This window comes from Sulfitobacter aquimarinus (genome assembly GCF_040149565.1).
Lineage (GTDB): Bacteria > Pseudomonadota > Alphaproteobacteria > Rhodobacterales > Rhodobacteraceae > Sulfitobacter > Sulfitobacter aquimarinus.
Genome location: NZ_JBEFLO010000003.1, coordinates 1 through 447196, shown reverse-complemented (window position 1 = coordinate 447196; position 447196 = coordinate 1). Strand labels below are relative to the sequence as shown.

Genomic DNA, 447196 nt, shown 5'->3' with positions numbered 1-447196 from the left:
ACACGCCCGAATACCACGCCGCCGTATAAGTCGCGGTTTGCGTGTCGAATTGCAGCTTCTCGGCCAGATAGGACGTTGTCCCCCCGCCCAGAATCTCGGCCAGAATGGTCAGGGCGGCGGCAGTTTCCTGCGCGCCGCTGTCGCGTTCAGGCACCAGATAGCTGCGCGACACATAAGGCTGTGCCACCCGCGCATCGCGGAAAATCACGCGGCGTTCGGCGTTGTGGCGCGGCTCTTCTGTGCGCAAACGCTCGGGCAGGTCGGGGTTGCGCGGGATCGGGCCATAGTGTTTCTCGGCCAGAGTGCGCACCTCGTCGGGCGTCACATCACCCGACACAACAAGGATCGCATTGTTGGGCGAATAATATAGCTCGTAAAAGCTCAGCGCGTCCTCAAGGTCCAGCTCCTCCATCTCGTGCATCCAGCCAATGATGGGCACACCGTAGCGATGGTTGAGGTATTGGGCCGCGTTGATCTGCTCGCCAAACAAAGCCTGGGGGTTGTTCTCGGTGCGCTGGTTGCGTTCTTCGATGATGACGTCACGCTCGGTCGCGATGTTTTCGGGGGTCAGGCGGATGTTCTTCATCCTGTCCGCCTCCATCGTCATCATCAGCTCCAGACGGTCCGCGGCGATGCGCTGAAAATAGGCGGTGTAGTCATAGCTGGTAAAGGCATTGTCGCGCCCGCCGTTGGCTGCAACCGTGGCCGACAGCTCACCCGCCTCCAGCTTGTCGGTCGCTTTGAACAACAGATGCTCAAGGAAGTGCGCCACGCCGGACGATCCCTTCGGTTCATCCGCTGACCCTGCGCGGTACCACAGCATATGTTGCACGACGGGGGCGCGGTGGTCTTCGACGACGACAACCTGCATGCCATTATCAAGCATGAAGTCGGTCACTTTTCCGCTTGTTTCGGCCGTGGCGATGGCGGGCATCAGCACGGCGGCCGCAATCAGGGATTTGGCGTATCGCAGCATAAGGCGGGTCCTTTTCATTGGATCAACAGCGGGACGTTCCCCACAATAGGTACGCCACCCGCGCAAAGGTTCAACCCACGCGGCGCTTTATCACAGACTTGTAATATCGGTTCAGTTCGAAGGCGGCGCGGAGGGCGTGCGCGCACCTGCACGGCGCCAACGGGCTTGCTCTGCGTCGGCATCCAGCGCCTGTCGGCGGTAGGCCTGATTGTAGCGATCCACAGGCACAATCCGGTACTGGGTGAACCGCGCCTTGCGGCGGCGGAAGTCGGCATCGGTCTGCGCCAAATCATCACGGATGCCCGCGACCACGCCCAATCGGCTTGTGTGACGCACCAACGCCCCGTCGCGTGCAGGCACGGCGGCGTTTGGATCACCCTTGCGTCCCCCGAATGCTTGCACCCCTTCGGCCAAGGCCGAGCGATCAGCGCGGTTTACGCCATTCGGTGTCGGGGCAGGCAAATCGGTGAAATTGGCAGGCTCTGCCAAGGCCTCAACAGGTTTGATGCTAAAGTCATCGGGCCCGGCCGAGTCGCTTTGTAGATCGCGCAGCCCCACGTTCGCACAACCTGCCATCAGCAGGGGCAAAACAATCATCAAAGCAAGTTTACGCATCAAGGCCTCCAGACCAGTCCTAGCCCTCAATATCGCAGGCTGGGGCGCATTGTCACCCAGCTTTTTCAGGCACGCCCGCTACGTGAGCCACTGCGGCCGCGCTTCGGCGGCTTTGCTCCTGAATCATCTGTGAAGATAACCAGACCAATCGCGCCTGCAAAGATAAAGACATCGGCAATATTGAACACAAACGGATTATTGATCCCGCAACAAGACATGTTCAGGAAATCAAGCACATAGCCATAGATCAGGCGATCCACCACATTGGCCAGCGCGCCCCCGACCAACAGGCCCGTGCTGATCTGCGCCCAGACCGAATGCACGTTTTTGCGCGCCCACCAAAGCACCGCGATACAGATCACGGCTGCCAGCCCGATTAGAATCCAACGGCTTGCCTCGGACCCGTCACCAAACAGGCCAAAGTTGATGCCGCGGTTTTCGCCATAGCGAAAGTTGATCAGGGGCGGCAGCACGTCGATGCTGCGGATGCGGGCAAGCTCCATCATGTGGATCACCACATATTTGCTGATCTGGTCGATCGCAAAAGCCACAAAGCCTGCCCAAAAGATCATCCGCATCGAGGCTGGCTCCTATTAGTGCCGGAAGTGGCGCATGCCGGTAAAGACCATCGCCAGACCGGCCTCGTCTGCTGCCGCGATCACTTCGTCGTCGCGCATCGAGCCGCCGGGCTGGATCAGCGCGGTGGCCCCCGCCTCGGCAGCAGTGACCAGACCGTCGGCAAAGGGGAAAAACGCATCGGACGCCACAACCGACCCTTGGGTCAGCGGCGCGGGCAGGCCCATTGCCTCGGCCATATCCACCGCTTTGCGGGCCGCGATGCGTGTGCTGTCAACGCGGCTCATTTGACCTGCGCCCACGCCGACGGTTGCACCGTCTTTGACGTAGATGATCGCGTTGGATTTAACGTGTTTCGCCACGGTCCATGCAAACAGCATATCGCTCAGCTCTTGATCGGTTGGCTGGCGTTTGGTCACGACCTTCAGGTCGTCCATGCTGATCCGCCCTACATCGCGGTCCTGTACCAGCCAGCCGCCAGACACCTGACGCGGGGCAAGCCGTGCGGCAGTCGGGTCAGCCAAGCCGCCCGTGGTGAGCAAGCGCAGGTTTTTCTTTTTCTCGAAGATCGCAATCGCATCGGCATCCGCGTTGGGCGCAATCACAACTTCGGTGAAGATGCCCGTGATCGCCTCGGCAGTCGCAGCGTCCAGCGTCTGGTTCAGCGCGATGATCCCGCCGAATGCTGATGTGCGGTCACAGTCAAACGCGCGAGCGTAGGCCTCGGCCATGGTCGCCCCTGTGGCCACACCACACGGGTTGGCGTGTTTGATGATCGCGACGGCGGGGCCGTTTGCGGGGTCGAACTCGGACACCAGCTCAAACGCGGCATCGGTGTCGTTGATGTTGTTATAGGACAGCTCTTTGCCCTGATGCTGTTTGGCCGTGGCCACACCTGCGCGGCTGCTGCCATCGGTGTAGAAGGCCGCGTTCTGGTGCGGGTTCTCACCATAGCGCAGCGTCTGCGTCAGCGTACCGCCAAAGGTGCGGCGGCGCGGTGTGCCGCCCACAGCATCGGCCATCCACGTGCTAACAGCCGTGTCATAGGCCGCCGTGCGGGCATAGGCCGTCTGGGCCAGACGCTGACGCATTGCATATGTCGTCTGGCCCTCGTTGGCCTGCAACTCTGCGATATAGGGCGCGTAGTCTTCCACATCGACGATCACGCTGACAAAACCGTGGTTCTTCGCGGCAGAGCGGATCATGGCAGGGCCGCCAATGTCGATATTCTCGATCACCTCGGCGTATTCCGCGCCTTTGGCCACGGTTTCTTCAAACGGATAGAGGTTCACAACCACCAGATCGATACCACCGATCCCGTGTTCTTCCATCGAGGCGACGTGGCCTTCGTTATCGCGCAGCGCCAGCAGGCCGCCATGCACCACAGGGTGCAGCGTCTTGACGCGGCCATCCATCATCTCGGGAAAGCCCGTCACCTCGGCCACGTCTTTCACATCCAACCCCGCCTCGCGCAGCGCCTTTGCGGTCCCACCGGTCGAGAGTAGCTCAACACCCGCAGCGGCGAGAGCTTGGCCAAATTCAACAAGTCCGGTTTTGTCGGACACAGAAAGTAGGGCGCGTTTAACGGGGGCGAGATCAGCCATGGCAGGGCTCCTTGTGCTTAGTCATCCTCAAGGAACGGATCATCCCGTTCCAGATCACGCACGCCAATCGCAGTTTCCTGCGCTTTGGACAAGGACCAGCGTACCCGACTGGCGGGATTTATCGCACGTCCGGTCAAAACAATCTGCTGTGATGCACGCGGTTTCAGCCGTGTCGTCTCAAGATAGGCGCCGGCCTCCAGGGTCAGTTCGGTGGTGCCGTCATGGCGAAACACCCAGATTTCGCCGGATTTGAGCGCCATTGAAACGGCCGCGCCCCCCAGATCGAGTGTCGCGTCGACCTCGGGGTGCAGGTGAAAGCGGATTTCAAAGCGGATGCCCTTCAGCTTGGTGCGGTCCAATGCGCGGTCAAAGCGGCGCTTTTCAGCGTCCTCCATCGCCAGCAGCATGTCTTCGCCCGCGACAGCGCGGCCGTCGTGGGTCAGCTCAAGCGTGCGGGCATGGGTCAGGCCGTGGGTCAGGACATAGCCGTCGTGCCCGCCCTGAAACTTCATACCGTCACTGACGGGCGCAATCTCGACCGGCACATGGGTCGGGCCGTCAATCAGCGCCTCGATGCCTGTGCGGCGGTCTGCCCCGTCCAGACGCGCACTGGAGTATCCCCCAAGGCTTAGCGCGGAATGCGACGGCGTGGCACGCCCCGCGCGCCGCCAGTCCAGCCCGAAAGACGCGCCGGAGCCGCAGTTCACGATCAGCGGACGCCGCCCCGAGGTCAGCTCGAACGCGAGGGTCGAGGCATGGGCATTGGCCGACGCCGCCCCGCCCGGAGGAGGACTTGCGTCAATAATTACACTGGTGCGCCCCGCCGACAAACGGGCATAGCCCATCGACAACCCGTCAGGCTGCATACTGCGCACTCCCGAGGAGGCAAGTGCATGGTCCAGCCAACCTTCGGCCCCGCGCCCGCCGCCATGGAACCGCGCAAGCCCACCATCGGAATGGCGCAGGGTGCGCAAGGTGGGGGCGATCCGCTCAATCGCGGCCAGATGCGGTTGCGGCGTGCCGCGCCCTGCGTCCGACAGGGCCGCGGCGGCCCAAGTGAGCAAGGTGAAGACGTCCAGTAGTTCTTCGGGGTTGCGGGTGGGCAGCCCGCCTTGATCATCAATTTGTGCTTCGCATTCACGGGCCAGCGCCTTGATCGCGGGATCGGCCAGCGCCTCCAACCCTTCCAACGACAGCCCTGCATAGATCAGGCCCGTCAGCGCCTCGAACCGCGCCAATCCCGGTGCGGCAGCGTGCCAGCGTTTAGACAGGAAATTCGTCTGCTGCATGAGCGAGCGGTAGAAGACCTCGCTGTCGGGGGCGTTGTCGCCGCCCGCTTGCAACATAAATAGCGCGTGGTTGATCCAGCGGATCAGCCGCCGACCCGTCAGGTCAGGCGTCCACCCGGGGCCGCGCCCCGCGCCATAGGCATCGATCCAGTCCCACAGCCACCGCTGCGCCGCCTTGCGCGAGGCCATATCGCCCACCGCCGCCAGATCGTCGAGCCACGCAAACCCGTGCAAGCTTTCTGCAAAGGCGCTGTCGGGGGCTTCAATCTGCCACGGCGTTTGGTCGGGGGCGGTGATCAGGCTGCCCGCAAACAGAAAGTTCCCCGCCGCCAGTTGGCGACCGCGGGCAAAGGACCCGATCGTGCGCGGCTCGGGCGAGGAGACAAATCCACGCGCCTGTCCGCGCCCGCGTGTCGCAAGACGGGCGTGCATACGGTTTAAAAAGCGCGTACTTTGCGCGCGCAACTGTGGAAACTTATTCATGTGCTCTGCCTTACACGCTCTGCTGGCGTTTCGGATATGTTAACGCAGCAGGCAGGCGAAGTCACCGACTTTTGAAGCCAGCCTAGCGCAAAGCGCATCACTGCTGACAGGTTTTGCGCGATTTGGGGGGGGCTTGCCCCGTGATCCGGCGCGGTGCAGATTTGCGAGATGACCGCATCGATGATCATGTACGCCCGCCCCGAGCTGGATTCCGCGCACGCGCAGCTATGGTCGTGCTTGCACGCAAGGCTGACCGCCCAAGGCATAAAAGCACCCAAAAATCTGCGCCAGGCGGGATCAGAGGTTGAACTATGGGAAGATCCCGAGCTAGTGTTCAGCCAGACCTGCGGGATGCCCTACCGCACGCGGCTGCACGGCAAGGTGCGCCTGATCGCAACGCCTGACTACGGGCTGGAGGGATGCCCGAACGGCTATTACCGCTCTGCCATTATTATACACGCCGATGACGCCCGTAGGACACTGGACCAGTTCGCCTTGGCGCGGTTGGCTTATAATATGGCGCATTCACAATCAGGTTTCGCGTCGATCTATGCCCATGTTGCGCCTTTCGGCTTTTGGTTTCCCACCCGCGTTGAAAGCGGCGGGCATTTGAATTCGGCCCGTATGGTGGCGGACGGGCTGGCCGACATTGCCGCCATTGATGCACAGACCTGGCGGCTGATCCAAAGGTTCGAGGCCTTTACCGATCAACTGCGCGTGCTGGCGTGGACAGAGCCAACGCCCGCTTTGCCTTTCATCACAGGGGCGGCACAGGACGCCGCAACCGTGCGGGCCTGTTTGCGGCTGGCGCTGGACGATATGCCATCGGCCGACTTGGCCACGCTCGACATCAAGGGGGTCGTCGAGATACCGCACCGCGATTACATGGCAGTGCCGACCCCGCCGCCCGAGGCGTGGGGCTAGCTTCGCTTAGGCGGATTTGCGCAGGCACACGATATAGAACCCGTCCATGCCGCCCTGCTCGGCCCAGAAATCGGGGCGCAGACGCAGGCCGCCTTCGGAGGATATCCATTCGGGATCAATGCCGTCACGGGCAAGCGCGTCGCGGTCCACGACCATATCGCTATGCCGCTCCAGCGCTTCGTCGATTTGCACTTCGCCCTCGTCGGGCAGCAGGCTACAGGTGCAGAACACCATCCGCCCGCCGGGTTTCAGCAAGGACCACGCATGGTCGAGCAATTCTTCCTGCAACGCGATCAACGCGCCAAAGTCAGAGCCGTCTTTGGCGTGGGGCAGATCGGGGTGGCGGCGGATTGTGCCCGTGGCCGAGCAAGGCGCGTCGAGCAGGATGGCGTCGAACTCGCCCTTGAACTGGCGGGCGTCCTTGATGAAGGTACGGGCGGTCAGCCCCGTGCGGGCAAGGTTCTCTTTGACGCGCTGCATCCGCGAATGGTTGTCGTCCACGGCGCGGACCTCGGCCCCTGTTGTGGCCAATTGCATGGTCTTGCCGCCCGGTGCAGCGCAAAGATCCAGCACGACCTCGCCTTCTTGGGCGTCCAGTATGATCGCGGGCAAAGCGGCGGCGGCGTCCTGCACCCACCAGTCGCCCTCGGCAAAGCCTTCCATTGCGGAAACCTGACCACCGCCGTAATGGCGCACGGAGCCTGTTGGCAGCAGCGTCGCCTCAAGACGGGTGGCCAGTTCGGCGGCATCGCCTTTGGCGCTCAGGTCCAGCGGTGCGCCTTTGAAATGGGCAGTCTCGATCGCGGCGATGGCTTCGGCGCCCCATGCCTCGACCAGCGGACCGCGCAGCCATTTGGGCAGGCGCGGGGCGCGGCGGGCGGTCCATGCGTCGGGGCCTTCGGCGGCGACTTTGCGCAAGACAGCGTTGACCAGACCTTTGAGGTGGCTCAGGTGTTTGTGGCCTGAAACCAGCGTGACCATTGCGTTCACGACACCGTGCGCGGCCCCGCCTGTACACAGCTCGACCGTGCCCACACGGAGCGCATTGCGCACGGTGAGGGGGGGGTATTTGTTCAAATGCTTTTGCAAGATACGGTCGGCGCGCTCCAGCCCGCGCAATGTATCCTGCGCCAGCCGTTGCGCGCGGGCACGGTCATCGGCGGGCAGCTTGTCCAGCACGCCTGCGCCCAGAAGTTCGGACATAAGCTTCCCCTCACCGAGGATCTCATCCAGAAGATAAACCGCAGACTTACGCGCCGCTACGCCGGTGTCGGACATGATGTCGCTTTCTTTATTGGCTGTCTGGCGGTTGTCTGGGACATAGCGCGCCGTATATCAAGGGGCAGTTACCAAAGGAGCCAGCATGTCCGATACCCCAGAAATGGCTACAAATGCCGAAGCTGAGCAAATCACTGATGAGAAAAAGGAGCTGCCAGCGGCTGCAATCAGGGCCCTGGCAGAGGCCGAAGAACGCAGAGCAGCGGAGAAATTGCTGAACCTGCCGCCAGAGTTGGGCGGAAGAGAAGGCCCCGAGCCTGTGCGCTTTGGCGACTGGGAAAAGAAGGGGATCGCGGTCGACTTCTAACCGCACCGCTTGCATTGGAGGGGCAGAGTTTCGTCGAAACTCTGTGCACAAAATTTCTGCGAAATTTTGCCCCCGCCCGCGCCTAAGGTATCACCGCAAAGAAAAGTCGGCGCTTTCGCCCTGACCCTGATCAGATGTGAAGCGGATTTTATTGCCCTGCGTGGTGACTTCCTGACAATTATAGCCCAGATCGTCGCCGCCCCATTCAAGGCTTCGGCAAAAATAGCCGTTTTTCCACGTCCAGTTGCCCGACACATCCCATGTAGCACCACGGCCAGAGATGCTACCATTCGGGCTCACCTTCAGGCGGACCAGTGGGCGCGACAGGGTCTTGCCCGCCACCAGCGTCTTGAACGCAGCTGCACTGTCCACCTTGGTAAACTCCGCGGCGGCGGGGGATGCTGTTACAATCGCCAATACGGCGACGAGCGGGGCAAAACGTTTCATGGCAATTTTCTCCAGACTATAGAACCAATACGCGTGAGGAAGCGTTTTGGTTCCCATTCCGAAAACCCCGCCAGCCGTCAGTCCGCCAAGCCCAGCACATCCAGCATGTCATATTCGCCAGCGTCACGCCCCTGCCCCCACAGCGCCGCCTTCAGCGCACCGCGTGCAAACAGCCCACGGTCTGACGCGATGTGACGCAGGATGATACGCTCTCCCGCTCCGGCAAACATCACATCGTGTTCGCCCACAATGTCCCCACCCCGAATCGCAGAAAAACCAATGTCGCCGCGTTTGCGCACACCTGTGATGCCGTCACGGCCCGAATCGCTTACGTCGTTCAACGCCACACCGCGCCCTTCGGCAGCCGCCTCGCCCAGCATCAGAGCCGTTCCGGAAGGCGCGTCCACTTTTTGATTGTGATGCGATTCGATGATCTCAATGTCGAAATCCTCATCCAGCGCGGCCGCCACCTTGCGGGTCAGCAGGGTCAGCAGATTGACGCCGAGGCTCATGTTGCCGGCCCGCACGATCACCGCACTCTCGGCAGGGGTGCGCAGTTGCGCAATCTCGGCCTCGGTCATGCCGGTGGTGCCGATGACATGCACAATGCCCGCCTTTGCCGCGGCTTGCGCAAAGCCGATCGTTGCAAGGGGCGCGGTGAAATCGATCACCGCATCGGCCTGCGCCAACGCCTGCGCCGCATCCGATGTCACCACGACACCATTTGCAGCCCCGCCCATTGCCTCGCCCAGATCGCGACCGATCCAGTCGTGGCCGGCCCGTTCCAACGCCCCAACGAGATGTGTATCGGGGTGGGCCGCGACCTGTTGCACCAGCATTTGGCCCATTCGTCCCGAAACCCCTGTCACCGTGATCCGCGTTGATTGTGGCATGGCGCTGTCTCCTGTTTTACCGTTGCCAGCGGTGTAGCCTGCGCGCAGGCGGTTGGCAAAGAAGTTCAGACCGCTTAGATGGGGCATATGGCAAAGAACAAATCCCATGGCGGCGCTGGCCCCACCCAAAGACAACTGCGCGTCGGCGAGACGATTCGCCGTGCGCTGAGCGAAGTTCTGGCGCGGGGCGATGTGCACGACCCTGATCTGGGGCGCATGTCCATCACCGTAGGTGAGGTGGTCACCTCCAATGACCTAAAGGTGGCGACTGCTTATGTGCTGCCACTGGGCGGGATCGGGCAGGACGATGTGCTCAAGATCCTTGGCCGCAACAAACACGAAATCCGCAAGCTGGTCGCGAAAAAGCTGACGCTCAAATTCTCGCCCGAGCTGCGGTTCCAGCTGGACCGCACCTTTGACCAGATGGACGAGACACGGCGCATGTTGGCGCAAGACGTGGTGCGCCGCGATGCGGATGCCCCGGATGACGCGGCCGAGCCGCCGGATACCACTGCGTGATGTACCGTGCGGCCCTTGCCTGTCTGGCCGCTGTGCTGGCGCAGCCTGCTGCCGCAGCCGAGTGCCGCGAAGAGGTTTACAAAGATGTCGAATACGCGATCTGCGATGTCGACCTGTCCCGCGATGCCCTGCAATTGTTTTTGTACGATGAGGAAGGCACGCGGCCTTATGGCTACTTCGGCACGCTGAACACGGCACTGAAGAACAAAGGTTTGTCGCTTGGCTTTGCCACCAATGCAGGCATGTACCACGACGACCGCGCGCCCGTTGGTCTGTATATCGAAGACGGAGAAACCGTTCAAAGCGTGATCACCCGCGCAGGTCCGGGTAATTTCGGGCTGCTGCCCAATGGTGTTTTCTGCCTGCGCGAGGACCGCGTCGATGTGATCGAAACACTGCGCTATGTCGAAGACAAAATCGATTGCCCCAACGCTACGCAATCCGGCCCCATGCTGGTCATCGACGGAGAGCTGCACCCCCGCTTCCTGCCCAACTCGACGTCGCGGTTTGTGCGCAACGGCGTCGGCACCAGTGATGACGGGCAGATCGCCAGCTTTGTGATCTCGAACAGTCCTGTCACCTTCCACGCATTCGCCAGTGTCTTCCGCGATCATCTGGGCCTGCGCAATGCGCTTTACTTTGATGGCAATGTATCGCGGCTGCGCGCCCCTGCGCTGGGGCGCAACGACATCGGCTTTGGCGCGCTGGGGCCGATCCTTGGGGTGGTCGAAGGATTGCCACCGAAAGAACCCGCAGCCACGGAAGCCGAACAAGACGGCATTGAAGACAAAGAAGAGTAAAACGCCCCGTTGCGCCCGCCCGCGCAATCTGCAAAACGGCGCCCACCATACCCCGACACACAATATTTCAGAAGGCAGCACATGGCACGCAGACGCAAAGGGCGCGATATTTCCGGCTGGGTCGTGATCGACAAACCCGCAGGGCCGACCTCGACCGCGGTGGTCAACAAAGTCCGCTGGGCCTTTGACGCCCGCAAAGCGGGCCACGCCGGCACGCTGGACCCCGAAGCCACGGGCGTTCTGGCCATCGCATTGGGCGAGGCCACCAAAACCGTGCCCTTCATCACCGACGCCCTCAAAGCCTATGAATTCACCGTCCGTCTGGGCGCTGCCACCAACACCGATGATGCCGAGGGCGAGGTCATCGCCACCTCTGACCTGCGCCCCGACGAGGCGACGATCAAGGAAGCCCTCAATGGTTTTGTCGGCGACATCGAACAGGTGCCACCGCAGTTCTCGGCCGTGAAAATCGACGGGGAACGCGCCTACAAACGCGCCCGCGACGGGGAAGAGATGGAAATTGCCGCCCGCCCCCTGTTTGTGCAAAGCCTGATCCTGCTGGACCGTCCCGATGCCGACCATGTCACGCTTGAGATGGTTTGCGGCAAGGGCGGGTATGTCCGCTCGATCGCGCGGGATCTGGGCGATGTTCTGGGCTGCAAGGGTCACGTGCGTGAATTGCGCCGCACATGGTCCGGCCCCTTTGACGCCGCCGATGCGGTCACGCTGGCGCAGGTGGAGGAGATGGCGAAATCCCCCGAGCTTGACGCGCATCTTGGCCCGCTAGAGCTGGGCCTTGCCGATCTGCCGCAGGTCACCGCCAGCACGGAAGGAGCGCAAAAGCTGCGCAACGGCAACCCTGGCATGGTTTTTGCCACGGACGTGGAATATGGTGACGAATGTTGGGCCGCACATGATGGTCAGGCCGTCGCCGTGGGCACCTACAAGGCAGGTGAATTGCACCCCTCACGCGTGTTCAACACCGCCAGCTGACGACGTGATCACGCGGACCCATACCAAAGGGGATGCGCCCTCGGTCGCCGTGTATTCGGATTGTGAGGTTTACCGCTATAGCCTCACGCGGGTATGGAATGAGGCCGCGCCGCGGCTTGCGTTCATCATGCTCAACCCGTCCACGGCGACCGAAATGCATAACGACCCGACAATCGAACGGTGCGAGCAACGCGCCCGCCGCTTGGGCTTTGGCGGGTTTTGCGCGGCCAATATTTTTGCCATTCGCGCCACAGACCCCCGTGTGATGCGCACTGCCGCCGATCCCGCAGGGCCCGACAACGAAAAGGCGCTGAAAGATGCGGCCGCTTGGGCGGATACCGTCATTGCCGCGTGGGGCGTGCATGGCGCGCACCGTGACCAAGGACCAATCACCGCTGCCCGCTTGCGACAGGCAGGCCACGCGCTCCATCACCTTGGCCTGACCAAAGAAGGCCACCCGCGCCATCCGCTGTATCTTCCTTACAGCGCACAACCGCAAGTATGGGCAAATGACACGGGCCATTAACCTTTTTGGCAGTAGTGTTTTGACGACTCAGGACAAATCTGTGCTTAATCTGTAGGATCAAATAGAATTTTACGAATGGATTCCCTCTTATGTTATGGTTAGCGGGCTTAATGGGGCTGATGGCTGTCGGCACAGTCTCCTTTATGGAGCCGCAGTCCTCTGACGATGAAGATGACTCTGTCGATAATGTCCCGCTCAATCCGGATTTTGCGTCGAACTTTCAGGGTTTGGACGAAGACGAGGCAGGGTTTGACCTTGATTATGATCCGCGCGGTGGCGACGATGCGATCTCGCTTTCCCCGCTTAGCGTGGATGAGGCAGATGCCGTCACCCTGACCGACGGCAGCGATGATGATGATTTTCTGGCAGGCGATGACAGCAACGACAGGATCAGGGGGCTGGATGGCGCTGACCGTTTGGACGGTGGCGATGGCAACGACGAGCTGCGCGGCGATGCGGGTAATGACACCCTGAACGGCGCTGCGGGCAATGACACGCTGCACGGTCAGGATGGTGCAGATATTTTGCGCGGCGGTGCTGCCAATGACGAACTGTTTGGCCACAACGCCAATGACCGTATGTTTGGTGGATCGGGCGACGATGTCATGCAAGGCTCTGCCGGTGATGACCTTGTCGAAGGGGGCATCGGGGCCGATACGCTGCATGGCGGGTTGGACCATGACACGCTGGTCGGCGGCTTGGGGGCCGACATCCTATTTGGCGGCTGGGGCGATGATGTTGTCAGCGGCCTGATGCGCAACGCCAATGGCGGCGACGACGACGAGGCCGATTTTTTGAACGGCGGCGGCGGTGATGACAGCATCCTTGTCGGCAGTGGCGACATTGTCACCGCAGGTGACGGCGCGGATGAGATTGTTCTGGGCGACTGGCTTGCCACAGGCGAGACTGCCGAAATCATGGATTACACCCCCAGCGACGACAGCCTTGTGCTGGTCTGGGATGACAGTGCCCCCGACAGCGACGAGCCGCAGGTCGCGCTTTCCGATGATCCTGAAAGCGACGGGAACACGCTTGTATTCCTCAACGGGCAAGTCGTAGCATCGGTCAACGGCACGGACATCCTGCCTGGCGATATCGCCCTGATCCCGCTGAGCACGGCAACCCAGTTCGGCCTGTCCGACGTCTAGAGCGAAACGCGCCTGCCCGCCCGAGCGCAGTATTCCTTTGCCATCTTTGAAAGATCTGCCTATACGCCCCCATCGCTGGTGCAACGCTGGCGATTCCTCCATGGGCCTGTGCTGGACGACATCCCGGCCTGCGCCATCACACTAACCTTTTGAAAAGGAGACCCCGATGTCGATTACAAAAGAAGAAAAAACCCGCATCATGAAAGAATTCGGCGCCAAAGACGGCGATACCGGTTCCCCAGAAGTGCAGGTTGCTGTGCTCAGCTCGCGGATCGCGACCCTGACAGAGCACTTCAAGACCCACAAAAAAGACAACCACGGCCGCCGTGGTCTGCTGAAAATGGTCGCAACGCGCCGCAAGCTTCTGGACTATGTTAAGTCCAAAGATGTTGCCCGTTACCAAGACCTGATCAAACGTTTGGGCCTGCGCCGCTAAGCGCTGGCTGCCCTGCGACCCAGTCGCAAGGTCTTACAGATAAACCGCGTTCTTTCCCGAAAGAGCGCGGTTTTTTGCATTTCACAACCCAAGCGTGCAAAAATGTTCATTTACAACTCTAAACTGATACCTCTTGTCGCTTTTTCTCCTTTGTTAATCAATCCGGATCAACAACAGTGATCCCCATAAAAAAGGGAGAGATCCATGAGATCACTATTAATCGCGGGCGTGCTGTTGTTCACGCTACTGACATTCTATTCCGCGCTTTGGTTCAAATCAGAGACCATCCAGGCGGATATTACAAAGCGGGTCACAGAAGACCTGACCGAAGCAAACGCCAAAGACATCGAGATTGATGTCGACGGCCGCCATGTCACCCTCAGCGGTGTTGTCTATGACGCCGCCACCGAGGATGCCTATCTGGACACCGCCAATGACACCTACGGCGCATTGGGCCCCATCGACGGGCTGACCCTGCGCGATGGCGGCGGCTTCCTGAAGGCCGTGAAATCGGCGGACGGTATCACGCTGACCGGTGCAGTTCCCTCCGAGGAAGCCCGCACTGCCCTTCTTGAAGCGGCGACGAAAGGCACCGATGGAAGCGTTACCGACGCGATGACAGTCGGCGCAGCCGAAGGTGCGTGGACAGAAGAGGCTGGCCTTGGTCTGGCGCAGATGGCCGCGCTGTCGTCTGGTGCATTGTCCGTGACGCCCGACAACTACACATTGTCCGGCACAACAAATGGCGATGTCGCCGCAGTGAACGCGCCTTTGGCGGACCGCGCTGGCTGGCAATCGTTTGTATCTGCTCCGACCGTGCAATCGGATTTGACGGCACAGCTGGGAACGCTCAACGCTGACGTCTCGGACCTGAAGGGTCAGGTTGAAACGCTGACGGGCGACGTGGCCGCACGTGATGAAACCATCGCGGGCCTCACTTCCGAGCGGGACACCCTGTCCACGTCCTTGACGGCAATGACCCTGTCACGCGACGCGGCACTGGACCAGGGCGACGCAACCACCGCTGATGTAATTGCGGAACGCGACGCGCTGGCCGCACAACTGGAAAGCGTGAATGCAACGCGTGGCGTCCTATCCGAGACCGTAACAGGTCTGACCGGGGAACGTGACACGCTCAAGCAATCCGTCGCGGCGGTCACCGCCGAGCGGGACACCGCATTGACCGATCTGGACAACCTGCGGGCAAGTTTGAACGATACGCAATCCAGCACATCAACGCTGCGCGGAGAACTGTCGGACGCACAGGCACAAGTGGCCGAACGCGATGCAACAATCGAAGGTCTGAACGGCGAAGTCGCCGATCTGACGGACCAGCTTGCAACGCAAACCACGTCGATGAATGCAGGCCAGCAGGAAGACGCCGCCTTGCGCGCGCAGATTGCCGAGCAGACAGGCACGATCGACACGTTGACGGCAGATGTCGCAGCACGCGACACCACCATCGCAGGGCTTCAGGGCGATCTGGCCACAGCCAATGGCGCGCTGGAAACAGCAAACGCGCAGGTCGATACGCTGACGGCGGATATCGCAGCACGCGATACCGCCATCGCCGGGCTTGAGGGTGATCTTGCCGAAGCCACCGAAGCAAAGACAGCTGCAATGGCGCAGGTTGAGGGCCTTACCGCCCAAGCCGGTGCTGCCGCAGAAACCACAGCCCAAATCGCGACTTTGACGGATCAGGTCGCAACCCTGCAAGCCAAAGGCGACGAGATGGCCGCCGAGGTTGGCACGCTGACCGCGATGGTCGAAGAACGGGACGCGACAATTGCCGACCTTCAGGCCGCTGCTTCTGCTGCGACCACCACAGCGGACAACACAGGCAACGCATCGCAGATCGCTGCACAATGTGGCGCCCGCGCCGGCGAGATTTTGCAAAACGCACAGATCAACTTCTCCAGTGGGACGGCCAACATCCGCAGCACATCTGTGGAAACGCTAGAGCGGTTGACCGGTATTGCGCTGGCCTGTGCCGACAGTGGGCTGGCCGTGGAAATTGGCGGTCACACCGACAGCCAAGGCTCGGATACCAGCAACCAGTCGCTGAGCGAACTTCGCGCCCAAGCGGTTGCCCGGTTCATGACGGATCGCGGTGTGCCTGCGGATACACTCAACCCCATCGGGTTCGGCGAAGCGCAGCCCATCGGCGACAATGAGACCCGTGAGGGCCGTCAGGCAAACCGCCGCATCTCGTTTGAATGGCAGGCGCGCTGATCCGCGCCCGCTCCACATACTCCTAAAAATATAAAAGTTCAGGGAAACCACTATGACTTATCTTTTGACACAAATGTTCCTCTACCTGCTTGTTGCCTTCCTTCTGGGTCTGCTGTTGGGCTGGCTGCTGTGGCGCTATGGCAAACCCACAGGCGACGAGATTGACGCAATGCGTGCCGAAAACAGCCGCCTGCGCAGCGATCTTGAGACCTGCAACATGAAGACCGCCCGCCTTGAGGCCGCCGCTGATGCACCGCGTGCCGCATCTGTTGCCGCCGCACCTGTCGTGGCCCCAGCCCCCGCAGTAGAAGCGGCACCTGTCGCCGAAGCAGCCCCTGTGGAAGTCAAAGAAGCCAGCAAGCCCGAAGGCCTGTCCGCCCCCCGTGGCGGCACCGCAGACGAGCTTCAGCTGATCCACGGTGTTGGTCCGAAAATGGAAGGCATGTTGCACAATCTGGGCTACTACCACTTTGACCAGATCGCCAACTGGACCGCGGCCGAGGTCGCGTGGGTTGACGACAACCTTGAAGGGTTCAAAGGCCGCGTCACACGCGACAAATGGCAGCCGCAGGCCAAAGTGCTGGCACGCGGCTAAACCACCCCACATACGACAGATCAGAGCGGGCCTTGGGGTCCGCTCTTTTTCTTTGCGCAGCGTGCATTTTGCGCCTAAGCCTTGGCCGATCTTATTTTGCGGAAAGGGTGCGCGCCATGTCCAAGACGATTGTAAACAGCTGGAACGAGTGGGACCCGCTGAAACATGTGATCGTTGGCCGCGCCGATGATTGCCACATCCCGCCGGAAGAACCCGCGCTGGACGCAAAAGTCCCCGAGGACAGCGATATGCGCGGCCAGTGGGGCCGCCGCCCACAAGAAACCATCGACCGCGCCAACGAGCTGCTGGATAACTTTGCCGCGATGCTGGAAAAGCGCGGCGTGCGCGTGGACCGTCCGACCCCCATCGACCACTCTGTGCCCGCCACCACGCCTGACTTTCACACCGAGAGCCAGTTCGGCTGTATGCCGCCGCGTGACGTGCTGCTGACGGTCGGCAGTGAGATGTTGGAGGCGACGATGTCCTATCGCTGCCGTTGGTTCGAATACCTGAACTATCGCCCCCTCATGCAGCAGTATTTCGACGAAGACCCCAACTTTCGCCACGAAAGCGCGCCCAAGCCGCGCCTGACGGATGCGGATTACCACCCCGATTACCTCAGCGATAAAATCGGCGACACAAAACGTCTTGAATGGGCGGCCAAGAAATTCTTTGTCACCACCGAAGAAGAGCCACTGTTTGACGCCGCCGATGTGCTGCGTTTTGGCCGCGATCTGGTTGTGCAGCACGGGTTCACGACGAACCTCAAGGGTATCGAATGGCTGCGCCGCCACTTCCCCGATCACCGTGTGCACACGGTCAACTTCCCCGGTGATCCCTACCCCATTCACATCGACGCGACGTTCACGCCCCTGCGCCCGGGGTTGATCCTGAACAACCCGCACCGTCGCCTGCCCGAAGAGCAGCGCAAGATGTACAACGACAATGGCTGGGAAATCGTAGACGCCGCAACACCTGCACATAACACACCCCCGCCGCTGTGCTATAGCTCCACTTGGCTCAGCATGAACGTGCTGGTGCTGGACCCCAAAACCGTCTGCGTCGAGAAATCCGAGGTCTATCAGGCCGAGCAGATGGACAAACTTGGCATGGAAGTGGTCGAGGTCGAACTGCGCGATGCTTACGCGTTCGGCGGCGGCCTGCACTGCTGCACGGCAGACGTCTACCGCGAAGGCGTGTGCGAAGATTACTTCCCGAGCCTCTCTAAATAAACCGCGCCAGTCATGGCGTGAACTCTGACCCTGAAGGACCACGCCATGACCGATACGCCCAACGTCGACCAACTTCTCGCCAACGCCCAAGCGCTTGCGAATGACCCGACCGCCACCCCCGACCAGATCGAAGCGATGGTGGTCGAGACCGTCTCGGCCTTTGAAGCGCGCCTGCAACACAACTTCGCCCGCGGCCCGTTCTTTGTGAAACTGCGCAGTAAGCTGGCGGCGGAGGGTCACGCGGAGTTGGCCCAAACCGTCTACACCTACTACCTCGCCGCCAATGTGCTTAAACACGGCGGCGGTAAAAGCCTGCGCGAGCTGGAAAAGATCGAACCTGCGCCGTTTATATTGCAAGACATTGAAGGCAAGGCGCTGATTGATGTGACGGCGGACGGATTTTTGCGTGGGTTGGTTGAAGTGTTAGCTAAATCTAGACAAGCCTTTCCCGCGAAATAGCTGCCTCGCAGCAAACGGCAGCTTCGAGCTTGAAGTGACCGATGCTGCAATGAGTACGAATGGCTGCACTGGGTGAACAAGTGTATCAAATTTGTGGTCCTTTACTTGATACACTTGACAGTCAAAACGGAAGAAGAGCCCAATGCAAAATCGTAACTTTACTAGGCTACAGACGCCATATAAGGTTTTCTTATCATGGCTGGCAGGATGAAAAGATGGATATTAAAGTGGCCCTCCGCGTCGTCCAGGTCATATCATTGCTGATCGGCGTTACTGTATTCGTGACAGGGAAAGACTTTATTGGCGATATAAATTTTGATGACATTGAAGACGTTTTTTTGTTTTTAGCAGAAGTCTTTTTCGCGCTTTTCAAGCTGTTAGTAACCTACGTTGCAGTTGTGCTATCGATAGCGCTTACAATTCCTGTAGTAGCCATGGATCTAATCTATAATTTCTTCATTTCCTCTGGATCATGGGACACCATTTTTTTACTAGGTGATATGTGGAACCTCTCGTGGAACGTTATTGTCGTCGATTGGTTTTGGGAAAAAACGCAGGGATTGCATTTGCTTGGAGCGTTTCTATTAACCACTCCAATTGGTTTCTTTATCGATACTGCTGCCCACGAAACATAACCATTTTGTGCTAGTCGTGAATATAGAATTTTCGACGTTGAGAAAGTGTGGCCAATTAAACTGCATACATGATAGCCAAACAAGCTGGAACGTCAGATTGCTGCCCTGTTCGGATCGTAACTGTCATGGGCCCATTTGTAGCGTTCAAGCGATGTGACGTTACCTTTTCATTGTGACTACTACCGAGAATGGCAGCTTCGTCCGCAAAGAAGAAATGGCTACTCACGCTAAACGTGATCACACTTCCCCCTCCCTTCCCATCCTCCCCAATCTCATGTACAGCCCCACACATCGACGCGCTTGTGCCAAGTCCCCAGCATAGGCGTGCAAAACAGGGGTCAGAGGGAATACGCCCTCTATGCAAAGGGCCGCCCAAAGATGTTGGGGGCCAACAAGGAAACGATGATGTTTAACGAAGTTAAAAAATGCATGCAGTGGGGCGAAGAGACGCTCACACTGGAAACAGGGAAAGTTGCGCGCCAAGCCGACGGTTCCGTCATCGCCACATATGGCGAGACATCCGTGATGGCGAACGTGACATTCGCGCGCAAGCAAAAGCCGGGTCAGGACTTTTTCCCACTGACCGTGCACTACAACGAGAAATATTACGCTGCGGGTAAAATCCCCGGTGGCTTTTTCAAACGCGAAGCGCGTCCTACTGAAAAAGAAACGCTGACAAGCCGTCTGATCGACCGTCCGATCCGCCCGCTGTTCGTCCCCGGCTTCAAAAACGAAGTACTGGTGATGTGTACCGTTCTGTCACACGATCTGGTTAACGATCCCGATATGGTTGCGATGATCGCCGCCTCTGCCGCGCTAACCATTTCCGGCGCGCCGTTCATGGGTCCAATTGCCGCGTGCCGCGTGGGCTATGAGGGTGGCGATTACATCCTGAACCCTGAAATCGACGACATGCAGGACCTCAAGAACAACCCTGACCAGCGTCTGGACCTTGTCGTTGCAGGCACCAAAGACGCCGTGATGATGGTTGAATCCGAAGCATACGAGCTGTCGGAAGAAGAAATGCTGGGTGCGGTGAAGTTCGCGCATGAGCAGATCCAGCCGGTTATCGACCTGATCATCGATCTGGCCGAAACAGCCGCGAAAGAGCCGTTTGACTTCCAGCCTGTTGACTACTCCGACCTCTCTGCTGCTGTGAAAAAAGCGGGCGAGAAAGAAATGCGTGCCGCTTTCGCAATCGGTGACAAGCAAGAGCGCACCGCCGCTGTTGCCGCCGCACGTGAGACGATCATGGCAGCCCTGTCCGAAGAGCAGCAGGCCGATGCAAACCTCGGTTCCGCGATGAAGGGTCTTGAAGCCTCCATCCTGCGCGGTGACGTTGTGAAAACCGGCGTGCGTATCGACGGTCGCAAGACGGACGAGATCCGCGACATCGTATCCCAAACCGGCATCCTGCCCCGCACACACGGCTCTGCCCTGTTTACACGCGGCGAGACGCAAGGCTTGGTCGTGACCACACTGGGCACAGGCGACGACGAGCAGTTCATCGACGCGCTGCACGGCAACTTCAAATCCAACTTCCTGCTGCACTATAACTTCCCACCCTACTCGGTTGGTGAAGTTGGTCGCGTTGGTCCTCCGGGTCGCCGCGAAATCGGTCACGGTAAACTTGCATGGCGCGCCCTTCAGGCCGTTCTGCCCGCCGCGACAGACTTCCCCTACACCATTCGTCTGGTCTCCGAGATCACCGAATCCAACGGCTCGTCCTCCATGGCGTCCGTTTGTGGTGGCTCCCTGTCGATGATGGATGCGGGCGTGCCGCTCAAATCCGCTGTTGCCGGTGTTGCCATGGGTCTGATCCTCGAAGAAGACGGCTCCTACGCGATCCTGTCGGACATCCTGGGTGACGAAGACCACCTTGGCGACATGGACTTTAAAGTGGCCGGTACAGAGGCGGGCATCACGTCCCTGCAAATGGACATCAAGATCGCAGGCATCACGCCCGAGATCATGGAAAAAGCCTTGGCCCAAGCCAAAGCAGGCCGTTTGCACATTCTGGGCGAGATGAACAAATCCATCTCGGGCGCTCAGGAATTCAGTGTCCACGCACCACGCATCGAGACCATGCAGATCCCCACGGATAAAATCCGCGAAGTGATCGGTTCCGGCGGTAAAGTCATCCGCGAGATCGTCGAAGTGTCGGGCGCAAAGGTCGACATCAACGACGAAGGCATCATCAAAATCGCGTCGCCCAACGGCGAAGCGATCAAGAAAGCCTATGACATGATCCACTCCATCGTGGCCGAGCCTGAAGAGGGCAAGGTCTATACCGGTACGGTCGTGAAAATCGTCGACTTCGGCGCATTCGTGAACTTCTTCGGCAAGCGCGACGGTCTGGTGCACGTGTCCCAGATCGAAAACCGCCGCCTGAACCACCCTTCAGACGTTCTGAAGGAAGGTCAGGAAGTGAAAGTGAAGCTCTTGGGCTTTGACGATCGCGGCAAGGTACGCCTGTCCATGAAAGTGGTCGATCAGGAAACCGGCGAAGAAGTGACAGAAGAGAAGAAAGAAGACTAAGTCTTTTTTCCTTTCAAAAGACATTGGCCCCTGTGGAAACGCGGGGGCCTTTTTCGCGTCTTATGCAGAGAATCAGTGGGCATATTTTCGGCCTGTTGATCCCGCTTTAGAAACGTAGCGAAGGATGACTGCGGGACTTTAGCAGGAATTCGAAACAGTGCGACGGCGGTTTACGTGCTAGATTTGCAGTTAGTTCCGCAGATAAGTTGAAAATTTAATACAGTTATTTCATATACTTGCACGCCCCGCGCGGACTTGCGCCGTATCATGCCCCCTGCATAGTGTGGAAATCCAGACTCACGATCATGCAACTTTTCGGCTAATCTGCTTGTTGTATTTGAGAAACATTTAAATCTGGAGACACTGCCATGTCATTTATTGACCGTCGTACCTTGTTGCTTTCGGGCGCTGCTGCGCTTGCCGCAGGCCCCGCCCTCGCCGCATATCAGGTGCCGAACCACCTGCGCCCACGCATCGTCGATATCAAGGACCGCTTTCGTCCCAACGAGATTCACGTCGACCCCGGCAATTTTGCCCTTTACTGGACCATGCCCGGTGGCAAGGCCATCCGCTACTCTGTCGGGATCGGCACACGCGGTCGTTATAAATCCGGCACCTTCCGCATTCGCCGCAAGGCCGAATGGCCCAGCTGGACGCCGACCAAAGCGATGATCCGCCGTGAGCCGCATATCTATGCAAAACACGCAGGCGGCATGAAGGGCGGCGGCATGAACCCGCTGGGCGCGCGTGCGCTCTATCTCTATAGCGGGGACCGCGACACATATCTGCGCATCCACGGCACGCCAAAACCGCAGACCGTCGCGGCACGTGTTTCGAACGGCTGTGTGCGGATGATCAACGCCCATGTGATTGATCTGTATGACCGTGTGCCCAACGGCACCCGCGTTGTGCTGCACTAGCCACCCTTGGCCTAAGGCCGAGTATCGCATTGACTTGACACGCCAAAACTGGAACTTTCCCGTGAATTCACGGGTGAGTTCATGATGACCAAGGCACAAAAATATCCTGCGGGGCTGGCGCAATTGCGATGCGACACGGCCTCTGACGGGACGCAGTTCTATTGGGCAAAGCAAGAGTTTCATGACCCTGCTTTGCTTGACTCCCAGACCGATTTTGCGGCGCCCGAACTTATCGCGCCACAAACGCTGCTGAAACAAGCCCGTCAGCGCTTCATTTACCGCACCCCTGACGCGCGCGAGACTGTGGTGGTTAAACTCTTCCCGCTAAGCTTTATCGGATCGAAACTGCGGCACCCGAAATATGCCTACCGCGAATTCTGGAACACAGTGCGCGCAAAGGAACTCGGCGTTGCTGTGCCAGAGCCGCTGTGTTTCATCGAGAAGCGGCATGTAGGTCTGGTTTGCTGTTCCGGCATCGTGCAGCAGTACCTTGGCAGCTATACCGACCTGCGCAGCCTCTACCTCGCGGGTCAGCTCAGCTACCGCGAGGTTGCCCGCCACGCGACCCCTGTTCTGGTCGAAATGTTCGAGAAGGGCGCAAACCATATTGACCTGCGGGACGAGAATATCATGTTGGACACCACCACAGGTGCGCTCAAGGTGATCGACTGGCAATATGCCAGCTTTACCGCGCCCCGTGCGCCGTGGCTTCTTGAATATCTCACGGCCTACTTTATTCGTCTCGCACCCGAGGAATACCGCGCAGAACTCAGCGCTGACTGGCTGCCCGAGGTGGCCCAACATGCAGGCCTGAGCCACCCCGATACAGCGCAATACCTCGCCCGCGCACGCGCATTGCTGCCCAACCGCGCCAAGGTGAAACAACGGCTTGCCCTCAGCGAGGTTGCGGTCTGATGGTGAACACCCTTGCCGCCAGAATAGTAAACCGCCTGCGCCTGTTCAGGGCGCGCCGTATGCATAAAACGGTACGGTTCAAAGTCGGCGATGTGCATGGCTTTTACGCAGCGATGAACGCCGCCGACATTCCTTATTGCGTGCTCAGATGGGCCGATGATGTCCCCTTTGCGGGCGCAAGCGATGCGGCGTATGCCCATGATGTTGACCACCTGATCGGGCGGCATGTGATCGCTGACATTTACCGCATAGCCTCGGCCCGGCCCGGTCGTGCGAAATGTGATTTCTATTCAATCAACGGAGAACGCGGCAGCGCCTACGCACGCATGCCCTACCTCACCCCTGCCCTTGCTGCGGGCATACTTGAGGGCCGTGTGCGCGACGGCTACCCTTTCTATGTCCCAAACGTGAAGGACGCATTTTTCTCCTTCGCCTACCATCTGGTTTATCACAAAGGGACCGCGTGCGGCGTCGCCACAGGGATAGACGGGATCACCCCTAACCCCTCGCCGGCGCGTGACTATCTGGCAGAGCTTTTGCGCCTTGCAGCCCGTGCGGACATAAAGCTCGGCGCGGACACGACGTTGCTAGCCGTGCATGAGCTGTTGCGCACCCATCGCTGGAACATGCCCCTCGATCTGATGGTGCGCTGGCCCCGCAAGCACGCCGTCCTGCGCGCATTGATGGCGCATGATCAGGCGTTGCTTCAGCCGCTGGTGGATCAAGTCGCGGGGATCTACGTTTTTGTCCTGCGCTCGCAATCCCGCGTCCCGCAAAATCAGGCCCTCGCCGTCGAGATGATCTCGACCCGTTTTGACGTGCTCGATACCCGCGTGCTGAGCAGTGCAGAGGTCGCATCGCTGTCGCGCCTTACCCGTGGCGGAAACTGGTATGAAAAAAGCCACGTTGATCCGATCCTGCCGACCGATATTATCGTGTGCCGCGAACGCAGCCAACGCGGCCCATTGCCGGATGGCATGTCCGCCGAAAAGATCGCAAAGCGCTATCCCCATATCCACAACACCGACGTCTTGATCAAACGCGAAGTCAGATCGGCTCTGCGCAAAGCTCAAAGCGACCCTGAAACACAAACGTCAGTCCATGCCACGGACAACCCCACCGAAACCGCCGAGACGCTGCATGCCGTGATGGGCGACGACATCGGGCGCTACCTCCTCAACTTGCGTCACCACCCCTAAAACCTCAAACGCGTCATCAATCTTTGGGTCATGGTCCGAAAATCCGACCCTCCGTCAAACGGCATCCAACTGCCATACCCGCCTTGCAGGTCGCAGGGCGCAGTGACACAGTGGCGCAAACGGAAACAAAAAGGAGCGTCCCATGTTGGAGCATCGCAATTTCTACATCAACGGTCAGTGGACCGCCCCCGCTGCCGCCAATGATTTCGCTGTCATTGACCCCTCCACAGAAGAACAGTGCGCCGTTATCTCGCTTGGCGACGCAGCCGACACCAACGCAGCCGTGGCTGCCGCACGCGGCGCATTTGACAGCTGGTCACAGACCTCCAAAGAGGAGCGTACCGCGCTGATCAAAAAGCTGGCCGAGATATATGACCGCCGTCAGGAAGAAATGGCGCAAGCCATGTCGATGGAAATGGGCGCGCCCATCAATCTCAGCCGCGCACAGCAAGTGGGCGCAGGCACATGGCACATCGGCGGGTTCCTTAACGCGTTTGAAGATTTCTCGTTCGAGCGTGACTTTACCGCGACCGAAAAGACCCTGCTGGAGCCCATCGGCGTCTGCGCGCTGATCACACCTTGGAACTGGCCGATGAACCAGATCATCCTCAAGGTGATCCCCGCACTGGCCACAGGCAACACCGTTGTGCTGAAACCCTCCGAAATCGCACCCCTGTCGGGCGTGCTGTTCGCCGAGTTTGTGGACGAGGCAGGCTTCCCCGCAGGTGTGTTCAACCTTGTGAACGGCGACGGTGTAGGCGTCGGCAGCCAGCTGAGCGCGCACCCCGATGTTGACATGGTCAGCTTCACAGGTTCGACCCGCGCGGGCATCGCGATCTCCAAAGCCGCGGCAGACACGCTCAAGCGCGTCAGCCTTGAGTTGGGCGGCAAAGGCGCCAACATCATCTTTGAAGACGCCGACCCCAAAGCGGCCAAGCAGGGTGCGATCCGCTGCTTCCGCAACTCGGGCCAGTCGTGCAACGCGCCGACCCGTATGCTGGTGCATAAATCGCGCTACGATGAAGCCGTGGCATCTGCCTCCGAGGTTGCGACCAACACCCATGTTGGCCCCGCGTCGGAAGAAGGCAAACAGATCGGCCCCGTCGTGTCCGAGGCGCAATACAACAAGATCCAGGGCCTGATCGAAAAAGGCATGGCCGAGGCCCGCCTCACCGCAGGTGGCTTGGGCCGCCCCGACGGCCTCAACCGTGGCTACTATGTCAAACCGACCGTCTTTGCCGATGTAACAAACGACATGACGATCGCCCGCGAAGAAGTCTTTGGCCCGGTTCTGTCGATCATCCCCTTCGAGACAGAGGAAGAGGCCATCGCCATCGCCAACGACACCCCCTACGGCCTGACCAACTACGTCCAGACCAGCGACGACGAGAAACGCCGCCGCGTCGCCCGCCGCCTGCGCTCTGGCATGGTCGAGACAAACGGCCAAGGCTTCGCCCAAGGCTCGCCCTTTGGCGGCTACAAACAATCCGGCAATGGCCGCGAAGGCGGCGTCTTTGGTCTCGAAGAATTCCTCGAGGTAAAGGCCGTCTCGGGTTGGGCCGCCGAATAATCCCCAATAATTAAGACGACGAAAGGGCTGCCTTCGGGTGGCCCTTTCTCTATCCACCCGCCCATTGGTTGAGAGTGCGGGATTGAGTTTAAAGGCAAAATAAAGAACGCGGCCTTCGCTCCTTAAACTCTCGTTAACCTTGATTGGCTACCGTTGAAGAGCGCGGACCGCTGGAGAGCTACCCCGCGTGCAAAGTGAAGAAGCACCACCTCACCCCGGACGGGCGGGGTGGTGTTCTTTCACCACGGTTCATCGCTTCTTTATTTTGCCTTTAAACTCAATCCCGAATTAACGGCGGGCGCTGTGGTCGCGTTAGAATGGCGCCTTGCTGCGCACGCGTGTGGACTGTCCTCCGTCGGGGTGGTGAAACCGCAACTCCTCTGAATGCAGCATCATGCGCGGAAATTCCAACGCGGGCCCCGTGGCGTAAAACGGATCACCCAGGATCGGGTGGCCGAGGCTGAGCATATGAACCCGAAGCTGGTGGCTTCGCCCTGTGAGGGGGGTCAGGCGCACTCGGGCAGTGTCGCCCTCGTCTTTGACCACACGCCAATCGGTTTGGGCGCTTTTGCCCGTCTCGTGGCATACCATTTGTCGCGGGCGGTTGGGCCAATCGACGATAAGCGGCAGATCAACTGTGCCTGCCTTCTCAGACGGGACACCCCAGACCCGCGCGACATAGGTCTTTTTCGTCATCCGCTTTTCAAACTGTAGCCCCAGATGGCGCTGCGCGTGCCGCGTCAGGCCAAAAATCATCACTCCGGATGTGTCACGGTCCAAACGGTGGATCAGTAGCGCATCGGGGAACGCCGTTTGCACCCGCGCAAGCAGGCAATCGGCCAGATGCGGCCCTTTGCCCGGAACAGACAACAAGCCTGCCGGTTTGTTCACAAGGATCACTTCATGGTCGAGGTGAAGCACCTCCAGCGGATCGTCGGGTGGGGAATACGTTGCGTCCATAGGGCTCTCAGTCCCACGTGCAGGGTAGGTTTTCAACCCGGCTCATGGCAGGCTTGCATGAAACAGGAGACTTACACATGCATCCCACGATCCAGAAATTCCACGACTACGTCCTTGCCAATGACCATTCCAAGGTTCCTTCTCTCATGGCCGAAGACGTCACATTCCAGCCGCCGACCTATTGGGCGACATGGAACGGGCGCGATGCAGTTGCCGCCGTTTTGGGGCACGTGAACGAGGTGTTTCACGATTTCGAATACCGCCGCGTCATGGGGTCAGGCAATGATTGGGCGTTGGAGTTTCAATGCAAGGTCGAGGGGCTGGATTGTGTCGGGGTCGATCTGATCACGCTGAATGATGACGGGTTGATGCAAACCTTTGAGGTTGTGATGCGCCCGCATAAAACCATCGGCGCACTGCGGGCTGCGATGAACGAAAGGGTTTCCAAGGACCCTGCGTTCCTGAAACACAAATCCGCGCTGACCTAGGTCGCCTTTTGGGACCGCATCTGGCGCACCATCGAAACGGTATAGATCACCAGCGCCAACCAGATGAGCGGTAGTGCGATGGCGCGGGCGCGGCCAAACGGCTCGCCGAATATAAACACAGCGTTGAGCATAATCATGGTCGGCGCGATGTACTGCATGATGCTGATGGTCGACAGGCGCAGCCGTTTGGCGCCATTGGCATAACACATCAGCGGCAGCGCCGTGACCAACCCGCAGCCCAGCAACAGCCACGTGTCGCGTGCGTCTCCCGCAAGGAAATGCACGCCGCCGGTCGTTACCAGATAGACCGCATAGCCAAGCGCAGGCGGCAGCAGGATCAACACCTCCATCAGGAAGCCCTGGTTCGGACCAATGGGCAGGCTGCGCTTTGCCAATGCGTAAAAACCCCATGTCAGCATCATTCCAAAGGCAAGCCACGGGGTTTCCTCTGCGTCGAAAACCAATACCAGAACCGCGATGCCCGCAATCGCGACAGCAACCAGTTGCGCGACATTCAGACGCTCACGCAGGATCACAGCGGCCAGAAAAATGCTGAACAACGGGTTAATGTAATAGCCAATCGCCGCATCCAGCGCACGGTCCGTCACCACCGCATAGACGTAAAAACCCCAGTTCAACGATACCAGCGCAGCCGTCACACAGCCCATCGCAACCATGCGCGGATTGCGAAATGCATCTCGCAAATCTTGGGTCCGGCGCAGCACAATCAGCACCAGTGCAGCAATCGGCACCGACCAGATGATCCTGTGAGCAATCACCTCGCCCACGGGCATATGGCTCAGTAGTTTCATATACAGCGGCAAGAAGCCCCAGAACACATAGGCACCGCCCGCAAACAACAACCCTTGCGGTGTATCTTGGGCTTGGCTGGCTGGCGTGTTCATGGCGGTCTCCCTTATCCCTCAGAGAGGTAGGGGAAACCGCCCGCCTGTGAAAGCGCTAGATTGTACCCGCTACACCTTCACCCGTTCGGATTTGGGATCATATATCGGTTTGAGCGAGGCTTCGGCCCGCACCCGCGTCCCCATGACGTCAATCTCGAAATCTGACGCGAGCAGTTCTGCGACGCTTTCGCCTTTGCACGGCACATAGCCCATGCCGACTGCCGCGCCGACGTGGTGGCCATACCCGCCCGAGCTGAGGTAGCCAACGATCTGACCGTTCCGCACGATCGGCTCGTTGTGATACAGCAGCGGCTCGGGATCGGTGAGTTTGAACTGTACCATCCGCATGTCCAGCCCCGCCTCTTTCTTCGCCAGCACGGCGTCGCGCCCGATGAAATCAGGCTTGGTCGTTTTGACGGCAAAGCCCAGCCCCGCTTCCAGCACATGATCCTCGGACGTGATGTCGTGCCCGAAGTGGCGAAAACCTTTCTCAAGGCGGCAGGTATCCATCATGTGCATCCCGCACAGCTTCACGCCTATATCCTGACCCGCTGCATGCAGCGTCTCGAACACGTGGCCCGCCTGATCGGTGCTCATGTAGACTTCCCAGCCCAGCTCGCCCACGTAGGTCACGCGGTGCACACGGGCGAGGCCCATCCCGATCTCGATCTCTTGGGCGGTGCCAAAGGGGTTCACATCATTGCTGAAATCATTGGGCGAGACGGCTTGCAGCAGCTTGCGCGCGTTTGGCCCCATGATGGCCAGCACCCCTTCGCCCGCCGTCACATCCGTGATCACCACGTTGAAGTCACCCTGTTGGCGGCGCATCCATGTCTCGTCGGCCAGCCGTGTGGCGGCGGGGGTGACAACCAGATAGGCGGTCTCGGACAGGCGTGTCACGGTAACATCCGCCTCGATCCCTCCCGTCCGGTTGAGGAATTGGGTATAGACGATCTTGCCCACTGGCACGGCATAATCGCCGCCGCCGATGTAGTTGAGGAAGGCTTCCGCATCGCGCCCCTCGACCCGTAGTTTGCCGAAGGACGACATGTCGTACATGCCGACATTGGTGCGCACGGCGTTGTGTTCCTCTGCGACGTTGTCGAAAAAGTTCTGCCGCTTCCACGAGTATTCGTATTCAGGCGCTTGCCCCTCGCGGGCGAACCAGTTTGCACGCTCCCAGCCTGCGATCTCGCCCATGACGCCGCCATGTTCTAGCAGATGCGCATGGAATGGCGTGCGGCGGATGCCACGGGCCGTGGCCTTCTGGCGGTAGGGGAAGTGATCGGCATAAAGCAGGCCGAGCGTTTCTTTCGACCGCTCGAACAGGTAGGTTTTGTTGCCTTGGAAGGGCTGCATGCGGCTGATGTCCACATCACCCAGATCGAATGGCTTTTCGCCCGTATCCATCCACTGCGCCAGCGCCATCCCTGCGCCACCCGCCGACTGGATCCCGATAGAGTTAAAGCCCGCCGCGACCCAGACATTGTCCATCTCGGGGGCCAGCCCAAGGTGGTAGGCATCGTCGGGGGTAAAGCTTTCGGGGCCGTTAAAGAACGTGTGGATGCCCGCTTCGGCCAGCATGGGCATCCGCTCCACGGCGGCCTCGAGGATCGGCTCGAAGTGGTCGAAGTCTTCGGGCAATTGGTCGAACTCGAAATCGGCGGGAATGCCGTCCATCGCCCAAGGTTTTGCGTTAGGCTCAAACGCGCCCAGCAGCATCTTGCCCGCGTCTTCTTTGTAATAGGCGCATTCGTCTGGCACGCGCAGGACGGGCAGTTGCGAGAGGCCCTTGATCGCCTCGGTCACGATGTAGAAGTGTTCGCACGCGTGCAGCGGCACATTCGTGCCTGTCATTTTGCCCACTGCATGGCCCCACATGCCGCCACAGTTCACGACCATGTCGGCGGTAATGTGGCCGCTCTCTTCGCCGTTTTGCCAATCGACGCCGGTGATGCGGCGGCCTTCTTTGGTCACGCCTGTCACGGCCGTGCGCTCGATCACTTTTGCCCCGCCCTGACGCGCGCCTTTGGCCATGGCCAGCGCGATGTTGGCGGGATCACCCTGCCCGTCTTTGTCGAGGTACACAGCGCCCGTGACCCCTTCGATGTTCAGGTGCTCATAGCGTTCCAGCACTTCCTTGGCGGTGATTTCTTCCACATCCACACCAAAGGCGCGGGCCATGGCCGCTTGGCGGAAAATCTCTTCGCGGCGCTCGTCCGTCAGCGCCACCGTGATCGACCCGCAGCGTTTAAAGCCGGTGGCCACGCCCGTCTCGGCCTCAAGGTTGCCGTAAAGCTCTTGCGAGTATTTCGCGAGCTTGGTCATGTTCGCCGTCGCCCGCAGCTGCGCAATCAGGCCCGCCGCGTGCCATGTGGTGCCCGAGGTCAGCTGCTTGCGCTCCAGCAACACCACGTCTTTCCACCCCAGTTTGGTCAGGTGATACGCAACCGAGCAGCCAATGACGCCGCCCCCGATGATAACGACACGCGCATGCGCAGGAACAGCAGCCATTGAGTGACCTTTCTAGACGATTGTGTGGCCCGCGTCCCGAAGACGACGAGCGATTTCAGCGATGTGATCGGGGCCGACTTCGCAGCAGCCCCCGACGATAGTGGCACCCGCGCCAACCCAGTTCATGACGTGATCGGCATAGGCTTCGGGCGTCAGATCGGTACGCGCCGTCAGCGCGTCAACCGTGGGCGCGTCTTCCTTGAAGCCGTCGCTGATCATGGTGAACCCATTGGCATAAGCCCCAAACGGCAGACCGCAATCCGTCAGGATCGGCAGCCCTTGGGTAATCGCCTCGGGCAGCGAGCAGTTGATCAGCACAGCGGCGGGTTTGTAGTGGTTGATCATCTCCGTCACCACAAACAATGGCTCGCCCGAGCGCAGCTTGGTCCCGTCAACATCATCAACCGAAAACGCCATCCACAGCGGCTTGTCCGAGCCTGAGGCCGCATAGCCCTGAAAGATTCCCTCGGCCTCTTGCAAGGAACTGACGGTTTCGGCCAGCAGCACGTCCACGCGGTCGCCCAGCATGGCGATCTTTTCGGCAAAACGTTCGGTTGCGAGGGCCACATCAGGCGTCAGGTCAGGACGGTAGCTGGCCAGCAACGGCCCAAGCGCGCCCGCGACCTGCCCGCCACCCTGCGCATCCCGCGCCGCCACGGCCTGATCCACCGAGGTTTTGATCAGATCGCCCTGACGGTCTGCCAAATCCACACGCTCCAGACGGCTGCGGTGGACGGCATAGCTGTTGGTCGTGGCCACTGTGGCTCCAGCCGCGAAATAGTCATCGTGCACGGCCCGCACCAGATGTGGCTCTTCCATCATCACATTCGTGGACCAAAGAGGTGTCGGTGCGCTCGCGCTGCGCTTGACCAATTCTTGTCCGATAGAGCCGTCCAGCAGGGTAATATTTGTCATGCACGTAGTCTTTCATTTTGCGGATCCCACAGCGGGGCATCAGGTTGCACTGTTGCCCTGCACATACGACCAAAAATGTTAATTTCCAACTCCGTTCCCGCCACAGCCAGATCAGCGCGGATGGTGCCCAGCGCCACGGACTTGCCAATGCGGTAACCCCAATCGCCCGAGGTCGTCTCGCCCACCACTTCGCCGTTGTGGTAGACTGTGGACATATAGGGCGCGTCCTGGTCGCCCGCCTCGACGGTCATAGTGACGAACCGCTTCTTGATGCCTTCTTTGGCTTGGGCCGCGAGGGCAGCTTTGCCGATAAAGTCTTGAGGCTTGTCGAGCTTGACCCAACGGTCCAGACCCGCCTCCAGCATGGTGTAATCGGTGGACAGGTCGCCCTTCCACGTCCGGTAGCCTTTTTCGATCCGCATGGAGTTCAGGGCGTACATGCCGAACGGCTTGGCCCCTGCGGCGATGATCGCGTCATAGACGGCAGGGCTTTCGTCGAACTTGGTATGGACCTCCCAGCCCAGCTCACCTGCGAAGGACACGCGGAACAGCTTGGCCGCTTTGCCTGCGACCGTGGCGTCCTGGATCGACATCCATGTGGCGGCCAGATCGCCGTCGGTCATGCCTGCCAGAATATCGCGGGCGGCGGGGCCGGTGACGATATGGGTCGACCAGTCGTTGGTGATGTCGGTTAGGCTCAGCGAGCTATCGGCAGGCATACGCCCTTTCAACAGCTCAAAGTCATGCCACAAGGCGACAGCAGCCGTCATCAACCAAAAGTCATCCTCGCCCCAGCGGATCACGGTCATCTCGGTCAGGATACGGCCACGGCTGTCGGTGAAATAGGCAAGATTCATACGGCCCACTTTGGGCAGCGCGCCAGACGTCTGCCCGCGCAGCCATTCGGCGGCACCTTCACCACTCAGCGCATAGCGCGAAAAGCCCGGCATATCGAGAACACCTGCATGGTCGCGCACGGCCTCGACTTCCTCTTTGATACGCACGGACCACGGGCCGTTGCGGTCCCATGTCTGTGTGCTCTCTTCCGAGGTGTCATCGCCGTCTTTGGCAAACCAATTGGCCCGCTCCCATCCGTTATAGGCGCCGAACTGCGCACCCGATGATTGCAGCGCCGCGTGGTTGGGGGACAGCTTCTTGTCGCGCCCCGCGGGCCATTCGTGGTGCGGGAAGTGCATGGCGTATTCGTGGCCGTAGGTCTCAAGCGCCTTTGACAGACAGTGATCGTGATCGGTGTAATCGGTATAGCGGCGCGGATCGACGGCCCACATGTCCAGCTCTGTTTCGCCGTGCATGATCCATTCGGCCAGCACTTTGCCAGCCCCGCCGCCCTGCGCGATGCCAAAGGTGAACGAATGACCTTCAAAGGCGTTCTTCACACCCGGCATCGGGCCGATCATTGGCAGGCCATCGGGCGCATAGGGGATCGGACCGTTGATATTCCGCTCAACCCCGCCTTGGCCCAACAGGGGCACCCGCTCCATCGCGTCTTCGATGTAGAACTCAAGCCGCTCCAGATCGTCGGGGTAGAGCTGGAAGGAGAAGTCCTCGGGCATCGGGTCTTCGGGCGTGACCCAGTGGGCCTTGCAGTTACGCTCGTACGGGCCGAGGTTCAGCCCGCTTTTGTCCTGACGCAGGTAATAGCTGATGTCCACGTCGCGGATCATCGGCATCTTGTGGCCCTTCTCCTTGGTCCACGCCTCAAGCTCGGGCAGTTGCCCCGTCAGGAAATACTGGTGCGACATGACGACCATGGGGACGGTACGCCCGCCGAAGGGTTTGAACATCTCGCCCACGCGCTGCGCATAATAGCCCGCGCAGTTGACGACGTATTGCGCGCGGATTTCGCCTTTGGGCGTTTTCACGATCCATTCGTCGCCGTCACGGTCAAGCCCCTCAACAGGGCAGAACCGCTCAATCCGACCACCGTTATCACGCGCCCCTTTGGCCAGCGCCTGGGTCAGCTGTGCGGGGTCGATGTCGCCATCCAGCGGGTCCCACAGTGCACCCTCAAGGTCGTGGACCTCCATGAACGGATTATAGTCTTTGCATTCTTCAGGGGTCAGCATACCCATATCCAGACCCTGATACGCGCCCATGCTCATCACCCGCTCGAACTCCATCATGCGCTCTTTGCTATGGGCCAGCCGCAGGGCGCCTGTGACGTGGTAGTTCATCGGGTAATCGACGTCCTTGCCCAGCGTGCGGTACATCTCTAGCCCGTAGCGCTGCATGTTCATCACGGCCCAGCTGCTGGAGAAGTTGGGGCAGTTGCCCGCCGCGTGCCACGTCGAGCCCGCCGTCAGTTCGTTCTTTTCCAGCAGAACGCAGTCCTTCCAGCCCTCTTTCGCGAGGTGATACAGCGTCGAGGTGCCGACAACGCCGCCACCGATGATAACGACGCGGGCTGTAGTTGGGAAATCAGACATGAGGATACTCCGTTATTGTGCGTGTTGCGGAAGATCATCCGCGATGTCGTAATAATCGCCTTTGTCGGCGACATAGATGTGCTTGGCAGTAATGATCCCTGTGGCCCCGTCCAGCGTGCCCGACATCACAGAAACCGCGCCGCCGTCGTCGGCATGGCGCCAGAACAGCGATGATCCGCAGCGGTTGCAAAAGCCCCGCTCGGCCTTGGGGGAGGATTGGTACCACTGCAATGTCGTGCTGTGGGTAATTTTCAGTTGTGCCGCCGCTACCTGTGTGGCCGACACATAATGGCCCGAGGTCTTGCGACACTGCACGCAGTGGCACGCCACAGACGGGCGCAGGTCGCCGTCCAGCGTATAGCGGACGTCGCCGCACAGGCATGATCCGTTGTGCATGTGTTACCCCCTGACCGGCGTAGATGCAGCGCCCAGCAAGACGCCGTATATAATGAAACACGTGCCCATAATGCGGCGCACCCAGACGTTGAACACATCCCCCAGTGCCGCACGGCCAATGCCTGCACCCAAGGCGGTAAACCCCGTATAGCTGAGCGCGGTGAGGATGAGCGCGGTAGGGAAGATCACCAGCATCTGCTCCCGAATCGGGACATCTGGCTGCACGAACTGGCTGAACGCCGCGAGGTAGCCTGCGACGCTTTTGGGATTGATCGTCGCGATGGCCAGCGCCCGCAGATAGACGGATTTCGCGGGCCGTTCCTCGATCCTGACAGCTTTGCGGGCCTGAATAATACCGCGCAGGCCGAGGTAAATGAGGAAGGCCGCGCCCAGCAGTTTGGCCGCGGTGAAGGCCGTTGATGATGCGGCAATCAATGCCGTGACGCCCAGCGCCGAGAGCGTGAGGAAAAGTGCCGCTTGGGTCAGGATGCCCGCGACACCGACCCATGCGCGGCGCATCCCTAATTGCATCCCGTTGTTGATGCAATTCACCGCATTGGGGCCGGGCGTGGTTACGAAGATCACCCAGAAGACTGCGAAGATGGTCCATGCCTCAAAGCTCATGCGGGACTGCCATCCTAATACACCGGCGGGGCGATGACCCAGATCGCCACAGCGGGATCTGGGGTGCGATTGGCCCAGCGAAACGGCTCGCCGCGCACGCGGAAACTATCGCCTGCGGTCAGGGTATGGGCCGTGCCTGCGATCTCGATCTCGAGCGTGCCTGAAATCACATAGCCAACCTCTTGGGTCGGGCGGGTCACGGCGTCTTTGATGCGGCTGTGCGGCAGGAAGGTCGAATGCACCATCTCGAAGTCATCGGTGAGGTCGGGCGACAACAGTTCCTCGACCAGCCCTTCGGTAGACGAGCCCATGGGCCGCCGCGCCCCTGCCCGCACAATGAACCCCGCCTCGGAGGCGGGGGCCGCTTCGTGACGGAAGAGGATCGAGACGGGGACATCAAACACCGCCGCGATTTGGCGCAGGTCGGCGATGGAGGGATCGGATTTGTCCCGCTCAACTTGACTGAGCCACCCGACAGAGCGCCCCAGTGCCAGCGCCGTATCGCTGAGTGTCATACCCCGCGCGCGGCGCAGGGCGCGCAAGTCAGCGCCAAGCGTGTGGGAGATATGCGGCAGGTCGTGGTGCATGGTACCTCTGACAAAAACGGCGGGGTGCCGAATCCTGTTGATCGGCGCCGTGCTCTAGCTTTGTCAGGAGTTCGTGAAAAAATCTAATATTATTTCACGTGCTTGAAAATTTGCTGTAAAATTTCCTGCAAAGCATCCGCGTCGGTTTGGGTAAAAGCATCCGGCTGGTCGCTATCGAGGTCAAAGACACCCAGCAGTTTGTCGTTTCCATCAAAGACCGGCAGGACCAGTTCTGACCTTGTGGAACTGGCACAGGCGATGTGGCCGTCGAACGCCTCGACATCCGGTACGAGCTGCACCTTGCCGCTGCGCGCCGCCGCGCCGCAGACACCACGGGCGAAAGGAATAACCAGACATCCGTGGCCGCCCTGATAGGGACCGATCTTGAGCAGCTCTGGCGCGGTTACACGGTAAAACCCCGTCCAGTCGAAGCGATCGTCGCTGTGATGCACCTCGCAGGCGACTGTCGCCATCAGGGCAACGGCATCGGTTTCGCCCTCGGTGAGGGAGGTGAGGGTTTGGGACAGCTCTGCATAGTTTACGGGCATTTTGGTGTCTTGTCTGTTGAAGGCGGCCCCAAGGGGCCGCGATGAGTTTAAGGGCAAAATAAAGAAAAGTTGGTGTTGGGGGGTCAGCTACGCTCTATCGCGATGGCGGTGCCTTCGCCGCCGCCGATGCAGATCGCGGCGATGCCGCGTTTAAGGCCGCGTTTTTCGAGGGCGTTGAGGAGGGTCACCATGATGCGTGCGCCCGAGGCGCCGATGGGGTGGCCCAGCGCGCAAGCGCCGCCGTTTACGTTGACGCGGTCATGGGGCAGGCCCATTTCCTGCATAAAAGCGAGCGGGACAACGGCGAAGGCTTCGTTCACCTCCCACAGGTCGACGTCTTCTTTTTGCCAGCCGAGTTTTGCCAGCAGCTTTTGAGCCGCAGGCACGGGGGCGGTGGTGAAGCGGCCGGGGGCCTGCGCATGGCTGGCGTGGCCGAGGATGTGGGCGCGGATGGTAAGGCCCTGATCCTTGGCCGCGGCTTCGGAGGCGAGAACGAGGGCCGCTGCGCCGTCGGAGATGGAGGAGGAGTTGGCAGCGGTAACCGTGCCACCCTCGCGGAAGGCGGGCTTGAGCTGGGGGATTTTATCGGGTCGGGCGGTTTTGGGCTGCTCATCCGCATCAAGTGTTACAGCGCCCTTGCGGGAGGGCACATCGACGGCCGCGATTTCATCGGCAAAAGCCCCGTTTTCCTGCGCCTCCAGCGCACGGGCGAGGGATGCGAGCGCGTAGTCGTCCTGAACCTCGCGGGTGAACTGGAACTCCTCTGCGCAGTCTTCGGCGAAGGTGCCCATCAGGCGACCTTTGTCATACGCATCTTCGAGCCCGTCGAGGAACATATGATCCACCACCGCGCCATGGCCCAACCGCGCACCGCCGCGCATTTTGGGCAGCACGTAGGGCGCGTTTGTCATGCTTTCCATGCCGCCTGCGACCATCACATCGGTATGGCCAAGGGCGATCTGGTCATAGCCGATCATCGCGGCCTTCATGCCGGAGCCGCACATTTTATTCAGCGTCGTTGCAGGCACTTCTTCGCCCAAGCCCGCAGCAAAGCCCGCCTGACGGGCGGGGGCCTGTCCCTGCCCTGCTGGAAGAACACACCCCATCAGGACCTCGTCCACCTGTGCGGGGCCTGCGCCGTGCAATGCGGCCCGAATGGCAGCCCCGCCCAAATCGGCGGCGGTCATCGTGCTGAATGCCCCCTGAAACCCGCCCATTGGCGTGCGTGACGCCCCTGCGATCACTACTTTTTGCATATTCGATCTCCCGTTATGTGCTGGCGCTTACCGGTTGTTAGCCAATTCGTTTTAGCAATGGTCGCACGCAATCTTTGCAGGAATATAACATGGAACTTAGCAGCTCAATAGAAGCGAGCCTTCAGATCGTCACCGTGCAGGAACAGCGTATCGATGCGGCTGTGGCCTTGTCGTTCAAGGACCGGATGCGAGAATTGACGTCAGGTGGCCCTGACACCGTTTTGCTGGATCTGAACCATGTCCAGTTTATCGACTCCAGCGGGCTGGGCGCAATTGTTGCTGTGATGAAAAACCTACATGACGGCCGCAAGCTGGTGCTGGCGGGGCTGTCGCCAACGGTCGACAAAGTGTTCCGCCTGACGCGGATGGATTCCGTATTCAGCGTATTCCCCACGGTTGATGCCGCACTGGCAGCGCTGCAAGGGTGAGTCGGCACATCAAGAGTGACGCCTATGGGTGAACCACCACGCATAGCGCCCTTCAGTATCTCTTTACGCGGAGAGGAGCAGGCAGTGCGGGGCGGGCTGGCCCGCATCATGGACGCCCTTGACCCTTTGTCACTTACTCCCGATGACGCTGGCACGGTCGAATTGGCGCTGGCAGAAGCGCTCAATAATGTTGTGGAACACGCTTTGGCGACATCCACAGGCGAGACGATCATCGAGGTGCAGGGGCAGTATCGCGACAGCGGGCTGCACCTGACCATCATCGACCAAGGGCAGGAAATGCCGCAAGGGGTCGCACCAACCGCACGAGAGCCTGACCTGGATGTACCCTATGCCGACATGCCTGAGGGCGGGTTTGGCTGGTTTATGATCCACAGTCTGGCATCGCGGGTCCGATATGCCCGCATCGGGGACAGGAACCACCTGAGCCTGCTGCTGCCTGTGCGCCTTTCGTCAAATTGACGCGGACCCGAATAAGGTCATCGCAATACCTTAAACCCGCCCCAGACGCATCACAAATTTGCCATGCTTACCCGTCATACCCTTTCTTGTAGCTGCATAAAGCTTCCTTCGGCGTCGCGTTTAATTGCCCCCACCCAGTACGCGACGCCGGAGCACTTCCCCCCAAACAGCATCATTCGCATTGGCACCCCCGCCAGATCGCACTAGGTTCCGCGTGACGAGAATTTTATGCGAGGCTTTCCTGATGCGCGATTTCCATTTCCCGGGCCGTTCCCCTGTACTTGCCACAGGCGGCATGTGCGCCACATCTCACCCATTGGGGGCAAAAGCCGCGATTGATGTGCTGGAGCGGGGCGGCAACGCCATGGATGCCGCGATTGCGGGGGCTGTTTTGCTGGGGATTTGTGAGCCGCAGATGACCGGCATCGGCGGGGATTGTTTTGTCCTTTGGTCTGAAGGCGGCAGCGACAAGGTACATGCGCTCAACGGATCGGGGCGCGCGCCTGCGGCGCTGGACGCTAGCCTGCTGCGCGATGCGGGTGAGACGGCCGTGCCGCTCGGATCAGCACATGCCGTCACTATTCCGGGTGCGGTGGATGCGTTTTGTCATTTGTCCGACACCGTGGGCAAGCTGGGGCTGGATGCCGTTCTGGCCTCCGCGATCCGCTATGCCGAAGACGGCGTGGTCGTCGCACCCCGTGTTGCATTTGACTGGGCCAATGATGCGGATACGCTGCAAGGCGTGGCGCGGGACAAGTTCCTGATGAATGGCAAAGCGCCCAAAGCGGGCGACATTTTCCGCGCCCCCGGGCAGGCTGAAGTGCTGCGGCGGATTGCCCGTGAAGGGCGCGATGCCTTCTATACCGGCGAGGTTGCCGAAGATATGCTTGCCGCGCTGAATGCGGCTGGCGGGGTGCACACGGCGGATGACTTTGCCGCGGTTGCGTGTACGTCGACCGCGCCGATCAGCGGTACCTATAAAGACATCGAAGTGGTCGAGCATCCGCCAAACGGCCAAGGCGCGACCGCGATCCTGCTGCTCAACATCCTGTCACAGTTCGACATGGCGGGCATGGATCCGCTCGGCGCGCAGCGCGTGCATATCGAGGCAGAGGCGACCAAGCTGGCCTATGACGCCCGCAACCGTTTCCTCGCCGACGCCGACTATGCCACCCGCGCAGATTACATGCTTGAGATGGATACGGCCAAGCGCCTCGCCGCGTTGATTGATCCCGCAAAGGCGATGCAAAGCCCTGCGGCGCTGACAGAATCAGTACATAAGGACACGATCTATATCACGGTTGTGGACGGCGACGGCATGTCGGTCTCGCTCATCTATTCTATCTTCCACGGCTTCGGCTCTGGCATCGGGACGGATAAGTTCGGGCTGCTGATGCAGAACCGTGGTGCGGGCTTTACTCTCGAGGAAGGGCACCCGAACGAGATGAAGGGCGGCAAGCGCCCGATGCATACGATCATCCCGGGTATGGTGCGCCAGAACGGGCGCGTCATCATGCCCTTTGGCGTGATGGGCGGGGCGTATCAGTCAACGGGCCATGCGCGGTTTGCCAGCAACATCACAGATTTCGGGATGGACCCGCAGGCCGCTATCGACGCACCACGTGCGTTCACGGACAACGGTACACTGAACGTCGAACGTGGCTATTCCGATGCCGTCCGTACCGAGCTTTCGGACAAGGGCCACACGGTCGCGATCCCGAAGACCGCCATTGGCGGCGCGCAGGCGGTCAAAATCCACGAAAGTGGCGTGCTGGAGGGGGCCTCGGACCCGCGCAAAGACGGCTGTGCGCTGGGCTACTAAGGCTCAGTTCAGTTGGAAATGCAGCGGGTAGGCACCGTTTTCAAACGGGCCGAACAAATCGGAGATATCGGGGTGGTCGACAGGCTCCCCCGAATAATCCGCAACAAGGTTCTGCTCGGACACATAAGCGACGTAATAGCTTTGATCGTTTTCGGCCAGCAGGTGATAATACGGCTGGTCCTTCACGGGACGGCTGTCTTCGGGAATCGATTCGTACCATTCTTCGGTATTCGCGAATTCGGGATCGACGTCAAAAATCACCCCTCTAAAAGGGTGTTTCTTATGACGGACAATCTGGCCCAGATGATATTTTGCGCGCGTTCTAATCATTGCAAGGCGCTCCCTACCTTCGGACACGTACCGAAACAAGCTTATTTTGTCCAACAATTGCCGCTTCCTTAAAGGAAACAGTCTGTGAACTTGACACTAACCGTCCTAGAGATCGTGGCCCCTGTGTTTTTACTGGCGGGGGTCGGGTTTGGCTGGATCAAGCTGGGGTTTGAATACCGGATCAACTTTGTCACGCAACTGGCGACAACGCTGGCGGTGCCCTGCCTGATTTTCACCGCGCTGATGCAGACGCAGATTGACCCCGCCGCCCTTACCGCGCTGTCGCTGGCGACGCTGGTGGCGTATGGCGTGGTAACGGTGGTGGCGCTGTTTCTGGTGAAGGTCACAGGGTTGAGCACGCGAACCTACGCCGCGCCGATGATCTTTGGGAATACAGGCAACATCGGTCTGCCCTTGGCGCTTTTTGCCTTCGGGCCAGAGGGGCTTGGCTATGCTGTGGTTGTGTTTGCCATTATGGCGGTCTGGACGTTTACCTTTGGCATCTGGCTGGTTGCGGGGTCGGGCAGTTTTGGCAAAGTCCTCCGCGAGCCGCTGGTTTGGGCCACGCTTTTGGGCGGGCTGTTTTTGTGGCAGGACTGGCAGACGCCCAAGTTCATGACCAACACACTTGAACTGATCGGGCAGATGGCGATCCCGCTGATGTTGATCACTTTGGGCGTGGCCGTGGCGCGGCTGACACCCAAAGGCGTGGGCCGTGCGGTAGTCCTGTCAATCATTAAGCTGGTGCTGTGTACGGCCATTGCGTGGGGGGCGGGCCTTGCCTTTGATCTGGATCCCGTGGCCTTTGGGGTGTTGGTGCTGCAGGTCGCGACACCCGTTGCTGTTACCTCTTATCTGCTGGCCGAGAAATACGGCGCTGACGCGCAATCTGTGGCGGGGCTGGTTGTTGTCTCGACGCTGATCTCGGTCGGCGCATTACCGCTTCTTTTGGCGCTGGTATTATAGGATTTTACTGTAAATCGCCGCGTGGCTGCGGTATGATCGGGCAAAATATATAATAAACGACTTGAGGCGTAGGCAGATGAAAAACCCCCTTCGCGCTATGATTATCGTCCTGTTGCTGTCCAGTTGCGGCGGCTCGTCCACGACTCCGCCACGGAATCTGGACAACGCGTGTTCGATTCTCAAACAGCGCCCCGACTATCACAAAGCGTTCAAAGCCACCCAGCGCAAATGGGGCATTCCCGTTCACGTGCAGATGGCCACCATCCATCAGGAAAGCAAATTCGTCGGCGATGCGCGCACGCCCTTCCGCTATGTGCTGGGGGTGATCCCCATGGGCCGCCAGTCCAGCGCGTTCGGTTACGGTCAGGCGCTGGACGCCACATGGGACGAATACCGCAAGGCTGAAAACCGCTTCGGTGCGCGGCGCAACAAGATCAAAGACGCGACCGATTTCATGGGCTGGTATATGAACATCAGTCGCGAGCGGAACGGCATCGCGCTGTCCGATGCGCGCAACCAGTATCTGGCCTATCACGAGGGCCACACCGGCTTCCGCAAAGCCAGCTATAACCGCAAACCGTGGCTTGTGGCCGTTGCAGGTAAGGTCGAAAACAGATCGGCCATGTACCGCGACCAAATCGCGGGCTGCCGTTTGCGGTGATCGTCAAACGGATCGTCGCCAACATCGCGAGCCCCAACCCCGAGCAGACAATCGCATTCTACCGCGACCTGCTGGGGCTTGATCTGGTGATGGACCTCGGCTGGATCGCGACCCTTGCGGGGCCTGCGCCCAACGCCACCCAGATCAACATTGCCTCGGAAGGGGGATCGGGCGCGGCAGTGCCTGATCTGTCGATTGAGGTGGATGACGTGGACGCCATCTATGCCCGTGCAACCGCGATGGGTCTGAAGGTCTACTATCCGCTCACGGATGAGCCGTGGGGTATTCGACGATTTTTCGTAACTGACCCTGCAGGCAAACTGATCAATATATCAGCGCATATGGGTTAGGGGCGGCGCGTCACACCACCCCCTTTGTTCAAACGTGCGCGTCAGCGGTCGGAGCTGCCTGCACTGGTGTCGAACAATCTGTTGGACAGATTGCCGCCCTTTTTCAACTCTCCCAGAATAACCGTCGTCTGGCTGCCATTGCCGTCATTGATGATCCATTGACGCAGCTCGGGGTTGGGGCCCGTAAACTTCATCTGGATGTTGCCGTATTGCGGGTTCTCGGGGTCTTGTGCGGTGACTGTGGTGGCGGTTCCGTCATAGGCGTGGCCTGTGACCATCTTGGCCTGATTGAGGTTCACGTTCCGCGCCAGAATGATCGACAGCGGCGTGCGCGATAGCGGATAGCTTTCGGGCGGTTGGTTCGACTTGGTGTCATAGATCACAACCGTGTTGGACCCTGCCACCACCAGCCCCGTGTCGGGTGCGTTATACTCAAAACGCACACGGCCCGGGCGTTTGATATAGATCGTCCCCGTCGAGATGGTGCCATCACTGTTGATCTGCGTAAAATCCCCTTTGGCCGTGCTCATCGCGTTGAGGTATTTACTAATGCTGCCCAACGGCAGTTTGTCAGCCATGGCACCGCTTGCTGCGATGGCAATCGCCGCGCCCAGCGCAAGTGTTTTCAAAATTCGCATATCATTGTCCTGTAGCTTATTCTTCTTTGCTCAACTCAATATAGAGTGTCTTGGGTGGTTATACGATATCAACGGGAAAATGAGCATGTAGTTGCCACCATGGAACCAATGCCCTGTGCGGGTTGTTATTCTTGCGAAGCTAACAAAAACACAGGAGTTCCCCATGAACGAAGTATTTGCATCAGGTATCGACGATCAGGCCCGGCACAAGGTCGTGGGACTGCTGAACGCACGCTTGGCGGATATGATTTCGCTCACGCTTGCGGTGAAACAGGCGCATTGGACCCTCAAAGGCCCAGGATTCATCGGCGTACACGAGTTGCTGGATGATGTGGCCGAGCGGCTGCGCGAAGGTGCCGATCTTATGGCAGAGCGGACTGTCGTTCTGGGCGGTCAGGCCAAAGGCACTGTTGAAGAGGTCAGCGGCAAGACATCTGTCGCGCCCTATCCCACTGATCTGGTCGATATTGAAGGTCACGTTGCGGCACTCACCGAACGGTACAAGTCTGTAGGTGCCGCGCTGCGGGAGGCGATCGCCACAACCGCAGATGCAGGCGATGCCGTGACAGAGGACCTGTTCACCGAAGTCAGCTCGATCATCGACAAGGACGCGTGGTTCATCGGGGCCAACGCAAAGGTCTAGCACAAAAAAATGGCCCCCTTCTGAGCAAGGAGGCCATTCTCACGAGGGTGCCGGAGCGGGAGGAGGTTATCCCTGCTCTGGCACAAGTATCTCACGTTTACCCACGTGGTTGGCAGGAGAGACAAGACCCTCGTCCTCCATCTGCTCAACCAGACGGGCAGCCTTGTTATAGCCGATCGCGAGTTTGCGTTGGATATAGGAGGTGGAGCATTTGCGGTCTTTCACCACAATCTGCACGGCGGTGTCATACAGCGCGTCCTCCCCGTCGGTGTTGCCGCCAGTGTTCAGGCCCAGCACCGCGTCGATGTCGCTTTCTTTGTCATCGGACGGACCTTCTACCACACCCGAGACATAGTCAGGCTCGCCGAATTGCTTGAGGTGGTTAACGATTTCCTCAACCTCTTCGTCGCTGACAAACGGGCCGTGACAGCGCACAATTTTGGAACCACCCGCCATGTACAGCATGTCACCCATGCCCAGAAGTTGCTCGGCGCCCATTTCACCAAGGATGGTGCGGCTGTCGATCTTGGACGTAACCTGAAACGAGATCCGCGTGGGGAAGTTCGCCTTGATCGTGCCGGTGATCACGTCCACCGACGGGCGCTGCGTCGCCATGATCAGGTGGATACCCGATGCACGCGCCATCTGCGCCAGACGCTGGATGCAGGCCTCGATCTCTTTGCCCGCGACCATCATCAGGTCGGCCATCTCGTCCACGATGACGACAATATAGGGCAGCTTTTCGGGTGTGTTCTCTTCCGTCTCGAAGATTGGCTCGCCAGTATCGTCGTCAAATCCGGTCTGAACCGTACGGCTGAACATCTCGCCCTTGGCCAGCGCTTCTTTCACGCGGCCGTTGTAGCCTTCGATGTTGCGCACGCCCATTTTGGACATCTTGCGATAGCGGTCTTCCATCTCGCCCACGGTCCATTTCAGCGCGACCAGCGCCTTTTTCGGGTCCGTCACAACCGGCGAAAGCAGATGCGGAATGCCGTCGTAGACCGACAGTTCCAGCATCTTGGGGTCGATCATGATCATGCGGCATTCTTCGGGGCTTAGCTTGTATAGCAGCGACAGGATCATCGTGTTGATCGCCACGGATTTACCCGAGCCCGTCGTACCCGCGATCAAAAGGTGAGGCATCTTGGCAAGGTTCGCCACCACAGGCTCGCCGCCGATGTCCTTGCCCAAGGCAAGCGGAAGGTTCTGGTTGCCATCGCCAAAGTCACGCGACGACAGGATTTCGCGCAGGACAACCTTTTCGCGGTTCTCGTTCGGCAGTTCGATCCCGATCACGCTGCGGCCCGGCACGGTAGAGACACGCGCAGACAGCGCCGCCATGGAACGTGCGATGTCGTCGGCCAAACCGATCACGCGGCTTGCTTTCAAACCGGGCGCGGGCTCAAGCTCGTACATAGTGACAACAGGGCCGGGGCGCACTGCGACGATTTCGCCTTTGACGCCGTAATCATCCAGTACCGTCTCCAGCATACGGGCGTTTTCTTCCAACGCCTCATCGCTCAGATGCAGGCGGGGGACACTATCGACGGATTCAAGCAGGCTCAGCGGTGGCAGTTCGAACCCGGGGTGGCTGTCGTCGAACGATAGCGCGGGCTGTGCTTCGGCCTTGGCCTGTTTGCTTTGCGGCACGGGCTTGCGGGTCATTGGCATGACGACGCGCTTTGGCTCGGCCACAGGGATTTGCGGCGCGGCGGCAACGGGTGCAGCAGCTGGCATGGGTGCGGGTGCTGGTGTCGGTTCAGGCGGCGCAACGGGCAGGTCTTCGGCGACGACCTGCGGCTCGATAAAAATATTCGTCTCGTCCAGCGCGTAGTCGTCATAGGCTTCGGTCACCGCGTCATAGCTCTCGGACGGAGTGGGATCGTCGTATACGGGGGCGGGCGGTGCAGTCGGGATAACCCGCGCGGTCAGCTTTGGTTGCGGTGCGGTCGGCGCCACAGCCGCGGCGGCGGTCAAAGGCGGCTCTGCCCGCGCGGTATTGAGCAACAGCGGGTCAGGACCACGGCCCCGCCCCCGCGTCAAAGGCGCAGTCGCAGGCACATGCACGGCATTGGTGGTGCGCACGCGGTTTTTGATTACATCCGAAATCTTGGTCTTGATGCGGTCGGTATCCGGGGCTTGCACAGGCTCTGGCGCAAGCGCTGTCTCGACCAACTCAGGCTCTGGCATGACATCGGGGCGTTTGATCAGGCCGGGCATACGGGCCAACAGGCTTTTCTTGGCTTCCAGATCGGCGGCGGGGTCGGTTTCCACTTCCAACTCTGGCGCATATTCGGGCTCCGCCGCGACGACACGGCTGGAGATAATTTTGGGCATACGGGCGGCGGCAGGGGCGACCTGGGCCTCTGCGCGGGCCTCGGCCTCGGCGTATTCCGACAGTTGCTGTGCTTCGGCTTGACGCTGCGCGCGGCGCTCTGCCTGTTTGGCTTGCAACCCCTGGGCAGCACCCATCGCACCGGACGCACCACGCCCCAGAAGGTTCATCAGCATCGCATAGGCCATGATCGTGCCGACCAGCAGGAAACGACCAAAGTTCGACAATTCAGCGCGGGTAAAGCCCAGCACAAAGGCGCCAAGTGCTATGATGCCAAGGCCCATGACAAACGACATCAGCTTGACCGTGAAGGTCGACCCGATCGGCAGGATGGTCAGGATCATGCCCATCACAGTATCACCAAACAAGCCGCCCAAGCCAAAGCTGTGGGTTTGCAGCCATTCGGCATTGGGCGTCAGTGTCGCGGCATAAATCGCACCCAAAGCCATCGCAATCGGGGCAAAGATCAGACGGCCCATCGCACGTTCCTGCCCGCGGTGCAGCGCAAAGCGCAGCCCCCAGACCAGCAGCACAACGGCCAAGCCCCAAGCGCCCCAGCCCACAATCATAAACAGCGGAGCGGCAAGAGAGGCACCCATGCGCCCCAGCCAGTTTTGCGCAGGCGCGTCGGTGGCCAACATCCAGTTGGGATCATCGGGCGTGTAACTGCCGATCATCATCGCCGCCATGACACCCAGCACCACCAGCAAAACGCCCAGCAATTCCTTGCCGCGTTTCTCCAGTGCTTCCGATGTTGTGCTGTCCAGCAGCGGCTCGCGGCCGCGTGTTTGATATGCCATTACTCGTCCCTCTTAAACCGCATAAAGACAGTCGCGGATGGCCTGAAGGCCCCGCTCTGTCTCTTCTTTCGGGGCCACAAGGGCCGCTCTTATATATTTCTTGCCCGGATTTTCGACGCCGGGAACGTCTTGGGCCAGATAGCCGCCGGGCAGTACCTTGACCCCTGTTTCACGCCACAGCTTTACGGCTGCGGCCTCGTCGTCTTCCACAGGCAACCACAGGAAGAACCCCGCCTCGGGGCTGCTGTATCCCGCCACGTTGCCAAAGATACGGTCGGCGATGTCGAACTTTTCGGCATAAAGCGCACGACTTTCTTCCACGTGGGCCTCGTCTGCCCAAACGGCGGCAGCGGCTTCTTGTAGCGGCAAAGGCAAAGGCGCGCCTGCGTAGTTGCGCAACTGCTTTATCTCGCGCATGGCGTCCGCGCCCGATGCGCAAAAGCCCGACCGCAGGCCCGGCAGGTTCGAGCGTTTGCTGAGGCTGTGGAAAATTACAACGCGGTTCAGGTCCGCGCCCATCCGGTGCGCCACTTGCAACGCACCCGCAGGGGGCGTGTCGCGGTAAATCTCTGAATAACACTCATCTGCAAAAATGCGGAAATCGTGTTTTTCGGCCAGACGGATCAGGTCTTCCCAATACTGTGCGCTGGCCACAGCCCCCTGCGGGTTGGCGGGTGAGCAGATGTAGACTGCGGCGGTGCGGTCCAGCGTGGCGGTGTCCACGGCATTAAAATCCGGCAAGTGGCCCGTGGCCTCGGTCGCGTTGACCATGACGGGGTCACAATTGCCCGAGATCGCAGCAATCATATAGACCTGATAAAACGGGTTCGGCATCAGGATTGCGGGCTTCTGCCCGTTCTTTGTCTCGGGGCACAGCGCGATGACGGCATTATACAAGCCCTCGCGCGTGCCGTTCAAAGCCATGACCTGAGTGTCCGCATCCACCGGCACGCCGTAGCGGCGGTTGATCCATGCGGCGATGGCACCACGCAACGCGGGCGAGCCATCGTTGGGCGGATAGCTGTTAAAACCAGCGGCATTTTCGGCGATCACGTCAGTGACCCAAGCCGGAAACACATGTTTCGGCTCGCCAATGGTCATCTGGATCAGCGGGCCGCCCCCCTCGTGCACATCAAGAAGTGCACGCAAACGTGGCCACGCATGAGCAGGAAGGTTCGAAAACCGCTCAGGAAAATTCATCAAAACTGCCTCGGATCGGGATCGTTATCGCCCCGTTTCGTCCAAGGTAGCTTAAACGCACGGCCCCCGTCTAGGAAAATTCCGCCAGTTGTCCGCCGCTTGTGGCATTTTGGCCCGCTATGCCAGCGCCGCCTCTGCTGCAGCGCCGATCCGCAGCAATGCTGTGTCAAAATCGGGGGCGGCCAGTAGCATCAAACCACAGCTTGGCGTGGCCGTGGGCAGGGTCAGCCCGCACAGCCCCATCAGGTTGCCGATCCGCGTGTTACGCAAAGCCAGCAGGTTTTCGGTGACATAGTAATCTTCCTCGGCGTTCAACCGCTCCAGATTAGGCGGCAGGATCGGTGCAGTCGGCGCAAGGACCGCGTCATAGCCGGAGGTTGCCTGATCATAGGCCACCCGCGCCGCCTCGAGCTTGGCCCAAGCAGACACATAATCTGCCGCGCTCACATCACGGCCAAGGCGGAAACGGTTCAGGATTTCCTCATACATCTTGTCGGGCGCGGCTTCGATCACATCGCCCCAAAGGCCATAAGCTTCGGCGGTGAAAAGCTGGCCTGACAGCGCCAGCGCATCCGCGACGCATGGCACCTCGATACGGTCAATCTGCGCGCCTGCGGCCTCCAGCTTGGCCACGGCGGCCTCAAACGCGGCCTTCGGCGCATCGCGCAGATTGTCCTGCGCCACCGTATCCAGAATGGCAAAGCGCCGCCCCTTGAGCGTGGCCCCGCGCAGGTCCGGCGCCTTTGTGCCCTCCATCGCGGCTGTCAGCAGCGCCGCATCCTCGACCGAGCGGCACAGCGGGCCGATGGTGTCGAACTTCAGGCACAGAGGCACAACGCCTTCAAGGCTCAGCTTGCCGTGGGTGGTTTTCAGGCCGACCAGATCGTTCCACGCGGCAGGAATGCGGACAGAACCGCCCGTGTCCGACCCGATGCTGGCCGCCGCCAGACCAAAGGCCACAGACGCAGCAGAGCCTGAGGACGAGCCACCCGGCACGGCCCCTTCGTCATTCACGCAAGGCGGCGTGTTGGTCGAGGGGTTATAGCCAAGGCCGGAAAAAGCCAGCTCGCTCATGTGGACTTTGCCCAGACAGATAAGGCCCGCGGCGCTTGCATTCTCCAGCACAACGGCGTCGCGGTCGGGTATGCGACCTTCCAGCAGCTTGGTGCCTGCCTCGGTCACGATGCCTGCGGTGTCGCACAGGTCTTTCCAGCTGATCGGCACACCGTCGAGCAGAGACAGGCGTTGGCCAGATTGCGCACGCGTTGCCGCGGCCTGCGCTTCGGCGCGGGCACGGTCATGGGTGACGCGGGCATAGATGCGGTCGCGCAGCGGGTGCGCGTCGATTGCTTTCAAATAGGTCTCGGTCAGAGCCACCGGATCAATCTTGCCCGCCGCAATGCCGCGCCCTAAATCCGCCGCTGTCATCGTCAACCAGTCTTGCATCGCCTGTCCTTCCCCTGTGGTTCGGCAAAAGGGTAGCGACGCATCGGCACATGGACAATCCCCCGCACGAGGCGATATTGAAAGGCCATGAGTTTTGATACGGATATCGCCATCGTTGGCGGCGGTCTGAATGGCCCCGCGCTTGCCCTTGCCCTTGCGGGTGCGGGGCTGGACGTCACCCTGATTGATGCGCAGGCGGCCGCCCCGCGCAAGGAAGACGGGTTTGACGGCCGCTCCTATGCGCTGGCGCTGACGTCGGTGCGGATGCTGGAGGGGATCGGCGTTTGGGGCGCTGTGGCCGAACATGCGCAGCCGATGCTGGAGATCAAGGTCACGGACGGGCGCGCAGGCGAAGGGCCATCGCCCTTTTTCATGCATTTCGACCACGCCGAGATCGAGGAAGGCCCGATGGGCCATATGGTCGAGGACCGCCACCTGCGCCGTGCGCTGATGGATGCTGTTGCAGGAACAAGCGGCATTACCGTGATGAACGGCACAAAGGTGACGGCCCAAGCCCCCGATGGTGCGGGGATCACGCTGTCGCTGGCGGGTGGCACATCCTTGCGGGCGCGGTTGTGTGTCGGCGCGGATGGTCGCGGCTCTGGCACGGCTGTGCGGGCGGGGATCAAGCGGACGGGCTGGGCCTACGGGCAGACGGCGCTGGTCTGTGCCGTCTCGCACGCCCTGCCCCACCACGGCATCGCGCACCAGTTCTTTATGCCCCCCGGCCCGCTGGCCATTCTGCCATTAACAGATAACCGCAGCTCAATCGTCTGGTCCGAAATGGCGAGCAATGCGGCGCGCATCCATGCGCTGCCTGATGACGAATACCTTGACGTGCTACGCCCCCGCTTTGGCGATTTTCTGGGCGAGATTGCGCTGGCCGGTGCGCGTTATACCTACCCGCTCAGCCTGTCACTGGCGCATGGGATGGTGGCCGAGCGGGTGGCACTGGCAGGCGACAGCGCCCATGGCGTGCACCCGATTGCGGGCCAAGGGCTAAACGCGGGCTTTCGCGATATTGCAGCCCTCAGCGAGGTCTTGATTGACGCGCAGCGGCGGGGCGAGGATTTTGGCGCGAGCGTTGCCTTGCAGCGCTATCAGACGTGGCGCAGGTTCGACAACGCGACGCTGGCGCTGGCAACGGACAGCTTCAACAGGCTCTTCTCGAATGACAATGCGCTGATCCGTATGGCACGCGATATCGGCATGGGGGTGGTCTCTTCCCTGCCCGGCTTGCGCCGAAGCTTCATCCGCGAAGCGGCGGGCCTGAACGGCGACCTGCCCCGCCTGATGCGCGGCCTGCCCCTGTAACCCCCCAAAGCGAGGAGCGTCTTGCAAAGGGGCCGAAGACCCCTTTGAGCGAAGAGCGCCGCCTCAGTTAATTGTCCGCGCCTCATCTATCAACATGACAGGAATGCCATTGCGGATCGGGTAAGCCAGACCCGCCGAGGGCGAGACAAGTTCCTGCCGCTCGGCATCGTATTTCAACGGCTGCTGGCTACGTGGACAAACCAAAGCCTCCAACATTCTGCGATCGAATTTTACGGTTGTGTCACTCATTGCATTACCTCGCCTTCGCTGCCGCCGCGCAGGGCATATTCAATCAAGGTCATCAACGTCTCGCGCCGCGTGGTCAGGGACGGCGCCTCCAGCAACGCCTGCTTATCCTCTGCGTCGAAATCGAGCATCATCGACAAAGAGTTTATCAACAGCTCGTCATCCGCATCCTTCAGCGCCTCCCAATCCGCAGACAGGCCACGCACCTCGAAATAGCGGCCTAACGCGTCCAAAAACGGTTTGCGTTTAAATCCTGCGTCGGTCTCTTCCTCTTCGAGGTCCAGATCGAACCCCTCCCACGACACATCGCATTTGCGGTAGGGGGAAAAGCCTTCAACCTCGCGGGTCACGCGGAAACGCGACATGCCCGCCAAAGTGATCATATAGCGGCCGTCTTCTGTCTCGGAAAACTGGGTGATGCGGCCCGCGCAGCCGATGGTGTGCAGGCCGTGTCCTTCACGCCCCGGCACCACATTGGGTTGCACCATCCCGATCAAACGAGTGGAGGTTTTCAGCGCATCGTCGATCATCTGCAAATAGCGCGGCTCGAATATATGCAGCGGCAAGCGGGCGCGCGGCAGCAATAGCGCGCCGCCCAGCGGGAAGATCGGGATCGTGTCGGGCAGGTCTGCGTGTTTAATCATCTACAGCAGGTAGTGCGCGGACCCGATCAGGCAAATATCAAAGAGCTCAATTTACGGCGGCCGTTCAACACCACGGGATCATTGGCTTTTAAAGCATCAAAAATCGTGAACAGCTGCGTCTTTGCGGCGCTGTCGTTCCAGTCGCGGTCCCGTTTGAACAGATCCAGCAGATGATCCACCGCCGCCTCTGCATCGCCATTGGCATATAGCGCTTGGGCCAGATCAAACCGCGCCTGATGGTCGTCTGCGTTTGCCTCGACTGCGGCGGTCAATTCGGCAACGGGACCGGCATCCGCAGCTTGGCGGGCAAGAGCCAATTGCGCGTGGGCGGCCTCCAACTCGGGCGCTGTCGAAATTTCGATCGGGGCACCGTTCAGCAAGCCTTCGGCGTGGTCCAAAGCGCCCATCGTGATATGCGCCCGCACCATGCCGCCATAGGCAGCCGCGTGCATCGGGTCTTCGCCAAGGATGGCCTCAAACGTCTGCGCCGCGTCCTCTGCCGCGCCTTCGGCCAGCATCTCCTCTGCCGCGTCCACCGCATCGTTGAGCGTATCCGCAGGCCCTACGCCGCCCGATGCCTTCACCACGCGGTTGATAAACTCGGTCATCTCGGAGGGGGGGACAGCGCCCTGAAACCCGTCAATCGGTTGGCCCTTCCAGAAGGCATAGACCGTGGGAATAGACTGTATTTGCAGCTGGCCCGCGATGTTCTGGGCCTCGTCCACGTTGACCTTGACCATCTTCACCGCACCTTTGGCTGCGGTCACTGCTGCCTCCAGCTGCGGCCCCAGCGTTTTGCACGGGCCACACCAAGGTGCCCAGAAATCCACGATGATCGGCACCGTCTGCGATGCCTCGACCACATCGGCCATAAAGGTCGCTTCGGTCGTGTCTTTGATCAGGTCACCGGCGGGGGCTGCGGCGGAAAGGTTCAGGTCCATCATGTCTACGTCCTAGGTCTGCTAAGGGGGCGGTCTGCATCCCATATGTGGTGCGGATGCAGGTTTTCAAAGAGCCTTACGCTTAAACATCGAAAGTTGCAAAAACCGGCGCGTGATCGGATGGCTTCTCCCACCCACGCGCATCGCGCAACACGCGGCTGCCATGCGCGGCATTCGAAATGTCGGGCGTGGCCCACACGTGATCAAGCCTGCGGCCCTTGTCTGCTGTGTCCCACTCTTTGGCGCGGTAGCTCCACCAGCTGTAGAGCCGCCCGTCGGGGATGTCCTGACGGGTGACATCGACCCATTTGCCCGCATCCTGGGTCTGGGCCAATGCCTCGACCTCGACTGGCGTGTGGCTGACAACCTTGAGCAGCTTTTTGTGGTCCCACACATCATCCTCACGCGGGGCGATGTTCAGATCGCCGACGAGGATCGACTTTTGCGGTGCCTCCGCATGGAAAAAGTCCCGCATTTCAGCAAGGTAATCCATTTTCTGGCCGAATTTTTCGTTTACCTCACGGTCGGCCACATCGCCCCCTGCGGGGACGTAGAAGTTATGCACCGTCACGCCGTTGGGCAGCCTTGCCGCCACATGCCGCGCATGACCAAGCTGCGCAAAATCATGCGCGCCCGCAGGCTCCAGCGGCAGCTTCGACAGGATCGCCACACCGTTATATCCCTTTTGCCCTTCGGCAACGATGTGGCTGTAGCCAAGGGCGGTGAACGCCTCCATCGGGATTTTATCAACGGGGCTTTTGCATTCTTGCAGGCAAAGCACATCGGGTGCTTCCTCGGACAGCAGTTTGCACACAATCGGCTCACGCAGGCGGACCGAGTTGATGTTCCATGTAGCGAGGGTGAAGGACATAGGCGCGCTCCTGCGTAAAAGTCGCCGCACCATACCGCGCCGTCGCAGGGGCAACCACCGCAATCTGGACAAAAAAAGACCGGGCACAAAGGCCCGGCCAAGTCCAACAGGGAGGAAGAGTGGAACGCGCCCCCGCCACTCAAATTCGGGGAGAACAAGACAGGGAACTCATGAAAAAAACCTGCCGAGTGCTTGGTGTTACATCCCGTTAACGCACGGACGTCGGAAAAGGTTCCCGCGATCAGATCATTAATCGGTAGCCACCTGATTCCGTTACCAGCAAACGGGCGTTGGAGGGGTCGGGTTCGATCTTTTGGCGCAAGCGGTAGATGTGCGTCTCGAGCGTGTGCGTGGTCACACCGGCGTTATAGCCCCAGACCTCGTGCAGCAGCACGTCGCGTGCGACGACCCCGTCCGAGCTGCGGTGCAGGAACTTGAGAATATTTGTTTCTTTCTCCGTCAGACGCACCTTTTTGTCGTCTTCCGTAATGAGCACCTTCATCGACGGTTTGAACGTATATGGCCCCAACTGGAAGATGGCATCTTCCGATTGCTCATGCGTGCGCAGCTGGCTGCGGATACGCGCCAGAAGGACGGGAAATTTGAACGGCTTAGAGACGTAATCATTTGCGCCGGCATCAAGGCCAAGGATGGTATCGGCATCACCGTCTTGCGCGGTCAGCATCATAATCGGGCTCTTGATGCCCTGCTTGCGCATCAAGCGGCACAGTTCGCGGCCATCGGTGTCGGGCAGGCCCACATCAAGGATCAGCAGATCATAGATCATCTCTTTGGCGCGATTCATGGCGCTTGCGCCGTCGTCGGCTTCGAACACGTCAAAGTCCTCGGTCATCAGCAACTGTTCGCTCAGCGCCTCACGCAGGTCGTCGTCGTCATCTACCAACAGAATTTTCTTGAGTTGCGCCATATTGCTTCTCCAATTTCTATCTCAAAGATATGCGTCCCACAGCGCAGAGCAAGGGCATAGCTTGCCTTCTCACGGGGGCGTGTCAGATTACCGTGAAATGTTTCAATTTGCTTCGGCTTGGCCTAGGTATCATCTGAAACGAAATGATAGATTGTAACATTTGCTATGTCCTTTGCTCCTGACATCTCCGAAGTTCTTGCCCGCGCCCGCGCTGATCTGCGCATGGGCGTTCCGATTGTATTGGGTGATCTGCTGGTTCTCGCTGCAGAAACGCTCAGTGCGGCGCGTCTAAAGGATGTTATGGCGCTGGACGGTGCGGCGATGTTGGCGATCACGGCGCGGCGGGCGCAGACACTCAAGGCGCGGGCCTATGACGGCTATCTGGCGCGAATCGTCCTGCCCCGCGATGCGACGCTGGCATGGGTGCAAAGCATCGCTGACCCCGCTGACGATCTGCGTGCACCGATGAAAGGGCCGCTGGACACGGCACGCGACGGGGATGCGGTGGGCTATGATACCGCGCTGAGCCTGACCAAAGCGGCGCGTCTTTTGCCTGCCGTTCTAACCAGTCGGCTTTCGGATGGGACGGCCTTTGCGCAGGCTCACGGGCTGACCCATATCGACGATACCGCCGCCGCCGCGCATCTGCGCAACCGCAGCCCGCTACACTCTGTCATTCATGCACGCCTGCCGATGGAGGTGTCCGAGGCAGGGCGGCTGCATATCTTTCGCCCCGAAGACGGCGGCGAAGAGCATTACGCAATCGAGATCGGCCGCCCCGATCGCAGCGCGCCCGTGCTGTGCCGTCTTCATTCCGCGTGCTTCACAGGTGATCTGATGGGCAGCCTGAAATGCGATTGCGGGCCGCAACTGCGGGCTGCTTTGGCGCAGATGGGGACAGAGGGGCATGGTGTGTTGCTGTATCTCAATCAAGAAGGTCGCGGGATTGGGCTTGCCAACAAAATGCGCGCTTATTCCCTTCAGGATCAGGGGTTTGACACCGTCGAAGCCAACCACCGCTTGGGATTCGAGGATGACGAGCGGGACTTTCGACTGGGCGCGGACATCCTGCAATCCATGGGGTTTTCGCAAGTGCGCCTGCTGACCAACAACCCGCGCAAGGTGGACATGATGGAGCATTGCGGCGTCGCAGTGACCCAGCGGGTGCCGCTGGCCGTGGGTGAAAACCGCCATAACAAAGACTATCTGGCGACCAAGGCGGCAAAGTCAGGGCATTTGTTGTGACGCCTGATGACATGGTGCTGACACCGCAAGGCGTGCGCTTTGCGGGACGCATGTGGCCGTGCAGCATTGGCAAAGGCGGCATTAGCGGCCGTAAACGTGAGGGCGATGGCGCGACACCGCGGGGCACTCACCGCATTGTCGGGATGCTATACCGTCCCGACAGAATAGCGCGGCCCACCGACTGGGCAAAGCCTATCGGGCCGCTGGACCTGTGGTCTGACGACCAAAGCGACGCCGACTATAACATGATGGTCCGCGCCCCCTATGCGCCCAGCCACGAGGTGCTGCGCCGCGCTGACCCGCTGTACGATCTGGTGATTCTGACCGATTGGAACTGGCCCTATGCGGTGGCGGGGCGCGGGTCCGCGATCTTTATCCACCAATGGCGGAGACCGCTTTACCCGACCGAGGGCTGCGTGGCGTTTTCGCGCCGTGATCTGCATGCAATCGCACCGATGATCAAATACCGCACTCGGCTGATTGTCCCTTAGGCAGGCACACGCTCCCCGAAGATGGCCGAGCCCACGCGCACATGGGTCGCCCCGAACGAAATCGCTTTGGCGAAATCGCTGCTCATCCCCATCGACAGGCCGGTCAGGTCGTTGCGAGCGGCAATCTTGGCCAGCAGCGCAAAATGCATCGAGGCTTCCTCATTCACGGGCGGGATGCACATCAGCCCGCGCACAGGCAGGTCAAGAGCGCGACACTCCGCGATAAACCCGTCCGCATCGGCAGGAAGGACACCTGCCTTTTGCTCTTCTTCGCCGGTATTGACCTGAATAAACAGCTCGGGGCAGTGGCCCAGCTCTTGGGCGAGGCGGGCAAGGGTGGTGGCCAGCTTGGGACGGTCAAGGGTGTGGATCGAATCGGCTAACTCCATCGCCTGACGGGCCTTGTTTGTTTGCAGCGGCCCGATGAGGTGCAGCTGGACGCCGTCAAACGCCTCGCGGAAAGCGGGCCATTTTCCCGCCGCTTCCTGCACTTTGTTTTCGCCAAAGACACGGTGGCCCTGCTCCAGCACCTCGCGCACGCGTTCGTCTGGTTGCACTTTGCTTACAGCGATAAGGGTCACAGCATCGGCGGCACGGCCTGCGTCTGATGTGGCTTTTGCAATGGATGTGGTGATGTCGCGCAATGTCATATTTGGCCTCCTGCTTGGACGCCTAAAGATAACAGTGTCGCGCAAAAGAAAAGGGGCAGACCGAAGTCTGCCCCAAATCAGTTAGGTATCTTCGTTCAACTTAGAAGTTGAAGCGAACACCCAGGTCGAGTGCTGTCTCGTCGCCGAGCGAGCCGCCTGTGGAAACACCACCGCGAAGTGACGTGCCGCCACCCATGTCGTGGTTAAAGTCGATACCGAAGGATGTGTCATCCCACTGGTCCGCGTCTGCAACATATACTTCCACGTTTGTGGATGCGCCTACGTCAAAACGACCGGCCAGAACGATGTGATCGCCTTTTGTGCCGTTGTCTGCGTATGCCAGTGTTACGTCTGCGATACCGAAGGAACCACCAACAGATGCTGCGAACTCGGTGTCAGTTGCGTTGTCGGAGTCCTGTGCACCCAATGCGAATGTCCAGCCGTTCCATTTGTACGCGGCGTGTGCTGCGATACGGTCTGCTGTGTCGGACGCAGATACGTGTACGGAGAAATCGCCGAAGGAGTACATGACTTCTACGCCGTTGTCGCCTGAGGAACCCAGACCGCCGGAGGAGTACGCGTCGCCGCCGAAGTTGTAGGCTGTGTAGTCATAGTTGTGACCGGTCAGACCCAGGTCGATTGGGTACATGCCAGGCATGAACTCAAGCGCGCCGAAGATGTTACCAACACCAACTTCAAGACCACCGGAACGTGCGAAGTAACGAACACCGTTGAACACGGGGCGACCCAGTGTGTTTGTGTTCGGGTCCAGAGCGATTGCGCGGCGTGCGCCGGCATCGTCGCGCTCTTCGCCTTCAAGGCGAACGCGTGCACCGAAAGTCACACCAGCGTCTGATTCTGCTGTTGTGTCGATCTGCAGGCGCCAGCGGCTTGTCAGGTTTGTTTCGTCTTCACCTGAGTCGTTGGACACGTACAGGATACCAAAGCGGCCGTAGCCGCCGAATGTAACGTCTGCTGCTGCAACTGAAGCTGTGGCGACCAGAGCTGTTGTAGCGAAGAGAACTTTTTTCATGAGTTTTCCCTCGGTTGGAAATAATAGGACCCGACCGGGGAATTCCGATCTAGGTATGAGCCTCTTGTGCAGCGACCCCGCGCTTTTGGCAAGAGACGTGAAACGCCGACCCGCAAAGTGGTCATTCATGGTGCAGCTTTGCCACAGTTCCCCTTGGCGGGCGTTTTCGATGCGTACAGGACGCGCGTATATAGAGGCGTGATGCGACAGGCCCCACTTCATACTAGAGCTTGCCCAGCGGGCTTTGCTTGGGTATTGCATAAGAAAACTATGTATAAGGTGGCAGATATGGGGCGGAACACAGCTCGTAACAGTATAGTACTGGTCGCAGCGGCGCTTGCACTTGCGGCTTGCGGGGGCGGGATCAAATTCGGCGCGCCTGCGGCGGACCGTCCGGCGCAATATACAAACCCGAACAATCCAGCGAACATCGAAACCGATCCAAGCAATACGATCTGGTCGATCTTCAGCAAAAAAACCAATGAGCGCACTGTTCTGGTGAACAAGTATCTCTGGAGTGCCTCACTCGAAGTTCTCAACTTCCTGCCGATCCAGACGGTTGATCCGTTCACAGGCGTCATCGTGACGGGCTATGGCACACCACCCGGTGGTGGTCGCGCCTACCGTGCGACTGTTCTTATTGACGATCCCGCGCTTGACGCACGCTCGCTCAACGTGGCGCTGCAATCACGCGGCGGTGCCGTCAGCGCCGCAACCAGCCGCGCGGTTGAGGATGCGATCCTGTCGCGTGCACGCGAGCTGCGGATCACCGATAACAAACTGTAAACGCCCCACTCTATTTCTTGCTAATATCCGACGCCGGGCTTTGTGATGACCACACGTCCGGCGTTGCTGTGTAAAAAGGCCCGCCCATGACCCGCTATTCCCCGTCCGAGATCGAAGCCCGCTGGCAAGCCACATGGGACAAGCACGAGATCTTCAAGGCCGTCCGTTCCGCCGATAAGCCCAAGTATTACGTGCTCGAGATGTTCCCCTACCCTTCGGGGCGCATCCACATGGGCCACGTGCGCAACTATACGCTGGGTGACGTGATTGCGCGTTACAAGCTGGCGAAAGGGTTCAACGTGTTGCACCCGATGGGCTGGGATTCGTTTGGTCTGGCCGCTGAAAACGCCGCCATGCAAAAGGGTATCCACCCCGGGACATGGACCTATCAGAACATCGAAGACATGAAGAACCAGATGAAGCCCTTGGGCTTTTCGCTGGATTGGTCGCGTGAGATCGCGACTTGTCATCCCGACTACTACCAGCACCAGCAGGCCATGTTCATCGACATGATCGAGGCTGGCCTGATCTACCGCAAGAACGCCATCGTGAACTGGGATCCCGTCGATATGACCGTTCTGGCGAACGAACAGGTCGAACAAGGCCGCGGCTGGCGCTCTGGTGCCTTGGTCGAGCGGCGCGAGCTGACGCAATGGTTCTTCAAAATTTCAGACTACTCGGACGAACTGCTGTCCGCGCTGGACACGCTTGAGAACTGGCCCGCCAAAGTGCGCCTGATGCAGGAAAACTGGATCGGGAAATCACGCGGTCTGCAATTTGCCTTCTCTACCGTCAACGCCCCGGACGGCCACGACCAGATCGAGGTCTATACAACCCGCCCCGACACGCTGCTGGGCGCGTCCTTTGTCGGCATCTCGCCCGATCACCCGATTGCAAAGCTGTTGGAGCGTGACAACAAGGACGTGGCGGATTTTGTTGCGGAGTGTCGCAAGGGCGGCACCACCGAAGAAGCGATCGAGACAGGTGAGAAGCTGGGCATGGATACCGGCATCCGCGTGCGCCATCCTTTCGACACCAGCGCCGAGCTGCCCGTTTATATCGCGAACTTCATTCTGATGGATTACGGTACGGGTGCAATCTTTGGCTGCCCTGCCCATGACCCGCGTGATTTTGAATTCGCGACCAAATACGACTTGCCCATCATCTCGACCTATCTGCCCTCCGAGGAGGCAGATGAGACGTTGACCGAGGCTTATGTCCCTCAGAAAACCGAAAAGGTTTTCTACAACCGTGGTTTCGCGGGCGAGCAGTGGCAGACGGGCCTTGAAGCGATCGACGCAGCCATTGCCTTTTGCGAAGCCCAAGGCGTGGGCCAAGGCGTCACCAAGTTCCGCCTGCGCGATTGGGGCCTGTCGCGCCAACGCTATTGGGGCTGCCCGATCCCCGTTGTGCATTGCGACGACTGCGGCGTAGTGCCCGAGAAGAAAGAGAACCTGCCCGTCAAATTGCCCGAAGACGTCACCTTTGACATTCCGGGCAACCCGCTGGACCGCCACACCGACTGGCGCACAACCCCCTGCCCGTCCTGCGGCAAGGACGCCCTGCGCGAGACGGACACGATGGACACGTTTGTCGATTCGTCATGGTACTACGCCCGCTTCACCGCGCCCCATGCCGATACGCCCACGGTCATGGAAGACGCCGAATACTGGATGAACGTCGACCAATATATCGGCGGCGTCGAGCACGCGATCCTTCACTTGCTCTATGCCCGCTTCTTTGCCCGCGCGATGCAGATCACCGGCCACTTGCCCAAATCCGCGGTGGAGCCTTTCGACGCGCTCTTCACCCAAGGCATGGTGACCCACGCGATTTATAAGTCCGAGAACGCCGAAGGCCGCCCCGTGTTCCACTACCCCGAAGATGTGGATCTCAAAGGCGATCAGGCGTTCCTGAAAGAAGGCGGCGCCGAGCTGGAGGTGATTCCCTCGGCCAAAATGTCGAAATCCAAGAACAACGTGGTCGACCCGCTCAACATCATCTCCGCCTTTGGCGCAGATACGGCCCGCTGGTTTGTCCTCAGTGATTCGCCCCCCGAACGGGATGTGGAATGGACCGCTTCCGGAGCGGAAGCCGCCTATAAACACCTCTCCCGCGTGTGGAACATCAGCGACCGGATCGCCGCGATGAGCGACGAAGCCGAAGGCGCGGACAGCGAAGAGCTTCTGAAGCAGATGCACAAAACCACCCACGACGTGACGATGGCGATTGAGTCCTTCGGCTTCAACGCCGCCATCGCCAAGCTCTACGGCTTCACGGCTACCTTGCAAAAGTCCAAAGCCTCCAAAGCTGCCCAGCGCGAGGCCATCATGACCCTCGCCCAACTCATGTCCCCCATGACGCCGCACCTGGCCGAAGACATCTGGGCCACCCAAGGCGGCGAGGGTTTGATTGCAACTGCCCCGTGGCCCGTCGCGGACGAGGCGATGCTGAAAGACGATACCGTCACCTTGCCGATCCAAGTCAACGGCAAACGCCGCGGTGAGATTGCAGTCCCCGCCGACATGCCAAAAGACGAGGTTGAGGCACTGGCCCTTGCCCATGAGGCCGTGATCCGTATCCTCGACGGCGGAACACCCAAGAAGGTGATCGTTGTGCCGGGGCGTATTGTGAATGTCGTTGTTTAACCGCAGATCCTTGCTTGCGCTGCCGCTGGCGCTTGCCGCTTGCGGCTTTACGCCTGTCTACGGCCCCGACGGTGCGGGTGCCAAACTGCGCGGGCAGGTCTTGGTGCAGGAACCCTCGACCCAAGCGGGCTATCTGCTGACCCGTCATCTGGAGACGCGGCTGGGCCGCAGCGGCAGCACGGCGCGTTATGCGCTGGATACTGTCATCCGTCTGGACGAAGACGGGCTTGCCATCAACGCGGCGGGCGACATTACGCGGTTTAACCTGATTGGCATCGTCGAATACGCGTTGCGCGACACGACCACAGGCACGGTTGTCACCTCGGGGCAGGTCGAAAACTTCACCGCCTATTCCGCCACAGGATCAACCGTGGCCACCCTCGCAGCCGAAAGCGACGCGGTTGAGCGGTTGATGGTGATCCTTGGCAACCAGATCACTGCGCGGCTCTTTGCGACCGCCTTACCCGCATGAAACTGGGCCGCCGCGACGGGCAGGCGATGGTCGTCAAGCCACCAAAAGATAAACTGGGCCTGCTGCTTTATGGTGGCGATGCCATGCGCATCGCGATCAAGCGGCAGGAATACCTGAAGGCCTTGCTGGGCCCGACCGCAGACGAGGAAATGCGCCTGACCCGCATCCCCGCCGCCGACTTGCGACGCGAGCCTGCGTTGTTGATGGACGCGATCAAAGCTGTCGGCTTTTTCCCTGGCCCCCGCGCGGCCTTTGTCGAGGGCGCGACCGAGCTTGTCGCCCCGATCATTCTGGAGACGATCAAAGACTGGCAACCGGGTGACGCGCAGATTGTGATCACAGCGGGCGATCTGAAAAATACCTCAAAACTGCTCAAAGCGTTCGAGAGCCACCGCGAAGCCTATGCATGGGGCATCTTCGACGACCCGCCCGACCGCGCCGAGATCGAGCGCCTTCTGACCGACGCCAAGCTGCAAACCGACGGCCCTGCCATGGCCGCGCTGGAGGAACTGGCACGCACCCTTGATCCCGGTGATTTCCGCCAAACGCTTGAGAAACTCTCGCTCTATAAACTTTCGGATGCGGGCAACGCGGTGACCCCCGATGACATCGCCGCCTGTGCGCCTGCCTCGGTCGAGGCGGGAGTGGATGACATCCTGAACATCGTGGCTGAAAAGCAATCGGCGCAGATTGGCCCGATGATGCGCAGGCTGCAAAGCCAGGGGGTGAATGCGGTAACGCTCAGCATCATGGCGATGCGCCATTTTCGCACGCTGCACCGCGTGGCGTGTTCGCCCGGTGCGCCGATTTACGGCGTGCGTGACCGTGACCGCGTGACACGGCAATCGCGTGACTGGGGGATGCACAAGCTTGAAGGTGCGTTGGGGATGTTGACCGACACCGATCTGCAACTACGCTCGGCAGGGCAAACCGCGCCCGCCTTGGCGATCATTGAGCGGACGTTCATTCGGCTGGCCATGTATGGTGCCAGCAAAGGGTAACAGAAAAGGAATTGTGCTTTGTATAAGGTAATCGGCGGCGTCAAAACCCGCGCCTTCCGCGTGATGTGGATGTTGCAAGAATTGGGCCAACCGTTCGAAGTGGTGCATGCCGCGCCCCGCTCGGACGAGGCAAAGGCGTTCAACCCGACGGGCAAAGTGCCTGCCTTGCTGGACGGAGACGCATTGCTGACTGATTCTGTAGCGATCATGCAGTATCTGGGCGACAAGCACGGCGGATTGACCGCCCCTGCGGGAACAATCGCACGGGCGCGTCAGGACGCAATGCTGTTCTGGTTGATTGACGAATTCGACGCGATTCTTTGGGCCGCGGCCAAGCACAGCTTTGTCTGGCCCGAAGACATGCGCGTGCCAGAAATCAAACCCAGCCTGAAGGCCGAGTTTGCCCGCGCCGCGAAAGTGCTGAGTGACAAGCTCGACGGGCCGTTTCTGATGGGTGACGAGATCACCGTGCCAGACCTGTTGGCCGTGCATTGCATCAACTGGTCCATCGGCGCAGGCTTTGATCCTGTGGATGACAAACTGGGTGCCTGGGCTGCGGGCCTGCGCAAGCGCGAGGCCTTCAAAGCGGTCCGCGCCCTCGATCCGGTCTAGAGCGCTGCCAGTCGGGCCGCCGCGTGGTGGCCCGCCCACGCCCCTGTCGCCAGACAGGCCGTAATCAGGTAGCCGCCTGTCGGTGCTTCCCAATCCAGCATCTCGCCCACAACATAGGTGGCGGGAACCGCACGCAGCATCAGCGCATCGTCAACTGCCTCCTGGGTCACGCCACCCGCGGTCGAGATCGCCTCGTCCATCGGGCGCAGCCCTGCGTGGCGCAGCTCAAGCGCCTTGATCACCCCCGCGAGGGCGGCAGGCGCCGAGGGCAAAGGCATCGCCATCTCTTGCAGCACTGCGATTTTGGCGGGATCAAGTTTAAGTGTCTTGCGCAAATGGTTGGTCAGCGTCGCCTTGCCGCGGGGTTTGGCCAGCTTGGCCGCAAGCGCATCTTCGGTCTGGTCGGGCATCAGATCCAGCACCAGCGCATGACCCTCACGCACACCCCGTGACACCGAATAGACGCCGCCGCCTTCCAGACCCTTGCGCGACAACACCGCTTCGCCGCGTGACTGGTATGGCCCGCTGCGCAGCCCGATATTCTTGAGCGCGGTACCCAGATGTTTGCCCATATGCGTGGACCATTCCACCGCAATGCCTGCATTCGCTGGCGCAAAACCCGCCAGCGCCACGCCTTGCGCGGCCAGTATCGGGGCCCATGCGCCATCTGATCCCAACCGCTGCCAGCTTGCACCGCCCAGCGCCAGCATTGTCGCGTCTGCCGCGATGGTCTGACCGCCTTCGGGCGTATCGAACATCAGAGCCGCAGCATCGTCCCATCCGGTCCAGCGCCAGCGCGTGTTAAACGTGACACCCAAACCTTCTAACCGCGCCAGCCATGCGCGCAGCAAAGGCGAGGCCTTCATCGCCACAGGAAAAACGCGGCCCGTGGTGCCTGTAAAAAGCGGCTGCTCCAATTCCGTCGCCCATGCCTGCACGGCATCGGGATCAAAAGCGTCGAGCATTGGGGCAAGCCACGGCGTTCTCTCAGAATAGGCAGCGTGAAACGCCTCTGCCTGCTCAACCTTGGTGAGGTTCAAACCGGATTTGCCCGCCATCAAAAACTTGCGGCCCACCGATGGTTTGGCATCACAGACGGTGACCTGTACGCCCGCTTGCGCCAGAGCCTGCGCAGCCATCAGACCCGCAGGGCCTGCACCAATGACGATTGCCGTGCTCACTCGGACGCGGGTGTGGCTGTTGGAAAGCCACCTTTGATCTCAACCACACGCTGGGGATAGGGGATGGTGATGTTGTTGTCGCGCAGCGCGTTCCAGATCAGGAACAACACATCGGAGGTGTATTTGTTCGGCCCGTCGTCGATCCCGTTCACCCAGAACTCGACCGCGAAGTTGATGCCGCTGTCGCCAAAGCCGCGCAATTCGCAATCGGGCGGATAGGGGGCTGCCAGCACTTCGGCGTGTTTGGAGACGGCGGCTTCGATGATGTCGGGCACAAGGTTGATGTCGGTGTCATAGCTGACCGAAAATTCGGCCTCATAACGGTTGGCCGACCCCGAGTCAGAGTAGTTCACCACCCGCGTTGTGATGAAGTCTTCGTTCGGGACCACAATCCAGCGGCCATCGTAGGTTTCCAGAATCGCGGCACGGGCCGTCATCTTGACGATGGTCCCCGCCTCGCCGCCGTCCAGCTCGACGTAGTCGCCCACGGTGGCCTGCCCTTCGACCAACAGGATCACACCCGAGATGAAGTTCGAGGCGATCTTTTGCAGACCAAAACCCAGACCAACACCAATGGCACCACCCAAGACAGCCAGCGCGCCCAGATTGATGCCCATCACGTTCATCAAGATCAGGAACGCGGCGCCAAAGATCATGAACTCGACCAGCTTCATCAGCAGTTGGCGCAGCGACGGGCGCATTTCCTGCTTCTCAATCAGGGCCGAGGTTTGCCCGTTCGACCACTGCCCCAGCCAGAACAGGATCGACCCCGCAATAACGCCGCGCACAATCGCCATCAGCGAAAATTTGATATTGCCCACGCCAACGACAGTATCTGTCAGGGTGGCACTGACCAGATCGAGCAAGCCAAACGCGTAAAGCGCGGCGATCGGGATCAGGATGAACTTGCCCAACACCTTCAGGAACGGATCTTTCAGGATGTCGCGCACAAAGGTCCGCACAGCAAGGAACATGAACAGGCGTTTGCCAAAGGCAATCACCGCACCGCTGTCGAAAATGGATCGAACGATCTGTTCGCCAATCCCCGTCAGCGCATAGGCCAGCAGCGGCAGGATCAGCGGCAGGAACTGCAACACAAACAGGCGCGGCGCGGTGAACAGGTTCTGCTTTTCACGCGGGTCGATCAGCCGCGCCAGCATCGGCCGCAGCTTGCGCGAGATCAGAACCGCCAGCACATAGGCCCCGACAAGAATTGCGAACTGCGACCAGGCCGCAGGACTCAGCAGCCAGCCCATCGCCAGATCATAGCCCTGAAGGCCGTAACCTGCGATCTGCTGAACGATAGGAGGGTATTGGGTAAGATCGAAATTCATCACAAGGCCCTTGTTTTGCGTATCAACCGCCATACCCTATTGGCGCACACAAAGCGGAGGATCAAGTGGCACGTGCTGCATACCCAGACAGGGAAGACCCGCTTTGCCCGTTATGTGCGCGACCAATTCCCGAGGACGTACCGCAAAGCGTGCATCACCTGATCCCCAAGCTCAAAGGCGGCAAGGGCGGGCCGACCGTGCTGATGCACCACATTTGCCACCGCGAGATCCACGCAACTCTGACCGAGGCAGAGCTGGCCCGCGATTACCACACGCCCGAAGCCCTGCGCGCCCATCCGCGGCTTGCAAAATTCGCCGCTTGGGTGGCAAAGCGCCCGCCGTCTTTCCGCTCAAAAACCGCGGGGGGGATGCGCAAACGGTGAACCTGTGCTAGGGGCTGGGGTAATGCGCCCGAACGGGCCGACACCTTACAGGAGACTATCATGCGTATCGTTTTTGTCCTTGCTTCCCTGCTGATGCTTGCTGCGTGCGACGTGCCTTTTGTGCCGTTGATCTAAACGCTAACGGCACATCGCCTTGATCCCTCGGGCAATCTGCGCGGGGGCGGCGACCGTATCGGCGCATAGATCATGCGCTGCAGCCATCAGGTCATCGCCCTCTATGATCCGGTCAATCAGGCCGAAGGCCAGTGCCTCGGGCGCAAGGATTTTCTGCCCTCCCATCAGGATAAGCTTGGTCCGAGACGGACCAATCAGGGCCGCCATGCGTGCAGGGTCACTGGGTTGCGGCAAAAAGCCCAGCTTCATCACGGGATAGAAAAACTTGGCCGTTGGCACCGCGATGCGGATGTCGCAGGCCAGCGCCATGCCCATCGCGCCACCAGCCAGCGTTCCGTTCAGCGCCGCAATGGTCAGGCCGGGCAATGCTGCAATCGCGCCCGACAGCCGCTCCCATAGGTCCGAAACTGCAAGGCCTGCGCGTGCGGCCTCCAGATCGGCGCCTGCGCTGAACACCTTGCCGTGGCCTGTCAGGATTACGGCCCGCGCCTCGCCCGCGCTTTCCATGATCTCGCAGAGCTTGATCAGCATGTCTTCGGTCAGCGCGTTGGCCTTGTCAGGCCGGATCAGCGTGACGGTCCAGATGCCTGCGTCTTTGCTCAGATCAATCATATCAGGCCCACCGCACGGCGGATGGTATCCTCGCGCAGCGAGATTTCGTCGCCGCAGTAGCCGTCCGCCTCGGGGCTGCACATCCACAACAGGCATTTCGCGGGCCAATCGGCGGGGATGTGATCCTCCCAATTAAGCTGGCTGACGGGGTTGATGCCGGATGCCTTGATGACCCGCTGCATTTGCGTGGCTACTGTGCCGGGGGACAGACCGATGGCGCGGATGCCGTTGGCGGCTTCCTCCAGATGAAGCGAGCGGTTCATCATATTTACTGCCGCTTTGGATGCACAATAGGCGCTCCATCCTTCAATCGCGTTATGCGCCGCGCCCGAGCTGATGGTCAGGACCGAACCGCCGCCATTCGCCTTCATCGCGGGCAAAGCCGCGTGGATGCCGTTGAACACACCTTTGACGTTGATGTCGATCAACTGGCCCCATGCATCGGGGTCTGCACCGCCCAGATCGCTGATCGGGTCAACGACACCTGCGTTATTGATCAGCACATCGACGCTGCCGAATGCTTGCATTGTGGTGGCCACTGCCGATGACATCTCGCCGTAGCGTGCAACATTGCACGGAATCGCGATTGCCTGCTTGCCGATCTCGCCTGCGAGTGCTGCGATGTCGTCCTGGGACCGCGCCAACAGCACGACATTGCCGCCTGCATTGGCGAAAACCCGCGCAGCCTCGGCGCCGATGCCACGGCTGGCCCCTGTAATCATTACTGTTTTGCCAGTCATATCCATGTGAAATCTCCTTGTAATTGGGGGTTATGTCCAATTGTTACCCGCAAGGTAGCGCGGCAATCGTCGGGCCACCACCCTGCGCCTTGGCCCTCTTGACCCGACCAGCGGTATGCAGGACCTTTAGAGGATAATTTTACGTCAGGAACTTACCTAATGTCGCATTTCAACGCTTCGCTTTTTTCCTCGGTGCTTGCCGTGTCCCTTTCTGGGACTACCGCGTTTGCCGATCTGGCGCCTAGGGACGTCTGGGGCGACTGGCGCGCCTATCTGGAGGGGATGGGATACGCCGTCACCGCGACCGAAGCCACCAATGGCGACACCCTGAACATCAGCGACATCACGGTGCAGATCGCAGGCGGCCCCGACGTCGAGACGATGATCCTGCGCCTGCCGCCCTTGCAATTCGCTGAACTCAGCGGGGGGCGTGTCGAGGTTGTGATGTCTGAGACCATGCCCCTCGAGGTCGAGATTACGCCCAAAAGCACCAAACGTCTGGCCAAGGCACAGCTGACCTATACCCAAAGCGGCCACAGCATGATCGCCAGCGGTGATCCCGATGCCATCGTCTTTGACTATACCGCCGATGCGTTCAACCTGTCGCTGGGTTCGCTAAGCGTGGACGGGACGGTGTTTGACCCCGCTACGACACGGTTTTCGCTCGGCGGTACGGCCCTGCAATCGCAGACCCAAGTCACCGCCGGCGAGGTCCGCAGCTATGACCAGAACATGCAGATGGGTCAGGTGACCTATGACATCTTCTTCAAAGACCCCGCGCAGGTCGAGACGATGATGATGAAAAGCACCCTAGAAGAGGTCGTCTTTGCCGGTACCAGCGTTTTGCCCGTGCAGGAAATCGCGCAGGCGCAAAACCTCGCTCCGCTGATCGCGGCGGGCTTTGCCTTTGACGGGACGTTCTCGACCAAGGCGACCGAGACCCAGACCGAGATCACCTCGGATGAAGGGGCATCGAAATTCAAAACCGGATCGCAGAACACGCAACTGGCGGTGGCCATGGGCGCCGATGGGGTCAGCTATGATGTAACGACCCAGCAGGTGCAGGTCGGTGCGCAGCTTGCGGGGATACCGTTCCCCTTGTTTGTCGAGATGGCAAGCGCGGGCATGAAGATCAAAGCGCCGGTGATGAAATCCGATGCGCCGCAGGATATCGCCGTGGGCTTCGACCTCACCGATTTTACGATGTCCGACATTATCTGGGCGCTGTTTGATCCATCAGCGCAACTGCCCCGCGATCCGGCGACCATCGCGCTGGACCTGACCGGCAAGGCCAAAGTGCTGCTCGATGTTTTTGACCTGCAACAGGCAGCCGACGCGAAAGTCCCCGCCGAGCTGAACGCGCTCAGCATTGACCGTCTGGTTGTCGATGCCGTGGGCGCCAAGCTGGAGGCGCAGGGGGCGGCCACGTTTGACAACACCGACAAGACCACACTGCCCGGTTTTCCAAAGCCAGTGGGCGATATTACTGTGAACCTCGCGGGAGCAAACGGGTTGATGGACAAATTGGTAGCGATGGGGCTGCTGCCTGCACAACAGGTTACGGGGGCGCGGATGATGATGGGATTGTTTGCGGTGCCAGGGGATGCGCCTGATACGCTGACCTCGAAAATCGAATTCAACGAGGCGGGGCAGATTTTGGCCAACGGGCAGCGCGTTAAATAGATCGCTTCTTAGGCAAAACATAAAGGCGGCCCCGTCGCGGGCCGCTTTTCTTTTGGGCTGGACCCTTGCGGGAGCTGGGCCTCGCCGCTACCTCTGGTCCTCGATCAGGAGACATATATGACCCAATCCCTTGAGGCGCTGACCGCGCAAATGCTGGATGCTGCGCGCAGCGCAGGTGCCGACACTGCCGATGCAATTGCCGTTCGGGGGACCTCCCTGTCGGTGGATGTGCGCGGCGGCGCGTTAGAGGAAGCGCAGCGCGAGGAAGGCACTGACATCGGCCTGCGCGTGCTGATCGGGCAGCGCAGTGCGATTGTCTCGTCCTCGGACACCTCGCCCGACACGTTGGCGCAGATGGCGCAGCGTGCCGTGGCCATGGCGAACGAGGCCCCCGAAAACCCCTATGCCGGACTGGCCGACGCCGCCCAAATCACCCAAAGCTGGGATGCAGACGCGCTAGAGCTTTTTGACCCGACGCCCGAGCCAGCCCCCGCCGACCTCCAACAAGATGCCGCCGAAGCCGAGGCCGCCGCGCTGGACGTGGCAGGCATTACCCAAGTTCAATCCTCCAGCGCAGGATATGGCGCCCGCGAAGTTCATCTTGCCGGCTCCAACGGATTTTCAGGCGGATACCGCCGCAGTGATCGCGGCCTTGGCTGTGTTGCCATTGCAGGCACCGGCACGGGGATGGAGCGCGATTACGACGGCGACAGCCGCATCTTTCAAAACGATCTGCGCAGCGCGTCCGAGATTGGCACAACCGCTGCCACCCGCGCCTTGCAGCGCCTTGATGCGCGCAAACCGCCCACGGGCGCATTTCCTGTCTTATTCGATGAACGCATCGCCTCGACCCTGATCGGGCATCTGTTGGGCGCGATTAACGGCAGCGCAATTACCCGCGGTGCCTCGTTCCTGCGCGACGCCATGGGAGAGCAGGTCCTGCCCGAGGGGCTGTCCCTGATCGAAGACCCCCATCGCCCGCGCATTGGTGGAAGCCGCCCGTTTGACGCGGAATTCCTGCCCACCAAAAAGCGTGCGATTGTCGAGAACGGCGTCTTGCAGGGCTGGACGCTTGATCTGGGGACGGGGCGTCAGTTGGGCCTGCCGTCCACGGGCAATGCCGCTCGCGGGACCAGCGCGGCCCCCTCGCCCAGCAGTTGGAATGTGGCACTGACCCAAGGGACGCACAGCCGCGAAGACCTGATCCGCGATATGGGAACGGGCTTGCTTGTTACCTCGATGATCGGGTCGACGATCAACCCCAACACAGGCGATTATTCGCGCGGTGCGGCTGGGCTTTGGGTTGAGAACGGGGAAGTGACCCATGCGATCAACGAATGCACAATCGCGGGCAATCTGCGCGACATGCTGCGCGCCATGATCCCCGCCAACGACGCACGCACGCATCTTAGCCGTGTTGTGCCTTCTATTCTGGTGCCGGGGATGACCATTGCCGGCAGCTGACCTTCCCCTGCTGATTGACGCGGCGCGCATGGCAGGCCGCGTCGCCACCAGCTTTGTCGGATCAGCGGCCAAACGCTGGGACAAACCCGGCGGTGCAGGCCCCGTGACCGAGGCTGATCTGGCCGTCAACGACATGCTTGAGCAGGTCTTGCGCATGGCGCGGCCCGACTACGGTTGGCTGTCCGAAGAAACCGAGGACGACACCGACCGTTTGTCCCGCGACCGTGTGTTTATCGTTGACCCCATCGACGGCACCCGCAGTTTTACCGAAGGCGCAAACACATGGGCGCATGCCTTGGCGGTTGCCGAGAAGGGGCAAATCACCGCTGCTGTCATCTTCCTGCCCATGCGCGATCTTCTGTATACTGCATCACATGGCGGCGGCGCCTATCTGAACGGCGCGGCCATCACCGCCTCGGACGTGGACGACTTCGGCGGTGCCACGATCCTTGCCGCAACGCCCGTCATGGCCCCCGATCGCTGGAGCTGTGGCGTCTGCCCGCCGTTCAAACAAGCCTACCGCCCCTCGCTTGCCTATCGTTTGGGTCTGGTGGCGCAGGCACGGTTTGACGCGATGCTAACCCTGCGCCCCAGTTGGGAATGGGACATCGCCGCTGGTGCGCTAATCGTTGCCGAGGCGGGCGGTACCATTACCGATCAGCGCGGCGCCCCGTTGGATTTTAACCGTGTCGATCCGCGTTTGGACGGTGTGGTTGCGGGTGGTGCGGCGCTTCACCGTGCCGTGATATCAGAACTGGCTTAACCGCTTAACCGCGTGCTGCCTTGACGCGCCCTACCTGCGGCGTGCAAACACGACAGCAACACAACATAAGGACGGACCCCTATGACCCAACGCTTGCACCTTGTCTTTGGCGGCGAACTGGTAACCCCCAGCGAGAACATCTTCAAAAACGTCGATGACCTGCATGTGGTCGGCATCTTTCCCAACTATGCGGCAGCCTATGACGCATGGAAAAACGAAGCGCAGCGGACAGTGGACAACGCGCACATGCGCTACTTCATCGCGCATCTTCACCGCCTGCGGGACGAAGAAGCGGCAGCCTCCTCTACCGAAGAACTCGGCTAAGGGCACCGTGCCGCGTGATGCAGTCTCTGGGTCTTTCGGCGTATCGCGCAAACGCACGGCAGGGTGATGCACGCCTGCCAGACTTCCCGTGCGCGCGCCCCGAAGGGGAGCTTTTGTGGATCCACTGCCCCGAGGCAGACGCGTTTCTGGCGATACAGGACCTTGCCCAACGCCAGATCGCCATAAGGCCAAACCTGTCTGTTCTGATTACCGTCGCCCCCTCGACACGCGGCACAGAATGGCAGGCTGAAACCCAGCCTGACGGCATCATCCTTGCGCGGATCGGGGATGATCATCCCGACGTTGTGTCCGCCTTTGTCGGCCACTGGGCGCCTGATTGTTGTGTCTGGGCGTGGGGCGGGCTGCGGCCCAATCTTTTGCTCAAAGTGGCCGAAACCAATTGCCCCCTGTTCTTGATCGATGCGGATGTGAGCGGCTTCAACAGCAAGCGCGAGCGGTGGCTGCCCGGCGTTGTGCGCAGCCTGCTGCCCTTGTTCATGGCGGTTTTCACGCGCACGCCCGCCGCTGCGACGCGGCTGATCGAATTGGGCCTAAGCCGCGAGGACGTCGAAGTGACAACCTCCCTGCAAGCCAGCGGCGCCGTCCTTCCGTGCAACGAGTCGGACCTGGCCGATCTGTCTGCCACATGTGTCGGGCGCTCAATCTGGTTTGCCAACGGCGTGCAGCGCGAAGAGCTGAACACCGTGCTGGCCGCGCATCGGCAGGCGCTGCGGTTTTCGCACCGCTTGTTGCTTGTGCTGCGCCCTGCCGGAACGCTTGATCTGGACGAAGCGATCGCCCTGACACGCGAGCAGAATTTCCGCGTCCTCAGTTGGGATGACGGACATTTCCCCGATGAGGCCACACAGGTTCTGATCACGCAGGACGTGCGCGAAGCGGGGCTTTTCTACCGCATTGCGCCGGTATCGTTTTTGGGCGGATCGCTTGTGGCCGGACAAGAGGGTGTTGACCCGCTTGAGGCAGCCGCCCTTGGCTCGGCAATCCTGTATGGTCCCCGTGTGGGGCGCAATTTGAACAGCTATTCCCGCCTTGCAACGGCAGGGGCGGCACGCATCATCAATGACAGTGCTGCGTTGGGGATGGCGATCTCTCGGTTGACGGCACCGGATCAAGCGGCGGTTATGGCCCATGCGGGATGGGACACGGTAAGTGCGGGCGCTGCGCTGACCGACCGTATCACCGACCGTGTGCAAGACGCGCTGGATATCAAAGCGGGGATCGGCTGATGCGCGCGCCTGCCTTCTGGCATCAAAAACGCGTTGGCCTACGGGCGCGCCTGTTGCAGCCCTTGGGCATGCTTTATGCACGCGCAACGGCGCAGCGTTTGGAGAAAGGTCCGCGCTTGCGCCTGCCCGTGCCTGTGATCTGTGTCGGCAACATCAATGCAGGCGGCACTGGCAAAACACCCACCGTCATCGCGGTGGTTGAAAGGTTGCGCGACAGCTACCTTGAGCCGCATATCGTCTCACGCGGGTATGGTGGCACATTGGAAGGCCCCGTGCAGGTCGACCCCGCCCGCCACACCGCCGCGCAAGTCGGGGACGAGCCGCTGTTGCTGGCTGCCTTTGCCGAAGTGTGGGTCGCCAAGGACCGCGCTGCAGGGGCAAAAGCGGCCGTGGCAGCAGGCGCCAAAGCCGTGGTGCTGGATGACGGGCTCCAGAACCCCGCGCTGTCCTATGATCTAAGCATCGTTGTGGTGGACGCGGAAAAGGGGTTTGGCAACGGCTTGTGCCTGCCTGCGGGGCCGTTGCGGGAACCTGTCGATGTCGGGCTGGCACGGGCGGATTTGGTACTGTCGATTGGTGACGCCGCCGCTCAAAAGGTGTTTTCCGAAACGCCCCTGCCTGCGACCCTGCCGCATGTCACGGCACGGCTGGAGGCATTGCAAACAGGCATGGACTGGACCGACACGCCATTGCTGGCCTTTGCGGGCATTGGCCACCCAGAGAAGTTCTTTGCCACCCTGCGTGGGCTTGGGGCAACATTGGTTCACGCCGAACCGCTGGAGGATCACCAGCCGCTGACGGCAGCGCTGCTGAACCGGTTAGAGGCGGACGCATGGGCCAAAGGCGCGCAATTGGTCACAACAGAAAAAGACGCCGTGCGCCTGCCTGCGGCTTTCAGGTCCAAGGTGATTACGCTGCCCGTCCGGCTACAAATGGAAGCCGATAACGCCTTGTGGGACGCTTTGAAGAAGATCACCACAGCCGCGCCGTAGCCCGGAATTTTAGAAAATTCCGAGCCGATTTTTTCAAAAAATCGCACCTGGCCTCAGTCGTCTTCGCCCAGTTTCGGCGCGGCACGCTGCAGCGCCAGCTCCGCACCCGAAAACTTGAACGGAGAGTTGATGCCCGGCACACCGTCCAGTTCGATCTGCATGCCGCGGGCTTTGACCTGCGGATCGTCGAACGTATCCTCCATTGTGTTGATCGGCCCTGCGGGGACGTTGTTCGCCTCGCAATCGGCCAGCAGATCATCGCGGGTGCGCAAGCGTGTCGCCCCTTCGATCCGCGCATTCATCGCGGGGCGGTTCGCCACGCGGTCGGCGTTGCTGGCATAGTCGGGATCCGTCGCCATATCATCCAGCCCCAGCAGAACGCACAAGCGCTGGAACTGTCCGTCGTTACCTGTGGCAATGATCAGATGACCGTCCGATGTCTCGAACACCTCATAGGGGGTGAGGTTGGGGTGCGCATTGCCCAACCGCGACGGCGCGGTGCCTGTGGTCAGGTAATTCATCGCCTGATTGCCCGTGATCGCCACTGCGCAATCCAGCAGCGCCATATCGATATGCTGCCCCACGCCTGTCGTTGCCCGCTGATGCACCGCCGCCAGAATTGCCGTTGTCGAATAGATGCCCGTGAAGATGTCGGTAATCGCCATACCGTGCTTTTGCGGCTGGCCGTCCGGCTCTCCGGTGATGGACATCAGGCCAGAGATGCCTTGGATGATAAAATCGTATCCCGCACGGTGGGCATAGGGGCCCGTTTGACCGAACCCCGTGATCGAGCAATAGATCAGCTTGGGAAAACGCGCACTCAGGCTGGCGTAATCCATCCCGTATTTCGCAAGGCCGCCCGTCTTGAAATTCTCGATCAGAATGTCCGCGTCTTCGAGCAGCGCATGCATCTTGGCCTGCCCCTCTTCGCTGCGCAAATCCACCACCACCGACGCCTTGCCCCGATTCGCCGAATGAAAGTACGCGGCCGAGCGGTCTTCGTCGCGGTCAACAAAGGGCGGCCCCCACTGGCGCGTATCATCGCCTGCGGGGCTTTCGACCTTGATCACTTCAGCGCCCAGATCGGACAGGGTTTGCCCCGCCCACGGGCCCGCCAACACGCGGGCCAGCTCGATCACTTTCAAACCTGCGAGCGGGGCAGCCATCAGTCTGCCAACGCGTCGTCGATGACCTGCTTCATGTCGGCATAGCTCATGTTCGAGTATTTCTTGCCGTTGATCACAAAGCTGGGCGTGCTGTCGATGCCGTCTTCTTCGGCGTTTTGCTGGTACCATGCGACCAGCGCCTGCGCTTGGTCACCGTTTTGCAAACACGCCTCAAGCGCGTCATTGTCCAGCCCGGCCACACGCCCGATTTTGCGCAACTCTTCGACAATCGCGGCGGGTTCACCCGCACGGGTCCAAAGCGCTTGTTCCTTATACAGCAGGTCCGCAATACCAAAAAACTTGTCCGCGCCACCACAGCGCGCCACAAGCGAGGCCCAAAGGCCAAAGCGGTCAAAATAGACCTCGCGGTAGACAAACTTGATCTTGCCGGTGTCGATATAGTCGGCCTTCAGCTGCTTGAACGCCGTGTTGTGGAAGGTCGCGCAATGCGGGCAGGTGAAGGAGGCGTATTCGATAATCTCGACCGCGGACTCCGCGTTGCCCGTGACCATATCCACGATACCGGAGGTATCCACATCGCCACTGGTGCCTTGGGCATTGGCGGCACCGGGCAGCGGCGCATCGGGGAAGGCCACCGTGGTCGTGCTACGGTTGCTGGTCATATACCAGCCGCCAAGACCAAGAGCAGCAAAGGCGCCAAGGAGAATATTTCTGCGGTTCATGTCATCTATCCTTCGTCAGATTGCCAAAGCGGTTTCACACGCTCAGCGGTTATGCTTGTTCAATATGTTCTCGCCCAGCCGCGCAAGGGCATCGCGCAGGCTTTCGTCCCCGATGGGGGCAGTTGTCTCAGTAGCCCGCGCCCGCAAGGCGGGGTCTGGCGCGCGCTGTGTTTTCTTGGGGGCGTGTTCAAACGCGACGCGGCCTTCGGAAAACCCTGTGGCCGCCGTTTGCGTCACCCGCACCCGTGCGATTGCGTTATAGCCGTAGACGGCGTTGACCCGCGTGCGCAATTGCTCTTTCTGCATTTCCAACAAGGGCGCGTTCGCCCCTGTCGTCAACAACGTCAGCGTCGCGCCCATGCCGCCACGGCCATATGACACCTCAACAGGGCGCGACATAGCTGCGGCATCTTCGCCCACAACCTCGGCCCAATTGGTGAGCAGGCGCGACTGCGCAAAGCCACGGCTTTCGGATGCCTTGCGGATTTTCGCGTTCAGCAGGCTGGCTGTGCGGGCAAACCCTTTGGTCGTGGTGCGGCGGGGTGGCATTGCGGTGCGGGTGCTTTCTTTTTATGACAATGGCCAAAGGTTTGGCGCGGCGTTGCCCCTTACCTATCGCAAGACGGGGGCGCTGCAACCATGGCAAATCAGAATTGGTTCATAAAGAGTGCGTGATAAAGATAACATGCCTGTAAATTTGCTGGCGTGGTACGATACCGCCGCCCGCGAAATGCCGTGGCGCACGCCACCCGCTGCACGCAAGGCGGGGCAGATGCCCGACGCCTACGCCGTCTGGATGAGCGAGATTATGCTCCAACAGACAACCGTTGCCACGGTCAAAGACTACTTTCGCCGCTTTATCGCCCGCTGGCCCACGGTGGGCGATCTGGCGGCAGCCAAAGACGCCGATGTGATGGCCGAATGGGCGGGCCTTGGGTATTACGCCCGTGCGCGCAATCTGCTGAAATGTGCGCGGGCGGTGATGGCCGATCATGACGGCGTGTTTCCCGCCGATCATGCGGCACTGCTGAAATTGCCGGGCATCGGGCCTTATACGGCGGCCGCTGTTTCATCGATCGCGTTTGATTTGCCGCACGCGGTGCTGGACGGCAATGTCGAGCGGGTGATGGCGCGGCTGTTTGACATTCACACGCCCCTGCCCGCTGCCAAGCCTGAACTGATGGTCCGCGCCGAGGAATTGACCCCCGACACCCGCCCTGGTGACTATGCCCAAGCGGTGATGGATCTGGGCGCCACGATCTGCACGCCAAAATCGCCTGCCTGCGGGATATGCCCGTGGCGTGACCCCTGCGTGGCCCGCGCCAAAGGCACGGCCGCGGGGTTACCGAAGAAAACCCCGAAAAAGCCCAAGCCCATCCGCCATGGCACCGTCTATCTGGGGCAGCGTGCCGATGGCGCGTGGTTGCTGGAGACGCGCCCCGAAAAGGGGCTGTTGGGCGGGATGCTTGGCTGGCCCGGCTCGGACTGGGTCGATGCGGCAGAGCCGCTGCCCGACAGTACGCCGCCCGCAGTCGGGGCGTGGGACGTCGCCGCAGGCGAGGTGCGCCATACCTTTACGCATTTCCATCTGGTGCTGACTGTGGTCACCGCACAGCTGCCGCAGGACTGCACGCCCTTGCGCGGTACTTTCATGCCACGCACGCAATTCGCGCCCTCCGATTTGCCGACCGTGATGCGCAAAGCCTTTGACTTGCTCAAGGCGGACGCAACGCCACATGGCACACAGGGCGGTAGTTTGCTATGATTGCGTGACGCGCACATGCAAGAGACCGTAATGACCGACACCGCCCTGACGATCCCCCCCGCCGAGCTTTCAAAGCTGCGCCGCGCCTTGCCTTTCTGGCTGTCGCTGGGGTTGCTGCCTCTGATCTGGATCAGTGCAGTTTTCGGGGGGTGGACGATCTTTCTGGCGCCCGTTGCCACGTGGTATCTGTTCACGGCCCTTGATGCCGCAATCGGGCTGGAGACGGCCAATGCCGATCTGAGCGCGGATGACGATGACTTGTTCTGGTATACGTTGCTCACAAAAATCTGGGCCCCTTTGCAGTTCATCCTACTGCTGGGCCTGCTGTGGTATGTGCCGCAAGCCGACCACCTCAGCACGCTTGAACGGTTCGGCGTGTTCTTTGGTCTGGGCGTCGCCACAGGGACGGTCGGGATAAATTACGCCCATGAATTGATGCACCAGAAAAGCAAGCTGGAGCGGTGGTTGGCCGATGGGCTGTTGGCGATGGTGCTGTACTCGCATTTCCGCTCCGAACATCTGCTGGTGCACCACCGCTATGTCGCGACGCCGCGTGATCCTGTGACGGCGCGATTTAACGAGGGCTTCCACCGCTATTACCCGCGCGTCCTGATCGAATGCTGGCGCAGCGCCTTCGCCGCCGAGAAAGCGATGTTGGCGCGCAAAAACCTGCCGTGGACCGACAAGAGCAACCCGTTCTGGCGCTATTGGGCGCTACAGACGGCGCTGTTCGTGCTGGCCTTTGCATTGGGCGGGTGGTCTGGCGTGGGGCTGTTTGTTGTGCAGGCCGGCGTGGCGATCTGGCAGTTGGAGCTGGTCAATTATATCGAACACTACGGCCTGACCCGCAAACATCTGGGGGATGGAAAATACGAACACGTGATGCCGCGCCACAGCTGGAACGCGGCGCATAAGGCTTCGAACTGGTTGCTGATCAACCTGCAGCGCCATTCGGACCACCACTACAAACCCGACCGGCGGTTTGCCGTTTTGCAAAACTATGGCCCCGAGGACGCCCCGCAGCTGCCCTTTGGCTATCCGCTGATGACGATGTTGGCGATGATGCCGCCTTTGTGGCGGCGCGTGATGAACCCGAGGGTGCGCAAATGGCGACAGATGTATTATCCCGAAATCACGGATTGGAGGCCCTACGCAAAGGGCACGACACCGATGCCGCGCTAAGCGGTTCTTAATCCCGTCCTGCGATACGTTTGTGGTATCTTTCAAAGGTTAGGGGACTTTATGCAACCGCAAGCTACCGCCCAGATCACGCCCGATCAGACCTGTCTGATTGTCGAAGATAGTGAATTTGACCAGGCCATGATGACCCGTGTTGTCGGCCGCTCGCATGGCAAAATGCATGTTGAGGTTGCATCGACGCTGGAATCAGCAAGGGCCGCATTGGATGCGGGGCAAGTGTCGCTGATTCTGCTGGACAATAATTTGCCTGACGGCATTGGCGCGAATTTCGCGCTTGAGCTTGCCTCGGACCCGAAGCACGCAGCGACGCCCGTGATCATGGTCAGCGATTGGCCAACGCCGTTCATGTGGGAAAAGGCGGCATCGGCGGGCGTGTTGTATGTGGTGAACAAGGCCGAATTCGGTGTCCGCTATGTAGAGCAGGCGCTGCGGGGCAAACAACGCAAGCCTTTGCGGCCGAGTTGACGGTGGATGGGGGCCAGAAAAAATAGGGGTTGGCGCTGCTCTGTGCGCGAGACAAAAAAAGCCCCGCCATAAAGACGGGGCCAAGGTGAGTGTCATCATTGCGGTCCCTCATTTGGAGGGCGCAGTGACACTGGCGGTGTTCGGTAATTCGGGGGGGGGGCGATCAGGCCTGCATTTCGGATCTGATCTGTTGGCGCAGGACATCGATGGGCACACGTTTGCCTTCTTTTTTGTAGCACCAGTATGTCCAACCATTGCAGCTGGGCGCGCCTTCCAGGGCGGCACCGACCTGATGGATCGAGCCTTTGATGTCGTCGCCGATCAGCGTGCCGTCGGCGCGCACTTTGGCTTTGTGACGGTTGTTCATGGAGTAGAGGTTTTCGCCAGGGCGCAGCATGCCACGTTCAACCAGTTGGCCGAAGGGAACGCGGGGTTCGGCGCGTTTTGACGTGGTGGTCTGCAATGCTTCGTTGTCGAATTTGCGGACGGAAGCGATGCGCTTTTTGGCAACCTTGCGGTATTCTTCTTCGCGTTCGATTCCGATGAAATCACGGCCCAGCATCTTTGCAACCGCACCTGTGGTGCCTGTGCCGAAGAACGGGTCGAGGATCACATCACCAGGGTTAGTAGAGCCGACCAGCACGCGGTGCAGCAGGCTTTCGGGTTTTTGGGTGGGGTGCGCTTTGTCGCCTGCTTCGTTTTTCAGACGCTCATGGCCGTTGCAGATGGGCAGAACCCAATCGCTGCGCATCTGGATGCCTTCATTCAGCGCTTTGAGCGCTTCGTAGTTGAAGGTGTATTTGCTGCTCTCGTCTTTGCCGGCCCAGATCATCGTCTCGTGGGCATTGGTAAAGCGTTTGCCGCGGAAGTTCGGCATGGGGTTCGACTTGCGCCAGACCACGTCGTTGAGAATCCAGTAGCCTTGGTCCTGAAGAGCGGCGCCAACGCGGAAGATGTTGTGGTAGCTGCCAATGACCCAGATTGCGCCATTAGGCTTTAGCAGCCGACGTGCGGCCTTGAGCCATGCGCGGGTGAATTTGTCATAGATTGCGAAGCTGTCAAATTGATCCCAGTCGTTATCAACTGCGTCCACTTTGGAGTTGTCAGGGCGATGCAAATCGCCGCGCAACTGAAGATTGTATGGCGGATCCGCAAAGATCAAATCGACGCTGTTTTCGGGGAGTGAATTCATCACCTCGATGCAATCACCGTCGAGTATAGTATTCAGGGGAAGCGCCTGCGCCTCCAGTGTTTTTATCGTCATAACTCTGCCTCTGTCCGCGGTGCATTTTTGCACTCGTTGGTTGTTAACGAAGATGACGGCAGAGTGATTCGCGGTCAATTCGTTTTTTGAATCAGAGAATTAACTATAACGCTTGCTACAACATGTTGTGTACCGGCTTGAACGAACGTCTATGGTGTGGGGTTACCCCAAGTTTTTGCAACGCAGATATGTGGCTTTTTGATCCATATCCCATGTTCGTCTCCCAGCCGTAGCCGGGGTGCTGTTGCGCCAAGGACAACATGACATAATCCCGACATATTTTGGCCATAATTGAGGCCGCCGAAATGGACACCGAACGGGCGTCGCCCTTGATGATTGTCTGGGATGGCACCGACAACCCACGCGGTATCATGTTGCCGTCGATCAAACAGTGGTCGGGCGGCGACGCGAGCCCCTCAATCGCGCGGACCATCGCGATGTGGCTGGCGCGCAGAATGTTATGTTCGTCGATTTCCTCGACCGTGGCATGGGCGATCGACACATCCGCGACCTCCATGATCTGCGCATAAAGCGCCTCACGCTTTCTGAAGCTGAGCTTTTTACTGTCGTTCAGGCCCTCGGGAATGCGCGCGGGGTCCAAAACCACGGCGGCGGCGGTCACGGGACCGGCAAGCGGGCCGCGCCCGACCTCGTCCACACCTGCGATACGGGCATAGCCGCGGGCGTGGGCGGCGTCTTCAAATGAATAATCTGGCATCATAGGCACGGGAAAGCCCTATCTGCCCTCATGTGCAAGTGAAAAGGGAGAGACGCCCGAACGTCTCTCCCTTCCCTTCGCCCCCTGCGGCGGGACACACCGCAGGGGATTATCGGCGCAGATTTGGGGATAGTAGTGCGCCGAATTCTATTTAGCGGCGTGCCAAGCTGTAGCCAGCGCGGTTCAAGCAGCGGGCGTCAAAGCCTTTGCGCTTGCCTTGATCCGTGCGGACACCGCGAAAGCACTTTTTCGGCAGGCTGTTGATGTGGGCATAATTCCGGCGGAGGCAGGCTTGGGTAAACAGGCGGGTCCGTCCGTTGCGGGTGTCAAAGCTGCGCAGGCAGTTCTGGGGCAGCAATTTGCGCTTTACCCGCCGCGGCAGCGGTTTGGGGCTCGTGCGCGGATTGTTAGTGCTGCGGTGGGTATGGCTGCCGCGCCCGTTTGAATGGGCATGGGTTTGGGCGCCGTGGCGGTGCCGTTGCACGTGGCCCTGCGTGCGTACAGGTTCACGGTAGGCTTTGCGCGGCTCTTTGTGGCCGTCGTTGCGGTCATTCAGGATCGAGCCGATGACCGCAATGCCCAGCAGCGTGGCAACGGCGCGTGCTGCACGGTAGTCTTCGTTCGCATAGGCGGGGACAGCCCCCATTGATGTGATCGCAATTGTGGCTGCCGTCACTGTCGCAACAAAACGGGGGGGAAACGAAAAAAGCATGAGAGTCATCCTTTGACTGGGGGCGCTGCACAGGGTGTGCGGCAATGTAGGATCAACTTGGGGGCGGGGGTGCCAGACAGGCAATAACACGGCACTGTTATCCAATAGCCGCAATTCTGGCAGCGCGGTGATATTGTATATCAGTCGCGATACGCGCATGTTTGCCGGATGAAACAGATACTCCTTTCCCTTTGCACGGCCATTGCGGTCGCGCTGGCAGCACCGGCGCAGGCCGCCGATTGCTATGCCGACTACAAGGCCAAACAGGACAACCCGCTGCGGCTGCATTACGGTGTGGCCGAAATCAGCGGTCAGTGTTCAAAGGCTGCGGCCCGCGCCCAACTGGTCAAGCGGCTACAGTCACGCGGCTGGACCCTTCTTAATGTCGTCTCTGTCTTTGGGGCAGACGGGCTTGCCGAAAGGAAAGATAGTGCCGGATCAAATTTCCTACGCTTCTGATATACGCCGCAGCGGCGGGCGTTTTGTGGCACTTGGCTTTTGTGCGGTGGCGGCGCTGTTGGTCATCGGTGCTGTTGTCATGTTCTGGGCGCTGCCCGATGCCAACGCGTTCAATGCGCGGGTCGAGCGGATCTTTATCGAGAATGACACGCTCACCTCTGCATCCGAAATCAAGCTGTTGGAGATTTTGGCGCAAAGCGGCACTGCTTTCTCAGATACGCTCACCAATTACCGCGTGCTGATCGGTGTCCTGCTGATCTTTGCCGCCGCGATGCTGGTGGCTGCGGTCGTCTTCCTGACCCTGCTGATTACCATGAACCGCCGCATGGCCCAGATCGAGCGGACGGGCATTCAGGTGTCCTCCCTGCTGATCAGTCGTGAGGAGAACAAGGTTTACCTCAACAACCTTGGCTTCAAGCTGACCGATGCGGCGATGGAGACGCTGGCCGTGTTGGCCGAGGCGCGGATGGACGATGATGTCATGTCAGGTTCCGAGATCGAGGGCGTTATCTCGGGCCGCTCGGCGGCTGATTGTGACGAAGCCGCAGGGGCCACGCGGATCAAGCGGTTGCGTGACACGCTGGGCAACCAGATGGTGAGCGAGCTTTTGGTCAAGAATATCGCAAGGCGCGGCTATATGCTGGCGATTGATAAGGACGTTATTAAGGTACTCTAGCGCCTCATTTTTGCGAACCACTCGCAATTATGTCTCTGCGTTCCTATTTAGAGCAAATGAACCGACGAGAGTTTACCGCTTCACTGGGCGCTGTTGCCGCCTCGACCGTGCTGCCTTTGGGCGCGTTGCGTGCCGCGACAGCACCCGTGGCGATCCCGCCTGCGACGTATCATTGGGCGCATTTGATTGCGCGGGCACGCGGCAGTGTCTCACCCGACTTGTTGGCGCGGCAATTGCGGATCACCCCCCACGCAGCCGAGGCCGTGTTCCAATTGCTGGTGCGCGACGGTGTTATCCGTACGCCCACGGCGGCGGGCATCGCGCAGGCCGTGAAGCCGATGCAAACCACAGGCCGCACCGCCACCACCCGCGCCGCCCTGCAAAAGCGGCTGATGGCAGGGTGCGAGCATTTGCAAGACACGCGCAAAGATACGACGCCTCTGGTCAAAGATGCAAATCCAACGCTAGGGTGCGGCGACACTTTAGATAAGGAAGCGCCCCATGCCAGCCCCACAGAACCCGTTCAAGACAGCCCTCGCCAAGGGTGAGATGCAATTCGGTTGCTGGGTCGGCCTTGGCGATCCCTTCCCCGCCGAAATGATGGGTCAGGCCGGTTTCGACTGGCTGGTGATTGACGGCGAACACGGGCCGAACGACCTGCGCTCGATCACGGCACAGCTTCAGGCGATTGAAGGCACAGGTTCGCACCCCGTTGTGCGCCTGCCTGTGAGCGAGACATATATGTTGAAGCAGATGCTGGACGCGGGGGCGCAGACCGTGCTGATCCCGATGGTAGAAAGCGCAGATCAAGCGCGGCAGCTGGTGCGTGACGTAACCTTCCCGCCGCATGGTGACCGTGGCGTGGGCTTTGCGCTGGGGCGTGCGTCGAAATTCAACACCATCACGGATTACGGCACCACCGCAGATGCCGAAGTCTGCCTGCTGGTGCAAGTCGAAAACCGCCGCGGCATCGCTGCGCTGGATGACATTCTGCAAGTCGAAGGGGTGCACGGCGTGTTTATCGGCCCTGCCGATTTGGCCGCCGATATGGGCCATATGGGCAACGCCGACCACCCGGAAGTACAGACCGCGATCATGGATGCCATTGCCCGCATCCGTGCCGCAGGCAAAGCACCGGGGATCCTGTCGATGCAGGACAAGATGACCAATGACGCCATCGCGGCAGGCGCTCAATTCGTCGCCGTTGGGGCCGACGTTCTGCTGTTGGGCAACGCCGCGCGCGCGCTTGCGAAAAAGTGGCAGGCGACCAAGGGATGAACACCGGCATTGCCCTGCTGGCCTTCGCCTATGTGCTGAGCCAGTTTTTCCGCGCCTTCCTTGCCGTGCTTAGTCCGTTTTTGGGGCCGGACATCGGTGCCACGCCCGAAGACCTCGCCTTTGCTTCGGGGCTGTGGTTCATCGCGTTTGCCGCGATGCAACCGCCGATTGGCTGGGCGCTCGATACCGTTGGACCGCGCAAAACGGCGGCGGCGCTGCTGTTGTTGGGCGGTGGCGGCGGGGCGGCGGTTTTCGCACTTGCGACCGCGCCTGTGCATATCTCCATCGCGATGGCGCTGATTGGCGTGGGCTGTGCGCCTGTGCTGATGGCCAGCTACTATATCTTTGCGCTTGAACACCCGCCTGCCCGCTTTGCCACGCTTGCCGCAATGATGGTGGTGATCGGGATGTTGGGCAATCTGGTTGCCTCCTACCCTATGGCCATCGCGGCCGAGACGATGGGCTGGCGCATGGCGCTTTGGGGCTTGGGCGCGATCACTGCCGCAACGGCGTTTGGTATCCTCGCCCTTGTGCGCGACCCCGCCAAGGTCGTATCGGACAGCAAAGGCAGCTTTGCCGAAGTCCTCAAAATCCGGGCACTTTGGTTCATATTCCCACTGATGCTGGTCAGCTATGCCGAGGTCGGCGCGCTGCGCGGTCTGTGGGTCGGCCCGTACCTGACCGAGGTCTTCAACGCCGAGCCGCGCATTATCGGGCAGGCAACATTGGCAATGGGCGTTGCGATGGTTCTGGGGCCGCTGGCCTACGGGCCGCTTGACCGTATGTTCAACACCCGCAAATGGGTGATCGTTATCGGGAGTGGCATCGTGCTGGGTGCAACGGTCGTCTTGTCCCTGACGGCCAGCCAATCGGTTTTGTGGGTCACCGCCTTCCTTTGCATCCTCGCTTTCTTCGGCTCGACCTATCCTGCGATCATGTCGCACGGGCGCAGCTTTTTGCCGCCACATCTGGTCGGGCGCGGCGTTACCATGCTGAACCTGTGTTCCATCGGAGGGGTGGGAATCGCCCAATTCGTCACTGGCCGCCTCTATACCACCACAGCCCAAGGCGGCGGCGCATCGCGCCCGTTCGAGGCAATCTTGCTGTTCTTCGCACTCATCCTTGCGGTGGGTTTGGTGATCTATTTGTTCTCTCGCGATACAAAACCAAACGCGGCGTAGCCTGCGACCCTTCCCAAGGACCACAAAGCCGTATAACAGGCCCGCACCATCAATCATATATTTTGGAGTAAACGAGATGGGTTATCGCGTCGTTATCGTGGGTGCCACTGGCAATGTGGGCCGCGAAATGCTGAACATTCTGGACGAGCGCCAGTTTCCTGTAGATGAACTTGCTGTGCTGGCCAGCCGCCGCTCGCTTGGGACGGAAATCAGCTTTGGTGAGAAGACGCTGAAGACGAAGGACCTTGATACGTTTGACTTCACGGGCTGGGACATGGCGCTGTTTGCCGTCGGCTCAGAGGCGACATCGAAATACGCGCCCATCGCCGCAAAAGCGGGCTGTGTGGTGATCGATAACTCGTCGCTTTACCGCTATGATCCCGACATCCCGCTGATCGTGCCAGAGGTGAACCCGCAGGCCATTCACGACTATAAAAACAAGAACATCATCGCCAACCCCAACTGCTCAACCGCGCAGATGGTTGTGGCCTTGAAGCCCCTGCACGACCGCGCAACGATCAAGCGCGTGGTGGTCAGCACGTACCAGTCCGTATCTGGCGCAGGCAAAGAAGGCGCGGACGAGCTTTGGGATCAGACCAAAAGCATCTACAACCCGACCTCCGATGTGCCGCCGAACAAGTTCCAAAAGCAGATCGCGTTTAACGTGATCCCGCAGATCGACGTGTTCATGGACAGCGGTGACACGAAAGAAGAATGGAAGATGATGGTCGAGACGAAGAAAATCGTCGACACCTCCATCAAGGTCACGGCAACTTGTGTGCGCGTGCCTGTGTTCGTGGGCCACGCTGAATCGATCAACATCGAGTTCGAAGACCACCTTGACGAAAACGAAGCCCGCGACATCCTGCGCGAAGCCCCCGGCGTCATGGTGATCGACAAGCGCGAGGCAGGCGGCTACGTCACGCCGATCGAATGCGTTGGCGATTTTGCGACTTTCATCAGCCGCATCCGTCAGGACAGCACGATCGACAACGGCATCAACCTTTGGTGCGTCTCGGACAACCTGCGCAAAGGCGCGGCCCTGAACGCCGTACAAATCGCAGAGCTGTTGGGCCGCGAAGTCCTCAAGAAGGGCTGATTTCCGCCCATCGAACCGATGAGAAGGGGTGCCTGCGCGGGTGCCCCTTTTTCTTTGGGGCTGCGCGTTGCATGGTTGCGGCCATGTTACAAAGGACCCTAACCATGCGCCTTCTTGCCCTTGCCCTCACTGCTTTTCCGCTCGCTGCGAATGCCGAGGTTTATACCCTCGCTTCTGCGCCGACCTCTGCCACCGTCTACCGCGGGTTTGCGATGGTCAGCCGCGATGTGAGCGTGGATGTGACCGCCGGCACGCATGAGGTGGTGCTGGCCGATCTGCCGCAATGGATTGATCCTGCCCGTTTGCGGGTGGCCGTAACAGGTGCCGATCTGACGGCAACGCGGCTGCGCACGGATGCCCTGCCGCCTGCGCCTGACACAGACAATGACGCGGTGCTGGCCGCAAAGGATGCGGTAAAAGCAGCCGAGCGTGCGCTACGCGATCTTGACGATGCCAAACAAGATGCAGGATTGGCGCAGACAGCGGCTGCGGCGCGATTGGCGTTTCTGCAAGGGCTGGCCGAGAGTGAAACGCTGCCCTCGGACGCGCAGGCATTGGCCGAACTAGCCCAGATGATCGAGGCGCAGACCTTCACCGCGACCCAAGCGCAGATCGCCGCCCGCCGCGCCGCACGCGATGTCGAGGAAGCCCGCCCGGAACTGACCCGCGCCCTTGCCGATGCGCAGGCCGCCTTGGCCGCCCTCACCCCACCGGTCGAGCAGAAATCCCTGCTGACCTTATCGGTCGATGCGGATGCGGCGGGGGCTGTTACCGTTTCGGTGCAATACCCTGCGAATGCGACATGGACGCCGACATATGATGTATTTTTGGACCGCGCTGAGGACGACAGCCTGACCCTGCGACGTGCCGCCCTGATCAATCAATACACTGGCGAGAATTGGGAAGGCGTGGCGTTGACCCTGTCGACCCTCGCGCCCAGCGGGCAGGTTGTCCCGTCCGAACTGTACCCCTCGTTGCTGCGGTTTGAAGATAAGGCAATGCGTGCAAAACTAAGCGCGCAAACCCGCAGCATGAGCGAGGACTTGGCATTTGCAGGCAGCACCGAACCCGTGATGGAAGCCGCCGCCAGCCCCATGGTGCAATTTGACGGGCCGGGGGTCAGCTATGTTGTGGCGCAGCCTGTGACACTGGCCCATGGCGCCGAAGGGTCACGCATCGCGCTGGATGCGCTCTCGTTTGAGGCACGCGTCTTTGCCCGCGCCGTCCCATCGGCGGATACAACCGCCTTCCTGATGGCCAAGGCGACCAACACCAGCGCAGAGCCTTTGCTGGCAGCGGCCCGCGCTCAGGTCTTTGTGGATGGTGCTTTGGTGGGGCAAACGGCGTTTGATGCCGTGCCTGCAGGCGACAAGATCGTTCAGGCGTTCGGCCCGATCGAGGACCTGCGCCTGACCCGAAGCGTCTTGGACCGCAGCGAAGGCGACCGCGGCCTGATCAGCCGCAGCAACGCCCAAGAGCAAGAAGTGCTAATGCGCATTGAAAACCTCGGGGCGCAGTCGTGGGACATCGAGCTGCACGAGGCGATCCCCTATAGCGAGCAAGACGACCTCGAAATCGACTGGTCTGCCTCTCCCACCGCTGATGTGCGGGATGTGGAGGAACGGCGCGGTCTGATGCAATGGAATCTGGAACTGGACGCAGGCGAGACGCAGGAAATCACGATTGAACAATCGATACGCTGGCCCGACGGGAAGGTTTTGAGATAGGACCATGCGTGTTTTGAGTTGAGCGGTTATGCAGTAGCGAGGCGCTGTCAATCTCGCTCTATCACGTCAACCTCCGGCGTCTGCGTCGCTTTGCCCAGGTGGCCTGACATATCGTGGCCATGGCCCGGCAGCTCGGCCTGAAAGCGTTTAACCAAGTCCTTGTAGCGTGCGCCCACGGTGGCCGTATCGCACAGGTGGCGGCCAGTGGCGGCGACATAGATGCCAAGGCCAGCCCCCATCGCCCGAAGCTCCATCCCCTCCATTGCGAGGCGGTTTATCAGGTCAGGCCAGCCCCGTGCGGCACTGATATGCCCGCACAGCATATCGTGGCGTTTCGCATCAAGGGAACCTGCGGGCATGGTCCCCAGATGGGACAGTGTATGGGGGTGGCCCGGCATCGGCCCAAAGCGGCGAACCAGTGAAACGTAGCTGAACCCGATGTCCGACCCTTTGCACACACGGGTGTTGCAGCTTGTCTTATACAGAACAACACCCCCGCCACCTGCACGCAAATCATAGCCATGGGGCCGCAACCGCGTCGCCATATCATCCCATCCCGTTGCATCGGCCATATCCCGAGCGAGGAGCGCCTGAAGGGCAGCGAGGAGCCGTGCATCGGGCGCAAGATCAGTCTTTGACGATAGCTGCCGCGCCACTTCGCGTTTTAACAACTGGCGCACCATATGCCCGATCGTCACGTCCCGCGCCGTTGCGACCCGTTGCGCCCCCGACAAAAGGTCACGCGGCAATTTCAAGGTGACTGATTCCAACTCCATACCTTAAACTGCGTCATGCATAGTTAATGATTGGTTAAAATCGCTCCGCCCGCAGCACATCACAATCGACAATGCTGACCACGCCAATGTGCCGCTCCACCACTTCGAACGCGGCGTCCAGCAGCGCGTCCAGACGCTCGGGGCGGATGATGCAGACAACCTGCACCATGCCCTGCGCACGGCTCACCTGTCCCGCGCGGGTCCACGCGCCAGACCGTCCAGAACCGCCCAAAACCGGCAGCACCGAATACCCCGTCACACCTGCCGCACGCAACGCATCGGTCAGGCGCGATTCCATCACATTCTCGATCGTGATCTCGACCCGTTTCGCTTTGTGGGTTTGCATGTGTCAGCCTCCGCTCACGGCCATGGCGATGCCTACATAAAGCGGGATGCCGATGGTCAGGTTAAAGGGAAAAGTCACGCCCAAGGACAGCGTGAGGTACAGCGACGGGTTCGCCTCGGGCAGGGCCACGCGCATGGCGGCGGGCACTGCGATATAGGAGGCCGAGGCCGACAGCACCATCATCAGTGCAACGCCCCCCGCGCTGAGCCCCAGCAACATGCCCGCCCCCAGCCCGAAGACCGAGCCGACCAGCGGCATCACCACGCCAAACGCCAGCACGCCGCGTGTCAGCACACCGCCACCGCCGCGCAACCCGCGCCCCGCGACCAGCCCCATGTCCAGCAAGAACAGGCACAAAACGCCTTTGAACGGGTTAACGATAAAGCTCTCAATCTCTTTCAATCCCTGCTCGCCCGTGACCCAGCCGATGGCAAAGGCGCCGACCAGCAGCACGATGGACCCGTTCAACATGATCTCGCGCAGCAGCGCGCTGTCCATGCCTTTGGTATTGGCCCCTTCACCGCCCCGCGAAACAAGCCACAGCGCAGACAGGATCGCAGGCGCTTCCATCGCGGCCGCCACGGCAACCATATAGCCTTCGGAGGGCACACCGCGCCCTTCCAGCACCGACGTAGCGGCGACAAAGGTCACAATCGAGATTGATCCGTAATGCGCCGCCACCGCCGCAGCATCAAGGCGGCTCATTCCCGTCATGACCCTGAGCAACCCAAACGCAATGAGCGGCAAAAGCGCAGACAGGATGATCCCTGCCAACAGCGAAAAGCCCAAGCGCGCATCCAGGCCATAAGACGCGACACTGGCCCCGCCTTTGAACCCGATGGCAAACAGCAAATAGATCGACATGCCCTTGGCCACGGCCTCGGGGATGTTCAGATCCGATCGGGCAAGGGCGGCAAACAGGCCCAGCGCAAAGCTCAGGATAATCGGGGACAGCAGGTTCTGGCCGGCGAGTGCAAGAAAGTCGTACATGTCAGTTCCTTATGGAGAGCGCTCTGACGTCAGACCGCTTCGAACAGGGAGACGGAGGGGTTGTAATGCTCCAACCCGCCTTCGCCAATGTCCGTCCACATGCCATGTAGCGTGAGCGTGCCTGAATTCACCTTCTCGGCAAGCCACGGGAAGGTCATCAGGTTTTCAAGCGATGTCATCACCGCATGTTTTTCCAACTGGCGGACCTGCTCTTCCTTGTCTTCGATGTCTTTGACGATATCGTATTTGGGACGCAAAATATCCATCCAGCGCCCGACAAAGCTGTCTTTGGCCTCCAGATCGGGGGCTTCACCCGCGCACATATTCAAACAGCCCTGAACGCCGCCACAGTTGGAATGGCCCAGCACAATCAAATGCGAAACCTTGAGAACCTGAACCGCATATTCCACCGCGGCCGATGTCCCGTGATGCGCGCCATCGGGTTCATACGCGGGGACCAGATTGGCGATGTTGCGGTGGATAAAGAATTCACCCTGGTCGGCACCAAAGATCGAGGTGACATGCACGCGGCTGTCACAGCACGAAATCACCATCGCACGCGGGTGCTGCCCTTCGGTGGCCAGCTTGCGATACCACGCACTGTTTTGCGCGTATGTCGTTGCTTTCCAACCGTGATAGCGTTGCACCAGATAGTTTGGCAGTGGCTTTGCTTCGTTCATGGCGTTGGTCTCCTGAAGTCATTTTCATCCAGTTAAACCGAATTCATACCGAATTCGAGGGAAAAGGCCCCTTGTCGGAAACCAATTGAAAAGGCTTATCCCCCATAACTGCATCAGCCGTGGGGGCTGTATTAGGGGTGAGTAATGAGTGAAGTCATCAAGATCCGTCTGTTCGAACAGGTACATCTGGATCAATCAAGGTTGGACACGTTGTATGCACAGCTGGGCGATTCCAGCGCAGAGAACGTGGTAACCCGCGCGATGGAAGAACTGGCCGTGCGGATGTCGCAATGCGACACGCTGTGGCGGATACGGAACAGGGTGCAACTGCGCAAACACGCACGCTCCCTGATTGCCATCGCCGATCAGATCGGGATGGAAAAGCTGGCGCTGACGGCGGGCGATGTCACCTATTGTCTGGACACGGAAGACGACGTCGCACTTGCCGCCACCCTGTCGCGCATGTTGCGGGTCGGAGAACGGTCATTGTCCGCGATTTGGTCAATGGAGAATCTAAGCCTGTAACGCACCTTGCGGTGGGGGCAGTATTGTCTAGGCTCTTGGTTGCACTTCATCTGAAAGGTCCAACCGCCCATGACACTCCGTTTTGCCGCCGCCACATCTGATGCCATCGACCTTCACATCGTGCCTCAGGACGATGCAGAGCGTTGGCTGGACGATTTACCACCAGCGACAGCACAATGGGCCCGCGCAAGCGGCTTCAAAGGTGCTGTCGGGCAGGCCCTAACCCTGCCTGCGACAGATAAATTTCCCGCCCTCGCAATCGCGGGCTACGGCACTGAAACCAGCCGCAAACGGGGGCGGTTCCCCCTTGCTGCGGCGGCGTCAAAACTGCCTGCGGGGACCTACCGGATCGCCAGCGGCCTGCCGAACAGCGCACTGGAGATCGAAGCCCTGGGTTGGTTGCTGAGCAGTTACCGTTTCGACCGTTACAAAGCCCAACCCCCGATGACCGCCCTGTTGATCGCACCCGAAGGGGTCGATGCGGCCCGTGTCGAGGCAATCGCGGCAGGCGAAGCCTTGACCCGTACGCTGATCAACACCCCCGCATCTGACATGGGCCCACCCGATCTGGAAGATGCAGCCCGCAAGCTGGCCCAAGACCACGGCGCGTCCGTCCATGTGACCACGGGCGACGAGCTGCTGACCGCAAACCTGCCCATGATCCACGCCGTAGGCCGCGCCGCCGATCGTGCGCCGCGTCTGATTGATATGCGCTGGGGCGACTCTGGCCCGACACTTACCTTGGTGGGCAAGGGCGTGTGCTTTGATACCGGCGGGCTGAACCTCAAGCCCGGTTCGTCGATGGGATTGATGAAAAAGGACATGGGCGGGGCGGCCGCCGTGCTGGGCCTTGCGCATATGATCATGGCGATCGGGGTAAAACTACAGCTACGCGTGCTGATCCCCGCCGTGGAAAATTCTGTCTCGTCCAATGCGTTCCGCCCGCAGGACATCCTCACCTCCCGCAAGGGCCTCACGGTCGAGATTAACAATACCGACGCCGAGGGCCGTCTGGTGCTGGCCGATGCGCTGGCGCTGGCGGATGAGGAAAAGCCGGACCAGATCATCTCGATGGCGACTTTGACGGGGGCGGCCCGCGTGGCTGTCGGACCCGACCTTGCGCCGTACTTCAGCGATGATGCTGATTTCGTCGCAGCACTTGAGGCGTCAGCCGCCCATGTCGCCGACCCCGTGTGGCGCATGCCCTTCCATACGCCCTACGAATCAATGATCGAACCGGGCATCGCGGATCTTGATAATGCGCCCAAGGGCGGGTTTGCGGGCTGCATCACCGCAGCTCTTTTCCTGCGGCGGTTTGTGGACGCTAGCAACTACGCACACTTCGACATATACGGCTGGCAACCCACCGCAGCACCCGCGCGCGCCAAAGGCGGCGTAGGCCAAGGCACCCGCGCCCTGCTGCATGCCCTCGACAGGATACTAGATATATGAGCGACCCGCGTACCACACCCGATCCCGCCCGCAGCGGCCTGAATGAAGCAGCACAGATCACACGCGGCGTGGTCAACTTGCTGCGCAAACCCAACGGCGCGCGCGACCGCCAGTTGCTGATGGGCGCGGATGTCACTGTGATGTGGCGCGAGGACGGCTGGGCCTATGTGCAAGCCGCCGCCGATGGCTATTGCGGCTATGTCGGCGTGGCGTCTTTGGGCAAACCCCAAGAGATCACGCATAAGGTCACCGCCGCCTCCAGCCACGGCTACCAGAACGCGAACTTCAAAGCGATTGACCGCTGCGCCATCAGCCACGGCAGCCGCTTGGCCAGCTTGGGCGAAAAGGACGGGTTCATCCAGACAAGCCACGGCTTTGTGCATAAACGCCACCTGTCAAAAGTCGACGCTGTCCAAGAAGACCCCGCCAGCATCGCGGCACTCTACCTCGATACGCCGTATCTGTGGGGCGGCAACAGCCGCTGGGGCATCGACTGCTCGGGGCTTGTTCAGGCCGCCTGCCTTGCCTGCGGCATTCCCTGCGCAGGCGACAGCGATATGCAAGAGGCGACATTGGGCGAACTGCTCCCCGATGGTTCAATCCCGCAGCGCAATGACCTGTTGTTCTGGAAAGGGCATGTGGCATTGGTCTGGGACGAAGAAACCGTGATCCACGCAAATGCCCATGCCATGTCCACAGTGCTGGAACCGATCGAGGACGTCATCGCGCGGATTGAGCGTACAGACGGCCCCGTCACGGCCCACCGCAGGCTGCCCTAACCCTTATTGAACTGCGCAAAGCTATTCTTATTGCGACTTGCAATATGCGCCCCTGCTGTCACGGGCGCATAAATGCTGTCGTGCGCCGACACGCCCAAATCGCACGGGCCGACCACGGCAACTGCATCTGCCATCACCTGCGCCGCAACGCCCGCGACATCGGCCCCATCCAGCGCCCTCGACGTATCAATAACCGGAATTGCACTCTGCTCAATCCGACCCGCAGCCGCAAAATCGTCACTCATGTTTTCCGTCCCTCTATTTTTTCTGGCCAAAAACACTCAAGAGCAACACAAACTACTCAACGGCACGGATCAGTTTACGCTCCAACACCCGCAAAACAGATTTCAGGTCATGCCCGCGCTTCAGCACCTGCCCGTTGAGCGCGATCACCGCGTACATCCCCTGCTTGCTCCGCAGCTTCGGGCGCTTTTCAATCCGGTATAGCGGCATCTCTGCCGTGCGCCGAAAGACCGAGAAAACGGCAACCTCGCGCAGACACGAAATGCCATAGTCGCGCCATTCGCCAGCGGCGACCATGCGGCCATAAAGCGACAGGATCACCCCAAGCTCGGTCCGGTGAAACGCAACCTGCTCAACAGCGCGGCCCTGTCCGGCCGTTGTGGGAAGTGTGGGTATAGTCATTAGACCAGATTTGCGCCCACGCCGCGCCAAATCAAGTCCCTAACGTGTAAATATGCGCAAAGCGCGCACAACCCCACCGTGGCGGGATTGTGCAAATGCAGGCAATATCAGCCGCAGGTCACCCCAACGATCGTATCGGTGTCGTCCAGCGCCACGTTCAAACGGTTTGGCTGAAAATCGCTTGTTACCGCATCATCGGGGCCGACCAGCCGCTTTGGTTCTGGCAAAGACAGCGCTTGCGCGGCGTCCGACCCGATCAATGTCTGGTATGCTGCCGCGTTGCAGGTATCAGGCGCATTGGGTGCAGGGGCCTTTGCAGCCCCGCTCAGGGTCGGGGTCAATGCACCGCCACAGCCCGCCAACAACAGCGCCGCAAACAGGGGGGCCGTCAAAGTTGCATTTCTCATGTTCCGTACCTCGCTAAGAATATCTCGACCGCGCTATCCACAACGCGGTCTATGTCTTGTGCAGTTACATCCTTGATCACGCCAAAGATCAACCGCATCCATATCTCAGTCTTACAAAGCTTGCCGCATTGTTCGGCTGCTAATTTAAAATAGTGTATCGCCAATCCACCCCGTGTGCAGGCTTAGGTGAAATAGATGGCCATCTCGGCGCGCATAACGGCGGGGCCGGTCTCATAGAACTTGCGGCCCAATTCGGGGCAGCGTTCGGCTTCGACGACGCAGATGCGGAACATCTGCTGGCCGAACAAATTTCCCGCCCCGTCAAAACGCTGCCATAGGTTGCAATGCCTCCTGTCCCAGCTTAATCCATTGCCATGCTGGCCATCTTCCTCAAAACCCTTCCATTTTTTGCCCTTATCGGGTTGGGCTATTGGGCAGGGCGCACACGGTTTTTCACAGCCGAGGCGACGGCATACCTCACGAAATTTGTATTCTACTTCGCGCTTTCGGCGATGTTGTTCAAATTTGCGGCCAACCTGTCGCTGGCCGAGGTCTGGAACACGCGACTGGTGGTGGCCTATCTTTGGGGAACAGCGTTTGTTTACGGCATCGCCACCATCGTGTGCTACCTGCGCGGGCTAAGCGTTGAAATCACCGCGATCGAGGCGCAATGCGCCGTGATCGGGAATGTCGGATTCCTTGGCGTGCCGATGCTGACACTGTTGCTGGGCGCGCAGGCGATCGGGCCTGTGATGCTGGCGCTGGCGGTGGATTTGATCATCTTTTCCTCGCTCATCGTGATCCTGATCACGGGGTCGCGGGACGGGCGGGTTGGGGTCGCGGCCTTGCGCACTGTCGGGCTGGGGCTGGTGAAGAACCCGATGATCGTGGCGATATCGCTTGGGCTGTTGTGGTCGGGGCTACAACTGCCGATCCCTGTCCCTGTCGGCGAATTTCTGGACCTGCTGGGTGCTGCCGCCACGCCCGGCGCGCTCTTTGCGATTGGCGCGTCGCTGGCCTCCAAATCGGCCGAGCGGTTGTCCGTGGCGGGTTGGCTCAGCTTTTGCAAGCTGGTGCTGCATCCCCTGTTCGTGGCCTTCGCCTGCTTTGTTCTGTTCAAGGTCGAGCCCTATCAGGCGACAGTGATCGTCTGTGCCTCGGCGCTGCCTGTGGCGGGCAATGTCTATATGCTGGCGCAGCATTACGGCGTTGCACCCCAGCGCGTGTCGGCCGCGATCCTTGTCTCTACCGCGATCAGTATCGTCACGGTCAGTTTGTGCATCGCGTGGCTGACGGGGGGCTAGGCAGGCGCATCACCCCTTGCCCCGCTCGCCTGCGGTCGCTAGCCATGACGCAACACCTGCAAGGAGCCCACCCATGGAAACGCTATCGAAAAACGCCTGCTTTGGCGGCACGCAACATGTGATTAAACACCCATCAAGCGCCTGCGCCTGCGACATGACATTCGCGCTGTTCCTGCCTGCCGAGGCGGCGGATGGCCCCGTGCCCGTTCTGTGGTTTCTGTCGGGTCTGACCTGCACCCACGAGAACGCGATGGTCAAGGCAGGCGCCCAAGCATGGGCCGCTGAACAGGGCATCGCGCTGGTCTATCCCGACACTTCGCCGCGCGGTGAAGGTGTCGCCAATGATGAAGCCTACGATCTGGGTCAGGGTGCGGGATTCTACGTCAACGCGACGCAGGACCCGTGGAAGCCGCACTTCCAGATGTGGACCTATATCGCGGAAGAGCTGCCCGCCCTTCTGGCCGAGAACTTCCCGCTGGACATGGAGCGCCAAGCGATCAGTGGGCACTCGATGGGCGGGCACGGCGCGCTGACGCTGGCGATGTCGCTGCCGGGGCGGTACAAATCTGTCTCGGCCTTTGCGCCCATCACGCACCCCACCGCAAGCGATTGGGGCCGCAAACAACTGACCGCGTATCTGGGCACGGATGAGGCCACGTGGACGCCCCATGATGCGACACTGCTGATGGCGGCACACGGGTTTGACGGGCCTGTGCTGGTGGATCAGGGCACCGACGACCAGTTCCTCGACCTGCTGCAACCCGAAGCGCTGAGTGCGGCGATGGCGATGCGCCGCCAGAACGGCACTTTCCGCATGCAGCCCGGTTACGACCACAGCTATTTCTTCATCGCGACCTTCATGGAGGATCACGTCACCTTCCATGCCGAGGCTTTGTGGTCCGCATGACAGCCCTTTATATCGACGCAGACGCCTGTCCGGTAAAAGAAGAAGCCGAGCGGGTTGCAACGCGCCACAAGCTCAAGATGTATTTCGTCTCGAACGGCGGGCTGCGGCCTTCGCAAAACCCTTTTGTAGAGACTGTTATCGTACCCGATGGCCCCGATGTCGCCGATATGTGGATTGCCGAGCGGGCGGGCGCAGGCGATGTCGTGGTGACAGGTGACATCCCGCTGGCCGCCAAATGCGTCGAAGCGGGTGCGCGGGTGATTAAACACAACGGCGAGGCGCTGACACAGGCCAACATCGGCAACGTGCTGGCCACCCGCGATCTGATGACCGACCTGCGTGCCGCCGACCCGTTCCGTCAAGGCGGCGGGAAGGGCTTTACAAAAGCGGATCGCTCACGCTTTCTGGAGGCGCTGGAGCGTGAAATACGAGCGGCCGCCAAGCTGCGGTGATCGTTTTCTTAAAAAGAAAACGGCCGGAATTTTCCAAAATTCCGACCCGCGATGAGAGGATTGAGACATGACACCCAAGGCTGTGATTTTTGATATCGGCAACGTCCTCATTGAATGGCAGCCCGAGCGGTTCTTCGACACGCAAATCGGCGAGGACCGGCGCCGCGCCCTGTTCGCGGCCATCGACCTGCACGCCATGAACGACCGCGTAGACAGCGGCGAGAATTTCACAGCAGTGCTGACCGAAACCGCCGCACAAAACCCCGCGTTCAAAGCCGAGTTGGACATCTGGCACGACCGCTGGCTGGATATGGCCTCGCCTGCGATTGACCATTCCGTGCGCCTGATGACAGCGCTGCAAGCGCGGGACGTGCCGGTTTTCTCTCTCACCAACTTTGGCATCCAGACCTATGTACTGGCCGCGACCCGCTACCCTTTCCTCAGCGCCTTTGACCGCGATTTCATCTCGGGTCATATGGGCGTGATCAAACCCGATGTACGCATCTACGAGATGCTGGAGGAAGGAACAGGCCTGAAAGGTGCTGACCTTCTGTTCACCGATGACCGCGCCGAAAACATCGACGCGGCTGCCGCACGCGGTTGGCAAACCCACCTGTTCGAAGGTGCGCAAGGCTGGGCCGACCGTTTGGTCGCTGCGGGACTGCTCACCGAAAAGGACGCCCTATGACCTCGGTCCCGTTTATTCCCTTTGCCGAAGGCGAGGCGCTGCTCGACTGGATTGCGCTAACCGATGCGCTGGCCCATGGCCACACAATGCCCCGCGCCGAGATCGGCGATACGTTTCTCTACCGCGACCCAGACACATTGCTGAGCCGTGCCGCGTGGATCGACGGGATGGGCATGGCCGTGAAATCCGCCACTGTTTTTCCGCGCAACGCAAACCAGGGCAAGCCTAACATCAACGGCGGGGTGAGCCTGTATTCGGACACCGATGGCACACTCGAAGCGATCATCGACTTCCATCTGGTGACCAAATGGAAGACCGCAGGCGACAGCCTGTTGGCCGCCCGCAGATTGGCGCGGCCCGATGCGCAAAACATCCTGCTGGTGGGCGCAGGCACTGTCGCAAAATCTCTGCACGCGGCCTACAGCGCCGCCTTCCCCAATGCGCGTTTCACTGTCTGGAGCAGGACCCGCGCCAGCGCCGAAGCCATGGCCGCCGATCTGCCCGACATCGCAGTTGCGGATGACCTTGAAAGCGCTGTGAAAAACGCCTGCATCATCGGCAGTGCCACCATGACGACCGAACCGTTGATCAAAGGCGCATGGCTTCAGGCCGGCCAGCACCTTGACCTGATCGGCGCATACCGCCCCGACATGCGCGAAGTGGATGACGAGGCCCTGACCCGTGCGCGCCTGTTCGTTGACAGTTTTGACACGACGTGTGGCCACATCGGCGAGATCAAGATCCCGCTTGAAAGCGGTGCCATAACCCGCGCCGACATCATTGCAGATTTCTATAGGCTGGACGCATTCTCGCGACGTTCCAATGACGAGATCACCATCTGCAAAAACGGCGGCGGTGCGCATCTGGACCTGATGACCAGCCGCTATATCCTGTCGCGCTGGCAAGCGGCGGGATGATCTGGCTACTGCTCATCTTTGCCGCGCTTGTCGCGGCGCCTTTCGTGCGCGAACACTACCGCCCGAAGATGAGCGACGGGCGGCGCGGCTCCGCCCCCGGTCAGTTTGCAGAGCTGAGCCAGGGCGTCACGCATTTCCACCAAAGCGGGCCACCCGACGGGCCGCTGGTTGTCTGTGTGCATGGCCTCACCACGCCCAGCTTTGTTTGGGAGCCTTTGGCAAAGGGGCTCAACGCGCTGGGGTTTCGGGTGCTGGTCTATGACCTGTTGGGGCGCGGGTTCTCGGACAGGCCCGAAGGCGTGCAGGACAAGGCGTTCTTTAACACGCAGCTGCGTGACTTGCTGGAGCATCTGGAGATCGACGCGCCGTTCCACTTGATCGGCTATTCGATGGGCGGCGCTGTTGCGACGGGCTTTGCCGCGACCTATCCCGTGCGGGTCCGCAGGCTGGTCATGATCGCATCGGCGGGGATGCAGATTGCGACCACCCCGATGGTGCGTTTCATCCGTGATCGTGGCGTTGCAGGCCAATGGCTGATGCTGGCGGCCTACCCCTTCATCCTGCGCCGCGGGATTGAGGCCGAGCGTGCCGCCCCGAACGCCTATCATGCCATCTGCGATGGACAAAAAGCACAGCTTGAATTTGCGGGCTTTGTCCCTGCTGTTCTGGCCAGCCTGCGCGGCATATTGCGTCACCCGATGGCGGGCGAGCATATGACCTTGCACCGCAACGCAGTGCCATTGCTTGCGATCTGGGGGGCCGAGGATGATGTCATCCCTGCAAGCGCCATGGGCCAGTTAGCCCAATGGAACCGCGATGCGGTGCATGAGGTGATCGAGGACGCGGGCCATGCCCTGACCTATCTACAGGCCGACGAAGTACTGGCCCATATCGCGGGTTTTTTGCCCGCGCCCGAAGGCGACGATTGGGGCCACGATACCTAGGCCTGCGCGAGCGCCACAGGTTTCTCACGCACCGGCAAATGCACAATCGCGCTGAATGCACCCACGGCCACCCCGATCCACCAGACAGTGGTGTAGGTGCCATAAGCGTCATACATCCGCCCGCCCAGCCAGACGCCAGCGAAGCTGCCTAATTGATGGCTGAAAAAGATGATCCCATAGAGCGTGCCCATATAACGCAGCCCGTAGATATGCGCGATCAACCCCGAGGTCAGCGGTACAGTCGCCAGCCACAAGGACCCCATCGCAACCGAGAAGATCACCACGCTTAACGGTGTAATAGGCAGCATGATAAACACCGCAGCGATGATCGTGCGGCCCGTGTATATCCCCGCCAACAGATACTTCTTCGAGTACCGCTTGCCCGCCCAACCAGCGAGCAGCGTGCCGCCCACATTCGCCGCCCCAATCAGCGAAATCGCAACAGCGCCCAAGGCCGAGGTCGTCGTGATCCCCATATTGTGCAGCGCACTGCCCGCAAGGATTGGGCCGCACATCTCGGTCACGAAGGCGGGAAAATGCGCGGTGATAAAGGCCAGCTGATACCCGCATGAGAAAAAGCCGAGGAAGATCAGCGTATAGCTGGGGTCTTTGAAGGCGCGCAGCAGGATGGTGCCCATCGCCTCCTCCAGCTCGGCGCGGTCGGCCTGAATGGGCGCCCGCATGAAGGGCAGCGTCAGGATCATCGACAGGATCACGCCAGCGAATACTGTAAATACCATCTGCCAGCTCATCATGCCGAGCATCCATTCGGCCACAGGTGCGCCAAAAATCTGCCCCGCACTGCCCGCCGCGGTCACCACCGCCAGCGCCATCGAGCGGTTCTCGTCACTGGCCGCACGGCCCACCACGGCGAGGATCACGCCAAAGCCCGTGCCCGCAATGCCAAACCCTACAAGCCACGCATAGGTCTGATGCGCGATGGGCGTGTCCGAGCCTGCGGACAGGATCAGCCCCAGCGCATAGACCACCGCCCCCAGAATGATCGCTTTGCGGTCACCAATCTTCTCGGCCATGGCGCCAAAGATCGGCTGACCCACGCCCCACGCAAGGTTCTGGATCGCAATCGCCAGAGAGAACTCGGCCCGCAGCCAGCCGAACTCCTCTGCGATGGGGATCTGGAAAACACCGAACGAGGCGCGGATCGCAAAGCTGACCATGATGATCACACAACCGACGATCAACACGGGTGAGAAGAGGGATGTCTTTTGCATGGCGTAGGCTCCTGCCGTTGCGGCGCAGATTGCGCAGCGGCGCGGCCTTCGTCAATCGTGCGATTGTATGGACACACTTTCCAAACCGCCGCGACGGCGGTAGGACACATGCCATGACAAACCTGCGCACCCTGTATGACCAGATGATCTCCGACGGCACCCTGCGCCCCGACCCCGCGCAAGAGGCCGTGATCCCCGAATTTGACCGCATCCGCACGGCGCTTATGCAGCCCGTGAAAAAGGGGTTCTTTCGAAAAGCGCCAGAGCCGCCCAAGGGGCTGTACCTGTGGGGCGGTGTCGGGCGCGGGAAATCCATGCTGATGGATTTGTTTGTGCAGAACCTTGAGAACATCCCCGCCCGCCGCGTGCATTTCCACGCCTTCATGCAGGAAATCCATGCCGCCATGCACGAGGTCCGCAAGACCGGCGTCGATGATGCGATTGCCCCCGTGGCGGCGGATGTGGCCGCTTCGGTCCGGCTGCTGGCGTTTGACGAAATGCAGATTACCGATATTACCGATGCGATGATCGTGGGGCGCCTGTTCGAGGCGCTGTTTGCCGCTGGTGTCGTGGTCATCACCACGTCAAACCGCATCCCCGACGATCTGTATAAACACGGGCTGAACCGTGATTTGTTCCTGCCCTTCATTGAGCTGATCAAAGACCGCATGGTCACACACGAACTGATCAGCCCGACCGACTACAGACAGGACCGTCTGGCGGGCAGCCCCGTTTACTTTACCCCCGTCAACGCCGACAGCCGTGCGCAGATGGATGCTGTCTGGCGTGATCTGACGGGCGGTGAGGCGGGCCCGCTGACGCTGCAGGTCAAGGGGCGCGATGTGGTGATCCCGATGTTCCGCAATGGCGTGGGTCGTGCGCGGTTTCACGCGCTGTGCGGGCAGCCGTTAGGGCCAGCCGACTATCTGGCCCTTGCCGAAGCGGTCAGAGTGCTGATGCTGGATGATATCCCGACCCTTGGCCGCAGCAACTTCAACGAGGCAAAGCGCTTTGTCACGTTGATCGACGCGCTGTATGAGGCCCGCGTGCGGCTGATCTGCTCGGCCGCGGCCACGCCTGAAATGCTGTATCTGGAAGGCGAAGGCACGTTCGAGTTCGAGCGCACAGCATCCCGCCTGCGCGAGATGCAAAGCGAAGACTGGATCAGCGGCTAATCGACGGTGTTCAGGTCAACAGGTCCGCGGGTGACAGACTCGGGGTGATAGGGGGCGCTCTGGCTCCACATGCTCCAAACGCCCAGACCAATAATACCCAGCGCAACAGCACTGAAGATCACTTGGCGCAATCCGGCAGATTCGGGCGCAATATCGCCACGCGGTTTGTTGGTTTTCTGTGTCATGCTCGATCCTGAATGTGGAGGTTTCCGCCGTAATGCGCGTTCCTGCCTTAACATTCCTCTAAAAGTCCGCACGACCCTTCGTCAACCGGCCCATTCCCTTATTTGGTGTGACCTATGCGTTGTCTCGCAAGATGTTGCCTGCAAGATACAGTGATCCGCAGATAAGCACCCGCGCATGGGGGTCGGCGTTAACGATCTGCGCCAATGCCGATGCTACGTCCTCGGCCTCATGTGCGCTCATCCCCACCTCGCGTGCGGCGGCGGCAGTCGTTTGCGCAGGCAAGGTCGCCGCCTCACCGGGGATCGAGACAGCGTGCAGGGCGTTCACATGGTCCGCCAAGGGGCGCAAGTAGCCGCCGATGTCCTTGGTGCTGAGCATCCCGCAAATCAGATAGGTCGGCACCTTTGGCAGCTCCGACAGGACCGAGGCCAGCGCGTGACCCGCCGCAGGATTATGCCCCCCGTCCAGCCACAGCTCGGCCTGACCTGCGGCCTTGACCAACGGGCCGCTGCGCAACCGCTGCATCCGCGCAGGCCAGCGGGCGTTTGTAACGGCCCCTTCGCAGGCGGCGGCGTCAAAGCCCAATGCCCGCAGAGTGGCAATGGCACCGCCCGCATTTTGCACCTGATGCAGCCCGGGCAGGTTGGGCAACGGCAGGTCCAGCAATCCGTGTTCGTCCTGATAGACCATGCGCCCCGCCTCACGGGAGGCATGCCAGTGCTGACCATAGATGCCCAGCGGGGCCATGTGGCGGGCGGCGGTGGCTTCGATCACCTCCAGCCCCGCCTCTTGCTGCGGACCAACGATGCAGGGAACACGGCGTTTGATGATGCCCGCCTTTTCGCCCGCAATCTCGGCCAATGTGTCACCCAGAAACTGCTGGTGATCCAGATCGACGGGGGTGATGACTGTGGCCACAGGGTTGGCGACTACGTTAGTCGCGTCCAGACGCCCGCCAAGGCCCACCTCAAGCAGGGTGTAATCCGCAGGCGTGCGCGAAAACGCCAGCAAGGCCGCACAGGTCGTAATTTCGAAGTAGGTGATATTCGCCCCGCCATTCGCGGCATAGCATTCGTCCAGCACCTGCGTCAGCGCGGATTCCGAGATCAGCTCCCCCGCCAGACAAATCCGCTCGTGGAAGCGTGCCAGATGCGGGGAGGTATAGGCGTGCACGGTCTTGCCCGCCGTCTCCAGCCCTGCCCGGATCATCGCTTGGGTCGAGCCTTTGCCATTGGTGCCAGCGATGTGGATCACAGGCGGCAGGTTGTTTTGCGGATTGCCCAATGCCTCCAGCAGGCGCAGCATCCGGTCCAGCGTCAGGTCAATAATCTTTGGGTGGAGCGCCATCATGCGGTCGAGGATGGCATCGGATGTTTGGGGCATAGCGTTCCTGTGAATAAGGTCAGGCGGGGATTTTGCGGGTACGGATCATGTATACCAAAAGCCCGCCTGCTACGACATCCAATGCGCCGCAAAACGCGGGCCACCATGCGGGACCGGGGTTGTTGGTGAACAGTACAAGCACGTCGAACAGACCATGGGCGATGATGCCCAGCGCGATCAGAATCGCCCCTTGGCGAAAGCCCACGGCGGCAAGGGTTGCGAAGGCCAGAAAGGCGGCAGCATGTGCGACGATTATCAGCGCCGTCGCATTGGCCTGTACCGCAAAGACAGGCCAGAAGAACGCGATTGCGCCCAACAGGACGGCGATGCCGCTGCGCTCTTTCAATGCATCCATGCGGTAGAGCGCGGCAATCACGCATACCCCTGCCAAAGCGCCGAAGAACATCGGCCACAGGATCATGATTCGGGTTTAGGCTCCGCCGCTGCCTCGGGGGTATCGGCCTTTGGCGTTGGCGCGGCGGCCAGATCTTCGGGCGCAGGCGCAGGCAGATCACCGCGCACGGCAGGGGGCAGGCCTAACAACATGCGCACGATGGTAATCAACTCGTCGCGCATTTGCGGGCGCGGGGTGACGCGGTCCAACATGCCGTGGTCCAGCAGGTATTCGGCGCGCTGGAATCCTTCGGGCAGCTTTTCGCGGATGGTTTGTTCAATCACGCGCGGGCCGGCAAAACAGATCAGCGCGTTCGGCTCGGCGATATGCACATCGCCCAGCATCGCATAGCTGGCCGTCACACCGCCTGTCGTCGGATGGGTCAACACGACGATATAGGGCAGGTCCGCGTCTTTGAGCATTTGCACCGCAACGGTCGTGCGCGGCATCTGCATCAGGCTCAGGATGCCCTCTTGCATCCGCGCCCCACCAGCGGCGGAAAACAGCACCAGCGGGCGGTTCAACTTCACCGCTTCTTCGGCGGCGGCGATGATCGCGTTGCCGACATACATCCCCATGGAGCCCGCCATAAAGCTGAAGTCCTGCGCACAGGCCACGATGGGCGTGCGGCCGATCTCGCCTGTGGCGACCAGCATGGCCTCGTGTTCGTTGGTCTGTTTTTGCGCGGCACGCAAACGGTCGGGGTATTTCTTTTGATCGCGGAATTGCAGCGGGTCCACGGTGGGCGCGGGGACTTTGACCTCGTTAAAGATACCGCCATCAAACAAGGCGGTGAAACGGTCCCGCGGAGTGATGTGCATGTGGTGGCCGCAGTTGGTGCAGACGTTGAGGTTATCGCTCACCTCGCGGTGAAACAGCATGGTGCCGCATTCATCGCATTTCGTCCAAAGGTTCTCGGGGGTCTCGCGGCGCGAAAAGATCGAATTGATCCGCGGGCGGACATAGTTGTTGATCCAGTTCATAGCGGCGCCTCGTTACCTTACGTTCCCCCCTCAAATAAGGGGAGCGAAAGAGAATTGCAATCAACGCCGCAAGGCCAGCCGTGCAACAAGCCAACTGACCAGCATTGCGGCAAAATCAACAGGCAGCCATGCGCGCAAGGCATCGATATCCGCCATCCCGAAGGGCGTGTGCCACAACGCCAATCCACCCAGATTGTCAGGCAATGACGTAATCACCAGCGCCGTGACATTATTGACAAAATGAACAGCCAACGCAGGGCCAATGGTCCCTGCCCGTGCGGTCAGGTCCGCCATCAGCATCCCGAAGGCAAAGGCCCAAACAGTAATCATCACCGCGTTCTCGCCTGCCTCTGCGGGTTGGTAATGGCCCAGCGCAAAAATCACGGACGGCAGAACCATCCACACCAGAGGAGAGCGGAAGCGGGCGCCAAGCTGTTGCTGCAAATACCCGCGAAAGACGATTTCTTCGGCGCTGATTTGCACAAATACAGCCAGCAACGACAAGGGCAGCAAGGCCGTCCACACTCCGACGGCCATATTCGGGACCAGCGGGTCGGCGTAGCCGTAAGGCGGCAGAACCGACAGCACGATGCCCAAAAAAATCAACGCGCCCGTTACCCGCATGAATTGCGGGATGCACAGGGCCACGGGGCCCATCACGCTCAACGCCTCGCGGTGGTGCAGCACGCGCACCACCACAAAAACCGCAGCCGAGATCAGCGCGAAGCTGCCCAGCAAGATATACATTGCAACAGGGGTCGCCCCCGCGATCAGCGTATTCGCAAAAGCGGGTCCATCACTGGCAAACGCAAAGATGACCATCTGGTAGAGCTGCGTAAACAGCACATAAAGCACCACGATCGCGACTACGCCCGCAACCGTCCGCCACAGCTCGGATCGTTTTTCGGCCACGACGGTGTGCAGGATGTGCGCGTCATAATCAGGGCGGAGCCGCATCACCTGTCGTCCTCATCCAGAGTGCGGGGGATTTCGATATTGGCGTCGCGGATTGTTTCCGCTGCCGCCGACAGATGCCCGCCCACCGTGCGCAGCAGGCTCAGCAACACGGTCTTGTCGTTTTCTACAACCGACCGGAACTGTTCGGCCCCGATGCGCAGGAATTGCGTCGGTTCCAGCGTGCGCAGCGTGACCTGACGCGGATCGCCAAGGATCACGGCCAGATCGCCGATCATGCGCCCCGGCTCCACCGTCGAGATATGCTGCGCACCATCTAAACCACGAGGGAACGTAAGCTCGGCCTTGCCCGTCACGCATAGATAAACGGCATCCGCGCTTTGGCCTGCGCTGAAGACGACCGTATCTTCGGGCGCGTCATACCATTTTGCCGCAAAAGCCAGCAGCCTTTGGGCGCGGCGTTCCAACCGGCCGAACAGGTCGTTGTGGTGGATCAGTGACAACTTGCGCCGCAAATCATCCGAGGCACTGGCCTCGGGATCATAAGTCTCTGTCCCCCCTACCCCGTCCAGCCGCCCGCCGCTGATTTCGACGAACATGTCATAGGTTTCAGGCGCGTCGAACCTGTCATCCAGAAAAATCTGCGTGGTGTCGGGCAGCAGCTCGCTGATGCGGGCGCGGACATTCGTCAGATCGCTTCCCTGCAACGCCTTATCCATAATCAGCACGTCAGGGCGTTTGATGCTGGCGCGGGTAAAGGCCGCCCTCTCGAGGATCGCGGGGGGCAGGTTGGTGCCGCCGATCGCCGTTGCCACGTCAAAGACGTTGGCCGCCACTTCGCGGCGCATGTCATGTGCGCTCAGCACGTCGGACACGGCGTCCATCACCAGATCTGCCTCGATCCCCGCCACATTTGAAATACGCCCATAGATCAGGTTTTCCAGCAAGGTCAGGCGCGGCAGATAGGTTTGTGGATCAATGGGCACGAACATATCGCTGGCCAACACGCGCAACTGCGCGCCACGTGTGCGGCGGATGCTGAGGATCTCTTCCTTGAAGTTTTCGGGAAAGGCGGGGCCGATCTGTTCAGCCGTAAAGGCAAACGGCACCGTCAGCAAAAGCGAAAACTCTTCTTCGCTGAGCGCACCATCGCCCCGCGTGCGGCGGCGGTTTGCGATCTCGACCAATTGTTCGTAGAGCGCCTCGTCAATGCCAAGCGCGGTAAACAGCGGGTGTTGGGTGCCATCCATGCCAAAAGTCTGGTGCAACGTCTCGACCAGCGTTTGCGAGATTGCAATGGCCTGCTCTGCCAGCCCCTCCCCCGCGATCATGCCAAGGAATACTTTTTCCGAGGCAAGGGTCAGCTGGCTGATGCTGCGGCGCGGGCTGGCGAACAGCAGGTTGCCCCCCAAAGGAACGGCAGGGTTAAAACTGTCTGGGTCAAACCGGTGGATCGCCCCCGTAAGTTTGCGCTTTTGCAGCTCTTCATACACAGCACCGCGCAGCGATACGATGCGTTTTGCCAGACCGCTGTGCAATTCGGCATCCATGATCGAGCCAAGCATCCCGCGCATGATCCCTTCGTCGGTATTGAGCACGCGGCTCAACTCGAACCACCAATCGCGGACATCGTCCATGTTCTCCAACTCGGCCAGCGCGGGGTCGAGCCAGTCGGCCTTGAGGCTGTCCAAGCTATTGCCTGCCCGCCGCGCTTCGATGCCGTCGCGGTCGCGGCGGTTGGGGTCCCACAGGACCGTCTTGGGCGAGGTCCGCAATGACATCAGCAGGTTGTCCCCAATGGTGCCTTGGAACAAATAGGGCTGCGCCTGCACATAGCCGATGCGCGCCGCAATCACTGTCTGGTGCAGGGTCGCAATGTCATGGCCGCCCATTGTCACGCTACCCCGTGTCGCCATGACTTCCCGTGTGAGCAGTTCAGCCATGGCGCGGCGCTCGGACACGGTCGAGGTTTTGATAGCGACTTGGGCACCTTGGGGAATATCCAGCGTGAGGTCGCGCAAAACCGCGCTCCCGTCGCCGTTGCGGACATATACGTCCTTGAGGTGAATATCGCCCTTGAGGCGCGGTACTTCTGCGGGGGCACCCGTCAGAAGCGCCTCGTCAATGGCATCCTCGGGGTCAAACCGCTCGGTCACGACGTCCCAGCGCAAAGCCATATCCTGCGTCTGGTTGTAATAGGCCAACAGCTCCTTCCACGGCGCGCTGAGGTCTTTGTACGCAGCAAGAGCCGCCACAAGCGCGCCCACCGTAATGTCGCCTTGGATCACAAGGATACCGCCAACAAGGTAGAAGAAAAACGGCGTCAGCTGTGTGATGAAGTTATTGAGGAACTTCATAAAGAATTTCTTTTGGTAGATTTTGAAGCGGACATTGAACAGGCGGCCCAGCCGTTCGGTAAAGCCCGCCAGCCGGAACCGCAGCCCGCCATTGGTGCGCAAATCGGTGATGCCTGCCGCCGTCTCACCGATCTCGGAGGAGAACTGGCGCACCTCTTTGATGCGCTCTTTGTTCAGCAGGTTGATCTGTCGTTGCAGCAGCGGGATGACATAGGCCTGCAACGGGATCAGGGCGATGCCCGCCAGTCCAAACCAGAACGACTGCAAAAACAGGAACACAAGAATCAGCAGCATCTGCCCCGCCTGAAACACAGGCTGCGCGATGAAGTCCCCCATCAACCCGCCCATCGGCTCGGCCTCGGAGGTGACCATGCTGACCAGCTCACCCTGACTGGTATTCTGGAAATAGCGCTTGGGAAACCGCGTCATACGAGAAATGAGAGCAAAGCGGAACCGACGCAAAAGCCGTTCTGCAACGACACCTTTCATCGTGTTCAACCGCATTTTCAACAGCCCGTGCGCAAGCACCGCAAGCAGATAACCCACACAAAGCGCCGTCAGGAATTGTATCTGGCTGAGCTGATAGCCAAAGGTCATCACCATCGGATCTTCGGCACCGATGGCATCGTTGATGATCCGTTTGGGCAATTCGAGCGTCGCATACAAAAACGGGAAGGTCAGCAATGTGACGCCCAGCAATACAAACTGTTGCCGTTTTGAATGCTTCCAGATGAAAGCGGAAATGCTGCGGTCCATGCGTGGCTCTCGATCGGTTAGGGGGGGAAGGTAAGCGCTTACCCCGCGGGATACAATGTAGCCCTTCCCTTACCGTTGCACAGTCAGGGGCAGATAATTGTCGCGACCACCGATAGCTTTCCCGATTTCATGCCTTCGGGGTGTAGTGCTGCGACCTTGGGCGGGTCGATTTGCCCGATCTTGCAGCGCGGTTGGGTTTTCGCCAATGCAGCACGGGTCAGCCTCAACCGCTCTGCCCGCGTCAGGGACAAACCCGTTGTGCAGCCATATTTGCCGCCCCATGTGTCGTTGCAAAATGCGATCTTGCCGCCGCGTGTGACGACCGGCTTGAACTTGGTCCGTCTTTCGCGCTTGCGCTGGCTTTTCACCACCACCGCTGCACCTTTGGATTTCACCCGCCCGCCCACAAGCGATGCCTCGTATTTTTGCCAGTCCCTTTCTGTCGGCTGGCGCAAACCGCGTGCCCTGTTGCGGCGGTCATACGCGTCAGATGTCCAGCCAAAGCGGAAGGCGTAGGTGTTTGGTATTTTGATCTTGCGACTTGCCACAACCCGAGAGATGCGGACCTCTATCCGCCCGACCTCAACCGTTGCTTTAGGCGATTGTGCCCCGACCTGATGGCCACTGATCGGGTCGGAATAACCGTCCCCGCAGGCCGACAACAAAAGCGCGCACAGGCCCCAAACGCCCACCCCTCGAACAAAGCTCTTCATGGATCACGGCTCCCTACTCACTACTCTTAACGGGACCACCGGTAGCGGCCGTGCCTTGCGGCGAAAAGTAGGGGAAACCCCCATTCGGGCGGTCGTTTTCACTGCTTTGCACTGAAAAAGCCGCGCCTCCAAGGGCGCATCCTGTCTTGCCTCTGCGCCCGCGCTCGCCTATCCGTTTTCACAACACAGATCAGGGAGAGCGCCACAATGTCCACCAACGCCCGTTTCGACAAAGATAAATTGCCCAGCCGCCATGTGACCGAAGGGCCCGCACGCGCGCCGCACCGGTCGTATTACTATGCGATGGGCATGACCGAGGAAGAAATCCACCAGCCTCTGGTCGGCGTGGCAACCTGCTGGAACGAGGCAGCCCCCTGTAACATCGCGCTGAACCGTCAGGCGCAATCTGTGAAGGTTGGCGTTGCTGCCGAGCAAGGCACGCCGCGCGAATTCACCACCATCACCGTCACCGACGGCATCGCCATGGGCCACGAGGGCATGCGCTCCTCGCTCGCCTCGCGTGAGGCGATTGCCGACACGGTTGAGCTGACCATGCGCGGCCACTGCTATGACGCGATTGTGGGGCTGGCTGGTTGTGACAAGTCCCTGCCCGGTATGATGATGGCGATGATCCGCCTCAACACGCCGTCTGTGTTCATGTACGGCGGTTCCATTCTGCCGGGTCAGGCGCCCAAGGACGCAGACGTGCCTGCCAACTTCGCCGACCGTGACCTGACCGTGCAAGACATGTTCGAGGCCGTGGGCAACTGGCAGAATGGCTCGCTGTCTGAGGCCGCTCTCGAAGTGTTGGAGCGCGTGGCCTGCCCGTCGGCGGGTGCCTGCGGCGGCCAGTTCACAGCCAACACGATGGCCTGTGTCTCCGAGGCGATCGGCCTTGCGCTGCCCAACTCATCCGGCGCGCCTGCGCCTTACAAAAGCCGTGACGAATACGCGATTGCGTCCGGCAAGGCCGTGATGAACCTGATTGAAAAGAACATCCGCGCCCGCGACATCTGCACCCGCGAAGCGTTTGAAAACGCGGCCCGCATCGTGGCCTGTACAGGTGGCTCGACCAACGCGGGTCTGCACCTGCCCGCCATGGCGCATGAGGCAGGCATCGAGTTCTACCTTGAAGACGTCTGCGAGATCTTCCGAGACACGCCTTATTTCGTCGACATGAAGCCGGGCGGCGCTTACGTGGCCAAGGACCTTTACGAGGCAGGCGGCGTACCTGTTGTGATGAACGAGCTGCGCAAAGCGGGCCTGATCCATGAAGACTGCATGACCGTCACAGGCTATTCCATGGGCGAAGAGCTGGACAAAATCGAACGCGAGGCAGACGGCAAAGTCATCCACTCTGTATCTAATCCGATCAGCACCACAGGTGGCGTTGTCGGCCTGAAGGGCAACCTTGCCCCCGAAGGCGCGATTGTGAAAATCGCGGGCATGGCCGAAGAAGACATCGTGTTCACCGGCCCCGCGCTGGTGTTTGAATGTGAGCAGGACGCATTTGAAGCCGTGCAGAACCGCACCTACTCCGAAGGCGATGTGTTCGTCATCCGCAACGAGGGCGCACGCGGCGGCCCCGGCATGCGCGAGATGCTGGCGACCACGGCGGCGCTGTCGGGTCAGGGCATGGGCAAGAAAGTGGCACTGATCACCGATGGCCGTTTCTCGGGCGCGACACGCGGTTTCTGCGTAGGCCATGTGGGGCCAGAGGCCGCGATGGGCGGGCCGATTGGCTTGCTCAAGAACGGCGATATGATCACGCTGAACGCGATCACGGGTTCCATTTCCGTTGACCTGACGGATGAAGAGCTGGCCGCACGCAAAGCCGCGTGGGAAGGCCCCCGTGAGAACTTGTATGCCTCGGGTGCGTTGTGGAAATACGCGCAGTTGGTTGGCCCGACCTACCTGGGTTGCGTCACCCACCCCGGAGCCAAGGTCGAGCGCCATGATTACATGGAGCTCTAAACCGCTCATCGCCTTGGCTGTCGTCACGACACTGGCAGCCTGTGATGACGCAATGGACCCAAGCACTCTTCTGGCGGGATTGGCCTCGCCGGAAGACGCGGCAAAGTCCACTGTCCCGCTGACCCAAGCGTTGATGATGCGCGGCAATGTCACGCTGGTCCCGCCCGCAGGGTATTGCATAGACCCCGCCAGCCTCACCCAAAGCTTTGCGCTAATGGGACGCTGCGACGCGCTGGGCGCGGCCGACCGCGGAGCAAGCGCCCCCGTGGGCGTGATGACCGTGAGCATCGCCCGCAGTACCAAATCCGCCCCCCTGCCCAGTGCCGCTGATGTCGCTGCAGCAAGTGCTGTCGGCGCACCCCAAGATACACGGAAAAGCGACACAAGCCTTGTGTTCAAAACCACAGGCACCGCGCCCGCCGCAGGCCTTTCACCCCAGCATTGGCGTGCCTTGGCAAAACTGGGCCGTTATACGATTGGGGCCGCGCTTTTTGGTCCGAAAGGACATCGTGCGGTGACAGCCGAAGGGGCGGACTTGCTTGCCGACATGCTGAAACGCACAACGGCAAAGACAAACGCAAGCTGAACGGACGCGATGCTTGCACGCATAGGCTGTTGCGTGGCATCTTAGCGAAAAATGCGCGTATTCGGTTCTTGGATACACAGGCAGCATAAGCCCGAACAGAGCAACAAGGCGAGCAGAATGGCCAAAATTGGCGGAAACCTTTTTGATGCGGCGTTTTACAGCCGTGGGATTGCGAAATGGGCGCGGATTGCGCGGATGGCCCGTTCTGCCGATCTGGGCGCGTTGCGGCGGCAACGGCTGAAAGCACGACAGCTCAAGGCGCATCTCGATGAGTTGATCCATATCTCGGACGAGCGGTTGGCGCTGCCGCTCGAAGGATCAACCAGCTTTCCCAAACCGCACAACGCCGATTGGGCGTGGCGCCCCGAACTGTGGCGCGGCCCGCTTCCAAACCCCGGATTGTCGGCCGTGCAAACACGTTCAATGCTGGGCAACGAGGTGACGCTGTTTCATGATTGCGACTTTTCCGAACTGACCCTGCGCCAGTTGCGCAACCTGCGTGCGGAAGATCTGGCACCTTACGGGCTGCGCATGGATGTTTTCCGTTTTGACGGCTCGTTCCTGTCGCTGGTGGTTGATCTGCCCGAAGACGGCGTAGACGGCCTCAAACGCACGCATCTGATCCGCATGGATGTGATCGTTGAACTGGAAAAACCCATCGAGATATTTGCACGTCTCAACATCAAAAACGGGCCGAACACGGAACAGATCGTGCGCGAACTGGACCTGAGCGGGGACCAGACCACGGTCGAATTCGACCTTGCCTATTCCACTCTGAACGAGCGGCGGGTTGAGGGCGCGTGGATCGACCTCATCTTTGAAGGGCCCGAAATGAACCAGGTTGCCTTGCGCGATCTTACCTTTTCGCGCCGCCCGCGTGCGCAAATCTAGACACCCCCGACAATCGGGACGGAGAATGCGATGACCAACCTTGTACTGACCAAGACCAAGATGCGCCAAGGTGTGTGGGAGGGGCTGCTCACCGGCGCTGAAAGCGGCGTCACGCCCAAGCTGGACGTTACCCATGAGGGTACCCAAGTGCGCGATGTCACGGTGACCGCGCTGGAAGATGGCAGTGGCCACGCAGTTGCGATTCCGATCCCGACCGAGGCGATCTCGGACGGGATGCAAACCGTGCTGATTGCGGATGCGGACAGTGATGAAAAGCTGGGCGCGATCACCTTGATGGCGGGCGAGGCATTGGGCGATGACATGCGGGTCGAAGTCGACCTGTTGCGCGCCGAGCTGGACATGCTGAAACGCGCCTTCAGACGTCACTGCCTTGAAACAACATAACCTTGTAATCTGCACGGTCTTGCTGCTGCAAACCGATGTACAAAGCCGTTGATGTCCTGCCCGCCGCACGGCGGCAAGATGCTGCCTGCTTGTTATCCGTTCGATGCACAGGCTGCCCGGAAAACCCTGACGTTCATGCCTGCAATGAAAAAGGCCGCCCCCGTTAGGGAGCGGCCTGTTGGTCCGACAGTGAGCCAGTCCTACTCTTTTGGACCCAGTGCCGACAGGCCTCTGAGGATGTCGATGGCATACGCCAGTTGATAGTCTTCGATCCGCAATTCGGCTGCTTGTTCTGCCTTTTCGCGGTCTTCCATGATCTGGTTGATCTCGTCCTCGGTCAGGCTGTCATTGCTCAGGCTGCCGCGCAGGTCCGATTCAGAGCGCGAGCGGCGGGCTGGTGTGTCCTCCTCCTCTTTCTCGGCACGGCGGGGCGGTTGGGCGACAACGATGTCAGGCGAGACACCAAGCGACTGGATCGAACGACCCGACGGCGTGTAGTAGCGTGCCGTAGTCAGGCGCATGGCCCCTTCAGAGCGCAGCGGCATTACCGTCTGGACCGACCCTTTGCCAAAGCTCTTGGTGCCGATCACAATTGCACGGCGGTGATCTTGCAACGCGCCCGCAACGATTTCAGACGCCGAGGCAGAGCCGCCGTTGATCAGCACCACAATCGGTTTGCCTTCGGCCAGATCGCCCATCTTGGCGTTGAAGCGATCCCCGTCTGATGCCTCGCGGCCCCGAGTGCTTACGATCTCGCCCTCGTTCAGGAAGGCATCGGACACTTTGATCGCTTGAGTCAGCAAACCGCCGGGGTTGTTGCGCAGGTCGATGACAAAACCGTTGACCGCGTCGATGCCGCCTGCGGTCTCGACCTTCTCGGCCAATTGCTCGGCCATTTTGGGGTATGTCTGGTCGTTGAACGTGCTCAGGCGCAGCACGACACTGTCCCCTTCGGTACGCGAACGCACAACTGTCAGCTCGATCGTGTCGCGGGTGATGGTCACATCGAACGGCTCTGTCTCGCCTTCGCGCACAACGGTGATCACGATGTCAGAGCCGACAGGCCCGCGCATCAGCTCAACCGCTTCGTCCAGCACCAGACCCAGCAGGCTTTCGCCGTCGACGTGGGTGATGAAATCGCCGGCCTCGATGCCGGCCTCATCCGCAGGCGTGCCGTCGATGGGCGAGACGACTTTGACAAAGCCCTCTTCCTGCGTGACCTCGATCCCGAGACCGCCGAATTCACCACGCGTCTGTTCGCGCATCTTGGTGGCATCCTTGGGCGACAGATAGCTGGAATGCGGATCAAGCGAGGTCAGCATCCCGTCAATCGCCGCCTCGATCAGCGCACCGCTGTCGACTTCTTCGACATATTGCGCGCGGATGCGTTCAAAAATATCGCCAAACAGATCAAGCTGTTCGTACACGTTCGAGGTTTTAGCAGCTTCTTGCGCCAAAAGCGGTGCGGCGATCTGGGTCGTGGCGACGACGCCCAGAAACGTGCCACCCGCTGCGGCCATCAAAAACTTCTTCATCTATCTATCCATCCTTGTCTGTCCGAAACCAAGATTCGGGATCTTGGGGAACATTATCCTGTCTTACCTCTATATAGAGCGTTTCTGAGCGCGCAGCACCAGCCCCATCACCATCTGTTGACAATTCAGCCCCTGTTCCGCCCATCAACCCGATTGGCGTGCCTGCGGCAATGACTTGTCCGATCTCACCGTAGACCACCCCAAGCCCTGCAAGCACAAACAACGTGTCGGCGCGTGGCTCTAGAATCATGACGTTACCAAAGTCCAATAGCGGCCCCTGATAGCGTATCGTTGCGGCGGTGGGCGATGTGACAATCGCACGCGGGCGCGTGGCCAACAGCAGACCGGGGCGGGCCACGCCTGCGGCGTCCGCTTCGTTCATGCCGCGCAGAACAAGGCTTTGCACCGGTAGCGGTAGCTGCCCGATCTGGCCTTCGATGTTCACCGGCGTCTCGACGTTGACATCCTCGTTGGTGACAATCTCGCTGAGCCCCGAGGCGAAACCATCCAGCGTCTCGGTCGAGGCAATCAGAATCGCGGTTGAAACAGGGTCTTCGGTAAAGCGTTTGGGCAGCTGCGTCCGCTCTGCCATGGCTTGATTAAGCGCGGTGCGGGCCGATTGTACCGCAGCAAGGCTGCTGCGCAGGCGTTCTTCGGCATCGGTTTGCAGGGTCCGCAGGGTTTGCACATCCTCCAGATCACGGCGCAGTTGTTCGGCCCGCTGGTTCAATGCGGGAGTGAGTTCAGCCAACAGCAACCCCGCCCGCGCCGTGCCAGTCGGCCCATCAGGATGCAGCAACGCTGTAGGATTATCGGTGCCGATGCTTTGCAACACAGCCAGCAATTGGCCCACTTCGCTGTCGCGGGCATCCAGCCGTGCGCTAAGCTGAGATTCGCGGATCGCGGCCTGTCGCAGGCCCGTGCGCATTGCGGCCAGACCGGTCTCGAACGCCTGTATCGTCTCGGTCAAGGCACGAACACGGTCACGCGCCCCGTCTGCGGCATCCAGCTTTTCTGACGCGTCCTCCAACATGGTCACAGCCGCACGCGCCTGCGCCGCCGCATCGCCTTGGGCCGTCGCAGGGCCAGCAAGGGCCAGCATCAAGAGAAGCGTGCGCCAGATCATGTGAGCAGGCTTTGCCCTGTCATCTCGGGCGGTTGATCAAGCCCCATGAGCGCCAAAACGGTCGGTGCCAGATCAGCAAGCCGCCCTGCCCGCAAGCCCGCGCCCGCGGGCGCGCCCACCACAACCACCGGCACAGGGTTGAGCGTATGCGCCGTGTGCGGCCCGCCTGTTTCAGGGTCGATCATCATTTCACAGTTGCCGTGATCGGCGGTCACGATCATCGCACCGCCAACACCCTCCAACGCCTCTAATGCTTGGCCAAGGCCCGCATCCACGGCCTCGCAGGCGGCAATCGCAGCTGACAGATCGCCTGTGTGGCCGACCATATCGGGGTTGGCGAAATTCACCACGATCAGATCGTATTGCGCCTTGATCGCGGCGACCAGCTTGGCGGTTACCTCGGCGCAGGACATTTCGGGCTGTAGGTCATAGGTGGCGACATCGGGCGACTTTGGCATGGCGCGTTCTTCGCCCGCCTCGGGGGCCTCTGCGCCACCGTTGAGGAAGAAGGTGACATGAGGATATTTCTCGGTCTCGGCCACACGGAACTGGCGCAGGCCTTTTGCTGCGACCCATGCACCCAGCGTGTTGATGATCTCGGGCTTGGGGTACATCGTAGTCATATACTCGGCATGCTGGGTCGAGTATTCGGCCATGCCCATCACGGCGGCCCAATGCACTGCGCGACCACGGTCAAACCCGTCAAAGGCGGGCGCGGCAAGGGCGGCCATAATCTCGCGCGCGCGGTCAGCGCGGAAGTTCAGGCAGAAAAAGCCGTCACCGTCGCGTGCGCCCGCATAGTCGCCAATAACGCTGGGTTTGATGAACTCGTCCACGATGTCAGCGGCGTACGACTCCTCGATCACCTTGCGCGGGTCGGCGGCGGCGTCGCCCTGCCCCTGCGCAATAGCCTCATACGCGAGCGAGACGCGGTCCCAGCGGTTATCGCGGTCCATTGCATAGTAGCGGCCCGCCAGAGTTACGATCCGTGCCCCCGATGGCAGGGCGTCCTGCAGTACCGCCATATCGGCCAGCGCCGATTGCGGTGCCACATCACGCCCGTCAGTCAGCGCGTGGATCACCACAGGAATACCCGCCGCATCCAGCGCCTGCACGGCGGCAATCAGGTGCGTGATATGACCATGCACACCCCCACCCGACACAAGGCCCATCAGATGCGCGGTGCCGCCGCTGTCTTTCAACGTTGCGATAAAATCCTGCATCGGCGCATGGGTGGCAAAGCTGCCCTCCTCGATCGCCAGATCAATCTGGCCCAGATCCATGGCGACCACACGGCCTGCACCGATGTTGGTATGCCCAACCTCGGAATTGCCCATCTGCCCGCGGGGCAGGCCCACGTCAGGACCATAAGTAATCAACGTCGACGCGGGGCATTCGGCTGTGATCCGGTCCATATTCGGCGTCTTCGCCAGAAACGGCGCATCACCGCTTTTCACTGCGCCAATGCCCCAGCCATCAAGAATGCAAAGGACAACAGGTTTGGGCAAAGACATTGGCGGCAAGCTCCGGCAGGGGAAAGGCATTGCCGCTTTGTATCCAGTGCAAGACGGGACGGGAACCACTTTTTGGCACCTGTCGGTTCTGCGATCCTGATACGGCGGGGTAAATAGCCCTCAGGGGTGCTGGTCGAACCAGCGATTGGCAGTCAATTCACCGCGGAACAAGCACCTAATATGATGACTTGTTGCACAGGCTGGGGAGCGCTGGGCGTCTTTAATGAACATCGGGCCAATCCCCCTAAGGGTTCAAGAAGATCGGGGTTAAAATAGGTCTTTAAAACAGGTCTCTCTATGGGATCAGGATGCCGCGTACCCTGCACCCACCGCAAACATAATCTGACCAATTGTTCGAAAATTGGGCGCAAAAACTGGTCGAATCCCCGATTTCGGCAGGCCACTACCCCATTTGGGGTACGCATATTCGGTCCCGGTACGGCTCTGATCCGCGTTTGGCACAGCCTGCCCCTTGCCCGCGCCTGCGGCATTGGTCATAACAGCACGGATCCTTCCACCCCGATCAAAGGGCCTGACATGACCGCAAATGCACCTGAAACCCGCATCGTGACATCCAACCGCGTGGCCTGTGACGGCGGTGGCGGCGCGTTGGGCCATCCCCGCGTCTGGCTTCAAATCCCTGCCGACAAAGGCTGGGTTGAATGCGGCTATTGTGACTGCAAATACATTCTTGCAGGTTTTGAAGGCAAAGTCTGAACCTTCTTGTCTGGCGGCTCTGACTGTGGCGTGGCAAAAGGAAGGCCAGCGTACATGAGGAGCACGAGACAATGGCATTCGGCAAAGGTCATCACCTTCACCTGATCGACGGATCGGCGTTTATTTTCCGCGCTTATCACGCGCTGCCTCCACTGACGCGCAAATCCGACGGGCTGCCGATTGGCGCGGTGTCGGGCTTTTGCAACATGTTGCAACGCTATGTGGAAGGGAACGCAGGCAGTGACGTGACCCACGTTGCGGTGATCTTCGACAAAGGCAGCCACACTTTTCGCAACGAGATGTACGACCAGTACAAAGCCAACCGCGAGGCGATGCCCGAAGACCTGCGCCCGCAGATACCGCTGACCCGCGAAGCGACCCATGCCTTCAACATCGCCTGCGAAGAAAAAGAGGGATACGAGGCCGACGACATCATCGCCACCCTATCCGTTCAAGCCCGCGAGGCGGGCGGCCGCTGTACGATCATCAGCAGCGACAAGGACCTGATGCAGCTGGTCGGTGGCGGGGTCGAGATGTTCGACGCGATGAAAAACAACCACATCGACCGCGACGGCGTGCATGCCAAATTCGGCGTCTACCCCGAGCGCGTGGTGGATGTGCAAGCACTCGCAGGTGATTCGGTTGATAACGTGCCGGGTGCGCCGGGGATCGGCATCAAAACCGCCGCCCTGTTGATCAACGAATACGGCGATCTGGACACCCTGCTGGAGCGTGCCGAGGAAATCAAACAACCCAAACGCCGCCAGACCCTGATCGACAATGCCGATCAAATCCGCCTGTCGCGCAAGCTGGTGCTGCTGGACGACAAGACCCCGCTGGACTTCACCCTCGATGATCTGGAGGTCCGCGACCCCGACCCCGAAAAGCTGCTGGCGTTCCTGTCAGAGATGGAGTTCCGCACACTCACCAAACGCATCGCAGATACGCTCAAGGTCGAGGCCCCCGCCATCCCCGAACCAGCGCCCAGCGCCGATGTGCCCCAGATCGAAGCCGTGCCGTTTGACCAGGCCAAATACACGCAGGTCAGCGATGCCGCGACCCTGCAAACATGGCTCGACAAGATATACGCCCGTGGCTACGTCGCCGTCGATACTGAGACGACGGGCCTGAATGACATGACTGCCGACTTGGTCGGCATCAGCCTGTGCGTCGAGGCGGGCGAGGCGTGCTACATCCCGCTCCTCCACAAAGCCAACCGTGGGGACGACCTGTTCGGCTCGGATGATCTGGCCGAGGGGCAGATGGGGGTTGAGGAAGCCTTGCAGATGCTGACGCCGATGCTGCGCGATCCCGCGATCCTGAAGATCGGGCAGAACATGAAATACGATGCCAAGATTTTTGCGCAGCTTGGGATTGAGGTAACCCCTTTCGACGACACGATGCTGATGTCCTACGCCATGAACGCGGGCCTGCACGGCCACGGCATGGACACCCTGTCCGAGCGGTATCTCAACCACACGCCGATCCCGATCAAACCGCTGCTTGGCTCTGGCAAGTCCGCGATCACCTTCGACAAGGTGCCCATGGCCGACGCCGTCCCCTATGCCGCCGAGGACGCCGACATCACCCTGCGCCTGTGGCAGCACCTCAAACCCGGCCTGCACCGCGCCCAGACAACCCGCGTCTACGAGACGCTGGAGCGCCCCCTCGTCCCAGTCCTTATGCAAATGGAACGCCACGGCGTCGCTGTCGACCGCGACACCCTCAGCCGCATGTCCAACGCCTTTGCCCAGAAAATGGCGGGGCTTGAGGCTGAAATTCACGAGCTCGCTGGCCGCAGCTTTAACGTAGGCTCGCCCAAACAACTGGGCGAAATCCTGTTTGATGAAATGGGCCTCGAAGGCGGCAAAAAGGGCAAAACAGGCGCCTATGCCACGGGCGTCGACGTGCTCGAAGACCTCGCGACCGAACATGACCTGCCCGCCCGCGTGCTTGACTGGCGGCAGCTGAGCAAGCTGAAATCAACCTACACAGACGCGTTGCAAACCCATATCAACCCCGACACGGGCCGCGTGCATACGTCCTACTCCATTACGGGTGCTTCCACAGGTCGCCTTTCCTCCACAGACCCCAACCTGCAAAACATCCCGATCCGCACCGAAGAAGGCCGCCGCATCCGCGAGGCCTTTGTCGCCCCCGAGGGCAAAACCCTCGTCGCCCTCGACTACAGCCAGATCGAGCTGCGCTTGCTGGCCCATATCGCCGACCTGCCCGCGCTGAAACAGGCCTTTGCAGATGGCCTCGACATTCACGCCATGACCGCGTCCGAGATGTTCAACGTGCCGCTGGACGAGATGACCCCGGACATCCGCCGCCAAGCCAAAGCGATCAACTTCGGTGTCATCTACGGCATCTCGGGCTTCGGCCTTGCGCGCAACCTGCGCATCCCCCGCGCTGAGGCCCAAGGCTTCATCGACCGTTACTTCGAGCGCTTCCCCGGCATCCGCACCTATATGGACGACACCAAAGCCTTCGCAAAAGAGCACGGCTATGTCCAAACCCTCTTTGGCCGCAAAATCCACACCCCCGAGATCGCCTCAAAAGGGCCCCGCGCGGGCTTCGCCGCCCGCGCCGCAATCAACGCACCAATTCAAGGCACAGCCGCCGATGTGATCCGCCGCGCCATGATCCGAATGCCCGATGCCATCGCCCACCTGCCCGCAAAAATGCTGCTTCAGGTCCACGACGAGCTGCTGTTCGAAGTCGACAAAGGCGCCGAAGACGACCTGATCACAGCCGCCCGCACGATCATGGAAAACGCCTCCGACCCCGTCGTGAAACTCGACGTAAAGCTAAGCGTCGATGCAGGCACAGGCTCTAACTGGGCAGAAGCCCACTAGCCCTATTTTGCTGGCCATAAATTCTCCGGGGGGATCGTCCCCTCGGGGACGATGGGGGCTGGTCCTCTTTCGCGCTCAGACCATGCGCATCCAGTCCAAAGTCGCACACGTGTCAGGGCCGGGCGTATACTCGCCACTCACCCACCCGTCATACCCGCCGTCCCGCATCACCCCGAAAAGGTTTGCAAAATCGACATCCCCACTTCCCGGAACGCCGCGCTCGGGCGTATCGCCGATTTGCACGTGGGCGATGATGTCGCGGTAGGTGTCGAACACCTGCACCGCATCCCCGTGGATCATCTGCGCGTGATAGCTGTCGAATTGCAGCTTCACGTTCGGTGCATCAACTGCGGCGATGATCTCGGCCGCCAACCCGTAATCATTCAGGAAATACTCGGGCTGCGACTGCGGGCACAGCGGTTCGATCGTCAGGGTCAAACCCTCATGCGCCGCCTCCGCTGCGGCCTTAAGGTTGTCTATCATCACATCGCGCGCAGCGTCGCCACGGGCCACGCCCGACATCACGTGGATCATCGGCACACGCAGCGCCTGCGCATAGCGACCCGCGCGGCGCATATCATGGGCAAACCGCGCCTCATCCCCCGCCACCGCAGCAAACCCCCGCGCCCCGCCGGTGTAGTTCGGCGGCGGCGCGTTGATCAGCACCATCTCCAACCCGCCGCGCAGCAAAGCCCGCTGGGTGTCTTTTGCGGGGATGTCGTAGGGAAACAACACCTCCACCCCCGCAAAGCCCGCTTTGGACGCCGCATCGAACCGGTCCAGATAGGGGAGTTCGGGCCAAAGGTGGCTCAGGTTCGCGGCGGGTTTCATGTGGGGATCAATCCTCGGCTGGCAGGTCTTCCGACGGGATGATGCCAAAGAACGCACCACCCGACCAGACCCCGAACCAGCCGTCATGGTGCACGCCCAGATCAACCAAACGGTAAAAGCTTTTGCGGTCGATCAGCGCCTCAAGATTGCGGCGCACACGTACATAGGGCGATGGCTCTCCACTGTCGGGATCACGGACAAACCGCAACGGAGCGTCTTCGCCCGCGACGGTGATGTCCTCAAGGTTGGTGGTGAAAGTCAGCCGCTGGGCCGTTCCTTCCCCGGATGCCTCAAAGTCCACAGCCACAAAGGGCGCATCCGCCACGCGGATACCAACCTTTTCGACGGGCGTGACCAGAAAATAGTCATCCTCTTCGCGGATCAGAATCGAGGCGAAAAGCTTGACCAATCCCTGCCGCCCGATGGGCGTTCCTTCGTAAAACCACGTCCCGTCGCGGCGGATTTCCATATCGATGTCGCCGCAGAACGGCGGGTTCCACGTCTCTACCGGCGGCAATCCGCGTGTTTTTGTGGCTTTTATCGACGCCGCAAGGCTTTCCGCTGACGGTGTCACAGTTTTTTGTCCGCTCATTACTTTTGCCATTCCCTCTAATCGAGATACACTTGCATGATACGGATATAACCTGCACAGCGGAGAAGTCATGACCCAAGCGGACACACAAGCAGCGGAAGACATGGTCGAACAGATCGAAGCCTTGGGCGAAAAGCTGGGGCAGGCGCGTAAATCCATCACCGCTCGCTTCATCGGTCAGGACCGCGTGGTCGAGTTGACGCTGACCGCTTTGCTGTGCGGTGGGCACGGCTTGCTGGTCGGTCTGCCGGGTCTGGGAAAGACACGGTTGGTAGAAACGCTTGGCACCGTCATGGGCATGGACGGCAAGCGCGTGCAGTTCACACCCGACCTGATGCCAGCCGACATCCTCGGCTCCGAAGTGTTGGAGACGGATGCAAAGGGGGCCCGCAGTTTCCGCTTCATCGAGGGGCCGGTATTTTGCCAGCTTCTGATGGCGGATGAGATCAACCGCGCCAGCCCGCGCACGCAATCCGCATTGTTGCAGGCGATGCAGGAAAAGACAGTGACCGTCGCGGGCCAAAACCGCGAGCTGGGGAAACCGTTCCACGTTCTCGCCACGCAGAACCCGATTGAGCAGGAAGGCACCTACCCCCTGCCCGAAGCGCAGCTTGACCGTTTTCTGGTGCAGATCGACATCGACTATCCTGACCGCGACACCGAACGTGACATCCTGATCGCCACCACTGGCGAGGCCGAGGCAGAATCGGTCGAGGTCTTCACCTCGGGTGAGTTGCTGGACGCCCAGCGCCTGCTGCGCCGGATGCCCGTGGGCGATTCGGTGGTTGAGATGATCCTTGATCTGGTCCGCGCTTTCCGCCCCGACGAAGAAGATGCAAGTGCGCGTGTCAAAGAAACCGTGGCATGGGGTCCCGGCCCGCGTGCGGCGCAGGCTTTGATGTTGGCTGTTCGGGCGAGGGCCTTGTTGCAGGGGCGGCTTGCCCCCTCTGCCGAGGACGTGATCGATATGGCCCGCCCTGTGCTGACGCACCGCATGGCGCTGAACTTTGCCGCCCGCGCACGCGGCGACAGCCTGACCGCACTGATTGACGAAACAGCAACCGCGCTCGCCTCTCCCAAAGCCGCCGTTGCATGAGTGATCCCCTCAGCCTTCGCGCGGCCTCGGAAGCCGAGGCCGCCGCCCTGCCTGCTCTGCTGGCGCGGGCCGAGCATCTGGCCGGTGCCGTCCTGTTGGGCGCGCACGGGCGCAGGCGTGCAGGCGCGGGGGATGATTTCTGGCAATACCGCCCCGCACAGATTGGCGACAGCCGCCGTGCCATTGACCACCGCCGCTCGGCGATGGGCGACACCGAATTTGTGCGCGAACGCGAATGGCAGATTGCGCAGTCGGTCATGCTGTGGGTCGATCAGGGGGCCTCGATGCGCTTCGCCTCGTCAGACGCGCTGCCGCAAAAGATCGCCCGCGCCCGTGTGCTGGCCTTGGCCACCGCTATCCTTCTCAACCGTGGGGGGGAGCGCGTGGGCCTGACAGGGACCGAGCTTCCGCCCCGTGCGGGCCGTCCGCAGATTATGGCGCTGGCGCAGATGTTTTGCCGCGACGATGCGGCCGATTACGCACCGCCCGAACACCGCGCCATGATCCCCCATGCGCGGGCTGTGTTCATTTCGGATTTCATGGGGGACATCGACGGGGTGCGCACCGCATTGACCAAAGCCGCTGATCGCGGCGTGCGCGGTGTGCTGCTGCACGTGCTTGACCCGTCCGAGGAAGCATTCCCCTTCACCGGACGCACCATATTCGAAAGCATGGGCGGCACGCTCAGCCATGAGACGCTGAAAGCCAATGACCTGAAAGCCCGCTATCTTGAGCGACTGGCCGAACGCAAGGCAGAGCTGCAATCGCTCTGTGCGCTGACGGGATGGCAATACGGGGTGCATCATACTGACAGCACCGCGCAGGCGGGTCTGTTGTGGTTGTATGCTGCGCTGGATGCGCGGGCGGTGGCGGCATGATGGCATTGGGCGGGATCGGGTTCACGGCGCCGTGGCTGTTGCTGGCGCTTGGCCTGTTGCCAATTCTGTGGCTGTTGCTGCGTGCGGTGCCGCCTGCCCCGATCAAACGCCGCTTTCCGGGTGTTGCACTACTGCTCGGCCTCAAGGACGACGAGACAGTCTCGGACCGCACACCGTGGTGGCTGCTGCTACTTCGGATGCTGGCGGTTGCGGCGATCATTGTCGGGCTGGCGGGCCCCGTGCTGAACCCCGAAACGGATAAGGCCGATGGCGATGGTCCGCTGCTGTTCGTGCTGGACGGGACGTGGGCGGGGGCGACCCGCTGGCCCCAGCAACAAGAAGCGATCGAGGCGCAGCTGGCCCGCGCTGGCCGCCTTGGCCGCACTGTCGGCTTCCTGACCCTCACAAGGCCCGAGCCGCCCGTGTTCCAGTCCGCCGATGTCTGGCGCAGCAGATTGGCGGGCCTTGTGCCGGCGCCGTGGCAACCCAGCGCCGATATGCTGGCCTCCGCGCAGGCTGCGCTTGCAGACGCGGGCAGCTTTGACACCGTCTGGTTCAGCGATGCGCTGACCTATGCAGGCCGTGACGATCTGTTGGCGGTCTTGCAGAGCCGCGGCACCGTCGAAGCCTATCAAACGGCTGCAAACGTCATGGCAATCCTGCCCCCCACCTATGATGAAGGCGCGATCCAGCTTCGCGTATTGCGCGCCGTGGCAGGCCAAGCACGCGAAGTGACCCTTCAGGCCCAAGGCCGCGATCCCGCTGGCAATGCCCGCATCCTCGCCACAGTTCCCGCCGTGTTCGAGGAAGGCACAACCGAGGCCACCGCCGCCCTTGTCCTGCCGTCCGAATTGCGGGCGCGGATCACACGGTTCGACATTGCGGGCGGGCGCTCAGCCGGTGCTACCGCGCTCAGCGATGACGGGTTGCAGCGGCGCGAGGTCGCGCTGATTGCCTCCCGCGAAAGTCGCGAAGTGTTGGAGCTGTTGTCGCCGTTGCATTATATCGAACAGGCGCTGAAACCGACGGCTGATCTGATAAGAGGCTCGCTGACCGATGCGCTGCCTGCCAATCCTGATGTGATCGTTCTGGCCGATGTGGCCACGCTGTCCACTGCCGAGGCGACCCCTCTGACCACTTGGATTGAAGAGGGCGGGATGCTGGTGCGTTTTGCAGGTCCGCGTATCGCGGCAAGCGACATTTCCCGCGTGGACGAAGACCCCCTGATGCCCGTGCGCCTGCGCGCAGGTGGCCGCAGCGTCGGCGGCGCAATGAGCTGGGGCGAACCGAAATCGCTCTCGGCTTTCTCGAACGATTCGCCCTTCTTTGGCCTGACCATTCCCGATGATGTCACCGTTAGCGCACAGGTCGTGGCGCAGCCTGACCCGACGCTGGCAACCCGTGTGATTGCCGCCCTCAGCGATGGCACCCCGTTGGTCACCCGCAAGACCGTAGGCCAAGGCCAGATCGTTCTGTTTCACGTCACGGCGACGGCCGAATGGTCCACGCTGCCCCTGTCGGGTCTGTTTGTAGAGATGTTGGAGCGGTTAGCCATTGCCTCCTCTGCCGCCAGCGCCACGCCAGACGCGCTGGAGGGCACCACATGGATACCCCGCCGTGTGCTGGACGGGTTCGGCGTCTTGTCGGACGCAGACACTTTACCGGGCGTGGCGGGGCCGGCCTTGGTTGTGGACGCGGCAGGGCCGATGCTGCCCCCGGGTCTGTATACCTCTGGCGACCGCACACTGGCCCGCAACGTGACGACTGCCGACACCGAGCTGACCCCCGCAAGCTGGCCCGCAGATGTGCCCGTGCGCGGCTTTGCTGTGGCCCCTGAACAACCCGTTGCAGGCTGGCTGCTCAGCCTTGCGATCCTGCTTTTGCTGGCTGATGTTGTTGCCTCCCTTGCGCTGTCGGGCCGTTTGCTGAGCCGCAGCAACGCCACTGCCGCCGCAATTGCAGCCCTTTTTCTGATCGCCCCCCCAGTCGATGCCCAAACCGCCGAGGAGGAGTTTGCGCTGACCGCGACATCCGAACTCACGCTGGGGCATATCATTACGGGCGATGCCCAAGTGGATGAGGTTGCACTTGCGGGACTGACGGGCCTAAGCGACACTTTGTTCTTCCGCACCTCGGTCGAGCCTTCTGCCCCGACGGGCGTCAACCTCGAGACCGACGAACTGGCGTTTTTCCCGATCCTCTATTGGCCCATCACCCCGCGCCAGCCGACGCCTTCGGCCGACGCATATGCAAAGCTGAACGACTATCTGCGTTCGGGCGGGATGATCCTGTTTGACACCCGCGACGCGGATACGGCGCGGTTCGGCGCCTCCAGCCCGAATGGCCGCAAGTTGCAAGACCTCGCCGCGCCGCTGGATATCCCCGCGTTAGAGCCGCTTCCCAGCGATCATGTGATTACGCGCACCTTCTATTTGCTGCAGGATTTCCCCGGCCGTCACAACAGCCGCGATGTCTGGGTCGAGAAAGCAGACCCTAATAGCGAACAGGTCGAAGGGATGCCCTTTCGCAACCTGAATGACGGCGTGACGCCGGTGGTAATTGGCGGCAACAACTGGGCGGCGGCATGGGCTGTGAACAGTCGCGGCGGACCACTGCTGCCCGTCGGGCGCGGCTATAGCGGAGAGCGGCAGCGCGAGATCGCTTACCGCTTTGGCATTAATCTGGTGATGCATGTGCTGACCGGAAACTACAAATCGGATCAGGTTCACGTGCCTGCGCTTTTGGACAGGTTGGGCCAATGACATCCAGTATCGTATTTGACCCGTTGGTCCCTTGGCCCTTGTTAGTCATGGTTGCCGTCATCGCCGCCATCGGCGTGGTGTTGGCGCTGCTGCGCGGATTGCGCGGTTGGCCGTTGCGCGGGCTGGCGGGGCTGGTCGTGCTGGCCGCGCTCAGCGGTCCCTCGTTCCAACAAGAAGACCGCGCCCCCCTCAGCGATATTGTTCTGATGCTGGAAGACCAAAGCGCCAGCCAGCGCCTTGGGGATCGGGCGGACCAAACCGTGACGGCCGCAGACAGGCTTGCCACGCAGATCGAGGCACGCCCCAACACCGAACTGCGCCGCATTCCCGTTCTGGACGGGCAGGGCGACGCCGGAACCCGCCTGATGAGCGCCCTGTCAGACGCCCTTGCCGAAGAACCCCGTGCGCGGGTGGCAGGGGTCTTGGCCGTGACGGACGGGCGCGTGCATGACGCGGACCTGCCCGTTGACCTGCCCGCCCCCTTCCATGTCATCCTTAGCGGGCTGCAAACCGATTGGGACCGCCGCCTGAGCGTGGTTGGTGCCCCTGCCTTTGCCATCATAGGGGAGCCTGTGGTGCTGACCCTGCGCATCGACGATCTGGGGGCCGCCCCTGCGGGGGCAGAGTTTACCGAGCTTGATATCTCGATCGACGGCGACGCCGCGCAGCGCTTTACCGTGCCCATTGGCGAAGACCTCGAATTGCCCGTGACCCTGCCCCACGGCGGGCGCAACGTGATCCGCTTTTCTCTGCCGCAGGCAGAAGGCGAGCTGACGGACCGCAACAACGCCGCTGTCATCCAGATGAACGGTGTGCGCGACCGCCTGCGCGTGTTGTTGGTGAGTGGTGAGCCGCACGCAGGCGGACGCACATGGCGCAACCTTCTGAAATCCGACAGCTCGGTTGATCTGGTGCATTTCACCATCCTGCGCCCGCCCGAAAAACAGGACGGCGTGCCCGTGTCCGAGCTGTCGCTGATTGCTTTCCCTACACGCGAGCTGTTCATGGAGAAGATCGACGACTTCGATCTGATCATCTTTGACCGCTACAAACGGCGCGGTATTCTGCCCGCGCTGTACCTTGAAAACATCGCCGACTACGTGCGCAAAGGCGGCGCTGTTCTGGTCTCGGCGGGGCCCGACTTTGCCAGTGCCGACAGCATCTTCCGCTCGCCGCTTGGCGCTGTGATGCCCGCGATGCCCACCGCCCGCGTGATGGAGGAACCCTATTCCCCCACGGTCGCCGACCTTGGCAATCGCCACCCCGTCACGACCGAGCTGCCGCAGAATGGCGATTGGGGTCGCTGGCTGCGCCAGATCGAGGTGAACCAGACGTCGGGCAATACCGTGATGACGGGGATCGACGACCGCCCGCTTCTGATCCTTGACCGTGTGGACGAGGGGCGCGTGGCGTTGCTCGCTTCGGATCATGCGTGGCTGTGGAACCGCGGCTATGAAGGCGGCGGCCCGCAACTGGAGCTGTTGCGCCGTCTGGCCCATTGGATGATGGGCGAACCCGAGCTGGAAGAGGAAGCGCTGACCGCGACAGCAGACGGCCAGACCATGCGAATCGTGCGGCGCACATTGGCCGAAACTGTTCCCCCGCTCACCATCACCAGCCCTGATGGCACTACCACCGAACTGCCGATGGCGCCCGGTGCGCCAGGTCGGTTTGAGGCAACCTTCACCGGTTCCGGGATCGGGCTATACCGTCTAGAGAACGGCGACCAGTTGAGCGTGATCGGCCTTGGCCCCGCCGCCCCGCGTGAATTTGTCGAGACGATTGCAAATGCCAGTATTCTGGAGCCTGCCATCGCGGCGCTGCGCGGTGGCACCGTGCGGATCGAAGACGGGCTGCCCCGACTTCGCAATGTGCGTGCAGGGCGCCCCGCAGCAGGGCGCGGGTGGATCGGACTGACGCCGCGTGCCGCATACGAGACCCGCGATGTGATACAGACGCCCCTCCTGCCTGCGTGGCTTGTCCTGTTGCTCAGCGCGGGTTTGATCACCGCTGCGTGGCTGCGCGAAGGGCGGCGGTAGCCCCGCCTGTGGCTGTCCGCCCGCTCACCCCTGATGATTTCGCAGCGGCGCTGCGACTGTACCGCATCCTGACCCGCGATCCCGTCCCCGTCAGCGCCGACCCTACCGCCTTCGAGGCCGTCTTGTGCCACCCGGGCACTACCGTCTTCGGGATGGAGAGTGCGGGGCAGATCGTCTCGATGCTCACGCTGCATCTGCTGCCGAACATGACCTCGGGCGGGCGGCCCTACGGCCTTATTGAAAATGTGGTGACCGACCCTGACCATCGCGGCACCGGCATGGGGCGGGCGGTGATGACGGCCTGCGTCGATCATGCCCGCACACAGGACGCCTACAAGCTGATGCTGATGACAGGAACTGCCCGTGGCGCGATAGGGTTTTATGAAAAGGTCGGGTTTTCAGGCCATGAAAAGCACGGCCTTGTGCTGCGTTTCTAAAGCAGGACGTGCGCCCAAAGCGGCAGCGCGACAAGCGATAGAACCACTTGCCACGTCAGGATATCCACATAAAGATCGGCATCCCCGCCCATCTGTTTGGCCACGATATAGCCGTTGGCCGCGGCAGGAGCTGCAAAAACCAGAACCCCCGCAAAGATCTGCACAGGCGGCAAGCCCATCCACATCCCCAAACCGACAAAGACCGATGACGCCACAACAGGGCGCATGAACGCGCCCAGACAAACGCGCCAGTCCAGACGCTGCAACCGCCGCAGACTGATCCCCGCCCCCACAGCCATCAGCCCCACGCCCAGCGCCCCACGCCCGATCATGTCCAGTGTATCCGCCACAGCCAGCGGCAGGGAAAACCCGCCGATATTGAGAGTAAGCCCAACCGCACAAGCCTGTACCAACGGGTTGCGCATCAACGTGCTCAGCACTTTTCCAACGCTGGCTTTGGATGGTCCGAAACTGGCCAAGACCACGATACAGGTGATGTTGATCATCGGGATCAGAACCGCAATGGCGACCGCCATCACGGCAAGGCCCCCGTCCAAAAACTGCTCGGCGGCGGCAAGGGCGACGAAGGCGTTCCAACGGATGCTGCCCTGAAACAGGGACGTGAACGCAGGGTTGCCCAGCTTTGTTTGCGGCAACAGGCGCAAGGCCAATGCGGCGCCCGTCAGCACCACCAATGTCCCGACCAGCGTAATGCCGAACCCGCCGAACCTCTCCAACGACAGATCCGATTGCGCGATGGCCAGCACCAGCGTGGCGGGGATCAATCCGCGAAACGACAGCGTTTCAATCGGGCTCCAGCTGCTGCGCGGGATGATGCCTGACTTGGCCAAGCCATAGCCGAACACGATGATCATCAACAGGGGAAGAATGGACAGGGCAAGAGACATGGCCGATCCACTCGCACCCGCGCAGGGATTAGTCCAGTCGAATATGCACGCTGGTGCTACGGCCTTTGGCGTCAATCACCGAAATACGGGCAAAGCCTTCATCTGTCAGCGGCAGGGTCGCCGCACGGCTGCGCAAACGCGGCAGAACGGGCAAGCCGTCCACCAGAACCGTCAGCGGCAGCGTCCCTGCATCAACGCGGATCGGCACGCCAAAGCCGCTGCGCCGCAAAACGGCACCCTCTGGCGGAAAGGCAAGCTTCGGGCTGTCGGGTACTGCGGCAAAGGCAGCATCGCGGCTGCGGAACTCTTGCAGCGGCAGGGGCAGATCCGCAGTGCCGGCGATGAGCGTACCCGCGGGTGGCGGCGACAGCGGTGTGCGCTGCGGCGCGATACGGTCAAAAGCTTCGAACAAGATCGGCGCAGCAAGGTCGCCGCCGAACGCGCCAGGTACAGGCGTGCCGTCAGGGCGGCCCAGCCAGACCCCCACCACATGACGTCCGTCAAACCCGATGGCCCACGCATCGCGGTGACCGTACGATGTCCCGGTCTTATAGGCCACCTGTCCCGCCTGCGCCGCGACGCCCTTCGGGGGTGCGATACCCGACAGGATATGGCTTAGGTGCCACGCTGCCACGGGTGAGATGATCGTGCTACGCCGCTGCGTTTGCCCGCCACGGAGGAACTGCAACGGCTGCGCCTGCCCGCCCTGCGCGATGCCTGCATAAAGCTGCACCAGATCTTCGAGCCGCAGGCCCACACCGCCCAAAGCAACAGCCAACCCCGCCGCCCCGCCAGACAGTTGCGGCCTCAGCCCTGCCCGCCGCATACCCGCCATCAGCCGCGCAGGCCCCACCGCATGGGTCAGGCGCACGGGCGGGATGTTCAGCGACAGCGTCAGCGCATCGCGCACGGTCAACATGCCCCGAAACGCTCCATCAAAATTCTGCGGTGCGTAGCCGCCGAACACCACAGGCGCGTCATTGATCAATGTGGCCGGATGCACCAGCCCTTCATCAAAGGCCAACCCGTATACCAGCGGTTTCAGCGTCGACCCGGGAGAGCGCAGCGCCGCTGTCATATCCACAAATCCCAGCGCCCCCTGCGCGTCTGAGAACGCGGGCGACCCGACATGGGCCAACACTTCCCCCGTCTGGTGATCGGCCACAACAATCGCCGCCGAGACATCCGCCTGTTGACCCATAACAGCGCGGCGGGCCAAGGCCTGCATGCGAGCCTGCAAAGTCGCATCAAGGGTCGTATCGTGGCGCAACGCAGTGGGGAAATCGCGGCGCAAACGGGCGCTCAGATGCGGGGCGAATCGTGGCAAGGCGATCATGCGGCGCGGCACATCGGGCAGCGCGTAGGACGGCACCCTGCCCAGCCGCGCCAACACGCGGGCGCGGGCAGCGCGGGCCGCCTGCGGGTGGCGATCGGGCCTGCGGCTTTCGGGCGCTTGCGGGAGGGCGATCAACAGCGCCGCCTGCGCTTCGGTCAGGCGCGCAGGTTCTTTGCCCAGCCACGTCAGGCTGGCGGCCCGCAGTCCTTCAATCGCCCCGCCATAGGGCGCGTGATGCAGATACAGCGTCAGGATCTCGCGCTTGGTCAGCTTGCGCTCCAGCGCCCACGCAAACCGCATCTGGCGCAGCTTGCCTGCCATGCTTCCCGTGCCGGAATTTTCCAGCAGACGCGCCACCTGCATCGTAAGCGTTGACCCCCCCGACACCACACGCCCGTGGCGCAACGCCTGCCCCGCCGCCCGAACGCCTGCACGCAGATCAACGCCGCTGTGACGGAAGAACCGCTTGTCCTCATAGGCAATCAGCATATCGATAAAGGTCGGATCCACAGCGCCAAGCCGCAGGGCCAGCCGCAACCGCCCATCCTCAACCGCAAAGGCCCGCAGAAGGGTCGCGTCACGGGCGCGAACCTCGACCGATACTTCGGACAGGACATCGGGCAGAACGGTCGCGTCAACCCAGAGGTCGAAGCGGTCGCGCCCAAACGCGGCCAGCCACAGACACGCCGCAGTGAGAAACAGGAAGGCCGAAAGCCGCCTCATGGCGTGACGGTCAGGCGCGTTGCGGCGGTGTTTGCGCGGTACTCAGGTCGGTACATATCGGTCACGATCGCCGCAGGGTGGTGGTATTCGCCGGGGGACACCGCACGCACGACGTAAGCCAGTTGGAACGGTTCCGACGTGGTGTGATCGACAGCAGCCAGAAAGCGGTCACTGCGGTATTCGGTGTTTTGAGTTGGCGGCTGTTTAATCCACTCCAGCCCCTTAACGGATGCACTATCCAGCAGGTTCGGATTGTCGATCTCGAACCCCGCGGGCAGCGGATCGTCAATCATAAGCCGTGCGCCCATGGCCTCGAACGGGCGCACCTCCAGCACGGTAATTAGTCGCGTGCCTGCCGCAACGGGGCCGCTGATCTGCGCGCCGTCCATTGTGAAGTGCTGTCGCGTCAGGGCATAGCCATAGCCGCCCGCCTCGGTCTTGGACTGCGGCACGCCATAGGTCGTGAGCGTGAGGTCCGTGGCAGAGGTGCCGTTATTGCGGATCACGTGTTGCGCGGGCGCGCTGTCACTCAGATGTTGCACCATGGTGCCCGTGACCGCAGCCCCGTCGACCTCAAGTGCGGTGACATCACCTGCGTCTTCCAACGCATAGGCGGCAAGTGCGATATTGGCCGCCTCCTGAGTGGAAAAGCTGCGGCCCGTGGCCCGCAGACTTTGCGCCAATGCGCCCAGATCAATCACATCGCTGCGGGCTTCGGCAGCAAGGGTCAGCACCGCGGCACGGTCCCGCAAGGCGCTGCCGAAATCGTCACGCCACGCGGTGCGATCGGGGGACGTGGTCAGCAGATCACGCGCACGGCCAAACATGCGGTCCGCGCGGGCGGGGTCTCCGTAAGCCGCCAGCGCCGCACCCAATTGCGCGGCGGCGGTGGGCGTTGCAAAGGCCGTGGCTTTGGTATCGGAATAGTACCGCAAGTCGCCCATCTGTGCGGCGCCCGAGCGGGCCAGCACCAGCAAAGCATAGGCGATGTCTTCGCCGCCTTTGTCAAAATCAGGGGCAAAGTTCACACGATTGCGCAGATTATCCATCGCCGAGGCCAGCGCACGGGGCGGCACGGTATGTCCTTGGGCCTGTGCCTGCCATAGAAAATCAGTGACATAGGCGTCCAGCCAGAGCGCGCCACTTCGCGCCCGCCAAAGCCCGAATGCGCCGTTGGATGCCTGCCGCGACAATACCTGCGCAATGGCCTGCGCAACCTTTTTGTCGATCTGCTGCGGTGAGCCGATCCCAGCCCCCCGCGCAAGATCGCCCAGATACAGCAGCGGCAGCGCGGCGGATGTCACCTGTTCGGTACAGCCGTAGGGATAGCGGTCAAGCTGGCGCAGAAGGGACGGCACGTTCAGCCGCGCCATCGGGCCAGAGCTGAGCGTGGCACTAGCCGTTCCTGCCCGCAGGCCGCTCAGCACATCAGCGTCAAAGGTAAATGTCTCGCCCGCCGCAAGGGTGAGTTGCCGCGTGATCGAGGTGACGGGGTCGTTGATACGCACAGGCAGCTGGAGCTTGCTGCGCAGCTGCACCCCATCGGGTGTAGTCAGCTGCACGGTGATTTCCGCATCGCCCACCTCGCGGGCCGTCAGATCAATGGGCAGTCGCAGGGTGGCATTTTCCGACAGGTTCACCGCCGCAGGCACCGAGCCCACGGCAATCTGCGCATCCGCAAAGATCTCCAACGCCATCTCTCCTGCCGCGCCGCTTGTGTGGGTCAGCTCGACCAACAGGCGACTGGTGTCTTGCGGCGCAAGCAGGCGCGGGGCGCTCGCCGTGATCACCACAGGGTCGCGGGCCGTGATGTCGCGGGTTGCATTGCCAACGGCTGCGTCCGTCCACGCCACTGCCATCAGACGGATGGTGCCGTTAAAGGCGGGGCGCTCCATCTCGATCACGACGCGGCCTTGGGCGTCCAGCCGCACGGGGCCGCTGAAGAACGCCATCAACGCCTCGGTCGGCGGGGCCGACTGGATTTGCGCCGAAGCCGCCGCATCCCCGCCCGACCGCGTGCGTCCTATCGCGCCCGTCATCCCGTCAATCAAACGGCCATAGACATCGCGAAGCCCCACGCCCAAACGGCGCTGGCCAAAGTAATGTGCAGCAGGATCAGGAGGCTGAAAATCGGTAAGGTTCAGGATACCCACATCCACCGCCGCAAGCGTGACATAGGCCGTATCGCCCGCCGCGATTCCCGTCACGCGAACCCCGACATCCACTTTGCCCGCCTGCCCATCGAGAGTGGGGGCGATATCCAGAACAACTTCCAACTTCTTTTCCGCAGGAGCGACAGCCGCATGCACAATCCCCAGACTGCGGGCGGGACTCAGACCCGCCTGCGCATCCATCGGGCGGATCAGGCTGGCCGTAACATAGGCGCTGCTGCCCCACTGATCGGTTACATCAAGAGGGATCACCGTCTCGCCCTGCGCCACGTTGATGCTGCGTTCTTCAATCACGCGGTTCGACAGGACCGAGATCATGGCAACGCCCGCCTGTGGCGCGATAATCCGCAGCTGCGCTGTATCGCCCACGTCATAGGTTTCACGGTCCAGCGAGAGAGCCAGATAGTCGGGCGTTTCCACCGCGCCCGTGCCGCCGTACCAACCAGAGGACAAAATCACCGACGACACCGCGTAAGGCGCTTCCAACTGCTCGACCAGCAATTCGTATCGGCCCCATTCCGTCGGAAAGCTAAGCGCGGTTGGCGTCGTGTCCAATGTCACCTCGGCCTGTGCTGTGCGGATGCGGCGGGTGATCGGCTCCCACGCCCATGACCCGCCAGCGCGGTACCATTGGTACTGCGTCTCGACACGGTTAAAGCTGTAGCGCACGGGCATTTCGCCACGGGTCGAGATCAGCGTGAACGCAGCCTCCGCCCCTTCGGACAACACCCCATCAAAGCCCTTTTTGATACCAATCATCGAAGCACTTGGTGGCAAAGCGCGGGTCAAGCGGCGCTCAACCGGGCGGCCGGAACCTTCGGCGATCCGCGCCGTTGCCGTGATCTGCAACGGCTGGCTGGGCGGTTCCGCCAGCGCGGGGATATTCAGCGCGAGTTCTACGCTGCCATGCGTATTGGTGCGCTGGGGGGTCAGGTAGGCGGTGCGGGCATCAAAGCGGGCATCATGGCGGCCAAACAGATAGCCGGGGTGCGCCTCAAGGCTGCGGGTGGCGTGCAGACGGACTTCCCCCTCGACCACCAGATCGCTGGCAGGCGCGCCGAAAAGATAGCGCGCATCGACGCGCAGCGGCGTGCGGGCGACAGGGCTGTCGGCAAGGGTCAGGTCAAATTCGATCCGGTCTGGCAGGAAATCCTCTACCAGAATGGTTTGTGTGGCCAGTGGTGTCTGCGCATCATCCGCCAGAATATCCAGCCGCCATGCCCCACGCGGCGCGTCTGCCCCGATACGAATGTCAAAGACATGGCCGCCCGCGACGCTGTCCATGCTCTGCTTGCGGGTATATTCGGCCCCGTCAGGGCGGCTGAGCCTTGCGGTGAGCGGTAGATCGGCAATCGCTTTGCCCTCCGCATCGCGGGCCAGAACGGTGGCAAAGATCACCTCTCCCACGCGGTAGGCGCCGCGGTCTGTGGTAAGGAACGTGTCAACAGCAGGCGCAGGGGCGCGGCCCTCGACCCCGCGGTCGGACAGATCAAACGCGGGGTCACGCAGCGATAGAAACGCGGCATCACCGCTGGCATCGCTTGCCATCAGCAAGGCGGGACGGTCCGTCCCTGTGCCACGGGTCAGCCCAGCGGGAAACTTTGCGCGGCCCTGCGCGTCTGTCACTACCTCACCCAGCACAGCATTGGCCTGCGAAATCAGGCTAAGCGTGACCCCGCTACGCCCCTGCGCATCGCCCAAACCGCGCACATTTACATGCAGACCGTCCACCCCCGACATCGTGCTCAGCCCCAGATCCGTCAGGATAAACCACTGCGTTGTAGCGGGGGTGTCATAGGGATCAGCGCCCTTGATCCCTGCCGTCAGCGCAAAGATGCCGGGGGCTTGCCCCTCCAATGCTTCGGCCAGCGGCAGGCGAGTCGTCATCGCGGTGTTCAGCGTATTTTGGACCTCGCCCGTGCCGCGCCAGACGTCTTGGGCGATGGTGCGGGCGAATTGGTCTTCTTCGTATTTGCCAAAGGGTTTGCCGAAATAGCTGTCTTGCATGGCACGCAGCAGGTTGCGGTCGCTGATGCGGCGCAGCTTGAGCGTGACCTCGTCGGTGTTCACCGTCTCGATCGGCAGTGCTGCATCGCCGCCACGGGGCAGGACATGGGCGCGGCCCACAAAGCGGGCCGACGGGTCGCGGTCGCGCACATAGAGCGTGAGGGTCACGTCCTTGTGCAGCACCTCGCCGCTTTGCGCGGGCAGGCCGCTGCGGAAGGTGGCCGTATAGCGGTTGCCGTGCGTTACGCCGTCGATACACAGCGAACGGCCATCCGCCTCAACGGCCAAAGTCGGATCGGACAGGCGCACAAAGGGCGCATAGTCTGCACCCGACTGGATCAGCGGTTCGGAAAACTCGGCACAGATGCGCGGGCGGGCTGCGTTATTGTCGACGCGGTTGTCGGTGATGCGAAACCCGTATTTGCCAATCGCTTTTTCCAGCGCGGCTTGCAGCTCTGCGCGCGGCTCGATCTCTGCGGCGAGCCGCAAGGGGACGATCATATCGCGACCACGGCGGTTTGCCTCTAGTGCGCGGGCAAGAAGGTCCAGCGCGTCCACCTGAGCATCGGGCGTCCCTGCCCGCAGATACGCGTTGAGCGCAGCAGGCACAGCATCGCGGCGCAATTGACGCGACAGCTTGCGCGCTGTCGGATTGTCTGGCCGCAACCCCAGCCACGCCATCAGCGCCCACAGATCACCCCGATCCGTCACGGCAATCGATGTTCCCATCCAGCGTGCGGCCGCGACCGTATCACCGCGGGCAATGGCCGTATCAAATGCAGCAAGCATATCGGAGAGCGGGACAGAAAGGCTCAGGTTGGTATCCGCGTTTGTTTGGACCAGCTTGTGCGCTGCTGTAAGATCACTCTCGGTCACAAAGGTGGCCTGCGCCAGCCGCGCCTGCGCCTGTGACCGGGCTTGTGCGGGGGTTACGATTTTACGGGCCGATTGCGCGCCCTCGAAAAATTCACTGCGCGTTACATCGGATTTGGGAAAGCACGCGTTCTTTAGCGTGTTGAACGTGAACCCCACACAGGCCGTTTGGGCATCGCAGGCCCGCGCACAAGCGCTGCGCGGCACCTCGAACAAGGGGCCAAGATCGGCGCCGTAGAAATCAACGTCTACCTCATAGACATAGCGGTGATCCGGCAGCGCCTGCTGTGCCGATGCAGGCACCAATTGCGCCATTAGCCCCATCACCACCGCGACGAAAAGATGCAAAATACGCATGTCGGAAACCCTTTTTATCAATACCTACATCGTGGCACGCACCGCGTATCGCGGGCAAGTAGGGTTATCCTTAAGACGATATTCACTGTCTTTGGCGCAAATAGCGGCTCGCACCCCAAGTCCCGCGAGGAATCCATGAGCCTACAACAAAAACTCACCGAGGAGCGGCGCGGCCGTTTGGCGGCGGAACGTATGTTGGAGCTGAAAAAAGCAGAGCTTTTTGCCGCAAATCGCAAATTGGGCCGCCATGCGCGACAGCTTAGCGACGAAATTGTGGACACCCGTGCCCAGATGGAAAGCATGGGCGCAGAGAATCGCAAGGTAAAGTCAGACCTGAACGCAGCCCACGAAAAGATCGCTGTGGTCGAACGGCGGCTTTGGCACTCGATCGAGACAATTCACGACGGGTTTGCATTTTTCGACGGCGACAACCACCTGATCATGGCCAATCAGGCCTATCTGTCTGTGTTCGACGGGCTAGAGGTGATCCAGACCGGCGTAAACTATGTCACCATCCTTCAGGCGCTCACGGATGAAGGCATCGTTGATCTGGGCGGCGTAGAGCCGACAGTATGGCGTCAACGGATGCTACAACGGTTTCAGGCGCGACAACCCGAATCGGTTGTGATCCAGCTGTGGAACGGCAGCTATATACGGATGGTTGATCAGCGCGGGCCAAGCGGCGATGTCGTCTCGCTCGGGCTCGATATTACCGCGTCGGTCAAATATGAGCGGGAGCTGGACGCCGCGAGAGAGCTGGCGGAATCTGCCAACCGCGCCAAATCCGCCTTCCTTGCCAACATGAGCCATGAGATCAGAACTCCGATGAACGGCGTCGTCGGCATGGCAGAGCTGTTGGACGATACGGTGCTGGACGAAGAGCAGCGATTGTTTGTGCAGACGATCAAAAACTCGGGTGAGGCGCTGCTGGTCATCATCAATGATGTGCTCGATTACTCCAAGATCGAGGCCGACCGCCTTGAGTTGCAGATTGATCCCTTTGATCTGGAGCGTGCCTGTCAGGAGGTGATTATGCTGCTACAGCCCATGGCCCGCGACAAGGGGCTGGAGCTGTTGCTGGACTATGATCTGTTCCTGCCAACCGAATTGCTGGGCGATGCGGGACGGGTGCGGCAGGTGCTGACCAATCTGATCGGCAACGCCATAAAATTCACCTCTGAAGGGCATGTGATGGTGCGGGTTACCGGCGTGGCAGACGCGCAAAACGGCACGGTCGCGGTACATATCGCCGTCGAGGATACAGGCATCGGCATTCCCGACCACATGACCGCCCACATCTTTGGAGAGTTCAATCAGGTCGAAAACGAGCGTAACCGCCAGTTTGACGGCACCGGCCTTGGCCTTGCGATTACACAGCGGCTGGTCAAACTGATGGGCGGCGAGATTTGGGTCACCTCCGAAGAAGGTGTCGGGTCCAACTTCTGCTTCCGTCTCGAACTGCAATCGGACGGAGAGATCGACATCACCTATCCGACGCTAAACTCTGGCTTGCGGCGCGTCATGGTGGTGGATGACAAACCCGCCCACCGCGTCATCGTGGAACGCCAATTGGCGCAGCTTCAATTACAAACAGTTGGCGTCAATAGCGTAGACGAGGCATTGGCCAAGCTGGATGACAGCATCGATCTGATCATAACCGACCACCGGCTGCCAAACGTGAATTCCCTTACCCTGCTGGAAGCGTTGGCGGCACGCGGCTCTGACGTGGCTGTCATGCTGCTCAGCTCGAACATCCTCGGCGTGAAAGACAGCCCCCTTGCCCCGCGTTTCGTCGCGAAGGCGCAAAAACCGCTGCCCCGTCGTGCCCTGTTCACCCAGCTACAAAAGATCGCGCCCCGTCCCGGGGCACAGGCGACACCCGTCTTCACGCACCAAAGAACGCTCCCTACGCCAGAGCCGCAAAACCTGCGCACAATGCGCGTGCTAGCGGCCGAGGATAACCGCACCAACCGTCTGGTCTTTTCCAAAATGGTAAAGTCGTTGAACATCACGCTGGAGTTCGCCGAGGACGGTGAAGAGGCGGTCGCCCTGTTCCAGAGCTTCAAGCCTGATCTGGTGTTCATGGACATCTCGATGCCGCGCATGGACGGCAAACAGGCCACGCAGGAAATGCGCAAGATCGAGGCGCGGATTGGCGGGCATACGCCCGTGGTGGCGATGACGGCCCATGCTTTGCCAGATGATGACAAATCAATCCTGCAAGCGGGGCTTGATCATTACCTCACCAAACCGCTGCGCCGTGCCGCGATCGAGGAACATATCCTGTTGGCGCAGCCCGCCGGCACGTTGCCTGTGGTTGCGGTTGACGCTCAGGATGCGGGGTAAGGGCGCAAGAATACCGGCGTGTCGGGTTTGGACATATCGGGCATGTAGGTGTAACCGCCGATGTCAAAGTCCAGGATACCCTCGGCCTGTGTGATGCGTTTCTGCACCATAAAGCGGGCCATCGCGCCGCGTGCTTTCTTGGCGTAAAAGCTGACGATCTTGGGGCCTTTACCGTCACCTTTATCTTCCATGAATTGCGGGGTGATCACCCGCAAATTCAGTGCTTTGAGGTCGACCGCGCCGAAATATTCCTGACTGGCGCAGTTCACCAATTCGGTCGCGCCCACAGCCGCCCCTTGGGTATTGAGCGCCTCGGACAGCGTCGTGCCCCAATAGTCATACAGGTTCTTACCCCGTGCGGTTTTCAACCTGCTGCCCATCTCCAGACGGTAGGGCTGTATCGCGTCCAGCGGGCGCAGCACACCGTAGAGGCCAGACAGAATGCGCAAATGATCTTGGGCAAACGCCATCTCGTCGGCATCAAGGCTGTCTGCCTCAAGCCCTTGATAGGTGTCTCCGGCAAAAGCCAGCGCGGCGGGGCGTGTCAGATCAGCGTCTGGCGCGTCTACATAGGTCGCGAACCGGTCGCGGTTCAGCGTGGCGAGGTTCTCGCTCAGCGACATAAGGGATTTGAGATCATTCACGCTCAGATCGCGGGCGGTGTCCACCAGCGATGCCGCATCGCTCAGAAAATCGGGCGTGGTGGTTTCCACATCACGTTCCGCCCAATCCAGCTTTTTCGCCGGTGAAATCACAACAAGCATATCCGCTCCCTATTTCGTTTGAATGGTATCTAGTCCGCGGCCCGCAGGACGTCCAGAAATGCGGCGCCAAAACGTTCGGCGCGTTTGTCGCCCAGAAGCCGCTCCATCGCGGTCGCGTCGGCATTGTGCATCTGCGCCACCTTCGCCAGCAGCGAGGCCGAACAGCTGAGCGGTTTTTCCGTACCCAGCGCACCGCGCGACAGTTCGGCCTGCACTTCCAGCAGCTGGTCGTAGACATCGCCCGCGCCGCGCCCTGCCAGTTTGCGGCGTTGCGGGTGCATGACCTCGGCCTCGCCGTTGATCACCTCAAGGAAAGCCGCGCCATAGCTTTCGAGCTTTTTGGCCCCGATCCCGCTGACCCCTGCCATCTGGTCCAGATTGGCGGGCCGCGTCTCGGCCATCTCGATCAGGGTGCGGTCGGTGAAGATGATATAGGCGGGCACGCGGGCGGCTTCGGCCAGCCCGCGCCGCTTGGCCTTGAGCGCGCTCAGCAAGGGCGCATCTTCGTCGTTTACCATCGCTTTGACAGCGGGGCGGCGGGTGCTGCCTGCGGCTTTGATCGTGTCACGGCGCAGGGTGATCTTGGCCTCATCGCGCAGGATCGGCAGGGCGGCATCGGTCATGCGCAACGCGCCATGGCGGGCGGCATCGGGACGGATCAGATCGCGGCCCATCATCTGGCGGAACACGGCCTGCCATTCGGGTTTTGAATATTCCTTGCCCACGCCGTAGGTCGGCAGGCTTTGGTGCCCGCGTTGCTTCACCTTGTCCGTTTCATTGCCCAGCAGAATGTCGATCAGATGGCCCGCGCCGAACCACTCTTCGGTGCGCAGCATCGCCGACAGCGCCTTGCGCACCGCCGTGGTGCCGTCGAACGTATCGACGGGCGTGTTGCACAGATCACAGTGGCCACAGGTCACATTGCTTTCGTCGAAATAGCCCAGCAGGGTTTTGCGCCTGCACTCCAACGCCTCGGCCAAACCCAGTAGCGCGTTCAGGCGGGCGTGATCGGCACTGCGCCGCTCTGGCGGGGCCAGCCCTTCGTCAATCTGGGTGCGGCGCAGGCGGATGTCTTCGGGGCCGAACAGGGTCAGGGTTTCGGCAGGCGCACCGTCACGGCCTGCGCGGCCGATCTCTTGGTAATAACTCTCGATGCTTTTGGGCAGGTCAGCGTGGGCGACCCAGCGGATATCGGGCTTGTCGATGCCCATGCCAAAGGCCACGGTGGCCGCGACGATCAACCCGTCCTCTTGCTGGAACCTGCGTTCGGCAATGCGGCGGTCATCGGCCTCCATCCCGCCGTGATAGTGGATCGCGGTTTGGCCCGCGTCATTCAGTGCCCGTGCGATGCCTTCGGTCTTGGCGCGTGTGCCGCAATAAACAATCCCAGATTGCCCGCGCCGTGCGCCCGCAAAGTTCAGGATCTGGTTGCGCGGAGAATTCTTGGCCGCAAAGGCCAAATGGATGTTGGGCCTGTCAAAACCACGCAAAAAAGCCGTAGGCGGCGTGCCGTCAAACAGCTTTTGAACAATCTCGGCTTGGGTTTCGGTATCTGCCGTGGCGGTGAAGGCGGCCAATGGCACGTCCAAACTGCGTTTCAGCTCTCCGATACGCAGATAGTCAGGGCGGAAGTCATGGCCCCATTGGCTCACGCAGTGCGCCTCGTCCACGGCGATCATCCGCACGCCAACGCGTTTGAGCATCCCCATGACCGATCCTGCGGCCAGCCGTTCGGGCGCCATGTACAAAAGTTTGAGCGTGCCTGCCTCCAGCCCCTCCCACACCGCATCCGTTTCTTCGGGCGTATTGCCGGAGGTCAGCGCACCCGCCCCCACGCCCACTTCCTGCAAGGCGCGGACTTGGTCGCGCATCAGCGCAATGAGGGGGGATATAACAACAGTGACGCCTTCGCGCATCAGCGCGGGAAGTTGGAAACACAAAGATTTACCGCCGCCCGTGGGCATGATCGCCAGCACGTTTTCGCCTGCGGTCACGGCCTCTACGATCTCTTCCTGACCGGGGCGGAACCCGTCAAAGCCAAAGACATCTTTAAGCAGCGACGCAGCACCAGACATAAGAGCGGACCTGTGGTTGGGAAAAGCAGCAGGCGCAGAATCCCACATCGCCCCCGCAGGGGCAAGCGGTTCTAGTAAAACAGCGCCGCGTTATTCGTCAGAACGATACGTGCAATCATCACACCGATCAGCACCACCAGCGGCGCCAGATCAAGCCCGCCCATATTCGGCAGCACTCGGCGCAGCGGACCGTAAAGCGGCTCTAGCAGACGGTTGATGCCGTACCAGATTTGCGCAACCAGCGGCTGGCGCGTGTTGAGAACCTGAAAGTTGATCAACCACGACATGACCACATGCGCGATAATGAAGAACCAGATGATGCTCAGCAAAAGCTGCAAGATCTCGTAGATTGATGCCATGACGGTGGTCCTTTTTCATTTCGCTTTTGTTGCAGATAGGCTGGCGCAGCAAAAAGGACAAGGTGCCGCAAGGTTCATGGTTGACGCAGCGTGGCCAAACGTCAATTCAGGGGCGCAGAAGGAGTGCCCCATGTTCCCGTTTATCCGCCTGATCAAAGACGTCTGGCTGGCCAGCCGCCAGCCCCGCTTTGCTACGTTTTTCGAAACGCATGTGACGCAGCACCGCTGCTGGCCGCATGATCTGGATGTGTTTCTTGAGTTGAACAACGGGCGGGCGCTGACGCTGTATGATCTGGGGCGCAGCGCGATGGCAATGCGCGTGGGATTAATTGATGTGATCCGCGCCAACGGCTGGGGCCTGACGATGGCAGGCAGTCACGTGCGGTTCCGCCGCCGCATCCGCGGGTTCGAACGGTTCGAAGTGCGCAGCCGAGCGGTCTGTTGGGACGACAAATTCATGTATCTTGAGCAATCCATGTGGAAGCGGGACGGCGAATGCGCCAGCCATGTTCTTTACCGCGCCGCCGTGACGGACAAAAAGGGTCTGGTACGCCCTGACCGAGTGCTGGCCGCTTTGGGCAAATCCGACGAGGTATCGCCCCCGATGCCCGACTGGATAAAGGAATGGACCGTGGCCGAAGACCTGCGGCCTTGGCCGCCCATGCAGGACTAATCTGTTGCGCTGACGCTGGTCGCCTGCTCTATGATACCAGACAACGGGGGAGAGACGGGCATGACACAGATCACACAGAGCAAGCGCATCTGGGGGTGGTATTTTTTCGATTGGGCAAGCCAGCCGTATAATACGCTCATCCTGACCTTTATTTTTGGCCCCTACTTTACCGCCACACTGACGGGTAACCTGATCGCAGAGGGCATGGCGGATGAAGCCGCCCGTGCCCAAGCCCAAGCCACGTGGGGCTGGGGTCTGGCTGCGACGGGGATCGCGATTGCGCTGCTGGCACCTTTGTTGGGTGCGATTGCCGATAACTCGGGGCGCAAGCTGCCGTGGATCTGGCTGTTCTCGGCGATGTACTTTGTTGGCTCAGGCGCGCTGTGGTGGAGCGCGCCTGACGATTTCTCGGTCCTGTTTACGCTGTTCTTCTTTGGCATCGGTCTGATCGGGATGGAGTTCGCGACGATCTTTACCAACTCTTATCTGCCTGAACTTGATGATGACCCCGCCGAGCTGGGCCGCATATCGGGATCGGGCTGGGCCTTTGGCTACGTAGGCGGGTTGGTGGCGCTGGTGATTATGCTGTTGTTGTTTCAGGCGACGGCGTCGGGGACCACAATGGCAGGGCTGACGCCACTGTTGGGAATGGACACGGTGACCAAGGAAGACACCCGAATCGTCGGACCGCTGACCGCGATCTGGTTCGCCGTCTTTATGATCCCCTTCTTCCTTTATACCCGTGACCGCGCCACAACAGGTGCCTCGAAACTGGTGATCGGCGAAAGTATGCGCGCCTTGGGAAAGACACTACGCGGCCTGCCGAACCACCCTTCGCTAATGGCTTACCTTGGTTCGTCGATGTTCTACCGTGACGGGCTGAACGGACTCTACACATTCGGCGGTATCTACGCTGTCGGCGTGCTGGGGTGGAGCGTGACGCAAGTGGGGATTTTCGGCATCGTTGCCATCATTGCAGGTGCCGTTTTCTGCTGGATTTCGGGACGTGTGGACCGCTGGCTTGGCCCGATGCCCGTGATCGTTTTCTGCGTTATTGCCTTGGCTTTCGTCTCGCTTTTGATCGTGACAATCACACCCGAAGCGATCCTGTTTATCCCCATCGCCGAAGGGTCCACCATGCCCGATGTGACCTTCTTTATCGCGGGCGCTGTGATTGGTGCGGCGGGGGGCGCGCTTCAGGCGTCTTCGCGCAATATGATGACGCGGCAAGCCAACCCCGACCGCATGACCGAAGCCTTCGGGCTTTATGCGCTGTCGGGCAAGGCGACGTCGTTTCTGGCGCCGGCCCTGATCGCCCTGACCAGCCAGATGACCGGCAGTCAGCGGCTGGGCGTAAGCCCTGTTGTTGGGCTGTTTATTATTGGGCTGGTTCTGTTATTCTGGGTAAAACCAAAAGGGGATTTCGAGTCGTGAACCTTAGAAAGCTACTGACCATTTCCGCGCTGAGCATTCTTGTCGCCAGCTGTGGCGGTGCGCGTGATATCAGCGGCTCTAAATCCCAAAAGGCCGAGCTGCCCACCATAGGTGAGCTGGCAGGTCCGCGTGCAAACATTCAGGCGAAGAAATTGTTTGGCACCAAATCCAGCGGCTCCCCGCAATCGCCCGCGCCGCACGGCAGCTATGCCAAAGGGTGCTTGGCCGGCGGGATGCAGCTGCCCGAAACGGGTCCGACATGGCAGGCGATGCGCCTGTCGCGGGGCCGCAACTGGGGCCACCCCGAATTGATCGACATGGTCACCAAGCTTAGTCAGGTCGCCGCCCAGCAACCAGGCTGGAACGGTCTGTATATCGGGGATCTGAGCCAGCCGCGTGGCGGTCCCATGCTGACGGGACACCGCAGCCACCAGATCGGTCTGGATGCGGACATCTGGATGTTGCCGCCCACCTCGCTGAGCCTGACGCGCAAGCAGCGCGAGAATATCTCGTCTATCTCGACCCGCCGCGCCAAGGGGGCCTATGTGAACGACGCGTGGACGCGGTCCCATCACAACATCATCAAGGCCGCCGCCAAAGACCCGCGCACAGCGCGTATCTTTGTTTTTCCCGGTGCCAAGGTGCAAATGTGTAACGATGAGCGCGGCGACCGCAGCTATCTTCGGAAAATCCGTCCTTGGTACGGGCATCACTACCACTTTCACGTCCGCCTTGCCTGTCCCAAAGGCGCGCGCGGGTGCCGTGACCAGAACCCGCCCCCCGCAGGGGACGGCTGCGCAGATGCACGTGAATGGCAGGCCAACATCCTGAACCCGCCAAAGGCCAAGCCAAAGCCGAAGACCAAAAAGCCTGCCGCCCCGCGCAAAAAGCGGCGCGAGCTGGTGCTGGCCGATTTGCCTGCCCAGTGCCAACCCGTGCTTGACGCCAATTGATCCGGCTTGCGATCGTCCTGATTTGCCTGTGCAGTAGCGCCTTGGCAGACCCCAAGCTGCGCAAGAATGGCGTTATGCGCTGGAAGATCGACGCGCCGTGGTTCGGCGGGTTTTCAGGGATCGAGATCACCGGCTACGGCACCGAAATGACCGTGATTAGCGACCGCGGCCAATTGGTCGAGGCGACGCTACAACGCAAGCGGGGAAAAATCGACAGCGTCTATGTCGACACGTCCAGACGGCTCAGTAAATCTTCGGGCGGGCGGTTGCGGAAAAAGGCCAGCGACGCCGAAGGGCTGGCGATTGACGCGCAAGGCCGCACGCATATCTCGTTCGAGCATCGCCACCGGATCATGGCAACCAATCTGGATAATGGCCGCACCCGTGGTCAGATCAACCTGCCGTTCAAGAACGAAGTGGGCCCGAATTCGGGCGTTGAGGCCTTGGCTGTTGGCCCTGATAGCACGCTTTATGCCCTGACCGAGAAAGCACCCGCAAACGGCGCGCCCTTCCCGCTCTATGCCTATCGCGGCGGCAATTGGACCGTGGCCGCCCGTCTGCCCCAGCGCGGCCCCTTTGTGCCAGTGGGCGCTGACTTTGACAGCAAAGGCCGCCTGTGGGTGTTGGAGCGGGCAACCACGCCGCTGGGCTTTCGCAGTCGCGTGCGGCTGTTTGAGTTGGGCGGCGTTGCACCGCGGGAATACACGATGCTCAAGACGCTTCCTGCGCGGTTTGACAACCTTGAAGGCATCAGCGTTTGGGACGACCCGAGCGGCACGATGCACATCACGATGATCTCGGATGATAACTTTATGCGGATCCTGCGCACACAGATCGTTGAGTACCGCGTCAAGGAATAGGCTTGCCAGTTGCGGCAATCGCGCCTAAAGCACGCCTGTCTGCGATCCCCGCAGGCCAAGTCGCCGCACCCTTGCAAAAAACGGTTTTATATTATGACACGCACACATCTTCCTGGCATCATTGCCATGGCCGCCATCGTTGTGGCCTCGAATATCCTTGTTCAGTTTCTGTATGGGAACTGGCTGACGTGGGGGGCTTTTACCTACCCGCTGGCCTTTTTGGTCACTGACATCATGAACCGCGTTTACGGCACTGCCGCTGCACGCCGCGTGGTGTTGGTGGGTTTTGTGGTGGGCATCATCTGCTCGCTGATCGGGACGCAAATTATGGGCGAGTTCGGCCCGCTTGTGACCCTGCGCATCGCCATCGGATCGGGGCTGGCATTTCTGGTCGCGCAAATGCTGGACGTTGGCATCTTTGCCGCGCTGCGCAATGGCGCGTGGTGGAAAGCGCCGCTTGTCTCGACCCTTGTGGGCAGCACGGTGGACACTGTGATTTTCTTTAGCATCGCATTCTCCGGTGCGCTGTCGTTTGTGCATCCTGCAACGGATGTGTCATGGGCGGCCGAAGCTGTGCCGCTGTTGGGCATGGGCCCCGCCGCGCCGCTGTGGGTATCGCTTGCTGTTGCCGACTGGGCTGTGAAACTGTCGCTTGCGCTGTTGGCGCTTGTCCCGTTTCGCATCATCACCGCACGGCTGCGTGCTGCTTAATCAGGCAGCTGCGGCCATCTGTCCGCAATTTCCTGGAAATAGTGCTTTGCGATTGGGCAATCCTGTGCAACCCTCAGGGTGAGTTCAACAAATGCAAAGGAGGTGATCTAGTGTCAAGAACGGTACTGGAGAGAGGTGTCGGAACAGCTTTGGAGGTCGTTTGCTAGGGCAGCCCCTGGTGATTTGAAATCCGGAGTGGGCCATCGGTCTAACCGATCCCGCCTCCTATACAATTCGATTGGGCCGTCCTGTTGCAGGGCGGCCCTTTTCGCGTTCGGGGCTATGTGCTCTTCACCTCTGCGGTCTGAGCGCTATGATTGATGCCATGTTGTATATCACCGATGCCATCACATTGCAGGACTGGGAACTGACCGAAAGCTTTATGCGGGCGTCGGGGCCGGGTGGGCAGAATGTGAACAAAGTCTCTTCGGCGGTTGAGTTGCGGTTCGAGGCAGCCACGTCGCCCTCGCTTCCTTTGCCGATCAAGAACCGGTTGCGACGGTTGGCGGGGCGGCGTTGGACCAACGAAGGGGCGCTGGTGTTGCAATGCGACGAAACCCGCAGCCAAGCACGCAATAGGGAATTGGTGCGAGAGCGGCTGAAAGACTTGATCCTGCAAGCGGTCACACCACCGAAACGCCGGATCGCGACACGCCCTACGCTGGGATCAAAGAAGCGGCGCCTGAAGGCGAAGAAGGTGCGTGGGGAAGTGAAGGCGATGCGGGGGCGGGTTGATCCGGAATAGGATCTGTCGGTGCCAGTCGTGGGTGCGGGATTGAGTTTAAGGGCAAAATAAAGAAGGCGCGGTTGCGCCCTGCGCTTTAGCCTTTGCGCATGAGGTAGATGTCCATGATCCAGCCGTGATTGGCGCGCGCCTTGGCGCGGGTTTTCGTGATTTCATCCGCGACTTGCGACAGGGGGCCTTCGATGATGATTTGCTCTTTCATGCCGACATAGGCGCCCCACCAAATGTGGATGCCTTCGGGCGGAATGGCCGTGAAGGCGCTGCCTGCGTCGAGCATGATTGCGACTGTATCGACGCCTTCGGGCCAGCCTTCGTCGCGCAGGCGGCGACCTGTGGTGACGATGAAGGGTGCGCCGATTTCATTGAGGACAGTGGCGTGGGCTGCAGTAAGGGTTTGCAGCGATGTGATACCAGGAATGACGGTGATGTCCGGCGCAGGCGTGAGCCGTGCAGCAATCCGCAGGGTGCTGTCATAGAGAGACGGGTCACCCCATACCAGCAGGGCCACGTTTTGCGGTGCCCCATTGGCGGTGATTTCCCTTTGCCAGACCTCGGCTATTTCATTGTGCCAGTCGTCCACGCGCTGGCGGTAGTCGAGGGTCGCCTCGTTGCGGGTGGGGAGGATGAATTCAGCGATGCGGGTTGTGGTGTTAGTGATGACTTCTGCGCAAATGCTGCGGCGCAGGGCGGCCAGATCGTCCTTTCCGGCCCCTTTATGTGGCACAAGGATCAGGTCTTGGGCGTTCATGGCGCGGATGGCTTGCAGGGTCAGGTGTTCGGGGTTGCCGGTGCCTATGCCGATCAGGGTAAGATGAAAGCTCATGCGGGGATCCGTGCGATGGCTTTGAAACGGAGCGAGCCGAGCGCGCGGGCGTCGGGGAATGTGCCATCGGGGGAGGCTGCGTAGAGGGCTGAAAACGTCTCCAACTCGGGAAAATCGGCTGGTGTGATCTCTCCGAACAGATAGGCGGTTTTGCCGGTGTCGCGGAAGGCTACGGTTTGGGCGCGGGCGCAGCCTGACATACAATCAACGGGCGTGATGTCGAGCGTGGGCAGGGCATCGCGGGCTTGGGCGATAAACCCCATGCTGTCAGGGGTGCATGTGGCGCAAATGAAAAGGGTCACGGCTCTGGCTCCGCGAGGGGGCCATAGAAGATGAGGGCAGGCGTGCCGCTTTTCAGTTCCTGGAGGTGGGCGGCAAGGGTTTCGATGGTGAACCGCTCGAGTCGCTCTGAAGGTGTTGATACGGCCTCGGCCAGCATGGCGGGGGTATCTGCGGGCAGGCCGTGTTCGATCAGCCGTGCGGCGAGGCCCGCGAAGGTACGTTTGCCCATATAGACGACGGTTGTGGCCAGCGGGTCGGCAAGGGCCGCCATGTTCACATCAGCGGGCAGATCACCTGTCACATCCGCGCCTGTGATGAACTGCACGCGTCGCGCGGTGAGCCTGCGGGTGAGCGGGATGCCTGCGGTTGCTGCCGCGGCAGAGGCGCTTGTGACGCCGGGGATAATCTCAAACGCGATACTTGCAGCGCGCAGGGCGGTGATCTCTTCCTCGAGCCTGCCGAACATGCCGCTGTCGCCAGATTTCAGGCGCACGACATTCAGGCCAGCCGCCGCGTAATCGACCAACACGCGGCTTACGTGGTCTTGTTTTGGCGAGGGGCGGCCTGCCCGTTTGCCAACGCCGATCAGGTCCGCACCGTCGCGGGCGTGGCTTAGGATTGGTCCGGACGACAGGTCATCGAACAAGACGACATCCGCCTGCTCCAACCGCTTGACCGCTTTGACGGTCAGCAGCTCGGGGTCACCCGGACCAGACGAGACGAAGGAGACGAAGCCGCTCATGCGCCTGCGGCGATCAGATGGAAGAAGGTGCCAGACACTTGGCCCCCGCCTTCGGTGCGGCGGTAGGTGCCCGTCTCGGGGACGGTCAGGTCGTTGCTGTCTGTGATGCGGGCCAGTGCGGTGTCCGGCTCCGAGGTGATGGTGGCGTAGTGGAATTCGTGGCCGCGCAGGTGTGCGCCAGCCTCCGCCCCCGGAATGGCGGCTTCGAGCGTGGCGCGACGGTAGCCGAGGTGGAATTTGCGTTTGGCAAAGGAAGTCTCCAGCCCCAAGAGGCCTGCCATCTCGTGCCGCGTGCCTTCCTTATCGATCAGCCCTGCGCCTAGCGCCATGTAGCCGCCGCACTCGCCGTGCACGGCGCGGGTTTCGGCAAAGCGTTGCAGGCCGCTGCGGAAAGTGTCTGCCGCGGCCAGCGTGCCTGCGTGCAATTCGGGGTAACCGCCAGGCAACCAGCATATGTCTGCGCTGTCGTCGGGGGCTTCGTTTTGCAGTGGAGAGAAGGGCAACACCTCGGCCCCTGCCGCGCGCCATCCCGCAAGGAGGTGCGGGTAGACAAAGGCGAAAGCATTGTCTTGTGCCAAGGCGATGCGCTGACCGGGGGGGACGATTTTGGCGGGTGGTGTTACACTGGCGCGTGCGCCCATGGCCGCGGCACGCAGGGCGTCCAGATCGACGTGTTCGCGTACGAAGGCGCCTGCCTCTGCCAGCACCTCGTCGAGGTTTTCCTGCTCGCCCGCTTGAACCAGACCAAGGTGGCGTTCGGGCAGGGCCATTTCAGCGCGTCGGGGCAGCACGCCCAGCACAGTGATGCCCGCCTGCTCCATCCCGACACGGACCAATGCCTCGTGACGCGGGGAGGCGACGCGGTTCAGCACGACACCCGCAAGCGTCACGTCAGGGCGCATCATTTTGAAACCCAGAGCTGTGGCCGCCACCGATTGCGCCGCACCCGAGACATCCAGCACCAGCACCACGGGCCAGCCCATATGCGCCGCGATGTCGGCGCTTGCCCCGTTGCCCGAGGCCCCCTGAATGGCGACACCGTCGAACAGGCCCATCGACCCTTCGGCAAGGATCAGGTCAGCGCCTTGTGCATTGCCGACCATGCCCGCGATCCGCTCATGCTCCATCGACCAGCTGTCGATATTGAACGAGGCGCGGCCCGACGCGGCAGTGTGGAACGCAGGGTCAATATAATCAGGCCCGCTTTTGAACGGCTGCACCGTGACGCCCTGCGCACGGAACGCGGCCAGCAGGCCAAGCATCAGTGTCGTCTTGCCCGTCCCCGATGCAGGGGCCGAAATCATCAAACCTGCGGGTATCATTCGGCGTCCTCCGGAAATCTGGGTGCAGTGCCCACAGGGCGAAAACGGCGGTCGTAATCGCCTGCATAGAGCCTGCTTTCGCCGAAATCTTCCGCGCCAATCGCGTGACCCACAAGGATGAGCGCGGTGCGCGCCATCTCTTCGCCAATCGCTGTTTGCAGGGTGGATAGCGTGGCACGCACCACGCGCTCATCCGGCCAACTGGCGCGCCAGACAACGGCGACGGGGCAGTCGGGGCCATAATGGGGGGTCAATTCCTCCACCACACGCTCCAGCACATGCACGGACAGGTGGATGCACAAGGTGGCCCCCGTGGCTGCGAAATTCGCCAGCGTCTCGCCCTCGGGCATAGCCGTGGCGCGGCCAGAGGTGCGGGTCAGAACGACCGATTGCACGATGTCAGGCAGCGTCAGTTCGGAGGCAAGCGTGGCAGCGGCGGCGGCAAAGCTGGGCACGCCGGGGGTCACGTCATAGGGGATGTCCAGCGCACGCAGGCGGCGCAGTTGTTCGCCCATGGCGGACCAGATCGACAGATCGCCCGAATGGATGCGGGCAACGTCATGGCCGGCGGCATGGGCGGCTGAAATCTCGTCCATAATTTCGTCCAGCGACAGGCGGGCCGTGTTGACGATATGCGCACCTTCGGGACAGTGATCAAGAATGCCTTCGGGCACCAGCGAGCCTGCATAGAGGCACACAGGCGACGCCGCGATCAGGTCGCGCCCGCGCAAGGTGATCAAGTCAGCCGCCCCCGGCCCTGCGCCAATAAAATGAACTGTCACGTCGTTTCCTTTTGCACATCGGCCACCGCCGCCGTCGCCATACCATCGCCCGAGACGACACGCCGTGCAACTAGCACCGCGTCGGGGCCTGCCGCAACCAAAGCCGCAGCTTCGCACAAACTGCCGGTGCCGAATTGGTCGAGGATGCGCTGCGATTGGGTCGGCGTGATCATCGTCGCCAGATCATCGCTGCGCACGCCCAGACCGGGCAGAGACAGCGCCTGCGCCAATTCGCGAAACACCGGTGCGCGGGACTTGGCGGATTCAGTGGCCAGCGCTTGGGGCGCTTGGCCGCCCGCAGACTCGATCGCGCGGGTCATTGCATCCTGCAAAGACGCCATCGCCGCACCGCTGCGAAATCCGATGCCAACTACCCTCATAGCACCACGCTCCATTGTACGATGGGCCGGGTGGCGGACCAGCCGCGCATCGGCCCCAGAGGGGCGGCTTGGGCGATGTCAAAACGCATCAGCGTGCCGCCTTTGTGGCTGTGCATCTGCGCCAGCAATGCCTCGGTCTCCAGCGTAACACCGTTTACGACCAAACGCGTGCCCTTGGGCAGTCGCGCAAAAAGCGTCTCTAACAACGGCAATCTGGCGCCCCCGCCGATAAAGACGGCGTCAGGAACAGGATGATCAACGGTGGTGTCGGCGGCCACGCCTTGAACGACCTGCATCCGGTGATCCAGCCCGAAGGTCGCAATATTGGCCGCAATATTCTGGACCCGCGATACGTGCTGCTCAAACGCAATCGCACGCCCGCCCGCAAGGCACCACTCAACCGAGATAGAGCCAGACCCCGCGCCAATATCCCACAACATCTCGCCCCCTCGCGGCGCAAGCGCGCTGAGCGTCAGGGCACGGGCGGGGCGTTTGGTGATTTGGCCGTCATGGGCAAAGCTGTCATCGGGCAGGCCCGACGCTCGCGACACTCCGACGTTTGCGGGCAAGGCGACGGCCACGGTAACGGGTGCCGTAATATCAGTCAGTTCGAATCCCTCGGCCGAGGTTTCGCGCAGGCGCTGGTGTGGGCCACCCAACCGCTCCATCACGGTCAATTGCGCGGTGGCCGCGCCGACAGTGCATAACCAATCAGCCAGTTCTTGCGGGGCATCCGCGTCGCGCATCAGGCAGATCATTCGCGCATGGGGGGCAAGTACTGGATAAAGCCGCGCAAGCGGGGCGGCGTGCAATCCGTGGCAGGTGATCTCCTCCATCCGCCAGCCAAGGGCAGCGGCGGCCAGCGTAAAGGTAGAGGGCGCGGGATAGACGCGCCATTCACCCTGTTTCAGGTCGCGCACCAGACTGCCACCCGCGCCGTGCCAGAACGGATCGCCAGACGCCAGCACCGCAACACGCTGACCCCGACAGGCCAACACGGGCGCGGTCGAGAACGGCACCGGCCATGGCTTGCCCCGCGCTCCGACCTGCGCAAGCGCCAGATGGCGCGGGCCGCCGAACACGATATCGGCCGCGTCCAGTGCCGCACGGCTTGCAGGCGGCAGCCCGTCAAGGCTATCCTCATTCAGACCGATAATGCTGAGCCAGGGATCATCCACCATGCGCGTCCTTCTTTTGGGTGGCACAACCGAGGCCAGCGCACTGGCTCGCGCTCTCGAATCCGCTGGAATAGAGACTGTTTTTTCCTACGCGGGCCGCACCAATGCGCCCATAGCGCAGCCTGTCGAGACGCGGGTTGGTGGCTTTGGCGGCATGGAAGGGTTGATCGACTACTTGCGTACAGCGCACATCACCCATGTCGTTGACGCCACCCATCCTTTTGCCGCGCAGATGAGCCGTAACGCCCATGACGCCTGCACCGCCACGGGCCTGCCGCTGGTCCGCTTGGAGCGTCCCGCGTGGGAGGCGCAAAACGGCGATGACTGGCTGCACGTCCCCGATATCGAGAGCGTCTGTGATGCCTTGCCCTACATCCCCTCCCGCGTTTTTCTGGCGATTGGCCGGATGCATGTGGATCTGTTGCTGCGCCAGCCCCAGCATCACTATCTGCTGCGATTGGTGGATGAACCAACAGACCCGATCGCCCTGCCCAAGCATAGCGTCGTCGTTGCGCGAGGACCGTTTGATGTGGCGGGCGACACGTCCCTGCTGCGCAAACACCGTATCGACTGCATCGTGGCGAAGAACGCGGGCGGCGCGGGCGCTGCGGCCAAGATTACGGCTGCGCGGCAGTTGGGCCTGACCGTCATCATGATCGACCGTCCCACCCTGCCCCGCGCCAAAACCGCCGCAGATAGCCAGAGTGTTTTGCGCTGGCTGGGTCATAACGCCGAGCGTGGGGTATAGACGTATCGCCCCACGCGCCGTGTCGCGGAATTGCCGATCAAGACAACCGTGCGCATGTCGGCCATCTCTTCGGTCGCCTCACCCAGTGTGACGGTATTCAGCCGCTGGTCTTTGTAGCTCACGTTGCGGGCAAAGGTGATGAGACGGTCGGGGCCGCATTCCTCGCGCAGAATCCCCAACGCCTGCCCGAACTGGTGCGGCCGCGATTTGGAGCGGGGGTTGTAAAAGGCCATCGCAAAATCGCCGCGCGACGCCATGCGCAAACGATGTTCGATCACCTCCCACGGCTTGAGATTATCGCTAAGGTTAATCGCGCAGAAATCATGCCCCAAAGGCGCGCCAGCAGCAGCGGCGGCGGCCAGCATGGCGGTGATGCCAGGCTGCACCGTGATGTCGACATCCGCAAACTGCGGCTGCGCTTCGAACGCTTCGAACACCGCCGAGGCCATCGCGAAGACACCCGGATCACCGGACGAGACGACGACAACCCGCCCGCCCTGCTGCGCAAGGGTCAGGGCATGGGTGGCGCGGTCAATCTCGACGCGGTTATCTGTTGCATGCAGGGTCAGACCCGCACGCGGAGCGATGCGTTTGACGTAAGGAATGTAGCCGATGATGTCGGTGGCCTGCGCGATCACCTCGCGCACTTCGGGTGTCACCAGCGTCTCGCGTCCGGGGCCAAGCCCTACGATACTGATCCAGCCGCTCATCCGTCTGCTTCGGGGCGGCGGCCCTGCCCGTGTACCAGAACAATCGCAAAATAGGGGCAGTCGTCATCTGCGACATCCGCCAGCTTGGCGATGCGCTGTTGCGGCATGGTGCCTTTTTCGACCAGCCACGCATCATCCAAGCGACCAGTCTGCGCCAGCGCCGCCCGCACCCGCGGCAGGTTGCGGCCTGTCTTCATTATCACCAGCGCATCGGCGCGGCCCATATGTTCAATCAGGTCCGCGTCCGGCAACGTGCCCATCAGCACGCTCAGCACATCATCACCCCATGTGAACGGCATATCCAGCGCGTTCCAGCAACCGACCATGCCGGGGATGGCGGGCAGCACCTCGACCTCGGCACGGCCCTGAAGGCGGGTGTGCAGATGCATGAACGAGCCATAGAAAAACGGATCACCCTCGCACAGCACGACAACCTCGTGATCCTGCGCCAGCGCGTCCAGCTTGTCCGCCCATTCGGCGTAGAAATCGATCATCAGCTGTTTGTAAGCGTCCGAGTCAAAGTGCAGCTCGGTGGTGACGGGGTATTCCATCGGGTATTCGATCACATCGTCGCGCAGCATGTCACGCACGATAGTGCGGGCCTGACCAGGGCGGCCTTTCTTGCGGAAATAGGCAAGGTGGCGGGCACCGCGAATGGTGCGGTCGGACTTGACGCTTATCAAGTCGGGATCACCGGGGCCAAGGCCTGCGCAGATTACTTTTCCCATCGCTTATTCCACCCTACTGGCAAGTGCGTTGATCGCAGCCACGGTCATCGCCGACCCGCCAAGGCGGCCCTTTACGATCATCGAGGGCACGGGCGGTGCCTCCATCAGCGCGTCCTTGCTTTCGGCAGCGCCGATAAAGCCGACGGGGCAGCCAATGATCGCGGCAGGGCGCGGGCAGTCGGGGTCTTCCAGCATATTGAGCAGATGGAACAAGGCAGTGGGCGCATTGCCGATCGCGACAACCGCGCCTTGCAGATGCGGACGCCACAGCTCTAACGCGGCAGCGGAACGGGTGTTTGACATCTGTTTGGCCATGTCGGGCACGCGGGGGTCACGCAGGGTGCAGATCACCTCGTTCTCACGCGGCAGCCGTTTGCGGGTGACGCCTTCGCTGACCATATAGGCATCGCACAGGATCGGCGCACCATCTTCCAGCGCGGCCCGCGCAGCGATGGCCATACCCCCTGAAAAATGCACGAACTCCTCAAGACCCACCATGCCAGCGGCGTGGATCATACGCACGGCGACGATCTCTTCCTCGGGCGTGAAACGCGCCAGCGATGCCTCGCGGCGGATAGTGGCAAATGATTGGCGGTAAATCTCGGCGCCATCGGTGATGTAGGTGTGGGGCATGTTATACATGACCTTTCAGATCGTCGGAGGACAGAGCGGTATAGGCGGGCGTATCCCCTGCCCTTCCTTGTTTGACAAGAGCGTAACCGTCAGGTTGCGCGGTAATGGTCAACGGGGCCGCACGGGGGTGCGCGCACCCTTTGGCGCAACCCGAAACATGCAGGGTGTGGCCCGTGCGCAGGTGTGGGGCCAGCGTGCGGGCAAGGCTGCGCGTTTCGCCCTCAGCCTGGGCACAGGCGGGCGCACCTGTGCAGGCGGTGATGCGCAGCAACGGATCATCCGTTTGGGTAATCACGCCGTCAATCACAGGCAGGTCGCGGGCGTTCTCCACCAACACCAACCGCCACGGCGTCAACCGCAGCGCACCGTGTTTAGCCAGCGCCGCCAACGTCCGGGCCTGCATCTGGCCAAACGCCACCCCGACAAGCGCCCCTTGCGGCGTGACATCAGGTTCGGGTTGATAGCTGCCACTTTGACGCGGCACCACAGCGGTTTCGGGCAGCGTACCCTGCCCGACAACAGCCGCCATACGGGTCGCGCCCTGCGCATGACCTATGAACCAATGCGCCACATCTATCGCTGTTTGCACAGCAGTGCGCGAGGTCACCGCGATACCTTTGTCCATTCCGTCCGCAACCACGATCAACCCACCGCCCGCGTCCCGCTCTATCCGGATATCCGCCGAGGCGCTTTGCAAGACAGGTGCCGCACCCGTGTCTACGGCAAAGCCGAACTTGACGGGTAGATCGGGCGCGTCATCAGCAGCCAGCGCATCCGAGAGTGCGGCGACCAAGCCTTCGGCCTCGTCCTCGGGCTGCCAGAATGGCGTGACGATGATGTTGCGGCGGCCCTCAATCTGCGGTGTCGCGTCGATGAGACCCATGCCGCGCAGCCCCTCGATCAGGGGGGCATGGCTGGCCTCTTGCACCCCGCGTATCTGGATGTTTGCACGGCTGGACAGATCCAGCATCCCGTTGCCATGTGCCGCCGCCAACGAGGCAATGGCATCGGCCTGCGCTCGGCTGAGCCTGCCGCCAAAGGGGCGCACCCGCACCACCATCCCGTCGCCCGACATCATCGGACGCAGCGCACCGGGGCACCAGCCTTTGACCAGCGGCGCGGTCATTCCGCCGCCTCCATTGTGGCCAGGATCGAGTTGCGCCGCGTCACCCACAGCCCCGCATCCCGCAGCGCGGCAAAACGGTTGCGCATTTCTTCCAGCGCCTTAGGGTTCTCGCGCTGCATGAAGTCGACCAGATCATCACGGCCCAGCGTCGCGTCGAAATAGAGATCAAACAGATGTGCGGGCACATGGCGGGTCAGATGCGCAAAGGCGGCAAGGTTATCCAGCGTCGCCGCAATCTCGGCTCCGCCGCGAAAGCCGTGGCGCATCATGCCGTTCGCCCAATCGGGGTTGGACGCCCGCGCCCGCACGACGCGGGCGATTTCTTCGGGCATGGTACGCGCACGCGGGGTGCCCATGCGGGTGCTGTCCACGTGATAAAGCGCAGGCTCCGGTGCGCCCAGATGCGCCATGGCGGCGGCGAACCCGCCCTCATGTGTCGCGTAATCCGATGACAACAAGACATCCGTCTCGGTCAAATCCTGCACGTGGGCAAACCCGTCCGCCTGACGCAAGCGTTCCTCCAGAGCTGCACGGTCGTGATGTGCGTCGCCCTTGGCATCCAGCGCCCATTCGCTGCCCTTCAGCCATGCCTCCCCCGCGGATGAGCGGCCCTCGGGCGAATAGTCCTGCAAGGCGCTTTCCATGTTCATGCCGTAAAGGCCCGGCTTGGGGCCGAACACGCGCGGCGCCTTTTGCAGATAGGGGTTCATGTCCGCCGCTTCCTCGCGGGTCGACAGGGCCGCTGTCGCTGCTTCGAACAAACCACCCAGTCCGGGGAAAATATCACGGAACAGGCCCGAAATACGCAGAGTCACATCAATGCGCGGACGGTCCAGCAGCGTGAGCGGCAGCACCTCAAACCCCGACACGCGGTCCGATCCTTCATCCCACTTGGGCGCAATGCCCGCCAGATGCATGGCCATGGCGACTTCCTCACCCGCTGTGCGCATGGTGGCAGAGCCCCACAGGTCAATCACCAGGCCGCGTGGCCAATCGCCGTTGTCCTGCAAGTGACGGCGCAGCAGTTCCTCGGCCAGTTTTACGCCCTGCGCGTAAGCCGCACGCGACGGGACCGAGCGGGGATCAACAGAATACAGGTTCCGCCCCGTCGGCAGCACATCCGCCCGCCCACGGTACGGAGAACCGGAGGGACCAGGGGGTACACGCTGACCGTTCAGCGCCGCAAGCAGGCCGTCATTCTCGCCCTCTGCCGCGCCAAAGATATGGAGGCCGTCGCCGTATTGGCTTTCCTTAATATCGCAGACAAAGCGGTCGATGCGGGTCATCGCCTCGACTTCACAGGCGTCCTCGGACAGGCCCAAATCCTGCTCGACCCCTGCGGCCTGCGCTTCCTCGCGAATGGTGTTCACCAGACGGTCGCGCCGCGCAGGGTCCAGCCCGTCGGCGGTGGAGTATTCGTCCAGCAGCCGTTCAAGCTGCAACAGCGCCTGTGGCGTTTCGCTGTCTTTCATCGGAGGCGGGACATGGCCCAAGGTGACGGCCCCGATGCGGCGTTTCGCTTGCGCCGCTTCGCCGGGGTCGTTCACGATGAACGGATAGATCACGGGCAGATCAGCGGTCAGCACTTCGGGCCAGCAATCGTCCGACAAGGCAACCGCCTTGCCCGGCAGCCATTCCAACGTGCCATGCGCGCCGATGTGGAGCAGCGCGTGATGCCCCTGCGCCCGCAGCCACAGATAGAACGCCACATAGGAATGGCGCGGTACGCGGGCGAGGTCGTGATAGTCGGTTTCGCGGGCATCAATCGCGCCCCGCTCTGGCTGCAAAGCGATCAGCGCATTGCCGCAGGCTTGGGCAGGGAAGTGGAACGCGTCGTCTGTGGCCATCGGGTCCGCCTCTGCCGCGCCCCACGCGGTGTGCAGATCGTCGCGCAAGTTTTGCGGTAGGGATGCGAGCGCCTTTTGGTAGTCAGCCAATGGCCATGCGATATGGCTTTGCGTCAGGGTTTTGCCAAAACCGATGGTGGGCGTAACGCTATATCCCGCACCTGCCAGCGACAGCAGCATATCCTCGGCGCTGGCCAGCGCATCAAGGCCAACCGCATGGGCGATCTGGTCGTCACGGCCCGGATAGGTCGATAGGACAATCGCCAGTTTGCGCTTGTCAGGCTCTGTTTTTGCCAGTCGCAGCCAGCCCTCGATCCGGTCTACCGCCGCCTCGATCCGTGCGGCGTGGGCGCGGTGCGAGAAGCGGGAGAATTGCAGATCGGGGTCTTTTTTGTCCGGAGCTTTGAAGCTGATAACGCCGCTGAAAAGGCGGCCGTCAACCTCGGGCAAGACCACATGCATCGCGAGGTCTGCTGGCGATAGCCCACGCTCGGATTCGGCCCATTCTTTTTTGCGGGCGGTGGAGAGGGCCACCTGAAACACGGGGCAGCCGATGGCATCCAAGGGTGATGTGCCATCCGCGCCGCGCCCCGAGAACGCTGTGGCGTTGATGATGGCGCGGGGGTTCAGTTGCGCCAGCGCGGAGGGGATGAAATCACGCGCAACGGGGGATTTGAGCGAGGGTGCGAACAGCCCAACCGCATTATAACCGCGATCTCGCAAGGTGCGGATCAGCGCGTCGACGGGTGCCGTGTCCGCCGAGGTTAGATAGCTGCGGTAAAACGTCACCGCAATGGCATCGCCTTCGGTGTCGATAAAGGGCAAAACCCCTTTGTCAGGGTCGTAAAACCCGCAATCGGGAACGGTCTTTGTGCCCAGCACTGGCCCTGCGTACAGACCCGCCGCAAGAGCAAGCTGCGCCAAGGCCGCTTGGGCAGCGACAGCACCACCCGCATCGCAAAGGTGCTGCAAGCGCCGCAGGGTCGAGGTGGGCAGAGTTGAATGCGCGTCAAGCGCCGCATCTTCGCACCCGTCTGCGGGCAGCACGGCCAAGGCGATACCATTGCGACGCGCGAAATCCTGCACCTGCATGATGCCGTAGGGCCAGTAATTTTCGCCACCGATCAGACGGATCAGGATGCCTTTTGCCCCTGTTAGGGTCTGTTCCACGTAATTATCGACCGAGGCCGGGTGGCGCAGGGCCGTCAGGTTACACAGTCGCAGCGTGGGCAATGTCCCGTCCGCACGGCGCCAGCCCGCCGCGAAAGCACCAAGGTCACTATCAGAGAACGACAACACCACCAGATCAGCGGGGGTTTGCCCCGGATCAAACGGTGTCTCTGTATCCTCAAGCCCGTGGCTTTCGCGGAAGACGACATGCATGGATCAGGCGCCCAGTGCCGCGTGGATGGCTGCGGGATCGACGTGGTCATGCTCGGCAATTACCACCAGCGCACCGTGGCGCGGGTCACTGCCCCACGGGCGGTCAAACTGATGCCGCACGCGCGCACCGACCGCTTGGACCAGCAGGCGCATGGGTTTGCCTTTGACCGCGACATAGCCTTTGACCCGCAGAATGTGTTGTTCATTCGCGAGCTTTTCGATGGCGGCTACCAGATCGGCGGCATCCTCGATCTCGGGCATTGGCACAACGATGGTTTCAAAGTCATCGTGTTCGTGGTCGTCGTGCCCGTCGTGATGCGAGGGGCGGGCGGCCAGATCGTCTTCGGCTTTTGCGTCCAGACCAAGAACCACGTTGGGGTCAATCACGCCTTCGGACATTTCGAGGATGGGGATCTGGCGGGGGCTTTCAGCCTCGATCACGGCGCGGGCTTTCGCGAGGCCGTCGGGGCCTGCGAGGTCGGCCTTGGACATCAGGATAATATCGGCGCAGCTGATCTGATCCTCAAAGACTTCGGACAGGGGCGTGTCGTGGTCAAGGCTCTCGTCCGCTTTGCGCTGCTCGTCCACCGCGTGGACATCGGAGGCGAAGGTGCCTGCCGCAACCGCTTCGGCATCTGCAAGGGCAATCACACCGTCCACGGTGATTTTTGACCGGATCGCGGGCCAGTCAAACGCCTTGAGCAAGGGTTTCGGCAGGGCCAGACCGGAGGTTTCGATCAGGATGTGGTCGGGACGCTCAGGCAGGGCCATCAGCGCCTCGATCGTCGGAATAAAATCATCGGCGACGGTGCAGCAGATGCAGCCATTCGCCAGCTCGACGATATTTTCGACAGGGCAATCGGGGATCGCGCAAGAGCGCAGGATGTCACCATCTACGCCCACGGTGCCGAACTCGTTCACCAGCACGGCCAATCGGCGGCCGTTTGCGTTGGTCATCAGGTGGCGGATCAGCGTGGTCTTACCCGCGCCAAGAAAGCCGGTGATCACAGTTACGGGGATTTTCGACAGGTCGCTCATGGGGCAGCCTCCAATGGCAGGGTTAGGGCAGGAACGCGGGCAACGGATTGCTTGCGGAAAATTACAGGGCGCTCGCGCCACGGCACGATGCCATCCTCGGACGCCGCATAAAGGGCGGCCCCTTCAAGGATGTCAGGCGCGTTGTCTTCGGTCATCTGGCCGTAGACATAGGTCCATTTGCCCGGCTGCGACAGGGCCACGGCAGCCCCCGTTTTGCAGGCAGACAAACAGGCCACGCCGACGATCTGCACGCCGTCGGGCGCAGGTGCGGACGTCAGCGCACGGTGCAGCCGCGCACCGGGGCGCTGGCTGTCGTCCTCATGGACTTCGCCCACCTTGCAGGTGGTGCAAACATAAAGCGTCGCTGTCATGGCATCCTCATCAAGTTAGCGGGTTATAGCGTGGTTACATACGGGTACAAAGTGGGGCGGTCAGTCAACGATGACTGTGGTCGTCGCCGCGATCGGCGTGCCACCAGCCGAAAGCGGGCGGTGGTCGTTTGTGTTCAGCGTGACGGTGATCTCAACCTCGCCCTTGGGCAGCGCATCAAGGTGCATCCACGCGCCATACAGGCGGCCCAGCTTTTCGCCGTTGATGTAGACATGTGCGTGACCTTCGCCCGCCACATGGCCGAGGCTGGCGTTGGTGGGCGAAAAGGTGAACCCGTCGGTCATCACGTGCAGGTTATACCCCGCCATCGGGTCCGCCGTCACCGCAACATCAAGGGTGGGCGCTGTGGCGGCGTCCACCTCGAACGGAGTGTTGTGCATCATCGCGTGGTCCAGGCCGCCATGATCCTCGCCCATATGGTGGGCGGGGTCACTGTGGTCATGGCCGTCAAAGGTAATCCCGTTGGCCGCTGCAACAACAAAGCCGCCCGCCGCGCCAAAGGTCAGACCGATCACAAACAGCATTAAGGTGCGCATATCCTAATCTGCCCTGCGTTGCTCTTTATCGAGGAAGTAGGCCGCAAAGCAGCCCAGCATAACCCACGCCGCCAGCCCGACGCCAAAGGCGCGTGCGGCAAACAGGGCCGCGATTTCGGTCGGGACGGGCCCTGTGAAGGTATCGGGTTCGGGCGCGCCGATGATGTGTGGTGCGGCCAACAGGATCACAGCCACACCCCACATGGCCCAGTTGCGGCCAAAGGCCAGCAGCCACATGGCAATACCCGCCGCAACAACCGTGGCGTACCACCAGATCTGACGCTCTGCTACATCGGCGGCGGCGACACCGGGCACTTCGGGCGCCAGCGAAAAGCCCGGCGCGAGGTGCGCCGCGACAAATCCCGCGACACCCCAGATGATGCCTGTGCGTGCGTCTACATCCGCGCCGCGCTCTTCGGCCAGCAACATGAGCGCGACCAACATCATGGCGTAGCCGGTATAGGTAAGCATGGTGAAAACGATGCTCAGCAAATCGCGCACGGGGTCAAAGCCAGGCAGCTCGGGCTGCGCACTAACAACAGCACCCCCAAGATGCACCAGATCACCGCCCTCATAGAGTTCGGCGTGCAGCAACACGGGCTGAACAAATACAAGCTGCAGCAGACCAGCAATCAAGCCAGCCGCAGCACCAGCGAACAACGCGCTGGTCAACAATTTAGAAAGCATGACCTAGTGGCAGGGAAAGCCGGTCGCGTGACGCATGTCGTGTGCGGCGTCGTGCAACGTGTTGGCCTGCAAGTGGCCTGTCATGGTGATGATCGCGGCACCCAGAACCAGAGCGAACAGCGCAGGCAAGGCTGCGGTGCGTTGGGCGGCGACTGCTTTTACGTCGGTCTTCTTCATCTGTCTTCTCTCCTTGTCGTCACACCCGACGACATCATCGGTTTCACTACGCCTGGCAGGTCTCCTGGCTCGCGGGTCGTGGCCTTTGCCTGCCTTCCCAGCCCTTTTGGGGGCAAGTGGCTGTTGGACAAAAGCTCACCGCTTACAGTCGCGGGGGCGGCTTCAGATCAGGGCGGACCCTACTGAATTCCCTTTTTCGGTCCCCAAAAGGACACCAAGCCCTTTCAGATACGCGGATTCCATCGGGCGAAGCAAGGAAATTCACCGCATATGCTCAGGATGCGCACTTCCTTTCTGGTCATTGCGCCGTTCCCGACCCATCATGGCCCAATGAAGACCGATCGCACCTTTACCGCCGTCCTTTTGCTTTTGTGTGCGCTTGTGCTTTTTGATGGCATGGGTCTGATTATCAAACACCTGTCTCCACGCTATAGCGCGGCAGAGCTGGCTGCGTGGCGCAATGCTTTCGGGCTGATACCCTCGCTTGTTGTATTATACGCGTCGCGCGACTGGCGTGAGAACGGGCGGCGGTGGAAAATCAGACAATGGCGGTTGGCGCTGGCGCGGGGGGTGATTCTGACTGTGGCGCAGTTCTCGTTCTACCTGTCGCTAGGGCTGCTGACCTTTGCGACCGCCTCTACCATCACCTATGCCAATTCCCTGTTTGCTGTCGCGCTGGCTGTGCCGCTGCTGGGTGAAAAGGTCGGATGGATCCGATGGAGCGCGGTGGTGATCGGGTTTATTGGCGTGATCTGGATCGTAAAGCCGGGATCGGATGCGTTTTCACCCGCCGCTTTGCTGCCGTTGGGTGCTGCTGCCTGTTATGCGCTGGTAGGGGTCACAATCCGCTTGATGGATGATGATGTGCCTACGCCGCTGATCAATCTTTACTCCAGTGTGACCGCCTTGGTCGGTGCTGTTGTGCTGACGCTTTTCATCGGGGGCTTTTCGCCCCTGTTACACCCCAACGACATCTGGTGGTTCATGGCGATGGGCGGGTTTGGCGGATGCGCCGTCTTGTGCCTGATTATGTCCTACCGCATGGCCGAGCAAAGCAACCTCGCCCCGTTCAACTACTTCGGCATTCCGCTGGCGTTTGTGCTGGGCTGGATGTTCTTTGACGAAGCCCCGTGGAGCGAGCTGTTTCCCGGCGCATTGCTGATCCTTGCCAGCGGGCTGTTGATCGTCTGGCGTGAGCGGATGCTGAAACAGGTCTAGCGTTTCTTGCGGCAGTAAAGCTCTAACCGGTGATGCACGACCTCATAGCCCAGCTCGCGGGCGATCTCGTCCTGCACACGTTCGATTATATCGGACTGGAATTCGATCACCTCGCCTGTGTCCACATCAAGGATGTGATCATGGTGATCCTCATGCGTTGTCTCGAACCGTGCGCCGCCGCCCTCGAAGGCATGGCGATGCACGACGCCTTGTTCCTGCAACACGGACAAGGTGCGGTAAACCGTGGCAAGCGAGACCGAAGGCTCAACCGCGCGGGCGCGGGCGTGCAACTCTACCGCGTCGGGGTGGTCATCCGCATCGGCCAGCACACCCAGCAGCGCAATCCGCTGCCGCGTGACCCTGATCCCCGCTTTTCGCAGCGCGGCTGTCATTTTTTCGGTCTTGTCACTCTCGCCGCTCATGATTTCAGCCCTATATTCGCATCAACCCGCTATCTTTGAGAATCGTTATCATTCTTATTTACAGTTGTGAATGGTTCTCATAAGCATTTCAGGAATTCAGGAGGTTTTGACGCCCATGCTTATACGCTCGCTGCAAACTCTCGCCGTGACTGCGGCGCTGTCGCTGACGGCCACCGCCGCGCTGGCGCAGGACAAGTTCAAGGCCGTGACCACCTTTACCGTCATCGCCGATATGGCGCGCAACGTGGCGGGTGATGTGGCGGTTGTTGAAAGCATCACCAAACCGGGGGCCGAGATTCACGGCTATGCCCCCACGCCCCGCGACATCATCCGCGCCCAAGGGGCCGATCTGGTTTTGTGGAATGGCCTGAATCTTGAGCTGTGGTTCGAGCAGTTCCTTGCCAACCTGCGCGATGTGCCCTCGGCCACGCTGACCGATGGCATTGACCCGATCAGCATTTCAGAGGGGGAGTATGACGGCAAGCCGAACCCCCACGCGTGGATGGGTCTTGATAACGCGCTGATCTACGTCGACAACATCCGCGATGCCTTTATGCAGCATGACCCCGCCAATGCCGACACCTACGCCAACAACGCGGAGCGGTATAAGGGCGAGATTACCGCCGCCATCGCGCCCCTGCGCGACGCCGTGCTGGCTCTGCCAGAGGGCGAGCGTTGGCTGGCCACGTGCGAAGGCGCGTTCAGCTATCTGATCCGCGATTTCGGGATGAAAGAGCTCTACCTCTGGCCGATGAACGCCGACCAACAAGGCACACCACAGCAGGTGCGTAAAGTCATCGACACCGTGCGCGCCAACAACATCCCCGCCGTGTTTTGCGAATCCACCGTCTCCCAAGCGCCCGCCCAGCAGGTGGCACGTGAAACGGGTGCCGACTATGGCGGCGTCCTTTATGTAGACAGCCTGACCGAAGCGGAGGGCGCTGTGCCCACCTACCTTGACCTGCTGCGGGTGACGTCTGAAACCATCGTAGAAGGCTTGACCAAGTGAGCGAAGGCATCCGCGCCCGTGACGTGACCGTCACCTACCGCAACGGCCACACCGCGCTACGCGATGCGACCTTTGATGTGCCGACCGGTACGATCACCGCGCTTGTGGGCGTGAACGGTGCGGGTAAATCGACCCTATTCAAGGCGATTATGGGCTTTGTCCCCGCTGCCAAGGGCGAGATTTCGGTGATGGGGATGCCCGTCTCGGAGGCGCTGAAACAGAATATCGTCGCCTATGTGCCGCAGTCAGAAGAGGTCGATTGGTCCTTCCCCGTGCTGGTCGAGGATGTGGTGATGATGGGCCGCTACGGCCATATGGGGTTCTTCCGCCGCCCCCGCACTGCGGATCATGCTGCCGTCACCGATGCCCTTGCCCGCGTGAACATGAGCGACTTTCGCCACCGCCAGATCGGCGAGTTGTCGGGTGGCCAGCGCAAACGCGTGTTCTTGGCCCGTGCGCTGGCGCAAGAGGGTCAGGTGATCCTGCTGGACGAGCCCTTCACCGGCGTGGATGTCCAGACCGAAGACCAGATCATCGACCTGCTGCGCGAGATGCGCGACGAGGGGCGCGTGATGCTCGTCTCGACCCACAACCTTGGCTCCGTGCCCGAGTTTTGCGACCGCACGGTGTTGGTGAAGGAAACCGTGCTGGCCTACGGCCCGACCGAGACGACATTCACCCACGACAACCTCGAACTCGCCTTTGGCGGTGTGCTGCGCCACTTTGTCTTGGGGGGATCGGACCTGCACGACGATGACGACGCCCGCACCATCCGCGTCATCACCGATGATGAACGCCCCTTTGTTGTCTACCAGGACGAGAGCCGCAAAGAGGAAACGACCGAGTGATGGAGACGCTGCTCCTCCCCTTTTCCTACGGCTATATGTTCAACGCCATGTGGGTGAGCGCACTTGTCGGCGGTGTCTGTGCCTTTCTGTCGGCCTATCTAATGCTCAAGGGTTGGTCGCTGATCGGCGACGCGCTGAGCCATTCGATCGTGCCCGGTGTGGCAGGCGCCTATATGCTGGGGCTACCCTTTGCTTTGGGCGCTTTTGCGGCGGGCGGGCTGGCGGCAGGGGCGATGCTGTTTCTCAACAGCCGCTCAGGGCTGAAGGAAGATACGATCATCGGGCTGATCTTTACCTCCTTCTTCGGGCTGGGGCTTTTTATGGTGTCGTTGTCGCCCACCTCCGTCTCGGTGCAGACAATCACGATGGGCAATATCCTTGCCATCACGCCCTCGGATACAGCGCAACTGGCGATCATCGGGTTTGTCACGCTGGCGATCCTGCTGGCCAAGTGGAAGGATCTGATGGTCACCTTCTTTGATGAAAACCACGCCCGCTCCATCGGGCTGCGGCCTGATCTGCTCAAGGCAGTGTTTTTCATCCTGCTGTCTGCGTCTTGTGTGGCGGCGCTGCAGACTGTCGGCGCGTTCCTTGTGATTGCGATGGTGGTCACGCCGGGGGCCACCGCCTATCTGCTCACCGACCGCTTCCCCCGCTTGCTGCTCGTCAGCGTTGCTATCGGCACGCTCACGTCCTTTGCCGGCGCCTACCTCAGCTTTTTCGTCGATGGTGCCACGGGCGGCATCATCGTCAGCCTGCAAACGCTGATCTTCCTTGCGGCCTTCTTTCTTGCACCCAAACACGGCTACCTCGCTGCCCGCCGCAAAGCCCGCGAGGTGCTGCGCCCATGATCGAGACTTTGCTCCAACCGTTCCAGTTCGTATTTATGCAAAACGCCTTTGTCATGGTGATAATGATCGCTGTGCCGACCAGTTTGCTGTCGTGCTATCTGGTGCTCAAAGGCTGGTCGCTGATGGGCGATGCTATCAGCCACGCCGTGCTGCCGGGTGTAGTCGGAGCCTATGTCCTCGGTATCCCGCTGATCGTCGGAGCCTTCATCGCAGGCATGTTCTGTGCGCTGGCCACAGGATTTTTGTCAGACAACAGCCGCGTGAAACAGGACACGGTGATGGGCATCGTGTTCAGCGGCATGTTCGGTTTTGGCATCGTGATGTACACGAAAATCTCGACCGATATGCACCTTGATCACATCCTCTTTGGCAACATGCTGGGCGTGGGGTCGGCGGACCTGTGGACGGCGGGCCTGATCGCGCTGTTCGTCAGCGTCGCGGTGATTGCCAAGCGCCGCGATCTGATGCTGCACGCATTCGATCCGGTACAGGCTCAAGCGGTGGGCCTGCGCGTCGGTTGGCTGCATTACGGATTGCTTGCGCTGATCTCGCTCACCATCGTGGCGACCCTGTCGGCGGTGGGGATCATCCTGTCCATTGGCCTGCTGATCGCACCGGGGGCGATTGCGTTTCTGCTGACCCAACAGTTTACGCGAATGCTGCCCATTGCCGTTGGCGTGACCATGCTGTCTGGCGTGCTCGGCGTCTACGCCAGCTTCTACCTCGACAGTGCGCCTGCGCCCACGATCATCCTGATCCTCACGCTCATCTTTATCGCCGCCTTCATCCGCGCCAACATGCGCACCCGCCGCGCCGGTGCGAAGAGCGCCTAGAGAAATCGGCGCAGCCTATTTCTAGCGATGAGCCGCGACATCCCGCGCAATCGCGTCCTTATACAGCGCCCTGATCCGCTCGGTTACGGGCGTGCTGCCATCGCCAATCGCCTTGCCGTCAATCTGTGACACCAGCGTTTGCGCCCCGAATGTCCCTGTCAAAAACGCCTCATCCGCGCCAATCGCTTCATAGAGCGAATAGTTCTTTTCGCGCACCACAATCCCGTCCGCCTGCGCCAGATCAATCACTTTCTGCCGCGTCACGCCGTTCATGCAATAATCACCGGTCGAGGTCCAAAGCTCCCCGCGCCGCACGATGAAAAAGTTGCAGGCGTTGGTGGTATTCACAAACCCGTGCGGGTCCAGCATCAGCGCCTCGTCAGCGCCTGCCTGTTCGGCCTGCAAACAGGCGATCACGCAGTTCAGTTTGGAATGGCTGTTGTATTTTGCATCCTGCGCCATGGGCAATCCGCGCACCTGAGGCACCGTGGCAAGGCGGATGCCTTGGGTGCTGAGCGTTTGCACGGGCTTTGAATGCTCCATGATAATCACCAGCGTAGGGCCGCTGCGGGACAGGGATGGATGCTGGAACGGCTTTACCTTCACGCCGCGTGTCAGCATCAGGCGACAATGCACGTCCGTCGTCATGCCGTTCGCCTCGGCAGTGATGCGCAGCGCCTCGGCGATGCCCGCCTTATCCATCCCCACATCCAAAGACACCGCTTTGCACGAGTTGAAAAACCGATCCATATGTTCGTCAAAAAACGCCCAGACGCCATCATACAGACGCATGCCTTCCCACATCCCGTCGCCCAGCAGGAAACCCGAATCGTAGACCGAGACGACAGCCTCTGCCCGCGGCTTCAGCTCCCCGTTCACATAGATCAGGATGTCTTGGTTGCGGGCGTCCTCGTCGGCCTCGTGGGTAGTGGTCATACGATGACCTCTTGCGCGTCCTGATCGCCGACGCCGAAAACGCGCTTGTACCGCTCGATCTCCTCCGCAGGTCCCATCGCCTTTTTGGGATTGTCCGACAGCTTGACGGTGGCCGAGCCATTGGCGCTGACTGCTTTGCAGACAAGGCTGAACGGCGCCAGCGCATCACCAGGCACCAGCCCGCGGAAGTCATTGGTCAGCAGCGTGCCCCACCCGAACGAGATCGCAGTCTTGCCCGCGAACTGCGCGTGCAATTCCTTGATCTTGGCCACGTCCAAACCATCACTAAAAATGACCCGCTTTTTGCGGGGGTCTTCACCGCGCGCTTTCCACCAGTCAATCGCCTGCTGGGCGGCTGTGGCAGGGTCGCCGCTGTCGATGCGGATACCTGTCCAACCCGCCAACCAGTCGGGCGCGTTATCAAGGAACCCCTGACTGCCATAGGTGTCGGGCAGGATGATCCGCAGATTGCCTTCATGCTCTTCATGCCAGTCTTGCAGCACGTCATAAGGCGCCTGGAACAGCGCCTTGTCGTCTTTGGCGAGTGCGGCATAGACCATCGGCAGCTCGTGAGCGTTTGTGCCGATCGCTTCCAGCTCCCGCTTCATCGCGATCTTGCAGTTGGAGGTGCCTGTGAACTTTTTGCCCAAGCCTTCGTTCATCGCCTGCACGCACCAGTCTTGCCACAAAAAGCTGTGGCGGCGGCGGGTGCCGAAATCGGCAATGCTCAGGTCCGGCACATCGCGCAGCGCCTCGACCTTTTCCCACACGCGGGTCATGGCGCGGGCATAAAGCACTTGCAGCTCGAACTTCTCCATCTGGTCCAGCACTGCACGGCTGCGCAGCTCCATCAGGATGGCAAGTGCGGGGATTTCCCACAGCATGACCTCGTGCCATTTGCCTTGAAACGTCAGCTCGTATTGGTCGCCTTTACGCTCCAGATGGTAGGGCGGCAGGCGCAGCCCCTCGAACCACTCCATAAAATCCGAGCGGAACATCTGCCGTTTGCCATAAAACGTATTCCCCCGCAGCCATGTCGATTCGCCGCGTGACAGGCTCAGCGTGCGAACGTGATCCAACTGCTCGCGCAGCTCGCCCTCGTCGATGAGCTTGGCCAAGGGCACGTCCTTGGAGCGGTTGATCAGGCTGAACGTGACCTGCGTGTCGGGCTTGTTGCGAAAGATCGACTGACACATCAGCAGCTTGTAGAAATCCGTGTCGATGAGCGACCGCACAATCGGGTCGATCTTCCATTTGTGGTTCCAGACGCGTGTGGCAATATCAACCATTGTGTGTTCCTTGAAGTATCAGCGCATCAAGCGCGCCAGCATTTGACAGTCTTGTTTAGGCCAGTGTGACCCCGGCGCCGCGCATCGCGCTTGTTGCTTCGTCCAGCGATCCGTTTAGATCAATGGCGCGACACAGATCGGTGCGCACCTGCGCCCTGAACCCCAGTTGTGCTGCATCCACCGCCGAATAGTTTACACAGAAATCCAGCGCGAGCCCTACCAGCGTGACCTCGTTTATCCCCCGCGTGCGCAGGTAGCCTTCCAATCCCGTCGGGGTTTTGTGGTCATTCTCGAAGAAGGCGGAATAGCTGTCGATCTCGGGGTTATAGCCTTTGCGGATGATCATATCGGCCCGCGCCGTGTCCAGCGCGGGGTGAAAGGCCGCACCCGCACTGCCGATGATGCAGTGGTCGGGCCACAGAACCTGTGGACCATAGGGCATTTCGGTCAGGTCATAGGGGGCCGCACCCGCATGGGCGGAGGCGAAGGATGAATGGCCTGCCGGATGCCAGTCCTGCGTGAGAATCACAGCATCGAAACTCGCCATTGCGGCATTGATGCCCGCCACAATCTCGTCTCCGCCGGCCACTGCCAGCGCACCACCGGGGCAAAAATCATTCTGGACGTCGATCACAAGAAGCGCATGCATGGCGGGTCCTTTGGTGTTTGGTTAACCTTGTTTCACAGGTTTTACCCCACGCAGCCCTTGCACAACAGCCCTTGTGCGTCCTATTTCCGCTGGCATGTATACTATTGCCGCCCTGTACCACTTTGCCCGCTTTGAGGATCCTGCCGCGTTGAAACCCGCGCTGCTGGCGCTGTGTACGCAGCACGAAGTAGCAGGCACCCTGCTGTTGGCCCATGAAGGCGTGAACGGCACCATCGCTGGCCCGTCAGCCGCAGCCATCGAGGCCGTGCTGACTCACCTGCGCGCCCTGCCCGGTTGTGCGCAGCTTGAGCACAAGATCAGCCATGCCGAAACACCGCCCTTCGGCCGCATGAAGGTCAAAATCAAGCGCGAGATCGTGACCATGGGCCAGCCCGATGTGGACCCGCGGGCCCGCACAGGCCATTATGTCGAGGCGTCCGAGTGGAACGACCTGATCGCCCGTGACGATGTCGCGGTGATCGACACGCGCAACGACTACGAAGTGGCGATTGGCACCTTCGAGGGCGCGATTGATCCCGACACCGCCAGCTTTGGCGAATTCCCCGCATGGTGGGAGGCGAACAAGCACCGCTTTCACAACAAGAAGGTCGCGATGTTCTGCACAGGCGGCATCCGCTGTGAGAAATCCACTAACTACCTGCTCGGCCAAGGGGTCGAAGATGTCTACCACCTCAAAGGAGGCATCCTGAAATACCTCGAAGAGGTGCCCCAGCAGGAAAGCACATGGAACGGCGCGTGCTTTGTCTTTGACAACCGCGTCAGCGTCGAACACGGCCTCAAGCCCGGCCCGCATCTCTTGTGCCACGGGTGCCGCCGTCCCATCCTGCCCGCCGATACCGAGCGTGCGGGATATGAGGCAGGCGTCAGCTGTCATCACTGCGTGAACGAGACGACGGAAGACGACAAAAACCGCTTTCGCGAGCGGCAAAAACAGATCGCACTGGCCAAACGCCGCCGCTGGTAGCACCTTTACCATCCGCTAACCATTGGCTGTGCCGTTAGCAGTTTCATAAGACCTCTTCCGCTATTTCTGGTGTCGGGTGAAAAAGAGGTGGTGGATATGGACGCGCAAGGAAATCTCGCGCCAGTCATCATTAAACGTAAAAAGGTCGTTCAAGGCGGCGGGCACCATGGTGGAGCCTGGAAAGTCGCATATGCGGATTTCGTGACCGCGATGATGGCGTTTTTTATGTTGATGTGGCTGCTGAATGCGACAACAGAACAACAACGAAAGGGGCTGGCGGATTACTTTTCGCCAACCATTCCGATCACACGGGTTTCGGGTGGCGGGAACGGATCATTCGGCGGTGAAAGCATCTTTTCCGAGATGGCGCAGGCGCAGGACGGGACGGGGGCATCGGCAAGCCGCCCCACGCTGGACAATAAGGCACGCGGGATCACCGGCAGTGATGCATCCACCGAAGAGACGGCAGCCCAGAACGCGGCGTTCGAAAGCCTTGACGAGATGTTGCAGGGGTTCGGCGGCGAATCGACCGTCATGGAAAACCTGCTGGAGCATATCAACACGCGTATCACAGACGAAGGTCTGGTGATCGAGCTGTACTCCCGCGACACGCAGCAAATCTTTGACAAAAGCACTGCCGCGCCCACGCAATTACTTGAGGATCTTACGGATCTGATCGTGGAAATCTCGAAGACGGTCACCAACAAGATCGCCATCGGCGGGCATGTACATGCGCAACCTTTGGTGGTGCGCGAAAACTCGGTCTGGGCCTTGTCACAGGCACGTGCCACGCAGATGCGGTTAATGATGGAAAGCCGTGGCATCACGGATGACCGCATCCAACGGGTCACAGGCCACGCCGACCGTGAACTGGTCGTGCGCGATCCTATGGCCCTGCGCAATGACAGGCTTGAAATCGTCTTGCTGCGCTCGGACAGGTAGGCCGCCTATAGGGGTATCCATTTAAGTAGGACGTATTTTATCTGTTAGCCCGGCATTAAATCGTGTCGGGCTATGCCATGTCACGGAACGTAAAACGGCAGAGCAGAAAGGCGTGTCTTATGACAATCTCATCTTCATTGAACGCAGGTGTGGCGGGGCTTCAGGCGAACGCAACACGATTGGCAAGTATCTCCGACAACATCGCGAACTCCTCGACCTACGGGTATCGGCGTGTTCAGACAGATTTCGAATCTGTCGTCATTTCCGGAAACGGCGTGAACTATACCGCAGGCGGCGTGCGGGCGACGACTCAGCGGATGGTCGATCAATCCGGCTCCCTTGTCACAACATCCAATGCCACCGACCTTGCCGTGCGCGGCAACGGTTTTCTTCCCGTGGCCCAGCGCGTTGATCTAAACGTAAACGAGAACGATACACAGATGTTGCTGACCTCGACGGGGTCATTCTCGACCGATCATGAGGGGTTTTTGACGACGGAAACAGGTCTGGTTCTGCTGGGCTGGCCTGCAAACCCTGATGGCAGCATACCATTGAATTCACGGGATATGGATGATGGCCTGCAACCCATCCAGATCAACGTAAACCAGCTGACCGGTGAGCCGACAACGCGGATGACTCTTGGGGTGAACCTGCCTGCAACAGGCACGATCGCGGGTGCGCCGGGCGATGCGCAGGAACTTGCGGTTGAGTATTTCGGAAATCTGGGCATCTCTGAAAGCATTGCTGTTACATTCACCCCAACGGTTCCGGCCACTGGCTCCTCTAACGAATGGACCATGACCCTGATCGATTCGACCGATCCCGGCGTTGTGATCGGTGAGTATGTTCTGACATTTGATGACGCGCGGAATGCGGGCGGTACGCTGTCCAATGTCACCACTGTCTCGGGTGGTGCGTATGATCCCGCCACAGGTGATCTGATCGTGCAGGTTGCTGGCGGACCGATCGAAGTCCAGATTGGTGCGATTGGTCAAAGCGATGCGATGACCCAGCTGGCGGATACTTTTGCGCCAGTGTCGATCACCAAAGACGGGTTTTCAGTCGGCAACATGACAACTGTTAATGTGGACGGAAACGGCTTTGTCCATGCCACATTCGACACAGGCGTCACGCGCACAATCTATCAGGTGCCGCTGGTGGTTCTGCCCAATCCCAACGGCATGATCTCGATTGATTCGCAAACCTATGCGCCCTCTGTCGACAGTGGCTCGTTCTTTTTGTGGGACGCGGGGGATGGCCCAACAGGTGACATCGTCGGCTTCGCCCGCGAAGAATCCAGTACAGATGTCGCGCATGAACTGACATCTATGATCCAAACGCAGCGGGCCTATTCGTCCAATGCAAAGGTCATCCAGACGGTAGACGAAATGTTGCAGGAAACGACCAACATCAAACGTTAATCTGATCCAAGCGTGAGAGGGGGCGCAGGCTCCCTCTCGCATTGACCCAAGGGGAACACCATGTCCATTTCCGGAGCTATGAACGCCGCCCTGTCGGGGCTACGCGCCGCCGCCCGCGGTTCCGAACTTGTCTCGAACAACATCTCGAACGCGCTGACCGAAACCTATGGCCGCCGAAGCCTCAGCCTTTCAGCGCTAAGCTATGGCGGGACGGGTGGCGTGCGGATCGACGGGATCACCCGTCAGATGAACGAGGGCATCGTGGCGGACCGCCGGATGGCAAATTCCGCACAGCAAAACACCCAAGTGGCGATGGATTTCTTCATAAGTCTTGAGGACACGATCGGCCTTGCAGGGGATGCGCAAGGCATCGGTGGCCGTCTTGCCGCGTTCGAGCAAAGCCTGATTACCGCAGGCAGTAGGCCCGATTCAGTCGAACGGCTCTCGAATGCGGTGAATGATGCAGGCCGCCTGGCCGAAGGGCTCAGCTATGCGTCAGAACAGGTGCAAGCCATGCGCACCACCGCTGATACGCAAATCTCGCGGGATGTCGAAAGCCTGAATGTCGCGTTGCAGCAGCTTGAAAAAATGAACACCGAAATCGCCGCCTCACTCTCCCGCAACGGGAGCAGCAACGGATTGATGGATCAGCGGCAGGCAGTTCTGGACGATATCGGGGCGATTGTTCCGATCAATGTCGTACCGCGTGAAAACGGGGCCATTGCGATCTACAGCGAAGGGGGCGCGATCTTGCTTGATAGCACCGCCGCTGAAATCGGATTTACCCGTCAGAATGTTGTGACCGAATTTCAAACCTTTGATGCGGGCACCTTGTCGGGCCTCACCCTGAACGGTCAGGACATCCGCACCAGTGCTTTGGGCGGCGGCAGCCTCGGGGCGCAATTCGATGTGCGTGACACCTATGGCGTCGAGGCGCAAAGCCAGCTTGACGCCTTGGCCCGCGATCTGGTGGAGCGGTTTGACGATCCCGCGCTGGACACGACCCGCGCCCCCGGCGATCCGGGATTGTTCACCGATAGCGGCGCGGCCTTCGATCCGCTGAACGAAGTTGGGCTCAGCCGCCGCCTTGTGCTAAACGCAGCGGTCGATCCCGATGCAGGTGGTGAAGTAACACGCCTGCGCGACGGGTTGGGCGCGGTGGTGATCGGCCCTGCGGGCGACGCCACGCTTCTGGGCGATCTGCGCGACGCGCTTGAGGTCGGGCGCGTGCCGTCCTCCGGCAACTTTGGAACGGGCGCACAAACGCTGGCTGGGTTGATTACGTCTTTCAACGGCTCGCTTGCCTCGACCCGCAGCGCGGTGGAGCAGGATTTGTCGTTCACCTCGACCCGCCTTGCGGAACTGACCCAGCAACAACTGGCCGACGGTGTCGACACCGATCAAGAACTGCAAAACCTGCTGATACTTGAACAAGCCTATGCCGCGAATGCCCGCGTCATTCAGGCCGCCGACGAAATGATCGAAACAATCACGAGGTTGTAGTTATGAATTTTGGTTCCCTAAGCGATCTGTCACGGTCCTATTCGATGCAATCGCGCAATGCGTCACTCAAGGCCGACATTCAGCGCCTCACGGTCGAGCTGGCCTCGGGGCAGACAGAGAACGTGCGCGATGCGGTTGGCAACAACTCATCCTACATCAGCGATCTTGAGCGGAGCCTGACCAAGCTGGACGGCTACGAGCTTGCGACATTGGAAACCCGTCAGTTTGCCACCAGTGCGCAGACGGCCCTGTCGTTTATCAGTGACCTGAACATCGGCTTCAGCAGCACCATGCTGGGCACCACGAACAGCGCGCTTGGTGAAACAACCGACGCTGCTGTAAATCAGGCGCAGACGTCGCTGGATGACGTTATCGGCGCGCTGAACACAGATGTCGCGGGGCGGCGTCTGTTTTCGGGTGTTGCCACGGATACAGCGCCCATTGCATCCTCCGACGATCTGCTTGCCGGATTGCGGGCCGCCATGACGGGCGCTGGCACCGTTGATGATATGTTGGCTGCCGCGGATGCGTGGTTTGCCGATCCTGCGGGATTCGGCACAACCGGCTACCTTGGCTCTGACACGTCGATGGCACCCGTAGCCTTATCGGACGAGGACAGCGCCGCCTTTACCCTGCGTGCGGATGAACCGGCCTTGCGCGATGTCTTGCGCAATATGGCAGTGGCTGCATTGACCACCGACCCCGCCTTGGCCCTGACCGAAGCCCAGCAATCCGAACTGCTGCAAAAAACCTCGGATGACGTCCTCAGCAGCACCGAGGCGCTGATCGGTTTGCAGACCGAAACGGGCTTTCTTGAGGCCAAGCTGGAAACCACAACTGTCCGCCAAGGGGCGGAGCGAGCATCGCTGGAGATCGCACGCAGTGATCTGCTGTCTGTCGACCCCTACAAAGCCGCCACAGAACTGGAGCAAGTCCAATTTCAATTGCAAAGCCTCTATGCCATCACATCCCGCATGCAATCGCTGTCGCTTGTGAATTACCTGTGAGGGTGCTGGCACGCCTTTTGGCCTGTTTGGGCCTGCTGCTGGCACTGGCCGCCCCTGCGGATGCCACCCCCGTCCGGATCAAGGATCTGGTGGATTTCGACGGTGTGCGCGGGAATGATCTGGTGGGCTATGGCCTTGTTGTGGGGTTGGACGGCTCTGGCGACGGGCTGCGCAACGCGCCCTTCACCGAAGACATTATGACCAATATTCTGGAACGCCTTGGCGTCAACGTGACGGGCGAACAGTTTCGCCCGAAAAACGTGGCGGCCGTTCTGGTCACGGCGACCCTGCCGCCCTTTGCGCGGGCAGGCGGCCAGATAGACGTGACTGTCTCGGCCATTGGGGACGCCAAAAGCCTCCTGGGCGGGACGTTGATCATGACCCCCATGAACGCCGCTGACGGCGAGATTTACGCAGTGGCCCAAGGCACGATCATCGCAGGCGGTGCGACCGCTGGTGGCGACGGGGGCCAAGTCACCCAAGGCGTACCAACATCCGGCACTATCCCCTCAGGGGCGCGGGTCGAACAGGAAATCGCGTTCCAGCTCAGCTCGCTCAGTGATTTGCGGCTGGCCCTGCGGGAGGCCGATTTCACAACGGCGGGGCGGATCGAACAGGCGATCAACCGCGACTTTGGCCGCAGCGTTGCAGTGATGCTGGACAGTGGCACGGTTATTCTGGATGTGCCTGCAACGCGCATGCGCTCGGTCGCGCATGCCTTGGGGAGAATCGAAAACATCGAGGTAGAGCCGGAGCGCAAAGCGCGGGTTGTCGTCGATCAACGCTCTGGCACCATCGTGATGGGCGAAGATGTGCGCATTTCCCGTGTGGCCGTTAGCCAAGGCAACCTGACCTTGCGCATTCAGGAAGAGCCGCTGGTCGCGCAGCCCAATCCCTTTGCGCCGGGGGAGACCGTTGTGGTCCCCCGCACCCGCGCCGCGATTGAGGAAGAGCCCGGCATCGGCCTTGCCGAGATCCCGTCAGGTGCGTCACTCTCCGAAGTCATCGCAGGGCTTAATGCGCTGGGTGTCTCACCGCGTGACATGATCGACATCCTCAAAAGCATCAAAGCCGCCGGCGCGCTGCATGCAGAGTTTATCGTCCGCTAGAACAGCTTGATCTCTTTGTGAAACAGCGCGGTCAGTCCAGGCCAAACGCCGCATTGGGTCAACAACAACGCACAAAGGGCGGCCTGCGTAAGCTGGGCCGCCGCCAGCGTTTGCGCCACGACGACAGCGTTTGTGTTGTCCAGAACGACGACGCCGCCTATGAACATCGTCGCTGTCATCCCCTGCAACACAACATAGAACGCGCCCCGATCAACCGCATGCATCAATAACGCGGTCGCGCCAAACAGCACCGGCGCTGCCTGCCCGACGACCAGCCATATTACGATCTCGTCGAAGGCATGGTTCAACCCGCCCAGCGCACCGGCAATGAACGGCGCGCACCCCAGCACCAGCAGTGAAACCGCGCCGCAAACCATAAGATACCCAAGGTTGACCCGCGCTGCGGCCGCTTGAAACGGCGCCTGCTTTGGCATCTGAAATAGAACTGCCAATTGCGGCCCAGCCTTGCGGGCCAAGCCGCCCAGCGCAAGGGGAACACACATGCTTGCGATGCGGGCCACCAAATAGGCAACCAGCAACGTCACCTCGAACAGGAAGGGTGCGATCAGCAGATCAGCATAGCGCGACAGCAGGCGGAAAGGAATCGCCATGCCTTCACGAATTTCATTGACTGCAAGCCTGATCTGCTGGCCCATTCACCCACTCCATTATCAATGCCACCCCTGACATCAAGCATCAGACATAGGTATTGGACGTGGGCAAAACCTTAACGCCCCCTAACTGAATAGGGCGCATTAAGCCTTTGTTAGAGACTGATCTGTCTAAAAATAGCTACGCACAAGGCTGCCAGCAATCAACGCCCAGCCATCCGCGACCACAAAGAAGGCCAGTTTGAACGGCATCGAGACCACAGCAGGCGGAACCATCATCATGCCCATAGACATCAGGATTGCCGCAACGACCAGATCAATGATGAGGAACGGCAGATAGATCAAAAAACCGATCTGGAAGGCGCGTGAAATCTCGGACAGCATAAAGCTGGGAACCAGCACCGACAGGGGTGCATCTGCGGTCGGAGTTGCCGCGATGGTTTCGGGGCGCAGCTCTGCCAGGGCAAAGAACGTGTCGGGGTCCAACCGCGCCGCCATAAACCCGCGAAACGGCTCTAGGGTGAGGGTAAACGCGGCCTCTATCCCGATCTCTTCGCGTGACAGCGGCCCCAACCCATTGGTCCACGCCGCGGTAAAGACCGGCTCCATAATGAAGTAGGTGAGAAACAGCGCAAGGCTGACTATCAGCATGTTGGGCGGTGATTGCTGCAACCCGATGGCCTGCCGCAGGATCGACAACACCGTCACCAGAAACGGGAAACAGGTGACCATAATCGCCAGCCCGGGTGCGAGGCTCAGCACGGTGATCAGCGCGAACAGCTGGATCGTGCGCGCCGAGATCGACCCGTCATCCCCCAGCGAGAATGTCACATCCTGCGCAACCGCTGTCTGCGGCACAAACAAGGCCACAGCAGCAAGAAGCAAGAACCACAGGTAGCGCTGCATCAAAGACCCTGCTGCATGTCGACCACTTCGGTCAGACGCACCAACAGCTGGCCACTGGCATCGCCTTCGGCCTCCTCCAACGTGCCGCGTGCAATCAGCTTTTCCCCGACATAAAGCTCAACAGGATCATCAACACGGCGGTCCAGCGTGAGCACGGCGTTTTCACCCAACATCACCAGATCACGCACCAGCGGGCGGGCTTTGCCCACGCAAACGGTGACCTCGATCGGAACGGAGGTGAACGGGTTGGACGTGTCGGTTGCAAGGGTGGTTTGATCAGGCATCGGGACGCTCCGTTTGGCTGTGGAAATTAAAAGCTGCCATTGCGGTCTTTATCTCGAGGCAGACAGCATCCAGATTGATCTCCCGCTCGACCATCTCGAGAGAGACAAACAACTGATTGGGGCTGAGCGTCGGGTCAGACGTCAGCACAACGGGTAGTTTCAGGTCTGCCTCTTCCAGCAGATCCTCGAACATCGGCTCGTTGGCCTCGGACACCTTGAGCTGGATTTCAGCGTTGGTTTGTGTCGCTGCCAATTCGACCAATTGTTCAATCACATGGGCGCGCAAGGCGGCGCTGGCGGTTTGCGGCAGCAACGAATCCATCAGGCTACCGAACAGAGGTTTCAGACCACGGTTCAAACGCGACAACGCCTCTTCATAGGTAAAGGACAGATCGCGCAACGTGTGCAGCATCTCCTCGCCCATGTTCTTTTGTTCGGATGCGTGATTCTTTTCCGCATCGGTCCAACCAGCCTGATACCCTTCCTCAAAGGCCTGAAGCTTTTGGTCCTCTACGCGGTCGACGGGAACCGGCTCTGCCGGTTCGCCACCCGCGCCAAAGGGACTGAAGTCTGCATATCTGTGCGCGATAGAGGTCATACTTTCTCCCCCTTATCCTCAAGCCAGCCGCGTAGGATTTCGACTGTCTCATCCTGGCGTTCGCCGATCATATTGCGAAGCCGGTCAACAGGATCATCCCCGCCCATGCCGAATCCGTCAGCCATGGCCATGCCACCCGCACTAAAGTCCGCAAGATCGACACCGCCCCCCATGTCGCCCGTGCCCATCATGGCAGGCAGATCGCCCCCGCCATCGCTGAGCTCTCCGGTCAGCGCACCTGCGGCAGGACCAGCCGGTACATCAGCAGGTGCAGGCGGCAAGGCAGGCACCTCATCAGCCGGGCGGGTCAAAACCGGACGGATAACAAACAAACCAAGGATCAGGGTCACAATTGCCAGCACCATCATCTGAAGCGCCGACAGCAGATCGAGATCAAATTGATCCATGAGAGAGACGCTCGCCGCGGTGCCAGATGGTGACACCGATTGCAGCGCCATAGACTTCAGCGTGATGATGTCCCCCCGATCCGCGTTGAAACCAACGGCAGAAGAGACAAGCTCACGCAGGGCCTCCATCTCGGCGGGGTCACGGGGGGCTGAGACCTGCTCGCCCGCGTCGTTGATGGTGACTGCCTCATTCACCAAGACAGCAACCGACAACCGCTTTACGGCACCCGGTGCGCGGATAATTTCACGTTCGGTTTCCGAGACTTCATAGTTGATACGCTCGCGCGTTTCGCTGTTCTGGGACGAGGACGAATCGCCGCCGCCCTCCCCTTCTTGGTCAGGTAGGTTGCTGGCCACGGTCACGTCACCGCCACCTGTCCCCTCGGCGGTGTTTGTACGTTCTTCGGTATCGCTGCTGATCGCCACACGCCCTTCGGGATCAAAGCTGCGTTCGCGAATCGCTTCGCTTTCGGTCACGGTATCGACGCTGACCTCGACCACGGCATTGCCGAAACCAACACGGGCCTCCAGCAGGCGTTGCACACGCTCGCGCAGCACTTTGGCTTTGTCATCCCCCCCGACAGAGGGCGCTGATTCTTCGGTCGCACCGATCAAGGCGCCATTGGCATCAATCACCGCGACATCTTCGGGTGCCAGCCCCGCCACAGCGGAAGCAACAAGAAACCTGACGGCTTTGCCCTGCGCCGGTGAAATCGTGCCGCCATTCGCAGTGAGCGAGACCGACGCCTTTGGCGTCACGCCGCGTTGAAACGGGTTAGAGCCGGTGCTGGCGATATGCACCCGCGCCATGGCAATCGCGGGATTCGCAACAATCGTGCGGGCCAGCTCTCCTTCTTTGGCGCGCCAGTAGGCGGCATCAAACATCTGGCTGGTGGTGCCGAATCCCGTAAGCTGATCCAGCAGTTCGTACCCGCGATTTCCGTTGGCGGGCAGGCCTTCGCTGGCAAGGGTCAGGCGCAATTGGTCGCGCTGCTTGCTGTCTACAAAGATGGACCCGCCGCGCACGTCAAACGCCACGCCGCGTTGCTCCAGCGAACGCACGACATCGCCCGCCGCACCACTTTCCAGCCCCGCATACAGCAGGGTCATGCTGGGCGCTGTGGTCATCCGCGCCATGGCGAGAATCGCAAAAAACATCGCGCCTGTCGCTGCGATTACAATTAGTTGACGCTTGATCCCAAGCTTCATCCAGACATTCAGGTACTGCTGCACAATCGCCTCCGTCACACCGGACGTTCTGCCCGGCTCTGGAAAACAGAAATGACCCATCTGGCTTAACAACCCGTTAGTGCAATCGCGTCTATATCGGTTGTCAGTGAAAAGGATGGAGCACCCATGTCCGAAGAAGAAACAGACCCAGAGGGCGATCCGCCCAAAAAGTCGAAAATGCCTATGATCATTGGCCTTGTACTGGCTCTTGCCGGGGGCGGGGGCGGGTTTTACGCCACATGGTCGGGTATGATTCTTGGCGGTGATCACACGGCAGAAGCCGAGGAAGAGCACGAAGAGACGATCGATCCATTTGCCGACATCGCCTTTGTCGAAGTCGACCCGATGATTATTTCCGTCAAGGCGCAGCCCAACCAGCGGCTGTTGCGGTTTCGTGCGCAGCTTGAAGTGCCCAAAAGCCACGCCGAGGACGTGACCAAGCTGTTGCCCCGCGTAGTGGACGTGCTGAACAGCTATTTGCGCGCCCTCGAATTGGCGGATCTGGAAGATCACGCAGCACTAACACGGTTGCGGGCGCAAATGCTGCGCCGCGTACAGGTCGTCACTGGAAAAGATCGGGTCAATGACTTTCTGATCATGGAATTTGTCCTCACTTGAAGGGAGCACATTATGGATTTTATTGCAGATATTCTGTTGGCCGCAGGCGCTATTGGCGCGGGGGTCTATTGCTTTGTTCTGGGGCGCAGACTCAACCGGTTCAATGACCTTGAAAAAGGTGTAGGCGGCGCTGTTGCCGTCCTGTCGGCGCAGGTCGATGACCTGAGCAAGACATTGACCGCCGCGCAGCAAACCGCGACCAAATCGGCGGAAACACTCACCAATCTGACGGGCCGCGCCGAGGATATGTCGCGGCGGCTGGAGCTTCAGATGGCGTCGCTACACGATATTCCGGCACAGCCCGATGCGGCCCCGGTGGCCGAGGCGCCCGCCGCACCACAACCCGCGCCACCCCCGCCGGCGACACCTGCGGCCCCTTCGGCGCCAATGTTCGCCCGCCGTGCGCAAACTGACACGACAGGAGATGCGGCATGAAACTGCCATCACTACGCGGCATCGTAGCGCCATCGGGGCGCGGCTCTGTTGTCATCATCGCGGCTTTGCTTTTGGGGTCCGCGAGCATCCGGTTGGTCACCAGTGCCGGCAGCGTGCTGGCCGAAGACAGCCAGCAGCCCGCACACACCGCAGCCATGGACAAAGACGATATGACCCAACAGGCCGCGCCTGCATCCATGATCGCACCCTCCAACCGCGACGAAATCTCGAGCCTGATCAGCGCTCTGACAGAACGCGAGGCACAAGTCGCCAAACGGGAAAAGCAATTGGAAATGCGGATGCGTGCGCTCGCTGTAGCGGATGCAGAAATCCAGAAACGGCTCGAATCGCTTACCGAAACGGAAAGCGCGCTGCGCGCCACGCTGTCACTGGCCGATGAGGCGTCTGAAAAAGACATCCTGCGCCTGACGACTGTCTACGAGAATATGAAACCGAAAGAGGCCGCGATCCTGTTCGAGGAGATGGAGCCCAACTTTGCCGCTGGTTTTCTGGGCCGGATGCGTCCTGATGCAGCCGCAGACATCATGGCGGGTCTGACACCGCAGGTCGCCTATTCCATCAGCGTCATTCTGGCAGGCCGCAATGCGACCGTTCCAAAAACATGAGCGAGCGCAGAGGCTTCATTAACCCCCGCATGAGAGACTGCACTAAAGAGGTAATTGGGGACTGATATGTTCGGCATCATTGGCATCATCACTATTTTCGTCATGGTCTTCGGCGGCTACCTGCTTGCTGGTGGCAAGTTCGGGATCATCATCAAGGCACTTCCATTCGAGATGATGATGATCTGTGGCGCGGCTTTGGGCGCGTTTTTCATTAGCAACGATGGCCCCGCGGTCAAACACACGCTCAAAGACGTGGGCAAAGTGTTCAAAGGCCCCAAGTGGAAGCATCAGGACTATCAGGATCTGCTGTGCCTGCTGTTCGAGCTGATTCGCCTTGCCCGTCAGAATCCCGTCTCTGTTGAAGAGCATATCGAGGGGCCGGAAGAGTCCGAGATATTCTCACGCTACCCGAAAATCCTCAAAGACAAGGAGGCTGTCGCGTTGATCTGTGACACGATGCGCTCCGCCTCGATGAACTATGACGACCCCAATCAGGTCGAAGAAGTTCTGGACAAGCGGATGGATGCGAACCACGAACACGCCATGCACTCCAGCCATGCGTTGCAGGTGATCGCGGATGGCTTGCCCGCGCTGGGCATCGTTGCTGCGGTGTTGGGCGTAATCAAAACCATGGCCTCGATCGACCAGCCGCCCGAGGTATTGGGCAAGCTGATCGGCGGCGCCCTTGTGGGGACGTTTTTGGGCGTGTTTCTGGCCTACGGCTTTGTCGGACCCTTTGCCACAAAGGTGGGCGAAGTGACCAAGGATGAGGCGCATTTTTACCGTCTGATTCGCGAAGTTCTTGTGGCGAACCTGCATAACCACGCAACAAACATCTGCATCGAAGTAGGTCGGCAGAACACGCCATCCCATTGCCGCCCCAGTTATAGCGAGCTTGAAGAAGCGCTCAAATCGCTCAAGCAGATCGCCGCATGAGGAACATCTGGGCTATTTCTATCGTGCTGGCACTGACGGCGGGAACAGCGCAGGCGCAACAGCTTGCTGTTCGGTCCGGTGACCACCCGACCTTCAGCAGGCTGACACTGCCGCTGCCGCAAGGGCAGCAATGGCGCGCCACGCGCACGGCTGCGGGTATCGACATTACGCTGCCTGGTTTTTCGCGCGGCTTCGACCTGACAGACGTATTTTTACGCATGAAAAAGTCGCGGGTCGGGGCGATTGAAACAAGCAGTGACACGCTGACGCTAAAGGTTGTCTGTGAATGTGACGCGACCGCCTTTGTAAACGGTCCGCTCTTGGTGGTTGATATCGCGGATAACGGCACACGGTTGGCAGGCCCCGCGATCACTGGCGGCGCAGGCCAAATCCGCCCTGTGGCGCCGACTACCGCACCGCGCCCAAAGCCAACCCAAAGCGCAAAATCCACGCCTGCCGTTCCGTGGATTGGCCGCGAATCGCCTTTCATTGATATGTCTCAACGGGCCGCCGTTGCAGCTCCGTCCGAGCCTGAACCCACTGCCGTGCCCGACACCGCCGAGCTGTTGACCGAGATTCAGGAAAATCTTGTGCGGCAGGTGGCCAATGCCGCCAGCGCAGGGCTGCTGGAAAGCAATCAAACGCAACCGGCCTCGGTCCCTGACATCACCGACACAAACGCTGATCTTCCAGCGTTAGAGCCGAAGGACCTGCCAGATGTGATCAGGTCTTCTTCCTTGAACGTTCGGATCACCAGCAGCATGGACTTCCCCGAAGGCTTGGCGCGTCTTGGACAGGATGCCGGGACATCGGGGCTTGCCTGCCCTGACAACAGCCTGCTTTCCTTGGCGGATTGGGGCGACGATACGGGTTTTTCCGCACAAATCGGACCAGCACGGGATGCCTTGGTAAACGCGCTGGACAAGCTTGACCCTGAAGCCATCGAAAAACTAGCAAGGCTCTATCTCTATTTCGGATTTGGAGCTGAAGCGCTGGGTGTTCTGCATCTTGATGACGACGTGTTGGATCGCCATTCGGAACTGGTGACCCTTGCCCATATATTCGAACACGGCACTGCGGGCCGCTCAAATCCCCTTGCCGATTTCACCGACTGCCCGTCGGATGCCGCGCTTTGGTCCACGATCAGCCTGCGGGAGATTCCGCCCGGCACATTGATCGACACAAATGCCACCTTGCGCGCCGTGAACAAATTGCCAAAGCACCTGCGCCAAATCGCGGCACCGCTGCTCAGCGCACGTTTGCTGGACTATGGCGATGCGCAATCGGCAGCGACCGCGATGCGCAGCATCGAACGCCTGCCTGACCCGCCCACGCCGCAGGCTGTCATGGCGCAGGCCGACATTGCAATCGACGCAGGCGAACCCGCTGCAGAATTGCTGCAAGAGGTCGTCGACACCAATACCCAGCAATCGCCTGAGGCTTTGGTCAAACTGGTCAACGCCACCTTGGCCAAGGACGAACCGCTGTCCTATGAAACCGCCACATTGATCGAAGCCTACGCACAAGAGCTGCGCGGCACCGAAATGGGCAGCGCGTTGCGCCGAACCCAGGTGGCCGCGCTGAGCCAGGCACAACATTTTGACGAGGCGTTCAGATCACTGGCTGATTTGGAACCATCTTTGTCGCCCGACGCCAGCGCGGAATTGCGCAAAACTGTGTTGGAACATTTGGGGAAGAAGGCTGATGACCTCACCTTTCTCGAGCATCTTTTCGCACAAGAAGCAGACGCAATTGCCCATCTGCCACAGAACACAAAACTGTTGATGGCAACACGCCTGATGGATCTGGGCTTTGGCGCGCAGGTTCAAGACATGATCGGCACGATCCCTGACAGGCCCCGTGTCGAGGCACGTCAAATTCTCGCGGCACGCGCCGCCCTGCAACTGCGCCAACCCTTTCAAGCCCAAGCCGCCTTGATCGGTATCGAGACGCCGCAAGCGACGCTGTTGCTAGCACAGGCAAAAGAGATGGCGGGCGAATACCGCGAGGCGTTTGAGCTGTTTTCCGAAAGCGATTCGGCAAAAGCTGCGAAACAGGCCGCATGGCTGTCGGACGACTGGCAGGAATTGACGCCACAAGACGCCTCTGGCTTCGGCGCTGCCGCCTCGCTTTTGCAAGCACCCGCACCGCCTGATGACCCGCTTATCGGGCAGCTGGGCCGCGCTGATCTGGCGCTTGAAGAAAGCGCTGCCGCACGCTCCACCCTGGAGCAGTTGTTGGCCGATCCCGATGTCCAGGTTTCGGCGGATTTCTAAATATTGCAACGGCTTTAGTCACAGAAAATAAACGCCATTTGCCTAACCTTAGCCAGACCGCAGAACGCGGCAGAATGAGGTGCAGAATGCAGATGATATGTCACGGCCGTAAAACCCCTTTTAATAGGGCAACGGGCGCAACCAACGCCCCCAAATCGGGGGTATAAGGCGCCCATGAACATTCGCGCGCTCTTTCAGCCGACCGTTCTGTTGGCCGTTGCCTTGATGGCGATCATCGTCATGATGATTCTACCCATGCCGTCGTGGGTGTTGGATACTGGTCTGGCGCTTTCATTTGCGCTGGCTATCCTGATCTTTACTGTGACGCTGTTCATTGAACGGCCACTTGATTTCTCGGCTTTCCCGACCATCCTGCTGGCCTCGCTCATGCTGCGGCTGTCGCTTAATGTCTCCTCGACCAAGCTGATTATCGGCGAAGGGCATACCGGCACGGATGCCGCGGGCGATGTGATTCAGGGCTTTGCCATGTTTGTCATGGGCGGCTCTGTCTTTCTGGGCCTTGTGGTATTCTTGGTCCTGTTGATCGTGAACTTCATGGTCATCAACAAAGGTGCCACCCGTATGGCCGAAGTCGGTGCGCGCTTTGCGCTGGACGGGATGCCGGGCAAACAGATGGCCATCGACAGTGATATGTCTGCGGGCGCCATCAGCCACGAGGAAGCCAAAGACCGCCGCGCCCAAGAGCAACAAGAGACGACGTTCTTCGGCTCGCTCGATGGGGCGTCAAAGTTTGTCAAAGGCGATGCCATTGCCGGTCTTCTGATCACCCTGCTGAACCTTGTAGCGGGCCTGATCATGGGGACGTTGATTCACGGGATGCCCATCGGTGCAGCCTTTGAAACCTACGCGATTTTGACTGTGGGGGACGGGCTTGTCTCGCAAATCCCTGCGGTCATCATCTCCATCGCATCCGCCTTGCTGCTGGCGCGCGGCGGTGCCAAAGGCTCAACCGATATGGCAGTGTTTGACCAGCTCGGTAAACACCCTGCCGCCCTTGCCACTGTCGCCACCCTGATGGCGCTGTTTGCGCTGGTCCCCGGGATGCCCTTCGTGCCCTTCATCATCGGCGCGCTCGGGTTGGGATATTTATCGTATCGCATGTACGCCAAGGCCAAAAATACCCCCCTTGAAACGCTGGAGGCCGAACCCGAGGTCATGCCGCAGGACAAGCCATTGGGCGATGTGTTGGAACTGGACGATATCCACGTCGAATTCGCCGCCGATCTGGTCAACATGGTACTGGACGCGGGTACGGGGCTGGATGCGCGGATTGTGAATATGCGCACGCATGTGGCCTCTGTCTTTGGCGTCATCCTGCCCGAGATTCGCCTGACCGATAATCCCAGCCTGCCAACGGGCACCTACCTTCTGCGCCTGCAAGGGGTAGAACAAGCACGCGCAACCCTGCACCCGCATCAAGTACTGGCGCTGGCCCCCGATGACCCCGAGACACTGCCTGCAGGGGTCGACACGGTTGAGCCTGTTTACGGCGCACCCGCCCGCTGGATCGATGCAGGGGATGAAGAGGCCGCAGCCCTGACAGGCATCACCATGGTCACCCCCGCCGAGGTCCTTGCGACTCACCTGCTTGAAGTCGTGAAACGCAACTTCCCACGCTTGCTGACCCTGAAATCCCTGCGCCGCCTTCTGGACGAGATGGTCAATATCTCGTCACCCGCCCGCGCCGAAGCAAACCGCAAGTTGCTGGATGAATTGATCCCCGACAAAGTGCCGATTGATGTGCTGCACTCGGTCCTGCGGCTGTTGTTGGCGGAACAAGTGTCGATAAGAAACCTGCCGCTTATCCTTGAGTCCATCGCCGAGGCACGCGGGCAAAACGCCCAACCGGAAGCGATTTGTGAGCTGGTCCGCCAGCGTCTTGGGTTTCAACTGGTGGCCGAGATCAGGCGCGATGACGGTACGCTGCCGCTGGTGCAACTGGCCCCCGAATGGGAGGACACGTTCAACACCTACCAGATCGAAGCAGATCGCGGGCTGGACATTGCCCTGCCCCCCGACCTGTTTAATCAGCTTGCCGATGGCGTGTCGGAAAAGCTCAACGACGCGAACCAAAACGGCATTTACCCCGCGCTGGTCACCAACACCCGCCGCCGGCGTTTCCTGCATACGGTCATTCGGGCCAAGGGCATCAGCTCTCCTGTGCTCTCATTCGAGGAAATCGGGCTGGATGCGCGGCCCTCGTTGGTGGGGGTGGTGCCCGCATAATGCAAGCGCTGGCCGAGTTGATGAACCTTACCGATGCGCTGCTGTGGCAAGCCTTCGCCGTCTTTCTGCGGGTCAGCGCCTTGGTCAGCCTGCTGCCCGCCTTTGGCGAACAGTCGGTGCCAGCGCGGGTCAAGCTGGGGGTTGCGTTGGCCTTTACCCTGATCATTGCGCCCGCCGTGGCCACGCCCGTTCTGCCCATGTCGTTCGAAAACGTGCTTTGGTTTTCCCTGACCGAAATTGCCGCGGGGCTTTTGCTGGGTATCGGCATCCGACTTTTCATTCTGGCGTTGCAAACCGCCGGCTCGATCGCCGCGCAATCCACATCGCTTGCTCAAGTTCTCGGGGGGGCCATGGCCGAACCGGTGCCCGCGATGGGCCATATTCTGGTCATGGGCGGTCTGGCGCTGGCCGTAATGACAGGCATGCATGTCAGAGTGGCCGAGATGTTGATTCTGTCCTACGAAATGCTGCCGATGGGGCGGCTACCCAATGGATCGGATGTGTCGCAATGGGGCGTCGACCAGATCAGGCGCGCCTTTTCGCTCGCCTTCACGCTGGCCGCGCCTTTTGTGGTTTTGTCGGTGCTGTATAACGTCGCGCTGGGTGTGATTAACAAGGCCATGCCGCAGCTGATGGTCGCCTTTGTCGGCGCGCCCGTTATCACGGCGGGCGGGCTGTTCCTGCTGTGCCTTTCCGCGCCCCTGCTTATCTCGACTTGGATTGACGCGCTTTACAGTTTTATCGTCAACCCGCTGGACCCCGTACCATGAGCGGTCAAGACGACGACGCCGACAAGAGTTTTGACCCCACCCCGCAAAAGCTGCTGGAGGCGCGCAAGAAGGGTGATGTCGCCAAATCGAACGATTTGCTGACCGCGTCCGCCTATCTGGGCCTTCTGGTTGCGTTCTTCAGCGCAGGTGCGGGTGCTATAGGGAATTTCGGATCCGCCTTGATGACCCTGCTTGACCAGCCCGATGCGCTGCTGCCTATGTTTTTTGACGGGCGGGCATCAGGCCCGTCTGGTGGATTAATACAGGCGGTCAGCTGGTCGCTTGCGCCCATCTTTGTCTTCCCCGCAATCGGCGTGATCCTTGCCATGTTCGCCCAACAAGCATGGGTATTCGCCCCCAGTAAACTGGAACCAAAGCTGAGCCGGATCTCCGTCATCTCGAACGCTAAAAACAAATTCGGACGCGACGGGATTTTCGAATTTTTAAAGAGCTTTACGAAGTTGTTGATCTTCTCCGCCTGCCTTGCGTTGTTCATTTACGTCTGGCTGCCGGACATGGTGGGCGTTTTGCAAACCGACCCCAATACCGTCATCGCGTTGCTTGCCAAAGTGTGCATATCATTTCTGGGTGTCGTAGTCATCGTCTCGGGCATCATCGGCGGCGTCGACGCCTTGTGGCAACATGCATCGCATATCCGCAAAAACATGATGTCGCGCAAGGACATCACCGATGAAACAAAGCAAAGCGAAGGCGACCCGCATCTGAAACAAGAACGCCGCCAACGCGCCTTTGAAGCCTCGCAAAACCAGATGATGAAAGAAGTCCCTACCGCTGATGTGATCATCGTCAACCCGACCCACTATGCCGTCGCCCTGAAATGGAGCAGACAACCCGGCGAAGCGCCCGTATGTGTCGCAAAAGGTGTGGATGAAATTGCCGCCACGATCCGCCGGATCGGGGCCGAGGCTGGCGTGCCGATACATTCCGACCCCCCCACCGCGCGTGCGCTACACGCCGCAGTCGAGCTGGGCGAACAAATCCGCCACGAGGATTACGCCCCCGTCGCCGCTGCTATCCGCTTTGCCGAAGACATGCGCCAACGTGCAAAGGCCCGCCCATGAGCAAGCTTGATGACCTGACCGCGATGAAGCAACTGACCGAGATAAAATACCGGCGCGAGCAAGAAAGCTTTGGTCGCTTGCTCATACAAGAGAACAACCTGCGTGCCTCGCTTGCGCAATTGGACAGCTATATGGCGGAAAGCCAAAGCAGCACAGACACGCCGCAAAAAGCTATTGGTGCCGATGTCGTCTGGCAGGCGTGGATCGGCAGAAACAAACGTGCGATCAACATGCAGCTTGCGCAGGTTCTGGCGATAAAAGAACGCCATATCGCCCAAGTTAGAGCCGCATATGGCAAAGTTGTTGTCACAGATGAGTTGCACGACCGCTTGCGCAAAGAAACAGCAGAAAAAAAGGCGCAGGTCCAATTGGACCGCGCCATTTCCTCAATGCTGTTCAGGAGTGATCAGTAATCCTGTCGGGCGATTTCGATGATGAGCACGTCTTTCGCCATGTCTTTGCCCAGATCCCTTTGCGCCACCTCAACCAGGGCGGCGCGAAGCTGGTCCAGCACCTTGGCGTTGGTAAAGTTGCCCTCGAACCCGCCCATATTCGCGTGGTCAAACAGCACCTGCAAAAAACTGTCGCGCAGCTTTGGCTCGCGCAGGTAGACGTTGTCGGTTTCCCCCGCTGGCACCTCAAGGCTGAGCGCAAGCACGACCAAAGCGGCGACTTTTTCATTCACGACAATCGGGACGACGAACTGGTTATTGAGCTTTACAAACTCGTGGGTCAGCTCCTCTTTTGTCACCTCGCCTTCTTCCGCATGGTCGTCTTTTTTATGCTCCTTCTCCTCCTTGGCGGCCTCTTCGACACCTTCTTCTGCATTTGCGTCCGCCACTTCCGCCACAGGTTCGGGGCGCAGGAATACACCTGCCCCCACGCCAGCACCTGCACCGATAATCAGCAATATGAGGGGGAGTAGTTTTTTCATCACAAATGTTCCTGATTAAAATGGCAAGACAGCGTCAAGCACCTGCTGCCCAATACGCGGCTGCTGCACATCGGTGATTTGCCCGCGTCCGCCATAAGACACCCGCGCCGAGGCGATTTTGTCATAGGTAATCTCGTTCTGGCGCGAGACGTCTTCGGGGCGCACAAAGCCGGTGACCAACAACTCGCGCAGCTCGAAATTCACGCGCAGCTCCTGACTGCCCGAGATCGACAAAACCCCGTTGGGCAGCACATCCAGCACCGTTGCCGCGATTCGCAGCTCCAGCTTTTCGTTCCGCTTGACCGAGCCATCACCGGACGAGCTGCTTTGCGAGGTCAGGCCCACCAACTCATCCGAGGAGGCCCCCTCGGGCAGTTTCGTATCCAACCGTTGCGGCAGGCCGAACAGGCCCGGCACGCTCAGATTTTCGGATCCTGATCTGCTGCGGTCGGAAGAGTTTGAAATCTCTGCACGTTCGTCGATCTCGATGACCACGGTCAGGATGTCACCGCGCACCACGGCACGCCTATCGCCCAACAATGACGCCCGCGAAGGCGACCACAGCGATGCAGCGTCAACGGGCCTCAGGTCCACGACGACGTCGGGCAGGCCCGGCTCTGTCATGGCGCGGGCTTCGGGGGCTTCTTGCGCGGGGGTAAAGCTGGGCGGTTTTCCGATGTGATCGGTACGCCCGCAGGCAGCGACCAGCACAAGCGCCGCCAGTTTCCATGTCATATGCATCAGTTTCTCACCTTCACAGTACCGTCTTCCAGAATTTGACCAAACAGCGTGGCCCGCGACCCAAGGTTCATCACGCGGATACGATCACCGATGGCACCACGCTCCAGTGCACGGCCTTCCGTGCTGATCATGATGCCGCCAGCGGCATAGCGCAGGCCGACGATCTGGTTGCGGGTAATCACCGCGGGCGGACCAATATCGCCTACCAGAATGGGCCGCCCGGCATATAGCGCGACCCGCGCTTCTTGGCCGATCACATCGGACAGCTGACCAAACCCGCTCAGCAGATCGCCTGCGGCATAGGTCACATCCATTTCGGTGATGATCTGGTGCGGCCGGATGGTGCGGGCAGGCACCACCGTGTCGGCAAACACCGGAAAAGCGATCACGGCGGCAGAGACGATTCCAAGCGCTCTCATTAGCGCACCTGCGTCGTTGCACTCATCATCTGATCAACAGCAGAGATGACTTTTGCGTTCATTTCGTATCCGCGCTGCGCCTCGATCAGCTCGGTAATCTCGCGCACCGCATCGACCGAGCTGTCCTCGAGGTACCCTTGCCGCAGCGTGCCCAGCCCGTTCTGCCCGGGGGAGGAAACGAGCGCAGGGCCTGACGCTTCAGTCTCAAGGAACATGTTGCTGCCGATGGCCTCCAACCCTTTGGAGTTGGTGAATCCCGTCAACGTGAACTGGCCCAACAACTGCCCCGCCGCGGCCTCGTCGAAATAGGCGTACACCTCGCCGTCGGCGTTGATCGAGATGCTGCGCGCATCGGCAGGAATAGTGATTTCAGGCCCCACAGGGAACCCTTCGGAGGTCACGATCAGCCCCTCACCCGTACGCTTCAATCCGCCGTCGCGGGTATAGGCGGTCTGCCCGCTGGGCAACGTCACCTCGAGATACCCCAAACCTTCGATCGCCACGTCCAGATCGCCACGCGTTGCCGACAGCGACCCTTGTTCCAGATGCAGGCTAACAGCGGCGGGGCGCACCCCGAGGCCAAGCTGCACCCCCGTTGGCAATACAGTCCCGTCCGAAGCGTTGACGGATCCCGCCCGCGCCATCTGTTGATAATGCAGATCCGCAAATTCGGCGCGGCGGGCGTTGTAGCCTGTCGTGCTCATATTCGCGAGGTTGTTGGAAATCGTTTCCACCCGCATCTGTTGGGCACTCATTCCGGTGGCGGCAATTTTAAGGGCACGCATATGCTCTCTCCTTTTATTGCGATTGGGTCAGGGTTTTGACGGCGGCGCGCACGCGCTCGTCCTCGGTTTTCAAAAAGCTCTGGCCCATTTCATAGGCGCGCTGCACCTCGATCATGCGGCTCAACTCCAGCAGGGGGTTCACGTTGGAAGATTCGACAAAGCCTTGCAGAACGCGGGCGTCCTCTGTCGGCTCGTCGCCCGCGTCTGCGCGAAACATCACGCCGTCCTCGCGGACCATGGCCAACGGCTCTAGCGGGCGGACAATGGCGATCTGCCCCAAAGGCGCGCCATCAATGCTCAGCGTGCCGTCGGATGACACGGCAAGCGTGCCCGCCCCCGCTGGTACAAACAAAGGCGCACGGCCCGCATCCAGCACAGGGAAGCCATCAGGCGTCACCAACTCTCCGTTCGCACTGGGCGAAAACGCACCCGCACGGGTCAGCCTGTCGCCCTGCGGGGTTTGCACAACGAAATACCCGTCCCCCTCGATTGCGAAGTCATAGGTGCCGCCCGTCTTGGTCAGGCCCCCTTGCTCGAACGAGGTTTTGCCGATGTTGCCCTGCCCCATCGACAAAGAGGGGCCGTTGTCCGCCGCCCGCACATACTCGGAAAAGATGACACCTTCGGCGCGGTAGCCCGTGGTGCTGGCATTGGCGATGTTATTCGCCACCACCTGCATTTCGCGTTGCAGGCCTGATTGGCGGCTCAGCGTGATATAGCCGGTGCTTTCCATTGGTTATCCTCCGATAATAAGCGGGATGATCTGGTCGTGAAAAAACGCAACCAGCGTGTTGGTCATAAAGTGCATGGACATCCAGAAAACGATGGCGATGGCCCCCAGCTTGGGCACAAAGGTCAGCGTCATTTCCTGAACCGAGGTCAGCGCCTGCACCAACCCGATGGAAACGCCCGTCACCAAAGCCGCGACAAGGATCGGCAGCGAGATGATGAACGCCACCCACAGCCCTTGTCGCATGGTGTCAAAGAACACCATTTCGTCCATCATTGGATAAAGCCCCCGATCACACGGGCATCCGCAAGATTTCCTGATAGGCCTCGACGACCTTGTTGCGCACGCTCACCGCGGTCTCAACGGCCAGTTCGGTCTGCGCCAGCGCCTGCACCAAGGCATGCGGATCGGCGTCGCCCATCATCGTTGATTGCGCAACCTGTTCGGACCGTGCCAGCGTCGCGGCAAAATCGCCCGCGATATTGCGCAGGGCCGCGCCTGCGCCTTCCTCGCCCTCTACGGGGGTCGTCGCGGGTTTTGCGGATGTGTAATTCTGGATGGCGGAGAGTGATTTCAATTCCATTCTGGAACTCCTTTTCTATGTAGTTTTGGTGCAGCCTTTAACGACGCAAAAGCTGCATCAGGCTGGTGGACATCTTGCGCGCTTGGTCGAACATCTTCAGGTTCGCCTCATAGCTGCGCTGCGCCTCGCGGGCGTCGGCAAGCTCGATCAAAAGATCCACGTTAGAGCCTGCATATTGCCCCGTTTCATCCGCCATGGGATGCGCGGGGTCGTAGACCTGCGACAGAGCGCTTTGGTCCAGACTGACCCGCCCGACCTCAACCCGCGACACGCGGCTGCCCTGCCCCAACGCCGTCTCGAAGGAGACCAGCTTGCGGCGATAACCGGGCGTGTCCGCGTTCGAGATATTTTCGGACAAGTGGCGCAACCGCTGGGCCTGCGCCTGCATGCCGCTGGCAGATACGGAACGGGCGGATGAAAAGTCAGTCATCGAATGCCTCCTTATTTGGTGCGCGACGCGACGCGAAGCACGTCCAGCGCGGATTTATAGATGGCGAGAGCACGTTCATGGTGGCTTTTGGCCTCGGCGGCCTTCAGCAACTCATTCTCAAGCGAGATCGTGTTGTCATTGGGACTATCGCCGCCGGGCATATCCACGGGCGACATCTGGCCCGCAGCGGTAGAGCCGTGCAAATGCCCCTCACGGGTGGCCCGTTGACTGCCTGCACTTTCGGTGGGGGAATAGAGCGCGGCAAAGGGCGGCATTCTTTTACCCACGAAACCGGGCGTATCCGCGTTGGCCACGTTCTGCGCAATCAGCGCCTGACTCTGCGCCGCATGGCCAGCCATGGCCGAGGCGGTCTGGAAGATTGTTAGTTTTTCAAACATCGGGATTCTCCACGCTGCGATTTCAATGAAGGCTTAAGGGTGATTCCTTTAGAAACAGTGAGCAGCAGACAAAGGAATCCCATGGTAGATGCATCGCTTATCGACGGGCTGGTCGCCCATATCACCGATCAACGCAGCGTGCGGCCCGTGGGCCGTGTGGTGCGCGCAGACGGCGGGGCGCTGCATGTTACAGGGCTTGGCGCGACGGCCTCGATAGGGGACGGGTTGCAGGTCTACCGCAAGCGCGGCACGCCTCTGCGGGGCGAAGTTGTGCAGATCTTGCACGACAGCCTTGTTATGCTGGCCGAAGCGCCTCCCACAGGGGTCAGCCTGAATGATGCCGTGACCCTTTTGGCACCTGCGGTGATAGCACCATCCGATCACTGGCTGGGCCGCATCATTGATCCCGCAGGCAACCCGCTGGACGGGGAACCCTTGTTGCGGGGCGCATATGCGCGGCGCTTGCTGTCGCCGCCACCCAATGCCGCAGATCGCCGCCCCTTTGGCCCGCGACTCAGCACCGGATTGGCCGTGACAAACACCATCCTTCCACTGGTTCAAGGACAGCGAATGGGCCTGTTTGCAGGCTCTGGCGTGGGCAAATCCAGCCTGCTGGGCCAGTTCGCCCGCCATATGACCGCAGATGTTGTCGTGATCGCCATGATCGGGGAACGCGGCCGCGAGCTGCGCCATTTTGTGGATGATGTGCTGGGCGAGGAAGGGCTGTCACGTGCAGTCGTTGTCGCCGCCACCTCTGACCAATCGCCCTTGCTGCGCCGCCGCTGCGCATGGACGGCCATGGCCGTGGCCGAGCATTTCCGAGACGCGGGTAAATCCGTCCTGTTTCTGGCCGATTCGATCACCCGTTTTGCCGAAGCCCACCGCGAAGTCGCCGTGGCTGCAGGCGAGGCGCCCGTGCTGCGCGGCTATCCACCCTCAACCACACACCTGATCACCTCGCTGTGCGAACGCGCAGGGCCCGGTGCGGGCAGTCAGGGCGACATTACCGCTTTGCTCAGCGTGCTTGTCGCGGGCTCTGACATGGATGAACCTGTGGCCGATATTCTGCGCGGCGTGCTGGACGGGCATATCGTGCTCGACCGCGCAATCGCTGAACGAGGTCGCTTTCCTGCGGTGGATGTGCTGCGCTCTGTCTCGCGGTGTTTGCCAGCCGCCGCAACGGACCGCGAAAATGCATTGCTGGGGCATACCCGCAAAATGCTGAGCTTGTATGACGCCAATGCCATGATGATCCGTGCGGGCCTGTATACCCACGGCAGCGATACCGAAATCGACAAGGCGATCCAGCTGTACCCCGAGGTCGAAGCGTTTCTGGCGAAAGATGAAGAAGACGACCCGCAGCGCAGCTTTAGCCAGTTGGAACTGACATTGCGCCGTGCGGGGATCAGCGTGACCTAGGCCCTTGGGCCTAAAACCCGCGCAGCAGTGTCAGCGCGATTGAGTTGGAGGAAAAGCTGTTGTTGAAGTCCTTGATCTGGTCGCGCACGATGTATTTCGTGACCAGTTCCTGCACCACTTCGGGGTCGCTGAATATCGTCAGATCGTCACTGCCGAATTCTTTTCTTGCGCGCTCTTTGAACACGCCCAACTGCTGATCAATGTCGATCTGCCCAAAGGCAGATGGCAGGTTCAGCGCAGTCTCGAACAGCTCCCGCAGGGGCGGCTCTCCCATCAGGGTGAACCATTTTGCATCGTTCGAGATGTCTTCATTGGCCAGCAATTCCATCTCACGCTCGGCATAAAGCGCAAAGCGCATCGACTCGTTCTGCTCACCTGCCGCGACTTCGAACTCCAACGTCTCGTACCGCGTGATAATCGCTTCGACAAAATCGGGCTGCCCAACCTTCAAAAACTCACCCGGACCAAAACCGAAAGCTTGCGACATTTCTTTATAGCGGCCATCCGTGAAACGGTTGGCCAAGGCATCATCGGCAACCGATCCCTCCTGCAACATCTTCTGGATAAAGAACTTGCTGTTGATGTCATCGGACAGGCCAAAGGCCCCAAGCGTGACAGACAGCAAACGCCGGTCACTCACCAACTCTTCAGCGGTTTCGACGTTGCCGATATTCTCGCGAAAATACTCGGTATCGCGGTTCAGCTGAACACTTTGCGTGAACGCTTTGAACTGGCTGTCATAGGTGTCTTGCAGAAACCGCCAACCGCCCAGCCCGCTTATGGGAATGATCGGCTGAAACATCAGCTTGGCCGTACGGCCAACAGCCGCTCTTCACGTGGGAGCAAAGCCCGCAGCGCCTTGAGCGTACGGTAATGCTGTTTCTCGATCACTGCTTTGCTGGCCTCGGCCAACATGTCGCGGCTATCTGCATCGGTGAAAACCTGACTCAGCTCTTCAACCTGACGCAAAAGCGGCAAATGTGCGCTTTCGGCGTCTTTGTCACCCGACAGAACCAGTTGCACGGCAAACAAGGCGCGGCGCACAGGCGTTTTGGCATCTTCGGGATGGATCGCGTCGCGCAGGCGCAAAATCTTGGCGTCCGGTGTCATAATGGCCAGACGGCTGCGGCGATCGCCGTTTTCGATCACGGCGCCATTTATCAGCACCCGCTCTTTGGGACCCAGTTTTAGGACAAGACCGCTCATTGTGGATTCCAATCTATTTCAATCCGCGCAAAATCGCGGTGTTAATCTCAACCAGCGGGACGGCAGTGACCTCGCGGCGGATCGCCTTTTGGGTATGCTGCTCTGTGAACTCGGCCAGATAAATCAGGCGCGCGCGCAGATCGTCAGGGAGGAGATTGTCGGGATGTGCCACATCCATCGCCAGCTTGCGCCACAGTGTCCGGTTTTCATGCAACGCATGGATCAGTTTGTTAAAGTCCCGTGCGCGGATCGCGGCCCGCATTCGCGAGGTAATTCGCGCGATAACGTCGTATTCGACCTGACGGGCTGATCTTAATGGTGCAGACGTCGGGGCATATCCCCGCTGCGCAAGTTCTGTGGTGTTCACGGCTATCCCTACTCATAAAAGGCTGGGCCGGAGGCGCGCCAGAACGCGCCCCCAACTTGGTTTACCAATCCGCGACTTAGCGGAAGAGGGACAGGATGGTCTGCGGTGCCTGGTTGGCGATCGACAGAGCCTGAACACCCAACTGCTGCTGTGTCTGCAGCGCCTGAAGCTTGGCCGAGGCTTCTTCCATATCCGTATCGACGAGCGAGCCGATACCGGATTCCAGTGAGTCCGACAGTTTGGACACAAAGTTGGATTGGTCATCCAGACGTTTTGCGGCTGTACCAAGGCTGGCAGCGCCCGTGATCGCCGCTGTCAGCATTGTTTCCAACTCACCATAAGTGGTCGCAGCATCTGCAGTGCTTGCTGTACCGGTCAGGGTAATGTTGGTCACTGTCGCCTCAAGATCAGCAGAGGCAACATCGATTTGCGTCGCTGTTGCCGCACCGCTACCGACACGGTTGATCGAGCCGACAACCGTCAGACCCGTTGCACCGGTACCGTCCGTATCCGTGTTCAACAGGTTCACACCGTTAAACTGGGAACCGGCAACGATCGAATCCAGCTGCTCTTTCTTGGCGGTCATTTCCGCGTCGATCTGCGTAAAGTTTGCAGATTCCGATTGTGCAGAGATGGCCAGAGCCTGCATGTCCTTGATCGTTTCTACGATCAGTTCCGCGCCTGCGCTTGCCACACCAACGGCGGACTGGCCGACGGCAAGGCTGTCTTTGACCGCATCAAGACCCGACACGTCAGATTCCATCACTTTGGAGATCGCCCAGACAGATGCGTTGTCCTTGGCCGAGGCAACGTCCTTACCTGTCGAGATGGCGCTTTGCGTATCGGACAGGTTGGAGTTGATGGACTTGAGGGTTTGCAATGCAACCATTGCGCTGTTGTTTGTAAGAATGCTCGACATTGAAGCATGTTCCTTTAACTGGTCGGCGCTTTACGCCGGTTTATGCCCACGTCACGGTGGGACAGGAATGCCATTCTGACCTGTACAGTGGACCCTGCGGCCTGCTGCGCCACCCCGTTTTGGGATGCCTGCCAACCATGCCTTCTGCGGGCTTTCAAAATTATTAATGCGGCTACATGCTGTTTAATGCATTTTATTCAACTGGCCTGCGCGGCACCCGATTGCGCCGCATAGGCCAATGTTTTCCGCCCCCTAGGCGCGTTTTTCGATTTTTGGAGGCGTCGGTGTGACGACCTGTTTTTTCCGACCCTGCGCGTCATAGGTATCCAGAACCGTGCGCACCTGTCGCAGCGCGGCAAGGCGCGTGGCCACTGCCTTTATCCCGTCCAGCGCACCATCCAGCAGCAACTGGTTGCGCTGTAGCTTGTCCTCGATAGGGGCAAGAATGTCGCGGGTCAGCTCATGCCGCTCCAGCAGGTCGGCAATCAACTGTTCCTTGATCGGCAGCAGCGCGCCCAGCGCCTCAAGGTCTCCTTCCAGAAGGCAGGTGCGCTCTTGCTCCAGCAGTGCGTCGAGTTCGGTAAAATCAATAATATTATGCGTCATGGTTTTGCTCCTTTAGGGCTTCGAATAACGATTGCGCCAGTCCGATACCGCCGCCTTTGACGATGTGTTTGGCCTGCTCGCTGACCAGGAACGAGCTGAACTGGTCCTCTCCTGCGCCACCGCCGAATTCCGCGCTGGTTTTGCCAAGGCCCGCGGATTGCAGCATTTCGGAAAGGAACGCTGCCTCAAGGCTTCGCGCTGCATCCATCAAGGCGCGGTCACGCGGAGCAAGCGGCGCAGGGACGCCCTGCGGCGGGGGAATCGGGTTCATCGGGAATACTCCTTAAATTGATCGGACTTTCCCCAGCATTGGCGCAAATCAGTAAACAACCAGTAAGGAAGAACGCCGATAGTCCCCCCAAGATCGAGGTAGAATCCCGAAAGGCGATGTTATGAGTACTCCAATTATCGACAGTGGCGCTGGCACCCTTCTCAAGACGGGGCTGTCTTCAGGTCAGGGCGCTGTGCCTCCCGTCCAAGGGGGCTCGGCGGATGATCACCCGGACTTTGCCCAGATGCTGGCCGCGATGGATACGCCAAAGCCCGCAGCTGCCCCTCCGCAAGAAGAGGACAACCAGACACCCGCTGCCGCGCCTGACACGTCGGAGACCGCAGAAGATGATGCGGCCCCGCTGCCGCGCTTGCCCTCACAAGCGAAACCGCAGCACACGGCGCAGGGCGATGCGCCGACACCTCCGCCATTAGGAGCTGCTGTTACCGCCCCATCTTCTCCCCGATCCGAACCACCCGTTGCGCAGCCGCAAGGACTCGTTCCTCGGACCGTAGCGGCACCCGCTTCGCCCGTGCCCGAGCCTGCAACAAAAGCACAAACGCCCGTTCCTCCAGCGCGAGGCGTACCGCAAAACCACGAACACAGAGCAACGCATCCACAAGCCCCGATACAGGCGGCCGAGGTGCATTCGCGGCCTCCCCCGCCCGCACGGGTGCAGCAAACTGCCGTTCCGCAACGCGCGCCTGAACCGCTCCCGCTTGCGCAAGCGGCCCCCGTCCAGAACCTTTCACCAGTGCCCACAATGTCGGTTGCCTCCGCCCCGCCTGAAACCCTGCCACAGGCCGCCACAAGGCCAATGCAGACGCCTGAAAAGGCCGCGACCCACAGCGACAAACAGGTCGGCGTGGCTCCTGACATGCCGCTTCGACCGCTACCAGAAGCGCAAGCCGATATGCGCACGTCCCCTTTGCAATCTTCTGCCGACCGTAGCCCGCGCCTTGAGACCACTGCGCCGCCTGTACCAGCCCAGACTGCCACGCGGCAGGCGCACCCATCTGTGCCGGTCCAAAGGTTGTATAGCACACCGCAGCCCGCCGCTCCGCGTGCGGAAACAACGTCTATGCCCGTGACTGCGTCAAAGGGATTCGGTGCAACAAACACCGTTGAGACACCCGCTGCATCTGTGCGCTCTGTCGCGGCTCCAGCCATACCGCCGCAGGTGCCAGAGACGCCTGCAACGCCTGCGCGGAACGCCTCCGTTGCGGGTCAACCTGCCGCCCTGCAACCGATGGCTCCGCGAACTGTCCCCGCTGGGCCTATGACGCAGGATGTGCCTGCGCGCGCCATTCCAGCGCCGTCACAAGAAGTGGCCGCCTTGCCCACCCCCCAAGCAGCGCCAAAGCGGCCAGTGAATATTCTTGTGAAATCGGCTGATGCAGCTGCACCAACACCAACGCAGGTTGAACAAGCCTCCGCGCAGCGGCCTGCCGTGACAGCTCCGAAATATGCCGCAGCTCTGGCGCCTGAAGTAGCGCCAAAAACACCGCTGGCGGCGGCACCGGCCATGCCGAACGCTCTGCCGCGCACCGATGCCGCGGACATATCAACGCCGCCCAACGCGTCGCGGTCGCAGCCAGCGCCAGCGGTCCAGTGGACTGCCGAAGCCGTTGCAGCGCTCCATAACAGCGCAGTCACTTCCACGGCCAACACATCGACACCAGTTCCTGCAGCGCAGACCCCGCTGCCCGCTCAACCAACAGCGACCATTCCGACCGCCGCAATAGAAGTGCAGGTCCGCAGTGCGCCCTATAGTATCCAACCCGACGCACCACGGCCTGTGCGCTCGATCTCCGCCCCTCTCCAGACAGCAGAGGTAAAACCCACAGCCGTTTCCGTTACACTTGGAACCGCAGAAGTGCGCGTGCCCGCCCCGCCCGCCGCGAACACAGCGCCAGCACCTGTCACGCAGCAACCGACATCCGTGCCGCCGCAACCAACGCCTACGGCATCCCTCCAACAACCAACGCCACCGCTACCGCTTGTCGCTGAGCAACAAACCGCGACCGTTGCGCCGCCCCTCGGGGCTGAGGCGAAGGCCGTGCCCATAGCAGGGGCTTCTATTGCCGCCGAGGTATCACAGCGCAAACCTTCCAAGGCCGACTTGCACCATGCTGATACACCGCGTCGAACGCCAGACAGCACGGTACCAACAAACACGGCTTCATTTACCGCCCAGCCCCGCACGGCCTTTGCGACATCAGCGCCGATGACTGTCAGCATACCGACAGATCACTCCACCAAGCCTGACACTGCTTTCTCTTTGCTTGCGCCAGTTGATGGCGGCGACCTGCTGTATGGCGACCCGTTGCGCGCACCTGCAACCACGGCTGGCCCTGCGCAACCCTTGCGGGCCGACATGACCCCGCACATCGCCCGCCAGATGGTCGAAGCCATGCCGCAAGCCGCCCACCGCCCTGTCGAAATCGCGCTTTCACCACAAGAGCTGGGGCGCGTGCGCATGTCCATCACCACCGAGGACGGTGCCGTCACGGTCAGTATTCTGGCAGAGCGTGCCGACACGCTCGACCTGATGCGCCGCAACATCGAACAGCTTGGCCAAAGCTTTCGCAGCATGGGCTACGACCAGATCAGCTTTTCCTTCGGGCAAGGCATGGGTGGCGGCGAACAAAACCCCGAGGGGCAGGGTAATGACGGCCAAACCGTCTCTGCGGCAAACACCGATTCCGACATCATAGAAACCCCCACCCCCGACACCGCATCCGCCGCCTTGCGCGTGCAGACCACCGGTATTGATATTAGACTGTAAGGAGCCTTTATGCTTTCCCCCACCCTCACATCCGCAAGCACAACCAACACCGTCGCCGGCGCCGCGGCCACATCCCCTCAGGCCGATGCGGTGCTATCCTCTGACTTTGAGACATTCATCCAGATGCTAACGACGCAGGCCAAATATCAGGATCCGCTGGAGCCGCTGGACAGCTCGGACTATGCCGCCCAGCTTGCGCAGTTTTCGATGGTCGAACAGCAGGTGCTGTCGAATGACCTTCTCACCGCCTTGGGCGGGCAGTTGGGCAGTGGCGGCATGGGGCAAATGGCAGGCTGGATCGGGATGGAGGGGCGTACAACCGCGCCTGTCCCCTTCGATAACACTCCCATCACCGTCTACCCCACTGTGCCAATCGGCGCGCAGGAAATGAGCATTGTCGTCTACAATGACGCCGGCGCCGAGGTCGACCGCCAACCCATGCCCGTCTCGTCGGATCCGATCCTATGGGCGGGGTTCACCGAGAACGGCAATCTGCAGCCAGCGGGGAACTACCGATTCGAGATCGAGGCCCTTGGCGCGGGTGGCAGCGTCCTGCCCACCGCACAGGCCGAGACCTATTCGCGCATTACCGAAGTCTCCTCGGTCAGTGGTGAGGCGCGTGTCATTTTCGCAGGCGGGATCGAGGTTGCGGCCAGCAGCATCACCGCCCTGCGCGAAGGCGCTAGCGGTCAGCCAGCATAAGGCCCGCATAGGCGGCGGGCATCAACGCCCGACGCCAGCGGCCCAACTCAAACCGTCGCAGCGGCTTTTGCATTGCGGCGGGGTAGAGCATGTCGGGCGTTCCTCCCTGCACAAGCTGCGCTAGTAGCGCGCCGCTATAGCTGCCCATAGCGACCCCGTTCCCGTGATAGCACAGGCCCGCCCACAGGCCGCGTTGGTGCGGCACGGGACCGACAAAAGGCAGCATATCGCGGGAGACGCAGACCATGCCCGACCAGCTATGCGTTGTTTCAACATCACGCCACGCGGGGAACATCGTCTCAAAATCCGAACGGATCAGCTTGCGGGCGCGGGCCTCAGCCGCAGCACCCGTCAGCACGCCGCCGCGCATTCCGAACAGGAACCGCCCGTCTGGCATCAGGCGGAAATAGTGCAGCAGGTTGCGCGTGTCATAGGCCATCTGGTCGCTGGTCCAGCCCGCGTTTGCCTTTTCGTCCTCGGTCAGGGTGCGTGTGACGATCACGTTGGACTGGCTGGGCAGATACCTGCTCGCCAGCCAGGGGGGTAGGTCCTCGGAGGAATAACCGTTGGTGGCGATGATGATTTGATCTGCTGTTACGGTATGACCGCCTGCGTCGACCTGCCAACCCGCCGTGGTTTGCGCAAGCCGCGTCACGGGGGTCCGTTCGAAAATCTGCGCGCCCGCACCAGCGGTTGCCTGCGCCAGACCCGCCACATATTTGCGCGGGTTCAGACCAAAGCCCGCGTGGATGGTCAGCCCACCATGGAACGGGCCCGCCATGCCCAGCGCCTGCAACTCGGCCTTGCTGTGCAAGCTGTGTTTCACGCCATAGTTTTCGTCCAACGTCGCGGCATCATCCGTCAGGGCGGCCATATCTTTTGCACGATGCGCAAGGGCGGTTTCCCCGTCCGAATGACGGTCAATCGCGATGTTATGCGTCTCGGCGATCTGTGCTACCAATTGCGTCGCCGCCAGTTCGCTGCGCCGAAAATCAATGCGGTCCTGTTTACCGAAACGGCGGTCAAGGTCGGCGTCCGAGGCCATGCCCCCGCCCAAACAGCAAAACCCGCCATTGCGCCCCGATGCGCCCCAGCCGATGTGCTCGGCCTCCAACACTGTGACGCTGATCCCCGCTGTCGCGAGGTGTAGTGCCGCCGACAGCCCCGTGAAACCGCCACCGACAATGACGACATCGGTGCTATGCCCCGCGCCTAGGGCCGCGCGGTAGGGGATCGGGTGTGTCTCGTCCCACCAGCATCCTGCGCGGGGGCCATCGCCATAGGCGAAGTCGTCGAAGATGCGCCTCACGCGGGGCCGCGCTCGGCGGCTTGGGCATCTTGTTGGGCCATCACCGCACTGCGCTTCGAGATCAGCGAGGCGGCGATCACGCCGATGGTCACCACCCCGATCATCAGCGTCGACAGCGCGTTAATCTCGGGCGAGACACCAAGGCGGACCGCCGACCAGATCTTGATCGGGAGGGTGGTCGAAGACGGGCCAGACACAAAGGACGCGATTACCAGATCGTCGAGCGAAAGCGTAAAGGCCAGCAACCACCCCGAGATCACCGCAGGCGCAATGATAGGCAGGGTCACGAGGCGAAAGGCGTCAAAGCGCGTGCAGCCCAGATCAAGGGCCGCTTCCTCTAGCGAGCGGTCAAAACTGACGAGGCGTGAGGAGACGACGACCGAGACATAGCACATGGCAAATGTCGTATGGGCCAGCACGATGGTCAGAATACCACGGTCGAGGCCGATGCCGATGAACAAGAGCAGCAGCGAAAGACCCGTGATGACTTCGGGCATCACCAAGGGCGCATAGATCATGCCGGAAAATAACGTGCGGCCAAAGAAGCGCCCCGCGTTGACCAGAACGTAAGCCGCCATGGTACCCAGAACCGTGGCGATGGTAGAGGAGATAACGGCGACTTTGATTGTGACCCATGCGGCGTTGAGAAATGCCTCGTCGCGCAACAGCTCACCGTACCATTTGGTGCTGAATCCCGCCCAGACGGTGACCAGTTTGCTTTCGTTAAAGCTGTAGATCACCAGCAGGACCATCGGCAGATATAGGAAGGCAAACCCCAGCGTCAGTGAGGTGATGTTGAACGCGCTGAGTCTCTTCATGCCTCTGCCTCCGCCTGGCGCTGCTGGTTGCGTTGGAACAGCACGATGGGGATGATCAGGATCAACAGCAGGATCACGGCGACTGCGGATGCAACAGGCCAGTCGCGGTTGTTAAAGAACTCCTCAAACAGGACTTTGCCGATCATCAGCGTGCCGGAACCGCCCAGCAGCGAGGGGATCACGAATTCGCCCAGCGCGGGGATGAACACCAGAAAACACCCCGCAATGATGCCGCTTTTCGACAAGGGCACCGTGACCAGCCAAAAGGCCGACAGGCGCGAGCATCCAAGGTCCTCTGCCGCTTCGATCAAGCTGTCATCCATGCGGTCAAGCTGGGCATAGATGGGCAGGATCATGAATGGCAGATAGGTGTAGACGATGCCGATGTAGACGGCCCAGTTGGTGTTCAGGATCGTTAGTGGGTCCGAGATGAGGCCCAGCGACATGAGGAACTGGTTCAAGAGCCCCTCGTTGCTGAGGATGCCCATCCACGCGTAAACGCGGATCAGGAAGGAGGTCCAGAACGGCAGGATCACCAACATCATCAGGGTCGCCCGCCATTCGCTTGGCGCACGCGCCATGGCATAGGCGATGGGGTAGCCGACCATCAGCGTCAGCACAGTAGAGATGAGCGCGATTTTCAGACTGCTCAGGTAGGCTTTGTAATAGAGGTCATCGGTGGTGAGAAAGACGAAGTTTTCAAAATCCAGACCCGCGATCAGCGCGCCAAAACCCTCTTTGATCGTGGGCGTATAGGGCGGGATCGACAGAGCGATGTCCGAGAGCGAGATTTTGAACACGATCAGGAACGGCACCAGAAACAGCGCCAAAAGCCACGCATAGGGCACAGCGATAAGGGCGAAACGGCGCATCAGCTGTCTCCACCATGTTTCGCGTGCGAAACAAATTCATTTATTACCAATAGGTTAATCAACAATATCATTGTTCAAGCAACACGCCAGCGGTGGCGGTCCATTCGACCCAAACGGGGTCTTCCCATGTGATCGTGCGGCGCGACAGACGGCGGGTGTTGGCGGTCTGCGCCTTGATGATCTGACCATCCGGCAGCTCGACGTGGTAGGTGCTGAGATTGCCAAGATACGCAATATCGAGAACCTTACCCCGCACCGCGTTATCGGCCTGCGCGGGTTTCTCTTTCGATATGGAGATCTTCTCAGGGCGGATCGCGAGGTGACATTCCTGCCCGTCCGAAAAGGGACGCTCCGAGGTGGCGAGGATGGGTGCTTGGTTCACGCCCCAATCGACATAATACCTGTCCTTGCCAGAGGGTTTGGCCGTGCCTTTGATGATGTTCACATCCCCGATGAAGTCGGCGACATAGACGCTGTTTGGGGTCTCGTAAATGCCACCCGGTGTGGCGACCTGAATGATGCGGCCCTCGTCCATCACCGCCACGCGGGAGGCGACGGTCATCGCTTCTTCTTGGTCATGGGTGACGATCACAAATGTGGTGCCGGTGGACTCCTGAATGTCCATCAGCTCGAACTGGGTGTCCTGACGCAGCTTTTTGTCCAGCGCGCCCAAAGGTTCGTCCAGCAGCAACAGTTTCGGCGCCTTGGCAAGGCTGCGGGCAAGGGCCACGCGCTGGCGCTGCCCGCCAGAGATCTGGTGCGGCTTGCGGCGGGCGAATTTTTCCAGCCGCGTAAGTTTCAGCATTTCGGCCACGCGGGCGTCGATGCGGTCTTTTGGCAGCTTGTCGCGGCGCAGGCCGAAGGCGATGTTTTCGTAGACACTCAGGTGTGGGAACAGCGCGTAGGACTGGAACATCATGTTTACGGCGCGTTGGTTCGGCGGGACGTTTGCGATGTCCTTGCCTGCCAGTTCAATCGCGCCAGTCGTCACAGTCTCGAACCCTGCAAGCATCCGCATCATCGTGGTTTTGCCGCAGCCCGACGGGCCGAGAAGGGCAAAAAACTCACGCTCGTAAATATCTTGGGTCAGGTCATCAATCGCGGTGAAATCGCCAAAGCGTTTGGTGACGTTTTTGAACCGGATCAGCGGTGTCTCGGAGGCGTCGTCCCAAGGGGCGAAGGGGGCTGTGCTCACAAGCTGTATTCCTTGCGTGGGCCTGTTGGTAAAAGGGCGGCACCTTTTGGCGCCGCCCCTTGTTCGGGTCTTAGGTGCCGGATTTGATCTTGGTCCAGGCGCGGGTCACGACGCGCTGTACCTTTGGCGGGTATGGCGTGGTGGTGAACAGGTTTTCAAGCGTGGCTTCGTCAGGATAGATCGCGGGGTCACCCGATACGTCCTCGATCAAAAACTCTTGCGAGGCTTTGTTGCCGTTGGCGTAGTAGACGTAGTTCGATGCCGCCGCCATGTTCTGCGCGTCCATGATAAAGTTCAGGAACGCGTGGGCCGCGTCGGGGTTAGGCGCGTCCACGGGGATGGCCATCTGGTCGAACCACATCTGCGCGCCTTCTTTGGCCGCGTGATAGGCGATCTCGACGCCGTTGTCGGCCTCTGCCGCGCGGTCGCGTGCTTGCAGGATGTCACCGGACCAACCGACGGCCACACAGATGTCACCATTGGCCAGCGCGTTGATATACTCCGAGCTGTGGAACTTCTGGATGTGTGGACGAACGGCAGCAACCGCATCCGCAGCCTTGGCCAGCATCTCGGGGTCGTGGCTGTCGGGGTCTTCGCCGATATACTTGAGCGCCATTGGCAGCATTTCGGCGGGGGCATCAAGGAAGTGAACGCCGCACGCCGCCAGCTTTTCCATATTGGCGGGATTCAGGACCAGCTCAAGCGAATCGATGGGCGCATCGGTCCCGAGGATTTCCTGTACTTTGCCAACATTTACACCAATGCCTGTGGTGCCCCACATATAGTTGATGGAATAGGCGTTGTCCGGGTCATACTGTTCGGTACGCGTTTCAACCACATCCCACATGTTGCCCGCGTTCGGCAGTTTGGACTTGTCCAGTTTCTGGAACGCGCCCGCCGTGATCTGGCGTTGCAGGAATGTGCCCGACGGCACAACCACGTCATAGCCCGAACCACCAGCAAGCATCTTTGTCTCCAGCACTTCGTTGCTGTCAAAGACGTCATAGATCAGCTTGATACCGGTATCTGCCTCGAACTTTTCCAGCAGGTCTTCGTCGATATAGTCCGACCAGTTATAAACGCGGACTTCTTCGGCCATGGCTGCGCTGGCCAACAAGGCCGCAGCGGCGGTGCCGGTCAAAAGTGTTTTGATCATCTTGGATCTCCCCTGAGTGTCGCCGGTTGCCCGGCACTGGATGGAATGTGTTCAAATTTTTTGACCTTTGCCAAGCAGTTTTGGCCGCGTCCAGCCCTTTGGCCAGTGAATTCGCTCAAATTCCATGCTGGGGCCGTGTGCTGCACGATTGACGGCTCAATAATTTGATCATATTTTGATCACAGCCATCCCTTAGCCTGATTGGGGCCTATCATGTCATCCATTTCGAACCACATGCCCACCGCCGAATTGCAGGCGTTGGACGCCGCACACCACATGCATCCGTTCACCACCAACGACGAGTTGGGCGAGCGTGGCGCACGGGTGATCAAAAGCGCCAAGGGCGTGTTCCTGCGCGACAGCGAGGGGAACGAGATTCTGGACGCGATGGCGGGCCTGTGGTGCGTGAACATGGGCTATGGCCGTGACGAGCTGGTTCAGGCGGCAACGCGCCAGATGGCCGAGCTTCCCTATTACAACACCTTCTTCAACACGACGCACACGCCCGTGATCGCCCTGGCGGCCGAGCTGGCCAAGCTGGCGCCCGAGGGGTTGAACCACGTCTTCTTTGCAGGTTCCGGGTCCGAGGCGAATGACACCAACCTGCGCATGGTCCGCACCTATTGGGCCGAAAAGGGCCATCCGCAAAAGTCGCATGTCATCAGCCGCAAGAACGCCTACCACGGGTCGTCGATCGGGTCGGGGTCATTGGGCGGGATGACCTATATGCACGCCCAAGGCGGCATGCCGATCCCCGGCATTCACCACATCGGCCAGCCCGATTGGTGGGCCGAGGGCGGGGATATGACGCCCGAGGATTTCGGCCTGATGCGTGCGCAGGAACTGGAAGCAAAGATTGAAGAGCTGGGCGCAGAAAACGTCGCCGCCTTCATCGCAGAGCCTGTCCAAGGTGCAGGCGGCGTGATTGTTCCGCCCGAAACCTACTGGCCCGAAATCCAGCGGATTTGCGACGCGCACAACGTGTTGATCATCGCGGATGAGGTCATCTGCGGCTTTGGCCGCACGGGCAACTGGTTCGGGTCAACCACAATGGGGATCAAGCCGCATATCATGACCATCGCCAAGGGGCTGAGCAGCGGCTATGTGCCGATCGGCGGCTCGATCGTCTGCGACGAGATTGCGGAAGTCATCAACGCGGTGGAGTTCAACCACGGCTACACCTATTCAGGCCACCCCGTTTGTGCGGCTGTCGCGCTGGAGAACCTGCGCCTGTTGCAGGACGAGAATGTTCTGGATCACGTCAACAACGTCGCGGCACCTGCGTTGCACGCGGTGCTGAAAAGCCTCGGCGATCACCCCTTGGTGGGCGGGGTGAACGTGAAGGGCATGATGGCCTCGCTGCCGCTATCGCCCGACAAATCAACCCGCGCCAATTTTGCGATGGATGCGGGCACCGCAGGCTTTATCTGCCGCGAGCGGTGCTTTGCCAATAATCTGGTGATGCGCCATGTGGGCGACCGGATGATCATCTCTCCTCCGCTGGTGATTACGCCCGACGAGATCGAGGTGTTCCACACCCGCGCCAAGCTGGCGTTGGACGAAACATATGCCACGCTGAAAGACGGGGACATGCTGAAATCAGCATCTTAATCCATGGTTTCGGCCCGGCGACCCGTTGGGGCCCTGCATTCTTTGCGGGCAATCTTCCTGAATCGGGGGGAATTTTAAACAATTCGCCTTGATTCTGGCACATGAGCGCGAATCTGGCTTTATCCAGTTGCAATGTGACGGCAGCCTGCGTTTACTTTGCGTGAATGAGAGTGAAAACCACGGGGAGCCACCAGTTTGGCCGATACTAAAAGCAGCGATGCATTCGTCGAGTTTGAACGCGTCCAGAAAAGCTATGACGGTGAGAACCTTGTCGTCAAAGACCTCAACCTCAGCATGCCCAAGGGTGAATTTCTGACAATGCTTGGGCCCTCGGGGTCGGGTAAGACGACATGCCTGATGATGCTGGCAGGATTCGAGACCGCAACCCACGGCGATATTCGTCTGGACGGTGTGTCGATCAACAACATCCCGCCGCACAAACGCGGCATCGGCATGGTGTTCCAGAACTACGCCTTGTTCCCCCATATGACTGTGGCCGAGAACCTCTCCTTCCCGCTGGAAGTCCGCAAGATGGGCAAATCCGTGCGTGAGGAAAAGATCATGCGCGCATTGGGCATGGTGCAGATGCAGGATTTTGCGGGACGCCGTCCTGCGCAATTGTCGGGCGGTCAGCAGCAGCGGATCGCACTGGCGCGGGCGCTGGTGTTTGAACCCGAGCTGGTCCTGATGGACGAACCCCTTGGCGCGCTGGACAAACAGCTGCGCGAAAGCCTGCAATTCGAGATTACAAACCTTGCGCATGATCTGGGCATTACCGTGGTTTACGTGACCCACGACCAGACCGAAGCCCTGACCATGTCGGACCGCGTGGCGGTATTCGACGATGGCCGTATTCAGCAGCTGGCCCCGCCGGATCAACTGTATGAAGCGCCCGAGAACAGCTTTGTTGCGCAGTTCATCGGCGAGAATAATACCCTTGAGGGCGTCGTCAAAGAGATCAAAGGCGATGTTGCCACTGTGCAGCTGGACAGCGGTGAGGTCATTCAGGCCAAGCCTGTCAACGTCAGCGCCGCAGGCGACCGCACCCGCGTATCGATCCGCCCCGAGCGTGTCGAGTTCGACAAGTCGCGGATGCAGGAAGGCGCCTTTACCCTCAAGGCCGAAGTGCTGGAATTCATCTATATGGGTGACATCTTCCGCACGCGTCTGCGGGTTGCAGGGCGTGACGACTTTGTCGTGAAAACACGCAACGCGCCCGATCAGGTGCGCCTGACCCCCGGCACCCAGATCGAGATCGGCTGGCTGCCCGAAGATTGCCGCGCGCTGGACGCCTAGGCGTCCTCCTCGCGTGTCATGTCGCGGCGCGGGTGTCCTGCGCTGCGGACAAACAGAGGCTGTGACCAAACCCGTTGTTGCCGCCTTGGAATACCCATAACGGGAAAAAACTGGGAGAGACTAATGAACCTCACTAAAACATTGATGGCCACCACTGCGCTGACTGTTGCAGCTGGCATGGCACACTCGGACGGCCACATGGCATCCGAAATGACAATCGTTTCATGGGGCGGCGCATACTCCGCTTCACAGCAGAACGCCTACCACACACCATATTCCGAGATGACCGGCGTCAAAATCATCAACGACGAATCCTCGGCCGAGGCCGTGTCCAAACTGCGCGCGATGAGCGAAGCGGGCAACGTGACGTGGGACGTGGTTGACGTTGTTGCGGCTGACGCTCTGCGTCTGTGCGACGAAGGTCTGGCGATGGAAATCGACGCCGACACACAGCTGGCCGATGCGCCTGACGGCACAAAAGCATCCGAAGACTTCGGCGACCTGCTGGTCGGCGACTGCTTTATCCCGCAGATCGTGTACTCCACAACTGTTGGCTACCGCACCGATCTGGTTGGCGACACCGCCCCCACATCCATCTGCGCCCTGTTTGACACCGAAGCCTACCCAGGCAAGCGCGCGCTGGAAAAGCGCCCGATCGGCAACATGGAATGGGCTTTGATCTGTGACGGCGTTGCAAAAGACGACGTATACGACGTGCTGGAAACAGCCGAAGGTCAGCAGCAAGCGCTGGACAAACTGGAAACCATCAAAGGCGATGTAATCTGGTGGTCAGCCGGTGCCGACACGCCACAACTGTTGGCCGATGGCGAAATCGTTATGGGTTCCACCTACAACGGCCGTCTGTTCAGCCTGATCGAAGAGCAAAAGCAGCCTGTTGGCATGCTGTGGGACGCGCAGGTATTCGACCTTGATGGTTGGATCATCCCAACTGGTCTGAGCGATGAGCGTAAAGCCCGCGCACTGGACTACGTCAAGTTCGCGACAGACACACAGCGTCTGGCCGATCAGGCGAAATACATCTCTTACGGTCCTGCACGCAAGTCTTCCGCACCACTGGTTGGCAAGCACGAAACTCTGGGCATCGACATGGCACCACACATGCCAACCGATCCAGAAAACTCCAAGAACACGTTCCTGTATAACTACGAGTTCTGGGCAGACTACCGTGACGACATCGACGCCAAATTCCAGGCGTGGCTGGTTAAGTAAGCCCTTTACGGCTTTTCGGAGGGGGCCCATCGCGGCCCCCTCCACACATTATTCGTTAGTCAATTTACCCTTTTTCCGACCAAGACAGCCGATGGGACCCTCATGAGCGACGCCTCCACACCACAGACCGCCTCTTCCTCTGCCGCCGCCGCGCGGATTGCGGATGCCGCGCATACCGGACCCATGCTTGCCGCTGATGGCACGCCGCTGAAAAAGTCGCTGAACCGCGCCTTGCGGTTGCAAAAGATGCGGGCGCTGGCGCTGATCGCGCCCTTGCTGATCTTTGTGCTGGTCACGTTTATCGCGCCCATCGCCGATATGCTGTTCCGCTCGGTCGAGAACCAGATCGTCAGCGATACGCTGCCGCGCACCACCACGTTGCTGGCCGACTGGGACGAGAGCGGCGGCACGATCCCCGACGAGGCCACGTTTGCCGCGCTCTATGACGATATGTTTTTCGCCAAAGAGGCCAAGCTGCACACGCGCCTTGGCTCGCGGCTCAACTACGAACTGACGGGCGTTTCATCGCTGTTTCGCAAATCAGGCCGCAAGGTCGAGGATATGGGCGAGGTCTATCAGGACCAGTTCGAGGATTTGGACGGCTTTTGGAAAGACAGCGAAAACTGGCTGAGCTTTATCGCCTCTGACGCGTGGATCGCGCAGATGGAAGGTTGGAAGAAGGCCGACGGCAACCAGCCCGCGTTTGAGCTGCGCGAAGGCATTGCCGATGCGCTGCCGACAACTGCGGCCACCTATGCGCGTTTTGCCGATTTCACGCAGAATGTGGATGAAAAGAACCTCTACAAAGAAGATCCATGGGCGATCGTTTATTCCTCGCTCCATACTGATCTGACGGGCGAAAACGGTCTTGCGGGCTATAGCGGGCCAGCCGCCGCCGAGTTGACGGCTGCGGCGACGGCTGCGGCGACATTCGAGACGGTGAACTATTCCGCCGCCTTCGAGGATATCGATAAGGACTGGCACGATGTGGAGGTCTGGAAGACGATCAAAGTCTACAGCCCCAACTATACAAACGGCTATTTCCTGAATGCCATCGACATGCAGAAGTCTGCCGATGGCGCCGAGATGCGCCCGGAGAACCAGCAGATTTATGGCATCCTGTTCTGGCGCACGATGGTGATGTCTGTGGCGATTACGCTGTCGTGTATCCTGCTGGGCTATCCCGTTGCGTGGATTTTGGCGAACCTGCCTGCGCGCACGGCCAACCTGCTGCTGATCCTTGTACTGCTGCCGTTCTGGACCTCGCTTTTGGTGCGGACATCGGCGTGGAAGGTGATGCTGCAACAACAAGGGGTGATCAACGACACGCTGGTCTGGCTGGGCATTGTGGCCACGGACGACCGGCTTGCGCTTATCAACAACCAGACGGGTACGATCATCGCGATGACGCACATCCTTCTGCCCTTCATGATCTTGCCGCTCTATTCTGTGATGCAGACGATCCAGCCAACGTATCTGCGCGCGGCAAAATCCTTGGGCGCGACGAACTGGACCGCATTCTGGCGCGTCTATTTCCCGCAATCGGTGCCGGGCATCGGTGCGGGCAGCATCCTCGTCTTCATTCTGGCCATCGGCTACTACATCACACCCGAGATCGTGGGCGGCACGCAAGGCACGTTCATCTCGAACCGGATTGCCTACCACATCTCAAGCTCGCTGAACTGGGGCCTTGGGGCCGCACTTGGGGCAATCCTCTTGGGGGCGGTTCTGCTGCTCTATTACGCCTACGACAAGATCGTCGGCATTGATAACGTGAAACTCGGATAAGGAGCGGACCCATGGTAGCACTCACACCCATCTCGCGCACGCCCGCCTCTTTTTATGCCTCTGTGACGGCGGCCTTCGGCGCGTTCTTTGGTATCTTCATCGGCACTGGTCAGGGCAATCTTTTGCTGGGCATCGTTGGTGGCGCCGTCCTGATGGGCGCTGCGGCGTTCATCCTGACCCAAGTCGTCAAGAACGAGCGTTTGGGCCGCTGGGCCTTGACCATTCTGGTTGCTCTTGGCGGTATGGCCTTGGCGGGCCTGCCTGGTCTGCTGATCGGTATCTTCTTTGGCTGGTTCTTTGGCTTCCTGATCTTCTGGCTGTACGAGGGGCGCTACCGTGCGCGGATCCCGCCGTACCTCACCCCCATGCAAGTCCTGTGGCACTTTGCCTTCCGCACGATCTGTGGCGCGATCTTTGTGTTCCTGATCACGCCGATTCTGGTGGTGATGCCGCTCAGCTTTAACGCGCAGGACTTCTTTACCTTCACGCCTGAAATGCTGCGGTTTGATCCTGCGGGCTACTCGCTGAAACACTACCGCGATTTCTTTACCAATGACGCATGGCAGGACGCGATGAAGAACTCGCTCAGCATTGCACCTGTGGCGACGCTGTTGTCGGTATCTTTTGGTACGCTGGCCGCGATCGGGTTGAGCCAGCCGCACGTGCCGTTCCGCCGTGCGATCATGGCGATCCTGATTTCACCGATGATTGTGCCGCTGATTATCTCGGCGGCGGGGATGTACTTTTTCTACAGCCGTATGGGTCTGCAAGGCACGTATATCGGTGTGGTTCTGGCGCATGCGGCCCTTGGCATTCCGTTTGTGATTATCACCGTGACGGCGACGCTGGTGGGCTTTGACAACTCGCTCACGCGGGCGGCGGCGAATATGGGCGCGAACCCTGTAACCACCTTCTTCCGCGTGCAGATGCCGCTGATCTTGCCGGGTGTTATCTCGGGCGGGTTGTTCGCCTTTATCACCTCGTTTGACGAGGTTGTTGTGGTGCTGTTTGTCGGCTCTGCCGGTCAGAAAACACTGCCATGGCAGATGTTCATCGGCTTGCGCGAACAGATCAGCCCGACAATTCTGGCGGTCGCGACGATCCTTGTCGCCATCTCGATCTGCTTGCTCACCGTGGTTGAACTGCTGCGCCGCCGCTCGGAACGGCTGCGCGGTATGTCACCGAGCTGATCTGATCAATTCAAGCATGCGGGGGGAGGCATAGCCGTCCGGCACCTCCCCCTTGGCAGCTTGCCAATTACGCACAGCATTTACCGTAAGCGGGCCGATCTTTGCGTCGATCTTTTGCGTGTCAAAACCCTGCGCCGTGAGCAGTTCCTGCAACTCGATCCGCTCGGCATAGCTGAGCGCGCGATCGCCCAGCGGCCACCCGCTTTTGAGCGGCGCCGCCCCCGCGATACGGTCCGCCAGATGACCCACTGCGATGACATAGGCATCGGCGGTGTTATAACTTTCCAACACCTCGAAATTCTTAAAGACCATGAAGGCTGCCCCCTCTGCGCCCGCAGGCAGCAGGATGGCGGCGGCCCCGTGATCGGGCACAGGGGCACCAGCTGTATCCAGCACACCCAAGGCCGCCCAATCAGCGGGGGATTTCAGCACCTCGCGGTTGGCGAGCAGATAGTCAAACCCGTCGGGGATGCGCACCTCCACCCCCCAAGGCTGGCCCGTAACCCAGCCGTTTGCCTTCAGATACGCGGCGGCGGAGGCGAGCGCATCGCGGGGATCATCGCTCCAGATGTCCCGCTTACCATCACCTGTCCAATCCACGGCGTGGTCGATGAAAGAGCCGGGCATGAACTGCGTATGCCCCATGGCCCCCGCCCAACTGCCGCGCAGCGCGTCCGCCTTTGTGTCACCGCTTTGCAAAATCGTCAGCGCGGCAATCACCTGCTCTTCGAAAAACGCGGCACGCCGTCCGTCATAGGCCAGCGAGGCCATTGAATTGAGCACAGGGTCGCTGCCACGGAAGGTGCCATAGGCGCTCTCCAGTCCCCAGATCGCGGTGATAATTTCGGCGGGCACACCGTATTTCGCCTCAACCGCGCTCAGGGTTTCCTGCTGGCGCTTCAGCGCGGCTTTGCCATTGCTGACGCGCAGATCAGAGACGGCGGTGTCCAGATAGTTCCAGATGGTTTTGGTGAATTCTGATTGATTGCGGTCCCGCTCGACCACTTTGGGGGCGAAGGTGACGGTGGCCATGGCGGTGTCATAAAGGCCTGCGTCAATGCCCGCCGCGAGGGCGTTTGGCTTGAACTCGGCAATCCAGTCCTTCAGCCCCGCATCCGACAGCGCGGTGGTTTGCGCCGACAGGGGCAAGGCCGAGATCATCATCAAAGCAACAAGAGAAAGTCCGCGCATGGCTGGCCCCTTTGTGGTCAAAACTGCGGCCAAGCTATCGCGAATTCCGGCGCGTGCAATGCGCTAGGCCTCGGATGCGCGGTCTTTGGCCCGTGCTTGGGCTTCTTCGCGCAGCCGCGCAAGATAGTCGCGCAGCATCGGCACACGGCGCGGGCGAAAGGACGCGCCCGTCAGCGCCAGCTCCTGCATCCGGTCCAGACGGAAGGCGCGAAAATCCTGCCGCAGGTGGCACCACGCCATCAGCATGTGCGCGTTTTGCATAAAGACGATGCTCAGCGGGTCGGCCTGCCGTGTGGAGGGCGCGCCGTTGGCGTCTTCATAGCGGAATTCGATCGTCGCCTCGTCCCACGTGGCCGCACGCAGGGCTTTGACGTCAATCGCAGGCTCGGGCGGACGGGTGAAGCGCCGCGCATCCAGCACGGCGTGTTGCAAGCGGTAGGTCTGGCGCGCGGGCAGCCGCGCCTTGATCTTGGACAGCGCCGTGCGGGCCGAGGCGGCAAGGGCGGGATCACCGATCACGTCGACCTCACGCAGGCCCAGCACCAGCGCCTCAAGCTCGTCATCCGAGAACGCGAGCGGTGGCAGGGCGGCGTCCTCGATCAGGGTGTAGCCAAATCCGGCCTCTCCGTCGATCACAGCACCAAGGCCGCGCAGGGCCTCGATGTCGCGGTAGACGGTACGCAAGGAAACGCCCGTTTCATGTACCAGCGTTGTCGCCGTGACGGGCGCTGGCAATTGGCGAAGCGTTTGCATCAGTTGAAACAGGCGGTGCGTTCTGGTCATCGGGACCTCCGTTGCGGGATCAGCCTACACTCTCACTCCATACTGTCAATTTTTGACAGGAAGGGCCCGTTATGGATGGGCGCGGATATATTGGAAGGACGACACAATGATCACGCTCTACACCTACCGCGCAGGCTTTGGTCAATTCAGCTTTAGCCCGTTTTGCACAAAGGCCGCGTGGTTGCTGAACATGGCGGGGCAGAAATGGGAGCGTCACGACATGGACGACCCGCGCAAGATGCCGCACGCCAAGCTGCCCGCCATCGGGTTGTCCGATGGAGCGACCATTCCAGACAGCGACAACATCCGCGCCCACCTTGAGGGATTGGGCCATGACTTTGACGCAGGGCTGTCGCCCCGTGACCGCGCCCCGTCGCGGGCGTTCATCCGCATGGCAGAGGAGCACATCTATTTCCATCAAGCGTTGGACCGCTGGGCGATGATGCAAATTGGGAGATCATTCGGCAGGAGTATTTCGGGTTCCTGCCTGCCCTGCTGCGCGGCATGATCACATGCGGTTTGCGCAAGAACCTGATGCGCACAATGCATGGGCAGGGCATTGGACGGCTGACTGTCGCGCAACGGCTCACGCGGATCGAGCCTGACCTGCAAGCGATTGCCCATCAACTGGGCGACCGTGTTTTTCTGTTTGGCGACACGCCCCGTGCGGCGGATGCCGGCGTAGGCGCGATCCTTGGCGCGGTGATGGCCGCCCCCGCCCCCACCGGATTGTCGCGGCGGGTGAGCGGCGATGCCAAGCTGGCCGCCTATGTCGCCCGCTGCGAAGCCGCGATGGGTTAGCGGCGGCTGCGGGTCACCTTGCGCTTGGTCGCGGCCTTCTTGCCCTTGGCTTTGGCGCCTTTGCGGCGGGGGCTGCGGCCTGCGGGGCTGCGGCGACCTTGGGGCATTTTCTGGTCCTCGATCTCCAGCAGTTCCAGGGCGATGCCACCTGTCACTGGCGTCACCTCGGCCAGCCGCACGGTAACGCGCTGACCCAGCCCGATGGTCATGCCGGTATCAGCGCCCATCAGCGTGCTGTTGTCGGCATCGTGGTGGAAATACTCGCGCCCGATATTGCGCATGGGGATCAGCCCGTCTGCGCCCGTCTCGTCCAGTTTCACAAAGGCACCAAAGCGGGCGACACCGCTGATGCGGCCCGTCATCTCGTTGCCAACACGTTCGGACAAAAACGCGGCAAGGTAGCGGTCGGTCGTGTCGCGTTCGGCAATCATGGAGCGGCGCTCGGTATCGGAGATATGCGCACCCGTCGCCTCCATATCGTCCATGTCGTGCTGCGACAGGCCGTCCTTGCCCCAGCCGTGTGCTGTGATAAGGGCGCGATGGACCAGCAGGTCAGCGTAGCGGCGGATGGGCGAGGTGAAATGCGCATAGGAGCGCAGCGCGAGGCCAAAGTGGCCGATATGGTCGGGACCATAGTACGCCTGCGTCATCGAGCGCAGGGTCGAGATGTTGATAAGCTCCGCATCCTCGGAGCCCGCCGCCTGATCCAGCAGGCGGTTGAGGTGGGCGGTTTGCAGCACTTGCCCCTTGGCCAGCGTATAGCCAGCGGCGGCGGCTGTTTCGCGCAGCGCGTCGAGTTTTTCTGGCGTGGGTTCTTCGTGCGTGCGGAACAGCAGCGGCGTCTTCTTGGCGATCAGCGTCTCGGCAGCGGCGACATTGGCCAGCACCATGAACTCTTCGATCAGGCGGTGGGCATCCAGCCGCTCGCGGAAATTGACCGAGCGGACTTTGCCATCGTCATCCAGCTCGATCCGCCGTTCGGGCAGATCAAGGTCAAGCGGTTGGCGGCGTTCCCGCGCCGCAACCAGTGCTGCATAGGCGGCGTAGAGCGGCTTCAAAACAGGCTCTAACAAGGGCTTTGTGCGGTCGTTCACGTTGCCGTCGATGGCATCTTGCACCTCTTCATAGTGCAAGCTGGCGGGGGATTTCATCAGACCACGGTGGAAATCATGGGCGATCTTGTTGCCGTCTTTGTCCAGCACCATGCGCACGGCGATGCACGCACGCTCGACCCCTTCGTGGAGCGAGCAGAGGTCGCCCGACAGCACATCGGGCAGCATGGGCACAACGCGATCGGGGAAGTAGGTGGAGTTGCCCCGCTTGCGCGCCTCGCGGTCCAGCGCAGAGCCGGGCGTGACGTAGGCCGCGACGTCGGCGATGGCGACCCAGAGGATATGGCCGCCCTCATTCGCCGCGTCTGTATCGGCCTCGGCAAAACACGCATCGTCGTGGTCACGCGCGTCTGACGGGTCGATGGTGACAAGTGGCACATCGCGCAGATCGGTGCGGCCTTTGAGGCCCTTGGCCTCGGCCTTATCCGCCTCGGCGACCACATCATCGGGGAAGTCATCGGGGATTGCGTGTTGGTGGATAGCGATCAGCGACACGGCCTTGGGCGCGGACGGGTCCCCAAGACGGTCGATGATGCGGGCACGGGGCAGGCCCATGCGGCCCTTGGGACCGGCGAGTTCCGCCTCGACCAGCTCACCCTCCTGCGCGCCGCCAGTGGCATCGGCGGGCACGGCCCATTCGCGATCTGCGCCTTTGTCGATGGGTTTGATCCGCCCGCCCTCGGCGTGTTTGCGGAAGATGCCTACGATCTTTTTGGGGTTACTGCCGATGCGGCGGATCAGGCGACCTTCATAGTGGTGGTCTTCGCCCTTTACCAATGTCAGCCGCGCAAGGATGCGGTCGCCTTCGCCCAACGCGGGATCACTGGCGCGGGGGATCATTAGAACGGTGGGTTCTACGCCTTCGCCGCCCCACTCCATCGGTTTGGCAAAGAGATCACCGTCGCCGTCGGGCCCCGTGACCAGCAGCACGCTGACAGGGGGAAGCCGCTCAGGGTCGCTATAGGACTTCTTGCGCTTTTCCAGATGCCCTTCGGCCTCCAGCTCTTTCAGGATGCGCTTGAGGTCGATGCGGGCCGCGCCCTTGATGCCGAACGCCTTGGCGATGTCGCGCTTGGCGGTCAGGGTGGGGTTATCCTCGATCCAGCTGAGGATCTCTTGCTTGGTTGGTATATTGTTCATGTAAGTGGAGGTAGCACGCACATGGGGCCGCGTCACATTATTTTAGGTCAGCGGCGGTATCGACGTCTTGCAAGGTAGCCACATGGGCAATGCGGTGGTTGGGCAATGTCGCGGCCGTATCCGCCAAAGCGTGCCGCGTCGACCAGCGTACGCCGGCGAAGAGGGTCGGCGGGACGGCACGGACCCGCCGCAAACCGATGAGCCAATACCCCCCGTCAGGGGCAGGGCCAAACACCGCGTCATTGCGGCCCAGTGCGTCGAACGCCTCAGCCACCCGTGCGGCGTTAATGTCGGGAATATCGCCGCCGATCACACAAACAGGACCAGCAGGCGCGCTGCGCAGGGCGCGGCCCATACGGTCGCCTAGGTCTCCGCCTCCTTGGGGGATGCGGGCCAGATGTTTGGGCCAACTGCGCGACGTCGCCGCGGCCCTATCGGGCGAGACGGCCAGCACGGTGCGCCAGCGCGGGTCATCTATGCGGCGCAGCAAAGCACGCGTCTGGTGACGAAACCACCACGCCGCATCGACCATGCCAATGTCACGCCCCAGCCGCGTTTTCACGCGACCTGCACGCGGCTCTTTCAACATCACGATAAGGGTGCGGTTCACAGGCGTTGTTCCATCATCTGATGCGGCTCGCCCTCATCGGCATAGACATCACCGAAAGGGGTAAATCCCAGCTTTTCATAAAACCCGATGGCTTGGACCTGTGCGCCCAGAACAGCGCGAGAAGCGGAGTGCGTCACCGCCAATTCCAACGCCGCCTTGATCACCTGTGCGCCAAGGCCCTCGCCGCGCCGTTCTTTTAAAACACAAACGCGGCCAATCTTGGCAGTGCCTTCATCCAAGTAAACACGGGCGGTGGCGATGGGCGTGTCGCCGTCACGGGCCAGCAAATGGAGGCTTTGTGCATCCAGCGCGTCAACCTCGCCCTCGGCGGTATAGCCTTGCTCGGCCACGAAAACCGCGTGGCGCAGGGCAAAGCAGGTTTCCGTATCTGTTGTATGCCCGATCTGGATCACGCAAAATAGTCCTGTAAGATGCGGGTGTAGATGGTTTTGAGCTGGTGGATCTGCGCCACCTCCACGTTCTCGTCGACCTCGTGCATGGATTGCCCGACAAGGCCAAACTCGACCACGGGGCAATGCGATTTCACGAACCGCGCATCGGATGTGCCGCCTGTGGTCGACAGCTCTGGTGTGACGCCAAGGACCGATTCGACCGCGTTTGAAACCATTGCGGACAAGTCACCGGGGGGCGTGATGAAGCTTTCGCCCGAGATTTTGATCTGTGTCTCGATTTCGATGCCGAAGGATTGGCGGATTGCCGCAACCTCTTCTTCGATCCATGCGGTCAGGCTGGCGCCTGAGTGGGTGTCGTTAAAGCGGATGTTCACAGCGGCGGAACATTCGGCGGGGATGACGTTGGTGGCGGGATTGCCTGTGTCTACTGTGACCACGGCAAGGGTCGAGGGATCAAAATGGTCGGTGCCTTTGTCCAGCTCGTGACTGGCAAGACGGTCCATCAGGCGCATCATGGCAGGCAACGGATTGTTGGCGCGGTGCGGATAGGCGGAGTGGCCTTGCTTGCCCACCACACGGAATTTGATCGTCATAGAGCCGCGACGCCCGATCTTGATCATCTCGCCCATGGTGTTGGGGCTGGTCGGCTCTCCTACCAGACAGACGTCCATCCGCTCGCCGTTGTTCTCCATGTACTCGAGCAGGGCGAGGGTGCCATCGACGGATTCGCCTTCCTCATCCCCTGTGATTGCGATGACGACTGATCCATCGGGCGGGGTATCGCGCACAAAATCCACGGCAGCGGCGGCAAAAGCGGCCACGCCTGATTTCATATCTGTGGTGCCGCGCCCGTACATTCTGCCGTCTTTTATCTCGGCGCCGAAGGGGGGCATTGTCCACGCCGCCTCGTCCCCGATGGGAACCACATCCGTGTGGCCGTTAAAGCCGAAGGTTTTGGTGTTGCCCGCGTTGCCCCAACGGGCAAACAGGTTGCGGATGCCACCACGATTGGCCCACGCGCAGGAAAATCCCGCATCAGTCAAAAGCGCGTGCAGAATGTCCAACGCGCCCGCGTCTTCAGGCGTGACCGACGGGCAGCGGACCAAGGCGGCGGTTAGCTCTGCGGGGTCAATGGGCGATGGGTGGGACATGGTCTGCGCTCCTGTGGGTTCTGCGCTGCCTTTATCCCTTCTGTGGCGCAAAAGTGCCAGCCCTTGCCAACACGCGGAAAACCCACTTCATTTATGGCAAAACTGTGGTACCGTGGACGGATAATAAATGACCCGAGGCAGGGCATGAGCAGATCTATCACCTGAAAACAGGGGTGGATCCGTCCGAATCTAACGGACTGGACAGGAACAATGGGCCCCCGCGCCTTTGGTCTTTCCAATTGCATGTGCTGTCTCTCAAAAGGTTTGAGGCAGTGACATGGTAGCAGCATCCGAGCTTGATATTGAAACGGTGCGCGAAGGCACGTCTGCGCTGGATATGGCGCAGGAGATCTTTGGCAGCGGTGTGACCGTAACGGGTGCCACCTATTACGGCGACATCGACAGCGCGGGCACATATTCGGGCGGCGATACCACATCGCCCGGCGTTGTGCCCGGCAATACCGGAGTGATCATGTCCACCGGTGAGGCCGAGGATTTCACCAATTCAAACGGACAGTCGAACCAGAGCAACAACACGTCGACCAATACGTCGGGCACCAACAACTTCAGCCCCTATAACAATGCGGCGGGCGGCACGACCTATGACGCCTCGACACTGGATGTGGATTTCATTCCCGACAATGACACGCTCACGATGCAATTCGTGTTCAGTTCGGAAGAATACCCCGAGTTTGCCAATTCGATCTATCAGGATTTCTTTGGCGTTTGGGTAAACGGTTCTTTTGTTGAGCATGACGTGGGTGACGGGACTACCGCACCGTTCAACATCTCGACCGACAACAACATCAACATGTACATCGACAACACGTCTGACGACTACAACACCGAGATGGACGGCTTTACCATCACGCTGACACTGACGATGGATGTGAACCCTGGCGTGACCAACTCGATCCGGATCGCGTTGGCGGATGTGGGCGATAGCCAATACGATTCCAATGTGCTTATCGCGGGCGGGTCGGTGCAAACCGAGCTGGTGGCGATTTCTGATGATGTGAATGTCTATCCCGACGGGACGACCACGTTGGACGTTCTGAGCAATGACATTAACAATACCTCCGGCACGACGCTGACCATCACGCATATCAACGGACAACCCGCAAGCGTGGGCACCGCCATTACCCTACCCACGGGACAGCAGGTGACGCTGAACGCGGATGGCACCTTTAGTGTCGTGGGCGATGGCGACGAGGAAGATTTTAACTTTTCCTACACCGTCACCAATGGAACCGAATCGGATGTGGGTTTTGTAAACGCGTCATCCGTGCCGTGTTTTGTGGCAGGAACGTTGATTGCCGCCCCCGATGGCGATCGCCGTGTCGAAGCGCTGTTGCCCGGTGATCTGGTGATGACCAAGGACGAAGGCCCGCAGCCCCTGCGTTGGATCGGGTCGCGCCGTGTGGCGGCCACGGGTGATTTCGCGCCGATCCATATCCGCGCCAACACATTGGGCCAGCACCGCGACTTGCTGGTATCTCCGCTGCACCGCGTGTTGATCCGCGACAATCTGGCCGAGCTGTTGTTCGGCGAGACAGAGGTTCTGGTAGCCGCACGTGATCTGGTCAACGACCGGTCCATCACCCGCCGCGAGGGGGGCGAGGTGACATATGTGCATTTGCTGTTTGACCGCCATCAGGTTGTCTTTTCGGAAGGGTTAGAGACCGAAAGCTTCCTGCCGGGGCCACAAACGGCCAACAGTTTTGAAGCCGATGTTGTCGAAGAGATTTACAGCATTTTCCCTGAATTAGACCCTGAAACAGGCGCAGGCTATCCCACTGCTGCGCGCCGTACCCTGAAACGTTATGAGGCAGAGCTGCTGCGCTCTGCGAAGGTGGCATAAATGACCTGGCTTGCACTGACCGACCACAAAGACCGCCGATTGTCCCTGCAGGGTCTCGGTGCGGAAAAACGCTCTACCCCCGTGATGGCCGACCTGCCCGATGCGGAACTGACCCGCGGCAGTATCGTGTTCGAAACCCAAGTCTCCGAGGACAGCAAACCGCAGGTTCTGTTCGGGTTCAACACCCCCCACCCCGACAAACGCAGCCTTGTGTTTCAGGCCATCCCCGGTGGTGGTGTCGCGATGGTCCACGTGCAGGGCGACCAGATTGCCCATGCCGCAATTGCCCACAAGAACGCAGGCCGCGCCGAGATTTTGCGCCTGAGCTATTCGTGGGACACGAAATACAACTGGGGTCGTCTCACGCTGGAGCAGGTTGGTGAAACAGTCGTCACCAGCGTGGCAGTAGAGAACCCTCTGCCGCTTGTCCTTGATGATCTGCGCGATTTGATGCTGGGGCGTGGCAGCCATGACTATGCCCCCGACATGGTGTTCGCGGCCCTGTCTGACCAGATTGAGCCTATCGGCCCCGGCCCCACATTGGCACCCGACACGCCGGTCGCAACGCCTTGGGGCTACCGCAATGCTGGGACGCTCAAGCGCGGCGATACCGTATATACCTCCGAAGGGGAGGTCGTGCCCGTGCTGCAAACCGTCAGCCGCACCGTGCCTGCGCGGGGCAGCTATGCCCCGATCCGTATGCGTGCGCCCTACTTCGGGTTGCAGGACGACATCATCATCGCGCCCGAACAACACGTCGTGATCGACGGGCCAGAGGTGGAATATCTGTTCTCATGCGAGAAGGTGCTGACCCCTGCCCGCCATCTGGTGAACGGCTTTGCCGCGCGGACCGAACCCTGCGGCCATACGGTCAACTACACCCAGTTGATCCTGCCCAACCACGACACACTCATGGCAGGCGGTGCGCCGCTGGAGAGCCTGTATATCGGGCGTATTCGCCGCGATACGCACCAGTTGGCGTCAAGCGTTCTGTTCGGCGTTGACCGCATGGACCTGCCTGAACACAAGGCGCCCTCGCACAAGGTGCTGAAGTGGTACGAGGCAATCCATCTGGCCAAACGCCGCGCCGCGTAACGCCTAAGGCTTAAGGCTTAAGGCTTAAGGATCGTCGTAGAACGGCGTCATCTGCGCCACAATAACCGAGTTTTCGTCCAAGGCGCGCTGCATCAGGGCGCGCTCTTCATCGTCGATCTCGTGCCCCTCAGCCTCACGCTCGGCCAGTGTGCCATAGCCTGTGACGTCCAACGGGGCGGTGTCTGCCTGTTTCAGGATCGCGACGGTTTCGCGCACGGCCTCTGCCTCGTCAATGCCCGAGGCAAAACACATGAGCGCGGCACCCGTCGCCTTATCGGGCAATCCGTCGCCCTTTTTGCGGCCGATCTGCACGGCAAGGGTATAGACTTGCTGGCGCGAGGGTTTCTTTGGCTTTTTCTCTTCGGTCATCTTGGCCTCTTGGCTAGTCGCATTTGCGCAGCAGGTTGATATGCCCGCCCTTTTGAATCACGGCAATGCCGCCTTCGCGCTTCATGATCATGATCCGCCGTTCCCAAGGGTCGCCATCGGCGCGGCAGATCGCATTATACAGGGTTGCATCCATCCCCGCCACGGCCCGAGGGTCGCGCAGCGTGCAACGGGTGCCCAGCGCAAAGAAGATATTACTGGTCAGCAGGATCGCACCGCGATCCTTGCCGATGGTTTTGCAATCCCAATTATCAGCGCTGGGATGGTCAGGGCGGTAGCGCCCGTCATAGGGTCCTGCCCATGCTGCCGCAGCCACCGCCACAAACACCAAGGACAGCACAAACCGCATCAGTCGCGCAGCAGTTCGTTGATCGACGTTTTCGAGCGTGTCTTTTCATCCACGCGCTTTACGATCACCGCGCAATAAAGGTGCACACCGTTCTTGGACGGCATGGAGCCTGCGACCACAACCGAACCTGCGGGCACTTCGCCGTACATGACTTCGCCTGTTTCGCGGTCCAGAATTTTGGTCGACTGCCCGATGAACACGCCCATGCCAAGGACCGAGCCTTCGCGCACGATGCAGCCCTCGACCACTTCGGAGCGTGCCCCAATAAAGCAGTTGTCCTCGATGATTGTGGGGCCAGCCTGCATGGGTTCCAACACGCCGCCGATGCCAACCCCGCCCGACAGGTGCACGTTTTTACCGATCTGCGCGCAAGAGCCGACAGTGGCCCATGTGTCGACCATTGTGCCGCTGTCGACATAGGCGCCGATGTTCACAAAGGACGGCATCAGCACCACGCCCGGCGCGATATAGGCGGATTTGCGGACCACACAGTTTGGCACGGCGCGAAAGCCCGCCTCTTTCCACTGCGCATCACCCCAGCCTTTGAACTTGCTGTCGACTTTGTCCCACCAGCCAGCGCCTTGCGGGCCGCCTTCTTGATGCTCCATGTCCTTGATCCGGAAACCCAACAGCACGGCCTTTTTGGCCCATTGGTTTACATGCCAATCGCCATTCGCCTGCTTTTCCGCCACGCGCAGCTTGCCGCTATCCAGCGCGGCGAGCGTGGATTCGATGGCATCGCGAGTCTCGCCTGTGGTGGCGGAGGTGACGGCATCGCGGTTTTCCCACGCGGCCTCGATCGCTGTTTCAAGCTGTGCATTGGACATGACGGAACTCCCTTGGATGAAATATGTTGCACGCGCTATACGCGCAGCGGCGGGGCCGTGCAATCCTAACGCCCGTTGCAGGTAGCGCATATTGCCATAGTCACCACCCTCAATCGCGTGCATTGTGGCACAAACCAAATGCCCGAGGATGATATGAGCAAAAAGAACAACAACCCGCTGCGCCACGCCGACAAAGATATGGAAGCCGTAGACGGCGTTCCCGTCACGCCACAAACCCAAGCACCCGCTTACCAGCTGGCCTTTACCGATTCCGATTTCATGTGTCGGGAGGAGCTGCGCCCCGTCCGCTTGCAGCTAGAGCTGTTGAAGCCCGAAATGATGCTGGACGAATACGGCGTGCGATCGACCATCGTGCTGTTTGGCGGGGCGCGGATCCCCGAACCGTCCAAGAAAGACACGGCGCGGACCAAAACGCTGGCTGATCTGTCGCGGTTTTATGACGAGACACGCGAATTCGCGCGGCTGATGACGCTAAAATCAATGGAGGGCGGCGGCAAAGAAAACGTTATCGTCACCGGTGGCGGCCCTGGCGTCATGGAGGCCGGCAACCGCGGCGCAGTAGACGCAGGCGGTGTTTCCATCGGCCTCAACATCGTGCTGCCGTTCGAGCAGGCCCCGAATGAATATGTGACACCCGACTTGTGTTTCAACTTCCACTACTTCGCGATCCGAAAGATGCACTTCCTGATGCGCGCAAAAGCGATCTGTGTGTTCCCCGGCGGCTTTGGCACCATGGATGAATTGTTCGAGGCGCTGACGTTGATCCAGACAGGCAGAATGCAGCGCGTTCCGTTTTTGCTGTTTGGGCGCGACTTCTGGCAAAGCATCATCAACTGGGATGCACTTGCCGATGCGGGCACGATTTCAGCCGAAGACCTTGATCTGTTCCGTTTTGTCGAAACCGCCCAAGAGGCGATGGACCTGATCGAGAACTGGGACGCGCCATCAGCCCGTGAAAGCATCCCTGGTCGCTAAGGCGGCGCAGGGTTTTAGGCAAACAGCTCTTCGGGCAACTCACACAGTGCAACGTGGTGGGGCAGTGTTTCAAGCACATGCTTGCCGTCGTCTGTATCGCGGATGGAATAGCCATAGCCGGCAAGGCGGTGCTTCCATTCGCGTGCGGACAAGGCCACAGCGCGTTCATGTGCTACGATCTGCATGACTTCGTCTGTGACGAAGACGTCTGATTTAAGAATGATCGACATTGATAATCTCCTGATTAAGTCATCTCAGGAAACAGTCTGCGGGGCGGGCGTGGCAGGAATCAGATACGATTGAGGCAGAAAACAGGTATTTTCACCCGCAAAAGTAGCATCTAGCCTGTTTTCGTCACATCTGACGTCTGTTTGATTGTTTTCCCCACAGCATCAATCGCTCAGCTACGGGCGATTCCCGCCTCGGCTTCGATCTGTCGGCGCGATTTGCGCACGCGCTCTGTCTCGGATTTGAGCTGCCCGCAGGCGGCCATGATGTCTTCACCCCGTGGCTTGCGCACGGGCGAGGCATAGCCCGCCTTGTGCACAATATCCGAAAACGCACGGATGCGGTTGTTCGAGGAGCGTTTATACGGCGCACCGGGCCATTCATTGAACGGGATCAGGTTGATCTTGGCGGGGATGCCTTCGATCAGTTTCATCAGGCGGTGGGCGTCTTCGTCGCTGTCGTTGATGCCGTGCAGCATGACATACTCGAATGTGATCCGCTCGGAGTTCGAAACCTTCGGGTATTCGCGCAGCGCGTCCAGCAACACCTCGATGTTCCATTTCTTGTTGATCGGCACCAACGTATCGCGGACCTCGTCCGTGGTCGCGTGGAAAGAGACAGCAAGCTGGCAACCGATCTCGGCCGCCGTGCGCGCGATCTCCGGCACAACGCCAGACGTCGACAGGGTGATGCGGCGGCGCGACAGCTGGATACCCTCGGGGTCCATCGCGATCTTCATCGCGTCGCGCACGTTTTCAAAGTTATAAAGCGGCTCGCCCATACCCATCAGAACGATATTGCTCAGCAAGCGCGCCTCGTAGGTGCGCGTGCCGGATTTGGGCCATTCGTCCAAATCGTCACGGGCCACCATGACCTGGCCAATAATCTCACCCGCGGTCAGGTTACGCACCAGCTTTTGCGTACCCGTATGACAGAACGAACAGGTGAGCGTGCACCCGACCTGAGAGCTGACGCACAGCGTGCCGCGATCCGCCTCGGGGATATAGACGACCTCAACCTCGTGCCCACCCGCGATGCGCACCAGATATTTGCGCGTGCCATCCGTGCTGACCTGTTTGGTCACGACCTCTGGCACCTCAACGACAAAGTGCTGGGCCAGATCGGCGCGGAACGCTTTGCTAAGGTTGGTCATCGCGTCAAAGTCGCGCACACCCCAGTTGTAGATCCATTGCCAGATTTGCCCCACCCGCATCTTCGCCTGCTTTTCAGGCGTGCCAATCGCAATCAGCGCATCGCGCATCGCTTCGCGCGTCATCCCAACAAGGTTGGCGGGCCCTTCGGGCAGCTTGCGGGGGATGGTGTGGACGTCTTGGGTGATCGGTGCAGACATGATGGCGATTCCTATCAGGGTTGCGCGCTATATAGGGGCTTGGGCCCGAAAATGAAAACAGCCCCGCCCGTCAGGGCAGAGCTGTGCCAAATCTTGTTGCGGGAATTTACCCGCCGCAGCGTTTTGCCGCATCATCCACAGCCGCCGTAAACCCAAGCAGCGAGAACGTGTCCTCGGTCTTGGTGCCGCGACCGGAACGGCCGGTCAGCTTGGCATCCGCGCCGCGCTTCATCGCGGTGATGATCTTGGCATCATCCGCAGTGGTTGCAGGCCATGCCCACTCCCCTTCGGTAAACAACTCGAACGAGTTGCCCGAGATGTTCATGGTAACAGTCGACCCGCTTGCAAACGGATAGCCACCCGTGAACGCGACCTGCCCCTTGGCACCCGCGCTGGGGCGGTAAAACACCATCAACAGGATTTGACCACGGTTCACCGCAACAACGCGCCCATCGCGGGAATTCACAGTTTCCTTGGGCGTCGATACGCCCCAACACTCGGTCGGGTTGCTTTCGACGAAAACGCTCCAATCGGTTTTTGCCGCCACGCGATTGGTGCTCTGGCTTTGCGCCCATGCGCTACCTGCCACCAAAGCCGCACAGATTGCAGCCGCTACACCGGTTTTAAAAAATGCCATTTGTCCAACTCTCCAGCCGTCTTATTGCCTCAACCTACCTAAACAGCCCCTTGCGGTGGACGCTTTTTCACGTCCCTTCTCTTGCAAAGCCCTGCATTCTTCTCGACAACAAACACCATAACGCGAAAGACGCGAGTACTAAACCCCTGGATGGGCAGGTTTTCGCGCATATTTATACAGTAAAGGAACACGATATGACCGCAGCCGCCCCCTTTGCCGAAATCTGGCGTGGTCCGTTTCTGGAAAGCGTGCATTCAGGCCATGCCGTGATCTGCGATGAGGCAGGCCAGATCGTGCAGGCATGGGGCGACCCTGATTTGGTCGTTTTGCCGCGCAGCTCATCCAAAATGCTCCAGGCGCTGCCGCTTGTCCGCTCTGGTGCTGCGGACGCATTCAACCTCACCACACGCCAACTGGCGCTTGCCTGCGCCTCCCACCAAGGTGCCGAAATTCACGTCGATAGCGTCGGCGCATGGATGGCGCAACTTGGCCTCAACGACGATGATTTCCGCTGCGGTCCAGAAGAGTCGCGTGACAGAAGCGTCAAGGAGGCCCAGATCCGCGCCCACGAATCCCCTTGCCGCATCCACAACAATTGCTCGGGCAAACATGCGGGCTTCCTGACTCTCACCAAACACCTCGGCGCAGGCCCCGATTACACCGATCCCGGTCACGCGGTGCAGCGCGCCTGCCTCGAAGCCTTCGAGGAAGCCACACAGGAAACCAGCCCCGGCCATGGCATCGACGGCTGCTCTGCCCCTAACTTTGCGGCCACCCTGCACGGCATCGCCCGCGCCATGGCACATTTCGCCGCCGCCCCCGACGGCAGCGCCGAACAACGCCTGCATCAGGCCATGCGCCTGCACCCCGACCTCGTCGCAGGCGAAGGCCGCGCCTGCACAGAACTGATGCGCGCCACGGATGGCAAAGTAGCCCTGAAAACCGGCGCCGAAGGGTTCTTCATCGCCATCCTGCCCGATCAAAAACTGGGCATCGCACTCAAAGCCGCGTGCGGCACCACCCGTGCCGCCGAAGCCGCCATAACAGCACTTCTCGTCCGCCTCGGCGCGCTCGACGCAAACCACCCCGCGACTCTGAAACGCATCAACGCCCCCATCAAAAACTGGGACGGCCTCGTCACCGGCACACTCAAGCCCGCAGCAAACCTGCTCGCCTAGCCCCTATTTTTTGCTGGCCATAAATCCTCCGGGGGACTCTTTGGCCATGGCCAAAGAGGGGGGCTGGCCCCCTCCCGTTCTATCCACCAACAAAATCCGTCCGCGCATATCCCTGCACGTACAACAGCGCCGTCAGATCCCCGAAGTTGATCCGCACATCACATTGCGCGGCCACGCTCGGCTTGGCGTGAAGTGCCACACCCATTCCCGCACGTGTCAACATTCCCAGATCGTTCGCCCCGTCACCTACAGCCAGCACGTCCGCCTCGGACAGGCCCAACCGCGTCGTGATCTCCTCCAACGCATCGACTTTGGCTTGCTTGCCAAGGATCGGCACGCCAACGTCGCCAGACAAAAGGCCGCCCTCAACCAACAACGTGTTGGCCCTGTTCTCGTCAAAACCCAAAATGCCTGCGACCTTTTGCGTAAAGGCCGTAAACCCCCCCGACACCAGCGCCGCATATGCGCCCTGCGCCTTCATCGTCGCCAGCAAAACCGCACCACCCGGCATCAGGGTGATCCGCTCGGCCAACACCTTGTCGATGACTGTCTCGGGCAACCCTTTCAGCAGCCCCACCCGCTCGCGCAATGCGCCGTCAAAGTCCAGCTCCCCGTTCATGGCCCGTGCAGTGATGTCTTTAACCCGCGCGCCAACGCCTGCTTCATCCGCCAGCTCGTCAATGCATTCTTGCTGGATCATGGTGCTGTCCATATCCGCCAGCAGCATCTTCTTGCGCCGCCCCTCGCTTGGCACAACAACCAGATCAACAGCCATCGCCTGACAACTGTCCCAGACCTCCCACAGATTGTCCGGCAGGCGCGACACTGTAAACTCTGCCGCCTCGTCAGGGCACAGCCAAACCGCCTCTCCTCCGCCCCATGCATTGCGCAGGGATTCGACCAACGCAGGGTCCAGATTGGCCGCCAAAGGGGCGGTGAGCAAAACAACAGTATACATATTCATGTTTCCGATCAGCGTCAGGGATGTCGCGAAATGACGTATGAGCGGCGGTTTAGCGCCAAAAACAGGCTTGTACCAGTGCGCCCTGCCCGATAGACGCATCCGTGGGACACCCTTCCCCAACGAAGGGCATTTATCTGCGAGGATAGCATCAATGGCTACTCAACAACCGGCTACGCGGCCGGCAAATCCGCGTTTTTCCTCTGGCCCCTGTGCCAAACCCCCCACATTTGATTTGGCAAAACTGTCTGACGCGCCTTTGGGCCGCAGTCACCGTGCTGCCCCCGGCAAAGCAAAGCTGCTGGAAGCGATCGAGACAACGCGCGAAGTTCTGCAAATCCCCGCTGACTATAAAATCGGCATCGTTCCCGCATCCGACACAGGCGCCTACGAGATGGCGATGTGGAACCTGCTGGGCGAACGCCACGTCGAGATGCTCGCATGGGAAAGCTTTGGCGCAGGCTGGGTGACAGATGCTCTGAAGCAGCTCAAGGTCGACGCGACCGAAAAGACCGCACCCTACGGCGAGATCGTAGATCTGGACGGTGTGAACTTCGACAATGATGTTTGCTTTACCTACAACGGTACGACCTCTGGCGTGCGCGTACCTGCGTCTTTTGAAATCCCTGCCGACCGTGCGGGCCTGACATTGTGCGATGCGACCTCGGCCGCTTTTGCCATGGACCTGCCTTGGGACCGTTTGGACGTCACCACCTTCAGCTGGCAAAAAGCACTGGGCGGCGAAGCGGCCCACGGCATGCTGATCCTGTCGCCCCGCGCGGTTGAGCGGCTCGAAAGCTATACGCCTGCCTGGCCCCTGCCCAAGATTTTCCGCCTGACCAAAGGCGGCAAGCTGATCGACGGTATCTTTACCGGTGCGACGATCAACACGCCCTCGATGCTGTGTGTCGAGGACTACCTCTTTGCGCTCAACTGGGCCAAATCTGTCGGTGGTCTGGAGGGCATGATTGCCCGCGCGGATGCGAACACAGCGGCGATTAACGCGTTTGTCGACGCGCATGACTGGATCGACTTCCTTGCCGTTGATCCGGCGACACGGTCGAACACCTCGGTCTGCCTCAAGTTCACGGATGAGCGCATCACCGATGGGGCCGCTTTTGCCAAGGCAGTCGCAAAACGGCTTGCGGATGAAGACGTCGCCCTTGATATCGGCGCCTACCGCGATGCCCCTGCGGGGCTGCGCATCTGGTGTGGTGCCACGGTTGAGACTTCGGACATCGAAGCGATGTTGCCGTGGCTCGACTACGCCTTTAACGCCGAACTCAACACATAACGCACCCCCTGTTTAACGGGCGGTCCCAAAGCGAGGACCGCTCGAAGAGCAGGGAGGAGCGCACCCCATCTATACATTCAAAGGACCATCATCATGGCACCCAAAGTACTCATCTCCGACAAACTCAGCGACGCGGCTGTTCAAATCTTCAAAGACCGCGGCATTGACGTGGATTTCCAGCCCGATCTGGGCAAAGACAAAGACAAGCTGCTGGAAGTCATCGGCCAATACGACGGCCTCGCCATCCGCTCCGCCACAAAGGCCACCGAGAAAATCATCGCCGCCGCCGACAACCTCAAGGTCATTGGCCGTGCGGGCATCGGGACCGACAACATCGACAAAGACGCCGCTTCCAAAAAGGGCGTGATCGTCATGAACACGCCTTTCGGCAACATGATCACCACAGCCGAACACGCCATCGCGATGATGTTCGCCGTTGCGCGCCAAATCCCCGAGGCGTCCGCCTCGACCCACGCGGGCAAATGGGAGAAGTCCAAATTCATGGGGGTTGAGCTGACAGGCAAGACCCTTGGTGTGATTGGTGCGGGCAACATCGGCGGCATCGTGTGCGACCGCGCACGCGGCCTGAAGATGAAAGTCGTCGCCTATGACCCCTTCCTTGGCGAAGAAAAGGCCAAGAAGATGGGCGTCGAAAAAGTCGAGTTGGACGAGCTGCTGGCCCGCGCCGATTTCATCACGCTGCACGTCCCGTTCACTGACGCTACGGCCAATATCCTGAGCCGTGAGAACCTTGCCAAAACCAAAAAGGGCGTGCGCATCGTCAACTGTGCCCGTGGCGGTCTGGTGGACGAAGAGGCCTTGGCCGAGATGCTGAAATCGGGCCACGTCGCTGGCGCGGCCTTCGACGTTTTCGCGCAAGAACCCGCAACCGAGAACCCGCTGTTCAACCTGCCAAACGTCGTTTGCACGCCACACCTTGGTGCCGCCACGACCGAGGCGCAGGAAAACGTTGCCCTGCAAGTGGCCGAGCAGATGTCCGACTACCTGCTGACAGGCGCCGTGAGCAACGCGCTCAACATGCCGTCCGTGACGGCGGAAGAGGCGCAGGTCATGGGTCCGTGGCTCAAACTGTCGGGCCATCTCGGGGCCTTTATCGGTCAGTTGACGGACGAGCCGATCACCGCGATCAACATTCTGTACGATGGTGTCGTCTCCGAGATGAACCTTGATGCGCTGAACTGTGGTGTGGTTGCGGGCATCATGAAACGCGCCAACCCGGACGTGAACATGGTATCCGCGCCAGTGGTCGCCAAGGAAAAAGGTATCCAGATTTCCACCACCAATCAGGATAAATCCGGCGCATTTGACGGCTATGTCAAAGTAACTGTCGTGACAGAGAAACGCGAACGCTCCATCGCGGGGACGGTATTCTCGGACGGCAAGCCACGGTTTATCCAGATCAAAGGCATCAACATCGACGCCGAAGTCGGCAATCACATGCTGTACACTACCAACGAAGACGTGCCGGGCATCATCGGTACACTGGGCCAAACGATGGGCGCCAATAGCGTCAACATCGCGAACTTCACCCTCGGCCGTGCCGATGTGAAAGGCGAGGCGATTGCCCTGCTGTATGTCGACGCACCCGTACCCGCGCCTGTGATCACCCAGTTGCAGGACACTGGCCTTTTCAAACAAATCAAGGTGCTGGAATTCGACGTCGCCTAGGCGTATTGCAGACCTGAGTTGACAGGCGCGGCTCCCACGGGGCCGCGCCTTTTTCGTGTCGCGGAGGACTTATGCGCAATCCCATCTACGCCATTGGCGATATTCACGGCCAACATGCCGAGCTTTTGCGCGTGCTGGCGCTGATCGAAGCGGATGGCGGGGCGGATGCGGAAATCGTCTTTCTTGGGGATTATACCGACCGCGGGCCACAGTCGGCTGCGGTGCTGGACACGCTGATCGCGGGGCTGGCGCAGGGCAAGCCGTGGCATTGCCTCAAGGGCAACCACGACCGGATGTTCAGCTGGTTCATGGAGGATTTTCCGCGCCATGACGCCTATCTTCCCGTCTACCTTTACTGGCTACACGAGCGTTTGGGCGGAGATACCACACTGGCTTCTTACGGTGTGAAATTCACCGAAACGGACCGCCAGACCGCTGTGCATGCGCTGGCCAAAGCAACGGTGCCACAGGCCCATGTGGATTTTTTAAATGCCTGCGCGCTGAGCTTTCAAACGGATGACCTGTTCTTTGCCCATGCAGGCATCCGTGGCGGCGTCGCCTTGGATGCGCAGAACGAAGAAGACCTGCTATGGATCCGCAAAGAGTTTCACATCGACCGCCGCGATCACGGCAAGCTGGTCGTGCATGGCCACACCCCTGTCAAAGCAGTCACGCATTACGGCAACCGCATCAACCTCGACGCGGGCGCAGGCTACGGAAACCCGCTGGGCGTTGTGGTGTTCGAGGGGCGCGATTGCTGGACCCTGACGGACCAAGGGCGGGTGGCCCTAGCGCCTGCCGAATGACGGGACGTAGTGGCTGACAGGCTGGCTTGCGATGCGTAACCTCTCCCTGAAATATCAGGGAGAAATCACATGGCAGACGATATCGTCATCTTGGGTGCGGCACGCACTGCAATCGGAACATTCGGCGGCACATTGGCAGGCACGCCCGCGACCCATCTGGGCGCAACCGTGGCCCGTGCCGCGATGGAGCGGGCGGGCGTCGAGGGCGGGCAGATCGGGCATGTCGTCTTTGGCAATGTCATCAACACCGAACCGCGTGATATGTATCTGAGCCGTGTTGCCGCGATGGAAGCGGGCGTGCCTGACGCGGTGCCTGCAATGAATGTGAACCGTTTGTGCGGCTCTGGCGTGCAGGCAATCGTCTCGGCGGTGCAATCGCTGATGCTGGGCGATGCGGAGTTCGCATTGGCAGGCGGTGCCGAAAGCATGAGCCGCGCCCCCTACATCACCCCCGCCGCGCGTTGGGGACAGAAGATGGGCGATGTGGCGCAGCTGGATATGCTGCTGGGCACGCTGAACTGTCCCTTCGGAACAGGCCATATGGGGATCACCGCCGAGAATGTTGCCGGCGAGCATAGCGTGAGCCGCGAAGAACAGGACGCCTTTGCCTTGCTGTCGCAAGAGCGGGCGGCTGCGGCGATCGAGGCAGGGCGGTTTGTAGATCAGATCGTACCCGTTGAGGTCAAGCAACGCCGTGAGATGGTGGCCTTTGAGGTGGACGAGCATCCCAAGGGGACCACGCTGGAAAAGCTGGCGGGGCTGCGGCCTGTGTTCCAGAAGGATGGGACGGTAACGGCGGGCAATGCCTCGGGGATCAATGACGGGGCCGCCGCGCTTGTCCTTGGCCGCGCCTCTTCCGCCGCTTCAAGTGGGCTGCGCCCCTTGGCGCGCGTCATCGGCTATGCCCACGCGGGTGTGCGGCCCGAGGTGATGGGGATCGGGCCAGTGCCTGCGGTGACAAAGCTGTTTGAGAAGTCAGGATTGAGCGCGGGTGATTTTGACGTGATCGAGAGCAACGAGGCCTTTGCATCGCAGGCCTTGGCCGTGAGCAAAGAGCTTGGATTTGATCCCGCACGGGTGAACCCCAATGGCGGTGCGATTGCGCTGGGCCATCCTGTGGGAGCGACAGGCGCGATTATTACGACCAAGGCGCTGTATGAATTGGAGCGGGTGCAGGGCAAACGTGCGCTTGTGACGATGTGTATTGGCGGGGGTCAAGGAATCGCGCTGGCGATTGAGCGTATCTGAAGATGTATCATCGCTAGGGGCATTGAGCCTCTAGCGATGACATGAGTATTTTCGGCCAGAAAAAACAGGCAAGATTAGGTTAGCGCGTCGATCAGGAGGATCACGCCTGTGGCGGCAGCGGCACCTAACGTGGCGGCGATTGCGAGGTACCGCTTGAACGGTTTGGCGGCAGGTGGGGGTGCGACGGCTTGGCGGACGAGAGCGGCCTCGACCAAAGCAGGCAGGCGCGGGCCAAAGCGTGACAGGACACGGGCAGTTCTGGTGAGGTCTGTGATGACCGCTTTGGGACCAATGGATTTGGTGATGTAGTCGGTGACAATCGGGGCTGCGACCTGCCAGATGTTCATTTGCGGGTTGAGCGAACGAGCGACGCCTTCGACGACGACCATGGTGCGTTGTAGCAAAATCAGTTCGGTGCGGGTTTCCATGCCGAAGCGTTCTGTGACCTCGAACAGATAGGCGAGCAAGCGGGCCATCGAGATGCGGTCGGCGTCCATGCCGAAGATCGGCTCTCCTACCGCACGTAATGCGCGGGCGAATTCGTCGACGTCTTTGTCGGCGGGGACGTAGCCTGCCTCGAAGTGGACTTCGGCCACGCGTTTGTAATCCTTGCGGATAAAGCCATAGAGGATCTCGGCGTAGACGCGGCGGGTGTATTCGTCGATGTGGCCCATGATGCCGAAGTCGAGCGCTACGATATTGCCGTTGGCCGCGACCTTGAGGTTGCCCTGATGCATGTCGCCGTGGAAATAGCCATCGCGCAGGGCGTGTTGGAGGAACAGGGCCAAGATACGCTCGGACAGTTCCACGCGGTCGTGGCCTGCGGCGTCGATCGCGGCATTGTCGCCCATAGGCACGCCCTCGGCCCAACTGAGCGTCATGACGCGGCGGGCGGAATAGTCCCATTTGATGACCGGCAGCTCGAAGCCTGCGTCGTCTTTGGTGTTGGCTGCGTATTCGGAAGCCGCGGAGGATTCGAGACGCAAGTCCAGCTCTCCGCGCACGACGCCATCGAAATGTTCGATCACATCCATCGGGCGTAGGCGGCGGGAACCCGGCGAGAAAAGCTCGACCATGCGGGCGGCGAGGTAGAAGGCGTCGACGTCTTTTTGAAACGCTTTTTCAATACCGGGCCGCAGGACTTTTACCGCGACATCCGCGCCATTGCTGTGCAGTTTCGCGTGGTGGACCTGCGCGATGGAGGCGGCGGCGACAGGTTCGGAAAATTCGGAAAAGATCGTGTCGACGGGTTGGCCGAGCTCTTTTTCTACTTCTGCTTTTGCCACTTCAACAGGGAAGGCCGGCAGTTGGTCCTGAAGAACGCGCAGTTGCAGGGCCATCTCGTCACCGACCACATCGGGGCGGGTCGAAAGGATTTGACCGAATTTGATGTAGGCAGGGCCCAGCGCCGTGAGGGCACGGGTGGCGGGTTGCAGGCTAGGATCGCCTTTGTAGCCAAGCGGTTTGAACGGCAGCGCCAATGCGCGGGCGACGAAACGCACGGCTTTGGGCGCCTCAAATGCGTCGAGGACGAAGTTCATCGCACCCGTGCGTTCCAGCGTGGCGCCGGTGCGGATCAGCCGCCAGATATTGTGTGGACCACGCACCCTAGATTTTCCAGCCAGAGTGCAGGGCCGCGATGCCCATCGTCAGGTTACGGTATTTCGCGTTCTCGAAACCCGCCATGCGCACCATGCCAAGAAAGGTTTCCTGATCGGGGAAGTTGCGGATTGATTCCACCAGATATTGATAGCTGTCGCGGTCATTCGCGATCATCTGGCCCATCTGCGGAATGACATTGAAGCTGTAGAGGTCATAGGCCTTTTGCATGGCGGGGTTGGGCAGTTGGCTGAACTCCAGCACCATCAGGCGGCCACCTGGTTTGAGGACGCGGTAAGCCTCGTTCAGCGCCTCCTGAGGGCGGGTGACGTTACGGATGCCAAAGGAGATGGTGTAGACGTCAAATGTGCTGTTCTCGAACGGCAGGTCCATCGCGTCGCCGACGACCCAATCAAGGCTGTCTTGCATGGCTTCGGCTTCGGCGCGTTTGCGGCCCTCGATCAGCATACCTTCGGTCAAATCGCACACGGTGGCGTGGCCGGAGCCTGCGCGTTTCAGGAACTTGAAGGACACATCGCCCGTGCCGCCCGCCACATCCAGCAGCTTTTGTCCTGCACGCGGCGCAAGCCAATCCATCATCGCCTCTTTCCAGATGCGGTGGATGCCCATGCTCATCACGTCGTTCATGATGTCGTATTTATTCGCCACATCGGAAAAAAGGCTGCGGACCTTGCCCGCCTTTTCATCCTCTAGGATGGTTTGCGCGCCGAAATGGGTGGTCTTGTCGGTCATGGGCTTTGTCCTAAACTTGTCACTTGGGGAATATAGCCTCAGAACAGCAGATACAAACCGCCATTTGCCGCAGGAGCGATGATGCCCGAACTGCCCGAAGTCGAGACCGTGCGCCGTGGCCTTGCGCCTGTGATGGAAGGCGCTGTGATTGCGCGCGCCGATGTGAACCGCCCCGATCTGCGCTGGCCCTTTCCCGAACGGATGGCACAGCGGTTGACGGGCCAGCGGGTCGAGCGGCTGCGCAGGCGGTCGAAATACGTGCTGGCGGATCTAAGCTCGGGTGAGACGCTGCTTATTCATCTGGGCATGTCGGGGCGGATGCTGATCTCGGGGGATCCGCTTGGGAAATTTGTGCATGACCACCCCGCGCCCGAGAAACACGACCATGTGGTGTTTCATATGGAAAACGGGTCGCGGATCACCTTCAACGACCCGCGCCGCTTTGGCGCGATGGATCTGATGGAGACAGCGCGGGAGGCCGAGCACAAGCTACTGGCTGTTCTGGGACCCGAGCCTTTGGGCAATGATTTCTACGATTCGATTCTGGTTGAGGCGTTCAAAGGGCGCAACACGCCGGTGAAATCGGCGTTGCTGGATCAACGGATCGTCGCAGGGTTGGGCAATATCTATGTCTGCGAGACGCTTTTTCGCGCAGGCATCAGCCCGAAACGCAAGGCGGGGCGTATTGCAGCAGCCAAGGTTGCGGCCATGGTTCCCATCATCCGCGACGTGCTGGCCGAGGCGATCGAGGCGGGCGGATCAACCCTGAAAGACTTCAAGCAAGCCGATGGGGAGCTTGGATATTTTCAACATTCCTTTGATGTCTATGGCCGCGAGGGCGAGGCCTGCAAGCGCGCAGGCTGTGACGGGCAGATTGCGCGTGTGGTACAATCGGGACGGTCTTCATTCTACTGCCCCGCATGTCAAAGATAGCTTGATCGCCTAAGCCCGCGTGATATGCACATACGTCTTAGCAACAGTAAAAGGCCGCTTTCATGGCATATGAGACCATCATCCTCGACGTTGAAAACCATGTGGCGACTGTCACGCTGAACCGGCCTGATGCGCTCAATGCGCTGAACGACCAGTTGATGCGCGAATTGGCGGACTGCCTGAAGGCTTGTCAGGATAATGAGAAAGTGCGCTGCATTATCATCGCAGGGTCGGACAAGGCGTTTGCCGCAGGTGCCGATATTGCCATGATGAAAGACCAGTCTTTTGTGGATGTGTTTGCAGGGGATCTGTTCACCGCCGAGACGGACCAGATCATGCGCGTGCGCAAGCCGATCATCGCGGCTGTTTCCGGCTATGCGCTGGGCGGCGGGTGCGAATTGGCGATGATGTGTGACTTCATCATCTGTTCCGAAACCGCCAAGTTCGGCCAGCCCGAGATTAATCTGGGCGTTGTGGCAGGCATCGGCGGCACCCAGCGCCTGACGCGAATCGTGGGCAAAGCCAAAGCGATGGACATGAACCTGACCGGCCGTTTCATGGACGCCGACGAGGCAGAACGCTCGGGCCTTGTGTCGCGCGTGGTGCCCGTGAAAAAGCTGTTGGAAGAAGCCAACAATGCGGCACAAAAGATCGCCGAGAAATCCATGATCTCGGTCATGGTTGTGAAAGAAGCCGTGAACCGCGCTTACGAAGTGCCGCTGCGCGAAGGTCTGTTGTTTGAACGCCGCATGTTCCATTCGCTGTTCGCGACCGAGGACCAGTCCGAAGGGATGGGCGCCTTCCTTGAGAAACGCGAAGCGCAGTTCCGCGACCGCTAAGCCGACCCATACGGCCCCTGCGAAAACTATATCACGCCGAGCGTATCCAGATTGGATTTCATAATATCTTTTCTGCGATGCACCGGCGTGATGATCGATTTCCCGAATATTCTGTTTAACACTTTCATGTTCATCGGCTCCGCGAAGAACAGGGAAAAATAGTCATCGGTCACGCCGTTGAGCCGTGAAGGCAGGACAACATCAAAAACCTCGACCCGTGGATTTCCTGACGCGATTAGATCAGGGATTGCCAGCCGTTCCATCGGTTGTTCAGGTTCAAAACGGCAACCATTGCGGCCAAGGACAACGATGTAGCCAAAGATCGTCCTTTCCCCGAACATCATACTGGCCGTGATGCGGCAGGTTTTTCGGTGGTAGATATATGCGTAGACGGTCGAGAGCAGCGCCCTGGCCAGCACGACAAGACACACCAGAAACAGCAAGAACAAGACGACGCCCAGCGACAGGGTATAGCCGCTTCTTGCCGAGGCGAACCGCTCAATCGCGAGTTCGCTTTTTTCGCTAAACGTCGAAGCCCCTTCTTTCGCGTTTCGTGCGCTGCCCGCCGCAGATCCGTACCCCGTGCCACAAGTGCTTTGCACGACGACTTTGAAATTTTGGAGGGAGGATTGCAGCCTGCTGCGGTCACTGACGGATTTTGTGTTCGCAACGATCAGCGCCTCCTTCATCAGGCGGTCGACATCGCGCATCTGTGCGGATCGTTTCTTGCGAATCAGAACCCTTCGAAACTGGGAGCTTTGCGTCAGGGAGACATATTGCCCGATGCGGGCCGCGTATCTGGGCGTGATCTCGATCTCGTCCCAGTTCTTGTTTTCAAGAAGTGTCACCAGCGCGTCTACATTAGACAGGTCGCCGCACGATTCATCTGCCGTTGCAGCGGACGCACCTGTGGCCAGGCAAAAAACAACGACATGTGCGGCTTTTACAAAAGCACGCAGGGGTTTTGAGAAGATGTAATCCATATACATCTAGAATGGCCCGATACAGATTAAGAAACCGTGAGAGAACAGGGATGAAATGCTTTGTTTCGCGGGTGGCTTTACAAATGCACCCGAACCCCGCTATAGCCCGCACCATACATGCGCGTGCAGCCCGCTCAGGCTAGAATCACCTATCGGTGCCCTCCCTTGCGGGAGCAGTTGTACGCTTTGATACGAAATTGAATGATAGGACGATCCTCATGGCAAATACCCCACAGGCAAAGAAACGCGCACGTCAGAACGAAAAGCGTTTTGCAATCAACAAAGCACGCCGTTCACGCATCCGCACGTTCCTGCGCAAAGTTGAAGAAGCCATCGAATCCGGCGTAAAAGAAGACGCTGTTGCGGCACTCAAGGCGGTTCAGCCCGAACTGATGCGCGGCGTCACAAAAGGCGTCTACCACAAGAACACCGCATCGCGGAAAATGTCGCGTCTGGCCGCGCGGGTCAAAGCGATCGCCTGATTCTAGGGCAAAAGCAATTTTTATGCAGGCGTCCCTATTTGGGACGCCTGTGTTGTTTTCAGGACCCCTTTCACAGGGCCGTGAGATTCTTTTCCAGCAAACATAGAGTCAACAAATAAGATGTGTTGAACCGTCCCCTGCGCAGTTGATACCAAGTACGAGCGACTCGTATCGCGGGGGGACAGACCTGACTGTCGGTGGTTATTTTGCTAGAGGTAGCTACCTGATTTAAGGGTCCTTTTTAGGTATACGTATTACCTATCAAGTGTCGTGGATGCTGCTGCCAGCACATCTGCCTGTCACTATTTTAAAATGTTTCGGTGCTACCGATGACACCACAGTGTGTTGTCGATTCCGGAGTGAGTAGGTGTCCGATGGGCAAAGCCGGTTTCAGTTGGGACTGGGCGGCTTGTGTATGTCTTTCGGATGTGGGTGTGGGCCACGTGTGTGGTGAATAAAGGCGGTAGGCAGAATATGACAAGGGATGATTGGAGCAGCGTAAAACAGCGGCTTCTGAAAACAGTCGGTCAAAATAACTTCACGACCTGGATTGATCCTTTGGTTCTTGGCCCTGCCGAGAATGGAATCACAACCATTCATGTCCCGACTACATTCTTCGGAAACTATGTCAGCCAGAATTTTGCCGATCTTATCTTGCACGAGATGAAGGGCTTTGACGCCTCTGTTCAGCGCCTCAGCTTTCAGGTTGCGGAGAAGACAAAGCCGGTCACACGTCAGACGGACGCAATCAAACCTGCACGCCCCGCCGCACCAAAAGCGGCCAATGCCTCGTCCATGTATACCGCGCCGCTGGAAAAGCGGTTTTCCTTTGACACTTTCGTAGTCGGAAAACCGAACGAGCTGGCCCATGCCGCTGCGCGCCGTGTCGCCGAAGGTGGCCCTGTCACATTCAACCCGCTGTTTTTGTACGGCGGTGTTGGCCTTGGTAAAACGCACCTGATGCATGCCATCGCGCAAGAGCTGCAGATCCGCAAACCCGAACTGAACGTCCTGTACCTGTCGGCCGAACAGTTCATGTACCGCTTTGTTCAGGCGTTGCGTGACCGCAAGATGATGGACTTCAAAGAAATCTTTCGCACCGTCGATGTGTTGATGGTCGATGACGTACAGTTCATCGCGGGCAAAGACAGCACCCAAGAAGAGTTCTTTCACACGTTCAACGCGCTGGTAGACCAGAACAAACAGATCATCATTTCCGCAGACCGCGCTCCGCAGGACATCAAGGACCTTGAAGACCGCGTAAAGTCGCGTCTGCAATGCGGCCTTGTCGTTGATCTGCATCCCACCGACTATGAACTGCGCCTTGGCATTTTGCAGACCAAGGTTGACGTACACCGTGCCTCGTATCCAGAGCTTGAGATGGACGATGGCATCCTCGAATTCCTCGCGCACCGTATTTCGACCAACGTTCGTGTGCTTGAGGGCGCGTTGACGCGGCTTTTTGCCTTTGCGTCGCTGGTTGGGCGGCGGATTGACATGGACCTGACGCAAGATTGTCTGGCCGATGTGCTGCGCGCCTCCGAGCGCAAAATTACGGTTGAGGAAATCCAGCGCAAGGTTTCCGACCACTACAACATCCGCCTGTCCGACATGATCGGCCCGAAACGTCTGCGCAGCTTTGCACGGCCCCGTCAGGTGGCGATGTATCTGAGCAAACACATGACCAGCCGGTCCCTGCCCGAAATTGGCCGCCGTTTCGGCGGGCGCGATCACACCACCGTCATGCACGGGGTCAAACGGATCGAAGAGCTGAAAGTCTCTGACGGGCAAATCGCCGAAGATCTGGAGCTTTTGCGCCGGATGCTTGAGAGCTGAAGCACTCCAAACGTGCAGCGATGCCACAGGGCAGGCCATAACAGGCCTGCCTTTTTGCTGTTGCGCGGCTTTGGTCTTGTGAATGTGGGCAAAGCGGGTAATTTGACGCTCCGACCCCGTTGTGCAGTGGAGACAGGTACATGAAATTCAGCATCGAACGCGCCGCGTTGCTCAAAGCCGTATCACAGGCACAATCCGTGGTGGAGCGTCGCAACACGATCCCGATCCTTGCCAACGTGCTGATCGAAGCAGAAGGCAGCGATGTATCGTTTCGCGCAACCGATCTGGACATCGAAGTCGTCGACAAAGCCCCCGCCCAGGTAGAGCGCGCAGGCGCCACAACGGTCGCGGCCACCACCCTGCACGAAATTGTGCGCAAACTTCCCGACGGAGCGCTGGTATCATTGACGGCGGACTCCGCAGCGGGCCGTCTGACGGTAGAGGCGGGGCGCTCGAACTTTTCGCTCGCGACACTGCCAAAGGAAGATTTTCCTGTGATGGCCTCGTCCGAATATACCTCGAACTTCTCGGCCAATGCAGCGACCTTGCGGCGGTTGTTCGACAAGTCGAAATTCGCCATCTCGACCGAGGAAACGCGCTATTACCTCAACGGTGTTTATATGCATGTCGCGGATGCGGATGGCGGCAAGATGCTGCGCTGTGTGGCGACAGATGGGCACCGTCTGGCACGGATTGATGCGGATATGCCCGAGGGTGCGGCCGATATGCCTGGCGTGATTGTCCCGCGCAAAACCGTGGGCGAAATGCGCAAACTACTCGACGATGACGATATGGAAATCGCCGTCTCTGTGTCCGAGACAAAGGTGCGTTTTGCCACGCCGCAAATCACCCTCACCTCAAAAGTCATTGACGGGACCTTCCCCGACTACACCCGCGTGATCCCGCAAGGGAACACCCGCAAGTTGGAAGTGGACGCTGCGGATTTTGCGCGGGCAGTGGACCGTGTGGCGACTGTCAGCTCGGAACGCTCGCGTGCTGTGAAGCTGCAACTGGATGAGGACCGTCTGGTCCTCTCCGTCAACGCACCAGACAGCGGCGCCGCCGAAGAAGAGCTGGCCGTGGCTTACGCCGACGAGCGGTTGGAGATCGGTTTTAACGCGAAATACCTGCTGGAGATTGCCAGTCAGGTGGACCGCGAGAATGCCGTGTTCTTGTTCAACTCATCAGGTGATCCAACGCTGATGCGTGAAGGCAACGACACATCCGCCGTCTATGTCGTCATGCCCATGCGTGTCTGAGGGCATCGGAATTTTTGAAAAATTCCGGCCGTTTTCTTCCAAAGAAAACGATCCCCGCTGATGGCTGGCCTTTCCCTTTCTAACCTGACCCTATCGCATTTCCGGTCGCACAAGCGCGCCGTCATTGACGTTGATCCGCGTCCTGTGGCGATTCACGGTAACAATGGCGCGGGCAAGACCAATATCCTTGAAGCCGTCTCGCTTCTGTCCCCTGGTCGCGGGCTGCGCCGCGCCAGTGCGCAGGATATGGCACGCCAGCCAGAGGCGCTGGGCTGGAAGATTACCGCGTTGCTGCATGGCCCCTTGGGCACCAGCGAGATTGAGGTCACTTCGGAAAAAGGTGCCGCACGTCAGGTTCGGATTGACGGCAAACCAGTACCGCAAACAGCACTTGGCCGCATTGCGCGGGTGCTGTGGCTGATCCCCTCAATGGACCGTTTGTGGATCGAGGGGGCCGAAGGGCGGCGGCGGTTTCTGGACCGCATGACGCTCAGCTTTCTGCCCGACCATGCGGAAATCTCTCTTGGCTATGAAAAGGCGATGCGCGAACGCAACCGCTTGCTAAAGGATATGGTGCGTGAGCCTTCGTGGTACACCGCGCTTGAGACGCGGCTGGCCGAGACGGGCGTTGCGATACATCACAACCGTCTTCACGCGCTCAAGGCGCTCTCTGCGGCGCAAGACGCGGCGCAAACGGCATTTCCCACCGCCACGCTCACGCTTGAATGTGACATGCCCGACGACGTAGAGGCGATGCGCGCCGCACTCAGCGATAATCGCGCCCGTGATCTGACCGCCGGGCGCACGTTGATCGGGCCGCACCGCGCCGACCTATACGGTGTCTATGCGGCCAAGAACGTCCCCGCCCGCGATTGCTCCACCGGAGAGCAGAAGGCGCTTTTGGTCTCGCTCATCCTTGCCAACGCTCGTGCACTGACAGAGGATTTCGGGGCGCCGCCCCTATTGCTGCTCGACGAGGTCGCCGCCCATCTGGACGCGGGCCGCCGCGCCGCCCTTTATGACGAGATCGTAGCCCTTGGCGCGCAGGCGTGGATGACGGGCACCGAAGACGGGCTTTTCGAGGCGATGGGCACCCGTGCGCAGACACTTTTGGTGACGGACGAAGCGGGCGTATCCAGCGTGAGTATGACGGCATAATCCCCGCGGCTTAGAGCCACAAAATCTTGTGTGTTTGACGTGACAATCCTGCCCGAAAACGGTATATTTGGCGGATTGAATAACAGGATCAGCATCATGTCCGAGACAGAGCAGCAACCAGAAGAATACGGCGCCAATTCCATCAAAGTTCTCAAGGGCTTGGAAGCTGTGCGCAAACGTCCGGGCATGTATATCGGTGACACCGATGACGGCTCTGGCTTGCACCACATGGTGTATGAGGTTGTCGATAACGGCATCGACGAAGCGCTGGCCGGTCACGCGGATCATGTGGCGGTGACAATCCACGACGACAGCTCGGTTTCCGTCTCCGACAACGGGCGCGGCGTGCCTGTGGGCATCCACGAGGAAGAAGGCGTATCGGCAGCCGAGGTCATCATGACCCAGCTGCACGCAGGCGGTAAATTCGACAGCAATTCCTATAAGGTTTCGGGCGGTCTGCACGGCGTTGGCGTGTCGGTTGTGAACGCGCTCAGCGATTGGTTGGAGCTGCGCGTCTGGCGCGACGGGTTTGAACATGTCGCCCGTTTTGAAGGCGGCTTTACCACCAAGCACCTTGAGAAGCTGCAAGCGACCGAACGCACCGGCACCGAGGTCCGCTTCCTTGCCTCGACCGAGACATTCTCGAATCTCGATTACTCGTTCGACACGTTGGAAAAGCGACTGCGCGAGCTGGCGTTCCTGAACTCGGGCGTGAAGATCATTCTGCGGGATGAACGGCCCACTGAGGCGCTGGAAACCGTCTTGTACTACGATGGCGGCGTGAAAGAGTTTGTAAAATACCTCGACAGGAACAAAGCATCCATTCTGCCAGAGCCGATCTTTATCACCGGTGAAAAAGACGACATCGGCGTCGAAGTCGCCATGTGGTGGAACGACAGCTATCACGAGAACGTCCTGCCCTTTACCAACAACATCCCGCAGCGCGATGGCGGCACGCATATGGCGGGCTTTCGCGGGGCGCTGACGCGGACGATCAACAACTACGCGCAGTCCAGCGGGATCGCGAAAAAGGAAAAAGTCACGTTTACGGGCGATGATGCCCGCGAGGGGCTGACCTGTGTGCTGTCCGTCAAAGTGCCTGACCCCAAGTTCAGCAGCCAGACCAAAGACAAGCTGGTCAGTTCCGAAGTGCGCCCCGCCGTTGAGGGGTTGGTGAACGAAAAGCTGGCCGAGTGGTTTGAAGAAAACCCGCAGATCGCAAAGATCGTCGTGAGCAAGATCATCGAGGCCGCCCACGCCCGTGAGGCAGCGCGCAAGGCGCGTGACCTGACGCGGCGCAAGACGGCGATGGATGTGAACTTTCTCGCAGGCAAGCTCAAGGATTGCTCGGAAAAAGACCCGTCCAAGACCGAAGTCTTTCTGGTGGAGGGGGACTCGGCCGGTGGGTCCGCCCAAACGGGGCGTGACCGTCAGACACAGGCGATCCTGCCGCTCAAAGGTAAGATTTTGAACGTCGAGCGGGCGCGGTTTGATCGGATGCTTGGCTCCCAAGAGATCGGCAACCTTGTGATGGCGCTGGGCACTGGTATCGGGCGGGACGAATTCAACATCGACAAGCTGCGCTACCACAAGATCGTCATCATGACGGATGCGGACGTGGATGGTGCGCACATCCGCACGCTGCTGCTGACGTTCTTCTACCGCCAGATGCCCGAGCTGATCGAGAATGGTCATCTCTATATCGCGCAGCCGCCGCTGTACAAAGTGTCACGCGGGAAGTCCGAGGTTTACCTCAAAGATCAGGCCGCGATGGAAGAATACCTGATCCAGCAAGGCATTGATGGCGCCATGCTGCGCCAAGGCAATGGCGAAGAGATCACCGGGCAAGACCTCGCCCGCGTGGTTGAACTTGCCCGCCAGATGCGCCGCGTGCTGGAAGCCTTCCCGACCCATTATCCCCGCCACATTCTGGAACAAGCCGCCATCGCCGGTGCCTTTGTACCCGGTGCGGTGGACAAGGACTTGCAAGGCATCGCCGATAAGGTTGCGACCCGCCTGAACCTGATCGCGCTTGAGTACGAGCAGGGCTGGCAGGGGCGCATCACCCAAGACCACGGTATCCGCCTTGCCCGCATTCTGCGCGGCGTTGAAGAAGTGCGCACGCTGGACGGCAAAGTCCTGCGCGGTGGTGAGGCCCGTAAATCGGGTACCTATACAGAGCATCTGCAAGACGTCTACAACCTGCCCGCCACGCTGGTACGCAAAGACCGCACGCAGCTGATCCACGGGCCAATGGACCTTCTGAACGCTGTGCTGACCGAAGGTGAAAAAGGCTTGTCCCTGCAACGCTACAAAGGCTTGGGCGAAATGAACCCCGATCAGCTGTGGGAAACCACGCTGGACCCCGATGCGCGCACCTTGTTGCAGGTCAAGGTCGAGGATATGGCAGAGGCCGATGATCTGTTCACCAAGCTAATGGGCGATGTTGTGGAACCGCGTCGCGAGTTCATTCAGCAAAACGCGCTCAACGTAGAAAACCTTGACTTCTAGGGGGCGGTCATCCGGCGCAAGCGGAACGCGTTGCTGAGCACGAACAGCGACGACAATCCCATTGCGCCGGCGGCAAGGCCGGGCGACAGCAAAATGCCGAACAGCGGGTACAATGCGCCCGCTGCCACGGGGATCAGCGCGATATTATAGCCAAACGCCCATGCCAGGTTTTGGCGGATGTTGCGCATGGTCTGCGCCGAGGCATGGGCCGCGATGCTGACCCCCATCGGGTTGCCGCCCATCAGAACGACATCCGCCGCATCCATCGCAACATCTGTTCCCGTCCCAACCGCAATGCCGATATCCGCATGGGCCAGCGCGGGCGCATCGTTGATCCCGTCACCGACAAATGCGGTCACATCGCCGTCTTGGACAAGCTGGTCCAACGCGGCGATTTTGCCATCGGGCAACACGTCTGACACCGCGTGATCTATGCCGAGGTCCCCCGCGAAGTAATCTACTGCCGCCTTGCTGTCACCGCTGATCAGGGCCACACGAATGCCCTGTGCTTTCAGCGCCTCAATCGCATCGCGTGCTGTTGGTTTCACTTCATCTGCGACGATCAACATGGCAAGCGGCTTGCCCTCGCGGGCGGCGAAGAAGACGGACTGCCCGCGCGCTTCGGCCTCCGCCTGTCGGGGAGTGAATTCAGACAGATCAACGCCAAGCTCGGTCAGCCAGCTGTATTTCCCCACATGCAGAGTTGCGCCTTCAACCACAGCCGACACACCGCGGCCGGGGTAGGCTTGGCTATCTGTAGCGGCAGGCAGATCCAGATGCCCGGCCCCTGCACCAATCGCATGTGCGGCAGGATGTTGGGAGGATGATTCAACCGCAGCGATCTGCGCCAACGCCGCGTCTTTGTCCACGCCCGCCGAGGGAACCACATCCAACAGGACAGGGCGGCCCGTGGTTAACGTGCCCGTCTTGTCAAACGCCACCAGTGTCGCATTCTGCAATTGTTGCAATGCGCCGCCGGTACGAAACAGCACGCCCAATTCGGCAGCACGGCCTGTGCCAATCATGATCGACGTGGGCGTGGCAAGGCCCATCGCACAGGGGCAGGCGATGATCAGAACAGAGACGCCAACCACCAACATAAACGGCAACTTCGGCTCAGGCCCGAACACGCCCCACACCGCAATGGCCAAGGCTGCCACAATCAGGACGGCAGGCACAAACCACAGCGTAATCCGGTCCACCAGCGCCTGAATGGGAAGACGCGTGCCTTGCGCCGTTTCGACCATTTTGATGATCTGCGCCAGTTTACTGTCGCTGCCCGTTGTCGTCGCACGGCAGACGAGCGTGCCGTCCGTGTTGACCGTCCCGCCCGTCACGGTGTCACCTGCGGCTTTGCCGACCGGCATCGGCTCACCGGTGAGCATACTTTGGTCGACATCACTTTGCCCGCTGATCACCACCCCGTCAGCCGCGATCCGTTCGCCGGCCCGCACCATAAACGTCTGATCCGTCAGCAAGCTGTCGATGGGGCGTTCTTCCCACGTGCCGTCAATATCAACATGCACCGTGTCAGGCCGCAGCCCGATAAGCCGTTCAATCGCCGCACCTGTGCGGGTCTTGGCCCGTGCCTCCAGCCAGCGGCCCAACAGGATCAGTACAACAATCACGCAGGCGGATTCGAAATAGACAGCGCGGGCGGCGGCTGGCAACAGCTCGGGCGCGGCAAGGACAAAGGCGGAAAAGCCGAAGGCAGCGCCAGTGCCCAGCGCCACGAGACTGTTCATATCAGGGGCGCCGCGCAGCAACGCGGGCACACCGCGCAGAAAGAACCGCCGCCCGGGGCCAAGCAACAACACCGCCGTAAGCACCGACTGCAGTTGCCACGATGTTTCGGTCCCGATGCTGTTGTGAATGGCGTGATGCATCGCGGGAAACAGATGGCTGCCCATTTCCAGAATGAACACCGGCAGGGCCAAAGCGGCAGCAAGAAGCGTGGCCCGCTTTAACGCGCCGACATCGTTTTCCTTGGCCTCCCGGCGGGCAGCGGCGTCTTCATCTTCGCGCAGCGACCCTGGATAGCCTGCCTGCTCTAGCGCGGCAAACGCGTCTTTCAGCGCCTTTGCAGATGTGACCGTAAACTGCGCCGATTCATCGGCAAAGTTGACAGCAGCGCCGTCGATCCCTGCAACCCCGTCCAGCGCCTTTTGCGCACGCGCAGCACAGGCCCCGCAGGACATATTGCTCACACGGATCGAGAATGTATCAGACATAGCGTGCGCCCCTCACGGACCGCAAAAGCGGTAATACCTACTTTGCGTCTTTGGTGTCTTCCGGCTTTGGCGTGGCCTCGACAATCGTGGCATCCTCAATCGGGTCAGTGACGACGACAACCTCGCCCACGGGTTCTTCCGATGCGCCAACGATCAGCGGCAGCATCTGCACACCTGCGGGCATGGCCACATCGGATTGCGGCGGGCGTTTCCACGCAAGCGTGTCAAAGCTGGAGCAGTTGTCACAGATCGGATGCCATTCGGTGTGGATGTGCTGGCAGTTGTCGCAGATCCATTGCGGCCCACGTGGCACAGAAATCGCACGGGCAAGCCAGCCTTTGACAACAGAGTCGGTAGCGCCCTCGCCGCGTTCAACCGCAGCCATCAGCGTAACGGACCGTGCATCGGGGTCTTTTTCGACCAAGTCGCCCAGCGCACGACGGGCGGCGGGGAAATCCTCGTTTGCGATATGCAGCTCGGTGAGCAGCATTTTCGTCTCGGGGTGGTCTGTGTTGATGCGGGTCAGCGCGGTGAACCGCTTGATCCGTGCGGTGGGGGTTTCATCCGGTGCGATAGCGGCAAAGGCGGCGGCCAGATCGGGATGGGGCGACATCTCCCACGCTTTTTTCAGAACACGGGTCGCATAGCGCGGCTTGTCTTGTTCGATATAGCTTTTGGCGGCCATCACGGCAGCGGGGACCAGATCGGGCGACAGGCGGTTCGCCTCGATCGCAGCTTCGCGCTTTTCAATTGTGCTTTCGTCGGAAATCAAGTCCGACGCCTCGGAGAGGGCAAGTACCGCGTCACGGCGTTTGTGGACATCACGGGGCAACTGGCCATTGCGCAACTTCGCACTCAGCGTTTTGCGCGCACCGCGCCAGTCCGCTTTCTCGGCCTGAAGGCGCAGCAGAACGTCGCCTGTTTCTTCGTGCTTTGGCTTCAGCGCAAATGCTTTCTCCGCCAACACCAACGCCGTCTCGTTATCACCAGCGGCAAGTTTCTGGTTCATGATGCCGCGCACACCCACGAAACGGGTCTGCTCGTCTTCGACCAGCTTCTTATACGTCTCTTCCGCCTTGCGTGTGTCGCCTGTCATCTCGGCGGCCTGAGCGATCAGAAGGTTCGTCAACGCGGGCTTCTTGAGGTATTTATCTGCCTTCATCGCCTTGGTCATCGCGACCTTGCCTTCACCGCTGGCCAAAGCCATCAGCCCCTCGGACAAGGCGTCAAATCCCTTACGCTCGCGATTGCGGTCAAAGTAGCGTGACAGCGCGGTTTCGTCCCCGTTGATGAATTTCAGCACAGCGAACAGCAGCGCCACCACCTTGAGCAAGACCCATACGGCAACGACCAACAAAATCAGTAGCAGAACCGATTCAAGCGGGCCCGGGCTCAGCTCGTAGCCGAAGGCGCGGACTTGCAGACCGCCATCGGCCTCAAGCAGAAATCCCGCACCCCAGGCCAGAAAGCCGATGATGCCAACGAAAACGATGATTTTGATCAGGGACCAGAGCATATTGTATTCCTTAGTCTGCCGTCAGGCGTTGTGCCAAAGCATCGGCTGCATCACGGGCGGCAACGCGGGCATCTGCTGCTCCGCGCCACTCAGCGATGGCGGCCTGCGCGTCTTCGGGCAGGGTATCAAGTTCAGTCAGAGTGGCGTTCAAATCACCGGTTTTAATCGCAGCCTCGGCCCGCGACAGCACCGCGTCGGGGTCATCGCCTTCTTGCGGCGTGACAGACCGCGCCCCAAGCGAGCGTTTGAGGAAGCTGCCCAAACCTTGCTGCCCGTCGCCAGCCGCGCCTGAACGGGCGGCGGCCAATGCGGCACGCGCTTGGGCTGGAAACTCTGCCTGCAAAAAGCTGAGCGTTGCAGCGCCATCAGCAGCGACCGCATCCAAAGCGGGATCAATCTCGCCCAGATCGAGGGCTTTCAAATCGGCCAGCGGCTCGGCGAAGGGCTGGCCTGCATCAAGCGCCGATACGATCTTGGCAATCGCAGCTTGGGCACTGGCGGTTGTTGCGGCGCTGGCTGTGGCCGCTTCGGCGTTCCGTGCATTCTCCAACAAAGTCTGGAGTTCGCCGCGCATGTCTTCCAATTCTGCCGCATAAGCAGCAGCAGCCGACGCCGCAACAGCGTCTGCATCCACTCCGTCGGGTGCAACGATCGCAGGGCGGTCTTCTAGTGCGGCCAGACGGGTATCCAGATCGCCAAGCTGCGTTTGCAAGGGTGACAAATCAACCTCGGCTGGTTCCATTGCTTCCAACGCGGCAACGCGCGTTTGCTGTGCCTCCAGATCACCGCGCAGCGCGGCAATCGCATCCGCCTCACCCGCTGTGAACCAGTTATATTCCGACGCGACATAGCCGATGCCCGCAGCAATAACCCCGCCCAGAACCAAAGGCAGGAAGATGCTGCGCGATTTTTCAGGCGGTGTAGCAACCGGCGCAGACGCGGTGGCGGCTTTCGGCGTTTCGCTTTTGGCGGGGGCGCTTTGTGGTTTCACCTCGGCCTTTGCGGGGGCGTCAGCTTTTTCTGTTGTGGTTGTCTTGGGGGGCGTAGCCGCCTTGGCTGGTGCTTCGGTCTTGGCTGCGGCGGCTGGCTTTGCGGTGGTCGCAGGTTTTGCTGCTGTCGCTGGCTTTGCCGGCGCATCCGCCTTAACAGTCGTCTTTGTCTTCGCAGCCGCTGCGGGTTTTGCATCTTTTGGCGCGGCCGTATCCGCAACGCTATCCTTGGCTGTCACCGCATCTTTGATGCTGGTGTCTGCTGCTTTGCTTTTTGCCGGCTTTCGCTTGGAAGCGCTAGACTTTTTAGATGTTGCCACAACAGATACCTTTTCGATTCTTACGCTCAGAACTGACTCATCCAGTTGACCTTAGCCATCAACCGCCTGCCCCTCAAGGCAGGCCAAGCGTCAAGCACTGCTTTTCAACCTCTTTCACCATGTATATCGCCTGTGGTTTTGGCAACACGGTCAAATCAGCGCAGCTTTCCCCGCGCAATGGGGCGGCAACCGCTTCGCTGAGGGCGATGATATGCGCATGATGCAACGCGCCTGCGGTCTGCGCGGCCAATTGCACCGCACTACGGGGTGAAAAAACCGGCACAATAGAAGGTCGCTGTAACGCTGCTTGTCCTTGGGAGTCCAACGGCAGCAGAATTTGATCGTAAATGGGGGTGTGCGTTGTGTTGATCCCCGCTTGCGTCAAAGTTTGCGCGATGTCCCCGCGGGTATGAACGCCGCCCAGATGGATCAGATCGCCCGTGAGTGGATGCGCCTGTATCGCCGCGATCAATTGCTGGGCGGTGTCGCCCATCTGCTGCGCAGTCCAGCCGCGCTGCTTTGCCAGTCGGGTCGTTTGCGCCCCCACGCAGAACGCCGCCCGCCCCTGCCCGTCGGGCGCAAAAGCGACGGCATTGGCAGAGGTAAAGATGACCTGCTGTGAGGGGCCGATGTCGGGCGCGTCTCCGTACCTCACAATTTCCATCAAAGGCGCGATCACCACATCAACCTTTGCCAGCGCCGCGACATTCAACGCATCGACAAAGGCTTGCGCGCTGGGTCTTGGGCGGGTCAGCAAAAGGGTGGTCGGGGTCATTCTGGGGGCGCTCTCAGGATTGTTTGCCAGACGCGGGAGTGTTACCTGCTGGGTGGACCCAGCGCAACGGAAACGCCCGACCCCATGACAACGACCACTATCCTTGGCATCGAAAGCAGCTGTGACGACACGGCCGCCGCTGTTCTGCGCGGACAGGCGGGCGCGGCCCACGTTGTGTCCTCGGTCGTGATGGGACAGACCGCGCTGCACGCGGATTTCGGCGGCGTTGTGCCAGAGATCGCCGCCCGCGCCCACGCGGAAAAGCTCGATCATGCGGTGGCCGAGGCGCTGGCGAAGGCCGAGGTCACGCTGGACGATATTGACGCTGTTGCCGTTACCGCAGGGCCCGGGCTGATTGGAGGTGTGGTGTCTGGTGTGATGTGCGCCAAAGGGATCGCGGTGGCGCGGGGCCTGCCGCTTTATGGCGTCAACCATCTGGCGGGCCATGCGCTGACGCCCCGGCTGACGGATGGCGTGCCGTTTCCCTATCTGATGTTGCTGGTTTCGGGCGGCCATTGCCAGTTTCTGATCGTCTCTGGCCCCGATGATTTTCGCCGCCTTGGCGGCACCATCGACGATGCCCCGGGTGAGGCATTTGACAAGATTGCGCGGCTAATCGCCCTTCCCCAGCCCGGTGGTCCCGCGATTGAAGAGCGCGCAAAGGCGGGCGATTCCAGACGGTTCAAGCTGCCGCGCCCGCTGTTGGACCGCGAAGGCTGTGATATGTCGTTTTCGGGGTTAAAGACGGCAGTGCTGCGCCAGCGCGATCATCTCATTATAGACGGTACGCTTAGGGCGCAGGATCAGGCCGATCTGGCCGCAGGGTTTCAGGCCGCCGTGGTGGATGTGTTGGCCGAAAAGACGCGCCGTGCGCTGGCTGTCTATGCGCAGCTGACCGACACGCGGACGCTGTGCGTGGCGGGCGGGGTCGCTGCGAATATGGCGATCCGTACGGGGCTGACGACCGTGGCCGAGGAATTTGACACAGGGTTCATCGCCCCTCCGCTGGCGCTATGCACAGATAACGCCGCGATGATCGCCTATGCCGCGCTGGAACAGATGGGCAGCCGTGCGCCCGATGATATGACCCTGTCGGCCCGCCCGCGCTGGCCTTTGGACCAGACCGCGCAGCCGATGTTGGGCAGCGGCAAGAAGGGCGCGAAAGCATGAGCATTTCGGTTCTGGGCGGTGGTGCGTTCGGCACGGCGCTGGCGATTGTTCTGGCAAAGCAAGGGCCCGTGACCCTTTGGGCCCGCGACCCTGCGGATATGCAAACGGCGCGGCAGAATACGCGCCGCCTGCCCGACTGCCCCTTTCCCGACGGATTGCGCGTGACTGGTGATTTATCGGAGGCGCTACAGGCACAAACCATCCTGCTGGCGCTGCCGCTGCAAAAGCTGCGCGGGTTTTTGCGCGACCATCTTGAAGAATGGAACGGCAAGGCCGTGGTTGCGTGCTGCAAAGGGATCGAGCGCGAGGGGCTGGTCGGACCCGCGCAGGTTATTTTCGAAGAAGCGCCCGAAGCCAAAGCAGCGATCCTGACCGGCCCCAGCTTTGCCGCCGATATTGCGCGTGGGTTGCCCACGGCGCTGACCCTTGCGGCGCATGACGGCGATGTTGCGCGACGATTGCAAAAGCAACTGAGCACGCCGACGCTGCGGCTTTACCGTACCACCGACACGCTGGGCGCAGAGCTGGGTGGTGCACTGAAAAACGTCGTTGCGATTGCCTGTGGCACAGCGATGGGCATGGGGCTGGGCGAAAGTGCGCGCGCCGCGTTGATGACACGCGGTTACGCAGAAATGCAGCGGATGGCAGTGCATTATGGCGCGCAGGCCGAAACACTTGCGGGGCTGTCGGGCTTTGGCGATCTGACACTCACTTGCACATCGGCAGGGTCGCGCAACTACCGCCTTGGCCTGAGCCTTGGGCAAGAGGTGGATTTTGATGCGTCCATCACGGTCGAGGGTGCCGGGACCGCCCGCGCGGTCGCGCAACTGGCGCAGCGCGACGGTTTGGAGATGCCGATCACAATGGCCGTTGCCCGCGTGCTGGATAAACAGATAGATGTGAAAGCAGCCGTGCACGGCTTGCTAACCCGACCCCTGAAGGAAGAATGATATGCTTGTTTGCTTGATGGCCCATGACAAAGACGGCGCACTGGATGTGCGGATGGAGAACCGCTCGGCCCATGTCGACTACCTCAAAAGCACGGACCACGTGCATTTGGCGGGGCCGCTGATTGATGCAGATGGTGGCATGTGTGGCTCGATGATTGTGCTGGATGTGCCAGACATGGCAGCGGCCGAGGCTTGGGCCGCGAATGACCCCTATGCCAAGGCGGGCCTGTTCAAAAGCGTGACCCTGACGGAATGGAAAAAGGTGATCGGCTGATGGCCTATTGGCTGTTCAAATCCGAACCCTCTGTCTGGGGGTGGGACGATCAGGTCGCCCGCGGCGACAAGGGCGAGGAATGGGACGGCGTGCGCAACTATCAGGCGCGGAACTTCATGCGCGAGATGGCTGTGGGCGATCTGGGGTTCTTTTACCATTCGCAAAAAGAAAAAGCGGTTGTCGGCATTGTCGAGGTTTGCGCCGCAGCGCATCCCGACAGCACCACCGATGACGACCGCTGGGACTGTGTGGATATCAAAGCGGTGCGGCCCTTTGCACAGCCCGTCACGCTGGACATGATCAAGGCAGACGCGGCGCTGGGTGATATGGTGCTGGTGCGCAATTCGCGCCTGTCGGTGCAGCCCGTCACAAAAGCGGAATGGCAAACCATCTGCGCCTTGGGCAAAACCGATCCATAAAAAAAGGGGTTCCGGCACCCCGCCAGAACCCCTTTCTCACCCCGTGTGCTCCCTAGAACCCACACACGTATTCGAAATATGTTCTGGCCGTACTGGCCGTGGATTTGTGGTAGCAAGCGGGGCTGATTTTTTCAAGAAATCAATGCGTTGAATTCGTCCCAATAAAAAAACGCCCGCTTAACCAGGCGGGCGTTTTTGTCGTTCAACCAACGGGTTGGCTTAGTTGTAAACGGCTTCTTTGCCGAAGTGCTTTGTCAGCATGTAGTAGATGACAGCGCGGTATTTGTTCCGCTCGGATTTGCCGTAGACTTCGATCACTTTGTTGATCGCTTCCATCAGCTCGGGGCTGTCAGGCAGGCCCAGTTTTTTCATCAGGAAGTTCTTGCGAACGGTCTCAAGCTCGGCTGGCTGGCTGCCGGCAACAGTGGAGGCGTCTGCGTTATAGATCGACGGGCCGCAACCGATGGTTACTTTGGTCAGCAGCGCCATGTCTGCCTCCATACCGCATTTGTTTTTCAGATCATCCGCATATTTCGCGATCCACTCGTCACGTTTGCCCATACTATCATCTCCCAGTTGTAATTGCGCTGCCTCATGGGCAACCTCAGGGCGCAGCGTATAATGAATTTGTTAAGGGGCAAAAGGAAATTTTGCTCATGCTTTTCCCCATAGGCGCTAGTGCGCTTTCAAAGGGCGAGAGCATCAGACAAAAACGCCGCCCCGTGAGATACACAGGACGGCGTAATTGGTCAAAAGCTGAACCGCTGATTAATAGCGGTAATGCTCGGGCTTGAACGGTCCTTCGGGGGCCACACCGATATAGGCCGCTTGCTCGGGGTTGAGCTTGGACAGTTTCACCCCGATGCGGTCCAGATGCAGGCGCGCGACCTTTTCATCCAGATGCTTGGGAAGGATGTAGACCTCGTTCTTGTATTCGTCACCGCGGGTCCAAAGCTCGATCTGGGCCAACACCTGATTGGTGAAAGAGGCGGACATCACAAACGACGGGTGGCCCGTCGCGTTCCCAAGGTTCAGCAAACGCCCCTCGGAGAGCAGGATCAGACGGTTGCCCGAGGGCATCTCGATCATGTCGACCTGTTCTTTGATGTTGGTCCATTTGTGGTTCTTGAGGGCGGCGACCTGAATCTCGTTATCGAAGTGGCCAATGTTGCCGACAATCGCCATGTCCTTCATCTCGCGCATGTGCTCGATCCGGATGACGTCTTTGTTGCCCGTCGTGGTGATGAAGATGTCGGCGCTGTCGACAACGTCTTCCAGCAGGACAACCTCGAACCCGTCCATCGCGGCCTGAAGTGCGCAGATGGGGTCAACTTCGGTGACTTTCACACGGGCACCCGCCCCGCGCAGGGACGCAGCAGAACCTTTGCCCACATCGCCGTAACCCATGACGACGGCAACTTTGCCCGCCATCATCGTATCGGTGGCGCGGCGGATGCCGTCGACCAGCGATTCCTTGCAGCCGTATTTGTTGTCAAACTTCGACTTGGTGACCGAGTCGTTCACGTTGATCGCAGGGAAAGGCAGCTGCCCTTGCTTGACCAGATCATAAAGACGGTGAACGCCTGTGGTCGTCTCTTCGGACACGCCTTGAATCTGGTCGCGCATCTTTGTGAACCAACCAGGCGACGCCGCCATACGCTTTTTGATCTGTGCGAACACGGCGACTTCTTCTTCGGATGTGGGTACGTCCAAAAGCTCGGTCTCGCCATTCTCGACGCGCGCGCCCATCAGTATATAGAGCGTCGCATCCCCACCATCATCAAGGATGAGGTTTGGACCTTCGGGGAACATGAATGACTTATCAAGGTAATCCCAATGCTCTTCCAAAGACTGGCCTTTGATCGCGAACACGGGTGTGCCGCCTGCGGCGATGGCTGCGGCTGCGTGATCCTGGGTCGAGAAAATGTTACACGAGGCCCAGCGCACATCAGCGCCCAGCGCCACCAATGTTTCAATCAACACGGCGGTCTGGATGGTCATGTGCAGCGAGCCCACGATGCGCGAGCCTGCCAGCGGCTTGCTTTCGCCGTACTCGTCACGCAGCGCCATCAGGCCCGGCATTTCCGTCTCGGCGATGTCGAGTTCCTTGCGGCCGAATTCCGCAAGCGAGATATCTTTTACGATATAGTCATTGGCCATGCTGGCGCTCCTTTAAATCTGTTGAAGCGCGGATAGCATTGCGGCGGGCGTTTATCAATCAGACGCCCTGCCGCATTAGAGGCAAATTTCGTTAGCCTTGCGTGCGCTCTTGGATCATCAGCAGCACTTCTTGGGCGTCCATGCTCTGGTCCCAGTTGCTGCCTTGCGCTTCAACGCAGGCGTTGCCGTCGGCCATTGATTTCACAAGGGTCCATGACCCCGTTTTATCCGACACCCAAAGACGTGTGTTGTCTTGGGTCGGGCCGGCGACGGGGCTTTCGCCATACCAGTCGATCAAGGATGACTGCATTTCGGCCGTGCTCATGCAGACCTCGTTCGCGTGGGCTGCGGTGGTCAAAGCGGTAATAGTGGCGATTGCTGTCAGTACGGTTTTCATGTCTATCTCCTTGTGGATAAGAAACACGAGACAGCCGGAATCGTTCCGTCTTTTTTTAAAAGAGGACCAGTGCGGCGGCAAATGAGGGAGAGCGTCATGGCCCAACAACCCCGCGCATGGCAGCGTATGTTATCAGGTCGCAGGCTGGACCTGCTGGACCCCACACCAGTAGACATCGAGATTGAGGACATCGCCCATGGCCTTGCCTTTGTGGCGCGCTGGAACGGGCAGACGCACGGTGATTTTGCCTATTCCGTGGCCGAGCATTCGCTGTTGGTCGAGACGATCTTTGGCCGCATCGCGCCCAATGCGCCGCCCAAATGGCGGCTGGCCGCCTTGCTACATGATGCGCCCGAGTATGTGATCGGGGATATGATCTCGCCGGTCAAAGCGGCGGTGGGGCCGGGGTATTCCGAGCTGGATGCGCGGCTGGAAGCGGCAGTGCATATCCGCTTTGGCCTACCTGCGAAGGTGCCCGCAGCGATAAAGAAACAGATCAAGAAAGCCGACCGCGTCAGCGCGTGGATGGAGGCCGTGCAGATCGCGGGCTTTGCCGAGAATGAGGCCAACCGCTTTTTCGGCAAGCCCGATCCCGCGCTGCACGACGGGCTGGCCATCACCCTGCGCCCCCCCGTTGAGGTCCGTGCAGATTTCACCGCACGCCACGCCGCCCTTCTGGAGCAAATGCCATGATTACCGTCCGCCCTGCGATCCCGCTGGATGCGCCGTCAATTGCGCGCCTGCTGAACGAGATTATAGCGATTGGCGGAACGACCGCGTTGGTCACCTCGGTCACGGCGCAGGATATGGTAGAGTCCATGGCGTATAAACCAGACCAATCCGCATGGCATGTGGCGCTGAACGCCAGCGAACAGGTGGTGGGTTTTCAATGGATACAGCCCAGCGATCAACTGCCTGCGGAAGCGGCCGAGATCGCAACATTTGTGCAGGTCGGCCAGACAGGTCTGGGGATCGGATCAAAGCTGTTTAATGCGACGAGCAAAGCGGCCAAGGCGCTGGGCTATGTCTGGATCAGAGCGAACATCCGCGCTGACAACGACGGCGGCCTCACCTACTACCAAAGCCGCGGCTTCCGCGATTATGGCGTGATCGAGGATTACAAGCTGGCCGATGGCACGCTGGTGAACAAGACGCTCAAACGCTACGACGTCTAGCGCGGCGAGCGTTTTGCCAGAATGCGCTGCAATGTACGGCGGTGCATGTTCAGGCGGCGCGCCGTTTCCGAGACATTGCGGTCACAAAGCTCATACACACGCTGGATATGCTCCCAACGCACGCGGTCCGCGCTCATCGGGTTTTCGGGCGGCGGCGGCAGGTTGTCGCCCGTGGCCAGTAGCGCGTTGGTAATGTCGGTGGCATCCGCAGGTTTCGACAGGTAATCCGTCGCGCCGATCTTCACGGCTGCAACCGCGGTGGCAATGGCGCCGTACCCTGTGAGGACTACAACCCGCGCATCGGGGCGCTTTTCACGCAGAATTTCGACCACATCCAAACCGTTGCCATCTTCCAGCCGCAGATCACACACTGCGTAGGCAGGCGGCCGCGCCGTGGCAATCGCCGAACCCGCCGCAACAGAGCCTGCCATCTCGACATCAAATCCACGCTTCTCCATCGCTTTGGCAAGACGGCGCAAAAACGGCTCGTCGTCGTCGAGCAATAGAAGGGTTTTGTCAGGGCCCAGATCGGGCGTGGATTGGTCGGGCATCATGGTCAACCTATAACAAAAAATGTTGTGTTAGACTGGATATATGCCGCAAAACCGAAGGGTCAAATATTGTCGACAAAGCACCCGATTTTGTCGGCCAGCTGTTCAGGGGTCAGTTCGCGGCGGAAGAAATCGACAAAGCCCTGTTCGGGCGTGACCAGATAGCTGAAGGTCGAGTGATCGACCAGATACTCGCCATCCACGGGCGGGTGCGCGCTGTAATATGTGCGGTAGGCTTTGCTTGCCTGTGCAATCTGTTCGTCACTGCCCGTCAGGCCGATCATACGCGGGTGCATCGCCTCGGAAAAATCGCGCACGACTTCGGGCGTGTCGCGGGCGGGGTCGATGGTGATAAAGACGGGCGTGACGGATTTGCCCTCGGCCTCCAACAGCTCGATCGCGGCGGCGTTGCGGTCTACATCCAGCGGGCAAACATCGGGGCAATAGGTATAGCCGAAATAGATCAACGTAGGCTCTGTTATCACCTGCTCGGAGGTGACGGTTTCGCCGTCACCGTTTACAAGCGTGAACGGACCGCCCAGATCACCCGCAACCGTGCTGCCCCCGCACGAGGCCAGATCACCGCCTTTTGAGCCACTCCCAAGAACAAGCATACCGGCCAAACCGGCTCCGGCCACAACAACAGCGGCAATGGCAGCAATACGGATCATTTTTACCTCTCCTACGGGGGACACAGCGACATTTCGCGTCTTTGCGTGTGATATGCGACAGACCTACGCTAGGTTCAACGCAAAGCAAGTCACATTTGAGTGGAGCGCGGAGATGACGCAGCAAACCATCCGACCCTTGGGCGACCGCCAACGCGCCAACTGGATAAGGTTGCGGACCATAATCCTGCTGCGCTGGGTGGCGATTGCAGGACAATTCATCGCCGTTACGCTGACGCCGCATCTGTTCGACATCCGGTTAGAGTTGGGGTGGTGCTATTTCGCCATCGGTGTTTCGGTCATTGGCAATCTGGTCGCAGGGTTTGTGTTTCCCGAAAACAAACGCTTGTCCGAGAGGCAGAACATGGGGTTGATCGTTTTCGACCTTTTGCAGCTTGGGTTCTTGCTGTTTCTGACGGGCGGGCTGAACAACCCGTTCTCGCTGTTGCTTTTGGGGCCTGTGACTATCTCGGCAACCGCACTCAGCTTTCGGTCAACCTTTGTGCTGTGCGCCTTGGCGATCCTGATTGTGACACTGCTGGCGTTTTTCAATGTGCCGCTGGTGACGTTGCAGGGCGAAAAGCTGGTGATTCCGCAGATCTTTATCTTTGGTCAATGGATCGCCCTTGTGATCGCCGTCACGTTTACGTCGCTCTATTCGCGGCGGGTCACATCCGAGATCCACCTAATGGCAGATGCCTTGTCCGCGACGCAGATGGCGCTTGCACGGGAACAAAAGCTTACCGATTTGGGCGGCGTGATCGCAGCAGCTGCGCATGAATTGGGCACCCCGCTTGCGACGATCAAACTGGCCAGTACCGAACTTGCGGCAGAATTGCGCGATCAGGCGGACCTGCGCGAAGACGCGGTGCTGATCGTGGAGCAAGCAGACAGGTGCCGCGATATTTTGCGCGATATGGGCCGCGCGGGCAAAGACGATCTGTACCTGCGCCAAGCCCCCTTGATCACCGTCATTGAAACCGCGGCAGACCCTCATATGAACCGTGGCAAAGACGTACTTCTGAGCCTGTTGGGCGATGAAAAGGCAACAGGATCGCAACCCACCATTCTGCGCATGCCCGAAATTATCCACGGGCTGCGCAACCTGATTCAGAACGCCGTTGATTTCGCAAAAACAACCGTCTGGGTCGAGGCAAGCTGGACGGACGATTTTGTGACAGTTCGTATTTTTGACGACGGCCCGGGCTTTCCCTCGCATTTGATCGGGCGTCTGGGGGATCCCTTGATGGGGCGGCGCAGACGTCGGCAGAACACAAGCTCGCGCCCCGAATACGAAGGCATGGGCCTTGGGCTTTTTATTGCGAAGACGTTGCTTGAACGGTCGGGCGCGACTTTGCGCTTTGCCAATGGCGCGGATGAAGCGGGCTACCGCAGATCCCCGATCGGTGCGGTAATCGAGGTCCGCTGGCCGCGCGACAAAATTGATGCCCGCGACGGCGAGAATGCCGTTCCTATCATGCCAAACGCCCGATTTGCCGAGGCATAGATAAATTTATGGATTAACCGATTATTAACTATACCAAACGCAATGTCGTGATAACTTCCCGTCATGGTGGAGACTGTGTTGCACTATCCCGTCCTTATTCTGGCAGTTGTTATGGCAACTGTCGCGCTGAGTCTTTGGTGGCTCATGCGGCCCCAAACAGCAGCCCGCGATGACAACTCTGCCGATCTGCCGTTTATTGTGTTTCGCAACGACGTTCTTGATTATGCGTCTGATCCGGCGTTGGCGCGCTTTCCCATCGCTATCGGTGCGCACAGCTGGGCCGATATGCACGACATTCTCTTTGAAGCCTTTCCCGGGTTTCCAGCCAAAGCACCTGTAAGCGCCGATCAGAACTTGGTCATTTCGTGTGCGTTAGATCCGCGACGAAAGCTGACTGTTGAATGGATACCAAACGGTGCCAGCCTGTCCTTCATTGGCCTCACGGATGAGCCAAACCGCAGCGAAAAACAGCAAGAGCTGGACAACCTGCGCCAGATCAACACCCACGTTCCATATCCGATCTGGAAGACAGACCAAGCCGGAGAAATCGTTTGGCAGAATGCGGCCTACAACGCGATTGGCGCTCGACACCCGCATGCGCCCATGCCGCTGTTTGATACCACACCGATGAGCGCTGCAAAGACGACTATACGCGCCAAAGTCGGGGATAAAGACGTACAAGAGGTCGAATGGTATGAAGTGACGCGCACGCCTTTGCCGGAGGGCACGCTGTATTCTGCGACCTCGCTTGATCCGCTGATCCGCGCAGAAGACGCCCAGCGCGAATTTGTGCAAACCCTCGCCAAGACGTTCGCGCATCTGTCCGTCGGTCTTGCCGTTTTCAACCGTGACCGACAGCTTGCGCTCTTCAACCCCGCGCTTATTGATCTGAGCGGACTTTCCGTTTCTTTCCTGAGCCCGCGGCCCACAATTGATTCCTTCTTTGATGCCATGCGCGAAAACCGCCGCATGCCAGAGCCCAAAAATTATAAAACATGGCGCCAGCGCATAGCCGACCTGATCGATGATGCCGAAAACGGCCGTTTTGAGGAAACATGGACACTGGAAACCGGCCAGACCTACAGCGTCAAAGGCCGCCCCCATCCCGACGGGGCCATCGCCTTTTTGCTGGAGGACATCAGCGCCGAAATCTCTCTTGCCCGAAACTTTCGTGCCGAACTGGAGCTGGGTCAAAACCTTGTCGACACATTCGAGGACGCGCTGGCCGTGTTTTCCCAATCGGGTATGCTGACGTTTTCGAACAAGGCTTTTGACACCATGTGGAAGTTCGACGCCGGAACCAGCTTTGCCGATGTGACGATCCACGACGCGATCCAGCTTTGGAAAGAACAATCGGAGGCGAACCCTCTGTGGCAAGATATTCATGACGCGGTCATGACATTGGGTGAGCGGGAAACCTGGACAATGCCCGTATGCATCAAGGGTCAGACCCCGATGCAGTGTAAGATTGTGCCGATTGCATCAGGTGCAACCGTGATCCGTTTCTCACAGCAGCAAAGGCTGGCGCAGGTCAAATCGCCGATTTTAAAAAGAAACAGCGGCTAACGGTCTTTCATGCGCGGCACCTGCCCGTTAGTTTGGGCAAATGGAACGCACCGCCACTCTCACCAGCGCTGATCAAACAGCCGATTTTGCCAAACGGCTTGCGCCGCGGCTGGCTGCGGGCGACGTGATTTTACTGACGGGTGAGGTAGGCGCGGGAAAAACCCATTTCGCCCGCGCGCTGATCCAATCGATTTTGGCCACGCCCGAAGACGTGCCATCGCCCACCTTTACCCTTGTGCAAACCTACGACGCCAAGGACGGGACCGAGGTTTGGCATGCCGACCTTTACCGCCTAACCGACCCGACCGAGGTTGAGGAGTTGGGCCTGATCGACGCGATGCAAAGCGCGATCTGCCTGATAGAATGGCCCGACAGGCTTGGATCATTGCGCCCGAACGCGGCGCTGGACATAACACTTGAAACGAACGGTCCCGAAGATCACCGCGCCCTCACCGCCCGCTGGTCCGACACGCGCTGGACCGACAAGATGAACGATTGGACCCCATGACACATCGCGCAGACGACCTGACCGCTTTTATCCAGACGTCGGGCTGGGGCAGTGCCACCCGCCTGCTGGTTGCGGGCGACGCCTCGAACCGCCGCTACGAGCGGCTGACCAAACCGGACGGCACCACGCTGATCCTGATGGACGCGCCCGCCGACAAGGGCGAGGACGTGCGCCCTTTCATCGCCATTGCAGAGCATCTGACCAACATCGGCCTAAGCGCGCCACAAATCATACACCGCGATGTGCCAAATGGTTTTCTGTTGATCGAGGATTTGGGCGACGATCTGTTCAAACAGGTAATCGCCCGCGATCCGTCGCTCGAGCTGCCGCTTTACGAGGCATCCGTTGACGTGCTGACGCAACTTCATGCCGCGCCGATGCCGCCGCTTGATCCCTATGACACCGCCACGATGACCAGTTTCGCCGCCCGTGCGTATGAGTTCTATCTGTTTGGTATAACAGGCAAATCAAACACGCCCGAGCAGGCGACATTCGAGCGGATCATGGCGGGCCTTCTGGCCCCTTTGGACACCGCGCCTCAGGTCTTGATCCAACGCGACTATCACGCCGAAAACCTGCTGTGGTTGCCGACACGCTCGGATGCGGCGCGTGTAGGTTTGCTTGATTTTCAAGACGCCATGCGCGGCCATGCGGCCTACGATCTGGTGTCGATCCTGCAAGACGCCCGCCGCGATGTGCCACGCGAAATCGAGGATGGAATGATTGCCCGCTACCTGCAACAAAACCCGCAGGACGAAGACTCATTCCGTGCCGCCTATGCCATCCTTGGCGTGCAGCGCAATCTGCGCATTGTGGGCGCCTTTGCCAAGCTTTCGATTGTGTTAGGCAAGCCGCGATACGTCGATCTCATCCCCCGTGTTTGGGAGTTCGTGGAACGCAACCTCGCGCATCCTGTGCTTGCCCCGATCAGGGCGCATGTAATGGAAACGCTCCCCCCGCCCACCGCCGATGTGCTGGACACTCTCAAAGCGAAATGCGCCACATGAGCTTTCCTGTCCTTATGTTCGCAGCGGGCTTCGGCACGCGGATGAAGCACCTGACAGCGGACCGACCCAAGCCATTGGTCGAGGTCGCAGGACGCCCGCTGATTGATCACACGCTGGCCTTGGCGCAAGAGATCGCGCCGCCTGTTATCGCAGCCAACCTGCACTACCGCGCCGAAATGCTCCAAGATCATCTGGCTCCATTAGGCGTGCAAACGCTGGTAGAGCATCCCGATATTCTAGAGACAGGCGGTGGCCTGCGTGGTGCATTGCATGTGCTGGGAAACGGGCCCGTGATTACAATGAACACGGATGCTATCTGGCACGGGACAAACCCGCTACAGATGTTGATCGACGCGTGGGATCCCGTGCGGATGGACGCGCTGCTGATGGGCATTCCGCCTGCGCAGGCGATGGAACACGAGGGCGACGGCGACTTTACCATGGACCCGCAGGGCCGTCTGTCACGGGGTGCGGGTCTGGTCTATGGCGGGGTGCAGATCATCAAGACGGACCTGCTTGGCGATATTTTGCAAAGCTCATTCTCGCTCAATCTGGTGTGGGATCAAATGCTGGCCCAGCGCCGTCTGTTTGGTCTGTCATATGAGGGTAAGTGGTGTGATGTGGGCCATCCGGGCGGCATAGACACCGCAGAACAACTGATTGCTTCCGATGTTTGAGGCCTCAGACTCCCCCCGCGTCTTTGGCCTGCCCCCCGGTGTGGATTTCCCAAAAGCACTGGCGCAAGGTCTGCGCGACCGCTTGCACGGCCACCCGCCCGAGGCGATGGCGCGCATTGATCTGCTGGTGAACACCCGCCGCATGGCCCGCCGCCTGCGCAATATTTTCGAAGACGGTCCCGCCACTCTGCTGCCCCGTATCCGCCTGATCACCGATCTGCAAAGCCTCGCCCCAAGCGTCATCATGCCCAGTGGCGCACCCGCGCTGCGGCGCAGGCTTGAGCTGATCGGCCTTATCTCAGCCTTGCTGGAACAATCCCCGGACCTCGCCTCGCGGGCGTCTCTTTATGATCTGGCCGACAGCCTTGCCGCGCTGATTGACGAGATGCAGGGCGAAGGGGTCACGCCCGATGACATCGCGCAGCTGGATGTAACGGACCAGTCAGGCCATTGGGAACGGGCCAAGGTATTTTTGGGCATTGTCCAAGACTACCTGACCCTCACGGAATCGGCCCCCGACAAAGAGGCGCGGCAACGCACCCATGTGCAGGCGCTGGCGGCGCTTTGGGCAGAGAACCCGCCGCAGAACCCGATCATCATCGCGGGGTCCACAGGGTCACGCGGCACGACGATGTTGCTGATGCAGGCTGTTGCCAAGCTGCCGCAAGGCGCGATTGTGCTCCCTGGGTTTGATGATCAACTGCCCTCGGATGTTTGGGCAGCGTTGGATGATCCGCTGATCTCGGAGGACCACCCGCAGTTTCGCTTTTACAGTCTGATGAAAGGGTTAGACAGCTCGGCCAATGCTGTCAAAAACTGGCAGGATACCGCGCCACCGTCGCCCGCCCGAAACAAGCTGGTGTCGTTGTCGCTGCGCCCTGCCCCTGTCACGGACGCATGGCGCATTGAAGGCCCGCAGTTGCAAGACCTTGAGAAGGCGACAAAGGATATGACCCTTGTGCTGGCTGAAACGCCGCGGGCAGAGGCATTGGCCATTGCGTTGCGCTTGCGCCAAGCGGCCCAAGACGGCCAGACCGCGGCCCTGATTACTCCGGACCGAATGTTGGGCCGTCGTGTGACTGCCGCGCTGACCCGTTGGGACATTCTGCCCGATGACAGTGCCGGCACGCCATTGCATCTGTCGCCTCCGGGTCGGTTTTTGCGGCATGTGGCGGGCCTGATGACGACCAAGCTGGACGCCGAGGCGCTGCTGACCTTACTCAAACACCCGCTTACCCACAGCGGTGAGGGTCGCAACTTTCACCAACTTCACACGCAACGCTGCGAATTGGCGATCCGCCGCACGGGGCTACCCTATCCGCAGGCAGACGCCTTTACAGACATGTGCAAAACCGCGCTGCCCGATGACGACGCGTTCAACGACTGGGCCGTTTGGGTGGCGCAGGCCACGATGGGCCATCAGGAGACGGGCACGCAACCGCTCGACTATTGGGTGGCGCAGCATCTCGCGTTGGCGAACGCATTGGCGGCTGGGCCGACCGCCACCGATGACCATGAACTCTGGCGGCAGAAAGCGGGCAAAGAAGCGCAGCGCGTCATGCAGGAACTACAAACCGAGGCCGGTTTCGGCACCAGCCTGACCGCCCGCGACTATGCCGATCTGGTCGGCGCGCTTTTGGCAGCAGGCGAAGTTCGTGACCGCGACGCGCCTCATCCCGACATCATGATTTGGGGCACATTGGAAGCACGGGTTCAGGGTGCCGATCTGGTGATCCTTGGCGGGTTGAACGACGGCACATGGCCCGAAGCACCCGCGCCCGATCCATGGCTGAACCGCAAGATGCGCAATGACGCAAATCTGCTGTTGCCTGAACGGCGCGTGGGTCTGTCGGCGCATGACTACCAACAAGCCGTCTGCGCCCCAGAAGTATGGATCACCCGTTCGATCCGATCAGAGGATGCGGAAACCGTGCCGTCGCGCTGGATCAACCGGTTGGGTAACTTGATGGGCGGGTTGCCCAAGCAAGGCGGCGTGCATGCATGGGACGCGATGATCGGACGCGGCAGCTATTGGCTGGATCAGGCCCGCGCATTGGAAGCGGTGACCCCGATCGCACCCGCGCCGCGCCCCTCTCCGAAACCGCCGCTGGCCGCACGGCCGCGCCGCCTGTCTGTGACCAAAATCAAGACGCTGATCCGCGACCCCTATGCGATCTATGCGCAAAGCACGCTGCGGCTCCGCCCGCTTAACCCGTTGGTCCAATCGCCCGATGCGCCTTTGCGTGGCACCGTCACCCATGAGGTGATGGAGACCTTTGTGAAATCCGTCTTAGCCGACCCTGATCTGCTGAGGTCAGAACACCTGATCGAAACGGCGGAACACGCGCTTGCCGATCTGGTGCCATGGCCCGCAGCCCGCACGATCTGGCTGGCGAAGCTGGCGCGTGTGGCCGACTGGTTTGTGGAGGGAGAGCGTGCGCGGTTGCAGATTGCAAAGCCCATCGCGTTCGAGGACGCCGCACGGGGAAAGCTGGAGCTGAGCGATATCGGCTTTACCATAACCGGTGTTGCCGACAGGATCGACCGCGCCGACAGCGGCGAGATCCAGATATATGACTACAAGACCGGCAAGCCGCCCACCGACAAACAGCAGGCGCATTTCGACAAACAGCTGCTGATCGAGGCGGCGATGGTCGAGGAAGGCGCCTTTGGCAATGTACCAACGGCCCCTGTTTCCCGCGCTGTTTTCATCGGACTGGGCAACCCGCCGATGGAGGTTGACGCGCCGCTGATCGAAGAACCGCCAGCCGAGACAATTGCCAGCCTGCGCAAGCTGCTGAAAGCGTATTTAGACCCTAACCAAGGCTTTACCGCCCGCCGCATGATGGAACGGGATGGATTTGACGGGGATTATGACCACCTCGCCCGCTATGGCGAATGGGACGGATCGGACGCGGCCCAGCCGGAGGATATTCTATGACTGGCCTGCCCCAATGGGACGATGCCACCCGCGCCCAGATCACCGCTGCGCGTCCCGATATGTCAACGTGGCTCAGCGCGAATGCAGGCTCGGGCAAGACCCGCGTGCTGACCGACCGCGTTGCGCGGCTGCTGCTGGACGAGGTAAAGCCGCAGCATATTCTGTGTCTGACCTATACCAAAGCCGCCGCATCGGAGATGCAGAACCGCCTGTTCAAACGCCTCGGCGCTTGGGCAATGATGGAAGATGACGCGCTGCGCACCGAGTTGCGCGATCTGGGGGTTCTCAAGGACGTAGCGCCCCAACAGCTGCGCGAAGCACGGACCCTGTTCGCCCAAGCGATCGAGACACCGGGCGGGTTGAAAATCCAGACGATCCATTCGTTCTGCGCCTCGCTTTTGCGCCGCTTTCCGTTGGAGGCAGGTGTAAGTCCGCAGTTCAAAGAGATTGAAGACCGCGCCGCCGAGTTGCTACGCTCTGATATTCTGGACACGATGGCCGAGGGGCCGCACGCTGGTTTGGTCGCAGGATTGGCAGCGCATTACACGGGCGAAAGCTTTGCCTCGTTGACCAAGGCGATTACAGGCAAGCGGGAGGATTTTGTAAATCTGCCCGGTGATCTGAACGCTCTATTCGATCTGCCGCCCGGGTTTGATCTGGCCGCCCTGCCCCGCGATGTGATGGACGATGCGGTTGCCAGATGGATGCCCGATGCGATTACGGTTCTGGCCGCGCAGAATAACAAGACAATGCCCGCACTCGCCACTGGCCTGCGCGGGATTGATTTTGACGCACCTACGCTCGACGATCTGGTCAGGCTCAAGGCGCTGATGCTCACGAAAGATATGCAGCCGCGCAAAAACCTTGTGACCAAGGGCGCCGCGACTGAACTGGGGCAGATGCTGTCCCCGTTTGAGGATTTGGCCCAGCGCACGCTTGAGGCGCATGATCTGCACATGCGGGCGCGAAATGTGGCGCGGACGGCGGCGCTGCACCGCTTTGCCGCTGAGTTCATCACCCGCTACGAGGCCGAGAAACAACAGCGCGGGTGGCTCGACTTTGATGATCTGATCCTGCGGGCGCGGGCATTGTTGAATGACCCGAAAGTGGCGGCTTGGGTGCTGTACCGCATCGACGGGGGGATTGATCACATTCTGGTGGACGAGGCGCAGGATACCTCGCCGCGGCAGTGGGATGTGATTGAAAAGCTGGCGGATGAATTCGCCTCGGGCGAGGGTGCGCGGGAAGATCAGACAGCGCGGACCCTGTTCGTTGTGGGCGATAAAAAGCAATCGATCTATTCTTTCCAAGGCGCCGACCCGCGTGAGTTTGATCTGAAGCGCGACGCGTTTCGCGCCAGTCTTGAGGCGGCGAAACTGGGGTTCCAGAACCAGAGCCTTGATTATTCTTTTCGTTCGTCGCCTGCCGTTTTGCGCACGGTGGACCAGACGTTCAACACCCAGCCCGAGCCACGGATGGGCGATGCCATGACCCATCTGGCGTTCAAAGACGCACTGCCAGGTCGCGTCGATCTGTGGCCACTGGTCGAGGCGACGAAGACAGAGGACGAGACCCCCGATTGGACCGACCCTGTCGACCGCAAAAGCCCGCAACACCATACTGTTGTTATCGCCGAACAGATCGCCGATCAGATCAAGCATCTGACCGAGGGGGAGCATTACATCCCCGACGAAGACAAAGACCGCAAGATGATCCGCCGCCGCATCACGGCGGGTGATTTTCTGATCCTTGTGCGGGGGCGGCAGTCGGGGCTATTCTCGGAAATTATTCGCGCTTGCAAGGTCGCGGGTTTGCCGATTGCGGGGGCAGACAGGCTCAAGGTCGGGGCAGAGCTGGCCGTGCGCGACATTGGCGCGTTGTTGTCGTTTCTTGCCACACCTGACGATGCGCTGTCTTTGGCGACCGCGCTGCGCTCGCCCTTGTTTGGCTGGGACGAACAGGCGCTGTTTACGTTGGCGCATCACCGGCCTGTGAAACAGGAATTGTGGGAGAGTTTGCGCAAGCAGGCAGATACCTACCCGCAGACGCTTGCTATGCTGGCGGACCTACGGGCGCAGATTGATTTCGAGCGCCCCTATGACCTGATCGAACGTATCCTGACCCGCCACGATGGCCGCCGCAAATTGCTGGCACGCTTGGGGACTGAAGCCGAGGATGGCATCGACGCGCTGTTGGGTCAGGCGCTCGCGTACGAGCGGACCGAAGTGCCCAGCCTGACAGGGTTTCTGGAATGGATGCAGGCCGACGATCTGGAGATCAAGCGCCAGATCGACAGCGCCTCGGATCAGATCCGCGTGATGACGGTGCATGGGGCCAAAGGGCTGGAAGCGCCGATTGTGATCCTGCCAGATACCGGCAGTAAGGCCGTCAGCATCAAGGACGAGATTATCACGCTCAACGACGTGCCGATCTGGAAACCGAACGCCCCTGACATGACCACAGGCATCACCGCCCGTATCGACGCACTAAAGCAGGCCCAGACCGAGGAATCCCTGCGCCTTCTGTATGTCGCGATGACCCGCGCCGAAAAGTGGCTGATCGTGGCGGCGGCAGGGAAACTGCCCACGACGAACGACAGTTGGTACCAGATGGTTGAAGGCGCGTTGCAGCATTTGAACGCCGTGCCGTTTACCGACGGGCCAGCAAGCGGCATCCGCCACATCGAGGCAGGCTGGGACGAATTGCCCGTCGTTACCGTACCAAAACCGCAAAGAACCGCGCCCGTCCTTGATCCTGTCTTTACCTCACCACCGCCAGCCCCTGCCCCGCGCCGCGAGGCGCTTAGCCCATCCACGGACCTTGACGGCGCCAAGGCGCTGGCAGGCGAAGCGGGCATGGACGAGGAAACAGCCAAAGCCTACGGCACGCTTGTCCACACCTTGTTGGAGCATCTCTGCGCCGTGCCAACCGCCCAGCGCAAAGACGCGGCGATCCATCTGCTGCCTGATGTGGCGTTTGCCGACACGGCACTGAGCGAAGCCTTGGCCGTCTTGGACACATCCACACTCGCCCCCGTGTTTGCACCCGATGCCTTGACCGAAGTCGCCGTGACCGCCGATCTGGGGCAACAACGGCTCTACGGGATCATCGACCGCTTGATCGTCACACCCGATCGCGTGCTGGCCGTGGATTTCAAAACCAACCACACGGTGCCTGACACAGCCGATGAATGCCCCGAAGGATTGCTGCGCCAGATGGGCGCCTATGACCACGCCCTGCGCGCAATCTATCCTGACCGCGTGATTGAAACGGCGATCTTGTGGACCCACACGCGAAATCTAATGATGCTGCCTCACGATGCTGTCAGGGATGCGCTTGTCCGCACAGGTCACCTTGACGCAGGCGGCGCGTCTTCTTAGGTACGTCTAGAACCCGAACCCATGGAGAGCTTTATGGCCACCGTTTCCGTTACCGATGCTACCTTCGACGCCGAAGTAAAAAATTCCGACATCCCTGTAGTGGTGGATTTCTGGGCCGAATGGTGTGGCCCCTGCAAGCAGATCGGCCCCGCCTTGGAAGAATTGTCGGCCGAGATGGACGGCAAGGTCAAGATCGTCAAAGTGAACGTTGACGACAACCCGAACTCGCCTGCCCAAATGGGTGTGCGCGGTATTCCGGCGCTGTTCATCTTCAAAGGCGGCGAAGTCGTTTCAAACATGGCAGGTGCGCGCCCCAAGGCAGCCCTGCAAAGCTGGATCGAAGAATCCATCTAAGCCGACTTTAAGACTTTAAGTGAAAGGCGCTCCATCCTCGGGGCGCCTTTTGCGTTTCAGGACATCCAGCCAAAGCGACGCAGGCGGGCGGCGATCGTTTCTTCCGCTTCCGGACGGCCTGCGTTGATGCAGTTGCGTTGCCAGAACCAGTGGATGTAGGCGGCGTAATCGGGCGCGGCGGTCTGCACAGCGGCAAAGCCTTCGGTTAAGTCGTCCGCCTCAGCCAATGTCGCGATGTGGTGAAAATCAGCCTTTCGAAACAACAGCGCGGATTTACCAAAAAAATACCCGTTGAACGCCACGCTGGAGTTCTGGGTCACAACATAATCGCAGTACGGCAACAGGTCATCCATGCCACCCCTTTGCACCGTCAGCCGTGGATCGGCTTTTGCCATCGCCTCTAGTGCTGCAATCTCGGGCGCTGAATAGACCTCGTTCGGGTGCACGGTCGCCACGACAGGTTTGTCCGTGTGGGTCAGGCAGGCGCGAACCATGTCCAAAGGGCTGCAAATTTGGAAGGGGCGGTGCGCCGACAGTTTGCCCTGTAGCGGGACATAGATGAAACCATCGCGGCGCGCCGATTGCGGGGCCTTCCCGAACAGACGTTTTTGCCAGAAGGCGTAGAAGCGCGCCGCTTCCTCCGCCTCGGACGGATCAGGATCAAACAGGCGCTGCGCCACGTCCCATGCGGCACGCTCGGAAGTCTGCTCGATCTGCCAGAACGGATAGTGATAGGCGCGGCGAAAGCACAGGCCATCGGCATCGGGCGGCGCTTTGATATGGCTAAGCGTTCGGCCCTTGCCACTGGGCGCACCACGCGGGCCAAAGGGGGCATAGTCTACCCCCATCCCCGCCGCTTGCACCACCTGCGCGACCTTACCGATAAAGTTGTGCTTGCCCGCCCGCGCACTCTCGCACAGCTCGGGCTCCATGTAGAATGTGACGGTGTCAGGCATGCTCATACCCGATGATTTAAGCGGCAAACGGGGACGCAGCAAGGGCCGCCCTTGTCCCACGCGCCCCAGACCGCCATATAGATGAGCAAAGATGGAGGCCTCATGGCAGATACAGATTTTCCCGGTTGGCACGGTACAACCATCATTGGTGTGAAAAAGGGTGGCGAGGTCGTGATTGCGGGCGACGGGCAGGTGAGCCTGGGCCAGACCGTGATCAAAGGAACCGCCCGCAAGGTGCGCCGCCTCACGCCCGGCGGGCATGACGTGGTTGTGGGCTTTGCCGGATCGACGGCAGATGCGTTCACGCTGCTGGAGCGGTTGGAGGCCAAGCTGGAAGCCACCCCCGGTCAGTTGCAACGCGCCAGCGTCGAGCTGGCCAAAGACTGGCGGACAGACAAATACCTGCAAAAGCTGGAGGCGATGTTGATCGTCACAGACGGGACTGAGCTGCTCATCATCACCGGTGCCGGTGACGTGCTGGAGCCCGAGCATAACATCGCGGCCATCGGATCGGGCGGTAACTTTGCGCTGGCCGCTGCACGCGGGCTGATTGACAGCGACCGTGATGCCGAAGCCGTGGCCCGCGACGCGATGAAAATTGCCTCCGACATCTGCGTCTATACCAATGGCAACCTCACTGTAGAGAAGGTTTCAGCATGACCGATCTGACCCCCCGCGAAATCGTCTCGGAACTGGACCGCTTTATCATCGGGCAGAATGACGCGAAGCGTGCCGTGGCCGTAGCGTTGCGCAACCGCTGGCGGTGTCGCAACCTGCCCGATGATATCCGCGCCGAGGTGTACCCCAAGAATATCCTGATGATTGGCCCCACAGGCGTTGGTAAGACCGAAATCAGCCGCCGTTTGGCGAAACTCGCCCGTGCGCCGTTTCTCAAGGTTGAGGCGACGAAGTTTACCGAAGTCGGCTATGTCGGCCGCGATGTGGAACAGATCATCCGCGATCTGCTGGATGCGGCCATTGCCATGACCCGCGAACATATGCGTGAGGACGTGAAGGCGAATGCCCAGAAAGCCGCCGAAGAGCGCGTGATTGATGCCATCGCAGGGCCGGACGCCCGCGAGGGCACCCGCGATATGTTCCGCAAGAAACTGCATGACGGCCAGCTTGACGATACGATGATCGAGCTTGAGGTCGCCGATACCTCCAACCCGTTTTCTGCCATGGAAATCCCCGGTCAGCCTCAAATGGGCGGCGGGATGATGAACATCGGTGATCTCTTCGGCAAAGCCATGGGCGGGCGCACCACGAAAAAACGCCTCAGCGTGGCAGACAGCTATGAGGTGCTGATCGGGGAAGAGGCCGACAAGCTGCTGGATGATGAGACCGTCACCCGCGCCGCGATTGAAGCGGTTGAGCAGAACGGCATCGTGTTTCTGGACGAGATCGACAAAGTCTGCACCCGCGCCGATGCCCGTGGTGGCGACGTGAGCCGCGAAGGGGTGCAGCGTGATCTGCTGCCGCTGATCGAGGGCACAACCGTCAGCACCAAACACGGGCCAGTGAAAACCGACCATGTGCTGTTTATCGCTTCGGGTGCGTTTCACATCGCAAAACCATCGGACCTGTTGCCCGAGTTGCAGGGCCGTCTGCCGATCCGTGTGGAACTGCGTGCCCTTACCGAAGATGACTTCGTGCGCATCCTCACGGAAACCGACAATGCGCTGACGCTGCAATACACCGCACTGATGGGGACCGAGCAGGTCGAAGTGGCCTTTACCGACGATGGCATCAAGGCACTGGCCAAGATCGCGGCAGATGTGAACCAATCGGTCGAGAACATCGGCGCGCGGCGTCTGTACACGGTGATGGAACGGGTGTTTGAAGAGCTTTCATTCACCGCGCCGGACCGCAGTGGCGAGACGATCGAGGTGAACGCAGATTTTGTGCAAACCAATCTGGGTGAGCTGGTGAAATCAACCGATCTAAGCCGCTACGTGCTTTAACCCCTTCCCAATCCCTCATGCGCCTGCGACCAAGGGCGCATGAGCTATATTCGTTTCCTGATAGACAACCGCCTGTTCCTGCTGGCGGGGTTTTTGCTGACCTTTACCTCGTCCTACGGGCAGACCTATTTTATCTCGCTGTTCGCGGGAGAGATTAAGGGCGCGTTCAGCCTGACTGATGGCGGATGGGGTGGGGTATATACGATCGGGACCACGCTATCGGCGGTGACGATGATTTGGGCGGGCACGCTGACGGATCGCTTTCGCGTTCGGCAGTTGTCTCTTTGGGTGATGGTGATGCTGGCGATGGCCTGTTTCGCGATGGCGCTGGTGCCAAATGCGGTTTTTCTGGTGTTTGTGATCTATGCGCTGCGGCTGACGGGGCAGGGGATGCTGTCGCAACTGGGCGCTGTGGCGATGTCGCGCTGGTTTGTCGCCACGCGGGGGCGGGCGCTGTCGCTGTCTTCGATGGGGTTTGCCGTGGGGCAGGCAATGCTGCCCGTAGTGTTTGTGGCGCTGCTGGCCACATGGCATTGGCGCAGTTTGTGGATGCTGGCGGCTGTCTGCGTGCTGGTGACGATCCCGTTCATGCAGCTGCTACTTCGACAAGAACGCACACCACAGTCCATGGCGGACACAACGCTAAGCCTTGGGATGCAGGGCCGCCACTGGACCCGCGCCCAGATGCTGCGCCATCCGCTTTTCTACATCTTGATCCCGCTGGTCCTTGGGCCGTCCGCATGGGGGACTGCGCTGTTTTTCCAACAAGTACACCTGACCGAGGTGAAGGGGTGGAGCCTTGTTTCCTATGTCGCGTTGATGCCCGTCTATACAGCGGCCAGCATTGCCTTCACCTTCATCACCGGCTGGGCGATTGACCGCTTTGGCGTGAAGTGGGTTGTGCCGTTTCAGCTGATCCCCTTTGGCGTGTCCTTCGTTGTGCTGGCGCTGGCCGATACGATTTTCATGGCAGGCGTTGGCCTTGTGATATTCGGCATCGGGCAGGGAATGCAGGGCACGGCAACGGCGGCGTTCTGGTCGGTCTTCTACGGGACCAAGCATCTGGGCGCGATTAAAGCGGCGGCTGCGGCGCTGATGGTGTTCGGCTCGGCCATCGGGCCGGGGATTACAGGTGCATTTATCGACTATGGCGTGGATTTCCCTGACCAGATGATCCCGCTGTCGCTGTTCTACTTTGGCGGTGCGGTCTTGGCTGGTCTGGGCATCTGGCGCTATCAGCGCGACCTACCTGTGACGGCGTAGATAGACGTAATAGGCCCCGCCACCGCCGTGGCTGATATGGGCCTGTGCGACCTGCAAAACCACCGATTTCATCGGCTGCATCTGCAACCATTGCGGCACCTGATGGCGCAACACCCCGTGGCGCACAGGGATCGGGCCGCCTTCGTCGCGCTGTTTGCCTTTGCCCGTCACCACAAGGATCAGACGTTTGCCGCTGGCGTGGGCACTCATCACAAATCCGGTTAGCGCGGGGTGGGCACGGTCCAGCGTCATGCCGTGCAGGTCCAGCTTCCCTTCGGGGCGCAGCTTGCCGCGCTTGAGCTTGGTGAAGGATTTTTGATCCATCTGCACGGGGGCTTGGCGGATTTGATCGTGGATCGCGGGGGCGAGGTTGTGCGCAGGTGCGCGCGTGGTGCCTGTAGGCCGCCCAAGGATCACCGATTTCGCCTTGCGCAACCCACGCGGGGCCGGGGCGGTCTCGGGCGTGTCGATATCGGGATCAAAGCGCTGCACCTCAAGGTTGCTGCGCGTCATAGGTTGCGTATTGGCACGGACGCGGTCCCACAGCTCGCGATCCTCGGGCGTGAGGCCACGACGTTTCACAACGCGCTTTCGGGCAGCAGAGCATAGGCACGCTGGATCGGCATCAACACCAACAACCGCCCCGGATCGCGCAGCGTGCCCGCTTCGCGGCCCGCCTCGTCTCCGGTACCAAAGAACACATCAGCCCGCTGCGCCCCCTTGATGGCCGATCCGGTGTCTTGGGCAATCATCAAACGGCGCAGGGGTTTCTTGCCGTCTTTTTCGATCCAGACGGGAGAGCCGAGGCGGATAAAAGACGGGTCAATCGCCACGGTCCGCATTGTCGTGATCGACCGGTTCATCGCGCCCAGCGGACCCTTGTCGGCGGGGACTTTGCTCACTTCGCGGAAGAAAACGTAGGAGGGGTTGTGGTACAGCAGCTCTTGGCCGTCGACAGGGTTGCGGCGCACCCAGTTCTTGATGACCTGCGCGCTGACCTGATGGGCGTTATAGATACCCTGACGCACCAGTTCCTGCCCGATCGAGCGGTAGTTGTGGCCGTTTGATCCACGGTAACCCACGCGCACAAAAGATCCGTTCGGCAAACGGATGCGGCCTGATCCCTGAATTTGCAAAAAGAACAGCTCAACAGGGTCATCGACCCAAGCGATCACCAGATTGCGGCCATCCATCACACCGCTTTCCAAAATCTCGCGGCGGGTAAACCACGGACGGTTGGTGCGGGCCTCGGGCGGCATTTTGTAGACGGGAAAGCGGTAGCGGGCTGTGCGGCTGAGTGACCCGTCAAGCTCTGGCTCGAAGTAGCCGGTGAACATCGCCTCTTTGCCATCTTGCATCAGGACGGGGCGGAACAGCAGCTCGAAAAACTCACGCGGGTCGGGGTTTGATTGGGCATAGGCGCAAATGGCCCGCCAGTCGGGGCCTTTCATGTCCTTGCAGGTGTTTAGATACGTCTGGAATGCGGCGGCGTGATCGTCCTGCGCCCAACCGTCCAAGTCATCAAACGACAGGACGTCATATTTGACTTCAGACGCCAAAGGCCCCGCCAAAAGCGAGGCCAGCAAAATGGCACTGATGCGTAGGCCGCATGCTACCCGTCTGTAGAAACCAAGAACCAATTCGGATCATCCGAGCCCATGATTCGTGCAAACACCCACGAATCTTTTTGCTTTTTAACATCTGTGAGACTTCCTTCAATGATCTCACCGTCTTTGTCGCGCACCGCTTGCGTCAGTTCGGCCACAAATTTCAACGTCATTTCCGCCTCTTTGGTATCGGGGTCCAGAGTCACATTCTCCAACGACATCTCGCGCACACCGATAAAGTTTGCCTCGATCGTCAGGCCCTGATCTTCGCGTGCGGCGATACCCTCCACGAAGCTTTCATAGATGTCCTCGGCGAGGAAATCTTTGATCTGGTCCAACTCACCGTTCTCATAGCCCATCACGATCATCTCGTATGCGCCGCGACCACCCGCAAGGAAGTCGGTCACGTTAAACGACGGCTCGATGCGTTTCATTTCGGTCAAAGCGCGCGCTTGGGCGGTGCCTTCGTCAAAATGGTCGGTGATGTCCAGATCGGGGCCGCCTTCGATGACTTCAAAGGCAGGGCCGCTGCGTTCTGCGGGTTGTTGGGGCAGGGGTGGTTTTTCAAACCCCTCCCGCGTGCCCAGCACGTTTTTGAGCCGCAGGATCAGAAAAACCGCAATAGCGGCAAGCACCAGAAGCTGGATAAGCGGCGAATTCATACGTACCTCTTGAGGTCTAGACGTGGAAACAATCGTTTGAGCACCTTATGTAGGGTTGAAGGGGCCTCAAGTCCACTGTGGCCCAGATGAAAGGAAGCATTACATGTGGCTTTTAATTGCATTCATCGCCGTTCCGGTGATCGAGATTGCATTATTTATTCAGGTTGGCGGGTTTATCGGCCTGTGGCCGACGCTGTTGATCGTTATTTTGACGGCGCTTGCGGGCACCTATCTGGTGCGCAGTCAGGGGCGGCTGGCGCTGGGCCAGCTTCAGCAATCATTTGGTGAAATGCGCGACCCGACAGAGCCCTTGGTGCATGGCGCGATGATCCTGTTTTCGGGTGCGCTGTTGCTGACGCCGGGGTTTTTCACGGATGCTTTGGGCTTTGCCTTGTTGATCCCTGCGTTTCGCACCACCGTGTTCAAAGCGGTCCGCGCAAGGGTGAATATCCAGACTTTCGGGACGAAGTCACACAACACCCAGCCCCATCACCCACAAGGTCGCAGCGACGGCGACATCATTGATGCGGAATACACCGAACTGCCTGATGATGATGCGCCGCGCGGCAGCTCGGGCTGGACCAAGCACTAAGCGATTGAGCGCTTTGCAATGACCTGTTAAGCGTGCGTGATTAATTTCTAACCCTCCAGAGGAGAGCCGATTATGGCCGACGCCGAAGCACCACAACCACAATCACCACAATTGCGCGTTCTGGGGCAATTCATTCGTGATATGTCTTTTGAGAACATTATGGCCCAGAAGGGTGCGCCCAGCGATGTGCAGCCCGACGTGCAGGTTCAGGTGAACCTTGACGCGAAAAAGCGCACTGCTGAAAACCAGTATGAAACAGCGATCAAGCTGAACGTGACATCAAAGGCGAAAGACGCGGACACAACGCTGTTCGCGCTGGAAATCGACTATGTCGGCATCTTCGACATTCAGGACGTGCCCGAAGAACAGTTGCACCCCTTTTTGCTGATCGAATGCCCGCGCATGATCTTCCCGTTCCTGCGCCGCATCGTGAGCGATGTTACACGGGATGGTGGCTTCCCGCCGCTGAACCTTGAGAATATCGATTTCGTAACGCTGTACCGCAACGAAATCGCACGCCGTCAGGCCGAGGCCCCCAAAGCCGACGCATAAACGATCAGGTTTTTAACCAAACTGCATCGCCGCCCAACTTGCTGACAAACTCGGCATGGGCGGCGTTTTCTTTTTCAGTGAGCCGCGAGGGCAGGGGAACGGGGCGCGGGCGCGGTGTCCATGCGCTGCTTTGATCGCCTTCTTTTGGCTCTGCGCGGGTGGACAGGCCAAAGTCGGGCTGTTTGCCGCCAATCAGCTCCAGATACACCTCGGCCAGAATTTCACTGTCCAACAACGCGCCGTGCAGGTTGCGCGACGAGTTGTCGATGCCGAAACGGCGGCACAGCGCATCCAGTGACGAGGGCGAACCGGGGAACTTTTTGCGGGCAATAGCAAGCGTATCAATCGCCTGCTCCCACGGGAGTTGGCGCAGGCCCATCTTGCCCAGCTCGAAGTTCAGGAACTTCATATCGAACGAGGCATTGTGGATGACCATTTTACTGTCGCCCACAAAGTCGAGGAATGCCTGTCCTACTGCTGCGAACTTGGGCTTGTCCCGCAGAAAGTCATCGCCAAGACCGTGCACCTGAAACGCTTCTTCGGGCATACCGCGTTCGGGGTTAATGTATTCGTGAAACGTCTTGCCTGTCGCGACGTGACCCATCAGCTCAACCGCGCCGATTTCCACAATACGGTCGCCCGTTTGTGGATCAAAACCGGTGGTTTCGGTATCAAGGACGATCTCACGCATCAAGCTGGCTCCGAATGGTTTCGACGATGTTTTGCACTTGGGCGCGGGCGGATTCAAGCGTGTCTGTCGCGATCACATAGGTGGCGCGGGCGCATTTTTCAGCAGCGGGCATTTGTTTGCCTTTGATGCCCAGAAACTGGTCGCGGGTCATGGTGCCACGGGCCATCACGCGGGCCTCTTGCGTGGCGTCATCTGTGACAACACAAGCGGTTGCATCGACGCGGGCATCGCCGCCTGTCTCGAACAACAGCGGAATATCAAGAACGACAATATCGGCCTGCGTGCCTGCCAGAAAATCGGCGCGGTCTTGGCCGACCAGCGGATGCACTATCGCTTCGATCTGTTTGAGAGCCGCGGGATCACGGCCAATGATGTCTTTGAGGGCAGGGCGCGACACCGCACCGTCAATCACTGCATCAGGGAAGGTAGCCGCAAAGGGCGCAACAGCAGCTCCGCCTTTGCCATAAAGACGGTGCACAGCCGCATCCGCATCCCAGACAGCACAGCCCAGATCCGCAAACATCTGCGCAGTGGTTGATTTGCCCATCCCGATGGAGCCCGTGAGGCCAAGCAAGAACATCAGCGCAAAGCCGCCGCACGGGTGGCGCGGTCTACATCCGGGCGGCGGCCGAACCACCGCTCAAACCCTGGGACCGCCTGGTGCAATAACATGCCAAGCCCGTCAACTGTGGTGCAGCCGTATTCTTCGGCGGTGGCCAAGAGGTTGGTTTTAAGCGGAGCATAAACCAGATCGGTCACCACAGTATCGGGGCGCAACCCGTCCAGCGGGACGCGCAATTCAGGCTTTCCGATCATGCCCAAAGATGTGGTGTTCACGACCAAAGCCGCGTCATCCATCATATTCCCCGCCTGCACCCAATCATAAATACGGACACGCGCACCAAACTCTTCCTTGAGTTTTTCCGCCCGTACACGCGTGCGGTTCGAGAGCATAATCTCGGGCACGCCCGCCTCGGCCAAGGACGAGATCACAGCACGCGCCGCCCCTCCTGCACCCAGAACAGCAGCAGGACCGGAGCGGGGGTTCCAGTTCGGCGCGCCCGCCTTGAGGTTTTCGATAAACCCGTACCCATCTGTATTGTCGGCATGAATTTTACCGTCTTTGCGAAAGATCAACGTATTCGCCGCACCGATCAGGATCGCACGGTCCGTCACCAGATCGGCGATCTGCATCACCTTCTCCTTATGCGGCACCGTGATATTCACCCCGACAAATCCCGCTTTGGGCAGACTGCGGAGAACGGTTTCAAGATTGTCGGTACTTACATCCATCGGGATATAGTGACCCGAAATGCCATAAGTCTTGAGCCAATGACGGTGAATCTGGGGCGATTTGGAATGCGCGATGGGGGATCCGATCACACCAGCCAGAGGGATACGGGGCAGGTCGGTCATTGTTCAATATCTCCGCGCAGGGTGAGGTAGTTGAGGATTTCGAGCAAAGGCATGCCGAGAACGTTAAAGTAATCGCCATCAATACGCGAGAACAGGCGCACACCTTCTTCTTCCAGTTTATAGCCACCAACCGCGTGTTGGATACTGTCCCAGTTGCGATTGATATAGCTGTCCAGATAGGCATCGCTTGCATCGCGCATCCGCAGACGGACAACGCCAATATGGCGCCACAGCGGTTTGCCGTTTTCATAGATCACTGCCGCCGACAGCAGGGTGTGGCGATCGCCGCGCAGGGTTTTCAGCTGTTCAAGCGCATGGCTCTGATCCTTTGGTTTGCCCAAAAGCACGCCGCCATGCTCCAGCACCTGATCACAGCCCAGCACCAATGCGCTTGGGTTCTTCTCACTTACCTTTGCTGCCTTCAGCTCGGCCAAGGCGTCTGCAATGTCCCGCGGCGGCGCAGCTTCGGCGATGAGGGATTGTTTGATCATCTCCTCATCGACGCGGGCGACCTGTACGGTATGATCGACGGCGGCATTGGCCAACATCCGGTGGCGGATCGCTGAGCCTGAGGCGAGGATGATGGGGACAGCCATGTGGATAACTCGTGCATATTCTTAAAATGTTCTTAACGACAACTTGTCGGCAATTCGGGGTTCAGGATCAAGAGGCGTATAACCACAGGTCTCCATCCTGTTTTTCGTAGATTCCCCCACCGTGGAAAAGAACAAATAGGGCTGTTGATAAAAAAGACTGTTCGACCTTCATCACCAGAGTTTTCCACAGAATAGATGTCATCTATAAAGGATTATCATTCTGTTTTTAAATGCTTATTTTAATCATAGCTATGTTTTCCCCAGCTCACCCCATGAAGGCTTTGCCCGACCGCCGATTGGTGCATAAATATTTGATCCACAGATTTCGACCTCCCTACTTAAAACAACATTCTTTCTTTCTTTCTTTATTATATTAAAGAGAGGGTCAGCACGGAGAACCCGAGATGACTGATATTCTAAGCCTGGCCTATCCTTGGATCAAAGGATTGCACATTGTGTCTGTGATCTCATGGATGGCGGCGTTGTTCTATCTGCCTAGATTGATGGTGCATCACACCGAGCGCGTCGGCCTGAGTGGTGAGACGCATGAAATCTTTGCCATGATGGAATACAAACTGGCCAAAGTGATCATGAGCCCTGCGATGATGGCGACCTGGCTGTTTGGTCTGATCCTTGTGGCCACACCGGGGATTGTGTTTTGGGGCGATGTCTGGCCGTGGCTGAAAGCAACAGGCGTGATTGGCATGACGGGCTTTCACATCTGGCTCATGGGGCGGATGAAGGGATTTCAGAGGGGTGAAAACTCACTCACGGGGAAGCAATACCGCATCGCAAACGAGGTGCCGACGCTGCTGATGATCCTGATTGTGTTCTCGGTCACGGTAAAGTTCTGAACGCTGGCAGAATTGACAGCGGCGCTGGCGGGGCGTAGAGACGTTTAAGCACCCCGTTCGGGGACGCACTACCCGATGACAGTACAAACGCACAGCTGGCGCATTTTTGCGCGGCTAAGGATATGCCCATGACGCTCGAGACCCTGAAACTTGCCGATCTGAAGGCGAAGTCGCCGAAGAGCCTTTTGTCGATGGCCGAAGAGCTTGAGATCGAAAACGCCTCGACCATGCGTAAGGGCGAGATGATGTTCCAGATCCTGCGCGAACGTGCGGATGAGGGTTGGACGATCTACGGCGATGGCGTGTTGGAAGTTTTGCAAGACGGGTTTGGTTTCCTGCGCTCGCCCGAGGCGAACTATCTGCCCGGTCCTGATGACATCTACGTCTCGCCCGACATGATCCGCGCGCATTCGCTGCGTACCGGTGACACGATTGAAGGGCTGATCAAAGCGCCCGACGACACAGAGCGTTACTTTGCCATGATCGAAGTGACGCAGATTAACTTTGAGGAGCCGGAGAAAGCGCGCCACAAAGTTGCGTTTGAAAACCTTACGCCTTTGTATCCTGATGAACGTCTGACGATGGAAGTGGATGACCCGACGGTCAAGGACCGCTCGGCCCGTATCATCGATTTGGTCACGCCCATCGGTAAAGGCCAGCGGTGTTTGATTACCGCGCCACCGCGAACGGGTAAAACAGTTCTGATGCAGAACATCGCCAACTCGATCGAAAAGAACCACCCAGAGTGTTATCTGATCGTTCTGTTGATTGATGAACGCCCCGAAGAAGTCACCGACATGCAGCGCTCGGTCAAGGGGGAGGTCGTGTCCTCGACCTTTGATGAACCCGCGACGCGCCACGTTGCTGTGTCCGAGATGGTGATTGAAAAGGCCAAACGTCTGGTTGAGCATAAGCGCGATGTTGTCATCCTGCTCGATTCCGTGACGCGTTTGGGCCGAGCGTTTAACACGGTTGTTCCGTCATCTGGTAAAGTTTTGACAGGTGGTGTTGACGCGAACGCACTGCAACGTCCCAAACGCTTCTTTGGTGCTGCACGCAACATCGAGGAAGGTGGGTCGCTGACCATCATCGCGACTGCCTTGATCGACACGGGCAGCCGTATGGACGAAGTGATCTTTGAAGAATTCAAAGGGACAGGTAACTCGGAAATTGTTCTGGATCGTAAGATCGCGGACAAGCGGGTCTTCCCTGCGATCGACATCCTGAAATCCGGCACACGGAAAGAAGACTTGCTGGTGGATAAGATCGACCTGCAGAAGACTTTTGTCCTACGCCGTATCCTGAACCCGATGGGAACAACGGACGCGATTGAATTCCTGATTTCCAAGCTGAAGCAGACCAAGACGAATTCTGACTTCTTCGATTCAATGAACACCTGATTATAACATAAATTCAAAGGCTTAGGTCTATGGATACGATATTTGCCCAAGCCACTGCAATGGGCCGTGCCGGGGTGTCCGTTGTGCGGGTATCTGGCCCACTGGCGCATCAGATTTGTGCGGATATGGTCGGTAATCTGCCCGATCACCGTTCATCTGCATTGCGAATGGTAAAGGACCGCGATGGCGGTTTTGTGGATCAGGCGCTTGTGCTGCGGTTTGATGGGCCTAACAGTTTCACAGGTGAGGATGTGGTCGAGCTTCACCTTCACGGCAGCATCGCAATTATGCGGCGAGTTCTAGACGAGCTTGGCAATTTTGGCGGTGTGCGCCTTGCTGAACCAGGTGAGTTTACGCGACGTGCATTGGAGAACGGGCGGCTTGATCTGGTGCAGGTTGAGGGGTTGGCTGACCTGATCGAGGCCGAAACCGAAGCACAAAGAAAGCAAGCGCTTCGGGTTTTGTCAGGTGATTTGGGTACAAAGGTTGAGGAATGGCGGAAGGCACTGATCCGTGCAGCTGCGCTGTTGGAAGCGACGATAGACTTTGCAGATGAAGACGTCCCTGTGGATGTGAGTGACGAGGTCCGCGATCTACTGATGGCTGTCAGTGTATCCCTCAAGGCCGAGATTGAAGGCACTGCAACAGCTGAGCGGATCAGGTCGGGTTTTGAGGTGGCCATTGTTGGTGCGCCAAATGTCGGGAAATCCACGCTGTTGAATCGTTTAGCTGGCCGAGATGCGGCGATCACGTCCAACGTTGCCGGAACAACACGGGACGTCATTGAGGTTCGGATGGATCTGAATGGTCTTCCAGTGACCCTTTTGGATACGGCTGGCATTCGGGATAGCGACGATCAGATTGAGACCCTCGGAATTGAATTGGCGTTGCGACGTGCTGCTGAAGCCGACCTGCGGGTCTTTTTGTTAGGGCAGGGGGAGCAGGCACCGCTTACGGTTGAGGATGGTGATATCGTACTTAGTGCGAAGGGGGATAAGCAGCTTGGCGGTGAATTTTCTATTTCCGGGAAAACAGGACTAGGCGTGGATCGGCTTATCGATGAGCTAACCGATACTTTGGGGCAGCGAGCGTCGGGTGCCGGCTTGGCCACCCATGCTCGGCATGGGATTGCCATGGCGCGCTCATTAGAATGTATTGACAGGGCAGGTGCGTTGTTAAGTTCGGGTCCTGATCAATATGATATTGCGGCTGCTGAGCTTAGGATCGGAATTCACGCGCTTGAGGCGCTTGTCGGTCGCATTGATGCCGAGAATCTGCTAGATGAGATATTCGCAAGTTTCTGTCTTGGAAAATGAGGAGTGTTTCACGTGAAACATTTTGACGTGATTGTTATTGGTGGTGGTCATGCTGGCTGCGATGCGGCTCATGCAGCGGCGCGAATGGGCGCAAGCACGGCATTGGTAACGATGTCGAAAGGAACGATCGGCGTGATGTCATGTAATCCTGCGATCGGTGGGTTGGGAAAAGGTCATCTTGTGCGTGAGATTGATGCGCTTGATGGAGTTATGGGCCGTGTTGCTGATGCGGCGGGCATCCAGTTTCGTTTGCTGAACCGTAGAAAGGGTCCGGCAGTACAGGGACCTCGGGCACAGGCCGACCGTAAGATTTACCGCGAAACAATGGTGGCTGAGATCGATGCTCATCCGCTTATTACAATTGTCGAAGGTGAAGTGGTTGACCTGAAAATGAACGGGACACGTGTTTCGGGCGTTGAGATGGCTGAAGGGACCGAAATTTCCGCCGGAGCTGTCGTGCTTACAACCGGCACTTTTTTGCGGGGCATTATCCACATCGGCGACGTCCAGAAATCCGGAGGACGGATGGGAGATAAGGCGTCAACGCGCCTTGCAGAGAGGATCGATGATTTTGGCCTATCTTTGGGGCGCCTGAAAACCGGTACACCACCGAGATTGGATGGACGGACGATCAATTGGGACGGGTTAGAGATGCAACCGGCAGACGACGAGCCGGTCCTGTTCTCGTTTTTGTCGAAAGGCCCGAAAGCCCGGCAGATTTCCTGTGGTATCACGCATACGAATGAAGCCACGCATGAAATTATTCGGAGCAATCTAGAGCGGTCCGCCATGTATGGTGGTCACATCGACGGTGTCGGACCAAGATACTGCCCTTCAATCGAGGATAAAGTAGTCCGCTTTGCGGACAAGACCTCTCATCAGGTCTTTCTCGAGCCAGAGAGCCTGAGCGATTCAGTTATTTACCCGAATGGCATCTCAACCTCGCTTCCGGTCGAGGTCCAGGAATCTTATGTTCGGTCGATCGTTGGTCTGGAGAATGTTTCGATTCTACAACCAGGCTACGCGATTGAATATGACTACGTTGACCCGAGGTGTCTTAAACAAACAATGGAGTTGAAGTCCGTGACCGGGCTGTTTCTGGCCGGCCAGATTAATGGTACGACGGGCTACGAAGAAGCGGCCGCGCAAGGGCTCGTCGCGGGTCTCAATGCAGCGTTAGCAGTGCGCGGGTCTGATCCGGTCCAATTCAGCCGAACAAATAGCTACATCGGTGTCATGATTGACGATCTTACGACCCGTGGCGTTTCTGAGCCTTATCGGATGTTTACATCAAGAGCGGAGTTTAGGCTTTCGTTGAGGGCCGATAATGCCGACCAGCGCCTGACAGAGCAGGGTATCGCCCTCGGATGCGTTTCTGATACCCGAGCGGCCGTGTTCTCGGAGAAATCGGAGCGGTTGGCTGAGTGCAGGTCTGCTTTAGAAGGCAAGACGTTCACCCCAAAAGAGGCCAATTCGGTGGGCATAACGGTTAGTCAAGACGGTCAACGTAGAACTGGCTTTCAGCTGTTGTCGTTCCCTGATGTCTCATTCGATCAAGTTGCGCAGCTTGACCCTGATTTGACTTCCGTTAATGGTGCAATTGCAAGCCAGGTTGCAAAGGACGCGCTTTATGCGAATTACATCTCCCGTCAGGCGTTAGATGTTGCTCTCCTCAAGAAAGATGAGGGTGAGGCGATCCCCGTAGATTTTGACTACGGTTCCGCTGAAGGCTTGTCCAATGAGGCCAAGTTGAAACTGAGTGCCGCTAGGCCCGAAAATTTAGCACAGGCGGCTCGGATTGACGGCATGACACCCGCCGCACTGACCCTTCTGCTCGCATTAATACGCAAGCAGCAACCAAAAAGGTCTGCATAATGTCCGGCGAAACCCCAATAGATGTTTCACGTGAAACATTAGAGATGCTCAGAGCGTTCGAAGCTTTGGTTCAAAAGTGGACAAAGAAGATAAATCTCGTGTCAAAAGGTGATGCTGACCAAATTTGGTCACGCCATATTGTCGATTCACTGCAAATTTATGATCTTGCGCCAGCCGATGGTGATTGGCTGGACATCGGAAGCGGCGGTGGGTTCCCTGGGATCGTTGCAGCGATCATGGCAAAATCCGCTGATCCCGAGCGGAGCTTTACCCTCGTTGATAGCGATCAACGTAAATGCGCGTTTCTGAGAACTGCCGCGCGAGAACTTGATCTTAACGTGATAGTCCGCGCTGATCGGGTAGAGCAGATGGAGCCGGTTGGCGCCAAGGTGTTATCTGCACGCGCTCTGGACGATCTTAACGGTCTGCTTGCGCATGCGGAACGCCACCTTGATGCCAAAGGCGTCGCACTGTTTCCAAAGGGTGAGAACTGGGAAATCGAACATGAGGTCGCACAGAAGCATTGGTCTTATGACATTGAAGTTATTAAGAGTACTACAAACACGAAAGCTACAATCCTAAAGATCACGGAGATCTCGCGTGTCTGACCTTTCCCGCCCAAACGGACCGAAAATCATTGCAGTAGCGAACCAAAAGGGCGGGGTGGGTAAAACCACGACTACCATAAACCTGTCCGCTGCGTTGGCAGAAAAAGGTGCCCGTGTGTTGGTGATTGATCTTGATCCTCAGGGGAACGCCTCTACGGGATTAGGTATCGCGCTGGACGATCGTGAATTCACGACATACGAGCTTTTGCTAGAAGACATCGATCTGAACGATGTCATCTCGGAAACCGCAACGCCCAACCTGTTCATCGTTCCAGCAACGGTTGATCTTAGCTCGGCCGATCTGGAACTTTTGTCCAACGAAAAGCGTAGCTTCCTGCTGCATGATGCGTTGCGGCAAACTCAAATGGATGTTTTCAAATTCGACTACATTCTGATCGACTGCCCCCCTTCGCTTAACCTTCTGACGGTAAATGCCATGATCGGCGCACATTCCGTATTGGTACCGCTTCAAAGCGAGTTCTTTGCGTTGGAAGGACTTTCGCAGCTGATGCTTACCATTCGCGAAGTCCGCCAATCCGGGAACAAGGATCTGAGGATTGAGGGGGTTGTGTTGACGATGTACGATCGGCGCAACAACCTGTCGCAACAGGTCGAACAGGATGCCCGCGACAACCTTGGCGACATTGTCTTCAAAACCATGATCCCCAGAAACGTGAGAGTAAGCGAAGCTCCAAGTTTCGCGATGCCAGTTCTGGCCTACGATACTCTGTCAAAAGGGGCGCAAGCGTATCGCGCGCTTGCTGACGAATTGATGCAAAATAATCAAACCGCAACCAAAGAGGTGCAGCATGTCGAATAAAAACGAACGCAAGCGGGGTCTTGGCCGCGGATTGTCTGCATTGATGGCAGATGTGAGCGAAACAGAGACCGTTGCAGCACAAGGTCCAGCGGCAGCAGATCAGCTCGTCCCGATTGAGCAAATCGCCTCGAACCCCGATCAGCCACGCAAGCAGTTTGTTCAAAACGATTTGGATGATCTTGCCGCGTCGATCAAAGAAAAAGGCGTTTTGCAACCGCTTATCGTGCGTGCCCGCGGTGAAGGGCGCTATGAAATTGTTGCTGGGGAACGTCGCTGGCGTGCGGCGCAGATGGCGCAACTGCACTCTCTTCCCGTGATCGTCCGTGACTTCACCGATATCGAAGTTCTAGAAGTTGCGATTATCGAGAACATCCAACGTGCTGATCTGAACGCTGCAGAGGAAGCGGCGGGATACAAACAGTTGATGGAAAAGTTCGGGCACACGCAGGAAAAGATGGCCGAAGCTTTGGGTAAAAGCCGAAGCCACATTGCGAACTTGCTTCGTTTGTTGAACCTTCCGACCTCTGTTTTGGAGCTGCTGCGGGATGGTCAGTTGAGTGCAGGGCACGCACGGGCGCTGGTTCCAGCGGAAGATCCCCTGAAATTGGCACAGCAAATCATCAAAGGCGGGCTTTCCGTTCGTGCAGCCGAAGCATTGGTCAAGCGAGAGCAGGCGGGTGACGCCAAACCAAAGCCCACAGGATCGACTGGAACTGACGAAAAGGACGCGGATACCAAAGCGCTGGAGGGGGACTTGTCAGCGAACCTCGGGATGCAGGTATCTTTGTCGCACAAGCCAGGGCAGGAAAGCGGGCAGCTGTCCATCAAATACAAGTCGCTGGATGATCTGGATGAACTGTGCCGCCTGTTGAGCGGAACCTAACCCGTCAGAAGCTCTGAAATGACTGAATTGAGCACCTTAAACCCTTGATCAGTAACGATTAAGCGGTTTTTGGTGCTTTCAATCATTCCGATACCCGTCAAATGGGAAATCGTCGTTGGATTGATCGTACCACCCGAAAGAGTTTCATAGCGCCCAAGGTCAATTCCGTCGCGCAACCGCAAGCCCATCAACATAAATTCCGTGGCTTCATCGCTTTTGTCCAAAGGCTCGCGGCTTTTCTCGGGTGTCGCTTCTGCCACTGCATTAAGCCAACGCTTGGGATTGCTAAAGCAAATCGTGGCGTGCCGCCTTCCGTTAATCGTAAGCCGCCCATGCGCACCCGGCCCGATCCCGAGGTAGTCGCCATATCGCCAATAGATCAGGTTATGACGTGACTGCGCCCCGTCGCGTGCATGGTTCGACACTTCATAGGCGGGCATTCCATAGGCGCCGCAAATGTCTTGGGTCAGGTCAAACATATCTGCGCCCAAATCCTCGTCGGGCAGGCCGCGCAGCTTGCCAATCGCGTAACGATCTCCGAATGCGGTGCCGTCTTCGACGGTGAGCTGGTAAAGTGAAAGGTGGTCTATGCTAAGGGTTAGGGCCTGTTTCAGCTCGGCCTCCCATTCCGCGAGGGTCTGGTTTTGACGCGCATAGATCAGATCAAAGCTGACCCGTTCAAAGGTTGTGCGTGCGATGTCAAAAGCAGCGCGGGCCTCGGCCACGGAGTGAATCCGCCCCAAGCGTTTGAGGTCAGCATCGTTCAACGCCTGTATCCCCATCGAGATGCGGGACACGCCGCCATCGCGGTAGGCCACAAACCGCCCCGCCTCAACCGAGCCGGGATTCGCTTCGAGTGTGATTTCCAAGTCATTCGCTACAGGCCAGAGAGTTCGGATTTTTGCGATCACCTCGGCCACGGTTTCGGGGTCCATCAGGCTGGGTGTGCCGCCGCCGAAAAACACGGATGTGACGGTGCGGCCTGACGTCTCGGCCGCATAGCGGTCAAGCTCGCGAAGATAGGCGTGCTTCCACGCGGTCTGGTCAATGCTGCGCGAGACGTGGCTGTTAAAATCACAATAGGGGCATTTGGCTTCGCAGAACGGCCAATGGATATAGATGCCAAAGCCGCCCTGCCGCCAATCATCCCCAAGGTCGCTAGTCAAAGCAACGCGCCAGCAGTTTGGTGAACGCATCGGCGCGGTGGCTCATGCTGTTCTTCTCGTCGTGGCTCATTTCCGCAAAGGTGCGAGTTTCGCCAATAGGTTGAAAAATCGGATCGTAGCCATGCCCGGTCTCGCCGCGCATGGGCCAGACGAATGTCCCGTCCACAAAGCCTTCGACGACTTCGTCGTGCCCGTCAGGCCACGCCAAAACCAGCGTTGCGCAGAACCGCGCCGCACGCGGATGTGGCGCGTTCGCTTTTTCGAGTAGTTCATGCGTCTTGTGCATCGCCATCACAAAGTCACGCCCATCAGGCGTTTCCGCCCAATCTGCTGTATAAACGCCCGGCGCATTATCCAGCGCTGCAACCTGAATACCGCTGTCGTCTGCCAGCGCGGGAAGGCCAGTCGCTTTGACAGCCGCAACTGCCTTGATCCGCGCATTCCCGATAAATGTATCTTCGGTCTCTTCCGGTTCTTCCAGACCCATGTCAGCCGCACCAACAACGGTGATGCCAAGCGGGGCAAACAGCTCGGACATTTCTTCGAGCTTGCCTGCGTTATGGGTAGCGATCAGGATGCGGTCGCCGTCAAACTTGCGGCTCATGCGCAGGCTGCTTTCTGAACCGCGACCAGCTCGGCAATGCCTTTTTCCGCCAGGTCAATCAGATCGTTCATCTGGGCGCGAGAGTAGGTGGAGCCTTCGGCGCTCATCTGCGTTTCAATCATCTGGCCGCTTTCGGTCATGATGAAATTGCCGTCAACACCTGCCTCGGAATCCTCGGGATAGTCGAGATCAAGCACGGGCTGGCCCGCGTAGATCCCACAGCTGATCGCGGCAACGGGATCAACCAGCGGATCGGTGATGACATCGCCCGCTTTCATCAGCTTGTTCACCGCCAAACGCAGCGCAATCCAGCCACCGGTGATAGAGGCACAGCGCGTGCCGCCGTCTGCTTGCAGCACATCGCAGTCGATGGAAATCTGACGCTCGCCCAAGGCAACGCGGTCAACGCCTGCGCGCAAGGAACGCCCGATCAGGCGCTGGATTTCCACGGTGCGGCCACCTTGCTTGCCCGCTGACGCTTCGCGACGCATTCGCGTGTTCGTTGCACGGGGCAACATGCCGTACTCCGCCGTGACCCAGCCCAAACCGGACCCCTTGATAAAGGACGGCACACGCGGCTCGATCGAGGCTGTGCACAAAACATGCGTATCGCCCATTTTGAACAGAACCGACCCTTCGGCATGTTTGGTAAACCCGACCTCGGCAGATACAGGGCGCATTTCGTCAAGTTTCCGACCGGATGGGCGCATGGGATATTCCTTTTTTGTGATTTGCCTTACGGGATACTCTCCCGTCCCTTGCAGATGCAACCCCCGCGCCTTTATTGTGTCGGTATGACAGATACATCAGGTGTTTTGCAGGAAATGAACGACCGCTCGCGCGAGGTGTTTCGCCGCGTGGTCGAAGGCTATCTGGAGAGTGGGGACCCCGTCGGGTCGCGCACGCTGACCCGTGACTTTTCCGAAAAGGTGAGTGCGGCGACCATTCGCAATGTGATGCAAGACCTCGAATATCTCGGCCTGCTCGACAGCCCGCATGTCAGTGCAGGTCGTATCCCAACGCAGATGGGGTTGCGGATGTTTGTCGATGGTTTGCTCGAAGTCGGGAATCCCGACGATGGTGACCGCGCACAGATCGACGCGACCATGGGCCGGAACGAGGATGACGTGGGCGGGATGTTGGATCGGTTAGGCACGGCCTTGTCCGGTGTGACACATGGCGCGTCTTTGGTTCTGACCCCGAAACACGAAGCGCCGATCAAGCATATCGAATTTGTGTCGCTGTCCCATGACCGCGCTTTGGCGGTTCTGGTCTTCTCAGATGGGCATGTGGAAAACCGCTTGTTCACACCGCCCGTCGGACAAACCCCCAGCTCGATGCGTGAGGCGGCGAACTTCCTGAACTCTCTGGTTGAGGGTAAAACACTGAGCGAGCTTCAGCGCACCATCAAGAGCGAGATGGCGCGACGCCGCCAGGAGATTGACGCGCTTGCGGCCGAACTGGTGACAAGTGGTTTGGTGATTTGGGAAGGCGGGGGCGACCATCCCGAACGGCTGATCGTGCGCGGGCGGGCGAATCTGCTCACCACCAGTGGGGAGGCGCAGGATCTGGAAAAGGTGCGCACGCTCTTTGACGACCTTGAGCGCAAGCGCGACATCGCCGATTTTCTGGAACTTGCCGAAGACGGCGACGGTGTGCGCATTTTTATTGGCTCTGAGAACAAACTTTTCTCACTTTCGGGTTCCTCTTTGGTGGTTTCCCCATATATGAACTCTGATCGAAAGATTATTGGTGCTGTGGGCGTGATTGGCCCGACGCGCTTGAACTATGGACGTATCGTGCCGATTGTAAACTACACGGCGCAACTGGTCGGGAAATTGATTTCCGACCGGAGTTAGAGGTGGAAAATGGCAGACCCGAACGATTTTTTGGATGACCCCGAAGCGGCTGAAGCAGAAGCATATGCCGATGAGATGGAAGAGATTGATGAGGGCGAACTGGCCCTCGAAGAAGTCATGGCCGAGCGGGACCAATACAAAGACCGCTTTACCCGTGCGTTGGCTGACGCCGAAAATGCCCGCAAACGCTCTGAGAAAGATCGCCGCGAGGCCGAGAATTACGGCGGCTCGAAGCTCGCCCGTGATATGCTGTCGGTTTACGACAATATGAAACGCGCATTGGAATCCGCCACCGAAGAGCAGCGCGAAGTTTCTGGCCCGTTGCTGGAAGGTGTTGACCTGACCATGCGGGAGTTGCTGTCAGTGTTCAAAAAGCACGGCATCACGCCGATCGCGCCCGAAGTTGGTGACCGCTTTGATCCCAAAGTGCATCAGGCGATGTTCGAGGCTCCGGTACCCGCCACAAAAGCGGGTGACATTATTCAGGTCGCCGCCGAAGGCTTTATGCTGCACGACCGTTTGCTGCGCCCTGCGCAGGTCGGGGTTTCCTCAACCCCTGCGTAAGTTCGGATTTTAGATGTTGAAAGAGGCGGTCATTCTTTGGCCGCCTCTTTTAGTTTATAGATCAGGTCCAAGGCTTCCCGCGGGGTCAGCTCATCCGGCAGGATCGTCTGCATCAAATCATCCACTGCAGAAGATCTCGGTGGAGCAGGTGGCGGCGCGGGCGTGGTAGAGAACAGCGGCAGATCGTCGATCAACGTTTTTTGGGTCGCGCCGCCTTCGCGCTCGCCTTGCTCCAGCGCCTCCAACACCACTCGCGCACGGGCAATCACGGCATCTGGCAAACCCGCCAGTTGCGCGACTTGCACACCGTAAGACCGATCCGCCGCGCCCTTTTTGACCTCGTGTAGGAAAATAACCTCGCCTTCCCACTCCTTCACCGTGACGGTGGCGTTATCGACGCCGTCAAGCTTACCCGCCAGCGCGGTCATCTCGTGATAATGAGTGGCGAACAACGCACGGGCGCGGTTGACGTCGTGCAAATGTTCCAACGTGGCCCACGCAATCGACAACCCGTCATAGGTCGCGGTGCCGCGTCCGATCTCATCCAGGATTACCAAAGCGCGGTCGTCCGCTTGGTTCAGGATCGCGGCCGTCTCGACCATCTCGACCATAAAGGTCGAGCGGCCCCGCGCCAGATCATCGGAGGCGCCAACACGACTGAACAACTGGCTGACCAGACCGATGTGCGCAGCGCGGGCGGGCACATAGCTGCCCATTTGCGCGATCAGCGCCATCAATGCGTTCTGCCGCAGGTAAGTCGATTTACCCGCCATGTTCGGACCCGTCAGAAGCCAGATCGCGGCATCACTATCGGCGCTGAGGTTACAATCATTCGCCACAAACGGCGCGCCTGATTGCTGTGCCAAGGCCCGCTCAACCACGGGATGACGCCCGCCCTGAATGTCAAATGCGCGGGAGTTATCGACAATCGGCTTTACCCAATTCTCCGAGCGCGCAAGCTCGGCCAAAGCGCAGGCCAGATCAATCTCGGCCAAGGCGGCAGAGGTCGCCCCGATCTCACCCGCTTTTTCCAGAATAGCGTCCCTAAGCGAAGCATAGAGACGTTTTTCCAACTCAACCGCGTGGTTGCCCGCGTTGAGGATCTTTGTCTCAAGCTCGGACAGCTCAACAGTGGTGAACCGGACCTGATTGGCCGTGGTCTGGCGGTGGATGAAGGTGTCGGAAAGGGGCGGCGACAGCATCTTGTCCGCATGGGTAGCGGTGACGTCAATGAAGTAGCCCAGCACATTGTTATGTTTGATTTTCAGCGACGAAATGCCCGTATCAGCGACGAATTGTTTTTGCATCGCAGCCACGACGCTGCGCCCTTCATCGCGTAGAACCCGCACCTCGTCCAACTCTTCACGGAAGCCTGTGGCGATAAATCCGCCATCGCGTACCAGCAAGGGCGGCTCAGCAATCAACGCCTCTTCGAGCAAGGCAACAAGGTCATCATGGCCCGACAGGTTATCAACAGCTTTGCGCAGAAGATCAGGCAACTTTGCTTGCGTTAGAGTCTCATTCAGCTGCGCAGCTTGGGCCAAACCGTTGCGCAAGGCAGCCAGATCACGCGGGCCGCCGCGGTCCAGCGCCAGACGGGACAAAGCGCGTTCCAGATCAGGCACGCTGCGCAAATGGTCACGGATGTCTTGGGACATGCGGGTGTTGTCATAGGCAAAATCAACGGCATCAAGACGGGCGTGAACTGTCTCTAACACACGCGAAGGGCTGGAAATGCGTCGCTCGAGCAGACGTGCGCCGCTGGCGGTGACCGTGCGGTCCATAACCGACAGTAATGTTCCGGCGCGACCACCCGTTAACGCGTGGGTCAATTCCAGATTGCGGCGCGTAGCTGCGTCAATCTGGACGGTGCGCGCTTCGGCCTCTTTCACGGGTTTACGCAACAGCGGCAGCTTCCCTTTTTGCGTCATGTCCAGATATTCGATCAACGCACCCATGGCCGAAATCTCGGCGCGGGTGAAATTCCCGAAAGCATCCAGCGATGACACGGAGAAGAGTTTGCAAATACGATCCTCCGCGCCGGTGCTGTCAAAACTGGCGCGGGCCAGCGGCGTGAGGGCGAGGTTGAACTCCGCCTCCAGCTCGCGGTGCTCGGCCTCTTTGCCATCCGCGACCAACAATTCAGAAGGGGCAAGCCGCGCAAGCTCGGGGCCCAAACGAACCAACGGCAATGTCATCACATGGAACGCGCCGGTCGAAATATCGACCCACGCCATCGCGTGATCGTCGCGGACTTCGGCAAAAGCAGCGAGGTAGTTGTGGCGACGCGCCTCAAGCAGGGATTCCTCGGTGAGGGTGCCGGGGGTGACCAAGCGCACCACATCGCGTTTGACCACGGATTTATGCCCGCGCTTTTTCGCCTCGGCCGGTGTTTCAAGTTGCTCGCCCACCGCAACGCGAAAGCCTTTGCGGATCAGGGTCAGCAGATAGCCTTCGGCGGCATGCACAGGAACGCCGCACATGGGAATATCGGCGCCGTCGTGTTTGCCGCGTTTGGTCAACGCAATGTCCAACGCTTCGGCAGCGGCCACGGCATCGTCAAAAAACAGCTCGTAGAAATCACCCATCCTGTAGAACAAAAGAGCGTCCGGATAGCCGGACTTGATCTCCAGATACTGGGCCATCATTGGTGTGATCGTGCCTGCACTCATTTGCGTGTCCCCCGTGTGGGCCTTGCTTACAAAACCAAATCACCCGAGGGAAGAGGTGTACGGTAGTGGACGATTCCCGTTAGTGTGGTAACAAGTGTTAACAAAGTCCAACAAGAGACAGCCGAGCCGTTGCGAAACAAAATTGATCTTTCCTTTGACCCTGACAGTTTGTTCCTGAACCCATGGCAGAGTTCAGCCTTCAAGTTGTTGAGAAAGCCTGATTTTCTGTGGCGCGAAATGGACGGCGCGGTCATCGAAGGCTTTGGTGTCAGCGATCATGCGCAGATAAACGACCGCTCGCGTGCTCATGTGAAAACAACTTTAAGGCGACGAAGGTTCTCTGCGCCGGTTGAGGTTAATGTGCTGCCTGCGGTTGCTGATCGGGCGGAATTCCGCAAATCGGCCATGTTGGTGGATGAAAAGATTGTGATGTCGGGCGCGTCGGGCTGGCGTGCGTTGAATGCGTATCGCTGGGAAAACGAGGCAGAGGACTTTGACCCCGAGGAAAAGCTGCAGGCGTTTTTGCTGGCGTGCCAGAAAAAGAACAAAGGGTCCCAGCTGCCTGTTGAGCAGATATTCCTCGAGAACGATCTGGATTTCGCCGTCGAGTGTCGCAACACGTTCAACTTCTATCATTTCATGGTCGAATCTTTGACCCAGCTGACTGTTCTGGACGAGGTAGGGTTTCAGGGCCGCATTACCTTCCACTACCCCAACAGCGAGGACAAGCGCCGCGACTTCACAAGCGCATTCGTCGAGGCGCTATTCCCGGAATTCGCGGGGCGTGTATTCTTTGAACGTGCGCCGCAGGACTACGGGATGGTTATGACCGCATTCGATTTGACCGTCGCACTGGCCCAGGCTCCGCAGGCCGATGTCGCGGATCTGTCCAAGCTGATGCCAAAAGACGCAGGCGATGATCTTGATCTCAGCACAACTGCAGGCCGCCATCTGTTTAACAGCAATGTGGTCAGTTCCAGCTTGCTTGCGCTTCGTGCCCGCGCCCTGAAAGCGATCGAGGGGCATGATTTCAGCTATCTGCCGAAACGCTTTTATGTCGGGCGGGATATGCGCAACAGCCGCGCACGCCCTGTCGACGGCGAGGCGCAGCTGGTCGAACATCTGGCGCGCTTTGACTTTGAACAGGTCGCGTTCGAGCATTTCACCCCGTTAGAGCAGATCGCCCTGATGGCGCAGGCCGAAGTCATGATCTCATGCCATGGTGCCGGATTTACCAATATGCTCTTCGCTAACAAAGACGCATTGGTGATCGAGCTTGGAACCCTGCAAACCGCGCAAGAACGCTGGAGCGATTTCTGGCCCTTGGCCAATGCGGCGGGTTGTCGGTACATTAGCTTTTTTGCGGATTATAATGCCGAAGACCCTCTGATAGAGCCTAGATTTAATGTCGATGGCATCTTGCCTGTGCGGCTGTCGTCCAAGGGGACCGCGCAAGTGGTGTCGTTTATCGTGTCCGCGCTGGGGCACGCACCGAACATGCCGAACCCCGCCAGCTTGGCACAACTGGTGCGGCGGCTTCTGCGTGCGCGACTGGCGCAGCAAGCCATGACATTGATGGAGGCGCATCAGCCGATGGTGCGCGGGTCGATTGATCTGATGCTGCTTTTGGCGGACTGCCACAAAGACATGGGCGAGACGCAGTCAGAGCTGGTTGTGCTTGAGCAGGCATGCAACCTCGACCCATCCCGCTGGCAAACGCTGATCCGCCTGTTCTGGTGCGCCAATAGCTGCGATCGCCCCGAGGTCATTCGTTGGGCGCTGTCGGTGCTGGAACGTGATTTCCCTAAACGTTACGAGGCGTTTGTGACCAATCACGAGTGGGTTCGCTTCGTCGCATGATTGTGTGAAGGGGCGCGGCCCGCTATGACGGGTGAAACGTAACGCCCCTAGACCGATGAGAGTGCCAGCCCGTGACCAAATCCAAAGTAACTTCCGAAGAGGCGCTTGCCTTCCATCTTGAGCCGACACCAGGCAAGTTCGAGATCTCTGCGACCGTGCCCATGACCACGCAGCGCGATCTGTCTCTGGCCTATTCGCCGGGTGTGGCAGTGCCGTGTGAAGAAATCGCCGCCGATCCGCAGCTGGCCTATGACTACACCAACAAGGGTAATCTGGTCGCTGTTATCTCGAACGGGACGGCGGTTTTGGGGTTGGGTAACCTCGGTGCGCTGGCCTCCAAACCGGTGATGGAGGGCAAGGCGGTTTTGTTCAAACGCTTTGCCGATGTGAACAGCATCGACATCGAGTTGGACACCGAAGACACAGACGCCTTCATCAACGCAGTCAAACTGATGGGCCCGACTTTTGGCGGGATCAACCTTGAAGACATCAAAGCGCCCGAGTGTTTCATCATTGAACAACGCCTGAAGGAAGAAATGGACATTCCCGTCTTCCATGACGACCAGCACGGCACGGCGGTGATCTGTGCGGCGGGCTTGCTGAACGCGCTGAAAATTTCGGGCAAGAAGATCGAGGATGTGCGCATTGTCCTCAACGGGGCAGGGGCGGCGGGCATTGCCTGTCTTGAACTGCTCAAAGCGATGGGCGCGCAGCACAACAACTGTATTATGTGCGACACCAAAGGCGTGATTTATCAGGGTCGGACCGAGGGCATGAACCAGTGGAAGTCCGCCCATGCCGCCACGACCGATGCTCGCAGCCTTGCCGATGCGATGGACGGTGCCGATGTCTTCCTTGGCGTTTCTGTCAAAGGGGCCGTTACGCCCGAGATGGTGGCAAGCATGGCCGACTATCCCGTCATTTTCGCCATGGCCAACCCCGACCCAGAGATTACGCCGGAAGAGGCCCATGCCGTACGCGCCGATGCAATCGTCGCCACAGGCCGTAGTGATTACCCGAACCAAGTGAATAACGTGCTGGGCTTTCCCTATCTCTTCCGCGGGGCGCTCGACATTAACGCCCGTGCGATCAACGACGAGATGAAGATCGCCTGCGCCCATGCCCTTGCCAACCTCGCCCGCGAGGATGTGCCGGATGAAGTGGCGCTGGCTTATGGCAAAAACCTCAGCTTTGGCCGTGATTATATCATTCCCACGCCTTTTGACCCGCGCCTGATCCACACGATTCCGCCTGCGGTTGCGAAGGCGGGCATGGACACAGGTGCTGCCCGCCGCCCGATCATCGATATGGAGGCGTATGAGCAAGGTCTGAAATCCCGCCTTGATCCAACCGCCAACATCATGCGCGGGATCAACGCCCGTGCGCGTGCAAATCAGGCGCGGATGATCTTTGCCGAAGGGGATGACCCGAAGGTGCTGCGTGCCGCCGTGGCCTATCAACGCCAGGGACTGGGCAAAGCCATCGTTGTCGGCCGCAAGGACGATGTGAAGGCAAAGCTCATCGCGGCGGGGCTTGAGGATGCAACACGGGAATTGGAAGTGGTGAACGCCGCCAATACCCAACACCTCGATCTTTATAAATCATATCTTTACGAGCGCCTTCAAAGGCGCGGTTTTGACGGTAAAGACATACACCGTCTGGCCGCCACAGACCGCCACGTCTTTGCCTCGTTGATGTTGGCGCACGGGCATGGTGACGGGCTGGTCACAGGGGCCACACGCAAATCCGCGCATGTGCTGGAGCGGATCAACCACGTCTTTGACGCCAACGCCGAAGGTGGCGCTGCGGGCATTACGGCGGTGCTGCATAAAGGCCGTATCGTTTTGATGGGCGATACGCTGGTGCATGAATGGCCTGATGACAAAGACCTTGCCAATATTGCGGAAAGCGGTGCGCGGGTGGCGCGGCATCTGGGGCTGGAGCCGCGTGTTGCTTTCGTCAGCTTCTCGACCTTCGGCTATCCCGTGTCCGAGCGCGCTGAAAAGATGCACCTTGCGCCAAAGGTGCTGGACGCACGCGGTGTGGATTTCGAATACGAGGGCGAGATGACTGTGGATGTCGCGCTCAATGCCGAGAGCCAGAAGAACTATCCCTTCTCGCGTCTGACGGGGCCTGCGAATATTCTTGTTGTGCCTGCGCGCCACTCGGCCAGTATCTCGGTCAAACTGATGCAAGAAATGGCGGGGGCGACGGTGATTGGGCCGATCCTTACGGGGCTGGATCAGTCGATCCAGATTGCGTCCTCGACCTCGACGACGAATGACATCCTCAACATGGCGATTCTTGCAGCCTGTAAGGTGGGCGGATGATCTGGAACCTCGGCTCGATCAACATCGACAACTTTTACGAGGTTCCACATCTACCCGCTGCGGGTGAAACCCTTGCCGCCCGCAGCTTTGGGTTCGGGCTGGGCGGTAAGGGTGCGAATATGTCTGTCGCGGCGGCGCGGGCGGCGGCCCGTGTGGCGCATATCGGCGCCGTTGGTCCCGACGGGCGTTGGACCCGTGACCGTTTGCTGGAATACGGTGTCGACACGCCCCACATCGCCGAAGTGCAAACCCCAACGGGCCACGCCAACATAGTGGTCGATGCCGCTGGTGAAAACAGCATCGTCCTGTTTCAGGGCGCGAACGTAAAGCTGACCGAGGCGATCATCGGCCAAGCGCTGACCGAGGCGTCACCGCGTGACTATGTCCTGATGCAGAATGAAACCAACGGGCAGGAATATTGCGCGGCCACGGCGCAATCGCTGGGTTTGCGCGTGGTCTATGCCGCCGCTCCCTTTGACGCCGACGCGATTGCGCGGCTGTTGGGTCGGATTGATTTTCTGGTTTTGAACGAAGTCGAGGCCGCGCAGCTGGAGGCCGCGACTGGTAAAACGCTGGATGCGCTGGGCGTGGAGGATGTGGTTGTCACCTTAGGAGCCAAAGGCTGCAAATGGGTCTCTAACACGGGTGAAAAGGCGTTTGACGCCTATCCCGCCGATGCGGTGGACACTACAGGTGCAGGCGACACCTTTACCGGATATCTGGTGGCGGGGTTGGACCGTGGGATGACCACCGAGAACGCGATTGACCTTGCGCTGAAAGCGGGTGCGCTGATGGTCACGCGCCGCGGCACCGCCGATGTGATCCCGGACCTCAAAGAGATCCAGGACCGTTTCGGCATTTAGCCCGCGAAAGGTGCCGCAGATCCCCAAAGCTCGCGCACACGTTGGTCGCGGCCACAGGATTTGCGGTAGGCTTTGTACGCCTTTGCTTTGCTTTTTGGACCAAACCGCGTCAGCACAATTTCGGACTTTTTGGCATAATCCTGATGATAGGCGTCGGCGGGATAGAATTTCGCGGCTCCCAGTACTGGCGTCACCACCTTCTTGCCAAGTGCGGCTTGCGCCTCTGACTTGGCTTTTTCAGCTGCCGCTTTCTGGCCGCCCGTCGCAAAGATTGCGGTGCGGTAGGAGGCGCCACGGTCACAGAACTGCCCGCCCGCGTCTGTCGGATCAACCGAGCGGAAGAATAGGTTCAACAAGGTCGCCGCGCTGACGACATCGGGGTCAAATGTGATTTGCACGGCCTCATAATGGCCTGTCCCGCCCGAGGTCACCTGCTTGTACGTCGGGTTGGCTGTCTTGCCGCCTGCAAAGCCCGATACCGCCTCTTTAACGCCTTTGACCTTTTCAAAATCCGCCTCGACACACCAGAAACACCCGCCCGCAACGGTAAGGGTTTCTGACCCGCCCGCGTGGGACGGAGTTGCCTGTATGAACAGGCCGACGCCGATGAGACCGGCGAGGGTGTAGGCTTTTAGATTGCTTATAATCGACATTTTGCGCTCCTGCTTTTTGGGTATGCTGGCGCGGGTGGGCGCGATGTGCAACGAATGTTTGACCGCCTCACGCGGTGGTGATTACGGTTTACCAGCGGGGCGGGGATGTTACACACCTGCGACTGATAGGGGAGCTGTCTATGCGTATTGCGATGTGGTCGGGGCCACGAAACCTTAGCACGGCGATGATGTACGCCTTTGGCGCACGCGCCGATTTCTCCATCATGGACGAGCCGTTTTATGCGCCCTATCTGGCGGCCACAGGGGCGGATCACCCCATGGCCGAACAGATCATCGCCGCGCATGAGGTCGATCCCGTTGCTGTTGGCCACAAATGCGCCCGCGACGCAGAGACGCCGCATCTGTACATGAAACACATGCCGCATCACATGCTGGAAGGCTTTCCGCTGGATTGGGCCAAGTCCTGCGTGAACGTCCACCTGATCCGCCACCCGGCCCGTGTCATCGCCAGCTACGCCGCCAAGCGCGAGGCACCGACGTTGGAGGACATAGGATTCGTGCAGCAGGCAAAACTGCATGCGCAGATCGGTGGAATCGTCATCGACAGCACGGATATCCGTGCGCAGCCCAAGGTGATGTTACGTCACCTTTGCGATCAAATCGGCCTGCCGTTTGATGAAAATATGCTGTCATGGCCCGCTGGCCCCCGTCCCGAGGACGGTATTTGGGCAGAGCATTGGTACGGATCTGTCCATAAAAGCAATGGCTTCGCGGGAAGAGAGAGCCCGTTGCCAGACGTGCCGTACGATTTGCAGCCCGTGCTGGAAGAGGCGATGCCCCATTATGCGCGGTTACACGCTGTGCGGCTTTCCCCGTGACGTTAACCGAGGCGCTGCTACATGTTCAGCGTTCTTAAATAGTATCTGAGTATCACGTTCTTCGTGAACCGGGTTCCGGTTTGGGTAACGAGTGATGCGGCCCGTGCAAGCAATTGCACGGGCCGTTGTTGTTTTAGCCTTTGACCTTTTTATCACGTGCGGCCAGCAGCTTGAGCCGCAGCGCGTTCAGCTGGATAAAGCCGGCCGCGTCTTTCTGGTCATAAGCACCTGCGTCATCTTCAAATGTCACATGCGCTTCGGAATACAGGCTGTAATCGGACCAGCGGCCAACCGTGCGCACGTGCCCTTTATACAGTTTCAGGCGGACGGTGCCGGTCACATGGGTCTGGCTTGCGTCAATCGCGGCTTGCAGCATTGTGCGTTCGGGCGAGAACCAGAACCCGTTATAGATCAGCTCGGCGTATTGCGGCATCAACTGATCCTTCAGGTGCATCGCGCCACGGTCCAGCGTGATCGATTCGATGCCGCGGTGCGCCTCAAGCAGCAGCGTGCCGCCGGGTGTTTCATAGATACCGCGGGACTTCATGCCGACGAAACGCCCCTCAACCAGATCAAGCCGCCCGCAACCGTGCTTGCCGCCCAGCTCGTTCAGCTTGGTCAGCAGCTCGGCGGGAGAGAGCTTTTCACCGTTGATGGAGACTGCATCGCCACGCTCGAAACCAACCTCGATATATTCAGGCTCGTTCGGGGCATCCTCTGGCGCAACGGTGCGCTGGTACACATATTCAGGTGCATCCACGGCAGGATCTTCCAGAACCAAACCCTCGGACGAGGTATGCAGCAGGTTCGCATCAACCGAAAACGGCGCTTCGCCGCGTTTATCTTTGGCGATCGGGATTTGGTGCGCTTCGGCAAATTCCAGCAGTTTGGTGCGACTGGACAGGTCCCACTCGCGCCATGGCGCAATAACTTTGATGTTGGGATCAAGGGCATAGGCCGCCAACTCGAACCGCACCTGATCGTTGCCTTTGCCAGTCGCGCCGTGGGCAACGGCATCGGCACCCGTCTCATGCGCGATCTCGACCAGTCGTTTGGAAATCAGCGGCCGGGCGATAGAGGTACCCAGCAGGTACAGCCCTTCGTACACAGCATTGGCGCGGAACATGGGGAAAACAAAATCGCGCACAAACTCTTCGCGCACATCTTCGATGTAGATGTCTGATGCGCCCATCATCTCTGCTTTGGCGCGGGCGGGCTCCAGCTCTTCGCCCTGGCCCAGATCGGCGGTGAAGGTGACAACCTCACAACCGTATTCGGTTTGCAGCCATTTCAGAATGATCGAGGTATCGAGGCCACCGGAATAGGCGAGCACAACTTTCTTGGGCGCGGACATGAGGTCTTCCTTTGTCTGGTTTTGCGGGGGAACTACCCGCTTTTATGCCGCACGGCAAGGTTATCGGTTTGATTGACGGGGCTGGCCCGCGTCCCTATCAAAATCAAGCACAACAAAAAGGCGCATGCGGTATGAGCGAAGATTTCCAAATGGGCGCGATCGCCGCGACCCGCGCCATGCGCACGGTGTTTCCCGCGACGCCCTTGCTCAAGAACGAACACCTGTCGGAGCGCTATGGCGCCGAGATTTACCTCAAGCGCGAAGACCTGAGTCCTGTGCGTAGTTACAAACTGCGTGGCGCGTTCAACGCCATGCGCAAGCTGATCCCCCAGCATCAGGTGTTTGTCTGCGCATCAGCGGGCAACCACGCGCAGGGCGTCGCCTTTATGTGCAGTCACTTCGGCGTGCGGGGCGTGATCTTTATGCCTGTCACCACGCCAAAGCAGAAAATCCAGAAGACCAAGATGTTCGGCGGCGACAATATCGAGGTGCGCCTTGTGGGTGACTATTTCGATCAAACGTTGGCTTCGGCACAGGAATTCTGCGCGCAGGAGGGGGCGTATTTCCTGTCTCCTTTCGACGATGACAACGTGATCGAGGGGCAGGCATCGGTCGCGGTCGAGATCGAGGACCAGTTGGGCCGCGTGCCCGATCATATCATTCTGCCTGTGGGCGGCGGTGGCCTGTCTGCGGGCACACGGGCGTTTTTCGGGGACCGCCTTGCCTATACTTATGTTGAGCCTGTTGGCGCGCCCAGCCTTGGTGCCGCGCTGGATAACGGCGCGCCGACTGATGTCTCGCCCATCGACAGCTTTGTGGACGGAGCGGCGGTGGCCAAACTGGGGATGCGCACGTTTGAAAAGCTTAAAGACGCGCAGCGCAGCGACGTGGTACACCTTGAGGAAGACCGCATTTGTGTCAGCATCATCGAAATGCTCAACGTCGAAGGCATCGTTCTGGAACCCGCAGGCGCGTTGAGCATCGAGGCGCTGGGCGAAGTGGCCGACAAGATAAAAGGCAAGACAGTCGTTTGCGTAACCTCTGGCGGGAACTTTGATTTTGAGCGGTTGCCCGAAGTGAAGGAACGCGCACAGCGTTATGCGGGCCTGATCAAATATTTCATCCTGCGCCTGCCGCAACGACCCGGCGCGTTAAAGGACTTTTTGGGGCTGCTGGGGCCGCACGATAACATTACACGGTTCGAGTATATGAAGAAGTCCGCCCGCAACTTCGGCTCTGTCCTGATCGGGATCGAGACGAACGCGCAGGGCAACTTTCCTGCGCTCTTCACCTCGCTTGATGACGCAGGGTTTACCTATACAGATATCACCAATGATGAGACGCTTGCCCAATTCGTGATTTAGGGGATGGCTATGAACGTATCAGGCAAGACAATCGTGATTACAGGCGGGGCCAGTGGCATTGGTGCCGCGATGGCACGGCAGGCTGCGGCAAAGGGTGCAAAGGTCTGCATAGCGGACCTGAACCTTGAGGCGGCCAAAGAAGTCGCGGATGAGATTGGCGGCACGGCTGTCGCCTGTGATGTGACACAGGAAACGCAGATCATTGCCGCCATCGCTGCGGCTGAAGATGCCTATGGTCCCGTCGATATTTTCGTCTCTAATGCGGGCATTGTGCGCGGTGATCCGACCCATGCGGCCTCGGCACCCGATGCGGATTGGGCGCTGAACTGGAACGTGCATGTGATGTCGCATGTCTGGGCGGCGCGGGCGCTACTGCCTGCGATGATTGAACGCGGATCGGGGCATTTTGTGAATGTCGCCTCGGCGGCGGGGTTGCTGAACCAAATCGGTGACGCGGCTTATTCCGCCACCAAACACGCCGCTGTCAGTTTTGCCGAGTCGCTGTTGATCAGCCACGGCGATGACGGGATCGGCGTCAGTGTGGTGTGTCCGCAATATGTCGCCACGCCGTTGCTGGGGCTTGGTGACAGCGATGCCCGTGGCAATTTGCTCACGGCGTCCGATGTGGCAGCTGCTGTTTGGCAGGGGGTCGAGGACGGGACGTTCGTGATCCTGCCGCACCCTGATGTGGGGCAATACAGCGCCCTGCGTGGTGCAAACCCTGCGCGCTGGATCAGTGGTATGCAAAAACTGCGCGGCAAATTGCTGGCGCAGGAAGGCGGGGTGACCATCGAAAACCTGTTCAAGCTGATTTAGCCAGCAACCCGCCATCCAGACCGTCCAGCAACGCCTGTTTGCTTTCATCATAGCTGTCGAGGATCGGAGCCAAGGCGATGCTGTCGGCCCGACCTTCGGCAGCGGCAGTTTCGCCTGTTTGGCACAGGTCGGAAAAAGTCGTGAAGCCAAGGTTCATCGCGCTGCCTTTCAGGGCATGAAGATCGGCGCCCAGTGTTTCGACCTGTGGCGCATCGCGCAACCGTTCGACCATCTCTGACACTTCTTCGATGAAAATCTCGACCACCTCGGCAAAGTCCTCTTCCCCTACTTCATCGCGCAGGTTTGTGATGCGTGGCCAATCTATCATTCACGGTCTCCTCTCGGCACTGGGCCTAGCGCAATTTAGTTAAAGGAGCGTGAGGTCGGCAGGGCTGCCCGCTTCACCTGCTGTTAAGGTCAGGCCGATAAACGGATGCAGCGGTGCAACTGTGTGAAAGCTATATGCCTCTGAAACTGTCTCCCAACCCGGATATGTCCGCCGCTGCGCGTAGCGGTGCGATCGGTCACGTTCTGGTAGTGGATGACAGCAAACTACAGCGCAAGCTGCTGACCCTTGCTTTGAAAAAATGGGGGTTCGACGTGGCCGAAGCCGCAAGCGGTGAAGAAGCGCTTGAAAAGGCAGCGATACAACGCCCCGATCTGGTGCTGAGCGATTGGATGATGCCGGGCATGTCCGGCCTTGATCTGTGCTGTCGCTTTCGGGAAATGGGTGGCGACGATTATACCTATTTCATCCTCCTCACCTCCAAGGTCGACAAGGAAGCCGTGGCGCGGGGGCTGGACAGCGGCGCGGATGACTTCCTGACCAAACCGATTGAGAATAACGAACTGCGCGCCCGCATCACCGCGGGAGAGCGGATATTGGAAATGCAACGCTCGATGGTGCAGGCCAACCGTACGCTTAGCGATACATTGGCCGAATTGCAGCAGCTTTACGATAATATCGACAGTGACTTGCAAGAGGCCAAGAAACTCCAGCAATCCCTGATCAAAGAACGTTTTCGCGCATTGCCCGAAGGCGATCTGTCGCTGATGCTGCGGTCATCGGGGCATGTGGGCGGTGATCTGGTCGGCTTTTTCGAGGCGGGGCCAGAGTATATTGGCCTTTATGCGTTGGATGTGTCGGGGCATGGGATCAGCTCTGCGCTCATGACGGCCCGTCTTGCGGGATATTTGTCCAGCGCGGCACCAGACCAGAATGTCGCCCTGCACAAGGGTGAGGATGGCCAATATGTCCCGCGCTATCCGGACGAAGTGGTCGCTGACCTTAATGCGTTGGTCTTGGACGAAATGGAGACAGAGCATTACTTCACCCTCCTGCTCGCCTTTGTCGAGCGTGCGACGGGTCGCATGGTTGTCTCGCAGGCGGGGCATCCGCATCCGGCAGTACAACGCGCCAGCGGAGAGGTCTCGCAGATGGGGGCGGGCGGGTTCCCCGTGGGTTTATTGGCGGGTGTCTCGTTCGAGCGGTTCGAGCTGAAGCTGAATGCCGGGGACCGTATCCTGATCTTGTCGGACGGGGTGACCGAATGCACCAACCCCGCGGGTCAGATGCTGGAGGAAAACGGCCTTGCCCACCTGATGAAACAGCTGGAGGACGTGCGCGGCCCCGCCTTCCTTGAGGCACTGATGTGGCGACTGACGGAATTCAACGGATCGGATGAATTCGACGATGATGTTTCGGCGATCCTGTTTGAGTATCAGGGCCGCCCTGCCACATAGGCCTCCATGAACATGCGATCCCCGTCATTGCCCAAGGCGGCGATGGCATCGTCGGCGTCAAGGATCAGCGTTTCATGATGCGGCTCTGTCGGCGGGTGCAGCTGGCGCGTCGGGCGGGCCACATAGATATGACAGATCTTTTCGGCCCACAGGTCGTATTCAGGCATGAACACAAATCTGCGGAACGCGCCCAGACGGCGGGGCTGCGCGATGGACCAGCCGATCTCCTCGCGGACCTCGCGGTACAGCGCCCGCAGCGGGCTTTCACCCGGATCAACGCCACCGCCGGGCAGCTGGATGTCAAAGTTCGATGACGCATCCGCCGTGATTAAGAACCGCCGCCCGATGGGCAAAATCGCATAGGCCCCGGGCCGCATTTTATAGCGTCGGTTGCGCTTCGGCCATTCGCCTATCCGTCTGATCATCACACTGCCCCTTTTTCCCGCCGCTTGCTCACCCTACATAGGCGCGGTATGCATGCGCCTTCGCGGACAGGATAGAGTATAATGACAAACGATCACAGCACCACTTGGGACGATACTGTCCTGCCCTTCCAGCTGGATAACTCAGACATTCGCGGGCGGATTGCGCGCCTTGATACGGCGCTGGGCGGTATCCTGCGCCAGCACAACTACCCCCCGCAGGTGGAGGCATTGGTGGCCGAGATGGCTGTGCTGACCGCGCTGATTGGCCAGACGATTAATCTGCGCTGGAAGCTGCAATTGCAGGTCCAGTCCAAAGGTCCCGTGCGCATGATTGCGACAGATTACTACGGCCCCGAAACCGAAGGCGGCCCTGCCCGTATCCGCGCCTACGCCAGCTACGACGAAGACCGCTTAACCGATGGCGCCCCGATTGATCAGGTGGGCGATGGTTATTTCGCGCTGATGATCGACCAAGGCGCGGGCATGACCCCCTACCAAGGCATCGCACCCCTGTCCTCTGAAAGCCTGTCGAAATCCGCCGAAGGGTATTTCGCCCAGTCCGAGCAACTGCCAACACGGTTCGAGCTGAGCTTTGGCAAATCCACCACCGCCGACGCGGAAGAACACTGGCGTGCAGGTGGCGTGATGTTGCAGCACATGCCCAAAGCCTCGCCTTTTGCGGCCCAGGCCGAAGGGACGGGCGAGACCCTCAAGCCCGTTGATCTGCTGGGCGAGGATGAGCAGGAGAACTGGCACCGCGTGAACGTTTTGCTCGACACTGTTGATGATCTGGAACTGATCGGCCCCACGCTGGAACCGTCCAGCGTTCTTTTGCGGTTGTTCCACGAAGAAGCGCCGCGTGTTTTCGACAAACAGCGCGTACATTTCGGCTGTACCTGCTCCGAAGATCGCGTACGGCAAAGCCTGTCGATCTATTCCGCGCAGGATATCGAATCGATGACCACGGATGACGGTCGTGTGACTGCCGATTGTCAGTTTTGTGGCGCGCATTATGACCTTGATCCTGCTTCGGTAGGGTTTGACGCTGAACCTGATGCGTGACCGGATTGACCATTTTCGCAACGCGTTGGCGCAGACGGGTGTCGGATCTTCAGACTTTGATCTGAACCCCGATACGGTCCTGCCAGCGGGGCGCAAACTCCGCCCCGCTGCCGTTCTTGCCCCAATTACCGAGACGGCAAATGGCCTCAGCCTTTTGCTTACGAAACGTTCTGCCGCGCTCAAGCATCATCCGGGTCAGATCGCTTTTCCGGGCGGTAAACAGGATGAAGGCGACGCCGACCTTGTCGCCACCGCGCTGCGCGAAGCGGATGAGGAAATCGGCCTGCCGCCTGCCTCGGTCGAGGTATTGGGCACGCTGCCGCCGCATGAAACCGTGACCAGTTTTCACGTGACCCCTGTGATCGGATTTGTGACAGCGCCGTTTACGATGAAACCCGAACCGGGTGAGGTCGACGAAGTCTTTGCCGTGCCGCTGGACCACGTTCTGAACCCCGACAACTATATCATCCAATCGCGGCGCTGGCGTGGGCAGATGCGGCGATATTTCGTGGTGCCTTACGGACCCTATTACATCTGGGGTGCAACTGCGCGTATGCTGCGCGCATGGACCGAGATTACTCAAAACTAAGCGCCGATGACGCGCCATGGCTGGCCGAGCCTTCGGCGCGGGCAGTATGCAAAGCGATTGCCGCAGGCGGGCACGACATTTTCTATGTCGGCGGGTGCGTGCGCAACGCGCTGTTGGGCGCGCCTGTGTCCGACGTTGATATGGCCACCAGCGCCACACCGGACGAGGTTACCGCACTTGCGCAGGCGGCGGGCCTGAAGCCGATCCCCACGGGAATTGACCATGGCACGATCACCGTGGTGTCCGCAGGCACACCCTATGAGGTCACGACCTTCCGCCGCGATGTCGCCACCGATGGCCGCCGTGCCGTGGTCGCGTTTTCCAAAGACATCGCCGACGATGCCCGCCGCCGTGATTTCACGATGAACGCGCTCTATGCCACTGCGTCGGGCGAAGTGATTGATCCGCTGGGCGGCATCCCCGACCTGATAGCCCGCCGCGTCGTGTTTATCGAAGATGCCGCGCAACGCATCCGCGAAGACTACTTGCGGACCTTGCGCTATTTTCGGTTCCACGCATGGTATGGCGATCCATCCGAAGGGTTGAATGCTGATGCTCTGGCGGCAGTATCCGCGAATTTGGACGGGTTAGAGACGCTTTCGGCCGAGCGTGTCGGCACAGAGATGCGCAAGCTGCTGAGTGCGGACGATCCCTCCACTGCGCTGGGCGCGATGGCGCAGACGGGGGTGTTGCAGGCGCTTATCACAGGTGCCGACATCCGCTTTGTGCTGATGATGGTGCATGGCGAAAATGTCATTGGAACGCGGCCTGACTGGGTGGGTCGGCTTGTCGCTTTGGGCGGGGAGGACGTGCCAACACGTCTCAGGCTCAGCCGTGCTGAGACGCGGAAATACGACCTGGTAAAAAGCGCCGCTTATGATGGAATGTCTTTGTTAGAGACTTCTTTTGAGCATGGCACAGAAATCGCAACTCAAGCGTATCTGTTGCAATCTGCCCTATCCGAGACACCCCCCCAAGCCGAGATGATGGCCCGTATCACTCACGCCGCCGAGCAGAAATTCCCTGTCACAGCCGCCGATCTGATGCCCGAATTTCAAGGGCCGGCCCTTGGTACCAGACTGGCGGACCTCAAGGCTGCGTGGATCGCCTCTGGCTTCGCTTTAACTAAATCGCAGCTTCTGATCCTGCCTGCGCCCTAGCCCATAAAAGGCCACTCGCATGTTCCGCTTTTTCGAAAACCTGATCGATCCTTATGTGGACTACCCCAAGGAAGACCGCCCGCCGCGCGATCTGTGGTCGTTCTTTATGGGCTACAGCCAACCGTTCAAAAAGGTCTTCGCCGTCACGGCCTTCATGTCGATTGTCGTTGCCGCGATCGAGGTCGTGCTGATCTATTACATGGGCCGTGTGATTGACCTGTTGAACCAAGGCCCCGAAGACATGTGGTCCCGCCACGGGACCGAGTTGATCATCGTGGCTTTTGCCATCATCTTTATCCGGCCGATCTTTCAGGCGATTGACGTGGCGCTGATCAGTAACGCGATTTTGCCCAACTTTGGCACGCTCATCCGTTGGCGGGCGCATCGGCAGGTGTTGCGGCAGTCTGTGGGCTGGTTTGAGAACGACTTTGCCGGCCGTATTGCCAACCGCATCATGCAGACACCCCCCGCCGCGGGCGAAGTGGTTTTTCAGGCCTTTGATGCGATCTCGTTCGCGCTGGCTTATCTGATTGGTGCCGCGATTTTGCTGACATCGTCTGACCCGCGTCTGCTGGTGCCGTTGCTTGTCTGGTTCGTGGTCTATTTGATGCTCTCGCGCTGGGCGCTGCGGCGGATCGGGCCTGCGTCCAAAGAGGCATCCGATGCGCGTTCGGCCGTGACGGGGAGAGTGGTGGATGCCTATACGAACATCCATTCCGTCAAGATGTTCGCGCACCACGACCGTGAAGAGCTGTATGCAAAAGAGGCGATTGAGGAAGCCCGCCGCACTTTCCAGATCGAGCAGCGGATTTACACCAAGATGGACTTCGCTTTGGTTGCCTTGAACGGTTTGCTGATTGTCGGTGTCGTCGGTTGGGCGCTGGCGCTTTGGCTGGTGGGAGAGGCGAGCGTGGGCACGGTTGCCGCCGCCGCGACGCTGACGCTACGGCTCAATTCCATGACTGCGTGGATCATGTGGGCGCTGTCAGCCTTCTTCCGTCAGCTTGGCGTGGTGGCCGAAGGGATGGAGACGATTGCCCAGCCGATCACATTGGTCGACGCGGATGATGCAAAGCCGCTGGCTCTCACCCACGGGCGGATCGAGATGCAGGCCTTGACCCATCATTATGGTCGCACGTCGGGGGGGCTTGATGCCGTTGATCTGGTGATTGAGCCGGGCCAAAAGGTCGGTTTGATCGGGCGGTCGGGGGCGGGGAAATCGACCCTACTCAAGCTACTTTTGCGGTTTTATGACGCGGATTCCGGCACGATCAGGATTGATGGTCAGGACGTCACGCAAGTGACCCAAGACAGCCTGCGCCGTCAGATCGGGATGGTGCAACAAGACAGCGCGCTGCTGCACCGCTCGGTCATGGAGAACATCCGCTATGGCCGTCCCGACGCCTCTGAAGCGGAGGCAATAGCGGCGGCGGTTCAGGCCGAAGCGCATGAATTTATCGAAGGGTTGCAAGACCCCGAAGGCAACACCGGCTATGCCTCCCGCGTGGGCGAACGGGGCGTGAAGTTGTCGGGTGGACAACGCCAGCGCATCACCTTGGCCCGCGTTATCCTGAAGGACGCGCCGATCCTGTTGCTGGACGAAGCGACAAGCGCGCTGGATAGCGAAGTCGAGGCGGCGATTCAGAAAACACTCTACGGGATGATGCAGGGCAAGACGGTGATAGCGATTGCACACCGCCTGTCCACGATTGCGCGGATGGACCGTATTTTGGTGCTGGACGAAGGCCGCATTGTCGAAGACGGGACGCATGACGCGCTTTTGGCGGCGGGCGGGCTATATGCTCAGTTCTGGGCACGCCAATCCGGCGGGTTCTTGCAGACCGAGGAAGATGACGCGTGAATTTCGGCAACTGGATCGACCCTTTTCGCCCCGCTGAGGGGCCGCCGCCACAAACCCTGGGCGCGTTCATGCGTTGGTGTTTGTCGGGTGCGTGGCCTGCGCTGTGGCTGGCGGCCGCATTATCCGCGATAGCTGGCGCGTTAGAGGCAGGGACCGCGATGATCCTTGGCTGGGTGATTGACGCAACCGTCGCCAGCGGACCAGATGCGTTTTTCGACGGGAGCAACACGGCGACGATTGTGCTGGCTATCGGGTTTTTTCTAATTGCGCGGCCTTTGTTCTTTGGCCTGTCTGCGGGGGCGAATGCGATTATCGTGCAGCCGAATGTGAACCCGCTGGTGCTGTCGCGGCTGCATCGCTGGTCGTTGGGGCAGAATGTCAGCTTCTTTGACGATGACTTCGCGGGCCGCATCGCGCAAAAGCAGATGCAGGCGGCGCGGGCGGTGACGGATGTCGCCTCTGAAGTGATTAATGTGGTGGCCTTTGCGCTGGCGTCTCTTGTCGGCTCGGTCCTGTTGTTGACGGCGATCAACGGCTGGGTTGCTGTGGGGCTGGCGGTTTGGTTGTGTCTCTATTTTGCACTGATCAACTGGTTTCTGCCGCGCATCCGTGCGCGATCGGCAGCGCGGGCGGGTGCGCGGGCGATGGTGTCGGGGCAGGTCGTGGACACGATCACCAACATCAAAACGGTCAAACTGTTTGCCCATGATGACCACGAAGACCGCGCCGCCTTGGGCGCGATGAACGGTTTTCGCACTCGCGCGTTGGAGTTCGGCTATCTGGCCGCCGGTTTCCGTTTCGCGTTGATGAGCCTTGCGGGCATTCTCCCGGTTCTGCTGATCGGGGCCACCGTGCTGCTGTGGCAAAACGGTATGGCCACGGCAGGTGACATCGCGGCGGCGGGCGCCATCTCGATCCGCATTGCACAGATGACGGGTTGGGTGAGTTTCACGCTGATGGCGATCTACTCGAATATTGGTGAGGTCGAGGACGGCATGCGCACCCTCACCCCGCGCACGCGATTGGAAGACGCTGCAGATGCGCAGATGCTGGATGCCGCAAATGGTGAGGTGAAGATCGAGGATCTGCAATTTGCCTACGGCCGTCAAACGGGCGGGATCGAGTGTATTGATCTGACGATTGCAGCCGGTGAAAAGTTGGGTGTTGTGGGCGCGTCTGGTGCGGGTAAATCGACGTTGGTGTCCCTGCTGCTGCGGCTATATGAGCCTGAACAGGGTCGCATTTCGATCGACGGGCAGAACATCAACGCCGTCACACAGCAAAGCCTGCGCCGCGCGATTGCGATGGTCACGCAGGAAACCGCGATGTTCAACCGCTCGGCCCGTGACAACATTTTGTACGGCCGTCCCGACGCGAGCGAAGACGACATGATTGCCGCCGCCAAACAGGCCGAGGCGCATGACTTTATTCTTGAGCTTGAGGATAACAAAGGCCGCACGGGATATGACGCCCATCTGGGCGAGCGTGGCGTGAAGCTGTCTGGCGGGCAGCGCCAGCGGATCGCCCTTGCCCGTGCGATCATCAAAGACGCGCCGATTTTGATTCTGGACGAAGCGACAAGTGCGCTGGACAGTGAGGTAGAGGCCGCGATCCAATCCGCGCTGGACCGTGTGATGGAGGGCAAGACCGTGCTGGCCATCGCGCACCGCCTGTCCACTCTGCGGGAAATGGACAGGATCATCGTTCTGGATCAGGGCCGCATCGCCGAGGCGGGCACCCATGATGCGCTTTTGGCGATGAAGGGCCTTTATGCGGGTTACTGGGATCGGCAGTCAGGCGGCTTTCTGGATGTGAAGGCAGCGGAATAGGGGCTGGCGAGATTGGCCCGGCACCGCTATGGCGGGGGCATGACAGAATTTCGCATTACACGTTTGGGCCAATACGGTGACGGGATCGCCGAAGGGCCGGTCTTTGCCCCGATGACATTGCCGGGGGAAGTGGTGACAGGCACGCTTGACGGTGCGAACCTGCGCGACATCAAGATTGTCACGCCGTCGGAGGATCGTGTCGCCGCACCGTGCCGACATTTCAAATCCTGCGGTGGATGCCAGATGCAGCATGCGGCGGACCCGCTGGTGGCCGCGTGGAAAACCCAGATCGTCGAGCAAGCCTTGGCCGCGCAGGGTATTCATACTGACATCCGCCCCATCGTCACCTCGCCTGCGCAATCGCGCCGCCGCGCGACCTTTGCCGCACGGCGGACCAAGAAGGGGTCGATGTCGGGCTTTCATGGCCGCGCTTCTGACACGGTGGTCGAGATTCCCGATTGCCAGTTGGTAGAGCCCGAGCTGCTGGCAGCTCGCAGCATCGCAGAAGAGCTGGCCGAAATTGGCGGTAGCCGCAAGGCGACGCTGGCGGTGACTGTCACAACCTCCCGGGTCGGGCTGGACGTGCAGGTGAGTGGTGGCAAACCGATTGACGGGCAGTTGCGGATCACGCTTGCTGCCGTTTGTGATACCCGTGGCCTTGCACGGCTGACGTGGGAGGATGAAGTCATCGCCCAACGCGCCCCGCCTGTGCAGCGGTTCAGCAATGCCGATGTCTGCCCGCCCCCCGGTGCGTTCATGCAGGCAACCGCCCACGGCGAAGCGCATCTGCTGGCCGCTGTTCAAGAAGCGGTTCAGGGCCGTAAGCGGGTGATTGATCTATTCGCAGGCTGTGGCACCTTCACGCTGCCCCTCGCCAAAGACGCCGAGGTTTGGGCGGTTGAGGGCGAGGCTGCGATGGTTGAAGCTTTGGATAAGGGCTGGCGCATGGCGCAAGGTCTCAAGACGGTCACACACACGGCGCGTGATCTGTACCGTCGCCCGCTGTTGCCTGATGAGTTCTACAAATACGATGCTGTTGTGATGGACCCGCCCCGCGCAGGTGCAGAGGCACAAACATCCGAAATCATCCGCTCGGACACAAAGCGTGTTGCCTATGTCTCGTGTAACCCTGTGACCTTTGCGCGGGACGTGGCGCAAATGATTGCCGGCGGTTTTACGCTGGATTGGGTGCAGCCGGTGGACCAATTCCGCTGGTCGTCACATGTGGAGCTTGCAGCGCAACTTTCCCGCTAGAATTTGCCCGTTTCCTAAAATTGACGTCTTTGTGATGCGCCTATTTGTTGTTATAAGTGTAGATAACAATAGTCCGATAACGGATAGAGGCGGCAGTGAAATGAAACGTAGACATCTTATTTTGGGTGGCGCAGCAGTCGCGACTCTTGGCGCGTGTTCCCCGAGCAAGTTCAAGCGATACAACGGACCCGAGGTGACCGGTGTTGTGGTCAACAAGGGTGAGCGGAAGATGTATCTGCTCAACGACCAGCGCGTGTTGAAAGAATACGACATCTTTCTGGGCTTTGCCCCCGAAGGCCATAAAGAGATCGAAGGCGATGGAAAAACGCCAGAGGGCCTGTACCGGATCGACCGCCGCAATCCCAACAGCCGTTTCCATCTGTCTTTGGGCATCTCATATCCCAACGCGCAGGACATCGCGCACGCGCGTAGCCTTGGAAAATCACCGGGCGGCGAGATTTTCATCCACGGTCAGCGGCACTTTATGCGGCTGGACAAGGATGATTGGACATGGGGATGTATTTCCGTGTCCAACAAAGAGATGGAGCGTATTTACGCAATGATCAAAGACGGCACGCCCATCGCGATCAATCCTTGAGACAAAGGGCTGGGGGCCGTTAGGTCCCCAATACCATCGTCCACCAGACTTTGCCGTTTTCTTCTTGATACCAAGAAAAGCCCATGCGCCGTGCATCGGGTGACATGATAATGCGGCGGGTGTCGGTTTGTGACATCCACGCGCCCAGCGTTTCCAGATCTGTCTCGTATGTTTCCGAGATAACTTCGCCGACCAGCGTGCCGGCAAATCCGACGCGGCGGATGCGGTCGACGGGGGATGACCCGTCCGAGCCAAAGTGCCACGGGCGGTTCTGAACTTGCATATCGCGGGAATGAGTCGCCGCCGCCGCAGTCAGTTGCGAGTCGAGCTGGAGCGGGGTCAAACCGGACGCGCTGCGCAGCGAATTGACCGAATCAAGCATACGGAACGGAATCTTTTCAGCTTCGCGGGTGCCGATTTTATAGGCACGCGGCAATGGCTTACCATCCGCCCCAAGGGTCGATCCGGCAGGCTGACAAGCTGCTAAGCCAATGATGCTAATAAACAAAACAGTGATAAGACGGATCATTAAGCCACTCCAAGCCTTTAAGACGTGATGTCGGCATACATGCTGTCGTGCAACAGATCAAACTCACTTCGGCGTGAATCCCCCAACTCACAGGGGTTTGAATTGAAAACGTGTCTTTAGAGCAATATATCAGCCTCAAACCCGCAAATAGCTGGAGAATTATTATGTCTAACACTGAATTTAAGCTGAGTTCGCGCCGCGGGTTCCTTGCCGGGACCGCTGCGATGATCGCATCACCTGCGCTGGCGCAGACCACGTCCGACGTGAACAGCACCGCCACCACACAGGTCGAGCGTGACGTAACAGAAAGCGTCAAGCGCAACATTTCGAGCTTTCGCACGCTGAGCTGGGAACCTTACTTTGATAACACGAAGAAAGGCGCGATCCTTGTAGATATCGACAGCCGTGCCGTTCACTACTGGTCCGAAGACCAGAGCATCTACAAACTGTATCCGTCCAGTGTTCCGCTGACGCAGGATTTGACACGCCGTGGCCGTACCCGCGTCATTCTGAAAGACCCCAAGCCAAGCTGGCGCCCGACCCCATCCATGGTCGAGCGTAACCCCGACTGGCCACCGTTTATCGGCCCTGGTCCTGAAAACCCGCTGGGGACGCGGTCGCTGCACCTTAGCTGGACCTATTACCGCATCCACGGCACGCACGACACGCGCAAGATCGGGCGGAAATCATCCAACGGTTGTATCGGTCTGTACAACGAGCACATCGAAGAGCTTTTCGAGATGGCACAAGTTGGCACACAAGTGTTGCTAATTTGACGACACCATGACGGTTTTGATGGCAGTCTCGCTAATGTTTGTTTCAATCTGTCATCATATGCTGTTTAGAAAAAGTCACGAGGTAAGTGTTCGGCGTGCTTCGTGCTGAGAAACATGACACGCCATCTTCTGGAGGTTATTACTATGAAAAAACTCGTTCTCGCCGCTGCTCTGACAGCTGCCGCTTCTTCCGCATCCGCCGGCTCGCTGGCTGATCCGATCATCGAAGCACCAGTCATTGTTGAAGAAGCAACAAGCTCTTCAGCAGGCGTACTGGTTCCACTGCTGCTGCTCGTTCTCGTTGCAGCCGCTCTGGCCGACTAAGCTATAGTCTTAGGACTGAATGAAAAAGGCGGCGCAATGCGCCGCCTTTTTTATGTCTGATGATCGGGTTTGGGGAGATGCCGACCAACGGCCCCTAAATCCAGCCCGCAAGGTTTTCGCGAATCACGTTGGACAGCGCGGCGATATGCGCGTCATCATCATTGAGGCAGGGGATATAGGTGAACTGCTCGCCGCCCGCTTCCTCGAAGCTTTCAAAAATCTCTTCGTTGATCTCTTCCAGCGTCTCGATGCAATCCGCAGAGAAGGCAGGCGCGCAAACGGCGATGTTCTTTTTGCCCTGCTCGGCCAGACGCGCCACTTCTTCCACCGTATAGGGTTGCAGCCACTCTTCGGGGCCGAATTTTGACTGGAAGGTTGTCTTGATCTCGGTATCGTCCCAGCCAAGGCGTTCTTTCAACAGGCGCGTCGTTTTCTGGCATTGGCAGTGATAGGGATCGCCCTCCATCAAATACCGTTTCGGCACACCATGGTAGGAACAGACCAGAATATCGGGCCGAGTCTCAAGCTCGGCGTATTTTGCCTCGATGCTTTTGGCGAGCGCGTCGATATAGTCGGGGCGGTCGAAATAGGGCTGGACCGTGCGGCTGGCCGGTTGCCACTTCTCTTTGCCGAGTGCTTCGAAGAACTTGTCACAGGCCGTCGCCGACGTGGCGCCTGCGTAATGCGGGTAAAGCGGGAAGAACAGGATCTTCTGGCAGCCCGCTTTGACAAGTTTCTCGACCTTGCTTTGCGTCGAGGGGTTGCCATAGCGCATACAGAAATCAACCATGACATCGTCGCCATAGGTCTTTTGCATCTCAGCCGCGATCTTGACCGTCTGCGCCTTGGTGATGGTCATCAGCGGGCTTTCGTTTTCCGCCTCGTTCCAGATAGACTTATATGCCGCACCAGAGGTAAAGGGCCGTTTGGTCAGGATGATCAGTTGCAGCAGCGGCTGCCACAGCCACGGCGAATAATCGATCACGCGGCGGTCTGACAGGAACTCGCCCAGATAGCGGCGCATGGACCAGTAGTCGTAATTGTCAGGCGTGCCGAGGTTGCCGACCAGCACGCCCACTTTCGGGCGCGGGACAGGCGGGTGATCTGCATCAGCGTGTACCGGGCATTTGGCTGTGTTATCCAAGTGAGCATCTTTCATAGCAAAATCCTGCAAAATGTGGGCCATGAAATAGGCAGATTCCGCGTCGCGTCAATCACGCAGCGGTTTTTCCGGCGTGCCAAGCGCATCTGCCAGCCGTTTTTGTGCTGATCCGGGCCGCAAAGGTTGCGGTTGCGATGCGTCCGGGGCCCAACCTGTCAGGACCTGAAGCTCGAAACTGGCCTGCAAGCGGCCCGAGGGTGCGGCAAAGTGCCGTGCATAGAGGTTTTGTGCATGTTCAAACACGGCACGGCGGGTCGGGCGGCGTAATCTGGCGGTCAGCGCGTTGGTTTCACCCATCGCACGCAGGTCGCGCATCAGGTGCCAGATGTCGCGGTACTCCACCGTCAAAGTTGCCGTATCCGCCACGGGCAGCGCAAAGCCTGCGCGTTGCAGCAATCCACCCAGATCGCGCAGTTCGGGCATGGGGGCGATGCGGGGAGACAGGCCGCCCGTCACGGCAATCTCGGCCTCGCCCAGCACGCGGCGCAGCTCTTGCAGTGTGTCGCCGCCAAAGCTGGCGGCGATAAAAAGCCCGTCAGGACACAGCGCACGGCGGCATTGGATCAGCTGGCCTACGGGGTCATTCGCCCAATGAAGGCTCATCGCGTGCAGGATCAGGTCATGGGACGCGGGCGTCAGGTCCAGTGTTTCCTTATCGGAAACAATCTTTGCCGTGCCAAAATGCGCGCCCCAGAAATCCGGGAAACCCGTGACCACGGCTGCCGATGTAAACGACTTATTAACCATATCCAGACGATCCTGAAACTCGTCTTGCGCAGCGGCGTGCAAAAACAATCCGTCTGCGGTGGCGGTGGCGCGGGATCGGTTGCGGTGCAGGGCAGGGGTGTCTGTCATTGATGTGGTCATAGGGGGGTACATAGGCTGGTGTTGGCGCGACTTCAAACCGCTGTCTCTCTGATCTATCCGCCGCGCTGCATCACCTGCGGTGATTTGGTCGAAACGGACTTTGGTCTGTGTGGCACCTGTTGGCGCGAGACAGAGTTTCTGGGCGGCGTCATGTGCGATTCTTGCGGTGTGCCGTTGACCCCTGGTGGCGGGGGCGAGTCCCATCATTGCGATACCTGTATGCAGGTCCCTCCGCCTTGGGTACAGGGACGGTCGGCGCTGATGTACGAGGGGACCGGCCGCAAACTTGTGCTGTCGTTCAAACATGGCGACAGGCAGGAAATAGCGGGATCTGCTGGCCTGTGGATGGCCAATATGATGCGCAGAAACGTGCCCGAAGACACGCTTGTCGTGCCTGTCCCGCTGCATTGGTCACGCTTGCTAAAACGACGCTACAACCAGTCTGCTTTGCTGGCGCGGTCTGTGGCGCGGCGGTTGGGTCTGGACTGGTGCCCCGATGCGCTGATGCGTCGCAAGAAGACCGCTTCGTTAGAGGGGCTGAACCGTGAGGCCCGATTTGCGATGCTGGAAAATGCGATCCAGCCGCATCCGAAACGGGGGGCAAAGCTGAAAGACAAACCTGTGTTATTGATCGACGATGTGATGACCTCGGGGGCGACGTTGGAGGCCTGTACAAACACCTGTCTTGCGGCAGGATCGGGCCCTGTTCGCATCCTGACCCTAGCAAGAGTGGGCAAAGACGCCTAAATCCTTTTACAACACATGTTGAAAAGGAGCCTGCAATGCAGCTTGTCGAAATCTATACCTCTCCGCTTTGTGGCTTTTGCCACGCCGCCAAACGACTGTTGAACGAAAAGGGCGTTAGCTTTTCCGAAGTGGACGTGCTGGCCAACCCCGACCGCAAGCCCGAGATGATCGAGCGTGCCAACGGCGGGCGTACAGTGCCGCAGATATTTGTTGGCGAAACGCATGTCGGCGGCTGTGACGATCTCTATGCGCTGGAGCGTGCGGGCAAGCTTGACGCGCTGTTGGCTGCGTGAAGGCCGCGATCCTCCAACTGAGTGTAAGCGATGATCCCGCAGCAAACCTGCGGGACACGCGGCGCATTTTGGAGGAGGCCGCGGCCAGCGGTGCCGAATTCATCGCCACACCAGAAGTGACGAACTGCATCTCGACCAGCCGCGACCATCAGCGCAGCGTGCTGCACCTTGAGGGTGATGACCCGACTCTCGCCGCACTGCAAAGCGATGCGGCGCGGCTGGGTGTCTGGGTTCTGATCGGATCGCTTGGTCTCAGGACCGAGGACGCGGACGGGCGTTTCGCCAACCGCTCGTTTCTGATTGATCCCGCAGGCACGATCACGGCGCGATACGATAAAATCCACATGTTCGACGTGCAGGTGACGCCCACCGAGACATGGAAAGAATCAGCCGCCTACCGTCCAGGGGGCAAGGCCGTGGTTGCCGATACGCCTTTTGGCCGTATCGGGATGAGCATTTGCTACGATGTCCGCTTTCCCGCGCTCTATCAGGCGCTGGCGGGTGCGGGCGCGGATATCCTGACTGTGCCTGCTGCGTTCTCGCCTGTGACGGGGGCTGCGCATTGGCACACACTGCTGCGTGCCCGCGCGATCGAGACGGGGTGCTTTGTCATCGCGCCCGCGCAAACAGGCACCCACGCCAGCACGACCCATAAAACCCGCGATACCTACGGTCATTCGCTGGTGATCGCCCCTTGGGGCGAGGTGATTCTGGACGCAGGCACGCAGGCTGGCGTATATGGTTTCGAATTGGACCTGACACAGATCCGGACCGCCCGCGCCAAAGTACCTAGTATGACCCATAAACGTAACTTCACCGGCCCCTGAAAATGAACGATTCCTCCAACACTCTTGCGATCCTGCTGTTCAGTGAGATTCTGGGCACCGACCAGATGTTGCGCAGTCGTCTGGGCAAGGTCTTGCCCAAGGGCATGGAGCTTTCGCATTTTTCGATGCTCAATCATCTCGCGTGGCGTGATGTCGAACGAACGCCTGCACAATTGGCCGAGACGTTTCATGTGACCCGTGGTGCGATGACAAACACATTGGCCAAGCTGGAGTGGGCGGGCTACATCCACATCCGCCCCGATTGGGACGATGCACGCCGCAAGATGGTCACGATCAGCCCCGCAGGCCGCCGCGCCCACGAAGCAGCGCTGAGCGCGATTGCCCCGATGATCACCAAAGTGGTCGAAGATATGGGCGAGGACAAAGCAAAAGCCGCCCTGCCCATCCTGCGCGAACTGCGCAAGCAACTCAGCTAGGTTTCAGGCTCGCCGTGACGTAGTTCACGCTCAGGTCTTTTGCTGACAGGCTCCAGCTCCACAGCAGCGGGTTGAACACGAATCCCTTGCGGTCCACTGGGTTCAGGCCCGCTTCTTCGAGAAGTTTATACAGCTCGTCAGGTGTGATGAATTTGGACCATTCATGCGTGCCTTTGGGCAGCCAGCGCATGATGTGTTCGGCCCCGATGATCGCCACGACATAGGATTTTGGATTGCGGTTCAGGGTTGAGCAGATGTGCAGCCCCCCCGGCTTCAGCAATTCGCGGCACGCCGTAAGATAGCTGATGGGCGAGGCGACGTGTTCGACCACTTCCATGTTCAGCACCACGTCGAATTGTTCGCCCGCGGCGGCCATATCCTCGGCGGTGGTGTGGCGGTAGTCGATGTTTAGCCCCGATTGCTCGGCGTGGATTTGCGCCACGGGAATGTTGCCCGCCGCCGCATCGGCGCCGACCACAGTTGCCCCAAGCCGCGCCATGGGTTCCGACAGCAGCCCGCCGCCGCAGCCGATATCGAGAATTCGCAAACCCTCAAATGGCGCAGGCGCGGTCAGGTCGCGGTCGAATTCGCCAGCGATTTGCGTCGTGATATAATCCAGACGGCAGGGGTTAAGCATGTGCAGCGGTTTGAATTTCCCTTCGGTATCCCACCACTCGGCGGCCATCGCCTCGAATTTCGCGACTTCTGCGTCGTCGACAGTGCTTTGATGCGCTTGCATATTTATGCTCCTCGTATTCAATGGTGCCTCGTACTATATAGGGCAAGTAATGGATAAGACCCCTGATCAAAAGCGCGCAGTGCAATATCTGTACCCTCCGCTGGACCCGTTCGACCGGCAGATGCTGGCCGTGGGGCAGGGGCACGTGGTATATGTAGAGCAATGCGGCAACCCGAACGGTATCCCTGTTGTTGTGTTGCACGGCGGCCCGGGTGGCGGGTGCAGCCCGTCCATGCGGCGCTATTTCGACCCTGCCAAATACCGTATCGTGCTGTTTGACCAGCGCGGCTGTGGCCGCTCGACCCCGCATGCGTCCTGTACCGACAACACCACATGGCATCTGGTCGCCGATATCGAGCTGATCCGCGAGACGCTCGGTATCGCGCAATGGGCTGTCTTTGGCGGCAGCTGGGGCGCGACGCTGTCGCTGATCTATGCCCAGACGCATCCCGCAGCGGTCAGCCATCTGATTCTGCGCGGCGTCTTTTTGATGACGCAGGTTGAGCTTGATTGGTTCTATGGCGGCGGTGCTGGTAAATTCTGGCCCGAGGTCTGGGAGAAATTCACCGCGATTGTCCCCGAAGACGAGCGCGGCGATTACATCAAAGCCTATCACCGCCGCCTGTTCTCGGATGATCTGTCCCAGCAAACCCGCTATGCCCGTGCATGGTCGGGGTGGGAGAACGCTCTGGCGTCAATCTTGTCCGCTGGTCAGATGATCGAGGGACCGGGCGAATATGCGCGTGCCTTTGCGCGGCTCGAGAATCACTATTTCATCAACAACGGTTTTCTGGAGTATGACGGCCAGATTTTGGCGCAGATGGACCGTATCGCGCATATCCCCGGTGTGATTGTGCAGGGCCGTTACGATATGATCTGCCCGCCGCAAAGCGCCTATTCCATCGCCCGCGCATGGCCCAAGGCCGAGCTGAAGATGGTCCGCAATGCAGGCCACGCCCTGTCAGAGCCGGGGATCAGCGCCGAGCTGGTCCGCGCCATGGACAGGATCGCAGCGCAATGACGCGCCGACCCCTTGATAGACGTGCGCTGTTTGCCAGCGGTGCGGCGGCGGCATTGCTGGCTGCAACGGGGGTAAGTGCGGGGCCGCTGCCCATGCGCGGCGGCAAGCTGCGGCTGGCGCTGTCGGGCGCTGCGCGTAGCGATGGCTGGATGCGCGGTGACGGCCTGTTTATGCAGGTTGCCCGTTTGGGTCTGGTTTACGAAACTCTGACCGAGATTGCCGCCGATGGCACCCTGCGCGGCGAATTGGCGACAGAATGGACCCGCAGCGATGATGCACGCATCTGGACGTTCAAACTGCGCCAAGGTGTGGTTTTCCACGATGGCGCACCGCTGAAAGCGGCGGATGTTGCGCATAGCCTGCGGGCGCTGGGCGATGTGCGCCCTGTGACAGATAGCGACGTCCGTATTACTTTGCCGCGCCCCGATCCTGCGCTGCCCTTTTTGCTGAGCGGTCTTGCCCACATTATCCGCCCTGCCCACGCGCCTGACGCAGGCATTGGCACTGGTCTTTATGCTGTGCGCCACTTTGCTGCGGGCCAGCAGTTGTTGGCGACCCGTGTGGCGGAGCATTGGAAAGACGGACAGGCGGGATGGTTTGACGAGGTTGAGCTGGTGTCGATCCCGTCTGATCCTGTGCGCGCCCAAGCGGTGGCCGAATATCTGGTCGATGGTGCGGATATTGCCGATGCCTCCCCGCTCAGCGGGTTTAACGATATTGCTGTGTGGGATGGTCACGCTGTGGCGACCAGTGTGGCGATGCCTATGGCGCTGGGCCGCGGTGTGTTCGACGACCTGCGTGCACCGCAGCGGTGGTGGGGGGCTTGAAGTTCTGCCGCACCCCGCGTATATGGCAATCAACAGCGCGGTGCTTGGGTCCAAACCAAGCCACCCACCGAAATCATGTTACGGGCCGTGCGCCCGTTTTTTTGTGCCCAAAGGCCAAGTGAGATAATGAACAACGACCTGATTGCAAAAGCCGCGATGGACCGCCGACTGGCCGAGATCATCACCCCCGTCATCGAAGACATGGGGTATGAATTGGTGCGCGTGCGCCTGATGTCTGGCAAGAACGCGATCCTGCAAGTGATGGCCGACAAGCCCGAGGGCGGCATTGAAGTAGACGACTGCGCCAAGATCAGCACAGCCGTCGGCGCCGTTCTGGATGTTGAGGATCCGATCACCGATGAATACGCGCTTGAGGTCAGCAGCCCGGGCATTGACCGCCCGCTGACGCGTCTCAAGGATTTTGAGAACTTCGAAGGCTATGAGGCCAAGCTGGAAACCGATGATCTGATCGACGGCCGACGCCGTTTCAAGGGTGAGTTGGCAGGCGTTGAAGGCAACGAAGTGCTGATCAACATCGAAGAAGGCACCGTGGGCCTACAGTTCGAATGGCTAAGTGATGCCAAGCTGGTCCTGACCGACGAGCTGATCAAAGAAATGCTGCGCCAGCGCAAAGCGTCCGGCGTAATCGACGAAAGTAAATTTGACGAAGTGTCGGACGAGACCGACGAGGGAGAGAACTAATGGCCATTACATCCGCAAACCAGCTGGAACTGTTGCAAACTGCCGAAGCTGTTGCCCGTGAAAAGATGATCGACCCAGCGCTGGTGATCGAAGCGATGGAAGAATCGCTCGCGCGGGCGGCCAAATCGCGTTACGGCGCGGAAATGGACATCCGTGTGAGCATCGACCGCAAGACAGGTCGCGCCACCTTTACCCGCGTGCGCACAGTCGTCGCCGAGGAAGAGCTGGAAAACTATCAGGCCGAATTCACGGTTGAGCAGGCCAAACAATACATGGCTGATCCCGAGGTCGGGCAGACCTTTGTCGAAGAAGTTCCGCCTGTTGAAATGGGCCGCATCGCTGCGCAATCGGCCAAGCAGGTCATCCTGCAAAAGGTCCGCGAAGCTGAGCGTGACCGCCAGTTCGAAGAATTCAAAGACCGCGCAGGCACGATCATCAACGGTCTGGTCAAGCGCGAAGAGTACGGCAACGTCATCGTTGATGTGGGCGCTGGCGAAGCGATCCTGCGCCGCAACGAAAAGATCGGCCGCGAATCCTATCGCCCCAACGACCGCATCCGCGTCTACATCAAGGACGTGCGCCGCGAGCAGCGCGGACCGCAGATTTTCCTGTCCCGCACAGCGCCCGAATTCATGGCCGAGCTGTTCAAGATGGAAGTCCCCGAAATCTATGACGGCATCATCGAGATCAAGGCCGTGGCCCGTGACCCCGGTTCGCGTGCAAAGATCGCTGTGATCTCCTATGACAACTCGATCGACCCTGTTGGTGCTTGCGTTGGTATGCGTGGCAGCCGCGTGCAGGCCGTCGTGAACGAGCTTCAAGGCGAAAAGATCGACATCATCCCGTGGAACGAAGACACGCCGACCTTCCTTGTGAACGCGCTTCAGCCTGCTGAAGTGTCCAAAGTTGTTCTGGACGAAGAAGCGGGCAAAATCGAAGTTGTCGTTCCCGAAGAGCAGCTGTCCCTTGCGATTGGTCGCCGTGGTCAGAACGTGCGCTTGGCCTCGCAGCTGACCGCGCTGGACATCGACATCATGACAGAAGAGCAGGAAAGCGAACGCCGTCAGGCCGAGTTCGAGCTGCGTACAAAACTGTTCATGGACAACCTTGATCTGGACGAATTCTTTGCCCAGCTTCTGGTGGCCGAAGGCTTCACCAACCTTGAAGAAGTGGCATACGTCGAAGTGGACGAACTGCTGGTCATCGACGGTGTGGATGAGGCGACAGCGGGCGAATTGCAGGCCCGTGCCCGCGACGTGCTGGAAGCGCAGAACAAGGCCGCATTGGACGCCGCACGTGCGCTGGGCGCCGAGGACAGCCTGATCGAATTCGACGGCCTGACGCCGCAGATGATCGAAGCGCTGGCCAAGGACGATGTCAAAACGCTGGAAGATTTCGCAACTTGCGCGGATTGGGAACTGGCTGGCGGCTGGACCACCGAAAACGGCGAGCGGATCAAAGACGACGGCACGCTGGAGCCGTTCGACATGACGCTGGAAGACGCGCAAAGCATGATCATGACCGCCCGCGTTCTGTTGGGCTGGGTTGATCCGGCCGAGCTGGACGCTGGTGCCGATGAAGACGACGTAGAAGAGGAGGCCGAGGCCTGATCTCGGGTCTTGGGGTAGGAGCCAGCATGGGACGCGGTGGCGCATCCAAAGACCGCGAAAGCGGCGCAGAGCGGAAGTGCATCGCCACAGGCGAAGTGCAGCCGAAATACCGTATGGTGCGCTTTGTGATTGGTCCTGACGGGCAGGTTGTTCCCGACATCTTGGGAAAACTGCCCGCGCGTGGTATATGGGTCACAGCGGACCGTGCCGCGCTTGAGGCGGCCGTGAAAAAAGGCGCTTTTGCGCGCAGTGCCAAACAACCTGCAAAGGTGCCGGACGATCTGGTGGCCGAGGTTGAGCGGCAGTTGGCGCGGCGCACGGTTGATCTGATCTCGATGCAGCGCAAGGCGGGCAAGGCCGTCGCGGGCTATGAGAAGGTGAAAACATGGCTGCAAACCGAAGAGGCGCTGGTATTGATCCAGGCTGTTGATGGTTCGGGTCGCGGCAAATCGAAACTAAGCACGCCGCATTACGGCCATTACATTGGTTGTTTGACGGCGGATGAACTTGGGTTGGCGTTTGGACGCCAAACTGTGATACATGGGGCGCTCGCCTCTGGTGGACTCACTCTGCGTGTTGTAGAGGAAGCCCATAGATTGAACGGCGTGCGCAAAAACGAGGCTGGTATCGACCAGCCGAAAGGATAGACGAGCTAGATGAGCGATAGTGACGGCAGAAAAACATTGGGCCTTGGTGGCTCACGTCCCAGCAACGTAAAGCAAAGCTTTAGCCATGGGCGGACGAAGAACGTCGTGGTGGAAACAAAGCGCAAGCGCGTGATTGTTCCCAAGCCAGGCGGACAAAAACCAACCGGCCCCGGTGCTGGTCCTGTAGGCGATCCCTCGCGACGCCCCGCAGGTATCACAGACTCCGAGATGGAGCGCCGCCTGAAGGCTGTGCAGGCCGCCAAAGCGCGTGAGGTCGAAGAGGCCGCAGCCCGCGAAGCGGAAGAAAAGGCCCGCGCAGAAGATCGCGAGCGTCGCCGCGCCGAGATCGAAGCGAAGGAAGCTGAAGACAGAGCCCGCGAAGAAAGCCTGAAGGCAAAAGCCGACGAGGAAGAGCGCGCCAAGCGTGACGCAGAGGCCGCCGCGCAAGCTGCTGCCGCGGCACCAGCCGCCACGCCTTCGGCCGCCCGCCCGACGCCGAACAAACCCGCCCCCGCCGCCACGCCCCGCAAGACCGAGCGTGACCGCGAGGAGACGAACAAAAAGAACCGTCAGGCCGACGATCGCCGCTCTGGCAAGTTGACAGTGAACCAGGCACTTCGTGGTGGCGAAGGCGGGCGTCAACGCTCGATGGCGCAGATGAAGCGCAAGCAAGACCGCGCCCGTGCCAAGGCGATGGGCGGCACAGTCGAGCGCGAAAAGATCATTCGTGACGTGCAACTGCCACCGGCAATTGTCGTGTCCGAACTGGCTGCGCGTATGGCTGAAAAGACAGGTGCCGTTGTTAAGGCGCTGATGCAGTCCGGCCTGATGGTCACGCAGAACGAAACGATTGATGCAGACACCGCAGAGCTGATCATCGAAGAGTTCGGCCACAAGGTTGTCCGCGTATCGGACGCCGACGTCGAAGACGTGATCAAGCTGGAAGAAGATGATGAAGGCGATCTGATCGGTCGTCCTCCGGTTATCACCATCATGGGCCACGTCGACCACGGCAAAACATCGTTGCTGGATGCGATCCGCAACGCCAAAGTTGTCGCAGGCGAAGCGGGCGGCATTACCCAGCACATCGGCGCCTATCAGGTGACCACCGATGGCGGTCAGGTGCTGTCGTTCCTCGATACCCCGGGTCACGCGGCCTTTACCTCCATGCGCTCACGCGGTGCGCAGGTAACGGACATCGTAGTTCTGGTTGTTGCGGCGGATGACGCTGTGATGCCCCAAACAATCGAGGCGATTGCCCACGCGAAAGCGGCCGAAGTGCCGATGATCGTCGCGATCAACAAGATCGACAAACCCGCCGCTGATGCGGACCGTGTGCGCGCAGCCTTGCTGCAGCATGAGGTCATCGTCGAGAAGATGTCGGGCGAAGTGCAAGACGTCGAAGTCTCGGCTGTAACAGGTCATGGTCTTGATGAATTGCTCGAAGCGATTGCCCTGCAATCCGAGATTTTGGAACTGAAAGCCAACCCAGATCGCGCCGCCGTTGGTGCCGTGATCGAGGCGCAGCTTGACGTGGGTCGTGGTCCTGTGGCGACTGTTCTGGTTCAGAACGGTACACTGCGTCAGGGCGACATCTTTGTTGTGGGTGAGCAGTACGGCAAGGTCCGTGCGCTGATCGACGACCAAGGCAACCGCGTCAAAGAAGCAGGCCCGTCGGTTCCCGTCGAGGTTCTTGGCCTTAACGGCACACCCGAAGCGGGTGACGTGTTGAACGTGACAGCAACCGAAGCGCAAGCCCGCGAGATTGCGGAATACCGTGCTAACGCAGCGAAAGACAAACGCGCTGCCGCTGGTGCGGCGACAACGCTAGATCAGCTGATGGCAAATGCCAAAGCAGACGAAAACGTGTCCGAGCTGCCTATTCTCGTAAAAGCGGACGTGCAGGGTTCTGCCGAAGCGATCGTGCAAGCGATGGAGAAAATCGGCAACGACGAAGTCCGCGTGCGGGTTCTGCACTCGGGTGTTGGTGCTATCACCGAAACAGACGTTGGTCTGGCCGAAGCGTCAGGTGCGCCGATCATGGGCTTTAACGTCCGTGCGAACGCCTCTGCCCGCAACACCGCCAACCAAAAGGGTGTCGAGATCCGCTATTACTCGGTCATCTACGATCTGGTGGACGATGTAAAAGCGGCGGCCTCGGGCTTGCTCAGCAACGAGATCAAAGAAAACTTCATCGGCTACGCGTCGATCAAAGAAGTGTTCAAGGTCACCGGCGTCGGCAAAGTCGCTGGTTGTCTGGTCACCGAAGGTGTGGCGCGCCGCTCTGCCGGTGTGCGTCTGCTGCGCGACAACGTGGTAATCCACGAAGGCACGTTGAAAACGCTCAAGCGTTTCAAGGACGAAGTGCCCGAAGTGCAGTCCGGTCAGGAATGTGGCATGGCGTTCGAAAACTACGAGGACATCCGCCCGAACGATGTGATCGAGATTTTCACCCGCGAAGAAGTGGAACGCTCGCTGTCGTAATACAGCCTGCAAGACATAGAAAAAGGGACGGTGCAAAACACCGTCCCTTTTTTCGTTCTGAAAGCTTGGTTATTTCTTTGTGATCGGCACACCGGAATAGACGGTGTTGTCTACTTGTACGGCGATCCGCCCGTCGGGCATTGCCCGAACGAATGTGCCCTGTACCGAGACGCAAGTGCCAAGTGTGATTGTGCGCAGCATGTTCATCCTCCCCAGAATTGCTATAGGTTTAACAATAGCCAAAAAAATTAGCTATTCCACCAAAAGATGGAAACAAACTGCTTATAATATAGAATGATTAAGAATTAATGTTGCGTCGATGCAGTTACAGCAAATCTCGCAGCATCGCGACAAGCGGAATATCGGCCGCAGGCATCGGGTACTCAGCCATTTGCGTGGGTTTCACCCATTTGAGGGTTTGGCCTTCTTTCGGGCGCGGGGTGCCGCCCCACTTCCGGCAGGCGAACAGCGGCATCATCAGATGAAAGTCTTCGTAGGCGTGGCTGGCAAAGGTCAGTGGCGCAAGGCAGGACGCCCAGGTATCAATCCCCAGCTCTTCTTGCAGCTCACGGATCAGGGCGGCCTCGGGGGTTTCGCCCGCCTCAACCTTTCCGCCCGGAAACTCCCAAAGACCGGCCATTGATTTGCCCTCGGGGCGCTGGGCCAACAGCACGCGCCCGTCGATGTCGACCAACGCAACGGCGGAGACCAGAACCATCTTCATGATCGGTAGTCCGCGTTGATGGTGATGTAGCCGTGGGTCAAATCACAGGTCCAAACGGTTGATTCTCCGTCACCCATTCCAATGTCGACCCCGATCACGATGTGATCGTTTTTCATATGCGCGGCTGCGGCGTCTTCGGAATAGTCTTCGCTGCGCCATCCGTTTTTGGCGACTTCGACATCGCCGAAACGGATGCTAAGGCGGTCACGGTCGGCAGCAGCCCCCGATTTTCCAACCGCCATGACCACGCGGCCCCAATTCGGATCTTCGCCCGCGATCGCGGTTTTCACCAGCGGAGAGTTGGCGATAGACAGTGCATGGATCTTTGCATCGGCATCGTCCACGGCCCCCGTCACTGTGATCTCGACGAATTTGGTCGCGCCTTCACCGTCGCGCACCACAAGGTGGGCCAGCTCTTTCATCACGCCGTGCAATGCCTGCGCAAACCCGTCATGGCCTGCGACTGCAACGCCGCTGGCGCCCGTTGCCGCAACCAGCAGCGTGTCCGAGGTCGACGTGTCGCTATCGACCGTGATGCAGTTGAACGTCTGCTCGTTCGCGCCCGATACGATGGATTGCAGCGCCGCCTGATCAATCTGTGCATCGGTGAAGATATAGACCAACATCGTCGCCATGTCGGGCGCGATCATGCCTGATCCCTTGGCGATCCCCGCAATAGAGACTGTTTTTCCGTCCACCTCTACCTGCGCGCTTGCGCCTTTGGCGAAGGTGTCTGTTGTCATAATCGCGGCGGCTGCGCCTTTTATATCGGCCGCATCGGTATTGCGGGACAGACCCTCCAGCACGTCGATGATGCGGTCATGGGGAAGGGGTTCGCCGATGACACCAGTTGACGAGGTAAAGACCCGCCCGACAGGCACGTCGCAGACGTCAGACACAGCCGCCGTGATCGCCTGAACCGAGGCAACGCCGCCTTTGCCCGTAAACGCGTTCGAATTGCCCGAGTTCACCAAAATCGCGGCAGGGCCCTCGGCCGCGCCGCCGATCTTGTCCTGACAATCCAGCACACAGGCCGACCGCGTGGCCGAGCGTGTGAACGCCCCCGCCACCACACTGCCCGGTGCCAGCACGGCCAACATCACGTCCGTGCGGCCCTTGTACTTTATGCCCGCCGCAGCGGTTGCAAACTCTACGCCTTCAATAACGGGCAGGTCGGGAAAAGCCGCAGGGGCCAGCGGGGACACATCGGTGATTTTGGCCATGGTACAGCGTTACTCCAGCGCGGTGATCTGTTTGATTACCGACGGGTTCACGCCTTCGGCTGCCGAACGGTCAACATCGGCCAATCCGGTAATCTCTTCGATCACCTTTTGGGCGCGCAGCTGGCGCAACTGTAGCTCGATCTGTTCGCGGACCTCTTCAAGGGCCGGGGCCTCTTGCATGCGGGTCTCGTTCAGTTTGACGATGTGCCAGCCGAATTGGGTTTTCACGGGGGCAGAAACCGCACCAGCGTCCATAGACTTCACCGCAGCTTCGAATTCAGGCACCATCGCGCCATCACCGAACCACCCCAGCTGCCCGCCGTTGGGGCCCGAGGGGCCTGTCGATTTCTCGCGTGCGAGGGCGGCAAAATCCGCACCGCCTGCCAGCTCTTCTGCCAGCGCCAGCGCTTCTTCCTCGGTTTCGACCAGAATGTGTGAGGCGTTATATTCGGGTGCTTGTTCGGCGCTGCCGAAATCGGCCTGATAAGCGGCCTGCACTTCGGCTTCGTCCAGCGGTTTTTCCATGATGCCGTTCACGGCTTCACCCGCCACCAGCGAGCGCCGCTCGTTCTCGATTTGCAGATCAACGCGGGCGGGCAGAGTGCCGTCGAATTGCTGCATCAACGCGGTCTGTTGCACCAGTTGGTCCAGAATGCCTTTGAACAGGACGTCATCGGGCAGGTTTTGATACTGCTCGGGCAGGCTGGCCCATGCCACGATCATGTGACCAATGGTGATTTCCGTTTCGCCAACCGTGGCGACAACCGTTTTGGGGTCGGCTGTTGCAGTCTCTTGTGCGCTTGCGGGCAGGGCAAGGGCGGCAACAATTGCCAGAGGTACAAGAAAAGTGAGGGGTTTTTGCATTGTTCGTCCTATCATTCAGGTGCGGTGGGGCCGCCTACATTGACTTGGCTACGGGTGGCCCTTACATCCGCATTGGGCGCGGCGTTTGCCACCATTCTCCCCTTCTATCTATGGACTGGGTGTTTGCGGGGCAAGCAGATCGCGCCATAGATTTATAAACTTCGGCTGGAGATCGCATGCTGGGACTAGGAAAACTCACTAAAAAGGTTTTTGGCACGCCAAATGATCGCAAGATCAAGGCCGCTCGCCCGCTTGTGGAGAAGGTAAACGCGCTGGAGCCGGAGTTTGAAAAGCTCACCGACGACCAGATCAAGAACAAGACAGAAGAGCTGGCCACTCGCGCTATGAAAGGCGAAAGCCTGGACGACCTGCTGCCCGAAGCCTTTGCCAACTGCCGCGAAGGCGCGCGCCGCACGCTGGGCCTGCGGGCGTTTGATACACAGCTGATGGGCGCGATTTTCCTGCACCAAGGCAACGTAGCAGAACAAAAGACAGGTGAGGGTAAGACCCTGACCGCGACCTTTGCGGCCTACCTGAATGCGTTGACCCACAAGGGCGTGCATATCGTCACGGTGAACGAATACCTCGTGAAGCGCGACGCGGAGTGGATGGGCAAAGTCTTTGCCTCGCTGGGTCTGACCACCGGCTATATCGTGCCCAACATGGACGACGAGACCAAGCGCGCCGCCTATGCCTGTGACATTACCTATGCCACCAATAACGAGCTGGGCTTTGACTATCTGCGCGACAACATGAAGTCCGAGCTGAGCCAGATTTTCCAGAAGCAGCACAACTTTGCGATTGTGGATGAGGTGGACAGCATCCTGATCGACGAAGCGCGGACACCGCTGATTATTTCGGGCCCGTCGGACGACCGCTCGGATATGTATCAGACCATCGACGCCGTGATCCCGTTGCTGGCGCCCGACCATTACGAGCTGGACGAGAAAACCCGCGGCGTGACCTTTACCGATGACGGTATCGAGTTCCTTGAAGAACAGCTGCGCATCCGCGATCTGCTGGAAGAGGGGTTTACCCTGTATGATCCCGAAAGCACGTCGCTGGTTCACCACGTAAACCAGGGTCTGCGTGCGCATACATTGTTCGAGCGTGACAAAGACTACATCGTGCGCGATGGCGAAGTCGTCCTGATCGACGAGTTCACAGGCCGCATGATGGCGGGCCGCCGTTTGGGCGATGGTTTGCATCAGGCGATCGAGGCCAAAGAGGGCGTCGACATCAAGCCCGAAAACATCACGCTCGCGTCCGTGACGTTCCAGAACTACTTCCGTCTTTATGACAAGCTGGCAGGCATGACGGGCACGGCGCTGACCGAAGCGGACGAGTTCATGGAGATTTACGGGCTTGGCGTGGTCGAAGTGCCCACCAACGTGCCGGTTGCGCGGATTGACGAGGACGACGCGGTTTACCGCACGGCGCAGGAAAAATACGCGGCCATGATCGAAAAGGCAAAGGAAGCCCACGCCAAAGGGCAGCCTTGTCTTGTCGGGACCACGTCTATTGAAAAGTCGGAAATGCTCAGCAAGTTGCTGGATGCCGAAGGGATCAAGCACAACGTGCTGAACGCTCGCCAGCACGAGCAAGAAGCGCAGATTGTCGGTGATGCCGGTAAATTCGGTGCGGTGACGATTGCGACCAATATGGCGGGCCGTGGCACCGACATCCAACTGGGCGGCAATGTCGAGCTGAAGGTCCAAGAGGCTTTGGCCGCCAACCCTGACGCCGATCCCGCCGAAGTGCGCACCCGCATCGAGGCAGAGACTGCCGACGAGAAGAAGAAAGTGCTGGAGGCCGGCGGCCTGTTCGTCCTCGCGTCCGAGCGTCACGAGAGCCGCCGCATTGATAACCAGTTGCGCGGCCGATCGGGCCGTCAGGGGGATCCGGGGCGGTCCTCGTTCTTCTTGTCGTTGGAAGATGATTTGATGCGTATCTTCGGCTCCGAAAAGCTGGAGAAAGTGTTGACCACGCTGGGCCTGAAAGAAGGCGAGGCGATCATTCACCCGTGGGTGAACAAATCGCTGGAACGCGCACAAGCCAAGGTCGAGGGCCGCAACTTTGACATGCGCAAGCAGCTGTTGAAGTTTGATGACGTGATGAACGAACAGCGCAAGGTCATCTTTGGCCAGCGTCGCGACATTATGGAAGCGCAGGATCTGCAAGAGATCACCGAGGACATGCGCCATCAGGTCATCGACGATCTGATTGACCAGTACATGCCCGCCAACACCTATGCCGACCAATGGGACGCGCAGGGGTTCTATGCTGCTGTGATTGAACAGTTGGGCGTGGATGTGCCGATCATCGCATGGTGCGAAGAGGACGGTGTGGACGACGAAGTCATCCGTGATCGCCTGATCGAGGCAACAGACAAGCTGATGGCAGAAAAGACCGAGCTGTTCGGCGAACAAAGCATGCGCAACATCGAAAAGCACTTCTTGCTGCAAACGATTGATACGAAATGGCGCGAGCATCTGTTGACGTTGGAACATCTGCGCTCGGTCGTGGGCTTTCGTGGCTACGCGCAGCGTGACCCGCTGAACGAATATAAAAACGAGTCCTTCCAGCTGTTTGAAGGGATGCTTGACAGTCTGCGCGCAGACGTCACCCAGCAGCTGTCACGCATTATGCCGCCCAGCGAGGAAGAGCAGCAGCGCATGATGGAAGCGATGCTGGCGCAACAGCAAGCAGCGCAAGTTGCGGTGCCCGTGGATGCGCCTGATGCAACCATCGGCACACCTGCACCGGGCTTTGACGAGAACGATGAATCCACGTGGGGCAACCCCGGCCGGAATGAGCCTTGCCCCTGTGGTTCTGGCGACAAGTTCAAACATTGCCACGGGCGCCTTGCCTAACGCGGCGCCATAGTATTGCCCAAGTTAAGGCATGGGGCCGCCCAACTGCGGCCCCTTTTGTAAACGATGGTTAACCCTGAACCAGTCCTAGTAGGGGAAGACCGTCATGCGGCATCGCAAGGAAATCGTTACAACTGCTGGCACATTGGCTTGTGCTGTCGGGATCGGATTTTTCATGCAGCAACCGCAGCATGGGCCTGATGCAGCCTATAAAGGCGCGCCTCTGGCCAATGCCGAAGCCTCTGTTCTAAATGTCGAAGACATCGTTCTGACCGCTGCAACCTTTGATGACAAACAGGCGACCGCAACACCCGAGCAAGCAGTCCCGAACCCCCAAGCGCAAGCGATCGTCGCGCCGCAGCCTTTGGCCGCAGCGCCGGATCAGGACGCTGCCCCCGCTCAGGTTGCGGATATGCCCCGGACAGCCGCGCTTGGGCGTAGCGATGCGACAGAAGCGGAGCCGATGCAGCCTGAACTGGCCTGTGCGATTACGGCAAGCGCCCGCCCCGTAGCCGCTGCGATGGTCAACCTGACGCTGAGCGCGCCGTGCCTGCCAGGGGAGCGGGTGACCGTGCACCACAGTGGCCTGTTGTTCCATCAAAGCACCGATGCGCAAGGCGCGTTTGACATCTCTGTACCCGCGATGGCCCAAGAGGCCGTGTTTATCGTGGCCTTCAGCAACGGCGAAGGTGCTGTCGCACAAACTGCCGTGGAGGAATTGGCCGACTTTGACCGCGTTGCGTTGCAATGGAAAGGCGACACCGGTTTCGGCCTACATGCGCTGGAATTCGGCGCCGATTATGGCGGCGAAGGCCATGTGTTCGCTGGTGCGATGCGCAGCATGGCTGTCGCCGTCACTGGCGAAGGTGGATTCATGTCACGTCTTGGTGATGAAAACGTGCCCGACGGACTGCTGGCCGAGGTCTATACCTTCCCCACCGGCGTTACCTCAAACGCAGGCGCCATCGACCTGAGCGTCGAAACGGAGGTCGCGGATAATAACTGCGGTTTGGAGATCGAGGCGCAAACCCTGCAAACCAGCAGTGGCTTTGATATCACAACCAAGGATTTGACGCTGTCTGTACCCGACTGTGACGCCGCTGGGAACTTTCTGGTGTTGAAAAATCTGTTCGAAGACCTGAAGGTTGCGTCACGATAACGCAAACCCCGAGGTCACATGATCAAGGCGATATGTGCGGCGTTATGCGCCGCACTTTTCCTTTTTGGCACGCCCCTGTCGCTGATGGCGCAGGATATCACGCTCACCTCGCGCGATAGCAAAGTCGAATTGAGCGGCACGCTCTTGGGTTTTGACGGTGAATTCTACCGCATTGAGACCGAGTACGGCGAGCTGACGCTGGATGGCTCTGGCGTCTTGTGCAGCGGCCCTGCCTGTCCCAACCTTCAGGACTTTGTGGCCGAGCTTCAGATTTCGGGCGCGCCAACGCTGGGTGCCGTGGTGCTGCCCGCGCTGATCGAGGCTTTCGCCCAAAAGAACGGCTATACCACCGAGCGGGAAGCGGGCGAAGACGACACGCATTTCACCTATCTTATCCGCCGCAGCGCCGATCAGAAACTGGCGGCGCGGTTCTTTTTCAGGGTGACAAACACGGACGAAGGCTTTGCCGATTTGCTGGCGGATGAGGCAGACATCGTGATGTCCCTGCGCGAGATCAGACCAGATGAACGCACCCGCGCCCGCGATGCGGGGATGGGCGATATGACGGGGGTGAACCGCAGCCGCGTTCTGGGGCTGGATGCGATTGTGCCTGTCGTGTCGGCCAGCAACCCTGTGCAGGGCATATCGCCTGCTGATCTGGCGCGGGTTCTGGCGGGGGATATCACAAATTGGCAGACCCTTGGCGGTCCTGACGTGCCGATTGATTTGCACCTGCCTGACGACCGCTCTGGCTTGTCGCAGGCGATTGTGGATCAACTGCTGCGGGTTGAGGAATTGGGCGACCTTTCACCTCAGGCGACTCGGCACCCGACACCACAAGCCTTGGCGCAGGCGGTGGCCGACGACACATTTGCGTTGGGCGTGACCAGCTATGCGGAACGGCGGGGCACGCAGGCGCTGTTGCTGACAGGCAGTTGCGGTTTTGCGATGCAGGCCTCGCGCCGCACCATCAAAACCGAAGACTACCCGCTGACCGCGCCGATGTTTTTGTATTTCCCGGCCCGCCGTTTGCCCCGCCTCGCGCGGGAGTTTCTGGCCTTTACCCGCGGACCTGCCGCGCAAATTGTGATCCGCCGCTCGGGGTTTGTTGATCAGACGCCCGAAGAGATCGCCGTGGAGGAGCAGGGCAACCGTTTCGCCAACGCCATCGCCAATGCGGGCACTGAAATCACGCTGGGTGAGTTGCAGCGTATGACGGCAACCTTGACGCCGATGGCGCGGCTGACCACCTCGTTCCGGTTTGAAGCGGGGTCGATCCGCCTTGATGCGCAATCGCGGTCCAACGTGCAGCAATTGGCACGTGCGTTAGAGGTGGGGCGCTATGATGCGCGGCGTTTGTTGTTTGTGGGGTTCAGCGATGGTGATGGACCAGCCGAAGGTAACCGCAACATTGCCCTGCGCCGTGCAGATGCCGTGCGCCGCGCCGTGAGTGACGCCGCCGTGGCCGCGAACCTTGCGCGGGTCGAACTGGGGGTGGACGCCTTTGGTGAGGCGATGCCAATGGCCTGCGATGAAAGCTCGTGGGGGCGGCGGGCAAACCGCCGCGTCGAGGTGTGGGTGCGTTAAAGGTATCCTTCGGCGCGAAAGCTGAGTTCGGTCGATTTCCCGATAATAAGATGGTCGTGCAAGGTGAGGCCAAGGGCGTCACAGGCGGCGTTTACTTTCTGGGTCATGTCGATGTCGGACTGTGACGGAGACGGATCTCCCGAAGGGTGATTGTGGACCAGAATCACGGCGGAGGCGTTAAATTCCAACGCCCGCTTTGCGACCTCACGTGGATAGACAGGCACGTGGTCGACCGTGCCTTTGGCCTGTTCCTCATCCCCGATCAGAGTGTTTTTCCGATCAAGGTAGAGGACGCGAAACTGCTCGGTCTCGCGGTGCGCCATTGTGGTGTGGCAATAGTCCAGCAGCGCGTCCCAGCTGGAGAGGATTTGGGTTTGCATGATCTTTGAACGCGCCATCCGGTGGGCGGCGGCCTCGACGATTTTAAGCTCGGTCACGACGGCATCGCCGACGCCGGAAATATCGCGCAAGCGGGCTTCGGAAGCGGTGATGACACGGTTGAAATCGCCAAAGCGGTCCATCAAGGCGCGGGCCAGTGGCTTGACGTCACGGCGCGGAATCGCACGGAATAGAACGAGTTCCAAAAGCTCGTACTCTGGCATGGCGTCGGCACCGCCCGCCATAAACCGCGCCCGCAGGCGTTGGCGGTGATCCACGATATAGGAGGGTTGTTTGCCACCAACGGGTTTCGTTTCGGGGGCTTCGTCCATCATGAACGGGAAAGATTTTTCGCTAAAATTAGACATGCTATATTTTGGCTGAGTGATGGTTACTCAATCGTTAATATTCGGCATGACCTCTAAAGAAGTGCGCTCTTTCCTGTACCCTCGGTCCGTGGGGAGAGTGCGGGATTGAGTTTAAGGGCAAAATAAAGAAAAGGGGCGCGCCAGTGTGGGACGGGCGCGCCTGATTTTCAGCCTTTCATCGAATCCCAGAAGGATTTGACAGAGGAGAAAAAGCTGCTGCTTTCTGGATTGTTCTCTTCCGAGAGTTCCTCGAATTCGCGCAATAGCTCTTTCTGGCGTGAGGTTAGATTCACGGGTGTCTCTACCGCCAGTTCGATGATCATATCGCCCGTGGCACCGCCGCGTAGATGTGGCATACCTTTGCCGCGTAGGCGCATCTGGCGGCCTGACTGGCTGCCTGAAGGCACCTGTACGCGACCGCGGCCGCCATCGATGGTTGGGACCTCGATGCTGCCCCCCAATGCGGCGCTGCCCATTGTGACGGGGACACGGCAGAAGAGGTTGGGGCCGTCGCGTTCGAACAACTCGTGCTCTTCAACCTCGATGAAGATGTAGAGATCACCAGAGGGGCCGCCGCGCATGCCTGCTTCGCCTTCGCCAGCGAGGCGAATGCGGGTGCCGGTTTCAACGCCAGCGGGGATGTTGACGCTGAGGGCGCGGTCTTTTTCAACACGGCCTGCGCCGCGGCAGGTATTGCACGGGTTTTTAATGATCTGGCCAAGGCCCGAGCATGTTGGGCAGGTGCGCTCAACCGTGAAAAAGCCCTGTTGCGCGCGGACCTTGCCCATGCCCGAGCATGTGGGGCAGGTGGTGGGTTCTGCACCGCCTTCAGCGCCAGATCCGTTGCACGATCCACAGCCGACCGAGGTTGGTACGTTGATGGATTTTTGCAGGCCTGCGAAAGCGTCTTCGAGCGAGACGCGCAGGTTGTAGCGCAGATCCGAGCCGCGTGCCGCACGGCGCCCGCCGCCCCCTTGTTGGCCACGACCGCCCATGAAGTCGCCGAACAGGTCGTCGAACACGTCGGAGAAGGCAGAGGAGAAATCACCCTGTCCGCCGCCGCCCATGCCGCCACCGGGACGTCCACCGCCGCCCATGCCGCCCTCGAACGCCGCGTGGCCATACCTGTCATAGGCGGCCTTTTTCTCGGCGTTTTTGAGGACCTCATAGGCCTCATTGGCCTCTTTGAACTGGGCCTCTGCGTTGGGGTTGTCCGAATTGCGGTCGGGGTGCAGTTCTTTTGCTTTTTTTCGGTAACCCTTTTTGATCTCATCGGCGGAGGCGCCTTTGGCGACACCGAGAGTCTCGTAATAGTCACGTTTTGACATCAGTACAGTCCTTTACAGGAACGCGAAGGGCCGGCCCGTCTGATCGGACCGGCCCATGCATTGGTTCCGTTGCGTGAGGTTACCCGCGCTTGTCGTTATCGAGGTCTTCGAATTCGGCATCGACGATATCATCGTCTGCACCTCCTTCGGGGGCCTCGTCTGCGGCGGCGGCCATGTCGTCTTCGCCCGCTTCCTGCGCGTTCTTATAGATCGCTTCACCCAGTTTCATTGCCGCTTCGGTCACGTTCTGGATGCCTGCTTTGATCTTGCCGGAGTCTTCTGTTTCCAGTTCGTCCTTCAGCGCGGCGATGGCCAGTTCGATCGCTTCGATGGTGGTCGGGTCGACCTTGTCAGAATGCTCTTCCATCGACTTCTCGGTCGAGTGGATGAGGCTCTCGGCCTGGTTTTTGGCTTCGATCAGCTCACGGCGTTCTTTATCCGCATCTGCATTGTCGGCCGCGTCCTGAACCATCTTTTCGATGTCGGCATCGGACAGACCGCCCGAGGCTTGGATCGTGATCTTCTGCTCTTTGCCTGTGCCTTTGTCCATCGCGCCAACCGAAACGATGCCGTTGGCGTCGATGTCAAAGGTGACTTCGATCTGCGGCATGCCACGTGGGGCAGGCGGGATGGATTCGAGGTTGAAGGCGCCCAGAATTTTGTTGTCTGCGGCCATCTCACGCTCACCTTGGAAACAGCGGATGGTCACGGCGTTCTGGTTGTCTTCGGCAGTCGAGAAGATCTGCGATTTCTTCGTCGGGATCGTCGTGTTACGGTCGATCAGGCGGGTGAACACACCGCCAAGGGTTTCAATACCCAGCGACAGCGGCGTCACGTCCAGCAGAACCACGTCTTTTACATCGCCTTGCAGAACACCGGCCTGGATCGCGGCACCAAGGGCCACAACTTCGTCGGGGTTCACACCTTTGTGCGGCTCTTTACCGAAGAATTTGGTTACTTCTTCGATGACCTTTGGCATGCGGGTCATACCGCCAACCAGCACGACTTCGTCGATGTCAGAGGCCGACAGGCCCGCGTCTTTCAACGCAGCGGCGCAGGGCTTCATCGAGGCTTTGATCAGGTCGTTGACAAGGCTTTCCAGCTTGGCGCGGGTCAGCTTCATCACCATGTGCAGAGGCTGACCGTTGGAGCCCATGGAGATAAACGGTTGGTTGATCTCGGTCTGGGAAGACGAGGACAGCTCGATCTTGGCTTTTTCGGCGGCTTCTTTCAGACGCTGAAGGGCCATTTTGTCCTGTGTCAGGTCAACAGAGTGCTCTTTCTTGAACTCATCCGCGAGGTAGTTGACGATGCGCATGTCAAAGTCTTCACCGCCAAGGAAGGTGTCGCCGTTCGTGGATTTCACTTCGAACAGGCCGTCGTCGATTTCCAGAATGGTCACGTCGAATGTACCGCCGCCAAGGTCATAGACCGCGATGGTTTGCGTGTTCTCTTTGTCCAGACCGTAGGCCAGCGCGGCAGCGGTTGGTTCGTTGATGATGCGCAGCACTTCGAGGCCGGCGATTTTGCCTGCGTCTTTGGTGGCCTGACGCTGGGCGTCGTTGAAGTACGCAGGGACTGTGATAACCGCTTGGGTCACGTCTTCGCCAAGGTACGATTCAGCTGTTTCTTTCATCTTGCCCAGAATGAAGGCAGAGATTTGTGAAGGCGAATATTTCTCGCCCTTGGCTTCGACCCATGCGTCGCCATTGCCGCCATCAACCACGTTGAAGGGCATGTTTTTGCGGTCTTTGGCCAGATCCGCGTCGTCGTTGCGACGGCCAATCAGACGCTTGACGCCGAATACTGTGTTTTCAGGGTTTGTGACGGCCTGACGTTTGGCAGGCTGGCCTACAAGGCGCTCGTCGTCTGTAAAGGCCACGATGGAAGGCGTGGTGCGCGCGCCTTCGGCGTTTTCGATCACGCGGGGCTGGCTGCCGTCCATGATGGCGATACAGGAGTTTGTCGTTCCGAGGTCAATACCAATTACTTTGGCCATATTTTCGATCCCTTATTTAAGCTCAAGGCGATGACACGAAGCGTAGGCCCATTGCGGCGCCGTTGCTCCGATCTGATGAAGCTGGGAAACAGGTCGTTTCCAGCGGTTCGGAGGGTATATAGTGAGGGGGTGGGGGTGCTGCAAGGATACCGAACACCAAGATGTGATTTATCGTGGATAAATCCTGAAAAATGTAAGGATTGAGGGGGGATTTGCGTGAAACTGTCGGTAAAGGGCTTTGATGTTTACGTGGGGTTTCTGGATGTTGCGGCCCAAAACGCCTTGGTAGAGGCGGTGCGCGATGTCGTGATGCAGGCGCCGCTGGTTCAGCCCGATACACCTTATGGCAAGCCGATGTCGGTGCGGATGACGGCGGCGGGGCAGTATGGCTGGCATTCGGACAGGTCGGGCTACCGCTATTTACGCGCGCACCCGTCGGGGCGGCCATGGCCCGCGATTCCCGCGCAGGTGTTGGATATCTGGCACCGTGTGACGGGGTTGGAGCGTTCGCCCGAATGTTGTCTGATCAATTTCTACAGCGCGGATGCAAAGATGGGCCTGCACCAAGACCGCAGCGAAGCGAATATGGACTGGCCTGTCGTCTCAATCTCGCTTGGGGATGAGGGGTTGTTTCGTATGGGCAATCTCACCCGCGGCGGCAAGACCGAGAGTCACTGGCTCCGCTCGGGGGATGTGGTCGTGATGGGCGGGGATGCGCGGCTGGCCTATCACGGGGTGGACAGGATCAGGGCAGGCTCCTCCACATTGCTGCCCAAGGGCGGGCGGCTGAACCTAACGCTGCGGGTGGTGGAACCCTAGTAGCCCGGACAAATAAGCGAGCCGGCCTGCATGGGGCCTTGGCCGCGTACACAGCCTGCGGAAACGCCTGAAGCCGCTTCCTTTGTTGCTGTTCCGTATTTGGTATAGGTCTGGTCTTCGTAAATCGGCTCTGGTGTGGTGCTTTGACGGCTCAGCAGCTTGGCTTGGGCGCATTGGTTGATTGCCCGCGCCTGGCCCAGCGACAGGCCAGGCCCGTTCGCGGCAAACACGCTGACTTGACCGTTATCAAGCCGCAGGGCCTGAACGGCTTGGGGCAGGTTGATCCCTTGTTCCGCCTGACACGCCATGATCGCCTGACGCTGTACGCTTTCGGGCACGGCGAGGATTTGATGTGCCCCGGGGGTGCCGCCGCAGGCCGTCAAAACCGTTGTCGTGATCATGGCCGCCGAAGCAGCGAAAAAATTACGGGCAGTCATGGTTCACGTGTCCTTTGGTGTGCGCTGCGCAACTATAGGAATGAAATTGCCTCATTGCCAGCGGGTTATAAAGACGCCAGCGCAGAAAGAAGGCGCAGTTCTTTTTGAAATTCGGCCTACGCTAAGGCTCAAATATCGGACCCGCAGAGAAGAACAGTTGATTTTGTGTAAAATAGGACGCAAACGCTTCTTCAATATGGGAGAACATTCTATGACTGAAAAACAGGGCGACGCGCGCCATCTTGAAACGCTTGATCGCGATCTGGCGCGCTTCTCGAGGCTTGAGGACATGGGCGCCGTGGTTGCCCGCCCGATGGTTGGCATAGGTATATCGCTGGTCTTTGTGTTGATCGCAGGGATTGCTGCGATGCTGTTCTTTGGTCAGGAAAGCAACACGGTGATCGTTGTCGTTGCCGCCTGTCTTGGTGCCTATATGGCGCTGAACATTGGCGCCAATGATGTGGCCAACAACATGGGGCCCGCCGTTGGTGCGAATGCGCTGTCGATGGGTGGGGCCATCGCCATCGCAGTAATATTCGAGAGTGCAGGCGCGCTGATTGCGGGGGGCGATGTTGTCTCGACCATCGCAAAGGGGATTATTGCTCCTGAAAGCATGGGCACGGCTTCGGTCTTTATCTGGGCGATGATGTCGGCGCTTTTGTCTGCGGCCCTCTGGGTTAACCTTGCCACATGGGTTGGCGCGCCTGTTTCCACGACACATTCGGTTGTTGGCGGTGTGATGGGTGCGGGCATTGCTGCGGCGGGCTTTACGGCGGTGAACTGGCCCACCATGTCGGCGATTGCGGCTAGCTGGGTCATCTCGCCCGTGCTGGGTGGCGTGGTTGCGGCGATGTTCTTGTGGCTGATCAAATCGCGCATCATCTACCGCGAGGACAAGATTGCAGCCGCCCGCACGTGGGTTCCTATTCTGGTGGGCATTATGGCGGGGACCTTTGCCTCATACCTCGCGCTGAAGGGTCTCAAGAAGATCATCAAGATTGATTTGCCGCTGTCGCTGCTGATTGGTGCGGCGATTGGTGTGGTGGTCTGGCTGGTGATGATCCCACTCATTCGCAAACAGTCCGAAGGGCTGGAGAATCGCAACAAGTCGCTCAAGGTGTTGTTCGGCATCCCGCTGGTAGTCTCTGCCGCGCTGCTGAGCTTTGCACATGGCGCGAATGATGTCGCCAACGCAGTGGGGCCACTGGCCGCGATTGTGCAGGCGTCGCAGTCGGGTGACTTTACCGCGTCGGTTTCGATCCCTGCGTGGGTCATGGTGATCGGGGCCTTTGGTATTTCCTTTGGCCTGTTCCTGTTCGGCCCCAAGCTGATCCGCATGGTTGGTGGCCAGATCACCAAGTTGAACCCGATGCGCGCCTATTGCGTGGCGCTGTCGGCGGCGATCACGGTGATTGTGGCCAGCTGGCTGGGCCTGCCTGTCAGCTCGACCCATATCGCTGTGGGTGCTGTTTTCGGCGTGGGTTTCTTCCGCGAGTGGGACGCAGAGCGCCGCATCCGCAAGGCGCGTCTGGCGATGCCGGACAAGCCTGTGTTCGCCCCAGAAGAGCGTCGTCGCCGCAAGCTGGTGCGCCGCTCACACTTTATGACGATCATCGCGGCGTGGGTCATTACCGTTCCGGCGGCGGCCCTATTGTCGGCTGTGATCTTCTTCGTGATCAGCTCAACCATGGGCTAAGCTTTGGCGAGCGTGCGGTTAGCGCCGCGCGCTCCACGAGATTGAGGCGTGTTTGCGGGTGTAGAATTCACCCATCAGGCCGACCATCAGCAACACCAGCCCGACCCAGAACGCATACATCGGATCGCTGTAGCGCGGGTTATAGTTCAGGAACGCAAAACCGCGGGCCTGATCAATTGTGTGAAACAGCGGGTTCCAGTCGAACATCGCCAGCATGAAACCGGGCAGGGTGTTGGCCACGAACATCTTGCCAGAAGCAATCATATTCGCCCGCTGATAAATGGTGGAAAAGATGCCAACGGCCGTCGGGAACCAAGGCTTGATCGCCAGCAGGACCAGCCCCAGCGCCGCACCCGTGAACCACGCCAGCACCAGCATCCCGAAGGCAGCCATCGGTTGTTCAATCTCCAACGGGGTGAAGGCGACGTGATAGACAAACAGGATCGCGCCCAGCGACAGCACCTGAATATAAAGCGCCCCAAGGGCGGCTGAGCAGATCGAGATGATCGTGTTCATGGGTGCGTGTTGCATCATCGGGCTTGCCGGCCCTTCAGAGCCTACAACAGCGCCCAGCGCCTTGGAGTGGGTCATATACAGGAAAATGCCCGACATGATGTAGATCAGGAAATCCCCGCGCAGGGCAGCGCCCCGCAACCCGAGGATCGAGAACATCACATAGAAGGCGGCAACAAAGATCACCGCCTGCAAAATATTCGTCGCAATCGCCAGAAACGCGTTGTTATGCGATTTGCGCACCGACCGAACGATCGAATGATAGATCAGTTCAAACATCGTCAAAACGACATGCAGCGTAGAGCGGCGGGTGCGTACGGGTTGGAACATTTGTTTACTGCCTTGCCGAATATAACCAGAATTGCACGGAATTCTTGCCGATCCGTTACAAGCCCATCATAAGGTATCCAAAACCTATATCAATGAAGGATGGCAACAGTTGGGCATGGACTACGAAAAATTGACGCGCGTGATGCGCACTCTCGCACTCGAAGCGGGCGACAAAATCATGGAAATTTACGGTCAGGACGACTTTGACGTCAAATCAAAATCCGATGACAGCCCCGTGACCGCAGCGGATGAAGCAGCGGACAAGATCATCTCGGACGGGCTTCGCGCCGCTTTCCCCGACGTGTTGCTTGTCACGGAAGAGCAGGCGGACACGCACTCCTCCACGGGTGATACATTCCTGATCGTAGATCCGCTGGATGGCACCAAAGAGTTCATTCACCGCCGTGGAGATTTCACCGTCAACATCGCATTGGTCGAAGGCGGCCACCCGACTCGCGGTGTGGTTTACGCGCCAGCCAAGAACCGCATGTTCTTTACCGGTGCGGCGGGCCAGTCGGTTGAGGAAACAGGCGATTTCGACAAAGAGCGTGTGGGCCAGTTGACCCCCATTTCAGTCTCTAAACCCGACAACGCGGCGCTGATGGTTGTGGCCAGTAAATCGCACCGCGATCAGGCGACGGATGACTACATCGGCAAATACGGCGTCAAGGACATGAAAAGCGCGGGCAGCTCGCTCAAGTTCTGTCTGGTCGCCACGGGCGAGGCGGATATCTATCCCCGCGTAGGCCGCACGATGGAGTGGGACACAGCCGCAGGCCATGCCGTGCTGAAAGGTGCAGGCGGCGAGGTTGTGCGCTTTGACGACCATAGCGTGCTGACCTACGGCAAGGCGGATTACGCCAACCCGTTCTTTATCGCCTATGCGCCCGGTGTTGATCTGAAAGACGCCTGAAAAGAAAACGCCCCACCCCATGAGTGATCAAACGGTCAGTGTTATCATTGTCAGCCGTGGACGCCCCGATGCGTTGCGGCGCTGTCTGCTTGGGGTGGGGCAGATCCAATACCGGTCTTTCGAAGTGGTCGTGGTGGCCTGCCCCGCAGGCATCGCCGTGACCGAAGAAAAAGGCGTGTTGGCGGGCATTAAATGCATCGCCTTCGATGAGGCGAATATATCCGCGGCCCGCAATCTGGGGCTGGCCAATGCAGCAGGTGATATCGTCGCCTTTATCGATGATGACGCCGTGCCGGAGCCGCAGTGGCTGCGCCATCTGACAGCCCCCGCTGCCCGTGCCGACGTGGCCGCAATGGGCGGGTACGTGCGCGGGCGCAACGGCATCAGTTTTCAATACAAGGCGCGCACGCTGGACAGCTACGGCGCGCCTCAGGAGGTCGAGATTGATCCGCTTCAGGCGACTGTGCTGGTTCCGCCAAGAGGGCGTGCCATCAAAACCGAAGGCACGAATATGGCGTTTCGCCGCGATGTGCTGATCGAGATTGGTGGATTTGATCCTGCCTTCCGCTTTTATCTGGATGAAACGGATGTGAACATGCGGCTGGCCCGTGCGGGACATGCCACCGCACTTGTGCCCTTGGCGCAGGTCCACCACGGATTTGCCGCCAGCGCGACGCGCCGTGCGGACCGTGTCCCCAGCGATCTGTTTGAAATCGGGGCCAGCTGGGCCGTCTTCCAGCGCAAACATATCCCGAAAGAGGACCGCGCCGAGCATTGGCGCGATCAACGCACGATAGAACGCAAAAGACTGCTGGAGCATATGGTGGCAGGCAGGCTTGAACCCCGCGACGTGCGCCGTTTGATGAAACGGCTGACCGCAGGGTTTGCCGAGGGCGAGACGCGCAGCTTTGGCGGGGCGCGTTTACCGCGTCACGCGTTGCTGCCATTCCGCCCTGTTGCTTCGCCTCCGCGCAAATCGTCGTTTCATGCAGTGCGCGGACTGCGCGGGACCAAGGCCATCGAAGAGGCCGCCGCCCGCGTTAAGAAAGGCGAGCTGGCGTCGCTGTTGGTCCTATCGCCCACCGCCCTGTTTCATCGGGTAGAGTTTACGGCCCAAGGGATATGGCTGCAACGCGGTGGTATGTTTGGGCGGTCCGAACGGTCAGGCAGGTTGTTCAGGCTTACGACACTGGGGCGGCGGGCGGCGCGTGAACGGCGCAGGGTTGCCTTGGCGCGTGGTTTAGCCGAAGAATAGCCATGAATTCCCTTTAGAATTTTCATCAATCGTCATAGTGCCGCCATTATTGTGCACCAAATAGCAACAGAGTTTAAAAATTCCCCCTCCAAATAGCGGCTGTCTTGCTGCATCTGGGTAGGGGAATTCATATAATAGGCTCCAAAGAGCAAATACGAGGTTTTCGAACAATCATGCGTAACAAAGTCACGACAGCCATCTTTCCCGTCGCGGGAATGGGAACTCGTTTTTTGCCGGCGACCAAATCGGTCCCCAAAGAAATCATGACATTGGTCGATCGGCCGCTCATCCAATACGCGATTGATGAGGCCCGTGCGGCTGGCATCACCGAGTTCATCTTTGTGACCTCGCGGGGCAAGGGGGCGCTGGAAGATTACTTTGATCTCGCGCCGAACCTTGAAGAAGAGCTGCGCCGCAAGGGCAAGGACGACCTGCTGGAAGCATTGCAGCAAACCAATATGGACAGTGGTGCCATCGCCTATGTGCGCCAGCACAAGGCGCTGGGTCTGGGCCATGCCGTTTGGTGCGCACGCCGTCTGATCGGTGACAAGCCGTTTGCGGTAATTCTGCCCGATGACGTTATCTCGGCCGAGAAGCCCTGCTTGCAGCAGATGGTAGAAGCCTACGCCGAAACGGGCGGCAATATGGTAGCGGCGATGGAAGTCGCGCAGGACAAGACATCGTCCTACGGTATTCTGGACGTGGCCAGCGAGAACGGCAATCTGCTGGATGTGAAAAGCATGGTTGAAAAGCCGAAGGCGTCTGAGGCGCCATCGAACCTTGCTGTGATCGGGCGTTATATTCTGGCGCCAAGCGTACTGCACAATCTTGAGAAGCTCGAAAAGGGCGCAGGCGGAGAGATCCAGTTGACCGACGCGATTGCGGCGGACCTTCACCAAGGGCGCAAGGTTCACGGCTACCGCTTTGCGGGTCAGCGGTTTGATTGCGGCTCTAAATCAGGGTTTTTGCAGGCGACTGTGGCATATGGTCTGGCGCGGCCAGAGCTGCGTGAAGATCTGGCGGGATATATCAAAAGCATCGCCCCCGGGCTGTAGTTGCACGCGGATAAAGGGGCACGCATGAAACACGTACTTGTCACTGGCGGTGCAGGGTATATCGGCAGTCATGCGTGCAAGGCGTTGCGTGATGCAGGGTTTGTGCCCGTCACTTTCGATAATCTGGTCACCGGGTGGCAGGATGCGGTAAAGTTCGGCCCTTTTGTCAAAGGCGATCTAATGGACCGTGACGCGCTGGACGCGGCGTTCGCGCAATACTCCCCCGTGGCCGTCATGCATTTTGCCGCCCTCAGCCAAGTCGGCGAGAGCATGGCGGAACCAGGAAAATACTGGCGCAACAACGTCATGGGATCGCTCAATCTGATCGAGGCGGCGACGGCGGCGGGGTGTCTGGATTTCGTGTTCTCCTCTACCTGCGCGACCTATGGCGATCAGGACAACGTGGTGCTGGACGAAGGCAGCGCGCAAATGCCGATCAATGCCTATGGGGCCTCTAAACGCGCGATCGAGGATATCTTGCGTGACTTCGAGGCCGCGCATGGCCTGCGGCACGTGATCTTTCGCTACTTCAACGTGGCAGGGGCGGACCCTGATGGCGAAGTTGGCGAATTCCACCAGCCCGAGACGCATCTGATCCCGCTGATGCTGGACGCGATTGCCGGCAAGCGGGCTGCCCTGACCGTGCATGGTACAGACTATGACACACCTGACGGGACCTGCATTCGCGACTATGTGCATGTTTGCGATCTGGTAGATGCGCATGTGCTGGGGTTAAAGTGGTTGTCGGACGGCAAGGACAGTGCCGTGTTCAATCTGGGGACAGGCACAGGGTTTTCCGTGCGCGAGGTGATCGACCATAGCGCCGAAGTGACCAACCGCGCTGTTCCTGTAAACGACGGGCCGCGCCGTGCGGGCGATTGCACCAAGCTTGTTTCAGGCTCGACCAAGGCCGAGCAGGAACTGGGTTGGACGCCTGCCCGCTCTACCTTGTCGCAGATGATCAGCGACGCATGGAGATGGCACCAAACTGGACACTACACCGCATAAGAGGACTCCGCCGGCGCGGTTGCTGGATGTAACGCGCTTGCTGCGGCGGGCGGGGCGTGTCTGGACGGGTGTGGATCGGGTTGAGCTGGCCTATCTGGAGGCGCTGGTTGCGGAACCAGAGCCGGTGTGGGGGCTAGTGCGGACCCCCTTGGGGTATGTTTTGCTGGACCGTGCAGGGCTCATCGGATTTCACCGACGCCTGATCGGCGCGGATCAACCCTCTTCGCCGGATATTCTGTCGCGCTTGCAGCGGGGCATGGATGATACCGCACGGCGGATGCTGACGGATGTGCGCAAGCTTGCTGTGGCGCGGTGTATACCGCGGGGGTTGGCAGCAATGTTGCGGCGTCACCTGCCTGCGGGGGTTGCCTATCTTAACACTGGTCACAGCAATTTGTCGCAACGGGTGCTGGAGGCAGTGCAGTCGGTGCCGCAGGCCCGCATTGCCGTGTTGGTCCATGATGTGATCCCCTTGGAATACCCGCACTTTCAGCGCACAGGTACAGTAGCCGTGTTCGAACAAAAATTGCGGCGCGTGCGGAGGTATGCCGATCTGATCATTTATAACTCGGCCGATACGCAAGCGCGATCCGAGCGGGCGATGGCACCGTGGGGACCGGTGCCTTGTGGTATTGTTGCGCATCTAGGGACAATAGTTGATACCCCCAAGCCCGATGAAGTGCCCGCGGGTATCGCTCCGCAGCCCCCCTATTTCATTACCGTCGGGACAATCGAGCCGCGCAAAAATCACGCTTTGCTGTTGGATATCTGGGAGCGGATGGGCGCCGATGCGCCGCCTTTGCTGATCTGTGGCGGCCGTGGCTGGAACAACGAAGCCGTCTTCGCCCGCCTTGATGCGCTGCCCCCAGATGGCCCTGTGCGCGAAATCTCAAACCTGAGCGATGGCGCGCTTGCGGCGCTTGTTGAGGGGGCGCAGGGGTTGCTGTTTCCCAGTCACGCCGAAGGTTTCGGCCTACCCGCAATCGAGGCATTGCAGTTGGGCACGCCGGTGATGTGCAGCAATATGGCGACATTCCGTGAAATCCTTGCAAAAAATGCCGTATACATTGATGAAACAAATGATAAATTGTGGGAAACAATGATCGTGGACTGGTCCAAACGGCCTCGGGACACGCTGAGGGTTCGTGATTTTGTTGCGCCAAGCTGGGCGGATCATTTCAAGATCGTGTTAGGGTATACCTGATAGGCGTGCGGGAAGGCTGACGGATTTAGATTAAAAAGGGCAGTGTTTGGGTGCGTTACGATCATACGGCCTAAGGCTCCAACGGAAGCGTTGGCGCATAAGGGCATTTCGTAAGCGGCGTGAGTTAAAATGCGTTGTGGACCGGACCGGAGATATTCGGCCCGACGATATTCTTTTGTTCTGCACCCAGCGGAACGAGAAAATTCGCCTGCCCTATTTCCTTGATTACTACCGCAAGCAAGGCGTGAATCATTTCTTCTTCGTGGACAATGACAGCGACGATGGTGCGCTGGATTATCTGCGCAGCCAGCCTGATGTCTCGGTCTGGCACACGCGGGCCAGCTATCGCCGGTCGCGGTTTGGCGTTGACTGGTTGAACTGGCTGCAGCGCAAATATGCCCATGGTCATTGGGTGTTGACCGTCGATCCGGATGAATTTCTGGTCTATCCGTTCTGCGACACGCGGCCCTTGCGTGCGCTCACCGATTGGCTGGATGCGTCGTCAATCAAATCATTCTCGGCGATGCTCTTGGATATGTACCCCAAGGGACGGCTGGACGAGCGGCCCTACCGCGAAGGCGAAGACCCGATCGCGATCGCATCATGGTTCGACAGCGGTAACTATACGATGGCGCGCAACCATGCGTTCACGAATCTGTGGATACAGGGCGGGCCGCGTGCCCGCGTGTTCTTTGCGGACCAGCCGGCCAAGGCGCCTGCGTTGAACAAAGTGCCCTTGGTGAAATGGGACCGCAAATACGTCTACGTCAGCTCGACCCATATGCTGCTGCCGCGGGGTCTGAATCAGGTTTACGACGAATGGGGCGGCGAAAAAGCCAGCGGTGTGCTTTTGCATGCCAAATTCATCGATACCTTTGGCGCAAAGGCAGCCGAAGAATTGCAGCGCGGCGAACATTACGCCGGATCTGTTGAATACAAAGCCTACGCCGAGCGGGTGCAGGAAAATCCGCAGCTGTGGTGTAAGTGGAGCGAGAAATACATCAACTGGCGGCAGTTGGAAATTCTGGGCCTGATGTCAAAAGGGAACTGGGCATGACCGCGCAGGTGGGCGTGGCCATGCTGGTTCACACAGCGCTGGGGCGGGCCGAACAGGTTGCCCGCCACTGGGCTGCGGCCGACGTGCCGGTTGTGATCCACGTGGATCGCAAAGTTCCCGCCAAAACCTATGACGCATTTGTGACCTCGTTGGCGGATGTGCCGAACGTGCTGTTCAGCAAACGCTATCGCTGTGAATGGGGGACATGGGGCATTGTTGCCGCGTCCCAAGCCACGTCCGAATTGATGCTGGCCAGCTTTGCCGACGTGCGCCACGTCTATCTGGCGTCAGGGTCGTGCCTGCCCCTGCGCCCCGTGCACGAGTTGCTGGAGTATCTGGCCGACCGCCCGCGCACCGATTTTATCGAAAGCGCGACAACCGCTGATGTTCCGTGGACGGTTGGTGGCTTGGACGAAGAACGCTTTACCATGCGGTTTCCGTTCTCGTGGAAACGCCACCGCTATTTCTTTGATAAGGCTGTTGCGATCCAGCGTTCAATCGGCCTCAAGCGGCGGATGCCCAAGGGGCTTGTGCCGCACATGGGGTCGCAGTGGTGGTGCCTGACGCGGCAAACACTCTCCGCGATCCTGCAAGACCCCGAGCGTCCGAAATACGACAAGTATTTCAAAAACGTCTGGATCCCCGATGAGAGTTACTTTCAAACCCTCTCGCGGCTTTATTCTACCAATATCGAAAGCCGCTCGCTGACCCTGTCCAAGTTCGACTTTCAGGGCAAACCGCATATTTTCTACGATGATCACTTGCAGCTGTTGCGCCGCTCGGACTGCTTTGTCGCACGCAAAATCTGGCCCTATGCCGACCGCTTGTACGAGGCGTTCCTGACGGATGCCGCAGGTGCCATGAAAAGGACAGAACCGAACCCGGGCAAGATCGATCGCATTTTTGCCAAAGCGGTTGAGCGTCGGACCAGAGGCCGTTCGGGTCTGTATATGCAAAGCCGGTTCCCCAATGAAGATTGGGAGAACGGCGTGACCGCGGCAGAATATTCGATGTTCCAAGGGTTCACCGAGCTTTTCGAGAATTTCGAGCCGTGGCTGCATAATGCCACAGGCGCGCGGGTGCATGGCTATATCTTCGCGCCCGACCGGGTGCATTTTGCCGAAGGGCAGGGCACGCTCAACGGTGCGCTAAGCGACAATGCCTTGCAGCGTGATTACAACGCCAAGGCGTTCCTGACAAATCTGATCTGGAACACCCGCGGTGAGCGGCAGTGTTTCCAATTCGGCCCGCATGACAATCAGGATGTTATCTGGCGGATTGCCAAGGACCCGAATGCGCAAATCTCGGTTATCACGGGCGCGTGGGCGGTGCCGCTGTTCCGATCGAACATGGATTTCGCCGACATCCGCCGCATCGCCGCGACCCTGCAAAAGATCGAGAGCGAGCACATGGATGTCTTGCGCTCGCCCTATGCAAAAGCGCGGGTCCGCATCTGGACCATGGCCGAATTTATCGAAGCGCCGATGGAGCCGCTGCAAGGGATTCTGGACGAGATCGGGCAAGCCCGTATCCGCCGCCTGTCCGAGGCACCCAAGATGGTCGATCTGCACGGCTTTGGCCAATTTTTGCAGAACCTAAAGAACCAAGGGATGCACCCCTATCTGATGGGTGATTTCCCTGTAGAACGCGGCCCCAACGCCAGCCCCGATGTGCCGCGCAAACCCTATCTGGTGAAGTAAATGACAGACCGATTCAGCAGCTTTGTCGTGTTTGCAGAAATGCGCACAGGTTCGAATTTCCTCGAGGCGAACCTGAACGCTTTCCCCGGCATTACTTGCCACGGTGAAGCGTTCAACCCGCATTTTATCGGCTACCCAAACAGCCATCAGATCCTTGGCATTGATCAGGCGACCCGTGATGCAGAGCCGGGCGCGCTGTTGCGGGCGATCAAACACGATCCGTCCGCGATGGGCGGCTTTCGCTATTTCCACGATCACGACCCGCGGGTGCTGGATCTGGTGCTGGACGACCCGAAATGCGCCAAGATTATCCTGACCCGCAATCCCGTTGAAAGCTATGTCAGCTGGAAGATCGCGCAAGAAACAGGTCAGTGGAAACTGACCGATGTCAAAGCACGCAAGGCCGCGCAGGCCGAGTTTGTGCCTGCGGAGTTCGAGGCCCATCTGGAGGCGCTCCAAGCCTTCCAACTGACGCTGATGAACCGCCTGCAAACCAGCGGGCAAACAGCGTTCTACGTGGCCTATGAAGACCTGCAAAGCGTTGAGGTGATGAACGGTCTTGCGGCATATTTGGGCGTGCCCGAGATGTTGGAAGAGCTCGACAAGAACCTGAAGAAACAAAACCCCAGCCCGCTGTCTGACAAGGTCAGTAACTTTGCCCAGATGGAGCAGGCGTTGGGCAAGCTTGATCGTTTCGACCTGACCCGCACGCCGAATTTTGAACCGCGCCGCGGGCCAAATGTCCCGGGCTATGTCACAGGCGTCAAAGCGCCGTTGTTGTTTATGCCGATCGCGGGCGGGCCACAGCAGGAAGTGCGGCGCTGGCTGTCTGCCCTGGACAATGAAAAGCAGAACCAGTTGGGCCAGAAAATGACCCAGAAAGAACTGCGCCAGTGGAAGCGTAAAAACACCGGCCACCGCAGCTTTACCGTGCTGCGCCATCCGTTGTTGCGGGCGCATGACGTGTTCTGTCACCGTATTCTGAACGCGGGGCAGGGCAGCTATCTGCAACTGCGCCGCACCCTCGTGCGCCGCTACAAGATGCCGTTGCCAGACGAAGGGCAGGAAACGCAAATTGATCTGGCCACGCACCGCACGGCCTTTATTGCCTTCCTCGAATTCCTAAAAGGGAACCTTGCAGGGCAGACCGCCGTTCGGGTGGACCCTGCGTGGGCGACCCAAACGCAGATTTTGCAAGGGTTTGGCGAATTCACCTTGCCTGATCTGGTGCTGCGCGAAGATACAATGGTGGCGACACTGGCCGATCTTGCGGCCAGCGTGGGCTACGCGGATGCGCCGCGTATTGGCCCCGTCTCGTTCCACGGGGCGCATATGCTCGAAGACGTCTATGATGACGAGATCGAGGCACTGGCCGCCGATGTATACCAGCGCGATTATATGATGTTCGGTTTCGGTAGGTGGCGTTAACCGCCTCAGGCTGCTTTGACAGCTTCCGCTTCGGTCAGGATTGTATAAAGCGTGGTTGAAGACCGGTTCGCCCGCAGCTTGGCGCAGAAATTCGTGTCGCGCAACGTGCGCGAGACGAGCGCCAGCGCTTTCAAATGCTCTACACCTGCGTTTTCAGGGGCGAACAGCGCGAATGCGATGTCCACCGGCTGACGGTCAACCGAGCCGAAATCGACAGGTTTTTCCAACAAAACAAACTGGCCGACGACTTCGTCCAGACCCGCGATGCGGGCATGGGGCAAGGCAACGCCGTGGCCCACACCTGTGGGCCCCAGCGCTTCGCGGGCAAGCAATGCTTCGACAACGGCAGACGCGTCCAGACCATAAGAGGTCTCTGCCAGTTCTGCCAGATCCATGAGGAGCCGCTTTTTGCTGGTCGTTGACGACAATACTTTTACAGCCTCTGGCTTCAGAAGTTTTGCGAAATTCATTGTCTGCTTTCCCTGCAAGCGCGCCTACGTTCGCGCCCAATAGCTCAGTCCCTAGGTCGGGTCAATCCAGCCTATGTTGCCGTCTTCGCGGCGATACACGACGTTGACCCCTTCTTCTCCATCCTTCTTGAAAACCAAAACAGGCGCGCCAGAAAGCTCCATCTGCATGACCGCTTCACCTACAGACAAAGTTGCGATTTTTGTCTGCATTTCGGCGATGATCATGGGCTGTAGTGTTTCTGGCTCGGCGTCCTCGGAATCCTTTTCGGATGCCAATATGTACGACGATGCGCCCAAAAGTTCAACAGGTTCTGCACGCTCACGGTGGTGATCTTTCAACCGTCGCTTGTAGCGGCGCAGTTGCTTTTCCATCTTTTCGCTACAGCCGTCAAAAGCTGCGTAAATCTCGTTTGCGTGGGCTTTGGCGGATGCCGTCAGGCCTGTTGATAGGTGCACGGTTGCTTCGCAGACAAACTCATGCCCCGATTTGGAAAAGATTATTTGCGCATCAGTCGGTCGCTCGGCGTATTTCTGGACGACTTCGCCCAGTTCGGTCTTCACATGCGTTTGCAGTGCTTCGCCAATGTCGATTTGTTTTCCGCTGATTTGGTACCGCATAATCTCTCCTTCAATGTGTTTCCAATCCTCAACGGCACCCCGAAAAGGGCGCGGTCAGCAGGATCAGATGCGGGGAACGGCGAGCATATCCAGACTGTCCAAAACCGTCCCACCCGTGGGTGGCAGCGCCGTAAAATGTCTGCATAGCAATTTCGCCATACCTGATTAGACGGCGATAGGCCGTTAAAAGTCAATCATTTATCAGGGGTGTTGCGCGAGAATTGGCTTAAGAGATCTTAAAATTATCACCAAGGTAGACGCGGCGCACATCGCCGTCTTTCACGACTTCATCAGGCGTGCCCGACATCAAAACACGGCCTTCGTGCAGGATATAGGCGCGGTCCACAATTTCCAGTGTTTCGCGCACGTTATGGTCTGTGATCAGCACCCCGATGCCGCGCTTTTTCAGATCGGCGACAAGGTGGCGAATATCCCCGACCGAGATAGGATCAACGCCCGCAAACGGCTCGTCCAGCAGCAGATATTTCGGGTTCGCGGCCAAGCAGCGTGCAATCTCTACGCGCCGCCGCTCGCCACCAGACAGGGCAAGGGCAGGCGCGCGGCGCAGGTGTTCGATGGAAAACTCGCTCAGCAATTCGTCAAGACGCCGCAGTTTCTTGCGGCGGTCCTTTTCGACTATGTCGAGAATCGCGAGGATGTTTTCCTGCACCGATAGGCCGCGAAAAATGCTCATCTCTTGGGGGAGGTAGCCGATGCCCAATTGGGCGCGGCGGTACATGGGCAGGGTGGTGACATCCTTGCCGTCAATCGTCACCGTCCCGCTTTCTGGTGTGACCAAACCCGCAACCGAATAGAATGTTGTCGTCTTGCCCGAGCCGTTCGGGCCCAGCAATGCCACGACCTCGCCGCGCATCAGTTCCATCGAGAAATCGCGGATCACGGTCTTTTTGCGGTAGGATTTGCGCAGATGCGCAATGCGCAAGCCCGCGCTACCGTCTGCGACTGTCAGCTTCGGCCCGCTCATTAGTTGTTGCTGCCTGTCTGCAAGCGCGTGCGTACATTGCCCGACATCCGCGCCGTACCGTCGCGCAGGCGAATGGTCATTGTATCCGCGCTGAGCGCGCTGCGCCCTTGGGCCAGCAGGACATTGCCCCGCATGACGATGGTGCCTTCATCAATGCTGTAGTCGGCGCGCTGCGATTCTGCCGCGTCATTGCCGGACACAAGCGTGACGCCGCCCGTTGCCTCCAACTTGGCGATGCCGTCCGCTGTTTCGCGGTAAACTACCAGCACCCGCCCCGCCGAAAGGCGCATGTCACCTTGTCCGATCACGACGTTACCCGTGAAAATTGCCGTGCCCGTTTCCTGATCGACGGATAACTCGTCCGAGCTGACCTCAACAGGGAGGCTGGTATCCTGCGCGATTGTGCCAAACGCAACGCTGGCCCCTTGTGCCAATGCTTGTGTAGAGACGAGTGCGGAAAACAGCGCAATCAGCAGCAATCGAAGGCCCATAGGTACACGTACTTTCAAGTTCAGTTAGGGGTATATACCAGTTTCACGCCGCCACTGAAAACCATTTGCGTCGAATCGGTCGATTTTGATGTGAAAATCCGCATGTTCCCCGCCTTTAATGTCCCGGGCGGGCCGTTTGCGGTGATTTCGCCATCTGCCGAAAGCTCGGTTTCAGAGATAAGCGCCGTCAGGGTTTGCGTCTGCACGCGGTACCCGCTGGAGGACGTGAGCGCAACATTGCCCGTCAGCATCGCGGCGTTGTCCGAAATATCAACCTCGGCCACATCGGCGCGCATGTCAAAGATGGCGCCAGCGGTTGTGCGCAATTTCACCTCTACCTCTTCGGCGCGGTTTGCACCGATGCGACCCGGCAGGGTAACCAGCTTTTGCGCAGAGAATGACATAAGGTCGCCATCCGCCGTGGTGCCCGAAAAGAACGGACCGGTAATTTGCTGATCGCGCAGGCGTTCCTGAATTTCGGTATCGGCAAAGGGGATCGCCGTCTCAGGCTCGATTGCGCGCGACAGCAGGAACAGCGTCGACAGCAGCGCCAAAGCGGCCAGCGGAAAGGCCACCTTGAGCAAGGCAACTGTGCGCGAATATCTGTCCCGACGGTTCATGAGTGGGCAAAGATGTCCGTGTCGTGCCAACCCGCCAGATCAAGCTGCGCCCGCATGGGCAGGAAGTCGAAACAGGCCTGCGCCGTCTCGGACCGTCCTTCGCGTTGCAACATCCCGTCCAGCACGTCGCGCAAGCGGTGCAGATGCAGCACATCTGACGCGGCATAGGCGATCTGCGCTTTTGTCAGCTTCTCCGCGCCCCAGTCGCTGGATTGTTGTTGCTTCGAGATGTCGACGCCCAGCAATTCCTGACAGAGTTTCGACAGCCCGTGTCGGTCCGTATAGGTGCGCACAAGGCGGCTGGCGATCTTTGTGCAATAAACAGGCGCTGTGACGGTGCCAAAGGCGTTCAGCATCGCGGCAATGTCGAACCTGCCATAGTGGAACAGCTTTAACACGTCGGGATCTGCCAGCAGGCGGCACAGGTTTGGTGCTTCTGTCTGGCCGTTGGCGATCTGTATCAAATGCGCGTTGCCATCGCCACCCGACAGTTGCACCACACACAGTCGGTCGCGGTGCGGGCGCAGGCCCATCGTCTCACAATCAATCGCCACGACAGGCCCAAGGTTCAGGCCGTCAGGCAGGTCGTTCTGGTGTACGGTGTTTGTCATAGCGCCCTTCATACAAGCTGGGGCAAAAAGGGGAAAGCAGGTCGCGGGGTGTGCAAGCGGGTTGACGCCTTAACCGACTTTCACGGCGACCAGACTGATAAAATCGCCCATCTGTACCAAGCCGGGCACATGCCGCGCGGTCAGGATACCGCTTCGCTTTGCACAAACCTCGACCGGCGCAATGCCTGTGCGGTCCGCGGGCCATATCCGCGCAACGGGCTGACCCCGCGCCACGTCATCGCCCAAACTGACCAGATACTCGATGAGCCCTGCCTGTTCGGCGAACAAAAAACAATCATCGTCGGGCATATCAAGCATCTGGCTCGGCTCGACCACAGGGGTGCCCGTCAAAATCCCCGCATGGATCAGCAAATTGTGGATGCCTTTGCGGGCGATGCCGACCATCTTCGGGGTGGTCGTGCCTGCGCCGCCCAGTTCGGTAGTGACGAAAACCTTGCCTTGGCCCTCAACCTCGGTATCGAGCATCCCGACGTTGTCAATTTCCAGCATACGCATGGCGTAGGGCGCGTTGAACGCCTGCATCGCGGCCATACAGGCGGTCTCTTGCGCTTTGTCATCCAGAATGTGCGCGGCAGCGAAGGGCAGAAAATCAAGCGTGCGGCCCCCTGCGTGGAAATCCAGCACGATGTCGGCCCGTGTTACCAGTTCGGTCGCGATGTAGTGGCACAGCTTTTGCGTGACGCTGCCATCCGCTCGGCCCGGAAAGCTGCGATTCATATTCGCCCCGTCAATGGGCGAGCATCGCAAGCCCGCGCTGAATGCGGGCATGTTCATCATCGGTAGTATGATCACGCGGCCTGTGATGTCTTGGGGTTGCAAATTCAGGGCGAGCTCTTGCAGTGCGATTGGCCCCTCGTATTCATCCCCGTGGTTGGCCCCCGTCAGCAACGCGGTCGGCCCCGCGCCGTTTGCGATCACCGTGATCGGCACCATGACCGAGCCCCACGCGCTATCGTCTCGGCTGTGTGGCAGTTTCAGAAAACCGTGATGCACGCCTTGTGCATCCAGCGGGATGGTCGGGGTGATACTCATGCTTTTACCCAAAGCTTGCGGGGCGTGGTGCACAGACATTCATGCCCCGTTTCGGTGATCAGGATCGGCTCGGTAATCTCCAGCCCGCCGTCATCCAGCCAAAGGGCGGGCATGAAGTGGAAGGTCATTCCCGCCTCCAGAATGGTGGTGTCGCCACGGCGGAAGGAGATCGTCCGCTCGCCCCAGTCGGGGGGATAACTGATGCCGATGGCGTAACCACAGCGGCCCTCCTTTTCGAACCCTGCTTTGTTGAGCGTATCGTTGAACGCGTTGGCAATGTCCTGCGCCTGATTGCCGGGTTTGGCTTGCGCCAACCCTGCGTCGATTGCCTCCAGAACAGCCGTCTCGGCGTTGCGGTATTTCTGCGGGACCTCGCCCAGAAACAACGTGCGCGATTGCGGGCACTGATAGCGGCGGTGCGCGCCTGCGATCTCGAAAAACGTGGCCTCGCCTTTGACCATCGGCCTGCCGTCCCACGTAAGATGCGGCGCGGTGGCATCCATACCCGATGGCGCCATTGGCACAATCGCAGGGTAGTCGCCCCAATGCCCGTCTGCACCGCGCATGGCCGTTGCATATATCTCGGCGATCAGCTCGTTCTTGCGCAGACCGGGTTCTGCTACTTCCAGTATTCGCTCATGCATCGCCTCGACGATCCGCGCCGCACGGCGCATGTATTCGATTTCTTGCGGCGACTTCACCCCGCGCTGCCAGTTCACCAACCCCGTCGCATCGCGCAACGTGGCATGGGGTAACCTTTGTGTTAGAGCCTGATGTGCGGCAGCGGTGTAATAGTAATTGTCCAACTCAACCCCGATGCGTGCAGTCTCTAACCCGTGCTCGGAGAGCAGTCTTGCCAACTCCTCCATCGGGTGCTTTTCGGGGTTTTGCACAAAGGTATCGTCATACCCCCTAATGCTGTCACCGTCTTCCATGAACACGGTCAGCCCCGCACCGACGGCATCCATCGCACGCCCCCACCAAACGGGATCCCCCTCAAGTCTCAGCAGCACGCCCTGATGCACATAGAAGGACCAGCCGTCATACCCCGTCAGCCACGCCATATTCGACGGGTCAGTGACAAAGATGGCATCCAGTTCGGCACGTTCCATCGCGGCGCGCGTTTTGGCGATGCGGGCGCGGTATTCTTCCGTGGTAAAATTGACGTCTCGGGTTTGCATAAGACACCTTTAAGGCTGGGGTATTCCGAAAACGCTCGCGGTTTTTGGGCCGTTTGACAAGGCCCGCTAGCGGCAAGTTTTGCCGCTTTCCGACTTGCGCGGGGCGCACAATAGGTGTTGTCCTTGGCGCATACCCCTGACCGGAGATACCCCGATGAACACCCAGATGACCAATGATGTGCTGACCCAATGGGATCATGATCACTTCTTCCATCCGTCCACGCATCTGGGCCAGTTTGCGCGGCGCGAAATGGGCAACCGGATCATCCAGAAGGCCAAAGGCGTGCATATCACCGACCGCGAGGGGCAGACCCATCTTGATGCCTTTGCCGGTCTGTATTGCGTGAACGTAGGCTACGGCCGCCCCGAGATCGCCGAGGCGATCGCCGCCCAAGCGCATGAGTTGGCCTATTACCACTCTTACGTGGGTCACGGGACCGAGGCGTCGATCACCCTGTCGCGGATGATTGCCGAACGTGCGCCCGAGGGGATGAACCACGTCTACTACGGGATGAGCGGCTCTGACGCGAACGAGACGAACATCAAGCTGGTTTGGTACTACAACAACGTGCTGGGCCGCCCGCAGAAGAAAAAGATCATCTCGCGCTGGCGCGGGTATCACGGGTCGGGCTTGGTCACAGGGTCGCTGACTGGGTTGGAACTGTTTCACAAAAAGTTCGATCTGCCGCTGGATCATGTGATCCATACCGAGGCGCCCTATTACTACCGCCGTTCCGACCGCGACATGGACGAGGCGGCGTTTACCGCTGACTGCGCGGCCAAGCTGGAGGCGATGATTTTGGCGGAAGGGCCAGACACCATCGCCGCCTTTATCGGCGAGCCTGTGCTGGGTACGGGCGGGATTGTGCCGCCACCTGCGGGGTACTGGGCGGCGATACAGGCGGTGTTGGCAAAATACGATATCTTGCTCATCGCGGATGAGGTCGTCACCGGCTTTGGCCGGTTGGGCAGCATGATGGGCTCGGACCACTACGGGATGAAGCCCGATCTGATTACCATCGCCAAGGGCCTCACATCGGCCTACGCGCCCTTGTCAGGGTCGATTGTATCGGACCGCATGTGGGAAGTGTTGGAACGTGGGACCGATGAGTTCGGCCCGCTTGGCCACGGCTGGACCTATTCGGCGCACCCCATTGGTGCGGCGGCAGGTGTTGCGAACCTTAAACTGCTCGACAGTCTTGATCTCGTCTCTAACGCGGGCGAAATCGGTGCGTATCTCAACGCGGCGATGGCGGATGCGCTGGGCGATTATGCCTATGTGGGCGAGATCAGGGGCGAAGGGATGCTCTGCGCGGTGGAGCTGGTCCGTGACCGCGATGACCGCGTGTTCTTTGATGCCGCTGACAAGGTTGGCCCGCAGGTGGTTGCCGCGATGCACGCACGTGGTGTGATTGCCCGCGCCATGCCGCAGGGCGACATCCTTGGCTTTGCACCGCCCTTCTGCCTGACCCGCGAACAAGCGGATGAAGTGGTCGGAGCAACCAAAGCTGCGGTGATCGAAGTGCTTGGCTAGCCTTCAGTCGGTGCAACCCGTTCGAAAAACGCGACCTGCTTGTCGGCAATCATGCCGTCAATTGCTGTGTTGAACTGCGCATAATGTGGCATCTCGAGGTGCGCTTTGAACGCGGCCTCATCAGTGTAGAGCTCATAAAGCAGGACCGTATTTCCGGCGGTGCAAACATCAAAGACATGGCACTGCGCTTCCTTCGCCAGTGAGTTTTGCGCCTGATCCATCATCAGCGGCAAAAACGCGTCCATCTTGCCTGCGGCAATCTCGAAGGTGACACTTACAACATACATATCAGTTTTTCCCTGTGTTAGAGACGGTCCATCACGCCACGCGTGACCGCCACCGTGCCCATATCGCCGCCAAATTCCATCGGGCGCAGGGCGTTTTCCTCAAACCCTTCTTGCACGGCGCGGTCGATGCGCTGTGCGGCATCATCAAACCGTGCGTTACCTGTCTTCTCGGCCAGATACTCCAGCATCAAGGCCCCGCTCAGGATCGCTGCCAATGGGTTTGCCTTGTCCTGCCCCATGATGTCGGGGGCAGAGCCGTGGGCGGGTTGGAACAGGCCCGTCTCGTCCCCGATCTCTCCACAAGACGCCATGCCCATGCCACCGACCAGACCACCCGCCAGATCCGACAGGATGTCGCCAAACATATTCTCCATCACCATCACATCATAGTCCCACGGATTGCGGATGAGGTTCAGCGCTTGGGCATCGACATACGCATAGTCGGTTTGCACATCCGCATAGCCCGCCGCGACCTCGTCAAAGATCTTGCGAAAGAACGCCATAGAGGTGAAGACATTGGCCTTGTCCACACAGGTAAGCCGCCCCGAGTGGCCCCGCGCTTTGCGCTTTTGCGCCAGACGAAAGCCGAAATGATGCAGCTTTTCTGTGGTAGCGCGGGTGATGCGCAGGGTGTCGCGTACTTCCGTATCGCCAATGACTTCGGCGCGGTTATGCACGGCAGCGGAATAGAACAACCCTTCGGTAGATTCGCGCAGGATCACCATGTCGATGTTTGCGGCACGCGGATCGGCAAGGCGTTGTGGCGCGTTGGGGTAGGCTTTGACAGGGCGCACGCCTGCGTACAGCTGATAGCGGTCGCGCAGCCGCAAGTGGGGCGAAATCTCGGTCCCGTCGGGGTGGCGGATTGAGGGCAGGCCGATCGCGCCCAGGAAAATGGCATCGGCTTGGCCTACCTTTTCCTCGCCGTCTTCCTCAATATCGCGGCCTGTCTCGGCGAAATATCCCGCGCCTGCGTGGGTTTCCTCAACCGTAAAGCCGCAACCGCCTGTTTTGTCACAGGCCGCCTGCACGATAGCCATCGTCGCGTCCGAGACATCGACGCCGATGCCATCTCCTTTGATCAGCGCAATGCGGGCGGGTTGGGTCATGTGGAAGGCTCCGTTTTTTGTATGATAGATTTTCCCGCCAAAGGCCCGCAATCAACGCGCCAGACAAAATCGGTGTTGTCGAGTTTCGGGAACATCGTCTGGATGATCGGGTCATGGCCGGGGATGATGCGGTCTGCTGTGCCGCCAAGGGTCATCAGCGTCTTGAAGCCCTCCATCATCGGGGCCATGTCGGCCACGATGGGAAAGGGCTTTTGCTGTAGAAAATTCTCGTAATAATGCGCGGCGTCCGAGGCAAGGCAAAGCGGCCCGTGTTCCGTATCGACCACAACAACTTGAAGCCCCCGCGAATGGCCGCCGACACAATGCACCCGCACACCGGGGGCAACCTGCGCATCGCCATCGTGAAACACCACGCGGCCCGAATAGACGTGTTGCACCATCTCGCAGACATGACCCGCCGTGAAGGGCGCTTGCAGCGTCGGGTCACACATGCACGGCCCGGTGGCAAAGGCCATCTCGGCCGCCTGTAGGTGGAAGCTGGCATTGGGATAACGGTCAAGGCCGCCTGCGTGGTCGTAATGCAGATGGGTGATGATGACCGTATCGACAGTTTCCGCATCCGCGCCCACGGCCGCAATCGCCAGTGCGGGATCGCGTAGGATGGGGCGGTCGCGCCGCGCAGCCTCGGCCATGTCATAGCCCGTGTCGACGACGATTTTGCGCGCGCCATTGTCCAGCACCCAGACAAAATAATCCATGCCGTGCGGCAGTGCGGGATGGTCATCAGCGATAAAGCTGTCCGCGCGGGTGCGGCTGTTTCGCTCGGCGTATTTTACGCAATAGACGCGCCAATGCTCGCTCATGTCATCCTCCCCCCATTGTGTTGAGAATAGCCTAGACAGTCGCGTCCGAATTGACAAACCTATGATTGAATCGAGGAGCATGTATGGCACAGAAATTGACAGTTGCAGTAGCGGGTTTGGGGTATTTCAGCCAGTTCCACCTCAACGCATGGCGGGCGATTGACGCAGTGGGCGAGATCCATGTCACCGACCCGCTGGACGCGCGTGTGGCTTGGGCGCAAAACGAATATGCCGCCCGCCCTTTGTCAGCGGCAACCGCCCCCGACATTGTCGACATCATCGCGCCGCCCCCCGCCCATGCCGATCTGATCCGCCGCTTTGCCGCCAAGGGCCGTGTGCTGATCTGTCAAAAGCCGTTCTGCACGTCGATAGAGGAAGCCCAAGAGATGACCGATTTTGCGGCCCAAGCCGGCGCGCATCTGGTCATCCACGAGAATTTCCGTTTCCAACCGTGGCACCGCGCTGTGAAGTCTTTTCTGGATGGTGGGGGGATGGGTGCGGTCTATCAGTGTCGCTTTGCGCTGCGCCCCGGGGACGGGCGCGGGGCGGACGCTTATCTGGCCCGCCAGCCCGCGTTCCGCACCATGCCACGACTGTTGGTGCATGAGACAGGCGTGCATTTTCTGGATCTTTTCCGCTGGCTGTTCGGAGAGATCACCGATGTGTACGCTGACATACGCCGCCTAAATCCCGCCTTGGCGGGTGAGGATACAGGCGTGATGATCCTCAACCACATCGGCGGGGCGCAAAGCATCTTCGACGGCAACCGCCTGTCCGACCACATCGCCGGTAACCCGCGCAAAACCATGGGGGAGATGGTGATTGAGGGTGAGAAAGGCGCGTTGCGTCTGGACGGTCATGGCCGTCTGATGTTCCGTGCTTTTGGCGCTCATACAGAGACAACCGTTCCCATCCCTGCACCCGTGGACGAAGACAGCTTTGGTGGCGGCTGTGTCGAGGCGCTGATCCGTCATGTGGTTGATGCGCTGCAAAACGGCACCCCGTTCGAGAATGCCGCCGCCGACTATCTGCCTGTGATCCGCGCCACCGATGCGGCCTACATCTCGGCTGCTGAAGGGCGAAAAGTCACGCTTTAGAGTCTATTACTCCATCGAGGCATGGGCAGCGCGCAGTTTATCCCAATCAAACGTCACGCCTATGCCTGCATCATTCGGGGCCACGGCCTGCGCGTTCTCAACCACCAAGGGGCGGGTTGTGTATTCGTCGATGGGAAAGGAATGCACCTCGATCAGGCCCGCGTTGGATTGGCCCGAGACAAGGCTCACGTGCAATTCCTGCATCCCGTGGCTGCACGCGGGCAGGCCGTGCTTGCGGCTTAGCTCGGCCACCTGAAGCCAGCCTGTGATGCCGCCACAGTTCGAGGCATCGGGCTGAATGAACGACAGGCCCGCATCTTCGCAGGCGTATTCGAACTCATGGATCGTGTGCAGGTTTTCTCCCATCGCTAGCGGCATGCCTGTGGCGCGGGCGATCTCTCCGTAGCCTTTGTAGTTGTCGGGGATTGTCGGCTCCTCAAACCACATGAGGTCAAAGGGTTCAAAAGCGCGGGCGGCGGTGATGGCTTGCGGCACGCTCATCGAATAATTCGCATCGACCATAAAGGCCACGTCGGGGCCGATCACCTCGCGGATCGCTTTGATACGGGCCACGTCGTCGGCCAGATCGGGTTGGCCGATTTTGATCTTCACGCCGTTAAAGCCACGGGCCAGATAGCCTTCGGTCTGGCGGATCAGTTTGGGCAGGGAAAAGTTCAGGTCGATCCCGCCGCAATAGGCGCCACAGCGGTCCGCCGCGCCGCCTGCCATCTTCCACAGGGGGGTGCCGCTACGCTTGCCACGCAAATCCCACAGCGCAATATCCACCGCCGAAATCGCAAAAGACGCGATGCCGCCCCGTGCTACATAATGCACATGCCACTGCATCGCATCATAGAGCGCCTCCACTTCCGCGCCGTTCTGTCCCGTCAGAAAAGGGGCCAGATCGTGGGTGATCATCGCTTCAATCGCCCGCCCGCCCTTGCCGCCCGTATAGGTATAGCCTGTGCCCTCGGACCCGTCGGCCAGCCGGATGGTCACTGTCACCAGTTCAAAATGCGTATGGTCGCCGTGTTTCGCATCGGTCAGAACCTCGGCAAGCGGGACATTGAACAGTTGGGTGGTGATGCTCTGGATTGTGAGGGTTGGATCATTGTTCATGCGGGCTCTCCTGTTGTGGGCAGCCACCCGTGATACAGCGGGTGCGTGACGGGCAGCGGGAATGTGACGCGGTTGCCTGTGCGGGCCGCATGGTAAATGGCGGTGACCAAGGCGACAGACGCCGCCCCGTCGTCCAGTTTGACCGACCTGTTCGGCAGGTTGTTCAGCGCTTTGCCCGCCTCGGCAAAGAAACCCGCAAAGCCTACAGGCTCGATCGGTGCCTGCGCCACGGCTGCGTCAATCTGCGGCTGCTTGGCGGGGTCTCGGGCGGTGAATGTCCACGGCATCGCACCTGGCGCATAGGGGGCGGTGCCTGATGTCGCGGTCAGGTGTTCAAACGCAAACCGCAGGCGTGTCTCGTCCCCTGCTGCGCCCAAGGTGATGCTGCTGGTACACAGCGCGCCCGAGGTCATGGCCAAACTAATTGCCGCGCAATCTTCGGTTTCGATGTCATTCACGCGGGTTGCGGTCATGGCGGATACCGACGCGATATCGCCTGCAATGTGGGTCAGCAGATCGTGATTATGGATCGCATGACCCAAGACAACGCCGCCGCGCTCCCCCTCCCAAGTGCCGCGCCACGGCATCGCGTAATAGTCAGCGCCACGGGACCAATACGTCTCTAACGCGGCGGAATGCAGCGACCCTGTGAGGCCATGCGCCATCAGGTGACGCAGTTGCGACAGTGACGGACCCCAGCGGTATTGGAAGACGGGAAAGACATGTTTGCCCGCCTGTGCTGCGGCTTGCGTGATTGCATCAACCTGCGCCATGGAGGTCGCCAGTGGTTTTTCACAAATGACGTGTTTGCCAGCGGCCAAAGCCTGTAGCGTGACGGGCACGTGCAGATGCGGCGGTAGGCAAACGTCGATCACGTCGATCGCGGGATCGGCAAGTGCTGTGGCAATATCATCCAGCGCGGCAAAGCTGTCGCCGTCGCGGATTTCCTCGATCCGTGCGGCATTCGTATCGACGACGGCGGCAACGTGGAACACATCGCGCAAGCAGCGCAAGGCGGCCAGATGCTCGCGCCCGATGCCTGCGCCGAGGATGGCGATGTTGATCATGGTGCGTCTGCCATGGCTTGGGCGCGCAAGGCCAATTCCATCACGGTAAAGCAGTGGTTCTGGGTCATCGCTGTCTCGGTCCGGTTGGTGATGTCATCGGCCAGCCGTTCGAAATACGGCAGGCCTGCGCCCGAGGCGTCGATCTTTTCGCAGCGCGTCCCGTTGGTGAGGATCAGGTGATCGGTGCCCTCGGCCCCGCCAACATCGACGTATTTGCGCAGCTCGATTGTGCCTTCGGTTCCCAGAATAGTCAGCCGCCCGTCGCCCCAAGTGGGCAGCGCATCGGGCGTGTACCAATCCACACGGATATAGCCGGTGCCGCGGTCGCTGCGCAGGTTGATCTCTCCAAAGTCCTGTAGATCGGGATCGGAGGGATTGGCATAGTTGGCGGTGAAGGCGTGGGTGATTTCCGCGTCATTAGAGCCTGTATAGTGCAAGAACTGATCAATCTGGTGCGACGCGATATCCGTCAGAATGCCGCCAAAACGTGTCGGATCAAAGAACCAGTCGGGGCGTGTCGGACGGTTCAACCGATGAGGCCCAAGGCCCACGGTTTGCACGACTTTGCCGATGGCTCCCTGCGTGACCAATTCAGAGGCGAGCGTGCTCACCGGCGTCTCGAACCGCTCCGAGAAGTTGACAGACCAGATGCGGCCCGTGGCTTTGACGGTGGCTTTGATCTGCTCAAGCTGCTCAAACGTTGTGCAGCCGGGCTTGTCGCTCATCACGTCCATACCGTGTTGCATGGCTTGCACGGTCAACGCCGCACGGTCCGCAGGAATGGCCGAGATCAGGGCAAGGTCGGCACCGCAGTTCAGCGCGTCCTCCAACCGCTCAAACCGCGGCAGATCGGGAAAGCGTTTGACGTAGCCTGCCAAAGGCTCGGGCGCCCCTTCGGTCCAGTAGCCAAGGCAGCGGACGCCAACCTTTTGCATGTTTTCCGTCATGCCATAAATGTGGCGGTGGTCCAGCCCGATGGCGACACAGGTCAGGGTCATAGGTGTACTTTCTCACGGTGGGCAGTGCGGCTTGCGGTCTGCATGGCGTCGATGACGGCGTGGGTGCGTAGCGCCTCGGCCGCGGGGATCGGGGACGGGGTGCTGTTTGCGATGGCGCGGGCGAAATCTTCGATCACCGACTGGTGCCACGCGTGGGTAAAGGCCATCGGGTCCGCCCCGCCGCCTGTGCTGGTCGTTGCGCCAAACACTTCGGTGGTGCCGTCCAGCCGCGAAAGGGTCAGGACGCCCGACCCCAGATGCGCCGAGGCTCTGGTGCCTTGTACCGTGATCGTCTCGGCCCCGCCTGGGTAGGCGGCTGTGGTGGCCATCATTGTGCCGATGGCACCGTTTTGCATCTCAAACAGCGCACCGGCCCAGTCTTCGGCCTCCATGCTGTGCAGCGGCGTCTTGCGCATCATCGCCTGCACCGAGGTGATCGGCCCCAGCAGCCACATCGCCAGATCAAGCGTATGGATCGCCTGAGAAATCATAACCCCGCCCCCGTCACGGGCATAGGTGCCCCGACGGGGCGCGTCGTAATAGCGCTGGTCCCGCCACCACGGCACACGCAGATCGACGGTGGCGATGGTGCCAAGATCGCCCGCTTCGATAGCCTCCTTCAGCGCGACGGATGCCTGCCGGACGCGGTGCTGAAACACGACCCCAAGGGGGATTTTCGCCTGCTCGCACAGCGCGACAATCTGCGTTGCGGTGGCGAGGTCACGCTCGATCGGTTTTTCCATCAGGATGGGTTTGCCAGCGGCGGCCAGTGTTTGCACGACAGGTAGGCGGGCATCGGGTGGCGTGGCAAGGATGACGAAATCTACGTCACTATCACCCGCAAGATCATCAAGCGAGGCATAGCCTCGGGTGGCGTGTTTTTGGGCATAGGCCTGCGTGCTGTCCTGCGTGCGCCCCAGAACGCCGTGCAGGGTCAGTTGCGGGGATGCATCCCGAATTGCCGCGACATGGGTGTCCGCCACCATGCCCAACCCGATGAGAGCGACCCTCATTCCGGCATGATCGCGCCGCGGTGCTGTACCACGGCCGCCGCAAGGGTGTGCCCCGCCATCAAGGCTTCGGCCTGTGTGGCGCCTGTCAAACGCGCCGCAAGATAGCCGCCGTTAAAACTGTCTCCGGCGGCGGTTGTGTCGATAACATTTGTCGCCGCCGGATAGGATTGCGCGACATCCTCCCCAAGGCTGAGCGGCCCCTCGGGGCCACGTTTTAACGCGCCGTCTTTGCCAAGCTGGGTGAAACGGGTGGCGACGGCCTCAGCGGTCTCGTCGAACAGCGCCATCTCGTCATCAATGGAGGGCAAGGCAATGTCGGCACGTTGCCAAAAGCGGGTTGTGATATTGCGGGCGTCTTCGACACTGTCCCACAGGCGGGGGCGATAGTTGCTGTCATAGATCACTTTGACAGGGTTTTTCTCCAGCCAATCCAGCAGCGCAATCCTGACATTTTGTGGCAGGATGCCAAGCGAGATTCCTGACAGGTAGATGGCATCGTAGTCGGCCAGAAAGTCAAACCGTCCATCAGCAAATAACTGCCGCGCCGCCGCTGCATTGCGCCAATAGGTAAAGCTACGCTCGCCGTTTGGCGTAGTGGTGATTGCGTATAGCCCGGGCGAGGCGCCCGCGATGTCGCGGATGGCTTTGGTGCCGACACCTTGGCCCGCGATAAAGTCTCGGATGCGGTCAGAGAAGGGATCATCACCCAGACAGGTGACATAGTCGATGTGCAGATCGGGCGCGCTGCGCTGCATGTAGATCGCCGTGTTGAGCGTGTCTCCCGCCACGCCGATCTGCGCGTCCTCCCCTGCCATAGACAGTTCGATCATGGCTTCGCCAATGCAGGCAATTCGGGTCATTTCTGTTCTCTTTTCCATATGATTAGTCCAGCGCCCATGATGACAAACGCACCCAGTATCGTTCCCGCATCCGGCACAGTCTGAAACAACAGATAGCCCCATATCGCGACGTAGATCAGGAAGGAGTAGGTAAACGGCATCAGCTGGTTCGCAGTGCCGAACCTGTGCGCATTGGTGAGCAGTTGATGACCTGCCCACCCCATCACGCCGAGGCTGACCAATACAACCACGCCCCATGTCGTCGCAGGCGGGGTCCAGACCCACAAGGCAAAGGGCAACAGCACGGCGCAGCCGACCAGCCCCATGTAGAATTGCATCGTGTCCACCGCGACAACCCCGGACAGCTTGCGCGTCATGATCGAATAAAACGCCAGCGCAGTCGCGTTATAGATGATCAGCAGCATCGCCGGATGAAAGGCCGTCCCGAAGGGGCGCACGACGATCAGCACACCGATGAACCCCAGAATGATCGCCCCCCAGCGCCACGCGCCAACGGGCTCTTTCAGCAGCCAGATCGACAGGAAGCAGACGATCACGGGGCTGGAAAAGATGATCGCCGACACAACGGTCAGCGGCAAAAATTGTAGGGCGTAAAAGTTCGATAGCGTGGCCGAGACAAGCAGCAGCGAGCGGCTGACAACCTGCCACATGTGATCGGTGCGAAAACGGTCGGCGGTAAAGCCGCCTTTCGCGATCACGGCGACCGAGATCACGAAGTGGCTGGCATAACGCATGAAGGCCAGCTGAAATGCAGGGATGCCCGCCACCGCCAGCCATTTGGCCCCCGTATCCACCACGGAAAAGAACAGCCAAGCACCCAGCATCAACAAGATGCCAAGGCGCGGCAGATCCGCGTTGGATTGGGCGGTGACGGCCATCTGCTAGCCTTTGAATCGCTTGGCGTAGAAATCGACCATCTGGCTGACCATATCGTCGGCCTGTCCTTCGTCACGCGCTGTTGTCAGCGCTTCGAGCGTGCCTTTGGACATGATGCTGTCCACGCCAGCATCTTCGGTCATGCGGGCGTAATATCCCACATCTTTGGCCGCGTTCTTAATCGCGAATTCCAGCTTGGTCGCGTCGCCGTCCACGCCGTAGGCTTTGACAAAATCCATCATGCCGGAATGCAGTGGACCTGCGGACATGACGTTGTACAGGTTCGCACGGTCCACGCCCGCAACGTCGGCCATGGCAAAGGCTTCGGCCATGGCGTTGGCCACGGTCATGCCGAAGAAGTTGTTGATCAGTTTGATGGTGTGGCCCGACCCGATGTCGCCAAGGTGAAAGACGTTCTCCCCCAGATCTTTTAGAACAGGCTCGACCGCGTCGAACGCCGCTTTGTCGCCCGACGCCATGATGTTGAGCAATCCGTCTTTGGCATGTGCGGGCGTGCGGCCCAAAGGCGCGTCAAGGAAGGCACCACCGGCGGCGGCGACTTCCGCGGCAAGCGCGCGGCTGCTGGCGGGCAGCGAAGTGCCGAAATCCACAACCGTGGCACCGCTGCGCAAACCTGCGATCACGCCTGCATCGCCGCGCATACGGGACTCAACATGGTCCGAGGTGCCCATGCACAGCATGATGATGTCCGACGCCTCGGCCACGGCTTTGGCATCCGCAGCCTCGGTCGCGCCGCGTGCAATGGCGGCGTCCAGATAGGTGCGGTCGGTGTTGCCCAGAACCGTGAGGGCATAGCCCATGTCCTGAAGCCGCCCAACCATTGCGCCGCCCATCAGGCCAAGGCCGATAAATCCGATTGCTGGTTTGCTCATGTTGTATCCTTCTTCCGTGTCTATGCAGATAATGCGTTTCGTGTTGTGTGATGCTGCGAGGTCAGCTGAGCCTCGATCTGTTCGGCCACGGCAAGGGTGCGCGTGGCGTCTGCGACGTCGATCATCGGGGCAGCGCCATCCATGACCTCCACGAAGTGGGTCAGCTGCGCCTCAAGCGGTGTCGCTGTGTCGGCGGCAGGGGTGAGGGGGGTAATCTGCGCAGGGGTGCCCCAGTCACTACCGCGCCAGAGGGTCATGGAGGGAAAGCTGATCGCCCCGCCCGTGCCGGTGATCCACATCATGTCCTGCTGCGTGGTGCCGATGTTGGGGTTCTCGCCTGTTGCTGCCTCAAACCCCCAAGGGCTGGGCGCGGTGTCGGCAAAGCTGATCGTGCCTGTTGCGCCATTTTCGAAGGTGAGGGCGATGGCGCCGCTCTCGATCCGGTCGGTGCCGCGCAATGGGGTGCCTGATAGGGCGACGACCTGCGCGATCTCCCCGATGCAAAAGCGCAGAAGGTCGATGTCATGCACCAGATTTATCATCACAGGGCTACCGCCCGCCGTGCGCCAGTTGCCATCGAAATAGGCGTCGGGTTTGCGCATCGCCCAGAGGAGCGAGACGTTGACGACCTGCCCGATGGCCCCCTCTGCGATTAGGGATTTGAGCTGTTGTACTGACGCATGATAGCGGCGATGGTGCCCGACGAGCGAGCGGATTTGAGTCTGTTTTAGGGTCTGTGCAAGGGTTTGCGCGTCTTCCAACGTGCCCGCCACGGGTTTCTCGATCAGCATGTGCCAGCCAAGGGCGGCGGCTTGGGCACCGTGATCTGCGTGCAGATGGGTGGGGGTGGCGATGATGACGCCGTCAACGGCGGCGCTTTTCGCTTCGCGCATCGCCATGTAGCGCGGGGCATCTATGTCGATCGACATATCGGGGTCGGCAAGGCCCACCAATTCGCAGGCAGGATGGGCCCGGACCGCTTCCACATGGCGGATGCCGATCAGACCGCCACCGACGACAAGGATGCGTTTCACATCACCGCTCCGATTTGCCATGGCACGAATTCATAATCGCCCAATCCCTGCGCCTCGGATTTGGTTTGCTCGCCCGAGGCGACGCGTAGGAACATCTCGTAAATCTCGCGGCCCTTTTCCTCGACGCTGACGCCCGCCGACAGGATTTCACCTGCGTCGATGTCCATGTCCTCGGACATGCGTTTGGCCATCTCGGAGTTGGTGGCGATCTTGACCGTGGGCGCGGGTTTGGACCCGAAGGCAGAGCCGCGGCCCGTGGTGAAACACACCAGATTACAGCCGCCTGCGATTTGTCCAGTAACCGAAGCCGGATCATAACCGGGGCTATCCATGAAGGTGAAGCCGCGTGCCGTGACCGCTTCGGCGTATTTATAAACGCCCGTCAGGGGCGAGGTGCCGCCCTTGGCCGACGCGCCCAGCGATTTCTCAAGGATCGTGGTCAGTCCGCCCTTTTTGTTGCCCGGTGACGGGTTATTATCCATCGAGCCGTTGTTGCGGCGGGTGTAGTCCTCCCACCACTTGATCAGACCGATTAGCTTGTCGCCTGTCGCACGGTCCACCGCACGGCGGGTGAGCATGTGTTCGGCGCCGTAAATTTCGGGCGTTTCGGCCAGCACGCCTGTGGCTCCCTGTGCGGTGAGCAGATCACAGGCATAGCCCAGCGCGGGGTTGGCCGTCACACCCGACCACGCGTCGGATCCGCCGCATTGAAGCGCCACCATCAGTTCGGACGCGGGGCATTCCGTGCGGGTCGCCTGATTGGCGATGGGTAGCATGGCGCTGACTTTCTCGATCCCCAGTTCCACCGTGCGGCGCAGGCCTGCGACATTCTGGATGTTCATGGTCTGGAAGGTTGGCCCTTGTTTCAGGCCGTATGCTTCCAGCAGCCAGTCGATCTGGTTCATCTCACAGCCCAAGCCCACCATCAGCACGGCGGCGTGGTTGGGATGCTTGGCATATCCCCACATGACGCGTTGCAAGGCCTCGAACCCGTCCCCGCTGTCGGCCATGCCGCATCCGGTGCCATGCACAAAGGCGGCGACGCCATCGACGTTGGGATAGGCGGCCAGCACTTCGGGGGTGAAGTGATCCGCGATCATCCGCGCCGCGGTGGCCGAGCAATTCACCGAGGTGACAATGGCGATGTAGTTGCGCGTACCCACCCGCCCGCTGTCACGGCGGTAGCCCATAAAGGTATCTTGGGTTTTCGCAGGCGCGACGGGGCGCAGATCGGTCGAGTATTCATACGCGGCTTCGGTATTGCGGAATTCGACGTTGTGGGTGTGGACGTGGTCGCCCGCTGCGATGTCTTCAGAAGCGTACCCGATAAGCTGCGCGTATTTGCGCACTGGTGTGCCCTTGGCCATCGCCACTGTTGCGATCTTGTGACCGGAAGGGATCAGCGCGGTGGTTGCGGTGCCTTCAATGGCGATTCCCACCTCCAGCGCACGGGTCGCGGTGACGACAGTGTCGGCGCGGTCGAGACGTACAAAATCCATTGTCTTTTCTTTCAGTCAGCGGGCGCGCGGCCCCTAAAGCAGGATCGTGATGATGCTGGGCCAGATCAGCAGAACAGCCAGCGCAACAATCTGGATACCGATGAAGGGCAGAAACCCTTTGAAGATATCCGTCAGGCTGATGTGCGGCGGTGCCACTGATTTGAGGTAGAAGGCCGCAGGACCAAAGGGCGGCGACAGAAAGCTCACCTGCATGTTCATACAGAAGACCACGCCGAACCAGATGCCGATGTGCTTGGGCTCCAACTGGCCGATAAAGCCGATCTCTTCGATCGGCAGGCGCTGCACGATGGGCAGGAAGACGGGGATAATCAGCAGCACGATGCCGACCCAATCCATGAACGCACCCATGAAGAGCAGAATGACCATCATCGCAAGGATGATCCCCATGGTTGGCAACTCACTGCCCACGATAAAGTCGGCCACATATGTCGGGCCGCCCGCGATGGTATAGGCACCCGCAAGAGCTGCCGCGCCGATGGTCACCCAGATGATCGTACCGGTAGATTTCAGCGTCCGCATCAGGCTGTCCCACAGCCCGTCCACCACCGCCGGAATACGCAGCGTCAGCAGCAACAGCACCAGCAGCGTCAGCATGGTTTGGGAAATGCCCAGCGTCGGGCTGTCGATCACGAATTGTGGTGCGATCAGGATCACCACGACATACAGCCCGATCCATTTCGCGTTACGGACTACAAGACCAACCCATTCGGCAAAGTCCTTTTGGTAAAGCGTCATCAGCATATAGACGGCCAAAGCGCCCATACCTGCCGCCTCGGTAATCCCCGTGATCCCGCCATAGATCGAGCCCATGACAACCCCGATCACAATGATCGGCGCGACAAGGCCTTTGCCCAGCAGCCAACCACGTGTGGTGCGCTGCACCCCGAAGGCGAAATAGATCAGCCCAAGGCAGATCGCGACGATGCCGCCGAACCACGGCACATAGTCTATAGTGCCCCAAAAGATCGGCTCGACCCCGTCGCCCAGATCAATGTTCTGGCCCGTGATGGTAAAGAACAGCGCCCGCAGGAACAGCACGGTGCAGATGCCCGCCGTCAGCACCGCAAGAAAGGCGGTGAAAAGGCCCAGCTTCTCGAGGCCCTGCGGCTCACCGGGTTGTGGCTCGGGCAGGGGGGCGTCTTCGGGGCGCAGCTGCGTGCGCACGATGATGTAGATGATGAAGAAGGACGCCAGCATAAAGCCGGGCAGGAAGGAGGCGGTGAACAGCGCCTTGATCGACGTCTCGGTGATGAGGCCATAGATGATCAGCACGATGGACGGCGGGATCATAGTCCCCAGAGAGCCTGACGCACAGATCGTCCCGATGGCGAGGTTCTGGTTATAGCCAAGCCGTAGCATTTGCGGCAGTGCGATCAGGCCCAGCAGGACGACTTCGCCGCCGATGATCCCCGACATGGCCGCCATGATTACCGCCATGATGGAGGTCACAATCGCGATCCCGCCACGGGTGCGGTTCAGCCAGATCGACAGGGACGAATACATGTCTTTTGCGATGCCGGACCGTTCCAGCAGCGACGCCATAAAGATAAACAGCGGAATGGATATGAGGACATAGTCCGTTAAAAGCCCGTATATCTTCTGGGCAAGGATATTGAGGGGCCCGCTCCCCGGCCTGCCTGTCAGCATACCGTCGCCAAAGGTCCACGGCGCGCTCAGCAACGTAGGTTCGAACTTCATCACCATGACCAGAACGGCCAGCACAGCCGAGGCAAGGCCCAGCGGCATACCAATCGCCAGCAGAACCAAAAGGCCCAGCATCAGGACCAGAGAAATTGTACCAATATCCATCAGGTGTCTGCCTTTTTCTCGGTGTTCAGGAAGGCTTTGCGGGTTGCCTCCAAGCCGTTGTCGCTGCCCACGGCTGCGCGCAAACGGTCCAGCTCGTCTTGGTCAATGTCGTCTGCGGCCGTGTGGATCACGGGCTCGTTATTCCAGTCAGAGATCAGGTTGATGACGGCCTGAACAGCGACCAAAGCAACAATAATCAGTACCGCCATTTTGAGTGTGGCGGGAATGGGCGGGTCAAAGGCGGTGCCGAATGTCTCCCAGCGGCCGAACTTCTGGAACGCTTCCTTGTAGCCGCCATAGATCAGGGCCGCAGCAAACACGACAATCAGGAAGGTCGAGATACAGTCGCACACCCGCTGCACCCAGCGCGGCGTCATATCATAGAGCAGGAAGATGCGGATGTGGCTGCGTTGCTGCATCGCATAAAGACCCGCCGTCAGGAAAACAAAGCCCGCCAGCCATAGCGACATCTCGTTGGCCCAAAGGGTCGGCGCCTCGAACACATAGCGCAGGACGACCTCATACAGCATGACCATGGTCAGCAGGATGATCAGCATCATGGTGATCCTCCCGACGAAGACCGACAGGCGGTCCAGCGGGCCCCATGCCTCGAACTCCATCGGGGCGCGGCGCACAGTCATCACACCAAAGATCAGCAGAACGGGAATAGCGATCATAGCAAGCAGGTCAAAGATGTCGATATGCGTGCCCAGCACGATGGGGCCATTGGGGGTCACGTCGATGCGCGCATAAAGCGCAGCAAGCTGGTCCGCATGGCCGCCCCAATCCAGAATGAACGCAGGCATATGCCACGTCACCCAACCCGCACAAAAGATGAAAGCGAGCGGCACCAGCCATTCGATGGCGGTGCCGTGTTTTGCGTGGCTCATACTGTCCCCCCATAAGACCGCCGTGGCGCAGCGTCTTTGTCCGTCATTTTTGTTTTGGATCGGTTTGGTGCCAAAGATCTCAGCAAGAGGGGCCGCGCGCGTGGCTGCGGCCCCTCCAATCAGATCTTATTCGGAAACCAGACCCAGCTGGGTCAGATATGCCATGTGCGATTCAACCAGTGCCTTGGCTTCCGGTGTTGTCGCAAACTCGGGCCATGTGGCCTGCGCTGCGGCGCGGAACTTGGCCAGCTCTTCTGGAGCCCACTGGGACAGAACCACACCTTTTTCGCGCAGCGATGCGGCGGCTTCGGCGTTGGCTTTCTCAAACGTCAGCGCGGTGCGCAGTGCCAGCGATTCCATGCCGACCTTCATGATCTTCTGGTGGTGCGCAGGCATCGCGTCAAACACCTCTTTGTTGCACGTCAGGTGGTCAGACGGCATCGAGTGGAAGCCGGGGAAGTTGGCGTAGTTGACGATGTCATACAGACCAAGACCCACGTTGTTGGCCAGACCGGATGCGTCGGCACCGTCGATGATGCCTGTCTCAAGCGCGGTAAAGATTTCGGTGAAATCCATCACGATCGGGGACGCGCCCAGCTTTTCAAAGATCTTGGTTTCCATGCCTGGAGGGGAACGGAACTTCCAGTCCTTGAAGTCAGCCACTTTTTCAATCGGCTTGCTGGAGGCAAATGATTCCTGACCGTAGATCCACCAGCCGATCAGCTCCATCCCGTATTTGTTATACAGCGGCGCTGCGGCCTCAAGCCCGCCACCGTAGTACAGCCATGACAGCTGCTGATAGGGCGTGTCGTAGCCGCCCATGATGTCGCCCACAAACTGGAACGCAGGGTTTTTGCCGGTCTGATACCCGCCACCGTGCATTTCGCAATCAAGGATACCGCTGGCGGCCGCGTCAAACCCTTCAACCGATTTTACAACGGATGAAGACCAGAACATCTCAATCGCGATTTCGCCGTTGGACATGTCCTGGACGTTGTCGATGTAACCTTGGGCCAGTTTGCCCGAAACAGTTTCAGGCGCATAGTGCGTTTGAATGCGCAGTTTGGTCGTGGCATGGCCATCGGCCATTGCGGTGCCCGCAGCCAATGTCGCGGCAACAGCGGCGCAGACTGCTTTTTTCAGTAATTTCATAATGTCCTCCCAGACGTTGAGCGTGAAATTCCGGAGATCTATTTGCCTCCGCGTGTGGTACGCTAACAGCAGGTTAGGATGCAGAATCGCGTTCAACAAGAAAAAAGTGAAATTTCATATAATTTCGAGATTTTGCTGTATTTTCGAAATAAACTTGGATATGGTCGGGCCTTACACCAAGGCCGAGGGCCGACATGGCGCCAGAATCAGATATCTATCAGTCGTTGAAAAGCAAACTGATCTCCAACGGGTTTGCCCACGGGGCCAAACTGCGCGCCGAGGTTCTGCGCGAGGAATATGGCTGCTCTGCCAGTACGGTGCGCGAAGTTCTGTTTCGCTTGTCGACCGTGGGCCTTGTTTCGTTTCAGGAACAGCGCGGGTTTCGCGTGCCGGACCGCAGCCCCGAAAAACTGATCGAGCTGACTCACATGCGCGTCTTGCTGGAGGCGGAGGGCACAGTCATGTCGATCCGCCGTGGCGGTGTCGCGTGGGAGGCCAAGCTGACCGCCGCGCACCACCAGCTGAGCCATATCGAGAGTCGCATTCACGGGCAGACGCCCTCGGATGAAATTGTCGCTATCTGGTCGGGGGCCGAAAAGGAGTTCCACGAGACGCTGATTGTGGCCTGTGGTTCCGAGACGTTGAAAAAGCTGCACGGGCAGCTCTATGCGCAGTTCCGCCAGCAGTTGATGGTGGCGGACCGAGATTTCGACTTTATCTCGACTAACATTCAGCACCACGCGGCCATTCTGGACGCCGCCTTGTCGGGGGATGAGGCCTTGACCCGCCAGAAAGTCCACGACCATCTGGCGCGGCATCTGACGGGGGAGACGCTGGGCCTTTAGGCGTCTAGCTCGTCGCGCATATAGACGCTGATGATCTCGTCAAAGCTGTCTTCGGCCTTAAACCCCAATGCGATTGCGCGGTCGGGGGCAAAGTCGCGGGGCCATCCTGCGACAATGCCCATGATCGTCTCGTCGGGTTGCGGCTTGATCAGGTCGACCACAGATTGACCTGCGGCGCGGCGCAGCGCCTCGATCTGCTCTTCGACGGTGCAGCTGATCCCAGGCAGGTTGAGGGCGCGCCGTCCGTTCAGGAGGCTCGTGTCCATCTTTGCCGCTTTGGTCAGGAACCGTGTGGCTGCACGCGGGCTGGCGTGCCAGTGGCGCACGGTGTCGGGCACGGGCAGGATCGCCTCCACCCCGTTCAGCGGCTCACGGATAATGCCCGAAAAGAACGAAGACGCCGCCGCGTTCGCCTTGCCCGGTCGCACGCAGATGGTCGGCAGGCGTAGGGACAGGCCATCGGCAAACCCCTTGCGGCTGAAATCGGTCAGCATCAGCTCACACGCCGCTTTCTGCGCGCCATAGCTGGTTTGCGGGGCGCTTAGGAAGTTATCGCCGATCTTGTCAGGGAAAGGCCCGCCGAAAACCGCGATGGAAGAGGTGAAGACGATGCGCGGCACATAGGCCCCGCCCGACGCGTCGTGCGCGTCCTTCACCGCGCCCAGCAGATGCCACATCGCCATCATGTTCACGTCCCAGCCCAAGGCGAACTCGGCCTCCGCCTGCCCCGACACGATTGCCGCAAGGTGAAAGATGACCTCTGGTCGGTCCGCGATCAGCGTCTTTGCGGTGGCGGGGTCCGAGATGTCACCAGCGAGGGTTTTCGCGGTGACGCCTTCGGGCGGGAAGGCACGGTCAAACAGGGTTATCTGCGGGTGGGCAAAAACGGCATCGTCGATGATATGTTGCGCCAGCTTCTGGCCAATCATGCCGCCGCCGCCAAGGATCAGAATACGTGTCATGTCAGGTCATTCCGTTTCTTGAGTTCAAGGTAAAGGCCCGCATGGTCCAGATCAGCGCCGTCCATTTCGTTGCAGAAATAGGCAAAGCGGTCGCGCACGGACTGGGTGGCGGGCAGGGTAAGGCCCGCCGCATCGGCCTCGGCCAAGGTGTTGTCCAAGTCCTTGAGCTGGAATTTCGACAGACCGCCGGGGGTAAAGTTGCCTTCGGACATCCGGTGTCCATGTTGTTGCAGGATCACGCTGTCCGCGAACCCGCCTTTGAGCGCTGCGCGCAAGGCCGCAGGGTCCGCGCCGCCTTTTTCGGCCAGCAATGTCGCCTCGGCCACGGCGGCGATGGTGACGGCGACGATGGTTTGGTTGGCCAGCTTGCACAGCTGCCCCGCGCCCGACGGGCCGACATGCACGGGACGGCCCATCGCGGCCAAGAGGGGCGCCACACTCTCGACCACAGCCGCGTCACCGCCCGCCATAATCGCAAGGCTTGCCGCCTCTGCCCCCTTGGTCCCGCCCGAGACAGGCGCGTCGATGTGATCGACCCCCAGATCCGCCAATTGCGCCGATTGGGCGCGGGCGTGCTCGGGCTTGGCGCTGGACATGTCGATCCAGATCATGCCGCGGCTCAGGGACCCGCGAAAGGCATCATCGTCCAGTAAGGCCTGCGTCGCAAAACCGTCGCTGAGCATCGTGATAATCACCTCCGCCCCTGCAATTGCCTGCGCTGCGGTATCGGCGGTTTTGGCCCCTTCGGCCACCAAAGGTGCGGCCCGTTCCGCGCTGCGGTTCCAGACAGTCAGATCATGGCCCGCCTTCATCAGATTGCGCGACATGGGCGCGCCCATCAGGCCGGTGCCAATCAACGTGATCTTGCGTAGGGTGCTCATCTGGAAGGGTCCTTTCAAAAAGGGGCGTCGGTTGGGTTATGGTCAAATCGAAATCTCTGACATACGCTAACGGCAACGACAAAAAGGGCCAGTAGGCCCGGCTTAATAAGTTTGAAAAAATGTGGATTATAGCAGGACCCAACGGGTAAAAAACTGTGCGTATCCATCAGGGAGATAGGGTTTTTAGTATGACAGGACAACGGCTTAGTGGAAAGCGCGCCTTGGTCACGGCGGCGGGTCAGGGCATTGGTCGCGCCAGCGCGATTGCCATGGCAAAAGAGGGCGCACAGGTGTTTGCAACGGATGTAAACATGGATGCGCTCTCCACGATTCGGGGTGCGAATCTCGAAAATATTGAAATTTTCGAACTTAATGTTCGTGACGATCAGAGCGTTTCAGAGGGCATTGCACGGGCAAAACCGGACATTCTTTTCAACTGTGCGGGCTTTGTGCATCACGGTGCGGTGCTGGAGGCGCAGGACGATGAATTGGAGTTTGCGCTGGACCTGAACGTCCGCTCGATGGTGCGCACGATGCGGGCGGCGCTGCCGGTGATGATCGAGAACGGCGGCGGCTCAATCGTGAATATGTCGTCGGCAGCGGGATCGGTGATCGGCGCGCCCAATCGTTTCATATATGGGATGACGAAAGCAGCCGTGGTCGGCATGACAAAATCTGTCGCTGTCGACTACATCAAACAGGGCATCCGCTGTAACTGCATCTGCCCCGGCACGGTGGAAAGCCCCAGCTGGCATGACCGTGTCACCGAACTGGGCGAACAGTTGGGCGACTATGACAAGGCGATGGAGCAATTCGTGTCACGCCAGCCTATGGGCCGTGTCGCCAGCGCCGAGGAAATCGCCGCGCTCGTTGTCTACCTTGCCAGCGACGAAAGCGGATTCACCACGGGCCATGCCCATGTTATTGACGGAGGATGGTCAGGCCAATGACCCATAAAATCACCAAAGACGATCTGCGCTCGCGCAAGTGGTTCATGAACCCCGACAACCTCGAGATGACCGCGCTCTATCTTGAGCGGTATCTGAACTACGGCCTGACGCGGGACGAGCTGCAATCGGGCAAGCCGATCATCGGGATCGCGCAGACGGGCAGTGATTTGTCGCCCTGCAACCGCCACCATATCGAACTGACCAAGCGCGTGCGCGACGGCATCATCGCGGCGGGTGGTACCTGTATAGAAATCCCCGTGCATCCCATTCAGGAAACGGGCAAGCGGCCCACGGCCTCGCTGGATCGGAACCTCGCGTATTTGTCTTTGGTAGAGACGCTTTTTGGCTATCCGCTGGACGGTGTTGTTCTGAACATCGGTTGTGACAAGACGACGCCCGCGCTGCTGATGGCGGCCGCCACCGTTAACATTCCTGCGATTGCGCTGTCTGTCGGACCCATGCTCAACGGCTGGTGGAAGGGCGAACGTGCAGGCTCTGGCACCGTGATCTGGAAAGCGCGGGAGCAATTGGCCGCAGGTGACATCGACACGGACGAGTTTATGGAGATCGCGGCGGCCTCGGCCCCGTCTGTGGGCTATTGCAACACGATGGGCACGGCGACGACGATGAACTCACTGGCCGAGGCGTTGGGCATGCAGTTGCCCGGTTCGGCGGCGATCCCTGCCCCCTACCGCGAGCGGGGGCAGATCAGTTACGAGACGGGTAAGCGCATCGTCGATATGGTGTGGGAGGATGTGCGCCCGACGGATATCATGACGCGGGAGGCGTTTGAAAACGCCATCGTCATCAACTCGGCCATTGGCGGCTCGACCAATGCGCCTATTCACCTCAACGGTGTGGCGCGGCACTTGGGCGTGCCATTGGACAATGACGACTGGCAGAAACATGGCCACGATGTGCCACTACTGGTGAACATGCAGCCAGCGGGTAAATATCTGGGTGAGGATTACCAACAGGCGGGCGGTGTCCCCGCGGTGGTCGGAGAGCTGATCGCCGGCGGTCTGCTGCCGCATCCAAACGCGATGACCGTGAATGGCGCGACGATGGGCGAGAATTGCGCGGCTCAGCGCAGCAAGAATTCCGATGTGATCAAACCCACCACCGATCCCATGAAAGAGCAGGCGGGCTTCCTCAACTTGTCGGGCAACCTGTTCGAGAGCGCGATTATGAAGACTTCCGTGATCTCGCCCGCGTTCCGCAAAACCTATCTGTCGAACCCCGATGACCCCGAAGCGTTCGAGGGCCGTGCTGTGGTATTTGAAGGGCCAGAGGATTTCCACCACCGCATCGACGACCCTGCGGAGGATATTACCGAAAATTGCATCCTCTTCATGCGCGGCGCGGGGCCCAAAGGCTACCCCGGTGCGGCAGAGGTCGTGAACATGCGCCCGCCCTCCTACCTGATCAAACAAGGGGTCGAGGCGTTGCCCTGTATCGGTGACGGGCGGCAGTCCGGCACCTCCGGCAGTCCTTCGATCCTGAACGCTTCGCCCGAGGCGGCGGATGGGGGCGGGCTGGCCTTGCTGCAAAACGGCGACACCGTGCGGATCGATCTGGGCAAAGGCACCGTCGATATGCTGGTCCCGCTGGATGAGCTGAACGAGCGGGCGCGGGTGCTGGCGGCCAATGGCGGCTATGACGTGCCGGTGAGCCAGTCACCATGGCAAGAGATCTTCCGCGAAAAGGTCGGGCGTCTGGATCAGGGCATGACCCTGAAAGGCGCCGATGCATACCAAGATATTGCGCGTAAGCACATGCCGCGTGACAACCACTAGGATAAGGAACAGACGATGAAACTTTTACGCTATGGCCCGATTGGCGCTGAGAAACCCGGCATGCTGGATGATGCAGGCACGCTGCGCGACCTGTCGGCGCATGTGGATGACATCAATGGTGGAATGCTGGATGATGCAAGCATCGCGAAACTGCGCGCGCTGGACCCTGCCAGCCTGCCCGCGGTTGAGGGCAACCCGCGCCTTGGGGCTTGTGTCGGGAACATTGGCAAATTCCTGTGCATCGGGCTGAACTACTCGGACCATGCGGCGGAAACGGGTGCAGATATTCCCGAGCATCCCATCCTGTTTTTCAAAGCGAACTCGGCCATTGTGGGCCCCAATGATGATGTGATGATGCCCCGTGGCTCGACCCACACCGATTGGGAGGTCGAATTGGGCGTGGTGATCGGCAAAACTGCGAAATACGTCTCTAAAGCGGATGCTTTGGACCATGTTGCGGGTTATTGCGTGGTGAATGATGTGTCCGAGCGGCACTTCCAGACCCAGCTGACAGGGCAGTGGACCAAGGGCAAATCCTGCGACACATTCGGCCCGACGGGCCCGTGGCTTGTCACCCGCGATGAAGTCGAAGATGTGCAAAACCTTGCCATGTCTCTGGATGTGAATGGCAAGCGGATGCAGACGGGCAATACCTCGACCATGATCTTTACCGTGGCCGAGATCATCGAACATCTCTCCAGCTTGATGACCCTGCACCCCGGTGATGTCATCACCACAGGCACACCTCCCGGTGTTGGTATGGGCATCAAGCCAGAGCCCGTGTTCCTGAAAGAAGGCGACGTGATGGAGCTGACGATCGACGGTCTTGGCCAACAGCGCCAGAAGGTCGGTCAGGATGCCTGATCTTTTACAAATTGGCGGCATCACCGACACGATGCGGGAACGGCTGGAGGCGGCGTTTACGATCCACCAGACCAACCGCTATAACGCGGAGGAGATCACCCATATCGTGACCAATGGCCACGACGGGGTAAAGCCGGAGCTGATGGCCTCGCTCCCCAACCTCAAGATGATCAGCGGCTATGGCGTGGGCTATGACGCCGTTGACGCGGATGAGGCGGCGCGGCGGGGGATCATCGTGACCCACACGCCCAATGTCCTGAACGAGGAAGTGGCGACAACGGCGGTTTTGCTGATGCTGATGTGCTACCGCGAGGCGCTGCGCGACGATGCCCATGCGCGGTCGGGCGATTGGGAGGCAAAGGGCGGTGCGCCGCTGACCCGTTCGGCCGATAACCAGACCATTGGTATTCTGGGCCTTGGCCGTATCGGGCAAGCGATTGTGGACAAGCTGGCGCCGTGGAGCCCCACGATCCTCTATCACACGCGGACCAAAAAGGACGTGCCCTATACCTACTATGACAATCTGGTGGCGATGGCGCATGACTGTGACGTGCTGGTCTGCATAACCCCCGGTGGCCCATCGACCAACAAGATCGTCAACGCCGAGGTGATCGAGGCGCTGGGCCCGACGGGCACGCTCATCAATGTGGCGCGTGGCTCCGTGGTGGATGAGGCCGCGATGATCGAGGCGCTCAGCACAGGCAAGCTCGGCTGGGCGGGCCTTGATGTGTTCGAGGCAGAGCCGCATGTGCCGCCCGCCTTGCGCGCCCTGCCGAACACCGTGCTGCTGCCCCATGTCGGCAGCGCCACGGTCGAGACGCGGGCCGCAATGGGGGCGCTGACGGTGGACAACCTGCTGCAACACCTCAAGGACGGGACCGTTATCAGTGCCGTGCCAGAATGCGCCGATCTGTGAGTGCTAAGGCGATGACAGATGATTGAATTTGTCATCGCCGTTTTCTTTTTGCTGATCACGCCGGGGCCGGGGGTTCTGACAACGGCGGGGATTGGTGCGGCTTACGGCTTTAACGCGGGGCTGCGGTTTTTGGTGGGCCTGTGTCTGGGCGGCTTCATCACGATGATGCTTGTCGTGTCGGGGCTGGCGGCGATTGTGCTGACGGTGCCGTCGTTGCGGTTTGTGCTGTTGCTCGCGTCCGTGTCCTACCTTGTGTACCTTGCATGGCGGATCGCCAGTGCAGGTGCGCAGATCGGATTCATGCCTGCGACCACGCCGCTGGGCTTTACCAACGGGCTGATGCTGCAATTCATCAATCCCAAAGCATATGTCGTGGCGACCACGCTGTTTTCGGGGTTCAACTTTATGCCCGCAGCCCCCGCGTGGGAGGTGGCGATCAAGCTGTTGGTCTTCAATGCGATCTGGATCCCTGTGCATCTGGTCTGGCTTGCCGCTGGTGCACGTGTACGGCAAATGAACCTGAGCGCAGGGACACAGCGCATCATCAACATCTGCATGGCAGTGTCGCTGCTGGTGGTTGTCTTTGCCGCACTGATCGCGTCCCGCTGATATGAAATTTGGAGAATGAGATGACGAAGAATACGCATAAGGTGGCCGCGATTGGCCTTGGCTCGATGGGCTACGGCATTGCCATGTCGGCGCTGCGCGGCGGGCATTCGGTCTGGGGGGTGGACATCAACGCCGATCAGATGGCCCGCTTTGTCGAGGCGGGTGGAGAGCGGGGCAATCTGGCCGATGCCGCAGGCGAGCTGGATACCGTGATTGTCGCCGTGCTGAACGCCGCCCAGACCGAGGCGGTCTTGTTCGGCGAAGGCGGCATCGTACCAAAGCTGCGTGCCGGTGCAGCGGTGTTGTCCTGTGCCACCGTGCCCCCCGCCTTTGCCAAGGAGATGGCGGCACGCTGTGCTGTATCCGGTGTGCTCTACCTTGATGCGCCGATCTCTGGGGGGGCGGTTAAGGCCGCCAATGGGGCCTTGTCGATCATGGCCGCCGGCAGCCCCGAGACGTTTGTCGCCCTTGCCCCCGTGCTCGACAGTATCGCCGAGACGGTGTTCGAGCTGGGCGATGAGGTTGGCGCGGGCAGTGCGATGAAGGCCGTGAACCAACTCCTCGCCGGTGTGCATATTGCCACGATGGCCGAGGCGTTGACTTTTGGCATGACCCAAGGTGTGACGCCCGATAAGTTCATCGAAGTGATCAGCAAATGCGCGGGCACCAGCTGGATGCTGGAGAACCGCGCCCCGCATATCGCGGCGGGGGATTACACGCCTCACAGCTCGGTCAATATCTGGCCGAAGGACCTTGGCATCGTCCTTGATATCGCCAAGGACGCGCAGTTCAGCGCACCGATTACCGCCGCCGCGTTGCAGCAGTTCGTGGCTGCGGCAGGCATGGGGCTCGGCGCGGAGGATGACGCAGCGGTTGCCAAAGTATACGCCCGCAATGCGCAACTGACCTTGCCGGGGGAAGAGACATGACAACCGTACTGGGCTGTATCGCGGATGATTTTACAGGGGCCACCGATCTGGCGGGGTTGCTTGCCCGCAGCGGTGTGCAAGTCTCGCTCCGCATTGGCGTGCCGACCGAGCCACCAAAGGATACTGGCCCGTTTGAGGTGATCGCGCTCAAATCCCGCACAGCGCTCGTGGCCGAGGCAGTGGCCGAGACCCGGGCCGCGCTGGCGTGGCTCAAGGCGGCGGGCGCGCAGCGGTTTTTCTGGAAGTACTGCTCAACCTTCGACAGCACAGCAGAGGGGAACATCGGCCCCGTGGCCGAGGCGCTGATGGCGGATTTGGGGACAGACCAGACGATCTATTGCCCCGCGTTTCCCGAAAACGGGCGGGCGATCTTTATGGGGAACCTGTTTGTGGGCCAACAGCCGCTGGCCGAGAGCCCGATGAAGGATCACCCGCTGACGCCCATGCGCGACAGCAATCTGATGCGGTTGTTGGCGCCACAGGTGACACAGGCCGTGGGCTTGGCCGACCGTTTGACCGTGGCCCAAGGGGCCGAAGCTTTGCGCGCCAAGCTGGAAGCGTTGCGTGCGCAGGGCACCGCCCACGTCGTCGTCGATGCGGTAGCCAACGCGGACCTTGAGATCATCGCACAAGCCTGTCGTAATATGCCGCTGATGACGGGTGGCTCTGCCGTGGCGATGCCGCTGCCTGATCTGTATCTGGCAGATGGGACCCTATCCGCGGACGCGCCCAAAGTGCCTGCCCCGCAGGTTGCGGCGGATACGGTTATCCTGTCGGGCAGTTGTTCTGCTATGACCAACGCTCAGGTGGCTGCCTATCTTGCGACGGGCGCACCTGCTTACCAGCTTGACCCCTTGTCGCTGGCGCAAACGGGCAGTGCGGATGTTTTGGCGTGGCTTGCTGCGCAGGATTTGACCGCTGCACCGCTGATCTATGCCACTGCCGATCCCGACAGCGTGAAGGCGGCGCAGGCGCAGCTGGGTGTGGCAGAGGCGGGCGCGTTGATCGAGAAAACCCTGGCCGATTGCGCCGTGGCCGCCCGCGATGCAGGGGCACGGCGGTTTATCGTAGCGGGGGGAGAGACATCAGGCGCTGTTACCCAAGCGCTGGACGTGACGCGCCTTGATATCGGGGTCGAAATCGCGGCGGGCGTGCCGTGGACCTTCTGCACCTCTGCGGGCCAGCAAATTGCGCTGACCCTGAAGTCGGGGAACTTCGGCGCCGAAGGGTTCTTTGACGATGCACAGAAAAGACTGGGTTGAGCATGAGTGAAGAGAGCAAACTGCGCGACCTGATCTGTCTGTTGGCCAAGTCGATGTTTGACCGTGGCCTGACGGGGGGCAGCACGGGCAATATCTCGGCGCGCACTGCCGATGGCGGGCTTCTGGTCAGCCCCACGGGAACCAGTTTCGGGCGGCTTGATCCTGCAAGGCTCAGCCGGTTTGACGCGCAGGGCGTGCATGTGGGGGGCGACAAGCCGACCAAGGAAATGCCGCTGCATTCGGCGTTCTACGACACGCGCAGCACAGCGGGCGCGGTGGTGCATTTGCACAGCTGTCATTCGGTGGCGCTGTCGATGATGCCCGACGTCGATGCCGACAGCTTCCTGCCGCCGCTGACGCCCTACGGCATTATGAAGCTGGGGCGGGTCAAGCTGCTGCCGTTCTTCCTGCCCGGTGATCCCGCGATGGGCGATGCCGTGCGCGGGCTTGCGGGCAAACGCAGTGCGGTGATGCTGGCCAACCACGGCCCTGTCGTCGCGGGCAAAGATATCGAGGCCGCCTGCAATGCGATTGAAGAGCTGGAGGACACCGCGCGGCTTGCCCTGCTTACCCGTGGAATGTCGCCGCAGATGTTGACGGATGCGCAGGTGCGCGCCTTGGTCACAAAGTTTGATGTGGAGTGGGACGGATGAAGTTTTCGGCTAACCTCGGGTTTCTATGGAATGATCTGGCGCTGCCAGAGGCGATACACGCCGCACATGCGGCAGGTTTTGACGCGGTAGAGCTGCATTGGCCCTATGATGTCCCCGCCGCCGACGTGAAGGCCGCGCTGGAGGCGACGGGCCTGCCCGTGTTGGGCCTGAACACGCGGCGTGGTGATGTGGCTGGAGGGGAGAACGGCCTGTCCGCTCTGCCCGACCGTGCCGATGACGCACGCGCTGCAATTGACGAGGCGCTGGCCTATGCCCGCGCGATTGGCGCATCAAACCTGCATGTTATGGCAGGGTTTGCCACGGGGCAGGTGGCGCTTGACGCCTTTGTGGATGCGCTAAGCTATGCCTGTAAACAGGCGGCGCTGCTGGGCATCACTATCCTGATCGAGCCGCTGAATTCTTATGACGCGCCTGGCTATTTCCTCAGCACCACCACGCAAGCGACCCAGATCATCGCACAGGTCGCGATGCCCAACCTCAAGCTGATGTTCGACTGCTACCATGTGCAATTGATGGAGGGCGACCTGACCCACAAGCTGCAAGCGCTGCAACCTCAAATCGGGCATATCCAATTCGCCAGCGTGCCTGACCGTGGAACGCCCGATCATGGAGAGGTGAATTTTGACCACGTCTTTGGGGTGATCAGGGACATGGGCTATGACGCGCCCTTGGGCGCTGAATACAAACCCCAGTTCCCCACGGACGGAACGCTGGAGTGGTTGCACCGGATCAAAGCGACGCGGTAATCCCGCCGTCCACATACAGCGTGTGGCCGTTCACAAAGCTGGATGCGGCAGACGACAGGAACACAGCCGCGCCGACCAATTCGTCGACATTGCCCCAGCGCCCTGCGGGGGTGCGTTTTGCAAGCCACGCGCTAAATTCATCATCGCTGACCAAAGCGGCGTTCAAAGGCGTGTCGAAATACCCCGGTGCGATGGCGTTACAGTTGAGCCCGTGTTTCGCCCAATCGGTCGCCATCCCTTTGGTCAGGTTGCCCACGGCCCCTTTGGTCGCCGTATAAGGCGCGATGCCCGGACGGGCGAGCGAGGTTTGCACAGAAGCGATGTTGATGATTTTACCCGCGCCGCGCCCGATCATGTGCCGCGCAACGGCTTGGCCCACGTGAAAGACCGACGCCACATTGGTTTGCAACAACCGCTCGAATGCGTCTGCGGGGAAGTTCTCAAGCTCGGTCCGGTGCTGCATGCCTGCGTTGTTGATCAGGATGTCGATGGGGCCTGTGGTGGCCTCGAACCCGTCAACGGCAGCACGCACGCCTTCGTGGTCGGTCGCGTCAAAGGCAAGCTGGTGCACGGTGCCGTCCACTTGTGCAGCGGCGGCCTGCAATTTGGCGGTGTCGCGCCCGTTCAGGACGACCTCGGCACCCGCACCTGCCAGCCCTTTGGCCAGCGCCAGCCCGATGCCCTGACTGGACCCCGTGATCAGCGCGCGTTTTCCGGTGAGGTTGAACATCTCTAGGGTCATGGTGGTTTTCCTTTTGTGGGTACGTTACAGGCCTTCGCGGTTCAATGCGATGCTGTAGACGCTGGTGGTGGCGGTGATGAAAAGCCGGTGCTTGCCGCGCCCGCCAAAACAGACATTCGAGACAAGCTCGGGGACGAGGATCTTTCCCATCAGCGCCCCATCGGGCGCGATGCAATGCACGCCATCCGCAGCCGAGGACCAGATGTTGCCGTCCGTATCCAGACGAAGACCGTCAGACGCGCCGTGGGAGATCGTGTGGAAATGCGCGCCGTCAGTGACCTCTGAGCCGTTGACGGTATAGCGGCGGATGTGGCGCTGCGCGTCCTTGTCAAACATCGCGCCAGTATCCGCGACATACAGCGTTGCTTCATCCGGCGAAAAGGCCAGACCATTGGGGCAGGCCATGTCGGTCACAACCGCGGTGAGCGCACCCGTGACCGCGTCGATGCGATAGACGTTGCAGGGCAACTCCTGTTCGGATTTGTAGCCTTCGTAGTTTGTCATGATGCCATAGTGCGGATCAGAGAACCAAATGGAGCCATCGGATTTCACGACAACATCATTGGGTGAATTCAACCGCTTCCCCTCGAACTGATCGGCCAGAACAGTGATCGTTCCGTCGTGTTCGGTGCGGGTGACACGGCGGGTGCCGTGTTCGCAGCTGATCAATCGCCCCTGCAAATCACGGGTGTGTCCATTCGCAAAATTCGACGGATCGCGGTAAACAGATACCGTCCCGTCCATCATCAATCGCATGATTTGGTTGTTCGGAATATCCGAGAAATACAGACACTCCGCATCGCCAAACCAGACGGGTCCTTCGACCCAGTCGAACCCTGTTGCCAGCCGTTTTACAGGCGCGTTTCCCAGCACAAATCTGGAAAACTCTGGCGTGTAGGCTTCGAAAAACGACATATGGGTTTTCCTGTTACAGGGGGCGGGTCATGTGGTGTGTGAAGATAGTCCTACGCATGGGGTTCCTGCCACGCAAGCGTGCTGTTTCGCAAAAAGACAAAGCTAAACGGTGAGTGTTTCGGCAAGGCGTTGCGCATAGGTTGGGGCGAATGTGCCATCCTATAGAATTTCAACCCCGAATGCAGATGCAGGTCGATGATGGAGGCAGTTTCATCGTTACCTATCGCTATGGTGATTTGGAGATTAACCCCATCCAGCGTGCGACTATCGGGCATGATCTCGGCGTCGGTTTAAGCGAGACATTATCTAATTCGGTAACTGTGCCGCGCGACTGTGAGACGGTTGTTGGCAATACAGGTGAGGCGGGCGTTTGGAGCTTTCGCTATATCCATCCAACCTATCAGTTTGCCACGATCGGTGACGACGAACTGGTCGGCACGGACAATGTTGACATCATGACCGGTGGCTTGGGCGATGACACTTTGCGCGGTCTTGCCGATGACGACAGGTTGCGCGGCGGCGCTGGGGCTGATTGGCGGGGATGGTTCGGACGTTGCGGCGTATGACTTTGCGCGCGAAGCCGTGGTTGTCGATCTGGCGGACACCGCGCAAAACACGAGATGGGCCGCAGGCGACAGGTATACCATGATCGAAGGCGTCTGGGGCAGCGGTTTTGACGACACCCTGCGCGGCGATGAAAGCGACAACATTTTGCGCGGGCGTTCCGGCGTGGATGAGATGTCGGGCCAAGGCGGCAATGAAACGCTTGAGGGCGATCCGGGCGATGATCTACTCTCTGGTGGGGACGGAAGCGACAGGTTGCTGGGCGGCGATGGCAATGATGTGCTGCTGGGCGGTGCAGGTGCCGATACAATGGACGGCGGCATCCGCAGTAACCGAACGCTGAGCGAGGTGGATACTGTTACTTATGCGTCTGAAACGGGTGCCGTTCGCGCGGACCTTGCATTCAGCGAGGTGAACGGATTGGCCGCCCCAGGCGACACGTTTGTATTAATCGAAGATCTGATCGGGACAGCATTCAATGACACCCTGCGTGGCGGCAGCGGTGCAAATACCTTCGTTGTTCTGGCCGACATCGGCTCTGACGTGATCGAAGATTTCGAGCTGGGTGTTGGTAGGCTCATGATCGGTTGGCATTTCGGGTACGGGTCGTAATCTGCTGCCTCATACCTAAGTGACGCGATTGTTCGCGGCGATGATCTTAGTATCGGCTTGGACCATTCATTCAGAACCTGACGGTACAAGGGGTCACGGATATCGGAACCTTCGCCGAGGACGTGGTGCTGATCTGATTGGTTTTGCGTGACTATATGCAACCTGTTCAAAAGGCGCCTTGTGCCATAGCAGATTGCGCTTACCGACTCTGTCGGCATGTCGCGATTGCATTGAAATTTTACGGAAAAAGTGGTGCCCAGAAGAGGACTCGAACCTCCACACCGTTGCCAGTACTAGCACCTGAAGCTAGCGCGTCTACCATTCCGCCACCTGGGCACACCTTAGAGCGCTCTCTTAGGCTGCTGGCTGTTCGGTGTCAACGGCATTTCTGGTGGCTGGGGGCACTTCTTTTACAATGCTGCGATTTGCAAGTAATTGCGCCTTGTTTGGAATGCGAGGGGCGGGTACACCCGTGCCGTACAATCGCGGGGCATTCATAATGGCGAAACTGGTTACAATCTATGGCGGTTCGGGCTTTGTTGGCCGTTACGTAGCGCGCCGGATGGCAAAAGCGGGCTGGCGGGTGCGGGTTGCCGTGCGCCGCCCGAACGAGGCAATTTTTGTAAAAACCTACGGAGTTGTTGGTCAGGTAGAGCCGGTGTTGTGCAATATCCGCGATGATGCCTCGGTTGCCTCCGTGATGCAGGGTGCCGATGCGGTTGTGAATTGTGTGGGCGTGCTGGCCGAGGCTGGCAAGAACACCTTTGACGCCGTTCAGTCCGACGGTGCAGAGCGGATCGCACGGATCGCTGCTGCGCAGGGGATTAACCGGATGGTGCATATTTCCGCCATTGGCGCGGATTTGGAGAGCGAGAGCAACTATGCCCGCACCAAAGCCGAAGGCGAGGCGGGCGTTCTCAAACACCAGCCCAACGCGGTGATCCTGCGGCCATCAATTGTCTTCGGTCCTGAGGACCAGTTTTTCAACCGCTTTGCGGGTATGGCGCGGATGGGTCCGGTGCTGCCGGTGGTGGGCGCGAACACGCGCTTCCAGCCCGTGTATGTGGATGATGTGGCGCACGCGGCCGAAATGGGCGTGCTGGGCGATGCCAGCGGCACTTATGAATTGGGCGGTCCCGTCACGATGAGCTTTCGTGAGTTGATGGATCTGATGCTGGACGTGATCCGCCGCCGCCGTCTGGTGTTGAACATTCCGTTCTTTGCTGCCCGCATTATGGCGTTCGGCTTTGATATGATGCAGGCCGTCACCCTTGGCTTGGTCAAAAACGGTATGATTACACGCGATCAGGTCAAGAATTTGTCGCAGGATAATGTTGTGGCCGAAGGCGCGCAGGGTCTTGACGCGTTGGGCATTCAGCCAACGGCAATGGTATCGGTTTTGCCTGAATATCTGTGGCGGTTTCGTCCGTCGGGTCAATATGATGCGATCAAGGAATCGGCGAAAAACCTGCGTTCAAGCTGATGGAAAACACCACGATTGTTGCGGCACTGTTGGGGCTGCTTGAAGGGCTGACAGAGTTCATTCCTGTCTCCTCCACGGGTCATATCCTGCTGGCAGGCCATTTTTTGGGGTTCGATTCTGCGGGTAAGACGTTTGAGGTCGTGATCCAGCTTGGGGCTGTTTTGGCGATCCTGACGCTGTATTCTGCGCGCCTTATCTCGGTCTTTGCGGCGGCGCCGTCTGATCCTTTGGCGCGGCGGTTTATCTGGTCCGTGCTGCTGGCCTTTTTGCCTGCGGCCGTGATTGGCGTGATGGCGCATGGTTTTATCAAGACGGTGCTGTTCGAGACGCCGATGTTGATCGCTGTGATGCTGATCCTTGGCGGGATCGTGTTGGTCTTTGTGGATCGTGTGGCACCTGAGCCCACACATGAAGACGCGATGAAGCTGCCGATCCCGATGGCGATCAAGATCGGGTTCATCCAATGTCTTGCGATGGTGCCTGGCGTCTCGCGTTCGGGGGCTACGATTGTGGGCGCATTGATGCTGGGGGCCAGCAAGCGCGCAGCGGCAGAGTTTTCGTTCTTTTTGTCGATGCCCACGATGGCGGGCGCTTTTGCTTATGATCTGTTCAAGAATCGCGATGTGCTGGACACCTCCGCGCTGGGCGAGATCGCTGTTGGCTTTGTTATGGCCTTCATCAGCGCTGTGTTGGTGGTGAAATGGCTGTTGGGCTACGTGAGTCGCCATGGTTATGCTTTGTTCGGCTGGTGGCGTATCATTGTGGGGTCTGTCGCATTGATCTTTCTTATCAGCGGGTTCTGAGGTTATTGGTCCGATGCGGACGTAAATTTAGAAAACTTCCTACGTCCCGCGGCGTTTTTTGCAAATAAATCGACATATAGGTCAGCATTGCTGACTTTTAATTGCCCTTAGCTTCGTTTATGCGAAACCCTCAGAGTATTATTGAGGTGTGGATCAATGGCAAAGCAACCAATGTTGAAGTTTACCAATATCGAACGGGACATGCCGGAAAAGCGGCCACCAAACCTGCGCCGTGAAGACTTTAACGAGATCTACGCCGAATACGCGGATGCAAAAGCCAAAGAGCAATCAAGCCGATGCAGCCAGTGCGGCGTCCCCTATTGCCAGACCCATTGCCCGCTGCATAATAACATCCCCGACTGGCTGCGCCTGACTGCCGAAGGCCGTCTGCAAGAAGCCTACGAAGTGTCGCAAGCGACCAACACCTTCCCCGAGATTTGCGGCCGCATTTGCCCACAAGACCGCCTGTGCGAAGGCAACTGCGTGATTGAGCAATCAGGCCACGGCACCGTCACCATCGGTTCGGTTGAGAAGTACATCACCGACACCGCGTGGGAGCAGGGCTGGGTCAAGCCCATCACCGCCGCGACCGAACGGACCGAGAGCGTTGGCATCATTGGCGCAGGCCCTGGTGGCTTGGCCGCGGCAGATTTCCTGCGTCGTGCGGGTGTTCAGGTCACTGTATACGACCGCTATGATCGTGCGGGCGGTTTGCTGACCTATGGCATCCCCGGTTTCAAGCTGGAGAAAGACGTGGTGATGCGCCGCAATGAACAGCTAGAGCAGGGCGGCGTGACGTTCAAACTGAACTGTGCTGTGGGCGAAGACATCTCGTTCCAGGACATCCGCGACGCGCATGACGCTGTTATCATCGCCACGGGCGTCTACAAAAGCCGCGATTTGCAGGCCCCCGGTGTGGGGGTTGCGGGTCTTGTTCCCGCGCTCGATTTCCTGACCGTGAGCAACAAGAAAAGCTTTGGCGACGATGTGCCAGAGTTTACCGATGGCAGCCTGAATGCCGAGGGTAAGCGTGTGGTCGTTATCGGTGGTGGCGATACGGCGATGGACTGCGTGCGCACCTCGATCCGTCAGGGGGCAACATCTGTGAAATGCCTTTACCGCCGTGACCGCGCCAACATGCCGGGTTCCCAGCGTGAGGTCGCGAACGCCGAAGAAGAAGGCGTAGTGTTCGAATGGCTGAGCGCGCCAAAAGGCTTCACAGGTGATCCGATCACTGGCGTGATGGTGCAGAAAATGCGTCTTGGTCAGCCAGATGCCACAGGCCGTCAGGCCCCCGAACTTATCGAGGGGTCTGATTATGTCGAGGATGCTGATCTGGTGATTATGGCGCTGGGCTTTGAAGCCGAAGACCTGCCGACCCTTTGGGATTGTCCCGACTTGCCCGTGAACCGCTGGGGCACGGTGAAAGCCGACTACATCACGGGCCGCACCGAGGCCGAAGGCGTCTATGCCGTGGGCGACATCGTGCGCGGCGCTTCCTTGGTGGTTTGGGCCATCAAAGACGGCCGCGATTGCGCCGAGGCGATCCTTGAGCAGTTCAACGGCGCGTCAGCCGTCGCTGCCGAATAATGACCGCGCAGGTGAAACTTGGCGGGCAATGTATGTGCGCTGCGGTGCAGGTCGCCGCGACCACATCGCGCCCCGACTTGCGGGTCTGTCATTGTGAAATGTGCCGCCGCCAAAACTCGTTCGCCTTCGTTTCGATCCAAGTGGATCAAGACAGCATCGAGATGAACGGCCCGGTGACGGTGTTCAAATCATCCGACTGGGCGCAGCGCGCATTTTGCAAAACCTGCGGCTCGACGATCTGGTACGGAATGCAAAGCGATACGCACCGCAATCTGTCCGCCGGCCTGTTTGGTAAAACGGATGACGTGCTGGTGCAGGAATATTTTGTGGATGAATGCATCCTTGGTGCGGGCTTTGACGGCGCGCACCAGAAACTAACCCGAGACGAAACCTTTGCGCTGTTTGCGCCCTCGACAGGAGACACCGAATGACCAAATATGATGACGCATGGGTAGCCCGCGAAGAAGCGAAACGCACATTCATGGCCGAAAAGGGTCTGTATTCCCCCGAGGAGGAGCATTCCTCCTGTGGTGTTGGCCTTGTGGTGAACATCGACGGCTCGCGTTCGCGCGAAGTGGTTGAAAACGGGATCAAGGCGCTCAAGGCGATCTGGCACCGCGGTGCCGTAGACGCAGATGGCAAAACCGGTGACGGCGCGGGCATTCACGTGCAAATCCCCGTTCCCTTCTTCTACGATCAGATCGAGCGGACAGGCCACAAGCCCCGCAAGGACGAGATGATCGCCGTTGGTCAGGTCTTTTTGCCGCGCACAAACTTCGGTGCGCAAGAAACCTGCCGTACCATCGTCGAGACCGAAGTCCTGCGCATGGGCTACTACATCTACGGCTGGCGCCATGTGCCCGTGAAGGTTGAGTGTCTGGGCGAAAAGGCCAACGCCACCCGCCCCGAGATTGAGCAGATCCTGATCTCCAACGCCAAAGGCGTGGATGAGGAAACGTTCGAGCGCGAGCTCTATGTCATCCGTCGTCGCATTGAAAAAGCGGCCATCGCGGCACAGGTGCCGACGCTTTATATTGCGTCCATGTCGTGCCGCTCGATCATCTACAAAGGCATGATGCTGGCCGAGCAAGTGGCCGAGTTCTATCCGGACCTGATGGACGAGCGGTTCGAAAGCGCGTTCGCGATCTATCATCAGCGCTATTCGACCAACACCTTCCCGCAGTGGTGGCTGGCACAGCCCTTCCGCATGTTGGCCCACAACGGCGAGATCAACACGCTCAGAGGCAACATGAACTGGATGAAGAGCCACGAGATCCGCATGGCGTCCTCGGCCTTTGGTGACATGGCCGAAGACATCAAACCGATCGTGGCCGCAGGATCGTCGGACTCCGCCGCACTAGATTCGGTCTTCGAGGTTCTGGTCCGCGCTGGCCGCTCTGCCCCCATGGCGAAAACCATGCTGGTGCCCGAATCGTGGTCCAAGCAGGCGGTAGAGCTGCCGCAGGCGTGGCGCGACATGTACTCCTACTGCAACTCTGTGATGGAGCCGTGGGACGGCCCCGCCGCTTTGGCGATGACCGATGGCCGCTGGGTTTGTGCCGGTCTGGACCGCAACGGCCTGCGGCCCATGCGCTATGTCGTGACCAATGACGGGATGCTTATTGCGGGGTCCGAAACCGGTATGGTCCCGCTGGACGAGGCCCGTGTCGTGCGCAAAGGCGCGCTTGGCCCTGGTCAGTTGCTGGCCGTGGATATGGCCGAAGGCAAGCTGTTCGGCGACACCGAGATCAAAGACAAGCTGGCCGCCGCCCGCCCCTTTGGTGAGTGGGTCAGCAAGATCAACGAACTTGACAGTGCGCTGGCAGGCGTGACCGAAGCACCGCTGTTTGAGGGCAACGAGCTGCGTCGCCGCCAGATCGCGGCAGGCTATACCATTGAAGAGCTGGAGCAAATCCTCGCCCCTATGGCGGAGGACGGCAAGGAGACGCTGGCCTCGATGGGCGATGATACGCCCTCTGCCGTCTTGTCGAACAAATACCGCCCGCTGAGCCACTTCTTCCGCCAGAACTTCTCTCAGGTGACCAACCCGCCCATCGACAGCCTGCGCGAATTCCGCGTGATGAGTTTGAAGACGCGGTTCGGGAACCTCAAGAACGTGCTGGATGAAGACAGCAGCCAGACCGAAATTCTGGTGCTGGACAGCCCGTTTGTCGGCAATGCGCAGTTTGATGCGCTGACGCAGCAGTTTAACGCCGATCTGGCCACGCTGGATTGCACGTTTGAGCAAGGCAAAAGCCTGAATGACGCGCTGCAAGCGATCCGCGCCGAGGCAGAAGATGCTGTGCGCTCGGGCGCGGGGCACATTGTGCTGACAGACCAACACAGCGGCGAGGGCCGTGTGGCCATGCCGATGATCCTTGCCACATCAGCGGTTCACAGCCACCTGACGCGCAAAGGGTTGCGGACTTTCTGCTCGCTCAACGTGCGGTCGGCGGAATGTGTGGACCCGCATTACTTTGCCGTGCTGATTGGTTGTGGTGCGACCGTGGTGAACGCCTATCTGGCCGAGGATTCATTGGCGGACCGTATTGGCCGTGGCCTGCTGGACGTGGATCTGACGACTGCCATCGCCCGCTACCGCGAAGCGATTGACCAAGGTTTGTTGAAGATCATGGCGAAGATGGGGATTTCCGTGATGTCCTCCTACCGCGGTGGTCTGAACTTTGAGGCCGTCGGCCTGTCGCGCGCCATGTGTGCCGAATATTTCCCTGGCATGACCAGCCGCATCAGCGGCATCGGTATCACCGGCATCCAGCGCAAGGCCGAAGCCGTACATGCCCAAGGATGGTCCGGGACGGACACGGTCATGCCGATCGGCGGCTTTTACAAATCGCGTAAATCGGGTGAAACCCACGCGTGGGAAGCGACCTCGATGCATATGATGCAGGCGGCGTGTAACCGTGCATCCTATGAGATGTGGAAGCAGTATTCGGCCAAGATGCAAAGCAATCCGCCGATCCATCTGCGCGATCTGCTGGCGCTCAAACCATTGGGCGAGGCCGTGCCGATTGAGGAAGTGGAGAGCATCACTGCGATCCGCAAACGCTTTGTCACGCCGGGCATGTCCTTGGGTGCGCTGAGCCCCGAGGCGCATAAAACGTTGAACGTGGCGATGAACCGTATCGGTGCGAAATCCGACAGTGGTGAAGGCGGCGAAGACCCTGCACATTTCCACCCCGAGGCGAATGGTGACAACCCAAGCGCCAAGATCAAGCAGGTGGCCTCTGGTCGCTTTGGTGTGACTGCGGAATATCTGAACCAGTGCGAAGAGCTCGAGATCAAGGTGGCCCAAGGCGCCAAGCCAGGCGAGGGCGGCCAGCTGCCCGGCATGAAGGTCACCGACCTGATTGCGCGCCTGCGCCACTCGACCCCCGGTGTCACGCTGATCTCACCTCCGCCGCACCACGATATCTATTCAATCGAGGACCTTGCGCAGCTGATTTATGATCTCAAGCAGATCAACCCGCGCTGTAAAGTGACGGTCAAGCTGGTGGCCTCGTCTGGTGTGGGTACGATTGCGGCAGGCGTGGCCAAGGCCAAGGCGGATATCATCCTGATCTCGGGCCACAATGGTGGCACCGGTGCCTCGCCTGCGACCTCGATCAAATATGCGGGCCTCCCGTGGGAGATGGGCCTCACCGAGGCGCATCAGGTTCTGTCAATGAACAACCTGCGTGACCGCGTGACTCTGCGCACCGATGGTGGTTTGCGCACAGGGCGCGACATTGTCATGGCCGCGATGCTGGGTGCCGAGGAATACGGCATCGGCACCGCCGCGCTGATCGCGATGGGTTGTATCATGGTACGCCAGTGCCAGAGCAACACCTGCCCCGTGGGCGTGTGTACCCAAGACGAGGCGCTGCGTGACAAGTTCACCGGTAATGCGGATAAGGTTGTGAACCTCATCACCTTCTACGCGACCGAGGTTCGCGAAATCCTCGCCTCGATCGGGGCGCGGTCCTTGGATGATGTCATTGGCCGTGCCGATCTGCTGACGCAGGTTTCACGTGGCTCTGCCCATCTGGACGATCTGGACCTCAACCCGCTGTTGATCAGCGTGGATTCCGAGAAAGGCACCGTTTACGACCGTGCTAAGCCGCGCAATGCCGTGTCTGACACGCTGGATGCGCAGATTGTCACCGACGCCGTGCGTTTCCTTGAGGACGGCGAAAAGATGCAGCTCAGCTATGCAGTGCAGAACACGCACCGCACGGTCGGCACGCGCATCTCCAGCCATATCGTCAAGAACTTTGGCATGCGCAACGATCTGCAACCCAATCACCTGACCGTGAACCTGACAGGGTCTGCGGGCCAGTCGCTGGGGGCCTTTGCGGCGCCGGGGCTAAAGCTGGTCGTGGCAGGCGATGCCAACGACTATGTCGGCAAGGGTCTGTCGGGCGGTACTGTGGTTGTTCGCCCTGCGATGAACGCAGGCATTGTGGCGTCAGAGAACACAATCATCGGCAATACTGTTCTGTACGGCGCAACCGACGGCTACCTGTTTGCAGCGGGTCGTGCGGGCGAACGGTTCGCAGTGCGCAACTCGGGTGCAAAGGTCGTGATCGAGGGCTGCGGCTCCAACGGGTGTGAATATATGACCGGTGGTGTGGCTGTCATTCTGGGTGAGATCGGCGCGAACTTTGGCGCGGGTATGACGGGCGGGATGGCTTATCTGTACGATCCTGACGGTGTTGTCGTGGAGCGTTTGAACCATGAAACACTGGTGCATTGCCCCGTGACAAGCGACCACTGGTCGGCCGAGCTTGAGACGTTGATCAAGCGGCATCTGGAGGAGACGGGCAGCCGCAAGGCCGCCGACATCCTGCAACACTGGGATCTGGAGAAAGCCAACTTTGTGCAGATCTGTCCCAAAGAAATGCTGAGCCGTATTCCAGCACCTTTGGGGAACGAGCTACAGGCCGTTCCCGCGGAATAAGCGCAAAACCAATTGTGTCAGCGACAGAAACAATCTGTTTCGCTGACACATTATTACCCTGAACGGAAACAATTCAGGGCAAACTTCTGGCAAATTGTTCGCGCACCTTGGACCTGTTCACAGGGATAGGTGCCAAGATGCCGACGTTATACAAAGACCAGTTTATCACAATTGATCCCGGCAACCGCCCTCCCGGTGGCACGCCGCTGACCGTTGAGCGGGGCGAGTACCTCGATTCAAACGACAACGGGCAAATCAACCCCAATGCGGGCGATACGTTTAATGGCATCGCCATTACGGCGGTCTGGGTGAACGACTCGATCATCATAAACGTGCCGGGGGTCGGCAATATCCGGTACTTCGGAGTCACCTTCTATCTGGCCGGTGGGAATCCGGCGGTGTTCACTCCTAATGACGGTCAGGCGCTGCAAGACGGCACATTCGTCAACAGCTCCTATGTCTTTTCCAGCACGCAGATGCCAGTGGGTACATTCGGCCCGACGTGCTTTACCCCCGGCACGTTGATTGACGTGGCAAGCGGCACCTGCGCGGTTGAGGACATCGTGCAAGGCGATATGGTCCAGACACTGGACGATGGTCTGCAACCCGTCCGTGCAGTGCTGCGCCAGACGGTACGCGCCTACGGCAAATTTGCACCCATTCTGTTTGAGGCAGGCAGCATCGGCAACGCCCGTGCGATGCTTGTCTCGCCCGAACATAGAATGCTGATCGGCGACTGGCGGGCGCAGTTGCTAATGGGGCAGGACGAGGTTCTGGTCGCGGCCAAACATCTGGTCAACGGGCGCGATGTGCGCACTGCCGAAGGCGGCGTGGTCGAATATATCCACCTGCTGTTCGACAAGCACCAGATCGTTTTCGGCGAGGGCTGCCCCTCTGAAAGCTGCCTGCCCGACAGCGCATTGGCGCAAAGCGGATGCGAACAGCAGGCAGAATTGCTGGAGCTGTTTCCCGAACTTGCCAATCACACGAACCGCGTGCGCGCCGCCCGTCCAGTGGCAAAGGGGATGGAGGCGGCATGTCTGATGGCAGCGTAGAGCGGCGTTCACAAACCGCAGTCACGCGGCTATAGCTTAGCCATGGCAAAGCGCACGATCAAATCGAAACCAAAGACAAAGGCCGCGGCAAAGACACGGTCAAAGGCTGCCGCGAAGGCAGAGGTAAAGATGCCGCTGGGCCGTCGCATCAAACGTGCGTTCTGGCGTGGTGTGGCGATTGTGTTTTTGTGCGTGGTGGCTGCGATCCTGCTGGGCCGTGTCATCAATCCGCCCACCACGTTTTATATGATGTCCGAAGCGCGGCGGCTTGACGGTGTGGACCACGAATGGGTCCCGTTGAACGAAATTGCGCCCGTAATGCTGCGGGCGGTTGTCGCGGCCGAGGACGCGAATTTTTGCCAGCATTGGGGTTTGGATATTAAAGCGATCCGATTGGCCATCGCCGAAGGATCGAACCGCGGGGCCTCGACCCTGAGCCAGCAAACGGTCAAGAACATGTACCTGTGGCATGGCCGCACCTATCTGCGCAAAGCGATGGAGGCGGGGATGACCCCGTTGATGGAGGCGATGTGGCCCAAGGCGCGCATTCTCGAAGTCTATCTGAACATTGCCGAATTCGACGAAGGTGTGTTCGGGGTCGAGGCCGCAGCGCGGCATTACTTTAACGTAGGTCCCGAGGCGCTGACGGCACGGCAGGCCTCGCAACTGGCAGCAGTGTTGCCTGCGCCCAAAAAGCGGAGCGCGGCGCGGCCTACCGCATATTTGAAAAAACGGGCAGCGCAAATCCGCTCGGGCGCGGCGACAATCAAGGCTGATGGGCGGGCGCGTTGTTTCCAGAGTTGAATAATCGCGCCCCACAAGGCACATAGATCGGGTAACAAACTACGGAATCCCTATGGCCCGCCTGTTCCATGTCCCTCTTTCACCCTTTTGCCGGAAAATCCGCCTAAGCCTTGCGGAAAAGAAGATCGAGGTCGATCTGGTAGAAGAGCGCTATTGGGAGCAAGACCCCGATTTCATGCGGCGTAATCCAGCGGGCAAAGTGCCCGTGCTGCGTCTTGACGGGATCATGATGTCCGAGAGTGCGGCGATTTGTGAGTATATCGAAGAGACGCGCCCCGAGCCGTCACTGCTGCCCAGCGACCCCGAGAAGCGGCTCGAAGTGCGCCGATTGGTATCGTGGTTCGATGATAAGTTTCACCACGAGGTCACGTCCAAGCTGTTGTATGAACGTGTGAACAAAAAGATGATGAAGTCAGGCTATCCCGACAGCAAGAATGTCAAAGCGGGTGCGCGGGCGATCAAGTTCCATCTGGGGTATCTGACGTGGTTGCTGGATCAACGTCGGTGGCTGGCGGGGGATGTGATGACGCTGGCGGATTTTGCCGCGGCTGCGCATTTGTCGTCGCTTGACTATATCTCGGATGTGGATTGGAACAGCTGCCCCGAGGTGAAGGATTGGTACGCCAAGATCAAGTCACGGCCCGCGTTCCGCTCTATTCTGGCGGATCAGGTGCCAGGGTTCACGCCGCCGAAGCATTACAATGATCTGGATTTCTGACCATCCTGCAAACGCTGCTGTTTGCGTGGGCTGTGAGTGCGGGATTGAGTTTAAGGGCAAAATAAAGAATGGACCTTAAGGCGCGCGTGGTTTCCCAAGCATTGGCCGAGGGGTTTGTTGCGTGTCGGGTTTGCAGGCCGGACGCGGTGCCCGAAGTGCCTGAGCGGTTGGGGGCCTTTCTGGCGGCTGGGTATCACGGGCAGATGGAATGGATGGAGGAACGCGTTTCTTGGCGCGGGGATCCGTCGGTTTTATGGCCCGAGGCGCGGTCTGTCATCATGTTGGCAGAGAGTTATGCGCCCGAGTTTGACCCCTTGGCCGTGTTGGAGCAGCGCGATCTGGGTGCGGTTTCTGTCTATGCGCAGGGGCGGGACTATCATGACATTGTGAAAAAGAGGCTGAAGCGTTTGGCGCGCTGGTTGATTGAGCAGGAGCCTTGCGAGGTGAAGGTATTTGTCGACACTGCCCCCGTCCCCGAGAAAGCGTTGGCGCAAGCGGCGGGGTTGGGATGGCAGGGTAAACACACCAATGTGGTGAGCCGTGATTGGGGCAATTGGGCCTTTTTAGGCTCTGTTTTTACGACACTAGAGTTGGAGCCTGACGCGCCTGAGGTAGATCACTGCGGTAGCTGTACGGCCTGTCAGGATATCTGTCCTACGGGTGCTTTCCCAGCGCCCTACCGGTTGGATGCACGGCGCTGCATTTCGTACCTGACGATCGAGCATCGCGGCCCTGTTGATGAGGCGCTGCGGGCGGCCTTGGGCAACCGCATCTATGGATGTGATGATTGTCTGGCTGTTTGTCCGTGGAACAAATTTGCCGTCTCCGCCAGCGATATGCGGTATCATGGAAACGCTGGCGGGACTTTGGCAGAGTTGGCGATGCTTGATGATGCGGCGTTTCGGTTGCGGTTTTCGGGGTCTGCGGTCAAGCGGATCGGGCGGGATCGATTTGTACGCAATGTTCTGTATGCGATCGGGAATTCTGGACAGATGGCATTGCGGGAAACGGCTCAGGCGTTGCTTGATGATCCTGACGTGGCCGTTGCGGATGCGGCGCGGTGGGCAGTGTCGCAGTTGGATGGTCTTTGACGCGCATGGGCTGGCAGTGTTGCAGTAGGACGGTTCAAGAGTATGTGAGGGATTAAGCATGGCGTTGCTTTTGGGGGTCGACACGGGCGGGACGTATACGGACGCGGTTATTCTGCGCGACGAGGTTGAGGTAATCGCCAGTGCCAAGGCGCTGACCACGCGGCATGATCTGGCGATCGGTGTTGGGGGCGCTGTGCGGGCTGTGTTGGCGGCCTCGGGTGTTGCCGCTGGTGATATTGCGCTTGCGTCTTTGTCCACGACCCTCGCCACCAATGCGTTGGTCGAGGGGCAGGGCGGGCGCGTGGCCCTGATCTATATCGGGTTCAAGCAACGCGATCTTGAGACGCATGGATTGAATGATGCCCTGAAAGGCGACCCCAGTATCGTTCTGGACGGGGGCCATAATCATGCAGGAGGGGAGGTGGCGGCTTTGGACGAGCAGCGCCTGCGTGCGTTTCTGACAGAGCATGGTCCCAGCGTCGGTGGCTTTGCTGTCGCGGCGCAATTTGCGACCCGCAATCCCGCGCATGAGTTGCGGGCAATGGCGCTGGTGGCCGAGCTGACCGGGCGGCCCGTATCGGCATCGCACCAGCTGTCGGCCAAGCTGAACGGCCCCAAGCGGGCAATGACGGCGGTGTTGAATGCGCGGCTGATCGGGATGATCGACCGGTTGATCGGGCGGGCTGAAGATACACTGACAGACCTTGGTGTAACGGCGCCGTTGATGGTCGTGCGGGGGGACGGGGCGCTGATCTCGGCCTTGCAAGCGCGGGAGCGGCCGATTGAAACGATCCTGAGCGGGCCTGCGGCCTCGATTGTCGGGGCGCGTTGGATGACAGGTGCCGATCATGCTTTGGTTAGTGACATTGGCGGGACGACCACAGATGTTGCCGTGCTGCGCGAGGGGCGGCCTGCCATTGATCCTGCGGGCGCGCGGGTTGGTGCGTTCCGGACAATGGTGGAAGCCGTGGCGATGCGGACCACAGGTTTGGGTGGCGATAGCGAGGTCCACTTTCTGACCGAGGGGCTGAGGGGGGGCGTCACGCTGGGCCCGCGCCGCGTTTTGCCTGTCTCTCTGGTCGCTGTTGATGCGCCCGAGGTGGTGCATGCCGCATTGGACGCGCAATTGCGCAGTGCCTTACCGGGGGAGCATGACGGAAGGTTTGTGCGTGCAGTCAGCGGGCAAAGCACCGAAGGGATCGGACTGCGTGAGCAAGCGCTGTTGGAGCGGCTTGGCACCTCCCTTCACCCGCTTGGGGATATTCTGCACACACGGATCGAGACGGGAGCGTTGAAGCGACTGGTGGACCGCGGGCTGGTGCAAGTCGCGGGCATGACGCCCTCAGACGCGAGCCATGTTCTGGGGCTGGCGGATGCGTGGGATACGCAGGCCGCATACAAGGCCGCCGCGCTGTTGGGGCGGCGTCGTACCGGTGCGGGTGATCGCCTTGCGGCAGAGCCTGAAGCGATGGCGCGTATTATTATCGAGCGGTTGGAACACCAGACCGCTTTAGCCTTGTTAGAGACTGCTTTTGCGGAAGAGGAGCATGGTTTTGAGGGCGACCCCGCCGCATTGGCGCGGCATGTCCTGATGCAACGGGGCTTGGGGGGGCATCGGGGGTTGGTGCGTCTGGATACGGGCCTTGGCGTGCCTGTGATCGGGCTGGGCGCTTCTGCCGCAACATATTACCCCGCCGTCGGCAAGCAGCTGGGGTGTGAGATGATCCTGCCGGAACATGCAGGCGTGGCGAACGCAATCGGTGCCGTTGTCGGGCGCGTCACAATGCGCGAGGCGGGCACGGTCACATCCCCCAGCGAAGGCAAATTCCGCGTTCATCTGAGCGACGGGCCGCAGGATTTTGGCGATGCGGATTCAGCGCTTGCACGGCTGGAGGAGGTCTTGCAATCCAAAGCGATGGCCGCGGCCGAGGCAGCAGGTGCTGCGGATATTACCGTAAACGTGCAGCGCGATATTCGTACGGCAGGCGTTGAGGGACGCGATATTTTTGTCGAAGCGGATATAACCGTCGAGGCGTCAGGGCGGCCTCGGGTAGCGGTCTGAGATCGCGGTGGGGGCGGGAGCGTTCCAATGAAGCCGTTTATTGAATAGGCCAACGACTGCTTGTAAAAGGGCCGCCCGTGGTTGCGAGCGGCCCTTGAGGATTATTCCGCGGCGGCGCGTTTCGGCAGCACCCAATCCGCCCGTGGAAAGTGGCAGGTATAGCCGTTGGGAATACGCTCAAGATAGTCTTGATGCTCGGGCTCGGCTTCCCAGAAATCTGATACAGGCTCTACCTCTGTCACGACCTTGCCGGGCCAGATGCCAGAGGCTTCGATGTCGGCGATGGTGTCCAGTGCGACCGCCTTCTGGTCCGCGTCCTCGAAATAAATCGCAGAGCGGTAGGACATGCCACGGTCGTTGCCTTGACGGTTGATCGTCGTGGGGTCGTGGATTTGAAAGAACAACTCCAACAGCTCACGGTAGCTGAGCGTGTCAGGGTCAAAGATCACCTCGATCGCTTCGGCGTGGGTGCCGTGGTTGCGGTAGGTCGCGTTCGGGACATCTCCGCCAGAGTATCCCACGCGGGTCGACACGACCCCTGCGCGCTTGCGGATCAAATCCTGCATCCCCCAGAAACACCCGCCTGCCAGTACTGCGCGTTGATTGCTCATGCCACGTCCTCCACTTGATTGATGTATTTGCCGTAGCCTTCGGCCTCCATGTCGTCGCGGTGAATGAACCGCAGCGAAGCCGAGTTGATGCAATAGCGCAGGCCGCCACGGTCGGGGGGACCGTCAGGGAATACGTGGCCAAGGTGGCTGTCGCCATTGGTGCTGCGCACTTCGGTGCGGACCATGCCGAGGGTCGTATCGCTCAGCTCTTGCACGTACTCGGGCTCAATTGTTTTGGTAAAGCTGGGCCAGCCGCAGCCGCTCTCGTATTTGTCGGCAGACGCAAACAGCGGCTCACCCGAGACGATGTCGACGTAAATGCCCGGCTCTTTGTTTTCCAGCAACTTACCCGTGCCGGGCCGCTCTGTGCCGCTTTCTTGGGTGACGTGGAATTCTTCGGGCGACAGGGTCGCGATGACGTCAGGGTTTTTGGTGTAGGTAGACATTGTACGCTCCTCGGGTCGTGGTGTTTCTATTAGATGGGGCTTTTTCATAAAAATCAAAGGGCAGGTCAGAAAGCTGTGAACGAAAGGGGCCTTTCGTGCGTTTCAGAGTAGGAGGACCAATCATGCGCATTCTGTATACACTCATTTTGGGGCTGTGGGCCACGGCAGGTTGGAGCGCACCGAACACTGCGGTGTTCCCCTCGATCGACGGGGGTACGATTGATTTGCAGGCCTTCGCAGGGCAACCCGTGCTGGTGGTGAATACGGCGTCGCAATGTGCCTTTACCCGCCAGTATGCGGACCTGCAAGCGCTGTACGACCGCTACCGCGACCGCGGGTTGGTGGTGATTGCGGTGCCATCCGATGACTTTAATCAAGAGCTGGGAACCGCCGCAGAGGTAAAGGATTTTTGCGAGATCAATTATGATCTCGACCTGCCGATGACAGACCTGACCCATGTGCGCGGATCAAAGGCGCATGCGTTCTTTCAAGACGTGAAGGCGCAGACGGGTTTTGTGCCGCGCTGGAACTTTAACAAAGTGCTGATCGGCCCTGAAGGGGACATCCTCGGGACCTGGGGGTCCGCTGCGCGGCCTGACAGCGGCGCGATCCCGCGCGCGGTAGAGGCTGCGCTGGAGTGACCTCAGGCGCTGCGCTGACGCGAGATTTGCACAGCAAGGATCCCAGCGGCGATGATGGCGACGCCGATGACATCACGCGGACCCAAGGTTTCGCCCAATAGAACAGCAGCGATGGCCACGCCGAAGAACGGGTTCAGAAAGTGGAACGTCGCGGCGCGTGTGGCGCCGATATGGCCGACCAGTTGGAACCAGATCCATGTCGCTAGCAGACCGGGCGCAAGGCAGGTGTAGATAAACGCGATTGCCAGCGGCCAACTGGGCGTTACCTGCGGCGTCTCGAACAGCAGTGTCGCGACGGAAAGCGCGACAAAGCCCACCAGCATTTGCAACCCCACCACCATCAACAGGTTCCCGCCACTGGACGCTCCGCGCACGGTCAGGGTGGCAAAGGTCAGCGCCAGCACCCCGACAAAGCAGATCGCCACGCCCATCAGATCGACACCCGCGCTTAGCCGTGAGCCCATGATCAAGGCAACCCCGGCCACGCCCGCCACCAGCCCGATCAGACCAACCGCGCCCAGCCGTTCGCGAAAGAATATCCAAGAGGCGATTGCGACCATCAGCGGCATGGCAGAGGCGATGATGGCAGCCAGAGAGGCTTCGATCGTTTGCATGGCGACGAAAAACAGGCCCAGATAGACGGCGTTTTGCAGCACGCCAAAGGCGATGGTTGCCCGCCATTGTGACGCAGTCAGCCGCCAGCTTTGCCCCAGCGCAAGGGCGACCCCGACCCCGATCAGCCCCGACACAAGATAGCGCATCGACAAGATGAACAGCGGCGTTGCATCCGCCACAATAATCCGCGCCGATGTGAACGCCGAGGACCAGATGAATGCAAAAGCAAGGCCCAGTCCGATTGCACGCATGTCCATAGTTTTGTCACCCTGTTGTGTGCTGTCTGTAATGCGCTTGAACCTGACCACGCGCAAGCGGTTGTAAAACGCGGGGCAAAGCCGTTGGTGCAGGGCGGGACCTGTTGGGGCATGAAGCACGCCCTGTTCGGTCCCCGTTGCAAAACAGCGCAGGCCTCGAAAAAGCACGGGGCGCAAACAAAAAGGGCCACCCCTAGGGCGACCCTTTTCAAAGTCTCGAAGCTGCGGAGAACCTTAGCCGTTAACGCTGTCTTTCAGCGCTTTGGCGATGGTCATTTTTACGACCTTGTCCGCTTCTTTCTTGAACTGCTCACCCGTGGCAGGGTTGCGCACCATACGCTCGGGGCGCTCACGGCAATAGATTTTGCCAACGCCGGGCAGTGTGACCGCGCCGCCGCCTGCGACTTCTTTGGTGATCAGGCCGCAAACCGCGTCCAGCGCGCTGGATGCCGCTTTTTTGTCTGTGCCCATTTCTTCCGCCAGCGCTGCAACAAGCTGGGTCTTTGTCATTGGTTTCGTAGTCATTCTTTATCTCCTCGATGGTCACTGGTTGGACCTCACAGGCGGAATGTAATGGTAAGTTGATATTAAGCACAACGCGTCGAAGCCGAAATTCTTATGAATAGTTGGTTTTTTTGCGCTTTTTCGATGCAACCAAACCTAGAGAAATGCCGTTTCGTCGAAAGAACGCAGTTTTCTGCTGTGAATTCGCTCCAGCGGCATGCCGCGCAGCTGCTCCATTGCACGTATCCCGATCATCAAATGGCGTGATACTTGGGTTTTATAGAAATCTGACGCCATGCCGGGCAGCTTCAATTCGCCGTGCAGGGGCTTGTCCGATACGCACAGCAATGTGCCGTATGGCACGCGAAAGCGGTAGCCATTGGCGGCGATTGTGGCACTTTCCATGTCCAACGCAATGGCCCGTGATTGGCTTAGCCTTTGCACAGGGCCGGATTGGTCGCGCAGTTCCCAGTTGCGGTTGTCGATGGTGGCGACGGTGCCTGTGCGCATAATGCGCTTCAGCTCATACCCCTCCAGCTGGGTCACCTGCGCCACGGCTTTTTCCAGCGCGATCTGGATTTCGGCCAGCGCGGGAATGGGGACCCAGACGGGCAGGTCGTCGTCCAGCACGTGGTCTTCGCGCAGGTAGGCATGGGCCAGAACAAAGTCGCCCAAGGCCTGCGTGTTGCGCAGCCCTGCACAATGCCCCACCATCAGCCATGCGTGCGGGCGCAGCACAGCGATATGGTCGGTCGCGGTTTTTGCGTTGCTGGGGCCGACGCCGATATTGACCAGGGTGATGCCAGACCCGTCCGCCCGCTTCAAATGATAGGTCGGCATTTGTGGCAGTTTCGCCGGCGTCTCGATGGGGGCATCCCCGTCCGTGATCTCTTGATTGCCCGTCGAGACAAATGAGGTATAGCCGCTGTCCGGATCGCGCAGCATGGCGCGGGCGTAGTCCTCGAACTCGGTCACGTAGAACTGGTAGTTGGTAAACAGGACGTGGCATTGAAAATGGTCTGGGTCGGTGGCCGTGTAATGGGCCAGTCGCGCAAGGGAATAGTCAATGCGCTGCGCGGTAAAGGGCGCGAGCGGCGCGACCCCATCGGGGGGCACATAGGTGCCGTTCACGATGTCATCGTTGGTGGTGCTGAGGTCGGGCACGTCAAAGACATCGCGCAGGGTGAAATCGGCAGCGCCCTCTTGCGGAACTGTCATGCCGTCATCGCCACTGGTGGCAAAGTGGATCGGGATCGGCGTGTCGGATGTGCCGATGGTGACAGGTTGTTTGTGGTTCTGAAGAAGCAGGCCAATCTGCTGGATCAGATAGTTGCGAAACAGATCGGGCCGCGTGATTGTTGCGGCATAGGTCCCCGGCCCCGACACATGCCCAAAGCTGAGCCTGGTATCGACCTGCGCATAGGACGAGGTCGTGAAACGCACCTCGGGATAGAAGGCGCGGATGCGGGTGTCGGGTGCCGCGTCGGTCAGCGCCTGTGCAAAATGCGTCCGCAGAAAGGTAACCGCCTCTGCGTAAAGCGTGGTGAGGTAATCCACAGCCGCAGTTGCATCCGTAAATGTCTTGAATTGCGTGTTGTCGGGGGTAAGGGTCTGATCCTGCTTCATTGCGTGGGCTAATCCTTGGATTTGAAAAGGGAGCCGATTTTGCTCATGATTGCATCGGTGCTGTCGTCGTCTTGAATGTCAAGCGACTCGACCGTGCGCATGAGTTCAAGCTCATAGGCGAGGTCGGCCTCGCTTGGTTCAGGCGTAACGCTGTTGATCCACTGCGCAAAGGGATCTTTGGTTGAGGTGTCGGCGTATTCGGGAAACGCCGCGATGCCCAGATCGGCGGCAGTGGCGGGCAGGGTCAGGGCAAAGCGTTCTTTCAGGAACTCCTGAAATTCGGTCGGCAGCAGCGGCTGTTCGTCTGGTCCGAAATCCGCAAGGGTTTCGACCCCGTGGTAGTCAAGGAATGCCTGAACGGGCGTCACGTCCGTCTGCGGAAGATAGCCGGGTTCGGGATAGCCCATGGCAAAGAATTGCAGCAGTACCAGCGGGTCATCGGTAATCACACCGACGCTGTCGTGGCCGAGATGCACGAACCATTGTTTGCCGTCATCATCCAGCCAGATCGCGGCCCTGCCGCCATCGCCCGAGATTTCCGCAATCTCTGCGATGCGGTTGTCGATCGCGGGGTCAGGCGTGGCCCAATGCTCTGTATAGGGGAGGGTGGTGCCGCCAAAAGCCAGATGGCTGGCAACGGGGTGGTGGTGATGTTGGGCGGGGTAAATCCTTAGGCTGTGCGCGTCGGGTGTTGCTGTGCCGCGTGTCACCAGCCAGCCCTGATCCTCCATCCAGTCGAAGGTTTCGATCAGTTCGGGGGGCAGAACCACCCAATCGGGCATCAGTTGCGACAAGCTGCGGGCAAAGGTTTTCACGAGACGATCACATCCACAAATTCAAAACTGCGCACATCGACCAGCCCCAGATCGGAAATCCTTAGTTCGGGGATCACCACCAGCGCCAGCAGGCTGTGCTGCATATAAGCGTTGTTCAGCGTGCAGCCACAATCGCGCATGGCCTGCATCACGGCGTCGGTCTTGGCCGCGACCTCTGCTGCGGGGCTGTCGGACATCAGCCCTGCGATGGGCAGATCAATGGTTGCCAACGGAACCCCGTCCTTGAAGACAGTGATCCCGCCGCCCAATGCGCGTAGGTGGTTGGCGGCCAGCGCCATCTGATCGGTATCCGTGCCGACCACAATCATGTGGTGGCTGTCATGCGCCACGGTCGAGGCCATGGCCATGCAGCCCTCATACCCGAACCCCGACACCAGTGCGTTGACCACACCGCCCGTGGCGCGGTGACGCTCGACCAGCGCGATCTGTGCGACATCGTCGTGGGCGGTGACGCGGCCTTCGGTCACCGGCAATTCGAATTGCAGCGCCTTTGTGGGGGCTTGGTTTTCGACCACGCCAATGACATTGGCAGTGACAGCGTTGGCCCCTGCGGGCGCAGTGATGGCAAAGTCATCGCCCGCCAGATCGCGCGCCATGTTGACCGTTTGACGCGCATGTTTGGGCCAGCCGTAATGCGGGCACTCCGCCAGACAAACGCCGTCTTGTGCCACGATCTGTCCGCGGGCGATTACCGTCTCGATAGGCAGAGCGCTCAGGTCCGAGGTCAGGATCACATCGGCGCGACGCCCGGGGGTGAGCGAGCCGATCTCACGTTCCAACCCGAAATGCGTGGCGGTGTTGATCGTCGCCATTTGCAGCGCCACCAGCGGGTCGCAGCCGCAGTCAATCGCGTGGCGCACAACGCGGTTCATATGCCCGTCATTGACCAAAGTGGCCGAGTGGCAATCATCCGTGCACAGGATCATGTTGCGACTGTCGAGACCCTTCTCCGTGATCGCGGTGATCTGGCTTTCAACGTCATACCACGCCGACCCCAAACGGATCATCGACCGCATCCCCTGCCGCATCCGCGCAATCGCGTCCGCCTCGCACGTCCCTTCATGGTCGTCCGCAGGACCGCCCGCGACATAGGCCGCAAAGGCAGGCCCCAGATCAGGCGAGGCATAGTGCCCGCCCACGGTTTTGCCCGCCCTTTGCGTCGCCGCAATCTCGGCCAGCATTTGGGGGTCGGCGTTGCTCACCCCTGGAAAGTTCATCATCTCGCCCAAGCCGATGATGCCTTCCCACTCCATCGCTTCTGCAACATCTTCGGCAGTGATCTCGAACCCCGTTGTCTCCATCCCCGGCGCACTTGGTGCACAGGAGGGCATTTGGGTGAAGATATTGACGGGCTGCATCAGCGCCTCGTCATGCATCATCCGCACGCCTTCCAGCCCCAGCACATTCGCGATCTCGTGCGGGTCGGTGAACATGCTGGTGGTGCCATGGGGGATCACGGCGCGTGCGAACTCGGCAGGGGTCAGCATCCCGCTTTCGATATGCATATGCCCGTCGCAAAGACCGGGTATCATATAGCGGCCCTGAGCCGCGATGATCTGCGTGTCCGGCCCCTTGCAGTGATCGGCGCCGGGCCCGACAAAGGCGATGCGGCCACGACTGATGGCAATGTCGTGGTCGGGCAGGGCTTCGCGGGTGTGAACGTTGACCCAGATGCCTCCTGTTATGATGGTATCAGCGGCGCTGCGCCCTGCGGCGACATTGACCAGATCGGCGGCCACTTCGGGCCATGCGGGGAAAGATGCTTGTGTCATAGGGTAATATTTCACAGGGTTGGAACGGGTACAAGCAAAGGGCAAGAAATGGATTATGATACGGTGGGGGCGCCAGCGTTCGGTGCGGGCTTGCGCGGGATCGGGCTTAACCTGCTGGTGCGGGATGTGGGGGCGCAAATCACCTTTTTAGAGACTGTTTTCGGCATGAAAGCGCATCAGCCGTCGGTGGATTTCGCGATTATGACCTATGGTGATCAAGTGTTTCAGCTCCACAGCGATGGCACCTATCATTCCAACCCGTTGCTGGGGCTGCTGCCCGAAACACCACCCCGCGGTGCAGGCATCGAGATCAGGCTGTACGACACCGACCCCCAAGACGCCTGTGATCAAGCCGAAGCGGCAGGCGGTACAATACTGTAACCGCCCACAGACAAACCCCACGGCCTGCGTGAGGCATATATTCTCTGCGCAAACGGATACGCATGGGTCCCCAGCAGACCCTTGGGCGCTGATCAATAATGTCGCTATCGGGATGGACCCGGTGATTTCGAAGTGATCTCTATCGTGTAGATTTGGAGGAAACCTGATGACCGTCACACAGATGAAGCCGAACATGGACCATTGGCAACAAAGGGTCGATCTGGCTGCCGCTTTCCGATGGACTGTGCGGTTGAACATGCACGAGGCCGTGGCCAACCACTTTTCACTGGCTGTAAACGACAGTGGCACGCAGTTTCTGATGAACCCCAATCAGGTACATTTCAGCCGCGTCAAAGCCAGTGATCTGTTGCTGATTGACGCCGAAGACGCTTCGACGCTGGAAGGGCCTGATGCGCCTGATCCTACGGCGTGGGGCCTGCACGGCGGGATGCACAAGGCCTGCGCCCATGCGCGCTGTGTCATGCATGTACATTCTGTTTACGCCACTGTTCTGGCCTCGCTCGCCGATAGCCGCCTGCCGCCGATTGATCAAAACGCTTGTATGTTTTTCAACCGTGTTGTTGTGGACGCGGATTATGGCGGGTTGGCGTTCGAGGATGAGGGCGCGCGCTGTGCCGCGCTGATGACGGAGCCGAAACAAAAGGTCATGGTCATGGGCAACCACGGCCTGCTGGTGCTGGGCGATACCGTGGCCGAGACCTTCAACCGGATGTATTATTTCGAACGCGCTGCGCAAAACTATATCAAGGCCCTGCAAACGGGCCAGCCGCTGCGCCTGATCCCCGATGACATCGCGGAAAAGACCGCCAGCGAGATCGAGCAGTACCCGGAACAGGACATCCGCCACCTCGCCGAGCTGAAGGCGATACTAGATGCCGAGGGCAGTGACTATGCCGGATAAATGGCGGCCTTGCGCAAGTGATCTGTGACGCAGCGCTCGGAACGGTGAATACCGTCACTAGAATGCGGGTTCATCAGTGCGGCTAGCAACACAAGCGACGCGAACGATAGAATAGCAGGAAACAAACATGATTTACGGCCTCACCGAAGAACACACAATGATTGCGGATACTGTGCGCAGCTTTGTCGAGAAGGAAATCTACCCTCACGAGGAATTGGTAGAACGCACTGGCGAAGTCCCTGCTGAAATCGCGCAAGAGATCAAAGAAAAGACGATTGATCTGGGCTTTTACGCCTGCAATTTTCCCGAAAGCGTCGGATGTGCTGGTCTTAACCACGTCGAATTCGCGCTGGTTGAACGCGAGCTGGGGCGCGGGTCAATGGCGTTGAACCACTTCTTTGGACGGCCCCAAAATATCCTGATGGCCTGCGAAGGAGAACAGGTTGACCGCTACCTGTTGCCCGCCGTGCGGGGGGAGCGGATGGACGCGCTGGCGATGACAGAGCCGGGTGCAGGATCGGACGTGCGCGGCATGAAATGCACAGCTGTGCGCGATGGCGGTGACTGGGTTGTGAACGGCACAAAGCATTTTATTTCAGGCGCCGATCACGCCGATTTCATTATCGTCTTTATCGCAACCGGAGAAGATCAAACGCCGAAAGGGCCGAAAAAGCGGATTACCGCGTTTTTGGTAGACCGCGGAACCAAAGGGTTCAACATCCGTGACGGGTACAAGTCTGTCAGCCACCGTGGGTACAAAAACATGATCCTCGACTTCGATGATTGTCGCCTGCCCGATGCGCAGGTTTTGGGTGAAGTCGACGGTGGCTTTGAGGTGATGAACACCTGGCTTTATGCAACGCGCATCACCGTTGCAACCATGAGCGTCGGTCGTGCGCGGCGGGTGTTCGACTATGCCCTGAACTACGCCGCCGAGCGGGAGCAGTTTGGCCAGAAGATTGGCAAGTTTCAGGGCGTGTCGTTCCAATTGGCTGATATGGTGACCGAAATTGACGCCGCGGACCTTCTCACGCTCGCGGCGGCAGACAGGTTGGATAAATCCTTGCCTGCGAACCGCGAAATCGCCAGTGCCAAGCTCTATGCGAGCGAGATGTTGGCGCGGGTGACGGATGCCGCGATTCAGGTGTACGGCGGTATGGGGCTTATGGACGACTTCCCGCTTGAACGGTTCTGGCGGGACGCCAGAGTCGAGCGTATCTGGGACGGAACATCCGAAATTCAACGCCACATTATTAGCCGCGAGATGTTGAGAGCGTTGGGTGCATGACAGGCGTTTCGACGCGCACGCGCGCCAATAAAGAAGGGTGCCAGCCCCCATCGGCGCGATGCGCCGATTCCCCCGGAGGATTTATGCCCAGAAAAAATAGCGGAGCCCGCGATGGGCCTCCCCTTAAGGGGATAGCAAAGCTATTTCTCGCGGGCATATATGCTCTCGCCGAAGGCAAGAATCTCTTTTGGTCGGGGGGTGGATATGGCGCGTGATCTTTCGCGTTTGTTGCGCCCGCGACGGATCGCAGTGATAGGCGGAGGTGCGTGGTGCGCGCAGATCATTCACCAATGTCGCAAGATGCGGTTTTCGGGGTCGATTGAGGTGGTGCATCCGCGAGGGAGGATGGTTGCAGGCATTCAGTCCGTGGCCAGCATCGCACAGCTTGGGGCGCCGCCCGATGCCGTGTTTGTTGGCGTAAACCGACGCGCAACTGTGGATGTCATTGCGGAGCTGCGCGAGATTGGCGCGGGAGGTGCGGTTTGTTTTGCATCGGGCTTTTCCGAAGCAGCCGCCGAGGATAGCGATGGGCATGGCCTGCAGGACGCCTTGGTTGCGGCGGCGGGCAAAATGCCGGTGCTGGGGCCGAACTGTTATGGTTTTATCAACGCGCTGGACGGTGCTTTGCTTTGGCCGGATCAGCATGGGTGCGCCTCTGTCGAAACGGGGGTCGCGATCCTGACGCAGTCTTCGAATATCGCGATCAATCTTTCGATGCAGCAGCGGGGTCTGCCCGTCGCCTATGTCGTTGCCTGTGGGAACATGGCGCAGACATCGCAGGCGCAGATCGCCTATGACTTGCTAAATGATCCGCGTGTAACGGCGATTGGATTGCATATCGAAGGGTTTGGCGATCTGCATGCTTGGCAGGAATTGGCCGTGCGGGCGCATGAAAAAGGGGTTTCGTTGGTTGCGCTGAAGGTCGGTCAGTCGGATCAGGCGCAGCAGGCGGCTGTTTCCCATACGGCCTCATTATCAGGCAGTGACGCGGGCGCTGCTGCGCTTTTGGCGCGGTTGGGGATCGGGCGGGTGTTTGATCTGCCGACATTTGTCGAGACTTTGAAGTTGCTGCATATGGTCGGGCCATTGTCCGCGCCGACGCTGTCGTCGATCAGCTGCTCGGGCGGCGAGGCGAGCCTTGCGGCGGACACGGCTGTTGGTTCACCCCTGTCGTTTCCACCGCTGCAAGAGCCGCAGCGCGCTGCGTTGAGGGAGGCATTGGGCCCGATGGTCGCGTTAAGTAATCCGCTTGATTACCACACCTATGTCTGGCGCGATGTTGAGAAGATGACCGCCGCTTGGGTGCCGATGGCCGCGGATCACGTCGGTCTGACGCTGATCGTTGTGGACTACCCCCATACCGACGCTGGCGATTGGGAGTGTGCGACCGAGGCCGCATTGAATGTTCATGCACGCAGCGGGCGGCCTGTTGCGGTTGTCGCGACTTTGCCTGAACTGATGCCGCCTGATGTGGCGGCCCGATTGATGGCCGGCGGAGTCGTACCGATGAGCGGCCTGCGCGAGGCGGTTGCAGCCGCCGCTGTGGCTGCAACGCTGCAAAAGCCCGAAGCGGCTGCTGTGCTGGCTCCGGGGGCTGATCGTGATGCGGCGTTGGTGGACGAGGTTGATGCCAAGGCGCTGCTTGCAAAATCAGGTGTGCCTATCCCGCAAGGGGGCCGCGTGAACGGGCGTGATGCGCTTGTCGCTGCTGCGTCTGAATTGCGCGCCCCACTGGTTTTGAAAACCAGCGGGCTGGCCCATAAATCCGAAGCGGGTGGTGTTGCTTTGGGGCTGACGGCTGACACGGTTCTGGCTGCATCCAAGGCGATGCCTGATGGCACCTTGCTGTTGGAGGAAATGGTCCAGGGCGCTGTGGTCGAGCTGCTCTTGGGTGTGGTGCGCGACCCTGCGCACGGGTTTGTCCTTACCGTCGGGGCGGGAGGGGTCTTGGCCGAGCTATGGTGCGATACCGCGACGCTTTTGGTGCCCGCGCCGCGCGGCGCTGTTGAGGCGGCCTTGCGATCCTTGCGTATCTGGCCGCTGATCGACGGGTATCGCGGCAAGCCTGCCGCCGATCTGGACGCAATCATTGCGGCCGTTATGGCGTTGCAGGACTACGTCTTTGCCTACGCTGACCGCATCACTGAAGTAGAGATTAACCCGCTGATGTGTACGCCTGACGCGGCCATCGCCGCCGATGCGCTGCTGCGCCAATCCTGAGGAGACAATACTATGGAAACGATCAAAACCCACCGCGAAGGCGCAATTCTGCAAGTCACGCTGGACCGCCCCAAGGCCAATGCGATTGATCTGGTGACTTCGCGCCGGATGGGCGAAATCTTTGCGGCGTTCCGCGATGACCCTGATCTGCGGGTAGCGATTATTACGGGTGGCGGGGACAAGTTCTTTTGCCCCGGTTGGGATTTGAAGGCGGCGGCGGAGGGCGATGCCGTAGATGGGGACTATGGCATTGGCGGCTTTGGCGGGTTGCAGGAATTGCCAGGGTTGAACAAGCCGGTAATCGCGGCAGTGAATGGCATCTGCTGTGGTGGCGGGCTCGAACTGGCGCTGAGCGCGGATATGATCCTTGCTGCCGATCACGCGACATTCGCTTTGCCGGAAATCCGTTCTGGTACGGTTGCCGACGCGGCCAGCGTCAAGCTGCCCAAACGCATCCCCTATCACATCGCGATGGAGCTTTTGCTGACGGGCCGCTGGTTTGACGCAGCCGAGGGCAAGGGCTGGGGCCTTATCAACGAGGTAGTGCCAGCGGGTGATCTGATGGACCGCGCATGGGAGCTGGCGCGGCTGTTGGCCTCTGGTCCGCCGCTGGTTTATGCCGCAATCAAAGAGATCGTGCGCGACGCGGAAGATGCCAATTTTCAGGACGCAATGAACCGCATCACCAAACGCCAGTTGCGCAGCGTCGATGTGCTTTATGCGTCGGATGATCAGTTGGAAGGCGCACGCGCTTTTGCAGAAAAGCGTGATCCCGTTTGGAAAGGTAAATAGGGGGTTTGCCAAATGCAGGGGCGCGGGGTTAACTGGTGCGACTGTATTTTATGACGCAATAATAAGGACGCACAGCCCTCATGAATATTCTATTTGTGCATCAGAACATGCCGGGCCAATACCGCGAATTGGTGCAGTGGTTGGCCGAACAGGGCGGTCACGAGATCTACTTTCTGACCCAGCGCAAAAACCCGCCCAAGATTGAAGGCGTAAAAGAGCGTATCTATAAAACCCACCATGTACCCAAAAAGGACGCATACGGCCTGAGCAAAGTCTGGGAAGAAGCCAGCGGTGCGGGCTTTGGTGCGGTGCTGGCGGCCAAGCAGATTGAAGAAACCGAAGGCTTCAAGCCTGACATCATCGTGGGCCACGCGGGCTGGGGCGAGCTGACGTTTTTCAAACAGCTTTGGGAAGACGTGCCGATCATCGGCTTTTTTGAATACTACTACCGTCTGTTCGGCGGCCCTGTGAATTTCGATGACGAAGAACCAGTGAACGCACACACGCCGTTTTTGCTGCAGGCACGCAATGTGGTTCCGACCCTGAACATCACGACTGTTGACCGCGGCCTTAGCCCGACAAAATGGCAACGCGACTGTTTCCCACCCGAGATGCACAACAAGATTTATGTCTGCCATGACGGCATCCGCACTGATCGGCTAAAGCCGAACCGCAAGGCGATGCTGAAGCTGGGGCGGATCGATAACCCGATCCGGCACGGAGACGAGATTGTGACCTATATGGCCCGCAATCTTGAACGCATGCGTGGGTTTCACAAATTCATGCGGGCGCTGCCCGATATCCTTGCCGCACGCCCCAAGGCGCGTGTTTTGATCGTTGGCGGGAACGAAGTCTCTTATGGCGCAAAAAGCAAAAGTCCCGGTGGCCTGCGCGGCGAGATGGAGGCGGAGCTGGGCGACCGCGTCGATTGGAGCCGTGTGCATTTTCTGGGGCAGGTGCCCTATGCCGATTACCAAAAGATCATCCAGATCAGCCGCTGTCATATTTACCTGACCATGCCGTTTGTTCTGTCTTGGTCCTTGCTTGAAACGATGTCGATGGAGGCCACGATTGTCGCCTCTGATGTGGCGCCCGTGCGTGAGGCGATGACCCATGGCAAAACCGGCCTGCTGGTCGATTTTCACGATCCTGCGGCCTTGGCCAAACAGGTAATTGAAGTGCTGAAAAAGCCCAAGGACTTTGCCCACCTTGGCCCTGCGGCCCGCAAGCACGTGATAAAAGAATACGATTTCCTCACCAAATGCCTGCCAGAGCATATCGCGGAAATGAACGCGCTTCTGCCTGAAGACAAGCAGATCAAAATGCCCGAATAGGATGGGAGGGGGCCAGTGGCCCCCTTTGTCGTTGGGCGTGTTTAGTTCGACACCAGATTGATGATCCCGAAGGCAGACCCGATAAGGCCCGCAACCACGCTCACGCTTGAGACAGGGCTTTCGGTGGCCAGCACCAGATCACCCGAGTTGATGAAGAAGTTGCGTGCCGAGAACAGCCCGTCAGACGTGGTCAGGTCAATCGTAAAGACGACGCGCTGCTGGCGCGGGCCGCGCTGGCCCGAACGCAGGGCAGAGGCGGGGTATTCACGCAGGATCAATACGCCACGCGGGTTTGCGCGGGCGTCATTCACACCGCCGATAATTGCCAGCGCATCCAGCGCCGAGACCTTGTCACGGTTAAAGCTGAACTGGCTTTCCTTGCCCGTAGCCCCTAGCGACAGGAAATAGCGCCCGTCCTCTTCAACGATAATCTGATCGCCACCGCGCAGCCGTGTATCCAGTTTTGAATTGTCGAACAGGCGCGACAGCGAGGTTTTGTAGGTCTTGTGCCCGCGGACCAGTTTGACCTGCGGATTGGTCAGCGCATCGTTGACCCCGCCAGCGGCCGAAATCGCGCCAAGCACCGAGAAATCCTGATCGGGCAGCTTCACATTGCCGGGGGTGCGCACGCCGCTGACCATATCGATCGAGTTTACGCGCCCTTCGGCCATCGTCAGCTGTACCTGCGCACCGGGTGCCACGGATTCAAGCTGCCGTTGCAGCAGCTGGCGGGCGCTGTCGGGCGTGCGGTCCGCCACGCGGATCTTGCCGACATAGGGCACAAAAATAGATCCCGCAGACGACACACGCAGGTTCGACAAATCGGCGCTCCGCTCACCCGGGTTGAGCAAAAGCGAGTTTTCGGCGCTGTCCCAGATGACCACGTTCAATGTGTCCCCGGGGCGGATAATTTGCGCGGTCGAGCCGTGGCTATGGGGCAGCCAGCTGTAATGACGCTCGCCGGTGCGGGGCCATTCCTTGACGCTGGGCAAGAAGGCTTTTGTCACAGGGTAGACGGCAAAATCGGCTTCGGGTGTGTCTGCGCCTTTCACTATTTCCGCTTGGATCGCGGCGCCGCGCGGCAGTGATCCGCAAGCTGCCAAGGTCAGGCCAAGCGCGATGCATAGGATGTATTTCGTAAATTTGCCCATTGGGTAAATGCTCTTCCCTTGCCGTATTTGGCGCCTTGTTGTCGGCGTTCTGGCGTTCAATTAGTCGCTGCAAGATACTGCACGCTTTATTCAGGTCAATATATTCCGCTTGGGCCGCTGGAAAATAACCCGAACATGTTGCGCAATCCCTTTGCGGTGGTGACCATGCGCGATGCACCTTTAGGGCAGGTGGCCGCCGATGGAGGCATGCTTAACCCGTCAGGTGCGGCGGATTGGCCACAGTGCGCATGGCCCATGCAGGTTACATCGGTACACAAGCCTGAGTTACCGCTATCATGACCCCGTTGGCGCAGGGCCTGCTCTGCCGCTATCTCTTCGAAAAAGGACCAATCCCGAATGACATGGCGCAAGCGCATCTTTGATCTCTTTTTCGCTAGCTTGCTGGTCGTTATTTTGGGGCCGGTTATTTTGTTTCTTGTGATTTATATCGCGCTCAAACAGGGGCGCCCGTTGTTCTATGTGGCCGAGCGTATGAAAACGCCGGACCAGTCCTTTGGCCTGCTCAAGTTCCGCACCATGACGGTCGTTGACGACGATCAAGGGGTATCGGGCGCGCATAAGGCGTCCCGTGTGACGCCCTTGGGCCACCGTTTGCGGGCCAAACGGTTGGACGAGTTTCCGCAGCTTTGGAATATTCTGAAGGGGGATTTATCCTTTGTCGGGCCGCGCCCGCCTTTGCGGGAATATGTCGAGCAATTCCCCGAGATTTACGGTGAGGTCCTCAAGTCGCGACCCGGTGTGACGGGCCTTGCGACGATCCGCTTTCACAAACACGAAGAGCGTCTTTTGTCGCGGTGCACCACTGCCGCGCAGACCGAAGATGTCTATTGCCGCATCTGCATCCCGCGCAAAGCCAAGCTGGATCTGATCTATCAACGGCATCAAAGTACCTGCTACGATTTTGATCTGGTCTTCCAGACAATCGGCAACCTGTTTGCCCGCTCCAAACGGTGAAAGACGTCGCTTTTCCGTCGAGGTTAATCAATTGTTATGAATTTTCGCTAAACTACGCTAATGTGGCTGCTTACCGGGCTATGCGCCTTTTGATATTTCGAATTTTTGGACCAGTAGCGGATGTCGCTGGTCATATACGGGTTGGGCCATGCTGAATTGGATCAAATCGCTAAGCCAATCGCACAAGCGGGGCATCATGCTGTTGTTGGACGGCGTGTTGGTCCTGCTTGCCTTGCTGTTTGCCTTTGCCGCGCTTGATCTGCCTGGCGGTCTTTGGGAAAATATCCGCAGCTATATGTTGCTGATGCCTTACATGTTCCTGCTCGCGATGGGCATTTCAATGTGGTTTGGCATCCACCACATTCAGGTCAGCGGCTACGAGGCGGCTTCGGTCGGGCTCACGGCCCTACATGCCGTGCTGCTGGCGACTGCCTCGGTTGTTTTCTCGGACGTTGCAGGGCTTGGCTTGCCTTTGGGCGTGCATATGGTCTTTGGCGTGGTGTTCTTTTGCCTCGCTGTGGCGGCGCGGGCGGTGCTGTTGCAGCTTGTCTTGGCGGTTTATCGCCACTCGGCAGAGCGGACGCGCGTTCTGATTTACGGTGCAGGCACGACCGGTTCGCAGCTTGTGTCGGCGTTGCGGGGGCATGAATCCATTCATCCCGTGGCCTTTGTCGACGACAACCAGGGCCTGCACGGCGTGCGTGTGCAGCGGCTGCCCGTCTTTCCTGCGATCAACATTGCTGAAATCGTGGACGAGCATAAGATTGACCGCGTCCTGCTGGCCGTCCCCTCGCTGAGCCGTCCCAAACAGTCCCAGATCGCCCGCCGTTTGCAGCAGATGGGGCTGGAGGTGCAGACGCTGCCCTCCTTTGCGCAGCTGATCGGCAAGGAGGCGTTGTTGACCAAGCTCACGCCCGTCTCTGCCAAGAACTTCCTTGGCCGTGACGAGGTCGAGCGCCCGCTTGGCAATGCAAGCGCCAGTTATGAGGGTAAGGTCGTGCTGATCTCGGGCGCGGGGGGATCGATCGGGTCAGAGCTGTGCCGTCAGGTGGTTGAATGCCGCCCAGCCAAGCTGATCCTTTTTGAGTTGAGCGAGCTTGGTCTCTACAACATCGACATGGAATTGCGCAGCGCGATCGAGCAGGAGGGCCTCGAGATCGAGTTGGTGCCTGTTCTGGGGTCTGTCACCGACAGCCGTCAGGTGCGCAAATTGCTGGTGTCGCACGGGGTGCAGATCGTGCTGCATGCGGCGGCGTATAAACACGTACCGCTGGTCGAGGCGAACCCGCTCACCGGTTTGGTGAACAACGTCTTCGGAACGCAAACGCTGGCTGAACAGTCTGCAAAGGCGGGGGTTGAGCGGTTCATGCTTATCTCGTCGGACAAGGCCGTGCGCCCGACCAACGTGATGGGCGCGTCCAAGCGATTGGCCGAGCTGGTTGTGCAGGATTTGGCCAAACGGCAGGACACCACGATTTTCTCGATGGTGCGATTTGGCAATGTGTTGGGGTCATCGGGGTCGGTGGTGCCGCTGTTTCAGGAACAATTGCGCCGTGGTGGCCCGCTCACCGTGACCGACAAAGGGGTAGAGCGGTACTTTATGACGGTCCAAGAGGCCGTGCAGTTGGTGTTGCAGGCAAACGCGATCAGCCGCGGCAGCGAAGTCTTTGTGCTGGACATGGGCACGCCCGTTCCCATCCTGTCGCTAGCCCGTCAAGTGATCGAGACAGCAGGATACGTCGTGCGCGACGAGGATAATCCCGACGGCGACATCGAGATCGAGATTACCGGCCTGCGCCCCGGTGAAAAGATGTCAGAGGAATTGACCCTTTCGCATGATTTGGTGGGCACGTCCTATCCCAAGGTATTCATGGCGCAGGAAGAAGGACTATCGCAGATCGAAATTGCCTCGGCCCTGCGCAGTCTGCGGGAAGCTTTTGTCGCCAGCGATGAGGGTATGGCCCGTGATGTCGTACGCCGTTGGGTTGAGGGCTACCAAGCGCAGGTCGTCGAAAAAGCCGACGTGTCGTGAGTAAAAGCGCAGATTTGTCACGCCGTCCCGCAATTTAAGGGTGTACGGCATGGCGTTTATTGCACACCATCGCCGTGGCATGCATTATCAGCCGAAAAGACAGCTTTGAGCAGAGAGCATTTGATGATCCGATTTATTGCACAGTCAGCGCTGCGCGTGGCCCTTTTGGGGTCTGCCGCGCTGTTCCCTCTTGCGGGGGCCACCCAACAGGCGGACGGCATATTCGACGCGCCTGATCGCCCCACGCTCAACTTCTATGGCGCGCCGGGTCTGATCGACATGCCCTCGGGCGAGGCGCTGCCGGACGGGCAAATTGCGGTTGGCGTTTCGACGGGTGCCAAATCCACCCGCACCACGCTGACGTTTCAGGCGACACCACGGATTCAGGCCAGCTTTCGCTATTCGGGGATCAAGGACGCCACGTTTAGCCAGTTCGACACCTACCGCGACCGCAGCTTTGACGTCCGCTTTTTGCTGAACCGCGAAAGCCGTTATTTGCCTGCGCTGACGCTGGGTCTGCAGGATTTTGCAGGCACGGGCATCTATGCGGGTGAATTCATCGCCGCGACCAAGAACTTCTCGGGCGCGCGCATTCCGGGACGGATCAAGGCGACTGTTGGTCTGGGGTGGGGGCGGCTGGGCAGCTCTGGTGCGATTGGTTCGCCTTTTGGTGCTGAGCGTGCGTCGTTCCAGCCTGGCGACACGGGTGGGGAGCTGTCGGTAGACCAATGGTTCCGCGGCGAGGCAGCCCCCTTTGCGGGCGTCGAATGGCAGATCAACGACAAGTTCGGCGTAAAGGCTGAATACAGCTCGGACGCTTATGTGCTGGAAACGGGCAGTGACATTTTTGAACGCGAGTCGCGGTTCAACTTTGGCGCCGAATATCAGGTGACAGAGGGGTTCCGCTTGGGCGCCTATTACCTCTACGGCTCGGAATTCGGTTTGAATGCGCAGATCCAGCTTAACCCAAAACGCCCCGCAGCGCCTTTGCGCATTCCTGCACCAAAGCCGTTCTTCAACCGTCCCGATCGCCGCACGAACCCCCAAGCGTATAGCACCGATTGGGCCGCCTCCGAAGCGGAAGCAACGGTGCAGGTGCGTGATGCGCTGATCCCGCTGCTGGAAGCCGAAGGCATGACGTTGGTCGCGACCAGCACAACGGCCTCAACGACCGAAGTCAGGTTCAAGAACAACCGCTACCGTTCTACGTCGGTATCCGTGGGCCGTGTGGCCCGTGTGATGGCCGAATTGCTGCCCGACTCGGTCGAGACATTCCGCATCGTGCCTGTGGTGAATGATCTTGCGCAGTCCGCCGTGACCTTCCGCAGGTCTGATCTGGAGGCGTTGGAAGTGTCGCCAAACGCGCCCGACGCGTTATTGGCCGTCACAGGCATTGGCGATGCGTCGCCACGTTTGGCGGGTGCTGCCGTGAACGAGGCACTGTTTCCTGCGTTCAACTGGTCCATTGGTCCTTACTTCTCACGTCTGTATTTTGACGCGGACAACCCTGTGCGTATTGATGCGGGGCTAGCGCTTAGCATGTCGTACCAGCCCGCACCGGGGTGGAAAATCGCGGGCCAGATCAGGCACCGCCTGTACGGTGACATCAGTGAGTCGAACCGCGAGAACACTTCCCGTCTGCCCCCTGTGCGCACGAACAATCTGGAATACGCAGCGGGAAGCGACACGTCCATTCCGCAGCTGTATGTCAGCCGCCAGTGGAAGGCGGCCCCCGACATCTATGCCCGCGTTTCCGCAGGGTATCTGGAGCGTATGTATGGCGGCATCTCTGCCGAGGTGCTGTGGAAGCCCGCAACCAGCAGGCTCGCGCTGGGTGTTGAGGTGAACTATGTCAAACAGCGGGCCTTTGACGAGGTGCTGGGCTTTCAGGACTATAGCGTCGCGACAGGCCATGCATCAGCATATTATGCGTTCAACAACGGCTACACCGCGCAACTGGATGTGGGGCGCTATCTTGCAGGCGATGTTGGTGCCACGCTGACGCTTGAACGCGAATTCGCCAATGGCTGGCGCGTTGGCGGCTTCTTTACGCTGACGGATGTCTCCGCCGATGATTTTGGCGCGGGATCGTTCGACAAGGGGATCAAACTGACAATCCCGATGAACTGGGTATTGGGGCAGCCGGACAAACGCACGCGTTCTACCACCTTGCGGCCCTTCCTGCGGGACGGCGGCGCACGCCTGAGCGTGCCGGGTCGTCTGTATGAACAGGTCCGCAGCGGGCACCGTCAACAGCTTGTCGGGAACTGGTCAGGAGTGTGGGAATGAAGCGCATGTTAAACCGCAGCATTTACGCCGTGTTGGTCGCGGGGCTTTTGGCCGCGTGCAGCTCTGACACCAACCGTGAAACTGCATTGCCGAAGCTGGCCTTTGACGCGTTCAAAGACATTGCTGCGACGCGGCGTGCAGGTCCGCGTGAAACGATCACCTTGCCCGCGTCAGAGCTGGCCAAGGTCGAGGTCGCGCTGCTGCAGGTTAATCCTGAGGTGCGGGGCGGTTCGGACTTCTTGCAGCGTGTCGCAACGCGCAACGATTCGGCTCTTGGGCGGGTCGAAATCTGGGAATCCTCTGATCGGGCTCAGGTTTTCCTGCGAAATGGCGTTGTCGTCGGCACAAGAGGTATCGGTGGTGACATAATTGCTGCAGGTGCGAAATCGACCGTTCACGCGGTTCGAAACCGTGTCCAATCGAGCGGTATTCGCAGTTTTGTCGTCTCGGACGGTGATAATACAACTACAGATTATCAATTTCGCTGCGAGGTAGCAAATTTGGGTTCTGAAAATATAATCGTTGCAAATCAACGTCTTGCAACGGATCACTTACAAGAACGTTGCGTCGGGGGCAGCTCTGGACGGGACGAATTGCGTAACGATTTTTGGGTTCAACGGTCGACAGGCCAGGTGCGAAAATCCCGCCAATGGATGGGGCCAAGGGTGGGATATTTCGAGATCAAACTGCTGAAAAATTAGGCAATCATGCAACAGTTGGCAAGACTCCGCTAATATTGTATCTATCCCTCCAGATATAATGTTGTGATGATTTTCCAATTCAGCTATCTCAATTTCAAACGGGCCGTGAAAAGCCTCCTCAATTACTTAAAACAGGATGACAAAAATGTTTAAGACACTTTCCGTAGCAACCGTGGTTTCTTTGATGGCCTCTGCTTCTTTCGCCGGTTCTTTGAACACAACATACGAAGCCGAGCCTCAGAAAAAAGCCGCCTACGTTCCAGCAGGTTCCGGCATCGGCGCACCAGCAATCATCGGCGCGGCCGTTGCAGTTGTTGCAGTTGGCGCATTGATCGCAAAAGACGACGATGATGAGTCGGTTTCCGACCACCCAACAGACGCAGACTAAACCCTGCCTCTACCCAAGAATTCGCGGCCTCTCCTTCGGGAGGGGCCGTTTTCGATTCTGACGTATGAAATCTATATCTTCGGTGGGCCAGTATGATGGACAAGCGGCTTTTGTCATTCGGACATGGTTACAGTGCGCGCGCACTGGCGGCGCGGCTGGTTCCAGAGGGGTGGCACATTGTCGGGACCACCCGCAGCGCCGATAAGATGGACGCAATCGCAGCCACGGGCGTGGAGCCCGTATTGTGGCCGGGTACGGATATGGCAGCGCTGGTCGCCGAGTTCCCGAACATCCTGATCTCGGCAGGGCCGAATGCAGATGGCGATCCTGTATTGGCCGCCTTGGCTGATACCTTTGCGGAGAATGCTGCGGCCAAACGCTGGGTTGGGTACCTGTCGACAACCGGTGTCTACGGCGACCATCAGGGCGGTTGGGTCGATGAACAGACCCCGCTGAAGCCCAGCACGAAGCGCGGCGCCGCACGCGTGCAAGCCGAGGCCGCATGGCGCGCCATTCCCGATCTACCGCTGCACATCTTCCGGCTCGCCGGTATCTATGGTCCCGAACGCGGACCGTTTGCCAAGGTGCGGGGCGGAACAGCGCGGCGGATCATCAAGGAGAATCAGGTGTTCAGCCGCATCCACGTCGAGGACATCGCGCTGGGGCTTGAACTGTCGCTTGCCGCGCCAAGCGCGGGCGAGATTTATAACATGTGCGATGACGACCCCGCTCCGCCGCAGGACGTCATCGGCCACGCGGCTGAACTGCTGGGCCTGCCCATCCCGCCCGCCATCCCGATTGACGAGGCAGAGATGACCCCCATGGCCCGTAGCTTTTACGCCGAAAGCAAACGCGTGCGGAACGACCATATCAAAGCCGCATTGGGCTGGACGCCGATCTATCCCGACTACCGCAGCGGCCTTGCTGCGATGCTGGCGCAAATCGCCTAGGACAGCAGCATCTTTTATCTGATGTAAGTCTTATGCGGGTTTAACTCCGCGTGCTTCTTGTCGTCGCGCTGCGGCCACGCCATATACCCTCCAACCAGAGCGGAGCGATCATGACATTCTCTCAGAAACTAGCGACATTTATGGAGTCGTCCCGCGTGCGTAATGCCGTGCTGGCCGTGATCCTGTTCAATGCGGTCATCTTGGGGTTGGAGACGTCAAAACCGATTATGGAGCGGGCAGGCGGCCTGATCACATTGCTGGACAAGCTGTGTCTGGCGGTCTTCGTGGCAGAGCTGTTGGCCAAGCTGATCGCCCACCGCGGCCGCTTTTTCCGCGATGGCTGGAACATCTTTGATTTCGTTATTGTCGGTATCTCGCTGGTGCCCGCTGCGCAGGGGTTCTCGGCGCTGCGTGCGCTGCGGATTCTGCGGGTGTTGCGGATTGTGTCGGTTGCACCAAACCTGCGCCGCGTGGTTGAAGGGTTTGTTACCGCCCTTCCTGGCATGGCCTCGGTGTTCCTCCTGATGGCGCTGATCTTTTATATCGCGGCTGTCATGGCGACCAAATTGTTCGGCGATTCCTTTGCCGAATGGTTCGGCACGCTTGGCAGTTCCGGCTATTCCCTGTTCCAGATCATGACGCTTGAGAGCTGGTCGATGGGAATCGTGCGCCCTGTGATGGAGGTCTATCCGCTGGCGTGGATGTTCTTTGTGCCCTTCATCATGGTCACAACCTTCGCGGTTGTGAACCTGTTGGTAGGTTTGATCGTGAATTCGATGCAGGACGCGCACCAAGAGGAATCAGTCGCCAGTACCGATGCCTACCGTGCCGACATCCAAACCAAGCTGGAGCAGCTTGAGATCAAGATAGATCAGCTGATCGCCGCGCAAAAAGACTAGGCTGTCTGCGCGCCGATCTGGGCGATGCCCAGCGTGTCCAGAACCTTTGCCTCAATATGCTCGGCATTCATGCCTGCCACGGCGTACATGCCTTCGGGGCTGGCCTGATCAATGAAAATATCAGGCAGCACCATCGAGCGGTATTTGAGCCCGTCATCAAACACGCCCTCATCCGCCAGCAACTGTGCCACATGGCTGCCAAAGCCGCCTACGGCGCCCTCTTCCACAGTGATCAGTGCCTCGTGGTCGCGGGCGAGTTCCAGGATCATCCCGCGGTCCAGCGGCTTGGCGAAACGGGCGTCAGCGATGGTGGGGGTGATGCCCTTGGCGGCAAGCGCCTCGGCGGCTTTTTCGACCTCTTCCAGCCGTGTCCCAAACGACAGGATCGCCACGCGGCTGCCTTTTGCAATCATGCGGCCCTTGCCGATTTCCAGCGGTACGCCGACCTCGGGCATCTCGACCCCGCGCCCTTCGCCCCGCGGGAAGCGGAACGCGATCGGCCCGTCATCATGTGCCGCCGCCGTGGCGACCATGTGCTTCAGCTCGGCCTCATCCGCCGCCGCCATCACGACAAAGCCGGGAAGGTTAGACAGATAGCCAATGTCGAAGGACCCCGCATGTGTAGCCCCGTCAGCACCGACCAGCCCGGCACGGTCGATCGCAAACCGTACGGGCAACCGTTGGATCGCCACGTCATGCACGACCTGATCATAGCCGCGCTGCAGGAAGGTCGAATACATCGCGCAAAATGGCTTCATCCCGCCCGCAGCCAGCGCCGCAGAGAATGTCACGCCATGCTGCTCGGCGATGCCCACATCGAAACAGCGCGAGGGGTGGCGTTCCAGAAACTTGTTCAATCCCGTGCCATCGGGCATCGCGGCGGTCACCGCGCAAATCTTGTCGTCCTCTGCCGCCAGTTGCAGCAAGCTTTCGGCAAAGACCGAAGTATAGCTGGGCGCGTTGCTGGGCGTTTTCTTCTGCTCGCCTGTGATGACGTTAAACTTGCCCGTGGCGTGCCCCTTGTCGCGTGCTGCCTCGGCAGGGCCATAGCCTTTGCCCTTTTTCGTCATCACATGAATCAGGATCGGCCCAGTTGCCCGCGCCTTCACCGTGCGCAGCACGGGCAACAACTGGTCCATGTCATGCCCGTCAATCGGCCCCAGATACGAGAACCCCAACTGCTCGAACAAGGTGCCGCCAACAGTGATCCCTTTGAGCATTTCTTTGGCGCGCTTGGCTCCTTCACGGAACGGATAGGGCAGTAGGCTCACCGCGCCCTTGGCCGCTGATTTCAACTCCTGAAACGGCTCTTCGGCGTAGAGACGGCTCAGGTACGCAGACATCGCGCCCACAGGCGGTGCGATGCTCATCTCGTTGTCGTTCAGGATTACGATCATGCGTTTTTTCAGATGGCCCGCGTTATTCATCGCCTCATAAGCCATGCCTGCAGACATCGACCCGTCGCCAATCACGGCAATCGCATCGCCCAGTCCCTCGGGCACCACGCCGCCCAGATCCCGCGCCACGGCAAAGCCAAGTGCGGCCGAGATCGAAGTCGAACTGTGCGCGGCCCCGAAAGGGTCATAAGCGCTCTCGACCCGCTTGGTGAACCCGCTCAGCCCGTTCTCCATCCGCAAGGTGCGGATACGGTCGCGCCGCTCTGTCAGGATTTTGTGGGGATAGCATTGGTGGCCCACGTCCCAGATGATCTTGTCGCGCGGGGTGTCGAACACCGCATGCAGCGCCACAGTCAGCTCGACCACGCCAAGGCCCGCCCCCAGATGCCCGCCCGTGACAGACACAGCCGAGATCGTCTCGGCCCGCACTTCGCTGGCAAGCTGCGTCAGCTCACGGTCCGACAGCCCCTTCATATCCGCAGGGCGGACGATCCGGTCCAGCAATGGCGTTTTTGGCGTCTCGGTCATGTCTTTGTCCCTAACTTTTCCGCGCAATCACAAATCGGGCTGCCTCGCGCAAGGTATCGGCCTCGGCCCCGTAGCCGTGCAACACATCACAGGCCGAGGTCACCAGCTCTTGCGCCTCGCGCTTGGCACCATCAAGACCCAGCAGTGACACGAATGTGGCTTTGCCCGCATCCGCGTCTTTGCCAACCGCTTTGCCCACTGTGGCGGCATCGCCCTCAACGTCCAGAATATCGTCGGCAATCTGGAAGGCGAGCCCAAGATCACGCGCATATTGTCCCAGCGCGCTTGTGTCGTCCTGCGCCATCCGCGCGCCAGCAGTCGCGGCCCATTCAATCAACGCACCGGTCTTGCCCGCCTGCAACGTCTTGGTCTGCTCCAGCGTTAGCGGCACATCCGCGGTCTCGGCGGCGATATCAAGCGCCTGCCCCCCGACCATACCTCGAATACCCGAAGCCTGCGCCAATGTGCTGATCAATGACAACCGTGCGGCATCGGCGCATTGGGTTTGCGCCACCAATTCAAACGCAAGTGTTTGCAACGCATCGCCCGCCAAAACGGCCGTCGCCTCATCCCACTTGCGGTGGACCGTCGGCTGCCCGCGCCGCAGATCATCGTCGTCCATGCAGGGCAGGTCATCATGCACCAGCGAATAGGCATGCAGCGCCTCGATCGCTCCTGCGGCAGGTGCAGCCGCGTCCACATCCACACCGTGCAACCGCGCCGTCTCCAATACCAAAAACGCGCGCAGGCCCTTGCCGCCTTGGGTGGCGTAGATCATCGCATCACGAATAGGCCCGCAGGTCCCCTCCAGTGCCTGCGCTATCTGCGCCGCCGCCAAAGTGCCCGCAGCCCCCAAAGCCTGCTGAAACTGGCCCACGTCTACATCCCTTCGACAGGCTTCAACCCCGCAGGATTGCCGTCCCCGTCCAAGGTGATTGCCGCCACCTTCTCCTCGGCTTCCTTCAGCTTGGCCTCGCACCGCGCCTTCAACAACGCCCCGCGCTCATACAACACGATGCTTTCGTCCAGCGCCACATCGCCCCGTTCCAGTTGCCCCAAAACCGTCTCCAGCTCGGCCATCGCCGCTTCAAAGCTCATCTCGTCAACAGGTGTATCGCTCATAGCATTCTCTCTCATTCTGCACGCGCCAATTCATAAGCCCACGCCCCCCCAAAGACCACCGGACCCTGCCTATTTTTTCTGGCCATAAATCCTCCGGGGGAATTAGCCCTCGGGCCGCGGGGTCTGGCCCCCATCCGCCCCTTCAATCAGGCGCCAACATATATCCTGCACCGCGCACCGTCTGCAAATAGCGCGGCTGCTTGGGGTCCGCTTCGATCTTGCGCCGCAGCCGAGTGATCTGCACGTCCACGGCCCGCTCTTGCGCTTGGCCCCGATCGCGACCCAACTCTTCCACCAGATTGGACCTGCTCAACGCCTCACCGGGTTTTGCCGAGAATATCTTCATCAGCTGCACTTCGGTAGCGGTCAGCCGCACCAGCTCCTCGCCATGCCACATCTCGCCGCGCTCTATGTCGTACTTGATCGGCCCCAAAGACAGCACTTTGGGACTGGTGTCTTCGGGCTGCGCCTCCGGCATCCGCCGCAAAATCGCGTTGATCCGCAACAACAGTTCCTTGGGCTCGAACGGTTTGGCAAGGTAGTCGTCCGCCCCCGCCTCAAGCCCTTCAATCCGGTTGTCCGTCTCGCCCTTGGCCGTGAGCAACAGGATCGGGGTGGTCATCGTCTCGCGCAGCGCACGGGTCAGGCTCAGGCCGTCCTCGCCGGGCATCATCACGTCAAAGATCATCATGTCGAATTCCAGCCCTGACAGAATCCGACGCGCATGCGCTGCGTCGCGGGCCGAAGTGACCAAGAACCCCTGCCGCATCAGGAATTTCTGCAACAACGTGCGGATACGCTCGTCATCATCGACGATCAGCAGATGTGCGTCGGGGGCATTCATGGGCTTGTATCCTTCAACCGGCCGTAGTTTGTGCGCATCTCACCATCCATCATTGCCTCCAGCACAGTGCGAAAGCCCGCCACCGCTTCGGGCCCTGCGGCACGGTACGCTGCCCGCATCCGCGCACGTTGCGCGTTTGACAGGGTCTGCTCCAGCTCTTTGCCTTTGTCGGTCAGGTTCAGATGCCGCTCCCGCTTGTCCTGCCTGCCGACCGCACTTTCGACCAGACCATCTGCGATCAATGTCCGCAATACACGGTTCAGCGATTGCTTGGTCACGCCCAGAATATTCAACAAGTTATTTACGGTTGTCCCCGGTGCGCGTCCGATAAAGTGCAGTGCGCGGTGATGCGCACGTCCATACGCCATTTCCGACAGGATGCGGTCAGGATCGGCCGTAAACCCGCGATAGGCAAAGAACATCGCCTCGATGCCCTGCCGCAGCTGCTCATCCGTGAGAAACAGCAGCGCCTCGCCGCTGTGCGGTGGATGTGGTCGCCGGTCCATAGGGGTCTCCGCTCAGGGGGGGGGGCTTGTGTGGCGCAGTTTATGTCAGCCTTATTGACACTCCAACCCCGAAAGGATACCTCAAACGAGGTTTTGCGTAACTATATTACGCGATTTTGCAATGCTGCGCAACTTTAAGAAATTCAGACGCGCTCTGGGAAGGAAATTTTATGGCTGGTGGATATGATGATCGGGATGGGCACATCTGGATGGATGGCAAAATGATCCCGTGGCGGGACGCAAACGTGCATATTTTGACCCACGCCATGCACTATGCCTCCTCTGTGTTCGAGGGCGAGCGTGCCTACAACGGCAAGATTTTCAAAAGCCGCGAGCATTCCGAGCGTTTGAAGCGGTCGGCAGAGATGATCGACTTTGAAATCCCTTATTCCATCGACGAGCTTGAGGCCGCCAAGGCCGAAGTACTGGCCGCTTCCGGATTGCAGGACGCCTATGTGCGGGCAATTGCATGGCGCGGTGCGGGCGAAGATATGGGCGTTGCGTCCCAGAAGAACCCTGTCCGTGTGGCCATAGCCGCGTGGGAATGGGGCGCCTATTATGGCGATGCCAAGATGAAGGGCGCCAAGCTCGACATTTCCAAATGGAAACGCCCCTCGCCTGAAACAATCCCGTGCCATGCCAAGGCGGCGGGTCTTTATATGATCTGTACCATGTCCAAACACGCGGCCGAGGCGAACGGCTGTTCGGATGCGATGATGTTTGATCACCGTGGATACGTCGCCGAGGCGACAGGCGCGAACATCTTCTTTGTTAAGAACGGCGAAGTACACACGCCCGACCCAGATTGCTTTCTGAACGGGATCACCCGTCAGACAGTCATCGGCATGCTCAAGGATCGCGGCATCACAGTTCACGAGCGTCACATCATGCCCGAAGAGCTGGAAGGGTTCGAGCAATGCTGGCTGACCGGCACCGCCGCCGAAGTCACGCCCGTAGGTCAGATCGGCGACTACACCTTCGAGGTCGGCGCGCTGACCCGTGACATTGCCGAAAGCTATGAAAAGCTTGTGCGCGAATAAGCACTACATGAGC

436 protein-coding genes, 1 tRNA gene, 2 pseudogenes and 1 riboswitch (1 of these 440 cut by a window edge) are annotated in these 447196 nt (G+C 59.8%); of the genes and pseudogenes, 231 read left to right on the top strand and 208 right to left on the bottom strand.

What is annotated here, in order from left to right; genetic code table 11:
• The 5 genes from ABMC88_RS09220 to ABMC88_RS09200 form a co-directional block, all read right to left on the bottom strand.
• On the bottom strand, positions 1 to 934 hold the 5' portion of the coding sequence (locus tag ABMC88_RS09220; protein ID WP_349576631.1) for a M16 family metallopeptidase. Its footprint begins 365 nt before the window's first position; 934 of the gene's 1299 nt are visible here — the first part of the coding sequence; the start codon lies at positions 932 to 934; its stop codon lies beyond the left edge, outside the window.
• 153 nt (positions 935 to 1087) lie between these two features.
• A complete protein-coding gene (locus tag ABMC88_RS09215) occupies positions 1088 to 1591 on the bottom strand; it encodes a DUF3035 domain-containing protein (RefSeq protein ID WP_349576570.1) in 504 nt (167 codons plus the stop codon).
• A gap of 65 nt (positions 1592 to 1656) precedes the next feature.
• On the bottom strand, positions 1657 to 2169 hold the full coding sequence (gene lspA, locus ABMC88_RS09210; RefSeq protein ID WP_349576569.1) for a signal peptidase II: 513 nt from the start codon (positions 2167 to 2169) through the stop codon (positions 1657 to 1659).
• A gap of 15 nt (positions 2170 to 2184) precedes the next feature.
• Positions 2185 to 3771, bottom strand: a complete 1587-nt coding sequence (gene purH / locus ABMC88_RS09205) for a bifunctional phosphoribosylaminoimidazolecarboxamide formyltransferase/IMP cyclohydrolase (RefSeq protein ID WP_349576568.1) — start codon at positions 3769 to 3771, stop codon at positions 2185 to 2187.
• A gap of 17 nt (positions 3772 to 3788) precedes the next feature.
• Positions 3789 to 5543 carry a heparinase II/III family protein gene (locus tag ABMC88_RS09200; protein ID WP_349576567.1) on the bottom strand — a complete coding sequence of 585 codons (1755 nt, stop codon included), beginning with the start codon at positions 5541 to 5543 and terminating at the stop codon, positions 3789 to 3791.
• A gap of 168 nt (positions 5544 to 5711) precedes the next feature.
• Between ABMC88_RS09200 and ABMC88_RS09195 the strand changes: the two genes are divergently transcribed.
• Positions 5712 to 6467, top strand: a complete 756-nt coding sequence (locus ABMC88_RS09195; protein WP_349576566.1) for a phosphate/phosphite/phosphonate ABC transporter substrate-binding protein — start codon at positions 5712 to 5714, stop codon at positions 6465 to 6467.
• A gap of 6 nt (positions 6468 to 6473) precedes the next feature.
• On the opposite strand, the gene ABMC88_RS09190 is transcribed toward ABMC88_RS09195, so the two are convergent.
• On the bottom strand, positions 6474 to 7745 hold the full coding sequence (locus ABMC88_RS09190) for an RsmB/NOP family class I SAM-dependent RNA methyltransferase (protein WP_349576565.1): 1272 nt from the start codon (positions 7743 to 7745) through the stop codon (positions 6474 to 6476).
• A gap of 103 nt (positions 7746 to 7848) precedes the next feature.
• Between ABMC88_RS09190 and ABMC88_RS09185 the strand changes: the two genes are divergently transcribed.
• A complete protein-coding gene (locus ABMC88_RS09185; protein WP_349576630.1) occupies positions 7849 to 8052 on the top strand; it encodes a DUF1674 domain-containing protein in 204 nt (67 codons plus the stop codon).
• Positions 8053 to 8142: 90 nt separating this feature from the next.
• Here the strand turns inward: ABMC88_RS09185 and ABMC88_RS09180 are convergent, their stop codons facing one another.
• Positions 8143 to 8499 carry a dihydrodipicolinate reductase gene (locus ABMC88_RS09180; protein WP_349576564.1) on the bottom strand — a complete coding sequence of 119 codons (357 nt, stop codon included), beginning with the start codon at positions 8497 to 8499 and terminating at the stop codon, positions 8143 to 8145.
• Between the two features lie 77 nt (positions 8500 to 8576).
• Positions 8577 to 9392, bottom strand: coding sequence for a 4-hydroxy-tetrahydrodipicolinate reductase (gene dapB / locus ABMC88_RS09175; protein ID WP_349576629.1), 816 nt, complete (start codon positions 9390 to 9392; stop codon positions 8577 to 8579).
• Positions 9393 to 9479: 87 nt separating this feature from the next.
• Between dapB and rbfA the strand changes: the two genes are divergently transcribed.
• The 16 genes from rbfA (at position 9480) to ABMC88_RS09095 (ending at position 26109) form a co-directional block, all read left to right on the top strand.
• Entirely contained in the window at positions 9480 to 9911 is a 432-nt protein-coding gene (rbfA, locus tag ABMC88_RS09170) for a 30S ribosome-binding factor RbfA (RefSeq protein ID WP_349576563.1), read from the top strand.
• On the top strand, positions 9911 to 10711 hold the full coding sequence (locus ABMC88_RS09165) for a phosphodiester glycosidase family protein (protein ID WP_349576628.1): 801 nt from the start codon (positions 9911 to 9913) through the stop codon (positions 10709 to 10711). Before rbfA ends, ABMC88_RS09165 begins: the two co-directional genes overlap by 1 nt.
• An 81-nt stretch (positions 10712 to 10792) precedes the next feature.
• Positions 10793 to 11704, top strand: coding sequence for a tRNA pseudouridine(55) synthase TruB (gene truB / locus ABMC88_RS09160; RefSeq protein WP_349576562.1), 912 nt, complete (start codon positions 10793 to 10795; stop codon positions 11702 to 11704).
• Positions 11705 to 11708: 4 nt separating this feature from the next.
• Positions 11709 to 12230 (top strand): DUF1643 domain-containing protein, encoded by a 522-nt coding sequence (locus ABMC88_RS09155; RefSeq protein WP_349576561.1) that lies wholly within the window; start codon positions 11709 to 11711, stop codon positions 12228 to 12230.
• Between the two features lie 119 nt (positions 12231 to 12349).
• Entirely contained in the window at positions 12350 to 13378 is a 1029-nt protein-coding gene (locus tag ABMC88_RS09150) for a calcium-binding protein (RefSeq protein ID WP_349576560.1), read from the top strand.
• A 166-nt stretch (positions 13379 to 13544) separates the two neighbouring features.
• Positions 13545 to 13814 (top strand): 30S ribosomal protein S15, encoded by a 270-nt coding sequence (rpsO, locus tag ABMC88_RS09145; RefSeq protein WP_349576559.1) that lies wholly within the window; start codon positions 13545 to 13547, stop codon positions 13812 to 13814.
• Positions 13815 to 14018: 204 nt separating this feature from the next.
• The gene (locus ABMC88_RS09140) at positions 14019 to 16046 is read left to right on the top strand and encodes an OmpA family protein (protein ID WP_349576558.1); all 2028 of its coding nucleotides are present in this window, start codon (positions 14019 to 14021) and stop codon (positions 16044 to 16046) included.
• Positions 16047 to 16098: 52 nt separating this feature from the next.
• Positions 16099 to 16641 carry a helix-hairpin-helix domain-containing protein gene (locus tag ABMC88_RS09135; protein ID WP_349576557.1) on the top strand — a complete coding sequence of 181 codons (543 nt, stop codon included), beginning with the start codon at positions 16099 to 16101 and terminating at the stop codon, positions 16639 to 16641.
• A gap of 116 nt (positions 16642 to 16757) precedes the next feature.
• Positions 16758 to 17873 carry a serine/threonine protein kinase gene (locus ABMC88_RS09130; RefSeq protein WP_349576556.1) on the top strand — a complete coding sequence of 372 codons (1116 nt, stop codon included), beginning with the start codon at positions 16758 to 16760 and terminating at the stop codon, positions 17871 to 17873.
• A gap of 45 nt (positions 17874 to 17918) precedes the next feature.
• On the top strand, positions 17919 to 18332 hold the full coding sequence (locus ABMC88_RS09125) for a hypothetical protein (RefSeq protein ID WP_349576555.1): 414 nt from the start codon (positions 17919 to 17921) through the stop codon (positions 18330 to 18332).
• A gap of 59 nt (positions 18333 to 18391) precedes the next feature.
• A complete protein-coding gene (locus ABMC88_RS09120; RefSeq protein WP_349576554.1) occupies positions 18392 to 18967 on the top strand; it encodes a hypothetical protein in 576 nt (191 codons plus the stop codon).
• 405 nt (positions 18968 to 19372) lie between these two features.
• Positions 19373 to 21505: a polyribonucleotide nucleotidyltransferase gene (pnp, locus tag ABMC88_RS09115; RefSeq protein ID WP_349576627.1), complete on the top strand. Its 2133-nt coding sequence runs from the start codon at positions 19373 to 19375 to the stop codon at positions 21503 to 21505.
• Between the two features lie 368 nt (positions 21506 to 21873).
• The gene (locus ABMC88_RS09110; RefSeq protein WP_349576553.1) at positions 21874 to 22425 is read left to right on the top strand and encodes a L,D-transpeptidase; all 552 of its coding nucleotides are present in this window, start codon (positions 21874 to 21876) and stop codon (positions 22423 to 22425) included.
• A gap of 81 nt (positions 22426 to 22506) precedes the next feature.
• Positions 22507 to 23340 carry an RIO2 family protein gene (locus ABMC88_RS09105; RefSeq protein ID WP_349576552.1) on the top strand — a complete coding sequence of 278 codons (834 nt, stop codon included), beginning with the start codon at positions 22507 to 22509 and terminating at the stop codon, positions 23338 to 23340.
• Positions 23340 to 24539: a hypothetical protein gene (locus tag ABMC88_RS09100; protein WP_349576551.1), complete on the top strand. Its 1200-nt coding sequence runs from the start codon at positions 23340 to 23342 to the stop codon at positions 24537 to 24539. Before ABMC88_RS09105 ends, ABMC88_RS09100 begins: the two co-directional genes overlap by 1 nt.
• A 142-nt stretch (positions 24540 to 24681) precedes the next feature.
• Positions 24682 to 26109, top strand: a complete 1428-nt coding sequence (locus ABMC88_RS09095) for an aldehyde dehydrogenase family protein (protein WP_349576550.1) — start codon at positions 24682 to 24684, stop codon at positions 26107 to 26109.
• Positions 26110 to 26421: 312 nt separating this feature from the next.
• On the opposite strand, the gene ABMC88_RS09090 is transcribed toward ABMC88_RS09095, so the two are convergent.
• Positions 26422 to 27069 (bottom strand): pseudouridine synthase, encoded by a 648-nt coding sequence (locus ABMC88_RS09090; protein ID WP_349576549.1) that lies wholly within the window; start codon positions 27067 to 27069, stop codon positions 26422 to 26424.
• 77 nt (positions 27070 to 27146) lie between these two features.
• On the opposite strand from ABMC88_RS09090, the gene ABMC88_RS09085 reads away from it, so the two are divergent.
• Positions 27147 to 27557, top strand: a complete 411-nt coding sequence (locus ABMC88_RS09085) for a nuclear transport factor 2 family protein (RefSeq protein WP_349576548.1) — start codon at positions 27147 to 27149, stop codon at positions 27555 to 27557.
• On the opposite strand, the gene rarD is transcribed toward ABMC88_RS09085, so the two are convergent.
• From rarD to ABMC88_RS09040, 9 genes are all read right to left on the bottom strand, one after another.
• Positions 27554 to 28462 carry an EamA family transporter RarD gene (gene rarD / locus ABMC88_RS09080; RefSeq protein ID WP_349576547.1) on the bottom strand — a complete coding sequence of 303 codons (909 nt, stop codon included), beginning with the start codon at positions 28460 to 28462 and terminating at the stop codon, positions 27554 to 27556. The genes ABMC88_RS09085 and rarD overlap by 4 nt on opposite strands.
• A 69-nt stretch (positions 28463 to 28531) precedes the next feature.
• Positions 28532 to 30976 carry a GcvT family protein gene (locus ABMC88_RS09075; protein WP_349576546.1) on the bottom strand — a complete coding sequence of 815 codons (2445 nt, stop codon included), beginning with the start codon at positions 30974 to 30976 and terminating at the stop codon, positions 28532 to 28534.
• 12 nt (positions 30977 to 30988) lie between these two features.
• On the bottom strand, positions 30989 to 31891 hold the full coding sequence (locus ABMC88_RS09070) for a homocysteine S-methyltransferase family protein (protein WP_349576545.1): 903 nt from the start codon (positions 31889 to 31891) through the stop codon (positions 30989 to 30991).
• Positions 31888 to 34338 carry a GcvT family protein gene (locus tag ABMC88_RS09065; RefSeq protein WP_349576544.1) on the bottom strand — a complete coding sequence of 817 codons (2451 nt, stop codon included), beginning with the start codon at positions 34336 to 34338 and terminating at the stop codon, positions 31888 to 31890. The genes ABMC88_RS09070 and ABMC88_RS09065 overlap by 4 nt, the downstream gene beginning before the upstream one ends.
• 12 nt (positions 34339 to 34350) lie before the next feature.
• Positions 34351 to 34734 (bottom strand): GFA family protein, encoded by a 384-nt coding sequence (locus ABMC88_RS09060; protein ID WP_349576543.1) that lies wholly within the window; start codon positions 34732 to 34734, stop codon positions 34351 to 34353.
• A 3-nt stretch (positions 34735 to 34737) separates the two neighbouring features.
• Complete coding sequence (locus tag ABMC88_RS09055) at positions 34738 to 35358, bottom strand: LysE family translocator (protein WP_349576542.1); 621 nt, start codon at positions 35356 to 35358, stop codon at positions 34738 to 34740.
• A gap of 14 nt (positions 35359 to 35372) precedes the next feature.
• The gene (locus tag ABMC88_RS09050; protein WP_349576541.1) at positions 35373 to 35945 is read right to left on the bottom strand and encodes a helix-turn-helix domain-containing protein; all 573 of its coding nucleotides are present in this window, start codon (positions 35943 to 35945) and stop codon (positions 35373 to 35375) included.
• 89 nt (positions 35946 to 36034) lie between these two features.
• Positions 36035 to 36493 (bottom strand): free L-methionine (R)-S-oxide reductase MsrC, encoded by a 459-nt coding sequence (locus ABMC88_RS09045; RefSeq protein WP_349576540.1) that lies wholly within the window; start codon positions 36491 to 36493, stop codon positions 36035 to 36037.
• A gap of 83 nt (positions 36494 to 36576) precedes the next feature.
• Complete coding sequence (locus tag ABMC88_RS09040; protein WP_349576539.1) at positions 36577 to 37749, bottom strand: thiolase family protein; 1173 nt, start codon at positions 37747 to 37749, stop codon at positions 36577 to 36579.
• Positions 37750 to 37838: 89 nt separating this feature from the next.
• Here ABMC88_RS09040 and ABMC88_RS09035 point away from each other — a divergent pair, with 89 nt between their 5' ends.
• The 3 genes from ABMC88_RS09035 (at position 37839) to ABMC88_RS09025 (ending at position 40479) form a co-directional block, all read left to right on the top strand.
• Positions 37839 to 38177, top strand: coding sequence for an STAS domain-containing protein (locus tag ABMC88_RS09035; protein WP_349576538.1), 339 nt, complete (start codon positions 37839 to 37841; stop codon positions 38175 to 38177).
• A 24-nt stretch (positions 38178 to 38201) separates the two neighbouring features.
• Positions 38202 to 38657 (top strand): ATP-binding protein, encoded by a 456-nt coding sequence (locus ABMC88_RS09030; RefSeq protein ID WP_349576537.1) that lies wholly within the window; start codon positions 38202 to 38204, stop codon positions 38655 to 38657.
• 244 nt (positions 38658 to 38901) lie between these two features.
• A complete protein-coding gene (locus ABMC88_RS09025) occupies positions 38902 to 40479 on the top strand; it encodes a gamma-glutamyltransferase family protein (RefSeq protein ID WP_349576536.1) in 1578 nt (525 codons plus the stop codon).
• Positions 40480 to 40482: 3 nt separating this feature from the next.
• Here ABMC88_RS09025 and hspQ read toward each other — a convergent pair whose 3' ends face one another.
• Complete coding sequence (hspQ, locus tag ABMC88_RS09020; protein ID WP_349576535.1) at positions 40483 to 40809, bottom strand: heat shock protein HspQ; 327 nt, start codon at positions 40807 to 40809, stop codon at positions 40483 to 40485.
• Between the two features lie 84 nt (positions 40810 to 40893).
• Between hspQ and ABMC88_RS09015 the strand changes: the two genes are divergently transcribed.
• The 3 genes from ABMC88_RS09015 (at position 40894) to ABMC88_RS09005 (ending at position 42786) form a co-directional block, all read left to right on the top strand.
• Positions 40894 to 41775: an AEC family transporter gene (locus ABMC88_RS09015; RefSeq protein WP_349576534.1), complete on the top strand. Its 882-nt coding sequence runs from the start codon at positions 40894 to 40896 to the stop codon at positions 41773 to 41775.
• A 76-nt stretch (positions 41776 to 41851) separates the two neighbouring features.
• Complete coding sequence (locus ABMC88_RS09010) at positions 41852 to 42436, top strand: transglycosylase SLT domain-containing protein (protein WP_349576533.1); 585 nt, start codon at positions 41852 to 41854, stop codon at positions 42434 to 42436.
• On the top strand, positions 42433 to 42786 hold the full coding sequence (locus ABMC88_RS09005; protein WP_349576532.1) for a VOC family protein: 354 nt from the start codon (positions 42433 to 42435) through the stop codon (positions 42784 to 42786). Before ABMC88_RS09010 ends, ABMC88_RS09005 begins: the two co-directional genes overlap by 4 nt.
• 41 nt (positions 42787 to 42827) lie before the next feature.
• Here ABMC88_RS09005 and ABMC88_RS09000 read toward each other — a convergent pair whose 3' ends face one another.
• A complete protein-coding gene (locus ABMC88_RS09000) occupies positions 42828 to 43424 on the bottom strand; it encodes a LolA family protein (protein ID WP_349576531.1) in 597 nt (198 codons plus the stop codon).
• 163 nt (positions 43425 to 43587) lie between these two features.
• Here ABMC88_RS09000 and dps point away from each other — a divergent pair, with 163 nt between their 5' ends.
• Complete coding sequence (gene dps / locus ABMC88_RS08995; RefSeq protein WP_349576530.1) at positions 43588 to 44067, top strand: DNA starvation/stationary phase protection protein Dps; 480 nt, start codon at positions 43588 to 43590, stop codon at positions 44065 to 44067.
• Positions 44068 to 44133: 66 nt separating this feature from the next.
• Here the strand turns inward: dps and ABMC88_RS08990 are convergent, their stop codons facing one another.
• From ABMC88_RS08990 to ABMC88_RS08980, 3 genes are all read right to left on the bottom strand, one after another.
• On the bottom strand, positions 44134 to 47202 hold the full coding sequence (locus tag ABMC88_RS08990; protein WP_349576529.1) for a DNA translocase FtsK: 3069 nt from the start codon (positions 47200 to 47202) through the stop codon (positions 44134 to 44136).
• Positions 47203 to 47214: 12 nt separating this feature from the next.
• Positions 47215 to 48402 (bottom strand): aminotransferase class I/II-fold pyridoxal phosphate-dependent enzyme, encoded by a 1188-nt coding sequence (locus tag ABMC88_RS08985; RefSeq protein ID WP_349576528.1) that lies wholly within the window; start codon positions 48400 to 48402, stop codon positions 47215 to 47217.
• 117 nt (positions 48403 to 48519) lie between these two features.
• Positions 48520 to 49848 (bottom strand): amidase, encoded by a 1329-nt coding sequence (locus ABMC88_RS08980; protein WP_349576527.1) that lies wholly within the window; start codon positions 49846 to 49848, stop codon positions 48520 to 48522.
• Between the two features lie 87 nt (positions 49849 to 49935).
• Between ABMC88_RS08980 and ABMC88_RS08975 the strand changes: the two genes are divergently transcribed.
• Positions 49936 to 51162 carry an FAD-dependent monooxygenase gene (locus ABMC88_RS08975; RefSeq protein WP_349576526.1) on the top strand — a complete coding sequence of 409 codons (1227 nt, stop codon included), beginning with the start codon at positions 49936 to 49938 and terminating at the stop codon, positions 51160 to 51162.
• 63 nt (positions 51163 to 51225) lie between these two features.
• Here ABMC88_RS08975 and ABMC88_RS08970 read toward each other — a convergent pair whose 3' ends face one another.
• The 5 genes from ABMC88_RS08970 to ABMC88_RS08950 form a co-directional block, all read right to left on the bottom strand.
• Positions 51226 to 51411, bottom strand: coding sequence for a Trm112 family protein (locus tag ABMC88_RS08970; RefSeq protein WP_349576525.1), 186 nt, complete (start codon positions 51409 to 51411; stop codon positions 51226 to 51228).
• Positions 51408 to 52052 (bottom strand): LON peptidase substrate-binding domain-containing protein, encoded by a 645-nt coding sequence (locus ABMC88_RS08965; RefSeq protein WP_349576524.1) that lies wholly within the window; start codon positions 52050 to 52052, stop codon positions 51408 to 51410. Before ABMC88_RS08965 ends, ABMC88_RS08970 begins: the two co-directional genes overlap by 4 nt.
• 26 nt (positions 52053 to 52078) lie before the next feature.
• Positions 52079 to 52996 carry a tetratricopeptide repeat protein gene (locus tag ABMC88_RS08960; RefSeq protein ID WP_349576523.1) on the bottom strand — a complete coding sequence of 306 codons (918 nt, stop codon included), beginning with the start codon at positions 52994 to 52996 and terminating at the stop codon, positions 52079 to 52081.
• A 79-nt stretch (positions 52997 to 53075) separates the two neighbouring features.
• Positions 53076 to 53864 carry an exodeoxyribonuclease III gene (locus tag ABMC88_RS08955; protein ID WP_349576522.1) on the bottom strand — a complete coding sequence of 263 codons (789 nt, stop codon included), beginning with the start codon at positions 53862 to 53864 and terminating at the stop codon, positions 53076 to 53078.
• 241 nt (positions 53865 to 54105) lie between these two features.
• On the bottom strand, positions 54106 to 54792 hold the full coding sequence (locus tag ABMC88_RS08950; protein WP_349576521.1) for a response regulator transcription factor: 687 nt from the start codon (positions 54790 to 54792) through the stop codon (positions 54106 to 54108).
• A gap of 165 nt (positions 54793 to 54957) precedes the next feature.
• Between ABMC88_RS08950 and ribA the strand changes: the two genes are divergently transcribed.
• Positions 54958 to 56037 carry a GTP cyclohydrolase II gene (ribA, locus tag ABMC88_RS08945; protein WP_349576520.1) on the top strand — a complete coding sequence of 360 codons (1080 nt, stop codon included), beginning with the start codon at positions 54958 to 54960 and terminating at the stop codon, positions 56035 to 56037.
• Positions 56034 to 56528 carry a L,D-transpeptidase family protein gene (locus ABMC88_RS08940; protein WP_349576519.1) on the top strand — a complete coding sequence of 165 codons (495 nt, stop codon included), beginning with the start codon at positions 56034 to 56036 and terminating at the stop codon, positions 56526 to 56528. Before ribA ends, ABMC88_RS08940 begins: the two co-directional genes overlap by 4 nt.
• Here the strand turns inward: ABMC88_RS08940 and ABMC88_RS08935 are convergent.
• Together ABMC88_RS08935 and ABMC88_RS08930 are read right to left on the bottom strand one after the other, a co-directional pair.
• Positions 56525 to 57178 carry a YggS family pyridoxal phosphate-dependent enzyme gene (locus ABMC88_RS08935; protein ID WP_349576518.1) on the bottom strand — a complete coding sequence of 218 codons (654 nt, stop codon included), beginning with the start codon at positions 57176 to 57178 and terminating at the stop codon, positions 56525 to 56527. The two genes, ABMC88_RS08940 and ABMC88_RS08935, sit on opposite strands and share 4 nt — an antisense overlap.
• A gap of 100 nt (positions 57179 to 57278) precedes the next feature.
• Positions 57279 to 58211: a porin gene (locus ABMC88_RS08930; RefSeq protein ID WP_349576516.1), complete on the bottom strand. Its 933-nt coding sequence runs from the start codon at positions 58209 to 58211 to the stop codon at positions 57279 to 57281.
• 288 nt (positions 58212 to 58499) lie between these two features.
• Between ABMC88_RS08930 and ABMC88_RS08925 the strand changes: the two genes are divergently transcribed.
• The 5 genes from ABMC88_RS08925 (at position 58500) to ABMC88_RS08905 (ending at position 63730) form a co-directional block, all read left to right on the top strand.
• On the top strand, positions 58500 to 58997 hold the full coding sequence (locus tag ABMC88_RS08925; RefSeq protein WP_349576515.1) for a DUF3576 domain-containing protein: 498 nt from the start codon (positions 58500 to 58502) through the stop codon (positions 58995 to 58997).
• Positions 58998 to 59083: 86 nt separating this feature from the next.
• Entirely contained in the window at positions 59084 to 61645 is a 2562-nt protein-coding gene (leuS, locus tag ABMC88_RS08920) for a leucine--tRNA ligase (protein ID WP_349576514.1), read from the top strand.
• Entirely contained in the window at positions 61632 to 62117 is a 486-nt protein-coding gene (lptE, locus tag ABMC88_RS08915; RefSeq protein WP_349576513.1) for an LPS assembly lipoprotein LptE, read from the top strand. The genes leuS and lptE overlap by 14 nt, the downstream gene beginning before the upstream one ends.
• Positions 62114 to 63118, top strand: coding sequence for a DNA polymerase III subunit delta (gene holA, locus ABMC88_RS08910; protein WP_349576512.1), 1005 nt, complete (start codon positions 62114 to 62116; stop codon positions 63116 to 63118). Before lptE ends, holA begins: the two co-directional genes overlap by 4 nt.
• Positions 63119 to 63136: 18 nt before the next feature.
• Entirely contained in the window at positions 63137 to 63730 is a 594-nt protein-coding gene (locus ABMC88_RS08905) for a glutathione S-transferase family protein (RefSeq protein ID WP_349576511.1), read from the top strand.
• Here the strand turns inward: ABMC88_RS08905 and ABMC88_RS08900 are convergent.
• Together ABMC88_RS08900 and ABMC88_RS08895 are read right to left on the bottom strand one after the other, a co-directional pair.
• Entirely contained in the window at positions 63727 to 64911 is a 1185-nt protein-coding gene (locus tag ABMC88_RS08900; protein ID WP_349576510.1) for a TIGR03862 family flavoprotein, read from the bottom strand. The genes ABMC88_RS08905 and ABMC88_RS08900 overlap by 4 nt on opposite strands.
• Positions 64908 to 66245 (bottom strand): mechanosensitive ion channel family protein, encoded by a 1338-nt coding sequence (locus ABMC88_RS08895; RefSeq protein ID WP_349576509.1) that lies wholly within the window; start codon positions 66243 to 66245, stop codon positions 64908 to 64910. Before ABMC88_RS08895 ends, ABMC88_RS08900 begins: the two co-directional genes overlap by 4 nt.
• A gap of 65 nt (positions 66246 to 66310) precedes the next feature.
• On the opposite strand from ABMC88_RS08895, the gene ABMC88_RS08890 reads away from it, so the two are divergent.
• Complete coding sequence (locus ABMC88_RS08890; protein WP_349576508.1) at positions 66311 to 66628, top strand: HNH endonuclease family protein; 318 nt, start codon at positions 66311 to 66313, stop codon at positions 66626 to 66628.
• Between the two features lie 138 nt (positions 66629 to 66766).
• On the opposite strand, the gene ABMC88_RS08885 is transcribed toward ABMC88_RS08890, so the two are convergent.
• Both ABMC88_RS08885 and ABMC88_RS08880 read right to left on the bottom strand, forming a co-directional pair.
• A complete protein-coding gene (locus ABMC88_RS08885) occupies positions 66767 to 67375 on the bottom strand; it encodes an enoyl-CoA hydratase/isomerase family protein (protein ID WP_349576507.1) in 609 nt (202 codons plus the stop codon).
• Positions 67372 to 68121, bottom strand: coding sequence for an SDR family oxidoreductase (locus ABMC88_RS08880; protein WP_349576506.1), 750 nt, complete (start codon positions 68119 to 68121; stop codon positions 67372 to 67374). The genes ABMC88_RS08885 and ABMC88_RS08880 overlap by 4 nt, the downstream gene beginning before the upstream one ends.
• Before the next feature lie 153 nt (positions 68122 to 68274).
• Here ABMC88_RS08880 and ABMC88_RS08875 point away from each other — a divergent pair, with 153 nt between their 5' ends.
• The 6 genes from ABMC88_RS08875 to lpxK all read left to right on the top strand — a co-directional run bounded on the left by ABMC88_RS08875 (position 68275) and on the right by lpxK (position 74588).
• Positions 68275 to 69798 (top strand): DUF2125 domain-containing protein, encoded by a 1524-nt coding sequence (locus ABMC88_RS08875; protein ID WP_349576505.1) that lies wholly within the window; start codon positions 68275 to 68277, stop codon positions 69796 to 69798.
• 117 nt (positions 69799 to 69915) lie between these two features.
• Positions 69916 to 71262, top strand: coding sequence for a TldD/PmbA family protein (locus tag ABMC88_RS08870; protein WP_349576504.1), 1347 nt, complete (start codon positions 69916 to 69918; stop codon positions 71260 to 71262).
• Positions 71249 to 72025 (top strand): inositol monophosphatase family protein, encoded by a 777-nt coding sequence (locus ABMC88_RS08865; RefSeq protein ID WP_349576503.1) that lies wholly within the window; start codon positions 71249 to 71251, stop codon positions 72023 to 72025. Before ABMC88_RS08870 ends, ABMC88_RS08865 begins: the two co-directional genes overlap by 14 nt.
• Before the next feature lie 81 nt (positions 72026 to 72106).
• The gene (locus tag ABMC88_RS08860; protein ID WP_349576502.1) at positions 72107 to 72349 is read left to right on the top strand and encodes a DUF4170 domain-containing protein; all 243 of its coding nucleotides are present in this window, start codon (positions 72107 to 72109) and stop codon (positions 72347 to 72349) included.
• 17 nt (positions 72350 to 72366) lie between these two features.
• Positions 72367 to 73596, top strand: coding sequence for a 3-deoxy-D-manno-octulosonic acid transferase (locus ABMC88_RS08855; protein ID WP_349576626.1), 1230 nt, complete (start codon positions 72367 to 72369; stop codon positions 73594 to 73596).
• Positions 73596 to 74588 carry a tetraacyldisaccharide 4'-kinase gene (lpxK, locus tag ABMC88_RS08850; RefSeq protein WP_349576501.1) on the top strand — a complete coding sequence of 331 codons (993 nt, stop codon included), beginning with the start codon at positions 73596 to 73598 and terminating at the stop codon, positions 74586 to 74588. Before ABMC88_RS08855 ends, lpxK begins: the two co-directional genes overlap by 1 nt.
• Before the next feature lie 53 nt (positions 74589 to 74641).
• Here lpxK and ABMC88_RS08845 read toward each other — a convergent pair whose 3' ends face one another.
• Genes ABMC88_RS08845 through ABMC88_RS08835 form a run of 3 tightly spaced genes read right to left on the bottom strand, consistent with a single transcriptional unit; the run spans position 74642 to position 76986 of the window.
• A complete protein-coding gene (locus ABMC88_RS08845; RefSeq protein ID WP_349576500.1) occupies positions 74642 to 75754 on the bottom strand; it encodes a CaiB/BaiF CoA transferase family protein in 1113 nt (370 codons plus the stop codon).
• Complete coding sequence (locus ABMC88_RS08840; RefSeq protein WP_349576499.1) at positions 75754 to 76437, bottom strand: DsbA family protein; 684 nt, start codon at positions 76435 to 76437, stop codon at positions 75754 to 75756. The genes ABMC88_RS08845 and ABMC88_RS08840 overlap by 1 nt, the downstream gene beginning before the upstream one ends.
• A gap of 42 nt (positions 76438 to 76479) precedes the next feature.
• Complete coding sequence (locus ABMC88_RS08835) at positions 76480 to 76986, bottom strand: DUF721 domain-containing protein (protein WP_349576498.1); 507 nt, start codon at positions 76984 to 76986, stop codon at positions 76480 to 76482.
• 136 nt (positions 76987 to 77122) lie between these two features.
• Between ABMC88_RS08835 and mutY the strand changes: the two genes are divergently transcribed.
• The 3 genes from mutY to ABMC88_RS08820 are packed head-to-tail and all read left to right on the top strand — an operon-like array spanning position 77123 to position 79867.
• The gene (mutY, locus tag ABMC88_RS08830) at positions 77123 to 78202 is read left to right on the top strand and encodes an A/G-specific adenine glycosylase (RefSeq protein WP_439655592.1); all 1080 of its coding nucleotides are present in this window, start codon (positions 77123 to 77125) and stop codon (positions 78200 to 78202) included.
• Between the two features lie 30 nt (positions 78203 to 78232).
• Positions 78233 to 79384 (top strand): alkane 1-monooxygenase, encoded by a 1152-nt coding sequence (locus ABMC88_RS08825; RefSeq protein ID WP_349576496.1) that lies wholly within the window; start codon positions 78233 to 78235, stop codon positions 79382 to 79384.
• A 60-nt stretch (positions 79385 to 79444) separates the two neighbouring features.
• Positions 79445 to 79867 (top strand): response regulator, encoded by a 423-nt coding sequence (locus ABMC88_RS08820; RefSeq protein ID WP_349576495.1) that lies wholly within the window; start codon positions 79445 to 79447, stop codon positions 79865 to 79867.
• A gap of 163 nt (positions 79868 to 80030) precedes the next feature.
• Here the strand turns inward: ABMC88_RS08820 and ABMC88_RS08815 are convergent, their stop codons facing one another.
• The 3 genes from ABMC88_RS08815 to ABMC88_RS08805 form a co-directional block, all read right to left on the bottom strand.
• Complete coding sequence (locus ABMC88_RS08815) at positions 80031 to 81131, bottom strand: site-specific DNA-methyltransferase (protein ID WP_349576494.1); 1101 nt, start codon at positions 81129 to 81131, stop codon at positions 80031 to 80033.
• Between the two features lie 115 nt (positions 81132 to 81246).
• Positions 81247 to 81852, bottom strand: a complete 606-nt coding sequence (rnhB, locus tag ABMC88_RS08810) for a ribonuclease HII (RefSeq protein WP_349576625.1) — start codon at positions 81850 to 81852, stop codon at positions 81247 to 81249.
• A gap of 148 nt (positions 81853 to 82000) precedes the next feature.
• Positions 82001 to 82561 carry a hypothetical protein gene (locus ABMC88_RS08805; RefSeq protein ID WP_349576493.1) on the bottom strand — a complete coding sequence of 187 codons (561 nt, stop codon included), beginning with the start codon at positions 82559 to 82561 and terminating at the stop codon, positions 82001 to 82003.
• Positions 82562 to 82729: 168 nt separating this feature from the next.
• On the opposite strand from ABMC88_RS08805, the gene ABMC88_RS08800 reads away from it, so the two are divergent.
• The 7 genes from ABMC88_RS08800 (at position 82730) to ABMC88_RS08770 (ending at position 88981) form a co-directional block, all read left to right on the top strand.
• The gene (locus ABMC88_RS08800) at positions 82730 to 83020 is read left to right on the top strand and encodes a hypothetical protein (protein WP_349576492.1); all 291 of its coding nucleotides are present in this window, start codon (positions 82730 to 82732) and stop codon (positions 83018 to 83020) included.
• Between the two features lies 1 nt (position 83021).
• Complete coding sequence (locus ABMC88_RS08795) at positions 83022 to 83696, top strand: winged helix-turn-helix domain-containing protein (RefSeq protein WP_349576624.1); 675 nt, start codon at positions 83022 to 83024, stop codon at positions 83694 to 83696.
• A gap of 56 nt (positions 83697 to 83752) precedes the next feature.
• On the top strand, positions 83753 to 84244 hold the full coding sequence (locus ABMC88_RS08790) for a hypothetical protein (protein WP_349576491.1): 492 nt from the start codon (positions 83753 to 83755) through the stop codon (positions 84242 to 84244).
• Complete coding sequence (locus ABMC88_RS08785) at positions 84198 to 84974, top strand: HpcH/HpaI aldolase family protein (protein WP_349576490.1); 777 nt, start codon at positions 84198 to 84200, stop codon at positions 84972 to 84974. Before ABMC88_RS08790 ends, ABMC88_RS08785 begins: the two co-directional genes overlap by 47 nt.
• Positions 84971 to 86155 carry an MFS transporter gene (locus ABMC88_RS08780; RefSeq protein WP_349576489.1) on the top strand — a complete coding sequence of 395 codons (1185 nt, stop codon included), beginning with the start codon at positions 84971 to 84973 and terminating at the stop codon, positions 86153 to 86155. The genes ABMC88_RS08785 and ABMC88_RS08780 overlap by 4 nt, the downstream gene beginning before the upstream one ends.
• Positions 86156 to 86231: 76 nt before the next feature.
• Entirely contained in the window at positions 86232 to 87254 is a 1023-nt protein-coding gene (locus ABMC88_RS08775; RefSeq protein WP_349576488.1) for an aspartate-semialdehyde dehydrogenase, read from the top strand.
• Positions 87255 to 87358: 104 nt separating this feature from the next.
• Entirely contained in the window at positions 87359 to 88981 is a 1623-nt protein-coding gene (locus tag ABMC88_RS08770; protein ID WP_349576487.1) for a DUF4139 domain-containing protein, read from the top strand.
• 47 nt (positions 88982 to 89028) lie between these two features.
• On the opposite strand, the gene ABMC88_RS08765 is transcribed toward ABMC88_RS08770, so the two are convergent.
• Genes ABMC88_RS08765 through ABMC88_RS08750 form a run of 4 tightly spaced genes read right to left on the bottom strand, consistent with a single transcriptional unit; the run spans position 89029 to position 91773 of the window.
• Positions 89029 to 89757 carry a hypothetical protein gene (locus ABMC88_RS08765; RefSeq protein ID WP_349576486.1) on the bottom strand — a complete coding sequence of 243 codons (729 nt, stop codon included), beginning with the start codon at positions 89755 to 89757 and terminating at the stop codon, positions 89029 to 89031.
• 34 nt (positions 89758 to 89791) lie between these two features.
• Positions 89792 to 90103 (bottom strand): P-II family nitrogen regulator, encoded by a 312-nt coding sequence (locus tag ABMC88_RS08760; protein WP_349576485.1) that lies wholly within the window; start codon positions 90101 to 90103, stop codon positions 89792 to 89794.
• Positions 90104 to 90106: 3 nt separating this feature from the next.
• The gene (locus ABMC88_RS08755) at positions 90107 to 91093 is read right to left on the bottom strand and encodes a sodium-dependent bicarbonate transport family permease (protein ID WP_349576484.1); all 987 of its coding nucleotides are present in this window, start codon (positions 91091 to 91093) and stop codon (positions 90107 to 90109) included.
• A 29-nt stretch (positions 91094 to 91122) separates the two neighbouring features.
• Positions 91123 to 91773 carry a carbonic anhydrase gene (locus ABMC88_RS08750; RefSeq protein WP_349576483.1) on the bottom strand — a complete coding sequence of 217 codons (651 nt, stop codon included), beginning with the start codon at positions 91771 to 91773 and terminating at the stop codon, positions 91123 to 91125.
• A 144-nt stretch (positions 91774 to 91917) separates the two neighbouring features.
• Here ABMC88_RS08750 and ABMC88_RS08745 point away from each other — a divergent pair, with 144 nt between their 5' ends.
• From ABMC88_RS08745 to ABMC88_RS08735, 3 genes are all read left to right on the top strand, one after another.
• Positions 91918 to 92298 (top strand): hypothetical protein, encoded by a 381-nt coding sequence (locus tag ABMC88_RS08745; RefSeq protein ID WP_349576482.1) that lies wholly within the window; start codon positions 91918 to 91920, stop codon positions 92296 to 92298.
• 69 nt (positions 92299 to 92367) lie between these two features.
• Positions 92368 to 93750 (top strand): leucyl aminopeptidase family protein, encoded by a 1383-nt coding sequence (locus ABMC88_RS08740; protein ID WP_349576481.1) that lies wholly within the window; start codon positions 92368 to 92370, stop codon positions 93748 to 93750.
• On the top strand, positions 93747 to 94529 hold the full coding sequence (locus ABMC88_RS08735; protein ID WP_349576480.1) for a C40 family peptidase: 783 nt from the start codon (positions 93747 to 93749) through the stop codon (positions 94527 to 94529). The genes ABMC88_RS08740 and ABMC88_RS08735 overlap by 4 nt, the downstream gene beginning before the upstream one ends.
• Here the strand turns inward: ABMC88_RS08735 and ABMC88_RS08730 are convergent.
• The 4 genes and pseudogenes from ABMC88_RS08730 to ABMC88_RS08715 all read right to left on the bottom strand — a co-directional run bounded on the left by ABMC88_RS08730 (position 94526) and on the right by ABMC88_RS08715 (position 95874).
• On the bottom strand, positions 94526 to 94774 hold the full coding sequence (locus ABMC88_RS08730) for a hypothetical protein (RefSeq protein WP_349576479.1): 249 nt from the start codon (positions 94772 to 94774) through the stop codon (positions 94526 to 94528). The genes ABMC88_RS08735 and ABMC88_RS08730 overlap by 4 nt on opposite strands.
• A 52-nt stretch (positions 94775 to 94826) precedes the next feature.
• Positions 94827 to 95174, bottom strand: a complete 348-nt coding sequence (locus tag ABMC88_RS08725) for a DUF2794 domain-containing protein (RefSeq protein ID WP_349576478.1) — start codon at positions 95172 to 95174, stop codon at positions 94827 to 94829.
• 107 nt (positions 95175 to 95281) lie between these two features.
• Positions 95282 to 95581, bottom strand: coding sequence for an I78 family peptidase inhibitor (locus ABMC88_RS08720; RefSeq protein WP_349576477.1), 300 nt, complete (start codon positions 95579 to 95581; stop codon positions 95282 to 95284).
• Positions 95578 to 95874: pseudogene (locus ABMC88_RS08715) on the bottom strand (TetR/AcrR family transcriptional regulator C-terminal domain-containing protein). The gene ABMC88_RS08720 and the pseudogene ABMC88_RS08715 overlap by 4 nt, the downstream one beginning before the upstream one ends.
• A gap of 81 nt (positions 95875 to 95955) precedes the next feature.
• Here ABMC88_RS08715 and ABMC88_RS08710 point away from each other — a divergent pair.
• The 6 genes from ABMC88_RS08710 to ABMC88_RS08685 all read left to right on the top strand — a co-directional run bounded on the left by ABMC88_RS08710 (position 95956) and on the right by ABMC88_RS08685 (position 100793).
• Positions 95956 to 96885 (top strand): AEC family transporter, encoded by a 930-nt coding sequence (locus tag ABMC88_RS08710; RefSeq protein WP_349576476.1) that lies wholly within the window; start codon positions 95956 to 95958, stop codon positions 96883 to 96885.
• 73 nt (positions 96886 to 96958) lie between these two features.
• A complete protein-coding gene (gene fghA / locus ABMC88_RS08705) occupies positions 96959 to 97792 on the top strand; it encodes an S-formylglutathione hydrolase (RefSeq protein ID WP_349576475.1) in 834 nt (277 codons plus the stop codon).
• Complete coding sequence (locus ABMC88_RS08700) at positions 97789 to 98244, top strand: YaiI/YqxD family protein (protein WP_349576474.1); 456 nt, start codon at positions 97789 to 97791, stop codon at positions 98242 to 98244. Before fghA ends, ABMC88_RS08700 begins: the two co-directional genes overlap by 4 nt.
• A 67-nt stretch (positions 98245 to 98311) precedes the next feature.
• A complete protein-coding gene (locus ABMC88_RS08695; protein ID WP_349576473.1) occupies positions 98312 to 98932 on the top strand; it encodes an HAD family hydrolase in 621 nt (206 codons plus the stop codon).
• A complete protein-coding gene (locus ABMC88_RS08690) occupies positions 98929 to 99849 on the top strand; it encodes an ornithine cyclodeaminase family protein (protein ID WP_349576472.1) in 921 nt (306 codons plus the stop codon). The genes ABMC88_RS08695 and ABMC88_RS08690 overlap by 4 nt, the downstream gene beginning before the upstream one ends.
• Positions 99846 to 100793 (top strand): alpha/beta fold hydrolase, encoded by a 948-nt coding sequence (locus tag ABMC88_RS08685; protein ID WP_349576471.1) that lies wholly within the window; start codon positions 99846 to 99848, stop codon positions 100791 to 100793. The genes ABMC88_RS08690 and ABMC88_RS08685 overlap by 4 nt, the downstream gene beginning before the upstream one ends.
• Here the strand turns inward: ABMC88_RS08685 and ABMC88_RS08680 are convergent.
• On the bottom strand, positions 100790 to 102025 hold the full coding sequence (locus ABMC88_RS08680; RefSeq protein ID WP_349576470.1) for an MFS transporter: 1236 nt from the start codon (positions 102023 to 102025) through the stop codon (positions 100790 to 100792). The two genes, ABMC88_RS08685 and ABMC88_RS08680, sit on opposite strands and share 4 nt — an antisense overlap.
• A gap of 113 nt (positions 102026 to 102138) precedes the next feature.
• On the opposite strand from ABMC88_RS08680, the gene zapE reads away from it, so the two are divergent.
• Positions 102139 to 103200, top strand: a complete 1062-nt coding sequence (zapE, locus tag ABMC88_RS08675; protein ID WP_349576469.1) for a cell division protein ZapE — start codon at positions 102139 to 102141, stop codon at positions 103198 to 103200.
• Here zapE and ABMC88_RS08670 read toward each other — a convergent pair.
• From ABMC88_RS08670 to ABMC88_RS08640, 7 genes are all read right to left on the bottom strand, one after another.
• A complete protein-coding gene (locus ABMC88_RS08670; protein WP_349576468.1) occupies positions 103197 to 103385 on the bottom strand; it encodes a hypothetical protein in 189 nt (62 codons plus the stop codon). The two genes, zapE and ABMC88_RS08670, sit on opposite strands and share 4 nt — an antisense overlap.
• Positions 103386 to 103497: 112 nt before the next feature.
• A complete protein-coding gene (locus ABMC88_RS08665; protein WP_349576467.1) occupies positions 103498 to 104769 on the bottom strand; it encodes a bifunctional folylpolyglutamate synthase/dihydrofolate synthase in 1272 nt (423 codons plus the stop codon).
• 19 nt (positions 104770 to 104788) lie between these two features.
• Complete coding sequence (locus tag ABMC88_RS08660) at positions 104789 to 105190, bottom strand: hypothetical protein (RefSeq protein ID WP_349576466.1); 402 nt, start codon at positions 105188 to 105190, stop codon at positions 104789 to 104791.
• Complete coding sequence (accD, locus tag ABMC88_RS08655) at positions 105187 to 106146, bottom strand: acetyl-CoA carboxylase, carboxyltransferase subunit beta (RefSeq protein WP_349576465.1); 960 nt, start codon at positions 106144 to 106146, stop codon at positions 105187 to 105189. Before accD ends, ABMC88_RS08660 begins: the two co-directional genes overlap by 4 nt.
• A 60-nt stretch (positions 106147 to 106206) precedes the next feature.
• Complete coding sequence (locus ABMC88_RS08650) at positions 106207 to 107103, bottom strand: CPBP family intramembrane glutamic endopeptidase (protein ID WP_349576464.1); 897 nt, start codon at positions 107101 to 107103, stop codon at positions 106207 to 106209.
• Positions 107103 to 110174 carry an ABC transporter transmembrane domain-containing protein gene (locus tag ABMC88_RS08645; protein WP_349576463.1) on the bottom strand — a complete coding sequence of 1024 codons (3072 nt, stop codon included), beginning with the start codon at positions 110172 to 110174 and terminating at the stop codon, positions 107103 to 107105. The genes ABMC88_RS08650 and ABMC88_RS08645 overlap by 1 nt, the downstream gene beginning before the upstream one ends.
• 83 nt (positions 110175 to 110257) lie before the next feature.
• Positions 110258 to 110887, bottom strand: coding sequence for a hypothetical protein (locus ABMC88_RS08640; protein WP_349576462.1), 630 nt, complete (start codon positions 110885 to 110887; stop codon positions 110258 to 110260).
• A gap of 207 nt (positions 110888 to 111094) precedes the next feature.
• On the opposite strand from ABMC88_RS08640, the gene ilvD reads away from it, so the two are divergent.
• From ilvD to ABMC88_RS08620, 4 genes are all read left to right on the top strand, one after another.
• Positions 111095 to 112861: a dihydroxy-acid dehydratase gene (gene ilvD, locus ABMC88_RS08635; protein ID WP_349576461.1), complete on the top strand. Its 1767-nt coding sequence runs from the start codon at positions 111095 to 111097 to the stop codon at positions 112859 to 112861.
• The gene (locus tag ABMC88_RS08630) at positions 112842 to 113447 is read left to right on the top strand and encodes a hypothetical protein (RefSeq protein ID WP_349576460.1); all 606 of its coding nucleotides are present in this window, start codon (positions 112842 to 112844) and stop codon (positions 113445 to 113447) included. The genes ilvD and ABMC88_RS08630 overlap by 20 nt, the downstream gene beginning before the upstream one ends.
• Before the next feature lie 117 nt (positions 113448 to 113564).
• Entirely contained in the window at positions 113565 to 114338 is a 774-nt protein-coding gene (locus tag ABMC88_RS08625; protein ID WP_349576459.1) for a DUF6478 family protein, read from the top strand.
• Positions 114339 to 114368: 30 nt separating this feature from the next.
• On the top strand, positions 114369 to 114743 hold the full coding sequence (locus ABMC88_RS08620; protein ID WP_349576458.1) for a hypothetical protein: 375 nt from the start codon (positions 114369 to 114371) through the stop codon (positions 114741 to 114743).
• A 200-nt stretch (positions 114744 to 114943) separates the two neighbouring features.
• On the opposite strand, the gene ABMC88_RS08615 is transcribed toward ABMC88_RS08620, so the two are convergent.
• From ABMC88_RS08615 to gpmI, 3 genes are read right to left on the bottom strand one after another with little or no spacing between them, the layout of a single operon-like run.
• Positions 114944 to 116278 (bottom strand): S41 family peptidase, encoded by a 1335-nt coding sequence (locus ABMC88_RS08615; protein WP_349576457.1) that lies wholly within the window; start codon positions 116276 to 116278, stop codon positions 114944 to 114946.
• A gap of 4 nt (positions 116279 to 116282) precedes the next feature.
• Entirely contained in the window at positions 116283 to 117404 is a 1122-nt protein-coding gene (locus ABMC88_RS08610) for a murein hydrolase activator EnvC family protein (protein ID WP_349576456.1), read from the bottom strand.
• Entirely contained in the window at positions 117401 to 118918 is a 1518-nt protein-coding gene (gene gpmI, locus ABMC88_RS08605; protein ID WP_349576455.1) for a 2,3-bisphosphoglycerate-independent phosphoglycerate mutase, read from the bottom strand. The genes ABMC88_RS08610 and gpmI overlap by 4 nt, the downstream gene beginning before the upstream one ends.
• Positions 118919 to 119455: 537 nt before the next feature.
• Here gpmI and ABMC88_RS08600 point away from each other — a divergent pair.
• Together ABMC88_RS08600 and polA are read left to right on the top strand one after the other, a co-directional pair.
• The gene (locus tag ABMC88_RS08600) at positions 119456 to 119635 is read left to right on the top strand and encodes a zinc-finger domain-containing protein (RefSeq protein ID WP_349576454.1); all 180 of its coding nucleotides are present in this window, start codon (positions 119456 to 119458) and stop codon (positions 119633 to 119635) included.
• 71 nt (positions 119636 to 119706) lie between these two features.
• Positions 119707 to 122496: a DNA polymerase I gene (polA, locus tag ABMC88_RS08595; protein WP_349576453.1), complete on the top strand. Its 2790-nt coding sequence runs from the start codon at positions 119707 to 119709 to the stop codon at positions 122494 to 122496.
• A gap of 75 nt (positions 122497 to 122571) precedes the next feature.
• Here polA and ABMC88_RS08590 read toward each other — a convergent pair whose 3' ends face one another.
• Positions 122572 to 123327 carry a hydroxypyruvate isomerase family protein gene (locus tag ABMC88_RS08590; protein ID WP_349576452.1) on the bottom strand — a complete coding sequence of 252 codons (756 nt, stop codon included), beginning with the start codon at positions 123325 to 123327 and terminating at the stop codon, positions 122572 to 122574.
• Positions 123328 to 123334: 7 nt separating this feature from the next.
• On the bottom strand, positions 123335 to 123919 hold the full coding sequence (locus tag ABMC88_RS08585; protein WP_349576451.1) for a DUF1285 domain-containing protein: 585 nt from the start codon (positions 123917 to 123919) through the stop codon (positions 123335 to 123337).
• Between the two features lie 70 nt (positions 123920 to 123989).
• Here ABMC88_RS08585 and ABMC88_RS08580 point away from each other — a divergent pair, with 70 nt between their 5' ends.
• Genes ABMC88_RS08580 through ABMC88_RS08560 form a run of 5 tightly spaced genes read left to right on the top strand, consistent with a single transcriptional unit; the run spans position 123990 to position 131131 of the window.
• On the top strand, positions 123990 to 125015 hold the full coding sequence (locus ABMC88_RS08580; RefSeq protein WP_349576450.1) for an AAA family ATPase: 1026 nt from the start codon (positions 123990 to 123992) through the stop codon (positions 125013 to 125015).
• Positions 125012 to 125893, top strand: coding sequence for a DUF58 domain-containing protein (locus tag ABMC88_RS08575; protein WP_349576449.1), 882 nt, complete (start codon positions 125012 to 125014; stop codon positions 125891 to 125893). The genes ABMC88_RS08580 and ABMC88_RS08575 overlap by 4 nt, the downstream gene beginning before the upstream one ends.
• The gene (locus ABMC88_RS08570) at positions 125890 to 128655 is read left to right on the top strand and encodes a DUF4159 domain-containing protein (RefSeq protein WP_349576448.1); all 2766 of its coding nucleotides are present in this window, start codon (positions 125890 to 125892) and stop codon (positions 128653 to 128655) included. The genes ABMC88_RS08575 and ABMC88_RS08570 overlap by 4 nt, the downstream gene beginning before the upstream one ends.
• The gene (locus ABMC88_RS08565) at positions 128652 to 130694 is read left to right on the top strand and encodes a hypothetical protein (RefSeq protein WP_349576447.1); all 2043 of its coding nucleotides are present in this window, start codon (positions 128652 to 128654) and stop codon (positions 130692 to 130694) included. Before ABMC88_RS08570 ends, ABMC88_RS08565 begins: the two co-directional genes overlap by 4 nt.
• Before the next feature lie 8 nt (positions 130695 to 130702).
• Positions 130703 to 131131, top strand: coding sequence for a GNAT family N-acetyltransferase (locus ABMC88_RS08560; protein ID WP_349576446.1), 429 nt, complete (start codon positions 130703 to 130705; stop codon positions 131129 to 131131).
• Here ABMC88_RS08560 and ABMC88_RS08555 read toward each other — a convergent pair.
• From ABMC88_RS08555 to ABMC88_RS08545, 3 genes are read right to left on the bottom strand one after another with little or no spacing between them, the layout of a single operon-like run.
• A complete protein-coding gene (locus ABMC88_RS08555; RefSeq protein WP_349576445.1) occupies positions 131128 to 132039 on the bottom strand; it encodes an AEC family transporter in 912 nt (303 codons plus the stop codon). The two genes, ABMC88_RS08560 and ABMC88_RS08555, sit on opposite strands and share 4 nt — an antisense overlap.
• A gap of 28 nt (positions 132040 to 132067) precedes the next feature.
• On the bottom strand, positions 132068 to 134098 hold the full coding sequence (gene pbpC / locus ABMC88_RS08550; protein WP_349576444.1) for a penicillin-binding protein 1C: 2031 nt from the start codon (positions 134096 to 134098) through the stop codon (positions 132068 to 132070).
• Positions 134095 to 139506 carry an alpha-2-macroglobulin family protein gene (locus ABMC88_RS08545; protein WP_349576443.1) on the bottom strand — a complete coding sequence of 1804 codons (5412 nt, stop codon included), beginning with the start codon at positions 139504 to 139506 and terminating at the stop codon, positions 134095 to 134097. Before ABMC88_RS08545 ends, pbpC begins: the two co-directional genes overlap by 4 nt.
• Before the next feature lie 135 nt (positions 139507 to 139641).
• Between ABMC88_RS08545 and ABMC88_RS08540 the strand changes: the two genes are divergently transcribed.
• Positions 139642 to 141852, top strand: a complete 2211-nt coding sequence (locus ABMC88_RS08540) for a response regulator (RefSeq protein WP_349576442.1) — start codon at positions 139642 to 139644, stop codon at positions 141850 to 141852.
• Here ABMC88_RS08540 and yaaA read toward each other — a convergent pair.
• The 3 genes from yaaA to ABMC88_RS08525 all read right to left on the bottom strand — a co-directional run bounded on the left by yaaA (position 141837) and on the right by ABMC88_RS08525 (position 145050).
• Positions 141837 to 142616, bottom strand: coding sequence for a peroxide stress protein YaaA (gene yaaA, locus ABMC88_RS08535; RefSeq protein ID WP_349576441.1), 780 nt, complete (start codon positions 142614 to 142616; stop codon positions 141837 to 141839). The two genes, ABMC88_RS08540 and yaaA, sit on opposite strands and share 16 nt — an antisense overlap.
• 29 nt (positions 142617 to 142645) lie before the next feature.
• Complete coding sequence (gene recQ / locus ABMC88_RS08530) at positions 142646 to 144691, bottom strand: DNA helicase RecQ (protein WP_349576440.1); 2046 nt, start codon at positions 144689 to 144691, stop codon at positions 142646 to 142648.
• A 71-nt stretch (positions 144692 to 144762) separates the two neighbouring features.
• Entirely contained in the window at positions 144763 to 145050 is a 288-nt protein-coding gene (locus ABMC88_RS08525) for a YggT family protein (protein WP_349576439.1), read from the bottom strand.
• A 130-nt stretch (positions 145051 to 145180) separates the two neighbouring features.
• On the opposite strand from ABMC88_RS08525, the gene ABMC88_RS08520 reads away from it, so the two are divergent.
• The 6 genes from ABMC88_RS08520 (at position 145181) to arfB (ending at position 150426) form a co-directional block, all read left to right on the top strand.
• Positions 145181 to 145723 carry an acyl-CoA thioesterase gene (locus ABMC88_RS08520; RefSeq protein ID WP_349576438.1) on the top strand — a complete coding sequence of 181 codons (543 nt, stop codon included), beginning with the start codon at positions 145181 to 145183 and terminating at the stop codon, positions 145721 to 145723.
• Between the two features lie 60 nt (positions 145724 to 145783).
• Positions 145784 to 147157 (top strand): MFS transporter, encoded by a 1374-nt coding sequence (locus ABMC88_RS08515; protein ID WP_349576437.1) that lies wholly within the window; start codon positions 145784 to 145786, stop codon positions 147155 to 147157.
• Positions 147154 to 148110 (top strand): penicillin-insensitive murein endopeptidase, encoded by a 957-nt coding sequence (mepA, locus tag ABMC88_RS08510; protein ID WP_349576436.1) that lies wholly within the window; start codon positions 147154 to 147156, stop codon positions 148108 to 148110. The genes ABMC88_RS08515 and mepA overlap by 4 nt, the downstream gene beginning before the upstream one ends.
• Positions 148111 to 148151: 41 nt before the next feature.
• Complete coding sequence (locus ABMC88_RS08505; RefSeq protein ID WP_349576435.1) at positions 148152 to 148970, top strand: esterase-like activity of phytase family protein; 819 nt, start codon at positions 148152 to 148154, stop codon at positions 148968 to 148970.
• 93 nt (positions 148971 to 149063) lie between these two features.
• Entirely contained in the window at positions 149064 to 149681 is a 618-nt protein-coding gene (locus ABMC88_RS08500) for a queuosine precursor transporter (RefSeq protein ID WP_349576434.1), read from the top strand.
• Between the two features lie 325 nt (positions 149682 to 150006).
• Positions 150007 to 150426 (top strand): alternative ribosome rescue aminoacyl-tRNA hydrolase ArfB, encoded by a 420-nt coding sequence (gene arfB, locus ABMC88_RS08495; RefSeq protein WP_349576433.1) that lies wholly within the window; start codon positions 150007 to 150009, stop codon positions 150424 to 150426.
• A gap of 76 nt (positions 150427 to 150502) precedes the next feature.
• Here arfB and cobF read toward each other — a convergent pair whose 3' ends face one another.
• From cobF to cbiE, 7 genes are read right to left on the bottom strand one after another with little or no spacing between them, the layout of a single operon-like run.
• Positions 150503 to 151249, bottom strand: a complete 747-nt coding sequence (gene cobF / locus ABMC88_RS08490) for a precorrin-6A synthase (deacetylating) (RefSeq protein WP_349576432.1) — start codon at positions 151247 to 151249, stop codon at positions 150503 to 150505.
• Positions 151246 to 151551: a DUF1636 family protein gene (locus ABMC88_RS08485; RefSeq protein ID WP_349576431.1), complete on the bottom strand. Its 306-nt coding sequence runs from the start codon at positions 151549 to 151551 to the stop codon at positions 151246 to 151248. The genes cobF and ABMC88_RS08485 overlap by 4 nt, the downstream gene beginning before the upstream one ends.
• Positions 151548 to 152273 carry a uroporphyrinogen-III C-methyltransferase gene (gene cobA / locus ABMC88_RS08480; RefSeq protein WP_349576430.1) on the bottom strand — a complete coding sequence of 242 codons (726 nt, stop codon included), beginning with the start codon at positions 152271 to 152273 and terminating at the stop codon, positions 151548 to 151550. The genes ABMC88_RS08485 and cobA overlap by 4 nt, the downstream gene beginning before the upstream one ends.
• Positions 152270 to 153595, bottom strand: coding sequence for a cobyrinic acid a,c-diamide synthase CobB (locus ABMC88_RS08475; RefSeq protein WP_349576429.1), 1326 nt, complete (start codon positions 153593 to 153595; stop codon positions 152270 to 152272). The genes cobA and ABMC88_RS08475 overlap by 4 nt, the downstream gene beginning before the upstream one ends.
• Complete coding sequence (gene cobM, locus ABMC88_RS08470) at positions 153592 to 154377, bottom strand: precorrin-4 C(11)-methyltransferase (protein WP_349576428.1); 786 nt, start codon at positions 154375 to 154377, stop codon at positions 153592 to 153594. Before cobM ends, ABMC88_RS08475 begins: the two co-directional genes overlap by 4 nt.
• Complete coding sequence (locus tag ABMC88_RS08465) at positions 154374 to 154757, bottom strand: cobalamin biosynthesis protein (protein ID WP_349576427.1); 384 nt, start codon at positions 154755 to 154757, stop codon at positions 154374 to 154376. The genes cobM and ABMC88_RS08465 overlap by 4 nt, the downstream gene beginning before the upstream one ends.
• A complete protein-coding gene (gene cbiE, locus ABMC88_RS08460; RefSeq protein WP_349576623.1) occupies positions 154754 to 155935 on the bottom strand; it encodes a precorrin-6y C5,15-methyltransferase (decarboxylating) subunit CbiE in 1182 nt (393 codons plus the stop codon). The genes ABMC88_RS08465 and cbiE overlap by 4 nt, the downstream gene beginning before the upstream one ends.
• Position 155936: 1 nt before the next feature.
• Between cbiE and ABMC88_RS08455 the strand changes: the two genes are divergently transcribed.
• Entirely contained in the window at positions 155937 to 156683 is a 747-nt protein-coding gene (locus ABMC88_RS08455) for a cobalt-precorrin-6A reductase (RefSeq protein WP_349576426.1), read from the top strand.
• On the opposite strand, the gene cobJ is transcribed toward ABMC88_RS08455, so the two are convergent.
• The 10 genes from cobJ to ABMC88_RS08405 are packed head-to-tail and all read right to left on the bottom strand — an operon-like array spanning position 156659 to position 165938.
• Positions 156659 to 157393: a precorrin-3B C(17)-methyltransferase gene (cobJ, locus tag ABMC88_RS08450; protein WP_349576425.1), complete on the bottom strand. Its 735-nt coding sequence runs from the start codon at positions 157391 to 157393 to the stop codon at positions 156659 to 156661. The genes ABMC88_RS08455 and cobJ overlap by 25 nt on opposite strands.
• Entirely contained in the window at positions 157390 to 158121 is a 732-nt protein-coding gene (locus ABMC88_RS08445) for a precorrin-2 C(20)-methyltransferase (RefSeq protein ID WP_349576424.1), read from the bottom strand. The genes cobJ and ABMC88_RS08445 overlap by 4 nt, the downstream gene beginning before the upstream one ends.
• Before the next feature lie 3 nt (positions 158122 to 158124).
• On the bottom strand, positions 158125 to 158754 hold the full coding sequence (locus ABMC88_RS08440; protein WP_349576423.1) for a precorrin-8X methylmutase: 630 nt from the start codon (positions 158752 to 158754) through the stop codon (positions 158125 to 158127).
• A 1-nt stretch (position 158755) separates the two neighbouring features.
• Positions 158756 to 159880, bottom strand: coding sequence for a precorrin-3B synthase (gene cobG / locus ABMC88_RS08435; protein WP_349576422.1), 1125 nt, complete (start codon positions 159878 to 159880; stop codon positions 158756 to 158758).
• Positions 159877 to 163110, bottom strand: a complete 3234-nt coding sequence (cobN, locus tag ABMC88_RS08430; RefSeq protein ID WP_349576421.1) for a cobaltochelatase subunit CobN — start codon at positions 163108 to 163110, stop codon at positions 159877 to 159879. Before cobN ends, cobG begins: the two co-directional genes overlap by 4 nt.
• Before the next feature lie 3 nt (positions 163111 to 163113).
• Positions 163114 to 164148, bottom strand: coding sequence for a cobalamin biosynthesis protein CobW (cobW, locus tag ABMC88_RS08425; RefSeq protein ID WP_349576420.1), 1035 nt, complete (start codon positions 164146 to 164148; stop codon positions 163114 to 163116).
• A complete protein-coding gene (locus tag ABMC88_RS08420) occupies positions 164145 to 164519 on the bottom strand; it encodes a DUF1636 family protein (protein ID WP_349576419.1) in 375 nt (124 codons plus the stop codon). Before ABMC88_RS08420 ends, cobW begins: the two co-directional genes overlap by 4 nt.
• A 60-nt stretch (positions 164520 to 164579) precedes the next feature.
• On the bottom strand, positions 164580 to 165074 hold the full coding sequence (locus tag ABMC88_RS08415; protein WP_349576418.1) for a hypothetical protein: 495 nt from the start codon (positions 165072 to 165074) through the stop codon (positions 164580 to 164582).
• 3 nt (positions 165075 to 165077) lie between these two features.
• Complete coding sequence (locus ABMC88_RS08410) at positions 165078 to 165761, bottom strand: CbtA family protein (RefSeq protein ID WP_349576417.1); 684 nt, start codon at positions 165759 to 165761, stop codon at positions 165078 to 165080.
• Positions 165762 to 165764: 3 nt separating this feature from the next.
• On the bottom strand, positions 165765 to 165938 hold the full coding sequence (locus ABMC88_RS08405; protein WP_349576416.1) for a CbtB domain-containing protein: 174 nt from the start codon (positions 165936 to 165938) through the stop codon (positions 165765 to 165767).
• A gap of 37 nt (positions 165939 to 165975) precedes the next feature.
• Positions 165976 to 166172: riboswitch (cobalamin riboswitch) on the bottom strand.
• 96 nt (positions 166173 to 166268) lie between these two features.
• On the opposite strand from ABMC88_RS08405, the gene ABMC88_RS08400 reads away from it, so the two are divergent.
• Positions 166269 to 167156, top strand: a complete 888-nt coding sequence (locus ABMC88_RS08400) for a DMT family transporter (RefSeq protein ID WP_349576415.1) — start codon at positions 166269 to 166271, stop codon at positions 167154 to 167156.
• Here the strand turns inward: ABMC88_RS08400 and ABMC88_RS08395 are convergent.
• Positions 167153 to 167578, bottom strand: a complete 426-nt coding sequence (locus ABMC88_RS08395) for a Fur family transcriptional regulator (protein ID WP_349576414.1) — start codon at positions 167576 to 167578, stop codon at positions 167153 to 167155. The two genes, ABMC88_RS08400 and ABMC88_RS08395, sit on opposite strands and share 4 nt — an antisense overlap.
• Positions 167579 to 167693: 115 nt before the next feature.
• On the opposite strand from ABMC88_RS08395, the gene ABMC88_RS08390 reads away from it, so the two are divergent.
• The 4 genes from ABMC88_RS08390 to ABMC88_RS08375 are packed head-to-tail and all read left to right on the top strand — an operon-like array spanning position 167694 to position 171119.
• The gene (locus tag ABMC88_RS08390; protein ID WP_349576413.1) at positions 167694 to 168587 is read left to right on the top strand and encodes a metal ABC transporter substrate-binding protein; all 894 of its coding nucleotides are present in this window, start codon (positions 167694 to 167696) and stop codon (positions 168585 to 168587) included.
• Positions 168584 to 169435 (top strand): manganese/iron ABC transporter ATP-binding protein, encoded by an 852-nt coding sequence (locus ABMC88_RS08385; RefSeq protein WP_349576412.1) that lies wholly within the window; start codon positions 168584 to 168586, stop codon positions 169433 to 169435. The genes ABMC88_RS08390 and ABMC88_RS08385 overlap by 4 nt, the downstream gene beginning before the upstream one ends.
• On the top strand, positions 169435 to 170286 hold the full coding sequence (locus tag ABMC88_RS08380) for a metal ABC transporter permease (RefSeq protein WP_349576622.1): 852 nt from the start codon (positions 169435 to 169437) through the stop codon (positions 170284 to 170286). Before ABMC88_RS08385 ends, ABMC88_RS08380 begins: the two co-directional genes overlap by 1 nt.
• A complete protein-coding gene (locus tag ABMC88_RS08375) occupies positions 170283 to 171119 on the top strand; it encodes a metal ABC transporter permease (protein WP_349576411.1) in 837 nt (278 codons plus the stop codon). The genes ABMC88_RS08380 and ABMC88_RS08375 overlap by 4 nt, the downstream gene beginning before the upstream one ends.
• 21 nt (positions 171120 to 171140) lie before the next feature.
• On the opposite strand, the gene ABMC88_RS08370 is transcribed toward ABMC88_RS08375, so the two are convergent.
• Genes ABMC88_RS08370 through pncA form a run of 3 tightly spaced genes read right to left on the bottom strand, consistent with a single transcriptional unit; the run spans position 171141 to position 173993 of the window.
• Complete coding sequence (locus tag ABMC88_RS08370; protein WP_349576410.1) at positions 171141 to 172055, bottom strand: aminotransferase class IV; 915 nt, start codon at positions 172053 to 172055, stop codon at positions 171141 to 171143.
• Complete coding sequence (pncB, locus tag ABMC88_RS08365; RefSeq protein WP_349576409.1) at positions 172052 to 173344, bottom strand: nicotinate phosphoribosyltransferase; 1293 nt, start codon at positions 173342 to 173344, stop codon at positions 172052 to 172054. Before pncB ends, ABMC88_RS08370 begins: the two co-directional genes overlap by 4 nt.
• 55 nt (positions 173345 to 173399) lie before the next feature.
• Positions 173400 to 173993: a bifunctional nicotinamidase/pyrazinamidase gene (gene pncA, locus ABMC88_RS08360; protein ID WP_349576408.1), complete on the bottom strand. Its 594-nt coding sequence runs from the start codon at positions 173991 to 173993 to the stop codon at positions 173400 to 173402.
• Positions 173994 to 174087: 94 nt separating this feature from the next.
• On the opposite strand from pncA, the gene trhO reads away from it, so the two are divergent.
• From trhO to ABMC88_RS08330, 6 genes are all read left to right on the top strand, one after another.
• Positions 174088 to 174978 carry an oxygen-dependent tRNA uridine(34) hydroxylase TrhO gene (gene trhO / locus ABMC88_RS08355; RefSeq protein WP_349576621.1) on the top strand — a complete coding sequence of 297 codons (891 nt, stop codon included), beginning with the start codon at positions 174088 to 174090 and terminating at the stop codon, positions 174976 to 174978.
• 96 nt (positions 174979 to 175074) lie between these two features.
• Positions 175075 to 175920 (top strand): flagellar motor protein MotB, encoded by an 846-nt coding sequence (locus ABMC88_RS08350; RefSeq protein ID WP_349576407.1) that lies wholly within the window; start codon positions 175075 to 175077, stop codon positions 175918 to 175920.
• A gap of 119 nt (positions 175921 to 176039) precedes the next feature.
• Complete coding sequence (locus ABMC88_RS08345; RefSeq protein ID WP_349576406.1) at positions 176040 to 177341, top strand: flagellar hook protein FlgE; 1302 nt, start codon at positions 176040 to 176042, stop codon at positions 177339 to 177341.
• A gap of 60 nt (positions 177342 to 177401) precedes the next feature.
• Positions 177402 to 178844, top strand: a complete 1443-nt coding sequence (gene flgK / locus ABMC88_RS08340) for a flagellar hook-associated protein FlgK (protein ID WP_349576405.1) — start codon at positions 177402 to 177404, stop codon at positions 178842 to 178844.
• Between the two features lie 2 nt (positions 178845 to 178846).
• Entirely contained in the window at positions 178847 to 179851 is a 1005-nt protein-coding gene (locus ABMC88_RS08335) for a flagellin (protein ID WP_349576404.1), read from the top strand.
• A 2-nt stretch (positions 179852 to 179853) separates the two neighbouring features.
• Positions 179854 to 180960, top strand: a complete 1107-nt coding sequence (locus ABMC88_RS08330; protein WP_439655589.1) for a flagellar basal body P-ring protein FlgI — start codon at positions 179854 to 179856, stop codon at positions 180958 to 180960.
• On the opposite strand, the gene ABMC88_RS08325 is transcribed toward ABMC88_RS08330, so the two are convergent.
• The 5 genes from ABMC88_RS08325 to fliF form a co-directional block, all read right to left on the bottom strand.
• Positions 180957 to 181616: a hypothetical protein gene (locus ABMC88_RS08325; protein ID WP_349576403.1), complete on the bottom strand. Its 660-nt coding sequence runs from the start codon at positions 181614 to 181616 to the stop codon at positions 180957 to 180959. The genes ABMC88_RS08330 and ABMC88_RS08325 overlap by 4 nt on opposite strands.
• Positions 181617 to 181742: 126 nt before the next feature.
• Entirely contained in the window at positions 181743 to 182477 is a 735-nt protein-coding gene (gene fliP / locus ABMC88_RS08320; RefSeq protein WP_349576402.1) for a flagellar type III secretion system pore protein FliP, read from the bottom strand.
• Complete coding sequence (locus tag ABMC88_RS08315) at positions 182477 to 182761, bottom strand: FliM/FliN family flagellar motor switch protein (RefSeq protein WP_349576401.1); 285 nt, start codon at positions 182759 to 182761, stop codon at positions 182477 to 182479. Before ABMC88_RS08315 ends, fliP begins: the two co-directional genes overlap by 1 nt.
• Entirely contained in the window at positions 182754 to 183359 is a 606-nt protein-coding gene (locus ABMC88_RS08310; RefSeq protein WP_349576400.1) for a FliH/SctL family protein, read from the bottom strand. The genes ABMC88_RS08315 and ABMC88_RS08310 overlap by 8 nt, the downstream gene beginning before the upstream one ends.
• Positions 183356 to 184999 carry a flagellar basal-body MS-ring/collar protein FliF gene (gene fliF / locus ABMC88_RS08305; RefSeq protein WP_439655591.1) on the bottom strand — a complete coding sequence of 548 codons (1644 nt, stop codon included), beginning with the start codon at positions 184997 to 184999 and terminating at the stop codon, positions 183356 to 183358. The genes ABMC88_RS08310 and fliF overlap by 4 nt, the downstream gene beginning before the upstream one ends.
• 123 nt (positions 185000 to 185122) lie before the next feature.
• Here fliF and ABMC88_RS08300 point away from each other — a divergent pair, with 123 nt between their 5' ends.
• From ABMC88_RS08300 to ABMC88_RS08260, 9 genes are all read left to right on the top strand, one after another.
• Complete coding sequence (locus ABMC88_RS08300) at positions 185123 to 185614, top strand: flagellar basal body-associated FliL family protein (protein WP_349576398.1); 492 nt, start codon at positions 185123 to 185125, stop codon at positions 185612 to 185614.
• Between the two features lie 12 nt (positions 185615 to 185626).
• Complete coding sequence (locus tag ABMC88_RS08295; protein WP_349576397.1) at positions 185627 to 186049, top strand: hypothetical protein; 423 nt, start codon at positions 185627 to 185629, stop codon at positions 186047 to 186049.
• Entirely contained in the window at positions 186046 to 186675 is a 630-nt protein-coding gene (locus ABMC88_RS08290) for a MotE family protein (protein WP_349576396.1), read from the top strand. The genes ABMC88_RS08295 and ABMC88_RS08290 overlap by 4 nt, the downstream gene beginning before the upstream one ends.
• 66 nt (positions 186676 to 186741) lie before the next feature.
• Positions 186742 to 187611 carry a flagellar motor stator protein MotA gene (gene motA, locus ABMC88_RS08285; RefSeq protein ID WP_349576395.1) on the top strand — a complete coding sequence of 290 codons (870 nt, stop codon included), beginning with the start codon at positions 186742 to 186744 and terminating at the stop codon, positions 187609 to 187611.
• Positions 187608 to 189887, top strand: coding sequence for a hypothetical protein (locus tag ABMC88_RS08280; RefSeq protein ID WP_349576394.1), 2280 nt, complete (start codon positions 187608 to 187610; stop codon positions 189885 to 189887). The genes motA and ABMC88_RS08280 overlap by 4 nt, the downstream gene beginning before the upstream one ends.
• A 174-nt stretch (positions 189888 to 190061) precedes the next feature.
• Positions 190062 to 192134: a flagellar biosynthesis protein FlhA gene (flhA, locus tag ABMC88_RS08275; protein ID WP_349576393.1), complete on the top strand. Its 2073-nt coding sequence runs from the start codon at positions 190062 to 190064 to the stop codon at positions 192132 to 192134.
• Complete coding sequence (locus ABMC88_RS08270) at positions 192134 to 192904, top strand: flagellar biosynthetic protein FliR (protein ID WP_349576392.1); 771 nt, start codon at positions 192134 to 192136, stop codon at positions 192902 to 192904. The genes flhA and ABMC88_RS08270 overlap by 1 nt, the downstream gene beginning before the upstream one ends.
• On the top strand, positions 192901 to 193986 hold the full coding sequence (gene flhB, locus ABMC88_RS08265) for a flagellar type III secretion system protein FlhB (protein ID WP_349576391.1): 1086 nt from the start codon (positions 192901 to 192903) through the stop codon (positions 193984 to 193986). The genes ABMC88_RS08270 and flhB overlap by 4 nt, the downstream gene beginning before the upstream one ends.
• On the top strand, positions 193983 to 194399 hold the full coding sequence (locus ABMC88_RS08260) for a hypothetical protein (RefSeq protein ID WP_349576390.1): 417 nt from the start codon (positions 193983 to 193985) through the stop codon (positions 194397 to 194399). Before flhB ends, ABMC88_RS08260 begins: the two co-directional genes overlap by 4 nt.
• Here ABMC88_RS08260 and ABMC88_RS08255 read toward each other — a convergent pair.
• The 9 genes from ABMC88_RS08255 to ABMC88_RS08215 are packed head-to-tail and all read right to left on the bottom strand — an operon-like array spanning position 194393 to position 199006.
• A complete protein-coding gene (locus ABMC88_RS08255; RefSeq protein ID WP_349576389.1) occupies positions 194393 to 194920 on the bottom strand; it encodes a flagellar basal body-associated protein FliL in 528 nt (175 codons plus the stop codon). The two genes, ABMC88_RS08260 and ABMC88_RS08255, sit on opposite strands and share 7 nt — an antisense overlap.
• 15 nt (positions 194921 to 194935) lie before the next feature.
• Positions 194936 to 195661 carry a flagellar basal body L-ring protein FlgH gene (gene flgH / locus ABMC88_RS08250; RefSeq protein ID WP_349576387.1) on the bottom strand — a complete coding sequence of 242 codons (726 nt, stop codon included), beginning with the start codon at positions 195659 to 195661 and terminating at the stop codon, positions 194936 to 194938.
• Positions 195661 to 196080: a flagellar basal body P-ring formation chaperone FlgA gene (gene flgA / locus ABMC88_RS08245; RefSeq protein WP_349576386.1), complete on the bottom strand. Its 420-nt coding sequence runs from the start codon at positions 196078 to 196080 to the stop codon at positions 195661 to 195663. Before flgA ends, flgH begins: the two co-directional genes overlap by 1 nt.
• Complete coding sequence (gene flgG, locus ABMC88_RS08240) at positions 196080 to 196865, bottom strand: flagellar basal-body rod protein FlgG (RefSeq protein WP_349576385.1); 786 nt, start codon at positions 196863 to 196865, stop codon at positions 196080 to 196082. The genes flgA and flgG overlap by 1 nt, the downstream gene beginning before the upstream one ends.
• Positions 196866 to 196878: 13 nt before the next feature.
• Positions 196879 to 197598 (bottom strand): flagellar hook-basal body complex protein, encoded by a 720-nt coding sequence (locus ABMC88_RS08235; RefSeq protein ID WP_349576384.1) that lies wholly within the window; start codon positions 197596 to 197598, stop codon positions 196879 to 196881.
• A gap of 3 nt (positions 197599 to 197601) precedes the next feature.
• Positions 197602 to 197871: a flagellar biosynthetic protein FliQ gene (locus ABMC88_RS08230; RefSeq protein ID WP_349576383.1), complete on the bottom strand. Its 270-nt coding sequence runs from the start codon at positions 197869 to 197871 to the stop codon at positions 197602 to 197604.
• 16 nt (positions 197872 to 197887) lie between these two features.
• Positions 197888 to 198178, bottom strand: a complete 291-nt coding sequence (gene fliE / locus ABMC88_RS08225; protein ID WP_349576382.1) for a flagellar hook-basal body complex protein FliE — start codon at positions 198176 to 198178, stop codon at positions 197888 to 197890.
• Between the two features lie 37 nt (positions 198179 to 198215).
• Positions 198216 to 198608 (bottom strand): flagellar basal body rod protein FlgC, encoded by a 393-nt coding sequence (flgC, locus tag ABMC88_RS08220; protein ID WP_349576381.1) that lies wholly within the window; start codon positions 198606 to 198608, stop codon positions 198216 to 198218.
• Between the two features lie 11 nt (positions 198609 to 198619).
• Positions 198620 to 199006 (bottom strand): FlgB family protein, encoded by a 387-nt coding sequence (locus ABMC88_RS08215; protein ID WP_349576379.1) that lies wholly within the window; start codon positions 199004 to 199006, stop codon positions 198620 to 198622.
• 81 nt (positions 199007 to 199087) lie between these two features.
• Between ABMC88_RS08215 and ABMC88_RS08210 the strand changes: the two genes are divergently transcribed.
• Positions 199088 to 200425: a FliI/YscN family ATPase gene (locus ABMC88_RS08210; RefSeq protein WP_349576378.1), complete on the top strand. Its 1338-nt coding sequence runs from the start codon at positions 199088 to 199090 to the stop codon at positions 200423 to 200425.
• Between the two features lie 10 nt (positions 200426 to 200435).
• On the opposite strand, the gene ABMC88_RS08205 is transcribed toward ABMC88_RS08210, so the two are convergent.
• The 6 genes from ABMC88_RS08205 to ABMC88_RS08180 all read right to left on the bottom strand — a co-directional run bounded on the left by ABMC88_RS08205 (position 200436) and on the right by ABMC88_RS08180 (position 203794).
• On the bottom strand, positions 200436 to 201227 hold the full coding sequence (locus ABMC88_RS08205) for a DUF1217 domain-containing protein (RefSeq protein ID WP_349576377.1): 792 nt from the start codon (positions 201225 to 201227) through the stop codon (positions 200436 to 200438).
• Positions 201227 to 201631: a flagellar biosynthesis repressor FlbT gene (gene flbT, locus ABMC88_RS08200; protein WP_349576376.1), complete on the bottom strand. Its 405-nt coding sequence runs from the start codon at positions 201629 to 201631 to the stop codon at positions 201227 to 201229. The genes ABMC88_RS08205 and flbT overlap by 1 nt, the downstream gene beginning before the upstream one ends.
• A gap of 13 nt (positions 201632 to 201644) precedes the next feature.
• Positions 201645 to 201998, bottom strand: coding sequence for a flagellar biosynthesis regulator FlaF (flaF, locus tag ABMC88_RS08195; protein ID WP_349576375.1), 354 nt, complete (start codon positions 201996 to 201998; stop codon positions 201645 to 201647).
• A 76-nt stretch (positions 201999 to 202074) separates the two neighbouring features.
• Complete coding sequence (locus tag ABMC88_RS08190; protein ID WP_349576374.1) at positions 202075 to 202917, bottom strand: flagellin N-terminal helical domain-containing protein; 843 nt, start codon at positions 202915 to 202917, stop codon at positions 202075 to 202077.
• A gap of 252 nt (positions 202918 to 203169) precedes the next feature.
• Positions 203170 to 203523 (bottom strand): flagellar biosynthesis protein FlgN, encoded by a 354-nt coding sequence (locus ABMC88_RS08185; RefSeq protein WP_349576373.1) that lies wholly within the window; start codon positions 203521 to 203523, stop codon positions 203170 to 203172.
• Entirely contained in the window at positions 203513 to 203794 is a 282-nt protein-coding gene (locus ABMC88_RS08180; RefSeq protein WP_349576372.1) for a rod-binding protein, read from the bottom strand. The genes ABMC88_RS08185 and ABMC88_RS08180 overlap by 11 nt, the downstream gene beginning before the upstream one ends.
• A 121-nt stretch (positions 203795 to 203915) precedes the next feature.
• Between ABMC88_RS08180 and ABMC88_RS08175 the strand changes: the two genes are divergently transcribed.
• On the top strand, positions 203916 to 206582 hold the full coding sequence (locus tag ABMC88_RS08175; RefSeq protein WP_349576371.1) for a flagellar hook-length control protein FliK: 2667 nt from the start codon (positions 203916 to 203918) through the stop codon (positions 206580 to 206582).
• A 9-nt stretch (positions 206583 to 206591) separates the two neighbouring features.
• Complete coding sequence (locus tag ABMC88_RS08170) at positions 206592 to 207284, top strand: flagellar hook capping FlgD N-terminal domain-containing protein (RefSeq protein WP_349576370.1); 693 nt, start codon at positions 206592 to 206594, stop codon at positions 207282 to 207284.
• Here the strand turns inward: ABMC88_RS08170 and ABMC88_RS08165 are convergent.
• The 5 genes from ABMC88_RS08165 to ABMC88_RS08145 form a co-directional block, all read right to left on the bottom strand.
• Positions 207265 to 208593, bottom strand: coding sequence for an NAD(P)/FAD-dependent oxidoreductase (locus ABMC88_RS08165; RefSeq protein WP_349576369.1), 1329 nt, complete (start codon positions 208591 to 208593; stop codon positions 207265 to 207267). The two genes, ABMC88_RS08170 and ABMC88_RS08165, sit on opposite strands and share 20 nt — an antisense overlap.
• Complete coding sequence (locus tag ABMC88_RS08160) at positions 208590 to 209411, bottom strand: ABC transporter permease (protein ID WP_349576368.1); 822 nt, start codon at positions 209409 to 209411, stop codon at positions 208590 to 208592. The genes ABMC88_RS08165 and ABMC88_RS08160 overlap by 4 nt, the downstream gene beginning before the upstream one ends.
• Positions 209408 to 210283, bottom strand: a complete 876-nt coding sequence (locus ABMC88_RS08155) for an ABC transporter permease subunit (RefSeq protein ID WP_349576367.1) — start codon at positions 210281 to 210283, stop codon at positions 209408 to 209410. Before ABMC88_RS08155 ends, ABMC88_RS08160 begins: the two co-directional genes overlap by 4 nt.
• Positions 210284 to 210350: 67 nt before the next feature.
• Positions 210351 to 211478 carry an ABC transporter ATP-binding protein gene (locus ABMC88_RS08150; protein ID WP_349576366.1) on the bottom strand — a complete coding sequence of 376 codons (1128 nt, stop codon included), beginning with the start codon at positions 211476 to 211478 and terminating at the stop codon, positions 210351 to 210353.
• Positions 211479 to 211548: 70 nt separating this feature from the next.
• Positions 211549 to 212634: a polyamine ABC transporter substrate-binding protein gene (locus ABMC88_RS08145; RefSeq protein ID WP_349576365.1), complete on the bottom strand. Its 1086-nt coding sequence runs from the start codon at positions 212632 to 212634 to the stop codon at positions 211549 to 211551.
• 213 nt (positions 212635 to 212847) lie between these two features.
• On the opposite strand from ABMC88_RS08145, the gene ABMC88_RS08140 reads away from it, so the two are divergent.
• The 5 genes from ABMC88_RS08140 (at position 212848) to ABMC88_RS08120 (ending at position 219749) form a co-directional block, all read left to right on the top strand.
• On the top strand, positions 212848 to 214245 hold the full coding sequence (locus tag ABMC88_RS08140; RefSeq protein WP_349576364.1) for an aspartate aminotransferase family protein: 1398 nt from the start codon (positions 212848 to 212850) through the stop codon (positions 214243 to 214245).
• Positions 214246 to 214440: 195 nt separating this feature from the next.
• The gene (locus ABMC88_RS08135; protein ID WP_349576363.1) at positions 214441 to 215541 is read left to right on the top strand and encodes an ABC transporter ATP-binding protein; all 1101 of its coding nucleotides are present in this window, start codon (positions 214441 to 214443) and stop codon (positions 215539 to 215541) included.
• Positions 215542 to 215664: 123 nt separating this feature from the next.
• Complete coding sequence (locus ABMC88_RS08130; RefSeq protein WP_349576362.1) at positions 215665 to 216771, top strand: extracellular solute-binding protein; 1107 nt, start codon at positions 215665 to 215667, stop codon at positions 216769 to 216771.
• 102 nt (positions 216772 to 216873) lie between these two features.
• Entirely contained in the window at positions 216874 to 218559 is a 1686-nt protein-coding gene (locus tag ABMC88_RS08125; protein WP_439655588.1) for an ABC transporter permease, read from the top strand.
• 11 nt (positions 218560 to 218570) lie between these two features.
• Entirely contained in the window at positions 218571 to 219749 is a 1179-nt protein-coding gene (locus ABMC88_RS08120) for an ABC transporter permease (protein ID WP_349576361.1), read from the top strand.
• On the opposite strand, the gene ABMC88_RS08115 is transcribed toward ABMC88_RS08120, so the two are convergent.
• Both ABMC88_RS08115 and ABMC88_RS08110 read right to left on the bottom strand, forming a co-directional pair.
• Entirely contained in the window at positions 219738 to 220913 is a 1176-nt protein-coding gene (locus ABMC88_RS08115) for a lytic murein transglycosylase (protein ID WP_349576618.1), read from the bottom strand. The genes ABMC88_RS08120 and ABMC88_RS08115 overlap by 12 nt on opposite strands.
• 90 nt (positions 220914 to 221003) lie before the next feature.
• On the bottom strand, positions 221004 to 221723 hold the full coding sequence (locus tag ABMC88_RS08110) for a helix-turn-helix transcriptional regulator (protein WP_349576360.1): 720 nt from the start codon (positions 221721 to 221723) through the stop codon (positions 221004 to 221006).
• Between the two features lie 106 nt (positions 221724 to 221829).
• Between ABMC88_RS08110 and ABMC88_RS08105 the strand changes: the two genes are divergently transcribed.
• Together ABMC88_RS08105 and ABMC88_RS08100 are read left to right on the top strand one after the other, a co-directional pair.
• Positions 221830 to 222231, top strand: a complete 402-nt coding sequence (locus ABMC88_RS08105; protein ID WP_349576359.1) for a Tom37 metaxin N-terminal-like domain-containing protein — start codon at positions 221830 to 221832, stop codon at positions 222229 to 222231.
• A 26-nt stretch (positions 222232 to 222257) separates the two neighbouring features.
• Positions 222258 to 222524, top strand: coding sequence for a glutathione S-transferase C-terminal domain-containing protein (locus tag ABMC88_RS08100; protein WP_349576358.1), 267 nt, complete (start codon positions 222258 to 222260; stop codon positions 222522 to 222524).
• Here ABMC88_RS08100 and rnr read toward each other — a convergent pair.
• The 4 genes from rnr to dapE are packed head-to-tail and all read right to left on the bottom strand — an operon-like array spanning position 222521 to position 226950.
• Positions 222521 to 224776 (bottom strand): ribonuclease R, encoded by a 2256-nt coding sequence (gene rnr / locus ABMC88_RS08095; protein ID WP_349576357.1) that lies wholly within the window; start codon positions 224774 to 224776, stop codon positions 222521 to 222523. The genes ABMC88_RS08100 and rnr overlap by 4 nt on opposite strands.
• A gap of 37 nt (positions 224777 to 224813) precedes the next feature.
• Positions 224814 to 225386 carry a TIGR04282 family arsenosugar biosynthesis glycosyltransferase gene (locus ABMC88_RS08090; RefSeq protein ID WP_349576356.1) on the bottom strand — a complete coding sequence of 191 codons (573 nt, stop codon included), beginning with the start codon at positions 225384 to 225386 and terminating at the stop codon, positions 224814 to 224816.
• Positions 225383 to 225799 (bottom strand): GNAT family N-acetyltransferase, encoded by a 417-nt coding sequence (locus ABMC88_RS08085; RefSeq protein ID WP_349576355.1) that lies wholly within the window; start codon positions 225797 to 225799, stop codon positions 225383 to 225385. Before ABMC88_RS08085 ends, ABMC88_RS08090 begins: the two co-directional genes overlap by 4 nt.
• Positions 225796 to 226950 carry a succinyl-diaminopimelate desuccinylase gene (gene dapE, locus ABMC88_RS08080; protein ID WP_349576354.1) on the bottom strand — a complete coding sequence of 385 codons (1155 nt, stop codon included), beginning with the start codon at positions 226948 to 226950 and terminating at the stop codon, positions 225796 to 225798. The genes ABMC88_RS08085 and dapE overlap by 4 nt, the downstream gene beginning before the upstream one ends.
• A 277-nt stretch (positions 226951 to 227227) precedes the next feature.
• On the opposite strand from dapE, the gene ABMC88_RS08075 reads away from it, so the two are divergent.
• Both ABMC88_RS08075 and ABMC88_RS08070 read left to right on the top strand, forming a co-directional pair.
• Positions 227228 to 228811: a Hint domain-containing protein gene (locus tag ABMC88_RS08075; RefSeq protein ID WP_349576353.1), complete on the top strand. Its 1584-nt coding sequence runs from the start codon at positions 227228 to 227230 to the stop codon at positions 228809 to 228811.
• Positions 228812 to 229906, top strand: a complete 1095-nt coding sequence (locus tag ABMC88_RS08070; RefSeq protein ID WP_349576352.1) for a Hint domain-containing protein — start codon at positions 228812 to 228814, stop codon at positions 229904 to 229906.
• Positions 229907 to 229930: 24 nt separating this feature from the next.
• Here the strand turns inward: ABMC88_RS08070 and ABMC88_RS08065 are convergent, their stop codons facing one another.
• Genes ABMC88_RS08065 through dapD form a run of 3 tightly spaced genes read right to left on the bottom strand, consistent with a single transcriptional unit; the run spans position 229931 to position 231469 of the window.
• The gene (locus ABMC88_RS08065) at positions 229931 to 230275 is read right to left on the bottom strand and encodes a DUF8846 family protein (RefSeq protein ID WP_349576351.1); all 345 of its coding nucleotides are present in this window, start codon (positions 230273 to 230275) and stop codon (positions 229931 to 229933) included.
• A 13-nt stretch (positions 230276 to 230288) separates the two neighbouring features.
• Positions 230289 to 230642 (bottom strand): hypothetical protein, encoded by a 354-nt coding sequence (locus ABMC88_RS08060; protein WP_349576350.1) that lies wholly within the window; start codon positions 230640 to 230642, stop codon positions 230289 to 230291.
• Complete coding sequence (gene dapD, locus ABMC88_RS08055) at positions 230642 to 231469, bottom strand: 2,3,4,5-tetrahydropyridine-2,6-dicarboxylate N-succinyltransferase (RefSeq protein ID WP_349576349.1); 828 nt, start codon at positions 231467 to 231469, stop codon at positions 230642 to 230644. The genes ABMC88_RS08060 and dapD overlap by 1 nt, the downstream gene beginning before the upstream one ends.
• Positions 231470 to 231622: 153 nt before the next feature.
• Between dapD and ABMC88_RS08050 the strand changes: the two genes are divergently transcribed.
• Entirely contained in the window at positions 231623 to 232465 is an 843-nt protein-coding gene (locus ABMC88_RS08050; protein WP_349576348.1) for an LOG family protein, read from the top strand.
• A gap of 14 nt (positions 232466 to 232479) precedes the next feature.
• On the opposite strand, the gene ABMC88_RS08045 is transcribed toward ABMC88_RS08050, so the two are convergent.
• The 3 genes from ABMC88_RS08045 to ABMC88_RS08035 all read right to left on the bottom strand — a co-directional run bounded on the left by ABMC88_RS08045 (position 232480) and on the right by ABMC88_RS08035 (position 234681).
• A complete protein-coding gene (locus ABMC88_RS08045; protein WP_349576347.1) occupies positions 232480 to 232695 on the bottom strand; it encodes a hypothetical protein in 216 nt (71 codons plus the stop codon).
• A 170-nt stretch (positions 232696 to 232865) separates the two neighbouring features.
• On the bottom strand, positions 232866 to 234044 hold the full coding sequence (gene rlmN / locus ABMC88_RS08040) for a dual-specificity RNA methyltransferase RlmN (RefSeq protein WP_349576346.1): 1179 nt from the start codon (positions 234042 to 234044) through the stop codon (positions 232866 to 232868).
• A gap of 106 nt (positions 234045 to 234150) precedes the next feature.
• Positions 234151 to 234681, bottom strand: a complete 531-nt coding sequence (locus tag ABMC88_RS08035; protein WP_349576345.1) for an invasion associated locus B family protein — start codon at positions 234679 to 234681, stop codon at positions 234151 to 234153.
• 194 nt (positions 234682 to 234875) lie between these two features.
• Here ABMC88_RS08035 and ABMC88_RS08030 point away from each other — a divergent pair, with 194 nt between their 5' ends.
• A complete protein-coding gene (locus ABMC88_RS08030) occupies positions 234876 to 235859 on the top strand; it encodes an asparaginase (protein WP_349576344.1) in 984 nt (327 codons plus the stop codon).
• Positions 235860 to 235938: 79 nt separating this feature from the next.
• On the opposite strand, the gene serB is transcribed toward ABMC88_RS08030, so the two are convergent.
• Entirely contained in the window at positions 235939 to 236817 is an 879-nt protein-coding gene (serB, locus tag ABMC88_RS08025) for a phosphoserine phosphatase SerB (protein ID WP_349576617.1), read from the bottom strand.
• A gap of 157 nt (positions 236818 to 236974) precedes the next feature.
• Here serB and ABMC88_RS08020 point away from each other — a divergent pair, with 157 nt between their 5' ends.
• The 4 genes from ABMC88_RS08020 (at position 236975) to ABMC88_RS08005 (ending at position 241857) form a co-directional block, all read left to right on the top strand.
• Positions 236975 to 238114, top strand: a complete 1140-nt coding sequence (locus ABMC88_RS08020; RefSeq protein ID WP_349576343.1) for a phosphoserine transaminase — start codon at positions 236975 to 236977, stop codon at positions 238112 to 238114.
• Positions 238115 to 238207: 93 nt separating this feature from the next.
• The gene (gene serA / locus ABMC88_RS08015) at positions 238208 to 239803 is read left to right on the top strand and encodes a phosphoglycerate dehydrogenase (protein WP_349576342.1); all 1596 of its coding nucleotides are present in this window, start codon (positions 238208 to 238210) and stop codon (positions 239801 to 239803) included.
• A 71-nt stretch (positions 239804 to 239874) separates the two neighbouring features.
• On the top strand, positions 239875 to 240609 hold the full coding sequence (locus ABMC88_RS08010) for a metallophosphoesterase family protein (RefSeq protein ID WP_349576341.1): 735 nt from the start codon (positions 239875 to 239877) through the stop codon (positions 240607 to 240609).
• A 69-nt stretch (positions 240610 to 240678) separates the two neighbouring features.
• A complete protein-coding gene (locus ABMC88_RS08005) occupies positions 240679 to 241857 on the top strand; it encodes an acetyl-CoA C-acyltransferase family protein (RefSeq protein ID WP_349576340.1) in 1179 nt (392 codons plus the stop codon).
• Between the two features lie 74 nt (positions 241858 to 241931).
• Here the strand turns inward: ABMC88_RS08005 and ubiB are convergent, their stop codons facing one another.
• Positions 241932 to 243464, bottom strand: a complete 1533-nt coding sequence (gene ubiB, locus ABMC88_RS08000; protein ID WP_349576339.1) for a 2-polyprenylphenol 6-hydroxylase — start codon at positions 243462 to 243464, stop codon at positions 241932 to 241934.
• Between the two features lies 1 nt (position 243465).
• A complete protein-coding gene (gene ubiE, locus ABMC88_RS07995; protein ID WP_349576338.1) occupies positions 243466 to 244209 on the bottom strand; it encodes a bifunctional demethylmenaquinone methyltransferase/2-methoxy-6-polyprenyl-1,4-benzoquinol methylase UbiE in 744 nt (247 codons plus the stop codon).
• An 81-nt stretch (positions 244210 to 244290) separates the two neighbouring features.
• On the opposite strand from ubiE, the gene mutM reads away from it, so the two are divergent.
• Together mutM and ABMC88_RS07985 are read left to right on the top strand one after the other, a co-directional pair.
• Positions 244291 to 245142, top strand: a complete 852-nt coding sequence (gene mutM / locus ABMC88_RS07990; protein ID WP_349576616.1) for a bifunctional DNA-formamidopyrimidine glycosylase/DNA-(apurinic or apyrimidinic site) lyase — start codon at positions 244291 to 244293, stop codon at positions 245140 to 245142.
• Between the two features lie 62 nt (positions 245143 to 245204).
• Positions 245205 to 245981, top strand: coding sequence for an enoyl-CoA hydratase (locus ABMC88_RS07985; RefSeq protein ID WP_349576337.1), 777 nt, complete (start codon positions 245205 to 245207; stop codon positions 245979 to 245981).
• A gap of 26 nt (positions 245982 to 246007) precedes the next feature.
• Here ABMC88_RS07985 and ABMC88_RS07980 read toward each other — a convergent pair whose 3' ends face one another.
• The gene (locus tag ABMC88_RS07980; RefSeq protein ID WP_349576336.1) at positions 246008 to 246970 is read right to left on the bottom strand and encodes a hypothetical protein; all 963 of its coding nucleotides are present in this window, start codon (positions 246968 to 246970) and stop codon (positions 246008 to 246010) included.
• A gap of 212 nt (positions 246971 to 247182) precedes the next feature.
• Here ABMC88_RS07980 and rpsT point away from each other — a divergent pair, with 212 nt between their 5' ends.
• The 5 genes from rpsT to gyrB all read left to right on the top strand — a co-directional run bounded on the left by rpsT (position 247183) and on the right by gyrB (position 254210).
• Positions 247183 to 247446 carry a 30S ribosomal protein S20 gene (gene rpsT, locus ABMC88_RS07975; RefSeq protein WP_349576335.1) on the top strand — a complete coding sequence of 88 codons (264 nt, stop codon included), beginning with the start codon at positions 247183 to 247185 and terminating at the stop codon, positions 247444 to 247446.
• A gap of 474 nt (positions 247447 to 247920) precedes the next feature.
• Positions 247921 to 249282, top strand: coding sequence for a chromosomal replication initiator protein DnaA (dnaA, locus tag ABMC88_RS07970; protein WP_349576334.1), 1362 nt, complete (start codon positions 247921 to 247923; stop codon positions 249280 to 249282).
• Between the two features lie 140 nt (positions 249283 to 249422).
• Positions 249423 to 250541 (top strand): DNA polymerase III subunit beta, encoded by a 1119-nt coding sequence (gene dnaN, locus ABMC88_RS07965; protein WP_349576333.1) that lies wholly within the window; start codon positions 249423 to 249425, stop codon positions 250539 to 250541.
• Positions 250542 to 250601: 60 nt separating this feature from the next.
• A complete protein-coding gene (gene recF, locus ABMC88_RS07960) occupies positions 250602 to 251699 on the top strand; it encodes a DNA replication/repair protein RecF (RefSeq protein WP_349576332.1) in 1098 nt (365 codons plus the stop codon).
• Positions 251700 to 251795: 96 nt separating this feature from the next.
• A complete protein-coding gene (gene gyrB / locus ABMC88_RS07955) occupies positions 251796 to 254210 on the top strand; it encodes a DNA topoisomerase (ATP-hydrolyzing) subunit B (RefSeq protein WP_349576331.1) in 2415 nt (804 codons plus the stop codon).
• Here the strand turns inward: gyrB and ABMC88_RS07950 are convergent.
• The 4 genes from ABMC88_RS07950 to ABMC88_RS07935 all read right to left on the bottom strand — a co-directional run bounded on the left by ABMC88_RS07950 (position 254207) and on the right by ABMC88_RS07935 (position 260041).
• Positions 254207 to 256441 carry a heavy metal translocating P-type ATPase gene (locus ABMC88_RS07950; RefSeq protein ID WP_349576330.1) on the bottom strand — a complete coding sequence of 745 codons (2235 nt, stop codon included), beginning with the start codon at positions 256439 to 256441 and terminating at the stop codon, positions 254207 to 254209. The genes gyrB and ABMC88_RS07950 overlap by 4 nt on opposite strands.
• Before the next feature lie 37 nt (positions 256442 to 256478).
• Positions 256479 to 257957 (bottom strand): heme biosynthesis protein HemY, encoded by a 1479-nt coding sequence (locus ABMC88_RS07945; RefSeq protein WP_349576329.1) that lies wholly within the window; start codon positions 257955 to 257957, stop codon positions 256479 to 256481.
• A 10-nt stretch (positions 257958 to 257967) separates the two neighbouring features.
• Positions 257968 to 259185, bottom strand: coding sequence for a COG4223 family protein (locus tag ABMC88_RS07940; RefSeq protein WP_349576328.1), 1218 nt, complete (start codon positions 259183 to 259185; stop codon positions 257968 to 257970).
• Between the two features lie 154 nt (positions 259186 to 259339).
• Positions 259340 to 260041, bottom strand: coding sequence for a uroporphyrinogen-III synthase (locus ABMC88_RS07935; RefSeq protein WP_349576327.1), 702 nt, complete (start codon positions 260039 to 260041; stop codon positions 259340 to 259342).
• An 84-nt stretch (positions 260042 to 260125) separates the two neighbouring features.
• Between ABMC88_RS07935 and tsaD the strand changes: the two genes are divergently transcribed.
• From tsaD to ABMC88_RS07915, 4 genes are read left to right on the top strand one after another with little or no spacing between them, the layout of a single operon-like run.
• Positions 260126 to 261211: a tRNA (adenosine(37)-N6)-threonylcarbamoyltransferase complex transferase subunit TsaD gene (tsaD, locus tag ABMC88_RS07930; protein ID WP_349576326.1), complete on the top strand. Its 1086-nt coding sequence runs from the start codon at positions 260126 to 260128 to the stop codon at positions 261209 to 261211.
• On the top strand, positions 261208 to 262161 hold the full coding sequence (locus ABMC88_RS07925; protein ID WP_349576325.1) for an NAD(P)H-dependent glycerol-3-phosphate dehydrogenase: 954 nt from the start codon (positions 261208 to 261210) through the stop codon (positions 262159 to 262161). The genes tsaD and ABMC88_RS07925 overlap by 4 nt, the downstream gene beginning before the upstream one ends.
• A gap of 1 nt (position 262162) precedes the next feature.
• On the top strand, positions 262163 to 262435 hold the full coding sequence (locus ABMC88_RS07920; RefSeq protein ID WP_349576324.1) for a YciI family protein: 273 nt from the start codon (positions 262163 to 262165) through the stop codon (positions 262433 to 262435).
• On the top strand, positions 262435 to 262854 hold the full coding sequence (locus tag ABMC88_RS07915) for an EVE domain-containing protein (protein WP_349576323.1): 420 nt from the start codon (positions 262435 to 262437) through the stop codon (positions 262852 to 262854). Before ABMC88_RS07920 ends, ABMC88_RS07915 begins: the two co-directional genes overlap by 1 nt.
• 219 nt (positions 262855 to 263073) lie before the next feature.
• Here ABMC88_RS07915 and ABMC88_RS07910 read toward each other — a convergent pair whose 3' ends face one another.
• The 3 genes from ABMC88_RS07910 to ABMC88_RS07900 form a co-directional block, all read right to left on the bottom strand.
• A complete protein-coding gene (locus ABMC88_RS07910) occupies positions 263074 to 263415 on the bottom strand; it encodes a DUF2853 family protein (RefSeq protein ID WP_349576322.1) in 342 nt (113 codons plus the stop codon).
• A 207-nt stretch (positions 263416 to 263622) separates the two neighbouring features.
• On the bottom strand, positions 263623 to 265014 hold the full coding sequence (gene ahcY / locus ABMC88_RS07905; RefSeq protein ID WP_349576321.1) for an adenosylhomocysteinase: 1392 nt from the start codon (positions 265012 to 265014) through the stop codon (positions 263623 to 263625).
• A 91-nt stretch (positions 265015 to 265105) separates the two neighbouring features.
• Complete coding sequence (locus ABMC88_RS07900) at positions 265106 to 265411, bottom strand: S-adenosyl-L-homocysteine hydrolase (protein WP_349576320.1); 306 nt, start codon at positions 265409 to 265411, stop codon at positions 265106 to 265108.
• Between the two features lie 96 nt (positions 265412 to 265507).
• On the opposite strand from ABMC88_RS07900, the gene ABMC88_RS07895 reads away from it, so the two are divergent.
• Positions 265508 to 266104, top strand: a complete 597-nt coding sequence (locus ABMC88_RS07895) for an HD domain-containing protein (RefSeq protein WP_349576319.1) — start codon at positions 265508 to 265510, stop codon at positions 266102 to 266104.
• On the top strand, positions 266101 to 266586 hold the full coding sequence (locus ABMC88_RS07890) for a GNAT family N-acetyltransferase (protein ID WP_349576318.1): 486 nt from the start codon (positions 266101 to 266103) through the stop codon (positions 266584 to 266586). Before ABMC88_RS07895 ends, ABMC88_RS07890 begins: the two co-directional genes overlap by 4 nt.
• Here the strand turns inward: ABMC88_RS07890 and ABMC88_RS07885 are convergent.
• On the bottom strand, positions 266583 to 267137 hold the full coding sequence (locus tag ABMC88_RS07885) for an ActR/PrrA/RegA family redox response regulator transcription factor (protein ID WP_349576317.1): 555 nt from the start codon (positions 267135 to 267137) through the stop codon (positions 266583 to 266585). The genes ABMC88_RS07890 and ABMC88_RS07885 overlap by 4 nt on opposite strands.
• Positions 267138 to 267199: 62 nt before the next feature.
• Positions 267200 to 267808 carry an SCO family protein gene (locus tag ABMC88_RS07880; protein ID WP_349576316.1) on the bottom strand — a complete coding sequence of 203 codons (609 nt, stop codon included), beginning with the start codon at positions 267806 to 267808 and terminating at the stop codon, positions 267200 to 267202.
• A gap of 112 nt (positions 267809 to 267920) precedes the next feature.
• Between ABMC88_RS07880 and regB the strand changes: the two genes are divergently transcribed.
• The 8 genes from regB (at position 267921) to trxA (ending at position 279745) form a co-directional block, all read left to right on the top strand.
• Positions 267921 to 269312 (top strand): sensor histidine kinase RegB, encoded by a 1392-nt coding sequence (gene regB / locus ABMC88_RS07875; protein WP_349576315.1) that lies wholly within the window; start codon positions 267921 to 267923, stop codon positions 269310 to 269312.
• Between the two features lie 144 nt (positions 269313 to 269456).
• Positions 269457 to 270878, top strand: coding sequence for a PAS-domain containing protein (locus ABMC88_RS07870; RefSeq protein ID WP_349576314.1), 1422 nt, complete (start codon positions 269457 to 269459; stop codon positions 270876 to 270878).
• 40 nt (positions 270879 to 270918) lie between these two features.
• Positions 270919 to 271386, top strand: a complete 468-nt coding sequence (gene tsaE / locus ABMC88_RS07865) for a tRNA (adenosine(37)-N6)-threonylcarbamoyltransferase complex ATPase subunit type 1 TsaE (RefSeq protein WP_349576313.1) — start codon at positions 270919 to 270921, stop codon at positions 271384 to 271386.
• Positions 271383 to 272393: an aminoglycoside phosphotransferase family protein gene (locus ABMC88_RS07860; protein WP_349576312.1), complete on the top strand. Its 1011-nt coding sequence runs from the start codon at positions 271383 to 271385 to the stop codon at positions 272391 to 272393. The genes tsaE and ABMC88_RS07860 overlap by 4 nt, the downstream gene beginning before the upstream one ends.
• Positions 272381 to 273070 carry a nucleotidyltransferase family protein gene (locus tag ABMC88_RS07855; protein ID WP_349576311.1) on the top strand — a complete coding sequence of 230 codons (690 nt, stop codon included), beginning with the start codon at positions 272381 to 272383 and terminating at the stop codon, positions 273068 to 273070. Before ABMC88_RS07860 ends, ABMC88_RS07855 begins: the two co-directional genes overlap by 13 nt.
• A complete protein-coding gene (addB, locus tag ABMC88_RS07850; protein ID WP_349576310.1) occupies positions 273063 to 276011 on the top strand; it encodes a double-strand break repair protein AddB in 2949 nt (982 codons plus the stop codon). Before ABMC88_RS07855 ends, addB begins: the two co-directional genes overlap by 8 nt.
• Positions 276008 to 279391, top strand: a complete 3384-nt coding sequence (gene addA / locus ABMC88_RS07845; protein ID WP_349576309.1) for a double-strand break repair helicase AddA — start codon at positions 276008 to 276010, stop codon at positions 279389 to 279391. Before addB ends, addA begins: the two co-directional genes overlap by 4 nt.
• Positions 279392 to 279424: 33 nt before the next feature.
• On the top strand, positions 279425 to 279745 hold the full coding sequence (gene trxA, locus ABMC88_RS07840) for a thioredoxin (RefSeq protein WP_349576308.1): 321 nt from the start codon (positions 279425 to 279427) through the stop codon (positions 279743 to 279745).
• A gap of 56 nt (positions 279746 to 279801) precedes the next feature.
• Here trxA and ABMC88_RS07835 read toward each other — a convergent pair whose 3' ends face one another.
• The gene (locus ABMC88_RS07835) at positions 279802 to 280707 is read right to left on the bottom strand and encodes a hypothetical protein (protein WP_349576307.1); all 906 of its coding nucleotides are present in this window, start codon (positions 280705 to 280707) and stop codon (positions 279802 to 279804) included.
• 96 nt (positions 280708 to 280803) lie between these two features.
• Here ABMC88_RS07835 and hslV point away from each other — a divergent pair, with 96 nt between their 5' ends.
• Genes hslV through ABMC88_RS07820 form a run of 3 tightly spaced genes read left to right on the top strand, consistent with a single transcriptional unit; the run spans position 280804 to position 283928 of the window.
• Positions 280804 to 281361 carry an ATP-dependent protease subunit HslV gene (hslV, locus tag ABMC88_RS07830; protein ID WP_349576306.1) on the top strand — a complete coding sequence of 186 codons (558 nt, stop codon included), beginning with the start codon at positions 280804 to 280806 and terminating at the stop codon, positions 281359 to 281361.
• Positions 281358 to 282665, top strand: a complete 1308-nt coding sequence (gene hslU / locus ABMC88_RS07825) for an ATP-dependent protease ATPase subunit HslU (protein ID WP_349576305.1) — start codon at positions 281358 to 281360, stop codon at positions 282663 to 282665. Before hslV ends, hslU begins: the two co-directional genes overlap by 4 nt.
• Before the next feature lie 39 nt (positions 282666 to 282704).
• Entirely contained in the window at positions 282705 to 283928 is a 1224-nt protein-coding gene (locus ABMC88_RS07820; RefSeq protein ID WP_349576304.1) for an MFS transporter, read from the top strand.
• Here the strand turns inward: ABMC88_RS07820 and ABMC88_RS07815 are convergent.
• From ABMC88_RS07815 to ABMC88_RS07805, 3 genes are read right to left on the bottom strand one after another with little or no spacing between them, the layout of a single operon-like run.
• Positions 283911 to 284510, bottom strand: a complete 600-nt coding sequence (locus ABMC88_RS07815; RefSeq protein WP_349576303.1) for a Smr/MutS family protein — start codon at positions 284508 to 284510, stop codon at positions 283911 to 283913. The genes ABMC88_RS07820 and ABMC88_RS07815 overlap by 18 nt on opposite strands.
• Complete coding sequence (gene mltA / locus ABMC88_RS07810) at positions 284507 to 285517, bottom strand: murein transglycosylase A (protein ID WP_439655590.1); 1011 nt, start codon at positions 285515 to 285517, stop codon at positions 284507 to 284509. Before mltA ends, ABMC88_RS07815 begins: the two co-directional genes overlap by 4 nt.
• A 23-nt stretch (positions 285518 to 285540) precedes the next feature.
• The gene (locus tag ABMC88_RS07805) at positions 285541 to 286197 is read right to left on the bottom strand and encodes a Tim44/TimA family putative adaptor protein (protein WP_349576301.1); all 657 of its coding nucleotides are present in this window, start codon (positions 286195 to 286197) and stop codon (positions 285541 to 285543) included.
• 103 nt (positions 286198 to 286300) lie between these two features.
• On the opposite strand from ABMC88_RS07805, the gene ABMC88_RS07800 reads away from it, so the two are divergent.
• Both ABMC88_RS07800 and secB read left to right on the top strand, forming a co-directional pair.
• Complete coding sequence (locus ABMC88_RS07800) at positions 286301 to 286789, top strand: FxsA family protein (protein ID WP_349576300.1); 489 nt, start codon at positions 286301 to 286303, stop codon at positions 286787 to 286789.
• A 72-nt stretch (positions 286790 to 286861) separates the two neighbouring features.
• Positions 286862 to 287341: a protein-export chaperone SecB gene (gene secB, locus ABMC88_RS07795; RefSeq protein ID WP_349576299.1), complete on the top strand. Its 480-nt coding sequence runs from the start codon at positions 286862 to 286864 to the stop codon at positions 287339 to 287341.
• 4 nt (positions 287342 to 287345) lie between these two features.
• Here the strand turns inward: secB and dnaQ are convergent, their stop codons facing one another.
• Genes dnaQ through ABMC88_RS07775 form a run of 4 tightly spaced genes read right to left on the bottom strand, consistent with a single transcriptional unit; the run spans position 287346 to position 290044 of the window.
• Positions 287346 to 288032, bottom strand: a complete 687-nt coding sequence (dnaQ, locus tag ABMC88_RS07790) for a DNA polymerase III subunit epsilon (protein WP_349576298.1) — start codon at positions 288030 to 288032, stop codon at positions 287346 to 287348.
• Positions 288025 to 288612, bottom strand: a complete 588-nt coding sequence (coaE, locus tag ABMC88_RS07785) for a dephospho-CoA kinase (RefSeq protein WP_349576297.1) — start codon at positions 288610 to 288612, stop codon at positions 288025 to 288027. The genes dnaQ and coaE overlap by 8 nt, the downstream gene beginning before the upstream one ends.
• Positions 288612 to 289448, bottom strand: coding sequence for a shikimate dehydrogenase (locus tag ABMC88_RS07780; protein ID WP_349576296.1), 837 nt, complete (start codon positions 289446 to 289448; stop codon positions 288612 to 288614). The genes coaE and ABMC88_RS07780 overlap by 1 nt, the downstream gene beginning before the upstream one ends.
• Positions 289445 to 290044: a Maf family protein gene (locus ABMC88_RS07775; RefSeq protein ID WP_349576295.1), complete on the bottom strand. Its 600-nt coding sequence runs from the start codon at positions 290042 to 290044 to the stop codon at positions 289445 to 289447. The genes ABMC88_RS07780 and ABMC88_RS07775 overlap by 4 nt, the downstream gene beginning before the upstream one ends.
• 404 nt (positions 290045 to 290448) lie before the next feature.
• On the opposite strand from ABMC88_RS07775, the gene ABMC88_RS07770 reads away from it, so the two are divergent.
• The 7 genes from ABMC88_RS07770 to ABMC88_RS07740 all read left to right on the top strand — a co-directional run bounded on the left by ABMC88_RS07770 (position 290449) and on the right by ABMC88_RS07740 (position 297800).
• Complete coding sequence (locus ABMC88_RS07770) at positions 290449 to 290898, top strand: CopD family protein (protein WP_349576294.1); 450 nt, start codon at positions 290449 to 290451, stop codon at positions 290896 to 290898.
• 128 nt (positions 290899 to 291026) lie between these two features.
• Positions 291027 to 292298, top strand: coding sequence for a transcription termination factor Rho (rho, locus tag ABMC88_RS07765; RefSeq protein WP_349576293.1), 1272 nt, complete (start codon positions 291027 to 291029; stop codon positions 292296 to 292298).
• A gap of 29 nt (positions 292299 to 292327) precedes the next feature.
• On the top strand, positions 292328 to 293614 hold the full coding sequence (gene mnmE / locus ABMC88_RS07760; RefSeq protein ID WP_349576292.1) for a tRNA uridine-5-carboxymethylaminomethyl(34) synthesis GTPase MnmE: 1287 nt from the start codon (positions 292328 to 292330) through the stop codon (positions 293612 to 293614).
• A 12-nt stretch (positions 293615 to 293626) separates the two neighbouring features.
• The gene (gene mnmG, locus ABMC88_RS07755) at positions 293627 to 295489 is read left to right on the top strand and encodes a tRNA uridine-5-carboxymethylaminomethyl(34) synthesis enzyme MnmG (RefSeq protein ID WP_349576291.1); all 1863 of its coding nucleotides are present in this window, start codon (positions 293627 to 293629) and stop codon (positions 295487 to 295489) included.
• A complete protein-coding gene (rsmG, locus tag ABMC88_RS07750) occupies positions 295489 to 296097 on the top strand; it encodes a 16S rRNA (guanine(527)-N(7))-methyltransferase RsmG (protein WP_349576290.1) in 609 nt (202 codons plus the stop codon). The genes mnmG and rsmG overlap by 1 nt, the downstream gene beginning before the upstream one ends.
• Positions 296090 to 296917 carry a ParA family protein gene (locus tag ABMC88_RS07745; RefSeq protein ID WP_349576289.1) on the top strand — a complete coding sequence of 276 codons (828 nt, stop codon included), beginning with the start codon at positions 296090 to 296092 and terminating at the stop codon, positions 296915 to 296917. The genes rsmG and ABMC88_RS07745 overlap by 8 nt, the downstream gene beginning before the upstream one ends.
• On the top strand, positions 296907 to 297800 hold the full coding sequence (locus ABMC88_RS07740) for a ParB/RepB/Spo0J family partition protein (RefSeq protein WP_349576288.1): 894 nt from the start codon (positions 296907 to 296909) through the stop codon (positions 297798 to 297800). Before ABMC88_RS07745 ends, ABMC88_RS07740 begins: the two co-directional genes overlap by 11 nt.
• On the opposite strand, the gene hemW is transcribed toward ABMC88_RS07740, so the two are convergent.
• The 3 genes from hemW to rph are packed head-to-tail and all read right to left on the bottom strand — an operon-like array spanning position 297797 to position 300280.
• A complete protein-coding gene (hemW, locus tag ABMC88_RS07735; protein ID WP_439655587.1) occupies positions 297797 to 298966 on the bottom strand; it encodes a radical SAM family heme chaperone HemW in 1170 nt (389 codons plus the stop codon). The two genes, ABMC88_RS07740 and hemW, sit on opposite strands and share 4 nt — an antisense overlap.
• Positions 298959 to 299570, bottom strand: a complete 612-nt coding sequence (rdgB, locus tag ABMC88_RS07730) for an RdgB/HAM1 family non-canonical purine NTP pyrophosphatase (RefSeq protein WP_349576286.1) — start codon at positions 299568 to 299570, stop codon at positions 298959 to 298961. Before rdgB ends, hemW begins: the two co-directional genes overlap by 8 nt.
• Complete coding sequence (rph, locus tag ABMC88_RS07725; RefSeq protein WP_349576285.1) at positions 299567 to 300280, bottom strand: ribonuclease PH; 714 nt, start codon at positions 300278 to 300280, stop codon at positions 299567 to 299569. The genes rdgB and rph overlap by 4 nt, the downstream gene beginning before the upstream one ends.
• Positions 300281 to 300364: 84 nt before the next feature.
• Between rph and hrcA the strand changes: the two genes are divergently transcribed.
• The gene (gene hrcA / locus ABMC88_RS07720; RefSeq protein ID WP_349576284.1) at positions 300365 to 301429 is read left to right on the top strand and encodes a heat-inducible transcriptional repressor HrcA; all 1065 of its coding nucleotides are present in this window, start codon (positions 300365 to 300367) and stop codon (positions 301427 to 301429) included.
• A gap of 9 nt (positions 301430 to 301438) precedes the next feature.
• Complete coding sequence (locus ABMC88_RS07715) at positions 301439 to 301993, top strand: nucleotide exchange factor GrpE (RefSeq protein WP_349576283.1); 555 nt, start codon at positions 301439 to 301441, stop codon at positions 301991 to 301993.
• 29 nt (positions 301994 to 302022) lie between these two features.
• Here ABMC88_RS07715 and mutS read toward each other — a convergent pair whose 3' ends face one another.
• A complete protein-coding gene (gene mutS / locus ABMC88_RS07710) occupies positions 302023 to 304665 on the bottom strand; it encodes a DNA mismatch repair protein MutS (protein WP_349576282.1) in 2643 nt (880 codons plus the stop codon).
• A 207-nt stretch (positions 304666 to 304872) separates the two neighbouring features.
• Here mutS and ABMC88_RS07705 point away from each other — a divergent pair, with 207 nt between their 5' ends.
• The 3 genes from ABMC88_RS07705 to ABMC88_RS07695 all read left to right on the top strand — a co-directional run bounded on the left by ABMC88_RS07705 (position 304873) and on the right by ABMC88_RS07695 (position 309718).
• Complete coding sequence (locus tag ABMC88_RS07705; RefSeq protein ID WP_349576281.1) at positions 304873 to 306525, top strand: glycosyltransferase family 61 protein; 1653 nt, start codon at positions 304873 to 304875, stop codon at positions 306523 to 306525.
• Positions 306526 to 306596: 71 nt separating this feature from the next.
• Positions 306597 to 308855, top strand: a complete 2259-nt coding sequence (locus tag ABMC88_RS07700; protein WP_349576280.1) for an NADP-dependent malic enzyme — start codon at positions 306597 to 306599, stop codon at positions 308853 to 308855.
• A complete protein-coding gene (locus ABMC88_RS07695) occupies positions 308852 to 309718 on the top strand; it encodes a ribokinase (protein WP_349576279.1) in 867 nt (288 codons plus the stop codon). Before ABMC88_RS07700 ends, ABMC88_RS07695 begins: the two co-directional genes overlap by 4 nt.
• Here the strand turns inward: ABMC88_RS07695 and msrA (ABMC88_RS07690) are convergent.
• On the bottom strand, positions 309715 to 310371 hold the full coding sequence (msrA, locus tag ABMC88_RS07690) for a peptide-methionine (S)-S-oxide reductase MsrA (RefSeq protein ID WP_349576278.1): 657 nt from the start codon (positions 310369 to 310371) through the stop codon (positions 309715 to 309717). The genes ABMC88_RS07695 and msrA (ABMC88_RS07690) overlap by 4 nt on opposite strands.
• Before the next feature lie 140 nt (positions 310372 to 310511).
• On the opposite strand from msrA (ABMC88_RS07690), the gene ABMC88_RS07685 reads away from it, so the two are divergent.
• On the top strand, positions 310512 to 311210 hold the full coding sequence (locus ABMC88_RS07685; RefSeq protein ID WP_349576277.1) for a sulfotransferase-like domain-containing protein: 699 nt from the start codon (positions 310512 to 310514) through the stop codon (positions 311208 to 311210).
• A gap of 133 nt (positions 311211 to 311343) precedes the next feature.
• Here the strand turns inward: ABMC88_RS07685 and ABMC88_RS07680 are convergent, their stop codons facing one another.
• Positions 311344 to 312564, bottom strand: coding sequence for an argininosuccinate synthase (locus ABMC88_RS07680; protein WP_349576276.1), 1221 nt, complete (start codon positions 312562 to 312564; stop codon positions 311344 to 311346).
• Between the two features lie 131 nt (positions 312565 to 312695).
• On the opposite strand from ABMC88_RS07680, the gene ilvA reads away from it, so the two are divergent.
• Positions 312696 to 313928 (top strand): threonine ammonia-lyase IlvA, encoded by a 1233-nt coding sequence (gene ilvA / locus ABMC88_RS07675; RefSeq protein WP_349576275.1) that lies wholly within the window; start codon positions 312696 to 312698, stop codon positions 313926 to 313928.
• A 9-nt stretch (positions 313929 to 313937) separates the two neighbouring features.
• On the top strand, positions 313938 to 314744 hold the full coding sequence (locus tag ABMC88_RS07670; protein WP_349576274.1) for an SDR family NAD(P)-dependent oxidoreductase: 807 nt from the start codon (positions 313938 to 313940) through the stop codon (positions 314742 to 314744).
• Here the strand turns inward: ABMC88_RS07670 and ABMC88_RS07665 are convergent.
• The gene (locus tag ABMC88_RS07665; RefSeq protein ID WP_349576273.1) at positions 314731 to 315072 is read right to left on the bottom strand and encodes an Hpt domain-containing protein; all 342 of its coding nucleotides are present in this window, start codon (positions 315070 to 315072) and stop codon (positions 314731 to 314733) included. The genes ABMC88_RS07670 and ABMC88_RS07665 overlap by 14 nt on opposite strands.
• 134 nt (positions 315073 to 315206) lie before the next feature.
• On the opposite strand from ABMC88_RS07665, the gene ABMC88_RS07660 reads away from it, so the two are divergent.
• On the top strand, positions 315207 to 316487 hold the full coding sequence (locus tag ABMC88_RS07660; protein WP_349576272.1) for a PP2C family protein-serine/threonine phosphatase: 1281 nt from the start codon (positions 315207 to 315209) through the stop codon (positions 316485 to 316487).
• Here the strand turns inward: ABMC88_RS07660 and ABMC88_RS07655 are convergent.
• Positions 316466 to 316912, bottom strand: a complete 447-nt coding sequence (locus tag ABMC88_RS07655; RefSeq protein ID WP_349576271.1) for an NUDIX domain-containing protein — start codon at positions 316910 to 316912, stop codon at positions 316466 to 316468. The genes ABMC88_RS07660 and ABMC88_RS07655 overlap by 22 nt on opposite strands.
• 81 nt (positions 316913 to 316993) lie before the next feature.
• Here ABMC88_RS07655 and hslO point away from each other — a divergent pair, with 81 nt between their 5' ends.
• From hslO to ABMC88_RS07620, 7 genes are all read left to right on the top strand, one after another.
• A complete protein-coding gene (hslO, locus tag ABMC88_RS07650; protein ID WP_349576270.1) occupies positions 316994 to 317974 on the top strand; it encodes an Hsp33 family molecular chaperone HslO in 981 nt (326 codons plus the stop codon).
• Positions 317967 to 318563, top strand: a complete 597-nt coding sequence (locus ABMC88_RS07645) for a CoA pyrophosphatase (protein WP_349576269.1) — start codon at positions 317967 to 317969, stop codon at positions 318561 to 318563. The genes hslO and ABMC88_RS07645 overlap by 8 nt, the downstream gene beginning before the upstream one ends.
• Entirely contained in the window at positions 318539 to 319723 is a 1185-nt protein-coding gene (locus tag ABMC88_RS07640; RefSeq protein WP_349576268.1) for a CCA tRNA nucleotidyltransferase, read from the top strand. The genes ABMC88_RS07645 and ABMC88_RS07640 overlap by 25 nt, the downstream gene beginning before the upstream one ends.
• Positions 319724 to 319742: 19 nt before the next feature.
• Complete coding sequence (locus ABMC88_RS07635) at positions 319743 to 321584, top strand: ABC transporter ATP-binding protein (RefSeq protein ID WP_349576267.1); 1842 nt, start codon at positions 319743 to 319745, stop codon at positions 321582 to 321584.
• The gene (locus ABMC88_RS07630; protein ID WP_349576266.1) at positions 321581 to 323413 is read left to right on the top strand and encodes an ABC transporter ATP-binding protein; all 1833 of its coding nucleotides are present in this window, start codon (positions 321581 to 321583) and stop codon (positions 323411 to 323413) included. The genes ABMC88_RS07635 and ABMC88_RS07630 overlap by 4 nt, the downstream gene beginning before the upstream one ends.
• 39 nt (positions 323414 to 323452) lie before the next feature.
• The gene (locus ABMC88_RS07625; protein ID WP_349576265.1) at positions 323453 to 324667 is read left to right on the top strand and encodes a class I SAM-dependent RNA methyltransferase; all 1215 of its coding nucleotides are present in this window, start codon (positions 323453 to 323455) and stop codon (positions 324665 to 324667) included.
• Between the two features lie 100 nt (positions 324668 to 324767).
• Entirely contained in the window at positions 324768 to 325265 is a 498-nt protein-coding gene (locus ABMC88_RS07620; RefSeq protein ID WP_349576264.1) for a L,D-transpeptidase family protein, read from the top strand.
• Between the two features lie 19 nt (positions 325266 to 325284).
• Here ABMC88_RS07620 and dalA read toward each other — a convergent pair whose 3' ends face one another.
• Positions 325285 to 325794 carry a divisome-associated lipoprotein DalA gene (gene dalA, locus ABMC88_RS07615; RefSeq protein WP_349576263.1) on the bottom strand — a complete coding sequence of 170 codons (510 nt, stop codon included), beginning with the start codon at positions 325792 to 325794 and terminating at the stop codon, positions 325285 to 325287.
• Between the two features lie 164 nt (positions 325795 to 325958).
• On the opposite strand from dalA, the gene ABMC88_RS07610 reads away from it, so the two are divergent.
• Both ABMC88_RS07610 and ABMC88_RS07605 read left to right on the top strand, forming a co-directional pair.
• Positions 325959 to 326570, top strand: coding sequence for a L,D-transpeptidase (locus ABMC88_RS07610; RefSeq protein ID WP_349576262.1), 612 nt, complete (start codon positions 325959 to 325961; stop codon positions 326568 to 326570).
• A gap of 144 nt (positions 326571 to 326714) precedes the next feature.
• Complete coding sequence (locus ABMC88_RS07605; protein WP_349576261.1) at positions 326715 to 326894, top strand: hypothetical protein; 180 nt, start codon at positions 326715 to 326717, stop codon at positions 326892 to 326894.
• 94 nt (positions 326895 to 326988) lie between these two features.
• Here the strand turns inward: ABMC88_RS07605 and hemH are convergent, their stop codons facing one another.
• Complete coding sequence (hemH, locus tag ABMC88_RS07600; RefSeq protein WP_349576260.1) at positions 326989 to 328053, bottom strand: ferrochelatase; 1065 nt, start codon at positions 328051 to 328053, stop codon at positions 326989 to 326991.
• A 51-nt stretch (positions 328054 to 328104) separates the two neighbouring features.
• The gene (locus ABMC88_RS07595; RefSeq protein WP_349576259.1) at positions 328105 to 328911 is read right to left on the bottom strand and encodes a methyltransferase domain-containing protein; all 807 of its coding nucleotides are present in this window, start codon (positions 328909 to 328911) and stop codon (positions 328105 to 328107) included.
• 30 nt (positions 328912 to 328941) lie between these two features.
• Between ABMC88_RS07595 and ABMC88_RS07590 the strand changes: the two genes are divergently transcribed.
• The 4 genes from ABMC88_RS07590 to ABMC88_RS07575 are packed head-to-tail and all read left to right on the top strand — an operon-like array spanning position 328942 to position 331227.
• A complete protein-coding gene (locus tag ABMC88_RS07590; RefSeq protein WP_349576258.1) occupies positions 328942 to 329670 on the top strand; it encodes a double zinc ribbon domain-containing protein in 729 nt (242 codons plus the stop codon).
• A gap of 35 nt (positions 329671 to 329705) precedes the next feature.
• Positions 329706 to 329963, top strand: a complete 258-nt coding sequence (grxC, locus tag ABMC88_RS07585) for a glutaredoxin 3 (RefSeq protein ID WP_349576257.1) — start codon at positions 329706 to 329708, stop codon at positions 329961 to 329963.
• Positions 329960 to 330790, top strand: coding sequence for a carbon-nitrogen hydrolase family protein (locus ABMC88_RS07580; protein ID WP_349576256.1), 831 nt, complete (start codon positions 329960 to 329962; stop codon positions 330788 to 330790). Before grxC ends, ABMC88_RS07580 begins: the two co-directional genes overlap by 4 nt.
• 2 nt (positions 330791 to 330792) lie before the next feature.
• Complete coding sequence (locus tag ABMC88_RS07575) at positions 330793 to 331227, top strand: MarR family winged helix-turn-helix transcriptional regulator (protein WP_349576255.1); 435 nt, start codon at positions 330793 to 330795, stop codon at positions 331225 to 331227.
• Here ABMC88_RS07575 and ubiG read toward each other — a convergent pair.
• Entirely contained in the window at positions 331220 to 331966 is a 747-nt protein-coding gene (ubiG, locus tag ABMC88_RS07570) for a bifunctional 2-polyprenyl-6-hydroxyphenol methylase/3-demethylubiquinol 3-O-methyltransferase UbiG (RefSeq protein WP_349576254.1), read from the bottom strand. The two genes, ABMC88_RS07575 and ubiG, sit on opposite strands and share 8 nt — an antisense overlap.
• Positions 331967 to 332015: 49 nt before the next feature.
• Between ubiG and pip the strand changes: the two genes are divergently transcribed.
• The 6 genes from pip to infB all read left to right on the top strand — a co-directional run bounded on the left by pip (position 332016) and on the right by infB (position 339257).
• Entirely contained in the window at positions 332016 to 332987 is a 972-nt protein-coding gene (gene pip, locus ABMC88_RS07565; protein ID WP_349576253.1) for a prolyl aminopeptidase, read from the top strand.
• Positions 332984 to 333814, top strand: coding sequence for an ABC transporter substrate-binding protein (locus tag ABMC88_RS07560; RefSeq protein WP_349576252.1), 831 nt, complete (start codon positions 332984 to 332986; stop codon positions 333812 to 333814). The genes pip and ABMC88_RS07560 overlap by 4 nt, the downstream gene beginning before the upstream one ends.
• A 126-nt stretch (positions 333815 to 333940) precedes the next feature.
• Positions 333941 to 334516: a ribosome maturation factor RimP gene (gene rimP, locus ABMC88_RS07555; protein WP_349576251.1), complete on the top strand. Its 576-nt coding sequence runs from the start codon at positions 333941 to 333943 to the stop codon at positions 334514 to 334516.
• On the top strand, positions 334516 to 336126 hold the full coding sequence (gene nusA / locus ABMC88_RS07550; RefSeq protein ID WP_349576250.1) for a transcription termination factor NusA: 1611 nt from the start codon (positions 334516 to 334518) through the stop codon (positions 336124 to 336126). The genes rimP and nusA overlap by 1 nt, the downstream gene beginning before the upstream one ends.
• A 26-nt stretch (positions 336127 to 336152) precedes the next feature.
• Positions 336153 to 336773, top strand: a complete 621-nt coding sequence (locus tag ABMC88_RS07545; RefSeq protein WP_349576249.1) for an RNA-binding protein — start codon at positions 336153 to 336155, stop codon at positions 336771 to 336773.
• A 9-nt stretch (positions 336774 to 336782) separates the two neighbouring features.
• Entirely contained in the window at positions 336783 to 339257 is a 2475-nt protein-coding gene (infB, locus tag ABMC88_RS07540) for a translation initiation factor IF-2 (RefSeq protein ID WP_349576248.1), read from the top strand.
• A 69-nt stretch (positions 339258 to 339326) separates the two neighbouring features.
• Here the strand turns inward: infB and ABMC88_RS07535 are convergent, their stop codons facing one another.
• The 4 genes from ABMC88_RS07535 to ABMC88_RS07520 all read right to left on the bottom strand — a co-directional run bounded on the left by ABMC88_RS07535 (position 339327) and on the right by ABMC88_RS07520 (position 342068).
• Positions 339327 to 339458, bottom strand: a complete 132-nt coding sequence (locus ABMC88_RS07535; protein WP_349576247.1) for a hypothetical protein — start codon at positions 339456 to 339458, stop codon at positions 339327 to 339329.
• A 124-nt stretch (positions 339459 to 339582) separates the two neighbouring features.
• Positions 339583 to 339981 (bottom strand): (deoxy)nucleoside triphosphate pyrophosphohydrolase, encoded by a 399-nt coding sequence (locus ABMC88_RS07530; protein WP_349576246.1) that lies wholly within the window; start codon positions 339979 to 339981, stop codon positions 339583 to 339585.
• On the bottom strand, positions 339978 to 341204 hold the full coding sequence (gene argJ, locus ABMC88_RS07525; protein WP_349576245.1) for a bifunctional glutamate N-acetyltransferase/amino-acid acetyltransferase ArgJ: 1227 nt from the start codon (positions 341202 to 341204) through the stop codon (positions 339978 to 339980). Before argJ ends, ABMC88_RS07530 begins: the two co-directional genes overlap by 4 nt.
• Positions 341205 to 341213: 9 nt before the next feature.
• Positions 341214 to 342068 carry a peptidylprolyl isomerase gene (locus ABMC88_RS07520; protein WP_349576244.1) on the bottom strand — a complete coding sequence of 285 codons (855 nt, stop codon included), beginning with the start codon at positions 342066 to 342068 and terminating at the stop codon, positions 341214 to 341216.
• A gap of 176 nt (positions 342069 to 342244) precedes the next feature.
• Here ABMC88_RS07520 and secA point away from each other — a divergent pair, with 176 nt between their 5' ends.
• The 3 genes from secA (at position 342245) to ABMC88_RS07505 (ending at position 347687) form a co-directional block, all read left to right on the top strand.
• The gene (gene secA / locus ABMC88_RS07515; RefSeq protein ID WP_349576243.1) at positions 342245 to 344941 is read left to right on the top strand and encodes a preprotein translocase subunit SecA; all 2697 of its coding nucleotides are present in this window, start codon (positions 342245 to 342247) and stop codon (positions 344939 to 344941) included.
• A gap of 106 nt (positions 344942 to 345047) precedes the next feature.
• Positions 345048 to 346100 (top strand): hypothetical protein, encoded by a 1053-nt coding sequence (locus tag ABMC88_RS07510; protein WP_349576242.1) that lies wholly within the window; start codon positions 345048 to 345050, stop codon positions 346098 to 346100.
• 18 nt (positions 346101 to 346118) lie between these two features.
• Entirely contained in the window at positions 346119 to 347687 is a 1569-nt protein-coding gene (locus ABMC88_RS07505) for a substrate-binding domain-containing protein (RefSeq protein WP_349576241.1), read from the top strand.
• Here ABMC88_RS07505 and radC read toward each other — a convergent pair.
• The 3 genes from radC to dnaK form a co-directional block, all read right to left on the bottom strand.
• Positions 347684 to 348433, bottom strand: coding sequence for a RadC family protein (gene radC / locus ABMC88_RS07500; protein WP_439655586.1), 750 nt, complete (start codon positions 348431 to 348433; stop codon positions 347684 to 347686). The genes ABMC88_RS07505 and radC overlap by 4 nt on opposite strands.
• Before the next feature lie 167 nt (positions 348434 to 348600).
• Entirely contained in the window at positions 348601 to 349761 is a 1161-nt protein-coding gene (gene dnaJ, locus ABMC88_RS07495; protein WP_349576240.1) for a molecular chaperone DnaJ, read from the bottom strand.
• Positions 349762 to 349840: 79 nt separating this feature from the next.
• Positions 349841 to 351760 (bottom strand): molecular chaperone DnaK, encoded by a 1920-nt coding sequence (gene dnaK / locus ABMC88_RS07490; protein WP_349576239.1) that lies wholly within the window; start codon positions 351758 to 351760, stop codon positions 349841 to 349843.
• Between the two features lie 216 nt (positions 351761 to 351976).
• Here dnaK and ABMC88_RS07485 point away from each other — a divergent pair, with 216 nt between their 5' ends.
• Entirely contained in the window at positions 351977 to 352579 is a 603-nt protein-coding gene (locus tag ABMC88_RS07485; protein ID WP_349576238.1) for an alpha-ketoglutarate-dependent dioxygenase AlkB family protein, read from the top strand.
• Here ABMC88_RS07485 and ABMC88_RS07480 read toward each other — a convergent pair.
• Positions 352576 to 353016 carry a hypothetical protein gene (locus ABMC88_RS07480; protein ID WP_349576237.1) on the bottom strand — a complete coding sequence of 147 codons (441 nt, stop codon included), beginning with the start codon at positions 353014 to 353016 and terminating at the stop codon, positions 352576 to 352578. The two genes, ABMC88_RS07485 and ABMC88_RS07480, sit on opposite strands and share 4 nt — an antisense overlap.
• 211 nt (positions 353017 to 353227) lie before the next feature.
• Between ABMC88_RS07480 and ABMC88_RS07475 the strand changes: the two genes are divergently transcribed.
• Positions 353228 to 354712, top strand: a complete 1485-nt coding sequence (locus tag ABMC88_RS07475) for an inorganic phosphate transporter (RefSeq protein ID WP_349576236.1) — start codon at positions 353228 to 353230, stop codon at positions 354710 to 354712.
• An 18-nt stretch (positions 354713 to 354730) separates the two neighbouring features.
• On the opposite strand, the gene ABMC88_RS07470 is transcribed toward ABMC88_RS07475, so the two are convergent.
• Positions 354731 to 355555 (bottom strand): ABC transporter permease, encoded by an 825-nt coding sequence (locus ABMC88_RS07470; RefSeq protein WP_349576235.1) that lies wholly within the window; start codon positions 355553 to 355555, stop codon positions 354731 to 354733.
• 115 nt (positions 355556 to 355670) lie between these two features.
• Between ABMC88_RS07470 and cysQ the strand changes: the two genes are divergently transcribed.
• The 8 genes from cysQ to ABMC88_RS07430 all read left to right on the top strand — a co-directional run bounded on the left by cysQ (position 355671) and on the right by ABMC88_RS07430 (position 365175).
• Positions 355671 to 356468, top strand: a complete 798-nt coding sequence (gene cysQ, locus ABMC88_RS07465; RefSeq protein WP_349576234.1) for a 3'(2'),5'-bisphosphate nucleotidase CysQ — start codon at positions 355671 to 355673, stop codon at positions 356466 to 356468.
• 19 nt (positions 356469 to 356487) lie between these two features.
• Entirely contained in the window at positions 356488 to 357723 is a 1236-nt protein-coding gene (locus tag ABMC88_RS07460; protein ID WP_349576233.1) for a glycosyltransferase family 2 protein, read from the top strand.
• A 173-nt stretch (positions 357724 to 357896) separates the two neighbouring features.
• Positions 357897 to 358778: a UTP--glucose-1-phosphate uridylyltransferase GalU gene (gene galU, locus ABMC88_RS07455; protein WP_349576231.1), complete on the top strand. Its 882-nt coding sequence runs from the start codon at positions 357897 to 357899 to the stop codon at positions 358776 to 358778.
• Between the two features lie 24 nt (positions 358779 to 358802).
• The gene (galE, locus tag ABMC88_RS07450; RefSeq protein ID WP_349576230.1) at positions 358803 to 359786 is read left to right on the top strand and encodes a UDP-glucose 4-epimerase GalE; all 984 of its coding nucleotides are present in this window, start codon (positions 358803 to 358805) and stop codon (positions 359784 to 359786) included.
• 19 nt (positions 359787 to 359805) lie between these two features.
• Positions 359806 to 360990: a glycosyltransferase family 4 protein gene (locus ABMC88_RS07445; RefSeq protein ID WP_349576229.1), complete on the top strand. Its 1185-nt coding sequence runs from the start codon at positions 359806 to 359808 to the stop codon at positions 360988 to 360990.
• A gap of 46 nt (positions 360991 to 361036) precedes the next feature.
• The gene (locus ABMC88_RS07440) at positions 361037 to 362047 is read left to right on the top strand and encodes a glycosyltransferase family 2 protein (RefSeq protein WP_349576228.1); all 1011 of its coding nucleotides are present in this window, start codon (positions 361037 to 361039) and stop codon (positions 362045 to 362047) included.
• Complete coding sequence (locus ABMC88_RS07435; protein WP_349576227.1) at positions 362044 to 363747, top strand: DUF5927 domain-containing protein; 1704 nt, start codon at positions 362044 to 362046, stop codon at positions 363745 to 363747. The genes ABMC88_RS07440 and ABMC88_RS07435 overlap by 4 nt, the downstream gene beginning before the upstream one ends.
• Positions 363748 to 365175 (top strand): sulfotransferase family 2 domain-containing protein, encoded by a 1428-nt coding sequence (locus ABMC88_RS07430; protein ID WP_349576225.1) that lies wholly within the window; start codon positions 363748 to 363750, stop codon positions 365173 to 365175.
• A gap of 5 nt (positions 365176 to 365180) precedes the next feature.
• Here ABMC88_RS07430 and ABMC88_RS07425 read toward each other — a convergent pair whose 3' ends face one another.
• From ABMC88_RS07425 to ABMC88_RS07390, 8 genes are all read right to left on the bottom strand, one after another.
• The gene (locus ABMC88_RS07425) at positions 365181 to 365645 is read right to left on the bottom strand and encodes a PTS sugar transporter subunit IIA (RefSeq protein WP_349576224.1); all 465 of its coding nucleotides are present in this window, start codon (positions 365643 to 365645) and stop codon (positions 365181 to 365183) included.
• A 51-nt stretch (positions 365646 to 365696) separates the two neighbouring features.
• Positions 365697 to 366263 carry a ribosome hibernation-promoting factor, HPF/YfiA family gene (hpf, locus tag ABMC88_RS07420; protein WP_349576223.1) on the bottom strand — a complete coding sequence of 189 codons (567 nt, stop codon included), beginning with the start codon at positions 366261 to 366263 and terminating at the stop codon, positions 365697 to 365699.
• 226 nt (positions 366264 to 366489) lie between these two features.
• Positions 366490 to 367248, bottom strand: a complete 759-nt coding sequence (lptB, locus tag ABMC88_RS07415; protein WP_349576222.1) for an LPS export ABC transporter ATP-binding protein — start codon at positions 367246 to 367248, stop codon at positions 366490 to 366492.
• The gene (locus ABMC88_RS07410) at positions 367248 to 367739 is read right to left on the bottom strand and encodes an LptA/OstA family protein (protein ID WP_349576221.1); all 492 of its coding nucleotides are present in this window, start codon (positions 367737 to 367739) and stop codon (positions 367248 to 367250) included. Before ABMC88_RS07410 ends, lptB begins: the two co-directional genes overlap by 1 nt.
• Before the next feature lie 20 nt (positions 367740 to 367759).
• Positions 367760 to 368359: an LPS export ABC transporter periplasmic protein LptC gene (gene lptC / locus ABMC88_RS07405; RefSeq protein ID WP_349576220.1), complete on the bottom strand. Its 600-nt coding sequence runs from the start codon at positions 368357 to 368359 to the stop codon at positions 367760 to 367762.
• Positions 368356 to 368970: a ribonuclease D gene (locus ABMC88_RS07400; RefSeq protein WP_349576219.1), complete on the bottom strand. Its 615-nt coding sequence runs from the start codon at positions 368968 to 368970 to the stop codon at positions 368356 to 368358. Before ABMC88_RS07400 ends, lptC begins: the two co-directional genes overlap by 4 nt.
• Positions 368971 to 369039: 69 nt before the next feature.
• The gene (doeB, locus tag ABMC88_RS07395) at positions 369040 to 370023 is read right to left on the bottom strand and encodes a N(2)-acetyl-L-2,4-diaminobutanoate deacetylase DoeB (protein ID WP_349576218.1); all 984 of its coding nucleotides are present in this window, start codon (positions 370021 to 370023) and stop codon (positions 369040 to 369042) included.
• Positions 370020 to 371204 carry a M24 family metallopeptidase gene (locus ABMC88_RS07390; protein WP_349576217.1) on the bottom strand — a complete coding sequence of 395 codons (1185 nt, stop codon included), beginning with the start codon at positions 371202 to 371204 and terminating at the stop codon, positions 370020 to 370022. The genes doeB and ABMC88_RS07390 overlap by 4 nt, the downstream gene beginning before the upstream one ends.
• Positions 371205 to 371358: 154 nt before the next feature.
• On the opposite strand from ABMC88_RS07390, the gene ABMC88_RS07385 reads away from it, so the two are divergent.
• On the top strand, positions 371359 to 372738 hold the full coding sequence (locus tag ABMC88_RS07385) for an aspartate aminotransferase family protein (RefSeq protein ID WP_349576216.1): 1380 nt from the start codon (positions 371359 to 371361) through the stop codon (positions 372736 to 372738).
• Here the strand turns inward: ABMC88_RS07385 and ABMC88_RS07380 are convergent.
• Genes ABMC88_RS07380 through ABMC88_RS07370 form a run of 3 tightly spaced genes read right to left on the bottom strand, consistent with a single transcriptional unit; the run spans position 372735 to position 374958 of the window.
• The gene (locus ABMC88_RS07380) at positions 372735 to 373025 is read right to left on the bottom strand and encodes a putative quinol monooxygenase (protein ID WP_349576215.1); all 291 of its coding nucleotides are present in this window, start codon (positions 373023 to 373025) and stop codon (positions 372735 to 372737) included. The genes ABMC88_RS07385 and ABMC88_RS07380 overlap by 4 nt on opposite strands.
• 17 nt (positions 373026 to 373042) lie before the next feature.
• Positions 373043 to 374134, bottom strand: a complete 1092-nt coding sequence (locus ABMC88_RS07375; RefSeq protein ID WP_349576214.1) for an isocitrate/isopropylmalate dehydrogenase family protein — start codon at positions 374132 to 374134, stop codon at positions 373043 to 373045.
• Positions 374131 to 374958, bottom strand: a complete 828-nt coding sequence (locus ABMC88_RS07370) for an N-acyl homoserine lactonase family protein (protein WP_349576213.1) — start codon at positions 374956 to 374958, stop codon at positions 374131 to 374133. The genes ABMC88_RS07375 and ABMC88_RS07370 overlap by 4 nt, the downstream gene beginning before the upstream one ends.
• Positions 374959 to 375041: 83 nt before the next feature.
• Between ABMC88_RS07370 and ABMC88_RS07365 the strand changes: the two genes are divergently transcribed.
• Positions 375042 to 376055, top strand: a complete 1014-nt coding sequence (locus tag ABMC88_RS07365) for a Gfo/Idh/MocA family protein (protein ID WP_349576212.1) — start codon at positions 375042 to 375044, stop codon at positions 376053 to 376055.
• A 6-nt stretch (positions 376056 to 376061) separates the two neighbouring features.
• Here ABMC88_RS07365 and ABMC88_RS07360 read toward each other — a convergent pair whose 3' ends face one another.
• From ABMC88_RS07360 to ABMC88_RS07305, 12 genes are all read right to left on the bottom strand, one after another.
• On the bottom strand, positions 376062 to 377174 hold the full coding sequence (locus tag ABMC88_RS07360; RefSeq protein WP_349576211.1) for a mandelate racemase/muconate lactonizing enzyme family protein: 1113 nt from the start codon (positions 377172 to 377174) through the stop codon (positions 376062 to 376064).
• Positions 377171 to 378241, bottom strand: a complete 1071-nt coding sequence (locus ABMC88_RS07355) for a Gfo/Idh/MocA family protein (protein WP_349576210.1) — start codon at positions 378239 to 378241, stop codon at positions 377171 to 377173. The genes ABMC88_RS07360 and ABMC88_RS07355 overlap by 4 nt, the downstream gene beginning before the upstream one ends.
• Positions 378238 to 379239 carry a Gfo/Idh/MocA family protein gene (locus ABMC88_RS07350; RefSeq protein WP_349576209.1) on the bottom strand — a complete coding sequence of 334 codons (1002 nt, stop codon included), beginning with the start codon at positions 379237 to 379239 and terminating at the stop codon, positions 378238 to 378240. The genes ABMC88_RS07355 and ABMC88_RS07350 overlap by 4 nt, the downstream gene beginning before the upstream one ends.
• Positions 379236 to 380252 (bottom strand): Gfo/Idh/MocA family protein, encoded by a 1017-nt coding sequence (locus ABMC88_RS07345; protein ID WP_349576208.1) that lies wholly within the window; start codon positions 380250 to 380252, stop codon positions 379236 to 379238. The genes ABMC88_RS07350 and ABMC88_RS07345 overlap by 4 nt, the downstream gene beginning before the upstream one ends.
• Positions 380249 to 381112 carry a sugar kinase gene (locus tag ABMC88_RS07340; protein WP_349576207.1) on the bottom strand — a complete coding sequence of 288 codons (864 nt, stop codon included), beginning with the start codon at positions 381110 to 381112 and terminating at the stop codon, positions 380249 to 380251. Before ABMC88_RS07340 ends, ABMC88_RS07345 begins: the two co-directional genes overlap by 4 nt.
• Positions 381109 to 381990 (bottom strand): DMT family transporter, encoded by an 882-nt coding sequence (locus ABMC88_RS07335; RefSeq protein WP_349576206.1) that lies wholly within the window; start codon positions 381988 to 381990, stop codon positions 381109 to 381111. The genes ABMC88_RS07340 and ABMC88_RS07335 overlap by 4 nt, the downstream gene beginning before the upstream one ends.
• A gap of 3 nt (positions 381991 to 381993) precedes the next feature.
• A complete protein-coding gene (locus ABMC88_RS07330; RefSeq protein ID WP_349576205.1) occupies positions 381994 to 382881 on the bottom strand; it encodes an NAD(P)-dependent oxidoreductase in 888 nt (295 codons plus the stop codon).
• Positions 382882 to 382901: 20 nt separating this feature from the next.
• The gene (locus ABMC88_RS07325; protein WP_349576204.1) at positions 382902 to 383936 is read right to left on the bottom strand and encodes a Gfo/Idh/MocA family protein; all 1035 of its coding nucleotides are present in this window, start codon (positions 383934 to 383936) and stop codon (positions 382902 to 382904) included.
• Positions 383912 to 385414, bottom strand: coding sequence for a UxaA family hydrolase (locus ABMC88_RS07320; protein WP_349576203.1), 1503 nt, complete (start codon positions 385412 to 385414; stop codon positions 383912 to 383914). The genes ABMC88_RS07325 and ABMC88_RS07320 overlap by 25 nt, the downstream gene beginning before the upstream one ends.
• 33 nt (positions 385415 to 385447) lie before the next feature.
• Positions 385448 to 387244 (bottom strand): TRAP transporter large permease, encoded by a 1797-nt coding sequence (locus tag ABMC88_RS07315; RefSeq protein ID WP_349576202.1) that lies wholly within the window; start codon positions 387242 to 387244, stop codon positions 385448 to 385450.
• Entirely contained in the window at positions 387244 to 388134 is an 891-nt protein-coding gene (locus tag ABMC88_RS07310; protein WP_349576201.1) for a TRAP transporter small permease subunit, read from the bottom strand. The genes ABMC88_RS07315 and ABMC88_RS07310 overlap by 1 nt, the downstream gene beginning before the upstream one ends.
• A 126-nt stretch (positions 388135 to 388260) precedes the next feature.
• Entirely contained in the window at positions 388261 to 389286 is a 1026-nt protein-coding gene (locus tag ABMC88_RS07305; protein ID WP_349576200.1) for a TRAP transporter substrate-binding protein, read from the bottom strand.
• Between the two features lie 194 nt (positions 389287 to 389480).
• Here ABMC88_RS07305 and ABMC88_RS07300 point away from each other — a divergent pair, with 194 nt between their 5' ends.
• On the top strand, positions 389481 to 390131 hold the full coding sequence (locus ABMC88_RS07300) for a GntR family transcriptional regulator (protein WP_349576199.1): 651 nt from the start codon (positions 389481 to 389483) through the stop codon (positions 390129 to 390131).
• On the opposite strand, the gene denD is transcribed toward ABMC88_RS07300, so the two are convergent.
• Both denD and ABMC88_RS07290 read right to left on the bottom strand, forming a co-directional pair.
• Positions 390128 to 391093, bottom strand: coding sequence for a D-erythronate dehydrogenase (denD, locus tag ABMC88_RS07295; RefSeq protein WP_349576198.1), 966 nt, complete (start codon positions 391091 to 391093; stop codon positions 390128 to 390130). The genes ABMC88_RS07300 and denD overlap by 4 nt on opposite strands.
• Positions 391090 to 391974: an NAD(P)-dependent oxidoreductase gene (locus ABMC88_RS07290; RefSeq protein WP_349576197.1), complete on the bottom strand. Its 885-nt coding sequence runs from the start codon at positions 391972 to 391974 to the stop codon at positions 391090 to 391092. The genes denD and ABMC88_RS07290 overlap by 4 nt, the downstream gene beginning before the upstream one ends.
• Before the next feature lie 188 nt (positions 391975 to 392162).
• Between ABMC88_RS07290 and ABMC88_RS07285 the strand changes: the two genes are divergently transcribed.
• From ABMC88_RS07285 to ABMC88_RS07245, 9 genes are read left to right on the top strand one after another with little or no spacing between them, the layout of a single operon-like run.
• The gene (locus ABMC88_RS07285) at positions 392163 to 392924 is read left to right on the top strand and encodes an SDR family oxidoreductase (RefSeq protein ID WP_349576196.1); all 762 of its coding nucleotides are present in this window, start codon (positions 392163 to 392165) and stop codon (positions 392922 to 392924) included.
• Complete coding sequence (locus ABMC88_RS07280) at positions 392921 to 394720, top strand: IlvD/Edd family dehydratase (RefSeq protein ID WP_349576195.1); 1800 nt, start codon at positions 392921 to 392923, stop codon at positions 394718 to 394720. The genes ABMC88_RS07285 and ABMC88_RS07280 overlap by 4 nt, the downstream gene beginning before the upstream one ends.
• Before the next feature lie 15 nt (positions 394721 to 394735).
• Entirely contained in the window at positions 394736 to 395584 is an 849-nt protein-coding gene (locus ABMC88_RS07275; protein ID WP_349576194.1) for a fumarylacetoacetate hydrolase family protein, read from the top strand.
• Complete coding sequence (locus ABMC88_RS07270; protein WP_349576193.1) at positions 395577 to 396500, top strand: 2-hydroxyacid dehydrogenase; 924 nt, start codon at positions 395577 to 395579, stop codon at positions 396498 to 396500. Before ABMC88_RS07275 ends, ABMC88_RS07270 begins: the two co-directional genes overlap by 8 nt.
• An 18-nt stretch (positions 396501 to 396518) precedes the next feature.
• On the top strand, positions 396519 to 397109 hold the full coding sequence (locus tag ABMC88_RS07265; RefSeq protein WP_349576192.1) for a LysE family translocator: 591 nt from the start codon (positions 396519 to 396521) through the stop codon (positions 397107 to 397109).
• 20 nt (positions 397110 to 397129) lie between these two features.
• A complete protein-coding gene (ltnD, locus tag ABMC88_RS07260; RefSeq protein WP_349576191.1) occupies positions 397130 to 398038 on the top strand; it encodes an L-threonate dehydrogenase in 909 nt (302 codons plus the stop codon).
• Complete coding sequence (gene otnK / locus ABMC88_RS07255) at positions 398035 to 399300, top strand: 3-oxo-tetronate kinase (protein ID WP_349576190.1); 1266 nt, start codon at positions 398035 to 398037, stop codon at positions 399298 to 399300. Before ltnD ends, otnK begins: the two co-directional genes overlap by 4 nt.
• Before the next feature lie 2 nt (positions 399301 to 399302).
• Positions 399303 to 399953: a 3-oxo-tetronate 4-phosphate decarboxylase gene (otnC, locus tag ABMC88_RS07250; protein ID WP_349576189.1), complete on the top strand. Its 651-nt coding sequence runs from the start codon at positions 399303 to 399305 to the stop codon at positions 399951 to 399953.
• Complete coding sequence (locus ABMC88_RS07245) at positions 399950 to 400720, top strand: hydroxypyruvate isomerase family protein (RefSeq protein ID WP_349576188.1); 771 nt, start codon at positions 399950 to 399952, stop codon at positions 400718 to 400720. Before otnC ends, ABMC88_RS07245 begins: the two co-directional genes overlap by 4 nt.
• Here ABMC88_RS07245 and ABMC88_RS07240 read toward each other — a convergent pair.
• Both ABMC88_RS07240 and ABMC88_RS07235 read right to left on the bottom strand, forming a co-directional pair.
• Positions 400704 to 401462, bottom strand: a complete 759-nt coding sequence (locus tag ABMC88_RS07240) for an SDR family oxidoreductase (RefSeq protein WP_349576187.1) — start codon at positions 401460 to 401462, stop codon at positions 400704 to 400706. The two genes, ABMC88_RS07245 and ABMC88_RS07240, sit on opposite strands and share 17 nt — an antisense overlap.
• A gap of 24 nt (positions 401463 to 401486) precedes the next feature.
• Positions 401487 to 402377, bottom strand: coding sequence for an SMP-30/gluconolactonase/LRE family protein (locus ABMC88_RS07235; RefSeq protein WP_349576186.1), 891 nt, complete (start codon positions 402375 to 402377; stop codon positions 401487 to 401489).
• A gap of 179 nt (positions 402378 to 402556) precedes the next feature.
• Between ABMC88_RS07235 and ABMC88_RS07230 the strand changes: the two genes are divergently transcribed.
• Positions 402557 to 402943: a hypothetical protein gene (locus tag ABMC88_RS07230; RefSeq protein WP_349576185.1), complete on the top strand. Its 387-nt coding sequence runs from the start codon at positions 402557 to 402559 to the stop codon at positions 402941 to 402943.
• Positions 402876 to 403553 carry a calcium-binding protein gene (locus tag ABMC88_RS07225; protein WP_349576184.1) on the top strand — a complete coding sequence of 226 codons (678 nt, stop codon included), beginning with the start codon at positions 402876 to 402878 and terminating at the stop codon, positions 403551 to 403553. Before ABMC88_RS07230 ends, ABMC88_RS07225 begins: the two co-directional genes overlap by 68 nt.
• Positions 403554 to 403803: 250 nt before the next feature.
• Here the strand turns inward: ABMC88_RS07225 and ABMC88_RS07220 are convergent.
• A tRNA-Leu gene (locus ABMC88_RS07220) sits at positions 403804 to 403889 on the bottom strand.
• A gap of 163 nt (positions 403890 to 404052) precedes the next feature.
• Here ABMC88_RS07220 and ABMC88_RS07215 point away from each other — a divergent pair.
• From ABMC88_RS07215 to ABMC88_RS07170, 10 genes are all read left to right on the top strand, one after another.
• The gene (locus ABMC88_RS07215) at positions 404053 to 405036 is read left to right on the top strand and encodes a complex I NDUFA9 subunit family protein (RefSeq protein ID WP_349576183.1); all 984 of its coding nucleotides are present in this window, start codon (positions 404053 to 404055) and stop codon (positions 405034 to 405036) included.
• Positions 405036 to 405839, top strand: coding sequence for an undecaprenyl-diphosphate phosphatase (locus ABMC88_RS07210; RefSeq protein WP_439655585.1), 804 nt, complete (start codon positions 405036 to 405038; stop codon positions 405837 to 405839). The genes ABMC88_RS07215 and ABMC88_RS07210 overlap by 1 nt, the downstream gene beginning before the upstream one ends.
• 156 nt (positions 405840 to 405995) lie before the next feature.
• Positions 405996 to 407429: an NAD(P)-dependent oxidoreductase gene (locus tag ABMC88_RS07205; RefSeq protein WP_349576182.1), complete on the top strand. Its 1434-nt coding sequence runs from the start codon at positions 405996 to 405998 to the stop codon at positions 407427 to 407429.
• Positions 407430 to 407440: 11 nt separating this feature from the next.
• Positions 407441 to 407860 (top strand): GFA family protein, encoded by a 420-nt coding sequence (locus ABMC88_RS07200; RefSeq protein ID WP_349576181.1) that lies wholly within the window; start codon positions 407441 to 407443, stop codon positions 407858 to 407860.
• Positions 407857 to 412386 carry a glutamate synthase large subunit gene (gene gltB, locus ABMC88_RS07195; RefSeq protein ID WP_349576180.1) on the top strand — a complete coding sequence of 1510 codons (4530 nt, stop codon included), beginning with the start codon at positions 407857 to 407859 and terminating at the stop codon, positions 412384 to 412386. The genes ABMC88_RS07200 and gltB overlap by 4 nt, the downstream gene beginning before the upstream one ends.
• Positions 412387 to 412523: 137 nt before the next feature.
• On the top strand, positions 412524 to 413441 hold the full coding sequence (locus tag ABMC88_RS07190) for a Hint domain-containing protein (RefSeq protein ID WP_349576179.1): 918 nt from the start codon (positions 412524 to 412526) through the stop codon (positions 413439 to 413441).
• A 42-nt stretch (positions 413442 to 413483) separates the two neighbouring features.
• Positions 413484 to 414245, top strand: a complete 762-nt coding sequence (gene mtgA / locus ABMC88_RS07185) for a monofunctional biosynthetic peptidoglycan transglycosylase (protein ID WP_349576178.1) — start codon at positions 413484 to 413486, stop codon at positions 414243 to 414245.
• A gap of 52 nt (positions 414246 to 414297) precedes the next feature.
• Complete coding sequence (fzlA, locus tag ABMC88_RS07180) at positions 414298 to 414963, top strand: FtsZ-binding protein FzlA (protein ID WP_349576177.1); 666 nt, start codon at positions 414298 to 414300, stop codon at positions 414961 to 414963.
• A 68-nt stretch (positions 414964 to 415031) separates the two neighbouring features.
• Positions 415032 to 416054: a tRNA epoxyqueuosine(34) reductase QueG gene (gene queG / locus ABMC88_RS07175; RefSeq protein ID WP_349576176.1), complete on the top strand. Its 1023-nt coding sequence runs from the start codon at positions 415032 to 415034 to the stop codon at positions 416052 to 416054.
• Positions 416055 to 416112: 58 nt separating this feature from the next.
• Complete coding sequence (locus ABMC88_RS07170) at positions 416113 to 418116, top strand: hydantoinase/oxoprolinase N-terminal domain-containing protein (RefSeq protein ID WP_349576175.1); 2004 nt, start codon at positions 416113 to 416115, stop codon at positions 418114 to 418116.
• Between the two features lie 101 nt (positions 418117 to 418217).
• Here ABMC88_RS07170 and msrA (ABMC88_RS07165) read toward each other — a convergent pair whose 3' ends face one another.
• On the bottom strand, positions 418218 to 418727 hold the full coding sequence (gene msrA, locus ABMC88_RS07165) for a peptide-methionine (S)-S-oxide reductase MsrA (protein WP_349576174.1): 510 nt from the start codon (positions 418725 to 418727) through the stop codon (positions 418218 to 418220).
• Complete coding sequence (gene msrB / locus ABMC88_RS07160; RefSeq protein ID WP_349576173.1) at positions 418724 to 419173, bottom strand: peptide-methionine (R)-S-oxide reductase MsrB; 450 nt, start codon at positions 419171 to 419173, stop codon at positions 418724 to 418726. Before msrB ends, msrA (ABMC88_RS07165) begins: the two co-directional genes overlap by 4 nt.
• Positions 419174 to 419295: 122 nt before the next feature.
• Here msrB and ABMC88_RS07155 point away from each other — a divergent pair, with 122 nt between their 5' ends.
• Entirely contained in the window at positions 419296 to 419814 is a 519-nt protein-coding gene (locus ABMC88_RS07155; RefSeq protein WP_349576172.1) for a glutathione peroxidase, read from the top strand.
• 2 nt (positions 419815 to 419816) lie between these two features.
• Here the strand turns inward: ABMC88_RS07155 and ABMC88_RS07150 are convergent, their stop codons facing one another.
• The 5 genes from ABMC88_RS07150 to ade all read right to left on the bottom strand — a co-directional run bounded on the left by ABMC88_RS07150 (position 419817) and on the right by ade (position 425424).
• Positions 419817 to 420686, bottom strand: a complete 870-nt coding sequence (locus ABMC88_RS07150) for a DMT family transporter (RefSeq protein ID WP_349576171.1) — start codon at positions 420684 to 420686, stop codon at positions 419817 to 419819.
• A 234-nt stretch (positions 420687 to 420920) separates the two neighbouring features.
• Positions 420921 to 421211: an HU family DNA-binding protein gene (locus tag ABMC88_RS07145; RefSeq protein ID WP_349576170.1), complete on the bottom strand. Its 291-nt coding sequence runs from the start codon at positions 421209 to 421211 to the stop codon at positions 420921 to 420923.
• Between the two features lie 135 nt (positions 421212 to 421346).
• The gene (locus ABMC88_RS07140) at positions 421347 to 422816 is read right to left on the bottom strand and encodes an AMP nucleosidase (protein ID WP_349576169.1); all 1470 of its coding nucleotides are present in this window, start codon (positions 422814 to 422816) and stop codon (positions 421347 to 421349) included.
• 8 nt (positions 422817 to 422824) lie between these two features.
• On the bottom strand, positions 422825 to 423631 hold the full coding sequence (locus ABMC88_RS07135) for a hypothetical protein (protein WP_349576168.1): 807 nt from the start codon (positions 423629 to 423631) through the stop codon (positions 422825 to 422827).
• Positions 423628 to 425424: an adenine deaminase gene (ade, locus tag ABMC88_RS07130; RefSeq protein ID WP_349576167.1), complete on the bottom strand. Its 1797-nt coding sequence runs from the start codon at positions 425422 to 425424 to the stop codon at positions 423628 to 423630. The genes ABMC88_RS07135 and ade overlap by 4 nt, the downstream gene beginning before the upstream one ends.
• A 48-nt stretch (positions 425425 to 425472) precedes the next feature.
• Between ade and ABMC88_RS07125 the strand changes: the two are divergent.
• The 6 genes and pseudogenes from ABMC88_RS07125 to ABMC88_RS07100 all read left to right on the top strand — a co-directional run bounded on the left by ABMC88_RS07125 (position 425473) and on the right by ABMC88_RS07100 (position 432361).
• Positions 425473 to 425904: pseudogene (locus ABMC88_RS07125) on the top strand (VOC family protein).
• Positions 425905 to 425971: 67 nt separating this feature from the next.
• Positions 425972 to 426727 (top strand): class II aldolase and adducin N-terminal domain-containing protein, encoded by a 756-nt coding sequence (locus ABMC88_RS07120; protein WP_349576166.1) that lies wholly within the window; start codon positions 425972 to 425974, stop codon positions 426725 to 426727.
• Between the two features lie 127 nt (positions 426728 to 426854).
• Positions 426855 to 428015 carry an acyl-CoA dehydrogenase family protein gene (locus tag ABMC88_RS07115; RefSeq protein WP_349576165.1) on the top strand — a complete coding sequence of 387 codons (1161 nt, stop codon included), beginning with the start codon at positions 426855 to 426857 and terminating at the stop codon, positions 428013 to 428015.
• Positions 428016 to 428219: 204 nt separating this feature from the next.
• Positions 428220 to 430235 (top strand): acetate--CoA ligase family protein, encoded by a 2016-nt coding sequence (locus tag ABMC88_RS07110; protein WP_349576164.1) that lies wholly within the window; start codon positions 428220 to 428222, stop codon positions 430233 to 430235.
• A gap of 12 nt (positions 430236 to 430247) precedes the next feature.
• On the top strand, positions 430248 to 431027 hold the full coding sequence (locus ABMC88_RS07105) for a carnitinyl-CoA dehydratase (protein WP_349576163.1): 780 nt from the start codon (positions 430248 to 430250) through the stop codon (positions 431025 to 431027).
• Between the two features lie 80 nt (positions 431028 to 431107).
• Positions 431108 to 432361 carry a glycosyltransferase family 4 protein gene (locus ABMC88_RS07100; protein ID WP_349576162.1) on the top strand — a complete coding sequence of 418 codons (1254 nt, stop codon included), beginning with the start codon at positions 431108 to 431110 and terminating at the stop codon, positions 432359 to 432361.
• A gap of 41 nt (positions 432362 to 432402) precedes the next feature.
• Here the strand turns inward: ABMC88_RS07100 and ABMC88_RS07095 are convergent, their stop codons facing one another.
• On the bottom strand, positions 432403 to 433512 hold the full coding sequence (locus ABMC88_RS07095) for a polysaccharide biosynthesis/export family protein (RefSeq protein ID WP_349576161.1): 1110 nt from the start codon (positions 433510 to 433512) through the stop codon (positions 432403 to 432405).
• 357 nt (positions 433513 to 433869) lie between these two features.
• On the opposite strand from ABMC88_RS07095, the gene ABMC88_RS07090 reads away from it, so the two are divergent.
• The 7 genes from ABMC88_RS07090 to ABMC88_RS07060 all read left to right on the top strand — a co-directional run bounded on the left by ABMC88_RS07090 (position 433870) and on the right by ABMC88_RS07060 (position 441746).
• Complete coding sequence (locus tag ABMC88_RS07090; RefSeq protein WP_349576160.1) at positions 433870 to 434487, top strand: sugar transferase; 618 nt, start codon at positions 433870 to 433872, stop codon at positions 434485 to 434487.
• 148 nt (positions 434488 to 434635) lie between these two features.
• Positions 434636 to 436519: a polysaccharide biosynthesis protein gene (locus tag ABMC88_RS07085; protein ID WP_349576159.1), complete on the top strand. Its 1884-nt coding sequence runs from the start codon at positions 434636 to 434638 to the stop codon at positions 436517 to 436519.
• Between the two features lie 123 nt (positions 436520 to 436642).
• Positions 436643 to 438808 carry a YjbH domain-containing protein gene (locus ABMC88_RS07080; protein WP_349576158.1) on the top strand — a complete coding sequence of 722 codons (2166 nt, stop codon included), beginning with the start codon at positions 436643 to 436645 and terminating at the stop codon, positions 438806 to 438808.
• Entirely contained in the window at positions 438805 to 439509 is a 705-nt protein-coding gene (locus tag ABMC88_RS07075) for a YjbF family lipoprotein (RefSeq protein ID WP_349576157.1), read from the top strand. The genes ABMC88_RS07080 and ABMC88_RS07075 overlap by 4 nt, the downstream gene beginning before the upstream one ends.
• 145 nt (positions 439510 to 439654) lie before the next feature.
• Positions 439655 to 439897: a hypothetical protein gene (locus tag ABMC88_RS07070; protein WP_349576156.1), complete on the top strand. Its 243-nt coding sequence runs from the start codon at positions 439655 to 439657 to the stop codon at positions 439895 to 439897.
• Positions 439898 to 439992: 95 nt separating this feature from the next.
• Complete coding sequence (locus ABMC88_RS07065; RefSeq protein WP_349576613.1) at positions 439993 to 440847, top strand: SDR family oxidoreductase; 855 nt, start codon at positions 439993 to 439995, stop codon at positions 440845 to 440847.
• Between the two features lie 110 nt (positions 440848 to 440957).
• Positions 440958 to 441746, top strand: coding sequence for an ion transporter (locus tag ABMC88_RS07060; protein ID WP_349576155.1), 789 nt, complete (start codon positions 440958 to 440960; stop codon positions 441744 to 441746).
• Here ABMC88_RS07060 and dxs read toward each other — a convergent pair.
• The 5 genes from dxs to ABMC88_RS07035 form a co-directional block, all read right to left on the bottom strand.
• Positions 441743 to 443671: a 1-deoxy-D-xylulose-5-phosphate synthase gene (gene dxs, locus ABMC88_RS07055; protein ID WP_349576154.1), complete on the bottom strand. Its 1929-nt coding sequence runs from the start codon at positions 443669 to 443671 to the stop codon at positions 441743 to 441745. The two genes, ABMC88_RS07060 and dxs, sit on opposite strands and share 4 nt — an antisense overlap.
• Before the next feature lie 10 nt (positions 443672 to 443681).
• Entirely contained in the window at positions 443682 to 444548 is an 867-nt protein-coding gene (locus tag ABMC88_RS07050; protein ID WP_439655584.1) for a polyprenyl synthetase family protein, read from the bottom strand.
• A gap of 2 nt (positions 444549 to 444550) precedes the next feature.
• On the bottom strand, positions 444551 to 444793 hold the full coding sequence (locus ABMC88_RS07045) for an exodeoxyribonuclease VII small subunit (RefSeq protein ID WP_349576153.1): 243 nt from the start codon (positions 444791 to 444793) through the stop codon (positions 444551 to 444553).
• Between the two features lie 142 nt (positions 444794 to 444935).
• Positions 444936 to 445637: a response regulator gene (locus tag ABMC88_RS07040; protein WP_349576152.1), complete on the bottom strand. Its 702-nt coding sequence runs from the start codon at positions 445635 to 445637 to the stop codon at positions 444936 to 444938.
• A complete protein-coding gene (locus tag ABMC88_RS07035) occupies positions 445634 to 446143 on the bottom strand; it encodes a MarR family winged helix-turn-helix transcriptional regulator (RefSeq protein WP_349576151.1) in 510 nt (169 codons plus the stop codon). The genes ABMC88_RS07040 and ABMC88_RS07035 overlap by 4 nt, the downstream gene beginning before the upstream one ends.
• 170 nt (positions 446144 to 446313) lie before the next feature.
• Here ABMC88_RS07035 and ABMC88_RS07030 point away from each other — a divergent pair, with 170 nt between their 5' ends.
• On the top strand, positions 446314 to 447183 hold the full coding sequence (locus ABMC88_RS07030) for a branched-chain amino acid aminotransferase (RefSeq protein WP_349576150.1): 870 nt from the start codon (positions 446314 to 446316) through the stop codon (positions 447181 to 447183).
• The last annotated feature ends 13 nt before the right edge of the window (positions 447184 to 447196 follow it).

What these genes read in the sequence shown, in the direction of transcription:
- ABMC88_RS09215 (WP_349576570.1), bottom strand. Translation starts at nt 1,591, where the DNA reads ATGCGTAAACTTGCTTTGATGATTGTTTTGCCCCTGCTGATGGCAGGT.
- lspA (WP_349576569.1), bottom strand. Translation starts at nt 2,169, where the DNA reads ATGCGGATGATCTTTTGGGCAGGCTTTGTGGCTTTTGCGATCGACCAG.
- purH (WP_349576568.1), bottom strand. Translation starts at nt 3,771, where the DNA reads ATGGCTGATCTCGCCCCCGTTAAACGCGCCCTACTTTCTGTGTCCGAC.
- ABMC88_RS09200 (WP_349576567.1), bottom strand. Translation starts at nt 5,543, where the DNA reads ATGAATAAGTTTCCACAGTTGCGCGCGCAAAGTACGCGCTTTTTAAAC.
- ABMC88_RS09195 (WP_349576566.1), top strand. Translation starts at nt 5,712, where the DNA reads ATGACCGCATCGATGATCATGTACGCCCGCCCCGAGCTGGATTCCGCG.
- ABMC88_RS09190 (WP_349576565.1), bottom strand. Translation starts at nt 7,745, where the DNA reads ATGTCCGACACCGGCGTAGCGGCGCGTAAGTCTGCGGTTTATCTTCTG.
- ABMC88_RS09185 (WP_349576630.1), top strand. Translation starts at nt 7,849, where the DNA reads ATGGCTACAAATGCCGAAGCTGAGCAAATCACTGATGAGAAAAAGGAG.
- ABMC88_RS09180 (WP_349576564.1), bottom strand. Translation starts at nt 8,499, where the DNA reads ATGAAACGTTTTGCCCCGCTCGTCGCCGTATTGGCGATTGTAACAGCA.
- dapB (WP_349576629.1), bottom strand. Translation starts at nt 9,392, where the DNA reads ATGCCACAATCAACGCGGATCACGGTGACAGGGGTTTCGGGACGAATG.
- rbfA (WP_349576563.1), top strand. Translation starts at nt 9,480, where the DNA reads ATGGCAAAGAACAAATCCCATGGCGGCGCTGGCCCCACCCAAAGACAA.
- ABMC88_RS09165 (WP_349576628.1), top strand. Translation starts at nt 9,911, where the DNA reads ATGTACCGTGCGGCCCTTGCCTGTCTGGCCGCTGTGCTGGCGCAGCCT.
- truB (WP_349576562.1), top strand. Translation starts at nt 10,793, where the DNA reads ATGGCACGCAGACGCAAAGGGCGCGATATTTCCGGCTGGGTCGTGATC.
- ABMC88_RS09150 (WP_349576560.1), top strand. Translation starts at nt 12,350, where the DNA reads ATGGCTGTCGGCACAGTCTCCTTTATGGAGCCGCAGTCCTCTGACGAT.
- rpsO (WP_349576559.1), top strand. Translation starts at nt 13,545, where the DNA reads ATGTCGATTACAAAAGAAGAAAAAACCCGCATCATGAAAGAATTCGGC.
- ABMC88_RS09140 (WP_349576558.1), top strand. Translation starts at nt 14,019, where the DNA reads ATGAGATCACTATTAATCGCGGGCGTGCTGTTGTTCACGCTACTGACA.
- ABMC88_RS09135 (WP_349576557.1), top strand. Translation starts at nt 16,099, where the DNA reads ATGACTTATCTTTTGACACAAATGTTCCTCTACCTGCTTGTTGCCTTC.
- ABMC88_RS09130 (WP_349576556.1), top strand. Translation starts at nt 16,758, where the DNA reads ATGTCCAAGACGATTGTAAACAGCTGGAACGAGTGGGACCCGCTGAAA.
- ABMC88_RS09125 (WP_349576555.1), top strand. Translation starts at nt 17,919, where the DNA reads ATGACCGATACGCCCAACGTCGACCAACTTCTCGCCAACGCCCAAGCG.
- ABMC88_RS09120 (WP_349576554.1), top strand. Translation starts at nt 18,392, where the DNA reads ATGGCTGCACTGGGTGAACAAGTGTATCAAATTTGTGGTCCTTTACTT.
- pnp (WP_349576627.1), top strand. Translation starts at nt 19,373, where the DNA reads ATGTTTAACGAAGTTAAAAAATGCATGCAGTGGGGCGAAGAGACGCTC.
- ABMC88_RS09110 (WP_349576553.1), top strand. Translation starts at nt 21,874, where the DNA reads ATGTCATTTATTGACCGTCGTACCTTGTTGCTTTCGGGCGCTGCTGCG.
- ABMC88_RS09105 (WP_349576552.1), top strand. Translation starts at nt 22,507, where the DNA reads ATGATGACCAAGGCACAAAAATATCCTGCGGGGCTGGCGCAATTGCGA.
- ABMC88_RS09100 (WP_349576551.1), top strand. Translation starts at nt 23,340, where the DNA reads ATGGTGAACACCCTTGCCGCCAGAATAGTAAACCGCCTGCGCCTGTTC.
- ABMC88_RS09095 (WP_349576550.1), top strand. Translation starts at nt 24,682, where the DNA reads ATGTTGGAGCATCGCAATTTCTACATCAACGGTCAGTGGACCGCCCCC.
- ABMC88_RS09090 (WP_349576549.1), bottom strand. Translation starts at nt 27,069, where the DNA reads ATGGACGCAACGTATTCCCCACCCGACGATCCGCTGGAGGTGCTTCAC.
- ABMC88_RS09085 (WP_349576548.1), top strand. Translation starts at nt 27,147, where the DNA reads ATGCATCCCACGATCCAGAAATTCCACGACTACGTCCTTGCCAATGAC.
- rarD (WP_349576547.1), bottom strand. Translation starts at nt 28,462, where the DNA reads ATGAACACGCCAGCCAGCCAAGCCCAAGATACACCGCAAGGGTTGTTG.
- ABMC88_RS09075 (WP_349576546.1), bottom strand. Translation starts at nt 30,976, where the DNA reads ATGGCTGCTGTTCCTGCGCATGCGCGTGTCGTTATCATCGGGGGCGGC.
- ABMC88_RS09070 (WP_349576545.1), bottom strand. Translation starts at nt 31,891, where the DNA reads ATGACAAATATTACCCTGCTGGACGGCTCTATCGGACAAGAATTGGTC.
- ABMC88_RS09065 (WP_349576544.1), bottom strand. Translation starts at nt 34,338, where the DNA reads ATGTCTGATTTCCCAACTACAGCCCGCGTCGTTATCATCGGTGGCGGC.
- ABMC88_RS09060 (WP_349576543.1), bottom strand. Translation starts at nt 34,734, where the DNA reads ATGCACAACGGATCATGCCTGTGCGGCGACGTCCGCTATACGCTGGAC.
- ABMC88_RS09055 (WP_349576542.1), bottom strand. Translation starts at nt 35,358, where the DNA reads ATGAGCTTTGAGGCATGGACCATCTTCGCAGTCTTCTGGGTGATCTTC.
- ABMC88_RS09050 (WP_349576541.1), bottom strand. Translation starts at nt 35,945, where the DNA reads ATGCACCACGACCTGCCGCATATCTCCCACACGCTTGGCGCTGACTTG.
- ABMC88_RS09045 (WP_349576540.1), bottom strand. Translation starts at nt 36,493, where the DNA reads ATGCCCGTAAACTATGCAGAGCTGTCCCAAACCCTCACCTCCCTCACC.
- ABMC88_RS09040 (WP_349576539.1), bottom strand. Translation starts at nt 37,749, where the DNA reads ATGCAAAAAGTAGTGATCGCAGGGGCGTCACGCACGCCAATGGGCGGG.
- ABMC88_RS09035 (WP_349576538.1), top strand. Translation starts at nt 37,839, where the DNA reads ATGGAACTTAGCAGCTCAATAGAAGCGAGCCTTCAGATCGTCACCGTG.
- ABMC88_RS09030 (WP_349576537.1), top strand. Translation starts at nt 38,202, where the DNA reads ATGGGTGAACCACCACGCATAGCGCCCTTCAGTATCTCTTTACGCGGA.
- ABMC88_RS09025 (WP_349576536.1), top strand. Translation starts at nt 38,902, where the DNA reads ATGCGCGATTTCCATTTCCCGGGCCGTTCCCCTGTACTTGCCACAGGC.
- hspQ (WP_349576535.1), bottom strand. Translation starts at nt 40,809, where the DNA reads ATGATTAGAACGCGCGCAAAATATCATCTGGGCCAGATTGTCCGTCAT.
- ABMC88_RS09010 (WP_349576533.1), top strand. Translation starts at nt 41,852, where the DNA reads ATGAAAAACCCCCTTCGCGCTATGATTATCGTCCTGTTGCTGTCCAGT.
- ABMC88_RS09000 (WP_349576531.1), bottom strand. Translation starts at nt 43,424, where the DNA reads ATGCGAATTTTGAAAACACTTGCGCTGGGCGCGGCGATTGCCATCGCA.
- dps (WP_349576530.1), top strand. Translation starts at nt 43,588, where the DNA reads ATGAACGAAGTATTTGCATCAGGTATCGACGATCAGGCCCGGCACAAG.
- ABMC88_RS08990 (WP_349576529.1), bottom strand. Translation starts at nt 47,202, where the DNA reads ATGGCATATCAAACACGCGGCCGCGAGCCGCTGCTGGACAGCACAACA.
- ABMC88_RS08985 (WP_349576528.1), bottom strand. Translation starts at nt 48,402, where the DNA reads ATGAATTTTCCTGAGCGGTTTTCGAACCTTCCTGCTCATGCGTGGCCA.
- ABMC88_RS08980 (WP_349576527.1), bottom strand. Translation starts at nt 49,848, where the DNA reads ATGCAAGACTGGTTGACGATGACAGCGGCGGATTTAGGGCGCGGCATT.
- ABMC88_RS08975 (WP_349576526.1), top strand. Translation starts at nt 49,936, where the DNA reads ATGAGTTTTGATACGGATATCGCCATCGTTGGCGGCGGTCTGAATGGC.
- ABMC88_RS08970 (WP_349576525.1), bottom strand. Translation starts at nt 51,411, where the DNA reads ATGAGTGACACAACCGTAAAATTCGATCGCAGAATGTTGGAGGCTTTG.
- ABMC88_RS08965 (WP_349576524.1), bottom strand. Translation starts at nt 52,052, where the DNA reads ATGATTAAACACGCAGACCTGCCCGACACGATCCCGATCTTCCCGCTG.
- ABMC88_RS08960 (WP_349576523.1), bottom strand. Translation starts at nt 52,996, where the DNA reads ATGATGGACCTGAACCTTTCCGCCGCAGCCCCCGCCGGTGACCTGATC.
- ABMC88_RS08955 (WP_349576522.1), bottom strand. Translation starts at nt 53,864, where the DNA reads ATGTCCTTCACCCTCGCTACATGGAACATCAACTCGGTCCGCCTGCGT.
- ABMC88_RS08950 (WP_349576521.1), bottom strand. Translation starts at nt 54,792, where the DNA reads ATGGCGCAACTCAAGAAAATTCTGTTGGTAGATGACGACGACGACCTG.
- ribA (WP_349576520.1), top strand. Translation starts at nt 54,958, where the DNA reads ATGTCCTTTGCTCCTGACATCTCCGAAGTTCTTGCCCGCGCCCGCGCT.
- ABMC88_RS08935 (WP_349576518.1), bottom strand. Translation starts at nt 57,178, where the DNA reads ATGACATTGCGCGACATCACCACATCCATTGCAAAAGCCACATCAGAC.
- ABMC88_RS08930 (WP_349576516.1), bottom strand. Translation starts at nt 58,211, where the DNA reads ATGAAAAAAGTTCTCTTCGCTACAACAGCTCTGGTCGCCACAGCTTCA.
- ABMC88_RS08925 (WP_349576515.1), top strand. Translation starts at nt 58,500, where the DNA reads ATGGGGCGGAACACAGCTCGTAACAGTATAGTACTGGTCGCAGCGGCG.
- leuS (WP_349576514.1), top strand. Translation starts at nt 59,084, where the DNA reads ATGACCCGCTATTCCCCGTCCGAGATCGAAGCCCGCTGGCAAGCCACA.
- lptE (WP_349576513.1), top strand. Translation starts at nt 61,632, where the DNA reads ATGTCGTTGTTTAACCGCAGATCCTTGCTTGCGCTGCCGCTGGCGCTT.
- holA (WP_349576512.1), top strand. Translation starts at nt 62,114, where the DNA reads ATGAAACTGGGCCGCCGCGACGGGCAGGCGATGGTCGTCAAGCCACCA.
- ABMC88_RS08895 (WP_349576509.1), bottom strand. Translation starts at nt 66,245, where the DNA reads ATGAATTTCGATCTTACCCAATACCCTCCTATCGTTCAGCAGATCGCA.
- ABMC88_RS08885 (WP_349576507.1), bottom strand. Translation starts at nt 67,375, where the DNA reads ATGATTGATCTGAGCAAAGACGCAGGCATCTGGACCGTCACGCTGATC.
- ABMC88_RS08880 (WP_349576506.1), bottom strand. Translation starts at nt 68,121, where the DNA reads ATGGATATGACTGGCAAAACAGTAATGATTACAGGGGCCAGCCGTGGC.
- ABMC88_RS08875 (WP_349576505.1), top strand. Translation starts at nt 68,275, where the DNA reads ATGTCGCATTTCAACGCTTCGCTTTTTTCCTCGGTGCTTGCCGTGTCC.
- ABMC88_RS08870 (WP_349576504.1), top strand. Translation starts at nt 69,916, where the DNA reads ATGACCCAATCCCTTGAGGCGCTGACCGCGCAAATGCTGGATGCTGCG.
- ABMC88_RS08860 (WP_349576502.1), top strand. Translation starts at nt 72,107, where the DNA reads ATGACCCAACGCTTGCACCTTGTCTTTGGCGGCGAACTGGTAACCCCC.
- ABMC88_RS08855 (WP_349576626.1), top strand. Translation starts at nt 72,367, where the DNA reads ATGCAGTCTCTGGGTCTTTCGGCGTATCGCGCAAACGCACGGCAGGGT.
- lpxK (WP_349576501.1), top strand. Translation starts at nt 73,596, where the DNA reads ATGCGCGCGCCTGCCTTCTGGCATCAAAAACGCGTTGGCCTACGGGCG.
- ABMC88_RS08845 (WP_349576500.1), bottom strand. Translation starts at nt 75,754, where the DNA reads ATGGCTGCCCCGCTCGCAGGTTTGAAAGTGATCGAGCTGGCCCGCGTG.
- ABMC88_RS08840 (WP_349576499.1), bottom strand. Translation starts at nt 76,437, where the DNA reads ATGAACCGCAGAAATATTCTCCTTGGCGCCTTTGCTGCTCTTGGTCTT.
- ABMC88_RS08835 (WP_349576498.1), bottom strand. Translation starts at nt 76,986, where the DNA reads ATGCCACCCCGCCGCACCACGACCAAAGGGTTTGCCCGCACAGCCAGC.
- mutY (WP_439655592.1), top strand. Translation starts at nt 77,123, where the DNA reads ATGCCTGTAAATTTGCTGGCGTGGTACGATACCGCCGCCCGCGAAATG.
- ABMC88_RS08825 (WP_349576496.1), top strand. Translation starts at nt 78,233, where the DNA reads ATGACCGACACCGCCCTGACGATCCCCCCCGCCGAGCTTTCAAAGCTG.
- ABMC88_RS08820 (WP_349576495.1), top strand. Translation starts at nt 79,445, where the DNA reads ATGCAACCGCAAGCTACCGCCCAGATCACGCCCGATCAGACCTGTCTG.
- ABMC88_RS08815 (WP_349576494.1), bottom strand. Translation starts at nt 81,131, where the DNA reads ATGACGATAAAAACACTGGAGGCGCAGGCGCTTCCCCTGAATACTATA.
- rnhB (WP_349576625.1), bottom strand. Translation starts at nt 81,852, where the DNA reads ATGATGCCAGATTATTCATTTGAAGACGCCGCCCACGCCCGCGGCTAT.
- ABMC88_RS08805 (WP_349576493.1), bottom strand. Translation starts at nt 82,561, where the DNA reads ATGCTTTTTTCGTTTCCCCCCCGTTTTGTTGCGACAGTGACGGCAGCC.
- ABMC88_RS08800 (WP_349576492.1), top strand. Translation starts at nt 82,730, where the DNA reads ATGAAACAGATACTCCTTTCCCTTTGCACGGCCATTGCGGTCGCGCTG.
- ABMC88_RS08790 (WP_349576491.1), top strand. Translation starts at nt 83,753, where the DNA reads ATGAACCGACGAGAGTTTACCGCTTCACTGGGCGCTGTTGCCGCCTCG.
- ABMC88_RS08785 (WP_349576490.1), top strand. Translation starts at nt 84,198, where the DNA reads ATGCCAGCCCCACAGAACCCGTTCAAGACAGCCCTCGCCAAGGGTGAG.
- ABMC88_RS08780 (WP_349576489.1), top strand. Translation starts at nt 84,971, where the DNA reads ATGAACACCGGCATTGCCCTGCTGGCCTTCGCCTATGTGCTGAGCCAG.
- ABMC88_RS08775 (WP_349576488.1), top strand. Translation starts at nt 86,232, where the DNA reads ATGGGTTATCGCGTCGTTATCGTGGGTGCCACTGGCAATGTGGGCCGC.
- ABMC88_RS08770 (WP_349576487.1), top strand. Translation starts at nt 87,359, where the DNA reads ATGCGCCTTCTTGCCCTTGCCCTCACTGCTTTTCCGCTCGCTGCGAAT.
- ABMC88_RS08765 (WP_349576486.1), bottom strand. Translation starts at nt 89,757, where the DNA reads ATGGAGTTGGAATCAGTCACCTTGAAATTGCCGCGTGACCTTTTGTCG.
- ABMC88_RS08760 (WP_349576485.1), bottom strand. Translation starts at nt 90,103, where the DNA reads ATGCAAACCCACAAAGCGAAACGGGTCGAGATCACGATCGAGAATGTG.
- ABMC88_RS08755 (WP_349576484.1), bottom strand. Translation starts at nt 91,093, where the DNA reads ATGTACGACTTTCTTGCACTCGCCGGCCAGAACCTGCTGTCCCCGATT.
- ABMC88_RS08750 (WP_349576483.1), bottom strand. Translation starts at nt 91,773, where the DNA reads ATGAACGAAGCAAAGCCACTGCCAAACTATCTGGTGCAACGCTATCAC.
- ABMC88_RS08745 (WP_349576482.1), top strand. Translation starts at nt 91,918, where the DNA reads ATGAGTGAAGTCATCAAGATCCGTCTGTTCGAACAGGTACATCTGGAT.
- ABMC88_RS08740 (WP_349576481.1), top strand. Translation starts at nt 92,368, where the DNA reads ATGACACTCCGTTTTGCCGCCGCCACATCTGATGCCATCGACCTTCAC.
- ABMC88_RS08735 (WP_349576480.1), top strand. Translation starts at nt 93,747, where the DNA reads ATGAGCGACCCGCGTACCACACCCGATCCCGCCCGCAGCGGCCTGAAT.
- ABMC88_RS08730 (WP_349576479.1), bottom strand. Translation starts at nt 94,774, where the DNA reads ATGAGTGACGATTTTGCGGCTGCGGGTCGGATTGAGCAGAGTGCAATT.
- ABMC88_RS08725 (WP_349576478.1), bottom strand. Translation starts at nt 95,174, where the DNA reads ATGACTATACCCACACTTCCCACAACGGCCGGACAGGGCCGCGCTGTT.
- ABMC88_RS08720 (WP_349576477.1), bottom strand. Translation starts at nt 95,581, where the DNA reads ATGAGAAATGCAACTTTGACGGCCCCCCTGTTTGCGGCGCTGTTGTTG.
- ABMC88_RS08710 (WP_349576476.1), top strand. Translation starts at nt 95,956, where the DNA reads ATGCTGGCCATCTTCCTCAAAACCCTTCCATTTTTTGCCCTTATCGGG.
- fghA (WP_349576475.1), top strand. Translation starts at nt 96,959, where the DNA reads ATGGAAACGCTATCGAAAAACGCCTGCTTTGGCGGCACGCAACATGTG.
- ABMC88_RS08700 (WP_349576474.1), top strand. Translation starts at nt 97,789, where the DNA reads ATGACAGCCCTTTATATCGACGCAGACGCCTGTCCGGTAAAAGAAGAA.
- ABMC88_RS08695 (WP_349576473.1), top strand. Translation starts at nt 98,312, where the DNA reads ATGACACCCAAGGCTGTGATTTTTGATATCGGCAACGTCCTCATTGAA.
- ABMC88_RS08690 (WP_349576472.1), top strand. Translation starts at nt 98,929, where the DNA reads ATGACCTCGGTCCCGTTTATTCCCTTTGCCGAAGGCGAGGCGCTGCTC.
- ABMC88_RS08685 (WP_349576471.1), top strand. Translation starts at nt 99,846, where the DNA reads ATGATCTGGCTACTGCTCATCTTTGCCGCGCTTGTCGCGGCGCCTTTC.
- ABMC88_RS08680 (WP_349576470.1), bottom strand. Translation starts at nt 102,025, where the DNA reads ATGCAAAAGACATCCCTCTTCTCACCCGTGTTGATCGTCGGTTGTGTG.
- zapE (WP_349576469.1), top strand. Translation starts at nt 102,139, where the DNA reads ATGACAAACCTGCGCACCCTGTATGACCAGATGATCTCCGACGGCACC.
- ABMC88_RS08670 (WP_349576468.1), bottom strand. Translation starts at nt 103,385, where the DNA reads ATGACACAGAAAACCAACAAACCGCGTGGCGATATTGCGCCCGAATCT.
- ABMC88_RS08665 (WP_349576467.1), bottom strand. Translation starts at nt 104,769, where the DNA reads ATGCCCCAAACATCCGATGCCATCCTCGACCGCATGATGGCGCTCCAC.
- ABMC88_RS08660 (WP_349576466.1), bottom strand. Translation starts at nt 105,190, where the DNA reads ATGATCCTGTGGCCGATGTTCTTCGGCGCTTTGGCAGGGGTATGCGTG.
- accD (WP_349576465.1), bottom strand. Translation starts at nt 106,146, where the DNA reads ATGAACTGGATCAACAACTATGTCCGCCCGCGGATCAATTCGATCTTT.
- ABMC88_RS08650 (WP_349576464.1), bottom strand. Translation starts at nt 107,103, where the DNA reads ATGCGGCTCCGCCCTGATTATGACGCGCACATCCTGCACACCGTCGTG.
- ABMC88_RS08645 (WP_349576463.1), bottom strand. Translation starts at nt 110,174, where the DNA reads ATGGACCGCAGCATTTCCGCTTTCATCTGGAAGCATTCAAAACGGCAA.
- ABMC88_RS08640 (WP_349576462.1), bottom strand. Translation starts at nt 110,887, where the DNA reads ATGAAGAGCTTTGTTCGAGGGGTGGGCGTTTGGGGCCTGTGCGCGCTT.
- ilvD (WP_349576461.1), top strand. Translation starts at nt 111,095, where the DNA reads ATGTCCACCAACGCCCGTTTCGACAAAGATAAATTGCCCAGCCGCCAT.
- ABMC88_RS08630 (WP_349576460.1), top strand. Translation starts at nt 112,842, where the DNA reads ATGATTACATGGAGCTCTAAACCGCTCATCGCCTTGGCTGTCGTCACG.
- ABMC88_RS08625 (WP_349576459.1), top strand. Translation starts at nt 113,565, where the DNA reads ATGGCCAAAATTGGCGGAAACCTTTTTGATGCGGCGTTTTACAGCCGT.
- ABMC88_RS08620 (WP_349576458.1), top strand. Translation starts at nt 114,369, where the DNA reads ATGACCAACCTTGTACTGACCAAGACCAAGATGCGCCAAGGTGTGTGG.
- ABMC88_RS08615 (WP_349576457.1), bottom strand. Translation starts at nt 116,278, where the DNA reads ATGAAGAAGTTTTTGATGGCCGCAGCGGGTGGCACGTTTCTGGGCGTC.
- ABMC88_RS08610 (WP_349576456.1), bottom strand. Translation starts at nt 117,404, where the DNA reads ATGATCTGGCGCACGCTTCTCTTGATGCTGGCCCTTGCTGGCCCTGCG.
- gpmI (WP_349576455.1), bottom strand. Translation starts at nt 118,918, where the DNA reads ATGTCTTTGCCCAAACCTGTTGTCCTTTGCATTCTTGATGGCTGGGGC.
- ABMC88_RS08600 (WP_349576454.1), top strand. Translation starts at nt 119,456, where the DNA reads ATGACCGCAAATGCACCTGAAACCCGCATCGTGACATCCAACCGCGTG.
- polA (WP_349576453.1), top strand. Translation starts at nt 119,707, where the DNA reads ATGGCATTCGGCAAAGGTCATCACCTTCACCTGATCGACGGATCGGCG.
- ABMC88_RS08590 (WP_349576452.1), bottom strand. Translation starts at nt 123,327, where the DNA reads ATGAAACCCGCCGCGAACCTGAGCCACCTTTGGCCCGAACTCCCCTAT.
- ABMC88_RS08585 (WP_349576451.1), bottom strand. Translation starts at nt 123,919, where the DNA reads ATGAGCGGACAAAAAACTGTGACACCGTCAGCGGAAAGCCTTGCGGCG.
- ABMC88_RS08580 (WP_349576450.1), top strand. Translation starts at nt 123,990, where the DNA reads ATGACCCAAGCGGACACACAAGCAGCGGAAGACATGGTCGAACAGATC.
- ABMC88_RS08575 (WP_349576449.1), top strand. Translation starts at nt 125,012, where the DNA reads ATGAGTGATCCCCTCAGCCTTCGCGCGGCCTCGGAAGCCGAGGCCGCC.
- ABMC88_RS08570 (WP_349576448.1), top strand. Translation starts at nt 125,890, where the DNA reads ATGATGGCATTGGGCGGGATCGGGTTCACGGCGCCGTGGCTGTTGCTG.
- ABMC88_RS08565 (WP_349576447.1), top strand. Translation starts at nt 128,652, where the DNA reads ATGACATCCAGTATCGTATTTGACCCGTTGGTCCCTTGGCCCTTGTTA.
- ABMC88_RS08555 (WP_349576445.1), bottom strand. Translation starts at nt 132,039, where the DNA reads ATGTCTCTTGCCCTGTCCATTCTTCCCCTGTTGATGATCATCGTGTTC.
- pbpC (WP_349576444.1), bottom strand. Translation starts at nt 134,098, where the DNA reads ATGAGGCGGCTTTCGGCCTTCCTGTTTCTCACTGCGGCGTGTCTGTGG.
- ABMC88_RS08545 (WP_349576443.1), bottom strand. Translation starts at nt 139,506, where the DNA reads ATGCGTATTTTGCATCTTTTCGTCGCGGTGGTGATGGGGCTAATGGCG.
- ABMC88_RS08540 (WP_349576442.1), top strand. Translation starts at nt 139,642, where the DNA reads ATGAGCCTACAACAAAAACTCACCGAGGAGCGGCGCGGCCGTTTGGCG.
- yaaA (WP_349576441.1), bottom strand. Translation starts at nt 142,616, where the DNA reads ATGCTTGTTGTGATTTCACCGGCGAAAAAGCTGGATTGGGCGGAACGT.
- recQ (WP_349576440.1), bottom strand. Translation starts at nt 144,691, where the DNA reads ATGTCTGGTGCTGCGTCGCTGCTTAAAGATGTCTTTGGCTTTGACGGG.
- ABMC88_RS08525 (WP_349576439.1), bottom strand. Translation starts at nt 145,050, where the DNA reads ATGGCATCAATCTACGAGATCTTGCAGCTTTTGCTGAGCATCATCTGG.
- ABMC88_RS08520 (WP_349576438.1), top strand. Translation starts at nt 145,181, where the DNA reads ATGTTCCCGTTTATCCGCCTGATCAAAGACGTCTGGCTGGCCAGCCGC.
- ABMC88_RS08515 (WP_349576437.1), top strand. Translation starts at nt 145,784, where the DNA reads ATGACACAGATCACACAGAGCAAGCGCATCTGGGGGTGGTATTTTTTC.
- ABMC88_RS08500 (WP_349576434.1), top strand. Translation starts at nt 149,064, where the DNA reads ATGACACGCACACATCTTCCTGGCATCATTGCCATGGCCGCCATCGTT.
- arfB (WP_349576433.1), top strand. Translation starts at nt 150,007, where the DNA reads ATGTTGTATATCACCGATGCCATCACATTGCAGGACTGGGAACTGACC.
- cobF (WP_349576432.1), bottom strand. Translation starts at nt 151,249, where the DNA reads ATGAGCTTTCATCTTACCCTGATCGGCATAGGCACCGGCAACCCCGAA.
- cobA (WP_349576430.1), bottom strand. Translation starts at nt 152,273, where the DNA reads ATGAGCGGCTTCGTCTCCTTCGTCTCGTCTGGTCCGGGTGACCCCGAG.
- ABMC88_RS08475 (WP_349576429.1), bottom strand. Translation starts at nt 153,595, where the DNA reads ATGATACCCGCAGGTTTGATGATTTCGGCCCCTGCATCGGGGACGGGC.
- ABMC88_RS08465 (WP_349576427.1), bottom strand. Translation starts at nt 154,757, where the DNA reads ATGAGGGTAGTTGGCATCGGATTTCGCAGCGGTGCGGCGATGGCGTCT.
- ABMC88_RS08455 (WP_349576426.1), top strand. Translation starts at nt 155,937, where the DNA reads ATGCGCGTCCTTCTTTTGGGTGGCACAACCGAGGCCAGCGCACTGGCT.
- cobJ (WP_349576425.1), bottom strand. Translation starts at nt 157,393, where the DNA reads ATGAGCGGCTGGATCAGTATCGTAGGGCTTGGCCCCGGACGCGAGACG.
- ABMC88_RS08445 (WP_349576424.1), bottom strand. Translation starts at nt 158,121, where the DNA reads ATGGGAAAAGTAATCTGCGCAGGCCTTGGCCCCGGTGATCCCGACTTG.
- ABMC88_RS08440 (WP_349576423.1), bottom strand. Translation starts at nt 158,754, where the DNA reads ATGCCCCACACCTACATCACCGATGGCGCCGAGATTTACCGCCAATCA.
- cobG (WP_349576422.1), bottom strand. Translation starts at nt 159,880, where the DNA reads ATGACCGCGCCGCTGGTCAAAGGCTGGTGCCCCGGTGCGCTGCGTCCG.
- cobN (WP_349576421.1), bottom strand. Translation starts at nt 163,110, where the DNA reads ATGCATGTCGTCTTCCGCGAAAGCCACGGGCTTGAGGATACAGAGACA.
- cobW (WP_349576420.1), bottom strand. Translation starts at nt 164,148, where the DNA reads ATGAGCGACCTGTCGAAAATCCCCGTAACTGTGATCACCGGCTTTCTT.
- ABMC88_RS08420 (WP_349576419.1), bottom strand. Translation starts at nt 164,519, where the DNA reads ATGACAGCGACGCTTTATGTTTGCACCACCTGCAAGGTGGGCGAAGTC.
- ABMC88_RS08415 (WP_349576418.1), bottom strand. Translation starts at nt 165,074, where the DNA reads ATGCGCACCTTAATGCTGTTTGTGATCGGTCTGACCTTTGGCGCGGCG.
- ABMC88_RS08410 (WP_349576417.1), bottom strand. Translation starts at nt 165,761, where the DNA reads ATGCTTTCTAAATTGTTGACCAGCGCGTTGTTCGCTGGTGCTGCGGCT.
- ABMC88_RS08405 (WP_349576416.1), bottom strand. Translation starts at nt 165,938, where the DNA reads ATGAAGAAGACCGACGTAAAAGCAGTCGCCGCCCAACGCACCGCAGCC.
- ABMC88_RS08400 (WP_349576415.1), top strand. Translation starts at nt 166,269, where the DNA reads ATGAAGACCGATCGCACCTTTACCGCCGTCCTTTTGCTTTTGTGTGCG.
- ABMC88_RS08395 (WP_349576414.1), bottom strand. Translation starts at nt 167,578, where the DNA reads ATGAGCGGCGAGAGTGACAAGACCGAAAAAATGACAGCCGCGCTGCGA.
- ABMC88_RS08390 (WP_349576413.1), top strand. Translation starts at nt 167,694, where the DNA reads ATGCTTATACGCTCGCTGCAAACTCTCGCCGTGACTGCGGCGCTGTCG.
- ABMC88_RS08380 (WP_349576622.1), top strand. Translation starts at nt 169,435, where the DNA reads ATGGAGACGCTGCTCCTCCCCTTTTCCTACGGCTATATGTTCAACGCC.
- ABMC88_RS08375 (WP_349576411.1), top strand. Translation starts at nt 170,283, where the DNA reads ATGATCGAGACTTTGCTCCAACCGTTCCAGTTCGTATTTATGCAAAAC.
- ABMC88_RS08370 (WP_349576410.1), bottom strand. Translation starts at nt 172,055, where the DNA reads ATGACCACTACCCACGAGGCCGACGAGGACGCCCGCAACCAAGACATC.
- pncB (WP_349576409.1), bottom strand. Translation starts at nt 173,344, where the DNA reads ATGGTTGATATTGCCACACGCGTCTGGAACCACAAATGGAAGATCGAC.
- pncA (WP_349576408.1), bottom strand. Translation starts at nt 173,993, where the DNA reads ATGCATGCGCTTCTTGTGATCGACGTCCAGAATGATTTTTGCCCCGGT.
- trhO (WP_349576621.1), top strand. Translation starts at nt 174,088, where the DNA reads ATGTATACTATTGCCGCCCTGTACCACTTTGCCCGCTTTGAGGATCCT.
- ABMC88_RS08350 (WP_349576407.1), top strand. Translation starts at nt 175,075, where the DNA reads ATGGACGCGCAAGGAAATCTCGCGCCAGTCATCATTAAACGTAAAAAG.
- ABMC88_RS08345 (WP_349576406.1), top strand. Translation starts at nt 176,040, where the DNA reads ATGACAATCTCATCTTCATTGAACGCAGGTGTGGCGGGGCTTCAGGCG.
- flgK (WP_349576405.1), top strand. Translation starts at nt 177,402, where the DNA reads ATGTCCATTTCCGGAGCTATGAACGCCGCCCTGTCGGGGCTACGCGCC.
- ABMC88_RS08335 (WP_349576404.1), top strand. Translation starts at nt 178,847, where the DNA reads ATGAATTTTGGTTCCCTAAGCGATCTGTCACGGTCCTATTCGATGCAA.
- ABMC88_RS08325 (WP_349576403.1), bottom strand. Translation starts at nt 181,616, where the DNA reads ATGGGCCAGCAGATCAGGCTTGCAGTCAATGAAATTCGTGAAGGCATG.
- fliP (WP_349576402.1), bottom strand. Translation starts at nt 182,477, where the DNA reads ATGCAGCGCTACCTGTGGTTCTTGCTTCTTGCTGCTGTGGCCTTGTTT.
- ABMC88_RS08315 (WP_349576401.1), bottom strand. Translation starts at nt 182,761, where the DNA reads ATGCCTGATCAAACCACCCTTGCAACCGACACGTCCAACCCGTTCACC.
- ABMC88_RS08310 (WP_349576400.1), bottom strand. Translation starts at nt 183,359, where the DNA reads ATGACCTCTATCGCGCACAGATATGCAGACTTCAGTCCCTTTGGCGCG.
- ABMC88_RS08300 (WP_349576398.1), top strand. Translation starts at nt 185,123, where the DNA reads ATGTCCGAAGAAGAAACAGACCCAGAGGGCGATCCGCCCAAAAAGTCG.
- ABMC88_RS08295 (WP_349576397.1), top strand. Translation starts at nt 185,627, where the DNA reads ATGGATTTTATTGCAGATATTCTGTTGGCCGCAGGCGCTATTGGCGCG.
- ABMC88_RS08290 (WP_349576396.1), top strand. Translation starts at nt 186,046, where the DNA reads ATGAAACTGCCATCACTACGCGGCATCGTAGCGCCATCGGGGCGCGGC.
- motA (WP_349576395.1), top strand. Translation starts at nt 186,742, where the DNA reads ATGTTCGGCATCATTGGCATCATCACTATTTTCGTCATGGTCTTCGGC.
- ABMC88_RS08280 (WP_349576394.1), top strand. Translation starts at nt 187,608, where the DNA reads ATGAGGAACATCTGGGCTATTTCTATCGTGCTGGCACTGACGGCGGGA.
- flhA (WP_349576393.1), top strand. Translation starts at nt 190,062, where the DNA reads ATGAACATTCGCGCGCTCTTTCAGCCGACCGTTCTGTTGGCCGTTGCC.
- ABMC88_RS08270 (WP_349576392.1), top strand. Translation starts at nt 192,134, where the DNA reads ATGCAAGCGCTGGCCGAGTTGATGAACCTTACCGATGCGCTGCTGTGG.
- flhB (WP_349576391.1), top strand. Translation starts at nt 192,901, where the DNA reads ATGAGCGGTCAAGACGACGACGCCGACAAGAGTTTTGACCCCACCCCG.
- ABMC88_RS08260 (WP_349576390.1), top strand. Translation starts at nt 193,983, where the DNA reads ATGAGCAAGCTTGATGACCTGACCGCGATGAAGCAACTGACCGAGATA.
- ABMC88_RS08255 (WP_349576389.1), bottom strand. Translation starts at nt 194,920, where the DNA reads ATGAAAAAACTACTCCCCCTCATATTGCTGATTATCGGTGCAGGTGCT.
- flgH (WP_349576387.1), bottom strand. Translation starts at nt 195,661, where the DNA reads ATGCATATGACATGGAAACTGGCGGCGCTTGTGCTGGTCGCTGCCTGC.
- flgA (WP_349576386.1), bottom strand. Translation starts at nt 196,080, where the DNA reads ATGAGAGCGCTTGGAATCGTCTCTGCCGCCGTGATCGCTTTTCCGGTG.
- flgG (WP_349576385.1), bottom strand. Translation starts at nt 196,865, where the DNA reads ATGCGTGCCCTTAAAATTGCCGCCACCGGAATGAGTGCCCAACAGATG.
- ABMC88_RS08235 (WP_349576384.1), bottom strand. Translation starts at nt 197,598, where the DNA reads ATGGAAAGCACCGGCTATATCACGCTGAGCCGCCAATCAGGCCTGCAA.
- ABMC88_RS08230 (WP_349576383.1), bottom strand. Translation starts at nt 197,871, where the DNA reads ATGATGGACGAAATGGTGTTCTTTGACACCATGCGACAAGGGCTGTGG.
- fliE (WP_349576382.1), bottom strand. Translation starts at nt 198,178, where the DNA reads ATGGAATTGAAATCACTCTCCGCCATCCAGAATTACACATCCGCAAAA.
- flgC (WP_349576381.1), bottom strand. Translation starts at nt 198,608, where the DNA reads ATGACTGACTTTTCATCCGCCCGTTCCGTATCTGCCAGCGGCATGCAG.
- ABMC88_RS08215 (WP_349576379.1), bottom strand. Translation starts at nt 199,006, where the DNA reads ATGTTTGAAAAACTAACAATCTTCCAGACCGCCTCGGCCATGGCTGGC.
- ABMC88_RS08210 (WP_349576378.1), top strand. Translation starts at nt 199,088, where the DNA reads ATGGTAGATGCATCGCTTATCGACGGGCTGGTCGCCCATATCACCGAT.
- ABMC88_RS08205 (WP_349576377.1), bottom strand. Translation starts at nt 201,227, where the DNA reads ATGTTTCAGCCGATCATTCCCATAAGCGGGCTGGGCGGTTGGCGGTTT.
- flbT (WP_349576376.1), bottom strand. Translation starts at nt 201,631, where the DNA reads ATGAGCGGTCTTGTCCTAAAACTGGGTCCCAAAGAGCGGGTGCTGATA.
- ABMC88_RS08190 (WP_349576374.1), bottom strand. Translation starts at nt 202,917, where the DNA reads ATGTCGAGCATTCTTACAAACAACAGCGCAATGGTTGCATTGCAAACC.
- ABMC88_RS08185 (WP_349576373.1), bottom strand. Translation starts at nt 203,523, where the DNA reads ATGACGCATAATATTATTGATTTTACCGAACTCGACGCACTGCTGGAG.
- ABMC88_RS08180 (WP_349576372.1), bottom strand. Translation starts at nt 203,794, where the DNA reads ATGAACCCGATTCCCCCGCCGCAGGGCGTCCCTGCGCCGCTTGCTCCG.
- ABMC88_RS08175 (WP_349576371.1), top strand. Translation starts at nt 203,916, where the DNA reads ATGAGTACTCCAATTATCGACAGTGGCGCTGGCACCCTTCTCAAGACG.
- ABMC88_RS08170 (WP_349576370.1), top strand. Translation starts at nt 206,592, where the DNA reads ATGCTTTCCCCCACCCTCACATCCGCAAGCACAACCAACACCGTCGCC.
- ABMC88_RS08160 (WP_349576368.1), bottom strand. Translation starts at nt 209,411, where the DNA reads ATGAAGAGACTCAGCGCGTTCAACATCACCTCACTGACGCTGGGGTTT.
- ABMC88_RS08155 (WP_349576367.1), bottom strand. Translation starts at nt 210,283, where the DNA reads ATGCGCCGTTTCGCCCTTATCGCTGTGCCCTATGCGTGGCTTTTGGCG.
- ABMC88_RS08145 (WP_349576365.1), bottom strand. Translation starts at nt 212,634, where the DNA reads ATGATCAAAACACTTTTGACCGGCACCGCCGCTGCGGCCTTGTTGGCC.
- ABMC88_RS08140 (WP_349576364.1), top strand. Translation starts at nt 212,848, where the DNA reads ATGTCATCCATTTCGAACCACATGCCCACCGCCGAATTGCAGGCGTTG.
- ABMC88_RS08130 (WP_349576362.1), top strand. Translation starts at nt 215,665, where the DNA reads ATGAACCTCACTAAAACATTGATGGCCACCACTGCGCTGACTGTTGCA.
- ABMC88_RS08125 (WP_439655588.1), top strand. Translation starts at nt 216,874, where the DNA reads ATGAGCGACGCCTCCACACCACAGACCGCCTCTTCCTCTGCCGCCGCC.
- ABMC88_RS08120 (WP_349576361.1), top strand. Translation starts at nt 218,571, where the DNA reads ATGGTAGCACTCACACCCATCTCGCGCACGCCCGCCTCTTTTTATGCC.
- ABMC88_RS08115 (WP_349576618.1), bottom strand. Translation starts at nt 220,913, where the DNA reads ATGATGATCTCGGCCTTGCCCCTGTCGGCGCAAACCACCGCGCTGTCG.
- ABMC88_RS08110 (WP_349576360.1), bottom strand. Translation starts at nt 221,723, where the DNA reads ATGACCAGAACGCACCGCCTGTTTCAACTGATGCAAACGCTTCGCCAA.
- ABMC88_RS08105 (WP_349576359.1), top strand. Translation starts at nt 221,830, where the DNA reads ATGATCACGCTCTACACCTACCGCGCAGGCTTTGGTCAATTCAGCTTT.
- ABMC88_RS08100 (WP_349576358.1), top strand. Translation starts at nt 222,258, where the DNA reads ATGCGCACAATGCATGGGCAGGGCATTGGACGGCTGACTGTCGCGCAA.
- rnr (WP_349576357.1), bottom strand. Translation starts at nt 224,776, where the DNA reads ATGAACAATATACCAACCAAGCAAGAGATCCTCAGCTGGATCGAGGAT.
- dapE (WP_349576354.1), bottom strand. Translation starts at nt 226,950, where the DNA reads ATGTCCCACCCATCGCCCATTGACCCCGCAGAGCTAACCGCCGCCTTG.
- ABMC88_RS08075 (WP_349576353.1), top strand. Translation starts at nt 227,228, where the DNA reads ATGGTAGCAGCATCCGAGCTTGATATTGAAACGGTGCGCGAAGGCACG.
- ABMC88_RS08070 (WP_349576352.1), top strand. Translation starts at nt 228,812, where the DNA reads ATGACCTGGCTTGCACTGACCGACCACAAAGACCGCCGATTGTCCCTG.
- ABMC88_RS08065 (WP_349576351.1), bottom strand. Translation starts at nt 230,275, where the DNA reads ATGACCGAAGAGAAAAAGCCAAAGAAACCCTCGCGCCAGCAAGTCTAT.
- ABMC88_RS08060 (WP_349576350.1), bottom strand. Translation starts at nt 230,642, where the DNA reads ATGCGGTTTGTGCTGTCCTTGGTGTTTGTGGCGGTGGCTGCGGCAGCA.
- dapD (WP_349576349.1), bottom strand. Translation starts at nt 231,469, where the DNA reads ATGTCCAATGCACAGCTTGAAACAGCGATCGAGGCCGCGTGGGAAAAC.
- ABMC88_RS08050 (WP_349576348.1), top strand. Translation starts at nt 231,623, where the DNA reads ATGAGCAAAAAGAACAACAACCCGCTGCGCCACGCCGACAAAGATATG.
- ABMC88_RS08045 (WP_349576347.1), bottom strand. Translation starts at nt 232,695, where the DNA reads ATGTCGATCATTCTTAAATCAGACGTCTTCGTCACAGACGAAGTCATG.
- rlmN (WP_349576346.1), bottom strand. Translation starts at nt 234,044, where the DNA reads ATGTCTGCACCGATCACCCAAGACGTCCACACCATCCCCCGCAAGCTG.
- ABMC88_RS08035 (WP_349576345.1), bottom strand. Translation starts at nt 234,681, where the DNA reads ATGGCATTTTTTAAAACCGGTGTAGCGGCTGCAATCTGTGCGGCTTTG.
- ABMC88_RS08030 (WP_349576344.1), top strand. Translation starts at nt 234,876, where the DNA reads ATGACCGCAGCCGCCCCCTTTGCCGAAATCTGGCGTGGTCCGTTTCTG.
- serB (WP_349576617.1), bottom strand. Translation starts at nt 236,817, where the DNA reads ATGTATACTGTTGTTTTGCTCACCGCCCCTTTGGCGGCCAATCTGGAC.
- ABMC88_RS08020 (WP_349576343.1), top strand. Translation starts at nt 236,975, where the DNA reads ATGGCTACTCAACAACCGGCTACGCGGCCGGCAAATCCGCGTTTTTCC.
- serA (WP_349576342.1), top strand. Translation starts at nt 238,208, where the DNA reads ATGGCACCCAAAGTACTCATCTCCGACAAACTCAGCGACGCGGCTGTT.
- ABMC88_RS08010 (WP_349576341.1), top strand. Translation starts at nt 239,875, where the DNA reads ATGCGCAATCCCATCTACGCCATTGGCGATATTCACGGCCAACATGCC.
- ABMC88_RS08005 (WP_349576340.1), top strand. Translation starts at nt 240,679, where the DNA reads ATGGCAGACGATATCGTCATCTTGGGTGCGGCACGCACTGCAATCGGA.
- ubiE (WP_349576338.1), bottom strand. Translation starts at nt 244,209, where the DNA reads ATGACCGACAAGACCACCCATTTCGGCGCGCAAACCATCCTAGAGGAT.
- mutM (WP_349576616.1), top strand. Translation starts at nt 244,291, where the DNA reads ATGCCCGAACTGCCCGAAGTCGAGACCGTGCGCCGTGGCCTTGCGCCT.
- ABMC88_RS07985 (WP_349576337.1), top strand. Translation starts at nt 245,205, where the DNA reads ATGGCATATGAGACCATCATCCTCGACGTTGAAAACCATGTGGCGACT.
- ABMC88_RS07980 (WP_349576336.1), bottom strand. Translation starts at nt 246,970, where the DNA reads ATGTATATGGATTACATCTTCTCAAAACCCCTGCGTGCTTTTGTAAAA.
- rpsT (WP_349576335.1), top strand. Translation starts at nt 247,183, where the DNA reads ATGGCAAATACCCCACAGGCAAAGAAACGCGCACGTCAGAACGAAAAG.
- dnaA (WP_349576334.1), top strand. Translation starts at nt 247,921, where the DNA reads ATGACAAGGGATGATTGGAGCAGCGTAAAACAGCGGCTTCTGAAAACA.
- dnaN (WP_349576333.1), top strand. Translation starts at nt 249,423, where the DNA reads ATGAAATTCAGCATCGAACGCGCCGCGTTGCTCAAAGCCGTATCACAG.
- recF (WP_349576332.1), top strand. Translation starts at nt 250,602, where the DNA reads ATGGCTGGCCTTTCCCTTTCTAACCTGACCCTATCGCATTTCCGGTCG.
- gyrB (WP_349576331.1), top strand. Translation starts at nt 251,796, where the DNA reads ATGTCCGAGACAGAGCAGCAACCAGAAGAATACGGCGCCAATTCCATC.
- ABMC88_RS07950 (WP_349576330.1), bottom strand. Translation starts at nt 256,441, where the DNA reads ATGTCTGATACATTCTCGATCCGTGTGAGCAATATGTCCTGCGGGGCC.
- ABMC88_RS07945 (WP_349576329.1), bottom strand. Translation starts at nt 257,957, where the DNA reads ATGCTCTGGTCCCTGATCAAAATCATCGTTTTCGTTGGCATCATCGGC.
- ABMC88_RS07935 (WP_349576327.1), bottom strand. Translation starts at nt 260,041, where the DNA reads ATGACCCCGACCACCCTTTTGCTGACCCGCCCAAGACCCAGCGCGCAA.
- tsaD (WP_349576326.1), top strand. Translation starts at nt 260,126, where the DNA reads ATGACAACGACCACTATCCTTGGCATCGAAAGCAGCTGTGACGACACG.
- ABMC88_RS07925 (WP_349576325.1), top strand. Translation starts at nt 261,208, where the DNA reads ATGAGCATTTCGGTTCTGGGCGGTGGTGCGTTCGGCACGGCGCTGGCG.
- ABMC88_RS07920 (WP_349576324.1), top strand. Translation starts at nt 262,163, where the DNA reads ATGCTTGTTTGCTTGATGGCCCATGACAAAGACGGCGCACTGGATGTG.
- ABMC88_RS07915 (WP_349576323.1), top strand. Translation starts at nt 262,435, where the DNA reads ATGGCCTATTGGCTGTTCAAATCCGAACCCTCTGTCTGGGGGTGGGAC.
- ABMC88_RS07910 (WP_349576322.1), bottom strand. Translation starts at nt 263,415, where the DNA reads ATGGGCAAACGTGACGAGTGGATCGCGAAATATGCGGATGATCTGAAA.
- ahcY (WP_349576321.1), bottom strand. Translation starts at nt 265,014, where the DNA reads ATGGCCAATGACTATATCGTAAAAGATATCTCGCTTGCGGAATTCGGC.
- ABMC88_RS07900 (WP_349576320.1), bottom strand. Translation starts at nt 265,411, where the DNA reads ATGAAAACCGTACTGACAGCAATCGCCACTATTACCGCTTTGACCACC.
- ABMC88_RS07895 (WP_349576319.1), top strand. Translation starts at nt 265,508, where the DNA reads ATGGCCCAACAACCCCGCGCATGGCAGCGTATGTTATCAGGTCGCAGG.
- ABMC88_RS07890 (WP_349576318.1), top strand. Translation starts at nt 266,101, where the DNA reads ATGATTACCGTCCGCCCTGCGATCCCGCTGGATGCGCCGTCAATTGCG.
- ABMC88_RS07885 (WP_349576317.1), bottom strand. Translation starts at nt 267,137, where the DNA reads ATGCCCGACCAATCCACGCCCGATCTGGGCCCTGACAAAACCCTTCTA.
- ABMC88_RS07880 (WP_349576316.1), bottom strand. Translation starts at nt 267,808, where the DNA reads ATGATCCGTATTGCTGCCATTGCCGCTGTTGTTGTGGCCGGAGCCGGT.
- regB (WP_349576315.1), top strand. Translation starts at nt 267,921, where the DNA reads ATGACGCAGCAAACCATCCGACCCTTGGGCGACCGCCAACGCGCCAAC.
- ABMC88_RS07870 (WP_349576314.1), top strand. Translation starts at nt 269,457, where the DNA reads ATGCGGCCCCAAACAGCAGCCCGCGATGACAACTCTGCCGATCTGCCG.
- tsaE (WP_349576313.1), top strand. Translation starts at nt 270,919, where the DNA reads ATGGAACGCACCGCCACTCTCACCAGCGCTGATCAAACAGCCGATTTT.
- ABMC88_RS07860 (WP_349576312.1), top strand. Translation starts at nt 271,383, where the DNA reads ATGACACATCGCGCAGACGACCTGACCGCTTTTATCCAGACGTCGGGC.
- ABMC88_RS07855 (WP_349576311.1), top strand. Translation starts at nt 272,381, where the DNA reads ATGCGCCACATGAGCTTTCCTGTCCTTATGTTCGCAGCGGGCTTCGGC.
- addB (WP_349576310.1), top strand. Translation starts at nt 273,063, where the DNA reads ATGTTTGAGGCCTCAGACTCCCCCCGCGTCTTTGGCCTGCCCCCCGGT.
- addA (WP_349576309.1), top strand. Translation starts at nt 276,008, where the DNA reads ATGACTGGCCTGCCCCAATGGGACGATGCCACCCGCGCCCAGATCACC.
- trxA (WP_349576308.1), top strand. Translation starts at nt 279,425, where the DNA reads ATGGCCACCGTTTCCGTTACCGATGCTACCTTCGACGCCGAAGTAAAA.
- ABMC88_RS07835 (WP_349576307.1), bottom strand. Translation starts at nt 280,707, where the DNA reads ATGAGCATGCCTGACACCGTCACATTCTACATGGAGCCCGAGCTGTGC.
- hslV (WP_349576306.1), top strand. Translation starts at nt 280,804, where the DNA reads ATGGCAGATACAGATTTTCCCGGTTGGCACGGTACAACCATCATTGGT.
- hslU (WP_349576305.1), top strand. Translation starts at nt 281,358, where the DNA reads ATGACCGATCTGACCCCCCGCGAAATCGTCTCGGAACTGGACCGCTTT.
- ABMC88_RS07820 (WP_349576304.1), top strand. Translation starts at nt 282,705, where the DNA reads ATGAGCTATATTCGTTTCCTGATAGACAACCGCCTGTTCCTGCTGGCG.
- ABMC88_RS07805 (WP_349576301.1), bottom strand. Translation starts at nt 286,197, where the DNA reads ATGAATTCGCCGCTTATCCAGCTTCTGGTGCTTGCCGCTATTGCGGTT.
- ABMC88_RS07800 (WP_349576300.1), top strand. Translation starts at nt 286,301, where the DNA reads ATGTGGCTTTTAATTGCATTCATCGCCGTTCCGGTGATCGAGATTGCA.
- secB (WP_349576299.1), top strand. Translation starts at nt 286,862, where the DNA reads ATGGCCGACGCCGAAGCACCACAACCACAATCACCACAATTGCGCGTT.
- dnaQ (WP_349576298.1), bottom strand. Translation starts at nt 288,032, where the DNA reads ATGCGTGAGATCGTCCTTGATACCGAAACCACCGGTTTTGATCCACAA.
- coaE (WP_349576297.1), bottom strand. Translation starts at nt 288,612, where the DNA reads ATGTTCTTGCTTGGCCTCACGGGCTCCATCGGGATGGGCAAATCAACC.
- ABMC88_RS07780 (WP_349576296.1), bottom strand. Translation starts at nt 289,448, where the DNA reads ATGACCGACCTGCCCCGTATCCCTCTGGCTGGTGTGATCGGATCCCCC.
- ABMC88_RS07775 (WP_349576295.1), bottom strand. Translation starts at nt 290,044, where the DNA reads ATGGCTGTCCCCATCATCCTCGCCTCAGGCTCAGCGATCCGCCACCGG.
- ABMC88_RS07770 (WP_349576294.1), top strand. Translation starts at nt 290,449, where the DNA reads ATGACTGATATTCTAAGCCTGGCCTATCCTTGGATCAAAGGATTGCAC.
- rho (WP_349576293.1), top strand. Translation starts at nt 291,027, where the DNA reads ATGACGCTCGAGACCCTGAAACTTGCCGATCTGAAGGCGAAGTCGCCG.
- mnmE (WP_349576292.1), top strand. Translation starts at nt 292,328, where the DNA reads ATGGATACGATATTTGCCCAAGCCACTGCAATGGGCCGTGCCGGGGTG.
- rsmG (WP_349576290.1), top strand. Translation starts at nt 295,489, where the DNA reads ATGTCCGGCGAAACCCCAATAGATGTTTCACGTGAAACATTAGAGATG.
- ABMC88_RS07740 (WP_349576288.1), top strand. Translation starts at nt 296,907, where the DNA reads ATGTCGAATAAAAACGAACGCAAGCGGGGTCTTGGCCGCGGATTGTCT.
- rdgB (WP_349576286.1), bottom strand. Translation starts at nt 299,570, where the DNA reads ATGAGCCGCAAGTTTGACGGCGACCGCATCCTGATCGCTACCCATAAC.
- rph (WP_349576285.1), bottom strand. Translation starts at nt 300,280, where the DNA reads ATGCGCCCATCCGGTCGGAAACTTGACGAAATGCGCCCTGTATCTGCC.
- hrcA (WP_349576284.1), top strand. Translation starts at nt 300,365, where the DNA reads ATGACAGATACATCAGGTGTTTTGCAGGAAATGAACGACCGCTCGCGC.
- ABMC88_RS07715 (WP_349576283.1), top strand. Translation starts at nt 301,439, where the DNA reads ATGGCAGACCCGAACGATTTTTTGGATGACCCCGAAGCGGCTGAAGCA.
- mutS (WP_349576282.1), bottom strand. Translation starts at nt 304,665, where the DNA reads ATGAGTGCAGGCACGATCACACCAATGATGGCCCAGTATCTGGAGATC.
- ABMC88_RS07695 (WP_349576279.1), top strand. Translation starts at nt 308,852, where the DNA reads ATGATCTGGAACCTCGGCTCGATCAACATCGACAACTTTTACGAGGTT.
- msrA (WP_349576278.1), bottom strand. Translation starts at nt 310,371, where the DNA reads ATGTCGATTATAAGCAATCTAAAAGCCTACACCCTCGCCGGTCTCATC.
- ABMC88_RS07685 (WP_349576277.1), top strand. Translation starts at nt 310,512, where the DNA reads ATGCGTATTGCGATGTGGTCGGGGCCACGAAACCTTAGCACGGCGATG.
- ABMC88_RS07680 (WP_349576276.1), bottom strand. Translation starts at nt 312,564, where the DNA reads ATGTCCGCGCCCAAGAAAGTTGTGCTCGCCTATTCCGGTGGCCTCGAT.
- ilvA (WP_349576275.1), top strand. Translation starts at nt 312,696, where the DNA reads ATGAGCGAAGATTTCCAAATGGGCGCGATCGCCGCGACCCGCGCCATG.
- ABMC88_RS07670 (WP_349576274.1), top strand. Translation starts at nt 313,938, where the DNA reads ATGAACGTATCAGGCAAGACAATCGTGATTACAGGCGGGGCCAGTGGC.
- ABMC88_RS07665 (WP_349576273.1), bottom strand. Translation starts at nt 315,072, where the DNA reads ATGATAGATTGGCCACGCATCACAAACCTGCGCGATGAAGTAGGGGAA.
- ABMC88_RS07660 (WP_349576272.1), top strand. Translation starts at nt 315,207, where the DNA reads ATGCCTCTGAAACTGTCTCCCAACCCGGATATGTCCGCCGCTGCGCGT.
- ABMC88_RS07655 (WP_349576271.1), bottom strand. Translation starts at nt 316,912, where the DNA reads ATGATCAGACGGATAGGCGAATGGCCGAAGCGCAACCGACGCTATAAA.
- hslO (WP_349576270.1), top strand. Translation starts at nt 316,994, where the DNA reads ATGACAAACGATCACAGCACCACTTGGGACGATACTGTCCTGCCCTTC.
- ABMC88_RS07645 (WP_349576269.1), top strand. Translation starts at nt 317,967, where the DNA reads ATGCGTGACCGGATTGACCATTTTCGCAACGCGTTGGCGCAGACGGGT.
- ABMC88_RS07640 (WP_349576268.1), top strand. Translation starts at nt 318,539, where the DNA reads ATGGACCGAGATTACTCAAAACTAAGCGCCGATGACGCGCCATGGCTG.
- ABMC88_RS07635 (WP_349576267.1), top strand. Translation starts at nt 319,743, where the DNA reads ATGTTCCGCTTTTTCGAAAACCTGATCGATCCTTATGTGGACTACCCC.
- ABMC88_RS07625 (WP_349576265.1), top strand. Translation starts at nt 323,453, where the DNA reads ATGACAGAATTTCGCATTACACGTTTGGGCCAATACGGTGACGGGATC.
- ABMC88_RS07620 (WP_349576264.1), top strand. Translation starts at nt 324,768, where the DNA reads ATGAAACGTAGACATCTTATTTTGGGTGGCGCAGCAGTCGCGACTCTT.
- dalA (WP_349576263.1), bottom strand. Translation starts at nt 325,794, where the DNA reads ATGATCCGTCTTATCACTGTTTTGTTTATTAGCATCATTGGCTTAGCA.
- ABMC88_RS07610 (WP_349576262.1), top strand. Translation starts at nt 325,959, where the DNA reads ATGTCTAACACTGAATTTAAGCTGAGTTCGCGCCGCGGGTTCCTTGCC.
- ABMC88_RS07605 (WP_349576261.1), top strand. Translation starts at nt 326,715, where the DNA reads ATGAAAAAACTCGTTCTCGCCGCTGCTCTGACAGCTGCCGCTTCTTCC.
- hemH (WP_349576260.1), bottom strand. Translation starts at nt 328,053, where the DNA reads ATGAAAGATGCTCACTTGGATAACACAGCCAAATGCCCGGTACACGCT.
- ABMC88_RS07595 (WP_349576259.1), bottom strand. Translation starts at nt 328,911, where the DNA reads ATGACAGACACCCCTGCCCTGCACCGCAACCGATCCCGCGCCACCGCC.
- grxC (WP_349576257.1), top strand. Translation starts at nt 329,706, where the DNA reads ATGCAGCTTGTCGAAATCTATACCTCTCCGCTTTGTGGCTTTTGCCAC.
- ABMC88_RS07575 (WP_349576255.1), top strand. Translation starts at nt 330,793, where the DNA reads ATGAACGATTCCTCCAACACTCTTGCGATCCTGCTGTTCAGTGAGATT.
- ubiG (WP_349576254.1), bottom strand. Translation starts at nt 331,966, where the DNA reads ATGCAAGCGCATCAAAGCACTGTCGACGACGCAGAAGTCGCGAAATTC.
- pip (WP_349576253.1), top strand. Translation starts at nt 332,016, where the DNA reads ATGGATAAGACCCCTGATCAAAAGCGCGCAGTGCAATATCTGTACCCT.
- ABMC88_RS07560 (WP_349576252.1), top strand. Translation starts at nt 332,984, where the DNA reads ATGACGCGCCGACCCCTTGATAGACGTGCGCTGTTTGCCAGCGGTGCG.
- rimP (WP_349576251.1), top strand. Translation starts at nt 333,941, where the DNA reads ATGAACAACGACCTGATTGCAAAAGCCGCGATGGACCGCCGACTGGCC.
- nusA (WP_349576250.1), top strand. Translation starts at nt 334,516, where the DNA reads ATGGCCATTACATCCGCAAACCAGCTGGAACTGTTGCAAACTGCCGAA.
- ABMC88_RS07545 (WP_349576249.1), top strand. Translation starts at nt 336,153, where the DNA reads ATGGGACGCGGTGGCGCATCCAAAGACCGCGAAAGCGGCGCAGAGCGG.
- infB (WP_349576248.1), top strand. Translation starts at nt 336,783, where the DNA reads ATGAGCGATAGTGACGGCAGAAAAACATTGGGCCTTGGTGGCTCACGT.
- ABMC88_RS07535 (WP_349576247.1), bottom strand. Translation starts at nt 339,458, where the DNA reads ATGCTGCGCACAATCACACTTGGCACTTGCGTCTCGGTACAGGGCACA.
- ABMC88_RS07530 (WP_349576246.1), bottom strand. Translation starts at nt 339,981, where the DNA reads ATGAAGATGGTTCTGGTCTCCGCCGTTGCGTTGGTCGACATCGACGGG.
- argJ (WP_349576245.1), bottom strand. Translation starts at nt 341,204, where the DNA reads ATGGCCAAAATCACCGATGTGTCCCCGCTGGCCCCTGCGGCTTTTCCC.
- ABMC88_RS07520 (WP_349576244.1), bottom strand. Translation starts at nt 342,068, where the DNA reads ATGCAAAAACCCCTCACTTTTCTTGTACCTCTGGCAATTGTTGCCGCC.
- secA (WP_349576243.1), top strand. Translation starts at nt 342,245, where the DNA reads ATGCTGGGACTAGGAAAACTCACTAAAAAGGTTTTTGGCACGCCAAAT.
- ABMC88_RS07510 (WP_349576242.1), top strand. Translation starts at nt 345,048, where the DNA reads ATGCGGCATCGCAAGGAAATCGTTACAACTGCTGGCACATTGGCTTGT.
- ABMC88_RS07505 (WP_349576241.1), top strand. Translation starts at nt 346,119, where the DNA reads ATGATCAAGGCGATATGTGCGGCGTTATGCGCCGCACTTTTCCTTTTT.
- radC (WP_439655586.1), bottom strand. Translation starts at nt 348,433, where the DNA reads ATGTCTAATTTTAGCGAAAAATCTTTCCCGTTCATGATGGACGAAGCC.
- dnaJ (WP_349576240.1), bottom strand. Translation starts at nt 349,761, where the DNA reads ATGTCAAAACGTGACTATTACGAGACTCTCGGTGTCGCCAAAGGCGCC.
- dnaK (WP_349576239.1), bottom strand. Translation starts at nt 351,760, where the DNA reads ATGGCCAAAGTAATTGGTATTGACCTCGGAACGACAAACTCCTGTATC.
- ABMC88_RS07480 (WP_349576237.1), bottom strand. Translation starts at nt 353,016, where the DNA reads ATGACTGCCCGTAATTTTTTCGCTGCTTCGGCGGCCATGATCACGACA.
- ABMC88_RS07475 (WP_349576236.1), top strand. Translation starts at nt 353,228, where the DNA reads ATGACTGAAAAACAGGGCGACGCGCGCCATCTTGAAACGCTTGATCGC.
- ABMC88_RS07470 (WP_349576235.1), bottom strand. Translation starts at nt 355,555, where the DNA reads ATGTTCCAACCCGTACGCACCCGCCGCTCTACGCTGCATGTCGTTTTG.
- cysQ (WP_349576234.1), top strand. Translation starts at nt 355,671, where the DNA reads ATGGACTACGAAAAATTGACGCGCGTGATGCGCACTCTCGCACTCGAA.
- ABMC88_RS07460 (WP_349576233.1), top strand. Translation starts at nt 356,488, where the DNA reads ATGAGTGATCAAACGGTCAGTGTTATCATTGTCAGCCGTGGACGCCCC.
- galU (WP_349576231.1), top strand. Translation starts at nt 357,897, where the DNA reads ATGCGTAACAAAGTCACGACAGCCATCTTTCCCGTCGCGGGAATGGGA.
- galE (WP_349576230.1), top strand. Translation starts at nt 358,803, where the DNA reads ATGAAACACGTACTTGTCACTGGCGGTGCAGGGTATATCGGCAGTCAT.
- ABMC88_RS07435 (WP_349576227.1), top strand. Translation starts at nt 362,044, where the DNA reads ATGACCGCGCAGGTGGGCGTGGCCATGCTGGTTCACACAGCGCTGGGG.
- ABMC88_RS07430 (WP_349576225.1), top strand. Translation starts at nt 363,748, where the DNA reads ATGACAGACCGATTCAGCAGCTTTGTCGTGTTTGCAGAAATGCGCACA.
- ABMC88_RS07425 (WP_349576224.1), bottom strand. Translation starts at nt 365,645, where the DNA reads ATGAATTTCGCAAAACTTCTGAAGCCAGAGGCTGTAAAAGTATTGTCG.
- hpf (WP_349576223.1), bottom strand. Translation starts at nt 366,263, where the DNA reads ATGCGGTACCAAATCAGCGGAAAACAAATCGACATTGGCGAAGCACTG.
- lptB (WP_349576222.1), bottom strand. Translation starts at nt 367,248, where the DNA reads ATGAGCGGGCCGAAGCTGACAGTCGCAGACGGTAGCGCGGGCTTGCGC.
- ABMC88_RS07410 (WP_349576221.1), bottom strand. Translation starts at nt 367,739, where the DNA reads ATGGGCCTTCGATTGCTGCTGATTGCGCTGTTTTCCGCACTCGTCTCT.
- lptC (WP_349576220.1), bottom strand. Translation starts at nt 368,359, where the DNA reads ATGAACCGTCGGGACAGATATTCGCGCACAGTTGCCTTGCTCAAGGTG.
- ABMC88_RS07400 (WP_349576219.1), bottom strand. Translation starts at nt 368,970, where the DNA reads ATGACAAACACCGTACACCAGAACGACCTGCCTGACGGCCTGAACCTT.
- doeB (WP_349576218.1), bottom strand. Translation starts at nt 370,023, where the DNA reads ATGAGTATCACCCCGACCATCCCGCTGGATGCACAAGGCGTGCATCAC.
- ABMC88_RS07390 (WP_349576217.1), bottom strand. Translation starts at nt 371,204, where the DNA reads ATGCAAACCCGAGACGTCAATTTTACCACGGAAGAATACCGCGCCCGC.
- ABMC88_RS07385 (WP_349576216.1), top strand. Translation starts at nt 371,359, where the DNA reads ATGAACACCCAGATGACCAATGATGTGCTGACCCAATGGGATCATGAT.
- ABMC88_RS07380 (WP_349576215.1), bottom strand. Translation starts at nt 373,025, where the DNA reads ATGTATGTTGTAAGTGTCACCTTCGAGATTGCCGCAGGCAAGATGGAC.
- ABMC88_RS07375 (WP_349576214.1), bottom strand. Translation starts at nt 374,134, where the DNA reads ATGACCCAACCCGCCCGCATTGCGCTGATCAAAGGAGATGGCATCGGC.
- ABMC88_RS07370 (WP_349576213.1), bottom strand. Translation starts at nt 374,958, where the DNA reads ATGAGCGAGCATTGGCGCGTCTATTGCGTAAAATACGCCGAGCGAAAC.
- ABMC88_RS07365 (WP_349576212.1), top strand. Translation starts at nt 375,042, where the DNA reads ATGGCACAGAAATTGACAGTTGCAGTAGCGGGTTTGGGGTATTTCAGC.
- ABMC88_RS07360 (WP_349576211.1), bottom strand. Translation starts at nt 377,174, where the DNA reads ATGAACAATGATCCAACCCTCACAATCCAGAGCATCACCACCCAACTG.
- ABMC88_RS07355 (WP_349576210.1), bottom strand. Translation starts at nt 378,241, where the DNA reads ATGATCAACATCGCCATCCTCGGCGCAGGCATCGGGCGCGAGCATCTG.
- ABMC88_RS07350 (WP_349576209.1), bottom strand. Translation starts at nt 379,239, where the DNA reads ATGACCCTGACCTGTGTCGCCATCGGGCTGGACCACCGCCACATTTAT.
- ABMC88_RS07345 (WP_349576208.1), bottom strand. Translation starts at nt 380,252, where the DNA reads ATGAGGGTCGCTCTCATCGGGTTGGGCATGGTGGCGGACACCCATGTC.
- ABMC88_RS07340 (WP_349576207.1), bottom strand. Translation starts at nt 381,112, where the DNA reads ATGACCCGAATTGCCTGCATTGGCGAAGCCATGATCGAACTGTCTATG.
- ABMC88_RS07335 (WP_349576206.1), bottom strand. Translation starts at nt 381,990, where the DNA reads ATGGCCGTCACCGCCCAATCCAACGCGGATCTGCCGCGCCTTGGCATC.
- ABMC88_RS07330 (WP_349576205.1), bottom strand. Translation starts at nt 382,881, where the DNA reads ATGAGCAAACCAGCAATCGGATTTATCGGCCTTGGCCTGATGGGCGGC.
- ABMC88_RS07325 (WP_349576204.1), bottom strand. Translation starts at nt 383,936, where the DNA reads ATGGCAAATCGGAGCGGTGATGTGAAACGCATCCTTGTCGTCGGTGGC.
- ABMC88_RS07320 (WP_349576203.1), bottom strand. Translation starts at nt 385,414, where the DNA reads ATGGATTTTGTACGTCTCGACCGCGCCGACACTGTCGTCACCGCGACC.
- ABMC88_RS07315 (WP_349576202.1), bottom strand. Translation starts at nt 387,244, where the DNA reads ATGGATATTGGTACAATTTCTCTGGTCCTGATGCTGGGCCTTTTGGTT.
- ABMC88_RS07310 (WP_349576201.1), bottom strand. Translation starts at nt 388,134, where the DNA reads ATGAGCCACGCAAAACACGGCACCGCCATCGAATGGCTGGTGCCGCTC.
- ABMC88_RS07305 (WP_349576200.1), bottom strand. Translation starts at nt 389,286, where the DNA reads ATGAAATTACTGAAAAAAGCAGTCTGCGCCGCTGTTGCCGCGACATTG.
- ABMC88_RS07300 (WP_349576199.1), top strand. Translation starts at nt 389,481, where the DNA reads ATGGCGCCAGAATCAGATATCTATCAGTCGTTGAAAAGCAAACTGATC.
- denD (WP_349576198.1), bottom strand. Translation starts at nt 391,093, where the DNA reads ATGACACGTATTCTGATCCTTGGCGGCGGCGGCATGATTGGCCAGAAG.
- ABMC88_RS07290 (WP_349576197.1), bottom strand. Translation starts at nt 391,974, where the DNA reads ATGAGCACCCTACGCAAGATCACGTTGATTGGCACCGGCCTGATGGGC.
- ABMC88_RS07285 (WP_349576196.1), top strand. Translation starts at nt 392,163, where the DNA reads ATGACAGGACAACGGCTTAGTGGAAAGCGCGCCTTGGTCACGGCGGCG.
- ABMC88_RS07280 (WP_349576195.1), top strand. Translation starts at nt 392,921, where the DNA reads ATGACCCATAAAATCACCAAAGACGATCTGCGCTCGCGCAAGTGGTTC.
- ABMC88_RS07275 (WP_349576194.1), top strand. Translation starts at nt 394,736, where the DNA reads ATGAAACTTTTACGCTATGGCCCGATTGGCGCTGAGAAACCCGGCATG.
- ABMC88_RS07270 (WP_349576193.1), top strand. Translation starts at nt 395,577, where the DNA reads ATGCCTGATCTTTTACAAATTGGCGGCATCACCGACACGATGCGGGAA.
- ABMC88_RS07265 (WP_349576192.1), top strand. Translation starts at nt 396,519, where the DNA reads ATGATTGAATTTGTCATCGCCGTTTTCTTTTTGCTGATCACGCCGGGG.
- ltnD (WP_349576191.1), top strand. Translation starts at nt 397,130, where the DNA reads ATGACGAAGAATACGCATAAGGTGGCCGCGATTGGCCTTGGCTCGATG.
- otnK (WP_349576190.1), top strand. Translation starts at nt 398,035, where the DNA reads ATGACAACCGTACTGGGCTGTATCGCGGATGATTTTACAGGGGCCACC.
- otnC (WP_349576189.1), top strand. Translation starts at nt 399,303, where the DNA reads ATGAGTGAAGAGAGCAAACTGCGCGACCTGATCTGTCTGTTGGCCAAG.
- ABMC88_RS07245 (WP_349576188.1), top strand. Translation starts at nt 399,950, where the DNA reads ATGAAGTTTTCGGCTAACCTCGGGTTTCTATGGAATGATCTGGCGCTG.
- ABMC88_RS07240 (WP_349576187.1), bottom strand. Translation starts at nt 401,462, where the DNA reads ATGACCCTAGAGATGTTCAACCTCACCGGAAAACGCGCGCTGATCACG.
- ABMC88_RS07235 (WP_349576186.1), bottom strand. Translation starts at nt 402,377, where the DNA reads ATGTCGTTTTTCGAAGCCTACACGCCAGAGTTTTCCAGATTTGTGCTG.
- ABMC88_RS07230 (WP_349576185.1), top strand. Translation starts at nt 402,557, where the DNA reads ATGCAGATGCAGGTCGATGATGGAGGCAGTTTCATCGTTACCTATCGC.
- ABMC88_RS07225 (WP_349576184.1), top strand. Translation starts at nt 402,876, where the DNA reads ATGACGACAGGTTGCGCGGCGGCGCTGGGGCTGATTGGCGGGGATGGT.
- ABMC88_RS07215 (WP_349576183.1), top strand. Translation starts at nt 404,053, where the DNA reads ATGGCGAAACTGGTTACAATCTATGGCGGTTCGGGCTTTGTTGGCCGT.
- ABMC88_RS07210 (WP_439655585.1), top strand. Translation starts at nt 405,036, where the DNA reads ATGGAAAACACCACGATTGTTGCGGCACTGTTGGGGCTGCTTGAAGGG.
- ABMC88_RS07205 (WP_349576182.1), top strand. Translation starts at nt 405,996, where the DNA reads ATGGCAAAGCAACCAATGTTGAAGTTTACCAATATCGAACGGGACATG.
- gltB (WP_349576180.1), top strand. Translation starts at nt 407,857, where the DNA reads ATGACCAAATATGATGACGCATGGGTAGCCCGCGAAGAAGCGAAACGC.
- ABMC88_RS07190 (WP_349576179.1), top strand. Translation starts at nt 412,524, where the DNA reads ATGCCGACGTTATACAAAGACCAGTTTATCACAATTGATCCCGGCAAC.
- mtgA (WP_349576178.1), top strand. Translation starts at nt 413,484, where the DNA reads ATGGCAAAGCGCACGATCAAATCGAAACCAAAGACAAAGGCCGCGGCA.
- fzlA (WP_349576177.1), top strand. Translation starts at nt 414,298, where the DNA reads ATGGCCCGCCTGTTCCATGTCCCTCTTTCACCCTTTTGCCGGAAAATC.
- queG (WP_349576176.1), top strand. Translation starts at nt 415,032, where the DNA reads ATGGACCTTAAGGCGCGCGTGGTTTCCCAAGCATTGGCCGAGGGGTTT.
- ABMC88_RS07170 (WP_349576175.1), top strand. Translation starts at nt 416,113, where the DNA reads ATGGCGTTGCTTTTGGGGGTCGACACGGGCGGGACGTATACGGACGCG.
- msrA (WP_349576174.1), bottom strand. Translation starts at nt 418,727, where the DNA reads ATGAGCAATCAACGCGCAGTACTGGCAGGCGGGTGTTTCTGGGGGATG.
- msrB (WP_349576173.1), bottom strand. Translation starts at nt 419,173, where the DNA reads ATGTCTACCTACACCAAAAACCCTGACGTCATCGCGACCCTGTCGCCC.
- ABMC88_RS07155 (WP_349576172.1), top strand. Translation starts at nt 419,296, where the DNA reads ATGCGCATTCTGTATACACTCATTTTGGGGCTGTGGGCCACGGCAGGT.
- ABMC88_RS07150 (WP_349576171.1), bottom strand. Translation starts at nt 420,686, where the DNA reads ATGGACATGCGTGCAATCGGACTGGGCCTTGCTTTTGCATTCATCTGG.
- ABMC88_RS07145 (WP_349576170.1), bottom strand. Translation starts at nt 421,211, where the DNA reads ATGACTACGAAACCAATGACAAAGACCCAGCTTGTTGCAGCGCTGGCG.
- ABMC88_RS07140 (WP_349576169.1), bottom strand. Translation starts at nt 422,816, where the DNA reads ATGAAGCAGGATCAGACCCTTACCCCCGACAACACGCAATTCAAGACA.
- ade (WP_349576167.1), bottom strand. Translation starts at nt 425,424, where the DNA reads ATGACACAAGCATCTTTCCCCGCATGGCCCGAAGTGGCCGCCGATCTG.
- ABMC88_RS07120 (WP_349576166.1), top strand. Translation starts at nt 425,972, where the DNA reads ATGACCGTCACACAGATGAAGCCGAACATGGACCATTGGCAACAAAGG.
- ABMC88_RS07115 (WP_349576165.1), top strand. Translation starts at nt 426,855, where the DNA reads ATGATTTACGGCCTCACCGAAGAACACACAATGATTGCGGATACTGTG.
- ABMC88_RS07110 (WP_349576164.1), top strand. Translation starts at nt 428,220, where the DNA reads ATGGCGCGTGATCTTTCGCGTTTGTTGCGCCCGCGACGGATCGCAGTG.
- ABMC88_RS07105 (WP_349576163.1), top strand. Translation starts at nt 430,248, where the DNA reads ATGGAAACGATCAAAACCCACCGCGAAGGCGCAATTCTGCAAGTCACG.
- ABMC88_RS07100 (WP_349576162.1), top strand. Translation starts at nt 431,108, where the DNA reads ATGAATATTCTATTTGTGCATCAGAACATGCCGGGCCAATACCGCGAA.
- ABMC88_RS07095 (WP_349576161.1), bottom strand. Translation starts at nt 433,512, where the DNA reads ATGGGCAAATTTACGAAATACATCCTATGCATCGCGCTTGGCCTGACC.
- ABMC88_RS07090 (WP_349576160.1), top strand. Translation starts at nt 433,870, where the DNA reads ATGACATGGCGCAAGCGCATCTTTGATCTCTTTTTCGCTAGCTTGCTG.
- ABMC88_RS07085 (WP_349576159.1), top strand. Translation starts at nt 434,636, where the DNA reads ATGCTGAATTGGATCAAATCGCTAAGCCAATCGCACAAGCGGGGCATC.
- ABMC88_RS07080 (WP_349576158.1), top strand. Translation starts at nt 436,643, where the DNA reads ATGATCCGATTTATTGCACAGTCAGCGCTGCGCGTGGCCCTTTTGGGG.
- ABMC88_RS07075 (WP_349576157.1), top strand. Translation starts at nt 438,805, where the DNA reads ATGAAGCGCATGTTAAACCGCAGCATTTACGCCGTGTTGGTCGCGGGG.
- ABMC88_RS07070 (WP_349576156.1), top strand. Translation starts at nt 439,655, where the DNA reads ATGTTTAAGACACTTTCCGTAGCAACCGTGGTTTCTTTGATGGCCTCT.
- ABMC88_RS07065 (WP_349576613.1), top strand. Translation starts at nt 439,993, where the DNA reads ATGGACAAGCGGCTTTTGTCATTCGGACATGGTTACAGTGCGCGCGCA.
- ABMC88_RS07060 (WP_349576155.1), top strand. Translation starts at nt 440,958, where the DNA reads ATGACATTCTCTCAGAAACTAGCGACATTTATGGAGTCGTCCCGCGTG.
- dxs (WP_349576154.1), bottom strand. Translation starts at nt 443,671, where the DNA reads ATGACCGAGACGCCAAAAACGCCATTGCTGGACCGGATCGTCCGCCCT.
- ABMC88_RS07045 (WP_349576153.1), bottom strand. Translation starts at nt 444,793, where the DNA reads ATGAGCGATACACCTGTTGACGAGATGAGCTTTGAAGCGGCGATGGCC.
- ABMC88_RS07040 (WP_349576152.1), bottom strand. Translation starts at nt 445,637, where the DNA reads ATGAATGCCCCCGACGCACATCTGCTGATCGTCGATGATGACGAGCGT.
- ABMC88_RS07035 (WP_349576151.1), bottom strand. Translation starts at nt 446,143, where the DNA reads ATGGACCGGCGACCACATCCACCGCACAGCGGCGAGGCGCTGCTGTTT.
- ABMC88_RS07030 (WP_349576150.1), top strand. Translation starts at nt 446,314, where the DNA reads ATGGCTGGTGGATATGATGATCGGGATGGGCACATCTGGATGGATGGC.